We start from the raw sequence: 404,835 nt of genomic DNA on the forward strand, positions 1-404,835 counted from the left end.
CTCGATGTGCGGGATCCCGTCCTCGTCGAAGGGTTCGCTCACGGTGGCAAAGCCAAGCGAGGCGTAAAAACCTTCGAGATGCGCTTGGGCACCGATGCGGATACCGTGGCCCGGGTAGCGCTCCTCGGTGAAGCGGATCGCCTCCGACATCAGCACGTGGCCAAGCCGCTGCCCACGAAAAGCGGCCACGGTCATTACCCGCCCGATTGAGGGCTCGGTGAACTTGTCGCCCGGCGCCACCACGCGCACGTAGGCGGCAAGCTCGCTGCCCTGCATCACGCGCAGGTGCCAGGCGAGCGGGTCGAGGTCGTCGAGCTCCTGATAGGCGCAGGCCTGCTCGACCACGAACACCGCCACGCGGGCGCGGGCGATCTCGAAGAAGGTACGGGTACTCAACTCATCGAAGCGCGACCAGTGAAACGTAAGCGACATGAAGCGAATCCTTGCAGCGTTGGCTAGGCGGTCATTGTAACAACTCCAGCCCTCTTCGCGGCTAGGCCAGTACTTTATTGAAATCGATTATCATTTTTATTAACATCATGAGCTATCTGTTCATACAGCACGGCCGCGTATCGCATCCGGCGGGCAATGCCAAAGGACACCGATATGCTCGAACGTTTCACCCCTCGTGGATTCGCGCTCCTCACCCTGGCGCTGGGATTACTGGCTTTATGGAGTACGGTTCTCATGGCACAACAGCGCGACCCTGACCGCACCCTCGGCCATACCGTTCTGGACGAGTCCATCCAGGCCTACCGGTTCGAGCAATTCGATGTCGCTCATGGCGATGAGGCTCGGCGCTGGCGCATCACACTGGCCATTCCCGAATACCCGGCACCGGCGGCGGGCTTTTCCGCCATGTGGATGCTCGACGGCAACGCCGCGCTGATGGCCTTCGATACCGACCTGCTCGAGATGCTCGCCGAGCGCCCTTCCCCGCCGGTGCTGGTGTTTCTGGGCTACGCAAGCGAGCTGCGTACCGACCCGCGCCGTCGGAGTGATTACACTTTCACCGCCCTCGACGGCGATGACACCCTGCCTCCGGGACAGCAAGGCGGCGGCGCGGATGCTTTTCTGACCGCCCTCGAGCAGCGCATACGCCCCGAGGTCGAGTGCCGCGTGACGCTGGCACCCAACCAGCAGACGCTCTGGGGGCACTCCCTGGGCGGGCTGTTCGTGCTGCATACGCTCTATACCCGACCCGACGCTTTCAACCACTACGCGGCGGCGAGCCCGTCGCTCTGGTGGCACGAAGGCGCGCTGCTCGATGCGCCCGAACGCGCCTTTCTAGCCCAGGGAGTGTCGCAACCCACGCGCGTGCGCATCACCCTGGGCGGTGCCGAGCGCGCCCGCGACCACCGCCATCGCGACCTGAACGACCCGCGCGTGCAGGCCCACCTGGCGCGGATCATTAGCGTGCCTGCAGATGCGCCCCCCCGCCTTGCCGAACGCCTGGCAGAGGTAGCGAACCTGAAGGCAAGCTACCGGGAGTTCCCCGGACTTGGCCACGGCCCGATGCTCAACGCCTCGCTGCAGGACGCGCTGGAGTGGGGCTTTCCACCGAAGAAGTCCGGCCCTGAGCGGCTAGCACGCCCTGCTCGTTGCAGTGTTACTCAGCCGGAATAAAAGCGCGTCCAGCCCCAAAGCAGCAGCAGCGCGACGAACAGCCAGACCAAAGTGGCGGCGGTGAGCGTGCCGGCCAGGCTGAAACGGTAGCTGGCGTAGTAGATGGCGGCGAGGTACGCCGCGTAGGGAATCAGCGAACAGAGCCCGAACAAGGCGGTAGTGCGCAGATCCGCCATGCCGCGCTCACTACCGACGATGTAGTGGGCAATCAGTGCAAAGGTAGGGAACAGCGGTACCAGGCCTGCGATGAAAAAGCTTTTGGTGCGCGAGAGCAGCGCGATAAGCAGCACCGCCAGCGCCCCGAGCAGGCATTTCAACATTAACGCCATCGTCTGTTCCCTTGTTCTCGCTGTTCATTGATCGACCGGCAAGCCCGACTTGCGGTCATGTCACCAGGCGCTTTAAACGATCAATGCGCCGGTGTCCTTCTAGTCTGCAGTCTCGCCAGCAGGTAGAAAATGGCAATCATCCCGGCGATGCTGAAAAGTACGGTGAGGCTGCTGTGGGTGATCCCGGCTATCACGAACGACACCAGGGTGATGGCGCCATTGACCAAGGCATAGGGTAGCTGCGTCTTGACGTGGTCGATGTGATCGCAACCGGCGCCGGTCGAGGCGAGAATGGTCGAATCGGAAATCGGCGAGCAGTGATCACCGAAAATACCACCGGACAACACCGCTGCGATACTGACGATGATCGGCGCCTCCAGGCCTGCCGCCATGGGAATCGCCAGCGGCAGCATGATGGCGAAGGTTCCCCAGGAGCTGCCCGTGGCAAAGGACATGCCCGCTGCCGAGAGGAAAATGATGGCGGGGACGATGAATGGCGGTATCGTCCCTTGAGTCAGCGCCACGATATAGTTGGCCGTTCCCATTTCCTTGAGCAGGGACCCGAGCGCCCAGGCAAGCACCAGAATCAGCACCACGCTGACCATCTTTTGCATGCCGGCCAGGTAGGTATCGAAGATGGCTCCCAAGCGTTTGACCTTGAAGTAGAGCATCATCGCGATGAGCACGACCGAGGCAAAGAGGTAGGCCGTACTCAGTGCGACGCGAAAGTCACTGCCCGGCACCGTCTGAAAGGGGAACCCTGCCGCAATCAAGAGCCCGAACAGCGTCACGAAAAGAACGGCCAGAGGTAGCCAGATCAGGGATGGGTGGCTTTCTACGCCGCCATACTTTTGATCGACGTCGATATTGCGTAGCGGTGTCGAGCCCGGCCAGTAGAGCTTGCCGGTTTCCAGAACCCGCTGATCGGCTCGCCTCATCGCACCGAAATCTACCCGCGCGATGGCCACGGTAGGAACCGCGAGCACCGTCAAGATGGCATAGAACTGGAAAGGTATTGCTTGCACGAAGGCGCTGAATTCGGGGGTATCGATACCCAGATGACCGAACTCTTCACCGATCAACCCCATTATGTAGACGCCCCACCCGATGAAGGGAATCAGGACAGCGACCGGCGAGGACGTGGAGTCCAGTATCCAGGCAAGCTTTTCACGCGAGGCTTTGACCTTGTCGAAAATCTTTTCGAAGACGGGCCCGACGATCAAGGGGGTCCCCATATCCGAGAAGAAGATGATCAGGCCACCGCACCAAGCCGCTATCTGCGTCTTGGCCTTGGTGTTCAGGTAAGCAATGGTGCGACTTGCCATTGCCGCCCCGCCACCCGAATGCTCGACCAGCGCAACGAATCCCCCGATGAAGAACAGCAGCACGATAACCGCCGCATTGTAACTATCGGTCAACTGTGGGGAGAGGTAATCGCGAATGGTACTGGTGGTCGCTTCAAGAGGATTACCCGCAGAAAGAATCAAAAGCCCCGTGAACAGTCCCACGAAAAGCGAAATGATGACGTTTCTGAACGTGACGGCAAGCGCAATCGACAAAAGCGGGGGGATCAAGGAAACGAATCCCATATTCTCCATATCTTTCTACTCCTGAAAGAGTGGTGGTGCTGGCGAGCTGAAAAAGACGAGGCGAGCGCCATCAATCACTCATGAACCCTTTCAGGAAGTCGAACACTTGAAAAGGTGAAGCTGGCAAGTTCGATGACATGAAGACGTTGGCAAACGTTCGAATGAATGCGCCCACCGCTGGCCCGTTCGTCAGGGCGCACAATATCTTACATTGCACAAACATAATCAATTTCTTATGCAAGCAAGCGCTCAATCATCTGGCTGTGCGCTGTCTTCCACATCCGCCAGCAACTGCTTGATCAGCGCGTCGAGCTCCAAGCGCTGCTCGTCGCCAAGACTGCTGACCAGCCTTGCTTGAGTCCTCGTATGAGCGCCCACGGCCTCGTCGATCAGCGCAAACCCCTTCTCCGAGAGCGAAATCAGAAAGCCGCGGCCATCCTCGGGATTCTTGACGCGCTCGATGAGCCCCGCCTTTTCGAGCTGCTGGAGCCTGTGCGTCATGGTGCCGGAAGTGACCAGCGTGGACGCCATGAGGGCACTTGGCGAAAGCGCGAAGGGTGGCCCTTCACGCCTGAGCGTGGCGAGCACGTCGAAACTCGACTCGCTCAGCCCAAACGGTGCCCAGGTTTTCTCCATGGCGCGGGTCAGCACCTGGTTGAGCTGCTTGAGGCGGCCAAGCGTGCCCATCGGCGCGACGTTCAGGTCCGGACGCTCGCGCTGCCATTGAGCGAGTATTCTATCGACATGATCCATAGCTCGAAGCTTACGGCTTTTTATCTTGACGTCAAGACAATCAGTCGAATACCTTGACATCAAGATAACAGACCAGAGCCCCACGATGCCCAGTACCGATTCCCCTTCTTCCGTCTCGCCACGCCGCGCGCGGCTTATCTCGCTTGGCTACCTGCTGGCCGGCGGGGCACTGCTGGGGCTTTCGACCAACCTCGCCAAACTCGCCGGCGAATTCGGCCTAACGCCGCTGGCATTTCTGTTCTGGTCGCTGTGCGGGGCGGCGACGCTGTTGCTGGCACTGGCCGCGTTCAAGGGCAGGCTGCCGCCGGTCAATGCGCGTACTCTCGAGTATTACGGCGTGTCGGCGCTGGTGGGCGTGGCGGGCTCCAACCTGGTGTTCTTCTCCGCCATCGCGCATATCGGCGCGGGGTTCGTGGCACTGGTGATCACGCTGCCGCCGCTTTTGACCTATCTCGGCGCGCTGGTGCTGAAGATGGAGCGTTTCCAGGTAGTTCGCGCCCTGGGGGTGGTCTCGGCACTGACAGGTGCCATGACGCTCGCCGCCCACAAGCTCGCCGCTCCCGAGGTCGATGTTCACTGGGTGCTGATCGCCCTGCTCGGCCCGGTACTGCTCGCCATCGGCAATCTTTACCGCACCTTGCGCTGGCCTCCCGGCGTGGCGAGCGAGGCGCTGGCACCGGGCATGCTGATGGCAGCAGTGATACTGCTGCTGGGCGTCGCCATGTTGCCAGGCTTTTCGCTGCGCATACCTGCCTTCGGATGGAACACGACGCTGCTGATCGCGCTCCAGGCAACGGCCTTCGCCGGCCAGTTCCTGCTGCTCTTTTTGCTGCAGAAAAGCAGTGGCCCGGTCCTTTTGAGCCTGCTGGGCTCGGTGGGGGCGCTGTTCGGCGTGCCGGTGGCGATCTTCGTTCAGGGTGAAAGCGCCCCCGAAGGGTTGCTACTGGGTGCGGTACTGATCGGCGCGGGTATCGCGCTGCTCAATCTCGGCAAGGCGCGCGCCGCCGGCCGCTAGACGCCCTCGAGCTGGCACTCCATTTAGCGGGTGTCGTCGGCGGTATCGACGATGGCCAATGACCAGTCGTCGGTTCGCAGGATGACCGGCATCATGACCAGCGCGAGAATGGGGCGATCCTTTTCAATGTGCCATTACCCCAACTGAAACGGATACACCGAGCCAATGTCGAGCAGCCCGGTCAGCTCGTCGAGGGCCGTGAGCGACTCTCGTGCAAGCTCGGGGTCGGCGAGGTCTTGCGGAATCAAGTGGTCGCGGTAGTGGCGCTCGACCCAGGCGGTGAGATCCTCATGCAGCGCAGGCGTGAGCAGTACGCGACCATCGAGCGCGTCGCGCTCGGCCTGGGAGAGCGCCACGCGCAGGCGCAGGCAGGCCGGGCCGCCACCGTTTTGCATGCTCTGCTTGACGTCCTTGACGACCACCTCGGAAATCGGATTGAACCCGGCAAGAATCAGATCCTGAATCACCCGCCATACCGCTTCGTTCTCCTGGCATTCGCCGGGCACCACCAGCGTCATGCTGCCGTCCGGGTTGGTCAAAAGCTGCGAGTTGAACAGGTACGAGCCGACGGCGTCCTCGAGACTCATCGCCTCGTGGGGGACACGCACCGGGATCAGCGGCGTGGCCATCCGGGCGCGCAGCGCCTCCAGGGTGCCCTCCTCGTCGAGAAAGGCCATCTCATGGTAGAGCAGCACAGGGCCGTTGCCGACGGCGATCACGTCGTTGTGAAAGACCCCGGCGTCGATCGCCTCCGGGTGCTGCTGGGCGAACACGCACTGCGCATCGACGAGGCCGTGCTGGCGGGCAACGGCCTGGCTGGCTTCAAGCGTCTGGCGCGCCGGGTAGCGTGAAGGCTCGCGCCCGTCACCGAAGGCTTTGCGGCCGTAGACGAACAGGTGAACGCCGGGCTCGTCGTGCTCGGCGCAGAGCCTTGTGTGGTTCGCCGCGCCCTCGTCGGCAAACGCCGGGGTGGCCGGCAGTACCGGATGGTGGATGAAGTGGCGCTCGTCGCGAAAGATCGCCTTCAGCACCCGGGCAGTCGTCTCGGGCTCAAGAAAGCGGTGAAAGCTCGACTGCAGGTTGGCCGGGGTGAAGTGCGCTCGATGATCCGGCGCGTCCACGCTCGGGGTCACCGTGGCGGCGTTGGCGGTCCACATGGAGGAGGCCGAGCAGACCGCGCGCAGAAGCTGGGGGGCCTCGCCCGCCGCGCGCGCCAGCACCTCACCGTCGGTGCCGGAAAAGCCCAGCGCGCGCAGCGCGCCGATGTCCGGGCGCTGCTGGGGGGGCAGTACGCCCTGGGCATAACCCGCCTCCATCAGCGCTTTCATCTTGGCAAGACCCTGAAGCGCGCCCTGCTTCGGATTGGCGGTGAGCCCTTCGTGGCGCAGGGAGGCCAGGTTGCCCGCGGCCAGCCCCGCGTAGTTGTGGGTGGGACCGACCAGCCCGTCGAAATTGACTTCGCGAATGTCCTGCATGGGGCTCCTCACAGCGTGATACCGGGCGGCAGGTTCTCGGGCAGTTCCAGCGACTCGGCCTCCATCGAAGCGACCGGGTAGGCGCAGTAGTCCGCCGCGTAGAAAGCACTTGGCCGGTGATTGCCGCTATCGCCCACACCGCCGAAAGGCGCATCTCCCGAGGCGCCAGTGGTCTGGCGGTTCCAGTTGACGATGCCGGCGCGAATACGCAGCAGAAAATCGTCCCAATCGGCGCGAACGCCGCCGATCAGTCCGGCGGAAAGCCCGTAGCGGGTGGCGTTGGCAAGCTCGATCGCCTCATCCCAGTCGCCGTAGCGGTGAATCTTGAGCAGCGGGCCGAAGTACTCCTCATCCGGCACGTCCAGGCCGGTCACGTCGATCAGCGCCGGGCTCAACAGGCTGGTGTTCTCCTCGAGGCGCTGCATGCGATTGATCACCCGGCCCCCCAGCGCTTCGAGCGCCGCCTGGGCTTTCAAGAGCCCGTCGGCGGCGGCGTGGCTTACGAGCCCGCCATAGAACGGCGCCGGTTCTTCCTCGAAGGGCCCGGCCACGTGAAGCTGCGCGATGGCCCGCGAGAGCGCCTCGATCAGCCGGTCGCCCGCCTCGCCTTTCGGCACAAGTAGCCGCCGGGCGCAGGTGCAGCGTTGCCCGCCAGACAGAAACGCCGACTGCAGGATGGTCAGCACCGCGGCGCGCTCGTCCTGCACGTCCTTGACCACCAGCGGGTTGTTGCCGCCAAGCTCCAGCGCCAGGATCTTGTCGAGCTGACCGGCGAACTGGCGGTGCAAGAGCCCGCCGACCTGGGCGCTGCCGGTGAACAGCAGCCCGTCGATGCGGACATCACCGGCCAGGGCCTGCCCGGTCTCGACGCCGCCTTGCACCAAGTTGATCACCCCGGCGGGCAAGCCCGCCTCTTGCCAGCACTGAAGCGTCAGGTCTGCCGTCAAGGGCGTCTGGTCGCTGGGCTTGAACACCACGGTGTTGCCCGCTAACAGCGCCGGCACGATGTGACCGTTGGGCAGGTGACCGGGGAAGTTGTAGGGGCCGAACACCGCCATCACGCCGTGGGGGCGATGACGCAGCACAGCACTTGCGCTGCCCACCGCCTTCTCGCGCTCACCAGTGCGCTCCTGGTACGCCTTGGCGGAAAGCGCCACCTTGCCGACCATGGCGCCGGCTTCGGTGCGCGCTTCCCACAGCGGCTTGCCGGTCTCGAGCGCGATCGCCCGGGCAAGCTCCTCGCTTCTTTGCTTGAGCACCTCGGCGAAGCGCTCGGTCAGCGCCTTGCGCTCGTCGAAGGGGGTACGCGCCCAGTCGTTGAACGCGCCACGCGCCGCCGTGACGGCCTCGCCGACCTGGGCGGGGCTGGCAGCGCCGCCCTGCCAGAGCGTCTGGCCGCCGACCGGATCAACCTTGGTGAAGCCTTCGCCGGCACCATCGATCCAGCGCCCGTCGATCAGCTGCTGTGCCTTGGCGCTCGAGGAAAGTGAAGTCATGACGTCTCCTGGGTGTCGAGTAGTCTGAGCGTATCGCCGGCGCTCACTTCCAGCCGGCGGGCTTCTTCCTCGCTGAGCACGAGGGTGCCGTCTTCACCGGGGCCACGCCCGATCCAGGCGGCCCGGAAGGCGTTCATGGCGGTGCTCGCCGCCATCCAGCGGCTGACGCTCTGGACCGGTGCGTCCTTGGATATCTCGACCGGATGGACGCGGGAGGTGCGCACCGCGCGCACGTCATCGATGTAGGCCTCGACGGTGGGGCCACCGTCGAAGATATCGATGTAGCCCTCCCAGCGAAGCCCCTCTTTCTTGAGCATCTCGAGAGCCGGGCGAGTGTGGCGATGCACCTGACCGATGCAGGCGCGCGCTTCTTCCGACATGAAGGTGGTGTAGATCGGAAACTTCGGCATCAGCTCGCCGATGAAACTCTTCTGCCCCAGCCCCGTGAGCCGGTCCGCCTCGTCGAAGTCCATGGGGAAGAAGTGCTTGCCGAGGCTATCCCAGAACGGGCTGCGGTTGTGCTCATCAAAAACGCCACGCATCTCGGCGAGCACCTTGGCCGGAAAACGGTCGCGGAACTGGGCAATGAACAGCCAGCGCGCTTTCGAGAGCAGCGCGCCACTGCGCAGATGCTTGTTCGCCTCGCCGCGATACTCCGGGCGCAAAAACAGCGAACACACCTCGGCATCGCCGGTGTGATCCGAGCTCAGAAACAGCGTGTCGATGGTGCGATGCAGATCGAGCTGGACCGAGGAGTGAGCGAGCGTGCCGAGCCGGTAGTGGTAGAACGGCACCTCGCGGCCTACCTGGCCGACGATGGCGCTGCAGCCGGCGAGTTCGCCAGTGGTCTCGTCCTCGAGCACGAAGAAGTAGAGCCGGTCGTCCACCGGCGTGCGCTCCTCGAAGGCGCGCGCGGCGGCTTCGATCTTGCCAGCCAGGAACTCGCGGTTGTCGGGCAGCGATGTGAACCCCACGCCGGCCTGCTGGGAAAGCGCCTGTAGACCCTCGATGTCGTCACGGGCAATGGGTCGAATGCGCATTACATCTCTCCCTCCATTACATTTCTCCCTCGTCGAGTACGTCCTGGGCGCTGGGCAAAGACAGCGGCGCGGCCAGCACCGCACGGCCCTCCTCCACCTTGAGTCTTTCGGCGTGCTCCGGACTCAGCATCAGCTGGCCGGTGGGCGACAGCGCGTAGCGGGCCACCAGGCAGCGAAACGCGCCTGACTGGTTGGCGATCAGGGCAGGCTCCGCGTCCGGCAGGGTGTGTTCCGGGCGAATGCGCACCGGGTGCCAGCTGGCCTGACGAAAGGTCTCGAGCCGTTCGCGCTCGGCCTTGACGATAGGCCCGGCATCAAAGATATCGACGTGGCGCGAACGCGCGAAGCCCTCTGCCAGCATCTCCTGAAGCGGGCCTTCGTGAGCCGGGTGCTCGCGGCCGATCGCGGCGCGCGCCTGGGGCGTCAACAGCGGAAGGTAGAGCGGAAACTGCGGCATCACTTCGGCGATGAAGCTTTTCGAGCGCAGCCCGGCGATGTGGTTGATCTCCTGGAAACCGCGCGCGAAGAAGTGGCTGCCCACGCTCTCCCAGAACGGCGACTGCTGGCGACTGTCCAGGTAGCCCGGAAACGCCACCGCCAGGATGTTCGAGAAGCGCTCCGGGTACTGGGCGATGAACATCAGGCGCGCCCGGCGCAGCAGGCTCTCGGCGCTGGTGCCCTTGTAGCGTGGATCGAGGGAGAACGCGCAAAGGAGCGTGGCGTCGGACACCTCGTGGGAGAGCGCCAGGGTCTGCACCTCGCGGCGCACGTTGAGCTGCTGGGAGGCGTGGATCAGCGTCTCCTGGCGATAGGTGTAGTAGGCGTCCGTTGCGCCTGCCTGGGCGCGAATGGTGGCGGTGCCCAGCACTCGCTCGGCGTCGCGCTCGGCGGCGGTGTTCTCGAGCACGAACATGTACTGCTCGTCGCCGGGAAACTCCGCCTGACGCTCGAAGGAGTCGAGAGAGCGCGCAATGCGCTCCTCGAGCCGTTCACGGTCGGCAGGCAGATTGGTCAGCCTAGGCACGGCGTTTTCAGCGAGCAGCGTCAACGCGTCGAGATCTGTCATCGCCACCGGTCGAACAACTAGCATGTCGAGCCTCCCCGCCGTCGGCGCAGCCGTGCTCATGAAGGGCGAACGAGGCGTTCGATGGCCCGCTCGAGGCGCACCATGGCCTCCTCGATGTCCGCCTCGGGAATCACCAGCGACGGCGCCAGGCGCAGCACGTTGGGTCCGGCGATCAGCGCCATCAGGCCTTCATCGATGGCCAGCGGCAGAATGTCCTTGGCGCGGCCTTCGAAGGCGTCGCTCATCTGCGCGCCGATCAGCAGGCCCATGCCGCGAATCTCCTTGAACACCCCGTGTTTTTCATTGATCGCCTCGAGGTGCTGTCGAAACAGCCGGTGACGCGCCTCGACGCCACCAAGCACCTCCGGAGTGTCGATCACGTTCAGCGCGGCCAGCGCGACCGCCGACCCCAGCGGGTTGCCGCCGTAAGTCGAGCCGTGGGTGCCGAAACCGAGCGAGGCACCGATCTTGTCGGTGGTCAGCATCGCGCCGATCGGGAAACCGCCGCCCAGCGACTTGGCGCTGGTCAGGATGTCCGGCGTCACCCCGTAGTGCTGGTAGGCGTAGAGCTTGCCGCTGCGGCCCACGCCGGTCTGCACCTCGTCGAAGATGAGAAGCGCCTTGTGCTCGTCGCACAGTGCACGCAGACCCTCGAGAAATTCCTGGGTAGCGGGCACGATGCCGCCCTCGCCCTGCATCGGCTCGACCATCACCGCGCAGGTATCCTCATTCATCAGCGCGCGCACGCTGTCGAGGTCGTTGTATTCGGCGTGCAGGATGCCGCCGGGAATCGGCCCGAAGCCCTCGGAGTACTTGGGTTGGCCGCCGACGCTCACGGTGAACAGCGTGCGTCCGTGGAAGGACTGGCGAAAGGAGATGATCTTGTCCTTGTGCTCGCCGACGTGGTCGACGGCGTAGCGCCGGGCAAGCTTGAGCGCGGCCTCGTTGGCCTCGCCGCCGGAGGAGCACAGGTACACCTTGTCGGCGAAAGTGGCATCGACCAGCTTCTTGGCGAGCATGAGCGCCGGCTCGTTGGTGTAGATGTTGGAGAGATGCCAGAGCTTCTCGCCCTGCTCCTTGAGCGCGCCGACCAGCGCCGGGTGGCAGTGACCCAGCGAGTTCACCGCGATGCCGCCGGCCAGGTCGATGTACTCGCGCCCTTCCTGGTCCCACAGCCGGCTGCCTTTCCCGCGCACCGGAATCACCTTCTGGGGGGCGTAGTTGGGCGTCATGTAGGTATCGAAATCCTGGCGGCTGGGCGTGGGGCTCATGGACAATCTCCAATCATGGCATGTAAGGAGCTCCAGTATACGCAGCTTGGCACGCGCAACACTTTCACGTTTGGGACGGGAAGTTATGGAAAGCGGCCGCGTGGCGGCAGTGACATTAAAGGCCCGCGCGGGCCTTGCAGTCCTGGCTTACACGACCAGACGCTCTTCGCGCGGGGTAAGGCCGAAATGGTTGCGATAGGCGGTCGAGAAGTGGGCGCCGGAGGAGAATCCCACGGCCAAGGCGATCTCGCCGATCGCCTGATCGCTTTCGCGCAGGCGCTTGCGCGCTTCCTTGAGGCGCAGGTCGAGGTAGTAGCGGCTGGGTACGGCCTGCAGGTACTTCTTGAACAGCCGCTCGAGCTGGCGTCGCGAAACGCCGAGATGCTCGGCGAGCTCCAACGTCGAGAGCGGCTCCTCGATGTTGGCCTCCATCAGCGTCACCGCCTCCACCAGGCTCTGGGGCGCGTGGCCAAGCCGGCTTCGCAGCGGCACGTGCTGGGGTTCGTCGGCCAGACGAATACGCTCGCAGGCGAAATGTTCGGACACCCGTCCGGCAAGCTCCGCCCCTGCATCGCGGGCGATCAGGGTCAGCATCATGTCGAGGGCGGCGGTGCCGCCGGCACAGCTCATGCGGTTGCGATCGATCTCGAACAGCGTCTGGGTGATGACAACCGTGGGATAGCCTTGGGAAACGGCGCTGACACGTGGCCAGGGCAGCGCCGCCCGATACCCGTCGAGCAACCCGCAGCGGGCCAGCACCTCGCCACCGCCGTCGAGCCCTCCCAGCGTTTTTCCATGGCGCTGCCGCAGCCATTCGAGAAGCCTGGCCGGCAGTGGGTACGGCAGCGGCGAAGGGGCGATGACCAACAGGATATCGAGCGGGGCGGGCGCGTCATCGAGCGCATGGTCGGTAATGCAGGCGAGCTGGGCGGCGCTGCGCACCGGCTCGGCGTCAAGACTCAGCGTCAAGACCTGGTAGAGGTTGCACCCGCTCAACTGGTTGGCGATCAACAGGGGTTCGACGCAGCTTGCCTGGGTCAGCAGCGAAAAGCCGGGCAGCAGCAGCACGCCGATACGCTGGGTGGCGGGCGGGCGGGCAAAGCGGGTTACCTCTGACGCCATGTAGAACGACCGGTTGGAGACGATGAGTCATCTTAACCAATAACGCGGCGTGAATCAGCGTCGAGGGCAAATGCAGACGAGTACGCCCCCCGAGCAGGAAAAGACCGGCCCGGGGCGCGATGAGTGGCCTATTGACTGCGGTTGGGGTGGTTGGCGACTTCGCCGACCTGCATCGTGCCGTCGATCGAGCTGTAGTCGTCCTCGTTATACTCCTCGGCGGCAGACTCTATCTCGTCGCTGCCGTAGGGGGTCTGCATGATCAATTGATCATCCTCGAGCGTCATTTCCTGTAGTGGCAACGCCAGGTCCGTGGCGCCAAAGCCCCAGAAGCCACCCACGGAAACGACCGCGTACAGATCACCGGAGTCGTTGTGCTCGACCACGTTGTCGACGTCGCCGATCTCTTCACCTTCCTGGTTGACCACGGTCATGCCTTCCACATCGCTGATCGTCAGGGACATCAGCCCGCCCTGAGTGTCGTTGGCGGCCAGGCTTTCATCGGGCTCGCGATTGTCCGGGTCTTCCAGGGCGTTCGTGCCGCGCCCGTCGTTGCCCTGCCCCATCTGGCCATCGCTGTTGCCGGACTCATCGGTACCGCTGTTCGCGGTATCGTCGTCAGGAAGGGCTTCCTCGCCGGTCGCATCGTCGGAATTCATGCTCTGCTGGGTATCCATCTGGCCCTGGCTTTCACCGGTGCTCGAGGCCTCGTCGCCCATGGCGTCGCCGGCAGAGGTATCGTCATCCATCGTTTCTTCCGCCGGCACGGCGTCGCTGGTGGCCGTATCGTCGGAGTTCATGCCCTGGTCGCCGTCCATCTGTCCTGCGCTGTCGGTGTCGGCGCTGTCGGTCTCGGTGTCGGCGCTGTCGGTCTCGGTGTCGGCGCTATTGGTGCCGGCACTCTCTTCCTGCATACCGTCCTGGGTATCCTGATCTTCGGTGCTTTGCGCGCTTTGCGCGCCTTGAGCCCCCTGGGCGCCAGCGCCCGAGGTATCCTGCTGCTCGGTGGAACTGCCGCCGGTCGTCTCGTCACCCTCCTGCGACGTCTGGGCCAACGCATTGATCGACATGCCGGCACAGATCGCAGCGATCGCAACCGCCAATGTAGTCCGTTTCATGGGGTGTCTCCTCGGGTTGATCTACCCTATTGAAGCTAGTTGATTGGAGCTAGTTGAGCGAACACGAGTTGCACAATAAATTTTGCGCACGGGGAATCGACACGCCGGGAAGCGCGAAAGGCAATGAAAAAACAGGAAGCGCTCGGCCACGGAGTGGGCAGCTCACTTGAACGAGAGAGATTCAGCGGCGGGCGTTCGGGGCCGGCCCGAGCGCCCGCCTGAATGGCGAGCGTGGTGGCTAGAGCGTCACCACGTCGAAATCGACGTCCGGGTCGACATCGGCATCGTAGTCGACGTCGTCGCGCTCGAAGCCGAACAGTTTCAAGAACTCGTGCTTGTAGCCTGCGTAGTCGGTGATCTCGAACAGGTTCTCGCTGGTGACGGCAGGCCACAGATCCTGACACGCCTTTTGAATATCGTCGCGAAGCTCCCAGTCGTCCAGGCGAAAACGCCCCTTGTCGTCGAGCTGGCGGGCGCTTTCGCTCTCGGCGTAGAGGCGCTCGCCGAACAGGCGGTTGAGCTGGTCAATGGTGCCTTCGTGGACGTTCTGCTCCTTCATGATGCGATACACCATGGCGATGTAGAGCGGCATGACCGGAATGGCGGCACTCGCCTGGGTGACCACGGACTTCAGCACCGCCACGTTGGCGCCGCCCCCGCTGGCCTTGAGGGTGTCGTCGATGGCCGTCGCGGCGCGGTCCAGGTCCTCCTTGGCCTTGCCCAGCGCCCCGTGCCAGTAGATCGGCCAGGTGATCTCGGTGCCAATATAGCTGAATGCCACGCTCCTGGCGCCCTTGGCCAGCACCCCGGCGTCACCCAGCGCCTTCATCCACAGCTCCCAGTCCTCGCCGCCCATCACGGTGATGGTGTCATCGATTTCGGCTTGCGTTGCGGGCTCGACTTCGGCCTCGATGATGGTGTCCTTGTTGGTGTCGATCGCCGTGGCGCGGTAGGTCTCGCCGATCGGCTTCAGGCTCGAGCGCTTGAGCTCGCCGGTGTCCGGCAGCTTGCGCACGGGTGAGGCAAGCGAGTAGACCACCAGATCCACCTCGCCCATGTCCTGCTTGATCAGCTCAATGGCTTTCTCACGGGCTTCATGGGAGAAGGCGTCGCCGTTGATCGACTTGCTGTAGAGGCCTTCTTGCTTGGCGAACTTGTCGAACGCCGCGCTGTTGTACCAGCCCGCGGTGCCGGGCTTCTTCTCGCTACCGGGCTTCTCGAAGAACACGCCCAGGGTATCGGCCCCGTAACCGAACGCCGCGGTGATGCGCGCGGCCAGCCCGTAACCGCTGGAGGCGCCGATCACCAGCACCTTCCTGGGGCCCTTGCTCTTGTCCAAGCCGCGGGCCCGGGTCGCTTCGATCTGCTCGCGCACGTTCTGCTCGCAGCCTTTCGGGTGCGTGGTGGTGCAGATGAAACCGCGTACTTTGGGTTTGATGATCACGAAGGCTCTCCTTGTCGAGAAAAAGACGTTCACCGTCGGGCAGGCCCGTGGCGCTGGCGCCTATTCTATCCGTCTCGGGCAGCGCTGTCCGCTCTTGAGCTTGCCGGGCTTTCGCGTCAGGATACGCGGACACTGCCCGGCGCGCGTCGCGGGGCTCACCAACATGAAGACGGCCAGATGAACGCACAGCAGTTAGTGGACGAACGGGGCGACCTGTGGCTTGCGCTCGCGCCGCTATGGCTCGACCGCGAGCCCGGCGAGCGCGATTTCGCGCACATGATCGAGGTGATCGAGGAGCACGGCCTGACACTGAAGGAACTCGAGTGGCTGTTTCGCCTGGAGCTTGCACCGGTGATGGCGCGCCACCAGCTGTCGATCGCCAGCGAATGGCGCGCCTTCAACGACCGCCAGCTGATGCAGCAACTGGTCTCCCACAACCTGCGCCTGACGGGATGGCGGCGCAAGAGCTGGGCGCTGTTCTCCGGCCTGACCACCATGATGGTGCGCCACCGCTGGGTGGCGCTGATGAACCGGCTGATGGTGCACCGAGGCGAGCTCTAGCGTGGCGACTCTTCATCGAGAGCGGCTTCCAGCGCCCGCCTGAGCGCCACGCCGCGCTCCTTGGGGCCAAAACGCGCGATCACCCGGCCGTCACGCCCGACCAGAAACTTGGTGAAGTTCCACTTGATCGCCCGGGTACCCAGAAGCCCCGGCGCCTGCTGTTTCAAGGCAACGAACAGCGGGTGCGCGTCGGGCCCGTTGACCCTGACCTTCTCCATCAGCGGAAAATGCACCCCGAAGCGCTGCTCGCCGAAGCGGCAGAACGCCTCGGCACTCTCCGGCGACTGGCGGCCAAACTGGTTGCAGGGAAAGCCCAGCACGGTGAATCCGCGGTCCCGGTAGCGCGAGTAGAGCTTCTCGAGCTCCTCGAGCTGAGGCGTGAAACCGCACTGACTGGCCACGTTGACCACCAGCAGCACCTGCCCTTTCAGCGCGCGCAGGTTGAACGGCTCGTTCAGGTGGGTACGGCAATCCTGCTCGAATATGGTCATGGTAAAGCCCTTGACGACGCAGATGAAAAAAACGGTGAGGAGTGATGGCGGTGCCTCATCCCTGAATCAAAGGGCCCGCCACCACGCGCAGCGCCAGCAGCAGGAGCAGTACGCCGGTGACGCGATTGATCCAGTGGGAGTAGCGCTGAAGCCAGGGCAGTATTGATGAGTGCGAAAGCCCGAGTGCTACGATCATGTACCAGCCGCCGTCGATCACCACCGCGGTCATCACGATGATCAACTTGGCGGCAAGCCCCATCTCGGGGCTGACGAACTGGCTTAACAACGCCACGAAGAACAGGATGAGCTTGGGGTTGACCAGCGCCAACAGAAGCCCCTCTTTCGCCGCCTGGCCTTGGGTGGTCGCCGCGTGGCCCGGCGACAGCACCCCCGCCTTGCCCGCCCGCAGCGCCTTGATGCCGAGCCACGCAAGGTAGCCGGCCCCCAGCCAGGTCACCCACATGAAGAGCTCAGGATGACGTGCGATCAAGGCGCCCAGGCCCAGCACCGTCAAGAGCGCGTAGAGGCCGACGCCGAGGGCATGGGTCAGCGCGGCGGTCACGCCGTTCTGGCGCCCGCCGCCCAGGGTATGGCGCAGAATGAGCGCAAGGCTCGGGCCGGGCGACATCGCCCCCACGGCGCAGATGGCGGCCAGCGACAGCCAGAGTGACAGCGACATCGATGCTTCCTTTCCGGTGTTGTTTGCAAGGCGGCGCACAGCGAGCGCCGCGTCACCCGCCCCCTTAAATAACGCTGTTAGCATGGTACGCTGTTGGGTAGAATTTTTCCTTTTTTGTGAACACGGCGCCTGGCGTTCAGGCGGCTTCAGGTAACGAAAGGACGTTGACATGGGTAGGGCGTTTCAGAACCGCAAGGAATCGATGGCCAAGACGGCCGCGGCCAAGACCAAGGTGTACAGCAAGTACGGGCGCGAGATCTACGTGACCGCCAAGTCCGGCGGCACCGACCCCAACGGCAACCTGGCGCTGCGCGGTTTGATCGAGCGCGCCAAGAAGGATCAGGTGCCCTCGCACGTGATCGACAAGGCGCTGGACAAGGCCAGCGGTGCCGGCGGCGAGGACTTCTCGACCGCGCGCTACGAAGGTTTCGGTCCGGGCAACGCGATGGTCATCGTCGAGTGTCTGACCGACAACCCCAACCGCACCTTCGGCGACGTGCGCGGCTGCTTCACCAAGACCAAGAGCAAGATCGGCACGCCCGGTAGCGTCAGCCACATGTTCGACCACTGCGCGATCTTCGCTTTCACGGGCCAGGACGAGGAAGCGGTACTCGAGGCGCTGATGGAAGCCGACGTCGACGTCACCGACATCGAGCAGGAAGAGGCGCGCATCACCGTCTTCGCCCCGCACACCGACTACGCCAAGGCCAAGCAGGCGCTGATCGACGCCTTCGGCGAGCTCGACTTCGAGGTCGACGAGATCCAGTTCCTGCCCCAGACCACCACGCCCATCGAAGGCGACGACGTCGTGGTGTTCGAGAAACTGCTCGACATGCTCAACGACCTCGACGACGTGCAGAACGTCTTCCACAGCGCCGAGCTCCCGGAGCAGAGCGCTTAACCGCGCGGCCTGCTCATTTCGCCGCCGGCATCGAGCACGGTGTCCGGCGGCAGCACGGCGGATTTCACCCCGGCCTCGCCCAGCACTCTCTTTCCGCGCACGGTCAGGTCAGTGACGAACAGAAACTGCTGGCGCGGGTCGACCGGATAGGCGCGAATCCGGTAGTGCGTGCCCCAGGGTTTCTCCTCGGCGACGATGACGATCGGCGCATCGACCTTCAGGTAGGCGCTGGTCAGCGCCACGTCCTTGAGCGCCTGGCGCACCCAGCCCGCCTCCACCTCCACCGCCAGATAGAAACTCGCCACGCACTGAAGCGACGGCCCGCCATCATTGGCGTTGAAGACCGGCGTATCCCAGAGCTTCAGGTGCGGCATGTCGACGAGGTCGTCGTCCGGCGTCTGGATCTGCACCGTGCGCATGCCGACGTGCTTCACCTCGCCGTAGGTATCCTCGATCTGCACCCAGTCCCCGGGGCGATAGGGCAGCTCCACCGCCGAGACCACCCCGGCGATCAGACTGCTGACGTAATCCTTAAGCGCGAAGCCGATAGCCAGGCCAATAGCGCCGAACAGCGTTACCATGTTGCGCAGCGACGGGTCGATGATCATGGGCACGATGATCACGATGGCGGCGATCAGGATCATGAGTCTTGTCAGAGGCACCAGGGCAAAAACGCGAAAGCGCAGCTGGCCGTGCAGCCGGTTGGCCAGCCAGTTGAGCCCGCGCTGGCTCACCACGATCAGCAGGATGGTCGCCACCAGAATGAGGGCGACGGTGGCCACCGTCGCAGCATCGATATCGTTGAATAGCCGGACGTACCGGTTGGACTCTTCCATGCGGTGTCAGGGCTCCTTCGCGGCGGTGTTCATAGCGGGTCGACCAGGTAGTTGCGCGATACCAGCAGCGCGCGGACGCTGGCGTAGGCCAGCGGCGCCACCTGCCAGCGCCCACCGTGCTCGACGACGAGTTCTCGCCGCGTCAGGGCCAGCCGCGCGTTGAGCACCTCGTGATGCGAGTAGGGCAGCACCTCGCCCAGCGCCCGGTCGTCAAGCCCCCCATGCAGCAGCAGCGCATGCAGTACCAGGGTTGCCACGTCGCCGGTGTCGTTGGAAAGCTCCGCCTCGGCCAGCGCATCGAGCAGCCAGAGTTCGCCGTCGCGCTCGCTGTCGGCGACGGGTTCGCGCAGCCGCTCGCGCCAGTAGTGCCAGGCGACGCCCAGGTGGCCTCGGCAGTGGGCTGCCAGGATCTGAAGCTCGTGCTGGCTGGCGTCGGCCGAAGGCCCCTCCCCCACCAGCGGGTGGCCGGTGCGCGCGCTGTAGACGGTCAGCCTCGCGCCTTTCTCGCCCGCCTGTGTGAAGTAGGCGGCTAGCGCCTCGCCCTCCAGGGCGGCAAGGGTCAGCGTGGGCACGCCCTCGAGCCCTACCAGGTGCGCCAGGTAGGCGTAGCTCCAGCTGTCGCAGCCGATCACCCCGCGCCCCAGCTTCCCGGCCAGGGCATCGGTCAGAAAGGCGCGCACCCCGTGAATGCCCCGGGTGCTGCGCAACAGACAGCGCTCGAGGGCGGGCAGCGCCCAGCGAGGGCCATCGGCCTCGCCCATGAAGGCGAACTGCTCGCGCCAGCGGGTTTCGCCCGTCAGCAACGCCTCGAGCGTGGGCGGTACGGCGAGCGCCACGCCGTGCTTTTTGGCCCAGTGGGCAACGACCGCTTCGTGCCCGCCGTAGGGTGGAGTGATGAAGAAAACGATCGGCGAGCGCGCAAGGTGGGCGTCGAGGGCCTCGGCCAGGTCGTCAGCCGCCGGCGACCAATCGACGGGCGGCACCAAGTGGGCCAGACGTACCTCGGGCAACTTTCTCAGCTTCTCCTCGTCAATGGCCTGACGCTGGGCATCGCGCTTGCCGGTAAGCCAGGTCTTAAGCGTTGCAAAAAGACGTCGGGACGTCGAGCGCGGCGTATTCTCGGGAACGGTGAACGCTTCGAGCTCCACGACCTTCATCGGGTCAGGCGCGGCATTTTCCAGGGGGGATGGCATGGGGCGCCTCGGTCACTTTCGATGCCAACAAGCGTAGCACGCAACCTGCGCCTTACGCCTTGCCGGCGAACTTAATGGCCCAGGGCGGGTCACTATCAAGGCATAGCCGCTTTAAAAGCTCACCAACGTAGCAATCACCCTTGGACGACCATAGAAGCATCGCCCGCATTGCTCGGGCGCCAAGGCAGTTGCTAAACGGGAGGTCGCAATGAGCGTTGTTCCGGTCAATGAAACAGAGCTGCAGGAAAAGCTTTCCAAGTGCATCGCCGGCGAGCGGGTGCTGATCGAACATCAAGGCAGTCGATTCAGCGCGCGTATCCAGCAGGCAGGCGCTCAGGGCGTACGGGTGATTCCCGAGATCCTGATCAAGAATGCCACCGGCAAGCCCGGCGATATTGAAGGCGTCACCCTGCCCTACCAGGACGTGTGGGAGCTCGAGGTCAAGGGAGTGGTCTATAGCCGCATCGACGAGCCGCGCGAAAAAAGCGCCTGACGATGTCTGGCTGCGCCACGCCTTCAAGCGTGGCGCGACTGACGGGGGCGCTTTGGCGCCCCCTTTTCGTTTTCGGTTCTACCTCAGAACGGCAGTATTTCAAAACGGCAGTATTTCAGAACGAAAGACAGATCTTGCCGAAGTGCTTGCCGGACTCCTGATGGCGAAAGGCGTCGGCAATCTCCTCGAGCCCGAACTCCCGGTCGATGACCGGACGCAGATTCGACGCCTCGATGGCGCGGATCATCTCGATCTGATCGCGTCGGCTGCCGACGATCAATCCCTTGAGCGTGGCCTGCTTGGCCATCAGCTTGGCGGTCGGGATATCGCCTTCGCGCCCGGTCAGAATGCCGATCAGCGCTAGGTGCCCGCCGATCTTCACCGCGTCGATGGATTGCGGCAGCGTCTGCGGCCCGCCCACTTCGACGATGTGATCCACCCCTTCACCGCCGGTCAGTTCCTTGACCTTCTTGCCCCACTCCGGCGTTTCCCGGTAGTTGATGACATGCTCGGCGCCAAGGGCCTTGAGCTTTTCGAGCTTCTCGTTGGAAGAGGACGTGGCGATCACGCGCGCGCCCATCATCCGCGCGAACTGCAGCGCGAAGATCGAGACCCCGCCGGTGCCCAGTACCAGCACGGTGTCGCCGGCCTTGAGTCCGCCATCTACCACCAGCGCCCGCCAGGCAGTCAGCCCTGCGGTGGTCAGCGTAGCCGACTCCGCGTGGCTGTAGCCTTCGGGTTGATGGGTGAACCAGGTGGCCGGGCGGGTGATCTGCTCCCGGGCGTAGCCGTCGACCCCATCGCCGGGGGTGGAGCGAAAATCGCCGACTCGCGCCGGGCCCTCGAGCCAAGCGGGAAAGAAGGTCGAGACGACCCGGTCGCCCACGGCGAACTCGTCGACGCCCTCGCCCACCGCCTCCACCACGCCGGCACCGTCGGACATCGGGATGCGCCCGTCGTCACACGGGATCATGCCCGCGACCACGGCGTAGTCGTGAAAGTTGAGCGAGCTTGCGTGCAGGCGCACGCGAATCTCGCCCGCCCTCGGCGCGGCGGCGTCTTCGCGCTCTTGCACCTGGAGTTGGTCGAGTCCACCCGGGGCTTTCAGGGTAACGGTACGATTAGCCATTCACTCCTCCTGATTCATCCATTAATCAACTGGTCTACTGCGCAGATGTCACGTTAGCAGACGAATCCGAGTCTGACACGTCGAGGCCCAGAAAGCCGCCGGACTGGCGCTGCCAAAGGCTCGCGTAGATGCCGCCCTTCGCCAGGAGCTCCTGGTGGCTGCCGCTCTCGACGATCTCGCCGCCGTCGACCACGATCAGGCGATCGAGCATGGCGATGGTCGAGAGCCGGTGGGCGATGGCGATCACCGTCTTGCCCTCCATCAGCGCATCGAGCTGCTCCTGGATCGCCGCCTCGACTTCGGAGTCGAGGGCCGAGGTGGCCTCATCGAGCACCAGGATCGGCGCATTCTTCAGCAGTACCCGGGCGATGGCGATACGCTGGCGCTGGCCGCCGGAGAGCTTGACGCCGCGCTCGCCGACATGGGCGTCGAGCCCGCGCCGCCCGTGCGGGTCGACCAGATCCGTCAGGAAGGTATCAGCGTGGGCTCGGCGCACCGCCTCCCACACGTCCTCGTCGCTCGCCTGGGGGCTGCCGTAGCGGATGTTGTCTCGAAGCGAGCGGTGCAGCAGCGAGGTATCCTGGGTGACCATGCCGATCTGGTGGCGAAGCGAGGTCTGGGTCACCTGGCTGATATCCTGCCCATCGATCAGGATGCGCCCGCCCTGCAGGTCATAAAAGCGCAGCAGCAGGTTGGCCAGCGTCGACTTGCCCGCCCCGGAGCGGCCGATCAGGCCGATCTTCTCGCCCGGGGCGATGGTCAGCTCCAGCCCGTCGAACACCGTCTTGCGCTCGCCCTTGGCCTGGGCGTAGTGAAAGTGCAGGGCCTCGAAATTGATCTCGCCGCGCGGCACGACGAGCGCCGGCGCCCCCGGGGCGTCCTGGATGGTCGGCGCCTGGGCGATGGTATTCATGCCATCCTGCACGGTGCCGATGTTCTCGAACAGGCCCGCCACTTCCCACAGGATCCAGTCGGACATGAAGCGAATGCGCATCACCAGGGCGATCGCGATGGCCAGTACCCCGAGCGAGATCGCCTCAAAATACCAGGCACTGATCGCCATGCCGGCGATGCCCACCAGCAGCAGCGTGTTGAGAAACGTCAGGCTGACGCTCATCACCGTCACCAGGCGCATCTGGCGATGCACCGTGACCAGAAAGCCCTCCATCGCGCTCTTGGCGTAGGCCTGCTCGCGCTGGGTATCGGCAAACAGCTTGATGGTCTGGATGTTGCTGTAGCTGTCCACCACGCGCCCGGTCATCTCGGCGCGGGCGTCCGCCTGGGCCATGGAGACGTCGCGAAGCCTTGGTACGAAGTAGCGCATGATGCCCAGATAGCCGACGAGCCACAGCCCCAAGGGAAGCAAGAGCCACGGATCGGCCCGGCCGAGCAAAAATGCCGCGCCGGTGAAATAGACCAGCGCGTAGACCATCAGGTCCATCACCTTGGTGACGGTCTCGCGGATGGCCAGTGCCGTCTGCATCACCTTCTGGGACACTCGGCCGGCGAACTCGTCCTGGTAGAAGGCCAGGCTCTGGCTCAGCATGTGGCGGTGCGACAGCCAGCGGCCGATCATCGGGTAGTTGCCGAAGATGCTCTGGTGGGTGATCAGCGACTGCAGGAGCACCAGCAGCGGCAGCCCCAGAATCACCAGCAGGCCAAGCCCGGCGAGCCAGGCGCCGTTGGCCTGCCAGAAGCCCGCCCGCTCGACGTTGCCCAGCCAGTCCACCAGCTCGCCCATGTAGCTGAAGAACAGCACCTCCGCCGCCGAGACGGCAGCGGTGACCAACGACATGACGACCAGAAGCGGCCATATCGGTCGCGAGAAGTGCCAGATGAACGGCAAGAGCCCCCGGGGCGGGGTCTTCACCTCGCCCTCCGGGTAGGGGTCAACGCGCCCCTCGAAGTAGCCAAACAGCGGTTTCAGCAAGCGTGCGAGCATGGAAGGTCCTTTAAGCCCCATCGTGAGAAAGCAAGGTAACCCCGCGGCCCCGTCAGGGACGCCGGGAAGGGGGGCGCTGCATGAGGTAGCGCGCCCAGAACGGTGCGAAGAGCATCAGCGTGATCATGCGCAGCAAATGGTGAAAGGCGACGAACACCGGGTCGATATCGAGCGCCACGGCGAGGATCGCGATCTCGCCGATGCCCCCCGGCGCCAGCGCCAGGATGGCCACGTCGCGCCCCACGCCGAGAAACTGATGAATGAGCTCGGCAAACAGGATCAACACCGCCAGCGCCAGCAGCGTCGCCACGCCGGACTGCCACAGGTAGCGCCCGAACAGCCGCCGCGTCATGCCCTTGAAGCGCGAGCCGATGGCGCTGCCCAGCACCCATAGCATCACGTTCATCGCCCAGTCCGGCAGCGCCAGGCTCGCGATGTCCAGCCCCGAGAGCACCCCGGCGACCAGAAGCGGTGCCAGCAGCGCCGGCGTTGGCATCTTGAGCCGGCGCCCCAGGGGCAGGATCACGGGAATCAGCAGCAGCAGCCAAGCGTGTTCGAAGCCCGATGACCCGGGTGCGCCGTCGGCCTCGCCCGGGCTGAACATCCAGAACAGCGGCGGCAGGAACAGGATCACCAGCACCACACGCAGCGACTGGGCAATGGCGATGCGCTGCGGGTCGCCGCCGCACTTGTCGCCGAGCAGGATCATCGCGGTCATCGCCCCCGGGGCGGCGCCGAACCAGGCGCTCACGCCGTCGAACCCGCAGCGCCGGTACCAGGCCGCCGCCACCGCCGTGGAGGCGGCCACTCCCAGCAGCAGAAGCGCTGCGGAGACCGGCCAGTCGCCTACCCGATGAGCAAGCTGCGGAGTGACCTGGCTGCCCAGCACCAGCCCCATCACGGCCAGAAAGAGGCTTCGCAGCCGCTCGGGAATCACCACGTGGACGCCCTTGGAGGACGCTAGCAGGTTGGCCACCAGCGGGCCCAGCATCCAGGCCAGCGGCAGGCCCATCAGTTGAAAAAGCGCTCCGCCCAAGGCTCCCGCGCCGAGCGAGGTGGCCAACCCTCGCGCCGTACTGCGACTCAACCTCAGTGTGTTCAAGGGCGCTCCTTACGCTTGCGCGGAAAGACGCCGCGCCTGTCGTTAACCGGCTAAAGAGCTACCAGCTTAACACTGGTTCGCCTAAGCGAGGTTAGCAAGCAGGCACTCAGTAGGCGTTGTCGTCCTCGTCGTCACGAAGCCGGGCCTGACGCTCGGCCTCTTCTTCCTTGACATCGTCGATCACCTCCATCAGTTCCGCCACATCGGCGCTTTTGGTGTCGAACTCGAAATGGCCGGTCAGGCGGCTGTCCGGATGAAGCTCGCCGCTTTCATACAGCGCCCACATCTCCTTGCCGTAGTGGGTCTCGAGCAGCGATGGAGCGTAGCGGCCGAAGTAGTCGCGCATGTTGTTCACGTCGCGCTCGAGCATGGCGGCGGCACTGTTGTTGCCCGCCGCGTCCACGGCCTGGGGCAGGTCGATGATCACCGGGCCGTCGCTGGCGGCGAGCACGTTGAACTCGGAAAGATCGCCGTGGATGAGCCCGGCGCAAAGCATGCGTACCACGTCCTGAATCACCTTGGCGTGGTAGCGCAGGGCCACTTCAGGGGTCAGCGCCACGTCATCGAGGCGCGGGGCCACGTCGCCCTCCTCGTCGCAGATCATCTCCATCAGCAGCACGCCATCGACGAAGCCGTAGGGCTTGGGCACGCGTACGCCAGCGCCGTCGCAGCGGTAGAGCGCATCCACCTCGGCGTTCAACCACGCCTGCTCCTGCTCGCGTTGGCCGTACTTGGTCTTCTTCGACATCGCTCGGGCACGGCGGCTGTTGCGCTCCTTGCGCCCCTCCTGGTACTGCGCCGCCTGCTTGAAGCTGCGCTGCTTGGCCTCCTTGAACACCTTGGCACAGCGCAGCTCGTCGCCGCAGCGCACGACGAAGACCTGCGCCTCCTTGCCGCTCATCAGTTGCATCACCACCTCATCGATCAAACCGTCGTCGAGCAGAGGTTGCAGTCGCTTGGGTATCTTCATGGCTTGCGGCCGTCGCTCCTTGAGTAAGTGCGTATGCGAAATAGCGTCGTGCTGACCATATCAATCGTCGATACGGCGAACGCGAAAGGCACGGCCCTTAAGCTTGTCGCGCTCGAGCTTGCCCAGCGCCTTGTTAGCTACGCCGCGCTCCACGGCGACGAAAGCGCTCTTTGCCTGGACCTTGATCTTGCCCACCTGATCGCCGCGCAGGCCGCCTTCGCCGGTGAGCGCCCCGAGGATATCGCCCGGGCGCAGCTTGTCCTTCTTGCCGCCACCGAGCTGCAGCGTCGCCATGGGGGCGGTGAAGGGGGCCCGGTCGCGCGGCCTGGGCAGGGGCTCCAGGGTGAGTACCTCGCCAACGCGCTCGCCCAGCCGCTCCAGCCGGTAATGCTCCTCCGAGGCGACCAGGGTCGCGGCGATGCCACGCTCGCCGGCCCGGCCGGTACGCCCTACGCGGTGAACGTGCACGTCCAGCTCGCGGGCGATCTGGTAGTTGAACACCGCGTCGAGTCGTTCGATGTCAAGCCCCCGGGCGGCCACGTCGGTCGCCACCAGAATCGACACGCTACGGTTGGCGAACAGCACCAGCAGCCGGTCGCGATCCTTCTGTTCGAGATCGCCGTGTAACGCCACGGCGCTGAAGCCCGCAGCTGCGAGCTGATCCGCCACCTGGTCGGTTTCGCGCTTGGTGTTGCAAAACACCACGCTGGTGGCGGGCCGGTAGTGCAAAAGCAGATCCACCAGCGCCCCGCTTCGGCTCTTGTCGGCAGGCACGTCGTAGAAGTGTTGCTCGATGGTGCTCGCGTCATGCTCCTCCTCGACGATCACGCTTGCGTACTCTGTGAGCACGCCCCGGGTCATCGTCGCAAGCTCCCCTTCGCCCTGCTCGTCGGGGAAGGTGGCGCTGAACAAAAGCGTCTGGCGCGTCTTCGGAGTGGCCTGGATGATCGTCTCGATGGCCGGGCGAAAGCCCATGTCGAGCATGCGGTCGGCTTCGTCCAGCACCAGGGTGGTGAGCCCGGAAAGCGACAGCGATCCCTTGCGCAGATGCTCGTCGATACGCCCCGGCGTACCCACTACAATGTGTGCACCGTGTTCGAGCGAGGCGAGCTGAGGGCCGAAGGGCGCGCCGCCGCACAGGGTGAGCACCTTCACGTTGGCAAGCGTCCGGGCGAGCTTGCGCAGCGCCTCGGCGACCTGATCGGCCAGCTCCCGGGTGGGACACAGCACCAGCGCCTGAACGCTCGCGTTTGACAGCGAAAGCCTGGCCAGCAGCGCCAGGCCAAAGGCCGCCGTCTTGCCGGAGCCGGTTCTGGCCTGGGCCAGCACGTCGCGGCCTTCGAGCATCAAGGGCAGGCTCTGGGCCTGCACCGGGGTCATCTGGTGGTAACCCAGGGTATGAAGGTTATCGAGCAGCTCCGCTGGCAGGCGAAGCGAGTCAAAGGCAGTGGCGGTCAACGGCAGCGTCTCGTAGCAGTAAGGGAAAACAATAGTCGCCACCTTACCAGAAAGTCACGGACGAAGAAGGCGCCGCGCGCGTCATACCGCCAGGGGCACAAAGCGCCCCTGGGTGAGTGCTGCAAGATCACCCGGCGCGAGTTCGATCTCGAGTCCCCGTCGGCCAGCGCTGACATAGATCGTCGGCTGCGCTTCGGCGCTTTCATCGATGAACAGCGGCAAGCGCTTTTTCTGCCCCAGCGGGCTCACACCGCCCAGCACGTAGCCGGTCGTGCGCTCGACCACGTCGGCGCTGGCCATCGCCGCCTTCTTGGCCCCGGCCGCCTTGGCCACCTGCTTCAACCCCAACTGATGGGTTACGGGCACGATCGCCACGGTCAGCGCCTTGCCCTCAAGCGCTACCACCAGCGTCTTGAACACCCGCTCGGGCGCGACCGCCAGCTTCTCGGCGGCCTCCAGGCCATAGGAGGGAGCGCCGCTCTCATGAACATACTCATGAATCTTGAACGTAATCCCCGCCTTCTTGGCGGTATTAATAGCGGGCGTCATGGTGATCCTCAACAACTGGTCGGCGCTCGAGCGAGTGCTAGACTTCCTAGGGTAAGCATTGCATCCAGATAGAGGTGACAGGATAACGGAGGATCCACCATGCCAGCAAAATCCAAAGCCCAGCAAAAGGCCGCCGGCGCGGCCCTTTCCGCCAAACGCGGCGACACCCAACCCAGCGAACTGGTCGGCGCATCGAAGGAGATGTACGACTCGATGAACGAGCAGGAGCTCGAGGATTTCGCCAGCACTCAACGCAAGGGCAAGCCTGAGAAGAAAGGTGATTGAGGGTGTATAGAAAGGAAAGCGCCCGGCGGTGTTACTGTTGGGCGCTTTTTGTTTCACAACGATGCCAGGCCCCTCTTCACTGGGCTGAGTCATCTTGGGGCTCAGGCTTTGCCAGGCAGTAGTAGCAAAAACCGATCAGAATCCGCCAATGTCCGTTATCGGCCAGAAGCGGTCGTTCACAAGAGAACATAAATCAATAAATCTGTTCCCTTTTCTTCTTTTATTACACTTTTCTTGCAGCGCACCGCTGTTCCCCTAGCCCCTTACTTGGCCGCCATTAGCTGGCACATTTATATCTGCACGCTTCTGGAAATTTGCGCAATTTGGCTTGTATTAACAAGGCGCATTTACCTTTTATACCCTGCTGCCCTGTGATTATTGGCGCCCTACGGGATACATTTTTATTTCAAAGACAACATTAGGGCTGTCTTTAACTTTGCAGATCGCCTCATCGAGGCCAGATACTGGAAGATGGTGTTTGAAATGTTCAATAAACTGCTCAAGAATGTATAGCGAGTTCTGAGGCGTTGGTTTTGTTCCGGGGACTGATATGTTTAGCATATGTTCACGAGAGAAACTTTCTTCAGGGTTTTTGTACTTGAACTTTATTTCGAACACGATTATTGCTCCTGCGCTCTTGGCGTTTTTGAAATGTCTTTCGCCATAGTTTTCATCAAACATTGGTGTCGCTGCTTCGTGCGATATTAGCTGTGCAATACCGACTGCAAGATTGGCTAGAGACTCAGCTTCAGTTTGGTCATTTGGTTTCCAGTATTTTTGACGTTTTATATTTCCGTGGAAATAAAATCCTCTTTTTTCTACCAAGTGGTCGATGACGATATCAATGCTTGGGTTTTGCGAGAGAAGCGCTTCTGTATCGGAGGTCTTGTTTTTGTGTGGTTTTATCCTATCGGATATTGCTAATCTAACTATTTCTCGAAAGGGATGGTTTTGCTTTAAGGCACTCTTCAAGGCAGCAGTTTTAAATTGACCTCCTCCATATACTGATTCTATTAGCAGGAACGAGTACCTGAACGAATCGATGTATCTCCTCTCCCCGATTGCGGCTCTAGCGAAGCTAGTTAATGTCGCTTCGAATTGCGGGCCGCTTGAACTTTCAGCCGCCATGATGGCTCGGGTCAACATATCGAATGGTAAGGGGAGCGGAAGCTCATGCTGATCAGTTTTCATCGTGGGAATAGGGATTTTCCCTTCTTCATCCGGTGTTTCTGCTTCGTATCTTACTTCGTAGTCATCAAGTTTAAGGTCTACAGAGAAGTAGCAATGTAGAAAGGACATTGCTGCATTAAGCTGATTCTGGATAGGTGCTAATAAGGGATCTGTATGGATAATGGTAGCCATGTTTTCATCGTTTGCCTGGATGAATTGCATAGCGTAAGCAACAGGCTGGTTTTTAATCGTTATCTCAAAGGCATCTACCTTTCCCTTAATTTCGATGGCTCGGAGACTACCGTTTTGGATGGGCACTTCCCAGTGATCATCGATGATCAACGTTCTCTTTGTGGGGAATTTATAGTGAATTTTCATGAGCTCTGTAAGCAGTGTCCTTATGTCTTCGTTGGAATTCAAGCATACCTGACTGAATAACCCCTAATTCCATAGACAGCTTTGAGCGTCCGCTTTTGGCCGAAAACTGCCTGGCACGATCGTCCGCTTTGGGTCGGAAACAGCCTTTCTCCCTTACACCTGCCGTTGCTCTTTCTTGATTTTGAATGATGCCCGAAGGAATGGCTACTAAAACTTAGAAATTCGCTATCACTAGATAGTCTTATTACCTAAGCATACCGTAGCTCGTTTTCTTAAGGGCCAATATGGCTCCCAATCCACAACGCCAGCCCCCTTTAAAAGCGGCATCGAAACGACCCAAGTCATTGTTATTTGTAAAGCATTAAGCCCCGCGCGATTATTAACAAAGCTTTGATACCAATCTTTGCTCATTAACCACACGGAGCTAAAATACACGAGACTTAGTTACACGGCACCACACGCCGCAGCGTGTCCTTGGCCCAGAGCGTTTGGCCGTCGGGGGTGCGGCCATGCTCGTTCCAGCGCTCGGAGGTTTCGAGGCAGAAGGAGCCGGCGTTTTCGACGACGGTCTCCTTGTGGGCCGGGCGTTCGCCGCCGATACGCAGGATATCGGGGTGGTCGGAGGTGTAACGTGGTGCAATGGTGTTACTGGCACAACCGGCGACCACAGCGGTCACCATCAGTACGGACAAACAGCGGCGCAAAGGCATGTTGTCGAACCCTCAAGAAACGATACAAGACCGACACCCGTTGTCGGTAGCGCTAAATATCATTTGCTTCATGACCAGGTCAATCTTTTTCCTCTTCGCCCTCATCTTCTCTCGAATCACCAGGCTTCAAGTCACCAGGGTAATGCTAGTGACCGGGCGCAGATTGAGGCGCTCGCAGCGCGCCTCGACGCTATCGACGATCTCTTCGGCGGTCTCGATCTGCTGCTTGTCGAGCTGGATATCCACCATCAGGAAGCTGCCCACCTGGGCGATGCGCACGTCTTCGGGCTCGATGTCGAAGGCCTCGATCTCGCGTACCACGTCGCGCTGGATGGGCCCCGTGGGCACACCGAACATCAGCTCGCGCAGGGCCTCGCGCACCATGCGTACCGGTATGGGCAGAAAATAACCTGCAATCAGCAGCACCATCACCGGGTCGGCAAAGCGGGCGTAGGCGGCCCAAGGGCTCAGCGTCAGCCCCACCGTGAGCATGAAGCCCACGACCACAGCCGTGCTCAGCCACGTATCCATCTGCCACTGGCGCAGCTCCGCGCGCAAAAGCGAGGAGTTGGCAATGCGGGCATAGCGCTTGAGCATGCCCCAGGTGAGCAAGCACCCGAACACGTTGACGATACCGAAACCCAGCGCCAGCCCGAGCGTGACCTCGCGCCCGCCCTGCACCAGGCTCCACAGCGCCGATACCAGCGAGAACAGACACACCAGCGCAATCACCACGCCCTTGAGCAGCACCGCCAGCGGCTCGACAGTGAGTCGCCCAAAGGGGAAGTGTTCGTCGGCGGGTTTGCGCGCCTGCTGCAGCGCCAGCAAAGAGAGCGACGCCAGCACGAGGCTCAAGAGTGAATAGGCACTATCGAAGAGGATGGTGATCGAGCCGCTGGCAAGGCCCAGCGCGAGCCCGGTCAGGGCGAACAGGCTGGCGGAAACGGCCGAAAATTTCAGCGCACGCCGCTCAGCAATCAGGGGGGACATCGGAACTGCTCCAACACGAAAGGTTATGAGGTATATCAAGCAGCGCGTAGCCTATCCAAAGCGCCTTGACGGGGCGAATCGCTCAGCGCCATTTTTTTCGTCGCTCGATGCTAGCGTTTCCGTTAATCTAACGATACGTTCGACCAAGGAGGCGTCATGCGTATCGAACAGATCCAGGCCTTCATCGATGTTACCGAACAGCGCTCGTTTGCCGGTGCCGCCCGCCTCACCGGTGTCAAGCGCAGCACCTTGAGCGCCATGGTCGGCGCCCTGGAGGATCACCTGGGCGTGGCGCTTTTCGAGCGCACCGGCAACAGTCTGAGCCTGACCACGACCGGTGAGAGCATCCTGCCGGACTGCCAGCGCCTGCTCACCAGCGCCGCGCGCATCAATCGCTACTGTCAACAGCACAACAAGGGCGTGGAAAGTCAGCTCTGCATTGCCCGCGACGATGCGCTGCCGGAAGTCTTCTGGCAGGAAGTGATGCACGAGATCAAGACGCGCTTTCCGCTCACCGCGATCTCGGTCTATCTGGCTCCGCCTCAGGCGCACCACGGGCTGATTTTGCGCCAGACAGTGGATATCGCCTTCGGCCTGTATACCGCCGAGCGCGCGCTCGATCAGGCCATCGCCCTTGCCCCCATCGGCATGCGCCTGATCGCCGCGCCCCATCATCCACTGAGCCGGCTGCCGCTCGTGCGCCAGGCCGATCTCGCCCAGTACACCCAGGTCTGCCTGAGCCATCTGGAGGAGGACCGGCTGGTGAGCGAAGCACTCTTCTCGGCCAACTTCCTGGGGCTCACCATGTTCGAGCTGATTCGCGACGCGGCGATCCAGGGCACCGGCTGGGCGCTGCTGCCCGCACCGCTGGTGAGCGAAGCGTTGGCCGAGCGCTCGCTTTGCCGGCTGCCCCACGAGCTGGCGCTGGAAAGCTACCATTATCGCTACCTGGAAGGCGACAACCTGGGGCTGGTCGCCAGCGTGCTGCTCGACAAGGTGAGCCACTATCTCGCCACCAAGGGCTGACCTCTTTGCCCCGCCGGGGCATTCGGGCCTGCGTTGAAACAACTGACTGGAAAAAAGCGCCGCCACCTTCCACGCTAAGAAAAAAGCCGCAGAAGGAGAGCCAAGGACACGCTAGAGTAAGCGCCGGCAGTGTCATCTCCGTGTCAAGGAGCCCTGCCAGTGTCGATGTTGCCGTCAACCCAGGAGCGACTTCCACGATGGTCAAACTCGATAAGAAAGCCACCCGGCTTTACGTTCTAGACACCAACGTCCTGATCCACGACCCCACCGCCCTCTACCATTTCGAAGAGCACGATGTGGTCATCCCCATGACCGTTCTCGAGGAGCTCGACAAGCACAAGAACGGCATTCGCGAAATCGCCCGGACCGCGCGCCAGGTCAGCCGCACGCTCTCCGATCTCACCAGCCAGGTCACCTTCGAGGAAGTCCAGGACGGTATTCCCATCCCCCGCTTGAGCGGCGAAAGCGGACGGCTGCATTTTCTGTGCTACAACGATCTGAAGCTGCTCGACGAGGTCAGCGACTCGCCGGACAACCGCATCCTTGCCGAGACCTGCCGGCTGCGCGACGAGCGCCCGGACGCCTCGGTGATCCTGATCACCAAGGACATCAACCTGCGCATCAAGGCCGCTGCGCTGCGGGTGCCGGTGGAGGACTACCTCACCGACCGCGCTTTTGAAGACAGCGACGCCATGATCGAAGGCGCCAGTGTCGTCGAGCACTCGGGGCTTGCCGGCGCATCGCTCTGGGAGACGCTCAACGTCGAGGTCAATGTCGAGCGCCAGAATCATCACACCTTCTACCACCTGTCTGGTGACATGCCGGCCGACTGGCACGTCGGCATGCTGGTCTCCGACAGCGAGAACGGCGCGGAATTCGAGGCCATCGTGCGCGAGCTCGGCCCCAAGAGTGCCACGCTCCAGCTTCTGATCAACTATCGCCACCACGCCGGCGTATGGGGGGTTCACGCCCACGACAGCCGCCAGAACTTCACCCTGAACCTGCTGATGGACCCGGAGATCGACCTGGTCACCGTGGCCGGCAACGCCGGCACCGGCAAGACCTACATGACACTGGCCGCCGCCTTCCAGCAGACCCTGGACACCAAGCGCTTCGAGCGCATTGTCTTCACCCGCGCGCCGATCCCGATGGGCGAGGACATCGGCTTTCTGCCCGGCACCGAGGAGGAGAAGATGTCGCCCTGGATGGGGGCGTTCCACGACAACATGGACAACCTGCTGCGCAACGACGACGGCGAGTCGAGCTGGGACAACGGCGCCACCCGCCAGTTGATCGGCTCCCGCGTCCAGATCCGCTCGCCGGGCTTCATGCGCGGGCGCACCCTGAACGACACCTTCCTGATCATCGATGAGGCGCAGAACTTCACCCCCAAGCAGCTCAAATCCCTGGTCACCCGGGCCGGGCGCAATACCAAGATCGTCTGCCTGGGTAACGTCGGCCAGATCGACACGCCCTACCTTACCGCCAACACTTGCGGCATGGCCGCCGTGGTCGAGCGTTTTCGCGACTGGCCCCACGCCGGGCATATCACCCTGAAAAGCGTCGAGCGCTCGCGTCTGGCCCTGGCCGCCGAAGAACTGTTGTAAGAAGAGAAGAGCTGTTGTAGTCCCGCCCTCCCGCGCCGCCGACAGGCGGCGCGGTTTCACTCGTCGTCGCGCTTGTCGCCATCGTAGCGCTTGTCACTATCGCCGCCGAGAGGGTTGGTCACGCCCACCGTGTCCGCGGCGAACGCTTCTCGATGACCAAGCGGGCGCGGTCGTCCGACCGTGGTGTCGCTCAACGTCTGGCGCTCCAGTTCGCAGTTGAGCTCGGCGCCGAACAGTACGATGAACGCCGAAAGCCAGAACCAGATCATCAGCGCTACCACCGCGCCGAGGGAGCCGTAGAGGTCGCTGAAGGCGGTGAAGTAGCGCACGTAGAGCGAAAGAATGGCGGAGCCCAGCAACCAGGTGACTGTGGCGAACAGCGTGCCGTAGTTGATCCACACCCAGCGCGGCTTGCGCCGGTAGGGGGCGAAGCGATAGAGCAGCGAGATCAGAAAGCTCATCATGATCAACAGCGCCGGCCAGCGCAGCCACTTGATGATTTGATCTACCGGCGGCTCGATGGTCAGCGAATCCACCATCACGGGAATCAGGCCGATGAACCCCAGCGACACCAGGGTCATCACGATCAGCCCGAAGGTCAGCGCCGTCAGAAGCACCGTACGGTGCAGAAACGGGCGTTTCTCGCTCTCGCCGTAGACCACGTTGAGCCCGACCACCAGCACTGCCACCCCCTTGGAGGCGACAAACATGGCAATGGCCAGCCCGATCATGGCGGCCATGAAGTTACCCGCCTCGGTGTTCTCGATCACCTGGTCGGCCTGCTGGTCGATCAGGTTCGCCGCATCGCCGGGCATGAAGCGGCCGATCTCGTAGAGCTGCTGGCCCGCCTCCACCGGGTCGAACAGAAGCCCCCACAGCGAGATCACCGCTGCGATGGTCGGAAACAGCGCCAGCAGCGCGTAGAAGGCCACGCCGGCGGCGAGCATGGTCAGCCGATTGCGCCGGGCCGCACGAATCACCCGCCAGCCGACGTCGAGCAGGCCGAGCTTGGGAATCTCCTCCGGGGTGCGGGCACGCCGCCCCCGGGATGTGGTCTTGTGGTGCGACGGGCTCATCCCCTTCCCTCCCAGATCAGTAACAGTGCCAACAAGACAGCGAACACCATCATCAGGCCGCTGCCGTGACGACGCAGCCACGTTTCGCCCTCGAGCGCACGCGTCAGGTGCGTCATGGCCCAGGTCTCGAGCGCCAGCGAGCGCTCGACGCTTGCCCGCTTCGCTCGCCTGGCTCTTTTGGCCACACCCGCGCACAGCGCCACGACGCCCAACGCGGGCCTTCGATAGAGCCACCAGAGATCCCCCGCCGCCAGGGGCTTCGCACCCAGCCGTTTGCCAAGCCAGACTCCCGCCGCCAGCAGCAATACACCCGCCGGCAGCGGCCAGGCGAGCTCGACGAATGAGGCGAGGCTAGGCACGTGCACGCTCTCCTCGGGCAGCGGCAGCCACCAGGGCACGCTCAAGGTGGCCAGGATGGCGAGCCCCCAGCCCGCCAGTTGAAAGCCGTCGCCGCCACCGACATCGCGCTGATGCCACTGGCGCCACAGGCACGCCCCCACCAGCGCCGAGGTACCCACGGCGGCCAGCGTCAATAGCAAAATCAGCGGGGTGTGATGCATCTCTTCCAGAGCATGCTTGACGCTGTACTTGGCCAGGATACCCGCGCCGAAGGCGCCAGTGAGCGAAAGCCCGGGCAGCGCCAGGGCGGCCCAGGTCAGCGCCCTCGGCCAGCGCGGCAGGTGCTCGCTGACGCTGGTGCCCAGAAACAGCGCCCCCTTGGCGAGGGCGTGGTGGCCGGCGAACAGCACGATGCCCGGCCATAGCAGCGGCCACAGCTCGATATCGATCAGCCCCATCGCCACCAGCGCGGTCAACATGCCCATCTGGCTGATGCTCGAGTAGGCCAGCACCGCCTTGGGATGGCGCTGGCAGACCCCGTAGAGCGCCGCCAGGAAGGCCGCCGCCAGCCCCGCCACCAGCATCGCCTCGCCAAACGCCACCAGCGCCGGGGACAAGCCCTCCTCGCCCAGTGGCAGAAATACCAGCCAGCCGAGGAGCCCCGCCTTGATCATCGCCCCGCTGAGTACCGCACTGGCCGGCGCCGGCGCCACCGGGTGGGCCAGCGGCAGCCAGACGTGAAGCCCCAGCACACCCGCCTTGACCCCAAACCCGAGCCACAGCAGAAGCGCCATCCATACGCCCTGGGGGGAGATCAGGATGCCCTCGCGCACGCCGGCGAGCGTCGATGCCTGTTCCTGCCCCGCCGCCCAGAACAGCCCGGCGAGAATCAGCCCCTCGCCGATCACCGCCAGCACCAGGTAGGCGCGCGCGCCGCGCCGCGCCTCGTCGGTGCGATCGTGCAGCACCAGGGCGTAGGCGGCGAAGGTCATCAGCGCAAAGCCCAAGTAGAAGCTCGCGATGTCCTGGGAGACAATCAACAGTGCGTTGCCAGCGAAGGTGAGAGGCCACAGGAGTACGAAGCGCGCCAGCTTGTAGCACTGCTCTTCATCGCCCTGCCGGGCGCGGGTCAGGGCCGCCTTGAAGTAGCCTCGGGCGTGCAGCGCCGCCAGGCTCCATAAAAGCGCCGTGAACGCGAGCCAGGGGCGGCTCAGGTCATCGAGTGCCCACTGCCCGCCGAGCATCCAGGCCGGCCACTCCCAAGCGCCCTCGCCCAGAAATGCAAGCACCAGCGCGGGCCAGGCGGCACTCAGCCAGGCGAGGTCGAACGCCGGGTAGCCACGCACGAGCTGCCACGTACTGCGAAGCGCCACGCAAAGCGGCCACAAAAGCGCCATCACGAACACGAGGGTCATGGCAGGTACTCCCCGACCGCCACCCGCGTCGCCCACTCCAGCGGGCTGAAGGGCAGCCCCGCCAGAAGCCCCGCGCCAAGGCTCGCAAGTGCCGTGAACACGGCGGGCCACAAAAGCCAGCCATGGGTCTCGAGCCGCCCCAGGCGCTGCTCGTCGGGCCATTGGCCGACCCCATGGGCCGGCCCCTGGCAGAACCACAGCCGATAGACGATGGGCAGGAAATAGAGCGCATTCAAGAGGGTGCTTGCCACCAGCACGGCCACCACCCAGAGCATCTCGGCCTCGATGGCGCCGATGCCCAGGTACCACTTGGTGATGAATCCGGCGGTGGGCGGCAGCCCCATCATGCCCAGCGCCCCCACGGTGAAAGCGAGGCTGGTCAGCGGCATGCGGCGGCCGGCACCGTTCATCTCGTCGATGCGATGGATGCCGAGCTCCTCGGCGTAGCTGCCGGCGCAGAAGAACAGCGTCACTTTCATCAGGCCCTGATTGAGCAGGTGCGCCAGCGCCCCGATGGTGCCGAAGGGCCCGACCAGGCACACCCCGAGCACGATGTAGGAGACCTGGCTGATGGTCGAGTACGCCAGGCGCGGCTTGAGTTCGGCCTGGGTGATCGCGCGCAGCGAGCCGTAGAGAATGGTGATCGAGGCGATCACGGCGAGCACCGTGGTCACGCCGAGCAAGGCGCTCAGCTCGATGCCGTAGAGATCATAGATGATGCGCAGGATGCCGAAGGCGCCAGCCTTGACCACGGCGACGGCGTGCAGTAGCGCGCTGACCGGTGCCGGCGCCACCATCGCCCGGGGCAGCCAGCCGTGCAGCGGCACGATCGCCGCCTTGACCGCGAGCCCGCCCACCAGCAGCGCGAACACCAGGGTCAGAAGCCCGCGGTGGTCATCGAGATAGCGGTCGAGCCCCTGCTCCGAGGCGAAGGATTGATCGCCGGTCAGGCTGTACAGGATAACCACGCCCAGCAGCAGTACGACCCCCGCCGAGAGCGTATAGCGCAGGTAGACCTTGCCCGCCGCCAGCGCCTTCTGGGTGCCCGCGTGTACCACCAGCGGGTAGGTCGAGAGCGTGAGCATCTCGTAGAAGATCAGGAAGGTGAAGAGATTGCCCGCCAGGGCGATGCCCAGGGTACTGGTCACGCACAGGCTGAAGAACCCGAAGAAGCGCTTGCGGTTCGCCGCGCCCTCGAGATAACCGATGGCGTAGACCGTGGTACACAGCCACAGTATTGATGAGAGCCCGGCGAACATCACGCCCAGGGCGTCGGCGCGCAGCACGAAGTCGATGCCGCCGATGATCTGGAAGCTGAAGGTATCCTCGAATCCCAATGAGACGCGCCCCACCATCAAGGCGACCAGCGCCACCTTGCACACCGCCGCGCCCAGGTTGATCACCGTGCGCACCGGGCGCGCCGTTTCCGGCAGGGAGAAGATCGCTATGGCCGCGACGAGCGACACCGCAAGCGCCGCCAGCGGCAGCCACGCCATGTTCTCCGTCATGCGTCACCTCCCTGCAGCAGCGCCAGCGGTAGATGAGCCAGAAGCCCCATCACCAGTGCCGCCAGGGCAAGTACCAGCGCGATGGCATCCATGCCCCGTCCCAGCGGCTGGTAGTGGTGGCGCGGCGCGGTTTCATCGAAGGAGTAGCGAAACATCCGGAACATGTAGGCGGCGGTCAAGAGCGTGCCTATCAGGAGCGCCGCCACCGCCACCCAGTGGCCCTCGAGCACCATGGCGTGCAGAAGCAGCCACTTGGCGGTGAATCCGGCGCTGGGCGGCAGGCCCATCAGGGTGATCGAGGCGATACCGAAGATCAGAAGCGACAGCGGCAGCCGCCGGCTGGTACCGGCCAGCCCGGCAAGCGAGCTCTCGCCGGTGGCGAGGATCAGGTTACCCGCCGCCAGGAACATCGCCGACTTGGCCAACGCATGCCCCAGCAGTTGCAGCCAGAACCCCTGCCAGGCCAACGACTTGGCGATGGGCGCGACCCCAGGGCCCAGCAGCAGCGGGAAGGCCACCATCAGGTAGCCAAGCTGCGCCACCGTCGAGGACGCCACCAAGGTCTTGAGGGTCTGCGCCCGCCAGGCGATCAGCCCGCCCCACACGATCCCCAGTGCCCCGAGCCAGGCTACGAAGCGCGGCGCCCAGTGGGTCTCGGGCAGCAGGATGCTCCATAAAAGGATCAGGATGTAGAGCGACGCCTTGATGACCAGACCCGCGTGCAGCGCGCTCACCGGCGTCCAGGCGCTTTGGTGTACCGGCGTCAGCCAGCCGTGCAGCGGAAACAGCGCCGCCTTCAGGGCAAGACCGGCGCCCAGCAGCGACGCCGCGATCCAGGCAACAGCCCCGGGCTCGACCACCTCGGCCAAACGAGCAAGCGAAAGCTCTCCCCAGTGGCCAATGATCAGCGCTACACCCATCAGGTAGGTCAACGACCCCACCAGCGTCAGCAGCAAATAGCGCATGCCCGCCTCCAGCGCTGCGGGTTTGCCGGAGAGCACCAGCATGCCCACTGCCGCCAGACTCAAAAGCTCGAGGCCGGCGTAAAGGGTGAGCAGGTCCGCCGCCATCCACACCAGCGACAGGGCGAAAAGCGTGACACCCATCAGGGGCCACAGCCAGCGCGCCTGCGGCCCCGGCGATTCCAGGCGCAGAAAACCCGGCGCGTAGAGCGCTGCCGCCGCTGCCACGCACTGGCTCACCACCAGCAAGAGCGCACCAAGGCCATTCAAGCGCAGCGCGATCGTCACCCCGGCCACCGACCACTGCCAGCGCAGCAGTCCCGCCTGCCAGGCATCCATCATCAGCCAGGCGCCGCAGGCTACCACCAGTACGCAGACGGCCAGCACCGGCCACGTTCGCCGGGGCGGTACACAGGCGGCGACGACCCCGGCCAAAAGCGGAAGCACAAGCGCGCACGCCAGCGCCCAGTGGCTCGGCGCCAGCGGGGCGAACACGCTGTCCAGCAGGCCGAAGCGCCAGATCATCATCGCCCTCCCCCCACTGCCATGTGCTCGTCGTCCGCATCATCCTCGTGGGCGCGCAAGCGGCGAATCAGCAGCGCCCCGGCAAGCGAGCCCAGCCCGGCGATCAAGAGCCCCACCGCCACCAGCGCCTGGGCACCCTCAATGGTCCCGGCGAGCCCGACCATCAGCAGAAAGACCCCGGCGCCCAGCACGTTGAAGGCCAGCAGCCGGCGCAAACGGTGGCGATGCAGGGCGAAGGCGCCCATTGCGGTTCCCACGAGCAGCACCGCTACCAGCATCAAGGGATGCTCGGAAGGCGCGTAGGTCATGGCGGGCATGACAATACGGATCACCGCCCCCACCATGATGCACCAGGCAAGCGTGAGCAGTGCTCGCGTCAGGCGATGGCTCATCGGGCCGCGAAAGGTATCGATGGGGTACGCGCGCTCAAGGCGCGACAGGTCGCGAAAGGAAAAGCGTGAAAAGCGGCCTTCGAAGGCGCCCAGCGCATGGAAGAGGCTCGCGCCGGTGAGCAGCACGCCGAGAACGAGCTCCGCCGCCGCAAGCCAAGGTGCGCCGAGCCATGCCCAGGCCAGTGTCATCAAGAGCGCGAATACGCAGAAGGCCCAGGCCGCCCGGAGCACGTGACGATCGAAAAGACAGACCAGAGCCGCGAGGCCCAGAAGCAGGGCCAGGGCCCCTTCCCAGAGGTCGATGGACGCTAACATAAGCCTTCGCTGATTCCTTGCTTCGGCTGGAAGTCTCTACTGTGCCTGCCTTTTCGGTACTTGTCGACGCTCGCCTAGGCGAGCCGCGCCTGCAGCCATTTGCCGATGTCGTTGACCTGCTGCGGGCAGAGTGCGTGAGCCATCGGGTACTGGCGGTAGTTGACGGCGTAGCCCTTCGCTTTCAGCGCATCGGCGCCGGCACGGCCCAGGCTCTCCGCGACCACCGGATCGAAACTGCCGTGGTGCACCTCGATGGCGAGCGCCTGGTTGGCGCTGGCAGGCTCGAGGCTCTCACCGGTGGCCAGGTAGGTCGACATCGCCAGAAGCCCCCCGAGCGGCGCGGGAAAGGTGAGCGCCGCGTGGTAGGCCACCGCCCCGCCTTGAGAGAAACCGGCGACGATGATCCGACGGCTGTCCATGCCCTGGTCGATCTGCTCCTGGATCAGCGCCTGGATGCGCTCGGCGGAGCGCTTGAGCTGGAGGGTATCGACCCGGCGGCCCAGGTCCATGGCGAGGATGTCGTACCAGGCAGGCATCACCATGCCGCCGTTGACGGTGACCGGCAGGCGCGGCGCATGGGGCATGATGAAACGCACGTTCAGGCTCTTGGGCAGGCCCATGGCCGGCACCAGCGGCTCGAAATCGCTGCCGTCGGCGCCCAGGCCGTGGAGGATGAACACGCAGGCATCGGCCGGCTGCCCGTTCTTGGGCTCGATGATCAACTCACCCAGGTCTGACATAGCGCTCTCCTTGGAAAAAACGAAAGCGTCACCCTAGCGCAAAGTGGCGCCGGCGGCGAGCGCTAGAACGGCCAGACTAGCGGAATCAGCGCTACCGCGATCAGCCCGGTCAGCACGTTGAGCCCGCCGCCCACGCGCAGAAAATCGCTGATCCGGTAGCCGCCGGGGCCATAGACCATCAGGTTGGTCTGGTAGCCGATCGGCGTCAGAAAGCTTGCCGAGGCGGCGAACATGATCGTCACCACGAAAGGCATGATGCTCACGCCGAGACTCTCCGCCGCCGCCGTCACCACCGGGAAGATGATCACTGCCGCCGCGTTGTTGGTGACCAGCTCGGTGAGCAGCGCCACCACGCAGTAAGTGCCGATCAGCAAGAGCCAGGGGCTTCCGGCCACCAGCGAGAGCACGCCGCCGGCGATGACGTCCGCCGCCCCGGAACTCTGCAGCGCCGCGCCCACGCCGAAGGAGGCGGCAATGGTCAAGAGCACCTGGGTATCCAGCCCGCGCTTGGCGCCGGCCACGGTGCAGCAGCCGGTCAGGAGCACCAGTGCCGCTCCCAGCATTGCCGCGTTGAGCATGCTCAAGACACCCACCGCCGCCAGGAACACCGCGCCGAGCAGGATCGCCCAGGCCAGCGGCGCCTTCTCGTGAATCGGCCGCGCGGCGCCGTTGAGTTCGCTGATCAGCAGGAAATCCTTGGATTCGCGGTGGCGCTCGATGAACGGCGGGCGCGCCTCGAGCAGCAGCACGTCGGAGGGCTGCAGGCGCACCTGGCCAAGGTTGCCGGTGACGCGTTCGCCACCGCGACAGATCGCCAGCACCGCCGCCCCGTAGAGCGTGCGAAAACGCCCGTCGCGAATGCGCTGGCCGATGAACTGGCATTGGCTCGAAACCACCGCCTCCACCAGGCGGCGCTCCTTGAACTCCTTCTCGAGGCTCGAGCCGTGTTCGCTGGAGGGAATCAGCCCACGGATCTGCTGGAGCTCCACCGCCGCATCGCTGGTACCGGCGAACACCAGCCGATCGCCGGCCTTCAGGCGCTCGCCGGGCCCCACTACGCTGACCACGTTGCCGGCCCGCTCGATCTCGACCAGAAAGAGCTCCTGGAGATGCCGGAGCCCGGCCTCCTCGACGGTGCGATCCACCAGCACGCCGTCCGGGTCCACCTCCATCTCGATGGTGAACTCACGCGGGTTGGCAAACACCTTCGCCATGCCCTCGCGATTGGGCAGAAGCCTCGGCGCGACGAAGATCAGATAGCCAAGCCCCGCCACCGCCACCGGCAGCCCCACCCAGGCCAGATCGAAAAGCCCCATGGAGAGCTCGGGGTAGCGCGAGGTCAGAAGCCCGTACACCACCAGGTTGGTGCTGGTGCCGAACAGCGTGATGGTGCCGCCGAGAATCGAGGCGAAGCTCAGCGGCATCAAGAGCCGCTGGGGCGAGCGCTTGATGCGCCGGCTCCAGCTCATCACTGCGGGGATGTAGGTGGCCATGACCGGTGTATTGTTGAGGAATGCGCTCAGCGAGGCGACCGGCAGCACCAGCCGGACGAGCGCGCGCCGTTCGGTCGGCGGCGTGCCGAGCACGTAGCGGATGATCAGGTCGATCCCGCCGGTTTCACGAATGCCCGCCACCAGCACGTACATGAACGCCACGGTGAAAAGCCCGGCGTTGGAAAACCCGCCAAGGGCCTGCTGTGGATCGATCACGCCGAGCGTCATCAGCAGCACCACCGCGCCCAGCAGGATGATGTCCGGCCCCAGGCGCGACAACGCCATCAGCGGGAATACCGTCAGTACCACCGCTATCGCAATCCAAGCATCCAATGACATGACACGCGCCCTGAAACGAAAACCGAGTCATTGTGACGCCTGCGAGTTATTCAAAACAGTTATTTTTAGACACAGATTAATATCTAAAAAGAATATTAACCCGACATCATCGGCGAAACGCGGGCAACAAAAAACCCCGCCTAAGCGGGGTTTTTGAACACATCGGGCAGTGGTGCCCGACGGTCACCTCAAGTCAGGAATTAACCCAGAACCTTGATGTTGGAAGCCTGAAGGCCTTTCTTGCCCTGGGTGACGTCGAAGGAAACCTTCTGACCGTCTTGCAGAGTCTTGAAGCCGTCAGCTTGAATTTCGGAGAAGTGAGCGAACAGATCGTCGCCGTTGTCGTCCGGAGAGATGAAGCCGAAGCCTTTAGTGTCGTTGAACCACTTAACGGTACCAGTTGCCATGATCGAAATCCTCGATTTAGCTCAATGTGAAGCCGGGTAATACCCGAGTTGCAGTGGGTAGAACAAGAAACTTTCACCAGACTCAACGCTTAAGCGTTTCGATACTGCTGACAACGTTCGACTTGCTAACCTACTGCTTGAAGCATGCGCTTAACCAACACGCACGTCAACACTATGTTTGAAAAAAAAGTCAATGTGATGACGCCGCTTCCAGAATCCATCGCGCGGCCTTTTCGGCGATCATCAAGGTGGGCGAATTGGTATTGCCACTGGTGATCGTCGGCATGATCCCTGCATCGGCGATTCGCAGCCCCGACACGCCGATCACCCGCAGTCGCGCATCCACCACCGCCTGGGAATCCCCGGCTCGCCCCATGCGCGTGGTGCCCACCGGGTGGAAGATGGTGGTGCCGATATCACCGGCCAGCCGCGCCAGCTCCTCATCCGTTCGATACTTGACGCCGGGCTTGATCTCCTGGGGCGCATAGCGGGCAAATGCCGGCTGCGCGGCGATGCGCCGGGTGATGCGCAGGGAGTCCGCGGCGACCCGCCGGTCCTCGTCGGTACTCAGATAACATGGGCTGATGATCGGCGCCGCGCAGGGGTCACGGCTGTCGATACGCACCCTGCCCCGGCTGGTGGGGTTCAGGTTGCATACACTGGCGGTGATCGCCGGGTAGGGATGCAGCGGCTGGCCGAAGGCCTCGAGGCTCAAGGGCTGCACGTGGTACTGCAGGTTCGGGTGGGCGTAGTCCGAGGAGCTTCGCGTGAAGGCGCCAAGCTGCGAGGGCGCCATGCTCATCGGCCCCGTACGCCTGGTAAGATACTCCCAGCCGATGCCTGCCTTGCCGCGCAGCGTCGAGGCGATGGCGTTCAGGGTCAAGGCATTGCTGACTCGATACACTGAGCGGATCTGGAGATGATCCTGCAGGTTCTCGCCTACGCCACGAAGATCTTTCACCACCTTTATACCCAGGTTCTCTAGCTGCCTGGCCGGGCCGATGCCGGAAAGCTGCAGCAGCCGCGGCGAGCCGATCGCCCCGGCGCACAGCACTACTTCCCTGCGCGCGCTCACCTGCCGGGGCCGCCCGCGACGTACCACATCGGCACCGAGACAGCGCGGCCCATCTGACGTCTGCGCAAAGCGCAGCGCCTCGACCTGGGTCGAATGCCAGAGCGTCAGGTTGGGGCGCGAAAGCGCCGGGCGCAGAAACGCCTTGGCGGTATTCCACCGCCAGCCGCCCCGCTGGTTGACCTCGAAGTAGGCCACGCCTTCGTTGTCGCCGCGGTTGAAGTCGTCGCTGCGCGGTATGCCCGCCTGCTCGGCGGCACGGGCGAAGTCGTCGAGCACCGGCCACTTTAGCCGCTGCTTTTCCACCCGCCATTCGCCGCCGTGGCCGTGGAAGTCGCCGTGCTCGGCGTCGGCGTCGCCGCCGGGGTCCTGGCGGTAATGGTTTTCGTGGCGCATGAAATCCGCCAGGCAGTTCTGCCAGCGCCAGGCCGGGTCATCCACCACGCTTGCCCAGTGGTCATAGTCGCGCGCCTGGCCGCGCATGTAGATCATGCCGTTGATACTCGAGCAGCCTCCCAGCACCCTGCCCCGCGGGTAGATCAGCGAGCGGCCGTTCAGGCCCGGCTCCGGTGCGGTCCTGTAGCGCCAGTCGGTGCGCGGATTGTCGATGCAGTAGAGGTAGCCCACCGGCACATGGATCCAGTGGTAGTTGTCACGCCCGCCCGCCTCGATCAGCAGCACGCGGTGGTTTGGGTCGGCGCTGAGTCGGTTGGCCATCAAGCAGCCTGCGGTACCGGCGCCGATGACGATGTAGTCGAAGTGATTATTGTCGTTGTTCATGATCGCTCCCGATACGAAGGCCTGCCACGCCCTTTCTCGTCCGCCGTCATCTATCCCGCAGGAGCAAGTATCTGTAAAGAGGGACCAAAGCCTAAATGACAATGCCTGGGCGTCCTTGTTGATCAGAATAGAGCGGCCAGAAAAGGAACCTCGGCGCTGGATGAGTGCCGAAATCGAGACCATGCTGAAGAAGCGATTGATCGCATCACGCTGGATTTGGTCAAGGCAGCTTTTATCTACTAAGGTGTCAAAGGCATTGAATAGACCAGTCGATTAATGAATGAAACCATGCGTTTCGACTTCAAGGCGTTGATCTAAAGATAGGAGGTCTTATGAGCAACAGCATCACGACAGTCAATCCGGCCACCGGCGAAAACCTGGAAACCTACTCGCTGATGGATGAAAGCAAGGCCATCGAGATCGTCGAGCAGAGTCACCAGGCCTTTCTGCAGTGGCGGTTGAAGTCGCTCGACGAGCGCGCCAATGTGATCAAGGCCATTGGCAAGGCGCTGGCCGACAACAAGGAAGCCTTCGCCAAGCTGATCGTCGACGAGATGGGCAAGCCGCCAGAAGAGGCGCGCCAGGAGATCGACCTGTGCGTCGGCATCTGCGACTACACTGCGGAAAATGGCCCGAAGAAGCTCGCCGACGAGGAGCGCAAACCCGGCAATGGCGAGCGCGGCATCGTCACCTATTCGCCGATGGGTGTGATCTACGGCATTCAGCCGTGGAACTTCCCGGCCTACCAGGCGGTGCGTTACTCTATCGCCAACCTCATGGCGGGTAACGCGGTACTGTTGAAGCACGCCGAGAACGTCACCGGCAGCGGCCTGCTGCTGGAAAGAATCTACCGCGACGCGGGCCTGCCGGAGAACGTCTTTCGCACCATCGTCATCTCCCACGATGTCTCGGACAAGATCATCGAGCACAAGCTCGTGCGCGGCGTGACCCTGACCGGTAGCGACACCGCCGGGCGCAAGGTGGCCGCGAAAGCCGCCGAGAACCTCAAGAAGACCGTGCTGGAGCTCGGCTCCAACGATGCATACCTGGTGCTCGACGACGCCGACCTGGACCTGGCGGTGGATACCTGCGTCACCGGGCGCGTGTTCAACGGCGGCCAGACCTGCGTGGCGGCCAAGCGTTTTGTGGTGACCGAGAAGAATTTCGAGGCCTTCAAGGAGCGCTTCGTCGAGAAGATGAAAGCGCTCAAGGTCGGCGACCCGAAAGAGAGCAGCACCCACGTCGGCCCGATGGCCCGAGTGGACCTGCGCGATGGCCTGCACGACCAGGTCGAGAAAAGCGTGGCCAAGGGCGCCAAGATTCTCTGCGGCGGCGAGAAGCCCTCTGGCCCTGGCGCCTTCTACCCGGTCACGGTGCTCGATGACGTCAAGCCCGGCCAGCCGGCCTACGATGACGAGCTGTTCGGCCCGGTCGCGGCGCTGATTCGCGCCAAGGACGACGAGGATGCAATGCGCATCGCCAACGACAGCCGCTACGGCCTCGGCGGTGGCATCATCTCGAAGGACGTCAAGCGTGCCACCGAGCTTGCCAGCAAGTACTTCGACACCGGCATGGTGTTCATCAACGGCTTTGGCGTGGCCACTCCGGAAATGCCGTTTGGCGGCGTGAAAGATTCCGGCTACGGCCGTGAACACGGCGGATTCGGCATGCACGAGTTCGTCAACGCCAAGGCGGTGATCATCGTGCAGGAGTGATGTAGAGAGCCTTACTGGCTTGAGTTTCGATCGACGCCGCAAGCTTCGCTTGCGGCGTTTTTTCATGCCGCTTTATGAAACACGAGGTGGCGCAGGCTCAACAAGGCCGCCATCACGAGCCAGGTCAGAAGTGCGGCGATGACATCGTCCAGCACCACTCCGAGCCCGCCCGGGGCGAACTCGGCCAGGTTGACCGGCGGCGGTTTCAGGGCGTCGAAGAGACGATAGACGACAAACGCCGCCGCCATGGCCCACAGCGTTCTCGCCGCCGCCAGCCCCATGACCGCCAGCGGAAACGCGACGATCTCGTCGAACACGATGCTGCTGTGGTCGATACCGCCGTGATAGCGCGCGGCCAGGTGGCAAACGAGCACGCCCAGGCACAACAGTGCCGCGCTGATCGTGAGCTGATGACCAAGGCGCAAGCCCAGCAGCCACCAGGCCAGCGCCACGCCGAGAAGCGTGCCCGCCGTGCCTGGAGCGAACGGTACGAAGCCGAGCCCCAGACCCGAGGCGAGAACGAGATTGAGCGTCTCCAGCATCAGCCCGCCCGGGCCGCCCGACGCTCGAGTTCGACTACCGTATCGTGATCGAGCCCGAGGGCGCCTGCGAGCCGGTCCAGCCAGCCGTTGTCCGATGCGTGCTGCTCACTGGCCACCACCTGGCTGACCAGGTAGATCTCACGCGCAGCCCGTGACGACGTTGCCTGCTGGGCAAGCGAATGGGCATCCAGCGGGGCGTCGAGCTGGGTTTGCACCCAGGCGTTAAGCTCGTCGTCGGCACCCAGGGCGTTCATCCTTTGGGTGACCGATTGGCGCGCCTGCTCGTCGCTTTCGCCACACGCACGCACGGCCATGATCACTGCCTGAAGCAGCGCTTCGCTGTGCTGTTCCTGATGCTCGCCGCCAAAGGTATCGTCATGCTCATCACCCATGGCGCGGGCATCGCCCTCGTCCCACTCACTGGCGCCCCTTCGTTCGTTACGCAGCTGGGAGCCCTGCCAGGCATTCCAGGCGTACACGCCAAGGCTCGCCACAAGCCCGTACTTGACCGCCTTGCCGGTCAGCTTGCGACCGGGGCTCGAGCCCAGAAGCAGCGCCATGACGCCGCCGCCCAGCGCGCTTCTGGCATCGAAACCGCGCGGCCGGGTCGAACAAAGGCGGCGCGAAGGAGGCTCCTGCGGCCTGTCGAATTTGGAGGCTGGATCATCCAGTACGCCTTTGGCATCCGGCTCGGCACCGTATTGCTGCATCAACTGCTTGAAAACATGACTCGCGTTCATCCGTGGACTCCTTGAGCAATGGAGCGGCAACCCGCCGCTCTACCAGCAGGTTAGACGTTTTCAGCCGGCCTGCACTGCCTGGCGCTCGAGCTCGGCGACCATCTCGCGGTCGAGCGCCAGCGCCGAGGCCAGTTGATCGAGCCAGGCACGCTCCATCGGGTTCTGCTCGTCACTCACCGCCAGGCTGATCAGATACATCTCCCGCGCCGCCTGGGGCGAGTCCGCTTGTGCGGCCAGCGCCTTGGCATCGAGCGGGGCGTTCAACTGCTGCTCGACCCAGGCGTGCAGCTCGTCGTCGGCACCGAGCGAGTCGATCTGCTCGCTGATCAGCGCGCGCTCCTCGGCATCGATATGGCCATCGGCACGAGCGGCCATGATCATCGCCTGCAAGAGCTCGAGGCTGCGCCGCTCCTGGAACTCGCCTTCGAGCACTTCGACCCGTTCGCCCTCGTCGCCACTCACGGCCCCGCTCTTGGCCTGGTGACTCTGCCACGCCTTCCAGGCAAGCATGCCGACCCCGGCAATGGCGCCATACTTCAGCGCCTTGCCGCCGAGCTTGCGCCCGCGCTTCGAGCCCACCAGCATGCCCATGGCGCCGCCGCCCAGAAGGCTCTTCATGTCGATGCCGCCGCTTTTCGAGGCGCTCTCCTGGCCGCCGAACTGGCGCGACAGCCCATCGAGCATGCCCTTGATATCCGTGCCACCGCCTTTGCCACTACCGTCGGCCTGCTGCATCAGTTTCTGTAGAATCGTGTTCGCGTTCATCCGTCGCTCCTTGATGGTCGAGGCTTCACTAGAGGGACGTCGTCCCTTTGATCGCTATCGTGCTGCCGTGACGGCTGGCCGTCACGTCTATACGAACCGGCATCTGCTCCTTGAGTTCGCTGACATGGGAGATAATCCCGATCATTCGACCGCTCGACTGCAGCTCGCAGAGTACCTCGATGGCCTGTTCGAGCGCTTCCTGATCGAGGCTGCCAAAGCCCTCGTCGATGAACAGCGTATCGAGACGAATGCCCCCGGCGTAGGCCTGGACCACGTCCGAGAGCCCCAGCGCCAGCGCCAGCGCCGCCATGAACGACTCGCCGCCGGAGAGCGTGGCCACCGGGCGCTGCTTGCCGGTGTAGGTGTCCGCCACGTCAAGCTCCAGCCCTGATGCCCGATTGCCCTTGGACGGGTCCTCCCGGCGCACCAGCTGATAGCGCCCGCGGCTCATGCGCGTGAGCCGCTGGGAGGCCTGGATCAGCACGTCGTCGAGCAGCACGCCGAGCACGAAGCGCTGCAGGCTGATGCGGTGGCCGGTGCGCCCGTTGGCCACCTCGCTGAGCGTGCCCCAGAGCCGGTACTCCAACTCGAGTGCCTGCCGAGCCTCATGGGCGGCGGCGAGCTTCTGGCGCACGGAGGTCAGGACGTTGCGGCGCTCATCGACCACGCGCCACGCCTCGAGTCCCGCCTGTTCGTGCGCCTGGCACTCTTCGACCGCTGACTCCAGCATAGCCATGTCCGGCGCAGGCTGCTCGCCAAGCCGAGCGTCGGCGGCGGCGATGGCGCCGTTGAGCTCGTCGAGGCGGCGCTGGTAGGCCTCGACGCGCGCTACCAGCGTCAGGCGCTCGGCTTCGTCGAGCCTTGCAGCCTCGAAGGCGCGGGCGTCGTCGAAAGGGCTCGTTGCCAGCGCCTTCTGCCATTCGGCGCGGGCGACTTCCAGGGCCCGCTCGCACTGTTCGAGGCGCGTCGCCGCTCCGCTGGCGCGCTCTTCGGCGCGGGCTTGCAGGGCGACGCTGTCACCGTGTGCCTTTTGGGCGGCAGCCCATTGGGCTTCGATCTCGCGAATGTCGGCGTTCAGCGCGTCGAGATCGGCGCTCAATGCCTTGGGGTCGCGGGCATCGGCGGGCAGCGCTTCGCTGACCTGATCGCGCTGGCTCGCCAGGCGCAGCGCCTGTTCACGGGCCGCTTCCCGCTCGGCCTGGGCCGCTTTCAGCGTCTGATCCTGAACGCTCCAGTCGCCGCGCAATGTCTCGCGCTCGCGGGCAAGCGCCCCCGTTTCGCGCTCGACCTGCTCGCGCCGCGCGCACTGCGTCTCGAAGGTGGACACAGCCCGCTCGAGCTCGGCAAGCGGTACCTCGGCCCATTCGCCCAGCGCCTGAGTCAGACGGCGGCACTGCTCCGCGTGCTGGCGGGCCTCGAACCGCGCCGCCTCGTGCGCGCGCTCGGCCTCGGCCTGCGCCTGGCGGGCACTGGCCGCCTGCGCCCTCGCCTGCTCCACCTGCTCGCTCGTGACGATGTCGCCGGCGGGTGCGGCGGGCGCGGGGTGGGCCGTGCTTCCGCAGACCGGGCAAGGCGTGTCCGCTTCGAGGGTCTGCGCCAACAGCGCCGCCTGGCCTCGGTGCCAGTGCATCTCGCACTCGGTGACGGCGCGCTCGGCGCGTTGGGTGGCCGCCTGACAGCGTTCTAGAGCTTGGCCAGCGCGGCGCTCGGCGGCGCCGGCCTTGCGCTCTTTTTCGTCCAGCGCCTCGAGCTCGCGGCGCGCCGCCTCGAGCTCTCGGTGCCGACCAAGCTCCGCCAGCGCCCCCGCAAGCGACTGATACTCGTCCTGCAGCGCCTCGAGCCGCTGGCTTGCCGCCTCGCCCTGACGGCGAATCTCGTCCAGGCGCTGCGTCTCGCGCTGGAAGCTGTTCTCCAGGCGCTCCCGCGCCGCCTCGGCCTGGCTTGCCCGTGCAGCGAGCTCTTCGAGCGCCCGGCCCTTGTCGAGATACTCGCCCAGCGCCCGGCGACGCTCGGTCAACTCACCCAGCCGCTCGGCGCGCTGCTGCGCCGTAGAAAGCGCCGTTTGCGCCTCGAGCGTGCGCTCGCGCTGGGTGTGCAGGCCCGCCTGGGCCTGGCGCTGCTCTTCGCGCGCCGTCTCGAACGCCTGACGCGCCTGGGCTTCGGCGTCAAAAGGCGCGCGCAGGTGCTGGGCACGCTCATTTTGCGCAAGCCGTTGGCGCTCCGCTTCGATCGCCTCAACGTGCTCCAGGTGCGCGCACTTGTCCGTGATCAGCGTATCGCGGGCCTGGCGCTGACGCTCGATCTCCCGGCCCGCGTCGCGGCGCTGTTCCGCTTCACGGCGTGCGCGCCTGGCGGTTTCGTACCGGGCGCTGGCTTCCTCGACCCGAGGTATCAGTACAGCCAGCTCCTCGTCGAGCGCCGCCTCGCTTTCGAGCTCGCCGCCGGCCAGCAGGCCGCTGATATGCTCGCGGTGGCTCTTGACCCGGGCGACGATGCCTTTCGAGCGCTCGAGCAGTTCATCCTCGATGCGCTTGAAGATCTGCGTCTGGAACAGACGGGCGAAGATCTTCTCGCGCTCGCTGGAGGGTGCGACCAACAGCTCGCGAAACTTGCCCTGGGGCAACACCATCACCTGGCGAAACTGCTTGACGTCGAGGCCGAGCAGAGCCTGAACCTGCGCGGTGGCCTCCCCCACGTTTCTGGCCACCAGGCAGTGGCGCTCCTCGAGCGCTTCGCTCAGCTGCCAGAGCTGGGCCTCGGTGTTCTGCGTGGTGGTGCCCTCCCCCTTGACCTTGGGGCGCTCCTGCTGGGGCACGCGGCGAATGCGGTAGAAGCGGTCGTGCAGGCGAAAATCCAGCGTCACTTCGGTGAGCAGCCGGGGGCTTGCCGCGTCGCAGCGCATGTCGCCCCCGGTACGCTCCTCGCCGGTGGTCTGGCCGTAGAGCGCAAAGCAGATCGCATCCAGAATCGAGCTCTTGCCGGCGCCGGTGGGGCCGTTGATCAGAAACAGCGGGTGGCGGCCAAGGGCGGTGAAATCGAGCCGCTCGGTGCCGGCGAAGGGGCCGAAGGCCTGAAGGGTGAGCGCCAGCGGCGTCATGGCGTGCCCTCCTTGGCGAGTTCGTCGATCAGCCGGCGCATGACCTCCTTCTGCTCCTCGTCCAGCGCTTCGCCGCTGGTCTGCTCGAAGAAGTCGCCGAACATGTCCAGGGCGCTGAAGTGGAGCTTTTCGCGGTCGAGCTGCTGGGCGCCGCGCGCTTCCAGCATGCCGGGTTTCTCCAGGTGCAGCACGTTGGGGTAGAAGGCGCGCAGCTTGCTCATCGGATCCAGCAACGCGTGGCGATCAGAAAGGCGCACCAGCAGGTAGTCGTCGCGATGCTCGGGCGCGGCGCTTTCGGCCTCTCGAAGAAGCGTTTCGAGCTCGCCTTCGAGCACGCGCACCTCGCGCCGGGGTATCAGCGTGCGCCAGTCCGTCGTCACGGCGCCCTGCTTGTCTATATCTACCAGGGTCACGCCCTTGCGCTGGCGCGCCTCCGAAAAGCTGTACTTCAAGAACGAGCCGCTGTAGCGGATGTGCTCGCCACCGCGGTACTGGGGGCCGTGCAGATGGCCCAGCGCCACGTAGTCGAAGTGGCGCATCGGCTCCCAGGCCACGCTCTCCGCCCCGCCCAGGTTCAAGGGTCGCTCGGAGTCCGAGGCCGTGCCGCCGTCGACGAAGCAGTGGCTCATCAGGATCGTCGGGCAGTCTGGCCTGCGCGCGGCGTCGATGCGCTCGACAAGAAAACGATGGGCGGCGTCGAAGTCGCGCACGTCGACCTCGAAGCGGCTGCGCACGTGCTCCGGGTCGGCGTAGGGAATGCCGAACACGTCCACCTCGACGCCCCTGGCGGCCAACGTCACCGGCGTGGCGCAGTGTGCGAGATCGGAAAGGATATGCAGCCCGGCCTTGCGCAGGTGGCGGGCGCCGAAGCGCAGCCGCTCGGCGCTGTCATGGTTGCCGGAGATCATCACCACGGGCAGGCCGCGCTTGTCGCAGAGCTCGAAAAGCACGTCGTCCAGAAGCGTGATCGCCCCCGCCGGGGGAACCGCACGGTCGAAGACGTCGCCGGCAACCAGCACCGCATCGACCGCGTCGCGATCGACGATCTCGATGAGCTGGTCGAGCACGACGCGCTGGTCGTCGAGCAGCGAGACGTTGTGGAAAAGCCGCCCCAGGTGCCAGTCGGCGGTGTGGAGAAGTCGCATGGCAGGCTCGCGTTGGCAAAGTTGCCCGTATCTTATCATTTGGGCCGCGACGCGGCGCCTGCCATGCAAGACGGGAGTGAACCGCTTCAGGGCTCGATGGGCAGGTTGCGCTTGTGCTGGGTGCGCTGATACGTCTGCATGATGGTCTTGCGCGCCTCGTCGCCGATCTCCTCACCCATCAGGAAGGCATCGATGTCGGCGTAGGTCACGCCCAGCGCCTCCTCGTCGGCGAGCTGGGGCTTGAGGGTCTCGAGATCCGCGGTGGGCTGCTTCTTCACCAGCGCCTCCGGGGCGCCCAGTTCGGCGCCAAGCCGACGTACCTGGTCCTTGGTGAGCCCCGCCAGGGGTGCCACGTCGCAGGCGCCGTCGCCGTACTTGGTAAAAAAGCCCATCATCGCCTCGGCGGCCTGGTCGGTTCCCACCACGAGCCCGCCATGGGTGCCGGCGACGGCGTACTGAGCGATCATGCGTTGGCGCGCCTTGATGTTGCCGAGCACAAAGTCGCGCTGGTGCTCGTCCTCGAAGGCGTGCTCGCCCTCCTCCAGCGCCTTCAGTACGGCGTCGCTCGCCGGCTTGACGTTGACCGTGAGCACCCGGTCGGCCTGGATGAATGCGAGCGCCTGCTGGGCGTCGTGCTCGTCGGCCTGGGTGGCGTAGGGCAGGCGCATGGCGTAGAAGCGCGCGTCGATCCCTTCGTCGCGGGCCTTCTCCACCGCAAGCTGGGCAAGGCGTCCGGCCACGGTGGAGTCCACCCCGCCGCTGATGCCGAGCACCAGGGCGTGCTGGCCGGAGTCGCGCATCTGGCGGTAAAGAAAATCCACCCGCCGCTCGATCTCCCGGGCCACATCGATGTGGGGGTCGACGTTCAAGGCCTTGCGGATTCGGGCCTGCTGTTCGCTTGGCTGTTCCATCCTTGTCTCCTCGCGGTTCAATCGATGTAGGTGTACCCGCTTTCAGCGTAGTGGACGCGCCGGCTCAGTCGCCAACCGGGGACGCCTTGCCGTCGACCACCTGGCGATGAAGCGCCGAGATGCGCTCAAGGGCGTGGTGAGCGGCCGCGTGGCGCACCTCATTGCGCTCGCCGGGAAAACGCTGCGTCTCGTTGAACAGGTACTCCTTGCCGGCGTGTTCGAAGGCCCAGGCAAAGCAGACGGTTCCGACGGGAATGTCGTCGTGGGAAGCGGGCCCGGCGATACCGGTATTGGCGAGGGCGACGTTGGCATCGTTGTTGTGCAGCGCCCCCAAGGCGAGCTCGCGGCTGGTCTCCTCGCTAGTCAGGCCGTACTCGTCGATGGTGTCGAAGCTCACAGCAAGATAACGGTTCTTCGCCTGGGGCGAGTAGACCGTAAGGCCACAATCGATGCTCTGGCCGCTGCCGGGCACGCGCGCCAGCTCCGACACGATCAGCCCCGCGGTGCAGGATTCGGCGGTGGCGAGCTTGAGCTCGTGCTCTTGCAGGTAGTGACAGACGTCTTCCAATAACGACATGTGAAGGCTCCTTCGCCCTGGGCGTTCAGCGTATCGTTCCCTGAGATTGCGAGCGCTCTTGTGGCTCCAGCGTTTTCCTCGCCCCCATAAAATAGCCCCCGCCAAGGGCGGGGGCTTTAATCTCGATCAAACCTCAGGGACTAGTTGCGAAACGCGTCCGGATACGTGGTCAGGTCCACGCCCCAGAGCACCGGCAGCAGGAAGTAGGTTGCTGCGACGATCAGCACAAGCGCGATGATGTTGAGCCAGAAGCCGTTGCGCACCATCTCGGCGATGGTGATCTTGCCGGTGGCGAAGATGATCGCGTTGGGGGGCGTGCCTACCGGCAGCATGAAGGCGCAGTTGGCGGCCATGGCAGCGGGTACCATCAGCACGAACGGATGAACGCCCAGCGCCAGTGCCAAGGAGGCCAGTACCGGCAGGATCATGGTGGCGGTCGCGGTGTTGGAGGTGATCTCGGTGAGGTAGAGCACCATGGCGGTGGACAGCAGGATCACCATCAGGAAGTTGACCCCTTCCAGCACGCTCATCTGGTCACCCATCCAGGCCGCCAGTCCCGAGGAGCTGAAGCCGGCGGCGATGGCAAGACCGCCCCCGAACAGCAGCAGAATTCCCCAGGGCACGTCCTTGGCCACGTCCCAACCCAGCAGGCAGCCGCCCTTGGTGGTCGAGGGGATCATGAACAGGGCAATCGCTGCGGCGATGGCGATCATGGTATCGCTGATGCCCGGGATGTTGATGATCTGGCCCTGCCACAGGAACGAGCGGGTGATCCAGAAAAACGCTGCCAGCAGGAATACGCTCAGTACCGCCTTTTCCTCGAAGCTGGTGCGCCCCAGCGCCTCCATCTCCTTGCGGATCAGCGCGCGACCGCCGGGCAGCTTGTTGAGCTTCATCGGGTAGATGAACCGGGTGAGCATCAGCCAGCCCAGCACCAGCAGCAAGACCACTACCGGGAAGGCGAACACCAGCCAAGCGGCAAACGAGATCTCGTAGCCGAACAGCTCGTTGACCACCGCCGCCAGGATGATGTTCGGCGGCGTGCCGATCAGCGTACCCAGCCCCCCGATGGTACCGCCATAGCCGACCCCGAAGATCAGCGCCTTGCTGAACTTGTCGATCTCGACGCTATGGTCGCCTTCGGTCTTGTTGAGCTCCTGGGTTACCTGGTAGACGATCGCGGTGCCGATGGGCAGCATCATCATGACCGCGGCGGTGTTGGACACCCACATGGACAAGAAACCCGTGGCCGCCATGAAGCCGAACACGATGCTGTTGATGCTGGTACCCAGAATCGAAATGATCGTCAGGGCGATACGCTTATGCAGGTCCCACTTTTCCATGGCCAGCGCGATCATGAAGCCACCCAGAAAGAGAAAGACGATGGGATTGCCGTAGGCGGCGGTGACCGCCCCGCCCTCCAAGGCGCCGGTAATAGGGAGAAGCACGATGGGTAGCAGCGAGGTCACCGGAATCGGAATCGCCTCGGTCACCCACCAGATCGCGACCCAAAGCGTGGTGGCCAGCACCATACGGCCTTCGAAGCTCAGGTCCGCCGGGTGAAAGAACAGTACCGTCAAGGCGAACATCAGCGGCCCGAGCACCAGGCCGATCGTTTGTGCCTTGTTATAGGCCGGTGGCTTCGGCGACTCGTTACCCGGCTCTCCCGGCGTACCGGAGCCCTTACCGCCCATGCCCGGGGCATGAGGAGTGGGCAGTGCGCAAAGCAGGAGGTTCTTGGCCTGGTAGTGATAGTGCCAGAGTTGGCCCCAGAGTGATTGTGTGGCAGTTCCGAGCATAATTACAGTACCGCTTGCAGTCGTGTGAACAGAAAGGCGCATCGCCGCAGCGGGCCTTGAGTCGCTAAAAACAGCGTTGCAGATTTTAGTGGGCCCTTTATTCACTGCAAGGCGGTATTAGTCCAGTGAATTGGCTCACTTTGCGACCAAAGTCTAACAACTTTAGTTTTATGTAGTAGCGTTCAGACGGAGTGGAAGGTCTGCAAAACGGCAAAAATTGCCTGCTCATGCTTAAAATATGCTTAGCAAGCTTAATGCAGGTCCTTGTCTCGGCAGCAATATGGCGCCTTGATGACCCGTCGATTAACTTTTTGTACAACTTTCATGAACCACAAAAGCGGGACGCAGTCTATACTTCAGACCACACCTCGCAAATGCCTGTATAAGCATGAGGTGGCGGTGAAGGACACGTTCGAGGGGGTCATTCAATATACCGACGCTCAAGGAGTTAAGATGATACGCCAACATCTTTTCAATGGGGCACAGCCTGGAAGCCAGGAACATCTCGAAAAATACTTGAACGAACAAAAGCTTAGACGTGAGAAAGAGGCCCACCCAGAATTGCTCTGGTTGACGGCTGCTTCGTTCTCCGCAGGCTGCCTGGCCACGCTCGCCTTCGTCGTACCGCTTTGACGCGCAGCGTGCAGATATAAAACCCCGCCTCTTGCAGCGGGGTTTTTTTATGCCCGCATTTTTTTATCCTCGATCAAGAAATTGGGGATTGCTTCCGCTTTGAAGGTGTATTACTGTGAGAAGTACAAGACGCGTACAAGTAAATACTTCGAATCGAGTATCAAGCATTCACAAGGAGTGGTGGCATGCAAACGATCAAACTGGAAAATATCTCTGAAGCAGGCCTGCAGCTGGCGATCAACGAACTGCGCGAAGAGATGTTCGATACCCCCGAATGCGACTTCACCATCGCCAAGATGCTGAGCCACTGCGGTCATTTCGACACCGCCGAGCGCCATCTGGACGAGATGCTGCTCAAGTGGGGCTCCTCTCCCGATGTCATCGAACTGACCGACAAGGGCTATGCCATGGTGGACGCCATGCAGGCAACCGCGAAGGCGCAGCAAGGGGTGGTCTCATCGCAGCCGGTCGCCGGTGTCGCCTCGCTGAACAAAACTCGCGACATGGCCGTCGCCTGACAGACACGATTCGCCCCTGGCGCATCACGTTAACAAAACGGCTTGCTTTCTCATGAAAGCAAGCCGTTTTGCATCCTGGCCCCTTTCTGCCTCGTTCTGGCTGCCCGATCGCTCGTGAGCCAGTCGCCGTCGGGCCGTCAACTTTTTCATCGCCTCCCCCCATGCAGCGCTCTCAACTGCTAGAATGCCTCCCTTTTCTCTCGCGGGCGCGGGGCCCTTCCCGCGTCGTCTCGTACGACTGACCAAGAGCTCTGCAATGATCGCGACTGCCCAAGCAGCGTTTCGCCCCCTTCTACGACTGGGTCTCATCTCTCAAATCATCATCGGTATCGTGGTCGGGGCATTGCTGGCGCTGTTCGCGCCCGGTGCTGCCCTGAAGCTTGCGCTGCTGGGGCAACTGTTCATCGCGGCACTCCAGGCGGTGGCGCCGATCCTGGTCTTCGTGCTGGTGATGGCGGCGATCGCCGCCCACCGCCAGGGTCGCCCCACCCAGATCCGCTCGGTGCTGGGGCTCTACGTTGCCGGCACGCTGATCGCCGCGCTGATTGCGGTGGCCGCGAGCTTTCTGATGCCCACCGAGATCGCACTCGATGCGCCCCAGGCGGACGGCAACCCGCCCGGCGATATCCTGAGCGTGCTGCGCGATTTGCTGCTCAATGCCGTGGCCAACCCGGTCAGCGCCTTGATGGACGCCAACTTCATCGCCATTCTGGCCTGGGCGGTGGGGCTCGGCCTGGCGCTTCGCTCATCGAGCGATACCACGCGCACAGCGCTTTCTGACCTGGCTTCGGCGGTCACCCGGCTGGTGACGCTGGTGATTCGCCTGGCGCCCTTGGGCATCCTCGGCCTGGTGGCGGGCACGCTCGCGCAGTCTGGTTTCTCTGCGCTGGTCAACTATGCGCAGCTTCTGGCCATCATCGTGGGTTGCATGGTGGTGGTAGCGCTGATCACCAACCCGCTGCTGGTCTACTTCGTGACCCGCCAGAACCCCTACCCGCTGGTCTGGACCTGCCTTCGCGGCAGTGCCATTACGGCGTTTTTCACCCGCAGCTCGGCGGCCAATATTCCGGTTAACCTGGAGCTTTGCCGCAAACTCGAGCTCGATGCCGATACCTACTCGATCTCGATTCCGCTGGGCGCGACCATCAACATGTGCGGCGCGGCGATCACCATCACCGTGATCACCCTGGCAACCACTCATACGCTGGGGATTCCGGTCGATTTCCCCACGGCGCTGCTGCTGTGCATCGTCTCGGCGCTGGCCGCTTGCGGGGTTTCCGGCGTGGCCGGCGGCTCGCTGATGCTGATTCCCATGGCGGCGAGCCTGTTCGGCATCCCCACCGAGGTCGCCATGCAGGCGGTCGCCATCGGCTTCGTCATCAGCGTGGTCCAGGACGCCACCGAAACCGCGCTCAACTCCTCCACGGACGTGCTGTTCACCGCCGCCGCTTGCCGGGCGAAGCAGGTCGCTGCCACCTCCTGACCTCAAGGCGCTTACCTGACCTCAGGGCGCTTGCCTGATCTCGAACGATACTTGACGCTTGATCGTTCCTTATATAGAACGTTCTATATAAGGAACGATCAGGACCGTTCAATGGATTCTACCTCGCTGGCCACCCTTGGCCGCCATCTCCAAACGCTACGCCAGGACCGGGCGCTGTCGCTGTCGCAGCTGGCCTGCGCGGCGGGCATCGCCAAGTCCAACCTGTCGCGCCTGGAACAGGGTAGCGGCAACCCGACGCTGGACACCCTGTGGCGCCTGGCCGTGCAGCTGCACGTGCCCTTCGGCACGCTGGTGGCACCGGTCAGCGTCCTGCTGGGCGAGGAGGATGGCGTTCAGGTGCGGCTCATCGACCAGGGCCAGGACTCGCCCCAGGTGGATGTCTACTGGATGCGGTGTGACGCCCATACCGAGCGGCGCGCCGAAGCGCACACCCCCGGCGCGCGCGAGAGGCTCACGCTGGTCAGCGGGACGCTGGAGGCGGGGCCCGAGGGCGAGACACGCTGGCTCTCGCCCGGCCAGAGTCTCACCTTCGCGGCGGATACACCGCACCTCTACCGCACGGCGGAACTCACCGCCACCCTGATTCTGACCATCACCTACGACCCGGAAGAGAGCGTCCCATGAGCCACCGCCACGCCCGCATCAACGCCGCCCTTCGAGGCGCGCGCGACGGCATCCCGCTGCTCGGCGGCTACGTGCCCGTTTCGCTGTCGTTTGGCCTGGTGGCCACCCAGGCGGGATTCTCGCCCTGGGAGGCGGCGGTGATCTCGACGCTGATCTACGCTGGCGCCTCGCAGTTTCTGTTCGTCGGCATGGTCGCCGCCGGCGCGCCGCTGTGGCTCGTGGTGGCACTGACGCTTCTGATCAACGTGCGTCACGTGGTCTACGGCCCCAATCTGGCGACGCTGCTGCCAAGAAGCCGCCACTGGCCCTGGCTGATGCACGGGCTGACCGACCAGGTCTTCGCGCTGGCGTTGACCCGGCTACCCGTGGTGGACGAGCGCGAACGGTTCGGCTGGTTTCTGGGGGCGGCGCTGATGGCCTGGGCGGTGTGGATCATAGGCACCGTGGTCGGCGCAGTGGCGGGCGAAGCGGTCACCGCCTACTGGCCGCTTCTGGGCGATATCATGCCCTTCGCCCTGCCGGCGCTGTTTCTGACCATGACCGCGCCGCGCTTCACCGACCGGCGCTGGTCTGCGGCGCTCACCGTCACGGTGCTGGCGGCGATGGCGCTGAGCCTCTCGGGCGCTACCAACGTCGCCATTCCGTTGGCGGCGGCCTGCGGGGCGCTGTGCTTCTACACGCTGCGCTTTCCCGCCGGGAGGTGTGCATGAGCACGTCGCTGTGGTTGGCCGTGATCGCCTCGGCGCTGGGCACGCTGTTGATGCGCGTGGTGCCGTTTCTGTGGATGCAGCGCCGGCTCAGCGCCCGCGAGGGGCCGAACGCGCTGCCCGGCTGGCTGGCGGTACTGGGGCCCTTGATGATCGCCGCAGTGCTGGGGGTAGCGATCGTGCCGGTCAACCCGAGCGCACTTTCCTGGCTGGCCACTGCGCTGGGGCTCACCGCGACCCTGCTGCTATGGCGGCGAACGCGTTCGCTGGGCTGGCCAGTGGCCGCCGGGGTGAGCGTGTTCGGCGCGATCATGCTGCTGTCGCAGGTGGTGATAACCGGCTGAACAGTGCCACGCATGAAAAACCCGCTCTCTTGCGAGAGCGGGTGATGTCACGTCACGGCAAGCTGACGTCTAGCGCGTGCGACGTCGCCGACGACGCGAGAGCCACACGCCGAGCAGCACAACGACCACGATCCCTGCGACGCCCATGCCCACCCGCGCCAGCATGAGCAGCGACGAGGGCGCCCCGCCGGCACGAAGCTCGGCGACCCGCGCCGTGTCGATGCGCACATCGCTTTGGCCGAACTCGCTCATCAGGTGGTTGGTGACGTCCGCGATCTGCTGGTCTCCGAGCTCGTCGGCGAAGCCGAGCATGCCCTGGCGGTGCTCGGGCCAGACGCCTTCGAGAATCGCCATGGCGACGTTGTCGGCGTTGGGCTTGTCGAGCACCGGGTGACCGGCCAGCGCCGGCAGGCCGTTGAGCCCCTGCCCGCCGGGGGCGTGGCAGGCGGCGCACTGATCGCGATAGACGCGCTCGCCGGGCGTGATGTCGTCAAGCGCGGCCGGGGTGTCGTCGTCGATCAGTTGGCCGATGTTCGTCTGCGCGTCGCGCTCGGCAGAGGCCGGCTCCGCCGGCGCTTCGCTTTCGGCCTCGGGCAGCAGGTAGACCGCGATCGCCTCGATGTCCTCTTCGGGCATGCGCGAGAAGCTCAAGTCGATCGCCTCGAGCATCGGGCCGGCAGCGGTGGCACCGTTGCCTGAGTGGCCGGTGCGCAGGTAGTCGACCAGTTCGCGCCGGCTCCAGCCGCCGATGCCGGTTTCCGGGTCGTCGGTGATGTCCGGGGCGTACCAGGTGCCCAGCGAGCCACCGGCCAGCGCCTGGCTCGATTTCTCCGCCATCAGAGCGTTGCGCGGCGTGTGGCAGGTACCGCAATGGGTCGCGCCCTGGACCAGATAAGCCCCGCGGTTCCACTGCTCGGAGCGCTCCGGGTCGGGCTCGAAGGGGTCGCTGTCGAGAAACAGCAAATTCCAGGCCTTCATCGAGAAGCGCAGGTTGAACGGGAACGGCAGCTCGGTTTCCGGCGGCGCCTCGCTTGCGGGCTCGACGCCGTGCATGAAGTAGGCGTAGAGCGCTTCGATGTCCTCGTCGGTCATCTTGGCGTAGGCGGTGTAGGGCATCGCCGGGTAGAGCTGGCGGCCGTCGGCGCGCACGCCCCGGCGCAGCGCATCCGAGAACTGCTCGAGGGAGTAGTCGCCGATGCCTGCGTCAGTCGAGGGCGTGATGTTGGTGGAGTAGATCGTGCCCAGCGGGCTCTTGATCGGATGGCCGCCGCTGTAGGCGGGGCGGCCCGGCTCCGAGTGGCAGGCCGCGCAGTCGCCGGCGATGGAGACCGCTTCACCGCGCTGGATGAGCTCGCGGCTCGGCGTGTCGGCCTGGGCGAGTGCGGCGCCGGCGATCCACGGGGCCAGCGTCAGTACAAGCGCCTTGTACCACGGATTCTCGTAGAGCGGCTTAACCATGCTGCGTCTCCTCCAGGATGCGATCCGCGGTGCGCAGCGCCAGCGCCGCCGCGGTCAGGGTGACGTTGCAGGTGCCTACCGTGGGCATCACGCCGGTGCCGACCATGAACAAGTTCTCGTGGTCGTGGGCGCGGCCCCACTGGTCGGTGACGCTGGTGTCCGGGTCATTGCCCATGGAGAGCGTGCCGGTGATGTGCTGGCGGTTGGAGAACGCGCCTTCCTTGCTGTGCTTGATATTGGTGGCGCCGAGCATCTCGGCGATGAGGTCGTAGTGCTCGCGGGTCACCTGGGTGCCGCGGCGCTCGTACTCGCCCACGTTCCAGTACATGCGCGGCGTGGGCAGGCCCAGGGCGTCGCGCTGGTCGCTCAGGGTGACGCGGTTGTCCGGGTCCGGCAGCTGCTCCATGGCGTTCTTGAGCGCCAGGCGCCGGGCGGCGCGGTAGCGCACCTGCTCATCGAGCGCGCGGCCGTGGTAGCCCTCTGCCAGAAGCTCCTTGGTGACCGACTCGACCTTGGAGCCATTGGAGATGTCGAGGCGAAACGGTGCGTACTCGGCTCTGAAATCGCCGTCGCGGAAGTCGCCGATCGAGCACGGGCTGACCGGGCCGCGGCCGGGCCAGACCGGCTCGTCGACATCGAAGCTCACGCTGATCGCCGGGTGGTCGCACAGGTTGCGCCCGACGTTGTCGCGGGCGTTGGCGATGCCGCCTGCGAAGGTGTCGCTGGTCGACATCAGCAGAAGCTTGGGCGTCTCGATGGCGTTGGCGGCGAGTACCACGGTCTGGGCGGTCACCTTGTGGCTGGTCTTGTCCCAATCGTAGTAGTGCACCGCGCTGATGCGGCCCTGGCTATCGTGCTCGAGACGGTAGACCACCGCTTCGGTGACGATCTCGACGCCTTCGGCCTCGGCTTCCTGGGCGGCGAGCCCACCGTGGTACTGGGCGTCGATCGGGCAGATCGGCATGCAGTTGTTGTTGCCGCAGCACGCCGGACGGCCGCCGTAGCTTCGGCTGTTGCGCGCGGTGGAGTCGTCGATGACACGATACTCGGGCGCCAGCCGCTCGGTGACCCGTTGCTGCAGGTAGGAAGCCGGCACCCGCTCCATGGGGAAGGGCCTGGAGCGCGGCGAACCGTTGTCCGGCTCGCCGCCGACGCCGGTGATCACCTCTACCTGGTAATAGTACTCCTCCAGGTCGTCGTAGCCGATCGGCCAGTCGACGCCGACGCCGTAAAGGCTGTGGGTGCGAAAATCATTGGGCACGTAGCGCCACATCTGCGCCGCCCAGTGCCAGGAGGTGCCGCCCAGCATGCGGATGTACTGCGCCTGGTAGGCGTGGGGGCCGGCCTGCTCCAGGTAGTCGTTGGGCGCCGGCGAAAAGCGCGGATGCGGCGCCATCTCGGAGTAGGGGTACGGCGCCATGTAGTCGGACTTGAACGCCGACTCGCGGTAGTTCTGGACCAGCTCGCCGCGGCCCTTGCGCGGGCCGGACTCCAGCAGTAGCACGGAGCGCCCGGCGCGCGCCAGGCGGGTAGCGAGCAGGGACCCGCAGATGCCTGCACCGACCACGACGACGTCGACGACTTGTTCGTTACTCATGGGGATATCTCGTTGTTTCAAAGCGACGGTCTTGGCGGCCAGGTGAGCATGGCCGCGTAGTCATGGTCGAAAGCTATTCAAGGCGCATGGCGCCAACTGCCGCAGGGGCCGTAGGAGAAGCTCGGGGGCACCAGTTTGTCGGCGACGAGCCGGTTGGCGAGGGCGTTGAGGTAGGTGACGTAGATCGCCTGCTCGCCGCTGCCCACCACGCCGGTGTACCAGCCGCCGAGCACTTGGCGCGCCGTCGTTTCCTGGTCGGTGAAGTCGTCGCCGAAGGCCAGCGGCGAGCGCTCCAGAAGCGCCGGGCGCTGGTCGAACAGCGCCTTGAGACGCGCGAGCCGCTCACCGAAGCCCTCCAGGGCGAGCGTGGAAGCCAGCACCAGGGCGCCGGCCAGGTGCTCGTCGAGCTCGTCGCGCTGGGTAAGCTTTCTCGAGATCTCCAGGAAGTCGCTCAGCTCGTCGGCGGGTGCGCCAACGGGTTCTGCCCAGGCCTCGGGCAGCGTGAGCCAGCGCCCGGCCACGCCGGTAAGCGCAAAGCCGCCGGCCAACTGAATGACGCGGCGGCGAGAGAGTGTTGCCATGTTTCGTTCCTTGCCTTCCCGGCAGCAAAGGGCCGCGTGGCGGCAGGGCAGCGTATCGTTTTCAGACACGCTATCGATCCGTGCTGATTATACCTTAGTCTAAAGACATAGCCATGACGGTGATGTATCAGAAGTCGCTTAATATTCTGCCACCCTGGCGATACAATTAGCACGCAAACAGTCGCCGGGCCGTCACCGGACCGGGGCCACGGCTATTGATCGATCGCCCGACTCCACATCATTCAAGGTAACTCGCGTGCAACACTCCTCCCCTTCTCCCGGCGTCTCTCGTCGAAAGCTCTTGCTCGGCGGCGTCAGCCTGCTTGGCTACTTCACCTTCGCAGGCCCCACGCTTGCCTGGGCACGTGAGTTTCAGGGCACCCCCTTGCACCAGCGCTTCATGGAGCTTTCCGGCCGGCTGATCAACCACCGGCTCGACGAAGGCACGGGCCTGCGCATCGCGGCCTTCGCCGCCCAGAAGTACGCGGGGCTTGCCGGCCGGGTCGAGCGCATCATCGCCATCGCCGACGAGCGTGACGCGCAGGAAGTCGAGCAGTTCTTCGATGCCATCCCCGAAGAAGATCGCGAGCTGGCCTACTGGATCATTGCCGCCTGGTACTCCGGCGCCTCGAGCGGCGCCTCCGATGCCGAGCAGTTCACTTTCGAGCACGCACTGACCTACCAGACCACGCTGGATATCGTGCCGATCCCGACCTACGCCTTTTCCGCCCCGAACGGCTGGGCCCGGGCACCTGCTCCGCTATTGCCCGTTCCGCGCTTCTGATCCACAAGAACGCATCCCAAAAGAATTCATTTCAAAAGACCCCACTTTAAAAGACCCAGACTCGCCATGACTCAACCTACTTCCGCCGACGTGGTGATCGTCGGTACCGGCGTCGTCGGCGTCGTCGTCGCCGAGCAGCTGCTCGATGCCGGCCACTCCGTACTGATGCTCGAGGCCGGCCCACGCGTGAGCCGCGCCGAAATCGTCGAGAACTACCGCAATCTGCCGCTGGGCCTCAAGGGCAGCGCCTCGTCGAGCTACCCGCCCAAGCCCTGGGCGCCGCACCCAATGCCCGGCGACGACTACCTGCAGCTCGAGGGCCCGGATGCCTACGCCCAGACCTACATCCGCTACGCCGGCGGCTCGACCTGGCACTGGGCCGGCACCAGCTGGCGCCTGACGCCGGAGGACATGCGGCTGAACTCGCTCTACGGCGTGGGTCGCGACTGGGTGTTCGACTACGATACCCTCGACCCCTACTACAACATGGCGGAGCAGAAGCTCGGCATCTGCGGGCCTTCCGATCCGGCATTGCAGTGGCCGCCGCGCCCGCGCAGCGCCCCCTACCCGATGCCGCCCCTGCCCTTCTCGCCGGGCGAGGAGAAGTTCACCCGCGTGATGAAGGAGGCGCTGGGCTACACCAACCTGCCGGTTTCCCAGGCGCGCAACAGCGGCATGCCCTTTGATGACCGCCCGGCCTGCTGCGGCAACAACAACTGCGTGCCGGTCTGCCCCATCGGCGCCAAGTACGACGCGGCCACCGCCTTGAACCGGCTGGAGGCGAAGGGCGCGGTGATCCTTTCCAACGCCGTGGCGCACCGCATCGAGACCGGCGACGGCAACCGCATCGAGGCGGTGCATTACCTCGACCCGGAACGCCAGGAGCATCGGGTGACCGGCAAGCACTTCGTGATCGCCTGCAACGCCATCGAGACGCCGAAGCTTCTGCTGATGTCGGCGGATTCGCGCAACCCAGGCGGCATCGCCAACAGCTCCGACCAGGTGGGTCGCAACATGATGGACCACCCGCAGCTGGGCCTCACCCTGACCCTCGACGAGCCCTACTGGCTGGGCCAGGGGCCGGTGGTCAACAGCGGCATCATGGAGACCTCCCAGGGCGATTTTCGCGCCGACCACGCCGGCGCTTACTTTCGCATGAACAACTTCGCGCGCAACCGCTACGAAACCTTCAACGCACTCGCCACCGGCAAGGTGGGCCGCGCGCTGGACGAGGAGATCCGCCGTCGCGTGGCCTGCACCGTCAGCATCGTCGCCGCCCACGAGATCCTGCCGGACGCCAACAACCGGCTGACCCTCTCCGCCAAGAAGGATTGGCTGGGCCTGCCCAAGCCCCACGTCTACTACGACGTGGGCGACTACACCCGCCGCTCAGCCGAAACCTACTCGATGCCCATCGCCCGGCGCATCGCCGAGGCCATGGGCGCGGTCGAGGTCAAGGAGCCCAGCGCCTTCGCCCAGAGCAAGCACCTGATGGGCAGCACCATCATGGGCGACGACCCGGCGACGTCGGTGGTGGACAGCGACTGCCGCGCCTTCGACCACCCCAACCTTTTCCTGCCCGGCGGCGGCGCGATGCCGAGCACCGCCTGCGGCAACAGCACGATCACCATGGTGGCGCTGGCGTTCAAGGCCGCCGAAGCCCTGACCGATCAGGCCCGGGGAGCATGACGATGACCAGACGCCCGTTCACCCGCCTGCTGGCCACCGCTTGCCTGGCCGCCCCGCTGCCGCTGCTGGCCGCTGCCCCCGCTGCGCTCGACAGCGACAACGAGACTCTGGCGCGCGGCGCCTACCTCGCCACCGCCTCGGATTGCACCGCCTGCCATACCGCCCCTGGCGGGCAGCCAATGGCTGGCGGACTCGAGATCGCATCGCCCCTGGGCGCCATTATTGCCACCAACATCACGCCCTCGAAAAGCCACGGCATCGGCGACTACAGCGAGGCGGACTTCGTCCGGGCACTGCGCGAGGGCATTCGCGCCGACGGCGCCAATCTCTACCCGGCGATGCCCTACACCGCCTACGGCCACCTGAGCGATGCCGACATCCACGCGCTCTACGTCTACTTCATGGAGGGCGTGGCGCCGGTGGATACGCCGACCGCCGAGACCGCGCTGCCATTTCCCATGAACCTGCGCGTGGCGATGAAGGGCTGGAACCTGCTGTTCCACGACGCCGAGCCGCTCGAGGACGACCCGGAGCGCTCCGCCGAATGGAACCGCGGGCGCTATCTGGTCGAAGGCCCCGGCCACTGCAGCAGCTGCCACACACCACGCGGCTTCTTCATGCAGGAGCGCGACGACCAAGCGCTGACCGGCGCCCAGGTCGGGCCTTGGTACGCGCCGGACATTACCCCGGACGTCGCCGCCGGGATCGGCAGCTGGCGCCACGACGAGCTGGTCACCTACCTGCGCACCGGCAAGCTTGACCAGGCCCAGGCCGCCGGCAGCATGGCGGAGGCGATCGAGCACAGCTTCCAGCACCTGACCGAGGACGACCTGGGGGCGATCGCCACCTACCTAGAGGCGCTGCCAACGGCAGAATCCAGCAGCCAGGCGCGCAGCCGCTTCGACCACGGCGAGCCCGGCGACGAGCTGGCGAGCTTTCGCGGCGACGGCTACGCGGCGGGGCTTTCCGGCGACAGCCGCGGCGCGCAGCTTTACTCCGCCAACTGCTCGAGCTGCCACCAGGCGGACGGCAGCGGCACCGACGACGGCTACTACCCGCGCCTTTACCAGAACGGCGTGCTGGGTGACGTCAACGCCACCAACCTGATCGCCACCATCCTCTACGGCGTTGATCGTGAAGTGGGCGACGAGCACGTCTTCATGCCGCCCTTCGGCGAACAGCCCAACGCCTTCAACGCGCTGAACAACGACGATGTCGCGGTGCTTGCCAACTACCTGCTGGCCCGTTTCGGCGAGACCGACGACGACGGCCACCCGATCCTCCAGGTCAGCGCTGACGAGGTGCAGGAGATCCGCGAGGGCGGCCCGCGCTCGCCGCTGATCCTGCTGGCACGCATCGGCCTGGGGGTCGGCGTGGTCGTGCTGGCGCTGCTCGGCCTCTGGCTGATTCGCCGGCGCAAGGCGCGCAGGCGCTAGCCCGAAAACCTTGCGGACCGGGCGTGGCTCGACCGGTAAAGCCTGAGCTATACCCGATGAGCCCTGAACGTAGCTTTTCACCTTCGCAATGCGTAAGGCCGCCGATCTGCTATCATCGCGCCGCCCTCGACTGCCGCGATGCTAAAAAGGAACGCGCATGGACTCATCACTATCACGCCCCTCCTCCGAGCCGGATAGGTTCCTGACCCGGCGCGTGCTGCCCACACTGGGGCTTTTCGCCCTGGTGTACGGCGCTGCGCTGGCACTCGACTACCACATCAACACCGCCGTGCTCACCATCACGCTGATGGTCACACTCTGCCTTCTGAAGATGCCGGTGGCGATCGCCCTGATCGGCGCCGCGCTTCTCGGTGCGCTGCACGGCGGGCTCTCGGTGACCGAAGCGATCGGCACGTTCAACGAGAGCCTCTTGACCGGCGCCCAGGTGGGCATGACCTACGTGATGGTCGGCGCCTTCGCGGTGGCAATCGCGCGTAGCGGGCTTCTCGACCTGCTGGCGCAGCGCATCGCCGCACGGCTGGACTGGCGCGAAGGCGCGACCAACAAGGGCGTGAAGTGGGGGCTGTTTCTGACCTTGATCGTGGCGTCACTGCTTTCCCAGAACGCCGTGCCGGTGCATATCGCCTTCATCCCCATCCTGATTCCGCCGCTTCTCGGGGTGATGAATCGCTTGAAGATCGACCGCCGCGCGGTGGCGTGCCTGCTCGGCTGCTTCATCAGCGCAAGCTATTTGCTGCTGCCCACCGGCTTCGGGGCGATCTACCTCAACGAGATCCTGCTCGCCAACGTCAACGAAGTGGGCGAAAGCCTGAACCTCGCTGTCACCGCCGACATGGTGCCCCGCGCCATGTTTTGGCCGGTGATGGGGCTGATCGCGGGGGCGGCGGTGTGCGTGTTCTACAGCTACCGCAAGCCGCGCGAGTATGAAAGCGTACCGGCCACCGAGATCGCGATGCAGGCCTCGCCCAAGCGGCCGAACCTAGTGCAGCTGGCGGCGACCGTCGCGGCGATTGGTGCGGCACTCGGTTGCCAGCTCGCCTTCGACTCGCTTCTGCTGGGTGCCCTGGTGGGCTTCGTGATTCTGGGGGCGAGCGGCGTGTTTCGCTGGCGCGAGCAGGACGACGTCTTCACCGAGGGCATGCGCATGATGGCCCAGATCGCGGTGATCATCACGCTGGCCTCGGGCTTTTCCGGAGTGCTCGGCGCCACGGACGAGATCGGCTCACTGGTCGCCGCCACTGCCGCGCTGCTCGACGGCAACATGATGCTCGGCGCCGCCCTCATGCTGATCGTCGGGCTGTTCATCACCATCGGCTTCGGCGACTCGTTTGCCAGCGTCCCGATCCTCGCGCCGATCTACATCCCGCTGGCGCTGGCACTCGGTTTCTCGCCCATGGCCACGGTAGCGCTGCTCGGCGCCTCCGCCGCCCTGGGAGACGCGGGCTCGCCGGCCTCCACCATCACCCTGGGCGCCACCGCCGGGCTCAACGCCGACGGCCAGCACGACCACATCCGCGACAGCGTGATCCCGATGTTCTTACATGCGAACCTGGGCATGCTGCTGTTTGCTTGGGGGGCGGCGATGGTGCTGTGAATCAGGAATCGAGGACTCGTTCTAAATAAACACTCACCAAGAAAGCATGAGCATGGACGAGTCGCGGATTTCTCCATGCTCGTAGAAGGGCATAGATCAGCCACGTCATTGTAGATATAGATCGCTGACTTGCTTGTTGGGAGGATAGAGCGAAGTGAAAAGAAATGGTGGGCCCAGTAGGACTTGAACCTACGACCAAGGGATTATGAGTTGGCTTTTAAAACAATAACTTACTGACAAATAAGGAAAAGCGACCGTAATCAAGCGAAAGGTACAGTTCATTGGAATCAGTAGCTTAGCGAAAATTGAGGATAACACACGAAGCTGGTATGTGTACTGATGGTGTACCTCTGGAAGGGGTTTGACTCAAGAGCTGGCTGGGATCCAATGGCTATCGAATCGGCCGTAGAGTACCTCTCTAGTTGCCGCTCTCTGTCCAGACAGCGGAGCGAATGCTCGGAACGGCCACCAGCTTACCAACTCAGGGATAATCACCTCCGGGTATATGGATCGAGATCGGGGAGGCCTACCAGAAAGATTTAGCGAATAAGGCTCGAAAGCGGCTGCCAAGATGCAATTGGAGGGCCGGTTAAGGCTCAGGCCGCGCGTGAGCCGGACATACCCGAAACGTCGCTTCCCCTTAGATTCCGCTAAATTAGCGCCTAAATCGAGAGTTCTGACAGGGTCAGCCTCCGGCCTTAAGCATGATGCGAGGACTCGCTCCGAGCACCGTCACGCTCTTACGGGCTCTCGATAACGCCACATACAGGTTGCAGGGATCACTCATCTTGGATAAATCCGCGATCACCACATGATCATATTCAAGGCCTTTGACAAGAAGAGTTCGGGAAGCGATGCGAGTGCCACCCCGACGTCCTACCTGCCGGAGCCGGTCTCGTACTTTCGCAAGGTTATCGACAGCAGGCTCGCCGTTTTCAATGGTCATCGCTATGGCCTCGCGCGTATCGTTCCATGCTTCCCAACGGTATATGCGAAGTCCCTTGGCAGCTCCAATTTCTTTGGCTGCCATTGTGAGCCCGGTATAGGTTGGATTTTGCCGTAATTCATCGAGTACTCGGAGGATAGACTCTAAGCCTGGTCGTTTGTAGTGAGTAACTCCCTGGCCCTGCTCAAGCTTCCTAAGAACGGCGGTATCAATTCCCGATAAACCTACAACACAAGCCTTCGCAAAGTCAGCAAACCACCGAGCCAATTCCGGATCTCCCTCAGGCGGTAGGCAGTCAAGCTTGGTACGCATGAAATTTCCACTAATGTCCTCCATCACCGAGTAGCTCCCACCGAGACGACTCGCATGAGTAGCGATATCGTTTGGCCATTTATCGAGCAATACGACTGATTCGTCAAAGTCTCGAAAAGAGTGTGCGACCGATGTCAATGCCCTTGGGTCCGAAGCAGAGACGTAGTTTAGGCCGGGCACTGCATGGGAGGTGAAATCAAATGTGCTACCGTCGTTGAGACTAGAGCGAATATCTAGAAGCCATTGGCCTAGGTTAATGTTGTAGCCAGACCAGCGGTGCGGCTCAATATCGAGAGCATGCTCGGGGAAGTTGGGTGCCACGTGCCCATCCCACGTAGCCATCGGTCCGGTAAAGGTGAAGATGGCCTGAAGCCGATCCCCTAGAATCACCGACTTCGGGATCGCGGCCACTAGCGCCATGATGAACTCGTGAAGTACCAGTGTGCAGTCCTGGTACTCGTCAACGAACAGATAGTCAAAGCTTAGCGAGAGGACCTCGGCAATCGCGTCGGAGCGTGCAACAGATGTAGCACCGGAAAGGTAGCCATCTGACTTTGTCCAATCAGGTACGTCACTCACCGAGATGTTGGCAATCATCGAGTAAGAGCGCACCAATGAGAATGCCCAACCTGTGATCGTGTCTACCCGAAACTTAGTGGTGGGCACGCCGAAGCGGCGCAGTCGCTTGCGAATAGCGTCCACACCCGCGTTAGTATGGGTCAGGATTAGGGTTCGCTGATTTTTTTCACCTGCAATGGCCGCCGCAGCGGCCAAGAGGTGCGTCTTTCCCGTACCAGCTGGCATCTCCACTGAGCAAGGTGCTGCATCGAGAAGCTTTTCTCCATCCGTATATAAGGCCTTATCCATCGGCTCTCTCGCCAGAAGTATCTTTGCCAGGCCCCAGCTTCTCCGAATAAACGAATGCCTTTACTTGCTCAAGGAGGGCAACAGTAGAAGCCAACTGTTTCTTGGTGTAGTTCCGCACGATCCATTCCCCAAGTGCACGTCCTCCGTCGACGTTCTTGAACCACTTACGTTTCACTGCTGCCGTCACGATCCGGTCGCGCGCGTCCTCAAGCGCAATGCCTGACAATGTCCAGTCTTCAACATCCAATGACGGTACGGGGTTCGTCGGCTCTATCGAATTTAGATCCTGGAGAACTGTATCTTCGCCACTCCGCCGCTCAACACCAAGCTTGATGAAAGAGGTCAGGCCATTGGCCTTGAGATCCGCACACGCTTGGCTTTCTGTATTGAGGCCGGGATTCCAGCGAATTACTTTTACACCCGAAGCTTCAGCAGATGCGATGCACTCATTCACACTATCGTCGTCGTTATCGAGAAACGTAGCGACGTTGAGTCCAAGACGTGACAGCGCCTCTGCTCGCGGACCAACTTCTGTGCCACCGTTGCCATCCTGGATGGCGACTCCCTCACCAGCAGAGGTAGACATACCTAACTCTGTCCGCTGTGCATCCCAAGCATCAAGGCATTCGAGTAGTAGCCCGTACTCAGTTTTGCCCTCGGCCACCACAACTCGACGAGCAAGTAGGGACGAAGGGCGCGACCGACGTAAGCGTTGCATCAGGTCACCAGCTCCACCGAGCGATGTGACAATGACGGTACCATCTTGATTCTGAACAGTTGCCAAGTTCTCGATTTGCGCCTGCTCGACGATAACAGGCGAGTGAGTCGTGACCATTATCTGAGAGTATCCATCGTCCGACAGCAGATAGTTCAGAAGGCGCACCGCACGATGAGGTTCTAGGCCTGACTCCAGTTCGTCCACCACAGCGACCGACCGGCTGCCTGCTGCAAGCTGCTGGATTGCAAGACTCGCTAGGCGTCGACTACCGAGTCCGTATCTGGTGAGTGGAATGACGTCTTCATGCAAGGCGAGTGCAGCGCCCATCGAAGAACGTGAAGTATCCAAACCTGGACGAAGATTGCCAAAGCTGCCACCACCGACTTGGTTGGCACGGTCCTGTACCTTCTCAGCCAAATCGGCTAGCGATGAACTCTCGTGGTCTGCAAGGGCTTCGCGCGCCGCACGTGATGCAGCGGCCAGCGCATCACGTTCGCTACCATCAGCAGATGAAAGGCGACCAAGTGCAGAGTTTCGACTCCAACGAAGTTGGGCATCAGTGCGATCATCTACTTTGAAGGTGGAGAATGCTCGGCGCTGAGCGGAAGTGAGGTGCTTTTCTGCCCCATCCGGCCGGATCACGGTCCAGCGTGGCTCCAAGCTCGAATCTACTGAGAGCTGTACCAAGAGCGCTGACTCGCTGCCATCCTCGGGGTCCTGAAGAGGTTCGCCACCTTGATCAACGCCGCTGAGCCAGAGCCCGAACGCAGAGTCCTTCTTCAAGGCACTTGGCAGGTCGATCAGCAGTGCCTTGATTATGATCGGGTTCTGGACGTCAACCTTGAAGAAGTCCGTGTCAGCAAACGGAATGCTCCAGCGATCACCGAGCAAGTAGTGGATGGCATCGAGGATAGTCGACTTACCGCCGTCTCCCGGACCGATGAGCGCAATCAATTTCTGATTAGTTGGAATCTTCCAGTCTAAGCACTTGATACCTCTGAAATTCTCAACCCAAAGCCTTCGAACGCGCATTTACTCTCCCCCTTTCCCCAAAAATTTTGGCGGCTCCCAACCTCCCCCCATGTCCCTAAGCATTGCTAGGACTGACTTGGCTGAGCATCTCGGTTCGACCTTCCCGCCAACAGCTTCAGAATCAAGAGCGCAAACTGCCTACCCGTCTCTTCGTCCTCCAGCAGCGGCATGCTAAGTTTCTCGTGGTCGCTGAGCGCGTCGAGTACCGCATCGGTGACTTTCTTCGGGAAGAGGCCGTGCATCACCTGGTCTTCGCTGTGTGCCTGGACCTGGGTCATCACCGCTTCATCGCGTTCGATGCGGTCAGCGATGCCGTTGGCGAAGTGCAGCTTGTCTTCGTCGTTGACCTCGGCGCCGCAGAGGTCGTTGAGCCGATCTATGATCTCGGCCAAGCGCTGCTTCTCGGGGTCATGGGGCTTGCCTGAGCCCACCTCGCTGACGGCCCCTACCTTAAGGTCGTAGCCGGCGGCTATGCCGACTTCCCAGGCATAGGCTGTTATGGCCTCGATGATGTCCCGCTGAAACAGAGCTTCCCTGCTGTTCGCCATGTCTCCCCCTGCGCCTGGCGTAATTATGCGTAACAGCCTAGCGCCTCAGGGATGTAAGGATAAGTCTACTTAGGCCGATACATCGCTGGGGGTATTAGGCGCCATCTCCGAAGGCTACCCAGCGCCTGCTCCAGGAGCGCCAGAGAATGACGGTGCTTATCGGGCTTCATCTTTTGGATATTAGCGAGCTTCCAGCGAACGGCAGGCAGTCGATCGACGCCCGTCAACGGAAACAGTGTCCAGTCAGGCGTTCCCTGCTTGAAGGACAGCAGGAAGCGAACGTCTCCATCCGTCATCAGCTGCCCCAGCCGCGACAGCAGCTCATCACGGACGCTCACCAGCACCTGCAAAGGAAGGTCAATTCTGGCCATCCCGACAAACTCCTGTCGGTAGACGTCGTCCAGCGATTTTATTCGCGGGTTGATCACTTCGTTCAAGGGCCTGGGATGCCCTAGCAGATAGACCAAGAAGCCTTCGAATACGCTTCGATCGAGGCCGCCCTGGTTCAGAAGCAGCTTCACATCGAAAAGGTCCCGGGGGTGCTGGCGATCCAGCGCGGCGCAGATCTTGCCGCCATACAGGTCCGGCAGTGACACCACCCGCACCGCAGCGAAGCCGTAATCTTCTTCCACGGCTTCCACGACATCGCGCTCCTGCGGCGGGTGCAGAGTGCCACGCAGCACCGGCGATACCTCAACCTTCACCTGGCTGCGACCTCGACGCACTAGGATCCTCAGCTCGTCTCGGCGATTATCCTGAAGCTCGGCGCGCACGCCTGGCAGCCGCGCAGTGAAGGTCCCTGTCAGTCGCTGCAGCGCCTCGCGACAGCGTCGCAGGGCCTCGTCACGGGGCTCCAGCGGCAAGTAGGCCAGGTCGATGTCGACCGAAAGGCGGGGTAATGGCTGCACGAAGAGGTTGATGGCCGTACCGCCCTTGAGGGCGAAGCACGGCTCGTCATTGAGGAAAGGCAGCAGCGAGACCAACAGCCTGACCTGTTCGTGGTAGCGAGCTTCAATCGGCATGCAGGAACGCCTCCGGCACCGTCACGTGATATTCCCTATCCAGCTTGCCACCCTGGCAGAGCTGCCGCTTGCCCTTGCCGAGGTCCAGTCGACGTGGTTCCAGACGACCGTACCAAGCATGCCCAGCATGGCGAGCCAGCACCAAGAAGGCTCGCTTGGTTCTCACCGAACGGCATCCCTCCAGCAATGCCTGCAACCGACGCGGACGCAGCGTATTGAGCCCGCCGAAGGTATCCACCAGCTCGCTGCCGAACAGCAGCGCATTCGGCGTCACGGCGATCCACTCCAGGACCGCTCGCTCTGGGGTCGATACCTGCAAGCTGAAGGCCCTGCCATCCGGCGCGTAGTCCGTGAAGCTGTCGGGAAGCTGTACCGGCAGGCCCTTTTCAGAGTGGAGCACCATCCGTCCTGCCCACTCGGCATCACTTAACCACCGGGGCAGCCGAACGGCCTCCTTGCCATATAGGTGCGTTGTGCGCTCCCCCATGGGCAGATAGTGGGCAAAGCCATGCAGTGCCAGGGCCGTCTGGCCACCCGGCCAAAGCAGTGGTAAGCCCGTGTCGTCGCTCGTCTGCAGGGCGAAGACAGCGCTCTCCCAGGTAAGAGGCTCCCCCGCTTGGCAGTAGGCGCCGTGCCCCACGCGCTGCAGCCAGCCACTGCTGGCCAGCTTACGCGCCTGATCCGAGGTAACGCCGTGTGACGCCAGCCAGGCTGTCGTCACCACAGCGCCATACGGGATCTTATGCAGCAGCTGGTTTATTTTCACGTCAAAAAGCGGCCTTAAATTCCGACTTCAGCGTAAAGAATAAACCACAATGGTTTATCTTCAAGCGCAAAATCGCCACTCATGGCCGCTTTTAGAGCATAATTTAAACCTAAAGCTGAGTCCCCGGCCCTGCCTGAGTTCACATTTAGCGGGAAGAAGCTTGAGGTCAGAAGCCAGACGGAGAAGGCCGCTGCAGGGGACAGCGTGGCCACACATCACGTCAATCCTGATAGTGCGTGTACTTTTTTGCGCTTCCCTTCACTTGGTCGGCGGAGTATTTCTCCCCATTCTTCTCCATCTTCGACCGGCAAGCCGCTTCGATATCCACATCCAGCTTGCCTGCCAGCCGGATCAGGTAGAGCTGAACATCGGCAATTTCGTCTCGCACGGCGGCCAGTTGCTGCTCATCCAGCTCCCTGGACTGCGCCTCGGTCAGCCACTGGAAGCACTCCTGCAGCTCGGCGGCTTCCACCGTCAGCGCCATGGCCAGGTTCTTGGGCGAGTGGAACTGATCCCAGTCTCGCTCGGTGGCGAACTGGTCCATGGCGTCGCGAAGCTGCTTGAACGGGTCTGACATCTTGGGTTCACCTGGTTCTGTGGTATCGGATAGCGGTGAGCATGCCTGCTCTGCCGCTCGCTATCTAGCCTACATCGGCATAGGCGGCTATCCGGCCGCCTGCTTGCTCACAGCACGGAGAGGAATTCGCCGATGACCTTCAGATCCTCGAGCTCGTCTTCGAGCACGATGTCCTTGTAACCGAAGGCGTTGGTCTGGGGCTTCAGCACGATGCGCTGGTTTACAAACTCGCCGTACTCCTCGATCTTCTCGCTCTGGTACAGCTTTACCGTGAAGCTGCCACCGTGGTCCGGGTCCTCGATGGCGCGATGCTGCACCACGACGATCTTGCCCTGCCTCGTCCCGCCAGGGTTGGCACGGAACAGGCACCAAGCGCCATTGGGGATACGCCGGTTCATCGACTCCCCCACCACCCGGCTGACGAACAGGTCAGGGCTTGCGCGCATGAAGTCCGGTAGTTCCATCCAGTGCTCGGCGTCGGCGATCTGCATCTCGCTGAACTCACCGGCGGCGATGCTCAAATCGTACACGGGCACATGGCGCTCGAACGGCACTGCCTCGTCACGCGTCACAATGGGAAGATGCAAGCCATCCAGCGTCTCAGCTTCCTCAGACGCGTCCAGTCGTTCGGTCGCTGCCTGCGAACGAGCAAAGGCCGCGAAGTACTCGCGGGTCTCGGGGTCCGTGGCATAGACGTAACAACCCTTCTGGCCCCGTGTCATCAGCGTGCGATAGGTGTTCTTGATGATCTGGTCGGCCAGGGCACGGGCATGCTCAGGCTATTCCTTGAGCATCTTCTTGTAGCCATTCACAGAACGGTCCTGCCCTGCGCGCTCGCGTGCGTCGGTCACCACGCGTCCGTCACGAATCACGAAGTCATCTCCGATGATGACACCGACGTAGTCGAACTCGAGCCCTTGGCAGGTGTGGATACAGCCGACCTGCTCGACGGAGGTATCGGCAATGGCCCACAGCATGCCGTCGTCATCGAGATTCCACTGAGCGGCAAAGCCATGCTCGGGAAAGACGATATCCATGGCGTGCTTGTCTTTCTTGCTCGCCCAGGGCCAGCAGTAGCCCGCGACCATCCGGGCCTTGTTGGCCTTGCGATTCTTGTCGAGGATGGCCGCTTTCAACGCGCTTGGGTCATCGAATACCTGAAAGTCGTAATCGATACCTTCCAGATCCGTATTGGCCGTCGTGCGAACCTGAAGCGCATGGTCGAGCCAGGCAAGATAGCCATCGGAGCCATTACAGCGAAATTGTGAAGACAGTTCCAACTCCTGAATCTCGGCACCGGACTCGTGCGCTCGACGCTTGATCTCCTCGACCGTGCCTACATCCTTGAGAGTCACCCGCTGCGCTTCGTCAATGAAGAACACCGAGAGTCTCGACGCCGCGATGATCTCATTGATCTGGCTTTCGCCCAGATTCTGATACATACCTGACTTCTCGTTAAGGCGGTGTGCCTCGTCGATGATCAGGGCGTGAAAGGTGTCTGTCTGCGTATCGACATAGCTGCCGGAACCTTTGAACAGATTATCGATATGCGTTTTCTTGCGAGTACCGGTCAGGCGTTTCTTGAAAACTTCGCGCGGAGCAGAGTTACGTGACACGTACTGCGTCATCATTTCTCGATTGGTCAGCTCCACTAACAGATTAATCGCCACGACCGACTTCCCGGTGCCTGGCCCACCCTTGACGATCAGGCACTGCTTCTTGCCATTCGCGGCGCGATGCGCCAGATCGATCGCCGTTTCGTAAACCAGCTTCTGGTCATCGATCATCAGGAATTCGCTGTTGCCCGCCATCATCGAGGCCAGCGCGTCGGCCAGGTTCTTGCTCGGCTTTATGACGCCATGCTCGATGCGATACATGATGTCGTCGCTGTCACCATACTTGATGTGCTGACTCAAAAACCGAGCGAGTCGCTTGGCATCTTTCGATATGAAGACGGGCGCACGATGGGTGTGATGCTCGTAGAAAGGATCGTTGATGGCGCCCGATTGCTTCATGTTGTGAAGGTAGGCACAGGGCACCAGCCCGATGGATTCAGAGCGTACCGTTTCGTTGTAGTCCTCTATCAACGCCGCGTAGGACCACGCTTGGTAGGACGGGTGGTTGGTTTCACGAACGCCGCCCCCCAAACGAGTACGCACGATGGCATCTTTATTGGTCACCTCGACGGATTCCCACTGCTTGAGCTCCACGATGACCGCCGCATCGCTGCGCTGGTGATTCTTGCCGGTCAGGATGAAGTCCACTCGCCGATTGGTAAGCGGGATGTTGTACTCGATGGCAACACCCGCCGAGGCCGGTATATCGTCATCCAGCAGCGCCGACATCATGAAGCGCAGCGAGTGCTCCCAGGACTGCACCTCGCTACGCGGCGAATTACGGTTGAGCCTGCGAAAGACTTCCGTTTCGATAATGTCACTGATGGCGTTTTCGCGCACGGCATCGATGAACTGCTGCTTGGTGGATGTGTAGACCAGCATTGACCGGAAAGCCCCCATGAATTCTGGAAGAGAATGCGCGAAGGATTTTATTAGATGGTAGGCGCATCAGTAATTTCAAAAGGATAACGCGATGCAGGCTAATGCAATAGATGGGCAAGTAAGCAATGAACAGGTAAAGCGGAGTGGGGAGGCAAATACCAAGGGACTCATAATCCCCTGCTTTGAAGAAGCATATAACATAGAGCAGAAATGGTGGGCCCAGTAGGACTTGAACCTACGACCAAGGGATTATGAGTCCCCTGCTCTAACCAACTGAGCTATAGGCCCGAAAAGCGTGCGTATGATAGCGAAAGTGCGTCGGCGAGGCTACCCCTGGCGGCGCCATGTTGCGCGCCGGCGGCACTTTTTCCCGTTGCCACGGTCTGCAGGTGAACCCTTTGGCGGAGACGCTTTGTGAAACGATTGCTTGCCCCCCTGGCGCTGCTGTTTGCCCTGCCGGTTCATGCAGATTGGCAGCTCGACCCTGGCCGTTCGAACGTCCAGGCCACCCTCACCCAGCTGGGCGGCGCCAGCCCCCAGACCCATCATCATCAGGTGAACAATCTGCAGGGCAGCATCTCGCCGGAGGGCACGCTGCGCCTGCCCTTGAAGCTCTCCCAGACGGATCTGTTGAGCCGCCTGGGGGAGCTGCCGCCTTGGGCGACGCTCTTGACCAACACCACTCTGGTCACGCTGGTGGCGCAGATGTCGCCGTCGAAGCTCGATGGGCTGGATATCGGCGACTCCTTCGTCGAGCCGCTCACCTTTCGCGTGCAGGCAGAGGGGCTGAATCGGGAAGAGACGGTGCCGCTACGCTTCACCCGCGAAGGGCTCAACGAGGTGCGGGTCACCCACGCCGAGCCCATGGTGATGGATGGCCAGGCATTGATGGCCAACCCTACCGTGCGCACGGTGATGTCGCTGCTGGGCTACCAGCAGATCGGAAACGAGGTGCCGGTCACGCTCGATGCGCGGCTGGTGAACCAGTAGCCGCGCCTCAGGCGGTGGCGGCGCGGCGCACGTTGGCGATCAAGGGGCTGCCCGTGGCCGGGTCGGTGAGCAGCGTGCATTCCACCTGGTAGAGCGTCTTGACCAGCGCTGGCGTGACCACCGTGGCGGGTTTGCCCTCGGCGACGATGCGCCCTCCGTTCATCGCGATGAGGTGATCCGCGTAGCGGCAGGCGCTGGCCAGGTCGTGCAGCACCATCACCACCGTGCGGCCTTCCGCTGCGAGTTTGCGCACCAGTTCAAACACTTCGATCTGATGGCCCAGGTCCAGCGCCGAGGTCGGTTCGTCGAGCAGCAATAGCGGCGTTTGCTGGGCGATGGTCATGGCGATCCAGGCGCGCTGACGTTGGCCGCCAGAGAGCGCATCCAGCGGACGCTCGGCCAGTTCCTCGAGCCCTGCAGCTTCAAGGGCGTACTGCACCACCGCTTGATCCTCCGCTGACCACTGGCGCAGCCACCCCTGGTGGGGCTGGCGGCCGAAGCGAATCAGCTCGGTCACGGTCAGCCCTTCCGGCGCCGTGGCCTCCTGGGGCAGCAGCGCGAGCTGCCTGGCCAGCTCCTTGGCAGGCAGGCCTTGCACATCGGCACCGTCGAGCAGCACCGCGCCGCTGTCGGGCTTGTGCAGCCGGGCCAGGCCCGAGAGCAGCGTGGACTTGCCGCAGCCATTGGGGCCGACGATGGCGGTCACCTGGCCTTGGGGCAGGTCGAGATCCAGCGCGTCGATCACCCGGCGCGGGCCGTAGCTCATGGCGAGGGTGCGGGTCGAAAGCGTGGGCGCGGCGGTCGTGTCGGTCATGGGCGGCTCCGTTGCGGGCGCATCAGTATCCATAAAAGCCAGGGGCCGCCTACCACGGCGGTAACGATGCCCACCGGAATCTCGATCGGTGCGAGCAGCGTGCGCCCGGCCAGGTCTGCCAGCAGCATTACCAAAGCGCCCGCCAGGGTCGCGGCCAGTACCGGCACGTGGCGGGCGCTGGAGAGCGAGCGGGCGATTTCCGGGCCGATCAGCGCCACCATGCCCACCGGCCCTGCCACTGCTACCGCAAGACCTGTGAGCACCACGGAAAGCGCGAGCACCTGCAGCCGGCAGGCGCGCACCTTTACCCCGAGCCCGCAGGCCACCGCATCCTTGAAGCGCAGAAGCGAGAGCGAGCGCGCCAGCACCAGGGCCAGAACGAGCCCCACTGCCAGCCCCATGCCCAGAAGCCATACCGCACTACCGGAGCGGGCGTTGAGCGTGCCCACGGTCCAGGGGTAGGCGGCGTTGGCGGTATCGATGGGAACGCGGGCGAGAATGAACTGGGTGAGCGCGCCGAACACCGCCCCTACCCCGATGCCGGCGACGATGAACCGATACCCTTGGGTGCCGCTGCCGGCGGAAAGCCCGAAGGTGATCGCGGCGGCGGTGGTGGCACCGGCCAGCGCCATGGCCGGGGGCGCGATGGAAAACCCCATGCCCAGAATGGAGGCCACCGCAAAGGCCGTGGCGCCGTTGTCGATGCCGATGATGCCGGGCGTCGCCAGTCGGTTGCGCGCCAGGGTCTGCATCAATACACCCGCCAGGGCAAAGGCCGCGCCGGTGAAGCAGGCCGCCGCCAGGCGCGGCAGGCGAAGTTCCTGGACCATGAAGGTGGTCATCATGTCGCCGCGCCCAGTGAGTGCGGCGATCACCTCGCCGGGCGACACCGGCACGCTGCCCAGGCTCAGGTAGAGCACGCCGACCACGGCAATGGCCAGGGCCAGGGCCGCGTTGACCGCCACGGCGCGGCGCTCGACGAGCACACTGCGGGGGTTGCCGCGCGAGTGCCAGGCCAGGTGCCAGTAGCCCGGCGGGGTAAGCCCAGGCATGGCCTTGCGCTCAGCCATGCGGCGCTGCTGCCGGGGGGAGAAGCTCTCGAGGTAGCCGGGGGCGGAGGTTGTCTTGGTTGCCATAGTCGGTCATTGAGTGAGTTAGAGCATGGGCAGGCGCCGGGCGCGAACCACCGCGATCAATACCGGCGCCCCGCACAGCGCCGTGAGCACGCCAAGCGGCAGTTCCGAAGGCGCGACCACCACCCGCGAGACGATGTCGGCGCCGAGCACGATCAAAGGGCCGATCGGCAGGCAGAACCACAGCGTGCGGCGAATGTCCGGCCCGGTGAGCGCCCGGGCGACGAAGGGCACCACCAGGCCGACGAAGGCGATAGGCCCGGCCATCGCCGTGGCCGCCCCCACCAGCAGCGCCACGCAGCCGATCACGATCCAGCGGATCAGCCCCGGGCGGTGGCCAAGCCCGGAGGCGGCGCGCTCGCCCAGCGCCAGCGCGGCCAGAGGTCGGGCGGTAAGCGCCACCGCCACGAGGGCGACGAGCAGGCTCGGCAGCACGCTGACCAGATCCTCCAGGCGCCGCCCGGCAAGGCTTCCCACTACCCAGAAGCGGATCTCGTCCGCGGCGCGCTGGTCATACAGCAGAATGAGCGCGGTGAGCGAGCCCAGAAGCCCGGAGAACGCCGCGCCGGCCAGCACCAGGCGCACCGGGTCGTGGCCCACGCCGCGAAAGCGTGCCACGCCCAGTACGCAGATGCAGCCGACCAGAGCGCCCAGCTGGGCCACCGAGATGCGCAGGGTCGCGGCGCTTGCACCGAGCACCAGCGCCAGGGCCACGGCAAAGGCGGCGCCGGCGCTTACCCCCAGAAGCCCGGGCTCCGCCAAGGGGTTGCGCGATACCGCTTGCAACAGCGCCCCGGCCACGCCCAGCGCCATGCCGACCACCAGGCCGATCAGGGTGCGCGGCATGCGCAGCTCCCACACCACGAAGTGCGCTTCGCTGTCCACGGCGCCCTGGAAGAGCGCCATCACCCGCCCGGGGCCGACGCTGCCCGCCCCGATCAGCAGGCTGACGACGCTCACCGCCACGAGGGCGGTGAGGAGGTAAAGCATCAAGCGTCGGGGCGACTGGCGTTCCAGCGCCCCGCGCAACGATCCCGCCATGCCGGTCACGGCAGTAGCGCGTTTTCGATGTCGTCGAGAATGGCCTGGGCGGCGAGCGGGCCGCTGGCGCTGCTCCAGAGCTGGCCATTGACTGGCACCACGTGGTCGTTCTGCACCACGTTCAGGCGGGTGAAGGCCGCGCTCTGGCGAGCGGCGTCGAGGGCGGCTTCGCCATCCTCGTTGAGGGTGGCCAGAAACAGCCAGTCGCCGTCGATCATCGACAGGTTCTCGAGGCTCAGCGCGTCGCTATGGGCGCTGCCTTCCTTGATCAGGCCGGCATCGCTGACCTCGAGACCCACGCGCTCGAGCAGCCCGGTGGCGATCAGCTCCTTGGACATCACCATCGGGCCGCCGGGCATCCAGCGCACCACGAAGGCGCTCTGGCCGGGATGGGCCTGCTCGATTTGCTCGGCGAGCGTGGCGATGCGCGTCTCGACGGCGTCGATCGCCTCCTCGATCGCCTCCTCGCAGTCGAGGGCTTCGCCGAACAGGCGCGCCTCGGCCTCCCAGTTGTCCGCCGCCAGGTCCTGACCCGGCGGCACCACGGTGGGGGCAATGCGGGAAAGCAGCTGGTACTGCTCCTCGGGAAGCTGGGGGCCGGTGAGAATCAGGTCCGGCTGCTGGGCGAGCACCGCTTCGATATTGATTTCACGCACCACACCCACCATGGCCGGGCGCTCGTCGTCGAAGTAGGCGGTGATGTAGTCGGCAACGTCGGTACCGCCCCGGGTGCTGACCGCTCCCAGCGGCACGATGCCGGCGGCCATCGAGGCGTCCAGTGCTCCTTCATAGAGCGTCACCACCCTCTCGGGGGTGCCCTCCACTTCCACGTTCCCAAAGGCGGTGTCCAAAGTGCGCGCCTGGGCCTGGCCCATCATCAAGGCCCCCATCAGCGCGCCTGCCGCACTCCACTGCCCCATCTTGGCGAATACCGTACTGCGAGCGTTGCCTGACATTGCCACTCTCCCTTTTTTGATACGCCAATGCTAACGATTCTCAAAAACAGTTGCATCATGTTTAGCCTTCCTGCCCCGTTCTTCACCCCCTTCCCAAGGCACCTGTCATACCGCCAGCGCCCGGTACCAACGGCCTGAATGGCAGCGTTTCGTTTTCTGCAACGGTATGTTCCGCCGTTATCCACTCCCCCATGCGAACCATTGCTTTTAGAATCAAAATCCCATTTGATAATAAATATCATTAACAATCTAACCAACGATCGATTTCATTACCAGCAAGGGATACGCAATGCCTCGTTTCACTCGCAGTACCATTGCCAGCGCCGTCGCGCTCGCGGCTGTCGCCGGCACCGCCCAGGCCCAGCAAAGCACCCAGCTCGACAACATGGTGGTCACCGCTGCGGGCTACGAGCAGACGTTGAACAGCGCCCCGGCGAGCATCTCGGTGGTGACCCGCGAAGAGCTCGAGCAAAAGCAGTTCTCCAACATCGCCGAGGCGATCGCTGACGTCCCCGGCGTCGATATCCGCGCCGGCACCGGCAAGACCGGCGGCTACAACATCTCGATTCGTGGCATGCCCAGTGCCTATACCTTGATCCTGATCGACGGCCGCCGCCAGAACGCCTCTGGTGACGTCACCCCCAATGGCTTCGGCGAGACAGCCACCAGTTTCATGCCACCGCTTTCGGCCATCGAGCGTATCGAGGTGATTCGCGGACCGATGTCGACCCTTTACGGCTCGGACGCTATGGGCGGGGTGATCAACATCATCACCCGCCGGGTGAGCGACGAATGGGCGGGGTCGATCACGGTCGAGAACACTTTCCAGGAGGATCGCGACGCCGGTAACAGCTCGGCGCTGAATCTCTACACCGCCGGTCCGCTGGTGGAAGATACTCTGGGCCTGCAACTGCGCGGGCGGGTGTTCGACCGCGACAGTTCCGAGCGTCTAGTCGAGGAGAGCGTTGGCCGCGACCCGCGCCCGTCCGAGGCACGCATCTACTCGATCGGCGGGCGCTTGAGCCTCACCCCGGACGATACCCACGAGTTCTGGCTCGATGCCGAGCGCTCGCGCCAGGTCTACGACAACAGCGACTGCCGCCTGGGCAGCCTTGACGGCCTGCGCCGCAACGACTGCGCCACCCCCGCGCCGACCCAGTTCTTCGGCTACGAGGACGAGCTGCGTTTCAACCGCGACCAGATCGCCCTCGGCCACTCGGCGCGGCTTTCCGCCGGCACCTGGGACTCGAGCCTCACACGCAACTTCACCGAGTCGCTCGGCCGCACCCTGCCCGCCGGCAACGCGCCGGAATACGGCTACGTCGCCCAGGGGGGCGAGCCGCGCCTGCTGGAAAACCGCGACGTGGTGTTCGACACCAAGTTCGTCGCCCCGCTCGATACGCACATGCTGACCGTGGGCGGCCAGTACATCGACGCCCGGCTCAGGGACGGCACCGCCGGTAACGAAGAGTTCAACCAGTCGAGCTGGGCGCTGTTCGTCGAGGACGAGTGGTTCTTGAATGACGAACTGGCGCTGACCCTGGGCGGGCGTTACGAGAACCACGATGCCTTCGGCGGCCACTTCAGCCCGCGCGGCTATCTGGTCTGGAACACCACCGACGAGTGGACATTGAAAGGCGGCATCAGTCAGGGCTACAAGACGCCGACGTTGAACCAGCTCCACGACGGCATAAACGGCTTCGGCAACCAGGGGCTTTCCGCGAGCCTGGGCTCGCCGAACCTCAAGCCCGAGAAGAGCACCAACTACGAGGTGGGCGCGATCTACGACAACCTCGACGGCTTCTCCGCCGGGGCCACGGTGTTCTTCACCCAGTTCCGCGACCGCATCGCCAATGGCGACGACCTGCCCAACTGCCAGTTCACCGACAGCAGCGGCAACCAGCCCTTCGCGGACGCCGCGAACTGCCTGAGCGTGGGCAGCTTCACCACTCAGGAGAGCTTCAACCAGCAGATCAACGTCGACCGCGCCGAGACCCGCGGCGTCGAGCTGACTTCGAGCTACCAGTTCGCCCCGGACTGGACCATCGGTGGCGGCTATACCTTCACCGACACCGAAGTGACCTCCGGCGACAACGCAGGCCAGCGGCTGACCAACGCGCCCAGGCACAAGCTCACGGCGAATCTCTCCTGGGCGATCAACGAGCGCTGGAGCACCACGCTCGAGGGCGAGTACTACTCCTCTCGCGAACGCTTTACCGGTGATGTCACCGGAAGTGACGCCGCGCTGGTCGAGCAGGTGGGCAACAAGCTCGACGGCTATGAGCTGTTCAACCTGCGCTCCTCCTATCGCTTCTCGGACAACGTGCGCCTGACCGGCTCCGTCTACAACCTGTTCGACAAGGACTTCTCCGCCTACGACACCTATGGCTTCGACGGCGATACCTACGTTGCCTACCGCTACACCCAGACCGGCCGCGCCACCGACGGCGTCGCCCTCGACGGACGCAGCTACTGGCTCTCGGCCACCTACGAGTTCTAGACGCGGTCGTTCTTGACCCGATCCAATGCGCGCCCCTGGCGCTTGCTGATTCAGCCCCGGCTTCGCCCGGGGCTTTTTTGTGCGCGTGTGCGACAGCCAAAAAAAGACCCCAAAAAAACGGCCCCGCGAGGGGCCGTCCTGCCTGCGGGGCGAATCAGAAGTCGACGTTCAGGCCGAGCCAGAGACGACGGCCATCCTCGACGTAGCCGTACTCGTCGTAGGTGACGTCCTCGTCGAACAGGTTGTAGATGCCCGCGCTGACCGTGGTGGTGTCGTTGAGCGCGTAGCCCAGCCCCGTATCGACGAAAGTATAGGACGGGGCGATCAGCGAGCCGCTGGAGCGCCCGCCGGTGGGCTGGCTCTCCTCGCCGCGGTAGGTTACCCGGGTCCACTGGCTGAGCTGACTGTCGATCTGCCAGTCAAGCGTCGCCGACACCTGGTGCTTGGGCAGTTGGGTCAGGGGGTTGCCCTTGTACTCGCCGCTTTTCTGCTCGGAGTCGGTGTAGGTGTAGCTGGCCGACAGCGCCAGCGCATCGCTCAGGGGAGCCGCAAGGCTCGCCTCCACCCCTTGAGTGACGGCTTCGTCGATGTTGACGCGGTAGGTCGGGTCGCTGCCGAAGTCGTTGGGGCCGTCGGGGCAGGTGGCGATCGGGCAGGCGATCCGTGAGATCTTGTCGTCGAAATCGTTGTGGAACACGGTCAGGCTGCCGTTGAGGCCGGTGTCATTGCCGTAAAGAAGACCGATTTCCTTATTGAGCGAGGTTTCCGGCTGAAGGTTCGGGTTGCCGTAGATATTGCCACCGCGGCTGACCTGCCCCCAGCCGGGCGTGATCTCTCGCAGCGCCGGCGCACGAAAGCCGGTCGAGACGCCGCCTTTCAGCGTCCACTCCGGGGTCATGTTCCACACGCTGTAGAGCCTGGGGCTCACGTGGCTGCCGAACTCCTCGTCCTTGTCCAGCCGCACGCCGCCGGTCACGGCGAAGGTCGGCGTCAGCATCCACTCGTCCTCGACGAACAGCGCCCAGCGGTCCTGGTCGATGTGATCGATATCCGAAATCTGGTTGGTGGTAGCGTCGTCCAGCGCCTCTTTCTCGTAGCTCGCCCCGACGGTCAGCATGTGCATGCCCAGCGGCAGCACCGCGCTGGTCTTGGCCGTGGTGTTGGTGATTTCGATCTCGCGGGAGCGGTTCTCGCTGCTCTCGCGCTGGATGAAGGTTTCCGTGGTGCCCCAGCCGAAGCTGCCACTGTGGGTCAGCGCGACGTGCTCGTTGGTGTACTCGCCGAAGCTGTCGGTGCACTCGCCACGGCAGCCCTCGGCCTGGGCCGAGCGCCCGACCCGGGAGCGGCGATCCTGCTCGGTAATACCGGCTTCGAGGCTGAAATCGTGGTTATCACCGGCGTCGAGGCTGAGCCTTGCGGTCAAGCTCTGCAGGTTTTTCTCTTCGTAACCGTTGACGATGTCGTCCTCGTCGCGCTGGGAGGCGCGGCCGTACACCTCGAGGCCGACGATGCCTTCCACCAGCGGGCCGCCGGCGTAGAAGTTGGCCTGGCGGCTATCGCCGGCGTCGCTGTCCTGCTGCAGGGTGGTGTCGAGCTGGACGTTGCCGTGCCAGGCCTCAGAAACGGTGCGGGTGATCACGTTGATCACCCCGCCGATGGCATCGGAGCCGTAAAGCGTCGACATCGGCCCGCGAATGACCTCGATACGCTCGATCGACTGCAGCGGCGGCAGCCAGTCCTGCTCGAAGCCGGCGCTGCCGTTGGGCCGCGTCTGGCGGCTGCGCTGCGGGCGACCGTCGACCAGAATCAGGGTGTACTCCGCAGGCATGCCGCGAATCGAGATGTCGTTGCCATTGTCGCCGGAGCCGCCGCCGGTGATGATCACACCGGGCACGTCACGCAGCGCGTCGGTGACGTCCTGGTAGCGGCCGCGCTCGATCTGTTCGCGACTGAGCACGCTGATGGAGGCCGGCGCATTCGTGACCTGCTGTTCGAACCCCGCGGCGGTGACCACGATGTCACCGAGAGACGTGTTTCCGAGCGCCGAGATCGGCGCGGTGGACAAGGCGGAGATGGCGCTTGCCAGCAGGGTCTTGCGCAATGGGATAGACATGATGATGCGGTTCCTGTGATGATCCGGTTGAAATTGAGTGTGCGACTTATTATCAAATGATAATTATTAGCATTTAAGGATCGCATACTTTCTTTGCTCATCGGTGAAACGACGGGTTCCGCTAAACGCAACACAAATCGCTCTTATTTTCATTTGGCCGGACGGCTGGCACAATGACGCCTCTTATTGCTTGCGGGCCACCTCATGTTTGATTTCGACGAACTGGCCGCCTTTTCGAGCGTGATGGCCACCGGCAGCGTGACGCAAAGCGCCCGGCGCATGGGCCTTGCCAAGTCCACCCTTAGTCGGCGCATCAGCCAGCTGGAGGCGCGCCTGAACCAGCCCCTGCTGCGGCGCCAGTCGAACCGCCTGATCCCTACCGAAGCGGGCCTGTTGTTCCACCAGTACTGCGAGGAACTTCTGAGCCTGGCAAACCAGAGCCGCGAGGCACTGGCGGAGCTTCGCGAGGAGATCAGCGGCCAGCTCACCCTCGAGGTGCACGGCGCCCTGGCCCGGGCCTGGGCGGCCCAGGTGGTGGAGGCGTTCCTTGCCCGCCATCCGCGCGTCGAGCTGACCCTGCGCACCCAGGAAACGCCGCCCAGCCGACTGGATAGCCACAGTGTCCATGTATGGCTTGGCGCGTTCGAGGGAAGCACCCTCAACCAGGAACCGCTTGGCGAGCTCGAGCGAGGACTCTACGCCAACCCCCGCTACCTGGCGCGGGCACCGGCACTGGAGCGCCCGGGCGACCTGCATCGCCACGCCTGGATCGACCTGCTGGACAGCGCCGCAAGCGGCGTAGCCCTCACCCACGCCCAGGCGCCGGAGGTGCTGTTCACCCCGCCTCGCTCGCGGCTGCGGGTCGACCAGACCCTGCTGCATCTCGACGCTATCGCCTCCGGCCAGGGCATCGGACTTCTGCCCCATTGGCTGGTGGCGCGGCGCGAGGCACACCACCCGGGCGATCTCGTTCACTGCCTGCCCGGCTGGGCGCCGGCGCCGCTGCCGGTGTCGCTGCTCTACCCGTTCGGGCGCCAGCCGCGGCGCATAGGGGCGCTGCTGGCCTTCCTGCGCGAGCAAGCGCCACGCGCGTGGCAGGCCCGGTGACGCGACCCGGCTTGCCAGCCGGCCGCTGGATTGCCGACAATAGCCGCGTACGCTCGCCAAGGAAGTTTCATGCTCGTTGAATTGTTCGCCGTGATGGCGCCGGTGCTGGCTGGCGCCGGGCTCGGTTTCGTCTGGGTTCGCCGAGGCCACCCCTACCCGATCGAGTTCGTGACCCGGCTGGTCTTCAATATCGGCACGCCGTCGCTGGTACTGGCCTCGCTCGCTGGCGCCTCCATCGATGCCCACACCTTCGGGCGGACCATGCTGGCCACGGCCCTGGTGATCAGCCTGATGGGCGTGGCCGCCTTTGCCATGGCAAGGCTCTTGCGCCGCGACTGGCGGGTGATCCTCGCGCCAATGATGTACCCCAATACCGGCAACATGGGCCTGCCGGTGGTGCTCTACGCCTTCGGCAGCGCCGGCTTTGCCTACGGCATCACCGTGATGGTCACCGTGTCGCTTTTCCAGTTCACCATCGGCGCCATGCTCTCGAGCCAGGGCAACCCGCTCAAGACGCTGGTCAAGACACCGACGGTCTACGCCATCCTGATCAGCATGACGCTGCTGTTGACCGATACCGCCCTGCCCGCCTGGATCGCCAACACGGTGGACCTGATGTCCGGCTTCACGGTGCCCTTGATGCTGATCACCCTCGGGGTGTCGCTTGCCAGCATCCAGGTGAAGAGCCTGCGCTCGGGGCTCGGCTTCACGCTGCTGCGCATTCCCCTGGCCGCCGGCACGGCCTGGGTCGTGGCCGGGTTGCTGGGGCTGCCGCCGCTGGCCCAGAGCATCCTGGTGGTGCAGATGTGCATGCCGGTGGCAGTGTTCAACTACCTGTTCGCCCAACGTGCCCAGCGCGAGCCTGCCTACGTGGCGAGCCTGGTGTTCTGCTCGACGCTGCTGGCACTTTTCTACCTGCCGGCGCTGCTTGCGTTGATGATGTAGCCGTGGTGGAACCTACCCGGCCGAGGGTAGTCACTGCTAAGTTGACGACAACTATCGACAAAGACCCGTTCGGAGACTCCCGTCATGCCCGCAGCCACGACCCTTTGCTCGACCCTGACACGCCCGTGCTTCGCCCCTCGCCGCCAAGGCCTTGCGCTGGTCGGCGGCCTGCTGCTGGCCGCTGGCGCCAGCGCCGAGACGATTGTCGACCGGGTGGAGAGTGAAGCAGCCACTTTCTCGATCGAGCGCGTGGCAAGCGGGCTGCAGCGCCCCTGGGCGGTCGCCTTGCTGCCGGACGGGCGCTATCTGGTCAGCGAGCGCGCCGGCCGGCTCAAGCTCATCGAGGCGTCCGGTCGTGATGTGAGCGTGCTCGAGGGGCTGCCCGAGGTCAGCGGCCACGGCCAGGGCGGGCTTCTCGATGTGGTGCTCCATCCCGCCTTCGGCGACGGCGAGCATGACTGGATCTACTTCACCTGGAGCAAGCCCGATGGCGGCAATACCCGTACCGCGCTCTCCCGGGTACGCTTCGAAGGTGAGGCGCTTGGCGATGCGGAGCTTCTGTTCGAGCAGGATCGCGCCTCCGGGCCGGGGCGCCACTACGGCTCGCGACTGGCTTGGCTTGGCGATGGCACGCTGCTGATGAGCGTGGGCGATCGGGGATCCAACCCTGGCCGCGCCCAGGATGGCGGCGATCACGCGGGCTCCACTTTGCGCCTGACCGAAACCGGCGAGGCGCCGAACGACAACCCTTTCGCAGGCGAGCCGGGGACACTCGACGAGATCTATTCGCTCGGCAATCGCAACATCCAGGGCATGGTGGTACGCGACAACGGCGAGGCCTGGGTCTCCGAGCACGGCCCGCTCACCGGCGACGAGCTGAACCTGATCGAGGCCGGACACAACTACGGCTGGCCGGAGGTGACGCTGGGCAACGACTACGCCACCAACGAGCCGATCGGCGCGACTTCCCTGCCCGGCATGACCGACCCGGCTCACGATTTCCAGGGGCGCTTCGCCCCTTCGGGGCTGGCCGAAGTGAGCGGCGAGCGTTTCCCGGCCTGGCAGGGTAATCTATTGGCCGGCGGGCTCGCCAGCGAGCAGCTGATGCGCTTCGTCATCGACGAGGGCCGGGTGATGGCCCACGAGCGCCTGCTCCAAGGCGAGCTTGGCCGGATTCGCGACGTGCGCCAGGGCGGGAACGGCGACATTTACCTGCTGACCGATGCCGACGAGGGCGCCCTCTACCGCCTGAGTCCCGTGGAGTGAGTCACCACGCTCTCGTTTCATTGATCATGGATACCCGATGCGCCTACGCAACTTAATGATTCTCACGGTTATCGTGCCGCTGTTCGTCGCCTTGGTGGTGTTCAGCTTCGTGGCCATCAAGGCGCTGGAGGACAACGTTCGCTCCAAGCTCGAGACCGAAGTGGAGATCATCACCCGGGCGCTGAGCACCTCCTTGAGCTATGCGGTGGCTCGTGACAGCGCCGCGCCGCTCGAGGAGGCTTTGCAGTCGGCGTTCTCGTTTCATCGCATCTACGGCGCCTACGTGTTCGACGTGCAGGGCCGCGAGATCTACGGGCTGGGGCTTGGCAAGAACCTGTTCAGCCCTGCGGAAATCCAGAGCGTCATCGAGCGCGATGACCTTTACAGCAACTATCGCCAGCTCGATGGCTGGACCTACTACTCGGCGCTGATCCCGCTGCGTACCCAGGATGGCAACGTCTACGGGGTGCTGCAGGTCAATCGGCTCAATACCGGTATCGAAAACTATACCGGGTTCATCAGTATCGTCGCCGTGCTGGTGTTCATCATCGGTGCCGGTGGCATCGTGCTGAGCATCTGGTGGGGCTTTCGGCGCTACATCGAACGGCCGTTGAACCGTCTGCTGCGTGTTATGCTGCTGGTGGAAGACGGCGACCGCAGCCAGCGGGCAAGCGTCGAGGGGCCGGTGGAGTATCGCCGTCTGGCTTCCGGCTTGAACGGCATGCTCGATGCCATGGCCGAGAAGGATCGCGACATCGACGCTCGCCGTCGGCGCGAGATCGAGCTCGAGAAGCGCCTGCGCAAGTCCAAGAAGCTCGCCGAGCTCGGCGTGCTCGCCGCGGGCGTGGCCCACGAGATCGGCGCGCCCTTGACGGTGATCAATGGCCAGGCCCAGCGCCTGGCAAGGCGCGACGTGATCGGCGACGACGAGCGCGCCCGCCTTGGCCGCATCCGCGGCGAGGTCGAGCGCATCGTCGAGATCGTGCGCCAGCTCATGGAGCTTGGCCGCCAGCACAACGTCGAGAAGGGCCGCCAGTCGCTCGATCATCTGGTCGCAAGCGCAGGCGAGCTGGTCGAGGAGGAGCTCGAACCACGCGGCATCCAGCTCGAGGTCGAGCTGCCCACACCAGCGCTCGAGGTGATGGTCAACGGCCAGCAGATCGTGCAAGTCCTCACCAACCTGCTGCGCAACGCCGCCCAGGCCCCGGACGTGCACGTGATCAAGGTACGCGCCGAGCGTGAGGGTAGCGAAATCACCTTGTGCGTGGAGGACGACGGTCCGGGCATTCCGGCATCGCACCACCACCAGGTGTTCGATCCGTTCTTCACCACCAAGCCCGTGGGCCAAGGCAGCGGCCTGGGGCTTTCGATGGTACACCGCATCATCAATGATCACGGCGGGACGATTGGCGTGTTCGACAGCGCCCTGGGGGGAGCGGGGTTCGAGATCACCCTCCCCTTGAGTGAAACCGCATCCGCTTGAGGAAAACGCTTTGACCGATCAGGAACATCTTTTACCGCTACTGGTCGTCGAGGACGACCCCGCCATTCGCGAACTTCTCGAAGAGGAGCTTCATGATGCCGGCTACGCCACCCTCGGCGTCTCCAGCGCCGAGGAGGCCATCGCGCTTTTGAGCCATACGGCGGTCTCGATGATGATCACCGACGTGCGCCTGCCTGGGATGACCGGTATCCAGCTGCTCCAGCAGCTTCGCCAGGAGGGCTCGGAGCTCGGGATCATCGTGATTACCGCCTTCGGTACCATCGACCAGGCCGTCGAGGCGCTGAAGCTCGGTGCCGACGACTTCCTCACCAAGCCGCTGGATCTCGACGCCATTCGCGAGGCGGTGTTTCGCGTGCTGGAGCGCCAGCGCCTGGCGCTCTCCCACGATGACGAGCTCCATCACTTCCACGGTATCGTCGGCAAGAGCCCGACCATGCAGGCACTTTTCCATGACGCCTCGCGCCTGGCCAAGAGCAGCGCACCGATCCTGATCCTCGGCGAAAGCGGCACAGGCAAGGAGTTGCTCGCCCGGGCCATTCACCTGGAGAGCCCGCGTCACGAGGCGCCTTTCGTGCCAGTCAACTGCGCCAGCATTCCTGCGGACCTGATGGAAAGCGAGTTCTTCGGTCACGTGAAGGGTGCCTTCACCGGCGCCAACGAAGCGCGCAAGGGCCTTTTCCAGAGTGCTCAGGGTGGTAGCCTGTTTCTCGACGAGATCGGCGAAATGCCGATCAATCTGCAGGCCAAGCTGCTGCGCGCCCTGCAGGAGAAAACGGTGCGCCCGGTGGGCGGTGAGCGCGAGGAGCCGGTGGATGTGCGCATCATCGCCGCCACCCACAGGAACCTCGAAAAGGAGATCGAGGAGCAGAACTTTCGAAGCGACCTCTTCTACCGCCTGGAGACCTTTTCGCTGCGGATACCGCCGCTTCGCGAGCGCGGAAGCGACATCGAGCACCTGGTCTTCGCGTTGATCGACAAGCACGCCGACGCTCAAGGCAAGCAGATCGAGCAGATCGAGCCCGAGGCACTCAACACCCTGTTGAGCTACTCCTACCCAGGCAACGTGCGCGAGCTCGAGAACGCCGTGATGCGTGCGGTGACCCTGAGCGAGGAAGGCGTTCTGCAACACGGCGACCTGCCGGAGCGACTGCGCGATCATGTCAGCACCCAGGCCAGCGCCGAGCTCATGCCAGCGCTTAGCGGTGAAGTGCTGGCCGGCACCCAGGCGCCGGCGCCGGCACCCGCGCGCTGGCCAAGCCTTGAAGAGGTCGAAAAGCGCTACATCAAGAAGGTGCTCGAGGCGACTGGAGGCAACAAACGCCGCACCGCAGAGGTTCTGGGTATTGCCCGCCGCACGCTCTATCGCCGCCTGGAAGACGACAACGAACAGCCTTGAAAATCAGGTGAAAAGTGAAAAAGAGGGCCGGGAAGCAGTGCTTCCCGGCCCTCTTTTTCACTGACTGCCCAGCGCGCAAGAGCGCCTTGCCTAGATGTCGTCGCTCGGAGTTTCGCCGGCGTCGTCGTTGGACATCGGGCCGGTTCCCATGGGCTGTTCTTCCTCGGGGGCGGCATCCGGATTGGGCGGGTCGTCGTTTCCGCAGCCGGCGAGCGCAAGCGCGCCGAAAGCCATCATCACGCTGAGCAGCAGCGCTTTGAAACGCTTGTTGCGTTGGTCACCCATGTCGTTCTCCTTGACGTTGTGGTCACGATCCATGCAGCGAATTGCCATGATCAAGCCTATTCAACGTAGTGCGCTGAGCACCGATTTACCAGCGGGATCGACGTCGCCAATGGACTCGGCGTATCTACAAGGCAAAAAAACCCCCGCAAGGGTGCGGGGGAAATGGTGATAGACCGTGTGGAGCAGCCGCAGGGAACAGACAGCTGGCCCGATCTATCACCGTAGGGAGCGGGGTGAATCGATCAGTTCGTGGTGGTTTCTTCGTCATCTGCATCGCCCGGCGCTGAACCCGGCATCGGCTCGGTACCATCCCCGAATCCTGGATTCTCTTCCGGATCTTCGGCTGTGGTCATGCCCGGCTCACCGCCTGGCATCGGTTCCTGCGAGGTCGCCGCGTCATCTTCAAGGCCCGGATCGCTCATGGCGGGATCGGACGGGGCGGGATCGGACGGGGCGGGATCGGACGGGGCGGGTTCGGTCATGGCGGGATCATCGTTCAGGGCAGGCTCGTCCATGGAGCCACTCTGCTCCATGGTTTCCGGCTGCTGAGCGGGCGGCAGCTCGTCTTCGTCGTCGTTGCCGCAACCAGCCAGTGTGAGCGAGGTCACGGTAGCCAACATGCCCAGCGCGATGAGATGTTTACGCTTGAACGTCGGTTTGTCTTGCTTATCCATAAGACCTGCCTCCTTTAGGTTCATTGAACGTCTCGAGATGCGCCTGCCTGGCTTGTTGGGCCACTCCGTGGCCATTTCTCAAGATCATAAAAGTCGAATAAATGCATTCACTTCTCGCGCCAAAAACTTTAAAAAACAAATAATAAAATATAAAAACAACGACTTATAAAATAAGTCGCACTGACGTCGATTTAACCTACGCTATATCGGAAGGGGATAGAAATGACACATGTAACGTTGGCTCACTACGTTGTCCAGGGGCGTTGTGACACATAGGCCAGCTTCATGTATAATAATTGGTAATAAATTCAGCGCTTATTGCTAATTTCTAATTATTTAACTGCAGTGATGTGCCCTTCCACGCCTCTCTTAACGGGCAAGCCTGGTCGTGGACGCTGAAAGGACTGCAACAAGATTATTCAACCATAAGGTTTCATCGATGGAAGAAACACGTCCTGTCAAGATTCAGGTACGCGGCTTGAGCAAGGTGTTCGGCAAGCAACCCAAGAGGGCCCTAGAACTACGTGACCAAGGGCTCAAACGCCCCGAAATTCTCGAAAAGACCGGCCAGACCCTTGGCCTTTCCAATATCTCCTTCGATGTCTACGAAGGAGAGCTTCTGGTCATCATGGGGTTGTCGGGTTCGGGCAAGTCAACGCTGATTCGCTGCCTTAACCGACTGATCGATTCCACCGAAGGCGACATCGTCATCGACGGGGAAAACATTCCCACCCTGGGCGAAAAGGCATTGCTGGAGTGTCGCCGGCGCCATTTCTCGATGGTTTTTCAAAATTTCGCTCTGTTCCCCCATCGTACGGTTCAGCAAAATGCTGAGTTCGGCCTCGAGATTCGCGGCATTGACAAGGCCAAGCGGCGCGAGATCGCCCACGGTGCCCTGCAACAGGTGGGTCTGGGCGGCTGGGAAGATGCCTACCCCAATCAGCTTTCCGGCGGCATGCAGCAGCGCGTGGGCCTTGCACGGGCACTGGCCAACGATGCGAGCGTGTTGCTGATGGACGAAGCGTTCTCGGCACTCGACCCCTTGATTCGCAAGGACATGCAGCAGGAGCTTCTGCAACTTCAGACCCGCATGCAGAAGACTACCGTCTTCATCACCCACGACCTGGACGAAGCGCTCTCCATCGGGGATCGCATCGTGCTGCTCAAGGATGGCGAAGTGGTTCAGATCGGCACGCCCGAGGAGATTCTCACCCAACCGGCCGACGACTACGTGCGCCGCTTCATCGAAGGGGTGGATCGCGCACGTATCCTGACCGCCGAAAGCGCCATGCGCCCGGTACGCACCAGCGCCCGCGACAGCGACGGTCCGCGCACCGCGCTGCACCGCATGCGCGACTACAGCCTGGATTCCATCTACGTGACCGACCGCGACCGCCGCCTGCTCGGCCTGCTGGAGGCGGATGCCGCCAGCCGCGCCATCGAGGAGCGCGCCGACAAGCTCACCGCCTATCTGACCCAGGATTTTCGTCGCGTATCGCCGGAGGAGCCGCTTCAGAACCTGTTCGCCATGTTCAGCGAAAAGAGCTACCCCATTGCCGTGGTGGATGACGAACAGCGCCTGCTGGGCGTCGTCGTCAAGGGCGCGGTATTGCACGAACTGGCACGAGCAGGAGAAGAGCACTGATGGATATCCCACGCATCCCCCTGGGCAGCTGGATCGAGAGCGGCCTGCGCTGGCTGACCAGCGAGTATTCGGTCGTCACCCGGGGCATTTCCCGGTTCACCCAGAGCGGCATCGACGGCTTGAACGATGGCTTGATGTGGCTACCCGACTGGGCGCTGATGGCGTTGATCGCCCTATTGTGCTGGCGCCTGGCGAGCGTTCGCCTGGCGATCGGCGCCGTGGCGGGTCTGGCTCTGATCTGGAACCTGGGCCTCTGGAACCCGATGATCGAGACCCTGACGCTGGTGGTGATCGCCACCCTGGTCGCGGTGGTGATCGCGCTTCCGATCGGCATCGTCGCGGCGCTCTCCGAGCGCCTCTATCGGGTGATCATGCCGGTGCTCGACTTCATGCAGACCATGCCGGCCTTCGTCTACCTGATTCCGGCCATTCCGTTCTTCGGTATCGGGGCGGTATCGGCGATCTTCGCCACCGTGATCTTCTCCATGCCGCCGGCGATCCGTTTCACGACCCTCGGTATTCGCCAGGTGCCGACGGAGCTGATCGAGGCCGCCGACGCCTATGGCGCTACTCGCGGCCAGAAGCTCTTCAAGGTGCAGCTGCCGCTGTCGCTGCCTACCGTGATGGCGGGGATCAACCAGACCATCATGCTGGCGCTCTCGATGGTCGTGATCGCCGCGATGATCGGCGCCGACGGGCTGGGCAGCGAAGTGTGGCGCGCCATCCAGCGCCTGCGCCCCGGCGATGGCTTCGAGGCTGGCATCGCGGTAGTCATTCTGGCCATGCTGCTCGACCGTTTGACCCAGTCGCTGCGCAAGTCGCGCCGTTGACGAACATGCGGGCTCGAGAAGACGCTTGAGCGGTACACGCGTCGCACGAGCCGTCATGTCCGGCAAGCGCCAGGCGGTTTCGGCCGCCGTGCTTGTCGCACCACGAGGCCTCGGCCTTGATTCATAAGAGTGTCAATCACCAACAAGGGAAACATCACATGAAAACACGTATCCAAGCGTCGATTCGCCTCGCTTCTCTCGGCTTGCTCGCCACGACTGGTCTCGCCGGCGGCTTCGCTCAAGCCCAGGACAAGGGCACGGTCAACCTCGCCTACGTCGAATGGTCCTCGGAAGTGGCGTCCACCAACGTGGTGGCCGCCGTGCTCGAGCAGGCCGGCTTCGACGTGAACCTGACTTCGCTCTCGGCGGCGGCCATGTTCCAGGCGCTCTCCACCGGTGATGCCGACGCGATCGTTGCGGCCTGGCTGCCCACTACCCACGCCGAGTACATGGAGCGCATCGGTGACAGCGTCGAGGACCTGGGACCGAACCTGGACGGCACCAAGCTCGGCCTGGTGGTGCCCGCCTACACCGAGGTGGACTCCATTGCCGATCTCAACGACAACGCGGCGCTGTTCGACAGCGAGATCATCGGTATCGACCCGGGGGCGGGCCTGATGGGTCTGGCCGAGGAAGTCGTGGATACCTATGACCTCGATTTGCGTCTGCGCAGCGGCAGCGACGCCACCATGGTGGCCGCGCTTTCCAACGCGATCGACAACGAGGAAGACATCGTCGTGACCAGCTGGACGCCGCACTGGATGTTCGCGCGCTGGGACCTGAAGTATCTCGAGGACCCGGAGAACGTCTTCGGCGGCGCCGAGCAGATCCATACCGTGGTGCGCAGCGGTTTCGACGATGATATGCCTGAAGCCTATGCCATTCTCGATGCCTTCGAGTGGACGCCGGAGCAGATGGGCGAAGTGATGCTGATGAACCAGGAAGAAGGCAGCGACCCGCGCGAGAACGCCAGACAGTGGGTCGAGGAGAATCAGGATGTCGTCGAGCAGTGGATCGACGGTTGATGTCGAGCCCATCCAGCGCAGGATGAAGGCTCCCTGCGCACGGTTGTAATTATTTTGTACAGACCGAACAAAACTTGTACAAACCAGCAGCGACGTTTGCTATTTTTAACGCATGCGTGCCCGAGACTTGCCGACCCTGTCGACCGGCGGCAAGCCTCGGGCTTTCGTTTCAAAATGGAGAAGACCCAGTGGATAACGAGAAGTCCAACCACTCCCCGGATGAGCCGGTCGGCGAGGGAATCCCCTCCCCGGATGGTCCGGCCAACCTCATCGATACCGATTACGTCATCGGCCAGGACAACTTCACCCGCGAAGCCATGGGGTTCAAGCTCGATCTGCACGGCAAGGTATTCACGATCTCGGCGATCGTGGTATCACTGTTCGTCATCCTGACCCTGGCGCTGCAGGATGACATCGCCCACGTCTACGACAGCATCTTTGCGTTTCTGACCGGCAACCTGGCCTGGTTCTTCATGATGGCCGCTAACGTCTTCGTGATTCTCTGCCTGGGATTGATCGTCTCGCCATTAGGCAAGATCCGCATCGGTGGCGCCAACGCCAAGCCCGACTACACCTATACCGGCTGGTTCTCGATGCTGTTTGCCGCCGGCATGGGGATCGGTCTCATGTTCTTCGGCGTCAACGAGCCACTGACCCACTTCGGCACCTCCTTCGAGGGTGCCGCTGGCGCTCCGCTCGGCGGCGCCGAGGGTGACGCGGCGGCGGCGACGGCGCTGGGCATGGCGGCGACCATCTACCACTGGGGCCTGCACCCCTGGGCGATCTACGCCGTGGTGGCGCTGTCGCTGGCGCTGTTCTCCTTCAACAAGGGGCTGCCGCTCTCCATGCGTTCGGTGTTCTACCCGATCCTGGGCGAGCGGGTATGGGGCTGGCCGGGCCACGTGATCGACATTCTGGCGGTCTTCGCCACGCTGTTTGGCCTCGCGACCTCGCTGGGTCTCGGCGCGACCCAGGCAGCGGCGGGCCTGACCTACCTGTTCGGCGCGCCGGAAAGCGACGTGACCATGATCCTGTTGATCATTGGCATCACCATCATCGCGATCGGCTCGATCGTTGCCGGCGTCGACAAGGGCGTCCAGCTGCTTTCCAAGATCAACATCGCGCTGGCCGCAGCGCTGCTGTTCTTCGTGATTGGCGTGGGCCCGACCCTGTTCATCGCCACCGGCTTCTTCGAGAACCTCTACCACTACGCCATCAACTTGCCGGCACTTTCCAACCCCTTCGGCCGCGAAGACACCGGCTTCGTTCAGGGTTGGACCGCCTTCTACTGGGCGTGGTGGATCTCCTGGTCGCCCTATGTCGGCATGTTCATCGCACGAGTTTCGCGTGGCCGTACCGTACGTGAGTTCCTGATTTCGGTGCTCATCGTGCCAACGTTGGTCTCGGTATTGTGGATGACAGCCTTCGGTGGCACGGCGATCGACCAGTTCGTGAGCCAGGGCATCGACGCGGTACGCCAACAGGGGGTCGACCTGCAGCTGTTCGTGATGCTTGAGCAGTTGCCGCTGTCCCAGATCACCTCATTCCTCGGTATCGTGCTGGTGGTCGTGTTCTTCGTGACCTCTTCGGACTCCGGATCGCTGGTGATCGACTCCATCACGGCCGGCGGCAAGGTGGATGCGCCGAAGCCGCAGCGGGTCTTCTGGGCGCTGATCGAAGGGGCGATCGCCATCGCGCTGCTGCTCGGTGGCGGTCTGACGGCGCTGCAGAGCATGGCGGTGTCCACCGGCCTGCCCTTCACCCTCATCCTGCTGGTATCGTGCTACGCCATCGTCAAGGGTCTCATGAGCGAGCCCAAGGCGGTCTGAACCGCGCAGTAACCGAGACGGCAATACGAAAACGGGCAGCCCAGCTGCCCGTTTTTTATGTGTGCAAGAGTGTCAGCACCAGAAGCGCTCGAGTGGGGTCTCGGGACTGTAGTGATGCGCCACTTGAGCCTGGAAGAGCTCGGCGGTGGCCAGTGCGTCGACCAGGGCGTGATGCCCCTGGTAGCTCGGAAGCCCGTAGCGCTGGCGGCTCGCATCGAGGCGAATCGACACCGGCGGGCGCCCCAGCCAGCGGCGAAAGCGCGCCCACAGCGTCTGGCGGTGCAGGCGGGCCTCGAGCGACATCGTGTCGATCATGGGAAACAGTACGCCTTCGCCTCGACGAGCCTTGACGGCGGCGTCGAGAAACGGGCGCTCGATGTTGCGAAAATGCACCACCACCAGGCGTCCGGCCAGCTCCTCGAGTAGCGCTTCAAGAATGAGATCGAGATCCGGCGCGTGATCGACCTCGGAGTGGGTGATGTGATGGTAGGCGACGGAGCTCTCCTCCAGCGGCCGAGGCGGCTTGACCACCCAATAGCGCCGCGTGGCGAGGGGAATGCGCGCGAGCGTGAAATGGACGAGCCCGATGCTGACAATCGCGTGGCGCCGCTCGTCGAGCCCGGTGGTCTCCATGTCGAGCGCCACCATGGGCACGTCGGCGATAGGTGTGTCCGGGGCCGGCAGGCGCGCCTGGAAAAAGCGCGCGAGCATGTCATCCTGAGCGTGGTCGGCGCGACGCGCCAGATAGCCCGCCCAGTCGGTCTGCGTGATACGTTGGCGGGGACGTATTCCCTTCATCATGCTTTTCTCATCGTTGACGGCGCCTCATCGCTGACTGGGAACTGGATAGCGGAACTTGAGAAACTTCTGCGCGTTGCTCAACACCTGGAAAGCGTCCTTGAGCGTGTGGCGCTCGCTGTCCTCGACATTCTCGGGCTCGATGTTGTTGTCCGGCGTGCGCTCCTCCTCGAGGTCGATCATCTGGTGACGAAGCCGTGACATGCACAGGAATTCAAAGGCGTAGCTCAGCTTGTCGCTCACCCCGGAGGCGAGCAGCTGGGTGTGGTTGATGTCCTCGAGGCGCCGAAAGCTGTTTTGCGCCTTTGAGCCGCAGGCGAGCGCGTGAACGCGAATCAGGTCCACCATCGGTGCAGTGCCGCGGCGCTTCAAGTTGATCGAGTTGTTGTGCTTGCCGTCCTTCTCCATCACGAAGGTGCGAAAGAATCCCAGCGGCGGCGTGCGATTGAGCGCATTACGGGCCATGGCAGCCAGAAACAGCGGCGCCTGGGGCGCGCGGGTGGCAATCAGATCCTGCAGCGTCTCCACGAAATGACTCTCCCCGTAGACGCTGTCCAAGTCGAAGAAAATCGAGCTGTGCAGCAGCTTCTCCGGCGTCGGGTTGGCGATCCACTCCTCGAAATACTCCTTCCACACCTTGAGCGGCTGGCGCCAGCGCGGGTTGGTCGCCATGATGTCACCCTTGCAGTAGGTGTAACCGCAGGCATCGAGGCCATCGCTGACGTAGGCGGCCAACGCCTTGAAGTAGTCGTCGTGGGTGTCCGGGTCGAAGTCATCGGAAAGGATCAGGGCGTTGTCCTGATCGGTGACGATGCTCTGCTCGTTGCGCGCCATCGAGCCGTTGACCATGAAGCAGTACGGCACCGGCGGCGGGCCGAGCTCGGCCTCGGCGAGCTCGAGCAATCGCCGGGTGAAGCTGCGCCCGATAGTCGAGAGCGCGCTGCCGAGCATGACCGAATTGGCGCCCTCCTGCACCATGCGCACAAACGCCGCGCGCACATCGGCGGAGAGTCGCGCAAGCCCGTAGGCACTCGACTGGTTGAAGATGTTGCTGACCAGATAAAGGCCGCTGTGGGTCTCGTAGCGAATGATGTCCGACAGATGCACCACGCCCACCGGACGCTGGCGGTAGAGTACCGGCAGATGATGGACGTTGTTGCGCAGCATGGTGAGCATGGCCTCGTAGATCGAGGCGTCGGACTGGATGGTGATCAGCGCGTGGGAAATCACCTCGCCTACCGGCGTCTGCGGCGACAACCCCTTCGCGACCACGCGGTTGCGAAAATCGCTGTCGGTCAGAATACCGCACATCTGCCAGCTTTTGCCCTCGCTGTCCTTGAAGCTGTAGCGGGGGTTGTCGCTGCCTTCGTCGATCACCAGTACCGCCGAGGCCTGGGCGTTACCCACCTGCAGCGCGGCTTCCTGCACGCTCATGGTCGACTCCACCATCACCGGATAGCGTGAGACCAGCTTGCGAATCCGCGTGACCATCATGTCGTTGGACTTCTTCTGCAGCTCTGCGGCACTTTCGAGGCGCGGTCGCTCGAGCTCGACGAAGTCGGCGAAATCGTCGTCCTCCTCGCACAGGCGCTGGAACATCGCGTCGCTGATGAAGTAGATCAGCGTATCCTCGATGGCCGTCGCGGGAAAGCGCACCCGGTGGTTTCGCAGCAGGCTGAAGTGGCCGAAGATGTCGCCCTCGACCAGGCGGTTGTAGAGCTCGCCGCGGCGCCGATACACCTCCACCGCACCGCTGCGGATGTAGCAAAGCTCATCGATTGTGTCGTTGAGGACGAGGATGTCGGTGCCAGTCTTGAAGTAGCGCACCTCCACGCCCTCGGCGAGCGCATCGAGCAGCTCGTCGGAAAGGCCATCGAAAGGTGGAAACTGCCCCATGTGCTGACGTATTTCCCAAAGCTCCACGTCCATGTCGTCTCCTTGGCGAAGCGGTCGTCAAAGCCTTGAAGTTTGGCGGCAATCCGCCCAGCGGTAAAGGCCGGACACGAAAAAGCCCGGTGAAAACACCGGGCTTCATGGAACAGATTACAGACCCTGACACCTCTTGAAGCTATCGACGCGCCTGACTTGCGCAAACAAGAGCAGTACTCATAAGAGAAGTATCAGGGATGGTCACGATCAGGACTGGTTGGCCATTTCCTGAACGCGCTGCATCATTTCCGGATCCTGCTGGATGGATTGACCGATGGCGTTGAAGGTATCGACGTCCAGGCCGCTGTTCTCGACCACTTCGATCATGCGGTCGTTGGCTTCGGCGCGTACTTCCTGTTGAGCCGCCTCGTCTTCTGCTTCCTGCAGACGCTGTGTGTACTCTTGCGAGATCACGGCGATTTCTTGAGAAGCATCGGCGAACTGCTGCAGCTGCTCATCGCTGAAATCCTGGGCCGGGGCTTGCTGGGTGGCCATCGGATCTTGAGCCGGGTCCTGAGCTTGCTGGGCATTGGCGGTTCCCGCCATCAGACCGGTGGCAAGCAGGGCAGCTGAGAACAAAGCAGTCATACGTTGCATGATAAGAAACCTCGTTGGCGCGTTATGAATGTGGTGAATCTGACGCGGGCATTCAGCACAGGTTCAAATTTTTATGTAACGGTAAGTAAAAATGCATGAAACGATGGCCGCTACCCCGCAAGGCTACCTTTCGGTGGGCGGCTTAGAGACGCTGAAGGTAGCCCACTCCGCCGAGGTTGCGCATCTGTTGACGAACCCACTGGCTGCGCCGTTCCACCTGGGCGTCCGGGCGCGCGGCGCTGCGGGTGCGCGGGCTTGGCAGGATCGCCGCCAGAAGGCTTGCCTGGCGTTCGGTCAAGGCGCTTCCCGAGGCGCCGAAATAGTGCTGCGCCGCGGCTTCCAGGCCGAACACGCCGGTGTCCCACTCGGCGACGTTCAAGTACACCTCGAGAATGCGCGACTTGCTCCAGAAGGTCTCGATCAACAGCGTGAACCACGCTTCGAGCCCCTTGCGAAACCAGCTGCGCCCGCTCCACAGGAACACGTTCTTGGCGGTCTGCTGACTCAGGGTGCTCGCCCCGCGCAGGCGCGAGCCGTCCTGGCTTGCCTGCCAGGCGCGCTTGAGCTCGACCAGATCGAAGCCACGATGATAGGGAAAGCGCTGGTCCTCCGCGGCGATCACCGCGAGCTTAGCGTTACTCGACAGCTCATCGAAGCTTCGCCACTGCCGGGTGATGGTGATCGGCTCGCCCTGGAAAAGGCCTTGCACCTTGCGCTCGACCATGACCATCGACCCCGGCGGCGGCACCACGCTGAAAAGCAGCACCAGCGCCACCGAAAAAACCACGAAGGCGAGTGCGCCACGCCAGACAAAGCGCCAGACAAGACGCAGGTAATGGCGCAGCGCACGGTTGAGCATGTCGGTATCCCTAGCGTTTCATGAGGTGTTGGGCATGATAGCGCAGATGCTCCTCGATGAACGAGGCGATGAAGAAGTAGCTGTGATCGTAACCCGGCTGGCGACGCAGCGTCAGCGGATGATCGTGCTCTTCGCACACGGCTTCCAGACGTTCGGGCTTGAGCTGCTCTTCCAGGAACTGATCGGCGTCGCCCTGATCGATGAACAGGCGCTGGCGCGAAGCGCCGTTGGCGACCAGCTCGCAGGCATCGTACTGGCGCCACCGGGACTCATCCTCGCCCAGGTAGCTGGTGAACGCCTTCTGCCCCCAGGGGCAGTTCATCGGGTTGACGATGGGCGAGAACGCCGACACCGAGCAGAAGCGCCCCGGATGGCGCAGGGCAAGAATGAGCGCGCCATGACCGCCCATGGAGTGGCCGCTGATCGACTCGCGCCCGTTGACCGGGAAGTGCTGGCGCACCACCGACGGCAGCTCCTCGACCACGTAGTCGTACATGCGGTAGTGCCCTTTCCAGGGCGCCTGGGTGGCGTTGACGTAGAAGCCTGCGCCGGAGCCCAGGTCGAAGCTTTCGTGCTCGCCGGGCAGATCTGTGCCGCGCGGGCTGGTGTCCGGACAGACGATCGCCACGCCGAGCTCGGCGGCCACGCGGTGGGCGCCGGCCTTCTGCATGAAGTTCTCGTCGCTGCAGGTGAGGCCTGACAGCCACCACAGCAGCGGCACGCGCTCGTTTTCCGCCTGGGGCGGCAGGTAGACGGCGAAGACCATGTTGCAATCCAACGCCCGGGAGTAGTGGCGGTAGCGCTTGTGCCAGCCGCCGAAACTGCGGTTGGCGGACAATAGCTCCAGCGTTTCGCTCATGCTCATGGGTAGGCTCCTGAGATGCAAACGCGGTGGGAAGACCCACCGCGCTCTTGGTTCACGTTCACTATAACGTCAATCGACCCAAATAGCGTCAATCGATCCGACGCGTACTCAGTAGTGCAGCACGGTGCGGATGCTCTTGCCCTCGTGGAGCAGATCGAACGCTTCGTTGATCTTCTCGAAGGGCATGTCGTGGGTGATGAAGTCGTCGATGTTGATCTCGCCGTTCATGTAGCGCTCCACGTAACCCGGCAGCTCGCTGCGCCCCTTGACGCCGCCGAAGGCGGAACCTTTCCAGACCCGGCCGGTGACCAGCTGGAACGGACGCGTGGAGATCTCCTCGCCGGCACCGGCCACGCCGATGACGATCGACTCGCCCCAGCCCTTATGGCAGCACTCCAGCGCCGAGCGCATGACGTTGACGTTGCCGATGCACTCGAAGGAGTAGTCGACGCCGCCGTCGGTCAAATCGACGATGACCTGCTGGATCGGGTCCGAGTACTTCTTGGGGTTGACGAAGTCGGTGGCGCCGAACTGCTTGGCGAGCTCGAACTTGTCTTCGTTGACGTCGATGGCAATGATCCGGCCCGCCTTCGCCATTACCGCGCCCTGGATGACCGCAAGGCCGATGGCACCGAGCCCGAACACGGCGACGGTCGCGCCCGGCTCGACCTTGGCAGTGTTGAGTACCGCGCCGATACCGGTGGTGACGCCGCAGCCCAGCAGGCAGATCTTGTCCATCGGCGCCTCTTTGGAGACGACCGCCAGCGACACCTCCGGCAGCACGGTGTATTCGCTGAAGGTGGAGGTGCCCATGTAGTGATGGAGCATCTTGCCATCGAGCGAGAAGCGCGAGGTACCGTCCGGCATCACTCCCTTGCCCTGGGTCGCGCGCACGCTGCCACACAGGTTGGTCTTGCCGGAAAGGCAGAACTTGCACTTGCCGCATTCGGCGGTGTAAAGCGGAATAACGTGGTCGCCAGGCTTCAGGCTGGTGACGCCCTCGCCCACTTCCTGCACGACGCCTGCGCCTTCATGGCCCAGCACCGAGGGGAAGAGCCCTTCCGGATCGGCGCCGGAGAGCGTGTAGGCGTCTGTATGGCACACGCTCGTGGCGGCCATCTTCACCAGCACTTCACCCTTTTTCGGGCCTTCGACATCGATTTCCACCAGCTCGAGCGGCTTGCCTGCCTCGAGCGCTACTGCAGCACGTGACTTCATGATTCATCTCCCTGTTCAAAACGTAAACGACTTATGCATGGCGCACAGTGTAGTCAGCTAGTGGAGGGGGATAAATAGGGATACACTCACAAGATTATTGCCCAGCAGCAATAATCCTCTATCGTCATAGGCGATGATGTAGAAAAGGAAACTGCATGCAGCGTTGGGACCGAATCGAGGCCTTTGTCGAAGTGGTGAGGCTCGGCAGCTTCTCTGCCGCAGCGCGCCACCTGAAAGTGTCCACCTCGCATACCAGCCGGCTGGTGAGCCAGCTCGAGAACCAGCTCGGCATACAGCTTCTCTATCGCACCACGCGTCAGATTCGCCTGACCGATGCCGGGACGATCTACGTCGAGCACTGCCGCCACCTGTTCGATGGCCTGCGCGACGCCGAACAGGCGATCAACGAGCTGCAGGCCCGGCCCAGCGGACTTTTGAAGCTTACGGCGGCCACCACCTTCGGCGAGCGCTTCGTCGCGCCGCTGGTCAACGATTTCCAGTGCCTGCACCCAGAGCTCGAAGTGCACATGCACTTCACCAATCGCGCGGTCGAACTGATCGACGAGGGATTCGATATCGCGATTCGCATGGGGGTGCTGAAGGATTCGAGCCTGATCGCCAAGCGTCTTTGCGAGCGCCGCGAGTACATCGTGGGCGCCAGCGACTATTTTCGCCAGGCGCCCCGGCCGCACACCCTTGCCGAGCTCAACCAGCACCCGTGCCTTCTAGGCTCGCGGCCGTTCTGGCTGTTCGAGGTCAACGGCCAGCGCCGCGAAGTGCGCCTCGAAGGTCGCTGGAGCGGCAACTCCGGCCCGGCCCTTCTCGATGCCGCGCTCAAGGGGCTGGGCCTTGCCCAGCTTCCGGACTACTACGTGGCTCCTTACCTTGAAAGCGGGGAACTGGTCGCAGTGCTCGAGCCGTTCCAGCATCACGACACCGCCGTGTGGGCGGTCTATCCGCGCCACCGCCATCTTTCTCCCAAGATTCGCCAGTTGGTCGACTACCTGGCCACCCATCTCGAGGCGCAGCTGCCTGGACGCCGGTAGCTGCGGGAAGCGGCATGCCCTCGCCGCGCCTTGGGACATGCAAGGAAAGCGATATCGGCGTGCGGGCGCGCTTCAAGAGCGATATAATGCAACATTCATCAATGAATGTTTATAGCCTACGCTATAGTTAGCAAGGATACTCGATGTCACTCCCCCCACCCCACTGGCCTATCGACTTCAAGACGACACTCATGCGCGCCATTCTTTACGTGCTGTTCATCGCGGCGATCACCCAGGGCGCCTACCTGGAGGCGCTCTACATGCCGGAGCTTCGCTTCAGCGAATACGGCTTCACCGAGCTGACCCAGACCGCCGTGCTCGCCACATGCTGTCTGATGCTGCTTTACGTTCGCCATGTCCTGAAGGTTTGGCCGACGGTGACGCTGTTGCTCTTCGCCTTCATCGCCTCGTCGCTGGTGCGCGAGCAGGATTACTTTCTGGACGAGTACGTTGCTCGCCACACCTGGAAGATTCTGGTCGCGCTGATCGTGATTCCCTCGATCGCCTGGATTGTGATCAAGCGCCACGCGTTTCTCGACGAGTTTCGCCATTACAGCAACACTTTCGCCTTCGGCCTGTTCGCCGGCGGCGTACTGACGACCTATGTGTTCTCGCGCCTTTATGGGCGCAGCATCTTCTGGCAGGCGGTACTCGAGGACAACTACGTACGCGATTTCAAGGATGCCGCCGAAGAGGTCGTCGAGCTTTTGGGCTACAGCCTGATCCTGTTCGCCACCCTGGAACTTCTGCTGCTGGCACGACGCATGCACTTGAGGCGCAAGGCGTCTCAGACACTGCTCTGACGCCACCCCGGTACCACGACCCCAGCGCCGCCCCTCCCGGGCGGCGTTTCATTTTTTATATACCCCTATGCGTAAAGCGATTTGCGCCACCCCGAGCTTGTCCGTAGTGTCCTTCGACTCACCCTTTTTCAACCCTCTCGACTCTCGATGGATACCGACGCCTCATGGATAACCACAACAACGCCGGCAAACCCGCTCGGCGCGGCGCCTTCACGCGCTTTCTCGACACCGTGGAGTGGCTTGGCAACCTTCTGCCCCACCCGGTCACCCTGTTCGCCATCCTGTGCGTGCTGGTGGTGCTGGCCAGCGGCATCGCCGGTGCGCTCGGTGTCTCGGTAGCGGACCCGCGCCCGGCCAACGAGGGCGAGTGGATCGCGGTCAACTCGCTGCTCAACGCCGATGGCCTGCGCCGCCTGATCACCGAGATGGTCACCAACTTCACCAGCTTCGCGCCGCTCGGTACCGTGCTGGTCGCCATGCTCGGCGTGGGCGTGGCCGAGCACTCCGGGCTGATCTCGGCCACCATGCGCTCACTTGTGCTCAACCGCTCGCCGCGCATCGTCACCTACGCCATCGTGTTCGCCGGCATTCTTTCCAACATGGCCGCGGAGCTTGGCTACGTGGTGCTGATTCCACTGGCAGCGATGATCTTCCACTCGCTGGGGCGTCACCCGCTGGCGGGGCTGGCGGCGGCGTTTTGCGGTGTCTCCGGTGGCTACAGCGCCAACCTGCTGATCGGCACCGTCGACCCGCTGCTTTCAGGCATCACCCAGGAGGCCGCACAGCTGCTCGACCCGGCCTACACCGTGGGCGCCGAGGCCAACTGGTTCTTCATGTTCGTGAGCACCTTCGTCGTCACGCTGATCGGCGGGCTGGTCACCGAACGCATCGTCGAGCCCAAGCTCGGCAAGTTCGACGCGACGCAGGCCAGCGACGAGATCGATGACCAGCAGATGGTCACGCTCGAGCCCATCGAAAAGCGCGCGCTGAAGGGCACCGGCCTTGCGATGCTCGCCATCGTCGCCGTGCTGCTGGTACTGGTGGTGCCGGAAAACGCCATCTTGCGCAACCAGGAGACCGGGACCATCGGCGGCTCGCCCTTCCTGAGCGGGATCGTGGTGATCGTGGCGGTGTCGTTCACGCTGCTCGGCTTCGTCTACGGGCGCCTGGCCGGCACCATGCACACCGACCGCGACGTGGTCGACGCCATGGCCAAGAGCATGAGCCGGCTGGGACTTTATATCGTGCTGGTGTTTTTCGCCGCGCAGTTCGTGGCGCTGTTCAACTGGAGCAACTTCGGCACCGTGACAGCGGTAGCCGGTGCCAGCCTGCTGGATTCGCTGGGGCTCAGTGGCCCGGGGCTCTTTGCGCTGTTCATCCTGATGTGCGCTTTCATCAACCTGTCGCTGGGTAGCGCCTCGGCCCAGTGGGCGGTGACCGCGCCGATCTTCGTGCCGATGTTGATGCTGATGGGCTACGCCCCGGAAGTGATCCAGGCCGCCTACCGGATCGGAGACTCCACCACCAACCTGATCACACCGATGATGAGCTATTTCGGCTTGATCCTGGCCGTTGCCTCGCGCTACCAGAAGGATATGGGCATCGGCACCATGGTCGCGCTGATGCTGCCCTACACGCTGTTCATGCTGGTGGGGTGGAGCGTGCTGTTCTTCGTCTGGGTGTTCGTTTTCGGCCTGCCGGTCGGGCCGGGCGCACCGACCTACTACACCTTATAAACGCCTCGCCCGCGCATAAAAAAACCCGCCGTTCCAAACGGCGGGTTTTTTGCGGCTCACGATTCACTACTTATCATTCACTACTCACTCATCCAGGAACGAGCGCAGCGGCTCCGAGCGGCTGGGGTGGCGCAATTTGCGCAGTGCCTTGGCTTCGATCTGGCGGATACGCTCGCGGGTGACATCGAACTGCTTGCCCACTTCCTCGAGGGTGTGGTCGGTGTTCATGTCGATGCCGAAACGCATGCGCAGTACCTTGGCCTCACGAGCGGTCAGACCACCCAGCACGTTGCGGGTCGCCTCGATCAGACCTTCGCCGGTAGCCAGATCGATCGGCAGCAGCATGGTGCCGTCCTCGATAAAGTCGCCCAGGTGCGAGTCGTCGTCGTCGCCGATCGGCGTCTCCATGGAGATCGGCTCCTTGGCGATCTTGAGTACCTTGCGCACCTTGTCTTCCGGCATCTCGAGGCGCTCGCCGAGCTCTTCCGGGGTCGGCTCGCGGCCCATTTCCTGGAGCATCTGGCGCGACACGCGGTTGAGCTTGTTGATCGTCTCGATCATGTGCACCGGAATACGAATGGTGCGCGCCTGGTCGGCGATCGAACGGGTGATCGCCTGGCGAATCCACCAGGTGGCGTAGGTCGAGAACTTGTAGCCGCGACGGTATTCGAACTTGTCCACCGCCTTCATCAGGCCGATGTTGCCCTCCTGGATGAGATCCAGGAACTGCAGACCGCGGTTGGTGTACTTCTTGGCGATCGAGATGACCAGACGCAGGTTGGCCTCGACCATCTCCTTTTTGGCGCGACGCGCCTTGGCTTCGCCGATCGAGAGCTTGCGGTTGACTTCCTTGAGGTCGGTCACGGTGAGCTGCACCATGTCCTCCTCGAAGGCGATCTTGCGCTGAGAGCGAGCGATGTCGGCACGCAGTGGCTCGAGGCGATCGGCGTACTTGGGCTGCTCCTGCTGGAAACGATCGAGCCAGCTCTTGTCGGACTCGTTGCCCGGAAACGACTTGATGAACAGCTTGCGCGGCACCTTGGCCTTCTTCACGCACAGCTGCATCACCGTCTTCTCCTGGTTGCGCACCTGCTCGACGCTGATGCGCACCTGGCCGACCAGACGCTCGAAGTGCTTGGGCACGAGCTTGATCGGCGAGAACAGCTCCGCCAGACGCGCCTGCTCGGACTTGAGTTCGGCGCTGCCGCGACCGTGCTTGTCGAGCATCGCCGCCACGGCAGCGTTCTGCTCGCGAATCTGCTCGAAACGCGCGCGCGCCTCTTCCGGGTCCGGACCACCTTCGCTTGCGGTGTTGTCCTCTTCGTCGTCGTCACCGTCGCTGTCGATGTCGTCGTCATCGGACAACTCGGTATCAACCTCGGGTTCGGCCACTTCGGCTTCGGCAACGCCAGGAATGCCTTCGTCCGGGTCGATGAACCCTGAGAACAGATCCGACAGCCGACCCGGTGCTTCTTCGTCCTGGGTAGCATCGTAGGCATCGAGAATGGAGCTGACCGCACCGGGCAGGTACGCGAGCGACGACATCACCTCGCGGGTACCCTCTTCGATCCGCTTGGCGATCTCGATCTCGCCTTCGCGGGTCAGAAGCTCGACCGTGCCCATTTCGCGCATGTACATGCGCACCGGGTCGGTCGTGCGACCGACGTCACTTTCCACGGCGGCAAGGGCCGCGACGGCCTCTTCCGCAGCGGACTCGTCCGTGGAGTGATCCGACATCATCAAAGTGTCTTCATCCGGCGCTTCCTCAACGACACTGATACCCATGTCGTTGATCATGCCAATGATGTCTTCCACTTGATCCGGGTCGGCGATATCCTCGGGTAGATGGTCGTTGACCTCGGCATAGGTCAGGTAACCCTGCTCCTTGCCGCGCGCGATCAACTCCTTCAGACGTGACTGCTGCTGCGCATTTCCAGCCATAGAAACCCTATCTCGACGAAGAAGAATGAAACACCTGGGGCGCTGAATCGATGAAACTCAACAAGCCGCCCATTATAGCGTAATTTGCTGCACTTTTCCCAGCTAAACGTATTTGCGCCGTGATTCAGGTGTGTTAGGTTATTCGGTTAGGCCATTTCAAGGCCCCTATGCTTTCCTATATGGAGGTGGCCGACGGGAGTTCAACCCCGCCTGCCGCCCCATTCGCCTTCCCCTGGCCTCGGGCACCGTTGCTGGCGCCTGTGTCAACGCATTCGAGTGAGTTCGACCACCAGCGTTGCCAAACGTTGCCGCTGCGCCTTGTCGAGCTTCTGTCCCGAACGCTCGAGTGCCAGCAGCGCGTTGTACTCCTCTTCCGGCGAGCGCTTGCGCTGCTTGCCGACGAGATGCTCGACGAGCCCCGTAAGCTCCGCCTGACGGGTAGCACCGGGGATCAGAAGCTCCCGCCGGGCCAGCTCGGCCAGCACCTCGCCCTCCTCGCTTCCCTGAAAGTGCGCCAGTACCACCTGGGGGCTCTTGTAGCGCCCGGCGCGCAACAGCGCCACGAGTTCGCGGCAAAGCGGCCCGTGGGCGCTATCGTCCGGCAGCCAGTCGAAGCCTTCCGGCAGCGACTCCACCAGTCGCGGCTCGTGAAGCAGCAGCTGGACGATGCGCTCGACGCTCGAAAGCACCCGCCCGAGCGCCTTCGGCCTGGTCGTCCGCGCGGCCTGAACCGGCGCCTGTTCGGGCAAGGGCATAGCGCTTTCGGGCGCGACCACGGGCGCCGGGGCGCGCCGGGCGAGAAGCCCCTGGAGCTCTTCCCGCGAGAGCCCGCTTCGCTTGGCGAGCGCCTCGAGCAACAGCGACTTGAGCATGCCCTCGGGCACCCGCTCGAGCGCCTGGAGCACTTGGCTGGCAAAACGCTCGCGCCCTTCCACGGTGTTCAGGTCGCGTCCTTGAGCTGCCTGCTCGAAGAGGAACTCGGAGAGCGGCATCGCGCAGGTGACGCGATCCTGAAAGGCCTGCTCGCCCTCGCGGCGCACCAGCGAATCCGGGTCTTCGCCTTCGGGCAGGAATAGAAAGCGCGCCTCGCGACCATCGATCATCTGCGGCAGCGCCGTCTCGAGAGCCCGGCTCGCCGCCTGGCGTCCGGCGCGGTCGCCGTCGAAGCAGAACACCACTCGGTTGACCAGACGGAACAGCCGGTGCAGGTGGTCCTCCGTGGTCGCAGTGCCGAGCGTGGCCACGGCGTTGTGGATGCCGTACTGGGCCAGCGCCACCACGTCCATGTAACCCTCCACCATGATCAACTGCTCGAGCTTGCTGACCGCCTGGCGCGCCTCGTAGAGCCCGTAGAGCTCGCGCCCCTTGTGAAAGACCGGCGTTTCCGGGGAGTTCAGGTATTTCGGCTGGCCATCGCCCATGATGCGCCCGCCGAAGGCGATGGTGCGCCCGCGCAGATCGCGAATGGGAAACATCACCCGGTCGCGAAAGCGGTCGTAGGTGCGATTGGTCTCCTCGCGATGGACCAGCAGGCCGTACTCGACCTGCACCTCCTCGCTCACGCCCTTGGCGCTCAGGTGCTGCTTGAGCGCCTCCCAGCCATCCGGCGCGTAGCCGATGCCGTAGGTAGCGATCACCTCTTTCGACAGGTCGCGCCCGTCCAGATAGCGCCTGGCGGCCTCCCCCTCCTGCATCTTCATGCGCTCGCGGTAGAAGCTCGCGGCCAATTCCAGAAGACTTACCGCCTCCTTGCGCTTCTGCTCGCGCTGGCGCGCCCTGGGGTCGTCGCCGCCTTCGCGGGGCACGTCGAGCCCGAGGCGGCCGGCGAGCTGCTCCACCGCTTCGGGAAACGAGAGCTTGTCGTACTCCATCAGAAAGCGCAGGGCATTGCCGTTGGCGCTGCAGCCAAAGCAGTGGTAGAACTGCTTGTCGGCGCTGACCGTGAAGGAGGGGGTCTTTTCCTGATGGAACGGGCACAAACCCGAGTAGTTGCGCCCGGCCTTCTTGAGCTGCACGCGCTCGCCCACCACCTCGACCACGTCGGTGCGGTCCAGAAGATCATCGATGAAGCGCTGTGGGATCTGTCCGGCCATGAATGGTGGGTTCCGCGCAAGGACTTAATGGCCTAACCCAAGAAAAGCTTGGGTTACACCACTCGTCGGCTGTCTATCTTTCTTGGCGATCTATCTTTCTTACAATCTATCAAGACGATCTGTCTAAAAACAAACGGCCACCTGACGGCGGCCGCTTGGCATCCCTCTCGAGACACCCACGAAAGGCGTCTCTAGGTACGGATCAATAGAGCCGTTCGAAACGCTTGCGCTCACGCTGGACTTTCTTGGCGTGACGCTTCACGGCCGCAGCCGCTTTGCGCTTGCGCTCGGCAGTCGGCTTCTCGTAATGCTCACGACGACGTACTTCGGAAAGAACGCCGGCTTTTTCGCAAGAACGCTTGAAGCGACGCAGGGCGACGTCAAACGGCTCGTTATCACGTACTTTTACAGAAGGCATTAAGCACTCACCTACCTTAAGGAGTCTTGGTTCGGATAGTGCGCACACCGCTTAATACCACGCCGAAAGCGACGTCTGCAGATACAGTGTACGACCCATTTTTTACAGCGCCAGGTAGTCTAGTCGCGACCGCGCCATTTTGCAACCGACGCCCCCGCCTGGCAGCGCTCACAGGTAGTCACGCAGGTGCGATAGCGACGCGTCGATGCGCGAGGCGAGCTCGTCCTCGTCGATATCCACGAGCTGCCCATCGCGCTTGGCGATGTGCCCGCCTACCGAGACCAGCGACACGTTGGCTGGCGTCGCGGCGAACACCACGAAGGCGTAGGGCTCGGTGGGCAGCATGCCCAGGTTGGCTCGACGGGTATCGAGCATGATCAGGTCCGCCTGCTTGCCCGGCGTGAGCGTACCGACCTGATCGCTCATACCGATCGACTCGGCACCGATCCGGGTGGCGAGTGACACGATCCGCTCGCAGTTGATACCGGTCTGGTCTTCACTTGCGCCGAGCTCGGTCAGCGCGGCGTGCTTCATCACCTCGAACATGTCGCCGCGCCCGGCCAGGGCGTTGCCGTCGATGCCAAGCCCCAGCCGCTCGAGGCGCTCGAAATGAGAGAGCCGGGTAAGACCGTAGCCCACCCGGTGCTCGGTGATCGGCGTGAGCGCAAGGCTCGACCCGGCCTCGAGCAAGGCGTCCAGATGCTCCTCGCGGGCATTCGTTGCGTGCACCACCTGAAGCTCGGGAACCAGGAACTCGCCGTCGATGAGGCGCTGGAACATGGCGTGATGCTCCTCGCCGCTGACATGCACGGCGATCGGCAGCTCCATCTCGCGGGCGGCGTCGAACTCGCGACGCTTCATGGCCATCGCGTCCTGATCGCTCAGATCGCTCGGTAGCCGCCAGGCCAGACCCAGCGAGAGCCGCCCACGCTCGGCGTAGCGCTCCCAGCCGTCGTACAGCTCGCGCAGGTGTTCCAGATCGATCGAATTGCCCGACGTCTTGCTCTCGTTGCCGAACATCAGCCGCGCGCGCAAGGGGGAGGCCGCCAGCGCCTCGAGCGCGGCCTGGGCATGCTCCGGGCCGCGATTATTGTCAAAGAAATCGACACTGGTAGTGATGCCGGCGCCGACGTTCTCCATCGCCGCGAGGTACTCGCCTACCCAGGTATCCGCCGGCCGAAAATGCTCGCCCAGCCGGTTGGTCAGCGGGAAGAACAGGCTGCCTTCGGTTTGCCCGAACATGCCGCGCATCTGGGTCTGCCACATGTGGTTGTGGGTATCGACCAGCCCCGGCATGACGATGCAGCCCTCCCCGTTGATCATCTCGCTGTCTTCGCTATCGAGCTTCTCGCCGATTGCCTCGATGCGCTCGTCCACCACCCAGACATCGGCTTTCTCGAGCGGCGGCCGGCCGGGTTCCATGGTCAGCACGGTGGCGTTCCTGATGCACCAGCGCCTGGGCGATTCGCTCGCGGCGTCCGCATCGCTCTCGCCCGAAGCCTCCCCGGCGTAGGCGCCGGGAATCAACCCCGACCCTGCCAGGGCGGTCATGGCACCGAGCAGCCGGCGTCGGGTCATGCTGAACTGGTTCCACATTACGCTCTTCTCCTTGAACGGTGGGCGATCTCCACTAAACCTAGTCGAGCGTTATGCACCGTCAACCGCGGCCGGGCGGGCAAATGCGTGTCACGCCAGCGTTCTCGGCGTGATAAAATCGACGCCATTTTCACCATCTTCTACAGAGATTCCCTATGCGAGTGCTCGGCATCGAAACTTCCTGCGACGAAACTGGCGTGGCGCTTTTCGACACCCGCCTTCCGGCGGGTGAAGGACTGCTGGCCGACGCCCTCTATAGTCAGGTGGCGATGCACGCCGAGTACGGCGGCGTGGTACCGGAACTCGCCTCGCGAGACCATACCCGCAAGCTCTTGCCGCTGATCGACCAGGTACTGGGTGAGGCCGGGCTTGAAAAGCGCGACCTCGACGGCATCGCCTACACCGCAGGCCCGGGGCTGGTGGGCGCGCTGATGGTGGGCGCGAGTACCGCCCACGGCATGGCCTGGGCGCTGGGCGTTCCGGTGCTCGGCGTACACCACATGGAGGGGCATCTGCTCGCGCCGATGCTTGAGGAGAATGCCCCGGCCTTTCCCTTCGTCGCGCTCCTGGTCTCCGGCGGACACACCCAGCTGGTGGAAGTCGCGGGGCTCGGGCGCTACCGGCTGCTCGGCGAGTCGGTGGACGACGCTGCGGGTGAGGCCTTCGACAAGGCCGCCAAGATGCTGGGGCTGGCCTACCCCGGGGGGCCACGGGTGGCGAAACTCGCCGAGCAGGGCGACCCGACCCGCTTTCGCTTTCCGCGCCCGATGACCGACCGCCCCGGACTCGACTTCAGCTTTTCCGGGCTCAAGACCCACACCCTGACCACGCTCAAGAAGCTCGAGGCCGATGGCGTCCTCGACGATCAGGCCCGCGCGGACGTCGCCCGCGCCTTCGAGGAGGCGGTGGTGGATACCATGGTGATCAAGTGTCGCCGGGCGCTCGACGAGACCGGCCTGAAGCGGCTGGTGATGGCCGGCGGCGTCAGCGCCAATACGCGCCTGCGCGAGCGCCTGGCCGTCGAGATCGAAAAGCGCGGTGCGAAGACCTTCTACCCCCGCGCGCGCTTTTGTACCGACAACGGCGCCATGATCGCCTACGTGGGCGCCCAGCGCCTGGCCACCGGCGAGCGTGACACTCGAGGGCTGATGCAGGCCACGCCCCGCTGGCCGCTGGACCAGTTGGCGCCGCCCGCCGAGTGACTAGCGATCGGAAAGCCCAGGCTCCTCGCCGCGACGCAGCCGGCGGATGTTGAGTGCGTGGCGCAGACCGACCAGAAGCGTGAAGGCGCTCACCACCAGGACATAGTCAGCAGCGAGCCATAGCGTGATCAGCGGCGCGGCCACGGCGCTGATCAGCGAGGCCGCGGCAGCGGTGCGCAGCCGCCAGGCACACAGCGCCCAGAGCAGGGAGCTTGAAAGCGCCACCCAAGGCACCAGCACCAGCAGCACGCCAAAGGCGCTGGCCACCGCCTTGCCGCCGCGAAACCCGTGCCACAGCGGGTAGCTGTGGCCCAGGAGCACCGCCAGCCCCACCGCCCCCTGTACCCAGATCGGCAGCCCCTGGCTCTTGGCCGCCGCCACCGCAGGCATCGCCTTGGCCACATCGAGGGCCAGCGTCGCCAAGGCCAGGCGCGGCCCGTAGAGACGCAGCACGTTCGACACGCCCGGATTGCAGGAGCCGCTGCCGCGCGGGTCGGCCACGCCCGCCAGCCGGCACACCCAGGGGGCCGCCAGACAGCTGCCGCTCAGGTAGCCCAGCAGCATCCAGCCGAGCGCTTGCATCACGGCCCTGACCGCCGTCGTGTATCGCTTGTCGGGTGGGTCACGTACAATGCTCCCTGATCGAGAGGGGGTAAGACGCATGGACCGTATTTTAATCGAAGGCTTGAACATCGACACCGTGATCGGCGTGTATGACTGGGAGCGCACCATCACCCAGTCGCTGCGCCTCGACGTGACGCTGGCCACCGACATCCGCCCGGCGGCCGCCACCGACGATCTTGCCCTGACCCTGAATTATGCCGCGATCAGCGAGCGAATCCAGCGCTTCGCGCACGAACACCAGTTCTCCCTGATCGAAACCTTCGCCGAGCGCCTGTGCGACTGCCTGCGCCGCGAGTTCCCCATCACCTGGATGCGCCTGGCGGTACGCAAGCCCGCTGCCGTGCCCGCCGCCCAAAGCGTGGGTCTGGTGATCGAGCGCGGCGAGTGGCCCGACGGCCCGGCGGGCGAGACGCCGTGAACCTGGTCTGCCTCGGCCTTGGCAGCAACGCCGACCCGCACATCCACCTCGGTGCTTGCCTCGACGCTCTGGAGGCGACTTTTGGCGCGCTCAAGGTATCACGGGTGTTCGAAAGCGAGCCGGTCGGCATCAGCAGTCCCACCAACTTCCATAACGCCGTGGTGGCCTTTGAAAGCGACTGGGCGCCGGGGGCAATCGCCGCCTGGGCCAAGGATCTGGAGGCGCGCCACGCCGACGCCCCGGCGGGCGGGCATCACCCCAAGGCGCTGGACATCGACCTGCTGAGCGTCGGCGACACCTGCGCTCAGGTTGACGGCATCACCTTGCCGCGCCCGGACATCACCACCTGTGCCTTCGTGCTCACACCGCTGGCGGAGCTTCTGCCCGACCAGCGCCACCCCTGCTGCCAGACGCCCTACAAGACGCTCTTCGAGCGCGCCGACTTCAGCGGCCAGCGCCTCTGGCCGGTGGCGTTTCGCTGGCGCGGCATCGTGCTCTCGCCCTAGCGACCTTCCCCATTAGCCTCCTTCGACGGCCGCTACCACCGCCGTCTCGCGCCGGGTGCGCAGCGCGCGGCCGAGCTCGCCGCCGGAAAGTCCTTCGGCCATCAACACCTGGGGATTCACCTTGCGCACGCTCTCGAAGGCTCGGGCAAGCGGCGGCGCCCGCTCCGGCGAGAGCGTCTTCACCAGCGCCAGCTGAGCTTTAACCTGCTCGGGCTTGCGAAAGGCGTCCAGCCGCTCGAGCCAGTGAAACACCGCCTCGGCGTCGAGCGGCGTCGCCACCAGCGCCCGGGTCAGCGCCACCTGGCGGCACAGCGCGGCCACGGCATTGGGCAGACGCAGCCGCGCGATCAGCGCCTCGCGCCCGGCCTCGTCCAGCGCGCTTGCCATGAGCGCCATGCGCCAGTGCTCGAGTGGCGCGTGGCTCGAAGGCGCTCGGGGCAGAAGCGCCAGCGCCGCATCAAGGCGTGCCGCGAGCCCCGGCCACCAGCTCTCGAGCGCGTCGCACGCCTTCAGGGCATGAAAATAGTGCTCCGGGGTGGGCTCCTTGAGCGCCTTTTCGGTCTCCACCCAGACCCGTTCGGCGGCCAGGTGCGCAAGCTCGCCTCGCGCACTCATGGCTCGCATCAGCGCCAGGGTCTCGTCGGCGATGCGAAAGCCGAGCCCGGCGTAGCGGGCCAGAAAGCGCGCGGTGCGCAGCACCCGCAGCGGGTCCTCGGCAAACGCCAAGGAGACGTGGCGCAGCAGGCGCCGGGCGATGTCTGCCTGACCGTCGAAGGGGTCGACCAGCGTGCCCTCCGGCGCCTGGGCAATGGCGTTGATGGTCAGATCCCGGCGGGAAAGATCCTCCTCGAGGGTCACCTCCGGACTTGCGTGCACCTCGAAGCCGGTGTAGCCATGCCCGGCCTTGCGCTCGGTGCGCGCCAGGGCGTACTCCTCGAGACTTTGCGGGTGCAGGAAAACGGGAAAATCGCGGCCCACGGGCTTGAAGCCGCGCCGAGTCATTTCCTCTGCGGTGGCGCCGACCACTACCCAGTCGTTGTCGAACACCGGCCAGCCGAGCAGTTCGTCGCGCACTGCCCCGCCCACTCGGTAGACCTCGAGGCCGTCGAGCACATCGTCGTCTTTAGCCATGTCAGCCTCCCACCTGGCGGCTCGGCACCGAGGTGCGCTCGCCGGTCTCGAGGTTCATCGCGGTAAGCTCCCCGCCCCACACGCAGCCGGTGTCCAGGGCATGGACATCGATGCGCGCACCGGGCGTCTCGCCCTCGAGCGCCGCCCAGTGGCCGAAAAGCAGGCGCAGCGTATCGCCGCGCGGATACTGAAACCAAGGATGGAAACCATGCGGGGCGCTGTCGAGGCCCTCCTTGGCGGCGAAATCGAGGGTCTCGTCGGCGCGAATGAAGCGCATGCGGGCGAAGACGTTGACCAGCGCGCGCAGCCGATCCATGCCGTCGAGGTCGGCATGAAAGCGCGCCGGCTCGTCGCCGTAGAGCGCCTCGAGAAATCGACCGGCGTGCTCACCGCCAAGCGCCGCCTCCACTTCACGGCTGTAACCCAGCGCCGCCTCCCGGCTCCAGCTCGGAAGCACTCCGGCGTGGGCCATCAGCGTATTGCCCTCAGCCACCGCCAGCGGCTGCGCCTGCAGCCAGTCGAGCAGCGTCTCGCGCTCCGGGGCGGCGAGAATGCCTTCCAGGGTGTCGCGACGCTTGAGACGACCGCCGCCGCGAGCGGCTACCAGAAGGTGGAAGTCGTGGTTGCCCAGCACGCAATGCGCCGCGTTCCCCAGGGCTTTCACCTCCCGCAGGCATTCGAGCGAGCCGGGGCCGCGGTTGATCAGGTCACCGACCAGCCAGAGCGTGTCCCGGGCCGGGCTGAAGTCGAGCGCCTCGAGCAGTTCGACGAACTCCGCGTGACAGCCGTGCAGGTCGCCGATGGCGTATGTGGTCATGTCAACACCTGTCGATCGTTAAAAAATGAGTGGATAAAAGCGCTTTTGCTGGCGCCAGGGCGACCAGTTTGGGTACAAAGGAGAAGCGGGCACGATAGCGCAAGCGACCCAGCACGACGAACTCCTACAACGAACGAAGCGGGCCTCATGTTACCCATCCACGACTCGAAACCCCAACCGATACCCGTACCCACCGCTCAGGATCCGGCGCGTCGAAGCGTGCTGAAGGCACTTGCGCTGGGCACCTGCGCTGCGCTGGTACCGGTGCCCGACGCCCTGGCGAGCAGCGAGCCGGGGCCACGTCTGAGCGGCGGCTGGCTGTTGCGCGAAAGCGATCTTGCCGGCAGGCGGCGCTGATGTACCTGCCCTTCGATGCGCTGGACGAGAACGCGCCGTTCGACTGCTGCGTGATCGGCGCCGGGGCGGCGGGGATCACCGTCGCCATGACGCTCGCCCAGCAGGGCCACCGGGTGCTGCTCTGCGAAGGCGGCGAGGCTTCCTTCAGCGAGCGCTCTCAGGCGCTCTATCGCGGCGAGAACGTCGGCGACACCTACCTGCCGCTGGAGAGCGCCCGGCTTCGCTACCTGGGTGGGTCGACCAATCACTGGGGAGGCGTGTGCCGACCGCTCGATGCCATCGACTTCACCGCCAGGCCCGCCGCTCCCGAGACCCGCTGGCCGATCGGCCGTGAGGCGCTGGATCCTTACTTCACCGCCGCCGCCGCGCTGCTGGACCTGGAGACGATCCCTGCCGACGTACCCGTCGACGGCGCCCAGCTTTCCCGCATCCACTTCTCGCTCGGGCCTCCCACCCGCATGAAGGACAAGTTCGCGGCCACCCTCAACGGGCTCGACACGCTCACCTACTGCCTGACCGCCAACCTGGTGGGACTCGAGGTGGGCGACGAGCGCGTCGAGGCAGCCACCTTCAGCGACTTCGACGGCCGGCGCAAGCGGGTGCGGGCGCGTACCTTCGTGCTCGCCTGCGGCGGCATCGAGAACTCGCGGCTGCTGCTGTGGTGCAACCAGCAAAGCGGCCAGCGCCTGGTACCCGACGACACCACGCTCGGGCGCTACTGGATGGAGCATCCCCACGCCACCATCGGCCAGGCGCTGCTGTTCGAGCCCGCCGTTTTCGGGCTTGAGCGCGACTACAACGTCTACCTCTCGCCGACCGCCGACGCGATGGGCGAGCGCGGCATCCTCAACTGCGGGCTGCGCCTGCATCGCATGGCGCCGGAGGCCACTGCCGAGCTCGTCGAGGCGCTTTGCCGCCAGGCCCCGGCGCTGGCGCCGGAGATCGCCGCGCGCCGAGCCCGGGGGCGCGTGATGCACGGCGTCTACCTGCGCGCCGCCTGGGAGCAGGAGCCACGCTTCGCCAACGCGGTGGAGCTTGCAAGCACCCGCGACGCCCTCGGCGTGCCGCAGAGCCGGCTGGTGTGGCAGCAGTCGGCGCTGGATCGCCACACCATCCGCGAAAGCCTGCTGCTGTTGGGAGAGTACCTGCTCGAGCGCGATATTGGCCGGGTGCTGCTCGCCGACTGGCTGGTGCGCGAGCCCGTCGAGCTTCCCGAGGAGGGCGAGATCGCCGGGCGCCACCACATGGGCGGAACGCGCATGAGCGATGACCCGCGACAAGGCGTAGTGGACCGCAACTGCCGCCTGTTCGCCCAGCAGAACATGTACGTGGCAGGCTCCAGCGTGTTCGCAAGCGCGGGTCACGCCAATCCGACGCTGACCATCGTCCAGCTCGCCCTGCGTCTGAGCGTTCACCTGGACGAGGCGCTCAAGTGTGCCTAGTGGAGCTTGCTGGGAGCGGCAAGTCGAAACGCGACGACCGGCACGTCGAAGGCGCGCTGGGTAGTGATGTCGAGCAGCGTATAGGCGCCCTCCATCACCCCGACCGGGGTCTGCAGGATCGCCCGGCTGGTATAGCGAAAGCGCTGGCCGGGGCCGATCAGCGGCTGCTGGCCGACCACGCCCTTTCCGCGTACCTCCTGGGCATCGCCACTGCCTTGGGTGATCTTCCAGTAGCGCGCCATCAGCTGGACACTGTGCGGGCTCTGGTTATGCACCGTGACGGTGTAGCTGAACACGTAGCGCGCCTCGCTGTCGCTGGACTCCTCGGCGCGATACTCCGGCGTGACGCTGACCTCGATCGCAAGCTGGCTCACCCTTGCTCTCCCCGCTCGGCCTCGAGCGCTTCTGCCTGGGCGACGTGGTTGGCGATCTTGACGTACTCCGCCACCGTCAGCGTCTGAGGACGACGTCCCGGGTCGATCTCGAGCGCCTCGAGGGTTTCGCTGCTCACCCGTCCCTTGAGATTGTTGCGCAGGGTCTTGCGCCGCTGGCCGAAGGCAAGCTTGACCAGCTCGAACAGCAGCGCCGGGTCGCTCGCCGGATGCGGCAGCGTATCGAAAGGGGTCAGGCGCACGATGGCGGAGTCGACCTTGGGCCGCGGCACGAAGGCTTCCGGCGGCACGATGAACAGTTGCTCCACCTGGCAGTAGTACTGCGCCATCACCGTGAAGCGCCCGTAGTCGGTGCCGCCGGGCTCGGCGGCCAGGCGCTCGACCACCTCCTTTTGCAGCATGAAGTGCATGTCCCGAATCGCCGTACCCATGCCGAGCAGATGCACGATCAGGGGCGTGGAGATGTTGTAGGGCAGGTTTCCCACCACGCGCAGCGCCGGGCCGTCGCCCTTGAGCGCCTTGAAGTCGAACTTCAGCGCATCGCCTTCATGGATCACGAAGCCGGGGTAGTTGAAGAACTGCACGCGCAGCCCCGGGATCAGGTCGCGGTCGAGCTCGACCACTTCAAGCTCGCCGGTGGCCTCGAGAAGCGGCGCGGTCAATGCTCCCTGGCCCGGGCCGATCTCGATCAGCCGGTCGCCCTTCGCTGGCCCGATGGCGCGAATGATGCGCGAGATGATGCCGAGGTCGCGAAGAAAGTTCTGACCGAAGCGTTTTCGGGCGCGGTGTTGAAGGGGCGCTTGAGACATCTAACGAAGATCCTTGAATGGGCTTTAACGTAGAGCGAAGGGTGTCGGCATCAGGACAACGGCACTTTGGCGCGCGCGCTCAGGCGTCGAGCGAGGCTGACCGCCACCGCCAGGCTTTCGGCGCTGGCCACGCCCTTGCCGGCCAGATCGAGCGCGGTGCCGTGGTCCACCGAGGTGCGCACCAGGGGAAGGCCCAGGGTGATGTTGGCGGCCTGACCGAACCCTGCATACTTTAGCACCGAAAGCCCCTGGTCGTGATACATCGCCAGCACCGCGTCCACCTCGGCGAGGTGGCGCGGGGTGAACAGCGTATCGGCAGGGTAAGGGCCGCGCACGTCGAGTCCCTCGCCGCGCAGGTGTTCGATGGCAGGAATGATGGTATCGATCTCCTCGCGACCCAGGTGCCCGCCCTCGCCGGCATGCGGGTTGAGCCCGCATACGGCGATGCGCGGGCACGCAATACCGAACTGGCGGGTCAGGTCACGGGCCAGGATGTGCGCCACCCGCGTCAGGCCCTCGAAAGTGATCGCATCCGCCACCTCGCGAAGCGGCAGGTGGGTACTCGCCAGCGCCACGCGAAGATCGCGGCTGGCGCGCCAGTCCGGCGCCTGGGCGTGCAGGGCGCACTCGGTCGCCAGCAGCATCACCACCTCGTCGACGCCGCAGGCATCGCGCAGCCACTCGGTGTGGCCGGTGAAGCCGGGGTAGCCGCCCTCGACGATCGCGGCCTTGCTGATCGGCGCGGTGACGATCCCTCCAGCCCGCCCCGCCAGGCATTCGCGTACGCCGAGAGCCAGCGTCTCGATCACGTAGGCGGCATTGGCGGGATCGCACACGCCGGGGGTCGATGGCGCGCGCAGCACCACCGGCATCACCGCCAGGTGCGCCCCGTGCGCGGCGGGCTCGCCTCTGCCGGCGACGACGATCTCGACCTCGAGGCCGAGCCGCGCGGCGCGCTCGGCCAGCATGGTCGGATCACCCACCGCGACGACGTCCGCTCCCAGCCGGCCTTCGGCGGCAAGCATCAGCACGAGCTCCGGGCCGATGCCGGCCGGCTCGCCGGTGGTGATCAGCAGCGGCGTCACCGCGCTCATTACAGGCGGATGTCCACGAAGGCCTGCTCGCGGATCTCGCGCTGCCAGCTCTGCAGCTCCTCGTTGGCGCGACGCTGGAAGATCGCCTGGCGTACCTGCTCGCGACGGCTCTCGCTGGTGACGTCCTGGCGGCGGCGGTCCTCCACCTCGATGATGTGGTAGCCGAACTGGGAGCGCACCGGCGCCGAGACCTGGCCCGGGCTCAACGCGTTCATCGCCTCCTCGAAGGCGGGTACGGTCTGGCCCGGGCGCACCCAGCCAAGCTCGCCGCCGTTCATGGCGCTGCCGCTGTCGTCGCTGTACTCGCGGGCCACGGCGGCGAACGCCTCGCCCTGCTGCAGTCGGGCGCGGGCCTCGTCGGCGCGCGCACGGGCCTGCTCCTCGCTGCGCGTGGGCGTCAGCTCGACGAGGATATGACGTGCCTGACTCTCCTCGATGAACGATTGGCCTTGCTGGCCGCCCTGCTGCTCGAGGAAACGATCGACCTCGCGCTCGCTGATGTTGACGCGCTGCTGGGCCTGGCGCTGCTGGACCTGGCGCATGAGAATCTCGCGGCGCACGTCCTCGCGCACCTCGGCCAGGCTCATGCCGTCCGCCTCGACGGCGTCGGCGAAGGCATCGAGGGTCATGCCGTTGGACTCGGCGATGCTTCTGAGCTGGCGGTTGAGCTGGGTGTCGTCGACGCTCAGGTTGGCCTGGCGAGCCATCTGCAGCTGGATCTCGTCGAGCACCATGCGCTCGAGCACCTGCTCCTCGAGCTGGCGGCGCGGCGGCAACTGGCCGCCCTGGGCATTGGCCTGCTGCTCGATCTGGCGTACCCGATCCTCGAGCTCGCTTTTCATGATCACGCCGTCGTTGACCACCGCCGCCACACTATCCAGCGCCTGGCGCTGGGAGGACTGGAAGGTCTGGGCGTGAACGGCATCGCTCACGATCGCCGCACTCGCGCCCAGGCACAGCGCCAGGGTAGCACCGACGGATAACCGTCTGGCGCGCTTGGACAGAGCTCGTAGCGGTAGGCTGTGTTGCATCGTCATAGAAAACTCTCTCGTCATCGCCATCCAGTGACAGCGGGGCTCGTGATGAAAATGTTACAGCGCGGTGGGACGGTAGCCCGGGATCGCCTGGTCGAAGTAGGTGTTCGCGCCCTGCCCGACGCCGCCGAGACCGCGGAAGACGAAGCGCAGAAACAGACCGCGATCGCTGAAATCATCGCCGACCTGGGCGGTATCGTTGTCGTCGATCCACTCGCGCCAGACCACCTGGACGCCATAGCAACAGTCGTTCCACTGGATGCCGGCGAGCTGCTCCAGCGCCCGGTCGTTGGTCTGGTCGTACAGGTAGCGACCGATCAGGTCGATCTGCGGGGTGGCTTTGTAGCCCACCGAGAGATCCCACTCCTCGCGACTGTAGTCGCGAAAGCCGTCGTCACCGGGTATCACGCCCGGATCGAAGCCTTCGATCTCCCAACGGTAGCCAAGGTTCACTACATGGCCTTCGGGGTGGCGGTAGCGCAGGTCGACCGAGGAGCGTTCGGTCTGCTCGCGCTGGTCGTCGTAGAGCCATTCGTAGCCGGTGCTGAAACGATCGGTGATCTGCCAATCGAGGCGGGTGACCAGCGGCGAGCGGTCACGCGTGGCTTGATAACGGCTCTGGGGGTTGACGAAGGGGTTCTCCTCCGGGCGATCCGGCAGGGTGTCCGGGTCGCCGTCTGCATCGATGCGCCGCTCGGCGAAGTAGGCGCTCTGGCCGACGCCGAAGGTGAGCCGGTCGCGCCCGTTGGCATCCTCGATCAGCCGCGATTGCACTCCGTAGGAAATCCGGTTGAGATCGCCCACCCGGTCGGCGCCGGAGAAGCGGTGCGGCGACCAGAGCTGGTCCCAGGAGAACGCCCGTTCGCGGCTGTCGAACTCCGGCAGCTGAGTCTGATCGGTGCGCGGCACGAACGCGTAGTTGAGCCGTGGCTCCAGGGTCTGGCGATAGCCGCGGCTGCCCAGGTCGAGCTCGCGCTCGAACACCAGGCCGCCATCGATGGAGGTGATCGCCACGTTGCGGGTGGGGGACGTGGCGCGGTCGGTCTCGAGGGCGCCGTAGTCGAGCTCGTAGGCGGTGCTCCAGAGCTCGGTGCGCGGTTCGATGTAGCCCCAGGGCCGCTCGAATCGCCAGCCCAGTGCCGGGGTCAGGTGAAGCCGCGAGCCGGTAGCGGCCTCGCGCTCGGGCACCAGGGTCTCGTCGATGTCGCGCCAGAAGTAGGTGGCGTTGGAGCGCCACTGGCCGTAGAAGCCTCCACCGAACTGCCAGTCGGTGGTATTGGCGGTCAAACTCGGCAGCCGGTAGAAGGGCTTGTCGCTGTCGCTGAGCGGGTCCTCCAGACGCTGGAAACCCTGGGCACGAGCGTCGAGCTGCCAGAGATCACCGCGGTAATCGATTTGCGCCAGCCGTTCCATCGCGACCCGGTCGCTGCGCCCGAACTCGGCACCGAAGTCGTCGAAGTAGCGTCCGTCGCTGGCCGCGCCATAGCGCAGCGCATAGTTGCTGCGCGGGTTCATTCGCCCTTGGTGCTGGGCGTCGATGTACCAGCGATCTTCGCCCTCGAAGCGGTTGTCGCCGGTGCTGGTGCCCCCATCGTTTGCCAAGTAGCCACCCTCGATCATGCCCTGGCTCTGCTCGAACAGGTAGCGGTACTCGCCGTTGAGCAAGAGCCCCCGGTCGCTCATGAAGCGCGGCGTGATGGTGGCGTCGTGGTTGGGGGCGATGTTCCAGTAGAACGGCTGGGCGTAGTCGAGCCCGTCGGTGGAGAAGCCAAGCGTCGGCCACAGAAGGCCGGTATGGCGCCGGTCGTCGAGCGGAAAGCGCACCCAGGGCCAGTAGAAGACCGGCACGTCCTTGACCTTGAGCCGGGCATTGCGCGCGGTGCCGAACCCCTCGGCCTGATTCAGGCGAATGTCGCTGCTCACCAGCTCCCAGGTATTCTCGCCCGGATCGCAAGTGGTGAAGCTCGCGCTGTGAAGACGGTACTGGTTCTCGCCGGTCTGCTCGAGCTGTGCGGCCTGGCCACGCAGGTGCGACTCGTAGAGCACGTAGTGGCTGTTGTCGACGGTGGCACGGTCCTCGTTCAGGCGCAGCATCGCCTGGTCACCGCGCACCAGCGCCTGGCCGTTGCGCAGCACTAGATTCCCCTCGGCATCGACCTGCTCGCGGCTGCCCGGCAAGAACACCTGCTCGGCCTGCAGCTCGCTGTCGCCCCGGCGCAGCACCACATCGCCGCGCAGGAGCGCCTCGCCGTCCTGGGCATAGTCGGCGCTCGCGGTCTCGACCGACAGCGTCTCGGGGTCGGCTTCGCCGGGCAGCCGGTAGCCGGGCATCACGTAGCGCCCGCGGCACAGCTGGCCGGCGGCCTCTTCTCGGCTGTAGGGCTGCCAGTCGAGCGCCTCGAAGGGCAGCGCCTCGCTCTGCGCGAAGGCGTGAGTCGAGGTCAGCGCCACCACGCCCAGCAGCGTGTGTCCCATCGGCGCGGTTCGCGCAAATCGCTTGCCCATGTTCGTTATCCTTGGCATCCAGAATCGGTATTATACAGCTCGCATCATGCCCGACCAGCCAGGAGCTTGCATGTCCCCTACCCGAATCGACGTTCTTACCCGCTGGGCCGCGAACGCCTGCGGTCTCGACCCCGCTGCCGTCATGCTCGCCCCGGCCGGCGGCGACGCCAGTTTTCGCCGCTACTTTCGCCTGACGCTGCCTGGCGGCGAGACCCGCATCGTCATGGACGCCCCGCCGTATCAGGAGGACTCGGCCCCCTTCGTCACTATCGGCCGGCGGCTGCGCGCGGCGGGCCTGCCGGTACCCGTCATTCATCAGGCCGATCTGGACGCGGGCTTTCTGCTGCTCGAGGACCTGGGCGACAGACCGCTGCAGGAGGAGTACCAGGACGCCGCCCACGCCGTTTCCGCCACCCGGGAGGCGCTCACGCTCGTCGCCCGGCTGCAAAACGCCACTGACCCGAGCGCGCTGCCCGCCTTCGACGAGGCGCTGCTGCGCCGCGAGCTCGCACTGTTTCCCGAGTGGTGCCTCGGCCGCTGGCTCGAACTCGCCCCGCCCACGACGTTCGACGCGCTGTGCGACGATCTGGTGGCGAAGGCACTGGCCCAGCCGGTCGTCAGTGTACATCGCGATTTCGACGCCATGAACCTCATGCGCCACGACAAGCGCCTCTACATGATCGATTTTCAGGACGCGGTGGCGGGCCCGCTCGCCTACGACCCGATCTCGATTCTCTGCGGGCGTTACTGGCGTTTCACCCCCGCCGAGTTTGACGCCCTGGCCGGGGACTTCTACCATCATGCGCGCCGCGACGGGCGCCTGGGCGCGAGCACCAGCGAGGCGGACTTTCTCGTCCACTGCCGCGCCCTGGCCGCGCAGCGCTCGCTGAAGGTGCTGGGCATCTTCTGCCGGCTGACGCTGCGCGACGACAAGTCCGGCTATCTCGCCCGGCTGCCGCACTTTCTGGACCACCTGGAGGACAGCCTGGCCGCCCTTCCGCATCATGCCGCCTTCGCCCGCTGGGTAGCGACAACGCTGCGCCCGACCATCACCGCCCGGCTGGAGCAGTCCTCATGAAGGCGATGATTCTCGCCGCGGGGCTCGGCACGCGCATGCGCCCGCTCACCGACCACTGCCCCAAGCCGCTGTTGAGGGTGGGCGGTCGCGCCTTGATCGAGCACCATCTGGAGCGTCTGCGCCGGGCGGGCATCGAGGAGGTGGTGATCAACGTGAGCTACCGCGGCGAGCAGATCATGGCGGCGCTTGGCGACGGCGCCCGCTACGGGCTTTCGCTGCGCTACAGCGTGGAAGAGACGCCGCTGGAAACCGGCGGCGGTATCTTCAAAGCGCTGCCGCTGCTGGGCGAGACACCCTTTCTGCTGGTCAACGGCGATGTATGGTGCGAGCGGCTGCCCACGCTCTCGCTCGCCCCCGGGCAGCTCGCCCGGCTGCTGCTGGTCAAGAACCCGCCCCACCACCCCGAGGGCGATTTTGCCATCGAGGAGGGCCTGGCGCGCCTCGACAAGCCGGCGCTGACCTACTCCGGCATCGCGGTGCTGGATCCAGCGCTGTTCGCCGGCTGCTCCCCCGGCGCCTTCGCCCTGGCACCGCTTCTCAAGCGTGCGATCATTGATGGCCGGGTGGGCGCCGAACAGCTCGCCGGCCACTGGGTCGACGTGGGCACGCCCGCCAGGCTCGAGCAGCTCGAGCGCCATCTGACGGCAAAGGCGCCATGAGCCTTGCGAGGACTGGGCGTGCTATGCTGCGCGCCACGACCACCGGCGTACTGCCAGGCGAATCCACAACCCCACCCAACGAGAAGGAGAGCCGCGTGAAAGCACGGGTAAAATGGACAGACGGGCGCCAGTTCGTGGCGGAATCGGGCAGCGGCCACAGCGTGGTGATCGACGGACCGCCCGATCACGGCGGACGCAACACCGGCCCACGCCCGATGGAAATGCTGTTGATGGGCATGGGCAGCTGCACGGCGTTCGACGTGCTGAACATCCTCGACAAGGCGCGGGCCGAGGTGAGTGACTGTGTGGCCGAGATCGACGCCGAGCGCGCCGATGAAGTGCCCGCCGTCTTCACCAGGATCCACGTGCACTTCGTGGTCACCGGGCGCAACCTCAAGGAGAAGCAGGTGCAGCGCGCCGTCGAGCTCTCCGCCGAGAAGTACTGCAGCGCTTCGATCATGCTGGTCAAGGGGGGCGTGGACGTGACTCACTCCTTCGAGATCCGCCAGGCGGACGCCGCTTGAAAAGACGCCCCGGCAAAAAAGTGCCCGGGCAGGATGCAACGCACCCTTGAGGCGGGCATAATACGCCCGCCCTCGCGCACTCGATGCCGAGGGATCTTCTTGTACGCACGGTTCCGGCGCTGGCTCGTCGGGGTGTTTTCACTGCCATAGGGAGGTGCGGACGTGTCAGACAATCTCCGACTCCACGGGTTTAACAACCTCACCAGCTCGTTAAGCTTCAACATCTACGATATCTGCTACGCCAAGACCGAAGAGCAGCGCGCCGCTTATATCGACTATATCGACGAGCTCTACAACGCCGAGCGCTTGACGCAGATCCTCAAGGACGTGACCAACATCATCGGGGCTCACGTGCTCAACATCGCCCGCCAGGACTACGAGCCCCATGGGGCGAGCGTGACCATCCTGATCGCCGAGCACGAGCTCGACGAGCCGCTGCCCGGCCAGACCAAGCCAGGCCCTGGCCCCTTGCCGGAAACCGTGGTCGCGCACCTGGACAAGAGCCATGTCACGGTACACAGCTACCCGGAATCCCACCCGGACAACGGCATCAGCACCTTCCGCCTGGACATCGATGTCTCGACCTGCGGTCACATCAGCCCGCTCAAGGCGCTGAACTACCTGATCCACAGCTTCGATTCCGACATCGTCACCATGGACTACCGGGTGCGCGGCTTCACCCGCGACGTGGATGGCAAGAAGCTGTTCATCGACCACGATATCGCCTCGATCCAGGACTACCTGGCCGACGATACCAAGCAGGCGTATCAGATGATGGATGTGAACGTGTATCAGGACAACATGTTCCACACCAAGATGCTGCTCAAGGACTTTGAGCTTGACAACTACCTGTTCGGCACCTCGCGGCGCGACATCACCTTCGAGGAGGCCCGCGACATCGAGAGCCGCCTGCGCAAGGAGATGCTGGAAATATTCTATTCGCGTAACCTGGACTAGGCCGGCGTTTGCAACGAACGCTCGAGACGAAAAAGCCGACGCATGCGTCGGCTTTTTCGTGGGTCAGTAAAGACTCTGCTCCCCTTCCGGGCGCGTCTTGAAGCGCCGATGCAGCCACAGGTACTGTTCCGGATGCTTGCGAATCGCCCGCTCGATGAACTGGTTGACCCGGGTGGCGTCCGCCACCTCGTCGCTGCTCGGGAAGTGCTCGAAGGCCGGCAGGCACTCGATGGTGTAAGTGCGATCGTCCGGGTTGCGGTGGAACATCAAGGGCACCACCGGCGCGCCGGTCATGCGCGCGATCTTCGCGGTCAGCCGAATGGTCGCCGCCTGCTGGTCGAACAGCGGCGCGAAGACGCTGACATCGCGGCCGAAGTCCTGGTCCGGCGAGTACCACACGATGTGCCCTGCCTTGATGCGGCGCACCACGCCACGCAGGTCGTGACGGTCGATCGCCTGACCGAAGATGCGCGAGCGCGCCCGGGTCATGAAACGCTCGAACAGCGGATTGTTGTGCGGGCGGTAGACCACGTCCGCGGGGAAGAACAGCGAGTGCAGCGCCCCGCCGAGATCCAGCGTCGAGAAGTGGATCCCCACCACCAGCACGCCTTTGCCCTGGGCCTTGGCACGCGCCAGGTGCTCCTGGCCGTTGTAGGCCACCCGGTGGCGAAAGCCCTCGGCGCGCCGACACCAGGCGGTGGCGGTCTCGACCAGCCCGATGCCGTTGGCGATAAAGGTCTCCTTGACCAGCCGACGCTGGGCTTCAAAGCTCTTGTCGGGAAAGCACAGCGCGATGTTGGTCTCGGTGATGCGCCGACGGCGACCGGCCAACCGCCAGGCCAGAAGGCCAAGGCCGCGGCCGACGGCGAGCTTCAGCTGCCAGGGCAGCCAGGCAGCGACATACATTGCGCCGATGGCGAGCCAGGTCGGCCAGTAGCGCGGGTGGGCAAACGAGCGGGGAAAGGGTTTCTTCGACATTCCGACAACCGTGTTGGGGGCAACCGTCTCAATCAAGTGCCGCTATAATAGCGCGGCACGCGGGGAAGTACGCCGGTCAGCAGCGTATAGCTGATCGTATCGCAGTGGCGGGCCACCTCGTCCACCGAGAGCCTGGCGCCGCCGGCGCTTTCACCCCACAGCACCACTTCGCTGCCAATGGCAGCACTGGCCACCTCGGTCACGTCTACCGTGAGCATGTCCATCGACACGCGCCCGGCGATGGCGCAGCGCTGACCATCGACCAGCACCGGCGTGCCATCGGCGGCGTGGCGATCGACGCCGTCGCCGTAGCCTGCCGCCACGACCGCGATCTTCGAGGGCCGAGGGGCCCGCCAGCGCCCGCCATAGCCCACCGGCTCGCCGGCGGCTATCTCGCGCAGGCTGATGATCTTCGAGCGCAGGCTCATCACCGGACGCAGCGACGCCGCGATGGGGTTGTCCACCTCCAGGGGGTTGCTGCCGTAGAGCATCACCCCGGGGCGATTCCAGGCGCCGTGGGCGGTGCGGTGAGCGAGCGTCGCCGGGGAGTTTGCCAGGCAAAGTGGCGCTTCGAGGGTGCGCGAGAGCGCCTTCACGGTCTCGAGCTGGGTCTCGAAGTAGCCGCTGTCACCGGCATCGGCGGTAGCGAAGTGGCTCATCAGGTGAAGTTCGCCGACCTGGGAGGCGGCGGCCAGGCGATGCCAGAGCGGCGCCACCCGAGCAGGCTCGAAGCCCAGCCGATGCATGCCGGAATCGACCTTCAGCCAGACCGGAATGGGCTGCCTGGGCGTGAAGGCGAGCAGTGCCTCGACCTGCCAGTCGCTGTGCACGCTGACCCAGAAGCCGTGTTCATCGATGAGCGCAAGCTCATCGGCGTCGAAAAACCCCTCGAGCAGCACGATGGGCTTGGTGATACCGCCGGCGCGAAGCGCGAGCGCCTCCTCGATCGAGGCGACCGCCAGAGCCGGGGCGAGGGGTTCGAGCGCCCGGGCGCAGGCCAACGCCCCGTGGCCGTAGGCGTCGGCCTTGATGACCGCCACGGATCGGCTTTGCGGCGCGCAGTCGGCGGCGATACGGTAGTTGTGACGCAGCGCGTCCAGGTCGATATGGGCCGCTAACGGGCGCATGACGGATTCTCGCTTAGCAGACCGGCCGCGGCGGCCTGTCACTGATGGCTTGGGTATAAAAATGCCCACGTAGTGGGCTCTGTGGTGATGCTTGGTACTGGAAAACGACGCACCGGCGTCGATCCGGTGCATCGTCCTTGCCTAGGCAAGGCACTGAAGCTCAGCTTTCGAAGATGGCGTCGAGGGACAGCCCTTGCTTTTCCAGCGAGCGACGAAGCTTCTTTAAGGCTTCCACCTGAATCTGGCGAACCCGCTCACGGGTCAGTCCGATCTCGGCGCCCACCTCTTCAAGGGTCGCCGCTTCATGGCCGCGCAAACCAAAGCGGCGTACCACCACCTCGCGCTGCTTCTCGCTGAGCTCGTCGAGCCAATGGTCGACGTGCTCGCGCACGTCGCCGTCGACCAGCGACGATTCGGGGCCGGCGACGTCATCGTCCGCCAGGGTGTCGATCAGCGGCTTGTCGCTCTCCCCCCCCATCGGGTAGTCGACCGACGAAACCCGCTCGTTGAGCCCCAGCATCTTCTTGACGGTGTCCACCGGCTTGTCCAAGTGCTCGGCGATCTCCTCGGCGGTGGCCTCGTGATCGAGCTTCTGGGTCAGTTCCCGCGCGGCGCGCAGGTAGATGTTGAGCTCCTTGACCACGTGGATCGGCAGACGAATCGTGCGGGTCTGGTTCATCAGCGCCCGCTCGATGGTCTGGCGAATCCACCAGGTGGCGTAGGTCGAAAAGCGAAACCCGCGCTCGGGGTCGAACTTCTCCACCGCGCGAATGAGGCCCAGGTTGCCCTCCTCGATCAGATCGAGCAGCGTCAGGCCGCGGTTCAGATAGCGTCGGGCGATCTTGACCACCAGGCGCAGGTTCGACTCGATCATGCGCGAGCGCCCGAGCGGGTCACCCTTGCGCGCCAGACGACCGTAGTAGACCTCCTCCTCCGGCGTCAGAAGCGGCGAGAAGCCGATCTCGTTGAGATAGATTTGCGTCGCATCCAGGCTCTGGGTCGACTGACGATCCTCGCGCCCCAGCGCTTTCTCGAAGGCATCTTCCTCTTCGGTGACCGTGTCATCGGCGTCATCCAGTGCCTCTTCCGCGGTCTCCAGGTCAACCTCCTGCAGGTCCTTCTCCAGTATACTCATGGTCTTACCCCCGTTGTCTTGCCAACCGCCATGTAGAAAATCAAAGGTGGTCGCACTGCATGTGCGCGTGCACCGTTATTGTTATATGACGCTCCAATCAAAATATCCGGGTTCTTTTCGAGACGTCGAGCGTCCTCTCCAAGCCGATTTTATGGATATAGAACGCGTTAGCGCGATGGTAAAAAGTCCAAGGGGTTCTGAGGCTGGCCGTCGCGGCGCACCTCAAAATGCAGTTTGACGCTGTCGGTGTCGCTATCGCCCATGGTGGCAATGACTTCTCCCGCTTCGACCACATCGTTTTCGCTGACCCGCAAGCTGTCGTTGTGGGCATAGGCGCTCAGATACTGGTCGTTATGTTTCAGTAGTATGAGGTTGCCGTAACCTCGTACACCGCTGCCGGCGTAGACGACGATGCCGGGACCAGCTGCCTTCACAGGTTGCCCCTTTTGGCCGGTGATATCAATCCCGGCGGTGATGGTTCCTCCCTCACCGAAGGCGCCGCTGACCTGGCCATCCGTAGGCCACTGCCATTGGACATTGTCGACCGGGGTAAAGGTCCGCGAAGAGCGATCCGGAGTACTCGCCTGGGCGGGGGCGGTCTGGGGCGTCGGCTCCGGCTCGGCTACAGGGGTCGGCTCGGGCTCGGGCTCGCGCGGCGCCTCGGGTTCGGAGACATCGACGACCGAGGCGGCTGGAGTGGCGTCGACCTCATCGACCTGGCGCGGCTCGCGTTCGACAGGTGTCTCGCGCTGCTCCGGCGGCGCGCCCTCACTCTGGGCGCGCTCGGTAGTGATGCGCTGGTTGCGCTCGATGGCGCTCTCATCGGGGAGCAGCCAGTCCATCTGCTGGTCGCCTTGCTGGCTCGCCTGAGCGCCCTGACTGCTGGCGACCGCCACTGCCGAAGGATTCAGCCCGGTGGCCACCGCGCCGCTCGGGCGCTGGGAAGGCGGATTCTGTGCATTCTGGCCAGCCCCGCCCGCCGGGGCGCCGCCAGCGCCCTGGCGCAGTGCGATGGTCTGGCCGGGATGGATCTGGTAGGGGGCACCGATATTGTTGAACGCCGCCAGCTCCCGGTAGTCCAGATCGTGCTGCCAGGCGATGCCGTAAAGGGTATCGCCAGGCTTGACGGTGTACTGCGCAGAGCTCTCCACCGCGCGCTTGGCCTCGCTCAAATCCCTTACCTGAGGCGTGTGTGGCTGCTGGTTGGCGCAGCCGCTGATGGCCAGTGCGACCAGAGACAGTGTGAAAACCTTACGCATGCAAACCTTACTCCTTTAAACGCCGCTACGTATCGAACTGCGTGGCCTGACGGGCTGCACGCCGATTGAGCAATACTACCAGCAGAGCGCCGACGACCATAAGTGACACCACCGCCAGCAACTGGGCGGAGTCACCGGTCAGTCGAGCGTAGTCGTCCGGCAGCAGATAGCGGTGGGCCAGCGGAATCACCTGGCCCTCGGGACCCATCTGATAACGTGTGAGTTCGCGCCAGGGCCAGAGCATCGGCAAGGAGCCGACGATGAACCCTAGAAGCAGCGCCATGGTACTGTCGTGGTGGCGCTTCAAGAGCCACCAGAGAAGCCGTGAAAAGAGCATCAGCCCAATCAGACAACCGATCCCGAACAGCATGATAATACCGATGTCGAGGCTTTTGATAGCCCCCATGATGGTGCCGTAGAGCCCCATGGTGAGCAGCAGGAAGCTGCCCGACACTCCGGGCAGCAGCATCGCGCTGATGGCGATGGCGCCGGCGAGGACGACGATCACCGCCTCGTTGCCCACCAGCAGCACCAGCGGCATCAGACCGGGCAACATCTGCGCGAGCAACAGCCCTGCCAGTAGCGGCAGCAGGTGCCAGAACCGGCGACGCCCCCCGGCGTGCCCCACCACCAGGCCCGAGGCGGCCACCAGCCCGAAGAAGAATCCGTCGAGCAGCAGCGGATGCGCCTCCATCAGCCAGAGCGCCAGGTGCGCCACGCTCACGAGGCTCAACGCCACCCCGGCAAGCAGCGGAATCAGAAACCCCAGATTGAGGTGCACGACGAGCCCGCGCAGTCCCCCCTGGCGCCAGGCAGGCCAGGCACTGGGGCCGAACTGCTTGATGGTGAGGAGCAGCTCCTCGTAGATGCCGGTAATGAAGGCGATCGTGCCGCCCGAGACCCCAGGCACCGCGTCGGCGGCGCCCATGCCGGCGCCTTTCAGAAATATGCTCAAGCGTCGATGCTTCAATCCACCACTCCTTGCAGTAAAGGGACGAACCGGACCGGCTCCAGGCGACGCTTCTCGAACGCCCCGCCGATCCGTCTTATCTGGGTCAGCCACTGGCTGCCGTCCGGCGACGCCAGCGGCGCGATCAGCACGCCATCGCGGCCAAGCTGCTCGAGCAGCGCCTCGGGCAGCGTGCGCGCGCAGGCAGTGAGCAGTATCACGTCGAAGCTGCCCGCCTCGGGCCACCCCTCACCGCCGTCGGCGACGGCAAGCTCGACCTCGGCCTCGAGTCGCCACAGCCGGTCGGCGGCGCGCTCGGCCAGCGTCACGATGCGCTCCACCGAATAGAGTTCCGGCACCAGCCGCGACAGTATCAACGCCTGGTAGCCGGAGCCGGTGCCCACCTCGAGCACGCGCTGCGGCCGTGCACGCAGCACGAGTTCGGTCATCCGCGCGACGATCAAGGGCTGCGACAGGGTCTGGCCGAACCCGATGGGCAGCGCCGTATCCTCGTAGGCGCGGTGAGCCAGCGCCTCGTCGACGAACAGGTGACGCGGCTCGCGGGCCATCACCTCGAGCACCCTTTTATCGCCGATCCCCTGCTGGACCAAGCGCTCGATCATGCGATCGCGCGTGCGCTGGGAGGTCATTCCCCGTCCGCGGCGATCATAAGGCGAGAGCTCAGTCAAAAGCATCCAGCCATGCGTGCACGTCGCGCTGCGCGGTGTGCAGCGTGAGGTCGGTATGCAGCGGCGTGATCGAGACGTAGCGCGCCTCGATGGCGGCGAAATCGGTATCCTCCCCGTCGTCGGCGTTGGCTGCCACCGGGGCGATCCAGTAGCGGGTGCGACCGCGCGGATCCTTGATGGGTACCGCCTTCTCCGCCGGGCCGCGATAGCCCAGCCGAGTGACGCGAAACCCTTGAAGCTCGCTCCAGGGCACATCCGGCACGTTGACGTTCAGCAGCGTGCGCGGCGGCAGCGACAGCGTCCCCGAGGCGCCGACCAGCGTGGCCGCCACCCGGGCAGCAGTGTCGAAGTGGCGTTCGCCGCACAGCGACATGGCGATCGCGCTCATGCCGAGGTTGCGCCCCTCCATGGCCGCCGCCACGGTGCCGGAGTAGAGCACGTCGTCACCGAGGTTGCTGCAGTGGTTGATGCCCGAGATCACCAGGTCCGGACGCTCCTCCCAGACGCCGTTGACGCCCAGGTAGACGCAGTCCGCCGGTGTGCCGTCGACGCTGTAGAAGCCGTTGTCGAGCGCGCTCAGCGACAGCGGCCGCGACAGGGTCAGCGAGTTGCTCGCGCCGCTGCGGTCACGGTCCGGTGCCACCACGCGCAGGTGAGCGTGGTCGAGAAGCCCCTCGTACAGAGCGCGCAGTCCCGGCGCGTGGACGCCGTCGTCGTTGGATAGCAGCAGTCGCCGCATTCGCCTCTCCTTGGACGTGATGAAAGCTCGAAGCCTGGGTCAGAAAAAGTCCGGGTGCGCGATCAGCTCACCGACCAGGGAGGTCGCGAAGCTGCCGCGCGGCAGCGAGAACTCGAGCACTACCGAGTCGACGCCTTCACGGGTCGAGCTCGGCTCGATCACCCGCGCCCGAAGCGCGCGTTGCGCCTTGCTCACCCCGGCGCGAACGAGCCCGTCGCACAGCGCCGGGTGGCGCACTTGAAGCATCCGTTCGAGTGCCAGCGCCGCCCCGCTCGCCTGCTCGCCCACGCCCCACAAGGGCCCGGTCGGGTGCAGGTCGAGTGACGCCGTGCGCGCCTCTAGCGTAGCGTCCACCGTCTCGGCGGTGAACACGCTCTGGGTGCCGTCGAGCATCAGCGTGTCGCCGGCCAGCGGCGTGGCCCAGGTGCCTTCGTCGAGGCGCGCGCTCAACCCCTCATTAAACAGAAAGCTGCGCGCGGTGGAAAGCATCATGCCCTGGCGATCGTCGCGCTTGCGCCAGCCCTTTTCCAGCAGCGCCCGGGCGCGCTCGAGGTTGCGCCGGCCCGCGCCGAAGCGCTGGGGGCCGAAATAGTTGGGCACGCCCTCGGCGCACAGCGCCTCCCAGCGCGCCTCGAACGAGGCCGCCGCGACCGCCTCGCCGCGAAGGCGCAGGCGAAAGCGGTTGGTGCGATGTACGCCACGTTTGAGCTTGCGCGGATGGCGGCCCTGCTCGACGAGCCGCAGATCGAGCGCGCGAAGCGATGCTTCTAGCGCCGAGGGCGCCTTGCGCCCGGGCAAGTGAACGCTGAACCACTGGCGCGTCACCGCGAAGCGGTCCTTCATGCCCGAGTAGCCCACGTCGCGCTGGCCGACCTCGCATAGCCGACTCAGCGCCTTCACCACTTCGAGGGTGGTCTGGCGGCGCTTCTCGAGGCGCAGCCACAGGTGCTCGCCGCTGCCCTCCGGGGTAAAATCGAGCTGCTCATCGACGATGAAGTCTTCTGGCTGAAGCCGGTATTCGCCCGGCAGCGGCGGTTTGAGGCGCGCATCGAGCGAGCGCGTCCAGGGCGATACGCTCATCGCGCCACCAGCAGCACCACCGCCTCGGCGGCGATGCCCTCGCCGCGACCGGTGAAACCCAGACGCTCGGTGGTGGTCGCCTTGACGTTCACCTGGCCGAGTGCGGCGTCGATGTCGTCGGCGATCACCGCGCGCATGGCCTCGATATGCGGGGCCATTTTGGGCGCCTGGGCCATGATCGTGGCATCCAGGTTGCCGAGCTCGAACCCCGCCTCGTGGACCAGCGCCATGACGTGGCGCAGAAGCGCACGGCTGTCAGCCCCTTCAAAAGCTGGGTCGGTGTCCGGGAAGTGGTGGCCGATGTCGCCAAGCGCCAAGGCGCCGAGCAGCGCGTCGCTGATCGCGTGCAGCAGCACGTCGCCGTCGGAATGGGCGACGAAGCCCTGATCGAAAGGCAGCCGGACGCCGCCGACCATCAGGTGGTCGCCGGGCCCGAAGCGGTGTACGTCAAATCCATGGCCGATTCGCATGAGGCTACTCTTCTTTGCCGTCGCCTGCCTGCAGCGCCAGGATGGCCGCCGCCAGGGCAAGATCGTCGGGATGCGTGATTTTCAGGTTGTCGCGCCGGGCGCTGACCAGTTTGGGCGCCCCGCCCAGCGCCTCGACAGCGGAGGCGTCGTCGGTGACGGCGATACCGCGCGCCGCCGCCTGGGAAAGCGCGTGCTCGAGCAGCGCGAAGCGAAACCCCTGGGGCGTGAGCGCGTGCCAGAGCCCATCGCGGGGCTCGGTGGTCACGCTCTGACGCTCGCCGCCTTCGCGCTTCATGGTATCCGCCACGGGCATGGCTAACAGCGCCCCGTCCGGATGCGCGCCGGCGGCGAGGTGCAGCGCCTGCAGGTCGGCGACGGTCACGCAGGGGCGCGCCACGTCGTGTACCATCACCAGGTCATCGGCGGCGGCGTCGATGGCGGCCAGGGCGTTGCGCACGCTCTCCATGCGCTCGCGTCCGCCATCGATGCGCTGCCAGTGCGCAAACGGCACCCAGGCGGGATCGAACCAGCGATCGTCGGCGTCCAGGCACAGTGCCAGGCGCGCCGTCGGGAAGGCGCCGTGCAGGCGCGCCAGAGTATGGGCCAGCACCGGTCGCCCGGCCAGCGGCAGATACTGCTTGGGCCGGTCGGCGCCCATGCGCCGACCCTGGCCCGCCGCGGGCACCACCAGCCAGAGACGCTCACTCATCGGCGAGCTCGTCGGCGTTCGGCAAGCCTGGCGTTGGCGGGGTGACCAGCGCGGCGTTGAGGCCGATCAGCTCGTTCTGGATCGCCACTCCCGGCACCCAGAAGAACTGCTCGTCGCTGCGCACCATGCCCATGTCGCTGCGCGCGCGCTCCTCGATGGCGTCGAGCCCGTTCTTGAGGTCGGTGACCTCGGCGGCGAGTCGAGCGTTGCGCTCACGCATGGGGGCGTTGGCCTCGTCCTGCACGACCACGCGCCGCTCGACGCGCTGCAGGTCCTGCCAGCCGCCGTTACCCAGCCATAGCTGGTACTGCAAAAATCCCAGAATGCCCACTAAGGCCATCACTAGCCAACGATGCATCGTCTTGTCCTGTTGCCGGGCGCCTGACCGCAGCGCGTGAACGGCGCGCATTATGCCATCAAGCGCGCCGGGCGGCGAGCTGCGTCACGCGCGCTCCTTGAAAGGCAGTGCGGCGCAGGCGGCATCGCGATAGGCCGCCACCTGGCGCGCCTCCTCGGCGCAGAACCGCGCCACCGCAGTCGCAAGCCCGGGGTGTGCCAGATAATGAAGCGAACGGGTCGGCGTGGGAGAGAAACCGCGCACCAGCTTGTGTTCGCCCTGAGTACCGGGATCGAACAGCGTCAGTCCCTGCTCGAGGCAGTACTCGATGCCTTGGTAGTAGCACGCCTCGAAGTGCAGGCAGTCGGCCACGACTTCGCTTCCCCAGTAGCGCCCGTAGAGCGTGGTGGCGCCGCGAAAGTAGAGCGCCGCCGCCACGGGCCGCCCGTCGACCAGCGCCTGGACGAGCACCAGCGACGCGGGCATGGTCACGCGCAGGGCGTCAAAAAACGCCTGGTTGAGATACGGCGGGCGGCCGCGCTCGTGATAGGTGATCGCGTAGCAGCGGTAGAAGTGCGCCATCGCCGAGGCGTCGATCGCTTCGCCTTCGAGCCGGCGCAGGGTGATGCCCTGCTCCGCCATCCGGCGGCGCTCGCGCTTGATCGTCTTGCGCCGTTTGGCGGTCAGGCTGGCCAGGAATCCCTCGAAGTCGCCGTAGTCGTTATCGTGCCACTGGAACTGAACGCCTTCACGGGCGATCAGTTCCGGGCGTTGTGCCTGCCAGGCGGCCACCTCGGCTGGACGTGCGAACAGCAGGTGCCAGCTCGAGAGCCCCAGCTCGTCGCACAGCGCCTTCCAGCCATCGCCAAGCCGTGCACAGGCCTCGCCCGGGTCGACGTCCGGGGCGATCAGCAGGCGCTGGCCGGGCACCGGGGTAAAGGGTACCGCGCTCAGCGCCTTGGGGTAGTAATCTCCGCCGGCGCGCTCGAAGGCCTCCGCCCACCCCCAGTCAAACACGTACTCGCCATAGGAGTGGCTCTTGAGGTACAAGGGTAGCGCCGCCAGCAGGTGCTCCCCTTGCCACAGGGTCAATTGCCGGGGCTGCCAGCCTGTCGCCGCGCTGACCGAGCCGCTATGTTCGAGCGCGGCCAGAAAGGCGTGGCGCAGAAACGGCTGCTCGTCGTCGACCAGGGCGTTCCAGCGCCTGGGCGAGACATCGTCCATGGAAGAGAGGATCGCGAGTTTCGCAGTGGAAAGGGACATGGCACCTCGCGTTGCTGGGGTGGATCGCGGTCGACCAGTATCGCCCAATCGCGCCGTCACTAGAACCACCCGCCACGGGTCATCCTCGCGGTGTCAAAAAAATCGCTCGCGAACGGCTCGATCGTTAAAGCTTGATTGAAACAGACCGATATTGAGTAGATTGCCCACTTTCCTAGGATCGCCATGCAACCCGCCGCCCTACCCGATCGAGAACCGGAGCGCCTGTCGGCCTTGCGACGCCTGGAAGTGATGGACACGCCCGCGGACGAGTCGCTGGAACGCCTGACCGATCTGGTCTGCGAGATCTTCGCCGCGCCCATCGCGCTGGTGTCTCTGGTCGACGAGCACCGTCAGTGGTTCAAGTCCCGCGCGGGGCTCGAGGTGAATCAGACGCCTCGCGAGGACTCCTTCTGCGCCCACGCGCTCGCCCTCGACTCGGCGCTGGTCGTCGAGGATGCCTTGAAGGACGCGCGCTTTGCCGACAACCCGCTGGTGCTGGGCGAGCCACGCATTCGCTTCTACGCGGGCCATCCGCTGCGCCCGCTCGACGGCATCGCCGTGGGCACGCTGTGCGTCATCGACACCGCCCCGCGCACCTTCGATGCGCGCGAGAAGCGCCTGCTGGAAAAGCTCGCCGCCCAGGTCGACGACATACTGCGCCAGCGCAAGCTTCAGGCCGAGCTGACCCGCACCGCGCGGCGCTTCGAGGCGCTGTTCAGCAAGAGTGCCACCGCCAAGATCCGCATCGACCGCCAGGGGCGGATCATCGCGATCAACCCCTTTGCGCTGAGCCTTCTGGGCTACGAGGCCCACGAGCTGCTCGACCGGAACATCGCTGTGCTCACGCCACCGCATATCGCCGTCGAGCACGATCAGTTCATCGCGCGCTTTCTTTCCGGCGGTGCGCCGACGGTCATTGGCCGCGGCCGCGAGGTCGAGGCGATGCACAAGCAAGGGCACCGGGTGCCGGTCCACCTGGCGGTCAACGCCATCCACGACAACCAGGGCGAGGTGGTCGAGTTTCTCGGCGTGCTGACCGACCTGACCAGCATCTACGCGGCCAACCGGCGAATCATCAAGGAGCAGAGCCTGTTGAAGGTGCTTCACCAGGGGATCACCGACTACCAGGCGCTGATGTCCGGCCAGGGCCTCTGGACCTTCCTGATGGAGGCGCTGCGGGAGCTCACCGACAGCGACTACGCGCTGATCGGTGAGGTGCTGCCGACCGATACCACCAACACGCTCAAGATCCACGCCATCACCGACCTCTCCTGGAGCGACTCGTCCCGGGAGCTGATGGACCGCCTGCGCAGCGGCGACATGACGCTGACCAGGCCCGATACGCTGCTGGGACGCGTCTACGCCCACGGCGAAGTGGTGATGACCGACGATGTTTACGGCCTTGGCGCCCAGCGCAACTTTCCCCACGGCCACCCGCGCCTGGACAACTATCTGGGCGTACCGATCATCAGTGGTGACCGACTGATCGGCATGTACGCCATCGCCAACAGCAAACAGCCGCTCAACCAGGCACTGCTCGACTGGCTGCAGCCGTTCACCGACACCTGCGCGCTGCTGATCAACCTCTACCGCCAGATGGCCGAGCGCGAGCAAGTGACCCGCGACCTGGCCATCGCCCGCGACCTGGCAGAGAAGGCAAGCCAGGCCAAGAGCGAGTTTCTGTCGTCGATGAGCCACGAACTGCGCACGCCCCTGAACGCGATCATCGGCTTCGCCCAACTGCTGTCCAAGGGGCGCCGCGCCCCGCTCGACGACAGGCAGCAGCGCCAGGTCCATCAGATCGAGACCAGTGGGCAGCACCTTTTGAGCCTGATCAACGAGATTCTCGATCTGGCCCGGATCGAGGCGGGGCATCTAACGCTCGCCATCGAGCCGATCTCGATCCTCGCCGTGCTCAACGACGCCTGCGACACGCTCGAGGCCAACATCGAGGCGGCAGGCATCACCCTCACGCGCCCTCATGTCGCCCGCGACTGGCGAGTCGCCGCCGATCCTACGCGCACCAAGCAGGTGTTCTTGAATCTGCTCTCCAACGCGATCAAGTACAACCGCCCGCGCGGCAGCATCGCGCTGAGCATCGCGCCAATGGGCGATGCGCTGCGCATCAGCGTGACGGATACCGGCCTAGGCATCGACGAGCAGCGCCGCCACGAGCTGTTCGAGCCCTTCAACCGTCTGGACGCCGAGCACGGCCCCATCGAGGGTACCGGCATCGGCCTTGCCATCACTCGCGAGCTGGTTACCCGCATGCAGGGCGAGATCGGTGTCGAGAGCACGTCCGGCCAGGGCTCGACCTTCTGGTTCACCCTGCCGCTGACCGACGAGCACGCCCACGACGAGAAGGACACAAAGCAGCGCCCCGAGGCGCCGGCGGCAGGCAAGCGTCGCCAGCTGCTGTACATCGAGGACAATCCTGCCAATCAGTGCCTGATGCAGGATATCATCGACGATTTCACAGACATCGAGCTGCAAAGCGTGACCAGCGCCGAACTGGCGCTGGAAATCCTGCGTCACGCCACGCCGGATCTGATCCTCATGGACATCCACCTGCCGGGCATGAACGGTTTTCAGGCGCTCGAGGCGCTGCGCCGCAATGCCCGGCTCGACGCTACCCCGGTCGTGGCGCTTTCCGCCAACGCCATGCCGGCGGATATCGACAAGGGCCTGGCGGCCGGGTTCAACGACTACCTCACCAAGCCGATCGACATCGACAAGCTCTCGCACATGCTCGAGGCGCTTCTCCCCGCTCTACAGGGATGTGACCCATGAAACTCGCCCGCAAGCATCTGTTGGTGGTCGACGACAACGTCGCCAACGTCGAGCTGCTGATGGATTTGCTCGACGATCACGGCTTCGATGACCTGCACGGCCTGCACGACCCGCGCGACGTGGTGGGATATTGCCAGGCCCGGTGTCCGGACCTGATCCTGCTGGATATTCGCATGCCGCACCTCGACGGCTACGCGGTCATGCAGGCGCTCGCCGCGCAACTCGGCGAGGCCGTACCGCCGATCATCGTGCTCACCGCGCAGATCGACGACGAGACGCGCCGCCGTGCGCAGCGCATGGGCGTGCGCGACTTCATCACCAAGCCGTTCCAGCACGATGACGTGCTCATGCGCATTCGCAACGCCCTGGCGCTCGAACAGCGCTACCAGCAGCGCCACGCCGAGGCGACCACCCTCGAACGCCTGGCCGTTGAACAGGCCCAAAGCCTCGACCGAGAGTCGCGCACGGACACCCTCACCAAGCTGCCCAACCGCCGGGCGCTGACTCAGATGCTGCGCATGGCGTCGAGCGACGGCACGCCTACGGGCCTTTTGTTCATCGCCATCGACCAGCTCGACGAGGTGATACGCTTTCATGGCTACGCCGTGGCCGACGCGCTGATGCTGCACGTCAGCCAGCAGCTCTACGACAAGCTCGGCGAGACCGCCAGGCTCGGCATCTGGGGCGGCAGCGAGCTGCTGGTGATCCTGCCCGTCGTAAGCCCCGAGCAGCTCATCCTCCAGGCAATGTCGCTGCTCGAGTGCTTCAACCAGGATCAGACCCTGGACAACCTGCTGCTGCCCTTGGGAGTCAGGATCGGCATCAGTACCGCCGCCGAGCCCTTCGAGCCTGAACGGCTGGTCCACATGGCAGCCCTGGCGCTGCCGCAGAAGAACGGCCCGGTACGCGTGCAGAGCTACAACGAGGAGCTCGAGGCGCGCCAGCGCCATCGCCTGCACCTGCAGCAGTCGATTCGCCAGGCCGCCGAGCGCGGCGAGATGAGCCTGGTCTTCCAACCGAAGCTGTCGCTTTCGACCCACCGTGTGATCGGTGCCGAGGCGCTTCTGCGCTGGCACCATCCGACGCTCGGTCCGGTATCGCCGGTGGAGTTCATTCCGCTGGCCGAGGCCAGCGGCGACATCCTGTCGATCGGCGAATGGGTGCTCGACGAGGCGATGCGCCATATCGCCGTCTGGCGCGAGAAAAGGCTGCTCGACGATGCCTTCCATATCGCGGTGAACGTCGCCGCTCGCCAGCTCGCCCGCCACGACTTCGCCGACAAGCTGCTCGCTAGACTCAAAGAGCATGGGATCCCCCCTTACTTCCTGTCGCTGGAGATCACCGAATCGGGCATTCTGAGCGACATGCACAACGCCCGCGCCCAGCTTGCGCGCCTGGCCCAGGTGAACATCGCCGTGGCCATCGACGACTTCGGCACCGGTCACTCGTCGCTGGCCTACATCAAGACGCTGCCGTTCTCGACGCTCAAGATCGACCGCGCCTTCGTGATGGATCTCGAACACAAGGAGGTCGATCGTCACCTGGCATTGGCGATCACCCAGCTCGCCCACGCAGTGGGGTGCGACGTGGTGGCGGAAGGCATCGAGACGAAGGCCCAGGCGGATTACCTGCGCTCCATTGGTTGTGAGGCGGCGCAAGGGTATCATTACGCTCGTCCGTTGCCCGCCGACGAGTTCTACGACTGGTGCACTCGCTGGCAAGCGCTCCCGCCCATGAACAACGCCCTGGAGTCTTGATGGCCCACGATCTGCTTGAACGCCTGCGCGAACGGCTTGACGATCTGAACCGCTCCGAGTACAAGGTGGCCAACGTCATCCTGGACGACCCGGCGGCAGCCACGAGCCTGAGCATCGCAAGCCTTGCTCAGGCGGCGGGCGTGAGCGAGCCCACGGTGAACCGCTTCTGTCGCAACTTCGGCGCCAAGGGCTATCCGGACTTCAAGATCAAGCTGGCCCAGAGCCTCGCCGGTGGCACGCCCTACGTCACCCGGGCGGTGGAGCCCGGCGACAGCGCCACCCAGTACACCCAGAAGATCTTCGGCGCGACCATCGCCGCACTCGACGAAGCCCAGCGCCAGGTGGACATGGCCGCCGTCGAGCGCATGGTCGACTACCTCACCCAGGCCAAGCACATCCACTTCTTCGGCCTCGGCGCCTCCGGAGCCGTGGCCCAGGATGCCCAGCACAAGTTCTTTCGCTTCAACCTGCCGGTGATGGCCTACATCGACGTTCTCATGCAGCGCATGGTGGCGGCGGCCTGCCATACCGGCGACGTGGTGGTGATCATCTCCTACACCGGGCGCACCAAGGAGCTGGTCGACATCGCCAGGCTCGCCCGGGCGGCGGGCGCGGTGGTGCTGGGCATCACTGCCCCGGACTCGCCGCTGGCCGACGAGTGCACCGCCACCCTCGAGGTCGCGACACCCGAGGACACCGACCATTACATGCCGATGACCTCACGGGTGATCCAGCTCACCCTGATCGATGCGCTGGCCACCGGCGTGACCCTGCGTCGCGGCGAGGATTTCCTCCCCCATCTCAAGAAGATCAAGGACAGCCTGCGCGACACTCGCTTTCCGCTTGAGTGAGCACGCCGCCCGTCACGCTCAGGCGTCGACGGCAGCGGTCACGGTGATCTCCACCTTGAGCTCGTCGGACGGCAGCGGCGCGCAGACGCAGGTACGTGCCGGCGCGTGGCCCTCGGGCACCCAGGCGTCCCAGACCGCGTTCATGGCGGTGACATCGGCGCCATCCTTCAGGTAGACCGTGGCGCTGAGAAGCTGCTCGCGGCTGGAACCGATCTCCTCGAGCAGCGCGTCCACGCGCGACAGCATGCTGGTGGTCTGGGCGGTGATGTCGCCCTGGCGCGCCTCGGGGCCCGCCACCTGGCCGCACAGGTAGGCCACGCCCTGGTGGATCACCGCACGGCTCATGCGGGCCTTGGTATCGTGACGTTGGATAGTGCTCATGGGTCTCTCCTCTCTAGAAGACGGCGTGATGCCGTGAATGCGCTGTTCAGCTGCGCGTGGGAACGGGGCGGTGCTCGAACACCCGACGCAGCACGAAGCTAGTGTGGGCGCCGGTGACGCCTTCGATGCGGTTGATGACGTGCAAAAGCAGATGCTGGTAGTCGTCCATGTCGCGCACCAGGATCTTGAGCTGGAAATCCGCCGCCTGCCCGGTAATGATCAAGCACTCGATGACGTTGGGAATCTCGCGCACCTGGCGCTCGAAGTTGTCGAAGCGCTCGGCGGTGTGCTGGTCCATCGAGATGTGCAGGAGCACCATCAGATCGAACCCGAGCCGGCGCGCGTCCACTTCGGCGCGATAGCCCGCAATCAAGCCGTGCTCCTCGAGGGCACGCACCCGGCGCAGGCAGGGCGACGGCGAAAGCCCGATCCGCTCGGCCAGCAGCTGGTTGCTGATGCGCCCTTCCTGCTGCAGCACATCGAGAATGTGACGATCGAAGCGGTCGAGCTCGAGCGGAACGGGCAACATCTGGCATCTCCTGCCAACGAATGAACAATCAGCGCTATTTAATGCCGATTATCTTTCATGTATTTGTGTATTAGCAATAATCTTCTGCCAAGCCCGACGTATACTGGTGCTATCGTGACAAGCCCCGCCGCGGCGCGAGTCGATCCGGCAAGCGATCATCGGCGGGCCTATCCCACCCGAATCATCGTCAGGAAACGACCATGGCCTTCGATCATCGCAAGTACCGCCCCGCCCCCCGTGTTCCCGCTTTCGACCGCACCTGGCCGGACAAGGATCTCGACCGCGCCCCGATCTGGGTGAGCGAAGACCTGCGCGACGGCAACCAGGCGCTGCTGGAGCCGATGAGCGTCGAGCAGAAGAAACGCTTCTGGCACCAGATCGTCAAGGTCGGCATCAAGGAAGTGATGGTCGGCTTTCCCTCGGCGAGCCAGCCGGATTACGACTTCGTGCGCTGGCTGATCGAAGAGCAGCAGATTCCCGAGGACGTCACCATCGCCGTGCTGGTTCAGTGCCGCGAGCACCTGATTGAGAAGACCTTCGAGTCGCTGGTAGGCGCCAAGCGCGCGATCGTGCACCTGTACAACTCCACCTCGACCATTCAGCGCGAACGGGTATTCGAGATGGACCGCGACGGCATCACCGATATCGCCGTGCAGGGCGCCACCTGGGTGAAGACCTACGCCGAGCGCTACCCCGAAGTAGAGTGGTGTTTCGAATACACGCCGGAAAGCTTCTCGAGCACCGAGATCGACTTCTCGATCGCGATCTGCGAAGCCGTGATGGACGTCTGGCAACCGACGCCGGACAACAAGTGCATCCTGAATCTGCCGACCACGGTCGAGGTTGCCGGCCCTCATCACCACGCCGACCAGATCGAGTATTTCTGCCAGCACATCAAGAATCGTGACAGCGTGATCGTCTCGGTTCATACCCATAACGACCGCGGCGGCGCGGTAGCCTCGGCGGAGCTTGCGTTGCTGGCCGGCGCCGAGCGAGTCGAGGGTACGCTCCTGGGCAATGGCGAGCGTACCGGCAACATGGATATCGTGACCCTGGCGATGAACCTCTACAGCCAGGGCATCGACCCCGAGCTCGACCTGACCAACCCCGACGAGATCATCCAGGTGGTGCAGGAGTGCACCGGCATCGCCATGCATCCGCGCCACCCCTGGGTCGGCGAGATGGTCTATACCGCGTTCTCGGGCAGCCACCAGGACGCGATCCGCAAGTCGCTCAAGCACCAGAAGCCCGACGAGCCGTGGCAGGTCGCCTACCTGCCCATCGACCCCCACGACATCGGCCGCGACTACCAGGCGGTGATCCGCGTCAACAGCCAGTCCGGCAAGGGCGGCATGGCCTTCTTGCTCGAGCGCGACTACGGCATCAACCTGCCGCGCTGGATGATGCTGGCGCTGGCCCCTTATGTGCAGAAAGAGAGCGAGGCGCGCGCCAGTGAGCTCTCGAGCGAAATGATTCGCCAGGTGATGTTCGAGCACTTCAGTCAGCAAGCACCCTTGGCGCTCGCCGACTATCGCCTCTCGAAGGGACAACACGAAGGTATCGAGGTGACGCTTTGGGAGGGCGCGGAAACCCTGCGCCTGGAGGGCAACGGCAACGGCGCAATGTCTGCCTTCACCGACGCCTGGCGCAAGCACTCGGGGGTCAACGTGGCGATCGTCGACTACAGCGAGCACTCGCTCGGCGGCGACAGCGAAGCCAACGCCATCGCCTTCGTGCAGCTCAACATCGACGGTCAGCGGATCTGCGCCGTGGCCGAGGACAGCGACACGGTCAGCGCCTCGCTCAAGGCTTTGCTATCCGGCATCAACATCGCCCGATGCGAGCCCCAACCCGCCCGGCGCGCCATTGAAGACACCACCGCCTGATCGCCCTCTCCCGGCTGGGCCGGGCGAGGCTGCTATACTGCCGCGATCATTCAACGACACGAGACAGTGATGGATCACGGGCTGATTGGGCCAGCGCTAGTGGCCCTGGGGGCCGCTGTCGGCGGCATGGCGCGGCTGGGTGTCACGCGTCTTGCCGCCCGGTACGCAGGCCAGCGCTTTCCTTGGGGGACCCTTGCGGTCAACACAAGCGGCGCCTTCGCGGCAGGGTTTGCCCTCGGGCACTTGGGGCGCGACGCCTTGTCCTACTCCCCGCTCGGGCTCTTGCTGTTGGGGGGAGTGCTGGGCGGCTACACCACCGTCTCCTCTCTGAGCCTACAAACCCTTACCCTCTGGCAAGCGCAACATCGCCTGGCAGCCTTCAGCAACCTGATGGGAACACTCACGCTGGGCGCCCTGCTGGCCGGGCTGGGCGGCTACCTCGGAGCAAGCACGACGTGACCGGAATCAGAACCTACCTCGCGGTAGGCGCCGGCACCGCCTTGGGCAGCCTTTGTCGCTACGCAGTGTCCGTTGGGGTGCTGGCCACCGCCGGGGGAGCGTTTCCCTGGGCGACGCTGCTGGTCAATGCCTTTGGGTCCGGGTTGATCGGGTGGCTCGCCACCCGCGCTACGCGCGACCCCCAGAGCCATTGGGTACGCCATCAATCCTTCTGGGTGACGGGGTTCTGCGCCGGCTTCACCACCTTTTCCCTGTTCAGCCTGGAAACCCTGCACCTGATGGAGCGCCACACAGTAATGGCGGCGGCCTACATCGTGGCAAGCCTTGTGCTTTGGCTCTTGGGCGTCCGGCTCGGCCAAGGCCTGGCGCGCTCGCGCTAGCGTTCTGCTCAGTGGCCGTTCGACAACGTCTCGAGGGCCTTGGGATCGTCGTGTACCGCATAGCGGTTGATGATCGTGGCGCTCGCCTCGCCAAGCCCCACGAGTACGACCGCTATGCCTTGCCGGCGAAACTTGATCACCACACGATCAAGGGTCTGGACCGCAGTGATATCCCAAAAGTGCGCCGTCGTGAGATCGATGACCACCCGTTCGAGACGCTCCTTGGCATCGAAAGCTGCGGCGAACCCTTCGGCGGAGGCGAAGAACACCTGGCCTTCCACGTGATAAGTACGCTCGCCGGGCCCCGTCATTGCACTCGATACCGCCAGGATCTTGCCCACCTTGTGAGCGAAGAATAGCGCGGCCAGCAGTACTCCGACGAACACACCCAGCGCAAGGTTATGGGTACTCACCGTGACTGCGACCGTTGCCAGCATGACCAGGTTGGAACTCAGCGGATGTTGTTTGAGATCACGAATCGACGCCCAGTTGAAGGTGCCGATCGAGACCACGATCATCACCGCTACCAGCGCCGCCATCGGGATCCGCGACACCCAATCGGACAGAAACACCACCATCAACAGCAGCGCCACCCCTGCGATCAGCGTGGAAAGCCGCGTGCGCCCGCCGGACTTGATGTTGATCACCGATTGGCCGATCATCGCGCAGCCCGCCATGCCGCCCATCAGGCCGGCCCCGATATTGGCGATGCCCTGCCCCCTGCACTCGCGATGCTTGTCGCTTAGCGTATCGGTCAGGTCATCGACAATGGTCGCGGTCATCATCGACTCGAGCAGGCCGACCACGCAGAGCATGATCGCGTAGGGGAAGATGATCATGAGCGTCTCGAGATTCAAGGGCACATCCGGCCACAGAAATACCGGCAGCGTATCGGGCAGCTCGCCCATGTCGCCGACGGTGCGAATCTCCATGCCGCTCACTAGATAAACGAGGGTGAGCACCACGATGCAGACCAAGGGCGATGGCAGCGACTTGCCGATCAGCGGCAAATACGGGAACAGGTAGATGATGCCGAGCCCCGCTGCGGTCATGGCGTAGACGTGCCAGGTGACGCCGGTAAGCTCCGGCAACTGCGCCATGAAGATCAGGATCGCCAGCGCGTTGACGAACCCGGTCACCACCGAGCGCGACACGAAGCGCATCAAATCGGCAAGCTTGAGATAGCCCGCCGCTATCTGCAGCGCCCCGGTCAAAAGGGTCGCGGCGAACAGGTACTCGAGGCCGTGTTCGCGCACCAGCGTGACCATCAGGAGCGCCATGGCGCCGGTGGCCGCCGAGATCATGCCCGGGCGCCCGCCGGTGAAGGCGATGATCACCGCGATGCAGAACGAGGCGTAGAGCCCCACCTTGGGGTCCACCCCGGCGATAATGGAAAACGCGATGGCTTCGGGGATCAGCGCCAGCGCCACCACCATGCCCGAAAGCGAATCACCCTTGATGTTCGAGAACCATTCCTGCCGATCGAAAAAAGCCATACCCGATACCCTGACGTCGAAAAACGTGAAAATGCGCCACGCAAAGAGCGTGCCGGCGCAAAGTAAAAGCCGTGACGGTAAAACCGCATTCGTGGGGGGCAAAACGCTAGGGTGGAAGCATCTTCCAAGCAATCGAGGGCATGAAGGCATCTTCGATGAAAAGCGGAAAAACGGCGCGCAAGAGCGCAAGCCGGCGGCATTGTAAAACAGTTAGCTTGTCGATATCCACCCTAGGAGTCAGCAGGCTCATTACTCCGCGCTATGAGGGGGGTGATCAATATTCAATGGACACCGCTTCCGCGGTAGCCGAGGATGCGCGCTTTCTGGGCTTTTGAAAGCGCCCTTTCCTCCACTATTTCTCTCTGCAAAAAATGATACACTTGGTGTACATGTAAAAATATTTGTACAAAATTAACCTATATTCCTAACAGCATATCGCTCACCGAGAACACGCCGATGCTGACCTTCAAGAATACGTTTTTGACCGTTGCGCTTCAGGAACATACCGCCAGTATCCACTTCTCCCCGGAAGGGATCATCGAAAACGCCAGTCCCCTGTTTCTGGAGAAGATGGGCTATGCGCTCGAGGACATTGTCGGTCACCATCATCGCATCTTCTGCTCGGCGGAGGAGGTCGAATCCCCGGATTATCGCCGCTTCTGGACGTCCCTGGCCCTGGGTGAATCGAAACAGGGAAGTTTTCGGCGCCTCAATGCTCAGGGAGAAGATGTCTGGCTCGAGGCGATCTATCTGCCGGTGCGAAACCGTCGGCGCAAGGTGGTAAATATTGTCAAGATCGCAAGCGACATTTCGAAACAGCATCAGGACGCCGAGAACCACAGTGCGGTGCTCAAGGCGCTCAATAGCTCCATGGCCGTGATCGAGTTCGCCCCCGACGGCACTATCTTGAGCGCCAACAGCAATTTCGAACGCACCATGGGCTACAGAAGCGATGAGATCGTCGGCCAGCACCACCGCCTTTTCTGCCAACCGGATTTCCTCCCAAGGCTGACCGAATTCTGGCTTGAACTGGCAAACGGCCAGTTCAAGCAGGGCAAGTTCGAGCGTCGAGACCACCACGGCCGCAGTGTCTGGCTCGAGGCGACCTACAACCCGATCTTCGATGCCCGCGGCCGCGTCATCAAGGTCGTCAAGTTCGCCACCGACATCACCCAGACGGTGGAGGAAAACGAAGCCGCCAAGCGCGCGGTGTTGACCGCCCAAAGCACTTCCAGCCAGACCGAGCAGATCGCCCAGAACGGTTTGGCTCATCTGCACCGAGTGCTCGAGGAGTCGCGCAAGGCATCGAAGACACTGGAGAACGCCCAAGCCTTGATGGCGGCACTGAACAAGCAGGCGCAGACGATCAACAGCATCACCGCCTCGATTGCCAGAATCGCCAACCAGACCAACCTGCTCTCATTGAATGCGGCAGTGGAAGCCGCTCGGGCCGGCGAACAGGGGCGGGGATTCGCTGTGGTAGCCCACGAGGTGCGACAACTGGCCAAGGGGTCGAGCGACGCGGTGGAGGAAATCACTCGGGTGCTCAAGGAGAACAGTGAACTGGTCGAGCGCACGAGTCTCGCGGTTCAGCAGGTGGTGGAACAGGGGCGCCACAGCCAGGCGAGCGTCGGCGAAATCGAGACCATCGTCAACGAGATTCTCTCCGGCGCCCGCGGAGTGTCCGATTCAGTGGACCAGCTCGCCCTGCAGTCCGCCTGACCGCACCTCGTGAAAAAGGCGGCCCGCAGGCCGCCTTTTGAGTATCGCAAGCGCCGAAGTACCGACGCTTACTTCAACTTGGTCTTGCGCAGGTACGGCAGCACCGCGTCGAATTCACCAAACTTCGCCTTGGCGTCCTCGTTGGATACGCTCGGTGGGATGATCACATCCTGGCCCACGGTCCAGTCCGCCGGCGTGGCGATGCCGTGCTTGACGGTGGCTTGCAGCGCATCCAGCGCCCGCAGGATCTCGGCGAAGTTACGCCCCACGGTCATCGGATAGGTCATGGAGAGTTTCAACTGCTTGTCCGGGCCGATGATGAACACCGAACGCACCGTAGCGCTGTCCGCCGGCGTGCGGCCATCGGGCAGGTAGGCGTCTTCCGGCAGCATGTCGAAGAGCTTGGAAACCTCGAGGCCTTCGTCGGCGATGATCGGGAAGTCGACAGCGCTTTTACTGTAGGTTTCGATGTCACCGGCCCAGCGCTTGTGGTCTTCGACGCCATCCACGGAGACGCCGATCACCTTGGTACCGCGCTTTTTCCACTCATCGCCGAGCTTGGCCACGGCGCCGAACTCGGTGGTGCATACCGGGGTGAAGTCCTTCGGGTGCGAGAACAGGATCGCCCAGCTATCGCCGATCCAGTCGTGGAAGCGAATGCTGCCCTGGCTGGTTTCGGCCTCGAAATCGGGAACGACCGCGTTGATGCGTAGTGACATGGTGCCTCCTTCTCGGGTGATCGAATTTTTAATACCTTAAACCACCTTTATGCAATTCACTATAGAACATTCGGTGCTAAGACACTGCGTGTCTTTTTCTTGTTCCAACGCGCCGCCTAGCTTTCCGGGGCGCCCTTTTCGTCGCGCTTGATGCGTGAAAGCCAGCGCTGCTTGGCGTGATGGCGCAAATTGACCACGCTATCGGTCTCGTCGACGATATCTCGACCCAGCAGGGTCTCGAGAATGTCCTCCAAGGTGATGAGTCCGACGAAAGTGCCGTGATCGTCGAACACCACGCGCATGTGCAAGTGATCCTTGAGCATGTCGACGAATACCCGCTCGACGTTCTCTGCCACATCCACTCGGCCGATCGGATGCATCAGATCGCGCATGGTCCGGGCGTCGTCGGCGTGATAGACGTCCGCCTTGTGCACGTAGCCGAAAGGCTGCTCGCCACCGTCCATCACCGGAAAGCGGGTGAACGATGCCTTGCCGTGACGGGCATCGAACTCGGCCACGGTCATGTTCGGCGCCACCGTCACGCATACTGTGCGCGGCGTCATGGCCCCGGAAACCTTGATTTCGTGCAGGTTGAGCACGTTGACGATGGTGCGCGACTCGTCTTCATCCAGCACGCGCTGCTCGAGGCCGGTACGCGCCAGCACCTTGATCTCGTCGCGCAGGTCCACGTCGTGCTCGGCGCGCCCTAGGCGCCGCGTGATCTGCTCCGACAGCCAGATGAACGGCAAGAGCGCGATGATCATCGGCTTCAGAAGGCGCGGTAGATACGGCGCGATACTCTTCCAGTAAGTGGCGCCGATGGTCTTGGGAATGATCTCCGAGAGCACCAGGATCAGAAGCGTCATGACCGCCGAGACGACGGCGATGGAGGTGTCGCCGAACACCGTCGCCGCCTGGGCGCCGACGGCGGTCGCCCCGACCGTGTGGGCGATGGTATTGAGGGTGAGAATCGCCGCCAGCGGCCGGTCGATATGGGTCTTGAGCCGGTCGAGGGAGGCGTGCAGCCGAGGATGCTCGTCCTTGAGCCTGGCGATGTAGCTCGGGGTGATGGAGAGAAGCGCCGCTTCGAGAATGGAGCACAGAAACGACAGGGCAATGGCAAGCGTCGCGGTAACGATCAGCAGGAACATGAGAGCCTGAGTGTGGGGGACATTGCGTGTTTATAGGAGGGGCGTCACGGCTTGTCAACCGCGATCCCCGAAAGGGGTCGCCATCTCAGCCCATCATGCGTTCGGCGAACGCCTGCAGGTCGGGCACGGTCATGTCCGGCTCGATTCCCCAAGGATCAAAGGGCGCATCCGAGCGCCGGCGCACCCAGGCGCTCTTGAGACCCGCCTGCTTGGCCCCGATCACGTCGAACGGGTTGCTGGAGATAAGCCAGGTATGCTCCGGGCGGCTGTCGAGCCGAGTGCGCAGGTAAGCGTACACTGCCGGGTCAGGCTTGAAGCGCTTTATCTCGTCGACGCTGACGATTTCCGCCAGGTGACGGGCCACCCCGGCCCGGCCTAGAAGCCCCGCGACCGCCTCCTCGGTGCCATTGGAGAACGCCACACAGCGAACGCCCGCCTGTGCGAGGGCTTCAAGGGCCGGCGCCACGTCCTCGAAAGCGGGCAGCTCGCCATAGAGCGCCAGGAGATGATCGCAATCGTTGTCGGAAAGTCCCGTTTGCAGCGCCCGGTCGGTGAAGACCAGCGCCCGGTGGGTGCATTCGGCAAAGCTCACGTAGGCCCCCATCAGCCCGGCGCGAAAGCTGTACTCCAGCTGCTTCTCTCGCCAGCGCTTGGCAAACTCCCCCGCCTTGGCGGGCTCTTTCAGGCGGCGCTCGAGCTCTTGCTCGACGCCTTGGGTATCGATCAGCGTGCCATAGACGTCAAAGGCCAGTACTGGTTGCATGAGTGCACCTCGCAGGCGGTGAAAATCAATTCTCGTGCTTTTAGCGTAGCTGCCCGGGTCGCAAACGAAAACGCCGCCGCCCAAAGGCGGCGGCGCGGCGTCGATCGTCAGACGGTGAACGCGGCTTCTTGCTTGCCGGTCTTGAGATCCCCTGAACGGGTCAGCTCATCCGTCACGCGGTCGACGGCGCGGCGAGTGCGCTCGATCACCTCGTCCACTTCCTGGCGGTTGATGGTCAAGGGCGGCGCGAAGCCCAGAATATCCCCTTGGGGCATGGCCCGGGCGATCAAGTTCTCCTCCAGTGCTGCCGCGGCAACTCGGGGACCGACCTTCAGCGCCGGGTCGAAGTGCAGGCGCTCTTTCGCCTCCGGCGAAAACTCGAGCGCGGCCATCAAGCCCACACCGCGCACGTCGCCCAAGAGTGGATGGCCCTCGAAGGTCTTCTTCAGCTGGGTCTGGAAGTAGCTGCCGGTTTCCGCGGCGTTGCCCACCAGGTTCTCGCGCTCGATGATGTCCAGATTGGCGAGCCCCGCCGCGCAGCCGAGCGCATGGCCGGAGTAGGTCCAGCCGTGGCCGATAGGGCCAAACTCGCCGGTACCGGCTTCAAGCACTTTCCACACCTTGTCGCCGACGATCACCCCGGAGAGCGGCTGGTAGGCGCTGGTCAGGCCCTTGGCGATGGTGACCAGATCCGGCTCGATGCCGTAGTAGTGGCTGCCGAAGGCCGCCCCGGTACGCCCGAAGCCGCACACCACTTCGTCGGCGATCAACAGCACATCATACTTCTTGAGAACCGCCTGGATCGCTTCCCAGTAGCCCTCCGGCGGCGGCACGATACCGCCGGTGCCGAGTACCGGCTCGCCAATGAAAGCGGCTACGGTGTCGGGGCCCTCCTCCAGAATCATCGCCTCGAGCTTCTCGGCGCAGAACGCCGAGAATTCCGGCTCGGTCATGCCGTGCTGCTCCGCGCTGCGCAGATAATAGTGCGGCGCCTCGGTATGGCGGATGGTGTCGATCGGCAGGTCGAAATGGTCGTGAAACGCCTTGAGCCCGGTGAGCGAGCCCGATGCGATGCCGGAGCCGTGGTAGCCGCGCATGCGCGAAATCACCTTCTTCTTCTGCGGCCGGCCCAGCACGTTGTTGTAATAACGCACGATCTTGAGCTGGGTCTCGTTGGCATCACTGCCCGACATGCCGTAGTAGACCTTGGACATGTTCATGCCCGCGGCCTTGACGATACGCTCGGAAAGCTCGATCTGCGGCTCGTTGGAGTGGCCCACGTAGGTGTGGTAATAGGAGAGCTCCAGCGCCTGCTTGTAGATCGCCTCGGCGATCTCGGTGCGCCCGTAGCCAATGTTCACGCAGTAGAGCCCGGCGAAGCCGTCGATGAACTCCCGCCCGTCCTTGTCGACGATATGGATGCCCTGGCCGCCGGTGATCACGCGCCCCGGAGCGTCGCCGTGGGCGAAGTCCTTGAGGTGGGTCGAGGCGTGAAAGGTGACCTTGCGGTCGCGGTCGATTAACGCTTGATGCTGACTCATACGCTGCCTTCTGTTCGTGCGCCCCGCCCGCCGTCGGGCGGGGCATTTCCTGTCATCGTGGATAGGGTGCTGCTTGCCTAGCTGCCGGACACCGAGCCCAACGCCCCCAGGCAGTAGTACTTGGTTTCCAGGTACTCGTCGATACCGGTGGCGCCGCCCTCACGGCCAAGGCCCGACTGCTTGACACCGCCAAAGGGAACCGGCGGACCGGTCATCTTGACCGAGTTGACGCTGACCATACCGTACTCCAGCGCCCGCATCAGCTTCCAGATGCGGCGAATGTCGTGGGTGTAGATATACGCCGCCAGGCCGTACTCGGTGTCGTTGGCCATGGCGATCACCTCGTCGTCGCTTGAGTAGGCGGTAATGCCGGCGACCGGGGCGAAGTTCTCCTCGCGCCACACTTTCATTGTTGGCGTCACGTTGGTGAGCAGTACCGGCATGAAGAAGTTCGGGCCCGGCGCGCGGCTCTGATCGCCGGCCACCAGCGTGGCGCCGCGAGAGATCGCGTCATCGACGATGGCGGCAGCCTTCTCCACCGCCTGACGGTGAATCAGCGGGCCCAGGTCCACCTCGCCGTCGAATCCGTTGCCCACGGTCAGCGCGGCCATGCGCTCGGCAAACGCGGCGACGAAGGCCTCAACGATCGATTCGTGTACCAGGATCCGGTTGGCGGCCAGACAATCCTGCCCGGCTGTCTGGAATTTCGCCGCCACGGCAGCGAGCGCGGCTTCCTTCGGGTCCATATCCGGGCCGACGATGAACGGCGCGTTGCCGCCGAGCTCAAGCGACAGACGCTTGACGGTCCCGGCGCTCTGCTCGATCAGAAGCCGCCCGACGCGGGTGGAGCCGGTGAACGACAGCGCCCGAATGCGCGGCTCGCTGCAGAGAATTTTCGAAACCTCAGCGGGCTCGCCCAGCACCACGTTGAAGATGCCTGCGGGAATGCCCGCACGCTCGGCAAGCTCGGCCAGCGCCAGCGCCGAAAACGGCGTCTCATTGGCGGGCTTGACGATTACCGGGCAGCCCGCGGCGAGTGCCGCCGCCGCCTTGCGGGTGATCATCGCCAGCGGAAAGTTCCAGGGCGTGATCATAGCCGCGATCCCGACCGGCTCCTTGAGCGTGCCGAGACTCGCGTTGGGAATGTGACTCGGGATGGTGTCGCCGTAGGTACGCTTGCCCTCTTCGGCGAACCAGCGCACGAAGCTTGCGCCGTACTCGACCTCGCCCCGGGCGTCCGGCAGCGGCTTGCCCTGCTCGAAGGTCATGATGCGCGCCAGATCCTCACGATTTTGCTGAATCAGGTCATACCAGGCGAGCAGGCGCTCGCAGCGCTCGTCGGCGCGCAGCAGGCGCCACTGGGCGAAGGCCACCTCGGCGGCATCCACGGCTGCGGTGATCTGATGGGCTTCCAGAAGAGGAATATGGCCGATGGTGTCCTGGGTGGCCGGGTCGAGCACAGCCTCTTCGCGACCGCCCTCGCCATGGGTCCACTGGCCGTTCACGTAGGCGTACTGGCGAAAGAGGCGCGGATCGTCGAGACGCCTGGAAAGCGCATTGGATAGCGGGGTCATGGCTCACTCCTGTATAGGCGGCGAACGCCACGGCGTTGCCGGGCGCCTGGTAATCGATGCCGCCAGCTTAGCGAAGAGCCGACCCGAAGTGTTTTCGAAAACCCCGCGCCAACGTGGTGATTTTTTTTCGAAGCCACCGCCTGGATTCGTTTTTTTCGTTGCCAGCCTGCCAGGCACCTCGCCGGTTCGACGACATTCGTTGAAAATCCTTCGAAAACGCCAATCTTTTCTTAGTGAACCGGCCACAGAAATAGTACTATCATGCGCTCATTCGCCCCGGCCGCCGGACGCTGCAACCTGGCCGTGAAAACACCCTGAAGGAACAGGTATCACGTCAAGGCGAAGGACACCCAGCCAGGGTAACCCCCCGTGTACCGACTTTCGTATTTCGACCTGCTCGCGCAGCGCATTGGCGACACCACCGCGAAGGCGCGCTTTGATCGTGACCGCCACGACCAGCGCCTTGCCACCCTTCGTCTGGTGACCTTTCTGCTGGCGCTTTTCTACTTCTCCTATATTCCGGTGGACATGTATTTGCTGCCGGACATCGGGCTGCGCTCGCTTCTGATACGCTTTTTCGTGGTAGGGCCGCTGGCGGTATTTTTGCTGATTTACTATCAGCGCCCGGTGCCGATACGCCACAAGGAGTTCGCCAGCATCGCCGTGGTGGGTATCGCGACCCTGGTGTGGTGCATCGTGCTGCTGGGGACCGACAACCCTCGGGTGTTGCACTACTTCTACGCGGGGCTCGTCTTCCAGCTGGTCTTGACCATCGTGCTGGCGCCCCCCTTCGAGCAGAGCGTCTACGCCTCGATCGTCGTCTGCCTATGCCTCTACACCACCATCTGGCTCCTGCCGGGCGCGGATACGGAGTACGTGATCAATCATCTGGTGGTGGGCGTACCCACCGTGGTGCTGACGCTGATGGCGAACTACCGCTTTTCGACGGAGTCGCTGCGCCTCTATCTTCAGAACCTCAACACCGACACCCTTCGCGCAGAGCTTGCCGAGCGCAACGAGAACCTGGACAAGATCTCCCATATCGATCCCTTGACGGGGCTTGCCAACCGCCGTGGTCTGAGCCGCCACGCGGCGGCGCTCGCCCTGCGCCGTCGCGCGCGCGACCAGCGCGTCGCGCTCGTCCTGATCGATGTGGATCACTTCAAGGCCTTCAACGATACCTACGGCCACGACGCCGGGGATCACTGCCTGAAGCAGGTCGCCCAGGCGATCCAGAGCGCCTGCGGCCCGCAGGACACGGCCTGCCGCTACGGGGGAGAGGAGTTTCTGGTGCTGCATACCGGCAACGGGCTCGACGCCCTGTCGAGCGCCGCACTCGGCGAGCGCATCCGGGCCTCGGTGGCGGCGCTGGATCTCGCCCACCGCGAGTCGGAGCATGCCTGCGTGACGGTCAGTGTGGGCATCTGCGTGGGCATCCTCGAGCATGGCGATGCGCTCACGCCGCTGATCCTGGAAGCGGATCGAGCGCTCTACGCCGCCAAGCGCGCCGGTCGCAACCGGGTTCGCGAAGGCCGCCACGACGCCTCGTCGGTCATCCAGCTTTCGCTGTTCGACGACTAGCGAAGCTCCAGCGCCTCAATATCGACGCTGCTCTGCTTGACCGTCTTGGTGACGATATAGGTGAAGTAGCGCTCGATGCCGACGTCACTGACCAGCCAGCGATCCATGAGGCGCTGGTAGCCGTCGATCGAACGCGCTTCGAACTTGACCAGGTAGTCCACCCCGCCGCCGACCGCCACACACTCGGTGACCTCCGGCGTCTGCATCACCAGCGACTCGAAGCGCGCAAAGCTCTCGGCGTTGTGCGCCTTGAGCTCGATCTGGACCCACACCGGCGTGCGCGGCACCAGCGCCTGGGCGTCGATGCGCGCACTGTAGCCCTGAATGACGCCGGCCTTCTCGAGCCGCTTGACCCGCTCCCAGCAGGGGCTGATCGAAAGGTTGATCGCCTCGGCCAGGCGAGACTTGGTGATGCGCCCGTCGCGGGAGAGGATCTCGAGGATCTTGAGATCGAAGCGGTCGAGTTTCAGCACGCGCCCTCAGGCCTCGAGCCGGTCGACGACATCGGCGATCACCGCGAGCGTATCGCCCATGTTGATCAGCGACGGCGCGCGTCGGGCCATCAGGATACCGTCGCGCTCGGCCCGGTAGGCCACCGGCTCGGCGCCGGTGCGCGACATGTCAAAGACGTAGGCGATGGTCTGGCCCTTCGTCACCGCCTCCCCCAGCGCCACGGTCAGCTCTAGAACGCCCTGGTGGCGGCTTTGCACGTAGCAGCTGGCATCCGGCATATCGAGATAGACCTGGCCGCCCTCCGGCATCGCCACCTCGCCCGCCACCAATCCGTAATGAGTCAGGAAATTGCGCACGCCCTGCTCGGCAATCGCCATGCTTTGCGGGGTCGAGGTGCCGCCGCCGCCGAGCTCGGTGGCGACGAACACCTTGCCCTGGCGCTCGCAGGCGGTATCGAAGAGCCGCTCGGCGTCGAGCTCGAACATCACCATGGCGTAGGGAGCGCCGAAGGCCTTGGCGCCTTCAAGCGCGGCCTTCTGCTGCTGTTTGTCCTCGAGCACGTGGGAGGCGGCAAACGGCAGGATGTCGAGCGTGCGCCCGCCGGAGTGCAGATCGAGCACGACATCGCTCATCGGCACCAGCACGCGGGTGAAGTAGTCGGCGATCTGGGAGGTGACGGAGCCATCCGGGTCGCCGGGAAAGCTTCGGTTGAGGTTACCCTTGTCCAGCGGCGAAGTGCGCGTGCCGGCCATCACCGCCGGCGTGTTCATGCAGGGAACGATGATCACGCGCCCGGTCACTTCCTCGGCCGTCAGGGCGTTGGCGAGCTTCAAGAGCGCGGTAATACCCTCGTATTCATCGCCGTGGTTGCCGCCGGTCAGAAGCGCGGTGGGGCCTTCGCCATTCTTTACCACGGTGACGGGAATCATCACCGCCCCCCAGGCGGAGACGTCGGTGGAGATCGGCAGCTTCAGAAAGCCGTGCTGGACGCCGTCGGCGTCGAAGTCGACGGTGGCGGAGATCGGGCTCGGTCGCAGTGTCATGGAAAATCCTTCGGTCGCTTACTTGACGAACAGCTGGCGCGGAAAATTCGCCAGCGTCTCGCAGCCGTCGTCGGTGATCAGAATGCTCTCGGTGATCTCCAGGCCCCACTCGTCGACCCAGAGCCCGGGCATGAAGTGGAACACCATGCCGGGCTGAAGGATCGTCTCGTCCGAGGGGCGCAGGCTCATGGTGCGCTCGCCCCAGTCCGGCGGGTAGGAGAGCCCGATGGAGTAGCCGCAGCGCGCACCGCCGCGATCGAAACCGTACTTGTCCATCGCCGCGCCCAGCGCCATGGCGATGTCCGCGGTACGGTTGCCGGGCCTGGCCACGGCGAGGCCGTTCTCGATGCCTTCCAGAAGCGCGGACTCGGCGCGGATGAAGTCGACCGGCGGCGTGCCCAGAAACACCGTGCGCGATAGCGGCGCGTGGTAGCGCTTGAACACCCCGGCGATCTCGAAGAACGTGCCCTCGCCTTCGCGAAACGGCGTATCGTCCCAGGTCAAATGCGGCGCGGCGGCGTCCTTGCCCGTCGGCAGCATCGGCACGATGGCCGGGTAGTCGCCGCCGAACACGCGCCCGTTCTCATCGACGAAGCCCTCGATGCCGACTCGGTAGATCTCGGACACCAGCTTGCTCTTGGGCAGGCCCGGTTCGATCACCTCGAGGATGCGCGAATGCATGCCCTCGACGATCTTGCCGGCCACGCGCAGGTACTCGATCTCCCGCGGCGACTTGATCGCCCGGCACCAATTGACCAAGGCGTTGGCGTCCATGAAGCGGGCGTGAGGCAACTCGCGCAGAAGGCTCTGGTAGGCCTTGGCGGAGAAGTAGTAGTTGTCCATCTCCATGCCCACCACCCCGGTGTGCCAGCCGCGCCGGGGCATGATCGACTGGGCCAGATACTCCATCGGGTGCATGTCCGGGTTCTGGACGTAGTAGTCGGGGTAGTAGGTGATGTTCTCCGGATCAATCCAGCAGGTGCGCAGCGCCCCGTTGGCGTCCATGCGCCGCCCGAACCAGACCGGCTCGCCCTCGAGGCCCACCAGCACGCACTGATGCACGTAGAACGACCAGCCGTCGTAGCCGGTCAGCCAGGCCATGTTGGAAGGGTCGCTGACGATCAGCACATCGATGCCGCGACCGGCCATTTCCGCCCGCACTTTCCAGAGGCGGCTTGCATACTCTTCGCGAGTGAAAGGCAGGGAAACCTCATTCATCGAGCGATTCGCCCTTTTGGATCACTAGAAACCAGCTTGCTGGGCCCGTACGGCGGCAGGTTTCCACGAACACCGCCGTTGCCGTCTTGAGCCGATACTAGCACCGACCCTTGGCCGTTGGTCAAAGCCTTTATCAAAAACCGCCGCGGCGGGTAGAAAGCGTCAGCCCTTGCGCTTCAGGCGGCTTCTGAGCAGTTCGAGTACGGCGCGCTCGTCCGGACCGGTCAAATCTTCCTTATCGAGCTCGACCTCGACCAGTTGACGGAAGTTCTCGAGCGTCTGGCCGTCGAGATAGCTCTCCACCACGCGCGGATCGATGTAGCTTGCCTTGGCGATACTCGGCGTGTTGCCGAGCGACTTGGCCACCCGCTCGACGGCCTCGCGCACGTTCTTCTGACTGACCTTCTCGTCCTCGTCGATGCCCAGCTCCTCAAGCGCCAGTGCGGCGATCGAGGTACCCGCCCAGGTGCGAAAGTCCTTGGCGCTGAACTGCTCGCCCATCACCTCGTGGATGTAGTCGTTGAGATCGGCACTGTCGACGCGCACCTTGTGGCCGTTCTCGTCGAAGTACTTGAAGATCTCGTAGCCCGGGGTCTCGTCGAGCTCCGCCACCACGCTTGCAAGCCGTGCGTCCTCGACCACCCGGTGCTGGTCCTGGCCGCTCTTGCCGCGGTAGTCGAAGATCAGCTCGTCGCCGTCGATGGTCAGGTGCTTCGAGCGCATGGTGGTCAGGCCATAGGAGTCGTTCTGCTCGCGGTAGCGCTCGCTGCCCGGACGAAAGTAGGCGCTGTCGATCAAGCGCACCATGCAGGCCAGCACCTTTTCCCGCGGCAAGCCCTCCTGGAGCAGGTGCTGGCCGGTGACCCGGCGCATCGGCGTGAGCCGCTGGGCGAAGTCGATCATGCGGTCGAACTTCAGCGCCTCGCGCTTTTCGCGCCACTTGGGGTTGTAGACGTACTGCTTGCGCCCGGCATCGTCGCGCCCGGTGGCATGGATGTGGTGGCGCTCGTCGAGGGTGATCTCGACGTCGCGCCAGGCCGGCGGAATCGCAAGCGACGTGATCCAGGCGCGCCACTGTTTGTCCTTGAGTGTCTCGCCGTCCTCGGTTTGATAGGTAAAGCCCTTGCCGCTGCGCTTGCGCGTGACCACCTGGGCCTTGCGAGTTGCCATGATCGATCTCCTTTTCCTTGGATGAGCGGGCAGGCGTGCGGCATCCTTGCAGCCTTTAGCCCACTTAACCCATGATAGTCCGTAACCCGCAACATGCGATTCACAGGAGCCTTCCATGAAGCAGGAGCCTTCCATGAAGATAGTGGTACACACCGATCAGGCGGCGCAGTGGCAGGCCGCTCTTTCAGACGCGCTCCCGGGCGCCACGGTACTGACCAGCGACGCCCCGGCAAGCGAGCGTCAGGGCGCCGACTATCTCGCCGTGTGGAAGGCCCCGGAACACCTGCTGGCCGAGCAGCAACGTCTCAAGGGCATCATCAACCTGGGCGCCGGCGTCGATCATCTGCTCGCCTCGCCAAAGCGCCCGCGAGACGTGCCGATCGTCAAGCTGCGCGACGCCGGCATGGGCGAGCTGATGGCCGACTACGTGCTCTACGGCGTGCTGCATTTCTACCGCAGCCTCGATCATTACGCGACCCAGCAGGCAGGCGCCGAGTGGCGCCCCCACGCGGTAGTGGAGAAGTCGCGCTGGCCGGTGGGCGTGCTGGGCCTTGGCGCCATCGGCCAATTCGTGGCCACCGCCCTCGATCAGGCGGGCTTTCCGGTCATTGGCTGGAGCCGCTCGCCAAAGAGCCTCAAGGGCGTTCGCTGCCTGCACGGCGATGAAGGGCTCGACGAGCTGCTCGGCCAGGTGCAGAGCGTGGTGACCATCCTGCCGGACACCGCCGCGACGAAACACCTGCTGAACGCCGAACGCCTTGCTCGGCTGCCAAAGGGTGCTAGTGTCATCAATCCGGGCCGCGGCAGCCTGATCGACGAAGATGCCCTGCTGGCCGCCCTCGGCGATGGCCAGACGACGGGGCACCTGCGAGGCGCGCTGCTCGACGTGTTCGGCGAGGAACCGCTGCCGGCGACACACCCCCTGTGGCGTCACCCGCGTGTTATCATCACCCCGCACATGGCCGCCCCGACGCCGTTGGTGGATGCCATCGATCAGGTGATCTCCTACATTCATGCTTTCGAGGCCGACGAGCCCCTGGCCACGGTCAACCCCGACGACGGCTATTGAACACTCCGGTCACCCGGGCATGAAACCATCGCCGGCCAAGCGGCTCACAAGGAAGAGTGACTCGAAAGGAGCAAGGACACATGCCCATCAATTTGCCTAACCATCGAACGCTTGGCCTGGGAGTCCTGCTTGGCTGCCTGCCCCTGGGTGCACCGGTCACGACGCTGGCCGATGGGTTCGATGCACCGCGCCCCTTCGAAGCGCGCTACCGGCTGGAAATTCGCGGCTGGCCCGGCGCCACGGTGCGCCACACCCTGAGCCAGGAAAGCCTGCACTGGACCAGCGACATGCGCTTCTCGATCGCGGTAGCGGGTGGCGAGGAGCGCAGCCGCTTCGCCGTGGAGGATGATCAGATCCGCTCGCTCCTCTACTCGAGCAGCTACTCGCTCCTGGGTGTCGGTGACCGCTATCAATTGGGAGAGGACGAGCTTTCGCACCTCGACCGCCAGGCGGCGATCGTCGACCTATCGCGGCGCGCGGGCCGCGAAAGCTGCACTCAAGCAGCGCCCTGCGCCATCGAGTTCGTCGACCATCGCGGGCGCGACGAGCACTTCCAGTACTACGATAACGACGAGGTGCAGCGCGTCAGCGTTCCTGCCGGCGAGTTCGACACCCATAGCGTGATTCTGCAGGACGTGGACAAGCCCGACCGCCACCTGCAGATCGACTTCCATCCGGATTGGCCCGGCCTGATTCTCTCCGCCGAGTACTACAAGGACGGCCGCCGGGACACCACCCTCCGGTTGACTCAGTTCGACCCAAGCGAAAGTGCCTCCCCCTAGATGCTCACCGGTCTTCTCATCGTCTTGCTGCCCCTGATCGGGGGCTACCTTGTGCGCGTGCGCTCGCCGCGCATTTTGCACACCATCAACCGCGCCGTCAGCGCCTCGGTCTACGTCATCCTGGTGCTGATGGGCGTGGGCCTCGCCGGGCTCGAGAATCTCTCGAGCCAGCTCTCGCGCCTCGGCGGCTACGCACTGGTGCTGTTCGCCTTGACCACGCTCTTCAACCTGGCCGCGCTTGCCTGGCTCTCGCGACGCCTGGCGCTGAGAGCCGGCGACTCGCCGGTGGTAAAGGATGCGCCCACCAGCAAGCTGGCTGCCATGCGCGGCTCGCTCGGGCTGTTGGCGGCGGTAGTGGCGGGTGTGGTCGTGGGGCTCGCGCTCGGACCACTACTCGGGCACGGCGTCTACTCGCTTGCGGATACGCTCGCGGAGTGGGTGCTCTATGCACTGCTGGCGCTGATCGGCTGCCAGCTGCGCAACTCCGGCATGGCGCTTTCCCAGATACTGCTCAATCGCCTGGGGCTTGCCATTGCCGTGACGCTGGCGGCGAGTTCGCTGCTGGCAGGGATCGCGGCAGCGCCGCTGCTGTCGCTGAGCATCACCGAAGGCCTCGCCATGGCGTCGGGCTTCGGCTGGTATTCACTGTCGGCGATTCTGATCGGCGACCAGCTCGGCCCCTTGATGGGAGGGGTGGCATTCTTCAACGATCTGGCGCGCGAGCTTTTCGCCTTCATGCTGATCCCGCTGGTCATCCATCGTCACGCGGCGCTGGCGATCGGCGTCGGCGGCGCCACCTCCATGGACTTCACCCTGCCGGTCATCCAGCAGCACGGCGGCGTTGCCTGCGTTCCCATCGCCGTGGTCAGTGGTTTCATTCTCTCGCTGCTTTCGCCCCCGCTGATTCTCTTCTTCCTCTCGTTTTCGGGGTGATCTTTCCGGGTCGTCGACAGGACGACCTTTTCTTACCTGCTCTTCTCGGCAAGATGTCATTTTTATTCGCGGCACTTAATTAAAAGTGGACCTCTTTTTAACACGCGTTAACAAACACTCATTAACTCCATGTATCTTAGATACAAATTATATTCAAAACTTTATATCCAAAAAAGAAAACTCCAGAAGCACTAAAAGAGTGCATTTCTTGCCTTTTATTATGATTCGTTCAAACGCTTTCTCTTTGGCTTTTTTCAACTAAAGTGATTCAAGCGCCGCGCCTTGGCTCGGACGGTGAGGGACGTACCGCTCTATTTCATGAGTTATCCATTTCGATGATCGTTACCATGATGGCCGGGGAGGTTGAGCATGGATGATGGGGTGCTAGACGGGGAAACCGACAGCAAGAGCGCATCTAAAGAGCCACTTTCAAAGATTGAAAAAAGCATCGTTAAAAAAACAATAGATAATAAAATCAAGACTTCTTTTACTTCTTCACCAACGGCCAATCGTCGCAACTCGACATCGTGCAGTGTTTCTAAAAGCATCGATTCGGCACTCGGGCGACTCACGCAAGGTGCATCCTTTAACGCCGAACATCCCTCTCACTCGGTACTTTTCGTGACCACCGAGATGAGCGACTTCATCAAGGTGGGCGGGCTTGGCGATGTCTCTTCCGCCCTCCCTCGGGCGCTGGCGGCGCACCACGACGTGCGCGTTCTGATGCCCGCCTACCGCGAGATGCTCACCGGCGATCACGCCATTACCCCGGTGGGCCGCGTAAAGGCCTACGCGGATCTGCCCGCCTGCGACATCGGCAGAATCACCTGCCGCGATGGCCTGATCGTCTACGTGCTTTTGTGCGATGCTCTCTATAACCGCGAAGGCACGCCCTACGGGCGCGGCTCCAGCGGCTACGGCGACGGCCAGGACGCGGGCTGGGCGGACAACGATGTGCGCTTCGCGCGTCTTTCGCGCGCCGCGGCGGATATCGTCCAGGGCAAGGCGGGGCTCGACTGGCAGCCGGCGCTCTTGCACCTCAACGACTGGGCCTGCGGGCTGGCACCCGCCTATCTGCACTTCGAGGCGACCCCCGCGCCGTGCATCTTCACCATCCACAATCTCGCCTACCAGGGCCTCTTCCCCGCTTCACGCCTGGCGCCGCTGGGCATTCCCCATGAGGCCTTCCATATCGACGGCGTCGAGTACTACGGCGAGCTCTCCTTCATGAAGGCGGGCATCAACTACGCCACCCAGGTGACCACGGTCAGTGCCACCTACGCCCAGGAGATCACCACCCCGCGCTTCGGCTGCGGGCTGGACGGGCTGTTACGCCGCAAGGCGGACCAAGGCCGGCTGTGCGGCATTCCCAATGGCATCGACGACTCCTGGGACCCGCGCACCGACAGCCACCTGATCCAGGCGTTCTCCTCCAACGACTGGCGCGGAAAGCAGGCCAACGCCGACTACGTACGCCGCCGCTACGGCCTTGCGCCCAGCGCGGGGCCGCTGTTCGTGGTGATCTCGCGTCTCGTTCACCAGAAAGGACTGGACCTGACCATCGAAGCCACTCGAGCGATCGTCGAGGCCGGCGGCCAGATCGTCTTCATGGGCAGCGGCGAGCATCACGTGGAACAGGCGCTCAAGGCACTCGCCCGGCGCTCGCCGGGGTCGGTGGCCGCCTACATCGGCTTCGACGAGTACCAGGCGCGCTGCCTGTTCGCCGGCAGCGACTTCCTGCTCATGCCGTCGCGCTTCGAGCCCTGCGGGCTCAGCCAGATGTACGCCCAGCGCTTCGGCTCCCTGCCCATCGCCCACCGCACCGGCGGGCTCGCCGACACCATCGAGGATGGCGTCACCGGCTTTCTGTTCGACGACATGCAGCTTGCAAGCTACATGCGCGCCATCCAGCGCGCCTTCGCGGTGCATCGCTCGACAGACCTGTTCAACGCCATGCGTGGCGCCGCCATGACCGGGCGCTATCACTGGCGCCAGTCCATCGTGCCCTACGCCCGGCTCTACCAGCAGGCACTCGACGCCGAAGCGGTCGCGGCGGTGCGCGCATGAATAGCGCAGCGGCGGCGGCACTCGAGATGCCATGGTTCGGCGCCCGGGTGATCGACGCGGCGTCCACGCGCTTCACCCTGTGGGCGCCGGACGCAACGCGAGTCGAGCTTCTGCTCGACGGGCGCGAGCCCATCGCCATGGAGATCGACGCCGACGGCTGCGCTCGCATCAGCGCCGCCTGCGGCCAAGGCACGCGCTACCGCTACCGAGTCGTCACCCAGGACGGCGCGCTCGACGTGCCCGACCCGGCCGCGCGCGCTCAGAGTGACGGCGTGCACGGCTGGAGCCTCGTGATCGACCCGCAGCGCTACGCCTGGCGCCATGCCGACTGGCCGGGCCGGCCCTGGCACGAGACCGTGCTGTACGAACTTCACGCCGGCGCCCTCGGCGGCTTCGAGGGTGTGTCCATCCAGCTTGCTCGCCTCAAGGCGCTGGGCATCACCGCCATCGAGCTGATGCCGATCGCGGCGTTTCCCGGCGCCCGCAACTGGGGCTATGACGGCGTGCTACCCTACGCGGTGCAGGCAAGCTACGGCAGCCCTGACGAGTTGAAAGCGCTCATCGACGAAGCCCACGGCCTGGGCCTGATGGTGTTTCTCGACGTGGTCTACAACCACTTCGGGCCGGACGGCAACTACCTGCACGCCTACGCCAAGTGCTTCTTTCGTGAAGACGTAAAGACCCCTTGGGGGTCGGCGATCGACTTTCGCAAGCCACAGGTGCGGCGCTTTTTCATCGACAACGCCTTGATGTGGCTATTCGAGTACCGCCTTGACGGGCTGCGCTTCGACGCCGTTCACGCCATCGGCGAGCAGGATTTTCTGGAAGAGCTGGCCGAAACGATTCGCCGCGCGACGCCGGCCGGGCGCCACGTCCACCTGGTGCTCGAGAACGAAGCCAATCACGCTTCGCTGCTCGCGCCCGCGCTGTTCGATGCGCAGTGGAACGACGACTGGCACAACGTCATGCACGTGCTGTTGACCGACGAGCACGAAGGCTACTACGCAGACTTTACCGAGCACCCCACGCCACGGCTGGCGCGCTGCTTGAGCGAAGGGTTCGTCTACCAGGGCGAACCCTCGCGCCACGGCACGGCGCGCGGCGAGCAAAGCGGCCATCTGCCGCCCACCGCCTTCGTGGCGTTTTTGCAGAACCACGACCAGATCGGCAACCGCGCGCTCGGCGAGCGCCTGAGCGTGCTCGCCGACCCGGACGCCCTGGCGGCGGCCACGCTCCTGCTTCTGCTCTCCCCCATGGTGCCGCTTCTGTTCATGGGCGAGGAGTGGGGCTCGACGCGTCCATTTCTGTTCTTCACCGACCATGACGACACCTTGGCCGACGCGGTGCGCGAAGGCCGCCGGGCGGAGTTCGCCGACTTCGCCGCCTTCAAGGATGACCAGGCCCGCGCCCGCATTCCCGACCCCAACGCCAGGGAAAGCTTCGATGCCTCGATACCCGATCCGGACATGAGCGGTGTGCCGGCACATCGCGAGATCCTCGAGCGCTATCGCCACCTGCTCGCCCTGCGCCACCGCCATATCGTGCCGCGCCTCGACGGCGCCCGGGCGCTGGGCGCCGAAGTGCTGGGCGACAAGGCGGTACTGGCCCGCTGGCAGCTCGGCGACGACACGCACCTGGTGATCGCCGTCAACCTGAGCGATGCAGAGACCGTGAGCGAGACGCTTGCACGGCTGTCCTGCCAGGCACTCCTGTTCGAATCCCGCGATGCAGTCGCTCGGTCCGCCGAGGCGGGCCGGCTACCGGCGCGCGCGGCGGCGGCGTGGCTGATGTCTGACGCGCGAGGAGTCCTTTCATGAGTACCGCCCTGCACGACCTCTCCCGCGCGGCGGGGCTGCTGCTCGACTGGGAGGACAGCGACGGCGTCGCATGCCGGCTGTCCGACCCGGCCCAGCACCGGCTGCTGAACCATCTGGGCTTTCCCACCGAATCCGCCGCGGCCATCGCCGACAGCCGCCGCCGCCTCGAAACGCTTGCCGCCGCGTCTGTGCCACAGCAGTGGCCGTCGCTGGTGACGGCAGACGTCGGCCACCCGATCGCCCTGCCTTCGCCGCTGCCGGCGGGCACGCCCTTCAGCCTGACGCTCGAGAACGGCGAGCGCCGACAGGGTCAGCTCGACGATCAGGGTCGGGTGCCGGCCATCGCGGCCTTCGGCTACCACGAGCTTGCGATCGAGCAGGTCGTGCTGACGCTGGCGGTGGCGCCTTCGCGCTGTTTCACCCCGGCGGACGCGGCCGGCGCCGAGCCTGCCAGGCTCTGGGGCGCGGCGGTTCAGCTCTATGCCCTGCGCCGCGTGGGTGACGGCGGGCTAGGCGATACCCAGGCACTCGCCGAGTGCGCACGCCTGCTTGGCGAGCTCGGCGCCGACGCTCTGGCGATCAGCCCCACCCACGCCATGTTCAGCGCCGCCGTCGAGCACTACAGCCCTTACTCGCCGTCGAGCCGGCTGCTCTGCAACGTGCTCCACTGCGCGCCCGAGGCGCTCCTGGGCCAGGAGGCCGTGGCCAGCGCCCAGGCGCAAAGCGCCCAGCAGGAAGCGCTCTCGGAATTCGAGGCCGACCCCCTCGTCGACTGGCCGGCGGCGGCGCGCAGCAAGCTCGCCTGGCTGCGCTTTCTGTTCGACGACTTCATCGCCCGCGACGACGACGCCACCCGAGCGCTGCGCGAACGCTTCCAGGCGTTCTGCCACGCCGGGGGGACAACTCTTGCCCTCCACTGCCGCTTCGAGGCGCTGCAGCAGACCCGCGGCGCCAGCGACTGGCACGCCTGGCCCGAGCCGCTGCGTGACGCTCAGAGCGACGCCGTCGAGGCCTTTGCCCAGGCGCATACGCTGGAAGTGAGCTTTCACGCCTTTCTCCAGTGGCTCGTCGCCGACGGGCTCGAGCGCGCCCAGCGCGCGGCGCGCGAGGCGGGCATGGCGGTAGGGCTGATCGCCGATCTCGCGGTCGGCGTCGACCCCGCCGGTAGCCAGACCTGGAGTCGCCCGGCGGAGATGCTCGACGGCCTCTCCATCGGCGCGCCGCCGGATCTGTTCAACGCCGAGGGGCAGAACTGGGGGCTCGCTGCCTTTTCGCCCTGGGGGCTTGCACGCTCGGGGTTTCAAAGCTTCATCGACATGCTGCGCGCCGGCTTCGCCCACGCCGGCGGGCTGCGTATCGACCACGTGCTGGGGCTCTCGAGGCTGTGGCTGGTGCCCCAGGGGGCGTCGGCGAGCGATGGTGGCTACCTGCGCTACCCGTATGAGGCGCTACTGCGCCTGGTGGCACTGGAGTCCTGGCGGCACCGGGCCATCGTCATCGGCGAGGACCTGGGCACCGTCGAGGCGAGCTTTCGCGATGCCCTCGCCGCGCGAGGCGTGCTCGGCATGCAGGTGCTGTGGTTCGAGCAGGACGAAGACGGCGGTTTTCTGTCCGGGCCACGCTGGTCGCCTCGGGCGCTGGCCACCACCACGACCCACGACCTGCCTACGGTGGCCGGCTGGTGGGCGGGGCGCGACATCGAGTGGCGCGCCCGACTGGGGCTCTTGAAACCCGATCAGAGCGAAGCGGGTGAAGCCGCCGCACGCCGCAAGGCGCGCAGGCAGCTCGCCGATACGCTCGGGCTCTTGCACAGCCCGCCGCCGCCGACCGGGCTCGACGCCGCCGACATGACCGCCTCGACAGTGATCGACGCCTGTCTCGATCACCTGGCGACCACCCCGGTGCCGCTGGTATTGATTCCCGTCGAGGATCTTCTCGGGCTCGAGGAGCAGCCCAACCTGCCCAACAGCGACGAGCGCCACCCCAACTGGCGCCGCCGTCTGCCGGCGGATAGCGCGACGTTGTTCGGCTGCCCCGAAACCCGCCAGCGCCTCGAGCGGCTGACGCGCACCCGGCGCGAAGCGCTTGACGGAGATACCCCATGAACGCGATTCGCGCCACGCTCCGGCTGCAGTTCCACCGCGATTTCACCCTCGATGATGCTCGAGCGCTGGTGGACGACTTTGCCGCTCTCGGGGTGAGCCACCTCTACGCCTCGCCGCTGCAGGCTTCGCGGCGGGGCTCCCGGCACGGCTACGACGGCGTCGACCCGACCCGCATCGACGATGAACTGGGTGGCGAGACGGCGCTGGCGGCGCTGGTCAGTGCACTCCGGGCGCGAGGCATGGGGCTGGTGCTGGACATCGTGCCCAATCACCTCGCCGTGGGCGGATCGGAAAACCCGTGGTGGCAAAGCGTGCTTACCTGGGGCGAACAGAGCCCCTACGGCGCGTTCTTCGATATCGACTGGCACGCACCGGACCCAACGCTTGCCGGCAAGCTGCTCGCCCCGTTTCTCGGCGCGCCCTATGCCGAGACTCTTGAAAGCGGCGAGCTCGCGCTCGACTTCGACGCGGTGGGCTTCCATGTCGCCTATCACGAGCACCGTTTTCCCATTGACCCTCGCCACTACGGCGACATCCTGCGCTTTGCCGAGCACAACGCGCTGCACGAACAGGCGGCGTTCTTCGAGGCCCTGGCCCAGGTGCCGGACCCTTGCTCGCTGGCACCTGCCGCGCTTTCCCAGCTCGAGCGGGTGCTCGAGGACCCCAGCGCCCAGGCCTCCCTGGCCAGCGCTCTGCAACTGTTCGAGGCCACCTCCGAACACGGCGCCACACGGCTTCACGCGCTGCTGTCGCGCCAGCACTACCGGCTGGCCTTCTGGCGCACCGCCAGCGACGAGATCAACTGGCGGCGCTTTTTCGACGTCACCGAACTCGGCGGGCTGCGCGTCGAGCAGCCCGAGGTGTTCGACGCGGTCCACGCGCTGCCCCTGCGCCTGGCCCGTGAGGGGCTGGTGGATGGGCTGCGCATCGACCACGTGGACGGGCTCGCCGACCCCGGCGGCTACTGTCGCCACCTGCGCGCGCGCCTGGATGCCCTGGTGCCGGAGCGCCCGGAGGGCGTCCCGAGCCGGGTGGCGCTGTACGTCGAGAAGATCCTCGGCGACGGCGAAACGCTGCCCACGGATTGGCAGGTGGACGGCACCAGCGGCTACGAGTTCATGAACGAGGTCGCGGGGATTCAGCACGACCCGCAGGGCGCGGCGCCGCTCGCGGCACTCTGGCACCAGGTGAGCGGTCGCGCCCCGGACTTTTCCGCCGAGGTACGCCAGGCCCGAGGCGAGGTTCTCGAGACCCTGCTTGCCAGCGAGTACGCCGCCTGCGCCCGGGCGCTGCACGCCGTGGCCCGCGCCCGTCTGGAAAGCCGCGACGTGACGCTCGGCTCCATCGCGCGGGCGCTTAAGGCGCTGGTGGTGCATTTTCCCATCTACCGAAGCTACGCGGGCGATGCCGGCCGCCCCGAGGCGGACGCGGCGTTCTTCCGCCAGGCCATGACGGGCGCCAGGCACGCACTGAGCCCGCCGGATCGCGCCACCCTCGATCGTCTCGAGCGCTGGCTCGGCGGCGAGGCACCCAGCGTCTGCCGGGATGACGAGCGCGTCTTGAGACAGCGCGCCATCACCCGCTTTCAGCAGCTCACCTCGCCGGTGGCCGCCAAGGCGGTGGAGGATACCGCGGGCTATCGCAGCGCCGTGCTGATCTCGCGCAACGACGTGGGCTTTCACGGCGAGCACTTCAGCCACTCCCCAAAGCGCTTTCACGCCGCCAACGCCGTCCGCGCCCGGGACTTCCCGCACGCTCTGGTGACCACCGCCACCCACGATCACAAGCGCGGCGAAGACGTGCGCGCACGCCTCGCCGCGCTGAGCGAGTCCGCCGACGCCTTCGCCGATGCCGTTAGCCGGTGGCAGTGCGACGCGGCGCCCTTGTGCCAGTCGCTGGACGAGGGCACGGCCCCCTCCCCCGGCGACGCCTTGATTCTCTACCAGCTGATTCTCGGCGCCTGGCCGCCGACGCTGGCCCCGCAGGACAGCGCGGGCATGAGCGAATTCACCGAGCGCCTGGCCCAGTGGCAACAGAAGGCGCTGCGCGAAGCCAAACTGCGTACCCACTGGCTGTGGCCCGACGAGCAGTACGAAACCGCCTGCCGGGCGTTTCTCGAAGGAGTGCTCACCACCCCGGCGCTGCGCGATTCGCTGCACCGCGCCGCCCGCGCGCTCGATGCCCCGGGCGCGCTCAACGCGCTGGTGCAGGCGACGTTGCGCATGACCGTGCCTGGCGTAGCCGATCTCTACCAAGGCAACGACGCCTGGGACTTCAGCCTGGTCGACCCGGACAACCGCCGCCCGGTGGACTACGCCGCACGCCGAGCGTCGCTCTTCGCCCCCCCGGCCATGAGCGAGGCGCTGGCGCAGTGGCGCGACGGGCGCGTCAAGCAAGCGTTGACCGTCAGGCTTCTGGCGCTGCGGGCGCGTCACCCGACGCTGTTTCTCGACGGCGACTACCAGCCGCTTCACGCGCAAGGCCAGCACGCCGAGCGCGTGGTGGCCTTCGTTCGACGCCAGGGCGAGCAGTGCCTCGTGGTGGTGGTACCGCGCCTGGCCACGCCTTTGTTAAAAGACGAGCTGGAAGGCGATGGTGTGCTCGCCATCGCCCCGGCGCGCTGGGCCGATACCCGCCTTGCGCTGCCGCCGGGGCGTTATCGAAGCGCGCTGAGTGAACGCAGCCTCGACGCCGACGGCGAGCCCGTCGCGCTTGCCGAGCTTTTTCACACGCTGCCCTTCGAGGTATTCACGAGCGAGGCGCGCGCCGACCGCCGCGCCCTACAGGGAGAATCGACATGACCGACGAAGACCGCATCCGCCAGCTGGCCTACAGCATCTGGGAAGCCGAGGGGCGCCCGGAGGGCCAGCAGCAGCAGCACTGGGAACGCGCGCGCAAGATCGTCGCCGCCGAGCACGCCGACGACGAGTACGACGACGACCTGCCGCCGCCCCGGGACGAACCACCGATGCTCGAGGAGGGCTTGCCCCTGGAAGAGGACGAGCGCGGCATAGACGAGAACCGCCTGCCGCTGGACGACCCGGAGACGGCGGCCCGCGAGGAGGCCGGTGAGGAACCGCCCGCCGAGCGCGAGCCACCGGCGCAGAAGAAAGCCACCGGCAAGCGCGCGCCCAAGACTGCCACGCCGAAGCCTGCCGCGAAAAGACGCACCAGTACCAAAAAGTAGCCGCCGATCCCCCCATTCGAGCTAGATGCTCAAGGAATGAATGCGATGACCACAAGCGATACCCCCCACGACGACAGCGCCGTTGCCGCCGACGAGGCTCCCAGCGTGATGCGCCGTTCGCGCGTTCACGAGGGGCACTCGTTTCCCCTCGGTGCGACCTGGGACGGGCTGGGGGTGAACTTCGCGCTGTTCTCCGCCCACGCCACCAAGGTGGAGCTCTGCCTGTTCGACGCCACCGGCGAGCAGGAGCTCGAGCGCATCGAGCTTCCCGAGTACACCGACGAGGTGTGGCACGGCTACCTGCCGGACGCCCGCCCGGGCCAGCTCTACGGCTACCGGGTGCACGGCCCCTACGCGCCGGAGCAGGGCCACCGCTTCAACCATCACAAGCTTCTGCTCGATCCCTACGCCAAGCAGATCGTCGGCGAGATCCAGTGGGACGACGCGCTGTTCGGCTACACCATCGGCCACGAGGCGGGCGATCTCAGCTTCGACGAGCGCGACAGCGCCCCCTTCATGCCGCGCTGCAAGGTGGTCGACCCGGCCTTTACCTGGGGGCGCTCGCGGGAAGTGCAACTGCCCTGGGACCGCACCATCGTCTACGAGACCCACGTGCGCGGTTACACCATGCGCCACCCTGCGGTCCCCGAGCCGTTGCGCGGCACCTTCGCCGGCCTCATGGTCAGCGACGTGGTGGAGTACGTGAAGTCGCTCGGCGTGTCATCGATCGAACTCTTGCCCATCCACGCCTTCGTTGACGACCAGCGCCTGCAGGAGCAGGGCTTGCACAACTACTGGGGCTACAACACGCTGGGCTTCTTCGCCCCTCACTCGTCCTATCTCGCCGGCGACAACGTCAACGAGTTCAAGGAGATGGTGGCGCGCTTTCATGCCGCCAAGCTCGAGGTGATCCTCGACGTGGTCTACAACCACACCGCCGAGGGCAACGAGCTCGGCCCGACGCTGTCGCTCAAGGGCATCGACAACGCCTCCTACTACCGCCTGATGCCGGAGGAGCCGCGCTACTACATCGATGACACCGGTACCGGTAACACCTTGAATCTGAGCCACCAGCGAGTGCTGCAGATAGTCACGGATTCGCTGCGCTACTGGGCCACCGAAATGCGCGTCGACGGCTTTCGCTTCGACCTGGCGACGATCCTGGGCCGCGAGCCCCACGGTTTCGACGAAGGCGGCGGCTTCTTGGATGCCTGCCGCCAGGACCCGGTGCTCGGCCGCGTCAAGCTGATTGCCGAATCCTGGGACTGCGGCCCCGGCGGCTACCAGGTGGGCGGTTTTCCGCCGGGCTGGGCGGAGTGGAACGACCGCTATCGCGACTGCGTGCGCGGCTTCTGGCGCGGCGATGAGGGCAAGCTTCCCGAGCTCGCCGCCCGCCTGACCGGCTCGGCGGACATTTTCGACCGGCGCGGGCGGCGCCCTTTCGCCTCGGTCAACTTCGTCACCGCCCATGACGGCTTCACGCTGTACGACCTGCTCGCCTACGACGACAAGCACAACGAGGCCAACGGCGAGAACAACCAGGACGGCCACGGCCACAACCTCTCCTGCAACCACGGCGTGGAAGGGCCGACCGACGACCCGGATATCAAGGCGCTGCGCCTGCGTCAGGTCCGCAACCTGATCGCCACGACGCTGTTCTCCCAGGGCACGCCGATGCTGCTGGCCGGCGACGAGCTGCTGCGCACCCAGCAGGGCAACAACAACGCCTACTGCCAGGACAACGAGATCAGCTGGCTCGACTGGAACCTCGACGGCGACGCCCACGCCATGATCGAGTACTTGCGCCGGGTGATCGCGCTGCGCTTGCGCTACCCCATGCTGCGCCGCGGGCGATTCCTGAGCGGCGAGTACGACGAAGCGATGGGCCTCAAGGAAGTGACCTGGCTCGCCCCGGAGGGCGAGGAGATGAGCGTGGAGCGCTGGGAGGATTCAAGCCGGCGCGCCCTTGGGCTGCTGCTCGACGGGCGCGCCCAGCCAAGCGGCATCCGCCGGGCCGGCGCCGACGACACGCTGCTGCTCTTGCTCAATGCCGGTTTGGAGACCTGCGACTTCAGCCTGCCCGAGGCCGACCAGGGCGCCTGGCACTGCCGGCTGGATACCGCCGCCCCCGAGCTCGAGGACGATGAAGCGCCTTTGGAGGGCACATCCTATGCGCTGCCCGCCCACTCGCTGGTCCTGCTCGAACTCGTCAAGCGCCCCGGCGGGCGCGGCCACTGAGCCGGGCAGATGCCCCTTTACACGGAGAGCGAAGCCATGTCCTCGACCCCACCTCGAGCGCGCGATGAGAACACCGCCCTCACCCGGGCCGTTCACGCCCCGCGCATCGCCATCGAGGCGGTGTCGCCGGCTCTCGACGATGGCCGCTTCGCCGCCAAGGCCACCGTCGGTGAACCGGTGCGCGTCAGCGCGACGATCTTCGCCGACGGCCACGACGTGCTGGCCGCCGAGATCGGCTGGATCGACGACCAGGGCATCAAGCGGCGTGCTCCGATGCAGCTTGCACGCCCGCTGGGGCTCGACCGCTGGGAGGGGCATTTCACGCCGGATCGGGTGGGCCGCCATGTCTTCTACATCGAGGCGTGGTGGGACGTCTTCGAGACCTACCGCTACGAGCTTTCCAAGAAGCACGCCGCCAGCGTGCCCATCGCCCTGGAGCTCGAGGAGGGCCGCCTGCTGCTCGAGCGCGCTGCAGCCCGTGCCGAGGCCGGGCTCGCTCAAGGGCTTGCAAAGTGCCTCGACGCTCTGGCCCAGGCGACGGATCAGGGCGCGCAGGTGGCGCTGCTGCTGGAGGGCGAGACCGCGCGGCTGATGCACGAGGCCGACTCGCGCCCCCACCTGAGCCGCACCCAGGCCGACTACCCGCTCGAGGTGGAGCGCCTGGCGGCGCGCTTCGCCAGCTGGTACGAACTCTTTCCCCGCTCGCAGACGCCGGACCCCGCCCGTCACGGCACTTTCGATGACGTGCAGCGTCGCCTGCCGCTGATTCGCGACATGGGCTTCGACGTGCTCTATTTCCCGCCCATTCACCCCATCGGGCGCAAGCACCGCAAGGGGCCCAACAACAGCCTCGAGGCCGGCCCCACCGACCCCGGTAGCCCCTACGCGATCGGAAGCCCGGAAGGTGGCCATGAGGCGATCCACCCGGAGCTCGGCAGCCGCGAGGATTTTCGCGCGCTGGTGCGCGCCGCAGCCGACCATGGCCTCGAGATCGCGCTCGATTTCGCCATCCAGTGTTCGCCGGATCACCCTTGGCTTGCTGAGCATCCGGGCTGGTTCTCCTGGCGCCCGGACGGCACCATCCGCTACGCCGAGAACCCGCCCAAGAAGTACCAGGACATCGTCAACGTCGACTTCTACGCCGATGAAGCGGTGCCCGGGCTGTGGCTCGCGCTACTGGAGGTGGTGCAGGGCTGGGTCGACGAGGGGGTACGCATCTTTCGCGTCGACAACCCGCACACCAAGCCGCTGCCCTTCTGGGAGTGGCTGATCCAGGAGATCCGCGCCCGGGATCCGGGGGTAATGTTTCTGGCCGAGGCTTTCACCCGCCCGCCGATGATGCTGCGCCTGGGCAAGGTGGGCTTCAGCCAGAGCTACACCTACTTCACCTGGCGCCACACCAAGGCGGAGCTCACCGCGTACTTCAGCGAGCTCGACGCCTCGCCGATGCGTGAAGGCTACCGGCCCAACTTCTTCGTCAATACCCCGGACATCAACCCCTACTTCCTGCAGACCAGCGGGCGCAGCGGCTTTCTGCAGCGCGCGGCGCTGGCGGCGCTCGGCTCGGGGCTTTGGGGCATGTACTCGGGGTTCGAGCTGTGTGAAAGCGCCCCGGTGCCCGGCAAGGAGGAGTACCTGGATTCCGAGAAGTACGAGATTCGCCCGCGCGACTACCAGGCGTCGGGCAACATCAGCCTCGAGATCGCCGAGCTCAACCGTATCCGCCGCGAGAACCCGGCGCTGCAGACCCACCTGGGGATTCGCTTTCACACCATCGAGAGCGAGCGGCTGCTGCTGTTCTCCAAGGCCACCGAGAGCCGCGCCAACGTGGTGCTGGTGGCCATCAACCTCGACCCCTTCGCCGCCCACGAGGCTGCGTTTGCGCTGCCCTTCGAGCTTTTCGAGCTCGATGACGGCGCGACGCTGTTTGGCGAGGAGCTGATGAGCGGCACCCGGGTGCGCTGGCAGGGGCGCTGGCAGTCGCTGCGCCTGGAGCCGGCGCGGCCCTTCGCCGTGTGGCGGCTGCGCCCGGAAAACGCGCCGTGATGACAACAGGCTATCAATGACCATGGCCGGTGAGCGCATCGCCGGCCAACACCATTCGCCTACACCGATGATTGCAGGGAGGGCACCTGAGATGATGGATGCCAGCAGCGAACGACACGCCGTCGAGACCATCGACTTTCTCGACGACCCCCTCTGGTACAAGGACGCGGTGATCTACCAGGTCCACGTCAAGTCGTTCTTCGATGCCAACGACGACGGCATCGGCGACTTCAAGGGATTGATCGACAAGCTCGACTACATCGAAAGCCTCGGGGTGAACACGATCTGGCTACTGCCGTTCTACCCCTCGCCCCGGCGCGACGACGGCTACGACATCGCCCAGTACATCGGCGTGAGCCCGGACTACGGCACCCTGGCGGATGCCCAGCGCTTCATCGACGAAGCCCACGCGCGGGGCCTGCGGGTTCTCACGGAACTGGTCATCAACCACACCTCGGACCAGCACGCGTGGTTCCAGCGCGCCCGCAACGCCCCGCCGGGCTCGCCGGAGCGCGACTTCTACGTGTGGTCCGACACCGATCTCAAGTACCCGGGCACGCGGATCATCTTCCTCGATACCGAGTCCTCCAACTGGACATGGGACCCGGTGGCCGGCGCCTACTACTGGCACCGCTTCTACTCCCACCAGCCGGATCTCAACTTCGACAACCCGGTGGTGCTCGAGGAGATCCTCAAGGTGATGGCCTACTGGCTCGACATGGGGGTAGACGGGCTACGCCTGGACGCCATTCCGTACCTGGTCGAGCGCGAAGGCACCAATAACGAGAACCTGCCGGAAACCCACGACGTGCTCAAGAAGATCCGCGCGGTGATCGACGAACGCTACCCGGATCGCATGTTGCTCGCCGAGGCCAACCAGTGGCCGGAGGACACCCGCCCCTACTTCGGCGACGGCGACGAGTGCCACATGGCATTCCATTTCCCCTTGATGCCGCGCATGTACATGGCACTGGCTCAGGAAGACCGCTTCCCGATCACCGATATTCTTCGCCAGACCCCGGACATCCCGCCGACCTGCCAGTGGGCGATCTTTCTGCGCAACCACGACGAGCTGACCCTCGAGATGGTCACCGACAAGGAGCGCGACTACCTCTGGAACCACTACGCCGCCGATCGCCGGGCACGCATCAACTTAGGGATTCGCCGCCGTCTGGCGCCACTGCTAGAGCGCGACCGACGACGCATCGAGCTGCTCAACAGTCTGTTGCTTTCGATGCCGGGCACGCCGGTGCTCTACTACGGCGACGAGATCGGCATGGGCGACAACATCTATCTCGGCGATCGGGATGGCGTGCGAACGCCCATGCAGTGGTCGCTGGATCGCAACGGCGGCTTCTCCCGGGCCGATCCGGCAAGCCTGGTGCTGCCACCGATCATGGACCCGCTCTACGGCTACCAGAGCGTCAACGTCGAGGCCCAGACCCGCGACGTCCACTCGCTTTTGAACACCATGCGCCGGCTCTTGAAGGTACGCGGCCAGCACCGCGCCTTCAGCCGCGGCTCGATGCGCGCGCTCTACCCGGCCAACCGTCACATCCTCGCCTACCTGCGCGAGATGACCCTCGACAACGGCGAGACCGAAACCCTTCTGTGCGTGGCCAACGTGGCGAGCACCGCCCAGGCGGTGGAGCTCGAGCTTTCCGCCTTCGCAGGCCAGGTGCCGGTGGAGATGGTCGGCGGCAGCGCCTTCCCGCCGGTGGGGCAACTGCCGTATCTTCTCACCCTGCCGCCCTACGGTTTCTTCTGGTTTCTGCTGGCACCTGCCAGCGCCATGCCGACCTGGCACAGCCCGGCGCCGGAACCGATGCCGGAGTACGTGACGCTGATCATCAAGCGCCACCTGAACGAAGTGTTCCAAGGCACCCCACGGGCACTGCTGGAAAACGAGGCACTGCCCCGCTACGTCGAGAAGCGGCGCTGGTTCGCCGCCAAGCAGGCGCGCATCGATACGCTTACGCTGCACCCCACGGCCCAGTTCGAGCACGCCGGCCACACGCTGCTGCTGGGCGAGCTCGACATCGACTGCAGCGGCACGAGTGAGCGCTACCAGCTGCCGCTAGCCTTTCTCGGCGAGGACGAACAGGCAGGCCCGCTGGCTCAGCAGCTCGCGCTCGCCCGTGTGCGCCGTTTCCACCAGGTCGGGCTTCTGACCGATGCGCTGACCCTCGACGCCTTCGCCCTTGGAGTGCTGGAGGCGATCCGCCAGTCCCGGGTGCTCGAGAGCGCAGAGGGCGAGATCCGCTTCACCGCCACCCCCGCGCTCGGCGCCGAGCCCTGGCCGGACACTTTCGAGGTGATCCACCAGAGCGCCGAGCAGTCCAACAGCGCCGTGGTGATCAACCACCAGTGGGTCCTGAAGCTCTTTCGCCGCCTCGAGCACGGCGTTCATCCGGAAGCGGAGATGGGCCGCTACCTGAGCGAGCAGGGCTTCGCCCATACCGCCGAGCTGCTTGGCGAAGTGACGCGCTGGCACGGCGACGAGCCGTGCACGCTGATGCTGCTGCAGCGCTTCATCGACAATCAGGGCGACGCCTGGTCCTGGACGCGCACCACGCTCGAGCGAGCGATTCGCGAGGCGATCCTCGAGAAACCGACCTCGGATCCCTCGCGCGAGACCCCACGCTACGGCGCCTTCGAGGAGCTCGAGGCGTTCGCCGCGACCCTGGGTCGGCGCCTGGGCGAGCTGCACGAAGTGCTGGCCACCCCCACCGAGCAGGCGGACTTCGCCCCGCAGATCGCCGACGCCGCCCAAGTGGCGCGCTGGAAGGCGCGGGTGAGCGAGCGCGTCGATGAGGCATTGGCGCTGCTCGAGCGCCAGTCAAGCCATGACGAGGCGCAGCGGGCGCTGATCGAGGGCGTGCTGGCCAAGCGCTCGGCCCTGGCCGGCGCCATCGACACCATGGCCGAGCTGTCGCTTGGCGGCTTGATGACGCGCATCCACGGCGACCTGCACCTGGGCCAGGTACTCGTCGCCCACGACGACGCCTACATCATCGATTTCGAGGGCGAGCCGGCCCGGCCGCTCACCGAACGCCGCGCCAAGGACAGCCCGCTGCGCGACGTGGCGGGCATGCTGCGCTCCTTCGACTACGCCTACGCCATGGCGGAGCAGGCCCACGCCCACGACCTGCAGGCGAACACCGCCACCGCGTCGCAGGTGATGGAGCGCTACCTGCTGCGCGGCCGCCAGGCGTTCTTGAACGCCTACTGGCAGGCGACGCTGGAGATCCCCCACGACTGGGCCAAGCCCAACGGCCCCGCGGCGGCGGTGGACCTGTTCGTGCTCGAGAAGACCGCCTACGAGATCGCCTATGAGGCGGCCAACCGCCCGGCGTGGCTTGGCGTGCCACTGCACGCGCTTGCCGGGTTCGTCGACCAGCTCGACCAGGGAGGCTCCCATGAGTGAGTTCACCCGCCGGCTGGTCGACCGCCGCTTGTGGCTCGACGAGGAGACCGCGCACGCCCTGGTCGAGGGCACCTGCGGCGACCCTTTCGCGCTGCTCGGCCCGCACGCCGACGCCGACGGCCCTTACCTGCGCGCCTTTCTGCCCGGCGCCATCGGCGTGGACGTGCTCGAGGCCGACCGTGACGAGGTGCGCGCCGTGCTGAGCGCGGTGCAGATACCGGGGCTCTTCGCCGCCCGGGTGCCCCACGCCGCGCCCTACCGGCTGCGCATCCGCTGGCCCGAGGGCGAGCAGGTGACCGATGATCCCTACCGCTTCGGCCTGCTGCTCGGCGAGACGGATCTCTACCTGATCAACGAGGGCAACCACCGCCGCCTCGGTCACTGCCTGGGTGCCCAGCCGATAACCGTTGAGGGCGTTCGTGGCGTGCGTTTCGCGCTCTGGGCGCCCAACGCCCGGCGGGTCTCGGTAGTCGGCGATTTCAACGGCTGGAACGGCCGGCGTCACATGATGCGCCTGCGCCATCCCGCCGGGGTCTGGGAGCTGTTTTTGCCCGGGCTCGCCCCCGGCGCCGCCTACCAGTACGAGCTGCTGGAAGCGCACGGCGGGCTTGGACGGCGCGCCGACCCGGTGGCCCGGGCCACCCAGCCCCCGCCCTCCACCGCCTCGGTGGTGGCGGACACCACGCCCTTCACCTGGCACGACGACGCCTGGCTCGAAGGGCGCGCAGCGCATCAGGCGAGCGACCGGCCGATGAGCATCTACGAGGTGCACGCCGGCTCCTGGCGGCGCCACGGCGGTGACGACGGCGCGCTCTACAGCTGGCGGGATCTCGCCGAGCACCTGATTCCCTACGTAAGCGCGCTCGGCTTCACCCATATCGAGCTTCTGCCGATCATGGAGCACCCCTTCGGTGGCTCCTGGGGTTACCAGCCGCTCGGTCAGTTCGCCCCCAGCGCCCGCTTCGGTACCCCGGCGGAGTTCGCCTTCTTTGTCGACGCTTGCCACCAGGCGGGGCTCGGCGTGATCCTTGACTGGGTGCCGGCGCACTTTCCCACCGACCCCCACGGCCTTGCCCGCTTCGACGGCACCGCGCTCTACGAGTACGCCCACCCCTTCGAGGGCTTTCACCGCGATTGGGACACTTACATCTACAACCTGGACCGGCGCGAAGTACACGGTTTCCTGCTCGCCTCGGCGCTTTACTGGCTGACTCATTTCCACGTGGACGCGCTGCGGGTCGACGCCGTGGCCTCGATGCTCTACCGCAACTACTCGCGAAACGACGGCGAATGGATTCCCAACCGCTTCGGCGGCCACGAGAACCTGGAGGCGATCGACTTTCTGCGCCACCTCAATGAGGTAGTCGCCGAGGAGGCGCCCGGGGCCCTGGTGATCGCCGAGGAGTCCACCGCCTGGCCCGGAGTGACGAAACCGGTCGACGAACAGGGCCTGGGCTTCTCCTACAAATGGAACATGGGCTGGATGCACGACACCCTGACCTATATCGCCAAGGACCCGATCTACCGCCGCTACGCCCACTCGGAGATGACCTTCCCGATGGTGTACGCGTTTTCAGAGCGCTACGTGCTGCCGATCTCCCACGACGAAGTGGTGCACGGCAAGGGCTCGCTGATCAACAAGATGCCCGGCGACGCCTGGCAGCAGTTCGCCAACCTGCGCGCCTACCTGGGCATGATGTGGACGTATCCGGGCAAGAAGCTTTTGTTCATGGGGTGTGAATTCGGCCAGTGGCGGGAGTGGAGCCACGACCGCGAGCTCGACTGGGGGCTGCTCGACGAGCCGCGCCACGCAGGTATCAAGCGGCTGGTGGGCGACCTGAATGGTCTTTACGCCGAGCTGCCCGCCCTTCACGCCCACGAGAGTGAGCCGCGCTGCTTCACTTGGGTAGTGAGCGACGACGCCGACCAGAGCGTGCTTGCCTGGCTGCGCACCGGCGGCGACGAGTGCGCGCTGGTCGTCGCCAACCTGACCCCGGTGCCGCGCCACGGCTACCGGCTGGGGGTGCCCCGGGCGGGCACGTGGGTCGAGCGGCTCAACAGCGACGCCGAGTGCTACGGCGGCTCCAACCTCGGCAACCTGGGCGCGATCACCGCCACGGATGCCCCGCTGCACGGCCAGAGCGCAAGTCTGTCGCTCACGTTGCCGCCACTCGGGGTGCTGGTCCTGAGCCCGGCATCAGGGCCCAGCGTCGAAAAGCCCTGATGTCCAAGGAGCTTTCGCCTCTACTGTGAGAACCCCATAGCCGATAAGATGCCCGCTCTCGTCATGGATTCGGCTCGGGGCCTCACGGCATGCTCAACGGTATCTGGTTAGGTTTCTTCGTCGCCGCCTTCGCGGCCTCGCTCTGGCAGTGGCTGGTAGGGGGCGATGTCGAGATCTTCGCGCGCCTGGTGCAATCGCTGTTCGACATGGCCCGGGTGAGCGTGGATATCATCCTGGTGCTCTTGGGTACCATGACGCTGTGGCTGGGGTTTTTGTCGATCGCCGAGAAAGCCGGCATGATCCGCCTGCTGGGCCGGGTACTGGACCCGCTGTTCACCCGGCTGATGCCGGAGGTGCCCCGTGGCCATCCGGCCATGGGGCTGATCAGCATGAATTTCGCCGCCAACGTGCTGGGCCTTGACAACGCCGCCACCCCCATCGGCATCAAGGCGATGCATGCGCTCCAGACCCTGAACCCCAGCAAGGAAGTCGCGAGCAACGCCCAGATCCTGTTTCTGGTGCTCAACACGTCGTCGCTGACGCTACTGCCGGTCACCATTTTCATGTACCGCGCCCAACAGGGTGCGGCCGATCCCACCTTGGTGTTTCTACCCATATTGCTGGCCACCAGCGCCTCGAGCTTCGCCGGGCTTCTGGCGGTGGCGCTGGTCCAGCGCTTGAAACTGTTCGATCCCGTGGTGCTTGGTTACTTCGCTGTGGCGGCGCTGGGGCTGGGGCTCTTGATCACCTCGCTGGCAGGGCTATCCGCCGAGGCGATGGCGGCGGCCTCCACCCTGGTAGGCAACCTGACGCTTTTCGGCATCGTGATGCTGTTTATGATCGTCGGCGCGCTGCGCGGGGTGAGGGTGTACGACGCCTTCATCGAAGGCGCCAAGGAGGGAGTGAGCTTCACCGTGACCCTCTTGCCCTACCTGATCGCGATGCTGGTGGCGGTGGGGGTACTGAGGGCCAGCGGCGTGCTGGATGCGGGGCTTGCCGGGGTGCGCTACCTGGTGGAAGGCCTGGGGGGAGATACGCGTTTTGTGGACGCCTTGCCCACGGCGTTCATCAAGCCGCTGTCCGGCGGCGGCGCTCGGGCGATGATGATCGAGACCATGGACACCTTCGGGGTGGACAGCTTCCCGGGGCTGCTGGCCGCCACCCTTCAGGGCAGCACCGAGACCACCTTCTACGTGCTGGCGGTCTACTTCGGCGCTGTGGGCATCCGCCGCATTCGTCACGGCCTGGGGTGCGCGCTTGTTGCCGATGCCGCGGGCATTCTCGCGGCGACCGGCGTGTGCTACTGGTTCTTCGGCTAAAGCTCAGCGCGTGCCCTGGGCCAGATGGTCGCTCAGCGCGTGGAAGAACTGAGTGACCGGCACGATCTCGAAGGCTTCAGCCTTGGGCTGGGCGCCGGTCATGGCGATAACCATGTCGTTGTCCGGGTCGATGAACACCCACTGGCCGAAAATGCCCACCGCCGAGAAGGCGTTGTCGCCTTCCGGCCACCAGGAGTAGCCGTACTCGACCTCTTCTCCGCCGATCTCGTGGGGCCGCGCCGACTCCGCTACCCAGCCTTCCGGCAGCACGTTCGGCGTGCGGTACTCCTGCAGCACGAACTGGCCGAAGCGGGCGTAGTCGCGCAGAGTGATCAGCAGGCCGCTGCCGCCGATCTCCTGGCCCTCTTCGCTGTCGAGCCACCACTTCGCATCGGTCTCCATGCCGAACCCCGCCCAGATCTTCTCGGAAAGATACTCGGCGGCGCTCTTGCCCACCGCGCCGTTGATGATCGCGGACAGGATCTGGGTCTCGCCGGTGCTGTAGTTCCACACCGTGCCAGGCTCGGCAGCGCGCTCGAGGCTGCCCATGAAGTCGAGCAGTGCCCCGGGCTTTTGGGCAAGCTGCACTTCGAGCATCCGGCGGCGGTCGGAGGCCGGGTCGGCGTAGGTTTCGTCCCAGGCGACCCCGGAGGCCATCAGCAGGATCTGCTCGACGCTGACGTCGTCATAGACGCTGCCCTCGAGGGCTGGCACGTAGCGGGTGACCGCATCGTCGAGGCTTTCGATATGGCCGTCGTTGAGCGCGGCGCCGATCAGAGTCGAGGAGATCGACTTGGCGATCGACATCGACATCCAGGGAGTATCCGCGGTGTTGCCGAGGGCGTACTGCTCGAACACCACGTCGTTGTCATGCACCGCGATCAGACCGCTCACTCGGTTGAGGGCCATGAAGTCATGGATGTCGTAGGTGACGCCATCGCGGGTCAGCGAGAAATTCTCGAGCGACGCCTCGCGCTCCCCGAAACGATGCGGCTCGGCCGCCGCCTCGACCGTACGGGTCGGGAACAGCCGGTCAATGTGGCGGGAAAGCTCGACCTGCTCGTCGGGCATCATCCGCCCGCTATAGAGCTTTCTGACCTCTTCCTGGCTCTGTTCGGAGCTTTGGGCGAAGGCCTGGGGTGAAAGCGCCAGGGCGCCGGCGATCAAGGAGGTATGAAGAAGCGTCGGTGTCATGTCGTTTCCCGTGAGGTGGTTCACTCAAGCCCCGCCTTGGCGGCGCGCGCGGCGTGGAGTTTTTGGTAGCTCTGGATCAGGCGCTGGTGGCGCTCCAGGCCGTCGAGCTGCAAATTGGTGGGCGTAAGGCCATGAAAGCGCACGCTGCCATCGACGGAGCCGACCACCGCTGCCATGGTCTCTTCCCCGAACATGCGGGTGAGGTTGGGCAGATAGTCGTCGAGCTCGAGTTCGTCGTCGAGGGTAATCTCCAGCACCGCCTGTACCGCCTGGTAGAAGAGCCGCCGCTCGACGGTATTGTCGTTGTACTGCAGGAACATCTCGACGCACTCCAGCGCCTCGTCGAGGCGGCCCAGCGCCAGAAAGATCAGAAGTTTCAGCTCGAGAATGGTGAGCTGGCCCCAGACGGTGTTCTCGTCGAACTCGATGCCGATCAAGGTGATGATGTCGGCATGATCGTCCATCTGGCTCTCTTCCAGACGTTCGACCAGAGCCGTCAGCCGGTCGTCGTCGAGGGTGTGCAGCTCGAGGATGTCCTCGCGGTAGTCGAGCGCCTTGTTGGTGTTGTCCCAGATCAAATCCTCGATCGGGTAGACCTCGGAGTAGCCCGGCACCAGGATGCGGCACACCGGCGCACCAAGATCCTCGTGCACCGCCATGTATACCTCGGCGCCGAGCTCCTCGAAGATGCTCATGAGGGTGCCGACCTCCTCCTCGGTGCTGCCGGAGAAGTCCCACTCGGCGAACTCGAAATCCGCGCGGGCGCTGAAGAAGCGCCAGGAGACCACGCCGACGGAGTCGATGAAGTGCTCGACGAAGTTGTTCGGCTCGGCGACGGTCTGGGAGTTGAAGGTCGGCAGCGGCAGGTCGTTCAAGCCCTCGAAGCTGCGCCCTTGGAGAAGCTCGGTGAGGCTACGTTCGAGTGCCACCTCGAAACTCGGGTGCGCCCCGAAGGAGGCGAACACGCCGCCGGTACGCGGGTTCATGAGCGTCACGCACATCACCGGAAACTGCCCGCCCAGGGAGGCGTCCTTGACCAGCACCGGGAAGCCCTGAGCCTCCAGCGCCGCGATGCCTTCCTGGATGCTCGGGTAGCGGGCGATCACCGCCAGCGGCACGTCGGGAAGCGTAAGCTCCTGCTCGAGGATCTCGCGCTTGACCGCACGCTCGAAGATCTCCGATAGGCACTGCACCTGGGCTTCCGCCAGGGTATTGCCGGCGCTCATGCCGTTGCTCAAAAACAGGTTCTCGATCAGATTCGACGGGAAGTAGACCGTCTCGCCATCGGATTGGCGCGTGAACGGCAGCGAGACGATGCCGCGATCCGGCCGCCCGGAGTTGGTATCGAACAGATTCGATCCGGCCAGCTCGCCTTCCGGGTCGTAGATCGCCCGGGTATGTGCATCGAGGATCTCCTCGGGGAGTTCGTCGTTTGGCCCCGGCTGGAACCACTTCTCGCTCGGGTAGTGGACGAAGGCAGCATCGCCGACCTCTTCGCCGAAGAACTGGTCGTTGTAGAAGAAGTTGCACGACAGCCGCTCGATGAACTCCCCCAGCGCCGAGCACAGCGCGCTCTCCTTGGTCGCGCCCTTGCCGTTGGTGAAGCACATCGGCGAGGCGGCGTCGCGAACGTGCAGCGACCAGACGTGGGGCACGATGTTGCGCCAGGAGGCGATCTCGATCTTCATGCCGAGATCGGCAAGGATTCCGCTCATGCGTGCGATGGTCTGCTCCAGCGGCGCATCCTTGCCTTCGATGAAGGTCTCGCCTCCGTCGGTCGTTCCCATCAAGAGCGCCTGGGCGTCCTCGTCGATGTTCTCGACCACCTCGATCTGGAACTCCGGGCCGGTCTGCACCACCTTCTTCACCGTGCAGCGGTCGATGGAGCGCAGGATGCCCTGGCGATCCTTGTCGGAAATGTCCTCGGGAAGCTCCACCTGGATCTTGAAGATCTGCTTGTAGCGATCTTCCGGGTCGACGATGTTGTTCTGGGAAAGGCGGATGTTCTCGGTCGGGATGTCCCGGGCGTTGCAGTACACCTTGACGAAGTAGGCCGCGCACAGCGCGGAGGACGCCAAAAAGTAGTCGAAGGGGCCGGGCGCGGAGCCGTCACCCTTGTAGCGGATCGGCTGGTCGGCGATGACGCTGAAGTCGTCGAACTTCGCCTCTTGGCGAAGATTGTCGAGGTAGTTGACCTTGATTTCCATAGAGCGGGTGTCCGGGATGATGGGTGTGCCGGCACCGGCCGGCGAATGGCGCCCATTATCCAGTTTTTGCACCGCCCCGTCTCGGGTCGCAGGTCAGCCGAGGATTTTCACCAGCACCTTGGACTTGCGCGCGTGGTTGTAGGTCTCGCGCTTGAGGGTAGGCAGTTCCTCGAGGCTTGCGCTCTTGAAGCCGCGCTCCACGAACCAGTGGGCGGTATGAGTGGTCAGCACGAACAGCTCCGACAGCCCGCGCTGGCGGGCGCGGCGCTCGATGGCCTCGACCAGGCGCTCGCCCCGCTCGCCGCCCTGATAGCTTGCATGCACCGCAACGCAGGCAAGCTCGCCCACCGTGGTGTCAACGAAGACATGCAGCGCCGCGCAGCCGATCACCATGCCGTCGCGCTCGATCACCAGGTAGTCATCGATCTCGTGCTCGAGGCGCTCGCGGGAGCGCGCCACCAGCATGCCGCGCCGCTCCAGCGGCTCGAGCAGTTCCAGAAGCCCGCCCACATCGTTGAGGGTGGCTGGCCTGAGCTGCTCGTAGCGGTGCTCGGTGATCATGGTGCCCACGCCATCGCGAGTGAAGAGTTCGCCCAGCAGCGCATCGTGATCGCGCCAGCATAGAAGGTGCGTGCGCGCCACGCCCTGGCGCGCGGCGCTGGCCGCCGCGCTCAGGTGGCGGGCAAGCTCGCTTCCAGGCGCCGCGGCGGCCAGGCGCGGCTCCGCCTCCGCCGGGGTGAGCTGGCGCAGCAGCGTGCCCTGCTCGTCCGCCAGGCCCTCGGAGTCGCCGAGCAGGATCAGCTTGTCCGCCTTGAGCGCCACCGCCGCGTGCTGGGCGATCTCGGCGGCGTCGAGGTCGAACACCTCGCCGGTGCTGGAGAACCCGAGCGGCGGCAACAGCACCAGCGACCCCTGGGCCAGCAGCTCCTTGATGGCGGTGGCGCGCACCCGGCGCACCTCACCGCTGTGATCGAAGTCCACCCCTTCGCGCACGCCCAAAGGCTTGGCGGTCACCAGGTTGCCGGAGACCACGCTCAGCTCCACCCCGTGCAAGGGCGAGCTCGGAAGCCCGAGTGAGAGCCGCGCCTCGAGCCACAGCCGCTGGTGAGACGCCACCTGCTCGACGTGAGTCATGACGGCGGAATCCGCCACCCAGCGCCCGTCGACTCGCGCTGGCTCGACGCCGGCGGCATTCAGCGCCGCCTGCACCTGCGGGCGAATGCCGAAGGCCACCACCAGGCGCACACCCAGGGTATGCAGCAGCGCCAGATCCTGGATCAGCTGCTCGCCGTGGCCAGAGGCCATGGCCTCGCCCTCGATCAGAATGACGAAGGTTCGCCCCCGGTGGGCGTTGATGTAGGGAGAGGCGTTGCGAAACCAGTCGACGAAGGGGAAGCGTGTATCCAAGAACCGCTCTCCGGCAGGAGTGAGTGGACGATGCGTGGGTGACGAGCAAGCGCCTACTTTAGCAGAGCAAAAAAAAGAGCGGCACCGTTTTGCGCGTCTCGCCCGAAGGCGCAGCGCAGCGGTGCCGCTCGCGGGGGCGTGGCGTCTAGCCGAACATGCCCTTGAACATGAAGAAGAAAATGATGGAAAGCCCGGCACCGGCCGGAAGCGTGATCAGCCAGGACATGACGATGGTCCCGATGACCCGAAGGTTCAGCGCCGCCATGCCCCGAGCCAGACCCACGCCCAGCACCGCCCCCACCAGGGTGTGGGTGGTCGAGATCGGAAGCCCGGTGCCGGAGGCCAGCACCACGGTGGTAGCCGCTGCCAAGGTGGCCGCAAACCCGCGGCTGGGGGTGAGTTCGGTGATACCGGTCCCCACCGTGGCAATGACCTTGTGGCCGTAGGTAACCAGACCGAACACGATACCGCCCCCGCCCAGGATCAAGACCCACCAGGGAACGAGGGAGGCGCTGTCGATCATGCCCTGGCTTTGCACCACGCTGATGACGGCGGCCAGCGGTCCCACGGCGTTGGCGACGTCGTTGGAGCCATGGGCGAAGGCCATGGCACAGGCAGTGAATACCATCAGCACGCCGAAGACGCGCTCGACGTTGGCGTAGCCGAAATGATCGCTTGCGTTTTTCTCGAACTTGATGCGCCGCTGCATGGTGACACCCAGCGCGGTGATCACGAGACCCAGTACTATCGAGAGCGCGAAGCTCTGACCAAACGTCAGGTTCAGCCCCACATGGCTGAGCCCTTTGGTCAGCGTGACCATGGACACGATGAAACCGACCAGGAAGATGTATCCCGGCACGTAGCGCTTGGCGGCGGCAAAGGGATCCTCGTTTTCGAAGATCAAATGATGGACCGACTTGAACAGCACGAAGGAGATGATACCCGCCAGCAGCGGAGACACGAGCCAGCTCGAGGCGATGGTGCCCACGCCTGCCCAGTTCACCGCATCCATGCCCAGGCCCACGGCGCCGAAACCGACGATGGCCCCCACGACGGAATGGGTGGTGGAGACCGGCCAGCCCCGCGCGGAGGCGATCAACAGCCAGAACCCCGCCGCCAGCAGCGCCGAGAGCATGCCGTACACCAGAAGCTCGGGGTGTGATGCCAGCAGCCCCGGGTCTAGAATGCCGCCGCGAATGGTCGCGGTGACTTCTCCGCCGGCAAGCCAGGCGCCCAGGAACTCGAAGATGACCGCGATGATAATGGCCTGCTTGATGGTGATCGCCTTCGATCCCACCGAGGTACCCATGGCGTTGGCGACATCGTTGGCACCCACCCCCCAGGCCATGAAGAAGCCGAAGACACAGGCCAGAATGATAAAGATGTCGCCATATTGGGCAATAATCTGCATGCGTTCCCCTTAGCGTGCGGTCAAGATCTGCAGTCGACTACCCACGCGTTCCGCGCGGTCGGATACCTCACCCACCCACTCGATGATCTTGTAGAGAAAGATCACGTCAACCGGGGGCAGCACGCTTTCGAGCTCGAACAACTGGCGACGGATCGCCACCTGCTGGTCGTCCGCCTGATGCTCCAAGGTATGCAACTCGCGAATCATGTTCTGCATCACGTCCGAGACGTTGCGTCCGAAACCGGACTCCAGAAGCTCCTTGAGCTCCTCCAGGGCCTGACGCGCCTGAGCGACGCAGGCGACGCTGGTAATCATGTAGTCGCGCATCGGCTCGGCGAGCTCGTCGGGCATGCGCATCTTGCGCCCGAGCATGATGCCGGTGATGTCGCGCACCTTGTTGGCGATCTTGTCCTGCACGCTGATCAGATCCAGAAGGTCCGAGCGCGACACCGGCAGAAACATGGTGTTGGGAAGATTGAGGCGCAGCTCGGTCTTGAGGGTGTCGGCATCGTGCTCGAGCTGAGTGACGCGTTCGCGAATCTCGACGGCCTTGTCCCACTCGCCGGCCAGCGACGCCTCGAAGAACGGCAGCAGCTGGTCCGCGCACTCGTTGGCCTTGACGATATGGGCCAGAAGCGGTTGGAACGGCGAGCGTCCGAACATGGCGGAAAAAGGATTGGAGGTAGCCATGGTGCCTTTCATCCTGAGGGTGGTATGCCTGAAAATGGCGGCGCCAGTATAAAGAGTGCGCCTGCCGCCGTCATGAAAAGTTCACAATGTCATCGAAAATTAACCAAACAGTCATAATTTAAAGGTGGTCAATGTCATGAAAAATGCAAACCCGCTCGAGATCGAGCTCAAGTTGGCCCTGCCCACCACCTCCCTGGAGGCAGTGGAGCGCCATCCACTGCTGGCGGAGAGCGCCGAAACGCTGACGCTCGCCAACACCTATTTCGATACGCCGAATGGCGCGCTCTCCCGGGCAGGGATCGCCCTGCGCTTGCGCCGTCAGGGCGATCGCACCCTGCAGACAGTGAAGACCAGAGGCCAGGGCGGCGGCGGGCTCTCCACGCGCCAGGAGTGGGAGTGGTCGGTGAACGGAGCGCTCGATCTCGATGCCCTCGCGGCCCTGCCGCCTTTCGAAGGCACCCTCGATGAGGCACTAGGCAAGCTTGCCCCGGTACTCGCCACCGATTTTGTCCGCCGGCGCTGGCTCGTCGAGCACCAGGGTAGCACCATCGAGCTCGTGCTCGACCAGGGCGAGATTCGCGCGGGTGAGGCGCGCGCGACGATCCAGGAGCTCGAGCTCGAACTCAAGGCCGGTAACGCCGAATCACTCTGGGCCCTGGCCCTGGCGCTGGCCGAGGCGATCCCGCTGCGCCCGAGCGAATCCAGCAAGGCGGCCCGCGGCAACCAGCTGAGCCGCGGCGCGTGGCCGCTGCCGGACGCCACCACACCGAGCCAGTGGCTGCATCGCGGCCTCATCGCCCTCGATGCCCATCTGGACAGCGCCGACGACACCTTTCAGGCCGACGCCAAAAGTGCCTTCACCGCCTTGACCACACATTCCGAACTCGATGAAACGCTGCGCCCCACCGCCCAAACGCTGCTCGACACCTTCGACACCCGGGGCTCCGACCCGCACTTCGGCCACGCCGCACTGGCGCTTGCTCATCGCCTGGCCATCGAAAGCGCGCTAAGCTGACCGGGCCTATCACTGTCAGGGAACCACCATGAGTCTTCACCTCGCCCCCGGGCCCGAGGGCATTCGCTCGCAGCTCTTTCACATCATCTTCGAGTCCGACACGCCCGGGGCCAAGGCCTTCGACCTGGTATTGATCGTCGCCATCCTGACCAGCGTGGCGGTGATTCTGCTGGGCAGCGTCGAGACCTACGCCCAGCGCTATGGCGATATCTTTCTCTACATGGAGTGGACGCTGACCACCGCCTTCAGCATCGAGCTGCTGGTGCGGCTCTACTGCCTGGAGCGCCCCACCGTCTATCTCAAGAGTTTCTACGGGGTGGTGGACCTGATCGCCATTCTGCCCACTTGGCTCGTACTGCTGGTACCCGGCGCTCACGCCCTGGTCATCGTGCGCCTTCTGCGGGTGCTGCGTATCTTTCGTATCCTGCGCATGATGGAGTTCGTCGGCGAAGGCCAGATGCTGCTCGAGGCGCTCAAGCGCAGTTCGCGCCAGATACTGCTGTTTTTCAGCAGTATCCTGATGGTGGTGACGCTGTTCGCCGCCTTGATGTACACCATCGAGTCCGACGAGGCGGGCTTCACCAGCATCCCGATCTCGATCTACTGGGCGATCGTCAGCATGACCACGGTGGGCTATGGCGATATCGTCCCGGTCACGCCGCTGGGCAAGTCGATCACGGTGATCCTGATGCTGCTGGGCTACTCGATCATCGCCGTGCCCACCGGGGTGTTCTCCGCCCAGGTCATCCGCTCGATCCGTGAAGAGCGATACTCCGAAGAGGCCTGCCCCGGCTGCGGCCTCGATCGCCACGAAAAGGGCGCCCGCTACTGCCTGCGCTGCGGCACCTGGCTCGACGAGTTCAGCGACGATCCGCGCGAAAAGACAAAAGAGGCGCGCCAGGACGTCGATACCGGGGAGTGACCCCCGGCATCGATAGGCGTCTTACCCAGGTCTAGCGCTCGAAAGGGGTGGTATCGCCGCGCCCTTCACGCACGATGGTAGGCGGCGCGGTGCGCAGGTCGATGACACTGGTGGGATCGAGATGACAGGCGCCGCCGTCGATGACCAGATCCAGATGCGCGCCGAAGCGCTCGCGGATCTCTTCGGGCTCGTTCATCGGCAGCGTCTCGTCGACGGGGATCAGGGTCACGCTCATCAAGGGCTCGCCAAGTGCCTCGAGCAGCGCGTGGGTAATGCGGTGATCCGGCACGCGCACGCCGATCGAGCGCCGCTTGGGATGCAGCAACAGGCGCGGCACCTCGGTGGTCGCTTCGAGAATGTAGGTATAGGGGCCGGGGGTGTGGGCCTTGAGCAGACGGAACACCGCGTTGCCCACCTTGGCGTAGGTACCGATCTCGGAGAGATCCGAGCACACCAGGGTGAAGTTGTGCTTGTCGTCGAGCGAGCGCAGCCACTTGATCTTGTCGATCGCCTTCTTCTCGCCGAGGTGACAGCCCAGGGCGTAGCCCGAGTCCGTGGGGTAGGCGATCACCCCGCCCTGGCGAATGATCGACACGGCCTGATCGATCAGGCGCTTCTGCGGATTTTCCGGGTGGATCTGGAAATATTGGCTCATCGCTGACTCCTTGGCTTGATGCATCGCCACGCGGCGTTGCGCCGGTGACGCCGTTAAGCATAGCCCAGGAACGCGCCGGCGCGGCTAGCCCGCAGCGCCGAGCAGTCCGGCAGGCGCCTCCTGCATATGGAGAAGCCGCGGGTGCCGCCAGATCGGCCGGGCGGCGGTGCGCGGGATGTCGCTCATGCTGCCGGGGGCGGCGTGGCTGCCGGGAAAGTGGAAATCGCTGCCCAATGAGGCGAACAGTCCGCGCTCGTCGAGCTGGCGGGCCAGGTCCCGGGTGGCGTCCATGTTCTGATGACCGCTGACCAGCTCGACGGCCTGGCCGCCGGCGGCGCGAAAATCGTCCATCAGCAGGCCGCGCTTGCGTCGGGTCAGCCCGTAGAGGAGCGGGTGAGCGATCACCGCCACCCCGCCGGCGTCGACCACCCAGCCGACCGCCTCCTTGATATCGGGCCACTGGGCCTTCACGTCGCCCTTCTTGCCGCTGCCCAGATAGCGCTTGAAGGCGCTGGCCCAGTCCGGCACCAGGCCGTCGGCCACCAATGCACGGGCGAAGTCCGGGCGGCCCAGCGGGCGATCGCTGCCCGCCTGAAGACGCGCTTTGGCAAGCGCATCCTCGAGCCCGAGCTTTTCCAGGCGCTCGGCGATGATCTCGGCGCGCTGGATGCGCGCCTTGCGCTGGTGCAAGAGCCCCTCCACCAGCGGCCCCTGCACGCCGCCGGGCATCAAGGCCACCACGTGGATACCGATGCCCTGCCAGCGTGTGGACAACTCGCACCCCGCCAGCAGACAAAGCCCCGCACGCTCGGCGGCAGTGGCGGCCTCGTCGACCCCGTCCATGGTGTCATGGTCGGTCAGCGCCATGAACGAAAGCCCCCGGCTTGCGCACAGCGCCACGAGATCGCCAGGCGACAGCGCTCCGTCGGAGGCGGTGGAGTGCATGTGCAGATCCACCGGGTAGCGATGATCGGCATCGAAGGTCTCGGGCAACACGGTGACGGGAAGTCGAAACATGGGCATGACGTCGTGTGGGGAGTTTGTCAGAATAGGGCGGCTCCCCATTCACGCTAGGCGCGCCATGGTGCGCGTTTCGCCCGACCCGGTCAACCGGGCCCCACGATGAGCAAGCCCTGCCGCTTGCTCCTGAGGACGTTACCCATGCTCTACGCCATCATCAGTGAAGACGTTTCCGACAGCCTCGAGGCGCGCATGAGCGCGCGCCCGGACCATCTGGCGCGCCTCGAGGCGCTGCGCGACGAGGGCCGTCTGGTGCTCGCCGGTCCGCACCCGGCGATCGACAGCGAGACACCCGGCGACACCGGCTTCAGCGGAAGCCTGGTGGTCGCCGAGTTCGCAAGCCTCGAAGAGGCTCAGGCCTGGGCGGACATCGACCCCTACGTCGCCGCCGGTGTCTACGCCAAGGTGACGGTCAAGCCTTTCAAGAAAGTCCTGCCTTGACGCAGGGCCTTGATACTGAAAGGCCGCTGTGCAGCACCGCCGGGTTTTGCACAGAGGCTGTGGAAAACTCTGTGAAAACACGGCGGACGCTTTTCTCAAAGCGAGAGATAACGCCCCCATCGACGAATTGATCATTTTTTGACCACTTTCAGCACCCCCAGCCAGGAATGCCGAGTGACCAAGCGCCGCCCCGCCCTGCCGCCTCTAGAAGCCCTCACCGCCCCGGAACTCACCTGGGAGGAGGCCGCGCCGCACTCCACGCAGTTCGGCGATGTCTACTTCTCCCGCGAGGATGGCCGCGCCGAGACCGAGCACGTCTTCTTGAACGCCAACCGGCTGCCGGAGCGCTTCGCTGCCTGGACGCATGCCCGGCCCTTCGTGATCGGGGAGACCGGCTTCGGCACCGGGCTCAACGTGCTGAGCGCCTGGGCCTGCTTCGAGGCCCACGCTCCGCACACCGCGCGCCTTCACCTGTTGTCCACCGAGAAGTACCCACTGGGCCGCGCCGAGCTCGCCAGGGCCCTGGCAGCCTGGCCGTCGCTTGACGCCTACGCGCGGGCGCTTTGCGAGCGCTGGCCGGAGCCGGTCGCCGGCATCCAACGGCTGCACCTTGGCGAGCGGGTGACGCTGGATCTGCATTTCGGCGACACCGTTGAGCGCCTTTGCTTGCTCGATGGGCGGGTGGACGCCTGGTTCCTCGATGGGTTCGCGCCGTCGAAGAACGCGGCCATGTGGTCGCCGGAACTGTTCGAGGCGATGGCGGCACGCTCTCGCCCCGGCGCCACCTTCGCCACCTTCACCTGCGCGGGCATCGTCAAGCGCGGCCTGAAGGCCGCCGGGTTCACCATCGCCAAGGTGCCGGGGTTCGGGCGCAAGCGCGAAATGCTCGTCGGCGAGATCGCCTCGCCCCCTTCTGACGCTCGCCGTGCCCGGACGCCCTGGTTCACGCCACCCACTCCGGCCAAGGCCGAGCACGTGGCAGTCATCGGCGCGGGGCTTGCCGGTGCCAGCGTCGCGGCGGCGCTGGCTCGGCGCGGGGTGGCGGTCACGGTGCTCGATCGCCAGGCACCCGGCGCCGGGGCCTCGGGCAATCGCCAGGGCGCGCTCTATGCCAAGCTCGCCGCAGAGACCAACGACCAGAGCCGCGTCTATCTGGCAGGGCTTTTGTACAGCGCGCGCTGGTTGGACGGGCTCGAGCAGGGCGAAACGCTCTGGTCGCGCTGCGGCGTGCTGCAGCTGGCGACGAGCGAGCGTGAAGCCGCCCGGCAGCAACGCTTTCTGGCCCGCCACCCGCTGGGCGACGGCGTGGTGCGGGCAATGCAAGGAGCGCTTGCGCCCCTGACCGGCGTGCCAGGCAAAGCACTCCACGCGCTTTACTACCCTCAGGCGGGCTGGGTATGCCCCAAGGCGCTGTGCGAGGCGCTGCTGGCGCATCCGCGTATTCGTTTCATGAAGGCGACGGCAACGCGCCTTGAAGCGAGCAGTGATGGCTGGCGCGTGCATCTCGACGACGGCGAGACGCTCACCGCCGATCAGGTGGTGATCGCCAACGCCCACGCGGCGGCGCAGTTCGCCCAGAGCGAGGCGCTGCCCTTTCAGAAGGTACGCGGTCAGGTCAGCGAGCTTGCCCTGCCGGAAGGGGTCGACGCGCCAACAACGGTGGTGTGCGCCGGCGGCTACGTCGCGCCGCCGCTCGATGGGGTCGTGAGCTTCGGGGCGAGCTTCGTGCCCAACGACGATACAGACGCGCTGCGCGACGAGGAGCATCAGCGCAACATCGACGAGCTTCGCGCCGCGCTTCCCGAGTGGGTCGCGGCGCTGGAGGCGGCTGACGGCCCGCTCAGCGCCGAGCGACTGGAAGGACGGGCGGCAGTACGCGCGGCGAGCCCGGACAAGACGCCCTACGCCGGCCCCGTGCCGGTCGCCGCGCAGTGGACAAGCGACTACGCCGCACTCGCCAAGGACGCTTCATACCGGTTCTCCACCCCCGGCGCCCATCATCCCGGGCTCTGGATTTCTGCCGCCCACGGCAGCCGGGGGCTTGCCAGCGCTCCGCTGTGCGCCGAGGTGATCGCCTCAAAACTGCTGGACGAGCCGCTGCCGCTGGAGTGGACGCTGGCGGATCACCTGCACCCCGGGCGGCGGCTGATCAGCGCGCTGGTTCGCGCCGGCGACTAGTAGTCGCCCTCCTCCTCGTCGTCGGCCAGGTCACGGCCGAAGGCGCGCCACTGGGCCAGGGTCATCACTTCGGTCTGCTCGAGCTCGATGTCATGGGCGATCAGAAGCTCGCCGCGCTCGAGCTGGCGCTTGAGCTCGCTGACCCAGCCGTGCATGCCCTCCCCGCTGGTGTCGGTGGTGTCGTAGCCCTGGCGGGTCACGAAAGCTTCGAGCAGCGCGTTCAGGGTTTCCGGTGGCAGCATCCGCGCCGGCACTTCGATGAAACGGCTCATTCGCCCTGCTCCCATTGCTTGAGCTTGTCGATGAAGGCGGCCTCGTCGAGCACCTCGACGCCGAGTTCCTCGGCCTTGGCGAGCTTGCTGCCCGCCGCCTCGCCCGCGACCACGCAGGCGGTCTTTTTCGACACGCTGCCGGCGACCTTGGCGCCCAGCGCCTGAAGGCGCGCCTTGCCCTCGTCGCGGGTCATGGTATCAAGGCTTCCGGTAAGCACCCAAGTCTGGCCTTCCAGGGGGGTGGGGCCGCGCTCGACACGGGCCTCCTCCCAGGTGAGTTCGGCGTCGCGCAGCGCCTGGATGGTCGCCTGGTTGCGCGGCTGATCAAAAAAGGTGGCGACATGCGCCGCAACGATCGGGCCGACATCGTTGACGGCTTCGAGCGCCGCCTGATCCGCTTCCATCAACGCATCAAGGGTGCCGAAGTGGGCGGCGAGGTTGGCGGCGGTCGCCTCGCCCACCTCGCGAATACCGAGGGCATAGACGAAGCGCGCGAGGGTGGTTTGCCTGGCGCGCGACAACGATTCGACCAGGTTCCGGGACGACTTCTGCCCCATGCGCGGAAGCTCGGCCAGCCGCTCGGCGGTGAGCGCGAACAGATCCGCCGGGCTCTTCACCCAGTCGCGCTCGACGAGCTGATCGATCAGCTTCTCGCCCAGGCCGTCGACGTCCAGCGCCTTGCGGCTGGCGAAGTGCTTGAGCGCCTCCTTGCGCTGGGCGGCGCAGACCAGCCCGCCGGAGCAGCGCGCCACTGCCTCGCCCTCTAGGCGCTCGATCTCGGAGCCGCAGACCGGACAGGCGGTGGGGAATTCGATCGCCTTCGCATTTGACGGGCGCTTGGTGGTGTCCACACGCACCACCTGGGGGATGACGTCACCGGCCCGGCGAATCGCCACGGTGTCGCCGATCATCACGCCCAGCCGTTCGATCTCGTCGGCGTTGTGCAGCGTGGCGTTGGAGACCGTGACCCCGGCCACGGAGACCGGCGCGAGCCGGGCGACCGGAGTGATGGCGCCGGTGCGCCCGACCTGGAACTCGACATCGTCGAGGGTGGTGACCTCCTCTTGGGCGGGAAACTTGAACGCCACCGCCCAGCGCGGGGCGCGGGCCACGAAGCCGAGCTCGCGCTGAGCGCGCAGGTCGTCGACCTTGATCACCACGCCATCGATATCGAAGCCCAACGCCAGGCGCTTCTCGCCGAGCGCGTCGCAGTAATCCGCCACCGCCTCGGGCCCCTTGAGCACCTCGAGCTCCGTGCTCGAGCGAAAGCCGAGGGTCTTCAGGCGCTTCATCAGCTCGCTGTGGGTGCCGTCCCCGGCGTCAGGTTCGATCCGCGCCACCTGATAGGCGTGAAACTCCAGCGGTCGTCGGGCGGTGATGCGCGGGTCGAGCTGGCGAAGGCTTCCGGCGGCGGCGTTGCGCGGGTTGGCGAACACTCGCCCCTCCTCTTCCCGGGCGCGCTCGTTGAGCGCCTCGAAGCCTTCGTGGCGCATGATCACCTCGCCGCGCACCTCAAGAAGCGCCGGCACGTCCTGGTCCTGGCCGCGCAGCTTGAGCGGAATCGAGCGCAGGGTGCGCAGATTCGAGGTGATGCCCTCGCCGGTGCGCCCGTCACCGCGGGTGGCGCCGCTGGTCAACACACCCTGCTCGAACACCAGCGACACCGCGGCACCGTCGAGCTTGGGCTCGCAGCTGAACGCGATGTCGTCGGCCTCGATTTCCAGGCGTTCGGCCACGCGCGCGGCGAAGGCGAGGATGTCGTCGCGGCTGAAGGCGTTGTCCAGCGACAGCATGGGAATCGCGTGGGCCACCGCCGGAAATCCCTCCGCCGGGGCGGCGCCTACCCGCTGGGTCGGCGATTCCGGCGTGACGAGCTCGGGATACTCGGCCTCGATCTTCTTGAGCGCCTGGAGCTTGCGGTCGTAATCGGCGTCGGTTAGCGCGGGTTCGTCGAGGACGTAGTAGCGATGGTTGGCGTCGTCGAGCTCGGCGCGCAGGGTAGCGAGCTCTTCGAGCACGCGGGAAGAGGGCTTGCTCATGCAATCGGGTTCCGTGAAACAGTACGTAGTGAAGCGTGCCTATAGCCTAGCGCTTTCATAACGAAAACACCCGCCTGAAAAGGCGGGTGCAGGAAGCGAGAGCGGGATCAGCGCGCAGTATGGCGCTGCAGACGATGGCGGCGTTCGAACTCGTGGACCCGCTGGCGGGCGAACTCGATGGTCTGGGCGGTCATCACGCTGTGGTTCTCGTCCTTGAGCTCGCCGCCCATGTGGCGCACCACCACCATGGCCGTCTCGACCATCGCCTCGAAAGCGGCGGCGGTGTCGATCGCGCCGGGCAGCGGCATCAGTAAGGTAATGCCCGGAGTGGCGAACTCGCCCATCTCCTCGATGGGGAAGGTGCCGGGCTTGACCACGTTGAGCATCGAGAACTGCAGCTCGCTGTCGTGGCTTTCGGTCTCGAAGCGATGAAACACGCCCATGGTGCGGCTGTAGCGAAGGCCGCAGGCCATCATCAGCTCGAGCAGCTTGCTGCCGTCGAAGCCCTCTTCCTCGCGGGAGAGCACGCTGATGACCACCATTTCCGAGGCGTGGGTCAACGTCTCCTTGGCATGGGTACCGGAAACGTCGTGGCGCAGGGCCTTCTCGAGCGTGGGGTGGACTCGGACCACGCTGTCCTGGGAGCTGTCCTGGAAATAGGCGCTTTCCTGCTCATCGAAGCGTTCATCATGATCATCGACGGCGTCGAAGACGTCACGCTCATCACGCTCGCTGCGCCGACGCAGGGCGCTCAGCGACGGTTCGGCGCTGTAGAGTTCGTCATCCTCGAAGCGGGTAGCCGAGGCGGCCTGCACTTCGCGAGCGCGGGTGTGTTCTTGGGCCAGACGCGCCTTCTCGGCCTCGGCGGCCTGCTTCGCCTCGCGGCGCTGCTCCGCTTCCAGCGCCTTGCGCTCGGCCTTCTGCTTGGCCAGCGCCTTGGCGCGCTCGGCCTTTTCGGCCTTCTTGCGGGCGCGCTCCTGGCGACGCTCGATCAGGCGGCGCTTGAAGGAGCGGCCCATGCCTTCGAAATCCACCAGCTTGTACTCGTCGATTTCGTCGTCGCCGAGCTCGCCAGCGGTGTTGGAGCGCAATTGACGACGCTTGGGTGCATTGCCGGTCTTGGTGAAAGCGGCATCGCCGGGCTCGGCGCGCAGTACCGGCTCCGCGCTCTCGACCGGGGAAGCGGGCGCCTCGGGCGCGGCTTCGCTCGCTGCGGGCGAGATGTTGTCGGCCGGCTGAATCTCGTCGCTTGCGCTCGCGACAGGCTTGGGCTCGTCCGGGGCGGCGTTCACTACGGGGTCGGGGGTCTCGGCTGCGCTGGCCTGCAGGGCGGGTGTATCCACCGCCGAGAGAGAGGGCTCGGCGACAGGCGCAGTGGAAACGGGTTCATCGGCGAACAGGCTCGGTTCGCGGCGCTCTTCGATAACGGGCTTTTCGACAGCCGCTTTTTCGACGGGGGCCTTTTCAACAGGGGCCTTTTCAACAGGGGCTTTTTCGACAGCAGGCTTTTCGCGGGTTTTATCGAGACGCTCGGTATCGCGTACTCGGGGAGAAGAGTTGGCCTTGAAGGCCGGCGGCGCATCACCTTCGAAGGCGCCCTGATAGGCCATGCGCTGGCCGCCGATGGCGCTTTTGGACCTGGCGGCCGCCTTGGAAAACGAACGACGGAAATCGGAGAGGACTCTGGATGGGCCGGGATGCTCCTGGCGTTCGAGCTTGGGCTTTTTGCCAAGGCCGCTATAGTCGGCGGGCTTGACCACCCGAGCGCCACCATTGGGCAATTCCCAATTGACCTCGGCCTCGCGAGCCTCGTCGTCGAGCTCCTGGCGAGACGCCTTGGGCAGGTTATCGACCGCCTGGTCGAGGCGCGGCACCCGACGCTGACGCTGAAGCCTGCGAACCCCGTCGACCACGATAAGCGATACCAACGCCAATCCTAGAATGATTAACCACTCTCTTAATTCCATGTCGAGCATTCCATGGGTCATTTAACCGGTTAGGGCGCTACGCTTGCGATATCCGCGTCCGTACAGGGGCTATATTTACCACCAAGCATAGTGCAGCTGCTACAAAAAAAGGGCGACCTATTGCTTATTGTGCGCATGCGCACCGAGTGTTAATTATAGCTCGGCACGAAAAGTCCAGTGCTTGGACAGACGATTTTGCCAAAAGTGCCATCCTGGCCTCTTATTGGTTCGATCCCCTTCCTGCAATGATGCCCCTGGCCTTCTTTTCCAGCGCTCGTACGCATCTACTGTTGGCCGCTGCGTCGAACGATGAGGGGTGAATCGAGCCTGAATCGTTAACCCGCTACTAATTATAGTTCGTCTTGCACTTCGCTAATGCGGTAATTGTAGAAGGGTTAACTCAATATGACAAAATCTTACAGCCTTGTCGAAGCATAAAACAAGCACAATCAAAGTGTGATCGCAACTCTTATTATCGGGAACTTGAAAGTTTCGACCAGAACGAGTCGGCGAACCCGTTTGCCAGTGAACGCGGCTTCACTATATGTATCTCCAGTGGTATGTCGTTACCGCCTCCAAAGGCTCTTAACAGGCGTCCTTCTTCAATCTCCTGTTCTGCAAGACTTTCCGGCAGCCACGCCACCCCCTTGTCCTCCAGGGCCATCGACATTAGTACCGCTGCAAGATGGCTGGTGAAGTGTGCGGGCAAGATGCCGGTGCGCACTTCTTGTTCATGGACGTGCTGCTCGACGATCCTTCCCAATCCTGACGACCTGGAATAAGCAAGATAAGGAAAAGGTCGATCACCTTGCTGCCTTAATGCTCTTCCGACCAAGGGAACGAGTTTATCTTCACCGATGATACAACTCTCATAATACTTGTCAGGGAAAAGTGAGGCCGCCAAAGGATCGCGATGGCTGAGAAGAAAGTGCACCTTGCCTTCCATCAACAATCGCTCGCAGCCGGCCATGGTATCCGAGTGAAGCTGGATGGCCGCGACAGGGGCGGCGTCGATGCGTCGTATCCAGCGCGGGAAGAAGGTGAACGACAGCGAATGAGTGGCAGCGAACTGCAGCGTCTTCAGGCTATGCCCTGCCGCCTCCTGGGCCCGGGCGCGCAGCGCATAGAGCGCCTGGCTCGCCTGAGCGGCGCTCTCCTGCACCTGGCGGCCCGCTTCGGTGAGCGTGGTGCCCTGGGGTGTGCGCGCAAACAGCGCCACCCCCATCCACTGCTCCAGCGCGCGAATGCGCCGGCTGAAGGCGGGTTGGGTGACATGGCGCGCTTTCGCGGCGCGCACGAAGCTCTTGTGCTCGGCAAGAGCGGCGAAATCCTCGAGCCAGGAAAGCTCCACGGCAATGCCTCTTTAGCATGGGATGGGCCAGTATAAGCATTGGCCGCCGAGGTTCGCCATGCCTATCGTGGTGCGTGTTTCCCCCAACGACATGAAGGAGCGCGCCATGCGCATTGTGGACATTCGCGAGAAGACGGTTTCCATCGCCTCGCCCATTGCCAACGCCTATATCGATTTTTCCAAGATGACCTGCTCGGTGGTCGCCGTGATCACCGACGTGATTCGCGACGGCAAGCCCGTCATCGGCTACGGCTTCAATTCCAATGGCCGCTACGGCCAGGGCGCACTGATGCGCGATCGTTTCATCGACCGCGTGCTCGAGGCGGACCCGGCAAGCCTCGTCGATGAAGCCAACGACAACCTCGACCCGTTCGCCATCTGGAAAGCCTTGATGAGCAACGAGAAGCCCGGCGGACACGGCGAACGCTCCGTGGCGGTAGGCACCATCGACATGGCGGTGTGGGACGCGGTCGCCAAGATCGCCGGCAAGCCGCTCTACCGGCTGCTCGCCGAGCGCTATCGCGATGGTCAGGCCGACGACAAGGTGTGGGTCTACGCCGCCGGGGGCTACTACTACCCGGGCAAGGGCAACGAAAAACTCCAGGACGAAATGCGCAGCTACCTGGATCGCGGCTATGACGTGGTCAAGATGAAGATCGGCGCCACCTCCTTGGACGAGGACCTGCGCCGCATCGAGGCGGTGCTCGAGGTAGTGGGCGACGGCCGTCGCCTGGCGGTGGACGCCAACGGCCGCTTCGATCTCAAGACCGCGATCGCCTATGCCCGGGCACTCAAGCCTTACGATCTCTTCTGGTACGAGGAGGCCGGCGACCCGCTAGACTACGCACTGCAGGCCGAACTCGCCGAGCACTACGACGGCCCCATGGCCACCGGAGAGAACCTGTTCTCCCACCAGGATGCCCGCAACCTGCTGCGCCACGGCGGCATGCGGCCAGACCGGGACTACCTGCAGTTCGACTGCGCCCTCTCCTACGGGCTGGTGGAGTACATGAAGACGCTGGAGGTGATGGAAGAACTTGGCTGGTCGAGCCGGCGCGTGGTGCCCCACGGCGGCCACCAGATGTCGCTGAACATCGCCGCCGGCCTCAAGCTCGGCGGTAACGAATCCTACCCGGACGTGTTCCAGCCCTTCGGTGGCTTTGCCGACGGAATCGCGGTGGAAAACGGTTTCGTGGCGCTGCCAGACATTCCCGGCGTCGGTTTCGAGGCCAAGTCCAAGCTCTACGCCCTGATGCGCGAGCTCGGCGAAGGCTAGTCGACCAGCGCCGCCGCCTCGTCGACCCCCACCGAGACCAGACGTGACACGCCGGGCTCCTGCATGGTCACCCCCATCAGGCGCTCGGCGGCCTCCATGGCGATCTTGTTGTGGGTGATATAGATGAACTGCACGGTCTCCGACATCTCCTTGACGAGCTTGGCGTAGCGGCCGACGTTGGCGTCGTCCAGCGGCGCGTCCACCTCGTCGAGCATGCAGAACGGCGCCGGGTTGAGCTGGAAGATGGCGAACACCAGCGATAGCGCCGTCAGCGCCTTCTCGCCGCCGGAGAGCAGGTGGATGGTGCTGTTCTTCTTGCCCGGCGGGCGGGCCATGATAGCAACGCCGGTCTCGAGCAGATCCTCCCCGGTCAGCGTCAGCCACGCAGCCCCCCCGCCGAACACGCGCGGAAACAGCGCCTGCAGCCCGGCGTTGACCTGATCGAAGGTCTCGCGAAAACGCACCCGGGTCTCCTGGTCGATGCGCTTGATCGCTCGCTCCAGGGTTTCCAGCGCCTCGGTGAGCTCGGCATGCTGGGCCTCGAGATAATCGCGCCGCTCCGCCTGCTGGTCGTACTCCTCGATCGCCGCGAGGTTGATCGCCCCGAGCTTTCTGATCTTCTCGGAGGTACTTTCCAGAAGCGCCTGCCAGCGCGGCTCCTCGGCGTCACTGGCGAGCCCGGCGGCCAGCGCCTCGACGTCATGGCCGAGCTCGGCCAGCGCCTCGTCCTGGGTGGAGGCCTTCAGGCTCAGCGCCTGCACTTCCATGCGCCGGGTCTGGAGCTGCTCGCGGCTCTGCTCCAGGGTGCGCTCGAAGTTCTGCCGGGCGAGCTCGTCGCTGCGCAGCTGTTCGGAGAGCGCCTGGGCCTGCTCGCGGGTGTCGCTGAGCCGGGCCTGGCGCTGCTCGCGCTCGTGCAACAGCTCCTCGAGTTCTTCGGCGGCGAGCTCGTCGGGCTCCATCAGCGCCTCGCGCGCCTCCTCGAGTTCCTCGATGCGCAGCGTAAGGCGCTCCTCGCTCTCGACGGCCCTTGCCTGCTGGGCGCGCAGGCCGTCGCGCTCGGCGGCCAGGCGCTCGCGCTCCAGCGCCAGCGCCTGCTGGCTGGCCTTGAGCGGTGCCTGCTCACGAGTCAGGCGCTCCTGCTCCTCGCGGGCGCGGTCGCGCTGCTCGACGCACTCCTCACGCGCGGTGGCCGCCTCCTCGAGCAAAGCCATCGCCTCGCCCCAGCGCTCGCGCTGCTCCTCGAGGCCGAGCATAAGCGCTGCCTCGTCTTCCTTGAGGGTGGCGAGCTCGTCGTCGATCTCGGCGGCGCGCCCCTGAAGGTGTTCGAGGCGCTGGGCCAGGCGCTGCTCCTGGATGGCGAGCTGCTGGCGCAGGCCTGCGTGCTCGCGCTCTGCCGCGCTGCGCTCGTCGCGCTCGGTCTCGAGGGTCTCGATAGCGAGCGCCAACTGCTCGCAGCGCTCGTCGAGTGCGTCGAGCGCCTCTTCCAGAGCTGCGCACTCGATACTCAGCTCGTCGAAGCGGCGCCGGGTCACCAGCAGCGTATCGACGCCTTCGCCGTTGGCCTTCTGGTGCAGCCAGCCGCGTCCGCACCAGAGCCCCTGGCGGCTGACCACGCTTTCGCCGGGGGCGAGGCTCGCCATGCGCGCCAGGGCGTCGTCGTCGCTCTCCACGGCGTGAATGCGTGACAGCCACTCGCCCAGCGCCCCGGCGCCCTCGACCTGCGCATCGAGTCGGCCACCCTCGACCGGGGCCGCGCCGTCACGGGCGATCAGGCACCAGTCCGTGGCCAGCGCCTCGGGCAGCGCCGTCAGGGTGGCCGCATCGACCAGCCGCGCGTTGAGCCAGGGGGCGAGCAGCCAGGAGATGACCGGCTCCCAGCCCGGCTTGGCCGCCAGGGTCTCGCCCAGACGCGGCGCGTTCTCGAGCCCGCGCGCGGCGAGGGCTTCGTGAATGCCCGGGTCGTGATCCGCCAGCGCCGCGTCGATCAGCGCCTTCAGCGAGGCAAGCTCGCCCTGACGGCGGCTCAGCTCGGCGCGCTTGGTATCGCGCTCGGCCAGCGCCGCCTGATGCGCGGCGCGGGCGGTAGCGAAGCGCTCCTGGCCGGCGGCGCGCTCGATCTCGAAGGCCTCGGCGCGAGCCTCGGCGCTTTCAAGCTCCTCGCGGCAGGCGGCATGCTCGTTGCGCAGCGCGCGGCTGTCGTCGAGTTCGCCGCGCTGCTGCTCGCGGCGAGCGCGCTCGCCCTGCAGACGCTTGATGCGCTGCTCGAGATCATTGATCTGGTCCTGGCGGCGCTCGGCGTCGCGACCGGCATCGCGCCAGCGGGCATCGGTGTCGGCAAAGTGCTGCTCGGCGCTCTCGAGCGCCGGCGCGAGCTGGGCAAGCCGCTCTTCCAGCATCACGAGCTGCTCGTCGAGCGCCTCCATGTCCGGCGCGAGCGTCTCGAAGCGCTCGTCGATCGCGGCCTGGCGCTCGCGGTCGCCTTCGCTGACCCGGCGCTGCTCATCGAGATCGCGCCGGGCGGTAGCGATGTCGGCGGCGAGCTGGCTTTCGCGGCTCTTGCGGTGGGCCTGATCCTGCTCCAGTCGGGCGATGCGGGTGGTGGTCTCGAAGAACTGCTGCTGGTAGCGCTCGAGCACTTCGGCGAGTTCGTCGTGGCGCTCGCGGGCCTGTTCGAGGCGGGTCTCGCAGGCACGCACGCCGAACACGTCCTTCTCGACGCCGATCTCGAGCTCGCGTACCCGGGCCTCCTCGCGGGTCTGCTCGGCCCGCAGCGCACGGCCGCGAATCAGCGCCAATTCGCCTTTGAGCTGGTACTCCTGGGCCTTGAGCGTCTGGTAGCGCTTGGCGGCCTCGGCCTGGCGCTTCAAGCGTTCGAGCTGCTTGTCGAGCTCCTCGCGAATGTCGTCCAGACGCTCCAGATTCTCCTGGGTACGGCGCATGCGGTTCTCGGTCTCGCGGCGGCGCTCCTTGTACTTGGAGATGCCGGCGGCCTCCTCGAGGGTGGCGCGCAGATCGTCCGGGCGCGCCTCGATCAGCCGCGAGATCATCCCCTGGCCGATCAGCGCGTAGGAGCGCGGGCCGAGCCCCGTGCCCATGAACAGGTCGGCGATGTCGCGACGCCGGCACTTCTGGCCGTTGAAGAAGTAGTTGGACTGGCCGTCACGGGTGACCAGACGCTTGACGACGATCTCCGCATACTGGGCGTAGGCCCCGCCCATGGCGCCGTCGCGGTTGTCGAACTTGAGCTCGATGGAGGCCTGGCCGACCGGCTTGCGCCCGGTGGAGCCGTTGAAGATGACGTCCGCCATCGACTCCCCGCGCAGGGTCTTGGCCGAGGATTCGCCCATCACCCAGCGCACCGCGTCGATGATGTTGGACTTGCCGCAGCCGTTGGGCCCGACGATGGCGGTCATGTTGCCATCGAAAGGCACCGTGATGGGGTCGACGAAGGACTTGAACCCGACGAGGCGGATGGAGGTTAAGCGCATGGCGGCTCTTCAGCTCCGGTTTCTGGACAGGGGTCGATACGCGACGAGCCCTGGAAGGACGGTCGTCGCTCGGACATCACTCATCGCGGCCCTCCAGGCGTGCCTGGGCGGTGCGAATTCCCTCGCGCAGCGCCTCGATGGTGGCCTCGTCCTCGAGGCTCGCCAGGGCCCGGCGCCAGCGGTCGATCGCGAGTTCGAAATCGCCCTCATCGAAGGCGTGGATACCGAGCAGGCTCAACACCTTGGGCTGGCGCGGGTCTTTCGCCTGGGCCTCGTCGACCAGTGCCTGGACGGCCGGAGTGAGCCGGCGGCCGGCCTGGAAGAAGCGCAGCTCCGCGAGCTCTGCCAGCAGCGCAGGCGAGCGCCCCTCGATCTCGATCAGCCGCGTCAGGGCAGCGTCGGCTAGGTCGAGCTCGCCGGCCTGGCGATAGAGCGAGAACAGCGCTCCCCAGACGTTGGGATTGCCGGGTTGGCGCTCGGCCTCCTGCTCGATGCGCGCCCGGTACGCTTCGATATCCGGCGCGGGCGTGCCGAGCATGTCCTGGTTGATGGCGTAGAGCGCAAGATCGCCCTCGGCACCGTTTCGCTGGTAGCCGAGCAAGCAGGCCGCAAGGGCCAGCACCATCACCACGGGCACCAGCAGGCGACCGGCGCTCGGCGCCTTGAGCGCGCGCCGGGGAGCGGCGGCGGTGTCCTCGAGCAGGCTGCGCTCGAGTTCCAGGCGATCCTCGGCGAAGCGCGCCGCGTCGATCTCGCCGCGCGCCCGGGCGCGCTCGAGAGACTCAAGCCGGCGCTCGAAGATGGCCACGTTCTGCGCGTCGCTGCTGTCCTGCTGCTCGAAGCGACGCTGGGTATCAAAAAGCGGCCGGGCGCGCCACAGCGGGGCGAGCAGAAACCCGAGCGCGGGCAGCGCGGTCAGGGCGATCGCGATCCAGAGCGGCGTCATGAAGACCTCTTGCGGTTGAGCAGCGCCGCGAGCCGTTCGCGCTCCTGGTCGCTGAGCGCCTGGCTCGAGGCGTGGCGCCGAGCACGCACCAGCAGGATCACCAGGAGGGTAGCCAGCACCACCAGAGCAATGGGCACGCCCCATAGCAGGTAGGTGCGGTTTTCCAGGCGCGGGTTGTAGAGGATGTATTCGCCAAAGCGCGTCACCATGTGATCGACGATCTCGCTGTCGGACTGGCCCTCCTGGAGGAGCTCGAACACGCGCTGGCGCATGTCGGCGGCGATCGGCGCGTTGGAGTCGTCGATCGCCTGGTTCTCGCACAGCGGGCAGCGCATCGAGGCGGTCAGGTCCGCGTAGCGGCGCTCGAGCACCGGGTCGTCGAAGGAGCGCACCTCGATGGCCGCCAAACTCGCCACGTTCACCAGAAGCCCCACCAGCAGGGCCAGAAGTCGCATCAACGCCATTTTTCCACCTCCGGCAGAATGCGCGCCTGCACGTCACTCGGTGCGATGTAGCCCTTGTGGTGATAGCGGATCACGCCGTCGGCATCGACCAGAAACGTTTCCGGGGCGCCGTAGACGCCGAGATCGAAGCCGAGGCTCCCCTCGGGGTCGAAGATGTTCAGCTCGAACGGGTCGCCGTACTCGTCGAGAAACGCCCTTCCCTTTTCGCGGCGGTCGCGGTAGTTCACGCCCACCATTCGGATGCCGTGGTCGGCGAGCTCCAGAAGCTGGGGCATCTCCTGCTTGCAGGCCGGGCACCACTCGCCCCATACGTTGACCAGGGTCACCTCGCCGCGCAGCAGCGTTTCGTCGACACGGCGGTTCGCATCCTCGAGCGTGACGGCCTCGAAGGCGGGAAACGCGCGCGCCATCAGCGCCGAATCGCGGGCGGTGGGGTCGCGCCCCAGGCCCTGGTAGAAGAACAGCGCAATGCCGACGAACCCCAGCGGCAGCAGCAGCAAGAGCCAGCGCTTCATGGCGTCACCCTCCGAGTAGCGGCGCCCCGGCGCGTGGCGACTCGCCGGTAGCGCTTGTCGATCACCGCCAGCACCGCCCCCGCCGCCATCAACAGCGCCCCGAGCCACAGCCAGCGCACGAAGGGCTTGTACTGGATGCGCATGGCGTAGCTGCCGCCGCCCAGGTCCTCCCCCATCGCCACGTAGAGATCGCGGAAAAGCCCCGGGCGCAGCGCCACTTGGGTCATGGGCATGCCTGTGGCGAGGTAGAGGCGTTTTTCCGGGTGCATCATGAAGGTGCGCCCGTCGCCTCCCCGGCGCACCTCGATCAGCGAGGTATCGGCAAGGAAGTTCGGCCCGCGCCGACTCGTCAGTTCACGCATGGTGAACTGGTAGCCGGCCACCTCGACGGTGACATCCGGCGCCATACGCACGTTGCGCTCGACGTTGTAGTTCGACACCACCGTGACGCCGACGAGGGTGACCGCCAGGCCCAGATGCCCCAGCACCATGCCCCAGTAGGCCGGCGAGAGCCTTGCAAGCCCTCGCCCCAGAGAGCCCGCGTGGCGGCACTTGTCGATCACGTCGCGCACCAGCGGCAGCACGATCCACAGCGCCGCGACCAGCCCCAGGCTCACCCACAGATTCCACTGACCGGCGTAGAGCAGCGGCGCCAGCACGCCGATCACCAGGGCCCCGGCTCCGGCGAGCCAGAGCTTCGTCGTAAGCTCCCGGGCGCCCATGCGCTTCCAGCGCGCCGAGGGGCCGAGCCCCATGAAGGCGCACAGCAAGACCGTGAGCGGCACGAACAGCGCGTTGAAGTAGGGCGGGCCCACGCTGATCTTGCCCAGGTTCAGCGAGTCGAGGATCAGCGGGTAGAGCGTACCCAGGAGCACCGTGACGGTCATGATCACCAACAGCAGGTTGTTGACCAGAAGCAAGGAGTCCCGCGAGAGCCAGCCAAAACCCACCCGATGGCTCACCCGGGGCGCGCGCAGGGCGAACAGCAGAAGCGATAGCGTCACCGTCACGCCGAGCAGCACCAGGATGAAGAACCCGCGGGAGGGATCGTTGGCGAAGGCGTGCACCGAGGTGAGCACGCCGGAGCGCACCAGAAAGGTCCCCATCAGCGACAGCGAAAAGGTGGAAATGGCCAGCAGCACCGTCCAGCTCTTGAAGGAGCCTCGCTTTTCGGTCACCGCCAGCGAATGCAAGAGCGCCGTGCCGGTGAGCCAGGGCAGAAGCGAGGCGTTCTCCACCGGGTCCCAGAACCACCAGCCGCCCCAGCCGAGCTCGTAGTACGCCCACCAGCTGCCGAGTGCGATGCCGACGGTCAGAAACGCCCAGGCGACGTTGGCCCAGGGCCGCGCCCAGCGGGTCCAGGCCGCATCCAGCCGCCCGCCCATGAGCGCGGCGATGGCGAAGGCGAACACCACCGAGAAGCCGACGTAGCCCATGTAGAGCATCGGCGGGTGGACCACCAGGCCGAAATCCTGCAGCAGCGGGTTCAGGTCGGCGCCGTCGGCGGGCACGTTGGGCAACAGCCGCTCGAAAGGGTTGGAGGTCAGCAGGATGAACAGCAGAAAGCCCGCGCTGACCATCGCCATGACGCTCTGCACCCGCGCCACCATGTCACGCGGAAGCGAAGTCGAGAACGCCGAGGCGGCGAAGCCCCAGCCGGCGAGCATCAAGCTCCACAACAGCACCGACCCCTCGTGGTTGCCCCACACGGCGCTGGCCTTGTAGTACCAGGGCAGCAGCGAGTTGGAGTTGTTGGCCACGTTGGCGACGCTGAAGTCGTCCAGCAGGTAGCTTGCGCTCAGGCACAGGTAGGCCAGGGCCAGAAACACGAACTGCCCAGCCGCCATGGGCGCGCCATAGGCCATCCACAGCGAGCGCCTCGTCGCGACGCCCGCCAGCGGCACCACGGCCTGGATGATCGCCATCACCAGCGCCATCATCAGCGCGAAATGGCCCACTTCCGGAATGATCTCGATCGCCATACGCGCTAGTTCTCGTCTGGCTGGAAACCCGCCCGGGCCTCCAGCTCCTTGACCACCTGCTCGGCCTTCTGCTGGTAATCCGCCGGCGAGTAGCCCGCCTCTTCCAGCGCCTGGGCCACCTCCGGCGGCATGTAGTTCTCGTCGTGGCGGGCCAGCACCTTGTCGGCACGGATCCGACCATCGCTCTGGAGTTCGCCGACCACCACCACGCCCTGCCCCTCGCGAAACAGGTCCGGCAGTATGCCGCTGTAGGCAACCTCGACCTCCTCCACGTAGTCGGTGACCGTGAAGGCGACGTCCAGGCTCTGCGGGTCGCGGGCGACGGAGCCCGCCTTGACCAGCCCGCCGGCGCGGATCTGGCGCTCCAGCGGCGCCTGCCCTTGGGCAATCTGCACCGGGCTGAAGAACAGGTTGATGTTGGCGCGCAGCGCGAAGAGGGTCAGTCCCACGGCGATGGCCGCGAGTACCACGATCCCGAGAAGCGCGAAGAGCCGCTGCTTGCGTTTAGGCGTCATCGTCCACCATGGGCCTTGAAGAGTGAGCGGGGTCGGTCGTCTGGCGACGCCGGGCATCGCGACGCACACGGCGCGACAGTGTCTTGAGCAGGGCGCGCCGCTCCAGGCGCGCCTGGAGAAGGCTTGCCGCGAACAGCGCCGCGGTCACCCCCCAGGCAGCCCAGACGTAGACGCCGTGGCCGCCCATGGCGAAGAACTCTTGCAAAGACGTGAAGGCCATCAGAGCTCCTTGTCGACCAGCGCGCGCACCCAGCGCTTGTCGCCTTCGCGCTTCACTATCTCGCTGCGCGTGCGCGCAAGTGTCAGCGCCGTGAAGAAGCTGTAGAAGCCGACCAGCATGATCAGAAGCGGCAGCCACATCGAGGCTGGCATGGCCGGGCGCGAGGTCAGGGTGAAGGTGGCGGACTGGTGCAGGGTATACCACCACTCCACGGAGTACTTGATGATCGGAATGTTGATCACCCCGACCAGGGCGAGCAGCGACGCGGCTCGCGCCCCGCTGTCGCGCCGGGCGAAGGCGCCGCGCAGCGCGATCACGCCCAGATAGAGAAACAGCAGGATCAGCATCGAGGTCAGCCGCGCGTCCCACTCCCACCAAGTGCCCCAGGTAGGAATGCCCCACACCGCCCCGGAGAACAGCGCTGCAAAGGTCATCATGGCGCCGAAAGGTGCCATCACCGTCGCCGCCATGTCCGCCACCTTGATCTTCCAGACCATGAAGACGAGCCCGGAAAGCGCCATGGCGACGAAGATCGACTGGGCGAGCAGCGCCGCCGGCACGTGCACGTAGATGATGCGAAAGCTCTCGCCCTGCTGGTAGTCCGCCGGCGCCACCGCCAGCCCCCACAGTGTGCCGACGCCCAGCGCCAGCGCCGCCAGCGCCCAGCACCAGGGCTCGAGCCGGGCGCTGATGGCGTAGAACCACTTGGGGGATCCGAACTTGTGAATGAAGGCCCACATGAAGGCGTCCTCAACCGTTGATACTGATACGAAGCGAGACGGCGATGGCCAGCGGCGCCAGCATCAGCGCCAACGCCAGAAGCGCCCCGAGGATCGCCAGGTACGCCCCGGCGCCGCCCATGGCCGCCGCCTGGACGGCGCCGGTACCGAAGATGAGCACCGGAATGTAGAGCGGCAGGATCAAGAGCGACAACAGCGCCCCGCCCCGGGCAAGCCCCACCGTGAGCGCCGCACCGATGGCGCCGATCAGGCTCAGGCTCGCGCTGCCCAGCGCAAGCGACAGCGCAAGCACCATATAACTTCCCGGCGGCAGCGCCAGCATCGCCCCGAGCAGCGGCGCCATCAGCGAAAGGGGAAGCCCCGTGAGCAGCCAGTGAACGCTCACCTTCGCCATCACCAGCGCCGTCAGCGGCTGGGGCGCGAGCAGCAGTTGCTCGAGGGTACCATCCTCGAAGTCGCCGCGAAAAAGCGTATCCAGCGAAAGCAGCGCCGCCAGCAGCGCCGCCACCCATAGAAGACCCGGCGCGATCAGCGCCAGCCGCTCCGGGTCCGGCGAGATGCCGATGGGAAACAGCGTGATGACCAGTGCATAGAACACCAGCGGATTGAGCACGTCGCCCCGCCGGCGCAGCGCCAGCGTCACATCGCGCTTCAAAGTGGCCGTGAACGCTCCCCAGAGCCCTGCCGGCGGCGGCGCAGGCGCATCGCTCGTGCTCACGCCGCCTCCCCGTGATGGCCCTGCTCGCCCAGCGCCAGCCGGCGTATGCCGGCCATGTCACCCAGCGCGTGGTGGGTGGTGATTACCACGCTTCCGCCACGCTCAGCGTGGGCGAGCAGCCGGCGCTCTAGCCCCGCGACCCCGTGCTTGTCGATGGCGGTGAACGGCTCGTCGAGAATCCACAGCTCGCGATAGCCCAGCGCCAGTCGCGCAAGCGCCACCCGGCGCGCCTGACCGGCGGAGAGCTTCCCGACCGGCACGTCCTCGAACCCGGCCAAACCGATCTCCTCGAGGGCGCGCTCGCAGGCCGCCTCGTCGAAAGCGTCGCCGGCGAGCGCCTGGTACCAGGCAAGGTTCTCGAGCGCGGTCAATCCCGCCTTGACCCCCGCCGAGTGCCCCAGGTAGAGCAGGTTGGCCAGAAAGCGTTCGCGGCAACGGCGCAGCGGCTCGCCCCGGTAATGAAGCTCGCCGGTATAGTCGCCGAGCTGGCCGGACAGGATCTTCAAAAGCGTTGTCTTGCCGCTGCCGTTGGGGCCTTCGACGCAAAGAATCTCGCCGGCGTCGAGGGTGACGTCGAGTCCTTTAAACAGCACGCGGTCATCGCGCTCGCAGGCAAGCTCGCGGGCTTGAAGGCGCAGGCTCAAAGACGTCTCCCGGGGAGTGAGTATCGCGCGCACTGTACACAAAAAGGGGCTTTTTCGCCAGCGCGGGGCGCCGGCGTGTCGGCACGACTCACAAGCGAAAAAGGGGCTTCTTAAAAAAGTTCACATACAGGCACTAGCACTGTATGCAAAGACAGGCTTATACTCCAACCACTGTACGAATAGACATGAACTGACTAGTTAACCTCATTCAACGCCTAGGGAGTGGGCGCCATGCTGGAGAGAACCGATGACGATCGCCCCCCGACTGCCGGATAACGCCAATACGCTGCGCGCCGCGCCGCCCCCTGCCGGCCTGCGTTCACCGGACGGCGAGCGCGAGATCACGCGGCGCAACACCTACGCGGTACGCGTGCGGGGTCATCGCATGCGCCAGTACAATCTCTTCGACGGCGACGTCATCGTGCTTCGCCGCCATCAGCGCGGCCCGCATCGCGAGATCGCCTCGGCAACCATCAACCAGCGCGAGGTCGCGCTCAGAGAGCTCTCCATCAGCCGCCTGGGCGTGCGCCTGTGCCCGGAGGACCAGACGCTGCCGACGGTTTTCCTGCATAATGGCGACATCCAGGTGCTGGGCATGGTGATGGGCGTCGAAGCCCCGAGGCCCGCCCGGCGCCACTGACCGCCACCCAGGGAGCCCCGCGTGCGTTACCGAGCCCCGCACCTGCCGCCGGACGAACACCACCGCGTCGATACCGTCGTCGAGAAGAGCCAGTTCATCGCCTGGCTCTGCCATGCCCCCACCGTCGCCGCCTTCGAGGCTCTTCTGAGACAGGCACGCAGCGATCACCCCGCCGCCAGCCACCACTGCAGCGCCTTCATCGCCGGCCCGCCGAGTGAGCAGACCCACATCGGCTTTTCCGACGACGGCGAGCCCGGTGGCACCGCCGGGCGGCCGATGTACCAGGCGCTGGCGGGCAGCGGGCTCGGCGAGGTGGGGTGCGTGGTGATCCGCTACTTCGGCGGTACCAAGCTTGGCACCGGGGGGCTGGCCCGCGCCTACGCCCTGGCGGTGAACAAGGCCTTGGAGACGCTGCCGACCTGCGAGATCGTCGAGCGCGAGGCGTACCGACTGAAGATCGACTTCGCCCAGGAGGCTTTGGCCCGCGACTACTTCGCGCAGCTTGACGTGCCGATCACTGACGCCGACTACGATGGCCAGGGCGTGGCCCTGACCCTTGCCTGGCCCACGGACGAGGCGGCCGACTTCACCGCACTCGAGAGCCGCCTAAAAGGCGTCCTGGACATTCGTCGGATCGAAAACTGAAACGCCCCGTACGAGGCGAGGCGTTCGAGGCGACGAGACCGCCGCTACCCCAGGTACTTGATCATCACCCCGGCGGCGACCGCCGAGCCGATCACGCCGGCCACGTTCGGCCCCATGGCGTGCATCAGCAGGAAATTGTGCGGGTTCGCCTCGAGGCCCACCTTGTTGGCCACCCGGGCCGCCATCGGCACCGCGGAGACGCCGGCCGCGCCGATCAAGGGGTTGATCGGCATCTTGCTGACCAGGTTCAAGAGCTTGGCCATCAGCACGCCGGCGGCGGTACCGATCCCGAAGGCGACGATGCCCAGCCCCAGAATGCCCAGCGTCTCGACGGCCAGAAAGCTCTCGGCCATGAGCTTCGAGCCCACCGAAAGCCCGAGTACGATGGTGACGATGTTGATCAGCGCGTTCTGGGCGGTGTCCGCCAGCCGCTCGACCACGCCACACTCGCGCATCAGGTTACCGAAACAGAACATGCCCAGAAGCGGCGCCGCGTCGGGCAGAAACAGCGCCACCAGCACCAGCAGCACCAGCGGAAACACGATCTTCTCGAGCTTCGAGACCGGGCGCAGTTGGGTCATGGTGATCTTGCGTTCCTTCTCGGTGGTCAGAAGACGCATGATCGGCGGCTGGATCAGCGGTACCAGCGCCATGTAGGCGTAGGCCGCCACGGCGATCGCCCCCAGAAGCTCCGGCGCCAGCATGCTCGAGACGTAGATCGAGGTCGGCCCGTCCGCCCCGCCTATGATGCCGATCGCCGCCGCCTGGTTGAGTGAGAAGTCCATCACGCCCATCGAGGTGAGCAGCACCGCGCCGAACAGCGTGGCAAAGATGCCGAACTGCGCCGCCGCGCCCAGAAACAGCGTGCGCGGGTTGGCCAAGAGCGGGCCGAAGTCGGTCATTGCGCCCACGCCCATGAAGATGACCAAAGGCGCGATGCCCGAGGCGATGGCCACGCTGTAGAAGCTGTAGAGCACGCCGTTGCTGTAGCCCGCGCCCACCGCCACGTCGCGGGCGGCGCGAAGCGCCTCCGGCGGCGCGCTGTGGGCGAGCGCCTTGAGCGCCTCGCGAGACGCCTCGAGCCCCGCTGCCGGGTCGAGCGTCACGCCGAGCGCTGCGCCGATGCCGTCGAGCACCGCCGGGCGCGCCACGTCGATGGCCTGGTCCAGCGCCGACACGGCAAGCCCCGCCTCGGGAATGTTGGCGAGCAGCCCGCCGAAGCCGATCGGCACCAGCAGAAGCGGCTCGAACCTCTTGTAGATGGCGAGATACAAGAGCAGCAGCGCCACCGCCATCATGACCGCCTGGCCGAGGGTGAGGTTGTAGAGCCCCGACCCTTCCCAGAGGGTGATCAGCTTTTCCATAGTCCCGCCCTCACAGCTCGACCAGCGAATCGCCCACGGCGACGCTGTCACCCTCGCTCACGTTGACCCGGGAGACCGTGCCGGCACTCTGGGCGCGCACCTCGGTCTCCATCTTCATCGCCTCGAGAATCACCACGACGTCGCCCTCGGCCACCGGGTCTCCCACCTTCACGTTCACCTTGAAGATGTTGCCGGCAAGCGGGGCTGCCACGCTTTCACCGCTCGAGGCGGGCTCGGCGGCGGGTGTCGGCGCAGGGGCGGCGCCCGGGGTCTCGCTCACCTGAGAGATGTCACCGCCCTCGGCCACCTCGACCACGTAGGCCTTGCCGTTGAGCCTGACGGTGTAGGTTTCCGGCCCCCGGGACGCAGCGGCCCTGGCAGGTGCTACGGGCTTTTCGCTGACGGCGGCGTCACGCGTGGCGGCCTGGGGTGCGGGCTCGAAGGCGTCCGGGTTGTCACGATTTTTCAGGAACTTGAGGCCGATCTGCGGGAAGAGTGCGTAGGTCAGCACGTCGTCGAGGCGCTGCTCGCCATCCATCAGACGAATGGTCTCGGCACTCGCCTTTTCGCCGAGCTCGTGCTGCAGGCGCTCCATTTCCGGCGCGAGGGTATCCGCCGGGCGCGCGGTGATCGGCTCGGCCCCGTCGAGCACGCGCGCCTGCAGATCACGATCGAACGGCGCCGGCGCGGCGCCGTACTCGCCCTTGAGCAGCGCCTGCACCTCCTTGGAGATCGACTTGTAGCGCTCGCCCATCATCACGTTCATCACCGCCTGGGTTCCGACCATCTGGGAGGTCGGCGTGACCAGCGGAATGAAGCCGAGATCCTCGCGCACCCGCGGGATTTCGGCCAGCACCTCGTCGAGGCGGTCACCGGCGCCCTGCTCCTTGAGCTGGCCCTCCATGTTGGTGAGCATGCCGCCGGGCACCTGGGCGACCAGGATGCGCGAGTCGATGCCCCTGAGCGAGCCCTCGAAGGCGGCGTACTTCTTGCGCACCTCGCGGAAATAGCCAGCGATATCCTCGAGCGCCTCGAGATCGAGTCCGGTATCGCGATCGGTGCCCTTGAGCATCGCCACCACCGACTCGGTCGGGCTGTGGCCGTAGGTCATCGACATCGACGAGATCGCGGTGTCGACGTTGTCCACACCCGCCTCGACCGCTTTCAGGATGGTCGAGGTCGAAAGCCCGGTGGTCGCGTGGCAGTGCAGATGCACCGGAATGCCAAGCGCCTTCTTGAGGCGGCTGACGAGCTCGAAGGCGGTATAGGGGGTCAGAAGCCCCGCCATGTCCTTGATCGCCAGCGAATCGGCGCCCATGGCGGCGATGGTCTCGGCGAGCTCGACCCAGGTGTCCAGCGTATGCACCGGGCTCACGGTATAGGAAATGGTGCCCTGGGCATGACCGCCCACTCGCCGCACCGCCGTGATCGCACGCTCGAGGTTGCGCGGGTCGTTCATGGCGTCGAACACGCGGAACACATCCACGCCGTTGACCTTGGCGCGCTCGACGAAGGCGTCGACCACGTCGTCGGCGTAGTGGCGATAGCCCAACAGGTTCTGGCCGCGCAGCAGCATGGCCTGGCGTGTGTTAGGCATCGCCTCCTTGAGCGCGCGAATGCGCTCCCACGGGTCTTCACCCAGGTAGCGAATGCAGGCATCGAAGGTGGCGCCGCCCCAAGTCTCCAGCGACCAGAAGCCGATGCGATCGAGCTTCTCGGCGATGGGCAGCATGTCGTCCAGGCGCAGCCGCGTCGCGAACAGGGATTGATGGGCGTCACGCAGCACGACATCGGTGATTCCCAGCGGGCGTGGTGTCTCGTTCATGTTTCATGCCTCAATCAGCAATATTGTTTTGTAGTAAACTTTACAAAATAAAGCCTGATCTTTTGTAAAGTTTGCTATACCTTGCGAGTTTCAGGACCGACATGCGCCGCGGTAGCGGTGCACCGCCGCCGAAATGACGGCCAGCGTCTCATCGTCCGGGCTCGTGAGCGTCGAGGTCGCCGGGCGCGACGCGGCGTTTGACGAGGTACCTGCAGGCGGTTGAAAACGATTGACCAGGGTCGACATCAGCATCATGCTGAGCACGAGAATAGTAAGAAAAACAAACACGAACCCCATCCCTAACCCCATCAGGACGAGACCTTCCCGAAGCAGATCATGTTGCTGCATGACATTTCCCCTGCTAGGTCGATTCGATCGGCACGCCAAACGCCTCGAAAGGCGCTTGGCGCAGTGAGGACAATCCTCTAACCTGCCACATCAAGCATATATTGCAATGCCGCAAAAGTGGAAGTCATGGTTGTTAATTTACTACAAAAGGGGGAGATCGGCCTGGCGCCGATGGAAGGAGTGATCGACGCCCTCACCCGCGATCTACTCACCCGTCAGCGCGGCTTCGACTGGGCGGTGACGGAGTTCGTGCGGGTGGTGGATGCTCGCTTGCCGCCCAGGGTGTTCTACAAACACTGTCCGGAGCTTGCCCTTGAGCGCGTCGCCACGCCCAGCGGCGTGCCCGTTCACCTGCAGCTTCTCGGCTCGGCCCCCGAGGCGCTGGGCGAGAATGCACGTCAGGCGGCGGCGCTGGGCGCGATCAGCGTGGACCTGAACTTCGGCTGCCCCGCCAAACTGGTCAATCGCCACGATGGCGGCGCGTCGCTACTGCGTCGCCCGGAGCGGGTCTACCAGGCCGTTCGCGCGGTTTTCGAGGCCTTAGAGGGCCGCATTCCCGTCACCGCCAAGATCCGCCTGGGCTTCTCGGATCGACGCCTGGCCGTCGCCTGCGCCCAGGCCGCCGAAGCCGGCGGCGCGGCGCGGCTGGTGGTACATGGACGCACTCGCGATGAAGGCTATCGCCCGCCGGCGCACTGGGAGTGGATCGGCCGGATTCGCGCCAACGTCTCGCTGCCGGTGGTCGCCAACGGCGATATCTGGACGCTGGAGGATTACTGGAAAGCGCGCACGCTCTCGGGCTGTCAGGACGTGATGCTTGGACGCAGCGCCCTGGCCGACCCGTGGCTCGCTCCGCGCATTCGCCACTGGCTCGATACCGGCGAGCGCCTGCCCGAAACCACCTGGCAGATGCGCGCCGAGGTCATCGTGGATTACGCGACGCGTCAGCGCGAGGCGCTGCCCGAGCGCATCGTGGCATCGCTGGTCAAGCAGTGGCTGGCCCAGATGCGCCCCTCTAGCGACGAGGCCGAGGAGCACTTCCAGCGCGTCAAACGCATCACCGACCTGGACGCGCTACTCGACGCTCTGGTGGCGACGCCCTAGCCTCGCCAGGCTCAAGAAAAGCGCCCGGCCACTTGCGTGGCGGGCGCTTCAAACGACCGCAGAGGGCGCGAGCCACCCTCTTGCTAGATCAACTCGATGACACACGCGATCGTGTTCGATGTATAAACGCAGAAAACCCGCCTCGAGCGAGGCGGGTTCTCAGGAATTTGGCGCGCCCGGGAGGATTCGAACCTCCGACCCTCTGATTCGTAGTCAGATACTCTATCCAGCTGAGCTACGGGCGCTTGGGTACAAACTGTCTGTCTTACTGCTGCATGTCGCTGCATGCGACTTGCTGCGTGTCCGGCTCTGGATGGCGCGCCCGGGAGGATTCGAACCTCCGACCCTCTGATTCGTAGTCAGATACTCTATCCAGCTGAGCTACGGGCGCATATCCAAAACGTTTCACTTGCTTCATCCAAAGCCACTCGTGCTTTCGATGAGTACGGCAGTTGGCGGAGAGGGAGGGATTCGAACCCTCGATAGGGCTATAAACCCTATACTCCCTTAGCAGGGGAGCGCCTTCAGCCACTCGGCCACCTCTCCTCAACGGCACGGCGCGAATATTACCGATTATGCTGTTCGTTGTCCAGGCCTAAGCAGAAATTTTTTCGCGCCGGCTTCGAGTTAGCGCTTAAACGCCCTGTAGTGAGCGTGGTATAAGCCGCCATTTATTCGGGTTCGCTTTCGGTAGTACGCTCGCGCTGGATCCGCTGATAGATCTCTTCGCGGTGCACAGCGACATCCTTGGGTGCGTTCACACCGATCCTGACTTGATTACCTTTCACACCTAACACTGTGACGGTGATCTCATCACCGATCATCAGCGTTTCGCCTACGCGGCGCGTTAGGATGAGCATGGCTGATCTCCTTCTCAGACGTTTGTACAACGGTTCGTGTCCGCCAGAGGCGTCACCGCCGCCTATTATGCGGCAAAGCGACACGCGTCACCAACGACTGTTGCCTCTGGCGCCTTGACACTCGAACCTTCCGTTGCAAGTTAGCTCACCACCTTGGGCAGCAAGTTACCTCTTAGCGTAGAAGGTTTAGAGCACAAATGTTATTCGGATTCTATATTTGCCTTATCCAGACCGAATGCCTTGTGCAGCGCGTTGACGGCCAATTCCATGTGCTTCTCGTCGATGACCACGGAAATCTTGATTTCCGAGGTGGAGACCATGCGGATGTTGACGTTCTCGTCGGCCAGCACGCGGAACATCTTGGACGCCACGCCCGCATGCGAGCGCATGCCCACGCCGACCAGCGAGACCTTGGCGATGTTGTCGTCGCCACGAAGCTCCCCGCCGCCGAGATCCGGGATCACGCTCTCTTCCAGAAGGCGCTTGGTGGCCTTGTAGTCGCCCTTGGCGACGGTGAAGGTGAAGTCGGTGTAGTCGCCGGCGGGAGCGACGTTCTGCACGATCATGTCGACTTCGATGTTGGCATCGGCGATGGGGCCGAGAATGCGCGAGGCGACACCGGGTACGTCCGGGGTATGCAAAAGCGTCAGCTTGGCTTCGTTCTTGGTGAAGGCGATACCGGAGATCAGCGGTTCTTCCATGGAATCCTCGTCTTGGTCAGAGTCTGCAACAATCAGGGTGCCGGGGCCGTCTTGGAAGCTCGACAGCACCCGGAGAGGAACGTTGTACTTGCCGGCGAACTCCACCGCGCGGATCTGCAGCACCTTGGAGCCGAGGCTCGCAAGCTCGAGCATCTCCTCGACGGTGATGCTTTCCAGGCGCTGGGCCTTCGAGCACACCCGCGGGTCGGTGGTGTAGACACCGTCGACATCGGTGTAGATCTGGCACTCGTCGGCATTGAGCGCGGCGGCCAAAGCAACGCCGGTGGTATCCGAGCCGCCGCGGCCGAGCGTGGTGATGTTGCCGTTCTCGTCCACGCCTTGAAAGCCCGCCACCACCACGACCTTGCCCGCGTCCAGGTCGGACTTCAGGTCATCGGTCTCGATGCGCTGGATACGCGCCTTGGTGTAGGCGCTGTCGGTGTGGATACCCACCTGGGCGCCGGTGTGGGACGTGGCGCTGACACCGAGCCGTTGAAGCGCCATGGCCAGCAGCGAAATGGTCACCTGCTCGCCGGTGGAGAGCAGCATGTCCATCTCGCGCGGCGCAGGGTCCTCGTTCAGGGCGTGAGCCATATCGGTCAAGCGGTTGGTCTCGCCGCTCATGGCGGAGACGACCACCACTACCTGGTGACCCTGGTCGCGAAAGCCTTTCACCTTTTCCGCCACGGCCTTGATGCGGTCGACGGAACCTACCGAGGTGCCGCCGAACTTTTGTACGTATAGTGCCATATGCCGGTTTCCCTATGCGTTCGGAGTCAAAGGATCGATCGAGCGCGGCGAGCCCTGCAGGCCACCATGGCCCCGCCGCTTCCCGATCGGATAATAAAAGGCCGATGGCACAGGATGCCATCGGCCGTCGCCTCAGCGAAGCGTGTTTTCGAGCCAGGCCGGAACGCCCTTCAGCGCTTCCGGCAGGGCCTCGGGACGGCTGCCGCCGGCCTGGGCCATATCGGCCCGACCGCCCCCTTTTCCGCCCACCTGGGCGGCCACGAAGTTGACCAGCTCACCCGCCTTGACCCGATCGGTCAAATCGTCGGTGACGCCGGCGATCAGGCTCACCTTGCCCGCTGCCTGATCGGCCACCGCCAGCAGGATCACGCCGGAGCCGAGCTTCTGCTTGAGCTGGTCGAGCATGCCGCGAAGGTCCTTACCGGAAACACCCTCGAGCTGAGTGGCTAGAAGCTTCACCCCGGCGATCTCCTGGGCATGACCGAGCATGTCGCTGCCGGCGGCGCTGGCGAGCTTCGCCTTGAGCTGCTCGAGCTCTTTCTCGAGGCTGCGGTTGCGCTCGAACAGCGACTCGACGCGCGCCTCCACCTGCTCGGGCTTCGCCTTCAGCCGCGCGCCCAGACGAATGAGCGTGGCCTCCTGCTGCTGGAAGTACGCCAGCGCGTTCTCGCCGGTGATCGCCTCGATCCGCCGAACGCCGGCGGCAGTGCCCGCCTCACTGACGATATGAAAGCAGCCGATGTCGCCGCTTCGCGCCACGTGGGTACCGCCGCACAGCTCGATGGAGAAGTCGTCGGCACCGATGGTCAGCACGCGTACGCTATCGGCGTACTTGGCCTCGAACAGCGCCGCCGCTCCCTTGGCCTTGGCCTGGTCGAGGCTCATCTGCTCGATCCGGGTCGGGGCGTTGGCCAGCACCTGCTCGTTGACCAGCCGCTCGACCTCCTCGAGCTGCTCGGCACTCATCGCCTCGAAGTGGCTGAAATCGAAGCGCAGCCGATCGGCGTTGACCAGCGATCCCTTCTGCTGGACGTGGTCGCCCAGCACCAGGCGCAGCGCCTCGTGCAGCAGGTGGGTCGCGGAGTGGTTGCGCACCGTGGCGGCGCGAAGGCCCGTGTCGACCTCGCCGCGCACGCCGGCGCCCACGCTCAGCGTGCCTTCCACCATCACGCCCTGGTGCAGGTGGTGCCCGCTCTGCTTCTGGGTATCGGTGACCTGAAAGCGCCCGCCCTCGACGTGCAAGTAGCCAGTATCGCCCACCTGGCCGCCGGACTCGCCGTAGAACGGCGTGCGATCCAGCACCACGGTGCCCTTCTGTCCCGCCTCGAGGGCCGCGAGCGCATTGCCTTCGCCGTCGACCAGCGCGATCACCGTGGCGTCATCGGACAACTGCTCGTAACCGGTGAAGTCGGTCGCGCCCTCGAGCTCGATGTTGGCGCTGTAGTCGGCGCCGAACTGGCTGGCGGCGCGGGCACGCTCGCGTTGGGCCTCGAGGGCCTGCTGGAAACCTGCCTCGTCGAGTTTGACGCCACGCTCGCGGCAGACGTCGGCGGTCAGATCGAACGGGAAGCCGTAGGTGTCGTAGAGCTTGAACACGGTCTCGCCGGCGAGAGTATCGCCCTCGAGCGACGTCAGTGCCTCGTCAAGAAGGCCCATGCCGTGATCCAGCGTGCGGGCGAACTGCTCCTCTTCCTTGAGCAGCACGCGGGCGATCTGCTCTCGGGCCTGGCGAAGCTCCGGATAAGCGTCGCCCATCTCCTGATCCAGCGCCTCGACCAGCGCGTGGAAGAAGGTGCCGGTGGCGCCGAGCTTGTGGCCGTGACGCACCGCGCGGCGAATGATCCGGCGCAGCACGTAGCCACGGCCTTCGTTGGAGGGCAGCACGCCGTCGGCGATCAGGAAGGCGCAGGAGCGGATATGATCGGCGATCACGCGTAGTGACGGCGCCTCGAGATCGTCATGCCCGGTGGCCTTCGCCGCCGCAGCGAGCAGGTTCTGGAACAGATCGATCTCGTAGTTGGAGTGCACGCCCTGCATCACCGCTGCCACGCGCTCGAGACCCATACCGGTATCGATCGAGGGCTTGGGTAGCGGATTGAGGTTGCCCTCGGCGTCGCGGTCGAACTGCATGAAAACCAGGTTCCAGATTTCGATGTAGCGGTCGCCGTCCTCTTCCGGGCTTCCGGGCGGCCCGCCCCATACGTCGGCACCGTGGTCGAAGAAGATCTCCGAGCTCGGCCCACAGGGCCCGGTATCGCCCATCTGCCAGAAGTTGTCCTCGTCGAGCCTTGAGAAGCGCTCGGGGTCGATGCCCACTTCGTCCTTCCAGATGCGCTCGGCCTCATCGTCGCTTATATGCACCGTGACCCAGAGCTTCTCCTTGGGCAGCCCCAGGGTCTCGGTCAGAAAGGTCCAGGCGAAGCGGATGGCGTCACGCTTGAAGTAGTCGCCGAAGCTGAAGTTGCCCAGCATCTCGAAGAAGGTATGGTGGCGCGCGGTGTAACCGACGTTGTCCAGGTCGTTGTGCTTGCCGCCGGCGCGCACGCAGCGCTGAGCCGAGGTGGCGCGCACGTAGGGGCGCGGGTCGCGACCCAGAAAGACGTCCTTGAACGGCACCATGCCCGCGTTGGTGAACAAGAGCGTCGGGTCGTTGCCGGGCACCAGCGAGCTCGAGGGAACCACGGTATGCCCGTGTTCTTCGAAATAGGAAAGAAAGGCCTGCCTGATCTCTGCGCTTTTCATAGGGGTTCCGTGGCGATAAAGCGTGATGCCCCCGGCGCTGTTGCGGCTACCTCGGGGCACGCAAAACATCCATTATAACGAAGTTGTCACGCGACTAAAGCCACGATGCATCGCGTCACGGTAAAGGAGGGCAGGCTTTGAGTGGTATCAGGCGTCCCGAGGTGAGAGCGCGTGGCGGATCTGATCGAAGTCGAAGCCGCGATTGGCGAGAAAGCGCTCGCGGCGGGCGCGCTCCTTGGGGGGCAGGTTGGCCACGGACTCGCCGAAACGGCGCTGGCAGGCCTCGGCGGCGAGTTCGAACCAGTCGATGCACTCCTGGCGCTCGACCTCGGCAATAGCCGCCGCCAGCATCTCGCCGTTCACGCCGCGAAGCCTGAGCTCCTGCTTGATGCGAATGACGCCCTGGCCGCGCAGGATGCGCGTACGCACGAAACTCTCGGCAAAGCGGGTATCCGATTGAAGGCCCTGCTCCTCGAGGGCATCGAGGCAGGCCTGGATGTCGTCGGCTTCGAAGGATTTCTTGACGAGCCGATCGACAAGCTCGGCGCGGGAGTACTCGCGCCGCGCCAGAAGCTGGATCGCCACCCCGCGTGGGGTGGCGCTTTCAGTGCCGAACATGGGTCACTCCGGCAAGGCGTGGCTCAAAGCAGATCGTCGTCACCGTCGGCGTCAACGTCCGCCACCGACGCCTCTTCCTTCTTGGGCTCGGCCTGTACCAAGAGCTGGGCGCGGATCTGGCTTTCGATCTCTTCCATGATCGCCGGGTTATCCTCGAGGAACTGCGAGGCGTTGGCCTTGCCCTGGCCGATCTTGTTGCCCTTGTAGCTGTACCAGGCGCCGGCCTTGTCGACCAGGTTGCACTGCACGCCCAGATCGATCACTTCGCCGGCGTGGTAGATACCCTTGCCGTAGAGGATCTGGAACTCGGCCTGGCGGAACGGCGGGGCCACCTTGTTCTTGACCACTTTCACGCGGGTCTCGTTACCGGTGACCTCATCGCCGCTCTTCACCGAGCCGGTACGCCGAATGTCCAGACGAACGCTCGAGTAGAACTTGAGGGCGTTACCGCCGGTGGTGGTCTCGGGGCTGCCGAACATCACGCCGATCTTCATGCGGATCTGGTTGATGAACACCACCAGGCAGTTGGCGTTCTTGATGTTGCCGGTGATCTTGCGCAGCGCCTGGGACATCAGGCGCGCCTGCAGGCCGACGTGGGAGTCGCCCATCTCGCCTTCGATCTCGGCGCGCGGGGTGAGGGCCGCCACCGAGTCGATGATGATCACGTCGACCCCGCCGGAGCGTACCAGCATGTCGGTGATCTCGAGGGCCTGTTCACCGGTGTCCGGCTGAGAGACCAGCAGGTCGTCCAGGTTGACGCCCAGCTTCTCGGCGTAGCTCGGGTCGAGCGCGTGCTCGGCGTCCACGAAGGCGCACACCTTGCCCTGCTTCTGCGCCTGGGCGATCACCGAAAGCGTCAGCGTTGTCTTGCCCGAGGATTCCGGACCAAAGATCTCGACCACCCGGCCAAACGGCAGACCGCCGATGCCAAGCGCGATATCCAGGCCCAGCGAGCCGGTGGAGACCGACGGCATCACCACGCGCGGGGCATCGCCCAGGCGCATGACGGTGCCCTTGCCGAACTGACGGTCGATCTGGCTGAGCGCGGCGTTGAGCGCCTTGGTGCGATTATCGTCTTGAGCCATGTGAAGCTTCCTCGCGATGGACTGTATAATTACCCAGTATTATGCCAAATGTTGGCCGGTAAACAAAGCACCAACTCGCTATTTATTCGTCGGGGGCGTCGTGGTCGGAGCGTGAAAGATGAAGTATCAGCGCCACCAGCGCCTCACGCACCGCCTGTTCGCGCACCGCCTGGCGATCGCCGGGGAACACGAAGCGCATCGCCTCCTGATGGGTCTCGTTACCGATGGCAAGCCACACCAGACCCACAGGCTTGTCGTCACTGCCGCCGTCCGGGCCTGCCACGCCGCTGACCGCCACGCCGAGTGTGGCGCCACTTTCGCGACACGCCCCCTTCACCATGGCGTTGACCACCGCCTCGCTCACCGCGCCGTGGGTCTCGAGCAGCGCCTCGGGCACGCCGAGCAGCCGGGTCTTGGCGGCATTGGAGTAGGTCACCACGCCCGAGCCGAAGTAGCCGGAGCTTCCGGGTGCGGCGGTGATCGCCGAGGCAATGCCGCCGCCAGTGCAGGATTCGGCGGTGGTCAGCGCCACGCCGCGCGCAAGGCACAGTTTGCCCAGCCGCCGGGACAAAAGCGCCAGATCGAGATTTTTCAGGCCAGAGGCGCCGTTCGGCATGCAGACTCCTTCATGTAGGTACTCAGTTCAGCGTAGAATACTGCGTTTCACTTGCCCATAGAACTCGAACACCGGCCAAGGTGCAAACGCTGCCCCGGGCCACACTCGATCAGGACGCCCATGTCACAAAGCCCCGCGCACACGCCCATGATGGCGCAATATCTGAAGATCAAACGCGACCACCCCGAGGTACTGCTGTTCTACCGGATGGGGGATTTCTACGAGCTTTTCTTCGACGATGCCAAGCGCGCCGCGAGGCTTCTGGACATCACGCTGACCGCCCGGGGCCAGAGCGGCGGCAAGCCGATCCCCATGGCCGGCGTGCCCTACCACAGTGCCGAGGGCTATCTCGCCCGGCTGGTGGCTGCCGGCGAGTCGGTGGCGATCTGCGAGCAGATCGGCGATCCGGCCACCAGCAAGGGCCCGGTGGAGCGCCAGGTAGTGCGCATCGTCACCCCGGGCACGCTGCACGACGAAGCACTGCTCGACGCCCGACGCGACAACGTGCTGGTCGCCCTCGCCCCGGGCCGCGAGCGCTTCGGCCTGGCGTGGCTCGAGCTCGCCAGCGGGCGCTTCAACGTGCTCGAGGTCGAAAGCGAAGCGGAAATGCTCGCTGAGCTTACCCGCCTGGCACCGGCGGAGCTGCTGGTACCGGAAAACCTCACCCTGCCCGAGCCCTGGGCGCAAAAGCGCACGCTGCGCCGTCAGGGCGAGTGGCTGTTCGATCTCGAGAGCGCCACGCGCAGCCTGTGCGATCAGTTCGAGGTGCAGGATCTGCGCGGCTTCGGCTGCGCTCACCTCACCAGCGCACTCATCGCCGCCGGCGTGCTGATCGACTACGCCCGGGACACCCAGCGCTCGCGCCTGCCCCACGTCACCGCGATTACGGTGGAGAACCGCGACGACGCGGTGGTGATCGATGCTGCCAGCCGGCGCAACCTCGAGATCGACATCAACCTCGGCGGCACCGCCGACAATACCCTGGCGAGCGTGCTCGACACCTGCGCGACCCCCATGGGCTCACGACTTCTGAAGCGCTGGCTCAACCGCCCGCTGCGCCAGACCGAGATCGTCCAGGCGCGTCAGGCGGGCGTGGCACTCTTGACCCTCGACAGCGCCTATCTGGGCTTTCGCGAGGCGCTCGGCGAGCTTGGCGACATCGAGCGCATCCTGGCGCGAGTGGCTCTCTACAGCGCCCGCCCGCGCGACCTGGCCAAGCTGCGTGACGCGCTGAACGCCCTGCCCGCGCTCCAGGCGCTGCTCGAGAACGTCGAGAGCGGCAGCGCCATCGATGCCCTCAAGCCGCACATTCGCCCCTACCCGGAAATGGCGGACACCCTGAGCCGGGCGATCGTCGACAACCCGCCGGTGGTGATCCGCGACGGCGGCGTGATTGCCGAAGGTTACGACGCCGAGCTCGACGAGCACCGGGGCCTGGCTGAAAACGCCGGTCACTATCTGGTCGAGCTCGAGCGGCGCGAGCGCGAGCGCACCGGGCTTGCCAACCTGAAGGTTGGCTACAACCGCGTGCATGGCTACTTCATCGAGCTGCCCCGGGCCCAGGCCCAGCAGGCGCCGGCGGAGTACATCCGCCGGCAGACGCTGAAAAACGCCGAGCGCTTCATCATTCCCGAGCTCAAGGAATTCGAGGACAAGGCGCTGTCGGCGAAATCCCGAGCGTTGTCGCGCGAGAAGTGGCTCTACGAGCGGCTTCTGGGCAGCCTCAACGGGATTCTGGGCGAGCTTCAGGGCACGTCTCAGGCGCTTTCCGAGCTCGACGTGCTGTGCGCCTTCGCCGAGCGCGCCGAGGCGCTGGACTGGGTGCGCCCGACGCTCACCACCGACACCGGCATCCACGTGATGGCCGGGCGTCATCCGGTGGTCGAGCACGTCAGCCACACGCCCTTCGTGCCCAACGACATCGAACTCTCGCCCAGGCGCCACATGCTGGTGATCACCGGCCCCAACATGGGCGGTAAATCGACCTACATGCGCCAGACCGCGCTGATCGCCCTGCTCGCCCACAGCGGTAGCTTCGTACCGGCACAACAGGCCGAGATCGGCCCGCTCGATCGCATCTTCACCCGCATCGGCTCCTCGGACGATCTGGCCGGCGGGCGCTCCACCTTCATGGTGGAGATGACCGAGACCGCCAACATCCTGCATAACGCGACCGAGCAGAGCCTGGTGCTGATGGACGAGATCGGCCGCGGCACCAGCACCTTCGACGGGCTATCATTGGCCTGGGCCAGCGCCGAGCACCTGGCCGGCACCCGTGCGCTGACGCTGTTCGCCACCCACTACTTCGAGATGACGGCCCTGGCCGAGCACGGCGACGGCGTGGCGAACATCCACCTGACGGCCACCGAGCACGGCGACGGTATCGTTTTCATGCACCGCATCGAGGACGGCCCGGCGAGCCAGAGCTACGGGCTTCAGGTTGCCCAGCTCGCCGGCGTCCCCGGCGGCGTCATCGCTCGTGCTCGCGAGAAGCTGGTGACGCTGGAGCAGCGCGATGTCGACGAGCAGCAGCGCCTGCCGACTGCGCCGGCGGCACCGCTGCAGAACGACCTGTTCGCCAGCGGCCCGCATCCGGTGGTGGAGGCTCTTTCCACCTTGGAGGTGGACGAGCTGTCACCTCGCGAGGCGCTCACGCTGCTCTACCGGTGGCGCGACGAGCTCTTGTGAGGGGCGAGTTCGCGCTTGCCGCCGCAAGGCGCCGCCTCTAGAATACTCGCCATGCGCTTTATCTTATAAAAACTGGTTAGCTTATAACCATACGCGATTAGCAATCATTTACGACTACCGTGGCCGCCGGCGGCCAGGCAAGAGGATCCAACCGATGACGTTCGTCGTTACCGAAAACTGCATCCAGTGCAAATACACCGACTGCGTGGAAGTCTGCCCGGTCGACTGCTTCTACGAAGGCCCGAACTTCCTGGTCATCCACCCGGACGAGTGCATCGACTGCGCGCTGTGCGAGCCGGAGTGCCCCGCCGAGGCGATATTCTCCGAAGACGAGTTGCCGGACGGCCAGCAGCAGTTCATCGAGATCAACGCCGAGCTTGCCGAAGTGTGGCCCAACATCAACGAGAAGAAGGACGCCCTGCCGGACGCCGAGGAGTGGGACGGCAAGAGCGGCAAGCTCGAGAAGCTCGAACGCTGAACCACGACGCACACACGAAAAAGCCACCCGCGGGTGGCTTTTTTCATGGCATGAAAACGTGCCGGCTAGACGCTTCGCGGCTCACCCAGCTCGTCGGACTCGGCGGCGAAGACCGTCGCGTCATGCTGGCCCAGCAGCCGGCTGGTCACCGTGCCGGCGGTCATCGAGCCGTTGACGTTGATCGCCGTGCGGCCCATGTCGATCAGCGGCTCGATGGAGATCAGAAGCCCGGCCAGCGCAATGGGAAGATCGAGCGTGGAGAGCACGATGATCGCCGCGAAGGTCGCCCCGCCACCCACGCCTGCAATGCCGAAAGAGGCCAACGTCACCACTAGCACCAGGGTCGCCAGGAACTCGAAGGAGAGCGGATCGATGCCCACGGTGGGCGCGATCATCATGGCGAGCATTGCCGGATACAGCCCCGCGCAGCCGTTCTGGCCGATGGTGGCGCCGAAGGAAGCGGCGAAGTTGGCGATCGCCGGCGGCACGCCGATGCGATCTACCTGGGCTTCGATGTTGAGCGGGATGGTCGCCGCACTCGAGCGCGAGGTGAACGCGAACGTCAGCACCGGCCACACCTTCTTGAAGTAGCGCAGCGGATTGACGCCGGCCCCGGAGAGAAACAGCGCGTGCATCACCAGGATCAGCGCCAGGCCGATATATGAGGCGACCACGAAACCGAGAAGACCGAGGATGTCATCGAGGTTCGAGGTGGCCACCACCTTCGCCATCAGCGCCAGAACGCCGTAAGGGGTCAGGCGAATCACCATGCGCACCAGACGCATGATCCACTTCTGTACCACGTCGATACCATCGATCAGTTTGTCGCCGAGGACGGGGTTCTCGCGCTTGATGCCCAGCGCCGCCATGCCCAGAAAAGCCGCGAAAATCACCACGCTGATGATCGAGGTGGGGCGAGCGCCGGCCAGGTCCTGGAAGGGGTTGCTGGGAATGAACGACAGCAGCAGCTGGGGCACGGTCAGATCCGCCACCTGGGCGCTGCGCTCGATGATGTCCTGGCCGCGCTCGAGCTCGCGCGCACCCTGGACGAGTCCCTCGGCGGAAAGGCCGAACAGCTGGGTCATGCCGATGCCGATGATCGCCGAGATCGCCGTGGTGATCATCAGAAGCCCCAGCACGCCGACGCTGATCTTGCCCAGGGCGCTGGCATCATGCAGCCGGGTGACCGCCGAGAGGATCGTCACCAGTACCAGCGGCATGATGATCATCTTCAAGAGCTGCACATAGCCGCCGCCGACCAGATTGACCCAGTCGATGGTGCCGGTGAGCGTCGCCGTGTCGTCGGCGTAGAGGGCCTGCAGCAGGGCACCGAGCACTACCCCGACCACAAGGCCCGCCAGCACCACCCGGGACAAGCTGGCGCCGCTTCGCTGCCAGCGCGCGAGCGCCACGATGGCGAGCGCGAAAATCAATACATTAATGGCTACTAACCAGGGCATGGAAACCGTCTCCTAGTGGCAAACAGCGGCACTGAAGCCAGTGCCACGGACAGGCTATGTAGATAGCCCGCTAATCCAGGCGCGTCATGGTAAGTAATAGTGGAAAGGAATAACAATGCATTTTACTTATAACCAACTGAAAGTTTTCGTATCGACGAGCATAAAAAAAGGCGACCCGTAGGTCGCCCGCTCCAAGCACTTCCTCTGACCACTCCCTGTGTCATACCTCCTGGGTGACCTTCCCTGCCGGGGCCAAAATCACTTCATCGCCCGGCGCACCCTGACATCACTCTCTTCTGCCTAAAGCATCCTTGCCTCCCCTAGTCCTTGGGGCAGTGTGACAGAGATTGCCGTTTTGGCAAAAAGCTCCAGGAGTGCGAAGGGCGAGCCTTTCGGCTCACCCTTCGATACAGCATGGCTTTAAAATCAAAAACTTGAGTTTTAATTAGAGGTAAAATCCGTCTTGAATTACCGTTTCCAGAGCGATTTTCCTCGCCTCAAGTAAGAGATGTCTTACATTTTTTTAAGCGATTGCTTACACGGGTCACTGCCCCTTGATGGCCTTGCGTCCGGGGTAGGCGACGTTGCCAAGCTCCGCTTCGATCATCAGCAGGCGGTTGTACTTGGCGACGCGATCGGAGCGACAGAGCGAGCCGGTCTTGATCTGGCCGGCAGCAGTGCCCACGGCCAGATCGGCGATGGTGGTGTCCTCGGTCTCGCCGGAGCGGTGCGAGATCACCGCAGTGAAGCCGGCTTCCTGGGCCATCTGAATGGCGTCCAGGGTTTCCGAGAGCGAACCGATCTGGTTGAACTTGATCAGGATGGAGTTGCCGATCTTCTCGTCGATGCCGCGTTTGAGGATTTTGGTGTTGGTGACGAACAGGTCGTCGCCGACCAGCTGTACCTTGTCACCCAGCTTGTCGGTCAGCGCCTTCCAGCCCGCCCAGTCGGACTCGTCCATGCCGTCCTCGATGGAGACGATCGGATACTCCTCGCAAAGTCCCGCCAGGTAGTCTACGAAGCCCTGGGCGTCGAAGCGCTGGCCTTCGCCGGAAAGGTCGTACTGGCCATCCTTGTAGAACTCGGAAGAGGCGCAGTCGAGCGCCAGGGTCACATCGTCACCGAGCGTGTAGCCTGCATCGCCCACCGCCTGCTTGATGACGGCAAGCGCCTCGGCGTTGGAGGAAAGGTTCGGCGCGAAGCCGCCCTCGTCGCCCACGGAGGTGGAAAGACCTCGGGCGGAGAGCACCTTCTTAAGCGCGTGGAAGATCTCGGCGCCCATGCGCAGCGCCTCGCGGAAGTTGGCCGCGCCCACCGGCTGGACCATGAACTCCTGAATATCGACGTTGTTGTCCGCGTGCTCGCCGCCGTTCAAGATGTTCATCATCGGCACCGGCATGCTGTACTGACCGGGCTTGCCGAAAAGCTCGGCAATGTGGGCGTAGAGCGCCACGCCCTTGGCATTCGCTGCCGCCTTGGCCGCCGCCAGCGACACCGCAAGGATCGCATTGGCGCCAAGGTTCGCCTTGTTATCGGTACCGTCGAGTTCGAGCATGGCGTCATCCAGACCACGCTGGTCGCGCGCGTCCATGCCGACCAGTGTCTCGCGGATGCTGCCGTTGATCGCGTCCACCGCCTTCAGCACGCCCTTGCCGAGATAGCGCGCCTTGTCGCCATCGCGAAGCTCCAAGGCCTCGCGGGAGCCGGTCGAGGCGCCGCTCGGCGCGCAGGCTTGGCCCACCGCGCCGCTTTCCAGGCGCACCGTGGCACTCACGGTGGGATTGCCGCGGGAATCGAGCACTTCGAGGGCGGTGATATCCACAATCTTGGTCATGACAGCGTCCTTTTGATTATCGGTCTACTACGTGCGATCCAATGAATGACGGCGTTTCCCGTGGGCACCGCTCATGGTCGGTGCCGCCTTGCCGGTGTCTAGCGAATGACGAGCGGCTCGAAGCCCTTGACCAGCGCGTCGAGCTCGACGAGCTGGCTCAGAAACGGCTTGAGCTGATCGAGCGGCAGCGCACAGGGCCCGTCGCACTTGGCGTTGTCCGGGTCCGGGTGCGCCTCCAGAAAGAGCCCGGCCAGGCCTACGGCGACACCGGCGCGGGCAAGCTCCGCCACTTGGGCGCGACGCCCGTCGGCGCTGTCTGCGCGACCGCCGGGGCGCTGAAGCGCATGGGTGACATCGAAAAAGAGCGGATAGCCGGTCTCCTTCATGTCGCCAAAGCCGAGCATGTCCACCACCAGGTTGTTGTAGCCAAAGCTCGACCCGCGCTCGCAGAGCATCAGGCGGTCGTTGCCGGCCTCGATGAACTTGGTGATGATGTGGCGCATCTCGTGAGGAGCGAGAAACTGTGGCTTCTTGATGTTGATCGCCGCCCCGGTCTTGGCCATGGCGACGACCAGATCGGTCTGGCGGGCGAGAAACGCCGGCAGCTGGATGATGTCCGCCACCTCCGCCGCCGCGGCGGCCTGGTGCGGCTCGTGAACGTCGGTGATGATCGGCACGCCGTGGCGCGCCTTGATGTCGGCCAGTATCTGCAGGCCCTTGTCGAGGCCCGGCCCGCGAAACGAGTGGATCGAGCTGCGGTTGGCCTTGTCGAAGCTTGCCTTGAAGACGTAGGGCATGCCGAGTGCCGTGGTCGCTTCAACGTAGGCGGCGGCCACCTCGAAGGCAAGCTCGGCGGACTCCAGCACGTTCATGCCGCCGAGCAGCATCAGCGGCAGGGAGTTGCCGGCCTTCAGGCCGGCAATATCGATATGGCGTTCGTTGACAGCCATCGTCGCTCCTTACTCGTGGGGTGCGGCGTGGGCGCGGGTGCGAACCGCCTTGTGCTCGAGGGCGGCGTTGACGAAGCCCGAGAACAGCGGGTGGCCGTCGCGCGGTGTGGAGGTGAACTCCGGGTGGAACTGGCACGCCACGTACCACGGGTGGTCGGCAAGCTCGACCATCTCGACCAGCGACTGGTCCACGCTCTTGCCGGAAATCACCAGGCCCGCCTTCTCCAGCTCGTCGATGAACTGATTGTTCACCTCGAAGCGGTGGCGGTGGCGCTCGACGATCTCGTCCGAACCGTAGGCCTCGCGCGCCCGGCTTCCCGATTTCAGGTGGCACACCTGACCGCCCAGGCGCATGGTGCCGCCCAGATCGGACGCCGCGTCGCGCAGCTCGATCTTGCCCTCGGCATTGATCCACTCGGTGATCAGGCCGACCACCGGGTGTTTCGTGTCGTGGGTGAACTCGGTGGAGTTGGCGTCCGTCCAGCCCGCCACGTTGCGAGCGAACTCGATCACCGCGACCTGCATCCCCAAGCAAATGCCGAGATAAGGCACGTTGTTCTCGCGGGCGAACTGAGCGGTCAGAATCTTGCCTTCCACACCGCGCTCGCCGAAGCCGCCGGGTACCAGAATCGCGTCCTTGCCCGCCAGACGCTCGGTGCCGTGGCGTTCGATGTCCTCGGAGTCGATGTAGTCGACGTTGACCTTGATGCGCCCCTGGATACCGGCGTGGATCAGCGCCTCGTTGAGGGACTTGTAGGCGTCGAGCAGCTCCATGTACTTGCCGACCATGGCGATGCTCACCGACTTCAGCGGGTTGAGCTTGGCGTCGAGCACCTTGACCCACTCGTCGAGATCCGCCGGGGCCGCGTCCAAGCGCAGCTTGTCGCAGACGATATCGTCGAGGCCGTGCTCGTGGAGCATCAACGGGATGCGGTAGATGGTGTCCGCGTCCTGCAGCGGCACCACCGCGCGCTCCTCGACGTTGGTGAACAGCGCGATCTTGCGCCGCTCGCTCTCCTCGAGCTCGACTTCGCTGCGACAGATCAGGATGTCCGGCTGAATACCGATCGAGCGCAGCTCCTTGACGCTGTGCTGGGTCGGCTTGGTCTTGGTCTCGCCGGCGGTCTTGATGTACGGGACCAGGGTCAGATGCATGAACAGCGCCCGATTGGCGCCGAGTTCGCTTCTGATCTGGCGGATCGACTCCAGAAACGGCAGCGACTCGATGTCGCCGACGGTGCCGCCGATCTCGACCAGCGCCACGTCGAAGCCTTCGCCGCCTTCGTAGACGCGCTGCTTGATCTCGTCGGTGATGTGCGGAATCACCTGCACCGTTCCGCCCAGGTAGTCACCGCGGCGCTCCTTGCGCAGCACGTGCTCGTAGACTCGGCCGGTAGTGAAGTTGTTGCCCTGGGTCATCTTGGTGCGAATGAAGCGCTCGTAGTGGCCCAGGTCCAGGTCCGTTTCAGCGCCATCCTCGGTGACGAACACCTCGCCGTGCTGGAAGGGGCTCATGGTGCCCGGGTCCACGTTGATGTACGGGTCGAGCTTGAGCATGGTGACCTTGAGGCCGCGAGCCTCGAGAATCGCCGCCAGCGAGGCCGACGCAATGCCCTTGCCAAGAGAGGACACAACGCCGCCGGTCACGAAGATATATCGTGTCATGGAAAACCTGTAGAAACGTGATCAAGGGGTGTTGCAGAAAGCCACACCAGGATGGGACGACAGAATAGCAGAGTACGCCTTTGGGCTCAATTGAACTGCCCGGCGGGCGGCAGCGGGAAGAGCGCCTGGCGCGCCCTCCCCGCCTGCGCGCTACACCCCCAGGTAGTCCAGCATGCCCTCGGCGGCCTGGCGGCCTTCGTAGATGGCGGTGACCACCAGATCCGAGCCGCGCACCATGTCGCCACCGGCGAAGATCTTTTCGTTGGTGGTCTGGAAGGCAAAGCGGCCGTGCTCCGGTGCCTTGACCAGGTTGCGCTCGCACACCTCGATGCTCGAGCCCTCGAACCAGGGAATCGGGCTTGCCTGGAAACCGAAAGCGACCACCACGGCGTCCACCGGAATCACCTCTTCGGAGCCGGGCACGATCTCCGGGCGGCGGCGGCCGTTCTCGTCGGCCTCGCCAAGACGGGTGCGCACCACTTTCACGCCCTCGACCTTGCCTTCGCCGACCACCGCCACGGGCTGGCGGTTGAACAGGAACTCGACGCCCTCTTCGCGGGCGTTGGCCACCTCGCGCCGCGAACCCGGCATGTTCTCCTCGTCGCGGCGGTAGGCGCAGGTCACGCTCGCCGCGCGCTGGCGAATCGAGGTGCGGTTGCAGTCCATGGCGGTGTCACCGCCGCCAAGCACTACCACGCGCTTGCCTTCCATCGAGATGTAGTCCGCCGGGTCCTTCTCGAAACCCAGGCGGCGGTTGACGTTGGCGATCAGGAAATCGAGCGCCTTGTGGACGCCGGGCAGATCTTCACCCGGGAAGCCGCCTTCCATGTACTGGTAAGTGCCCATGCCGAGGAACACCGCATCATACTCCTGCACCAGGGTATCGAACTCGATGTCCACGCCGATCTCGACGTTCAGGCGAAACTCGACGCCCATCTCCTCGAACACCGCGCGGCGGCGCTCCATGACGTTCTTCTCGAGCTTGAACTCGGGGATACCGAAGGTCAGAAGCCCGCCGATCTCCGGGTGGCGGTCGAACACCACGGGCTTGACGCCGTTGCGGGCGAGGATATCAGCAGCCCCAAGGCCCGCAGGCCCGGCGCCGATGATCGCGACCTTCTTGTCGGTCCACACCACCTTGGACATGTCCGGACGCCAGCCCATGGCGAACGCCGTGTCGGTGATGTACTTCTCGATCGAGCCGATGGTGACCGCACCGAAGCCGTCGTTGAGGGTGCAATCCCCCTCGCACAGGCGGTCCTGGGGACAGACGCGTCCGCATACCTCCGGCAGCGAGTTGGTCTTGTGGGAAAGCTCGGCGGCTTCGATGATGTTGCCTTCCACGACGAGCTGCAGCCAGTTGGGAATGTAGTTGTGCACCGGGCACTTCCACTCGCAGTACGGGTTGCCGCAGTGCAGGCAGCGGTGTGCCTGGCTCGCCGCATCCGTCGGCTTGAACGGCTCGTAGATTTCGGCGAATTCACGGGCGCGGGTGTGCGCCTCCTTCTTCTGCGGGTCTTTGCGACCCACGTCGATGAACTGAAAATCGTTGCTCAAACGGTTGGCCATGATCTCTCTCCTCTCGGCGTAGGCACGGGTTTACTGCGGCTGACGCCGAGATTGATCCAGCAGGCTACCCAGGCTCGCCGCCTTCGGCTTGACCAGCCAGAAGTGACGCACGTAGTCGCTGAAGTCTTCCAGAATGGCGGCGCCGCGGCGTGAGCCCGTCTCGGCCACGTAGGCCTCGATCATCTCGCGCAGGTGGCGGCGGTAGGCCTCCATCGCTTCGGTGTTCACCCGGTGGATCTCCACCAGCTCATGGTTGTACTTGTCCACGAAGTCGCGCTGTTCGTCGAGCACGTAGGCAAAGCCCCCGGTCATGCCCGCGCCGAAGTTGACGCCGGTTTCACCCAGCACGCAGACCAGCCCGCCGGTCATGTATTCGCAGCAGTGATCACCCGCGCCTTCGATGACCGCAGTGGCACCGGAGTTGCGCACCCCGAAACGCTCGCCGGCCACGCCCGCGGCGAACAGCGTGCCACCGGTGGCGCCGTACAGGCAGGTATTGCCGACGATCGCCGTCTTGTGGCTTTCGAACTCGCTGACCTTCGGTGGCACGATGACGATGCGTCCGCCGTTCATGCCCTTGCCGACGTAATCGTTGGCGTCGCCCTCGAGGTACAAGTTCAAGCCACGCGCGTTCCACACCCCGAAGCTCTGCCCGGCTACCCCGGTGAAGCGCGCGGTGATCGGGGCGTCTTCCAGCCCCTCTTCGCCGTAGCGCTTGGCGATGGCGCCTGAGGAGAGCGCACCCACGCTGCGATCACAGTTGGTGATCGAGAAGCTGAAGTCGCCGCCGGAGCGGTTTTCGATGGCGCTGTTGATCGCCTCGAGCACTTCCTGGTTCTTGGCGCCCGGGTCGTGGGGCACGTTGCGGCTGACGGTGCAGAACTGCGGCGCATCCGCCGGAACGAAATCGTTTTTCAGCAGCGGCGTGAGATCGAGCCCCCGCTGGGCGGCGGTGTGGCCCTCGATCGCCTCCAGCAGGTCGGTGCGACCGATCAGGTCGGTGAGCTTTCGCACGCCGAGCTGGGCCATGATCTCGCGCACTTCTTCGGCGATGAAGCGGAAGTAGTTCTTGACCATGTCGACGGTGCCACGGAAGTGCTCGCCGCGCAGGTAGTCATCTTGCGTCGCCACACCGGTGGCGCAGTTGTTCAGGTGGCAGATGCGCAGGTACTTGCAGCCGAGCGCGACCATCGGGGCGGTGCCGAAGCCGAAGCTCTCGGCGCCCAGAATCGCCGCCTTGATGACGTCGAGACCGGTCTTCAGGCCGCCGTCGGTCTGCAGGCGAATCTTGTCGCGCAGCCCGTTGATGCGCAGCGCCTGGTGCACCTCGGGAAGACCGAGTTCCCAGGGGGAGCCGGCGTGCTTGATCGAGGTCAGCGGGCTCGCGGCGGTGCCACCGTCGTAGCCGGACACCGTGATCAAATCCGCGTAGGCCTTGGCAACGCCAGTGGCGATGGTGCCGATGCCGGGCTCGGAGACCAGTTTGACCGATACCTGGGCCTCGGGGTTGACCTGCTTCAAATCGAAGATCAGCTGGGCCAGGTCCTCGATCGAGTAGATGTCGTGGTGCGGTGGGGGCGAGATCAGCGTCACGCCGGGCACTGCGTAGCGAAGACGTGCGATCAGCGCGTTGACCTTGCCGCCGGGGAGCTGGCCGCCTTCGCCGGGCTTGGCGCCCTGGGCGACCTTGATCTGCAGCACCTCGGCGTTGACCAGGTACGACGGCGTGACGCCGAAGCGGCCGGAGGCGATCTGCTTGATCTTGGAGCTTCGGATGGTGCCGTAGCGGGCATGGTCTTCGCCGCCTTCGCCAGAGTTGGAGCGACCGCCGGCCTCGTTCATCGCCTGGGCCAGCGCCTCGTGGGCCTCCGGCGACAGCGCCCCGAGGGACATGCCGGCGCTGTCGAAGCGCGGCAGCAGGCTCTCGACGGACTCGACCTCGTCGAGCGGGATGGCGTCATCCTTTGGCTTCACCTGCAGAAGATCGCGAATGGTCGCCACCGGGCGCTCGTTGACCAGCTGGGCGAACTTCTTCCACTTGGCGTAGCTGCCTTCCTGCACGGCGGCCTGCAGGGTCTTCACCACGTCCGGGTTGTAGGCGTGGTACTCGTGACCGTGCACGTACTTGAGCTGACCACCCTGGGAGAGCCCCTTGCGCGGCGACCAGGCGTCCCGAGCCAGCAGTGTCTGCTGCATCTGCAGCTCGCTGAAACCGGCGCCCTGGATGCGCGAGGCCATGCCCACGAAGCAGGTATCCATGATCTCGTCATTCAGTCCCACCGCCTCGAACAGCATCGAACCGCGGTAAGAGGCGAGCGTCGAGATCCCCATCTTCGAGAGAATCTTGAAGAGCCCCTTCTGCAGGCCCTTGCGGTAGTTCTCGCGGGTATCCGCCGGGTTGCCGGTCAGCTCGCCGACGCGGTGCATGTCCGCCATCACCTGATAGGCGAGCCACGGGTAGACGGCGGTCGCCCCCACCCCGAACAGCACCGCCATCTGGTGGGCGTCGCGGGCGTAGCCGGTTTCGACGATAATGTTCGCCATCGGGCGCATGGCCAGCCGCCCCAGGTGGCTGTGCACAGCGCCGACGGCGAGCGCGGCCTGGATCGGCACTTCGCCCTTGGGCAGCTCGGCGTCAGAAAGCACCAGCAGCACGCACCCCTCTTTCACACGCTGCTCGGCGCGTTGGGCAAGTGCGGCGACCGCCTGCTTGAGGCTGGTCGTCTCCGGGTCGTAGCCCAGGCTCAGCGTACAGCTCGAAAATGCCGGGTCCTCCTGGCTGACCAGCGCGGTGAACTTGCGCGGCGACAGGATCGGCGTGGTCAGGATCAGGCGATGGGCGTGCTCCGGAGTCGCCTTGAAGACGTTGAGCTCCGCGCCGCAGCAGGTTTCCAGCGACATCACGATCGCCTCGCGCAGCGGGTCGATCGGCGGGTTGGTCACCTGGGCGAACTTCTGGCGGAAGTAGTCGGTGAGCAGGCGCGGACGGCTCGACAGCACCGCCATCGGCGTGTCGTCACCCATCGAGCCGACCGCTTCCTGGCCGCTCTCCGCCAGCGGGCGCAGCACCTGATCACGCTCCTCGAAGGTCACCTGGAACATCTTCTGCTGCACGCCCAGCGCCTCGCCGTCCATGTTCTGGAATCGAGCAAGCTCGGTCAGTGCGGACTCGAGGTAGTTGGCCTGCTCCTTGAGCCAGCGCTTGTAGGGGTAGGCGGACTTCAGCCGGCTATCGATGTCGTCGGTGTGCAGCACTTCGCCGGTCTGGGTGTCGACGGCGAGCATCTGGCCCGGGCCTACGCGGCCCTTGGCGACCACGTCCTCCGGCTTGTAGCCGTAGGTGCCGGTTTCGGAGGCCAGCGTAATGTAGCCGTTCTTGGTCATCACCCAGCGCGCCGGGCGCAGGCCGTTACGATCAAGCATGCACACCGCCTGGCGGCCATCGGTCATGACCACGCCGGCGGGACCGTCCCAGGGCTCCATGTGCATGGAGTTGTACTCGTAGAATGCGCGCAGCTCCGCGTCCATGGTCTCGACGTTCTGCCACGCCGGCGGCACCATCATGCGCACCGCGCGGTGAAGCTCCATGCCGCCGGTGAGCAGCACTTCGAGCATGTTGTCCATGCTCGAGGAGTCGGAGCCGGTGGTGTTGACGATCTCGTCGAGCTCGGCGATGTCCGGCAGCCGGTCGCTGACGAAATTGGCCTTGCGGGAGTTGGCCCAGCCGCGGTTGGCCTCGATGGTGTTGATCTCGCCGTTGTGAGCGAGCAGGCGAAACGGCTGGGCCAACGGCCACCGCGGCGCGGTGTTGGTCGAGAAGCGCTGGTGGAACACGCAGATGGCGGTTTCCAGGCGCTCGTCGTTCAAGTCCTTGTAGAACGCCGGCAGGTCTTCCGGCATCACCAGGCCCTTGTAGGAGACGACCTCGGAGGAGAGCGAGGCGACGTAGAAATCCTCCTCCTGCTTGAGCGCCTGCTCGGCGCGCCGGCGCGCCATGAACAGATCCACGGTGAAGGTGTCGCGGTTGCCGGGCTCGACGAAGACCTGCTCGATACGGGGCAGACAGTCCAGCGCCATCGGCCCGCAGACGCTCGGATCCGTCGGCACGTCGCGCCAGCCAACGCACGCAAGGCCGCGCGCGGCCAGCTCGCGCTCCAGGGTCTCGCGGGCCTGACGGGCGCGCGCGTCATCGGCGGGCAGGAAGATCACGCCCACGGCGAAGTGCTCACCGAGGGTGGCGTCCAGCGCCTCGCGGGCGCTTTCACGCATGAAGCGCGTCGGCATCTTGAGCAGCAGGCCGCAGCCGTCGCCGGTCTTGCCGTCGGCGGCGATACCGCCACGGTGGGTCATGCAGGTCAGCGATTCGATCGCTGTCTTCAAGAGATCGTGACTGGCCTGCCCTTGCATATGGGCGATGAGCCCGAAACCGCAGTTGTCACGAAACTCGCCAGGCTGATGAAGACCTCTGTTCATGGGCGTGCCTCTAGTCAAGGTATTTTACTGGCAGCATCATTATGCTTTAATGGCGGGTTTTCTTTTTATTTATCGGCTCATTTCCCGCTCGAGGCTCTCGCCCTCATGGCGTCGCTGCCCGTTCAAAATGGCCGCTCAGCATAGCCATTTGCCCCCTGCCAGCGCAATCGTCGCGCCGCACGAAACCTTCTAAAATCCTTGTCAAATCCTGCATTTGCGCTTTGGTTACGTAAAAAAACATAGATGCGTCAACCACTTAAAAAGTGAACACTGTTCGATCACATCGTCACTACAGAGACATAGACTTTAGTCTAACATCATCTTAAAAATCCATGCCGATAGCGTATATGCCATACCGATTACTGCATGCAGGCGCCTTTCATGCCCCTGAAACGACGCTACCCGCCATCAGGCGGGTAACGTTGCGGGAATGCAGAAGCTGTTTCAGCGGCGCGGGTAGTCGTCGAGCAGCGCGTCGAGTATGGCCGGCGGCGTCTGGTCGTCGATCACCGCCTCACCGATGGCCGCGAGCAGAATCAGGCGCAGCCTTGCATTGACGTTCTTCTTGTCCAGGCGCATGCGAACGAGAAAATCCTCGCGGCTCATGTTGGCAGGCGCGGCCAGCGGCAGCCCGGCGCTTTCGATCACCGCTCTTGTGCGCGCAAGGGCCGACACATCGATCATGCCGAGCTTACAAGAGAGCGCGGCGGCCATCGCCATGCCGGCACCCACCGCCTCGCCATGCAGCCAGTTGCCGTAACCCTGATGCGCCTCGATGGCATGGCCGAAGGTGTGCCCCAGGTTCAAGAGCGCGCGTACGCCCTGCTCGGTCTCATCCTCGGCGACGATATCGGCCTTGATTCGGCAGCTCACGGCGATCGCCTCGCTGACCGCCTCGGCATCGATGCAGCGCAGCGCGGTCATGTTGTTCTCGAGCCAGCCAAGAAACGCCTCGTCGCGAATCAGGCCGTACTTGATCACCTCGGCCAGACCTGCCGAGAGCTCGCGGGCGGGCAGCGTCTTCAGGGTGTCGGTATCGATCAGCACGGCCTTGGGCTGATGGAAGGCGCCGATCATGTTCTTGCCCAACGGATGGTTGACGCCGGTCTTTCCGCCCACCGAGGAGTCGACCTGGGAGAGCAGCGTGGTGGGTACCTGGATAAACGCCACACCGCGCTGGTAGGCAGCGGCGGCAAAGCCGACCATGTCGCCGATCACGCCGCCCCCGAGCGCGACCAGCGTGCAGCGGCGGTTGAAGCCGGCACCGAGCAGCGCGTCCCAGATGCGCTCGACCTGCTCGAGGTTCTTGTACATCTCGCCGTCGGGCAGCACCAGCGTGCGCACATCCAGACTTTCGGGCAGCCCCGCGCGCAGCGCGTCGAGATACAGCGGTGCCACGCTCTCGTTGGTGACGATCATCACCTGGCTGCCCGCCAGGTAAGGTGTCAGGGCATCCGGACGGCGCATCACGCCGGCGCCGATGTGAATGGGATAGCTGCGCTCTCCGAGCGCGACGTTCAGGGTGCGCGTGGCGCTTGCGGTCATGGGGACACCTTGGAGTCGGATGCCTGGGAGCCAAAGGGCCGGGCATCGGGCGGATCGAGACGGTCGAGCGAGTCGTTCAGGCACCGGGCGCGATGCAGGATGTCGCTGACCACCGCGCGCGGGCTGCGCCGGTCGGTACGCACGATGACGTCGGCGGTGGCACGATAGAGCGGGTCGCGGAGGGTGAACATCTCGTTGAGCACCTGTTCGCGGTCGACACGCTGCAGAAGTGGGCGATTCTTGTCGCGGGCGGTACGCTTCAGCTGCTGTTCGACGGTGGTGAACAGATAGACCACGGTGCCGCGCTCGCGCAGCGCCCGGCGATTCTCCTCACGTAGCACCGCCCCGCCGCCGGTGGCCAGCACCACGCCGGAAAGGCGGGTGAGTTCGTCGATCGTCTGCACCTCGCGCAAGCGAAAGCCGGGCTCGCCCTCGACGTCGAAGATCCAGGGAATGTCGGCGCCACAGCGCTCCTGTATGACGTGGTCGCTGTCATGGAAACGGCGCGAGAGCTCCGCAGCCAGCAGCCGACCGATGGTGCTCTTGCCGGCCCCCATGGGGCCGATCAGAAAAAGGTTGGGTAAATCCTGCATCAACGAACCGCCAAGCCATCATCAAGTAGTCGTGGAGTAATGAACACTAACAGCTCTACCTTGTCATTGCTCTCCTGGGTGTAGCGAAACAGATGCCCCAGGATCGGCAGATCGCCCAGAAGCGGGGTCTTGGCGATCTGACTGAGCTGCTCGGTAGTCAAGATACCGCCAAGCACCACGGTTTGACCATTGTCGACGAGCACCTGGGTCTCGATCTGGTTGGTGTCGATGGGCGGCTCGCCACCGAATTCGCTTTCACGAAAGCTGTCGTTCTTGATCACCAGGTCCATGATGATGCGGTTGTCCGGGGTGATCTGCGGGGTGACCTCAAGCGAAAGCTCCGCCTCCTTGAACTGGGTGTCCGGGTTGCCCTGCACGTCCACACTCTGGAACGCCCGCTCCTCGCCCTGGCGAATGGTCGCGGTGCGCTGGTTGGCGGTAATGATGCGCGGCTGCGAGATCGTCTGGCTCTTGCCCTCGCTCTCCAGCGCCCGGAGCTCGAGATCGAGCAGCACATCGCCGGCCAGATAGCCGAAGCTGAACCCGGTACCGGCCACCGCGCCCGGACCGAGATCGACCGCGAGTCCACCTTGAGCGCGGTTAATGCCGCCCGGATTGATGTCGCGACGCTGGTATTGCCCACTACCGTCACCGACGAGTTCGAACCCGCGCGTGCTGGAAAGCCCCCAGTTGATGCCGAGCTCCCGCGAGGCGGTGTCCCGGGCGATGACGATGCGCGCCTCGATCTGCACCTGGCGCACGGCGACGTCGAGCCGATCGAGCGTGGCGGTGATCTCGCGGATCTGCTCGGCGGTATCCTGCACCAGCAGCGTGTTGGTGCGCTGGTCGACGCTCACCCGGCCCCGCTCGGTCAGAAGCCCGAAGCCCTCGGCGCCGCGCAGCAGCTGGGCGAAATCCTCGGCGCGGGCGTAGCGCACTTCGATGAACTCGGTCACCAGCGGCGTCAGGGTCTGGCGCTGGTTGCGCGACTCGATCTCCTGACGCTCGACCTCGGCAAGCTCCCCGGCCGGGGCGATCACGATCACGTTGCCCTGCTCGCGGCTCGACAGCCCCTGGCTTTGCAGGATCAGCGCCAGCGCCTGGTCCCAGGGCACGTCGTTCAAGTTCAGCGTCACCCGGCCGGTGACGCTGTCGCTGGCCACCAGGTTCAAGCCGGTGAACTGGGCCAGCGTCGCCAGCACCGCCCGCACCTCGATGTCTTGGAAGTTGAGGCTCAGCCGATCGCCGGTGAAGCGCTCCTCGGGGCGCTGGGTGAGCGACTCGCTGGGCTCGGCGGCGGGCTCCACGTCCACCGTCAGCACCCGTCCGCTTTGCGAGGAGAGCATGGCGTAGGCGCCCTGGGTCTGCATCTCGAGCTGCACGCCGCGCGGCGTGGTGCGCGGCGTGATGCGCTGGATGGGCGTGGCGAAGTCGGTGGTGTCGAGAATCTGATCCAGGCTCGCGGGCAGCGTCACGTCATCGAGGGTGGCGATCACCACGCCGTTGTCGGCCTCCTGGACGCTGGCCGTCACGCCGCTCTGGCTGAAGGTGACCAGCAGCCGCCCACCGCCGTTGGGACCGCGGCGAAAATCGATGCTGTCGATGAGAGGGCCGGTGACCGGCGCCGGCGATGCCACGTTCGAGGCCGCGCGAGGCGCAGCGGCTGCCGTGCTGAAGGCCGGTGCGGGTGCGCCGGCCTGAGCGGTGCCGCCCGCCTCCGGCGACAAGAACACGCTCAGCCGATTGTCCGCGGCAATCGAGCGAAAGCCGTGGGCGCCTTGCAGGTCGACGATCAAGCGGGTGCGCCCACCGCCTTCGATGGCGGTGATACGCTCGATGCCGCTGCGGTTCACCGGCAGATCGCGCCGGGCCAGACCATTCTGGGTCTCGGCCAGGTCCAGCGCCAGACGCGGCGGCACCTGGAGCGCGTAGCCGGTCAGCTCGCCCGGGGCGCCGTCGAAGGAGAGCAGAAGCTCCACCTCGCCCTGAGGGGCGTCGCGCACCTCGAGGTCGGTCAGCACCGAGGCGCCGGCCCAGGCGGGCCAGCAGGCGATCAGAAACAGCGCGAAGGTGGTGCGAGCGGTGATGACCATAGACAAGGCTTCCGGGTAGACATCGATCGATCGTGATGGTGGTTGTCAGGGCGCAAGCGAGAGTGCCGCCGGGCTCTCCCGCCAGCCCTCCCGCTCGTCGAAGACGCGCTCGAGAAGGCGCACCTCGTCGCGCGTGATACGGGTGATCTCCCCGTAGTTGGCGCCCAGATGGTTGCCTTCGCGCACGCTGGTCACGTTGCCGTCGGGCGTGGCGATCATCGCCAGACGCTGCCCCCCCATCTCGAGGGTGCCGACCAGGCGCAGCGACTGGAGCGCGAAGGCCTCGAGCGGCTCCAGGGGCCGCTGGGTATCCGGTGCCAGGGCGCTTGCGACCGTGGCGATTGTCGCACTGGGCGTCGGGCGGCCAGGCGCCAAGAACGGGCTGCGCGCGTCGCTATATTGGTAGTTCAGCACCACCGGCGGCGGAATCGCCGCAATCGCAAGCGCCGCCTGCTGGGTCGGGGCGCGGCGAATGTCCGCCAGGGTGGCGTCGAGCTGGTCGAGATCGGCGTCGCTGCAACCCGCGAGCAGCGCGACGACGCCCAGGACGGTCAGGCGAGCAGGCATCATGGCGTCACCTGCGCGCCTGCGGGGTCGTCGAGGTAGCTGTAGGTACGCGCGACCAGCGAGAGTCGCAGGCTGTCGCCTTGGCCATCGACCGGCGCGATGGTCAGGTCGTGCTGGGTAACGATGCGCGCCAGCTGGCTGATATCGGCGGCGAAGCTTGCCAGCTGGTGGTAGCCGCCGCGCACCTGGATATCCAGCGGATGCTCGATGTAGTGCTCGTTGCTGACCGTGGCGCGCAGGCGAATCACCTCGATGGTCAGCCGGTTGTCCACCGCAGCGTCGCTGATGCTGTCCAGAAGCGAGGGAATCTCGGCGCTGGTGGGCAGCATGGCGCGCATGCGTCCCATCTGCTCCTCCAGGTCCATCAGCTGGTTCTGCACGTTGGGCAGCAGCGCCACTTCCGACGCCTTCACCCGGTACTCGCTGAGAAGGCGTGCCTCCTGGCGCTTCTCCTCGGCGAGCTTGGCGCGCTTGTCGCTGACCTCCCACCAGACGAGACCGCCGAAGGCGAGCAGGAACACCAGCGCCACGCACAGCGCGCGCAGAAGCGGCGGCCACTCGCCTGCCTCCTTGAGATCGAGGCTTTGCAGCTCCACTTCCTTGAGCCGCTGCCACTCGCGGCCCAGTTGATCGCGGGTCATCATGGGGCACTCTCCTCGCCGTTTTCCGGGCCGAGTGCCTGGGTCACCTCGAAGCGAAACAGCCGCCCCTGCTGGTCCGGGGCGCTGGTCACCTCGGAGAGCACCGGCACCCCGAGTCCCGGCATGCGGGCGATGCGGCGCAGCTGCTCGGACACCTGGCGCTCGTCGTCGGCGATGGCGGTCACGCTGACCTGATGGCCGGTGCGGGCGAGTTGTTCAAAGACCACGCCGTCGGTCAGGCTCGCCGCCAGGGCGTTGAACAGCTCCACCGTATCGGTGCGGTCCTCCTGCAGGGTCGTGAACAGCGCAAGCTGGGCCGCCAACTGCTCGGCATCGGTCTGGTAGCGCTGCACGTCGTCGATCTCGCGCTCCAGGGTCTCGATATGGCGGGCGATGTAGGCGGTGCGCAGCTTCTGCTCGTCGAGCTCCAGCTGGTAGATCATCGCTACCGCCAGCGCCACCAGCACGCCGAGCAATAGCGCCAGCAGCGCCAGGCCGTAGAAGCGTCGTGTGCGCCTTTCGCGGCGGACATCGCGCCAGGGCAGCAGGTTGATGTTGATGCTCATTGGCTCACCTTCATCGCCAGCCCCCCGGCGGTCAGCATCGCCGGCGCGTCGCTTGCCAGCCCCTGCACGTTGAGGCGCCGGTTCACCTTCATGCGGTGGAAGGGATTGGCCAGCGTTACCGTCACGCCGTTCTCGGCGGCGATGCGCTCGGCGAGTCCCGGAATCACGCTGGAGCCGCCGGCCAGCACGATGTGCTCGACGCGCTGCTTGCGGCCGGCGGTGTAGTAGAGCTGAAGCGAGCGGCGCACCTGCTGGACCACGGTATCCAGAAAGGGGTCGAGCACGCTTGCCTGGTAATCCTCGGGCAGGCCGCCGCGCTTCTTGGCAAGCCCCGCTTCCTCGACGCTGAGGGCGTAGCGTTCGCGAATGGCGTCGGTCAACTGGCGGCCGCCGTAGACGCTGTCGCGGCTGTAGATGATGCGCCCGCCGCGCAGCACGTGAAAGGCGTTCATGGTAGCGCCCAGGTCGACCAGCCCCACGCAGGCCGACGGCGCATCCTCCCCGCTGAGCTGGCGCCTGAGCTCGGCGAAGGCGCGCTCGACGGCGAAGGACTCGACATCCACCGCGGCGGGCTCGAGCCCCGCCTGGACAAGGGTATCGGTGAGCTGGCTGACATCGCGCTGGCGACACGCCACCAGGACCACCTGCTGCTGGCTCTCGTCGAAGGAAGAAGGCCCCAGGGGCTGGAAGTCGAAGGCCACCTCGTTGAACGGAAAGGGAATGTGGCGGTCGGACTCTTCGACGATGCGCGCTTCGATCTCGTCTTCACCGAGGCTTGCGGGAAAGGTCAGCGTCTTGGTGATGGCGGCGCTGGCCGGCACGGCCACGGCGGCCTTCTTGGTGGAGGGACGGGCGTGCTCGACGGCATTGCGCAAGACCCTTGCCACATCGACGATATCGCGAATGCGCCGTTCGACCACGGCGCCCTCTCTGAGCGGGCGTACGGCATAGCTCTCGACCTGGTAGCTGCTGTCCAGCTGCTTGAGCTCGAGGAGCTTGACGGTGGCCGACGTGATGTCCACCCCGATCAGTCCCTTGCCGGGCTTGAGTAAGCGCATGGCGTCTCGCTTGGTATTATCGTCTTATGCGTATAGCGAGATTACATTATTTTTAGGCGCCTCACACCGTCAAGCCAATCTAGTCATATCAATACTGGTGGCCGTCGACATGCCTTCTTATAATGGTGACCAATTGCGCAATGTGGCCGCTAAAGCGCCGCACTGATCCTCTCTTCACGGATACCCTCTGTTCATGACGTTTCTTCGCACCCTCCTCGTTTCACTCTTCTCGCTGGTGGTGGCCGTTGCCGGCGCCATCGTGCTGGCGGTAGTGGCAGCGGCCATCTACTTCTCGCCGGGACTTCCCGATGTTCGCCAATTGCAGGACTTCGAGCTTCATACGCCACTGCGCATCTTCACCAGCGACGGCCGCCTGATCGGCGAGTTCGGCGAAGAGCGGCGCATGGTGGTGGACTACGATGAGATCCCCCAGGACATGATCAACGCCCTGATCGCCGCCGAGGACGCCAGCTTCTTCGAGCACGCAGGCGTCGATCCGCGAGGCCTGGCCCGCGCCGCGGTGGAGCTCGCCAGCAGCGGCGGCGCGATCCAGTCCGGTGGCTCCACCATCACCATGCAGGTCGCACGTAACTACATGCTGACGCTGGACCAGACCTTCACCCGCAAGATTCGCGAGATCCTGCTGGCGCTGCAGATGGAGCAGGTCCTTTCCAAGCAGCAGATCTTTTCGCTCTACGTCAACAAGATCTTTCTCGGCAACCGCGCCTACGGAATCGCCACCGCCGCCGAGACCTACTACGACAAGCCGCTCTCCGAGCTGACTCTGGCAGAAACCGCGATGATCGCGGGCCTGCCCAAGGCCCCCTCGGCGTTCAACCCGCTGGCCAATTCCGAGCGCTCCCTGATCCGCCGCAACTGGATCCTGTTTCGCATGCGCGAGCTCGGCTACATCGACAACGACACCTACGCCGCCGCGGTGCAGGAGCCGGTCACGGCGCGCCGCCACTACACCCAGACCGAGGTGGACGCCTCCTACGTCTCGGAAATGGCCCGCCAGTACGCCGTCGAGCGCTTTGGTGACACCGCCTACACCGGCGGCTACCGGATCTACACCACCATCGACAGCGAGCTCCAGCCCGCTGCCCGTCAGGCGCTGGCGAGCGGTCTGATCGCCTACGACCAGCGCCACGGCTGGCGCGGTGCCGAGCAGAGCGACATCGCCGCAAGTCTCGTCGAAGCCCAGGAGCAGACCACGACCCAGGGCCTCGAGGAGGAGCTTTCCGAGTCGCCGGAAATCCGCCAGACCGCACGCCAGGCCGCCGAGCGCAGCCAGACCGAGATCGCCGGTATCGACGGCGACGTCTCCAACTGGCTGCAGGTGCTCGAACGCACGCCTAACTACGGCCTGCTGCGCCCGGCCATCGTGGTCCAGAGCGGCGGCCGCGAGATGCAGGTGCTGACCCGCGACCGCGAGCTCAAGACCATTCCCTGGGAAGGGCTCAGCTGGGCGCGCGCCTACCAGAACCCGAGAAGCCGTGGCGGCGAGCCGTCGAGCGCCGACCAGATCGCCGTGCGCGGCGACCTGGTGCGCATCGTCGAGAACGACGACGGCTCGGTGCGCCTTTCCCAGCGCCCGGACGTCGAAGGATCGCTGGTGGTCCAGGACCCGCGCACCGGCGCGATCCTGGCGCTGCAGGGCGGCTTCGACTTCAATGCCAGCAAGTTCAACCGCGCCATCCAGGCCCAGCGCCAGTCCGGCTCGATCTTCAAGCCGTTCATCTACCTGGCCGCCCTCGACGACGGCGGCATGACCGCGGCGAGCGTGGTCAACGATGCGCCGCTGGTGGTCGACGACGGCAGCAACTCGCTGTGGCGCCCGGTCAACTCCAGCCGCGACTTCCAGGGCCCGATGCGCCTGCGCCCGGCGCTCGCCCGCTCGCGCAACCTGGTCACCATTCGCGTGCTGCAGTCCATGGGCGTCAACCCGACCATCGACTACCTGGCCGGCTTCGGCTTCTCCGTCGACCGCCTGCCCCGGGGCCTGTCGCTGGCACTGGGCAGCGCCAGCCTCACGCCCATGGAGATGACCAACGCCTACGCGGTGATCGCCAACGGCGGCTTCCAGGTCTCGCCCTGGTTCATCGAACGCGTCACCCGCAACGACGACAACGAGGTGCTCGACGAAGCCACACCGCGCATCGCCTGCCCGAGCTGTGCCGATGGCCAGCAGAGCGTGGAGATCGACGGCAAGGAGTACCCGGTCGCCGAGCGGGTGGCCGACCCGGCGGCGGTCTACATCCTGCGCGACATGCTGCGCGACGTCATTACCTCCGGCACCGGGCGTGCCGCGCTGAGCCTGAACCGTGACGATATCGTCGGCAAGACCGGCACCACCAACAACCAGCGCGATGCCTGGTTCGCCGGCTTCAACAGCGATCTGGTGACCACCGTCTGGGTGGGCAAGGACAGCAACGAGACCACCGCCGAGTACGGCGCCAGCGCTGCGCTTCCGATCTGGATCGACTTCATGGGTCAGGCGCTGGAAGGCACCCCGCCGGCCATACCGGAGCGCCCCGCCACGGTGGTCACTGCCCGAGTCGACCCGGACAGCGGCCGCCGTCTCTACGACGAACAGTCCGGCGGGATCTCGGAGCTGTTCCGCGAGGATCGCCTGCCCTCCTACCAGACCCGCACCATCAGTCGCGAGCTCGAAGAGGCGAGCGGCTCCCAAGGCTCCGGCGCGGCGGAATCGATCTTCTGATCACCGCCCGCCCAGGCCTTGAACGCAAAAGCCCGGAACATTGTTCCGGGCTTTTTTGTGCCTGCGTACGTCGTGGCTACGCACTCGGGTAGTTGCATACGCACTTGAGTAGTGCGTCAAGCGCGCGTCGGGACCGCCCCCTCCTGGCGGCTGGCCAGGTAGTTGGCACCGATCACCACGGCCATTACCACCACGCCGGCGATCTCGGTCCACAGGTTCGGGTAGAAGACCCCGAAGATCGCCGCTCCGATGGCCAGGCGCGGAATCAGTGACATGCGCGTGAACAGGTAGCCTTCGAGCGAAGCCGCGAAGGCACATAGCGCGAACAGCGCGATCACCGCGTTCCAGATCACCACCGGCACCGGGCCGCCGATGATGATCTCCGGGTTGAACACCATGAACAGCGGAATCAGGTAGAGCCCCTTGGCGAATTTCCACGCCTGGAAGCTCGTCTCCATCGGCTTGCTGCCGGCGATTGCCGCCCCGGCGAAACCGGCAAGGGCTATCGGTGGCGTGACGTTGGAGTCCTGGGAGTACCAGAACACCACCAGGTGCGCGATCAGAAGCGGCACGCCGAACTCGCTGGTCAAGGCCGGCCCGACCAGCACGATCAGCACGATGTAGCTCGCGGTGACCGGCAGCCCCATGCCGAGCACCAGGCTCGCCAACAGCACCATCACCAGCGCCAGCACCAGGTTGCCGCCGGAGAAGGCGAGCATCATCGAGGAGAACTTGAGCCCGAGGCCGGTCAGCCCCACCACGCCGACGATGATACCGGCCACGGCGCAGGCCATGGAGACCGCCACGGCGTTGCGCGCGCCGAGTTCGAGACCTTCCACGAGCTTTCCAAGCCCCGCTTTAACGACGCCCACGGTGCGCTCGGCGGTAACCGGTTGCCCCTGACGGGGAGCGACGAAGAAGTACCACAAGGCGTAACGGATCACCGCCACCGCGACCATGGTGATGACCGCGTAGTAGCCCACCCGCATCGGCGACAGGTTCATGACCAGAAGCCACACCAGTACCGCCAGCGGCAAGAGGAAGTGCCAGCCATCCTTCATCACCTGGCGCATCTTCGGCAGCTCCGAGCGCGGCATGCCCTGCATGCCCTGCTTGAGCGCGATGATGTGCACGAACAGGTAGACCGTGGCGAAGTACATGATCGCCGGCAGGATGCTGATCTTGACGATCTCGAGATACGGTGTGTTGGTGTATTCGGCGATCAAGAAGGCGCCGGCGCCCATCAGAGGTGGGGTGATCTGCCCGCCGGTCGAGGCAGCGGCCTCGATGCCGCCGGCCTGCTTGGCCTTGTAGCCGAGCTTTTTCATCAGTGGAATGGTGAAGGCGCCGGTGGTCACCACGTTGGCGATGGCGCTGCCCGAGATCGAGCCCATGCCCGCCGAGGCGAGCACGGCCGCCTTGGCCGGGCCGCCGCGCTGGCGACCGGTGGCGGCGTAGGCCATGTCGATGAAGAACCGTCCTGCTCCAGTGCATTCCAGAAAGGCGCCGAACAGCACGAAGATGAAGATGTAGGTGGCGGCGACCCCGAGCGGCAGCCCGAAGATGCCCTCCTGGCCGAGATAGAGCTGTCCCGCCACCCGATCCAGGGTATAGCCGCGATGGGAGAGAATGCCCGGCAGCCACTCACCGAGCCAGGGCAGTTCGCCCCGCGGACCGGCCAGAGCGTAGATGATCGCGATCAAGCCGATGATGGTCATCCCGAGCCCCACCGCCCGGCGGCTGGCCTCGAGCACCGTCACCGTGGCGATGATCGCCACGGTGATATCGGTCTGGTTCCAGAAACCGGCACGGTTGACGATCTCGTCGAGATACAGCACCAGATACCCGCCAGTGATCAAGGCGCCAGCGAAGAAGAGCGCATCGATTGCCCAGCCCAGTACACCGCGTTTGCGGGTAGGGCCGAAGACGGGAAACATCAAGAAGGCCAACAGCATGATCAGCGCCAGGTGGATGCTGCGCTGATAGAAAAGCCCCAGCGGCTGAATGCCCGCGGAGTAGAGCTGGAAAAGCGAGAGGGCGACCGCGACCAGCGTGATCACCTTGAGTACCAGCCGCGGCTGTCGCGCGTTGGCCCCGGGGATGACCACCGGCGGTTGAGTGGATTCGCTCATGGGAACCTCGAAGAGAGCAATGGAAGCTAAAGTGATGAAACGTCGATATTGGAATGTCTTTTTTTCAGTTCGCGCCGGCGTGATAGCTGGCACGGGTCAGGGCGAGGTGAGCTCGACATATACCCGCTCGCCGGCGGCACGCACGGAAAGGCTCACCGTGGGGTACTCGCCACCGGGCCAGGCCAGCCGGTGATCCACCGCAGGAGCGCCCACGCGCAGTGCGTAGCGATTGCCCGGTACCGGCTCCATGATCTCTTCGATCCAGTAGCCGCCTTCGCCGTCGGACACCTGCACGCCGCGACCTTCGATATGGCCAAGACCGGCGGCGAAGTCCGGCTGGTGGCTGCGCTCGAGCACCATGGTGCCTTCACGGTTCACATAGCAGTCGCGCACGGTGAAGTGCGCCACCGAGTGATTCCAGGTCATGCACCAGCGGCTGCCCGTCGGCGCCGGCTCGTCGAGCAGTACCTCGCCGCTTTCGCGGGTGACCTGCAAATGCGCCGGCGCCTGTTCCCAGGCGCCGGCGGGCGGTATCACCAGTGAAAGCGTCATCAGCGGCAGAAACGACCACTGCATGAGAACGCCTCCTCAAAAATCAAGGACGCAGGCGGTCCGGAATCTCGGCGCCGACTTCCTCGAAGTAGCGAATCGCGCCGGGGTGCAGCGGTACCGGCGTGGACTCCATGGTGAACTCCACGGTGGTGTCGTTGGCCGCCGGGTGCACCGCGATCAGCTCGTCGATGTGCTCGAACAGAAGCTGCGTGAGCTGGTAGGCGAGCTCTTCGTCCATGTCGGCGTTGACCACCAGCACGTTGGGAATACCGATGGTCTGTACCGCCTCGTCCATGCCGTCGTAGAGGCCAGCCGCCAGCTCGTAAGGCGCGAACACCGCCTCCTCTTCCTGGGCGTTGGCAATCTCCTCGTCGGAGAGGCCGATAAGGCGGATATCCCGGGTGGCTGCCAGGTTCATGATCGAGCTGGTCGGCGGGCCGACGCTCCAGAAGCCGGCATCGATGTCGCCGTCGCGAATGGCGTCGGCGGTCTCGTTGAAGTTGAGCCGCTGGGCGGTGAAGTCGTCGTAGCTTACGCCGTTGGACTCGAGCACGGCGCGGGCGTTGAGCTCGGTGCCGCTGCCCGGCGCGCCGACCGAGACGCGCTTGCCGGCCAGATCCTCGATGCCTTGAATGTCGGATTCCGCCAGCACCACCAGCTGCACGGCGTTGGGGTAGATCGACGCCAGCGCCCGGGTGTTCTCGACCTGGCGGCCTTCGAAGTCACCGGTGCCGGTGTAGGCCTGGTAGACGGTATCGGCCAGGGCCGTGGCGAGATCCGCGTCACCGCGCATGATCAGGCCCATGTTCTCGACCGAGGCGCCAGTGACTTCCGCCGTGGCCTGGGCACCTTCGATATGGTTGTTGATCATTTCGGCCAAGCCCCCGCCGATGGGGTAATACACCCCGCCGGTGCCGCCGGTGGCGATCGAGAGCTGCTGGGCGCTGGCGGGTAGCGCCAGGGCCAGCATGGTGGTGGCTACTGCATAGTTCAGCGTTCGCATGAGCATTGCCCCTGTCTTGAAAGATCGTTGTTGACGTTCTTGAAAGATCGTTGTTGACGTTGCAGATCCAGGCGGTGCAAAACGACCATCCGGGTATCGGAGAGCGTTTAACCGACGTTAGCACGGTTTCAAATCAAACGTTAATGGGACGATGGTTCCATAGCCAAGAGGACGAAAACGCCCTTCGGCGGGTGCCAGGTGGCGTTGTTCGAGGACCACTTGCCCAGGCCAAGTCGCGCGAATTTCTGTAGAATCTCCCCCATCTGACCACAATGTCCGCTATTTTAGCGTTTTAATGCACGATCGAGACGCTCAAGGAGAGTCGATGGCCTCGCCCCTGCCCCGCCCCAACCTGGCCATCAGCGCCTACCGAGAACTCAAGCGCGACATCATTCGTGGCCGCTACCAGGCCGGCGAAAAACTGCTGATGAGCCTTCTGAAAGAGCGCTACGGGCTGAGCACCGGCCCGCTGCGCGAGGCGCTCTCCCAACTGGTGGCGGATCGCCTGGTGGTCGCCATCAGTCAGCGCGGCTACCGCGTGGCCGCGATGTCGCTGGCCGAGCTCAACGACATCTACGATGCGCGCGCCCAGCTCGAGGGGTTGATTCTGAGGCTTGCCATCGAGCGCGGCGACGACGACTGGGAAGCTGGCGTGCTGGCCACCGCCCATCGCCTTGGCAAGATCACCCGCCTCAACACGCCCACGGACCTGCTCGACGTGTGGGATACGCGCCACCAGGCGTTTCATACCGCCATCGCCAGCGGCTGCAACTCTCCTCATCTTCTGCAGATGCGCGAGTCGCTGTTCAACCAGGTAGAGCGCTACCGTCATCTATGGCTTCAGGAGACGGTGATGTCCGCCCCGGCGCTCGAACGCAAGCATCGCGAACACACCGCGCTGGTCGAGGTGATCCTAGCCCGCGACGCCGAACGCGCCGCCGTCCTGATGCGCGAGCATCTGATGACCCCGGTGCCCATCATTACCGACGTGTTGCGCGCACGCGGTATCGACTAACGTCGGCGTTTCAAAAAAATGTAGATATTTTAAAATAACGGCGATAGATTGAACCAGGCGGTCTTGTACCGCCCCGACTTCCATTATTCGCCGTGCTCACCGGTTGCAAGCGCGGCGCCACGCTACGAGCCAACACGCTCAGGAGCCTTCGCCATGTCACGCTTCAACTGGGACGACCCGCTACTTCTGGAACAGCAGCTCAGCGACGAGGAGCGCCAGATTCGCGACGCCGCCCGGGACTACTGCCAGGAAAACCTTCAGCCCCGCGTGCTCGGCGCCTTCCGCGAGGAGCGCTTCGATCGCGAGATCATGTCCGAGATGGGCGAGCTTGGCCTGCTCGGCGCGACGGTTTCTGAGGCGTACGGCGGCGCCGGCGTCAACCACGTGGCCTACGGGCTGATCGCCCGCGAGGTCGAGCGCGTCGATTCCGGCTACCGCTCGGCGATGAGCGTGCAGTCCTCCTTGGTGATGTACCCGATCGAGACCTACGGTAGTGAAGAGCAGAAGCAGAAGTACCTGCCCAAACTTGCCACCGGCGAGCTGGTCGGCTGCTTCGGGCTCACCGAGCCGGACCACGGCTCCGACCCGGGCTCGATGATCACCCGCGCCGAGAAGGTCGATGGCGGCTACCGCCTGACCGGGGCCAAGATGTGGATCACCAATAGCCCCATCGCCGATCTCGCCGTGGTATGGGCGAAATCCGCCGCTCATGACGACCAGATCAAGGGCTTCATCGTCGAGCGCGGCACGGAAGGCTTCTCCACGCCGAAGATCGAGGGCAAGGTATCGCTTCGCGCCTCGATCACCGGCGAGATCGTGCTCGATGGCGCCTTCGTGCCGGAAGAGAACCTGTTGCCGGGCGTCAGCGGCCTGAAAGGCCCGTTTGGTTGCCTCAACAAGGCGCGCTACGGCATCGCCTGGGGCGTGATGGGCACCGCCGAGTTCTGCTGGCACGCCGCGCGCCAGTACACTCTGGATCGCAAGCAGTTCAACCGCCCGCTCGCCGCCAACCAGTTGATCCAGAAGAAGCTCGCCGACATGCAGACCGAGATCGCCCTCGGTCTTCAGGCGGCGCTGCAGGTCGGCCGGCTGATGGATGCGGGCAACTGGACCCCGGAAATGGTGTCGCTGATCAAGCGCAACAACTGCGGCAAGGCGCTGGACATCGCCCGGCTTTCCCGCGACATGCACGGCGGCAACGGCGTATCCGACGAGTACGGCGTGATTCGCCACATGGTGAACCTGGAGTCGGTCAACACCTACGAGGGTACCCATGACGTGCACGCGCTGATCCTGGGTCGCGCCCAGACCGGTCTGCAGGCGTTCTTCTAACCCGCCCGACGAGGTGCCCCATGAGCGATACGCCCACGCCGCTTGCCGGCATCAAGGTGCTCGATCTCTCCCGCGTGCTCGCCGGCCCCTGGTGCGGGCAGCTCCTGGCGGATATGGGCGCCGAGGTGATCAAGATCGAGCGCCCGGGCCTGGGCGACGATACCCGCCAGTGGGGCCCGCCCTGGCTGGGAGAGCGATCGGGAGAAGGGCTGGGAGACGGGCTTGCCGACAGCTTCGAGTCCGCCTACTACCTGTGCGCCAACCGTGGCAAGCGCTCGGTCACCGTCGACATGGCCAAACCCGAAGGCCAGGCGCTGATCAAGACGCTCGCCCGCGGCGCCGACGTGCTGCTCGAGAACTTCAAGGTCGGCGGGCTTGCGAAGTACGGTCTGGATTTTGAAAGCCTGAAGGCGATCAACCCGGGGCTCGTCTACTGTTCGATCACCGGTTTCGGCCAACATAGCCCCTACGCCCATCGCGCCGGCTACGACTTCATGATCCAGGCCATGGGGGGCCTGATGAGCCTGACCGGCCAACCGGACAGCGCCCCTGGCGGCGGGCCGGTCAAGGTGGGCGTGGCAATCACCGACCTGTTCACCGGCCTTTATGCCAGCAACGCCATCCTTGCTGCGCTCTATGCCCGGCGTGATTCAGGCCAGGGTTGCCATGTCGATCTTTCGCTGATGGACGTGCAGGTGGGGGTGCTCGCCAACCAGGCGAGCAACTATCTCACCTCCGGCCAGATACCCACGCGCCTGGGCAACGCTCACCCCAACATCGTGCCCTACCAGGCCTTCGCCACGCGCGATGGCCATCTCATCGTCGCGGTGGGCAACGACACGCAGTTCCAGCGCTTTTGCCAAGTGATCGGAGAACCGGTGCTTTGCGAGGATGCGCGCTTTGCCACCAACGGCGCGCGGGTGGCGAACCGAGCGCAGCTGGTACCCAGGCTGGAAGCGGCTCTTGCGCAGCGCTCGCTTGACGAGTGGCTGGCCGCGTTCGAGGCGGTCGGCGTGCCCTGCGGGCCGATCAACACCCTCGACCGCGTCTTCGACGACGCCCACGTCAAGGCGCGCACGCTCAAGCAGACCCTGCCCCATCCCCGGGCGGGCAGCGTGGATCTTGTCGCCTGCCCGATCCGTATCGACGGCCACCAGGTCACTGCCGGCACCGCCCCGCCGCTGCTCGGTGAGCACACCGATGGCGTACTCGAGGAGATCGGCATCACGCCGGAGCAGCGCCAGGCGCTTCGCGAGGCAGGCATCATCTAGCCATTTGCCGTTGCATACCTTGCCATACCTTCCCCTTGCGCCCGTTACAGGGCGCTTTTTTTGATTGCAAGCACGGAAACATTTGTTAAAAGCCCGGAGCCTGGATAACGCGTGCCATGTACGCGCTGGCGGCGGGCAACTAGACTGAGTCGACTAGTCATAAAGGACTAGCCCACAGGCGCACGCCAGATGCGCCATTAAAACCAGCAACATCGGCTTGAAAACCAGGAGTTTCCATGAGCAATTGCGCTCGGGTAGAGGGGCACTGCAATCGCTGCGAAGGCGAGTTGCCGTTCGAGTTCACCATGGCATTCCAGCCCATCGTGGACGTGGCGCACGCCAGGATCACCACTTACGAGGCGCTGGTGCGTGGGGTCAACGGCGAGTCGGCCTTCAGTATCCTTTCTCAGGTAACCGAGGGGCTTCTGTACCGTTTCGACCAGGCCTGCCGGGTAAAGGCGATCGAGATGGCCAGCGCCCTGAACATGCAGACCGATCTTTCGATCAACTTCCTGCCCAACGCGGTCTACGAGCCTCACGCCTGCATCCAGGCAACACTCGAGGTGTCCCGGCGTGTGGGCTGGCCCATCAACCGCCTGGTGTTCGAGATTACCGAGACCGAGCGGGTCAACGACCGCCAGCACCTGACCGACATCATCGACGCCTACAAGAGCATGGGATTCAAGACCGCGCTGGACGACTTCGGCAACGGCTACGCCAACCTGGACCTGCTCACCGACCTCGCCCCGGACAAGCTCAAGATCGACCGCGAGATCGTCATGAACTGCGACCGCGACCCGCGTCGCCAGGCGCTCTTGAAGGCGGTGGTCACCCTGGGTCGCGAGCTCGGCATCAGCCTGATCGCTGAAGGCATCGAGACCGAAGCAGAGGCGCTGTGGCTCGCTCGCGTCGGCATCACCCGTCAGCAGGGCTACTTCTACGCCCGGCCGGTCATCGACTCGCTCGGCGAGGACCTCACCCCGCGACTTCTCGCCCTGCGCGAAAAGCTTCACTCCCGGGCCGACCTGGCCAACGCCTGACCGCCCTGCGGTGGCGGGATGTCAACCGCGCTCCTGCGTACTATGCTGACGGTACTATGCTGACGGTACCATGCTAACGGTACCAACACCCATGAGGGACGGCGCGAGGCCGCACGTCCCACGACAGGAGCAAGCCATGACCAATGCCGAGCTCGACAAGCTAAAGCAGAAATACGTGGCCGCGGGTGCGGCAAGCCCCGCCACCGCCTATGCCGCCCGGGCCGAGAACGCCGAGATCTGGGACGCCGACGGCAACCGTTTTATCGACTTCGCCGGCGGCATCGGCGTGCTCAACATCGGCCACCGCCACCCCAAGGTGGTCGCCGCGGTCAAGGAGCAGCTCGACAAGGTCATGCACACCTGCCAGACCGTGATGCCCTATGAAGGCTACGTGAAGGTCGCCGAGAAATTGAGCCAGGTGGTGCCGGTACGCGGCCACGCCAAGGTGATGCTCGCCAACTCCGGCGCCGAGGCGCTGGAGAACGCGGTCAAGATCGCCCGGGCGGCCACCAAGCGGCCCAACGTGATCTGCTTCGACGGCGGCTACCATGGTCGCACCTTCTTCACCATGGCGATGAACGGAAAGGTCGCGCCGTACCAGACCGACTTCGGCCCAATGCCCGGCACCGTGTTTCGCGCGCCTTATCCTGTGCCCTACCATGGCATCAGCGAAGACGAGGCGATTCGGGGGCTGATGATGGCGTTGAAGACCGACGCCGGCCCGACCAATACCGCCGCCATCGTGCTCGAACCGGTACTCGGCGAAGGCGGCTTCTACCCCGCGCCCGCCTCGTTTCTGAAGCGAGTGCGCGACATCTGCGACGAACTCGGCATCCTGATGATCGTCGACGAGGTGCAGTCCGGCTTCGGGCGCACCGGCAAGCTCTTCGCCATCGAGCACAGCGGCGTGGAGCCGGACATCATGACCATGGCGAAAAGCATGGCGGACGGCATGCCGATCTCGGCGATCGTCGGCACCGACAAGCTCATGGACGCCTCCGGCCCCAATTCCCTCGGCGGTACCTACACTGGCAGCCCCACCGCCTGCGCGGCGGCGCTGGCCGTGCTTGAGGTGTTCGAGCAGGAGAACATCCTGGAGAGAAGTCAGGCCCTGGGCGAGAAGCTCGGCCAACGCTTTGGCGAGTGGCAGCAGAAGTTCGACTGCGTCGACAACGCCCGCCACATGGGCGCGATGGCCGCCTTCGAGCTGGTCACCGACAAGGGCAAGAGTGAACGCGCGCCGAACCCGGAGCTGGCCGGCGCACTTTGCAAGAAGGCGCGCGAAGAGGGGCTGATCCTGCTCTCCTGCGGCATGTACGCCAATACCATCCGCTTTCTGATGCCGGTGACCATCGAGGACAGCGTGCTCGACGAAGGCCTCGACATCATCGAGGCGTGCCTGGAGTCGTTGATCTGACAAAGAACCCGCCCAACAAGAACGCCGCCCCTCGGGGCGGCGTTTTCATGTCGGCAGGTTTGGCGCACTCACTTCCGCGGGCGGCGGTCCCCTTCGAGGAAATTCGCCGTGAACACCGCCTTGCCGTGGGTCTCGAAGGACCACTTCATGACATCGTTGAGCGCGCTCATCACCGCGTCGAATTCGCCGAACACCTGGGTGCTCATGCGGTTGGGATGCACCTCGAGGCCGGTGGCTTCCAGGCGTTTGACGACCTCTTTCACCACCGGCTTGTAATCGTCGGCCAGCGGGTAGTAGCTCAGCTGCACGGAAAGATACATGGCGTGCCTCCTTATCGATGTGCCTGGCGAGACTGGAACCGGTGCCAGGCGGCCAGAATGGCGGCGCGGGTTTCGCCGGGGTGTTCCATGGGGAACATGTGCCCGCCGGGAACACGGGTAAGCGCCAGGCCTCGGCGCTCAAGACGGCGAATGCGCGCAGCGGTGAGCAGATCCGAGCGCTCGCCGGCGACGATCTCCACCGGCACCCGCAGCCGCTTGAGGCGCGACGTGAGGTGATCCGGCAGGTTGCGAAAGATCGCCACCTCGACCTCCGGCTCGAAGACCAGCTCCGCCTGGCCATCGTCGAGCAGCCGGGTGCCCGTTTCAACATAGTCGTTGAGCGCCTCCGGCGTAAAGCCGCGAAAAAGCCCCCGGCGGCCGAGCGAGGTGGCCATCGCCTCGCGGCTCGGCCACACGCTGCGCCGCCCCCGGGTCTTGCCCGCCGGCGTGATGCGATCGACGAAGCCGAAACGCTTGGCGGCCTTCATGGCCCAGGCGTCCATGCCCAGCATCAAAGGCGGGTCGAGTATCACCAGGCCCAGAAAGCGCTCCGGCTCGCGCAGCGCGGCCATCATCATCAGTGTGCCGCCGAGCGAGTGCCCCACGCCCAGTACCGGCCCAGCCTTGGGCAGATGGTGATGAAGCAGCTCATCCACCAGATTGGCCCAGTTGCGATTGACCGGGTACTGCGGGTGATGGCCCACCCGTTCGATGGGCTGCACATCGAAATGCTCGGCCAGCGGCGCAAGCAGGCTGCGGTAGCTCGAACCGGGAAAGCCGTTGGCGTGAGCGAAGACGAGCGGAGGGCGCGAAGAGGTCATGGGCGGGCTCGGTATGTCATGGGTCGTTGTTATAAGGCCGCTATCGATCATACAACTGTTTTAATCGCTGCCGGAAGCCGCGTCAATGACCACGTCGGCGGAACATCAAAATAACGCGAGCTGGGTTTGCGGCGCACCGTCGGCCAGGCGATAGCCCACGCCCAGAAGCCGCACAGGACGGGCGCCCCTTGCCCAACCCACGTTCAAGAGTGATTCGAACTGGGCCATGTTGGGCGCGGGGTCGGCGTGCTCCACCGTGGTCTGGGTAAAGTCGTTGAACTTGACCTTGACCATCAGCCCCTTCACCGCCGGCGGCGGGTCGAGCCGGGCGTAGCGCCGCTCCAGATCCTCGAGCAGCGCGGGCAGCTCCTGGCGGCACGCCTCCAGCGTCGGTAGATCCCGCGAGTAGGTCTGTTCGGTGCTGATCGACTTGCGCTCGCGGTGGGTCTTCACCGGGCGCTCGTCGTGCCCCCGGCTCAGCTCGAAAAGACGCTTGCCGAAGCGGCCAAAGTGCTCGACCAGCTCGGTCAGGGGCCGCGCGCGCAGATCCGCGCAGGTGTGGATATCGAGGCTCGCCATCTTCTCGGCGGTGCGCGGGCCCACGCCGTGAATCTTCTTCACTGGAAGCGCAGCGACGAAGCTTTCGACCTCACTCGGTGCGATCACGCAGAGCCCGTCGGGCTTGTTCCAGTCGCTGGCGATCTTGGCCAGGAACTTGTTCGGCGCCACTCCGGCGGAGACAGTGATACCCACTTCGCGGTGCACCTTGTCGCGAATCGCCTGGGCCATCAGCGTGGCGCTGCCCTTGAACTGCGTGACCCCGGAGACGTCCAGAAAGGCTTCGTCCAGGGAAAGCGGCTCGATCAGCTCGGTCAACTCGCGATAGATGGCGAAGACCTGGCGGGCGACCTCCTTGTACTTGGCCATGTCGCCGCGCACGACCGTGAGGTGCGGGCAGCGCTTGAGCGCCTGGCCCATGGGCATGGCGGAATGAATACCGTACGCCCGGGCCGGGTAGTTGCAGGTGGCGACCACCCCGCGCTGCTCGACGCTCCCGCCGATGGCGATGGGAATGTCCTTGAGCGCCGGGTTGTCGCGCATCTCGACCGCCGCGTAGAAGCAGTCGCAATCGCAGTGAATGATCTTGCGCACGGGCGCCTGGTCCTGGGGTCAGAAAACAGAAGCGATAGACTGTAAAAAATCACAGTTTATCACACCCGGGTTCCCATCAGGTGCCGCAGAAAGTGCGCAGCACCTGCTCGCTCTGGGTGGCGGGGGCGGCCAGCCAGCGCGCCTCCTCGGTATCGTCGAAGGGTGCGCTGATCACCGCCAGAAGCGCATGGAACGGCGCGAAGTCACCCTCGTAGGCGGCGTCGATCACCTCTTTCACCCGGTGGTTGCGCGGAATTGCCACCGGGTTGGCCCGGCGCATGGTGGCCACGCGGTCGGCGTCCTGCAAAAGCGCGGCCTCGCGCCACTGCTCGAGCCACTCGCCGAGGGCAGCCGGCGTCTCGGTCAGCGCCAGCAGCGCCTCGCGGTGGCGCTCGTCGAAGGTGCCTGCGTACAGCGTCAGCGCATCGAAGGTGGCGGTCATATCCATGCGCCCCTGGTGCATCAGCGCCTCGAGCGCCTCCATCAGCGTATCCGCCTGCTCGCCGGCGGCCTCCTCGAGCCCGAGCTTTTCCCGGCGCAGCGCCTGGCGGGTCTGCTCGAAGTGGCTTTCGAAACCGCGAATCACCTCGACGGCGAGCTCCACGCCCTCTTCACCCTGCACGTTCATCAGCGGCAACAGTGTCTCGGCGAAGCGAGCCAGGTTCCACTGGGCAACCGCCGGCTGATTGCCGAAGGCGTAGCGCCCGCCCTCGTCGATGGAGCTGAACACCTTGCGCGGGTCGAACTGCTCCATGAAGGCGCAGGGGCCGTAGTCGATGGTCTCGCCGCTGATGCTGGTGTTGTCGGTGTTCATCACGCCGTGGATGAAGCCCAGGCTCATCCAGCGCGCCACCAGCTCGGCCTGGCGGCGGGTGACGCCTGTCAGAAGCGCGAGATACGGATCATCCTGCTTGCGCGCCTCGGGGTAGTGGCGGGCGATGACGTAGTCCGCCAATGCCCGGGTAGTCTGCTCGCCGTGGCGGGCAGCGAACTGGAAGGTGCCCACGCGCACATGGCTCGACGCCACGCGGGTGAACACCGCGCCGGGCTCCGGTAGCTGGCGCGCCACGCGCTCGCCGCTGGCCACCGCCGCCAGCGCCCGGGTGGTGGGCACGCCCATGGCGGCCATGAACTCGCTGACCAGATACTCACGCAGCACCGGCCCGAGCGGCGAGCGGCCATCGCCACCGCGAGAGAACGGCGTGCGCCCGCTGCCCTTGAGCTGGATATCGAAGCGCTGGCCCTGGGCGTCCACCACCTCGCCCAGCAAAAGTGCCCGACCATCGCCGAGCTGCGGCACGAAGTTGCCGAACTGGTGCCCGGCGTAGCCCAGCGCCACGGGCCTTGCCCCCGGCGGCGGCGTGTTGCCGCTGAACCACGCGGCGAGCGTGGCGTCGTCCGGCATCGCGTCGGCACCGAGGCGCCGGGCGAGCGGCGCGTTGAAGGCGAGCAGCGCAGGCGTGGCGACGCCGGCAGGGTCGCAGGCGACCCAGAGCGGCTCGGGAAGCGTGGTGTAATCATGTTCGAATGTCAGCACGGTGGCCTCCGCTTTCAATCCTCGGCATGGGCTAATACCCTAGCATCTGACTCAAGTATAAGGCGATATCATGCCCCTTTCCGACCACGCCCCGCTGCCGCGCGCGTTCTTCGACCGCGATACCCTGCTCGTCGCCCGGGCGCTTCTGGGCTGTCGCCTAGTGCGCCGGGTGAACGGCGAGCTCGTCGCCGCCACCATCGTCGAGACCGAGGCGTACCGCGGCGCGATGGACACCGCCTGCCACGCCCACCGCCGCGAGACACCGCGCACCCGGGCGATGTTCGGCCCGCCGGGCCACGCCTACGTCTATCTGGTGTATGGCATGCACTGGCTTCTGAACATCGTTACCGAGCCCGAGGGCAGCCCCTGCGCAGTGCTGGTACGCGCGGTCGAACCACACGTCAACGAGGACGCCATGCGCCGCCTCCGCCCGGTGAAAAACCGCGAGCTCTCCAACGGCCCAGGCAAGCTGACCCGGGCGCTGGCGATAGACAAGACGCTTTACGGCGAGGACATGACCCGCCCAAGCCAGCTCTGGGTGGTGAAAGGTGACGCCCCCAACACGATTTCCAGCGGCCCCCGGGTGGGCATCGACTACGCCGCCCCGGCGGACCGCGACGCCCCCTGGCGGCTGTGGATCACCGACAACCCGTGGGTCTCGAAGGCGCGCTAGGGTGCAGCCACCGCGTTGCGCTCATCCAGGCGGGCCAGGGCGTGGGCCAGTACCGGGGTGAGCGGCGCGCGCCACTGGTGGGACAGCAGGTGATCCGCCCGGGTCACGCCGAGCGACAGCGACGCCACGGGTAGCCCCAGGGCATGGGCCTCGCGGCAGAAGCGGTAGCCGGAGAACACCATGAGCGAGGTGCCCACGGCGAGCACCCCGCTTGCCCGGGCGAGTGCGGCCTGCGCCTTGAGGCGGCGCTCCTGAGGGACGACATCGCCGTAGTAGACCACGTCGGGCTTCAACACGCCGCCGCAGCGGGGGCAGTCGTAGACGCGAAAACTCGAGAAGTCGGTTTCCAGATCCGCATCGCCATCCGGAGCGTGGGCGGCGTCCATGGCGGCGAAACGCGGGTTCATGCGCGCCATCTCCGCGTGTATGGCGTAGCGCATCATCGAGTAGCCGCAGCGCATGCAGCTGACCGTATCGGCGCGCCCGTGCAGGTCGATCACTCGTTTCGACCCCGCGCGCTGGTGCAGCCGGTCGACGTTCTGAGTCACCAGCATCTCGATGAAGCCGCGCGCCTCCAGCGCCGCCAGCACGCGATGCGCCCCGCCCACCTGGGCACTGCCCAAGGCCTTGAAGCCGATCAGCGCCCGGGCCCAGTAGCGCTTTCGCACATCAAAGCTTGCCATGAAATCGCCGTGCTGCACCGGCGGTGAGCGCTTCCACTGGCCGTTGGCATCGCGGTAGTCAGGGATGCCGCTGTCGGTGCTCACCCCGGCCCCGGTAATGACGAACAGGCGCGGGTGGCGAAGCACGAACGCCGCCAGCGCCTCCCCCGCCGCTTCTACTTCACTGTGGTTTTTAATCTGCGTCAAACGCTCACCCTGGGCAACCGGTTAAACTCTCAACGATACTGTAGGACAATGGCGCGGCATACAACGTGCCCAGCCCGGCGCAAAAAGGAGCCCGACATGCAGCGCGATCACGACATCATCATTGTAGGCGGCGGTATGGTGGGCGCGGCGCTGGCCGCGCGGCTGGGCCAGGCGGGCCGGCGCGTGGGGCTCATCGAGCGCGGCAGCGCCCCGCAAGCCCCCGAGGGCGACTTCGACCTGCGCATCTCGTCGCTGAACAAGCGCTCGCTGGATTTCATCGCGGCGAGCCACACGGACCTCCCCCTGGAGCGCACCTGCGCGTTTCGCCATATCGAGGTATGGAACCAGGAGGGCTCCGGGCACAGCCTGTTTTCCGCCCGCGACAGCGACCTCGAACAGTTCGGCCTGTTCATCGAGAACGTGGCGCTGCAGCACGCTCTGTGGCAGCGCCTGGAAGCGATGCCCTGCGTGACGCTTTACACCGACACCACGATAGTCTCGACCCTGGCCGGGGTAGACGCGCGCATGGTGGAGCTCGACAGCGGCCAGACCCTGAGTGCCGAGCTCGTGGTGGGCGCCGACGGTGCCCGCTCGCAGCTCAGAGAGCTTGCCGGCATCGGCGTGCTGACCCACGACTACCACCAGCGGGCGATGATCGTGAACGTCGAGACCGCCCTGCCCCAGCAGGACGTGAGCTGGCAGTGCTTCACCCCGACCGGGCCGCTGGCCATGCTGCCGCTGCCCGGCCACCGGGCCTCGCTTGTGTGGTACGACAAGGAGGCCGCCACCCAGGCCCGCGAGGCGCTGGACGACGACGCCCTGAAAGCCGCCATCGAAGCCGCCTTTCCCAAGCGGCTGGGCGGCATCACCCGGGTCAACGCCCGGGCGAGCTTTCCCATCAAGCGCCAGCACGCCAAGCGCTACACCGCCAAGCGCCTGGCGCTGATCGGCGACGCCGCCCACGTGGTGCATCCACTGGCGGGCCAGGGGCTGAACATCGGCCTGCACGACGCCGACACCCTCGCCGAGCTGATCCTGAGCCATACGGACGCCGGCGATGCCTCCGCCCTTCAGCGCTTCGAATGGCAGCGCCGGCTCGCCAATCAGGCGATGATCGCCGCCACCGACAGCTTCCATCACCTGTTCACCGGCGTGAAACCGCTGCGCCAGCTGGGCGACTTGAGCCTGCACCTGGCCGAACGCCTGCCGTTCGCCAAGCGCATGATGATGCAGCAGGCCAACGGGCTGAATCCGTTCAAGTGGCGCTAGGCGCCCCGGCGGCGGAAAGTTCGGTGAGCCGCCCCGCCTTGTCCAGGCTGAACTCGGCGAAATCCCGCGCGAGATAGAGCGTACCGGTATAGGCCTCTTGCGCCTCCTGGCGAATCGCCTCGATGGACGACGCCGCCTCGCCGCGAGACTGATAGCGCGGGCTGAAGTGGGTCAGTACCAGATGAGGCAACGCGACGGACTCGGCAAAGGCCGCGACCTGGCCCGCGTAGCTGTGGCGCACCTCGGCGGCCTTGTCGGCCATGGCGGCGGTGTAGGTGGCCTCGTGCACCAGCACCTGGGCGCCCTCGCAGGCGCTCGCCAAAAGCGCCGGGCAGTCGTTGTCTCCGGCTACGACAATCTTGCCCGGCGGCTGTGTCATGCGAAGATATGCCCTGCTTTCGAGTATCTCGCCGTTCCATTCGACGTTCTCACCGTTGTAAAGCTGCCCCCAGAGCGGGCCGCGAGGAACACCTTGGGCGATCAACTTCTCGGTATCGAGGGCTGGCGTCGGCTTTTCGGTAAAGCTGTAGGCGTAGGAATCCACCCCATGGGAAAGGCGCGTCGTGCTCACCTCCAGCGTTTCGAAATCGATGCAGGGCAGCGCCTCGACGAACTGGAACGCCAGACTGAATGACAGCGTCACCTGGGTAGCCTCGAAGGTGGCCAAGAGCCACGCCTTCAGCGCTTCGGGCGCGACGATCAAAAGCGGCTCAACCCGCCCGTTCATCGAGGCGCTGGCCAGAAGCCCCGGCAGCCCGTAGCAGTGGTCGCCGTGCATGTGGGTGATCAGGATCGCGCGAAGCCCATGTAGCGACAGCGGCGTATGCAGAAGCTGGTGCTGGGTGGCCTCGCCGCAGTCGATCAGGTACCACCCCTTGCCCCTGCGCTCGCGCAGCGCCAGCCCGGAGAAATTGCGCTGCTTGGTGGGCGTGCCGGCGGAGGTGCCGAGAAAGAGCAGGTTCATGACGGGTTCTCGTGTGGGTCAGCGCTCACCTCGCAGCGAGGCAGCGTATGAAAGTCGTTCAAAACTCCCGGGGGCTGGCTATGCTGAAAAAGCCGCCGCGACGACCCATGACAACCACAACGCCCCTGCCGGGAGGCCTCATGCAACGCACCTCGCGCTACGCCCTCATGATAGCAAGCCTTGGCCTGCTGGCCGCCCCGCCGGTTTCGGCCTTCGACGGCATTGTCGAGAAACAGCGCTTTCGCCTCGAGAACTTCACCACCCAGGGCGGCGAGACGATCCCGCAGGTGGACGTCGGCTGGGAATCCTACGGCGAGCTCAACGACGCGCGAGACAACGTCATCCTGATCACGCATTTTTTCTCCGGCACCAGCCACGCGGCGGGGCGTTACAGCGACGAGGACGCGCTGCCCGGCTACTGGGATGCCATCATCGGCCCCGGCAAGGCGCTGGATACCGACCGTTTCTACATCATCGCCTCCGACACGCTGGTCAACCTCAACGCCCATGACCCGAACGTGGTCACCACCGGCCCGGCCACGCTCAACCCGGAGACGGGCGAACCCTGGGGCATGGATTTTCCGGTGGTGGGCATTCGCGATTTCGTCGAGGTGCAGCGGGCGCTGCTGGAAAGTCAGGGGATCGAGTCGCTGTACGCGGTGATGGGCGCCTCGATGGGGGCACTGCAGGCCATCGAGTGGGCAAGCGTCTACCCGGAGCGGGTCGAGCGGCTGATTCCCGTGATCGGCAGCGGCGCCACCGACCCGTGGCTTCTGGCCACCCTGGGCACCTGGGCCGCGCCGATTCGCCTGGACGAGCGCTGGAACGAGGGTGACTACTACGACGCCGAGCCGCCGCTCGCGGGCCTGAAGGAGGCGCTGAAACTGGTCACGCTGAACGCCAACCACTGGCGCTGGGCCAACCGCACCTTCGATCGCGCCTGGGCGGACGAAACCCGCGACCCGGCGCAGGAGTTGGATGCCCGCTATGCCATCGAGCAGGCCCTCGACGAGCTTGCCGCCGCCCGGGCCGAGGTGGCGGATGCCAACCACCTGCTCTACCTGGTGCGCGCCAACCAGAGTTTCATCGCTGGCGGCGGCGATACCTACCAGGAAGGCCTGGCCCGGATCGAGGCGCCCACGCTGATGCTCTACAGCGAGCGCGACCTGGTCTTTTCATCGGAGGGCGTGCGCCGCACTGCCCAATTGATCCGTGAAGCGGGCAACGAGGTAACGCTCGAACCCCTGCGAGGCGATCGCGGCCACCTCGACGGCGTGCTGGCCATCGAGCAGGCGAGCGATACGCTGCGGGCGTTTCTCGAGTAGCGGGTGGCGGCGCGTGCTCCGGTCGCGACCCCCTGGCCCGGCGCGCTTCCCTGCCCCGGGTCAAGGCGAAGCCCGCGCGAGTGACTACACTGGTGGAGCGATCCACGTTCCAATCAGGAGAACCACTCATGACCACCAACGAGAAAGTCTTCATCAGCCCCGGCCGCTACGTGCAAGGCGAAGGCGTGATCGCCCGCGCCGGCCACTACGTCTCGAACCTCGGGCAATCGGCGCTGCTGATCGCCGACGACGTGGTGTGGAAGATCGCCGGCGAGGCGCTCAGCAAGAGTCTGGAAGGCGACAATGTACGCTTCGAGCGCGCGGTATTCGAAGGCGAAGCCTCCAGTCGCGAGATCGACCGGCTGGTGAAACTGGGCCAGAAGCAAAAGGCCGAGGTGGTGATCGGCTTCGGCGGCGGCAAGGCGATCGACACCGCCAAGGGCGTGGCGGAGAAGCTCGAAGCCGCCTGCGCGGTCCTGCCCACCACCGCCTCCACCGATGCGCCGACCAGCGCGCTTTCGGTGATCTACAGCGACGACGGCGAGTTCGAATCCTACCGCTTCTACACCAAGAACCCGGACCTGGTGCTGGTGGATACCGGCATCATCTGCAAGGCGCCGCCGCGCTTTCTCGCCTCCGGCATCGCTGACGCCCTGGCCACCTGGGTCGAGGCGCGCGCCGCCATCCGCGCCAACGCCAACAATATGGCCGGCGGCAAGGCTACGCTTTTGGGCGCGACCATCGGCGAGAAGTGCGAAGAGGTCCTCTTCGAGCACGCCCTGCTCGCCTACCAGGCCAACCAGGCGCAGATCGTCACGCCGTCGTTCGAGGCGGTGGTGGAAGCCAACACGCTGCTCAGCGGCCTGGGCTTCGAAAGCGGCGGCCTGGCCGGGGCGCACGCTATCCACAACGGCTTCACGGCGCTTCACGGCGATATTCACGACATGACCCACGGCGAGAAGGTGGCCTTCGGCACCGTCGCCCAGCTGATCCTGGATCAAACGCCCCAGGCGGAGCTGGAAGAGTACCTGGATCTCTACCTGGCGCTGGGCCTGCCGGTGACGCTGAAAGCCCTCAAGCTCGAAGACGTCAGCGACGAGGACTTGTATCGAGTGGCGGAAGCGGCACTGAAGGAAGGCGAATCGAGCCACAACCTGGCCTACGAGCTGAAGCCGCAGCAGGTCGTGAGCGCCATCAAGGCGGTAGATGTGCATGCGCGGGCGTTCATGGAGAAGGTGGGGTTGAGCGAGTAAGACTTGAAAGATCGAGGGCGCTACGTACGTAGCGCCCTTTTTCTTGCCCGCTTGGCTCTTGCTGGAACTTACAGGGCATCACCGACTGGCATTTTCCTCGGCCACCTGGCGTAGCGCATCGACCAGCACCTCGGCGGGCTGGGCGCCGGGAATCAGATAGCGCCCGTCGAGAATGAAGCCCGGCACCGCGTTCACGCCGGCGTCCATGAAGCGCTGCTGCGCCGCACGCACTTCTTCGGTGTACTGATCGGAGCGCGCGATGGCCTCGGCAGTGTCGCCATCAAGCCCCACCTCAACGGCCTTCTCGCGTAGCACTTCAGAGTCTGCCGGGTTCTTCGCCTCGCCGAAGTAGGCCTCGAACAGCGCCAGCTGCAGCGGCGTTTCCTGGTTTTGCGTAGCGGCCCAGGCCAGCACCCGGTGGGCGGCGAAGGTGTTGTTCGCCCGGCGCTCCAGCGCACCGCGAAAGTTCAAGCCAAGCTCCTCGGCCACCTTCATGATCTCGCGCTGAGACTCTTCCATCGCCGCCGCATCCTTGCCGTACTTGCGGCACAGATGCTCGAGAATCGGCTCACCTTCTGGCGGCATGTCCCGGTTGAGCTCGAAAGGCTGCCAGTGAAGTTCGACCTCGATCTCGCCCTTCAGGGTTTCCAGCGCCTGCTCCAGGCGGCAGTAGCCGATGGCGCACCACGGGCAGGCGACATCGGAGACCAGGTCGATTCTGACGGTTTGCATTTTGAATACTCCTGTAGGCGATCAAGCGTTGGGCTTCATGCTACTGCATGAAGCGCGTGACAGCAGCCATAACGAGGAGGCGACGATGGAAAAGGCAACGGTATTCAAGGATAAGCTCGGTCAAACGGTACGCTTTTCTGAAGCCATGGCGTTACCCGAGAACGTTACTCATGTCGAGGTAACCGCGTTGGGTCGCGCGCGTTTGATTATCCCAGCGGAAGAAGATGGGACAGCTGGTTCCATGGGCCAATTGTTACTGCAGACTTTATGAGCGAACGTGAGCAGTCTCTAGATTAGAAAGCGCACGGTTTTGAGCTTAACGCTCGGCTCACCAGCGCCCAAACCGGAGAGGCTTTTGTGGTAAAGTGAAGCGCAGTGGAGCCCACAAAAGCAGCGTAGATTTGGGCGTCTGTGTGAAGCCGCTTGCTATATGCTTACTCGCCAAACTTAAGAAACTCCATTAAACGAACAACCTCCCTTGGCGGTCTATTTAAAGGGGATACAGTTTTAATTGTGACTTTAACTTGACATTTTTTCCCGAGAACACTTTCGGTAGCTTTTACAAACTGCTCTACAGCTTCTTTTGTGGCGGAACCATAAAATAACTTCCCAGCATTATCAGCCAATTCAAATTTCCGGTGCTCAGGTAAAAAACCTACTAGAACACCCTCAATTTCTGTCACGGCTTCATCAATACTTGTAGCTTCTGCTCTAATTTTAGCTCGTTGTATTGATGGACCATCAAGGGTGAAGTCCAGTTCTTTTTCTACAATACGGATTGTGGCTTTGCTTGAATCTAAATTTGAAAAAAAATCACGTAGTGCGATTAATACTCTTGGCTCTAACTCTTCCAATAAAGACTCAAATACGGCATCATCTTGGGCTGCTGAATCTCTAAGTAAAAGAGCAGCCTTATCGATAACATGTGATAACTCAGACGATTCTAGCTGCACTTGCTCGCTCATTTCATCAAGCACAAACCCGAACGAACCTCTCGCAAGACCTGTAACCATCAATTCTGAATTAGCCTTAAAGGGAATCCTTCCTCTCTCACCTAGATCGCCAACTTCACTATTAGCAAAAATTTTAGCGATTAAGTTTTGAAACTGTTCTAACGCAACGCCAGCAAATTCTGCAGCAATCCCTTTTGACCCAAGAACAGGCTGACCACCGAAAAATAGAGCAACACTCGCACTATTATCTGTTAATATTTTCTCTTTGAGCGTTTCTAACTTATTCGACAACTCAGTAATTCGGTATTCAAGTTGCATTTCGCCAACGATATCTCCCGATTGGCGCGCACTAGAAAGCAATTCATTAAGTGTTGCAATTTCAGAAGACAGGCTATTGATACTTAGCTTCTTAGGCATCACCTTCCTCCCTTTCCAAAATTTCAAATGCGTTGTCATCCTCACATGCAATAGGTATTTCGACCATGCCCTTCCATAGGTAGGAATCGCGTTGATGTGAAAATAACCCGAACCAATACCTAGTATTGCTGACAACGTGTATAGGGTGAGTATTCAAATCCACAAAATATGCATCACATTGATATTGTGCCTTCGACTTGCTCGGAAGAAAAAGGTCAGTATTTCCAGTCACTATTCCTTGCCATTGATCTAAGTCATTAGTTGGTCGGAAAGCAAAAGTAACTAGATCAACATCAGCAGGTGGCCGACCGCGACTTATCTCTACGTTCTCTACAAAGCTACCATCAAGCCACTGGAAACCTTCTAAAATACCGACTTTCCTAAGCTTTTTTCGATATTCTAGTAATCCCCGAAGTATAGCTCTCCTTTCAGGAGAATGAGCATAACGAAGAACAAATTCAGAAATTGTCGCTTTATACGGAGCCATACCAGCGCGATCGGTTGGCCCTTGATCTGGAATAAATGGAGGCAAAACTCCTGATTGATTTAATTCTGGTATCACTCTTCAATCTTCCTATTATCTCTCAGGTAGTCTGAACACATTACAGTGATTATACAGTCGACTACATAACCCATAATGAATGTGCTAGCACATTCATTATGGGTTATGTAGCCACCTTAATCGAATCTACCTCATTGAATTGGTTAAAAGCAAAGAAAATTTCGGCTATATATACAAGATTCGCGTGCCCGGTCTCTGTTCTTGCTCATTCACTTGCTTACAGCATTGCCCCACGGCCATCCCCCTACGTAGCGGGCTCGTTGAGCCAACCACTCCAGCTCAGACACTAGTCGTACCTCACCCAAGCCTCACCTCCACCATCCCCCCCTCGAACCACTGCTGCCGAAGCCCGCGCTGCTTCTCCAGCAATACTAAATAAGGCGCCAGCGGGTGCTGCGGTTCCAGCGTCATATGCAGTTGCCGCAACCGCCGCTGGAACGGGAGCTGTTCGGCGGGCTGGTGTAGCGGGGTGGCGTGCTCGGTGAGCCATTCGATCTCGGGGAGCAGCAGGTGGGTGGCGCCACTGTCGAGTGCCAGCGTGACGCCCTTGGCGTCGAAGTCGCCCAGGTACAGGTGCGGGCGGCGGGTCTTGCGCCAGGTGTCGGCGAGGTGGGCGAAGCCGCCGCCGTAGTGGCTGTCGCCCCGGTAGGCGATGAGCGGCTGGGCGAAGCCCTTGAGCGCGGGGATGTCGGGGTCGAAGGTGTAGAAGCTGTCCAGGTTTTCGACTTGAACGAGGGCGCCGAAGGCGGCCAGGGTCAGGTGTCTCAGGTCCACATCCAGAATGCTGCGCGGCTCCCGGCCCACCCCCTGCGTGGGCCGGGGCGGGGTGTTGAGCAGTACGCGCCAGGCGCGGGGGCCTTCGCGGGTGGCCTTGGCCTCCTCCACGCCCTCCTTCGCCTGGGCGGCGCTGGGCAGGCCGCTCAGCGCGCGGCCGAGCGGTGCCAAGTGGGCGCTTTCCAGCACCGAGTCGATCTGGGCCAACAGCGCGGCATCGAAGCGAAGCGCCTGGCTTCCCAGGCGCGGGCCCAGGTCGATGTCGTGTTCGCGGCACCAGGCCACCACGTCGCCCACCCACTGGCGCCGGGGGCGCTCCACGCTCGGCTGCTGGCGAAGCAGGCGCTGTACCTCGTTGAGCCCGGTGCGGGCGCGGCCGGTGAGGTTCATGGCGCGGCCGCCAGTGTGAGCGCCACGTCGCGAATCAGGCGTACGTCATTGTAGTCGCCGGCCTTCTCTTCTTCGGCCTGCAGGATGAAGGCGCGCTGTTCGCTGCGCGGCAGGCCCTGGTACTCGGCGATCACCTGGAAGAGCCAGATCTCGTCGCTCCACTCATGCGGGCTCTCTTCCAGGTAGCGCAGCGCGCTGACCGGCGCCGAGCCGGCGGCGTCGACCACGTCGAGGTAGAAGGTTTCCACGTCCTCCTTCAGCGCCTGCTGGCGGGCGGCCACGGCGGCGTCTTCCCGGGCGTGGGCGGGGCTGGCGGCGGTGGCGGCCTGGGCCGGGCGGCGCGGGGCGGGAATGGCTTTGAACAGCGCGCCGAGCGCGTCCACGTCCTGGGCGCGGTCCAGCGCGGCGGCGCCGGCGATGGGCATGGCGGCGGCGCGGTTGAACAGCGCCGGCACCTCTCCGCGCCCGGTGTAGTGGCCCGGGGTGAAGTCCGGGCGTTCGCGCAGAAATGCGGCCATGCCGGCCACCAGGCGGCTGGGCGCCTGCATCTGGCGAAAGCGCGCCATCAGTTCGATCAGGCGGTGCTGCACCTCGCGCAGGCTGGTGTAGTGCTGGCTGGTCTGCTGCTGAAGCTGGCTGATGAGGATCTTGCGCAGGGTACCGTCGCTGCCGACCAGGTCGATCAGCTCCTTGAAGTCGACTAGCTCCAGGCCGTCGAGCAGGCGTACCACCTGTTTCTGGGCGCGGTCGTTCTCGCGCACCTTGTCGCTTAGCTGGCTGACGAAGCCGAAGTCGCTGTTGAGCCGCTGCCAGAGGCTGTCGATGGCATCGAAAAAGCGCCCGTTCATGTCGTCCACCGCCTGGCGCAGGCGGGTGAGCTGGCGCTCCTGGTGCCAATAGTCCGCCCGGCTGCTGGCCTCGCGGTAGCCGCCGACCAGGCTTCGAATCAGCTCCAGCGCCTCGGCCACGTCGGCGTTGACGTGGCGGCGGGCTTCATCCGCGGTCATCTCGGCGATCAGCTCGCGCACCTTGGGAGTCAGCTTGACGCCGCCCTGCTCGTCCGGGCGCCACAGGATGCGCGCGGCCAGAAGCTTGCGCAGTGCCTGGGTGCTGAGCTCACCAAGCGGCACCTCGTCTTCCACGTAGCCCTGCATCAGCGCCTCGGCGTGCTTGCCGAGCAGCGCCAGCCGCTCGACGCCCTGGGTCATCAGCCGGCTCTCCAGCGCCGGGGGCGTGGCGGGTTCGCTCACAGCAGCGTCTCCTGGGCGTCGGCGTCGTCCAGTACCGGCAGGCGCTCCTCGTCGCGGATAAAACGCACGATGTCGAGCAGGTACTCCACCTTGCCGGTCACCAGATACACCTGGCGCTCGGCATGGGGCTGCAGCAGGTAGCCGTGCTCCTTCAGGCGCTTGAACACCTGCTTGAGCTGAGCGTCGAGCTGGTCGCTCTGGGAGCCGAAGAAGGTATCGCCGGCCACTCGTTCGATGCGCTCGCGAAGACTGGGGTTGTCTTCGCTCCTGGCCTGGAGCTCGCCGGGCTTGAGCACATCGCCCGGTGCCGGCACGCTGTCGCGACCCAGCGCTTCCTGTACCAGCTGCAGCCACTCCAGCAGCGGCAGCAGGCTGTGCACGGTGTCGCTGAGCTGGCGGGTGAGCTGTTCGCGGGCGGCGTCGTCCAGCTGGCGCCAGGCCAGAAAGTAGACGCTCTGGTCGTCGTTGGTGGCCAGGCGGCGGTTGAGCGGGCGAAGGTAGGCATCGAAAGCCTCGCGCAGGGCGTCATCTTGCAGCCGCTTGAAGGCGGCCTCGTCGCTCACCGCGCAGACGAACTCGCCGGCCAGCAGCCGCTCCAACAGCGGGCCGTGGCTCAAGAGCGGGGTGTGGACGGGGCTTGTTTGAACGTCATCGCTCATGCGCTGACCTCCTCATCTCTCGCTTTGAGCCGCTCGGCCAGGCGGCTAAGGCGCGGTTCGATACGCTTGAGCCGACGCACGCCGGGGTCAATGGCATCGCGGTCGATAAGGTAGCGGTTGTGGAAAAGCAGCAGCACGTCGGACTCCGGGTTGGGGAAGGCGCCGACGATGTGGATGCGGTTGCTGTCGCAGGCCTCGAACAGTTTTTCGACGTTGTGGTAGGCGAGCGTTCCGATCTCGTCGATCGGCCAGTGGATGGCGATCTCGGCGCGCCCGCGCAGAAGCCTTGTGAAGGCGAGCAGGAACTTGCACAGAATCAGGTAGGCCATGCCGTGGCTGGAGGATTCGAGCAGCTGCCGGTCGCTTCTGATGACGAGATCCGTGCCGCCTTCGTTCAAGTGCAGCTCCAGGCGCAGCAGGCTCTCGAAGCTGTAGGGCTGGTCGTGGCGCAGCAGGTCGGCGACGTCTCCCAGGGCGTCGAGGTAGTCGTCGCTGGGCAGCGGCTGCTGCGAGCTTTTCCACTCCTTGTAGCACTGGGCGAAGCGCTTGAGCGGCTCCCAGAAGCCCAGCTCGTCGATGGTGGACTGGATGCGCACCTCGGCCTTCTTGATGCCGTCGAGGGCCAGGTCATCCGCCACCTCGTCGGAAAGGCGCTTGCTCTGGGCGCTGATGCGCCGGTTCAGGTCGCTGAACACGGTGAAGAACTTGTCCAGGTCATCGCTCAGGTTGCGCCCCTGCTGCACCAGCTGCTGTTGCTGGTCTTCCAGCAGCGTGAGCATGCCAGCCAGAAGCGGCAGCAGCGCCCGGGGTTCGTCCGGGTCATCGAGCCTTTCGCGCTCGCGCTCGAGGGCATCGACGAAGCCTGCACTGGCACCCTTGACAAGCTGGCCTTCGATCTCCTGGCAGCCCTTGCGCAGCGCGTCACGCTCTGCTTCACGCTGTTTGAGCGCCTGGCGGGTGCGGGTGATGCGCTCCCGGGCATCCCCCGGCGGCTCGCTCAGTGCCTTGGCATCCGCAGGCAGCGCCAGCTCGTCGAGCTGGCGGGTCAGCGGCTTGAGTTCGTCGAGCAGCGCGGTCTGCTCATCACAAGTGGTTTTCAGAACGCTCATGTGGCGCTCGTGCTCCGCCTTGGCGGCCTTGAAGGTCTGGCGCTGCTCCTGGCGCTGGCGCTCGATCTCGCTCACCTCGCGGGTCAGGCGGCTCTCCTGCTCGGTCAGTTCCGGCTTGCGCTGGCCCCAGCTCACGCGCATGAAATAGCGGTAATGCTCGAGCTCCTCCTGGCGGGCTTGGGTAGTGCGAATGTGGGCCTCGAGCTCGCTGAGGCGCGCCTTGGTCTGCTTGACGGTGACCGGGTCGACTCCCTGCTCTTCCAGCGCCTGCTCGAAGGCCGCTTCCACCTCGCGGCACTGGCGCTGGTGGTCGGCCTTGAGCACGCCCAGGGACTTGCGATACTGTTCGAGTCGGCGCTCGAAGCTGGCCTGCTGGTGCTGGGCATCGGCCTCGAGTTCGAGCTGTTCGGCGCGAAGCGCGCCATGCAGCGCCTCCAGCGCCTCGTCGCGCTCCTCCTTTAGCGCCTGGTGCAGCGCCTGCTGCTCGTCCAGCGCCGCCTGGCGGGCGCGCTGGCGCTCGCGCTGGGCCTCCACATGGCGGGCCTGGCACTGCCGGAGAGCCTCGGCGGCGTACTCGAGCTCCTCGTCATGACGCTTCACCGCCTGGTGGACCCGGGCGAGCGCCTGCTCGGCGGCCGCTACCCTCTCGTTCTGGCGCTTTAGCGTCTTCTCGGCGCTGGCGAGTGCGACCTCGGCGCGCAGCACGGCTTCCCCCGCCTCGTCGATGGCGGCGAGCAGCTCGGCTTCCGCCTGGGCGTAGGGCGGCGCGTCGATCGCCAGGGTATCGAGGGCGATGCCGAACAGGTCGTCGCTGCCGGGCTCGACGCGGGTGGGTGACAGGTCGCGTCGCTCGAGCAGTGCCGGGGCGATCACCTTGCCCAAGTGCTGCTCCCAGCCTGGGGCGTGGTAGCGCAGAAAGTGACGCAGCGTGCCCTGGGCCGGGTCGCGCTGGCGCTCGAGCTCGCGGCAGTGCTCCTGGGCGTGCTGCTCTGCCTGGCGCGCTTCGCGGTGGGCCTGATCGACGGCGTCGCGCTCGCGCTTGAGATCGCTCAGCTCCTGGCGCAGGCTCTCCTGCTGGCTGGCGGCGGCGTTGCGCTCGGCCTGGGCACGGTCGACGCGGCTCTGGGCCAGGGCGGCTTCCTCGCTTTCTTCGGTGGTGGGGCCGCCGTGGTCGAGTGCTGACTTGAGCACCGCCAGCTGTTCGGCAAAGTGGGTCAGCCGCCCCTGATACGTGGTCTCCAGCGCCTGGCGGTCGCGCTGGTAGCGCTCGTCGCGCTGCTGCTTGGCTTCCCAATGGCGTTCGCGCCGGGTGGCCTTTTCATCATTCAGCGCATCGATCAGCGCCTGGGTCTCTTCGCTCTGCCGGGCCAGGGTGTCGCCCAGCTCGCGCAGGCGCTCCTCCTTCTGCGCCTGGCTCGCCTGCACCATCTCCTGAAGGTCACGCAGGTGTTGCTTGTACTGCTCGTAGCGTTCGCGGGCCTGGGGAAGTGCGGTGAGCGCCTCTTCAAGGGCCGGCATGTCGGCGGCCTCGAAGGCCTCGAACTGCTGCTGCAGGTCGTCGAGCTCCCGCTGGGCCTGCTTGAGGGCGCTGTCGGCTTCGCTGAAGCGGTCGTTGAGGGCATCCCGGGCCGCCTCGAAGCGGTGGCGCTCGATGTCGAAGTCGCGCTGGCGTTCGCTGCGCGTCTGTTCGGCCTCCGCCAGGGTGCGCTCGGCGCGGTGCTGGTCCGCCGCCAGCTGGGGCTTGAGCTGCCACAGGGCGGTGTCGAGGTGGGCAAGATCGCGCTCGATGCCTTCAAGGCGTGCAAGCGCACGCTGCAGCGGCGCCAGGCGCATCGACTGGCGCATCTGGTCGATCCACTCCCGCGCCTTGGCGCCGCGGATGCGGGTCACCGGCAGCTCCACGCCATCCTCTTCGAAGATCGCGGCCAGCATGGTCTTGAGGGTATCCATCTTGCCCTCTTTGGCGTGCACCGCCGAGACCAGCTTCTCGATATGGCGAATGCGGTTCTCCGGCGCCACCAGGCTGTACTGGGCGGCGAGCTGGCGAAGCTTCAGCGCCTCCTTGCGGTTGCCGTGCAGCGCCATGCCTGGCGTGGGCGTGAAGTCGTTCTGGATCACCGCGCGGTACTCGGAAGTGGCGGACAGCTTGGCGGAAACGCTAGTGCCGCTGCGCCGCAGGCCGCTCGCCCAGTCGGCGTACTCCCGCGCCTCGATGCCGTTTTCGCCTTCGACGAGGTAATCTTCGGGGCGGTAGGGTGCGGCCACGAAGCGGTACTCGACGCCGCCTTCCAGCCTGCGCGTCAAGACCGCCTGGCAGAGGCTGCCGGCTTCGCGGCGATACTCGTACACCAGGTAGCTGTTGCGGTGCGGCAGGTAGAAGGCATCGAACTTGCGCCGCGTGCGCGGCACCACCTTGTTGGGCAGCTCGCCGTAGAACACCGGCACCAGGCGTTGCAGCGTGGTCTTGCCCGAGGCGTTGGTGCCGCAGATGTTGGTGTGGCCATCCACACTCAGCTCAACCACGCCGTCCAGGTGGCCATGAATCATCACGATGCGTAGCAGGTGGGCCATGCGGGTCCTTGATCGATGAAACTCTGAAAGCGCTATCTTGCCAGACCCGCGCGCCCTCGACACCTGCCCCGACGTCATCCATCGCCGCTGCTTTATGTAAGTGAACGACTACTGGATACTAAGGGGACATTTTATCGCCGCTGCGCTTTTCGCGTTGGCCGACGTGCACCTTCAACCGCAGGAAATCACCATGCCCCGCTACCCCGACCACCTGACCGATGACGGCCCGGCCAACCCCTTTCCAGGTCTCAAGGCGCTGGAGCGCCGTCTTGACCGCACGCTGCCCCACCAGCTGGGCTCCAACGAGGGGTTGGACATGCCCCACCGGGCGCTGCGTACGCATTTCGGCGATGCGTTCACCGAGCAGGTCTACCGCTACGGCGATGCCGAGGCGATGGGGGTTCGCACCCGGTTGAGCGCGCGGCTCAAAGCGCCGCTCGACCACCTGCTGGTGGATGCCGGGGCAGACAGCCTGATCGCGCTTGCGCTGCGCACCACCTGCGAGACGGGGGATGCGGTCATCGCCACCGCGGGCACCTATCCCACTTTCGGCTACTTCGCCCGCGGCCAGGGGTGCCGACTGGTGGAGCCCGCCTACCGCGAGGCGCCGGGGGTGCTGGCCCCGGATCTCGAAGCGCTGGCGGCGGCGGCGCACCGCGAGAACGCTCGCCTCGTGTATCTGGCCAACCCGGACAACCCGAGCGGCCACCTGCACGACGACGATGCGATCCTGACGCTTCGCGAGGCGCTGCCGGACGATTGCTGGCTGCTGCTCGACGAAGCCTACGGCGATTTTCGTGACGATGCGGGCAGCGGGTTCGCCGCCCGGGCGCTGCCCGGCGTGATTCGACTGCGCACCCTCTCCAAGGCGCACGGCATGGCCGGGCTGCGGGTAGGCTACGCGATCGCCGAGCCTGCGGTGCTGGCCATGATGATGAAAGTGCGTATTCACTACGCGGTATCGGCGGTGTCGCTGGCCGCCGCCGAGGTGGTGCTCGACGATATGGCCGAGGTCCGTCAGCACGTGGCCGACGTCAAGGCACGCCGCGAGCGCCTCGCCGAGCACTTTCGCGACCTGGGCGCCGACGTGCTGCCGAGTGCGACCAACTTCGTCGGCCTACGCCTGCCAAGCGCGGAGCTTGCCGCCGACGTGCACCAAGCGCTGCTGAATGATGGCGTACTGGTCGCGCGACTCGCCCACCCGAAGCTCGCCAACGTGATTCGCATCACCGCCGTGGCGGATGCGCTGGAGCCAGGCCGCCTGGCGCCGCTGGAGGAGGCAGTCAAAGCGCACGCTTAACGGGCTTGCCCCGAAATACAAGAACCCAGGCCAAGGCCTGGGTTCTTGTGACGCAGAGATTGGTCGCGTACGCGCGACGAGACCGCGCTGCCAGGCTCAGGGCTTGGCGGCGACGACCATGATCTCGACCTTCCACTCGGGCTTGGCGAGCTTGGCCTCGAGGGCGGCGCGCACCGGCGGATTGTGGCCGTCGAGCCAGGCTTCCCAGGCGACGTTCATCTGATCGAACTCGGCCATGTCGGTCACCCACACCTGGGCGGAGATCAGGTGCGCCTTCGAAGAGCCGGCCTTTTCCAGCAGCTCGTCGATGCGCGTGAGCACCTGCTCGGTCTGGCCTTTCATGTCGGCGGTGGCGTCTGCCGGCACCTGACCCGCGAGGTAGACGGTACCGTTGTGGATCGCGATCTGGCTCATGCGGGTGTTGCTTTCGTGGTAGGTCACGCTCATGGATTGCTCCGGACAAGATTGCAGGGATGTGTTTGGCGATAGTACATGAAAAGCCGCCAACGACCATCCTGCGACCACATTGCGACCAACTCGAAAATCGAGCGCCCCGAACCCGAACGCCAGGCACAAAAAAAGGCGCCTGAGCGCCTTTTTTCTTCAAAGATGGTACCGGTGGCCAGACTCGAACTGGCACGCCTTTTACAGCGGCGGATTTTGAATCCGCTGCGTCTACCAATTCCGCCACACCGGCAATGGGTCGGCATTATACGAACATCCCTCGCCAAGTCAATGCATCGCCTGACTTTATGGCGCGAAAGCGCTATCCTAGGCCGCCTGTTTGACCACTGAAAAGAGCTTCCCCCATGCAGCGCGCGGACTTCCACTTCGAGCTACCCGATGAGCTGATCGCTCGCTACCCGTCCGAGCAGCGCAGCGACTGCCGCCTGCTGTGCGTGGATAGCGAGCGCGAGGCGCTCGATCATCGCCGGTTCACCGATCTTCTCGAGCTTCTCGCCCCGGGGGATCTGCTGGTGTTCAACGACACCCGCGTGATTCCCGCCCGCCTGCACGGCCACAAGGCGAGCGGCGGCAAGGTAGAAATGCTGCTGGAGCGCCCGCTGGACGAGTATCGGGGGCTGGCGCACATCCGTTCGAGCAAGTCGCCCAAGCCGGGCACCGAGCTGATCTTCGAAGGCGACGTGCGCGCGGTAGTCGAAGGCCGGCGCGATGCGCTGTTCGAGCTGCGCTTTCTCGGCGAGACGCCGATGATCCAGCTTCTGGAAGCCCACGGCCACATGCCGCTGCCGCCCTACATCACCCGCGACGACGAGCACTCCGACCGCGAGCGCTACCAGACCGTCTACGCTCGCCGCGACGGCGCGGTGGCCGCCCCCACGGCGGGGCTTCACTTCGACCAGCCGCTGCTCGACGCGCTCACCGAGAAAGGTGTCGAGAGCGCCTTCGTCACCCTGCACGTCGGCGCGGGCACCTTCCAGCCGGTGCGGGTGGACAACATCCTCGAGCACCACATGCACAGCGAGTGGTTCGAGGTATCCGACGAGACCTGCCAGAAGGTGCGTCGCGCCCAGGCCGCAGGCCGGCGGGTGATCGCCGTGGGCACCACCAGCGTGCGCTGCCTGGAAAGCGCCTGCCAGAAAAGCGCGGACGGCCGGATCGCCCCCTACCAGGGCGATACCGATATCTTCATTTACCCGGGCTTCGAGTGGCGCTGCGTGGATGCGCTGATCACCAACTTCCACCTGCCGGAATCGACGCTCCTGATGCTGGTCGCCTCCTTCGTGGGTCACGCGCAGATCATGCACGCCTACCAGGAAGCGGTCAGTGAGCGCTACGCCTTCTTCAGCTACGGCGACGCGATGTTCCTGACCCGCTGACGCCGCCGACGAAATAGAGATACGAGTACTGGATATGCGAAACGAATGCTTCATGCGCTTCGAGCGCCTGGCCGAGGATGGCCGTGCGCGCCGGGGCCGCCTGCACTTTCCCCGCGGCACCGTGGAAACCCCGGCCTTCATGCCGGTGGGCACCTACGGCACCGTCAAGGGCATGACGCCGGACTCCGTCAAGGAGATCGGCGCCGAGATCATTCTGGGCAACACGTTTCATTTGTGGCTGCGCCCGGGAGTGGAGGTGATCGAGGCCCACGGCGACCTGCACGACTTCGCCCAGTGGGATAAACCCATTCTCACCGACTCCGGCGGCTTCCAGGTCTTTTCATTGGGCAAGATGCGCAAGATCACCGAACAGGGCGTGCACTTTCGTTCGCCGGTGGACGGCAGCAAGGTGTTCATGGGCCCGGAGGAGTCGATGGCGGTGCAGCGCTCGCTCGGTTCTGATGTGGTGATGATTTTCGATGAGTGCACCCCCTATCCGGCCACCTACCAAGAAGCCGAGAAGTCCATGGAGCTCTCGCTTCGCTGGGCCAGACGCTCTCGCGATGCCCACGGCGACTCCCCCTCGGCGCTTTTCGGCATCATCCAGGGTGGCATGCACCCGGAACTTCGCGAGCGCTCGCTCAAGGGCCTGCTCGAGATCGGCTTCGATGGGCTGGCCATCGGGGGGCTTTCCGTCGGCGAGCCGAAGGAGGAGATGATCAAGGTGCTCGACTACCTGCCCACCTGGATGCCGGACGACAAGCCGCGTTACCTGATGGGCGTGGGCAAGCCGGAGGACCTGGTCGAAGGCGTGCGCCGGGGCGTGGACATGTTCGACTGCGTGATGCCGACCCGCAATGCCCGCAACGGCCACCTGTTCACCCCGGAGGGCACGGTCAAGATCAGAAACGCCAAGCACCGCTTTGATACCGCTCCACTGGATGAAAGCTGCGACTGCCACACCTGCCAGAACTTCTCCAGAAGCTATCTGCACCACCTGGATCGCTGTAACGAGATGCTCGGCTCGATGCTCAATACGATCCACAACCTGCGGTATTATCAGCGTGTAATGGCGGATTTGCGCGCGGCAATCGAAGCGGGTACATTGACCGCCTTTGTGGAGGGCTTTTACGCCCGGCGCGGCCTGCCCGTACCACCCCTTGCGAATTGATCGTCACGCGCCTTGGCGCGTGGCTCGACCCCTTACCCATTAACTGCGTCAACCAGGAGTTCGCTCGATGCTGGATTTCTTCATCTCACCGGCCCACGCCCAGGAAGCGGCCGCCGGCGGGGGCATTGCCCAAATCGTCATGCTGGTCGGTTTCGTACTGATCTTCTACTTCCTGCTGTGGCGCCCGCAGGCCAAGCGCGCCAAGCAGCACAAGCAGCTGGTGACGAGCCTCGACAAGGGCGATGAAGTCGTCATCGGCGGCGGTCTGGTCGGTCGCGTCACAAAAGTCTCCGACGAGTTCCTGACCCTGGAAGTCTCCGAAGGCACCGAAGTGAACGTGCAGAAGAACGCCGTGGCCGCGGTACTGCCCAAGGGTACCATCAAGTCCATCTGATCTTTGCGCTCCCCTGCCGCAGTGCCCGCCACCCGGCATGGGCGCGATGGTAAACGATGGTCAACGTTGCCGTACGCGATCACTCGCGTACGGCAATTCCGTATGTCATTGAAGGCAGGGCTTACATGCTCAACCGTTACCCCCTGTGGAAGTACCTTTTGATACTGGTCGTGTTGCTGTTCGGCCTTATCTACTCGCTTCCCAACCTATTTCCCGCCGACCCCGCCATCCAGGTAAGCAGCGCCCAGGGCGATGCCCTCGACGAGCGCGAGGTCTCCCGCGTCCAGCAGGCGCTGGCCGATAACGGCATCGAGGTGAAAGGGGCCGATCTCGAGAACGGCCTGTGGCTGATTCGCCTGGAAAACAACGACGACCAGCTCAATGCGCGCGACATCGCCGCCGAGACGCTGGGCCCGGATGCCACCGTAGCCTTGAACTTGGCCGACGCCACCCCGGGCTGGCTGCAGGCGTTCTCCGCCTCACCGATGACGCTGGGCCTCGACCTTCGCGGCGGCGTGCACTTTCTGCTCGAAGTGGACATGGACGCCGCCATCACCCAGCGCCTGGAAGTCAACGCCAGCGCCATGCGCGAGCTTCTGCGCGGCGAGCGCATCCGCTATCGCAACACCGAGATCGACGGCCAGACCCTCTCCATCGACTTCGCCAACAGCGAAGATCGAGACGCGGCGCGCCGCCTGATCAGCCGCGACTTTCCGGACTTCGATTACCAGAGCAGCGGCGGCGGACGCAGTGCGTCCCTGGACATGACGCTGAGCGACCAGATCGTCAGCGAGATTCAGGACTACGCGGTCAACCAGAACTTGACCACGCTGCGCAACCGGGTCAACGAGCTGGGCGTGGCCGAGCCCATGGTACAGCGCCAGGGCCCGAGCCAGATCGTGGTCGAGCTGCCCGGCATCCAGGACACCGTGGCCGCCAAGCGTATCGTCGGCGCCACCGCGAACCTGGAGTTCCGCCTGGAAGCCCGCGGCGACACGCCGGATCAGGAAACCGAAAGCTTCGCGTTTCGTAACGGCAGCGGCCGCAGTGCCGACCTGATGCGCGACGTGATCATCACCGGCGACAGCGTCTCGAGCGCGAGCAACAGTTTCGACGAGAACGGTCGCCCTCAGGTCAATATCAACCTCGACGGCACCGGCGGCACGCTGATGAACCGTGCCACGCGCACCAACATCGGGCGCAACATGGCGGTGCTGTTCATCGAGCACAAGAGCGAAGACACGGTGGTCACCGACCCGGAGACCGGCGAAGAGACCATCGTGCGCGAGCCCTATACCGAGCGCGGCCTGATCAGCCTGGCCACCATCCAGAGCGCGCTGGGCAACAGCTTCCGCATCACCGGGCTGGACTCGCCCACCGAGGCCGCCGAGCTCGCCCTGCTGCTGCGCTCGGGCTCGCTCGCCGCGCCCATCTACTTCGTGCAGGAGCGTACCATCGGCCCGAGCCTGGGCGCTGAAAACATTCAAAGAGGCCTGCTGTCGGTCCAGATCGGCCTGCTGCTCGTCGTACTGTTCATGCTTGCTCGCTACAAGGTGTTCGGCATCTTCGCCAACATCGCGCTGGGGCTCAACCTGACGCTGCTGGTCGCGGTGATGTCGATGCTGGGGGCGACCCTCACGCTTCCGGGTATCGCGGGTATCGTCTTGACCCTGGGTATGGCGGTGGACGCCAACGTGTTGATCTTCGAGCGCATACGCGAGGAATTACGCAACGGGCTGTCGATCCAGCAGGCGCTCCACGCCGGCTACGAGCGCGCCTTCACCTCGATCGTCGATGCCAACATTACCACGCTTCTGGTGGCGGTGATTCTGTTCTCGATCGGTAGTGGTCCGGTGAAGGGGTTCGCCGTGACGCTGTCGATCGGCATCCTGACATCGATGTTCACCGCGCTGATGGTCACGCGCGCCATGGTCAATCTGACCTACGGCAGACGCCCCGCCAAGAAGCTATGGATCTAATCGATATGTCCAGGAACCTTGCGTTTCGCCCCGACTTTAAGAGGTGGTCATGAAACCCCTAACACACCTACAGATTGATTTTATGGGACGACGCAATATTGCGTTCATGGTCTCAGCCCTGCTGGTCGTTGTATCGATTGGTGCGCTTTTGTTCCAGCAGCTCAACCTCGGCCTGGACTTTACCGGCGGCACACTGATCGAAGTGCGCTATGGAGCAGCGCCATCCCTCGACAGCATCCGCCAGTTGCTTGAAAGCAATGGCTTTCAGGACGTCTCGGTACAGACCTTCGGCGCCTCCACCGAGGTATTGATTCGCCTCCAACAGGCTTTCGATCCCGAAGTCGGTAATGAAGTGGTCAACCTGCTGAGTTCCAATGGCGATAGCGTAAGTTTGGTTCGCGCTGAGTTTGTTGGCTCTCAGGTCGGTGACCAACTCCGCGATCAAAGCGGTCTGGGCATGCTGGTCGCACTCGGCGTGATCATGGTTTACGTTGCCTTGCGCTTTCAGTACAAGTTTGCGGTCGGTGCCGTTATTGCACAGCTTCACGATGTCGTCATTGTGCTAGGCGTCTTCGCCCTGTTTCGACTTGAGTTCGATCTCACGGTACTAGCAGCCATCTTGGCGGTCATCGGCTATTCGTTGAACGATACCATCATCGTTTATGACCGTATCCGTGAAATGATTCGCGGTTCACGCATCGATGACATGCCTATGATCTTCAACGAGGCAATCAACGCCACTCTTTCCCGGACCCTGGCCACTTCCGGCACCACGATGCTGGTGCTGGTGGCGCTCTTGATCCTCGGCGGCGACATGATCCAGAATTTCGCCATCGCGCTCTTGATCGGTATCGGTGTGGGTACCTTCTCGTCGATCTACATCTCCGGGGCGCTGCTGATTCCGCTCAAGCTCACCCGAGAAGACCTGATCCCGACCAAGAAAGCGGCCGACGAAGAAGAGGAAGAGCTGCCCTAGGCGCTTTTCACGGCCAACATCTTGGCTTGAAACGACACCCCGGAAGAAGACGTCAAGTCCGCTTCCGGGGTGTTTTCATTGGTGGGAAGACAGGAGTGCAACTGAGCAACAGACAGGGGGCGATAGACAGGGGCCCCAGTGTTAACAGCATCCTGCTCGATCACGGTAATGCGCCGCTACCTGTTGCTCGAGATCGGGCCATGCGTCGATCAGGTCCCCACGTTGATGGAGGGCCTGTCGGTACATGGCGCGCAGTTCATCGTGCACCTCCTCCAGGTTCAGTGTGACCAATGTTCCTTGCTCGATCACGCTTCGCCCACGGACCACCAGACGATCCAAGTGTCGGCGGGTCGCCCTAGAAAAGAAAAGATCCAGGCAGTCCAGCGGCATGATCTGGTCAGGGTCGAGCTTCTCGAGATTCAGTGTCATCCAGTCCGCCGGGTGGCCGGGGGCGAGCAGCGCCTGGCCGGAATGCCCCAGCGAAGCGCGGCTCAGCGTCGTCGCGGCGGCCAGCATGCGCTGTCGGGTCGTGTCTTCGAAGACACCGGTTGGGCCATGCAGCAGGGTATTGAGTCGCAGCTCTCTTATAGCGTCATCGTCTTCGTCCAGTGCACAGCCGTCCACCCCCATGGCCACGTTGCAGCCGGCTTTCCACATGGCGGCCACCGGCGCAAGTCCGGAGCGCAAATGAAGATTGGAGCTGGTATTGATGGCGATCGTAGCGCCGGACTCGGCGATCAGTTCGAGTTCATCCGGGCGCGCCCATGTACAGTGGGCAAGGGTCAAGCGAGGGGACAGCAAGCCAATGTCGCTCAAGTAACGTACGATCCCTTGCGGGAACTTCTCGTCGGCCCATGCCCGCTGGTGGCGGGTTTCAAGCAGATGCATGTGAACGCGTCGTCCTGTCGAGGCCGACATCGTTGCAATCCCTTCAAGCAATTCTTGTGAGCACCATTGAACGCCGGTCGGTCCGAACTGGATATCGACCTCCAGGTCATCCACGGCCCGAGCGACCTCTTCGACTTGTTGCAGCTGCTCTTGATGGGTGAGTGTCGGTAACTGGAAATAACGCTCGACGCAGGCCTGGGCGGCGGCGCCCATGCGCGCCTTCACGGGTGCGTCATGACCGTATATCAACGGATTTCGATCTCGCATGCCGACGGCAAAGGTCAAACGTATTCCGACCGCCCGGGCCGCCTTGGCGACCGCTCTTACCTCGAGGGGCAAGGCGTCGAGCCCTTGAGGTCGCGTGCAATGCATCATGACCGCGGCACACCCGCCCTCGGCGGCACGCCCGAAAGCAGCGCAAGCAGCTAAATAGGGATCCACCGACGGCATGACGGCCAGACGCAGTAGCCAGGTCTCCAATGGCTTGCCTGCGGCGCCAAAGGAACTCGACGAAAGCGGTCGTCCATGATCGTGCGCATTCGACAGCGCCGGCAAGGCCATGCGCCGGGGGGTAGCGCTCAGGGAGGTATCCAGCTGATCGACCGCCTTGATCACACCGTCCTCGACGCCGATTCGGCAAGGCCCGCCCAGCGTGAAATCGCTGCCGCGCACAGCGGCCGCGAACGCATAATGCTCCATTCCAGTGCTCCTGCAGATTGATCGTTGAGGCGCCCACGCTTGCATCACCCCCACGTCAGGGCATCCGCATCGTCAAGGGAGGCAGAAACTCGCTGGAATATACATCGTCCACCGTGGGGGTCTGGGCCAGCTCATAGAGATCGACAATGGTCGAGATCGAGCGGGCCAGGCGCTCTTCGTCGACGGCACCGATCCCAAGCGCTCGAGACTCTGCGGAAATGATCAGGTTATCCAGTGCAAACGCCAGGCGCTGTGTTTCGGCCTGCTGGTTCAAAAGCCCCTCCCGCGCCATCAGCGCATCGATGCCGGCGTGAGGATCGTCGATGATCTCTTGCACCGCACGATTGATGGCGCGTACCAGCCCCGCCACGGCTTCCGGGCGTTGCTCGATCATGGCGCGCGAGACCATCACTCCGTTGGAGTAGACCTCTACCCCATAGTCGCCGTAAGGAAACCAGCGGTAGTCCGCCTCGGGATCGTGGCCCTGAGCCACCAGGTTCATGTAGCTGGTGACCGTGAACACCAGCGACCCATCGACATCATCGCGGTTCAACAATTGCTCTTGGAGATTGGGCGCAATATTGATGATCTCCACGTCATCAACATCGATACCCGCGGCGCTCGCCATGGCGGGAAAAAGACGGGTTGACGCGCTGCCGGCGGGGGCACCGAGTACGGCTCCCTTGATATCATCGAGTTGCTGAATGGGGCCATCTGCCTTGGTCAACAATGCAAAAGGCGGCTGGTTGTAAAGTTGATAGACCATGACCGGCGCACTTTCCGGTCGTTCAGCGGCGTTCTGGATCACTGCGTTCATGTCTCCAAAGCCGGCATCGTAGGCGCCGGACATGATCCGGCTGACGGTGGCGGCCGATCCTTCTCCTTGATCGATACGCACATCAAGCCCCTCTTCCTCGAAATACCCACGCTCCTGCGCCAGGAAGTACCAGGCATGTACGCCTTGAACACTCCAGTCCAGCGTAAAATTCACGCGCTGAAGCTCGGCGTGAGCCATCACAGGCCACGCCGCCAGGGCCACCACGAGGGTCTTTCTCATGTAAGTAGAGATCATGCAGGCATTCCTTGTAAGTTATAGGGTCGGCAATTCGGATTTGCGCATGGCCCAGCCCGCCACCCGGCGTTCGATCAACGAAAACACCAAATAAAGCGCCACGCCCAGCAAGGCGAGCAGAAACAATCCGGAAAACACCAGGGGCACATCGAAACTGGAGGTGGCAATCATCATGACGTTGCCGATACCTCGGTTGGAGGCGATGGTTTCCGCCAGTACCGTGCCCACGAAGGCCAGTGTGATAGCGACCTTGAGCGATGCGAAGAAGTAGGGCATGGCACGCGGGATGCCTACATTCCAGAGTATTTCCCGCTTTTTCGCGCCTAGCGACTTCAGCACGTCCTCCAGCTCGGGCTCTGTCGTGGCCAGGCCGGTCGCCACGTTCACCACGACCGGAAAGATGCAGATGATGAATGAGGTCAATACCGCCGGTACCGTACCGCTGCCGAACCAGAGCACGAAAATGGGAACGACGGCGACCTTTGGAATGGATGAGAAACCGACCAGCAACGGATAAGCGGTATCGTAGGCAACCCGGGATGACCCCACGATCGCCCCCAGCAGCATGCCCACGGTTACCCCCATCACGAACCCCGTCAGGGTGGTGCCCAATGTCTGCAGGACATGAGGCATCAACTGAGGCAGGCGAGCCGACAGGGTTTCCAGGATGACCGTGGGCCGGGGCAGCACTATTTCAGGAATGCCCATGAGCAGACAGGCGATTTCCCAGACAACGAAGACGCCCAGGATCAACATGGCCGCCGCCAACTTCTGGCGTATCTTTTCGACAAACTCCATGGGATTTCTCCTAGGCAACATCCGGCCGGGAATGAGTGATGAGTTCGCGCAATTGTTGTGTCAGGCGCACGAAATCCTGGTCGTAGGTCATCGAAATCGTACGAGGACGTGCCATGGGCACAGGCTGGTCATCGATGATCTTGCCCGGGCGCGGGCTCATGACGCATATCCGCGTTCCTAAAAACGCGGCCTCGCGCAAATCGTGAGTCACGAGCAAGACCGTGGGCTTACTCTCGAGCCACAGGTTTTGCAGGATCCCCCAGAGCTCTTCGCGAGTGAATTGATCCAGCGCGCCGAACGGCTCATCGAGCAACAAGAGCTCTGGCTCGTGAATCAAGGCGCGGCATAGGGAGGCTCGCTGCAGCATGCCCCCGGACAGCTGCCAGGGCTGTTTATCGCCGAACCCTTTCAAACCCACCTTCTCCAGCAACGCATCGGCTCGGTCTCTGAACTCGCCCTTGCGCGCCTTGCGAAAACGCGAGCGAAAGGGAGGAACGATCTTGAGAGGAAGCATGACGTTGTCGCGCACGCTCAACCACGGAAGCATGGTGGGGTTCTGGAACGCCATCCCCACCCCGACCCGTTTGGCTCCGACCTCTCGCCCTCCCACATGAACATGGCCAGACGACGGTGCCAACAAGTTGCTGACAAGTTTCAAGATGGTGGATTTACCGCAACCGGAAGGCCCGACCAACGCGACAAACTCGCCCTTCTCCACCCTGAGCTGCGTCGGCGCCAGTGCCTGGGTCGTCCTTTTACCTCGCCCGTAGACGACCTCGGCCTTTTCGAGCTTGATCGCTTCTCGTCCGCCTTCGCCCGGCACCACATCAAACGAGGGCGTGGCGCGAGTGCTCTGCTGCTCAGTCAACATGTGCAGTCTCTCCTTGCTCGACAGACGCCTTCGCGATTTCGGCAGCCAGGGTCTTGTGAGTATTGTGGAGCTGGGCGACCGGCATGCTTTGAACCCGTTTCACCGACAGGCCGGTCCCTTTGCTCTGGACCTGCAGTTGGCGGTCGCGCATGGCGAAACGCCCGCGCACCAGGGTGTGGACAGGCATGCCTTTGACCGGCCAGTCGTGAAAGGGCGTCGCCCGAGCACGATGAGAGTGCAGGGTCTCTTGATCGATACGCTCTTCGCGAGACAAGTCGACAATGGCAATATCGGCATCCGCCCCGACGATCAAAGCGCCCTTGCGAGGATAGAGCCCCCAAGCCTTGGCCGGCGCAACGGCACTGACACGTACGTACTCCTGAAGGGTGATACGCTCGTCATTCACCGCCGTCAGCATTAGAGGCATTTGTGTCTCGACCCCGGGAAAACCGCAATCAGCCTCCCAGATCACATCGTTATATTGCTCTTGGGGCGTATGCGGGGCGTGGTCGGTGGCGATCATGTCTATCGTGCCATCACGTAGTGCCGCCCACAGCGCCTCGCTGTCCTCGGCTTCTCGTATGGGAGGGTTCACCCGCATCAAGCTGCCAAGCGTTGCGTAGTCTCGGGTATCCATCATGAGGTAATGCGGACAGGTTTCGCTGGTGATATCCACGCCTCGCTGCTTGGCTTCACGTATGGGACGAAGCTCTGCCGCGGAAGACACATGAAGCACATGAATTCTCGCGCCGGCCCATTCCGCCAGAATCGCCGCCCGGGCCACGGCCTCTACCGCCACTACATCGGGTCGAGCGGCCACGTGAGCCAACGCATCGTTGCGCCCGGCTGCCCGCAAGCGCTCGTAACGCCAAGCCATGATAGAGGCGGTTTCAGCGTGCAAGGAGGTACGCAACCCGTAAGGCGCCACCCGCTCGAAGGCTTCCAGCATGGCCCCGGACGAGGGTGAGGGCAGGTTGCCGAAGGTATTGCCCATGAAACACTTGAATCCGATGACGCCGCTTTCGGCCAGGGCTTCGAGTTGATCGACATTATCCTCTGCCATCAGCCCGTATATGCCGAAATCGACGTAGGCCTGTTGCTCCGCCAAGGCCAACTTGTCGGCAAAGTCTTTCGGCGTAGCCGTGGGCGGATGCGTATTGGGCATATCGAAAACCGTGGTAACACCGCCCATGGCCGCCGCGGCGGTCCCGCTTTCCCAGGTTTCCTTATGGGTATACCCGGGTTCGCGAAAATGAACGTGCACGTCGATGGCCCCGGGAAGCAGATGCATCCCCTTCGCATCCAGCACGTCCTTGGCATCCGGCATGCTCGACGCGTCCCCTACGGCGATGATCTTCCCATCCTTGATCGCAATCGCTGCAAAAAACGTGGATTCGTGACTGACTACCTGACCGTTGATAATGACGAGATCGGCTTGCATTGTTTGTTCTCCTTATAAAGCGGCCCAACCGCCGTCCACGGGCAGGTCGGTGCCGGTAATCTGACGGGCACGGTCGCTTGCCATGAAAAGACAGGCATCGGCAATGTCCTGACCGGTCGAGATTCTCTGCAGGGCATAATCGGCCGCGTGCTGTTGGGCCGCTTCCTCTTCGCTGATGCCCAGCCGGCGCGCCATGTCGGGACACACCTTGGTACGAAACCGCTCGCCATCGACCATGCCCGGCGCGACGATATTGATATTGACGTTATAGGGTCCGGCCTCGAGCGCCATGCTTTTGGTCACTCCGCGCAGCCCCCATTTGGAGGCCGAATACGCCATGCGTCCGGCCTTTCCGCGCATGCCGAACGTGCCTCCGACATTGACGATCTTGCCGCTGCGTCTGGACATCATGCCCGGCAACACCGCTTTCATGGTGTTGAAGCAGCCCGCGAGGTTGAGCCTGATGATGGCGTCGAACTCCTCGGCGGTGGTGTCGGCCCCGGATTTCCCGACCGGCCCTGACCCGCCGGCCACGTTGATCAATACATCCGGCACATCACCGAAGGCCTCTTGAACATGGGCCACGGCCTGCTCGCACTGCTCGGGCTGGGTGATGTCGCACGCCACCAGTACAACCTCGGTGCCTTGCTGGCGAAGCTGCTCCTCCAACGCGGCTACCGCCTCGGTGTCTCGAGCCAACAGCGCCAGGCGTGCGCCTTCTTGCGCAAACGCCCGGGTAATGGCCTCTCCCATGCCTTTGACCGGCCCCGTGATCGCCACGATTTTGTTGGTGAGCTGAAGATCCATGAGCATTCCTTATAGAGATCGCAAGATTAATCCAGGGAATAGATGCGTTCGTTTTCCGAAGGGAGATAACGCGCATCGAAAATGGCCTCGACGGAGGGCGTACTTTCCAGGCCATACGCGTCGACCACGATCTCGATCGCTTTTTGCATGCGCTGAGGATCGATATTTCCAAGCCCGACATCAGCAAGCTCTGGGTGGCGCATCTCATCATCGATCGTGGCGTCGAGGCGGGCGGTTTCCACGTCTCGGTTGATCAGTGGCTCTTGCGCCATCACTGCATCCATACCCGCTTCGCGGTCAGCCAATACATCGGCGATGCCACGGTTGATTGCGCGCACCAGACCGCGTACGGCATCGGGGTTGTCCTCGACAAGTTGGCGCGACACGATGAGCGCATTGGAATAGAGATCCATGCCGTAATCGCTGTAACGTATGAAGCGCAAGCGCTCGTCCGGGTCGATACCGGCAAGCATCGCGTTGAAACGTATCGTATTGACGAACCCGAACACCGCGTCCACCTGTCCTCGGCTTAGCATTTGTTCACGAAGGCGAGGCTCGATGTTCATGACATCGACGCTATCGACATCGATGTTCGTCAGTGAGGCAAACGCCGGAAAAAGGCGTAGCGCTCCATCATTGGCGGGACCGGCAATGGTGCGGCCTTCCAGATCCGCTGGCGTATGAATATCGCTGTCGGCAGCGACGGCGATAGTGAACGGCGGCTGCGTATACAGCATGTATACGCCGACCGGCGCCGTGTCAGGATGTTGGGCGGCATAATTGATCAATGCGTTGATATCGCCAAACCCGACATCGTAGGTTCCTGAGGCGACGCTACCGACGGCAGCGCCCGAGCCGGATCCTTGATCGATACGGACATCGAGCCCCTCTTCGGCGAAGTAGCCTCGCTCTTGCGCCAAGAAGAACCAGGCTTGAGGCCCTTGATAGGTCCAGTTCAGCACCATACGCAAGGGGGTATCCGAATGGGCAGGTAGCGCGAACAGAGCGGGAAGCAGTGGCACCAAGAGCCACCGAGCAGCGGTTTTTAGACAACCGGTCATAGCGGGCATGAATACATCTCCAGCGTGGGTGGAAGTGGATGAACCAAGGCTTCAGGGCATTAACGTCTGCCCTGAAGCCGTAAAACCGTAGAGCATTCGAATCAGGGTGAATGCTGCCTCTGAAGCAGCGGGCGAGGGGGTGGCGACCGCATCCTCCATCACCACCGTGTGGTAACCCAGGAAAGAGGCATCCTGAAGCGTTGCCAGAACGCAGCGCTCCGTATTGATACCGGCGAACAACAGCGTCGTGATATCCAGTCGCCTCAGAATGGCGTCCAGCTCCGTATGCCAGAAACCGCTGAAACGGCTCTTGTAGACAACGATGTCGCCGGGCAAAGGAGCGAGTGCATCGATGGCTTGAGCGCCCCACCCTCCTCGTACCAGTACCGGATGCCCTGCTGGCGTCGCCTCACCGTAGCCAGGTCGCTGACCAAACTGACGGCCGAACATGACTTGAGCGCTACTGAGCTCGTGGGTATCCGCTCGCACCCCCCAGTGCAGGTGAATGACCGGCACCTCGCATGCGCGGGCGCTTTCGATGACGCCGGCAACGCTTGAGGTAATTGCCTGTGAATAAGCAATATCGATGCCGTTGCTGGCGAACCAGCCGTCCGGATGGCAAAAATCATTTTGCATGTCCACCACCAGCAGTGCGCTTCTGGCCAGGTCGAGGGTGATCGGGCGAGGGAGCGCCGGTAAGGTGCTCAGTAACGGTGGGGGTATCTCTTTGGCCAGGGACACCGGGTCCATGAGAAACGTTTGTGAACTGGGTCGAGCTGTCATGATCAGTCTCCGGGCAGGTGATTCGAGACTAGCGCCGACCGAGTGATGATTTCTATTGCTAAAAAATTCGGATAGTGTTCTAAAAAACTCAACGCTTGGAGAGCGCGATGAAGCACCTACGGCTATTCGAATATGTCGATGCGGTCGTCAAGGCGGGCTCGATTCGGCGAGCGGCAGAGTCGCTCTATATCACGCCTTCCGCTCTCGACAGACGCATTCAGCAAATAGAAGAGGAACTGGGTACGCAAATTTTCGAGCGACACGCCAAGGGGATGCGGCTCACTGCCGCGGGGGAGATCTTTTTGGACTACGTACGCCGACACATTGCCGACCTGGATCGGGTACGTTCGGAAATAGAGGGGCTCAAAGGACTGCGTCAGGGGCATGTATCACTGGTGGCAAGCCAGGCACTGGCCATGGACTTTCTACCGCACCAAATCCGAGCCTTCAGACAACGCCATCCTGGCGTATCGTTCACGGTACGTATCGCCGACCGGGGGGAGGCCTTGAAAACGCTGATGGCGTTTGAAGCGGAACTGGCCATCGTGGTCTTTCCCAAGATGAGCTCGGAGATGCTGCAATTGATCATGATCGCCCAGCCGGTCATCGCGCTGATGTCCAACCGCCATCCTCTGGCCTCCCGGGACAGCGTCCGCTTGAGCGAATGCTTGAACTACCCTCTCGTGCTGCCCGACGCCTCGTTGGGCGTGCGTGAATTGTTGGAACCGATGCTGGTCAGACGCACCAACAAGGCGCAAATCACCGCCGAAACGAACTCTTTCGAACTCATGCGTGGCCTGTTACAGGACCACCAGAGCATCGGTTTTCAAATCGGTATCAGCAGTACCCGAGCCTTCGAGGAAAACACGATCGTGTCGCTGCCGATCGATCGACGAGACGTACCCACCGTGCCGTTGATCTGCGCTCAGCTTCGAGGTCGAACGCTATCAGTGGCCGCCGCTCGCTTTGCCGATCAACTGACCCATTGCCTGGATGAAATGGATCTTGCCCGGTGACTAGCGACCCGGAAGCCACTTTGGAACAGTGGTCGGCTCGAATGTTTTCAAGCCCTCGAGCAGGGCCTCTGGATCGCTTTCAAGCACGATCGAATGGCGATGTTCGGCGGGCAAGAAGCGTTCGGCAATCATGTGATCGATGAACGCCATGAAGGGGTCGAAAAATCCGTTCACATTGTAAAGACCGAGCGGCTTTTGAATCTCTCCCAGCTGGTTCAAGGTCCATACTTCCATGAATTCCTCAAGCGTTCCGATCCCGCCGGGTAACGCGATAAACGCATCAGAAAGCTCAGCCATGCGGCCTTTTCGCTCGCGCATGGTGGCCACCACCTCATGTCGCTGCAACCCGGAATGAAGATGTCCCTTGTCGTACAGGCGCTCGGTGATGACCCCGACACCCTGTCCGCCCTCCTTGAGCAAGGAATCCGCCAGAATACCCATCAACCCCTTGTGAGTGCCGCCGAACACCAGCTCGACATCGTGGGCGGCGAAACATGCGCCCAGGCTCGCCGCTCCATGAGCATAAGCCGGGCTCCCCCCTGTATTCGATCCACAGAAAACGGCGATTGCCGATAACAAATTCATAAAGTCCCTCCCGGGATTTGCAATGTCAGACGAGTGAGCATGAGCGGTTTTGAGGGTTTTTAACGCAAAGCGCCCTACCGATGATGGCAGGGCGCAGGATTAAAACAGGCAAGCGTGCATTACAGAGGGGCGAGCTGCTTGAGCAGGGCCTTGTAAAGACGCGGGCCGGCGGCCATCAACTGGCCTTCGGGCTTGACCACGGGCTGACCACTCGGAGTGCCCATCAGCGCGCCGGCTTCCTTGAGCAACAGCGTCCCAACCTGCAGGTCCTGCTCGTCAAGACCCAGCACGAACACGCTGTCCACGCGGCCGGTGGCGAACTCGCAGATGTCCATCAAGCCGCTGCCGGTGGCCACTTGGGTATCGCTTTGGGCGGCAATGTGCTGGGTAACGCTGAGGTAGGTGGGCAAATGATCACTGCGCAGCCAGGCGGCGGGCATGCTCATCGCCAGGCGAGTGCCGGCGAGTGCAGTGGCCTTGCTGACCCGCATGCGCTTGCCGTTGTGCTGGGCACCGCTGCCGCGGCTGGCGATGTACTCGTCGTCGCCGAAGGGGGCGACGATAACCGCGTGCTCCGGGCGGCCCTTGATCAGGCACACCACCGAGATCGCGAAGCCACGTCCCGCCACGGTCAGGTTGGAGTAGCCGTGAAAAGGTTCGATCTTCCAGACGATCTCGGCGCCTTCGCCTTCACCCGCCTTGTGCGCGGTGTAGCGACCGCTCACCCCGTGGTGCGGGTAGCCGCGCTCGAGCTGGTGCACGATGGTGGCTTCGGCCTTGCGCCCGGCGTCCTCGAGCAGGCGCTCGAGGTTGGACTCTTCGTGGGCGTTCTCGATGCGCTCGCGAACGCGCAGAAACTGTTCAGCGGCGCTGCGCGCGGCGCGCAGCGTAAACTGGACCATCGGATTCATGATCAAACCTTATCACGGTGATGTTAAAGAACGGCGCGACGCACGGCGGCGACGCTTAGGCGCGCAATTCTAGCAGAGCCCCCTCGGGCTTGCTATCGACTCATGCTAGACTGCGCCTTTTCGTCACTACCCGAGCCTTGTCATGCTTGAGCGCATCCGTATCGTGCTGATCGGCACCAGTCATCCCGGCAACATCGGCGCCGTCGCCCGCGCCATGCACAACATGGGGCTTGCCGACCTGTGCCTGGTCGCCCCGCGCTGCGACGTCGTCACCCAGGAGAGCATTTCGCGCGCCTCCGGCGCCGACCACCTGCTGCACCAGGCGCGCGTTGTCGAAACGCTGGAAGAGGCGCTATCGGACGCCACCCTGGCGGTGGGCGCCAGCGCTCGTTCGCGCACCCTGCCCTGGCCGATGGTCTCGCCGCGCGAGCTCGGCACCCGGCTTGCCGGCGAGTGCCGGGCGGACAACGCCCGGGTGGCGCTGGTATTCGGCCGAGAGGACAGCGGGCTGACCAACGCGGAGCTCCAGCGCTGCCACGCCCACGTGCACATTCCCACCAACGAGGCGTTCAGCTCGCTGAACCTGGCCGCAGCGGTGCAGGTCGTCGCCTACGAGTGCCGCCTGGCCTGGCTCGACAACCAGGCCGCGCCGACTGAGGTCGAGGTCGATGACGAGCTCGCCACCGCCGAGGAGCTCGAGCGCTACTTCGAGCACCTGGAGCGCACGCTGATCGCGATCGACTTCCACGACCCCGCCAAGCCGCGCCAGCTGATGGCCAGGCTCCGGCGCCTGTACCTGCGCGCCCGGGTGGAGAAGATGGAGATGAACATTCTGCGCGGCATCCTCACCGCCACCGAGAAGGCGTCGAACGACCAGGCGCGCTAAGATGAAGGCGTCAGGATGACGAGCGCTTGAACTCTCGAGGCGCTGCCCCCACTACGCCACCACCGCCGCCCTCCGACATCGGTCGTCAACCAGGCGCCATGTTGTCAATGAAACGATGCTGTCACTGAAACGATGTCATCGCTGAAACGAAGGACCCTGCATGTTTGAACGCCTGCGTGAAGATATCAATAGCGTGTTCGACCGCGACCCCGCGGCGCGCAACTTCCTCGAGGTATTGACCAACTACCCGGGGCTGCACGCGCTGCTGCTGCATCGCGGCGCCCACTGGCTATGGAACAAGGACCTCAAGTGGCTGGCGCGCAGCATCTCGACCTTCGGGCGCTGGCTGACCGGCATCGAGATCCACCCAGGCGCGACCATCGGCCGGCGCTTTTTCATCGACCACGGCATGGGCGTGGTGATCGGCGAGACCGCCATTGTCGGCGACAACGTCACTCTCTACCAGGGCGTGACCCTGGGCGGCACCAGCTGGAACAAGGGCAAACGCCACCCGACGCTCGGCGACGGCGTGATCGTCGGCGCCGGCGCCAAGATTCTCGGCCCGTTCACCGTGGGTGCTGGCGCCAAGGTGGGCTCCAATGCCGTGGTCACCAAGGAGGTGCCGGCCGGCGCCACCGTGGTGGGCATTCCCGGCAAGGTGGTCAAGCGCCCGGAGCCGGACGTGGAGGTACCGCTCGACATCGACCCGGCGCGGCGCGAGGCGATCTGCCAGAAGTTCGGTTTCGACGCCTACGGCGTGAGCCAGGACATGCCGGATCCGGTGGCGCGCTCCATGCAGGCGATGCTCGATCACATGCACGCCGTCGACGGGCGTCTGGAGCGCATGTGCGAGACGCTCAGAAAGCTCGACGCCAGCTACCGCGAAGGCCAGCTCCCCGAGCTCAACAGCGAAGACTTCGCCGGCCTGCTCGACGAGCGCGATATCGGGTGCCAGAAGATGCCCCCCACCGACGCCACCGTCCGGGGCGAGCCTCGGGACGTATCGCCGCCCAGGGAGTGAGCGGGCAAGCATTGAGCCGGCAATAGTTGACCAAAGTACTCGGGATTTCCCATAATGAGCACACATTTTCGTCAGTGCGCTCAAGGTTGGCACCGGGATACCCTATGCGTTTGACCACCAAAGGCCGTTACGCGGTGACGGCGATGCTCGATCTGGCCCTTCACGCCGAACACGGCCCGACCTGCCTGAACGATATCTCCAGACGCCAGGAGATATCGCTCTCCTACCTGGAGCAACTCTTCTCGCGGCTGCGCCGGGCGGGATTGGTGAAGAGCGTGCGCGGTCCCGGCGGCGGCTACCTGCTGGCCCGCCCGCCCGCCGAGATCAGCGTCTCCCAGGTGATCGACGCGGTCGACGAGCGCGTCGACGCCACCCGCTGCCAGGGCTTGTCGGATTGCCAACAGGGCGATATCTGCCTGACGCACTATCTCTGGTGCGAGCTTTCCGGGCAGATTCGCCGGTTCCTGGACGGCGTCACGCTTTGCCAGTTGGCCAAGCGCCCGGACGTGCTGCAGACCGCGACCCGACAGCGCCACCGCGTGGATGCGAGCATCCTCGCCTCCTCTTCTCGATAGCCAACATCGCCGGACACCATGACCACGACCGCTCCTTCGCTTCCCGTCTACCTGGATTACGCCGCCACCACGCCGGTCGATGCGCGCGTGGCCGAGGTCATGCAGCGTTACCTGACGGTGGACCAGCTGTTCGCCAACCCGGCATCGCGCAGTCACATGCTGGGCTGGCAGGCGGAACAGGCCGTCGAGCAGGCGCGCCGCCAGGTCGCGGATGCGATCAATGCCGACCCGCGCGAGATCGTCTGGACCAGCGGCGCGACCGAGGCCGACAACCTCGCCCTGACCGGCTTCATGCGCGCCAATCGCGCGCGCGGCCTGCACCTGGTGACCTCGACCATCGAGCACAAGGCGGTGGTGGATACCGCCAAGGCGCTCGAGAGCGAAGGCTTCGAGGTTACCTGGCTCACTCCGGGGCCGGACGGGCGAATCACCCCCGAGCATCTGCGCGACGCGCTGCGCGACGATACCGCGCTGGTCTCGCTGATGGCGGTGAACAACGAGCTCGGCAGTGTCAACGACATCGAGGCGCTGGCCCGGGTGGCGCACGAGTTCGGCGCGGCGTTTCATACCGACGCCGCCCAGGCCGTCGGACGCATTGCGCTCGACGTCGTGGCCCAGCAGGTCGACCTGATGTCGCTTTCGGCCCACAAGGCCTACGGGCCGAAGGGCGTGGGCGCGCTTTTCGTGAAGCGCCACCCGGACATTCGCGTTGAAGCGCTGATCCACGGTGGCGGTCACGAGCGTGGCATGCGCTCGGGGACGCTTCCGACCCACCAGATCGCCGGCATGGGCGAGGCCTTCGCGCTGATGCAGCGCGAAGGGCAGACCGACCAGGTGGCCATCGCAAGCCTTCACCAGCGCTTCGTCGACGGCCTCGCCACGCTCGACGGCGTGGCGCTGAACTCCCCCGCCGATCACGCGGTTCCCAACATCGTCAACGTCGCCTTTGAAGGCGTGGACGGTGAGGCACTGTTGATGGCGCTGCGCGATCTGGCCATCTCCACCGGCTCGGCCTGCAACTCGGCAAGCGTCGAACCCTCTTACGTACTGCTCGGCATCGGCGTCGAGCGCGAGCGCGCCCACTCGTCGCTACGCTTCAGCTTCGGGCGCTTCACGCGCGATACCGAGATCGATCATGCACTGGCGCTGATACGCCACGCAGTGCAAGGCCTGCGCGTATCGACGCGCTGACGGCGACACTTTCAAGGAGCATGCCAATGGCAACATTAACCATCACTCAAGACGCCGCGAAGCAGATTCGCCATGTGCTCGACGAGCGTGGCCAGGGGCTTGGCCTGCGCGTTTCCGTCAAGCCCAGCGGCTGCTCGGGCTACAGCTACGTGCTGGACTTCGCCGACGAGGCGAAGCCGGACGAGATTCGCTTCGAGGAGCACGGCGCCTGCGTCTATGTCGACGCCGAGGCGCTGGCGATGCTCGACGGCAGCGAGGTCGATTACGTCAGCGAAGGGCTTAACCGCTACTTCCGCTTCAACAACCCCAACGTCAAGGACGAGTGCGGCTGCGGCGAGAGCTTCACGGTATAGCCCCGCTGTATTCATCCCCGCTGGGAGGCGCTATAATCGCGCCCACTTGGCCTTGGCGCTCGCTCGCCGGCCATTTGAACGACCACTTTCTTTGCGCCGCTTCGTCGTTGAAGCGGCCCTTTCCGTTTTAGACCTTCAAGGAGTCCTCTACCCATGGCGACCGAACGCACTCTCTCCATCATCAAGCCTGATGCCGTAGCCAAGAACGCGATCGGCGAGATCATCGCCCGCTTCGAGAAGGCAGGCCTTCAGGTCGTGGCCGCCAAGATGGTTCACCTCTCCGACGAGAAAGCCGGCGGTTTCTACGCCGAGCACAAAGAGCGCCCCTTCTTCAAGGATCTGGTCGGCTTCATGACCTCCGGCCCGGTTGTCGTCCAGGTACTGGAAGGCGAAGGCGCCATCGCCAAGAACCGTGACCTGATGGGCGCGACCAACCCCAAGGAAGCCGCGCCGGGCACCATCCGCGCCGACTTCGCCGAGACCATCGACGCCAACGCCGTTCACGGCTCCGACTCCGCCGAGAGCGCCGAGCGTGAAATCGGCTACTTCTTCGGCAACGACGAGATCTGCCCGCGCTGAGAGCGGCGTCTGATACGCGTTGCTGGCCACTTTCGCGGGGGGTCGCCCCCCGCCCTTTCCAAGCGCTGAGCCATGACCACCACCGTAGCCCAACATACCCCCGACGCGACGACCGCGAACGTCACCCCGGATACCCCGAAGGAACTCACGAACCTGCTCGGGCTTTCGCGGACGCAGATGGAGGCGTTCTTTCTCTCCATCGGCGAGAAGAAGTTTCGCGCCGCCCAGGTGATGAAGTGGATTCACCAGGAAGGCGTCGACGACTTCGAGACGATGACCAACCTCTCCAAGGCGCTGCGTGAAAAGCTCGCCAGGGTCGCCGAGATTCGCGGACCCGGCGTGGTGTATGAAGGCACCTCCAGTGACGGCACGCGCAAGTGGGTGCTCGAGGTGGAAGACGGCAGCTACGTGGAAACGGTCTTGATCCCCGCGGAAAACGGCAAGCGGCGCACGCTGTGCGTGTCGTCGCAAGTGGGCTGCTCGCTGGACTGCAGCTTCTGCTCCACCGGCAAGCAGGGCTTTCAGCGCAACCTCACCGCCGCCGAGATCATCGGCCAGGTGTGGGTGGCGCAGAGAAGCGTCGGCCCGCGCCGCGATACCGCCAATCGCCCGGTCACCAACGTGGTGATGATGGGCATGGGCGAGCCGCTTCTCAATTTCGACAACGTCGTGCCGGCCATGAAGCTGATGCTCGACGACAACGGCTACGGCCTCTCCAAGCGCCGGGTGACGCTATCTACGTCCGGCGTGGTACCGATGCTCGACAAGCTCGGCGACGAGATCGACGTGAGCCTGGCCATTTCGCTGCACGCCGCCACCGACGAGCTTCGAAACGAGCTGGTGCCGATCAACCGCAAGTACAACATTCGTGCGCTCCTGGATGCCTGTCACCGGTATCTGGCCAAGGCGCCGGAGAACCGCCAGGTCACCATCGAATACACCCTGATCAAGGATGTCAACGATCAGCAGGAGCACGCCGAGCAGCTCGCCGAACTGCTCAGGGAGCTGGCCTGCAAGATCAACCTGATCCCGTTCAACCCGTTCCCGAATTCCGGCTACGAGAAACCCTCGCGCAACCAGGTCATGCGTTTTCAGCAGTGGCTTTATGATCTGGGCTACAACGCCACCGTGCGCATGACCCGGGGCGATGACATCGATGCCGCCTGCGGGCAGCTGGTGGGCAGGGTCAAGGATCGCACCAAGCGCAGTGCACGCTACATTCAGTCGGTGCAGCTCGACGCCGACTGACGTGCCTTGACTTCCATCCGACACAGCGCTTTGATGGACGCTGCCTCGGCTTGGCATAATGATTCGGCCCCGCAGGCGGGCGCCGACGAACGGCAGAGAAGATCGCAGGTAACATTCACGCAGAGGGCGTACATGATTGGTTATGGTAGGCGCACGACCCCCTTTAGAGTACCCGTGCTGACCGTGCTGTTGGGCAGCCTGATGCTCGCAGGCTGCGCTACCTCAGCCCCTACCTCGCGCGAGACCGGCCAGGATGCCGCCGACGCCTACAGTCAACTGGGTGTGGCCTACCTCGAGCGCGGCAACCTGCCCCGCGCGCTCAACGCCCTCGACCGGGCACTGGAGATCGACCCCCGCCATGCCGAGGCGCTACAAGGCCTGGCGCTGGTCTACCAGCAGCAGGGCGAGAACCAGCTCGCCGCGCGCTACTTTCAGCAGGCCGTGAACTCAGCCCCTTCCTTTACTCGCGCGCGCAACAACTACGCCGCCTTCTTGTATGATCAGGCCCGCTACCGCGAGGCCTGCGAGCAGCTGGAGGTCGCCTCTCAGGATGCCCAGTACGCCAATCGTGCCCAGCTGTTCACCAATCTTGGCCAGTGCTACCTGGCCCTGAACGACGTCGAGCGCGCCCGCGAGCGTTTCGCGCGCGCCCAGAGTATCGACCCGCGAAGCCCTCGCGGGTATTTGATGTTAGCCGAATTGGAAGTTTCTCAGGGCAATTTCGAGCGTGCCTGGGCACCGCTTCAAAGTTACCTGGAGCTTGCCGGCCCCGACCCGCAGGCACTCGCGCTCGCGGCCACCGTCGCCAGTGCCCGTGGCGACGAACGCGCCGCCGCCGAGTACCGGCGTGAAACCCTGGATACGCAAGCGCCCTGATCACCTAATTTATTGAAGGATGCTCAGCCATGAGCGACATACATCTAGACGAGACGATGACCACTGCGACCAACGCTTCCCCGGGCGAGCTACTGCACCAGCAGCGCGAGCGCCTGAACGTGCCGCTCACCGACGCCGCCCGGGCGCTGAACCTGCGCCCGGCGGTGGTGGAGGGGCTGGAGCGCGATCACTACGACGAGATTCCCGTAGCCGCCTACCGCCGCGGCTACCTGCGCGCTTACGCCAAGTACTTGGGGTTGGACGAGCGCCTCGTGCTCGATGCCTACACGTCGCGCTTCGCTGCCGCCGACACCGAGCGCAAGATCGCCCCGGTCTCGGTCGCCCGCCCCCCGTCGCGCGTCGGCGCGTGGCTGTTCAAGCTGATGACGCTACTGGTGATCGTCGGACTGATCGGCGTGACGGTGATGTGGTGGCAAAGTCGCGGCGGCAGCGAGCCGCCGAGCATGGGCGCGGCCCCGACGGAAGAAGAGCGCAGCCAGCTGGCCGGCGCCGAGGATGAGACCGCTTCGGCGCTGCCGGATACGCCGGTGAGCGCCCCCGCGCCCAGCGACGCCGCCCAGCAAAGTGCCGCTGACATCGCCGCGAGCGACCCCACGCCCGTCGCGCCGTCACAAGCGGCCATCGAAGCCGCCACGACCATCGCCGCGCTGAGCGCCGAGGCCTCCGAGGCAAGTGCCGCTGGTGCCAACACGCTCGAGATCACCTTCAACGAGCAGTCCTGGACCGAAATCTTCGACGCCACCAACCAGCGCGTGTTCGTGGGTCTGCAGACCCCGGGCACCACGGCCACCGTCGAGGGCGAACCGCCCTTTCGACTCACCATCGGCAACGCCACCGGCGTGGCGCTGATCTACCAGGGCGAAACCGTCGACCTCGCCCAGCGCGCCGGCGCCAACAACGTCGCCCGCTTTACTCTAGGAGAGTGACCCGTCTTATGCACGCCCCTTCTCCAATCAAACGCCGCGCCTCCCGTCAGATCCATGTCGGCAAGGTCGCGGTCGGCGGCGATGCACCCATCGCCGTGCAGAGCATGACCAACACCAACACGCTGGACGTGGACGCCACCGTCGGCCAGATCCAGCAGCTGGAAAAGGCCGGAGCCGACATCGTGCGCGTCTCGGTGCCGGACATGGACGCCGCCGAGGCCTTCGGGCGCATCAAGTCGCGGGTCGACGTGCCGCTGGTGGCGGACATCCACTTCGACTACAAGATCGCCCTGCGCGTGGCCGAGCTCGGCGTCGACTGCCTGCGCATCAACCCGGGCAACATCGGCCGCGAGGACCGCGTCAAGGCAGTGGTCAGCGCCGCCCGTGACCACGGCATTCCGATTCGCATCGGCGTCAACGCGGGCTCGCTCGAGAAGGACCTGCAGAAGAAGTACGGCGAGCCGACCCCGGCGGCGCTGGTCGAGTCCGCCATGCGTCATATCGACTACCTCGATCGGCTCGACTTCCAGGAATTCAAGGTCAGTGTCAAGGCCTCTGACGTGTTCATGGCGGTCGCCGCCTACCGCGATCTCGCCACCCGCATCGAGCAGCCGCTGCACTTAGGCATCACCGAGGCCGGCGGACTGCGCTCGGGCACCGTGAAGTCCTCGATCGGCCTCGGAATGCTGTTGATGGACGGCATCGGAGACACCATTCGAGTATCGCTCGCCGCCGACCCGGTCGAGGAGATCAAGGTCGGTTTCGACATGCTCAAGAGCCTGAAGCTGCGCGCCAAGGGCATCAACTTCATCGCCTGCCCCAGCTGCTCGCGCCAGAACTTCGACGTCATCAGCACCATGAACCAGCTCGAGGAGCGCCTCGAGGACGTCATGACGCCCCTGGACGTCTCGGTGATCGGCTGCGTGGTCAACGGCCCGGGCGAAGCCAAGGAGACCGACATCGGCCTGACCGGCGGGTCGCCTGCGAACCTGGTCTACATCGACGGCAAGCCCGCGAGCAAGCTGCGCAACGAACACCTGGTCGACGACCTCGAGGCATTGATTCGCGAGAAGATTCGCCTCAAGCAACAGCAACAGGACGCCCTCATCACCAAGAGCGTGTGAGGACGTGGACGATGGGCGGCGAGCGAGACCGCCCGGACCGATAAGGAGTTCGCATTGAGCAAGTCCGGTGCCAAGAAGATCCAAGCGATCCGTGGAATGAACGACCTGTTGCCCAGCGATAGTCCTCGCTGGCAATTTTTTGAAGCCAAGGTCCGCACGCTCATGCAGCGCTACGGCTTCGACGAGATTCGCATGCCTATCGTCGAGCAGACGGCACTGTTCGCTCGCTCGATCGGTGAAGTGACCGATATCGTCGAGAAGGAGATGTACACCTTCGAGGACCGTAACGGCGACAGCCTCACCCTGCGCCCGGAAGGCACGGCAAGCTGCCTGCGCGCCGCCATGGAGCACGGCCTGCTCTACAACCAGACCCAACGGCTCTGGTACCAGGGCCCGATGTTTCGCCACGAGCGCCCGCAGAAGGGTCGCTATCGCCAGTTCCATCAGGTGGGCGTGGAGGCCTACGGCTTCGACGGCCCGGACATCGATGCCGAGGTGATCCTGCTCTCGGCGCGGCTGTGGCAGGAGCTGGGGCTTTCCGAGCACGTCACCCTGGAGCTCAACTCACTAGGCTCGCTCGAGGCACGCGCTGCCTACCGCGAGACGCTGGTGGCGTACTTCAACGAGCACCGGGCGCTGCTCGACGAGGATTCGCTGCGCAGGCTCGAGAGCAACCCGCTGCGCATCCTGGACTCCAAGAACCCGGACATGGCCGCGATGCTCGATGCTGCCCCGCAGCTTCTGGAGCACCTGGACGATGAATCCCGCGAGCACTTCGAAGCGCTCAAGCGCATGCTCGAGGCCGCCGGCGTCCAGTACGTGATCAATCCGCGTCTGGTGCGCGGGCTCGACTACTACTCGCGCACGGTGTTCGAGTGGACCACCACGGCGCTGGGCAGCCAGGGCACGGTGTGCGCCGGCGGTCGCTACGACGGCCTGGTCGAGCAGCTCGGCGGCAAGCCCACGCCGGCGGTAGGCTTCGCCATGGGCATCGAGCGGCTGATCCTTCTGCTCGACACCCTGGCGCTCGTGCCGAGTGAAGCACTCGGTGGAAGCGACGTCTACCTGCTGGCGCTGGACGATAGTGCCACCACCGAGGCGCTGACCCTGGCCGAACGGCTGCGCAGCGAGCTGCCCGAGCTTGCGCTCACACTTCACTGCGGTGGCGGCAGTTTCAAGAGCCGCATGAAGAAGGCGGACAAGAGCTCGGCGCGTATCGCCCTGCTGCTCGGCGAGGACGAAGTCGCCAGCGGATCGGTCACGGTGAAGTTTCTGCGCGACGACCGCGAACAGCGCCAGATCAATCAGCGCGAGCTTGCCACGATCTTGCCCGAGCTGCTGACCCGATAACCCCCCAGGCGACGCCTGCGGCATTGACCAAGACGCACCGGCCTTGCGCCGGTGCCCGTACAAGGAGGCCCGCCCGTGGCGGATCTGAGAAGCGAAGAAGAGCAGCTTGACGTGATCAAGCGCTGGTGGAAGGAAAACGGCACCTCGCTGATCGCAGGCGTGGTGATCGCCGCGGCGGGCGTGTTCGGCTGGCACGCCTGGCAGGACTACCGGGAAGGCCAGTCAGCGGCGGCGTCGGTGCGCTACCAGCAGTTGATCAACCTGAGCGCGGCGCCGACGCTCGACGCCGAGCAGTACGATACCGCCAAGCGCCTGGTCGACGAGATCGGCGACGATCACGGCGGTACGCTCTACGCCGACCTGGCGCTTCTGATGCAGGCGCGTCTGGCCGTGGGCCAGGAGGACCTGGACGGCGCCCGCGAGGCCCTCGAGCGCGCCACCGACTCCAAGCGCGACTACATCAAGAGCCTGGCCTGGCTGCGTCTGGCCCGGGTGGAGATCGCCGACGGCAACCCCGAACGCGCTCTCGAGCTTCTCGACGAGCCCTTCGTCGATGCGCTCACCGCCCAGCGCCTGGACGTGCGCGGCGATGCCTACGCCGCACTCGGCGACACCGACAACGCCCGGCAGGCGTGGCAAGAGGCGCTGGCCGCCGACGAGCAGAGCCAGTCGCTTTATGGCCTGCAGCTGAAGTTAGACGACCTTGGCGCCGAGGAGGCGACCTCCTGATGACACACCGTTTATCCTACTCCACGTCCTTGAAACCGGCTTCAAAACCGACCTTCGCCAAGGCCTGGTTGCGCGTCACGCTGGGTGCCGCCGCGCTGGCGCTGCTCGCCGGCTGCGCCAGCAAGGGCGAGCCCGCCTACACCCCCAAGGAGCTCAAAAGCTTCGAGGCGACCACCTCCATCGACAGCGTCTGGCGGGAAAGCGTTGGCGACGGCCTGGGCCGCGCCCGCTATCCCATCGAGCCCGCCCGGGAAGGCAACACCGTGTTCGCCGCCGATGCCCAGGGCGTGGTGATGGCGTTCAACGCGCAAAACGGCAACCGCCAGTGGCGCATCGACCTCGACACGCCGCTCTCCAGCGCGCTCAACGCTATTGCCGGCCAGCTCTATCTAGGCACGCGCAACGGCGAAGTCATCTCGATCGATCAAAGCGACGGCAGCGTCAACTGGCGCTCGCGGGTTTCCAGCGAAGTACTGGCCGCCCCTCAGGCCAATCAGCAGCTTCTGATCGTGCAGAGCATCGACGGCCAGGTGACGGCGCTTGATCGCGCCAGCGGCGCCGAGCGCTGGGTCTACACCAGTTCCCAGCCGGCCTTGACTCTGCGTGGCAGTGGCACGCCCATGGTGATCGACCCGGTCACCTTCGTGGGCCTGGCCAACGGGCGCCTCGCCACCCTCGACAACCGCAGTGGCCAGCCGCTGTGGGAGCAGCAGATCGCCACCCCACGCGGTCGCAGCGAAGTCGAGCGCCTCGTCGACCTCGCCGGCCAGCCGGTACTGAGCCCAGACGGCCGCCTGTTCGTGACCAGCTACAACGGCCGCGTGGTCGCGCTGGAAGCGACCCAGGGCGGCGTGCTGTGGGAGACCAACCTCTCCAGCCGTCACACCCCGGTGCTGGTCGGCAACACGCTGTTCGTGATCACCGACGACAGCCAGGTCGTGGCCCTGGACGCTTCCAGCGGCCAGGAACTCTGGCGCAACAACGACCTCGAGGATCGCTGGCTGACTGCTCCGGCCTTTGCCGACGGACGCCTGGCGGTCGGTGACTTCGAGGGCTACCTGCACCTGATCGACGCCCGCGAGGGCCAGATCGTCGGCCGTACCCGGATCCACAAGTCCGGCATCAGCCTGCGCCCGGTCAGCGAAGGCAGAACCCTTCACGTACAGGCCAACAACGGCCGGCTGCAAACGTTGGAAATTTCTCCATGACACCCGTCATTGCTCTAGTGGGTCGACCCAATGTAGGTAAATCGACCCTGTTCAACCGTCTGACGCGCTCGCGAGACGCGCTGGTCGCCGACTTCCCCGGCCTGACCCGCGACCGCAAGTACGGCAACGGACTGCTCGGTAACAAGGCCTACACGGTCATCGATACCGGCGGTATCAGCGGCGACGAGGAGGGCATCGATGCGGCCATGGCGGAGCAGTCGCTGGCCGCCATCGACGAGGCCGATATCGTGCTGTTTCTGGTCGACGCTCGCGCCGGGCTCAACGTCGCCGACGAGGCGATCGCCAATCACCTGCGCGTCAACCAGAAGAAGACCTGGCTGGTGGTCAACAAGACCGACGGCCTGGAAGAGCACTCGGCCATGGGCGACTTCTGGGGACTCGGCCTGGGCGATCCCTGGCCGATCGCCGCGGCTCACGGGCGCAACGTCTCGCAGTTGATTGACCTCGTGCTCGAGCCCTTCCCCGAGCGTGACGCCGACATTCCGGCGGATACCGGCTCCAAGGGCATTCGCATCGGCGTGATCGGGCGCCCCAACGTCGGCAAGTCGACCCTGGTCAACCGCCTGCTCGGCGAGGACCGCGTGGTGGTGTTCGACGAGGCGGGCACCACCCGCGATGCCATCGAGATCCCCTTCGAGCGGCGCGGCAAGCCCTTCGTGCTGATCGACACCGCCGGCGTGCGCCGGCGCAAGAACGTGCGCGAGGTGGCGGAGAAGTTCTCGATCATCAAGACGCTGGACGCGATCAAGGAGTGCCATGTCGCGATCATGGTGCTGGACGCGCGAAGCGGGCTCGTCGAGCAGGACCTGCACCTGCTGGACTACGTGCTGACCACCGGCCGCGCGCTGGTGCTGGCGGTCAACAAGTGGGATGGGCTCGAGACCGAGGCCAAGGAGAAGATGCGCGCCGAGATCAAGCGCCGCCTGGGCTTCGCCGACTACGCCGAGCTGCACTTCATCTCGGCGCTACACGGCACCGCCGTGGGCGATCTCTACCCCTCCATCGAGCGCGCGTTCGAGGCCGCCAACGCCCACTGGTCGACCAACCGCCTAACCACGCTGTTGCAGGACGCGGTAAGCCAGCATCCGCCGCCCATGGTCAACGGTCGACGCATCAAGCTGCGCATGGCCCACCAGGGGGGCAGCAACCCGCCGATCATCGTGGTCCACGGCAACCAGACAAGCTCCCTGCCGGAAGCCTACCGGCGCTACCTGACCAACACCTTCCGCAAGGTACTCAAGGTGCGCGGTACCCCCATGCGCTTCGAGTTCCGCTCCGGCGACAACCCGTTCGATAACATGGCGGGCGCCAGCGACAAGGAGAAGGCGAAAAAGCGCGAGCTCAACCGCACCAAGGAAGCGCGCCAGAAGCGCCGCTAGGAGACGCTCAAGCGAGCGGCTTTATCGATGAAACGCCCGGTGCAACGTCGCCGGGCATTTTTTTGTCTCTCGATACGAGTGATAACGATTTGCACTCAATGGAGCGTCGTGCCATCATCGCGCTCTTTTCGAATTCGGCTGGAGGCTGCCGGCTATGCTCCTGGGCGTCGAGCTCCCGGGCGTCGACCGCTGCATGATGTCCGGGCGCCGAACGCGCTTGACCGGCGAGCGAGCGTCATGGTTCGCCGCCCTTCTGCTGTCACTGCTCGTTGGTCCTGCACTTGCCAATAATCCGTCCCCGCGCATCGTCACGCTCTACCAGGGTGCGACGGACAGCGCCGTCGCCCTTGGCGTCACCCCGGTCGGCGTGGTGGACGCCTGGCTCGAGCCGCCGATGTACCCTTACCTGCGCGAGGCACTGGCCGGGGTCGAGCACGTGGGACTGGAAACCCAGCCCAACCTGGAAAAGATCGCCTGGCTGGCGCCGGATGCCATCATCGCGTCGCGCTTTCGCCACGAGCGTATCGAGCCGCTGCTCGACGTCATCGCGCCGAGCAGCGTCGTCGAGACCGTCTATGACTTCAAGACCACCTTGCGCCGCGTGGCGAGCGCCACTCACCGAGAGGCCCGGGCCGAACGCCTGCTCGACCAGTGGCAGGCCCGGGTCGACGACTTTCGCCGCCAGGTGGCGCTCGGCCTCGGCGACGCCTGGCCCCACCGCGTGGCGGTGGTGCGGTTCAAGAGCGATCACGCGCGGATCTACACCGGGGGCTTTGCAGGCTCGATCCTCGACGAGCTGGGCTTCGAGCAGCCCGAGGCCCTGCGCACCCATGGCTGGGGCATGAAGCTCACCAGCAAGGAGAGCATTCCCGTGCTGAACGCCGACGTGCTTTTCGTGCTGCTCGAGCCCGATGACGCCATCATGAACAACTACCGCGCCTGGACCTCTCACCCGCTGTGGCAGCGCCTCGACGCTGCCCAAGGCGGGCGCGTCTTCGAGGTCGACCCGATCGCCTGGATGATGGGTGGCGGCATCCTCGCGGCCAACGCGATGCTGGACGACGTGTATCGCCACTACGCGCTGACGGATCATGGCCCCGCCCTGTCGGACACCGCGCCCTCGAGCGCCTGCTCGTCCGGGGCCGAGAGCGATGCGCCCATCGGCGAGGGGCGAAAGGCATGCTGACCGGCACGTTCACCCGGGCGATGGGGATCGTGCTGGGCACGGCACTGCTGGTGGCGGCCTTCGTGATGAGCCTGTGGCTCGGGACGACACGGATGCCTCTCGCCACCCTGTACACCGCGCTTTTCGACCACGACCCGACGAGAATCGCGCATCTGGTAGTGATAACCGAGCGCCTGCCCCGGGCGAGCATCGCTGCGCTGGTCGGCGCAAGCCTGGCCGTCGCCGGCGCCCTGATGCAGACCCTGACGCACAATCCCCTGGCCTCGCCGGGCATTCTCGGCATCAACGCCGGTGCCATGTTCTTCGTGGTCGTGGCCGTCGCGCTGTTGCCCGCCACCACCCCGGCCCATCTCGTGGGCGCGGCACTGACGGGCGCCTGCGTGGCGGCGGCGCTGGTGGTGCTTCTGTGCGGCGGCACTCAGGGCCAGGCCGCTTCGCTGCGGGTGGTGCTCGCCGGGGTGGCGGTCACGGCGCTGTTCGTCTCCTTGAGCCAGGGACTTCTGGTCATCGACCAGCAAAGCTTCGAGAGCGTGCTCTATTGGCTGGCGGGATCGGTCTCCGGGCGAGAAATGTCACTGGTCATACCGCTGCTGCCGCTGTACCTCGGCGCCACCATCGGCTGCATGGCGCTGGTGCGTCACGCCAATGCCCTGCTGCTGGGGGACGAGGCAGTGGCAGGGCTCGGGCTCAGCGTCGCCTGGGTCAAGCTGGCGCTGGGGCTGGTGGTGGTCGTGCTGGCGGCAAGTGCCGTGGCGCTGGCGGGCATGATCGGCTTCGTGGGGTTGATCGTGCCGCACATGGCGCGCGCGGTGTTCGGCGTCGATCATCGCTGGCTGCTGCCCGGCTGCGCGCTGCTCGGGGCCGTACTGCTGCTGGTGGCAGACGTGGCGGCGCGCTTCGTCATGCCGCCCCAGGAAATCCCCGTCGGCGTGATGACCGCGCTGGTCGGTACGCCATTCTTCATTTACCTCGCCCGACGCAAGGTGAACGGATGATCGCCGGGCGGTTCACGCTGCTGGTGCTCGCCCTGGTGGCAAGCGTGGCGCTCTCGCTATGCCTGGGGAGCTTTGCGACCTCGCCCGGGGCGGTCTGGCACGCCCTGCTCGCCCCGGCCGACAGCGATATCGCGTTCATCGTCTGGGAGCTGCGCCTGCCGCGCATCGCCCTCGCCGTGACGGTGGGTGCGGCGCTGGCCGTGGCGGGCGCGCTGCTGCAAGCGCTGGTGCGCAACCCCCTTGCCTCACCGGACGTGATCGGCGTCACCAGTGGCGCTGCCTTCGCCGCGGTCGCCTTTCTGGCGCTGGCGGGCTCGACCCTGAGTGTGGCCTGGCTGCCCCTCGCCGCCCTGTCGGGGGCGCTGGCATCGGCGCTGGTCGTGTTCGCCCTGGCCTGGCGCAACGGGCTCTCCCCCATTCGCCTGGTGCTGGTGGGCATCGGCTTCGCGGCGGCGGCAAGCGCCGGTACCACACTGTTGATCGTGCTCAGCGACGATACCGCCGCCATGACGGCCTACGTATGGCTGACCGGGAGTCTCTATGCCGCGCAGTGGCCGGCAGTGGGACAGATGACGCTCTGGCTTGCCGCGGTGCTGCCCGTGAGTCTGGGGCTTGCCCGACACATGGACGCGCTGGCACTGGGCGATGGCGTGGCCACCGGGCTCGGCGTGGCGGTGTTGAGAAGCCGGCTGGTGCTGCTGGGATGCAGCGTGGCGCTGGCCGGCGCGGCGGTCGCCTTTGCCGGCGGGCTTTCGTTCGTTGGATTGATCGCGCCCCACCTGGCGGCAAGGCTGGTGGGGCGCAGTGCGGCGCGACTCGTTCCGGCGTCGGCACTGGTCGGGGCGATGATCGTGCTTCACGCCGACCTTCTTGGCCGAGTCGCCTTCCTGCCCAAGGATCTGCCCGCCGGCATTTTCGTGGCGGGCATCGGGGCACCGTTTTTCGTCTATCTGCTGTTTCGAACGCGCCCGACCCGCTAGAAGTCCAGGCGGTAGCCCAGCGTCAGGGTGCGTCCGCGCCCGGCGAAGTAGCGTTCGTCGTTCACCAGCGCGCTCTGCGAGTAGTAGGTGACGTACTGTTCGTCGAGCACGTTGGAGATACCCACGTTCATCTGACCCACGGGCAGGCGATAGCCGACGGCGGCGTCCATCAGCAGGTAGCCGTCGAACTCACGCTCGGGCTCGTCGAAGCTCATGTCCATGGCGTAGTTCGCTTGCACGAAGGTCGAGAGGTTATCGGTCCAGTCGGAGGAGACGCTCGCCACCATGCGATCCGGGGCGACGTCGATGCCGGAAAGCGAGGCGTCCAGGTGGCCGTCGTCGTTGCTGTCGTAGCGTCCGCGCATGCGTGAGTACGAGAGCCGTCCGGCGTGCTGGTCGGTGAAGCGGTAGCCGACCGCTGCCTCCAGGCCCTTGATCTCGGTTTCCTGGCGGGCCATGAAGAAGGCGTCGTCGCGCTCGACGAGTCGGCTGCCGAAGTCCGACGAGGAGATATAGTAGTTCAGCTCCGCCGCAAGGCGCCCATCGTCGTAGCGAAGGCCGGTCTCGACATTGTCGGTGACGATGGGGCGCAGGTTCTCGATACTGTCCACGGACTGCCCTGGCCGCTGTATGCTGCGAAGCGCCCGGCCCACGTCCGGAATGGTGAAGCCTTCCGAGTAGTTGGCGAACAGGCTCCAGTGCTCGACGGGCTTCCACACCGCTCCCAGGTTGTAGAGCGTCTCGTTGAAGCTCGGCGAGCCCCCTTCCACGTCCACCGCGTTACGGGTATAGAGCGTCTGGTAATCGTCGATATCGAGCTTGGCGTACTCGTAGCGCACTCCCGCCGACAAGAGCAGCGAATCCACCGGCGCGAACTCCGCCTGCAGGAAGGGTGAAAGATCGATGTAACTGGCCGGCGGCACGTAGGTGCGGTCGGTCTGGTACAGGTACTGCTCGGTATCATCGAACAAGGTGTCGAAGCCGCCGGTCAGCTTCAGTCGCTCGTCGAGCAGGTCATCACGGCTCAGGGACACCTTGGTACCGTACTTCGAGGTTGTCGCCAGGGTCTGATCGAAGAGCGTGCCAGCCGGCGCGAAGGCGGGGTCCTGGAAGGTGGCCGAGTTGTCCGCGCCGAACAGCGCCTTGTAGTCCTGATAGTACACCTGAGCGCTCAGGTGCATGCCGGCCAGGTCATAGTGGTCGTAGCTCAGGCCGGTCGTCCATACCCGATTGTAGGGGGCGTCGCCTTCTGGCGTGCCGCGTCGGGAGGTGGTCACCACGCCATTGTCCCGATCGCCGGTGACGCTCAGGTAACCATTATGGCCTTCGATGTCGTAGTGATTGAGGGTGAATTGCAGGCGCTGGTCGTCATCGAACCAGTAGGCGAGCTTGCCGAGGATATCGAAGGAGCGGGCATCCATCAGATCGCCTTGGGTATTGTCCACGCCGACCGCGTCGCCGTTGCCGTCCAGGAACAGGCCCTGGTCCTCGAAGCTCGCCGAGAACAGGTAGTCCACATCGCCGCTGTTGCCGCTGACGCCGTAGGTGGTGCGATAGCTGAGCGTGTCGCCGTCCAGCTCGCGGGTCGGCGTGGTGACCTGGGCTTCGACATGCTGGTTGAAGGAGCCAGGTTCGGGGCGTCGGGTCACCAGGTTGATGACACCCCCTTCGGCGCCGATGCCATTGGTGGCGTTGGCACCCTGGATCACCTCGATCTGCTCGACCATGGAGAAATCGATGGTGTGCGCCTCGCGACCGGTCGGACGCAGCGGATTGGACTGCGGGATGCCGTCGATCAGGATCAGCGGCCTGCGTCCGCGCAGGGTCTCGCCACTGCCACTCATCTTCTGGCGGCTGGGGGAGTAGGACGGCAGCAGATTGCTGAGTATCTGCGAGGAGTCGCTGGTGAGCTGGAGCTGCTGCTCGATCTCCTCGGAGGTGATGACGCGTACCGTCTGGGGGGAGTCCTCCTTGGTGGCACTGGTTCTCGAGGCAGTGACGACCACGGGCTGTTCGACCTGGTCGCGGTTCACGTCGCCGGTCGGTCTCGATTGCTCCTGAGCCTGAGCCTGGGAAGCGGCCATCAGGCCAACCAGAGTGGCGGTTTGCCAGCGCGCGCGATGATGTTGACAGCGCATCTTCTTCTTATCCTCTTGAAAATTCACGAGCTACCCCTGATAAATATCGATTATCATAAACAAATGATAATGATTATATTATGCATATGTGTCAGTCGGAGGTCCATGCTTGAGCAACGCCGCGTTCGAGATATCGGATCGGCCATCAGCGCTCCGACGACGAGAGGACGTTGTAAATGAGAACGTTTTATCCTACGGTGCGTGTTTGATTCCTGGCAGGCTCGTCGATGTCCGACACGAACTCTCGATCCCCTCGCCTCGTGGGTGAGGCACTGAGCGCGGGCTATGAAACCCGCACGGTGCTCGATGGCGTCGACATCGCCGTGGCCGAAGGCAAGCTCACGGTGCTGCTCGGCCCCAACGGCAGCGGCAAGTCGACGCTGCTCAAGACCCTGGCGCGCACCCTCGCGCCCCAGGCGGGCCACGTCCATCTGGATGGCAAGGATATCCACCGGTGCGCCACCCGGGACGTGGCTCGGCGGCTGGGCCTTCTTCCTCAGGGGCCTGCGGCCCCGGAGGGGCTGACCGTCGAACAACTGGTGGGCATGGGCCGCTTTCCCCATCAAAGGTGGTGGCATAAGGACGCTCGACGCGATGCCCAGGCCATCCGCGAGGCGATGGACTACACCCGGGTGAGCGAGTTCGCCGACCGCCCGGTGGATGCCCTGTCCGGCGGGCAGCGTCAGCGCTGCTGGATCGCCATGGTGCTGGCCCAGCAGACCGACGTGATCCTGCTCGACGAGCCCACCACCTTTCTCGATTTGAAGGTGCAGGTAGAGCTCATGGAGCTGCTCTCGCGTCTGGCCCACGAACGCGGCCATACACTTCTGCTGGTGCTGCATGACCTCAACCTGGCGGCGGCCTACGCCGATCATCTGGTGATGCTGCGCGAGGGGCGCATCGTGGCCGACGGCGCCCCCGCAGAGGTCTTTACCGCCGATACCCTGCAGCGGGTCTTCGAACTCGACGCGCAAGTGATGCTGGACCCCGAAAGCGGACGGCCGGTCTGCCTGCCGCGTCGTTTCGAACACCCCCGCACCACCGTTTCCTCCGCGCTTTCGAGCGTCACGTGAGATGCACATGCCACCTGTCTTTTGCGCCCAGCTGAGCCGCGAGCAGAACGATCCGTTGCCGGGCAGTGCTGCCCACGTCGAACGGCACCTGCTTGTCAGCTGGCCTCGGGCGAAGTGGCAGCGAAATCTTCGCCACGCAAGCGACATGCCCTCGGAAATCGGCGTCACGCTGGATGCTATCGCCGCGGCGGGGCGGCGGGTGAACCTGATCCAGCAGCCTGGCATGGAGGCCACTCGGCATCGAATATTCTTGATGCCGGAACGGCGTCGTTTCACGGTGGCAAGAGACGCGCTTGGCGAGTTTCTCGACGCTTGGCAGACGGGAAACTCACTGGCCCGCTGGGAAGAGCCGAGACTCGCTCACGACCTGATCCTGTGCTGCACGCATGCCAAGAAAGACAAGTGCTGCGCCAAGTACGGCTACCAGACCTTCAAGGCACTGGCTCAGGCCGTTGCCGAGCATGAGCTCCCCTTCGAAGTATGGGAGAGCAGCCATCTGGGCGGCTGCCGCCTGGCGGCGAGCCTCATCGTGCTCTCGCCGGTACGCAAGTACGGACGCATCGCGCCGGATCAAGCGCTCGCGTTCTTGCAAAGCGAGGCATCAGGCCAGCGCTACCTGCCCGGCTACCGCGGCAACTCCTCGCTCTCCCCCGCTCAGCAGTGCGCCGAAGTGGCGCTGCTCGAACACCTGGAACAGGCCCACGCCCTGACGGCGCCGACCTTGATCGACGACCATGGCGACGAGCGCGAACGCATCATGCGCTGGCAGCTCGATACCCCGCCCTACCACGCCACCGTGCACTGTCGGGCCCGTTCGATCCTGCGCGTCGATACCTGCGCCGACCTGGCGCAGGGCCCGACCGAAAGCCTGGTCTGGCAGGCGCGCGTCGACATCTGAGCCGCGCGACACTCAAACCAGTTGACAACGCGTCCGCTCCTCTCTCAAATAGCCGCGTTTTGACCTTTGGCCTCATCTTTCGCCCCGATTGGAGGGACGTTCATGCTGACTCTTGCGCGCCGCTGGCGCTGGTTGACGCTGCTTGCCATGGCGAGCCTTCTGTCGGGCTGCCTGGCCCTGCCACAGACCGGGCTGTTCGCCTTTCGCCTGGCGGTGACTTCGCTGGGGGTCGAGAACGTGCGCATCGGCCCCTACAACCTGAATGCGGGGCTCGACACCACCGACCTGACCAGCCTGATCGCCTCGAGTCTGGGCGCGGGAAGCCTGCCGGTGCAGGCCACCATGGCACTGGGGCTGGGGCTTCCGGCGGGCATGCCGGCGGTGAACATGGCCGGCTTCAACTGGACGCTGGACATGCCCGGCGTCGACCCGGTCTCCGGGCGCTACAACGAAGACGTCTCGCTCACGCCGGGTGACGGCGCCAACCTGCGCCTGCCGGTCTCCTTCGACGTGCTGGCCACCGACCCGCAGCGCCTGAGCCCGATGATCGACCTGGCCCGGCAGCTGGCGTCGAACGGCTCGCTGCCCGCCGGCAGCGAATTGGCGATCACCCCGGGGAATCTGCGCGGGCTCGGCATGACGCTGCCCGCCGGCTTGCTCACGCCCACCCTGCGCCTCAACGTCGGCGAGGACGGTCAGCTCACGCCGGTACGTTAAAGGCCACGCCGCCCGACCCACTGGGCGGCGAACTGCCAGGCGGTACGCCCGCTGCGCCCGCCGCGAAGCGTGGCAAAGCGAACCGCCTCCTCCCGGGCGGCCTCCTCCCAGGCGCCCTCACCGCCCAGGCTTGTGACCCAATGGGCACACACTTCGAGATAGGTGGCCTGGTCGAAGGGGTGAAAGCCGAGCCACAGCCCGAAGCGGTCCGACAGCGAAATCTTCTCCTCCACGGCGTCGCCGTGATGCAGCTCCTCGCCGACCAGCCTGGAGCCTTCGTTGTCTGCCATCGACTCCGGCAGCAGGTGGCGACGGTTCGAGGTGGCGTAGATCAAAACGTTCTCCGGCGGGCCGGTGAGCGTTCCATCGAGCACGCTCTTGAGCGCCTTGTAGGCATCGTCATTGCCCTCGAAGGAGAGATCGTCGCAGTAAACCACAAAGCGCTGGGGTGCGTGGCGAAGCGTCTCGACCAGCCGGGGAAGACTCGCCAGGTCGTGGCGGTCCACCTGGATCAGCCGCAGGCCCTCATGGCCCAGAGTATTGATCAAGGCACGCACCACCGACGACTTGCCGCTGCCGCGCGAGCCCCACAGCAGCGCGTGGTTGGCGGGCAGTCCCTTCAAAAACGCCCGGGTATTGTCGACGAGCGCCTTTTTCTGGCGCTCGATACCGAGCAGGTCATCGAGCGTGGTGGTATCACGCACCGGTACCGGCACCAAGTGGCCGCCGAGCGGATGGCGCTGCCACAGCGCGGCGGTATGGGTTTCCCAGTCCACCGGCGTGGGCGCCGGGGGAAGCCAGTGCTCGACGTGGTCGAGCAGCCGGGTGAGTCGTTGGGTTAATTCGGCGTCCATCCTTGCCCTCTCGTTGAGTTATGCTAAAAATACCGACATTGGACCGTCATCTCGAACACGGCTTCTGCCGATAAGGAACCGATCATGCGCTGGCTTCGCCCCTTCGCCGTTACCGCCCTGTGCGCCTCACTTGCGGCGTGTGCCACCTCGCCCACCGGACGCTCGCAGCTTCTGCTGCTCTCGGACGCCGAGCTCAACCAGATGGGCCAGCAGGCCTTTGCCCAGTACCAGCAGGACGTGCCGATGGGCGACCAGGCGAGCCTGCGCTACGTGCAGTGCATCACCGATGCCATCGTCGACGTGCTGCCGGAACGTCAGCGCAACCAGGATTGGCAGGTGCGGGTGTTCAAGTCCGATCAGCCCAACGCCTTCGCCCTGCCCGGCGGTTACATGGGGGTGAATACCGGCATGCTGGACATCGCCACCAACCAGGACCAGCTCGCCTCGGTGATCGGCCACGAGATCGGCCATGTGCTGGCCAACCATGCCAACGAGCGCGCCTCCACCCAGAACGCGACCTCCCTGGGGCTTTCGGTGATCTCCAGCGCCTCGGGCATGCAGTCGCCCGGCGGCCAGCAGCTGATGGGCGTGCTCGGCATGGGCGCGCAGTACGGCATCGCGCTGCCCTTCTCGCGCCGCCACGAAAGCGAGGCGGACACCATTGGCCAGAACCTGATGGCCCAGGCCGGCTTCGACCCGCGCGAAAGCGTCACGCTGTGGCAGAACATGCAGGCCGCCTCCACCGGCGGTGCGCCGCCGGCATGGATGTCGACCCACCCGAGCCAGGATCAGCGCATCGACGGCCTGCAGGCCGGCATGGACCAGGCGATGGCCACCTATGAACAGGCCAGAGGCCAGGGCCGCACGCCGAACTGCCCGCGCCCCTGACCCCTCCTAGCCGGTGAGCGCGCGTCTCAACAGCGCGCGCACCGGCCCGGTGTCCGGGCGCACGCGGCGCCACAAGAAGAACGCCTCCGCCGCCTGCTCCACCAGCATCCCCAGGCCATCCACCGGGGTGGCACCGTGATCTTGCGCCCAGCGCAGAAACACCGTGGGTTCGGCTGCGTACATCATGTCGTAGGCGAAGCCGCCGGGGGTGAACAGCGCCTCCGGCAACGGCGGAAGCTCGCCGGCAAGGCTTGCGCTGGTGCCGTTGATGACCAGATCGAACGGCCCCTCCAGGGCGTCATATCCCCCGCCGACGACCGCGCCCAGATCGGCGAAGTCACGCGCCAGTGCGGCGGCCTTGGCGCCGGTACGGTTGATGATCACCACCTCGCGCGGCCCCCTTTCCAAGAGCGGCGCGAGCACCCCGCGCACCGCGCCGCCGGCGCCCAGCACCAGGATGCGCACTCCCTTCAACGGGATGTGGTGAGCGTCCAGGTCGCGCAACAGCCCCACGCCATCGGTGTTGTCGCCGTAGACGCGGCCGTTCTGACCATTGATCAGCGTGTTGACCGCACCGGCGCGGCGCGCCCGCTCGCTCAGCGTGTCGCACAGCGCGAAGGCCTGCTCCTTGAAGGGCACGGTGACGTTGGCGCCCCGCCCGCCGCCTTCGCAGAAGGCCCGCCAGGTGGCGACGAAGCCGTCGAGCGGGGCAAGCTCGGCGGTGTAGACGATCTCCTGGCCGGTCTGCTCGCCGAAGCGCTGGTGGATCAGGGGGGACTTCGAGTGCTCGACGGGGTTGCCCAGCACGCAGTAATGATCGCTCATGGCGCCACTCCCAGCCGCTTCGCCTCGCCCAGCCAGTCCCGCGCGACCAGATACTCGTCGAGGTGCGCTTCAGGGCTTCCGGCGCCGGGGGTATAGGCGTACTCCCAGCGGGCCAGCGGCGGCATCGACATCAAGATCGATTCGGTGCGCCCACCGCTTTGCAGCCCGAACAGGGTGCCCCGGTCCCACACCAGGTTGAACTCGACGTAGCGTCCGCGCCGGTAGAGCTGGAAATCGCGCTCGCGATCACCCCAGGGCGTGTCGCGGCGACGCTCGACGATCGGCAGGTAGGCGTCGAGGAAGCTGTCACCCACGGCGCGCTGGAAGGCGAAGGAAGATTCGAAGCCCGCCTCGTTCAGGTCATCGAAGAACAGCCCGCCCACGCCCCGGGTTTCGTCGCGGTGCTTGAGGTAGAAGTAGTCATCGCACCACGCCTTGTAGCGCGGGTAGACGTCGTCGCCGAAGGGCGTACAGGCGTCGCGGGCCACCCGGTGCCAGTGCACCGCATCCTCGAACACCGGGTAGAACGGGGTCAGATCGAAGCCGCCGCCGAACCACCACACCGGCGCCTCGCCCTCCTTCTCGGCGATGAAAAAGCGCACGTTGCCGTGGCTGGTCGGCACGTGCGGGTTCTCCGGGTGCAGCACCCAGGAAACCCCGACCGCGTGAAAGCTGCGTCCGGCGAGTTCCGGGCGCGAAGCGGTGGCGGACGGCGGCAGCGTCTGGCCGAAGACGTGGGAGAAGTTGACCCCGCCCTTCTCGAACAGTGCGCCCTCCTCGATCACCCGGGAGCGTCCGCCGCCGCCCTCCTCGCGCTGCCAGCTGTCCTCGCGGAAGGTGGCGCGGCCATCGGCTCTAGCCAGCGCCTCGCACAGGCGATCCTGCAGATCCAGCAGGTAGGTCTTGACGTCGTTCAGGTGCTCGTGGGCCACTGTCTCTCCAAAACGTTGCCTTGAGGGTAGGCGTTGATGGTAAGGGGTAAAGCGAAAGGCGTGAAGGCCCGGCTCAGGACGGCGCCTGATAACGGGCCAGCGCGCGGCGATAGGCGCCGCTTCGTACCGCGCGGCTGATCATCGGCATCGCGCTCTTGATACCGGCGCGCACCAGCCGACGCGTCGGCATCGACATGGCAAGGTCCAGCTGCGCCGCCGCCCACCTGGGCAACAGATCGATGCCGGCGCGCATGAACAAAGCGCCGGCCGGGCGCAGCAGGAGATGGCGCGGCGGCGCCGCCAGCAGCAGCGCGACCACCTCGCGGGTGCGCGCATCACACACCAGCCGGGGTCGCTGCGCCTCGAGATAGGCGTCGATGGCCGCCGCGCTATCCGGCACGTCGCGGGCGCCGAGGGCCTCGGCGATGCAGGCGGTCTCGAAGAAGTAGCGGTCCTGCTCGGCCCGCGAAAGCCGCGGGTTGCGATAGCGCAGGTGCGCGGCCATGAAGCGGCTCATCTCGGCCACGTGCACCCAGGTGAGAAGCGCCGGATCGTCGGCGGCGTAGGGCTCGCCGTTGGCAGCTTCGCCACGCACCCGGGCATGCACCCGGCGCACCCGCTCGATCGCCGCCTCGGCCTCGTCGAAGGTGCCGAAGCTGGTGGTGGCGATGAAGTCGCTGGTGCGCCGCAGGCGTCCTACCATGTCGTGGCGAAAGTGGGAGTGGTCCCAGACGCCGGCGAGCGCCAGCGGATGGAGCATCTGCAGCAGCAGCGCGCTGATGCCGCCGCACATCATCGGCGTGAAGTCGCCGTGCAGGTTGCGCACCAGCTCGTCCTGAGGAAAGGGGCCGGGGTAGCGCTCGACGCGCGCCCGGCCCAGGCGCGCCGTCATGGCGTCGCGCAGAAAGGCGGTCATGTCAGGCGCGCAGCACCTTGCCGGTAAGCAGGTCACGAATGGTGCTGGGCCGGGCCTGGCCGCCAAGCTCACCGGGGGCGATGGCGCCCAGGTCATCGCCGAAGAGGCGCTCGACCTCCTCGGCGCTCATGGCCGGCGGTTCGCTCGAACGGTTGGCGGAGGTGGAGACCAGGGGCCCGCCGAAGGCCTCGCAGAGGGCGGCCATGAGCGGGTGGTCGGTGACCCGCAACGCCACGCTGCGATGGGCGCCGCGCACCAGGGCGTGGCTGCGGCCGTTGTCCGGCACCAGCCACGTGTTGGGCCCTGGCCAGCTGGTGGCGAGCCGGGCGTGCAGCTCGAGCGCCAGCCCCGAAAGCCACGGACCGAACTGCTGCATGCTGGCGGCCACCAGGATCACCCCCTTGGCCGGGTCGCGCTCCTTCAAGCGCATTAGCTGGGTCAGCGCCTGTTCGTTGTCCGGGTCGCAGCTCAACCCCCACACCGCTTCGGTGGGACAACCCACCACGCAGCCTTTGTGAAGGGCGCGTACCACGTGTTGAAGTTCTGTCGTCGCCGTCATCGAGACCTCCTTGGCGTCGGCGCGAAACGCGCGCCATGTGGATCATTTTATCACGGCTCAGTGCCGCCGCACCCAGCCGCCCGCCTGCTGGGCAACGGCGCCGTCGAGCTCGAGCATCAGAAGCTCGCGCTGGCACTCGGCCACGCTCAGGCCGGTGCGCTGGACCAGCAGATCGATCGGCGTGGGAGTCGAGGTGAGCGCACCGAGAAGCCCAGGCGGCGCGTCGTCGGGCTCGCCGTCAGGCGCCGTTGGCGACGATGTCGACGGCGCCGTGGGCAGAAACGCCGGTGCCCAGTGGCCAAGCTCCGCGATGATGTCGTCGACGTGACGGGCCAGGGTGGCGCCGCTCTTGAGCAGCGACAGGCAGCCTGTGGCCTGAACGTTGTGGATCGAGCCCGGCACGGCAAACAGCTCGCGCCCCTGCTCGAGCGCCAGCCGCGCGCTGACCAGGGTGCCGCTCTTCTCCGTCGCCTCGATCACCAGGGTGCCGAGCGAAAGGCCGGTGACGATGCGGTTGCGGCGCGGAAAGAAGGCCGGGTGTGCCTGGGTGCCCGGCGGGTGTTCGGCGAGAATCAGCGCACGCGGGGCGTGGGCGAGGCGCTCGTAGAGGGTGCGATGGCGGGCCGGATAGATCACGTCCACCCCGGAGCCTAGCACCGCCACCGTGGCGCCACCTTCGTCGAGCGCCGCCGTCTGGGCGAGCGCGTCCACGCCGAGCGCCATGCCGCTGACCACGCACCAGCCGCGTCGGGAAAGCTCGCCGGCAAACCCCCGGGCGTTGCCGGCGCCTTCGGCGGTCGGCCGGCGGGTGCCGACCACCGCCAGGCTCGGGCCTTGAAGCGCGGCTAGATCTCCCAGCGCCCAGAGTACCGGCGGCGGGTCTGGCAGCTCGTCGAGAAGCGCGGGCCAGGCGGGGTGGCCTGGGTGCAGGACATGGCGATCAGCGCCCCCTTCGCGCCAGCGCCGGGTGGCGTCGATACGCGCTTGAAGCGGACTCTTGGCCGGGTGATCGAGCCACAGCCGCAAGACGCTGGCCGCAGGGCCAGGGAGTGCCGCGAGCCATCCCAGCGGCCAGTCGAGGCGGCGCCTGGCGAGTGCGGCGATACGGTGAGCGCCCATGCCGGGAAGCGCCTCAACGGCGAGCCATGCGTTCTCGTCCATTTTCCACTCCCTGCCTAGCGTCGATGATACTTCGTCGATGATGCATCGTCGGTGGCGCTAGCGAGACGGCGAGCGCACCTCGTCGCCAACCGCCAGCACGTTGGACACCCGCATCACCAGGGCGTAGCTCATGGCGCTGTAGGGCTTGAACACCATGACCATGCCGCCTTGTGTGCCGGGCAGCTGCAGACGCTCGCCTGTGCGCGGGTCGCTGACCACCTCGCCCTGCTGGTTCACCTCGAGCACGTGACCGGGCTGCAGGCCATCCTCGGTGCCGAGATCGAGTGCGACCACCTGCAGCCGGCCGATGAAGCGCACCCCACCGGGGGCGGCGATGATGTGACCGGCCACCGCTGTCTGAGGCGCGCGAGGCTGGAAATCCTCGTCGAAGGCAACCTCCAACGGCAGCAAAATGTCGTCGTTGCGCACCTCCTGCTGGGCGCGCAGCACCTCGACCCGGGCGATATCGCCCTGCTGGTCTAGACGCCGCCCCTCACCGACGTAGACCAGCTCGCGACCGAGCGGCGTGCCATCGGCGCCCAGATACACCTCCCCCGGGCGGTAGAAGCCCAGCGGCGTCTCTACGGGAATCACGCCGCGCACATAGAGCGTGTCGCCGGCGCCGCTGATCAGACGCCGATTCTCGCCGCCGATCACGTAGCCGAGCTCATCAAGCGCTTCGCCTTGGGCCTGAAAGCGGTGCTCGCGCAGAAACGCCGCGACCACCTCGCGAGGCAGTGGCGCGATCGCCTCGCGGGTCGGGATACGTCGCACCTGGGGCGAGAGCTTCACCACCGGGCGCCCGCGCTCGAGCGCAAGGCACGGGGCGCCGGCGCAGTTGCCCAGTACCAGCGTATCGCCGGGATAGATGAGGTGCGGGTTGTCGATCTGCGGGTTGTCCCGCCATAGCGCGGGCCACTGCCAGGGGGCGTCGAGAAAGCGCGCGGCGATGTCCCACAGGGTGTCACCACGCACCACCACGTAGCGCTCCGGGGCGTCGTCGCGCACGCGCTCCCAGGCCTGGGCGAGGCTGCCCGAAAGCATAACCCCCAGCAGCGCCGCGAGCGCGCCATGACGCAGGGACTTCTTGACGGCCATAGGATCTCCCCGAAAACCTTGAAAGCGGCGCCAGGCCCGCTGCGCGCATGCCCAGAAGTGCCGTCGGCGTGGTATGATGACCTATAGTAAAGCACATCGCCGCGCCAACCCAACTTAGGCCGGCACGCGATCCCGGCGCGTACGCCGGCCGCCACCCAGACTTTCAGAATCCACGCTTTGATAACGGTGATTGCAACGCCATGGCCAAACGTCCCATTCTCGAATTTCCCGATGAACGCCTGCGGACCAAGGCGCAACCGGTAGAGACCGTCGACGACGACATCCGCCAGCTCGTCGACGACATGCTGGAGACCATGTACGACGCCCGCGGCATCGGCCTTGCCGCCACTCAGATCGACGTTCACCGCCGCGTGGTGGTGATGGACGTCTCGGAAAACGGCAACGAGCCTCTGGTGATGATCAACCCGCGCTACACGCCCATCGGCGAGGAGAAGGCCCCGCTCTCGGAAGGCTGCCTGTCGATTCCCGAGCAGTACGCCGAGGTGCCGCGCTTTCTGAAGGTCAAGCTCGAGGCGCTGGATCGCCACGGCGAGGCCTTCGAGCTCGAGGCCGAAGGTCTTCTCGCTCACTGCATCCAGCACGAGTACGATCACCTCGAGGGGGTGCTGTTCGTCGACTACCTCTCGCCCCTGAAGCGCGAGCGCATCCAGAAGAAGATGCAAAAGCGCCACAAGCTGATGCAGGACGCCTGAGCGATCGACAAGCCGCCTTCGGGCGGCTTTTGCGTTGCTTATCCCCTACTCAAACGTCCTTCGAACAGGTAGTCACATGTCGTCACTGCGCGTCGTCTTTGCAGGTACCCCGGAGTTCGCCCGGTCCCACCTTGCCGCCCTGCTGGAAAGCCGCCACCAGGTGGTGGGCGTCTACACCCAGCCCGACCGCCCCGCCGGGCGCGGGCGCAAGCTCACCCCGAGCCCGGTCAAGCAGCTGGCGCTCGAACACGGCCTCACGGTCCACCAACCGCCAAGCCTGAAGGAGCCCGCCGCCCAGGCGGTGCTTGCCGGGCTCGAAGCGGACATCATGGTGGTGGTTGCCTACGGGCTTCTGCTGCCCCAAGCGGTACTCGACACCCCGCGCCTTGGCTGCATCAACGTGCACGCCTCGCTCTTGCCGCGCTGGCGCGGCGCCGCCCCCATCCAGCGCGCCATCGAGGCCGGCGACGCCGCCTCCGGGGTGACCATCATGCAGATGGATGCGGGGCTTGACACCGGCGACATGCTGCTCGAGCGATCAACGCCGATCACCGTGCACACCACCGGCGGCGCGCTCCACGACCAGCTGGCCGAAGAAGGCCCCCGGGCGCTGATCGAAGTGCTCGACGCCTTCGCCGCCGGCACGGTGACGGCCACTCCTCAGCCTGCACAGGGTGTGACCTACGCGGCCAAGCTCAGCAAGGCCGAGGCAGAGCTCGACTTTCGCCAGGGCGCCGAGACGCTTGCGCGACGCATCCGCGCCTTCAACCCCTGGCCTGTGGCCTGGTGCGCCCTGGGTGACGACCGCCTGCGCCTGCACATGGCAAGCGCCGAGGCGACCGGGCAGGCCAGCGCCGCGCCGGGCACGCTGCTCGATCACGGCGACGGGGCGCTGCGTATCGCCTGCGGCGAGCGTGGCGACGAGGTGCTGCGCGTGAGTCAGGCTCAACTGCCCGGCGGCAAGGTTTTACCGGTCAGCGCTCTGCTCAACTCGCGCCATGCGGGGCTTGTACCCGGCAGTCGGCTGGGTCGTACGAGCGAAGGAGAAGCGTCATGAGTGCGCGTCGTCCCCAGGAAGGCAGCGGCCAGGAAGTGCGCGCCGCCGCGGCCCGCGCGCTGGTGCCGGTGCTGAACGAGCAAGGCTCGCTTGCAGGTCTTGACGAGCACAGCGTGATCGCCCGCGATCGCGGCCTGCTCAAGGAGCTCTGTTTCGGTACCTGCCGGCGCCTGCCGCGCCTCGAGGCGCTCGCCGCGCGCCTGCTCAAGCAGCCGCTCAAGAAGCGCGACCGTGACGTTCACGCGCTGCTGCTGGTCGGCATCTACCAGTTGCTCTACATGCGCATTCCGCCCCACGCGGCAGTGGGCGAGACCGCAGGTGCGGCGCGCCTGCTCAAGAAGGAGTGGGCCACGCGAGTGCTCAACGGTTGCCTGCGGCGGCTGCAACGCGAGCACGCTGAGCTCGAAGCCGAAGTGGACCGCGATGAAAGCGCCCGGCTTTCACACCCGCAGTGGCTTCTGGACGCGCTGCGCAAGGCCTGGCCCGAGCAGTGGCCCGACGTGGTGGAGGCCAACAATCAGCCCGGGCCGATGACGCTGCGGGTCAACCAGCGCCTGGGCGATCGCGAGGCGTACCTGGCCAAACTGATGGATCTCGGCATCGAGGCGCGCCTGTGTGCCCACGCCCCGGACGGCATCACCCTGGAGACACCCTACGACGTCAGCGCCCTGCCGGGCTTCGGCGACGGTCTGGTCAGCGTGCAGGACGAGGCGGCCCAGCTCTGCGCGACGCTGCTCGGCCCGGTGCTGGCCCCGCGCCCGGGCGCCCACGTGCTGGACGCCTGCGCCGCCCCCGGCGGCAAGACGGCGCACCTGCTCGAGCAGTTCGACATCGCCCTGACGGCGCTGGATAGCGACAACCAGCGCCTCGCCCGGGTCGACGACACTCTGACCCGCCTCAACCTCGAGGCTCGCCTGGTCCACGCCGACGCCGCCGAGCGCGACTGGTGGAACGGCACGCTGTTCGACGCCATCCTGCTCGACGCGCCCTGCTCCGGCACCGGGGTGATCCGCCGCCATCCGGACATCAAGGCACTGCGCCGGCCAAGCGACATCAAGAAGCTCGCCAAGCTCCAGAGCGCGCTGCTCGACAATCTCTGGGGGCTTTTGCGCCCGGGCGGAACGCTCTTGTACGCCACCTGCTCGGTGCTGCCCGAGGAGAACGCGCGCCAGATCGACGCCTTCGTCGAGCGCACTCAGGATGCGCGCGTCACCACGCCCACAGACGTGGCCTGGGGCGTGGCCAGCGGCCACGGGCGGCAGCTGTTTTCGCAACAAAACAGCCACGACGGCTTTTTTTATGCCAGACTGGAAAAGCGCCCGACGCAGTGAGGGCGTCGAACAGCCACTTCACGACAAGGATGAAGATCCCATGAGCGATCATGTCTACAAGCACGTAGAAATCACCGGCTCTTCCGAGACCAGCATCGAAGATGCCGTCCAGAATGCGCTGGCCAAGGCATCGAAGAGCATCGACCACATGCGCTGGCTCGAGATCACCGACACCCGCGGCCACATCGAGAACGGCCGAGTCGCCCATTGGCAGGTGACGGTGAAGGTCGGCTTCACGCTCGAATAATTCACCACTGCTTTTCGACGGCGGCTGGTTTACACTGGCCGCCGTCTTTATTGCAGCGCCCTTCCTGTTTTCGATTCGAACGCGCCGGCGCTTCCAACGGATTCGATTCAGCCATGAAAATCATCATTCTCGGCGCCGGCCAGGTCGGCGGGACCCTGGCCGAACACCTCGCGCGCGAAGAGAACGACATCACCGTGGTCGACACCGACGCGGCCAAGCTGCGTGAGTTGCATACCAAGCTCGATATTCGCACCGTCACCGGCGCTGGCTCCTACCCCATCGTGCTGCGCCAGGCCGGCTGCGAGGACGCCGACATGCTGATCGCCGTCACCAACTCCGACGAAGTCAACATGATCGCCTGCCAGGTCGCCCACACGCTGTTTCGCACCCCCACCAAGATCGCCCGCGTGCGCGCCACGCCCTATCTCACCCGCAAGGGCCTGTTTGCCCACGAGGCGATTCCCATCGACGTGCTGATCAGCCCCGAGCAGGTGGTCACCGACCACGTGCGCCGGCTGATCGAACACCCAGGGGCGCTTCAGGTGCTCGAGTTCGCCGGCGGGCTCGTTCAACTCGTCGCGGTCAAGGCGTTCTACGGCGGCCCGCTGGTGGGCCAGGATCTTGCCTTTCTGGGCCGTCATATGCCCAATGTCGACACCCGCGTGGCGGCGATCTACCGCCGCAATCGGCCGATCATCCCGCGCGGCGATACCGTCATCGAGGCCGACGACGAGGTGTTCTTTCTCGCCGCGCGGCGCGATATCCGCGCGGTGATGAGCGAGCTAAGGCGAGTCGAGCGCGGCTTTCGCCGGGTGGTGATCGCCGGCGGCGGCAACATCGGCGAGCGCCTGGCCGAGCATCTCGAGCACAGCCACCAGGTCAAGATCATCGAGCACAGCCTCGAGCGCTGCACCACGCTCTCCGAGCGTCTCGACCGTACCGTGGTGCTGCACGGAAGCGCCACCAGCAAGCGGCTGCTGGAAGAGGAGAACATCGAGGATTGCGACATCTTCTGCGCGCTGACCAACGACGACGAGGTCAACATCATGTCGTCGCTGCTGGCCAAGCGACTGGGGGCCAAGAAGGTGCTGACGCTGATCAACAACGCCGCCTACGTGGATCTGGTCCAGGGCGGCGAGATCGATATCGCGATCTCGCCCCAGCAGGCGACCATTGGCAGTCTTTTGACCCACGTGCGCCGGGGCGACATCGTCAACGTGCACTCGCTCAGGCGCGGCGCCGCCGAGGCGATCGAGGCGATCGCCCACGGCGACAGGAACTCCTCCAAAGTGGTGGGCCGGGCGGTGCGCGACATCGAGCTGCCCGAAGGCACCACCATCGGGGCGATGGTACGCGGCAAGGAGGTGATCATCGCCCATGGTGACGCGGTGGTGGAGAGTGGCGATCACGTGATCCTGTTCGTGATCGACAAGCGCCGGATTCGCGACGTCGAGCGACTCTTCCAGGTCGGGCTGACGTTCTTTTGAGCGCATTTGATCTCGTTCCCCACTCTTTCAGGAGCCGTTCAATTCCATGAGCCTGCGCGTCATCCTTCGCATTCTGGGGCTTTTGCTCATGCTGTTCAGTCTCACGATGCTGCCGCCCATGCTGATGTCGCTGTGGTTTCGCGATGGCGTCTGGTACGCCTTCGCCAGCGGCATCGCGATCACGGTGATGACCGGGCTTTTGCTCTACCTGCCTAACCGCCGCGAGCGCAGAGAGCTGCGCATTCGCGACGGCTTCATCATCGCGGCGATGTTCTGGACGGTGCTGGCGTTATTCGGCTCCATTCCGTTGATGCTGTTCGGCGAGGATGCGCTGCACTTCACCGACGCGGTGTTCGAGTCGTTTTCCGGGCTGACCACCACCGGGGCCACGGTGATTACCGGCATCGACTTTCTGCCGGAATCGATTCGCTACTACCGCCAGCAGCTGCAGTGGCTTGGCGGCATGGGCATCGTGGTGCTGGCGGTGGCGATCCTGCCGACCCTGGGCGTCGGCGGCATGGCGCTGTATCGCACCGAGATTCCGGGCCCGCTCAAGGACTCCAAGCTTACCCCGCGCATCACCGAGACCGCCAAGGCCCTCTGGTACATCTACGCTACCCTGACCGTGGCCTGTCTGATCGCCTATATGCTGGCGGGCATGAGCTGGTTCGACGCTTTGGGCCACAGCTTCTCGACGGTCGCCAACGGCGGCTTCTCGACCCACGACGCCAGCATCGGCTACTTCAACAGCCCCGCCATCGAGCTGATCTGCGTGGCGTTCATGCTGATCTCGGCGTTCAGTTTCAGCCTGCACTTCATCGCCTGGCGGGAGAAACGCCTGATGCACTATTTTCAGGACCCGGAAGCGCGCTTTCTGATGCTGTTTCTGGCGGGCCTGATCACCATCGCCACCGCCACGCTCTGGTTCACCGGCACCTACGACACCCTGCACGGGCTGCGCCACGCACTGTTTGAAGTGGTATCGGTGGCGACCACCGCAGGCTTCGCAGTAGCGGATTTCTCCGCCTGGCCCGGTGCGCTTCCGTTTCTTTTGTTCATCGCCGCCTTCGTCGGCGGCTGCTCTGGCTCCACCGCCGGTGGCATGAAGGTCATCCGTATCATCCTGATTCTCAAGCAGGGCATGCGCGAGGTGATGCGCCTGATCCACCCCAACGCGGTGATCGCGGTCAAGGTCGGCAAGGTGAGCGTACCCGATAGCATCGCCCAGGCGGTGTGGGGCTTCTTCTCCGCCTACGTGATGCTGTTTTTTTTGATGCTGGTGGGCGTGATGGCCACTGGCGTCGACCAGATCACCGCCTGGTCCACGGTGGGCTCGGCGCTCAACAACCTGGGCCCGGCCCTGGGCGAGGCCAGCGAACACTACGGCGACATGCCGAATCTCGCCAAGTGGATCCTGGTGCTGGCGATGCTGCTGGGTCGCCTCGAGATATTCACCGTACTGGTTCTCTTCACCCCCGCGTTCTGGCGCCGCTGAGGCGGCGCCGGACGTGATCATCTGCGAGTAAACACCATGATGCAGGACGACGCCTCTTCACCGGATGCCGCCTCCCTCGAGACGCTTCCCGCCACCAGCGGCCCGCTGAAGGTCATTCAGATCGGCGATACCCGCTACACCCTGCTGGGCACCGCCCACGTTTCCGCCGAAAGCGCCGAGGACGTCACGCGCCTGCTGGCAAGCGGCGCCTTCGACGCGGCGGCCATCGAGCTATGCGACGCCCGCCACGACAGCATGACCAACCCCGACGCCATGGGCGAGCAGGACCTTTTCCAGGTCTTCAAGCAGGGCAAGGCGGGCATGGTCGCGGCGAGCCTGGCACTCGGCGCCTTTCAACAGCGCATCGCCGAGCAGTCCGGCATCCAGCCCGGCGCAGAGATGCGCGCGGCGGTCGAGTCCTGTCTCGCCCAAGAGCTGCCCCTGCTGCTGATCGACCGCGACGTGGGCGTGACCTTGAAGCGCATCTATCGCAACGTGCCCTGGTGGCAGCGCTTTTCGCTGTTCAGCGGGTTGATCGGCAGCGTCCTGTCGCGCCAGGACGTCTCCAAGGAGGAGATCGAGAAACTCAAGGAAGGGGATATGCTGGAGGCGACCTTCAGCGAGTTCGCCGCCGAGTCCGAGACTCTCTACACGCCTCTGATTCGCGAGCGTGACCGCTACATGGCGCTTCGCCTTTGCGAGCAGGCCCCCCCCGGGCGCTTCAAGAACGTGCTGGTGGTGTTGGGCGCGGGGCACCTCAAGGGGACCGCCGAACACCTCGAGGCGCCGCTGCCCGAGGACCCGGTCGTCGAGCGCGAGGCGCTCGAGCACACCCCGCCGGCGTCGAAACTCTGGAAGGCGCTGCCCTGGGTGATCACCGCGCTGGTCATCACCGGCTTCGCCATCGGGTTCTCGCGCAATACCGAGCTTGGCTGGCAGCTGGTGCTGGAGTGGTTTCTGATCAACGGCATCCTGGCCGGCGGAGCGACGCTGCTGGCGCTGGCCCATCCGGTCACGGTGATCGCCACCTTCTTCGCCGCCCCGCTTACCTCGCTCAACCCGACCATCGGCGCAGGCTTCGTCGCCGCCGGGGTGGAGCTCTACATGCGCAAGCCCAAGGTGCGTGACTTTTCTTCGCTCAGGCACGACGTCACCGCGCTCAAGGGGTGGTGGAAGAACCGCGTGTCGCGCACGCTCCTGGTGTTCATCCTGGCCACCCTCGGCTCGGCGATCGGTACCTGGGTGGCGGGCTTTCGCATCGCCGGGGCGCTGTTCGGCAGCGGCGCATGAACCGGATCGCCCGCGCCCCCTGGCAGGCGGATGCCCTGCTGCTGCTGGTCACGCTGATGGCCGCCGGCGGCTGGATATTCTCCAAGGAAGCCCTGGTGGGCATGCCGCCGCTGCTGTTCATCGGCACCCGCTTTTTGCTCGCCGGCGCCATCCTGCTGGGCTTTGCCTGGCCGGCGCTGCGCCGCCTGCCCGCGCGCCGCGTACGCCGGGGCCTTCTGGTGGGGCTTTTGTTCAGCGTGGCCACCGGGTTCTGGATCATGGGGCTGCACTACTCCCAGCACTTGGGCGAGAGCGCCTTCATCACGAGCCTCGGCATTCTGATGGTGCCGGTGATCGGCATGCTGTTCGGCGAAACGCCGCCGCGCACCACCTGGGTCGCGCTACCCGTGGCGCTGACGGGCTTCGGGCTCTTGTCGCTCAACGCGGGCTTTCGCGTCGAGATCAGCCAGCTTCTGATGGTGTGCGCTGCCCTCGGCTTCGCGCTTCTGATCAACGTCAATACCCGCGTGGTGCGCAACGTCCCGGCACTGCCGTTGACCACGCTTCAGCTGCTGGCGGTGGGCACGGTGCTGACGCTTTTGTCGCTGTTGTTCGAGCGCGCCCCCGTGGCAGTCGAGTCCGCCATTCTCGGCTGGCTGCTGGCAAGCGTGGTGCTGTCGAGCTCGCTGCGCTACTTCCTGCAGATCAAGGCACAGGGCATGACCACGCCGAGCCACGCCTCGGTGATCCTGATGCTCGAGGCGGTGTGGACCGCGCTGATCGCCGCCTGGTGGTTCGGTGAAAGCATGACCGCCCTTCAGCTTACCGGCTGCAGCCTGATCTTCCTGGCGCTGCTCATCAACCGCTGGTACTGGGTGCGTAAGGTGCTGCGCCGCTGGCTGCCCACGGACGCCAAGGCCTAATCGCCACTCCGCCGCGCCAGCAGCCGCTGCATGGCGGGCGTGGGCGCGTCGATCCGTGTGTAGAAACGACTCGCCGCGTAGCTTTCGTTGAACACGTCGAAGTAGTCGTCTAGCACGCTCGCCGCCATCTCGTCTCCGCCCTGGCGCAGCAGTTCGATGGCCACTTCGGCGGTGCACAGGTGCGCTTTCGAGGCGGGCTTTCTCAGTCGGTAGCGGGTCTCTCGCTCGGTGCGCAGCGCCAGTATCGGCAGGTCATCCAGATAGGGGCTCTTGCGAAACATGCGTCGCGCCTGACGCCAGGTACCGTCGAGAATGACGAACACCGGGATCCGCTCGCTCGCCTTGGCCGCGTGCACCGCGTCGATGTCGACCACGCGCTCGGCGTAGTCCGGCTGGTCGTCGGGGAAGATCAGAAACGGTGCGTACCGCGCATCCTGCAGCAGAGCCGCAAGCTCGGGGTCGAGCTCGGTGCGCGACCAGGTGAATACACGGGTATCCGACAGCACGTCGCGAATCAGCCGCCCGGTATTGGTGGGCTTCATGTGCTCAAGCGAATGAGTGATCAGCCATACTTGGGCCACGCTCTCGGCACTCGCCCGGTAGGGGCATAGGCAGTTGAGCTTGGGCAGGTTGCAGCCCGGGCAGCGAATCACGAAGCTGCCGCGCGCCTTGAACTCGCGCCGAGTCGGGCCTGATGGCGCATCATGCTCGACGGACGTATCGGAAGAAGACATCGGCCTACCTCAACGGACAAAGGGCGCCGAGTATAATGCAGCGTCCAATTCATGACGAACACCTTAAGCTGTCAACCTTTCATCTACAAATAGTTGACATAAAAAACCCGTTCCCGATAGAGTTTGGTAAACCTCAACATCATAAAAGGTTTACCTGTGACTTCTTCAACACCCCGCCACGACTGGAGCGTCGAGGAGATCGACGCTTTTTTCGCCCTGCCCTTCAACGACCTGCTATTCCAAGCCCAAAGTGTTCATCGCGCCCATTTCGACGCCAACGCCGTGCAGATCTCGACGCTCTTGTCGATCAAGACCGGCGCCTGTCCCGAGGACTGCAAGTACTGTCCGCAGTCCGGCCATTACAACACCGGCCTGGGCAAGGAGAAACTCATGGCAGTGGCCAAGGTGGTCGAACAGGCACGGGCAGCGAAAGCAGCCGGCGCCAGCCGGTTCTGCATGGGGGCGGCATGGCGCAGTCCGCAGGAAAAGGACCTGGCGGTCGCCGAGGAGATGGTGCGTCAGGTGAAGGCGCTGGGGCTGGAAACCTGCATGACCCTGGGCATGGTCGACGATCGCCAGGCAAACCGCCTGGCCGAGGCGGGGCTCGACTACTACAACCATAACCTGGATACCTCGCCGGCGTATTACGGCGAGATCATCACTACGCGAAGCTACGGCGACCGGCTCGACACGCTGGCAAGCGTGCGACAGGCGGGCATGAAGGTATGCTCCGGTGGTATCGTCGGCATGGGTGAAGGACTTTCCGATCGAAGCGCGCTACTGCGCGAGCTGGCAAGGCTCGATCCGCACCCGGAATCGGTGCCGATCAACCAGCTGGTGAAAGTACCCGGCACGCCGCTTGAAAACGTCGACGACCTGGATCCGCTCGCTTTCATTCGCGTGATTGCCGTGGCGCGCATCGTGATGCCGCAAAGCCATGTGCGTCTCTCCGCTGGTCGCGAGCAGATGAGCGAATCCACCCAGGCGCTCGCTTTCATGGCCGGTGCCAATTCGATCTTCTACGGTGACAAGCTGCTCACCACCGACAATCCCCAGGCCGAGCGGGATCGGGCGCTGTTCGACAAGCTGGGCCTGCATGCGGAAACCCGGGAAATGCCGGACGATAGCGCCGCCGCGCTGGTTCGTGTAACGCAGGCCCGGCGCCAGAGCGCCCTTTCGCTGGCGATCGAGGCGAGCTGATCAGTCGAGCGCGAAGCTTCGCTGTCGGCGCCATTGGTGGACCAGCGCCGGTACGCCTTCGCCGGCGGTGGTGTTGATCGCCAGCACCCCCGGCGGGGTCAGGCTGTCCGCATCCGGGTCGACCAGCGCGCAGGGCGTGTCTACCCCGACGTAGGACAGAAGGGAGGCAGCGGGCATCACCGCAAGCGACGTACCCACCACTAAAAAGAAGTCCGCCTGGCTTGCAAGCGTGCAGGCCTGATCGAACAGCGGCACCGATTCGCCGAACCAGACCACGTCCGGGCGCAGCTGGCTGCCCTTGTCGCATACGTCGCCCAGCCGAATGTCACCCTTGATGGGGTAGCGAAGGCGCGCATCCACGCTGGAGCGCGCCTTCAGGATCTCGCCGTGCAGGTGCAGCACGTTTTTCGAGCCCGCCCGTTCGTGCAGGTCGTCGATATTCTGGGTGATGATCGACACCGTGAAGCCGTCCTGCTCGAGGGCGGCCAGCGCCTTGTGGGCGGCGTTGGGCCGGGCGCGGCGAATCTGCTCGCGGCGCTGATTGTAGAAGTCGAGCACCCGCTCGGGGTCGTCGCGAAAGCCATCAAACGTGGCCACCTTCTCGACCGGATGCTCCTCCCACAGGCCGTCGCTGGCGCGAAAGGTCTTGATACCGCTCTCGACGCTGATGCCGGAACCGGTGAACACCACCAGGTGCGGTAGCGTCACCGCCTGCAGGTGGCTGTTATCTGCGGGCTCGCCTGCCAACATGACTCGTCTCCTTGAAAAAGCGCCCTCGGGCGGGCGCCTTTCAGACTAGGCGATGGCGCAGGCGGATGGCAACGCCTGGGCCATCCGCTCGCCAGGCGAGGTCTACTCTCACCTTGGCGACGGACGTCGCATGTTGGCATCGCATTTCGGCAAGACCTGCCGGTCAAGGCTATCGGGTAGACGCCGGAGCTTCCAACCAGCGCCGGGCGAACTGATCGGCAGTGAGGGGACGGTCGAAGAGATATCCCTGACCTTGGGTACACCCCATCGCGATCAGGGGGGCGATCTGCTCGGTGCGCTCGATGCCCTCGGCGATGGTGGCAAGCCCCAGGGTGTGGGCCATGGCGATGATGGTGGCGACGATCACGCGGTCGTTCTCGCTGGTGAGCATGTCGCGGATGAAGGAGATGTCGATCTTGATCTTGTCCACGGCAAAGCGCTTGAGGTAGGCAAGCGACGAGTAGCCGGTACCGAAGTCGTCGATGGCAAGCCCCACGCCCTGCTCCTTGCAGTGCCGGGTCATGGCAACGGCCTGCTCCGGGTTGACCATGACGCCGCTTTCGGTCAGCTCCAGGCTGAGCGCCGAGGGCGGGATGGCATAGGCGGTGCAGTTCTCGAACAGCGCCTCGATCAAGTCGTTGTCATCGAACTGATCCGCCGCCACGTTGATCGCCAACTGCCCGGTGAGCTCGAGGCCCTGGGCCTGCCAGGCGGCCAGTTGCCGGCAAGCCTTCTCGATCACGCAGCGGCCGAGCGCCACCATCATGCCGCGCTCCTCGGCGAGCGGAATGAACTCGCCGGGCGAGACACGGCCGAGCTCGTCGTCGTGCCAGCGGGCGAGCGCCTCGGCGCCGATCAGCGCGCCGGTTCGCAGGTCGACCTGGGGCTGGTAGTGCAGTTCGAGACGCTTCTCGGCAATGGCGCTGCCCAGCCGCTTGGCCATGTGGAGCTTCTCGCGCAGCCGCTGCTCCATCCAGGGCTCGAACAGGCTCACGCTCAGCGGCTGGCGCTTGGTCTGATACATGGCGATATCGGCGTACCGGAGCAGCCGGGGTGCCGTGCTCGCCTGGCCCGGATAGAGCGATACTCCGACGCCTGCGCTCATCTCCGCCGAGTGCTGCTCGATCACGATGGGCGGGGCGAGTGACGCCTGCAGGCGCGCCGCCAGCGCAAGCGCCGCCTCCTCGCCCATGCCGCACGCCAGGACCACGAACTCGTCGCCACCCAGGCGTGCCAGGTAGTGCTCTTCGCCCAGCACCTCGCCAAAGCGCCGGGCCACTTCCTGCAGTACCCGATCGCCCACATAGTGGCCGGCGGTGTCGTTCACTTCCTTGAAGTGGTTGAGCCCCAGTAGTAAAAGCGCCAGGGGTGTGCTGGGCGTCGCGTCGACATGCTGGGTCAGGTGGCGCATAAGCGCCGCCCGATTGGGCAGCCGCGTGCCTTCGTCGCGATAGGCAAGCTCGCGGATACGCGCCTCGTTCTGCTGGCGCCAAAGCTCGGCCCCGACGCGCGCAGCGAAGATCTGCAACACCGCGCGGGCGATGCGGGTCTGGGTCAAGGGCTGTTCGAACATCACGCCGACGACGCCGATCGGGTTGCCTTGGGCATCGTCCAGGCGGCGGCCGATATAGCCGTTTACCCAGTCCAGCGTCCCCTCGGCCTCCGCCGGCATCTGGATATGGGCGTCTTTGAGCACCACGCACTCCCGCTCCCTGACAACTTTTTCGCAGGGGACGCTGGCAAGGCGATAACGTACGCCGGGCTGGCGTTTCCCGCGCACGTGCAGCGAGACCATCGACGCGATCCCCGGATCGTGTTCGTCAAGCATGGCGATGAACCCGATCTCGGCGGCGAGTGCGTCAGCCATGTGTGCGGTCAACCGGGAAAGAAAGGCTTCGCCGTGATCGGCCGAAACCGCCGTGGCGACCTGGGTGACCGCATGCTGGATACGCTGCTCGGTCTGTCGGCGCACCATGCTGTCGAGGCCGAAAGCGATATCGCTGGCCAGTTCGCCCAGCACCTCGCGCTCGCGCTCGGAAATGTCCTCCTCCTGGGCGTGGTAGCAGCTGAGCACGCCCAGCGGCTGCTCACGGAACATCAGCGGCAGCGCGATGAAAGTCTTCACCCCCAGCATCAAGAGCGTCTGCTTGAGAGACGCGCTGACGCCACGGGCATCCTGCTTCTGGCCAAGGATGACGGGTTGGCCTTGCTCGAACGCCGCGCGAGCCAGCATGCGGCTGTAGCGCTTGATCATCAGCTGGCGCGGGCTGCACCAGGCAATCTCCTCGCCATCGCGGTCGGACATCGCCTTCACCTTGAGCGAATCGGCCTGGCCGGGCTCACCGGGCCGGCTGATCCAGGCGGCGGCGTAACCGCCGGTCTCGACGGCGACGTCGCAGCAGCTTTGCATCATCGCGATTTCATCCTGGGCGTTGACGACCGCCTCGCCGCTTTCGCTCAACAGTCGCAACGCCCGACGCTGGCGAGCGATATGGGTGTTCGCGCTGGCGCCGATCAACTGGCGTGAAAGCTCGGCCCCCGCCAGCCAGGCGACGATACGCAGAAGATCGAGAGCGAAGGAAGGCAGGGTCAACGTCGCCGAATGCATCAGCGCGATGAAGCCGAGTCGGCGAGTATCAGCATCGCGCATGGGAACCCCCAGATAGCCCTCGACAGACAGCGCCGCCAGTTGGCTATCGTGCGGGAAGCGCTCTCGCGCCCCGCCATCGACGAACAGCTCCGCATGCGTGTCGAGCTGAGCGGCCGGGGTCTCCTTGATCGGATAAGGTGCTTGCTCTCGCCACTGGCCGTTCGAGTAAAAGGCCAGGGGCGTGACGAAACTTTGATGTGAGTCAATACGTGCGATCACGACATGGTCGACCTTAAGCAGCGTGGCCAACGAACATGTCAGGTGCTGAAAGAACTCTTCCCGATGACGGCTGGCAAAGCTTTTCGAAAGCTTCTGCAATATATCTTGTGCAGGGTCGGGAAACATGGTATCAAGCGCCTCGAATGGGGTCAGTTAACTAAGTTTAATCCAGTGTTCCAAGGCGGTATCGATCTCGAGCGTGACTCGATCGATGCGGCATTGGAGCCGCTAATCACACATATCCGAGTGGTTACAACGTCATTCGTCGTAGCGTTTCCCTTTAAAGTGCAGCGTGCCGCGCAGGGTCTTCTCTCTATTGCGCGCTTATCTACCGTGTGACCGGTAACGTGACGTTTTGCAGGTCACACTACCCACCACCAGCAACGGGGCCATTCATGACAGCGCCGTTATTGTCCGACGGAAATTTTCCGACACTCCAGATTTTCGCTCTTATTCGTTCCGGTCAACGAGAATTACATTAATTAAATGAGCAAACTAAATAAAACCGCTGTTGGCGGTTTCTTCTATATCGTTATAAGCCTCTCACTATACCTAATTTTATATTATCAACTTTTAAAGTCGATCTTCAACCTGAACAGTCCTTCATGTCCATAGGCCGCTCCCCAACCATTTCCCTTTACAGGGAGGCCCAGGTGAAAAAAAACGAACAGCAGCGTATCGCTGGGAACATTGGTGGTGCTATCGCCAAGCAGCGTACCCGTTGCCAGATGACGCAGGAAGAAGTGGCGGAACGGCTGGGCATTGGAAACGAAGCGGTTTCACGCATCGAAAGAGGGCGTGTCATTCCCAACATCATTCGGCTCATGGAGCTTGCCCAGATCTTCGATTGCGAAACCGCCGAGCTCCTGGGGGAAGCCAGCACGCAAATAGACGATCAGACGCGGCGTATAAGGTCGCTGCTTTTGCCTCTCGATCAAAGAGACCGCCAATTGATTCTTCAACTGACGGAAAACCTGGCGAACCGCTTGAACGACGGCTCATGAATGCCGTCTGCCATCGTCGCTAAAGGCCAACGCAACCTTAAAGAAAATAGCCAACGCTCACTGCCATTCAGAAGCCGGCTACTGCCGGCTTGGCAAGAAGATCTTTTTCACAATCTCTTATTGTTATATTATTACATAACACACAAAAGAGATGGATCGCATGTCTGAGTTCAAGCCTCTGCCGGTCACCGTACTGTCCGGCTTTCTGGGCGCCGGTAAAACCACCGTGCTCAACCACATACTGGCCAACCGCGAAGGGCGCCGCGTAGCGGTGATCGTCAACGACATGAGCGAAGTCAATATCGACGCGGCACTGGTACGCGGCGGGCCGGGCGAATCGATGTTCGAAAACGAGGTGGCGCTCAATCGCTTTGATGAGCGTCTCGTCGAGATGAGCAACGGCTGCATCTGCTGCACGCTGCGCGAAGACCTGCTGGTCGAGGTGGGCAAGCTCGCCCGCGAAGGCCGCTTCGATTACCTGGTGATCGAATCCACCGGAATCTCCGAGCCGCTGCCGGTCGCCGAGACCTTCACCTTCGAGGATGAAGAGGGCGAAAGCCTCTCACAGGTGGCGCGGCTGGATACGCTGGTGACCGTGGTCGACGGCGCCAACTTCCTGACCCAGTATCGCGACGCCCAGAGCCTGGCCGAGGCCGGCGAGAGCCTGGGGGATGAGGACGAACGCAACGTGGCAGACCTGCTGGTCGACCAGATCGAGTTCTGCGACGTGCTGCTGGTCAGCAAGACCGATCTGATGAGCGAATCCGAGCTCGCGTCGCTCAAGGCGGTGCTCACTTCGCTCAACCCCGACGCCGAGATCGTGCCGATCCGCCAAGGCAACGTCGCGCTGGACAGGGTGCTCGATACCGGCCGCTTCGACTTCGAGCGCGCCCAGCGCTCGCCAGGCTGGCTCAAGGAGATGCGCGGCGAGCACGTGCCGGAAACCGAAGAGTACGGAATTTCGAGCTTCGCCTACCATGCGCGCCGCCCCTTCCACCCGGCCAAGTTCCATGAGCTTTTGCACTCGGAGTGGTTCGGCAAGGGGCTTCTGCGCTCCAAGGGCTTCTTCTGGCTGGCCAGCCGCCCGCAGTGGGCCGGCCAATGGAGTCAGGCCGGCGGCATTGCCCATCACGGTGTGGCAGGCATGTTCTGGAAAGCGATCCCCGAATCGCGCTGGCCCACCGACCCGGAGTATCGCGCGTTCATCGAAGAGAAATGGGTCGACCCCTTCGGCGACATGCGCCAGGAGCTGGTGTTCATCGGCCAGAACATGGATCAGGCCCGCATGCGCGCCGCGCTCGACGAGTGCCTTCTAAGCGAAGAGGACGTTCTCGAAGGCATCGAAGCCTGGAAGAAACTGCCGGATCCGTTTCCGGCCTGGGAGTAAGTACGCGGCTTCAACGCCGCGTTCATTACGATCATTATCGTATATTGGGGATTGACCCAAAAAACGAAGAAGGGGCCAGATGGCCCCTTCTTCGTGCACCGATAAAGCTCAGGGAATGAGGCGCTCGGCGCGCAGGCGAGTGAACAGATCGAAAAACGCGGCGCGGGTTTCGCGAAAATGGTCGAAGCCGAACTCGCGCATCTTGGTCACGTCGTTGACACACTCCTGCTCGCGGCCCAGATCGGCATCCGAGTGCCACCAGGAGACGAGCTTGGTGACCTCCGGCTCGGCCAAATCGTGCTTCTCGGCGATCTGGCGCCAGACACCGGCACTATCCTTCATCTGCTCTTCCAGCGGCGTTGGCGTGTCGGGGCATTCGGCCACGTCCAGCTCGAAGAACTCACCGATTTCCTGCCACATCCGGCGCCAACGGAAGATGTCGCCGTTGACGGTGTTGAACGCTTCGTTGTGCGCGCCCGGCGTGGTGGCCGCCCACTCCATCTGGCGCGCCAGTACCAGCGCGTCGGTCAAATCGGTCAGCGCGTTCCACTGGGTCTGCGAGCCCGGGAAGGTGAACGGCTGGCCGGTTTCCTTGCAGATCGAGGCATAGACGGCCAGCGTCGTGCCCATGTTCATGGCGTTGCCGACGGCATAGCCGATCACCGTGTGCGGGCGGTGTACGTTCCAGCTGAATCCGTCGCGCTCGGCGGCAGCGAACAAGGTGTCTTCCAAGGCGTAGTAGAAGTTGTCGCCGGGCACGCGCGGTGCGGACTCGCGAAACGGCGTCTCTACCTTACCGCTGCCATAGCTCTCGAAAGAGCCCAGGTACTGCTTGGTGCCGGTAACCAGTGAAACGTGCTGGATCTTTCTGCTCTGCAGGGCGTCGAGCAGGTTCTGCATCATGGCGCCGTTGGCCTTGACGTTCTCCTTTTCGCTGTCCCGCTTGATCCAGGTGCAGTAGAACACGTGGGTAATGGGCAGATCGGCCAGGGCCTTTTCGGTTGCGTCACGATCGAGCAGGTCCGCCGTGACGGGAATGACGCCGCTTTGCTCGGTCGCACGACGCGATAGCCCGTAAACGGTCCAGCCGCTGGCGTTGAGATAGCTTGCCAGATTACCGCCGGTAATGCCCGTGGCGCCTACCACGAGCGCGTTGCCTGTACGCATGATGCCTCCTTCGATGAACGTGTACTGCCCGCCTTTCTCAAGATCTTGCGACCTTGTTCACCGCGAGCGATAGCATTCATTCTGGTAAGAGGCATCAGTTGCTACAATTGGAAAAATCGCAAATATTTATTGCATCAGGTGCAACTCGATGGATCTCAATGCCCTGCGCGTGTTCGAGCGCGTCGCCGCCACCGGAAGCTTCACGGCGACCGCGCACCACTTTCACCGCGCGGTTTCGTCCATTTCACGTCAGATCACGGCGCTGGAAGAGTCGCTGGGTCAGCAGCTGCTTTATCGCCACACGCGCGCGGTGACCCTGACCGAGGCCGGCGAGCGCTATTACCGCAATATCCGTGAAATTCTCGACCAGCTCGACCTGGCGACGGAAGCTCTGCAAGCGCCGGACAGCGAGCCTTCCGGGCTTTTGCGCATCAACGCGCCGGTGGCCTTCGGTCAGCGCCAGATCGTGCCGATCCTGCACCGTTTTCAGCGCCGCCACCCCGCCATCAAGGCAGAGCTGATGCTGACCGACCGACTGACCGACCCGGTAAAAGAGAGTATCGATATCACCTTCCGGGTCGGCGAGCTTTCGGACACCACGCTGGTGGCAAGGCGTCTGGCGCCCATGAACTACGTGGTGGCGGCCGCTCCCGCCTACCTCGAGCGCTACGGAACCCCGCAGACGCCCGAGTCGCTTTGCCAGCACGACTGCCTGCTCTACCAGGGTGAAATGGGTCGTCAGCGCTGGTACTTCGACCAGCCGGGGCTGGACATTCCCTTGATCTGCAAGGTGGACGGTCCGCTTTACAGCAACAGCGCCGAGAGCCTGCTGCAGGCCGCGCTGATGGGCCAGGGCCTGGTGATGTTTCCTACCTGGCTGATCGCCGACGAGCTCGCCCGTCAAGCGCTGTTGCCCGTGCTCGAGGCGTGGCGTGGCGAAGTGGCCCCCATCCGGCGCGACATCCATGTCCTGTACGGCCAGCGACGACTGACCGCCCCCAAGGTCAGTGCTTTCCTGGCGCACCTGTTCGAAGAGATGGGCGACGTGCCGCCCTGGGATCGCTGGCAAACGCGAAGAGCGAAACAAGCACCGTGACACCTTCTCCGGTAAAGACATCACTACAAAAAAGAGAGGCTGACGCCTCTCTCGGTTTCACTTCTAAAGCATTCGAGGCAGCCAGGTGGCAAGACTCGGGAAGACGACCAGCAGCGCCACCAGCAGCATTGAACAGAAGATGTAAGGAATGGCGGCCGAATAGATCTCGCGCATGGTGGTTCCGGGGGGCGCCACCCCCTTCATCACGAAGAGCAGAAGCCCCAGAGGCGGTGTGGAAAAGCTGATCTCCAGCGCCAGCAGCACGATCACGCCGAACCAGATCAGATCGAACCCGAGCGCCTGGGCAAGCGGGAAGAAGATCGGCACGGTCAGCATCATGATCGATATCTGCTCCATGAAGGTGCCCAGCACCAGGAGCACCGCGAACATCGCTATCAGCATCAGAAGCGGTGAGAGATCGAACCCGGTGGCCCAGCGGATCAGCCCGCCGGAGGCGCCGGAAAACCCGAGCAGCTGGCTGAAGGTGGCAGAGCCGAACACGATCAGGTACGCCATCAGGGTGACCTTGAGCGCGCCTACCACGGACTGGGTGAAAGCCGCCCAGGTCATGCAGCGAAACGCGAAGCCCAAGATGATGACTCCCAGCGCCCCGAAGGCGGCGGCTTCAGAGGGTGTGGCGAAGCCGACCAGCATGAGCGCGACGATGATCACCATCACGCTCAGCATGGGCACGATGTCGGTGACGATCAGCTTGAGCTTGGCGGCAAGCGGCACGGGCTCGAGCTCGTAGGCCGGAGCGGCCTCCGGGTCACGCCTGGTCTGAATGAAGATGGTGATCATGTAGAAGCCGGCAAGCGTCAATCCCGGGAGGATACCGGCGATCAACAGCGCCCCGATGTCGATCTTGGCGAGCGTGGCCAGCAGCACTGCCAGCGCCGAGGGCGGAATGATGATCGCAAGCCCACCGGTGCCCAGGATGGGCCCGATCGCCATCTTCTTCTTGTAGCCCCGGCGCTGCATCTCCGGCACCAGCAGCGATCCCATCAGTGCCGTCGATCCCATGGAGGAGCCGCTCAGGGTGGAAAACGCGGTGCCGCCGACCACGGTGACGTAGGAGAGCCGTCCGGGTACCTTGCCCATCAGCCGATCCACGGCGTTGAACATCTTCATGCCGAGCCCGGTGCGAAAGAAGAGCTCGCCCATCAGCAGAAACAGCGGAATCGGCACGAGGTTGAAGCTCGACAGCGCCCCGAAGCCGTTGTTGAGCATCTGCATGATGCCCGCCTGGCCGCCCATGAAGTGCCAGGCGCCGATCACGTTGGCGGCGAGAAAGGCGAGCGCAATGGGCGTGCCCACCGCCATGAAGAAAAGAATCAGCGAGAGTAGAAACGCCAGAGCCAGATACCATTCCATTATTCTTTGATCCCCGCTTCGCCACTGTGAAGAATCTCCCGACCGACGACGAAGCGGCCGAACTCCACCGCCATCAGGGTGAAACTGACCGGAAAGACGATGGTGAGTATCCACTTGGGCACGAAATACGCGCGCACGTCATAGTCGCTGCGCTCGATGTTCATCATGAAAAGATCCAGCCCCTTCCAGGCCAGCACCAGGCTGACCAGTACGCACAAAAGCGCCACCGCCCGACTGAGAACGTTCAATACCGACGGCGATAGAACGGAGGTGAGCAGTTCGATATGCACGTGCCCCCGCTGGCGCACCAGCCACGGCGCACCCAGCAAGGTGAGATAGAACATGGCGTACTCGGTGGAGAGAAAGAACCAGGCCGAGGGCTGAAGCCCGAGGTTACGGATCACCACCGACAGCACCACCGCCACCATCAGCCATACCAGCATGATGGCGGCGAGCAGGGCCATACCGTTCAAGAGCCAAAGATAGCCGCGTCGTACGTAGCGCATAGAAAACCCTGGGCAGCGAGTGCGTCACAAGAAAAGCGCAAGGCAACGCCTTGCGCTTCGCGCGTTACAGATCGTTGAACTTCTCGATCAGCTCGTCGTAGTGGGTGAGCCCTGAGGGGTGGCGCTCCATCTGGGTACGCATGCGCGCCCAGGTGGCTTCCCGGGCGGCCTCGGCGTAGCGCATGGCGGCCTCGCCTTCCAGGGTCACCACGTTCATGCCGTTCTCCTCGAGGGCGGCCTGCTGCTCCACGGCGAGATCATCGAGGTGCTCGGCGCTGTCGCGCTCGTGCTCGATCGCCACGTCCTGAAGGATCTGCTGGGCTTCGGGGCTCAACTGGTTCCACTTGTCCAGGTTGACGATCACGCCCATGTCGGTGGAGAAGAAGGCAGGGTCGATACGGTAGTTGAGGAAACTGTCCCAGTTGAGATCTTGAAGGCCGATCTGGGTCCAGCCGGTGGCGTTGACCACGCTGCGCTCCAGCGCCGAGTAGACGTCGGTGGTGGGCAGGCTGATCGGTTGGGCGCCGAGGTAGTCCTGGAAGAAGGCGTCGTAGACCGGGTTGCTGCGCAGGCGCAGCCCCGAGATGCTCAGGTTGCCCTCGCCGTCGAGCTTGGGCTCTTCGATGGTGTAGAGGTTGTAGCTCACGCCGCTGTCGAACCAGCCCAGGTAGTAGGTGCCCATCTTCTGCTGGTGAATGTCGTTGAGCAGATCGAGGCCGCCGTTTTCCCGCGCGTAGATGGCATTGGTGTTCGAGGCGACCATGGCGTCGCGCTCGGGCACGGTACCGGCGTAGAAACTCGCTGCGGTGTAGGCCATGTCCACCACGCCGTTACGTACCGCGTCGGGCTGCTCGGAAAGACCGATGACCTCGGGGCCGCCACGCACGTTGATCTGCACCACCCCTTCACCGCGCTCGTTCACCTTGTCCACGAACTCGAGAAAGCTCTGGGTGTAGATCAGCGACGGGGGGAAGGCGTGAACCGCGGTGATCTGGTCGAGGGCGAAGGCCTGGGTAGCACCCAGTGCGGTCAGCACGCCGAGGGTCAGGGTTGTTTTTTTCATGGAGGGTCTCCTGCACGATGTTGTCTTTGAAAGCGCTTGTTGTCGTGATATCGCGAAAAGGCGTGCGTCGCTTCTTGTTTGCGTGATTCTTTATTGATGAAAACGGGCTGGTCAATGAAACCGGGGGCCGTTTGCCGTGCCGTTCACCCCTTGCCGATCAGCTCGGCACCGGGCGCCCGCGCCCAAGGGAACCGCTCGGCGTAGCGCGTGGCGAACGCATCGATCTCGCCTTGATGCTGGCGGGTCATGTCGATGTCGTCCCAGCCGTTGAGGAGCTTGGTGCGCCATACCGGATTGATGCTGAAACCGACCTCAACTTCCGCTGCGCGAAGGCGCTGCTCGACCAGGTCGACCTCGATGCCCTGAACGTCTACCAGCGCCGCGAGCAGCCGCTCGGCGTCGTCCTCTTCCACCACCGCCGGCAGCAGGCCGTTGTTGACCGCATTGGAGGCGAAGATATCGCCGAAACTCGGCGCAATGACGCAGCGAAAACCGCCGTCGACCAAGGCATAGACTGCCGCCTCCCGGGAGGAGCCCGCGCCGAAGTTACGCCGGCTCACCAGCACCTCAGCGCGCTCGGCGCCGGGCTTGTTGAGGGCGAAGTCCACATCGAGCCCGCCCTCGGCATCCCTGCGCACATCGAACAGCAGAAACTGCCCGTAGCCCACGCTTCGCGGCTCCTTCATGAAGCGCGCGGGAATCAACTGATCCGTGTCCACATTGGCCACGGCCAGGCCGATGCCCGGGGCGGTCAGAATATCGAGGGGTTTCATGGGGTGTCTCCCGAGGATAGGCTCGTCGCGACCAGCGCGCGCACGTCGCTCAACCGGCCTTCCACGGCGGCGGCGGCCACCATGGCCGGGGACATCAGATGGGTGCGTGCGCCCGGCCCCTGGCGACCCTTGAAGTTGCGATTGGTGGTGGAGGCACAGCGCTCGCCCTTGGGCACCGTGTCGCCGTTCATCCCCACGCACATGGAGCAGCCCGAGTGGCGCCACTCGAGTCCCGCCTCGACGAAGATACGGTCGAGCCCTTCGGCCTCGGCCTGGCGCTTCACCTGGGTGGAGCCTGGGGATACGATCCCCGGCACCCGGCTCTTGCGACCGCTCAGCACCGCCGCCGCCGCGCGCAGATCCTCGATTCGTGCATTGGTGCAGGACCCGATGAAGACCCGGTCGATGGCGATGTCGGTCAGCTTCTGTCCGGGCGTGAGCCCCATGTAATCGAGGCTATCGCGAATCTGGCGCGCCCTGGCACGGTCTTCGCTGTCCTCCGGCACCGGCACGCAGCGGTCGATCGGCAGCGCCTCCTCCGGGGAGACGCCCCAGGTCACGGTCGGAGTGATCTCGGCGGCATCGATGGCGATCTCGAGATCGAAGGTGGCGCCGGGATCGCTTGCAAGCGTGGACCAGTAGGCACAGGCCTTGGTGAACGCTTCTCCCTTGGGGCTATAAGAGCGATCCTTCAGGTAGTCGAAGGTGGTCTGGTCCGGGGCGATCATGCCGCAGCGCCCACCGCCTTCGATGGAGAGGTTGCAAAGGGTGAGTCGCGCTTCCATGGAGAGCGCGCGAATCGCCTCCCCGGCGTACTCGATGGCATAGCCGCGAGCGCCGTCGGCGCCCAGCCGGGCGATCCAGGTCAAGGCGATGTCCTTGGCGGTCACGCCCGGGGCAAGGCGCCCCTCGAGGGTGATGCGCATGACCTTGGGTTTGGTCTGCCAGAGGGTCTGGGTGGCCAGCACGTGGGCGACTTCCGAGGCACCGATGCCGAAGGCGATGCTGCCAAAGGCGCCATGGGTCGCGGTATGGCTGTCGCCACAGACCATGATCAGCCCCGGTAGGGTCAGCCCCTGCTCGGGCCCCATGACGTGGACGATACCCTGGCGCGGGTCGTCAAGACCGAAAAGGGTCACGCCGTGGCGCGTTGTATTGTCGGTGAGCTGCTCGATCATCGAGCGCACCTTGGCATCGTCGACCTGCTCGAGGCTTCGCGACCGGGTCGGCACGTAATGGTCGGCGATGCCGAAGGTCAGCGCGGGGCGGGCCACGGGCAGTTCACGCTCGGCCAGCTTGTTGAAAGCGTGGAAGGAGCCTTCGTGCACGAAGTGGCGGTCGATCCATAGAAGGCTCTGGCCGCTTTCACTGCGGTGCACCTCGTGGGCGCGCCACACCTTGTCGAATAGCGTTGTCGGGGTACTCATCGTTCGCTGTCCCGGCCTGTGCCGCTGCGGGCACACTTTTATTGATATGGGCGTATCGTTTATTGATCTTGGCGTATCGTTGGGCCTGTCTGGGAGCGAGGCTGCCTCCCCTGTCACCCCCATACAACTAGCGCAGTTGCTACCGACGGGTCAAATGTATTTTTTGTTTTTTTAAATCTGTATTAAATTTAATACATATGGAGCGAGTCACGACACGCCATCGGCGGGCGCCCCCCCGACTCTCGGCTCCCAATAGCGCGAGCTGTCATCGCCGTTGCGCTCCAGGTCGATCTGGAACCGGTAGCGGTCGGGGCGATAGAACGCCTCGAGATGCTCGACGCCCAGCCCCTGTTCATCGAAGACCACACGGGTCAGCGCGATCAGGGGAGAGCCGACCGATACCTCAAGCGCCTGGGCGATCTCGTGTCCTGCCAGGGTGGCGGAAATGGACTGGGAGGCATGATCCACCTTGACGCCGCTGCGCTCGAGCAGCTCGAACAAAGGCGTATTGGCCAGATCCATCTCGTCGTAATGCAGGGCGATGGACTCGGGCACGTGAGTCACCAGATAAGAGAACGGTTTCTCGTCGATCATGCGCACCCGCACCGAGCGTTGTGCCCGGCTACCCGGGGCCATGCCCAGACGCTCGCCCACCGGCGCTGGCGGCGGCCCGTAGCCGAACTCCAGAAGCCGTACCTGAGAGGCTTGGCTCATCTTGCGCATGTTGGGCATCAGATTCGAGACGCTGGCCGTCATCACCGTGGCGTCAAGCGGCTGTTCGAGTACCACCGTTCCCACGCCGGCCTGGCGCCGTACAAGACCCGCCGCATCCAGCGCTTGAATGGCGCGGCGTACCGTCACCCTCGAGACACCGTGCTGCTCGGCCAGCTTGTTCTCGCCGGGCAGCTTGCTACCCGCCGACAGCCGCCCACTCAGGATCGCATCCTTGAGCAGCAGATAGATGCGATGCGACTTCGTTCCCCCCACTGCACTGCCATGGCGCTGGCTCACTCCCTGGCTCATCTGTTCTCTCCTACGTCTTATAAAAATTCACGCTTCCCTTGACGCCGCCCATAAGGTAGACATAAAAATGTATCAAATATAATACATATCAGAGTTCTTTTTTTAAGACTCTGAGCGCCGAACCATTATCACCGACGGCACCGACATTCGCCTAACCCGCCATTACAAGAGAGGTTCGCCATGAACCATGAGGCCGACCAACACCGCGCGAGCGACAAGGCACGGGTCCGCGATTTTCTCGCCGCCATGGAAAGGCGCGATCTTGCCAAGGCCGAGGGTTATCTGGCTCAGGCAGTGGAGATGCGGTTTCCCGGTGCGCCGCCCTTTCATGACCTGAACGACGTGATGAGCTGGGCGCGTACCCGTTACCAGAGCGTACGCAAGACGTTCCATGCGGTCGATCACTGCGTCACTGCCGAGGCGTCCATCGTGGTCTGTCACGGTGAGCTCGCCGTGACCTGGCTCGACGGCACCACCACCGACGGGGTGCGCTTCATCGATCGCTTCGAGCTTGCGAATGGGCGGATCACCCGTCAGGACGTCTGGAACGATCTGGCGCTCGTCACGAGCGCCGCCACGCCCTCACCGGGCGCTTAACCATCACAAAGAGAGCCTTATGAAACGCCGACACACCGCCTCCCATACGCCTTCGAACCTGAAAGGCTACCTGCAGGACCCCTCCATCGTGGTCGCCCCGGGGGTGTATGACGCCCTGGGCGCGTCGCTGGCCGAACAGGCCGGCTTCGACACCGTGTACCTGTCGGGCGCGAGCTTGGCCTATACCCAGCTGGGCCGCCCGGATATCGGCCTTTTGAGCATCACCGAGATCACCAGTGCGATGTCCCACATTCGCGAACGCACGAACCTGTCGGTGGTGGTGGATTGCGATACCGGCTTCGGCAACGCCATGAACGTGATGCGAAGCGTGAACTTTCTGGAGCGCGCCGGCGCCAACGCCATTCAGCTCGAGGATCAGACCTATCCAAAGCGCTGCGGCCACCTGCGTGGCAAGACCCTGGTCTCCCAGGGCGAGATGGTGGGCAAGCTCAAGGCCGCCCTGGATGCCAGAGAGAGCGAGAACACGCTGATCATCGGGCGCACCGATGCCGTGGCCGTGGAAGGGACGGATCGCGCTCTCGACCGCGCCCAGGCCTATCATGAGGCGGGTGTGGACATGCTCTTCATCGAGGGCATTCGCACCGACGAAGATATCGAGAAGATCATGGCCCGCTTCAAGGGCAAGGTGCCGATCATGGCCAACATGGTCGAAGGCGGCGACACCCCGCTTCAGAACGCCCAGGCGCTCGAGGCGCTGGGCTTCTCCCTGGTGATCTTCCCCGGTGCGTTGGTACGGGCCTTCACCCACATGGCGAGCCGCTTTTTCGCCACGCTGAAACAAGAAGGCTCCACCGACGCCTTCCGCGAGCAGATGCTCGATTTCAAACAGCTCAACGACTACCTGGGCACCCAGGCGCTGCTCGAACTCGGCCAGCAATACGACGAGCGCTAGGCCACGACCCGGCACCGATCAAACAACGAGACTACAGGAGACCCCATGCAGACCACCGACAAAACGGCCAAGGAGCTCTTTTTCGAGGTGATGGCCAACCCCCAGCGGGTGCCCTTCGGCTTCGGCAACAAGGCGGTGCTGGTCAACGTGGACCCCCAGAAGGCCTATACCCGTACCGACCTTTACAAGACCGCCTACGAGACCGACCCGAAGCAGCTCGAGTACACCAACCAGCTGGCGCGTGGCTTTCGCGCCAAGGGCTGGCCGGTGGTCTGGACCCACGTGGCGTTTCTCGACTCCGCCGAGGACGCCGGCGTGTGGGGCACGCGCACCGATACCCCGGACTCGCTGCAGAACATCAAGTACGGCTCCGAACGCGCCGAGTTCGACGAACGCGCCGAGATCGATCGCGCTCGTGACGTGATCTACACCAAGCGCATGCCTTCGGCGTTCTTCGAGACGCCCCTGCAATCGCTGCTGGTCTGGCATCAGGTGGATACCGTGATAATCACCGGCGGCTCGACCTCGGGCTGCATTCGCGCCACGGCGGTGGAGAGCCTGTCCCGGGGCTATCGCACCATCGTGCCGATGGAGTGCGTGGCGGACAAGCACGAAAGCTACCACTACGCCAACCTGACCGACCTGCACCTGAAGTACGCCGACGTGCTGCCCGTGAAGGATGTCCTGGCGTGGCTCGACCACAAGGCGTAAGGAGCCCGCGATGAAAGAGTCCCTCGGCGTATACGACTACTGGGCCTATGACCAGCGCCCCAAGATCACCTGGCCGGGAGGCGCGAAAGTCGCCTTCTGGGTCGCGCCCAACATCGAGTACTACGAGCTCGACCCGCCCCAGAACCCGAGCCGCAAGCCCTGGCCGCACCCGCACCCGTCGGTGCCCGGCTTCAGCATTCGCGACTACGGCAATCGGGTCGGTCACCAGCGCCAGCTGCGGCTTTTGGACAAGTACGGCGTGCGCGGGTCGGTGTCGCTGTCGACGGCGCTTTGCGAGCATCACCCGGAGATCATTCAGATGTGCCGGGAGCGCGACTGGGAGTTCTTCAGCCACGGCATCTACAACACGCGCTACACCTATGGCCTGAGTGAGGCCCAGGAGCGCGCGATGATCCGTGACAGCATGGAGACCATTCATCGCCACACGGGGCAAGCCTGCGCGGGCTATCTCGCCCCGGCGCTCTCGCACTCCGAGCACACCCTGGACCTGTTCGCCGAAGTGGGCGAGGAGCTCTTCGGTGAGCGCGGCGGACTCTACACCTGCGATCTTTTCCACGACGACCAGCCCACGCCGGTTCGCGTGCGCTCTGGCAAGCGCTTCATTTCCCTGCCCTACTCGCTCGAGATGAACGACACCATCGTCTACGCGGTAAACAAGGTCGAGCCGCGCCAGTACGCCACCATGCTCAAGCGCCACTTCGACCGCCTGTACCAGGAGGGCGCGGAGTCCGGCACGGTGATGTGCATCCCTACCCACAACTATCAGGTGAGCTGCCCGCACCGCATCAAGGCGTTCGAGGAGGCCCTCGAGTACATCACCGGCCATTCGGACGTGTGGGTTGCTACCGGCCGGGAGATCGCCGAGTACTACCGGGCGCACCATTTCGATGCCGCGCTTGAAAGCATGCAGGCGCAGGCCGCCACCGCACCAGGGGAGAGTTGATACCATGGCGCTCGACAACGATTACCTGAACTACCCCCTGCGCCGTTACGGCTACGACCACGACCGCTATGACTGGTCGATGCTCGACGAGCGAGCCCCTGTTACCTGGCCCGGTGGCAAGAGGCTGGCGGTGTGGATCAACGTGTCGCTGCAGTTCTACCCGCTCGACCAGCGCGGCGTGCCCTTCAAGGTGCCCAACGGCATGACCATGCCCTACCCGGATCTGCGCCACTTCTCGCTGCGCGACTACGGCAACCGGGTCGGCATCTATCGGGTGCTGAAGGCCCTCGAAAAGTATGGCATCACGCCGACCTACGCGATCAACGCCCAGCTCGCCGAGCAGACACCTTATCTGGTCAAGCGTCTCCAAGAACACGGCGGCGAATTCATTGCCCACGGCTGGAACATGGATCATCTGCACTACGGTGGCCAGCCGATCGAGGAAGAGGCCGAGCTGGTCGCGCGGTCGGTAGACACCCTTCGCCGCGTGACCGGCCAAACCATTCGCGGCTGGCTCAGCCCGGCGAAGCACCAGAGCTTCAACACGCCGGATTTGCTGGTAAAGAACGGCATCGAGTACTGCGCCGACTGGGTGAACGACGAGTTGCCCTACGCCTTCAAGACCGCCTCGGGGGCGCTCACCATGATGGGGCTTTCCACCGAGATCGAGGATCAGTTCGTGATGAGCCAGAACCTGCATTCGGAGGATGCCTGGGTCGCGCAGGTCAAGGACGCCTTCGACTTTCTGCTCGAGGAGTCCCGCACGGCGGGTGGGCGGCTCTTCGCGCTGAACCTGCACCCCTGGCTCGTCGGCCAGCCGCACCGCATCGCATGCCTCGAAGAAGTGCTCGCGCACATCGCCAGGCATGAGGAGGTCTGGCAAGCACCTGCGGGCGAGATACTCGACGCGTTCAAGGCGGCTCGTGCCAGCGACGACAAAGGAACCCGCTGATGGCCATTCACCCCTATAGCGAGACAGAGACGTTCGAGGTCCATCTTCCGCTTCTGATCATCGGCGCTGGCGCCTGTGGACTGGTGGCCGCACTCAAGGCACGCGATGCAGGCATCGAGCCTGCCGTGCTCGAACGCGATGCGCTGCCCCGAGGCAGCACGGCGATGTCATCGGGTTTCATTCCCGCCGCCGGCACCCGCTTTCAGCAGGCGCTGGGAATCGAGGACAGTCCCGAGATCATGGCCGAGGACATCCAGCGCAAGAACGGCTTCCAGGCGGACCCGGCCATCGTCGCGCTGCTGGCCCGCGAATCGGGATCGACCATCGAATGGCTGGCGGACGAGCATGGCGTGGCGTTCGAGCTGGTCGAAGGCTTTCTCTACCCCGGACATCGGCGACTGCGCATGCATGCCACGCCCCGCCGCACCGGCGAAGAGCTGATGGGGGCACTGTTGAACGCCGCCGAGCGCATGGGTGTGGATATCCTGACTCAGACGCGGGTGGTGGATCTCTACGTGGACGATACTCGGCAAGTGCGCGGCGTGGCGCTCGAACGCCCGGACGGCAGCCGCGAGCGCATCGGTTGCGACGCCGTGCTCCTGGCCTGCAACGGCTTTGGCGGCAACCCCGAACTCGTGCGGCGTCACATCCCATCGCTGGGTGAGGCGCTCTACTATGGTCACGAAGGCAACCAGGGGGACGCCCTCCTGTGGGGCGAGGCGATGGGCGCAAGCACAAGAGACCTGGGCGCCTGCCAGGGCCACGGGTCGCTGGCGACTCCTCACCAGGTATTGATCAGCTGGGCGCTGATGATGCAGGGCGGGATTCAGGTCAACCTGCACGGCGAGCGCTTCTCCAACGAGCACGGCGGCTACTCGGAACAGGCGGCCAGGGTGCTCGCCCAGCCGGAGCAGATCGCCTGGAACCTGTATGACGAGCGTATCCACCAGAACGCGCTCGAGTTCGAGGATTACCGCAACGCCTTCGGGGCTGGCGCGGTGCGCCGCTTCGAGACCCTGGAGGCACTGGCCGACGGCGCGAACCTGCCTCTCGAGACGCTGGAGGCGACGTTCGACGCCATGCAGCAGCATACGAGCGCGCAGACGCCGGACACCTTCGGCCGTACCTTCGAGCGCGCCCACCAGCTCCAACCGCCCTACTACGCCGTTCGCGTCACCGGGGCGCTATTTCATACCCAGGGCGGGCTCGAAGTGAACACCCAGGCACGGGTGCTGGATCTCGAGGGTAAGGCGCTGCCCAACCTGTTCGCCGCCGGGGGCGCCGCTCGCGGGGTCTCGGGCGCGGGGGACAGCGGCTATCTTTCGGGCAACGGTCTATTGAGCGCCGTGGTGCTGGGCGCGGTAGCGGGCCAGAGCGCCGCGACGCTCTTGAATCTCAAGCTGCACTCGGCCGCGCTGCCGTGATGCAAGTTTCATCGCTCCGCTCGTCGGGGCTTTTGCTAAGCAGTTGATTTCGTGGTTTGCTTGGCGCTTCGCCCCGCTGCCACGAGCTCTTCGATGTTTCATCTGCTTCTCGCACTGCCCTGCCTGATCGTGATCGCCCGTTACCTCTGGCCGCTTGTCTGGCCCCGCTGGCTCAAGGCGCTGCTCGGCGCAGCGCTGCTGCTGGTTTCCCAGCACCACCTGCTGACCCGGCTCGCCTTCGGCAGCATGTTCTCGCCGGAAGTGCCGCGGGAGGTGGTGCTGGCCGTCAACGCCGTGTTCGGGGCGATGATCTTCCTGGCGCTGATGCTGGTCGTGGTCGATATCGCGACCGCGTTGCTCGCCTTGTGCAAGCGCCGCCGACTGGCGATTGTCGCACCGCTTCGCCATGGGCTGGCCATCGTCGCGCTGGCGATGGGCGTTTTCGCCGTGAGCCAGGCGGCGCGCGTTCCGCCCTTGAAGGAGGTCGAGATTTCCATCGCGGGGTTGCCGGCCGCCTTCGACGGCTACCAGATCGTCCACCTGACCGATCTTCACTTGAGCAGGCTCTTCCAGGCCCCGTGGGCGGAAACGGTCGTCACCAAGACCAACCAGCTGGCGCCGGATGCCATCTTGATCACCGGCGACCTGATCGACGGCACCCTCGATGCCCGCCGCGACGACGTGGCGCCGCTCGCTGCGCTGAGCGCGCCGGATGGCGTTTTCGCAAGCCCCGGCAACCACGAGTACTACTTCGGTTACGATACCTGGATGAACCACTACCAGGCGCTCGGCATGCAGATACTGGCCAACCAGCACATCGTGGTGGAGCGCGACGGCAGTGCCCTGGTGCTGGCCGGGGTAACGGATGCCTCCGCCGCTCGCCACGACTACCCGGCCCCGAACCTGGCCGCCGCGCTCGAAGGCGCGCCGGACGACGCGCCGGTCGTGCTGCTCAATCACCAGCCTCGCAACGCCCGCGCGGCGGCGGCCCAGGGGGTCGACCTGCAGCTTTCCGGCCATACCCACGGCGGCATGCTGGTGGGTTTCGATCGTATCGTGGCGCGCGCCAACGAAGGGTTCGTGTCGGGTATTTACGCACTCGACGGCATGACGCTCTACCTGAACAGCGGCACCGGCCTGTGGCCCGGCTTCGCCCTGCGCCTGGGCAAACCCTCGGAGCTGACCCGAATCACCCTGCGCGCTCAGTGACGACCGGCAAGTGCGACCGTCACGATATCTTGCCTGCGCCCGTGGCCAACGATCACCGGGCAAGCGCCCAGCGCAGCACATCGATCGCCACGATGACGACGAGACTTGCCCCCATCACCGGCAGGGCGAGCCCTAACAGCACCAGAAGCATGATCAGGCTCAGTTGTGCCACGCGCGGCAACATGATGAACAGCGCGGTCACGGTCTGAGCCTGGTTGACCGTCGTGCTTCTGACGCGCTGCCACCACATGCGATACCCCCACACCACCAGAAACACAAGCGCGGCGGCAAACAGTGCCAGCACCAGCTGGTTGACGAGCCCGAACAGCACGCCCATGTGCAGGTCGATCCCCCAGCGCGTGAGTTTTGCCGCCAGCGGAAAGGTGGTGAAGTCGGTCTGGTCGAGAACGCGCATGTCGGCAGGGTCGAGCGCGACCTGATCGACCTGGGTCGGCCAGCGGCGGTCGATTTCCGCCACCCGCCAGGCGCGATCGCGGCTCATCGGCGGCTCGATCTGGATACGTTCGGCCATGAGACCCGCACCGCGTGCTACCGCCAGCGCCTGGTCGAACCCTTCGCGGCTGGCAACCCCTGCGACTGGGGCGTGGCTCATTCCGTGATCGGCGTGGGGGTCGGCGTTGGCGGGCTCAGCCGGCACCTCGAGCTGGGTCGAAACGCTCGGCGTGCCCCAGCCCCAGGCGTTACGCAGCTCGGCGATATTGCCTCCGGCCCACTGGGACCAGGTCAGCCCGGTCGCGGAGAAGAACAACAGCCCGACGAGCGCCAGAACGCCTACCGTGGCGTGGTGACGCCGCCGCGCCATGCGCGGGCTGGCGCCCTTGAGCGCCCGGCGCCGGGCGACCCAGAGCACCAGCCCCAGTAGCGCGATGACCCAAAGCCAGGAGGCCGCCAGCTCGCTGTACAATCGGCCGACATCGCCCAGCATCAGCCCGCGGTGAAAGTGATCGATTGCGGTACGAAACGGCAGGATGCCACTGGTGCCATACACCGTCATGTCGCCGCGCACCTCGAGCGTCGCCGGGTCGATGAAAAGGGCACGGTGCTCCGAGGGGCCAAGCGACGGGTCGGCGAACATGACGCGGGTGGTGCCGCCCGCCTCCGGCGCCGGACGCACCGCCGCCGGAAGCCCGGCCTGGCCAGAGGCCACCTGCGCCGCCTGGATCTGACGCGCCAGCGGCTCCCCGGCCTCCTGGCTGCTGGCCGTGAGGGCGTCGCGGTAGAGCCACTCTTCCACCGCGGGCGTCATCACGTACACGATGCCGCTGAGCGCGGCGACGAGAATGAACGGCCCAATCAACAGCCCGATATAAAAGTGCATGCGCATGAACAGTGCAAACAGAAGTTTGCCCGTTCGTCTGGGCGACGAGTTACCTTGCATCGATCCCATGATTCCCTCGTTATTGACGGTTGAACGCATTAGCGCGATGAATGTTCACCGGACGCAGCAAATAAAACGGTATTAAACGATCGGCTTTCACGACATGACGTTATCGCTGACATCGATACGCTCGCCGCGGCGATATGCCGCCGACGCCTTTCACGCCCGATGGCAACCGGATGCTAGACTGGCGCTTTCCTGTCACTGCCGGAGCTCACCACGTGCCGATGCCGCTCCTCTGTCCACCACGCTCGCAGCGCTATTGCTTGGCGCTGGCGTGTCTGGCCATGACGCTGCTGTTCGTCGGCCCGCTGATCTCGCAGTTTCAGGCCGGCCATCACGGTTCTGCACATCAGGACACGGGCCACCATCACGCTCAGCACGACCACGCAGCGTCGCACCATGGCACTGCAAAGCATCATCAAACCGCCGGCGCTGAGGATCTATCGAACTGGCACGTGCTGTGCGGCTACTGCGAACTCTGGCAACACACGCCGACGCTGTTTCTCCGCCTGCCGGACATCGCGCGACAGGCGTTCGTCCCCCGTCAGGGCGGTTTCATCGCGCCCTCTATCGGGACACTTCGTCAGTCCAACTATCCACACGCCTTGACCCGCGGACCGCCCGTTTTCGCGCATTGCGAGTTTCAAACGAACTGCAATGACGACCGAGATTCTAAAGCGTTGAACCAGAAAACCAATAGCGCCTTTTGACTTTTTAAACGTCAATCAAGGTGGCGTTTTATTACGTTCAAAAGTTACTTTTAACACTCAACTTCAATACTTCAGAGCGCTATAAAAAACGGTCTACAAGGTCACTCGGTCGTTTCTTTATCCAGGGTTTACGTTTTCTAAAGCAACAAAAAAACCGCATCCGAAGATGCGGTCATGGCATGCTATAGATACCCTACTCCCAGACAGCGCCTGCCAGGGCATCAAGAGGAATTTTCAAGTAGCGCTGGCCGTTGGCTTCCGGCGGAGGCAGCCGCCCACCTTGGACGTTCACTTGCAGCGCATGGAGGATCAGTTTCGGCATGGGCAGCGTCTTGTCCCGCGCCAGTCTGAGCTCGACGAACGCCGCCTCGCGGTTGTCGCTCAGGTGCGGGTTGTTCGCGCGCTGCTCGGCCACGCGGCTCTCCCACTGCGGCGCCCGGCCGCCGGGCATGTAGTCGTGCCCGGTAAACAGACGCGTTTCGCCGGGCAGGGCCAGGATCGCCTGGATGGAGTGCCAGAGCGCTCGCGCATCGCCCCCGGGAAAATCCGCCCGGGCGCTGCCGGTGTCCGGCTGGAACAGCGTATCGTGAATGAACGCCGCATCGCCCACCACGTAGGTGATCGAGGCCAGCGTATGGCCCGGCGAATGCATTACCCGGGCCTTTAGCCCACCGATCTCGAAGGTGTCGCCCTCGGCGAAGAGCCGGTCCCACTGGCGCCCATCTGCCGGCATTTCCGGCCAATGGTAGATCTCCTTCCACAGCGCCTGCACTTCGGTCACGTGCTCGCCGATGGCCGTCGGCGCGCCAGTCTTCGCCTTCAGGTACTGCGCCGCGGAGAAGTGATCCGCGTGAGGGTGGGTATCCAGAATCCACTCGACGCGCAGTTGATGCCTGGCCACGTAAGCCAGGAGCTCGTCGGCGTGGTGGGTAGCGGTGGCGCCGGACTTCTCGTCGAAATCCAGCACCGGATCGATGATCGCGCAGGCACGGGTGGCCGGATCGCTGACGATGTACTGGATGCTGCCGGTACGCGGATCATAGAACCCCGCCACCTCGGGCGAGCCGGCGCCGGTGCTGGTGGAGCGAGCGAATGTGTTCATTAAGCGGCCTCGTGCGGATCGGGACGGTGGGCTTAGACTAGCATGAGGGGGAGTGTCGCTATAACCATAGTACCGGGCGCTATAAAAACCTCTTACGCCCGATCTTCATGTGAAAGGAAAACCATCTAGCAGATCATGAAAGATAAAGAGACATGACATCTGATCAAAACTTTTTTTCCAGCGCAAAGCGCAGCTGATGCTGGCCGTCGACCGACACGCTTTCCATGAACATGGCCAGCGGGCGTACCCATAGGCCGTAGTCGCCGTAGAGCGCGCGATAGACGACGAGCGGTTCTTCGCTTTCGCTGTGAAGGGCGGTGCCGGTGACTTCGTACAGCGCACCTTTATAGTGGCGGTAGATGCCGGGGGCGGGGGTCATGGTGCATTCTCCTCTGAGGAGGCGTCGGGTTGTGCCGCTTTTCTGGCCAGGCGCTCGAGCACTTTAGAGGCGGCGACGAAGCCGAAGGTGCCGGTGACGAAGGTGGCCGCACCGAAGCCCGAGGCGCAGTCGAGCCGGGTGGCCTCACCACTACCGGGTTTTTGCAGGCACACTTCACCGTCGCTGCCCGGATAGACCAGCTGCTCGTCGGAGAAGACGCAGGCCACCGAGAAGCGGCGCTTGGGATTACGCGAGAAGCCGTAGTCGCGGCGAAGGCGCGAGCGCACCTTGGCCAGTAGCGGGTCGTGCTCGGTGCGGGTCAGATCCGCAACTTGAATGCGAGTCGGGTCGGTTTGCCCGCCGGCTGCGCCGGTCACGATGATCGGAAGCTTCTGGCGCTTGCACCAGCTGATCAGCGCGGCCTTGGCGATCACGCTGTCGATGGCGTCGACCACGTAGTCGGCGCTCTCTGGAATGCGAACATTCAGATTTGTCGGCGTGACGAAAGCAGCGTCGGCGACGATCTCGATCCCAGGGTTGATCAACCGGCAGCGCTCAGCGAGCACCTCGACCTTGGGCTTACCGATGGTGCCATCGAGGGCGTGCAGTTGGCGATTGACGTTGGAGGTGCAGACGTCGTCGAGATCGATCAGCGTGAGCTTGCCTATTCCTGAGCGCGCCAGTGCCTCCGCCGCCCAGCTGCCCACCCCACCCACGCCCACCACCACCACGTGCGCCTGACGAAAGGCACTCGCCGCGCGCTGGCCGTAAAGGCGACGAATGCCGCCGAAGCGAAAGTCGTAATCGGATGACTCGGTCAAGGGTGTCTTTCTCCTGTAGCGGGGTCGCGTGAACGAGCCGCGTCCCGGGGCGTCAGTGTCACCTGGTCCTGCGGCAGGTGGCCGACCCAGCCCAGGCGCTCGAACAGCGCCGTCAGAACCGGGTCGAGCGCGCCGCTCACCTCCAGGCGCTGATCGCGACACGGATGGTCGAAGACCAGGTGGATGGCCGCCAGCAGCAGTCTCGGGGCGGCGAGATGCTCGGCGAAGAAGCGGTTGTGCACGCTCTTGCCGTGCTTGGCGTCGCCGATGATCGGGTAGCCGCGCCGGGAAAGGTGGCGACGAATCTGGTGGCGGCGCCCGGTCTGCGGGTGTGCCCGCACCAGCGAATAGCGTGCCACCGGGTAGCGGTCGACCTGAACCGGCAGCTCCACGCTGTCCAGGCGCTGAATGTCGGTACGCGCGGGCATCGCCGGCATTTCCGCCTTGGGGCGGCTGCCGTCCTCCTCACGCAGCGGGTAGTCGAGGGTTTCCGCTTCCGGCGCCTTGCCACGCACCACCGCAAGATAATGCTTGTCCACCTCACGCTCGCTGAAGGCCTGGCTCAGCCGTGCCGCCGCCGAGGACGACAGCGCCATCACCATCACGCCCGCGGTAGGGCGGTCCAGCCGATGCACCGGGTAGACACGCTGGCCGAGCTGATCGCGCAGTTGCTGAACGAGGAAGGTGGTCTCGCCGCGGGCGAGCTTCGAGCGATGCACCAGCAGCCCGGCGGGCTTGTAGAGCACGACCAGGTGTTCGTCCTGAAAGAGAATGCGTAGGGGCGTCATTGCCAGCCTCGTTGAAAACTGGCGCCATTGTCGCGGCTTCAAGCGCGCTTGTCACCCGACGAGAAGCGTTCGGCGACGGTGGCATAGCCTGGCTCGAGCAGCTACCTTTCAAGGGCACCCTTTCGGGGCTTCCATGGAACAGGATTAAGGAGAACAGACGATGCGTTTAGCCACTCCCTTGACTGCCATCACCGCGGCGCTGTTGCTGGCCACCACCGCCCATGCCCAGAGCAGCGATTCGCTCGAGGTCAACATGCACGACGTCACCGCCGACGGCGTGGGCGAAGCGATGGGCACCGTGACCATCGAGAGCTCGGAGTTCGGCGGCGTGATGCTTACCCCGTCCGTCACTGGTCTCGAGCCCGGCATCTACGGCTTTCACCTGCACCAGAACCCGAGCTGCGAGCCGGCCGAGGACGACGACGGTGAAATGGCCGCCGCTCAGGCCGCCGGTGGCCACTACGACCCGGAGGGCACCGAGACCCACCAGGGCCCCTATGGTGAAGGCCACCTGGGCGACTTGCCGGTACTCACCGTCAATGAGGACGGCGAAGCCAACCTGCCGGTACTCGCGCCGCGCTTGAGCATGGAGGACATGACCGACCGCGCCCTGATCATCCACGAAGGCGGTGACACCTACGCGGACGAACCGCACCTGGGCGGCGGCGGCGCGCGCATGCTGTGCGGCGTGACCCCCGCCTCCTGAGTCGTTGTCGGCATCGCACCCTCGAGACGGGCAGCCACGCGCTGCCCGTCTTGCGTTTGTGGCCACAGGATCGTCCTGAGGAAACTAAAGTCGTAGAGCGAATCTTGGCGTGAATCGGTACATTCGGCGAGTGTCGCCAGGCGTCTGTCCTAGCGCTGGCAAGTGGTTATCTTCTCTGACTAACCTACATCGAGTATCTCAATGATTACCTTCATCGCCTCCATACTGCTTTTGATCGTGGGTTACTTCACCTACGGCAAGTTCGTGGATCGGGTGTTCGTGGCCGATCGCAAGCGCCCGACCCCCGCCTTCAGCATGCGTGACGACATCGACTACGTGCCGATGAACACCACGCGAAACTCGCTGATCCAGCTACTCAACATCGCCGGTGTCGGCCCGATTTTCGGCCCCATACTCGGTGCGCTTTACGGCCCCGTGGCCTTCGTGTGGATCGTGGTGGGCTGCATCTTCGCGGGTGCCGTACACGACTACCTCACCGGCATGATCTCGATTCGCAACCACGGGGCGCACCTGCCGCAGCTCGCGGGCAAGTTCCTGGGCAAGGCGATGAAGCACGTGGTCAACGGTTTCGCGCTGCTGCTTTTGCTGCTGGTGGGCACGGTGTTCGTTACTTCGCCGGCCACGCTTCTGGCCAACATGACGTCCCTGTCACTGCTCGCCATCACCCTGGTCATCTTCGCCTACTACCTGATCGCCACGCTGTTGCCGATCGACAAGGTGATCGGGCGCATCTACCCCTACTTCGGGGCGCTCTTGCTGTTCAGCGCCGCCGGTATCGGTATCGGCCTGGTCGTCACCGGCGCGCCTATCCCTGAGCTTTCGTTCCAGAACATGCACCCGGATGGCGCGCCGATCTTCCCGCTGCTGTTTCTGACCATCTCCTGCGGCGCGCTTTCCGGCTTTCACGCCACGCAAACCCCGATCATTTCGCGCACCACGGAGAACGAAACCAGCGGCCGGCGTATCTTCTACGGCATGATGATCACCGAAGGCGTGATCGCGATGATCTGGGCCGCCGCCGCCATGAGCCTGTTCTACGGCGACCAGTCGCTGTCCGACGTGCTGGCCGCGGGTGGCCCCGCCGCAGTGGTGAGCGAAGTCTCCGTGACCATGCTGGGCGCGGTAGGCGGTACGCTCGCCATCCTCGGCGTCATCGTTCTGCCGATCACCTCCGGCGATACGGCGTTTCGTAGCGCCCGGATGATCATCGCGGATTACCTGAAGATCGCCCAGAAGCCGATCGCCAAGCGCCTGATGATCGCCCTGCCGCTGTTCGTGATCTCCTACGCGCTGACCCACATGGACTTCACGCTCTTGTGGCGCTACTTCTCCTGGGCGAACCAGACCACCGCAGTCATCGCACTGTGGGTCGCCACCATGTACCTGGTGCTGTCGCGCAAGCCCTACCTGATCACGGCCATTCCGGCGGTATTCATGACCATGGCGACCTTCACGTACCTGGCCTTCGCGCCGATCGGCTTCGGCTTGCCGCTGCAGATGAGCTACGTGGTCGCCGCACTCGGCACCCTGATCTGCATCGCGCTGTTCATGAAGCGGGTGCGTCGCTTGAGTCGCGCCACCTTCACCGTGGACGAGCCGGTACCCCAGACGGGGCAAGGGCTGGCCGGTTTCGCTGCCAGCGAACGCTGATCTCCATAGTACTGCTCTGTTCTGCCCGGCCCCGCGCCGGGCAGTCTCTTTTCACCGCATGATGGGCCATTTTCTTCATTCAGCGCTACGCGGTATCCAGGTCTTCAAGCGGTATTCTCTGCCCATCCCCGTCTTTTTATTCACGTTGACGCGTTTGCCAAGCTACGCACGTCAAACTAGGCACTTCTCGATACCTCATTTTTATTAAGTATCCGGCATGTGTGTCTTTACTTACATCATGAGTAGTCGGCCAAGGCGATTAAGCAAACGCATAATTTCTTCCCACCGATTTCCGCTTGATGCAGGTTATTAATTCTTTCTAGTCCACCTGCCAGTATCGAGAGTGAAGCGAGTGCTCGCTTCTGACGAAACGCTAACGTCAATGGCTTCTCCGGCTGGAGAAGTGACACCCGAGGCGCGCCTCGGCCCGTTACTATGGAGAGTAAAATGTTTCATCACTCATCAAAGCTTCAATATCCGGTCAAGGTCGACAAGCCCAACCCCCAGTTCGCCATGCTGCTGCAACAGGCGATCGGCGGCATCGAGGGCGAAATCCGCGTGGCCATGCAGTACTTCTTCCAGGCGATGGGCGCGCGCGGCGATGACCGTATCCGCGACATGCTGATGTCCACCGCCACCGAAGAGCTGTCGCACATCGAGATGCTCGGCCACGCGGTGGCGCTGAACCTGGAAGGCGCGCCGGTTTCCTACCAGGAAGAAACCGCCAAGGATCCGGTCATGAACGCCATCCTGGGTGGCGCCAATCCGCGCCACCTGCTCTCTTCGGGGCTTTCCGCGATGCCGGTCAACGCCAACGGCGTGCCCTTCGACATGAGCCACGTCTACGCCACCGGCAACATCGGTGCCGACATGATGGCCAACGTGGCGGCGGAGTCCGGCGGTCGCGTGCTGGCGACGCGCCTCTACAACTGGACCGACGACCACGGCATGAAGGACTTCCTATCGTTTCTGATTGCCCGGGACACCTATCACCAGCAGCAGTGGCTGGCAATCATCGAGGAGCTCGGCGGTATGCAGGCGCAGTTGCCAATTCCCAACTCGACGCCCGAAGAGCACGAGGCAACGGAGCACTCCTACTACTACCTCAATACCCTGCTAGACAAGGACGCGCCCAAGGGGCGCTGGGGCGAAGGCCCGTCGCTGGATGGCCGCAGCCAGTACTCGATCAAGAACACCCCGGAACCGCTGGGCCAAGAGCCCTCGTTGGGCGGCGCCAAGCCGAACTCCGGCGCGCAGACCGATCAGGTCGACCCGGCCAAGTAAGCCTTGGCCGCGCACGAAAAAAAACCCCGAACCAGGTTCGGGGTTTTCGTCGTTCAGGTACTTAACGACTCATTCGTAAGACTGGTCGCCGGCCACGTGCATCTGGCGCTGCATGTAGTTCTGAATACCGACCTTGTCGATCAGGCTGAGCTCGGTCTCGATGTGATCGATATGCTCTTCTTCGTCCGCCAGCAGGTCGCGCAGCATATCCCGGGTCACGTAATCCTTGACGCTTTCACAGTAGGTGATCGCTTCGATGTAGTCGTTGCGGCCGTCGTGCTCGATCTTGAGATCGCACTCGAGCATTTCCTTGACGTTCTCGCCGATGTGCAGCTTGCCCAGGTCCTGCAGGTTGGGAATGCCTTCGAGAAACAGGATACGCTCGATGATCTTGTCGGCGTGCTGCATCTCTTCGATGGACTCATCGTACTCCCACTTGGCCAGCGCCTTGAGGCCCCAGTCCTTGTACATCTTGGCGTGCAGGAAGTACTGATTGATCGCGACCAGTTCGTTACCGAGTGCGATATTGAGATGCTCAATGACCTTGGGATCGCCTTTCATACGTCACCTTCGTTGTAGTACTGCCGTTGTAGTACTGCCATTGTTGTCGCAGCAGGTTATTCGGACAATCAAGCAGTTACGTCGATAAAGCAGCGGGGCTTCGCAGAACCCGCCGCGGGGTGACTGAAAGTATAGAGCAGGCATCAAAAAACACAAGAAAATCAGTTGCTTGTTAAAAGCAACTCAAACAATAGTGATTCGCGTCATACGGCGTAAGCGAGTCCCATGTCTGCCTGGGCACGAACCTCCTGCACGGCTTCGCGGGTAATCGACTTGCCAAGACAGGCACACTTGCCGCACTGGGTAGCGCAGCCCGTCGCCTCGCGAACTTCGCGCCAGCTGCGCGCGCCTTCGCTCACTTCGCGGCGAATTCGATGGTCGGTCACACCTTTGCACACACATACGTACATGACATTACCTCATGAAATCCATGCGGTGAATGTAAATGATTCGCATACATCTTATCAAGTAGAAACGAATCCCCTTTGCAATCGATTTTCGGTGACACCATGATTTATCGTCGCAGGACAAACGCTTGGCATTTTTACCGCGTGCGGGAATAGCAACAAAAAGGCCGCTACATGAGCGACCCAATGACGAGATAACGAGTGATCAGCCGTTGCGGCGCAGGAAGTGAATGCCGACCAGCGCGCACACCAGGGTGGGAACCAGCACCGCCCAGACCGGCGAGAAGCCGAAGATGGTCGAGGCCGGCGCCAGGAGATCCTGGATGTACTTGAATACCAGCCCCGTCACCACGCCGTAGAACACCCGGGTGCCGGCGGCCACGCTGCGCAGCGGTCCGAACACGAAAGAGGCAGCGATGAGGACCAAAGACGCCATGGTGAACGGCATCAGCACCTTCTGCCAGAAATAGAGAAGCGGCTGCGCGGCGCTTTGTCCCTGTGCCTGCAGGTAGTGAGCGTAGGCCCACAGCTCGCTGGGCGCCTGGCTTTCGATATCGCGCAGGAGCCGTTCGAGCTGGGTCGGGGTGAGATCGGTTTCCCACACCATCCGAGCCTGGTGCTCCGACTCGGTATGATCCTCGTAGATGCGCGTGGTGTTGACGTTCTCGAGCTGCCAGCGCCCCTCCTCCCAGTGGGCCCGGGCGGCTCGGGTCGCTTCCACCAGGCGGCGCTCGTCGAAACGGTAGCGAGTCAGGTCGAGCACCACGTTGTCGGCGCGAATGGCGCCGAACCGGTAGACGCTGTCGCCCTCGAACTGCCAGCCACTGCGGCTTTGGAGCATGGCGCTCTCGCCCTGGCGCTGCTCGAGCCGCCAGGCCTCGGCGAACTGTTCGGTCCTGGGGCTCACGAACTCGGCCACCAGCAGCACCACCGCCACCACCAGCAGCACCGGCTTCATGACGCCCCACACGATGCGCGCCAGCGAGCGCCCGGCGGCGCGCATCACCGTAAGCTCGTTGCTGGACGCCATGGTACCCATGCCGATCAGCGCGCCGATCAGCACCGCCACCGGCGCATACTGGTAGAACCGCCAGGGCAGGCGCATCAATAGATACAGCAGCACGTCGAGCGCCGAGTAGTTGCCTTGGGTATCACCCAGATCACCGATGTAGGCGATGGTGATATCGAGTCCCAGCAGCACGAACTGCACGACGATGATCGCCCCGAGGACATTACGCGCGATGTAGCGGTCCAGGCGATCCGCCACGGTCAGTACATTAAGCATTAACGCATTCCCTTACGTTGCGAGCGCCAGATCAGAAGGCCTCCCAGCACCAAGAAGAGTCCGTGCACCGGCCACACGCCGACCGCGCTTGGCAGCGAACCGCCGCCGATGGCGTCCACGGCGGCCAGCAGCAGGCTCAAGTACGCCACGTAGAGAAACACCGCCGGCAGCAGCTTGGCGAAACGCCCCTGGCGCGGGTTGACCCGTGACAGCGGCTGGGCGAGCAGCGCCAGGATGAAGACCATCAGCGGTAGCCCCGCGCGCCACTGGAACTGCGCCTGGGCGCGTGGGTCGGGGTCGTTCCAGAGCTCGGCGGTGGTGGCGAACTCGAGCGAATCGAGCTCCTGACGATTACGGCTCAAGCCCAGGCGCAGGGTGTAGCGCTCGAAGGTAAGACGCTCGGCCTCGCGGCGCCCCGGCGTTACGCCGTAGCGCTCGCCCTCCTCGAGAATCAGAAAGCGGCTGCCGGTCTCGACGCGGGTTTCCTGGTGCCCGGTGCGCGCCCGCGTCACGTAGCTATGGGTGTTGTCACTGTCCGGGTCGGCCTGCTCGTGTACCAGCACTTCCTGCATCTCGGTGCCGTCGCTGCTGAAGTCGCTGATATAGGCGGTGCGGCCGCTGCCGAAGGATTGAAAACGCCCGGGCGCCAGCACCGAGACGTCGAGCCGGCTCTGCTGTTCCTCGATGGTCGCCTCGTTGAGAAGCGCCCCGGCCGGGGTCAGCCACAGGCTGCAAAGCCCTACCATGACGGCGACAATGGAGGCCGGCAAGAGTGTGACGCGCAGAAGCCGCGTGGGGCTCATGCCGCAGGCGACCATCACGGTGATTTCGCTGTTCATGTAGAGCTGCCCGTAGGCGAGCAGGATGCCCAGGAAAAACGCCAGCGGCAGGATCAGCTCCATGAACCCCGGCAGGTGGTAGAACATCAGGCTGCCCAAGATGGTGACAGGAAAATCGCCCTCCGCCGCGGAAGCGAAGTAGCGGATGAAGCGGCTTCCCATGATCACCAGCATCAGGATACCGGCGACCGCCGACATCGTGAGCAACACTTCTCGAGTCAAGTACCGAAATAAAATCAACGCGCTCTCCGGCTAATCCTGCAGGTCGCCATGCAATGCGCTCATGGCTTGGGTACACTGATCCACCTAATGATCGCGATATTATCCCGAATCACTCGATGCTTGTCTTGTTGGAGACGTCATGGAATTTTCCGTTCAGACCGCCAATCCTGCCAAAGCCGAAACGGCATGCCTCGTCCTGCCCGTCTATAAAGATAGCGAGTTATTGCCCGCCGTGGCGAAATTGGACGACGCGAGCGAGCGGCTGATCGGACAACTGCTCGAACGCGGCGACTTCGACGCCGCGCTGGGCAACACCCAACTGATTCCCTTCGCCCCGGGCCTGGGTGCCGAGCGCCTTTTGCTGGTGGGCCTGGGCACCCGCGAGAAGTGCCAGGAAGCGGCGCTGATCAAGGCGCTGGACGCGGCCATGGCGGCGCTCGTAAAGCTTCCCGTCGACGAGGCCAGTGTCGCCTTCACCGACGTGCCGCTCGAGCGCGACACCGCCTGGAAGGCGCGCAAGACCCTGGAAGCCGCCGAGCGCGCGGTCTACCGCTTCGACCGCTTCAAGTCCGCCCCGGCGCCCAAGCCGGCGCTCGAGAAGATCACCCTGATCGTCAGCGACGCCGCCCAGGCCAGCGCCGCCCAGCAGGGCGCGCGGGTCGGCGTTGCCATCGGCCAGGGCATCAACCTGGCGCGCACCCTGGGCAACCTGCCGGGCAATGTCTGCACGCCGCGCTACCTGGCCGAGCAGGCCGAGGCGCTGGGTAACGCCTCTAAAGGAGCGCTTGCGGTGGAGGTTCTCGACGAACAAGCGCTCGAGGCGCTCGGCGCGGGCTCACTGCTCAGCGTGGGCCGGGGCAGCGCCGAGCCGTCGCGACTGATCGTCATGCAGTACCAGGGCGCCGAGAACCCGAGTGAGGCCCCCCACGTGCTGGTGGGCAAGGGCATCACCTTCGATACCGGCGGCATTTCGCTCAAGCCCGGCGAAGGCATGGACGAGATGAAGTTCGACATGGGGGGCGCCGCCGGCGTGTTCGGTACCGTCCAGGCGGTGCTAGCGATCAAGCCGAAGATCAACGCGGTGTTCATCGTCGCCGCCGCCGAGAACATGCCCGATGGCGCCGCCACCAAGCCCGGCGACATCATAAAGACCCTGAAAGGCTTGACGGTGGAAGTGCTCAACACCGATGCCGAGGGGCGGCTGGTGCTGTGTGACGCGCTGACCTATGCCGAGCGCTTTGCGCCTGCCAGCGTCATCGACATCGCCACGCTCACAGGTGCTGCCATCGTGGCACTCGGCCACCACGCCACCGGCCTGCTTTCCAACGACGACGATCTGGCCCTCGATGTGCTCGATGCCGGCGAATCCGCCTGGGACCGCGCCTGGCACCTGCCGCTGTGGGACGAGTACCAGGAGCAGCTCGACTCCAACTTCGCGGACCTCGCCAACATCGGCGGGCGCCCGGCGGGGACCATCACCGCGGCGTGCTTTCTGTCGCGCTTCGCCGAGCACTTCCCCTGGGCGCACCTGGATATCGCCGGTACCGCCTGGCATTCCGGCAAGCAGAAAGGCGCCACTGGCCGCCCGGTGGGGCTTCTAACCCAGTACCTGCTGGATCGCGAAGCCGACGCCGAGGTGGAAACCGAGACAAAATAGCCGCCTTGGCCGGTTAACGGTTGCCTTTCGCCAGCACAACCGTTAAATCTGAACGTCATGAGACGCCCGCACGCGCGGGCGTCTTTCCCCTTTTGATGTCACCCCCTGCGGGGGTATTTTTTGCGGAGACCATACGCCGTGCCCAGCGCCAGCTCAGCCAACCGTTTCGATATCCTGCCCTCCAACCTGCCCACGGCGGAGAACATTCGCGAGAGCATCCTGCAAAACCCAGGCTTTGGCCGTCACTTCACCGACCACATGGTCAATATCCGCTGGACCGTGGACGCCGACTGGCACGGCCATCAGGTGCGCCCCTACGGGCCGCTGACACTTGACCCGGCCGCCGCGGTGCTCCACTACGGCCAGGAGATCTTCGAGGGTATCAAGGCCTACCGCCACGAGGATGGCTCCATCTGGACCTTCCGCCCACAGAAGAACGCCGAGCGCCTGCGCCGTAGCGCCCGTCGGCTCGCCCTGCCGGAACTCAGTGACGAGGATTTCATCGGCTCGATCCAGGCGCTGCTCGCCCAGGATCACGCCTGGGTGCCCACGCCGCACAGCGACGCCGACGAGTGCAGCCTCTACCTGCGCCCGTTCATGATCGCCTCGGAAGCCTTTCTCGGCGTACGCCCAGCCCACGAGGTGGACTACTACGTCATCGCCTCGCCGGCGGCCTCCTACTTCAAGGGCGGTATCTCGCCGGTGTCGATCTGGCTCTCGTCGACCTACAAGCGCGCCGCCGCCGGCGGCACTGGCTTTGCCAAGTGCGGTGGCAACTACGCCGCCTCCCTGGCCGCGCAGAAAGAGGCCGAAAGCCACGGCTGCGGCCAGGTGGCGTTCCTGGACGCCGCCGAGAACAAGTGGATCGAAGAGCTCGGCGGCATGAACCTGTTCTTCGTCTACAAGGACGGGCGCCTGGTCACCCCGCGCCTGACCGACACCATCCTCGAAGGCGTGACCCGCAACTCGGTACTGACGCTGGCGAAAGACATCGGCCTGACCCCGGAAGAGCGTCCCATCAGCATCGACGAGTGGCGCGAGGGTGCGGCCAACGGCGAGATCACCGAAGTGTTCGCCTGCGGCACGGCGGCGGTCATCACCCCGGTGGGCGAGCTGGTCACCGAGAACGAGCGCATCCGCGTTCAGGGCGACGGGGGTAGTGATGTGGCCATGCGCATTCGCAAGACGCTGCTCGACATCCAGTACGGTCGCAGCGAGGACAAGCACGGCTGGCTGACCCGGCTGGTGTGATCGCCTCCGCCGCCGCCTTCCGGCGGCGGCTTTTTTCATAGCGTTGCTTTTCATAACGCTGCTTCTCATAGCGTAAGGCAGACTCATGGCGCGAATCGACTTCTACATTCTTCAGGACACCACCCTGGAGGCGCGGCTCGCCTTTGCCTGCAAGCTGGCCGAGACCATCCACCGCAAGGGCTACCGGCTGCACCTGCACTGCGAAGATCAGGCCCTGGCCGAGCAGGCCGACGAGGCGCTATGGAGCTTTCGCGAGGATGCCTACCTGCCCCACGCCATCGAAGGCAGTGACCTGGCCGACAGCGTCCCAATCACGCTGGGCTTTGGCGAACTGCCCACGCCCAACGAGGAGACCGCGCTCTTGAACCTGCATCCGGACATCCCCGACGGCATCGAGCGCTTCACCCGCGTTGCCGAAATCATCAATCAGCACCAGCAGGTGCTGGTGACCAAGCGCGCCTGCTGGCAGCGCTACAAGGAGCTTGGCCATGAGGTAGTGCCGCACAAGATCGGGTAGCTTCGCGCCTGACGCCCTCCCCCATATCGCGCTATACTGGCCGCCATTTTTCGAACCTCTTTTGAATTTCGTGCTTTCCTCGGAAAGCATCGTCGTCGGTGAGCCGCTCCATGGAAAAGACCTACCAACCCGAACAGATCGAAACCCGCTGGTACGAGCGCTGGGAGGCGGATAACCGCTTCGCGCCGTCCGGCCAGGGCGCGCCCTTCTCCATCATGATTCCGCCGCCCAACGTGACCGGAAGTCTGCACATGGGCCACGCGTTCCAGGACACCATCATGGATACCCTGACGCGTTGGAAGCGGATGCAGGGCAACAACACCCTGTGGCAGGTAGGCACCGACCACGCCGGCATCGCGACGCAGATGCTGGTCGAGCGTAAGGTCGCTGCGGAAGAGGGCAAGACGCGTCACGACCTCGGCCGCGAGGCGTTCACCGACAAGATCTGGGAGTGGAAGGAAGAGTCCGGCGGCCACATCACCCGTCAGCTGCGCCGCATGGGCGCCAGCGTCGACTGGTCCCGCGAGCGCTTCACCATGGACGACGGCTTCTACAAGGCGGTGCAGGAAGTCTTCGTGCGCCTGCACGAAGAGAAGCTCGTCTACCGCGGCAAGCGCCTGGTCAACTGGGACCCGACGCTGCACACCGCGATCTCCGATCTCGAGGTCGAAAACAAGGAGCAGCAGGGCAGCTTCTGGCATTTTCGCTACCCGCTCGCCGACGGCGTGAAAACCGCCGACGGCAAGGATCATATCGTCGTCGCCACCACCCGGCCGGAAACGCTTTTAGGCGATACCGGCGTGGCGGTGAACCCGGAGGACGCGCGCTACGCCTCGCTGGTCGGCCAGTTCATCGAGCTTCCGCTGGTGGGCCGACGCATTCCGATCGTCGCCGATGAGCACGCGGACATGGAAAAAGGCTCGGGCTGCGTCAAGATCACCCCGGCCCACGACTTCAACGACTACGAGGTCGGCAAGCGCCAGGGGCATCTATTGATCAACGTCTTCTCCAAGGACGCCGCGATCCTCGAGCGCGCCGAGATCTTCGACCTCAAGGGCCAGCCCCAGCCCGAGGAGGATGCGAGCCTGCCCGCCAAGTACGCAGGACTCGACCGCTTCGAGGCGCGACAGCAGATCGTTGCCGACATGGACGCGCTTGGCCTTCTGGTCGAGGTGGAGAGCGTCAACAATACCCTGCCCTATGGCGACCGCTCCGGGGATGTCATCGAGCCGCTTCTGACCGACCAGTGGTTCGTGGCGGTCGAAAGCCTGGCCAAGCCCGCGATCGAAGCGGTCGAGAAAGGCGACATCCAGTTCGTGCCGAAGAACTACGAGAACATGTACTTCTCGTGGATGCGCGACCTGCAGGACTGGTGCATCTCGCGCCAGCTCTGGTGGGGCCACCGCATTCCCGCCTGGTACGACGAGCAGGGCAACGTTTATGTGGCGCGCTCCGAAGCGGAAGCTCGCGAGAAGCACGGTTTGGGCGACGAAGTAACGCTCTCCCAGGACGAGGACGTGCTGGACACCTGGTTCAGCTCGGGACTTTGGACCTTCGGTACCCTTGGCTGGCCGGAGAAAACGCCGGAACTCGACACCTTCCACCCCACCAGCGTGCTGGTGACCGGTTTCGACATCATCTTCTTCTGGGTCGCCCGGATGATCATGATGACGCTCAAGTTCACCGGTGAAGTGCCCTTCAAGACCGTCTACGTCCATGGCCTGGTACGCGACGGCCAGGGCCAGAAGATGTCCAAGTCCAAAGGCAACGTGCTCGACCCGATCGATTTGATCGACGGCATCAGCCTGGAGGCGCTGCTGGAGAAGCGCACCGGCAACATGATGCAGCCGCAGAAGGCCAAGGCGATCGCCAAGGCCACCAAGGACGAGTTCAAGGACGGCATTGAGCCCCACGGTACCGATGCGCTGCGCTTCACGTTTTTGTCCCAGGCCACCACCGGGCGCGACATCAAGTTCGACATGAATCGCCTGGACGGCTACCGCAACTTCTGCAACAAGCTGTGGAACGCCTCGCGCTACGTGTTGATGAACGCCGAAGGCGAGGAGTGCGGGACGCTGGGCGAGCCGGTCGAACTGTCCCTGGCGGATCGCTGGATCATCTCTCAGCTGCAGAAGACCGAGGCCCAGGTGACCCGCGCCATGGAGGAGTACCGCTTTGACCACGCCTCCCAGGCGCTCTACGAGTTCGTCTGGAACGAGTACTGCGACTGGTACCTGGAGCTCTCCAAGCCGGTGCTGTGGGACGAAAGCGCCAGCCTCGAGGCCAAGCGTGGCACCCGCCGCACCCTGGTGCGCGTGCTCGAAGCCACCCTGCGCCTGGCCCACCCGATGATGCCCTACATCACGGAGGAGATCTGGCAGCGCGTCTCGCCCTTGGCCGGCACCTTCATGGGTGAAGGCGCCTCGATCATGACCCAGGCGTGGCCGGAGGCCGACGAGAGTCGCCTCGACGAGCAGGCGAGCCGCGACATCGAGTGGCTCAAGGGCGTGATCATTGCCGTGCGCAACATCCGTGCCGAGATGAACATCGCCCCGGGCAAGCCGCTAGACGTGCTGCTCACCAAAGGCCGCCCGGAAGACGCCGAGCGCCTGGAGAACAACCGCCTGTTCCTGTCGAAGCTCGCCAAGCTCGAAAGCGTGACCTGGCTTGCCGACCCGGATGAGGCGCCGCTTAGCGCCACCCAACTGGTCGGCGACATGGAAGTGCTGGTGCCGATGGCGGATCTGATCGACAAGGACGCGGAGCTTGCGCGCCTGACGAAAGAGATCGACAAGCAAGACAAGCTGATCGGCGGCATCGAGAAAAAGCTTTCCAACGAAGGCTTCACCGCCAAGGCCCCGGCCGCCGTCATCGAGAAAGAGCGCGGCAAGCTCGCCGAGTTCCAGTCCGCCAAAAAGCTTCTTCAGGAGCAGAAGGCCAAGATCGAAGCGCTATAAACCCGCCTTTCAATCAAGCGCCAGCGCCACCTTCGGGTGGCGTTGGCGCTTCTGGCCAACCGTCAAGCGGTCACGGCTATCAGAACAGGCGGGGCGATAGGTAATGCGTCGATAGCGAACACTGTTCATTAATCCGCTAACGAACTAGACTGGTCCATCCACTTGACGCTGTAACCCAGGTATTGCCATGCAACTTCGCCGAATTCTCTTATGTAATTTTTTAGGCTTTGCCCTGATCGCCAGCTGGTGGCTGCCGTCGGTGCTGTTCTGGACGAAGCTCGACGACGACGTATTCTTTTTCTTCAATCAGTTCATCAGCCCCATGTACCCGCGCTGGGTTGAAACCATGGCGCTGCTCAACACCCGCGCCTTCGACAAGGTGATGTTCGGTGTACTGGTGATCATGTTGTTCTTCGCCATGGTGCGCGACAAGAACGGCAGTTGGCCGAAGTGGCTGGCGATTGGTTTGATCATGTCGGCGGTCGGAGCGCTATTGGGCGAGATGCTGCATATGGATCTGCTCGCCGCCCGACCCAGCCCCACGGTATGGCACGATGACGTCAACATCCTCAACAACTACACCTTCTTGAACGCCAAGGCGACCGCCTCGAACAGCTTCCCGAGCGATCATGGGGTGCTGGCCATGGTGTTCGCCAGCTTCATGCTGCGCTTCGCCGACCGTCTGATCGCTTCGCTTTCCGTGGCGCTGGCGGTTTTCGTCACCCTGCCGCGTATTCTGGTAGGCGGCCATTGGGTCAGTGACGTCTATTTCGGCGCACTCGCCATCGCCCTGGTCGCGCTTCCCTGGATTCTGTGCAACGCCTACATCGCCGGACTGGTCGAGCGGATGGCGCGCTTTTTCGATGCCACCGCGCATCGGCTGTTGCCGCGCTTTCACTAGCCCTTCCTCGTGGCCGCCTTCGGGCGGCCGTTTCGATTCGCCCCTGGAGGCACCGCATGAACATGAGCCATCTGGAACATGCGCTGATCGGCCTTGGCATCCAGCTGCTGCTCGCCCTGCTGCCTCGCATCACGCTATGGGTCTCCGGCGCGCTCGCCGTGGCGGTGTTTCTAGGCCGCGAGATCGCCCAGCACGAATACAAGCTCGCCGTGCAGCGCGGTTGGGAGTGGGGCCAGACCCAGCCGGTCGGCATATTTGAAGGCGTGTACACCGGCTGGCATCTGGACTCGGTACTGGACGTGCTGGCACCGGCGGTGGCGTGTTTTCTGCTCGCGCTGGCGGTGCCGATCATTCGCAAGCGCCGCCAGTAGCGCCGCCGGCAAGATCCCCCGCGCCGCTTCAAACGGTAGCGCCGCCTCGCATCATTTATCTTCCTGCCAGCAGCCAGCATCAGCACTCCCTCCAGCGGCGTAACGCCGAAGTTAAAGCCCGCGCCCGCATTCCGCTACGGTCTGGCAGAAAGCGCTACTGAGCTGACTGCACAGGAAAGCGGCAATGGTTTTGATCGTTCATACTCAAGGAACCGGGCGGCGTTTGATCTGCTCCAACGCATCGCCCTCAACGTAATGCCCCGTGGAGTAACCACTGTGACGCCCGAACGACACCAGCAGCTTCTTCAACGCGCCGTCGACCTTGCCGAACAGGCGCTGGAAGCCGGCGACGAGCCCTTCGGCTCCGTGCTCGCCGACGCTCAAGGCCACGTGCTTTGTGAAGCCCGAAACCGCATCAACAGCGTCGATGCCACCCAGCACCCGGAGTTCGAGCTCGCCCGCTGGGCTGCCCAACACCTGGACGCCGAGGCACGGCGGGAAGCCACGGTTTTCACCTCCGGCGAGCACTGTCCCATGTGCGCCGCCGCTCACGCCTGGGCCGGCCTGGGGCCAATCGTCTACGCCAGCTCCTCAAAGCAACTCGCCGGTTGGCATAAGGCGTGGGGGCTCGAGAATCCCCCGGTCGCTCCGCTCACCATCGAGCAGGTAGCGCCGCAGGTACATGTTAGCGGGCCGGATGAGAAGCTGGCTCGTGCGGTTCATGAATTGCACGGTCGGTATCGTGAGCGGGTGTCAGCAGCGGGTAACGGCGAGCCGTGAGGTATTCGTGAGTGCCAACGGGTGGCCAAACCGGCCACCATCACCGTACCGGCACGCCTGAATGGAATCCGCTTGAGCCTCACGATAGGGGCTGACCCGACCTGCCAGTATATCCAGAGACCATGGCCAGCACGCGCTGACCACGACAGGGTTTCTTTTAGCCGCCGTAGCGGTGCGTCCAGAGCCGGAACGGCGCCGTGGGATCCTCGACGTCAACCTGAGTGAAAGAAAGGTTCTGCTGGGCAATGGGTTTAGCGAACTCTTCATAAAACGTTGCCAGCGTCATGTAGCGGCCGCCATCTTCATAGTGCTCGCCTTCCTGCTCGCGCGTGGCGGCAAAGTACACCTGCTCTGGGGACGCGTAGTACAGCGCCCCGAGGCACATGGGGCAGGGGTAGGCGGTAATGTAGACGTCGCATCCGTTAAGGTTGGTTCTACCCTGGGCGGCCAACTCACGGATGGCGGTTATCTCGGCATGCGCGGTGAGATCACCGCTTTGTGCCACCTGATTGGTCGCCTCATGCACGATTTCGCCGGACTGTCGATCCACGACGATGCATGCAAAGGGTTTTCCGCCCTCTTTGACGTTGTTCAACGCGAGCTCGACACTACGCTGGATAAGCGTTTCGGGGGTATGTTGCTGGGCCATGAGGTTTTCACTTCCTTTTAGACTTGCTGAGGTAAACGTCCTGTTTGCCGAAAGCCTCTCGACTATTCTGATCGCGTACGCACGCGCGCTTTTTGTGGCGACCGCTGCGATCAGATCAAGCTCGACTCCAGACTTTTCGTCAGTATAGAGCGGCCGAGCGTTTACGCCCGCCCCTAGAAGCAGCTCACCGGCTGACATGAAAAGAGAAGCTCGAGAATTCGCCGATGGTCACGCTCACCATCGAGCAGGTAGCGCAACGGGTAGCGGTCAGCGAGCCGGATGAGAAGCTGGCGGAAGCGGTTTATGAGTTGCACTGTCGGTATCGAGGTACTTGGAACGTATGATCAGACTGGTGCGGCATCGAATCGATATTCGGGCCGCATATTGTCTAGCAGTTGCGATGGACCTTGATCTTTCGGGAACGATAATCCAGCCACATTCTTTTCAATTCGATGCCCGCGTCAGCGCATACTGCCTCGAGGATTCTATCCCTTCTCTGTCGATACGGCCGTTCATGGCTCGGATCATCGAGTTCCATGACATACAAGACGCTGAAATCGTCCTTGCTGCAAATCACATAGTCGAAATGCCATTGGGAAATCTGCCTGAACAAGGATAAGTACTGACTACTTTTGGGCCGATACTTTTCGGTATTGGGTTCGATGACATCGGCCACTCGCACCTGAGCGAAAACATAACACTCTGCGCCATACGTATTGACCAGCACCCTGTAGACGTCCTGCTCACTGGGCGACATCAAAGCGCTTTTCTTGTTATAAGCCCCGCCCTTTTTCAAGAGCGCTTGAGATCTTGACGTTTTTCTTCGGGAACTGGACCGGGTTCTCTTTGACGACAGATCCTTGAGCCCCCATTTCAACAAGACCACAAAGGCAAGAATAGCGGCCGCCCACCCTACCTTCGGCCATAGCAAAGCAGTCACATCCACGGAATCCATTTAAGCCTCTATATTCTCATTGAATTTCGAGAGTCCTGGAGAAGAGCTTTAATACATGAAGGGAAATGCACATACGAAAAAGCCGCCCTGAAAGGGCGGCTTGATCATGTTCTTGAACGCTTCTGCTTTTGACCATTTTATGGTGCCGACACCAGGAGTCGAACCCGGGACCTACTGATTACAAGTCAGTTGCTCTACCAACTGAGCTATGTCGGCGCATCGCGTTTTCTTGAACGTTTGACTGCTTTCGACAAGCGAGTCAGTCAACAAGAAATCTTGTTGGCAATGGCTGGGGTACCAGGATTCGAACCTGGGAATGCCGATACCAAAAACCGGTGCCTTACCACTTGGCGATACCCCAGCAGTGTGGTGGCCAGAGACGGAATCGAACCGCCGACACGGGGATTTTCAATCCCCTGCTCTACCAACTGAGCTATCTGGCCGCTGCCAACGGTGCGTATTAAACTAAAAAGACCGCTTTTCGTCAACACCTTTGTGAAACTTTCTTTCTAGTCACGTGGTTAGGGGCAACGAAGGCTACCCTACCCCAAGTGCACCGGGGGCCGAAACGCCCGGCTGGCGTGGCTCAGGCCTGGCTTGGGGGTACGTAGCCTTCGGCCTGGTCGGTGGTTTCGTTGTCCAGAAAGCGCTCCATCTGCGCCATCAGGTACTGGCGCGACTCGGGTTCGAGCATGTTGAGGTGCTTCTCGTTGATCAGGCGGGTCTGCAGCGCCTGCCACTCCTGCCAGGCCTTCTGGGAGACCGTGGCCTGGATCTGCTGGCCCTTCTCGCCGGGCAAGGGGGGAAAAGCCAGCGCCGGTAGTTCCTGCTGATACTTGCGACAGAAAACGGTGTTGCTCATGGGAATACTCCTTTGCGGGGGGAAATCGTCACCGAGTATGGGCTAGGGCCCGGGGGTGGGATCAAGCGAAAATGGCGCCAGCTGCGCCAACAACGATTTCACCGGCGCAGCCAGGCCCAGCGTTGGCGGGTCGGCAGGGTCGAACCAGATGCCTTTCTCGCGCACCCCGGAAAGCCCTTCGCAGCGTACCGGCTGCGGGGTGATCGCCAGTCGAAAGTGGCTGAAGGTGTGGGTAAAGCCGGGCAGCGCCGGCTCGATGACGGCGCTGTCGACGCCGTCTTGCAGCCAATCGCCGAGTGCTGCGCGGTCATCGAACTGGGGCAGGCTCCAGAGCCCGCCCCAGAGTCCCGAAGGCGGGCGCTGCTCGAGCCAGACGCGGCCCGCTCCATCGCGCAGCACCAGCATCAGCGTCTCGCGGGTGGGCAGCGCCTTTTTCGGCTTGGACTCGGGGTAGCGCTGCGGCGCGCCTTCTTCATAGGCGGCGCATACGTCATTGAACGGGCAGATCACGCAGTCCGGCCGGGCGCGGGTGCAGAGCGTGGCGCCGAAGTCCATGATCGCCTGGGTGTAATCGGCAAGACGCTCATCGGGGGTGAAGTATTCGGCGAGCGCCCACAGCTTGTTTTCGATGACGGGCTTGCCGGGCCAGCCTGAGATGGCGTGCAGGCGGGTCATGGAGCGCTTGACGTTGCCATCGAGGATGGCGGCGCGCGCGCCGGTACTCTGGGCGATGATGGCCCCGGCGGTGGAGCGACCGATGCCCGGAAGCGCGGTGAGCGCCTCGACGCTTTGCGTGGGCAGCTCGCCGCCGTGCTCGTCTAGCGCCGTTTGCGCGGCCTTGTGCAGGTTGCGTGCCCGAGCGTAGTAGCCGAGACCGGTCCACAGGTGCAGCACCTCGTCCTGGTCGGCGTGCGCCAGCGCCTCGAGCGTGGGAAAGCGTGCCATGAAGCGCTCGAAGTAGGGAATCACGGTGGCGACCTGGGTCTGCTGCAGCATGATTTCCGACACCCAGACCCGGTAGGCGCTGCGCGGCGACTGCCAGGGCAGGTCATGGCGGCCGTACTGGTCGAACCAGTCAAGCAGCCGGCGTTGGAATTCGAAGGCCGTCAGGCACGGCGTCGGCATATCGGGCATGGTGTGTTCTGGCCTATCAAGGGATAAAAAGAGGCGCCAACGAAAGCGCCGGCCCGAAGGCCGGCGCGCAACAATGGCTCACCGTCAATCGAACAGGCTGCGAAGACCGTCGCGCAGGTTGCGCCCGGCGTCATCGCCCAGGCGCTCGTCGAGCCGGTTCAAGGCATCGCCCAGACGTTCCTCGACCTCGGCGCCAGCCTCGGTACGAAGCAGCGACACGATGGAAGCCTGGAAGGCATCGCGATCCAGGCGGCACCACTGCGACTTGTCCTCGTCGAGATTGCCCTCGCACAACACCGGCAGCGGCAGGGCCTGAAGGCGCGGGTTGACCTCGCAGGCGGGATCGGCGGTGTCGACCAGGCGGGCATTGGCGCGGGTGACAAACGTCTTGCTGCCGAGATCGATTTGCCCTTCGCCGGCCATGTCGATGCCGGGCAGCGTGATCGTCATGTCGTCGCTTGTGACCACGCCGCCTTGGATGACGAAGGTGGCCCCGAACTGATCGAAGCGGGTGTCCGGCTGCCAGTCGCGCAGCGTGCCCTGCCCGTCGAGCTGGGCGGCGAGCTCGCACATCTGCTGCGAGACGTTGGTATCGAGAATCGCGCCGTCGTTGAGTCGCGCGGTGAGCTCGCCATGGAGGTGACGGGTCAGCACCGAGCGCGTGTTGCCTTGGGTGGCGAGCTCGCCCTGCAGATTGAAGCGACCGCGAATCGGCGAAGCTTCCTCGCTGAAGGTCTCGACCAGCGGGGCGACCTGAACACTCTCGACCCGCGGCGCGAGTTGCCACTCGAGCACCGGCTCGCGGGCGTCGAGGGCCCCGGTGGCCGCGAGCGTACCGCTGTAGAAGCGCGACTCGAAGTCGGTCAGACGATGCAGGCCCTGCTCGCCGCGCAGCGCCATGCGCGCATTGGAGAAGGTCAGCCCGCCCAGCACCAGCTCGTCGAGCTCGAGATCGCCGCTCAAATCGAGGCCGGCAAGCCACGCCTGGGGCAGCAGCTCGTGCTCGTCTTCTTCCTGGGCCATGGCACGGCGGATCAGGCCGAGCCCGGCCTGCTGAGAAGTCACCGGCCCCGGAAGGTAGCGATCCAGATCGAGCGTATCGCCGGCCAGGTCGAAGGCCAGCGCGCTGGCGTCGAAGGCGCCGGAGAGAGAGCCTGTAAAGGTGCTGTCATCCAAGACCAGCGAGAGCTGCGGCAAGGCGAGCTGTTCGAGATCCCCTTCCACGGGACTGGTCATGGCGACGTCACTCAGCGCCGCTTCGCTGGCGGTGTTGAGCTCGAGGCCGAACCGCGTGAGCCAAGGACGCAGATTGAACGGCGCGGCGTTGAGCTGGCCCCGATAGCGTGGTGCGTCCTGGAACTGCTCGACGTTGAGATGCCCACTCAGACGCAATCCGTCCGGGCCCGTGAGCTGGGCGTCGCGCAGCTGGGCGGTCTGCGCTGCCCAGTCGGCTTCCAGGCCGAAGGCCAGCGAAAGCGCCAGGCTCCCCTGCCAGTTCTCCGGATGGCGCAAGCCGGTTTCCAGGGTGGCATCGGTCACGCTCAAGCGCCGCTCGCCGAGCCGGGCCACCATTTCTGCCGCCTTGAGGTTCACCTGCTGGGGTTCGCTGCCCTCGACGGTACTCGAGCGAGTGCCTAGTTGCAGCCCCTCCAGAATGACGCGCTCGTCACCCAGCCCCAGGCGCACTCGGGTTTCCAGGTTCACCTCGCTGGTGAACGCCGGCGCGCGTTCGAGCGCCTCCGCGTCCAGGCGATGGTGCTTGGTCAGGGTGAACATCGCCTTGAGCGGGAACGAGCGGGTCGGATTGACGTTGCTGCCGGTGATATTGAGCGATTGAAGCCGCCAGAGCGCCTGCTCGAGTTCGTCGCGAAAGCGGATGTCGGCGTTGCGTACTTCGACGCTTGCGATGTTGAGCACGACCGACAGGTTGCCTGCATCGACGTTGGGACCGGCGCTGGCTGGCGCCAGCACGGTTTCGGCACTTTCATTGTTGTGCTCGGCCAGCCGGTCCATCAGTGCCTGCCAGTTGCCTTCACCTTGCGCGTCGCGCTCCAGGTTCAGGCGCACGCCATCGAGGGTCAGGCCATCGATGGCGATTTCGCCGCGCAGCAGCGGCGCGAAAGCTACACTCACCTCGGCGCGCTCGACGGCGGCGAAGGCGGTATCGTCGCGGCTTTGCTCGGGAAGCCAGGCACGCGCCTGCTCGACGCCGACTCCGATGCGCGGATAGAACGACCAGGTGATCGGCCCCTCCAGCGCCAGATCGAGCCCGGTCTGCTCCTCGACCACCTCGACCAGGCGCGGCTTGAAGTCCTCGGGGTCCAGAAACGTGGTGACATACACCACGGCGGCCACCGCCACCATGGCCAGAATGCCGACCACGGCCAGCAGGATACGCAATAACTGTTTCATCACCCTTTCCCTTGTGGGTAGTGCCCAGCGTGAGTCTCGCTCAGCGTGGATCTAGCTCGACATAGCCGCCGGCGCCGTCGGCGCCTGGCGTATCTCCGGAAAAGGGCCGGTACCCTAGTTTGGAAAGCAGCAGTTGATCGGCCAGCGGTAGCGTATCGACGGCGATACGCAGCGCCCTGCCCTCCTGCTTCGCGCGTTCCGCCAACAGTGCCATAAGGCGCGACCCCACGCCACGCCGGCGGGTATTGGCGCGTACGCAAAGCTCGGACAGCCACCAAGCGCGGTCCTCGGCCTCGTTGATCACCACCGCCGCGAGCAGATGCTCGTTGAAGTGGGCGCAGGCGAAGAACTGGCGCCGGGCCAGGTGGTGCTCGATGAAGTCTGCCACGCCATTGGCCGGCAGCCGCGCGACCGGGGCGTCCTCGAAAATGCGCTGCAGATCGAAACGCAGGTGCTCGTCGGCGCTCCAGCGGGCGTGGTCGATATACACAAGCGTCACTGGCATGGCGAGATCCTCCGGGCTTGGCGCGGGTCGTGATCAGTACGTTCGTGAAGCAGCGACATGTCGCGCATTGTAGCGGATGGGGTCATCGATTCTCTATAATGGCGGCTTTGCTTGTCGAACAAGTCCAGGCCGAGGCCGCGAGCCTTGCCACCTCAACGTGCGCGCCAGCGCAGGAGAAGCCCCATGTCAGCGCGAATTGCCACGGTCAGCCGTGACACCAACGAAACGCAGATCACCGTCAGCATCGACCTCGATGGCAAAGGCCACCTGAAGGGCGAGTCCGGCGTGGCGTTTCTGGATCACATGCTCGACCAGGTCGCGCGCCACGGGTTGATCGACATCACCATGGACGTCAAGGGTGACCTGCACATCGACGATCACCATACCGTCGAGGACTTGGGCATCACCCTCGGCCAGGCGTTCAACGAGGCGGTGGGCGACAAGCGCGGCATCGTGCGCTACGGTCACGCCTACGTGCCGTTGGATGAAGCGCTTTCGCGCGTGGTGGTGGATTTCTCCGGCCGCGCCGGGCTGTTCATGAACGCCACCTTCACCCGCGACACCATCGGTACCATGGATACGCAGCTGTTCAGCGAGTTCTTCCACGGCTTCGTCAACCACGCCCGGGTAACGCTGCACATCGACAACCTCAAGGGTGATAACGCCCACCACCAGGCGGAAACCATCTTCAAGGCCTTTGGCCGGGCGCTGCGCATGGCGCTTGCCGAGGATCCGCGCATGGCCGGGCAGATGCCGTCCACCAAGGGAACGCTGTGAGGCCAGCACAAAGGCCGAGCCGTTCGCCACTCACCATAAGGAGCGCGACATGACCATCGCCGTCATCGATTACGGAATGGGCAACCTGCATTCCGTGGCCAAGGCGCTTGAACACGTCACCCATGAAAACGTCGTCATCACCCGCGACCCCCGGCGCATTCTGGGCGCCACCCGCGTAGTGCTGCCCGGCCAGGGCGCGATTCGCGACTGCGTAGGCGAACTCGAGCGTACCGAACTCCGGGGCCTGGTCGACGACATTCTCACCCGTCAGGCAAAGCCGCTTCTCGGCATCTGCGTGGGTCAGCAGATGCTGATGGAAAAAAGCGAGGAGAACGGCGGCGTCGACTGTCTGGGCTTTTTCCGCGGTAGCGTCGATCGTTTCCCGCTGGACATGAGTGACGAGCACGACCAGCGCCTGAAGGTGCCTCACATGGGCTGGAACCGGCTCCATCAGCACCACGACCATCCGCTGTGGGCAGGCATCGACGACGCCGAGCGTTTCTACTTCGTCCACGGTTATTACGTCAATGCAAGCGACGACGCAGAGGTCTACGGCACCACCGAGTACGGTCGGGTCAACGCCCACGTGGCGATCGGACGCGATGCTACCTTCGCCGTGCAGTTTCACCCGGAAAAGAGCGCCCGTGCCGGCCTTCGCCTGCTCGAAAACTTCGTTACCTGGACGCCCTGAGAGGATTTTTCATGCTAGTCATTCCCGCCATTGATCTCAAAGACGGCCAGTGCGTTCGCCTGAAGCAGGGCCGCATGGAGGAGTCGACCTCCTACGGCGACGACCCGGTCGCCATGGCCGGGCGCTGGGTCGAGGCCGGCGCGCGCCGCCTGCACCTGGTCGACTTGAACGGCGCCTTCGAGGGCAAGCCGGTCAACGGCGAGGCGGTCACTGCCATCGCCCGCGCCTATCCGAACCTGCCGATCCAGATCGGCGGCGGCATTCGAAGCGCTGACACCATCGAGCACTACCTGAGCGCCGGCGTCTCTTGGGTCATCATCGGCACCAAGGCGGTGAAGGAGCCTGAGTTCGTCGGTGAGATGTGCCGCGCGTTCCCGGGCAACATCATCGTCGGTCTCGATGCGAAAGACGGTTATGTGGCCACCGACGGTTGGGCGGAAGTCTCCAGCGTCAAGGCGATCGAGCTCGCCAAGCGCTTCGCGAATGACGGTGTTTCGAGCATCGTCTACACCGACATCGCAAGAGATGGCATGATGCAGGGCGTCAACGTCGAAGCAACCGCCGCACTTGCCCGCGAAGGCGGGCTTCCGGTGATCGCCTCCGGCGGGGTGACCAACCTCGACGACATCGAAGCGCTTTGCAAGGTGGCGGATAGCGGCATCCTCGGCGCCATTACCGGCCGCGCGATCTACGAGGGCAGCCTCGACGTGCGCGAGGCCCAGCGCCTGAGCGACGAGCTGCGCGGAGGCCGCGCATGACGCTCGCCAAGCGCATCATCCCGTGCCTCGACGTGGATGCCGGTCGCGTGGTCAAGGGCGTCAATTTTGTTGGCATCCGTGATGCCGGCGACCCGGTGGAGGTGGCCAAACGCTACAACCAGCAGGGCGCCGACGAGATCACCTTTCTCGACATCACCGCAAGCTCTGACGAGCGCGCCACCACCGTCGAGATGGTCGAGCGCATCGCCGGCGAAGTGTTCATCCCGCTCACCGTGGGCGGCGGTATCCGCACCTGCGAGGACATTCGCACCATGCTCAACGCCGGCGCCGACAAGGTGTCGATCAACACCGCCGCGGTGACCAATCCGGACTTCGTCTTCGAGGCCGCCGAGCGCTTCGGCAGCCAGTGCATCGTGGTGGCGATCGACGCCAAGAAGGTCTCTACCGATGGCGAGCCGCCGCGCTGGGAGATCTTCACCCACGGCGGGCGCCGTCCGACGGGGCTCGACGCCGTCGATTGGGCGAAGAAGATGGTGGCGCTGGGCGCCGGCGAGCTGCTGCTCACCAGCATGGACCGCGACGGCACCAAGAGCGGCTTCGACCTGGGCGTGACCCGGGCGATTTCCGAGGCGGTGAGCGTACCGGTGATCGCCTCCGGCGGGGTGGGCAGCCTCGAGCACCTGGTCGACGGCGTGCTCGAAGGCGGCGCCGATGCGGTGCTGGCAGCGAGCATCTTCCACTTCGGCGAATACACCATTCCCGAAGCGAAGCGCTTCATGGCGGAACGCGGCATCGAGATGCGCCTCTAAGAGGGCCATGCCCTCGGCCATCGGCGCGACCGCGACGATGGCTTCTCCCCTTTTTGCGTTTCTGGAGCTTTTCATGCAATTCAAACGCTCGCGCCTGACGGGAACGTTGGGCGTGGCCCTGAGCCTTGCGTTAGCCGCCAAGGCCCAGGCCGATTGGCCGCCTACCTTGGCCTTCGACCACGGCCTGGTGCAGACCAGCCTCTTGACCCGCCACTTCAGCCCCGACCCGGAGCACACCGAGCGGCAGAACCTGATCAGTGTGGAGCTTCACAACCCCGAGCGCTGGCTGACGGGCGCGGCTTGGTTCAAGAACTCCTTCGATCAACCCACCTGGTATGTCTACGCCGGACGCGAGTTTCCGCTGACCACACTCGAAAGCGGCGTGCGTCTTCGCGCCAAGCTGACCGCCGGAGCGCTCAAGGGCTACAAGGGCGAGTACCGCGACAAGATCCCTTTCAACCATCTCGAGATCGCTCCGGCGGCGCTGCCGAGCATCGGCCTTGAGTGGCGCGGCGTCGAAACCGATCTGATCATGTTCGGCACCGCCGGCATGATGATCACTGCAGGCGTGCGCTTCTAGCCTGCCGGTGACGACGCGCCTGCTTTTCGAGGCTTACTCGTCGTCCAGACTGAGCCCCAGATTGCTCACGCCACCGTTGCGCCCCAGCCGACGCAGCTCCTTGAACGCGGCCTTGTCGAGCGGCTCGCTGACCGCGTCGAGCACCGCATCCTGGAAGTCGTTCTCGTCCTCCATCAGCGGATGATCGCGAATGATCAGCGCGAGCTTCTGGGCGTCCACCTCGCCTTCAGTGAGCTCGATGAAGGCGCGCACGCCGGCGCGCGAGGTGCGACTAACGTCGAGCACGGCCTCACCGCCGTCGCCCTGCAGCGTATCGAGCAGCGCGGTGATCGAGACCACCGCATCGAGGGCACGCCGGGCGCCGAAACTCTCGTCGTCGGCGGGCGGCTCGCATTCGGCGAGCTTCTCCGCCTGGCGGGCGAAGTCGATGCTCGCGCCGGACACGGTAAGTCGCTCCCACACGAGATCGAGTACCACCCTCAGTGTATGACTGTCACCCTGGCCGGTGGTCTGCTCGAAAAGCGCATAGTTGGGCATCAAGCGCTCGCAAAGCGCTGCCATGAAGGCTTGTTGGGCGGTCGACGGCAGCGCTTGAAGTCGTTGGTAGAATCCGGGGGCTTTGGCCACCATATTGATTTCCTGAGCCTTTATGTTGATGAAATAAACGCGTTACTATCGTCTTGCAAATGCGAAAAGCTTTCGCGAAACCGGCCGGCGAGGAGAGTACCATGCATATCCATCTGCTACAGCACGGCCCTGACCACGGCCCCGCACGCCTGACCGACTGGCTCGTCAGCATGGGCCACAGCTACACCATCTTTCATCTCTTCGACGGCGAGCTGACGCCGCGCCCGGGCGAGTGCGACGCGCTGATCCTGCTCGACGGCCCGGAGGCATTCGTCCAGGAACCGCCCACCTGGGCCAGGGCGGAGAAGAAGCTCATCAACCGTTACTTGGACGGACAGCGCCCAGTGCTGGGCGTAGGCCTCGGAGCGTTGTGGATCGCCGAGGCGCTGGAGGCGGTCATCGCCCCGGGCACCTATCCCGAAACCGGCTGGCACGCGGTGACCCTGGCGCCAGAGAGCCCGTTCGATCTGCCCGAGCGCTTCGAGGCCTTGATGTGGCACCGCTACGTGTTCAGCCTGCCCGATGACGCCCTGCCCCTGGGCGGCAGCGACGCAGCCCCTCTTCAGGGCTTTGCCTGGGACGCCGGGCGCGTGGTCGGGCTTCTTTGCCATCTCGAGGCCACCGCCGATAGCACCGCCGCGCTCTTCGCCCATCCTCCCGCCTTGCCCGCTTCGCCGGCCGCCCGGCGCTACGTGCAAGAGACGTCGGCCATTCTGACGCCGCCCGGGCGATTTCACGCGCTGGCGCCGCTGCTCGACCGGGTGATGACCCAGTGGCTCGCTCAGACGTAAGGCACTAGGCCAGCTCAGCCCGGGCCGCGGCGCTCCACGCTTGGGCGGCCTCCAGACAGCTCTCCCAGTCGCCCACGTGAAGCTCCTTGGGGGCGTCGTCGCGCCACTCGAGATGATAACGGTAGAGCGGGTCGTAATACTCGGTCAAAAGCGGGGCGAGCCACGCTTCGTGGGCCTGAACATCGCCCTGGGCGTGGGCAGCGAAGGCCAGCGCCTGCATGCGCTGCAGGCGCTGCAGCCGGGCGTTGCCGAGCCGCTTGGCCAGGCGCTTCAAGCTGTTCGAGAGCTGATCCTGCATGCGCCGGAACCCTTCCTCGGCGCCAAAACGCGCCACGAACGCCGCCAGCAGGGCTTCGATGTAATCGAAGCGCAGCTGCTCCAGGCGCCAATCCAGCGGCATCTCGACGCGAATGCGCGGCGCTTCGCTGAGCGCGTGCCAGAAGGTCAGCGGAATGTTGGCGTTGCCGATCTGACGCGACTCGTCCTCCATCACCAGCGCGCCGTTCTGGCCGAGCAAACGCTTGCCAAGGGCGTGCTCGAAGTCGATCTGAGAGGTAGGCGCCTCCACCTGGCGCCCGAAGGCCGATCCCTTGTGGTTGGCGCAGGCCTCGAGATCGATACCGTTGTCCAGGCGATTGATCAGCACCGTCTTGGCGGTGCCGGTGAGACCGGCCACCACCAGCATCGGCTGGGCAGCGGCCTGCTCGATGCGCGTGCACAGCGCACGCCGCATCGCCTTCCAGCCGCCCTCGATACGCGGCACCTCGACCCCCGCCTGTGCCAGCCACCGCTGAGTGATCTGCGAGCGCAGCCCGCCCCGAAAGCAGTAGATCACGGCGTTCGGATAGCGTTCGAGATAGCCTCGCCAAGCCTCGATACGTGCCTGCTTGACGGTACCGCTGACCAGGTGCTCGCCAAGCGCGATGGCCGCTGCCTGGCCCTGCTCCTTGTAGGCGATACCGACCTGATGGCGCTCTTCGTCGATCATCAGCGGCAGGTTGACGGCGCCGGGCAGGCTGCCCTGATCGAACTCGACCGGCGCGCGCACGTCGATCAAGGGCGTGCCGCGGCGAATCAGTTCAAGAGAGGCGGGTACGTCAGCAAGCATCTAGCCGATCACCTCGATCAACGCATCGCCCTGGCGCGGCTTCATGGTGCCGAAAGGCGCAAGCGCCAGGCCGTGTTCGCGACCGATACGCTGAATATCGTCCTCCCAGGCCGGATCGACGCTGAGCAGTAGCCCGCCGGAGGTCTGCGGATCGCACAGCCACTGCCAGTGAGCATCGTCCATGGCCGGCAGCTGTGCGCCCAGGGCGTCGCGGTTGCGCACGGTGCCGCCGGGCACCGCGCCCTGGCGGCGATACGCTTCGGCCTCAGAAAGCCGCGGCAGGCGGCGAAAATTGACCTCGGCCTTGAGGTGGCTGGCACTGCAGATCTCGCTGAGATGACCGGCCAGGCCGAAACCGGTCACGTCGGTCATGGCATTCAAGCCTTTCACCTTGGCAAGCTCTACGCCGATGCGGTTGGACATGAGCATGGTTTCCCGCGCCAGGCCGTGGTGGCCGGCCTCCAGCAGGCCGCGCTTCTCGGCGGTGGTCAGAAGCCCCACGCCCAGGGGTTTGGTCAGAAACAGCAGATCGCCGGGCTTGGCGCCGCTGTTGAGCTTGAGCTGGTCAAGCTGGATCAGGCCGTTGACGGCAAGGCCAAAGATCGGCTCCGGGGCGTCAATGGAGTGGCCGCCGGCCAGCGCCACGCCGAGCTCGCGGCACACGCCCTGGGCGCCGGCGATCACATCGCCGGCGACGTCCGGCGAGAGTTTGTCCACCGGCCAGCCGAGGATGCTCAGCGCCATGACCGGCGTGCCGCCCATGGCGTAGATGTCGCTGATCGCGTTGGTGGCGGCGATGCGTCCGAAGTCGAAAGGGTCGTCTACGATCGGCATAAAGAAGTCGGTGGTCGAGATCATGCCGCGACCGTCGCCAAGATCGAACACGGCGGCATCCTCGCGCCCCTGGTTGCCCACCACCAGCTGCTTGTGCCCGGCGCTGGGGCCGGCCTTGGCCAGGATGCCGTCCAGCACGTCCGGTGCGATCTTGCAGCCGCAGCCGGCGCCGTGGCTGTACTGGGTCAGTCGAATCGAACTCATCGCGTCTCTCCTTGGGGGTCTGGATCGCCTGAAGTGCCGCTGCGGGCGATCGTCGCCGGGTGTCGCGCCCCGGCTTTCAGTATCGTTAACGCTTTCAGTATCATTAGCTTAGTACAGCCTAGAGTGCTTCCAGGGCATCGCTCAGCTTGTCCACGGCGATGACCTCCATGCCCGCAGGTGCCTTCTTGGGGGCGTTGGCACGCGGTACGATGGCGCGCAGAAAGCCGTGCTTGGCGGCCTCGCTGATGCGCTCCTGACCGCTGGGCACCGGACGAATCTCGCCGGAAAGCCCTACCTCGCCGAACACCACCAGCTCCTTGGGTAGCGCCCGGTTCTGCAGGCTCGAGACCACGGCGAGCAGCACGGCAAGGTCGGCGCTGGTTTCCAGCACCTTGACCCCGCCGACCACGTTCAGGAACACGTCCTGATCGCCGGTGAACAGCCCGCCGTGGCGGTTTAGCACGGCGAGCAGCATCGCCAGGCGGTTCTGGTCGAGCCCGACCGCCACGCGGCGCGGATTGCCGAGCGCCGATTCGTCCACCAGCGCCTGGACTTCCACCAGAATCGGCCGGGTACCTTCCCATACCACCATGACCAGGCTTCCCGGCGCCTGCTCTTCCTGGCGGGAAAGGAAGATGGCGCTGGGGTTCTTCACCTCCTTGAGGCCTTGTTCGAGCATGGCGAAGACGCCGAGCTCGTTGACCGCGCCGAACCGGTTTTTCTGGCCGCGCAGAGTGCGAAAGCGCGAGTCGGCGCCGCCTTCGAGCAGAAGCGAAGCGTCGATCATGTGCTCGAGCACCTTGGGGCCGGCCAGGGTGCCATCCTTGGTGACGTGGCCTACCAGCAATAATACCGTATTGCTCTGCTTGGCGAAGCGGGTGAGCGCGGCGGCGGATTCGCGCACCTGGGCCACGCCTCCGGGAGCAGAGCTTATATCCTCGAGATGCATGGTCTGGATGGAGTCGATCACCAGAATCTCGGGCTTTTCTCGCTCCGCCACCGCGAGAATCGTCTCCACGCTGGTTTCCGCCAGCATCTTCAGTCCATGGGTGGGTAGCTGCAGCCGATGAGCGCGCATGGCCACCTGGGAGAGTGACTCCTCCCCGGTCACGTAGAGGATGCGCCGCTGCTGGGCGAGCTTGCAGGCGGTCTGCAGCAAAAGCGTCGACTTGCCGGCCCCGGGGTTGCCGCCGAGCAGCACCGCTGAGCCTGGCACCAGGCCACCGCCGAGCACGCGGTCGAATTCGGCGAAGGTCGAGCTCAGGCGCGGCACCTCGCTCAAATCGACGTTGCTCAAGTCGACCACGTCCCGGGAGAGATCGCCTGCATAGCCCCCCCGTCCGGTGGACGAGGCGCTGCCGCCGGGTCGAGCGCTCGCCAGGCGGATCTCGGTCAGGGTGTTCCACTCGTTGCAGCTCGAGCACTGGCCCTGCCACTTACGGTACTCGGCACCACACTCGGTGCATACGAAGGCGCTCTTCGCTTTTGCCACGCGCTCTGCTCCTGTTTCACTGACCGGCGATGTCGCCGGGATCTTGCCTCGCTCTCAGGCAAAAACGCAAAAGGCGGCCCGCGGCCGCCTTTTCGAACCCTTCCCGCGCTTATTGACGCTGCAGTTGCAGCATCTCGCCGTTCTCGAAACGACGACGCTCGGGGTCGATCAGCTCGAGCGTACGGTCGCTGATTTTCTGGAAGTAGTAGATCTGGCCATCGCCATTGGGCGTCAGCTCGTAGACGGTGGCGTCCGGGTCTGAAGGCGTACCGGTCAGCACTTCCCAGTTACCGGCGTAGTTCTCGTTCGGCGGGGTCTGGGGGTGGTTGCGGTAGGACGCCTGCAGTTCGAAGGTCCGCTCCTGCGGGGCGCTGGTTTCGCTGCCTTCGAGGGTCACGTCCAGATCGATGCCGTCACAGTTGCGACACGGCAGCGTGCCCTGGTAATTCGCCTGCGACGCGCTCACACCGGGAGCCGTCTCTTGCTGATCGGTTTGGCCAGCTGCGCAGCCCGCCAGCAGTGCCAACATAGCCGAACCGGCTAGCAAACTCCTTAATTGCATTGGGTGTCTCCTTATCGTGTTGGACATACAATTCTTTTGCGCGCTTATGACAGCATAACTGCTTGAAGGTGCGACGCCCACCCCCATGACTGCAATCGCGCCGAGACGCTTGCGCTCAACAGGGCATGGGGCCACCATAACGCCCTGATCAAGGACAAGCAGGTTACCGCACATGAGCCAACTTTGGAGCCCCGCCGTTCGGTCACTGACACCCTACGTGCCCGGCGAGCAGCCCACCGAGCGCCTCATTAAGCTCAACACCAACGAGAACCCCTACCCGCCGGCACCCGGCGTGGCACAGGCGTTGCGCGATTATGCCACCGATCACCTGCGCCTCTACCCGGACCCCGCCTCACGGGCGCTTCGCCAGACGCTCGCCGAGACGATGGGCGTGGGCATTGAACAGACCTTCGTGGGCAACGGCTCCGACGAGGTGCTCGCCTTCGCATTTCAGGCGTTCTTCTGCCACGCGGCGCCGCTGGACGTGCCCGACATCACCTACAGCTTCTACCCGGTCTACGCCAGGCTGTATGGCATCGAGCTGCGCAAGCATGCGCTCGACGACGATTGGCAGGTCGATCTCGATGCGCTAAGCGCAAGTGGGGAGCGCAGCGGCGTGATCCTCGCCAATCCCAATGCGCCCACCGGCCACGCCCACTCACTGCAGGCTCTCGAGGCGCTGCTCGAGCGAGTGACAGATCGCGTGGTGCTGATCGACGAGGCCTACGTCGATTTCGGAGCTGAAAGCGCCGTGGCACTGGTCGAGCGCTACCCCAATCTGCTGGTCACCGGCACCTTCTCCAAGTCGCGCAGCCTGGCGGGACTGCGCCTGGGCTACGCCATCGGCGCCGTGGAGCTGATTGATGCGCTCGAGCGGGTCAAAGACTCGTTCAACTCTTACCCCGTCGACCGCCTGGCGAGCGCAGTGGGTATCGCGGCGCTCGAGGACAAGGCGCATTTCGATGCGTGCCGCAATAACGTCATGGCGACCCGCGAGCGTACCGTATCGCGTCTGGAGGCGCTGGGCTTCAGCGTACTGCCCTCGAAGGCAAACTTCGTACTGGCCCAGCATCCCCGCTTCGAAGGCGCCCAACTCTTCGCCGGACTGCGTGAGCGCGGCATCCTGGTGCGGCACTTCAATACCCCTGCGCTCGCCAATTTCCTGCGCATCACCATCGGGACCGATGACGAGATGGATGGCCTGGTAGAGGCACTGAAAGCGCTCTGCGGCTAACGCGATGGCCGAAAGCCCCTGCCCTGCCCCGATGGCAGGGCTTTTCTTGGCGCCATTTTGCAGGCACGAAAAAAATCCCCGCCTCGAAGAGACGGGGGATTTTTCGGAGAGGTGCCTGACGATGACCTACTCTCGCATGGGGAGACCCCACACTACCATCGGCGCGTTGCGGTTTCACTTCCGAGTTCGGCAAGGGATCGGGTGGTTCACGCAGGCTATGGTCGTCAGGCGTAACTATCAATGTACATCATGCTGGGCGTGTTCTGTGGCGTCTCTGCCGAGCGTTCTCGGCGCGTATCCGGTTCTTTCATTCGTTGTCA

The 404,835-nt window shown here is 64.6% G+C and carries 359 protein-coding genes, 8 tRNA genes, 1 rRNA gene and 3 pseudogenes (1 of these 371 running past the window's edge); 151 read left to right on the top strand and 220 right to left on the bottom strand.

The genetic code is table 11. From position 1 onward, the window contains the following. On the bottom strand, positions 1-432 hold the 5' portion of the coding sequence (locus GEV37_RS06410; RefSeq protein WP_227389407.1) for a GNAT family N-acetyltransferase. 21 nt of this gene lie to the left of the window's left edge; 432 of the gene's 453 nt are visible here — the first part of the coding sequence; it begins with the start codon at positions 430-432; the stop codon falls past the left edge of the window. 255 nt (positions 433-687) lie between these two features. On the opposite strand from GEV37_RS06410, the gene GEV37_RS06415 reads away from it, so the two are divergent. After that, the gene (locus GEV37_RS06415) at positions 688-1,626 is read left to right on the top strand and encodes an alpha/beta hydrolase (RefSeq protein ID WP_227389408.1); all 939 of its coding nucleotides are present in this window, start codon (positions 688-690) and stop codon (positions 1,624-1,626) included. On the opposite strand, the gene GEV37_RS06420 is transcribed toward GEV37_RS06415, so the two are convergent. The 3 genes from GEV37_RS06420 to GEV37_RS06430 form a co-directional block, all read right to left on the bottom strand. Next, positions 1,614-1,955, bottom strand: coding sequence for a GlpM family protein (locus tag GEV37_RS06420; protein WP_227389409.1), 342 nt, complete (start codon positions 1,953-1,955; stop codon positions 1,614-1,616). The genes GEV37_RS06415 and GEV37_RS06420 overlap by 13 nt on opposite strands. Positions 1,956-2,035: 80 nt before the next feature. Further along, positions 2,036-3,553 carry a Na+/H+ antiporter NhaC family protein gene (locus GEV37_RS06425; RefSeq protein ID WP_227389410.1) on the bottom strand — a complete coding sequence of 506 codons (1,518 nt, stop codon included), beginning with the start codon at positions 3,551-3,553 and terminating at the stop codon, positions 2,036-2,038. A gap of 240 nt (positions 3,554-3,793) precedes the next feature. Next, positions 3,794-4,297, bottom strand: a complete 504-nt coding sequence (locus tag GEV37_RS06430) for a MarR family winged helix-turn-helix transcriptional regulator (protein ID WP_227389411.1) — start codon at positions 4,295-4,297, stop codon at positions 3,794-3,796. An 85-nt stretch (positions 4,298-4,382) separates the two neighbouring features. Between GEV37_RS06430 and GEV37_RS06435 the strand changes: the two genes are divergently transcribed. Further along, the gene (locus GEV37_RS06435) at positions 4,383-5,312 is read left to right on the top strand and encodes a DMT family transporter (protein WP_227389412.1); all 930 of its coding nucleotides are present in this window, start codon (positions 4,383-4,385) and stop codon (positions 5,310-5,312) included. 134 nt (positions 5,313-5,446) lie between these two features. Here the strand turns inward: GEV37_RS06435 and astB are convergent, their stop codons facing one another. From astB to fabV, 8 genes are all read right to left on the bottom strand, one after another. After that, positions 5,447-6,787 carry an N-succinylarginine dihydrolase gene (gene astB, locus GEV37_RS06440; RefSeq protein ID WP_227389413.1) on the bottom strand — a complete coding sequence of 447 codons (1,341 nt, stop codon included), beginning with the start codon at positions 6,785-6,787 and terminating at the stop codon, positions 5,447-5,449. An 8-nt stretch (positions 6,788-6,795) separates the two neighbouring features. Next, on the bottom strand, positions 6,796-8,283 hold the full coding sequence (gene astD, locus GEV37_RS06445) for a succinylglutamate-semialdehyde dehydrogenase (protein ID WP_227389414.1): 1,488 nt from the start codon (positions 8,281-8,283) through the stop codon (positions 6,796-6,798). Next, the gene (astA, locus tag GEV37_RS06450; RefSeq protein ID WP_227389415.1) at positions 8,280-9,323 is read right to left on the bottom strand and encodes an arginine N-succinyltransferase; all 1,044 of its coding nucleotides are present in this window, start codon (positions 9,321-9,323) and stop codon (positions 8,280-8,282) included. The genes astD and astA overlap by 4 nt, the downstream gene beginning before the upstream one ends. 16 nt (positions 9,324-9,339) lie before the next feature. After that, entirely contained in the window at positions 9,340-10,413 is a 1,074-nt protein-coding gene (locus GEV37_RS06455; RefSeq protein ID WP_227389416.1) for an arginine N-succinyltransferase, read from the bottom strand. A gap of 32 nt (positions 10,414-10,445) precedes the next feature. After that, positions 10,446-11,660 carry an aspartate aminotransferase family protein gene (locus tag GEV37_RS06460; RefSeq protein ID WP_227389417.1) on the bottom strand — a complete coding sequence of 405 codons (1,215 nt, stop codon included), beginning with the start codon at positions 11,658-11,660 and terminating at the stop codon, positions 10,446-10,448. 147 nt (positions 11,661-11,807) lie between these two features. Continuing rightward, a complete protein-coding gene (locus GEV37_RS06465) occupies positions 11,808-12,782 on the bottom strand; it encodes a GlxA family transcriptional regulator (RefSeq protein ID WP_227389418.1) in 975 nt (324 codons plus the stop codon). A gap of 128 nt (positions 12,783-12,910) precedes the next feature. Then, positions 12,911-13,897 carry a PRC-barrel domain-containing protein gene (locus GEV37_RS06470; protein ID WP_227389419.1) on the bottom strand — a complete coding sequence of 329 codons (987 nt, stop codon included), beginning with the start codon at positions 13,895-13,897 and terminating at the stop codon, positions 12,911-12,913. 238 nt (positions 13,898-14,135) lie between these two features. Further along, complete coding sequence (gene fabV, locus GEV37_RS06475) at positions 14,136-15,341, bottom strand: enoyl-ACP reductase FabV (RefSeq protein ID WP_227389420.1); 1,206 nt, start codon at positions 15,339-15,341, stop codon at positions 14,136-14,138. 177 nt (positions 15,342-15,518) lie between these two features. Here fabV and GEV37_RS06480 point away from each other — a divergent pair, with 177 nt between their 5' ends. After that, on the top strand, positions 15,519-15,902 hold the full coding sequence (locus GEV37_RS06480; protein ID WP_227389421.1) for a DUF7079 family protein: 384 nt from the start codon (positions 15,519-15,521) through the stop codon (positions 15,900-15,902). Here the strand turns inward: GEV37_RS06480 and GEV37_RS06485 are convergent. Both GEV37_RS06485 and GEV37_RS06490 read right to left on the bottom strand, forming a co-directional pair. Next, positions 15,899-16,393, bottom strand: a complete 495-nt coding sequence (locus GEV37_RS06485) for a glutathione peroxidase (protein ID WP_227389422.1) — start codon at positions 16,391-16,393, stop codon at positions 15,899-15,901. The genes GEV37_RS06480 and GEV37_RS06485 overlap by 4 nt on opposite strands. 55 nt (positions 16,394-16,448) lie before the next feature. Continuing rightward, positions 16,449-17,072, bottom strand: a complete 624-nt coding sequence (locus GEV37_RS06490) for a LysE family translocator (protein ID WP_227389423.1) — start codon at positions 17,070-17,072, stop codon at positions 16,449-16,451. 169 nt (positions 17,073-17,241) lie between these two features. Between GEV37_RS06490 and GEV37_RS06495 the strand changes: the two genes are divergently transcribed. Further along, positions 17,242-17,973, top strand: coding sequence for a YebC/PmpR family DNA-binding transcriptional regulator (locus tag GEV37_RS06495; protein ID WP_227389424.1), 732 nt, complete (start codon positions 17,242-17,244; stop codon positions 17,971-17,973). Here the strand turns inward: GEV37_RS06495 and GEV37_RS06500 are convergent. Beyond that, positions 17,970-18,809 (bottom strand): mechanosensitive ion channel family protein, encoded by an 840-nt coding sequence (locus tag GEV37_RS06500; protein ID WP_227389425.1) that lies wholly within the window; start codon positions 18,807-18,809, stop codon positions 17,970-17,972. The two genes, GEV37_RS06495 and GEV37_RS06500, sit on opposite strands and share 4 nt — an antisense overlap. A gap of 29 nt (positions 18,810-18,838) precedes the next feature. After that, positions 18,839-20,002: a hypothetical protein gene (locus GEV37_RS06505; RefSeq protein WP_227389426.1), complete on the bottom strand. Its 1,164-nt coding sequence runs from the start codon at positions 20,000-20,002 to the stop codon at positions 18,839-18,841. Positions 20,003-20,210: 208 nt separating this feature from the next. Here GEV37_RS06505 and GEV37_RS06510 point away from each other — a divergent pair, with 208 nt between their 5' ends. Then, complete coding sequence (locus GEV37_RS06510) at positions 20,211-20,495, top strand: hypothetical protein (protein ID WP_227389427.1); 285 nt, start codon at positions 20,211-20,213, stop codon at positions 20,493-20,495. Positions 20,496-20,610: 115 nt separating this feature from the next. Here GEV37_RS06510 and GEV37_RS06515 read toward each other — a convergent pair whose 3' ends face one another. From GEV37_RS06515 to ybaK, 6 genes are all read right to left on the bottom strand, one after another. Further along, positions 20,611-21,624 (bottom strand): zinc-dependent alcohol dehydrogenase family protein, encoded by a 1,014-nt coding sequence (locus GEV37_RS06515; protein ID WP_227389428.1) that lies wholly within the window; start codon positions 21,622-21,624, stop codon positions 20,611-20,613. A 34-nt stretch (positions 21,625-21,658) separates the two neighbouring features. Continuing rightward, positions 21,659-23,566, bottom strand: coding sequence for an ABC transporter ATP-binding protein (locus GEV37_RS06520; protein WP_275951399.1), 1,908 nt, complete (start codon positions 23,564-23,566; stop codon positions 21,659-21,661). Positions 23,567-23,618: 52 nt separating this feature from the next. Next, positions 23,619-24,668: an AbrB family transcriptional regulator gene (locus tag GEV37_RS06525; RefSeq protein ID WP_227389429.1), complete on the bottom strand. Its 1,050-nt coding sequence runs from the start codon at positions 24,666-24,668 to the stop codon at positions 23,619-23,621. Positions 24,669-24,774: 106 nt separating this feature from the next. Further along, entirely contained in the window at positions 24,775-25,638 is an 864-nt protein-coding gene (locus GEV37_RS06530; RefSeq protein WP_227389430.1) for a PA4780 family RIO1-like protein kinase, read from the bottom strand. A gap of 60 nt (positions 25,639-25,698) precedes the next feature. Continuing rightward, positions 25,699-27,138 carry an ATP-dependent RNA helicase DbpA gene (gene dbpA / locus GEV37_RS06535; RefSeq protein ID WP_386111877.1) on the bottom strand — a complete coding sequence of 480 codons (1,440 nt, stop codon included), beginning with the start codon at positions 27,136-27,138 and terminating at the stop codon, positions 25,699-25,701. Between the two features lie 39 nt (positions 27,139-27,177). After that, positions 27,178-27,645 carry a Cys-tRNA(Pro) deacylase gene (gene ybaK, locus GEV37_RS06540; RefSeq protein ID WP_227389431.1) on the bottom strand — a complete coding sequence of 156 codons (468 nt, stop codon included), beginning with the start codon at positions 27,643-27,645 and terminating at the stop codon, positions 27,178-27,180. A gap of 99 nt (positions 27,646-27,744) precedes the next feature. On the opposite strand from ybaK, the gene GEV37_RS06545 reads away from it, so the two are divergent. Continuing rightward, positions 27,745-27,930, top strand: coding sequence for a DUF3008 family protein (locus tag GEV37_RS06545; RefSeq protein WP_227389432.1), 186 nt, complete (start codon positions 27,745-27,747; stop codon positions 27,928-27,930). A gap of 375 nt (positions 27,931-28,305) precedes the next feature. Here GEV37_RS06545 and GEV37_RS06550 read toward each other — a convergent pair whose 3' ends face one another. The 3 genes from GEV37_RS06550 to GEV37_RS06560 all read right to left on the bottom strand — a co-directional run bounded on the left by GEV37_RS06550 (position 28,306) and on the right by GEV37_RS06560 (position 31,178). Beyond that, positions 28,306-29,478 (bottom strand): hypothetical protein, encoded by a 1,173-nt coding sequence (locus GEV37_RS06550; protein WP_227389433.1) that lies wholly within the window; start codon positions 29,476-29,478, stop codon positions 28,306-28,308. Positions 29,479-29,918: 440 nt separating this feature from the next. After that, positions 29,919-30,170, bottom strand: a complete 252-nt coding sequence (locus tag GEV37_RS06555; protein ID WP_227389434.1) for a hypothetical protein — start codon at positions 30,168-30,170, stop codon at positions 29,919-29,921. 144 nt (positions 30,171-30,314) lie between these two features. Further along, positions 30,315-31,178: a cation diffusion facilitator family transporter gene (locus GEV37_RS06560; protein ID WP_227389435.1), complete on the bottom strand. Its 864-nt coding sequence runs from the start codon at positions 31,176-31,178 to the stop codon at positions 30,315-30,317. Positions 31,179-31,334: 156 nt separating this feature from the next. Between GEV37_RS06560 and GEV37_RS06565 the strand changes: the two genes are divergently transcribed. Continuing rightward, complete coding sequence (locus GEV37_RS06565; RefSeq protein ID WP_227389436.1) at positions 31,335-32,204, top strand: LysR family transcriptional regulator; 870 nt, start codon at positions 31,335-31,337, stop codon at positions 32,202-32,204. Between the two features lie 197 nt (positions 32,205-32,401). Continuing rightward, on the top strand, positions 32,402-33,811 hold the full coding sequence (locus GEV37_RS06570) for a PhoH family protein (RefSeq protein ID WP_227389437.1): 1,410 nt from the start codon (positions 32,402-32,404) through the stop codon (positions 33,809-33,811). A 56-nt stretch (positions 33,812-33,867) separates the two neighbouring features. Here GEV37_RS06570 and GEV37_RS06575 read toward each other — a convergent pair whose 3' ends face one another. From GEV37_RS06575 to GEV37_RS06615, 9 genes are all read right to left on the bottom strand, one after another. Continuing rightward, positions 33,868-34,887, bottom strand: a complete 1,020-nt coding sequence (locus GEV37_RS06575) for a YihY/virulence factor BrkB family protein (protein ID WP_227389438.1) — start codon at positions 34,885-34,887, stop codon at positions 33,868-33,870. Beyond that, on the bottom strand, positions 34,884-36,641 hold the full coding sequence (locus GEV37_RS06580; protein WP_227389439.1) for a proton-conducting transporter transmembrane domain-containing protein: 1,758 nt from the start codon (positions 36,639-36,641) through the stop codon (positions 34,884-34,886). Before GEV37_RS06580 ends, GEV37_RS06575 begins: the two co-directional genes overlap by 4 nt. Continuing rightward, on the bottom strand, positions 36,638-38,149 hold the full coding sequence (locus tag GEV37_RS06585; protein ID WP_227389440.1) for a proton-conducting transporter transmembrane domain-containing protein: 1,512 nt from the start codon (positions 38,147-38,149) through the stop codon (positions 36,638-36,640). The genes GEV37_RS06580 and GEV37_RS06585 overlap by 4 nt, the downstream gene beginning before the upstream one ends. Beyond that, positions 38,146-39,636 (bottom strand): complex I subunit 5 family protein, encoded by a 1,491-nt coding sequence (locus GEV37_RS06590; protein ID WP_227389762.1) that lies wholly within the window; start codon positions 39,634-39,636, stop codon positions 38,146-38,148. Before GEV37_RS06590 ends, GEV37_RS06585 begins: the two co-directional genes overlap by 4 nt. Continuing rightward, a complete protein-coding gene (locus tag GEV37_RS06595; protein WP_227389441.1) occupies positions 39,636-40,343 on the bottom strand; it encodes a hydrogenase subunit MbhD domain-containing protein in 708 nt (235 codons plus the stop codon). Before GEV37_RS06595 ends, GEV37_RS06590 begins: the two co-directional genes overlap by 1 nt. A 74-nt stretch (positions 40,344-40,417) precedes the next feature. Further along, positions 40,418-41,083, bottom strand: a complete 666-nt coding sequence (locus GEV37_RS06600) for an alpha/beta hydrolase (RefSeq protein ID WP_227389442.1) — start codon at positions 41,081-41,083, stop codon at positions 40,418-40,420. Positions 41,084-41,145: 62 nt separating this feature from the next. Continuing rightward, positions 41,146-42,915, bottom strand: a complete 1,770-nt coding sequence (locus GEV37_RS06605) for an SLC13 family permease (protein WP_227389443.1) — start codon at positions 42,913-42,915, stop codon at positions 41,146-41,148. Between the two features lie 200 nt (positions 42,916-43,115). Beyond that, positions 43,116-43,322: a cold-shock protein gene (locus GEV37_RS06610; RefSeq protein WP_054641278.1), complete on the bottom strand. Its 207-nt coding sequence runs from the start codon at positions 43,320-43,322 to the stop codon at positions 43,116-43,118. Between the two features lie 190 nt (positions 43,323-43,512). Then, complete coding sequence (locus tag GEV37_RS06615; RefSeq protein ID WP_227389444.1) at positions 43,513-45,174, bottom strand: GMC family oxidoreductase; 1,662 nt, start codon at positions 45,172-45,174, stop codon at positions 43,513-43,515. A 332-nt stretch (positions 45,175-45,506) separates the two neighbouring features. Here GEV37_RS06615 and GEV37_RS06620 point away from each other — a divergent pair, with 332 nt between their 5' ends. After that, positions 45,507-46,889, top strand: a complete 1,383-nt coding sequence (locus GEV37_RS06620; RefSeq protein WP_227389445.1) for an NAD-dependent succinate-semialdehyde dehydrogenase — start codon at positions 45,507-45,509, stop codon at positions 46,887-46,889. A 62-nt stretch (positions 46,890-46,951) separates the two neighbouring features. On the opposite strand, the gene GEV37_RS06625 is transcribed toward GEV37_RS06620, so the two are convergent. From GEV37_RS06625 to GEV37_RS06660, 8 genes are all read right to left on the bottom strand, one after another. Beyond that, positions 46,952-47,431: a phosphatidylglycerophosphatase A family protein gene (locus tag GEV37_RS06625; RefSeq protein WP_227389446.1), complete on the bottom strand. Its 480-nt coding sequence runs from the start codon at positions 47,429-47,431 to the stop codon at positions 46,952-46,954. Further along, the gene (locus GEV37_RS06630; protein WP_227389447.1) at positions 47,431-48,171 is read right to left on the bottom strand and encodes a tellurite resistance TerB family protein; all 741 of its coding nucleotides are present in this window, start codon (positions 48,169-48,171) and stop codon (positions 47,431-47,433) included. The genes GEV37_RS06625 and GEV37_RS06630 overlap by 1 nt, the downstream gene beginning before the upstream one ends. A 60-nt stretch (positions 48,172-48,231) precedes the next feature. After that, positions 48,232-48,936 carry a tellurite resistance TerB family protein gene (locus GEV37_RS06635; RefSeq protein WP_227389448.1) on the bottom strand — a complete coding sequence of 235 codons (705 nt, stop codon included), beginning with the start codon at positions 48,934-48,936 and terminating at the stop codon, positions 48,232-48,234. Positions 48,937-48,964: 28 nt separating this feature from the next. Next, complete coding sequence (locus GEV37_RS06640; RefSeq protein ID WP_227389449.1) at positions 48,965-52,033, bottom strand: AAA family ATPase; 3,069 nt, start codon at positions 52,031-52,033, stop codon at positions 48,965-48,967. Further along, positions 52,030-53,178, bottom strand: coding sequence for an exonuclease SbcCD subunit D (locus GEV37_RS06645; RefSeq protein ID WP_227389450.1), 1,149 nt, complete (start codon positions 53,176-53,178; stop codon positions 52,030-52,032). Before GEV37_RS06645 ends, GEV37_RS06640 begins: the two co-directional genes overlap by 4 nt. A gap of 86 nt (positions 53,179-53,264) precedes the next feature. Continuing rightward, positions 53,265-54,089 carry an ammonia-dependent NAD(+) synthetase gene (nadE, locus tag GEV37_RS06650; RefSeq protein ID WP_227389451.1) on the bottom strand — a complete coding sequence of 275 codons (825 nt, stop codon included), beginning with the start codon at positions 54,087-54,089 and terminating at the stop codon, positions 53,265-53,267. Positions 54,090-54,153: 64 nt separating this feature from the next. Then, entirely contained in the window at positions 54,154-54,666 is a 513-nt protein-coding gene (locus GEV37_RS06655; protein ID WP_227389452.1) for a CinA family protein, read from the bottom strand. 140 nt (positions 54,667-54,806) lie between these two features. Further along, positions 54,807-56,465: a DASS family sodium-coupled anion symporter gene (locus GEV37_RS06660; RefSeq protein ID WP_227389453.1), complete on the bottom strand. Its 1,659-nt coding sequence runs from the start codon at positions 56,463-56,465 to the stop codon at positions 54,807-54,809. A 399-nt stretch (positions 56,466-56,864) separates the two neighbouring features. On the opposite strand from GEV37_RS06660, the gene GEV37_RS06665 reads away from it, so the two are divergent. The 6 genes from GEV37_RS06665 to GEV37_RS06690 all read left to right on the top strand — a co-directional run bounded on the left by GEV37_RS06665 (position 56,865) and on the right by GEV37_RS06690 (position 60,795). Next, positions 56,865-57,098, top strand: coding sequence for a hypothetical protein (locus GEV37_RS06665; RefSeq protein ID WP_227389454.1), 234 nt, complete (start codon positions 56,865-56,867; stop codon positions 57,096-57,098). Positions 57,099-57,283: 185 nt separating this feature from the next. Then, positions 57,284-57,616 (top strand): hypothetical protein, encoded by a 333-nt coding sequence (locus tag GEV37_RS06670; RefSeq protein WP_227389455.1) that lies wholly within the window; start codon positions 57,284-57,286, stop codon positions 57,614-57,616. Positions 57,617-57,872: 256 nt separating this feature from the next. Further along, on the top strand, positions 57,873-59,099 hold the full coding sequence (gene sstT, locus GEV37_RS06675; protein ID WP_227389456.1) for a serine/threonine transporter SstT: 1,227 nt from the start codon (positions 57,873-57,875) through the stop codon (positions 59,097-59,099). Positions 59,100-59,210: 111 nt separating this feature from the next. Further along, positions 59,211-59,744 carry a helix-turn-helix domain-containing protein gene (locus GEV37_RS06680; protein ID WP_227389457.1) on the top strand — a complete coding sequence of 178 codons (534 nt, stop codon included), beginning with the start codon at positions 59,211-59,213 and terminating at the stop codon, positions 59,742-59,744. Next, complete coding sequence (locus GEV37_RS06685; protein WP_227389458.1) at positions 59,741-60,454, top strand: AzlC family ABC transporter permease; 714 nt, start codon at positions 59,741-59,743, stop codon at positions 60,452-60,454. Before GEV37_RS06680 ends, GEV37_RS06685 begins: the two co-directional genes overlap by 4 nt. Then, entirely contained in the window at positions 60,451-60,795 is a 345-nt protein-coding gene (locus GEV37_RS06690) for an AzlD domain-containing protein (protein ID WP_227389459.1), read from the top strand. Before GEV37_RS06685 ends, GEV37_RS06690 begins: the two co-directional genes overlap by 4 nt. 69 nt (positions 60,796-60,864) lie before the next feature. Here the strand turns inward: GEV37_RS06690 and GEV37_RS06695 are convergent, their stop codons facing one another. The 3 genes from GEV37_RS06695 to GEV37_RS06705 all read right to left on the bottom strand — a co-directional run bounded on the left by GEV37_RS06695 (position 60,865) and on the right by GEV37_RS06705 (position 64,431). Then, on the bottom strand, positions 60,865-62,253 hold the full coding sequence (locus tag GEV37_RS06695) for a cytochrome c (protein ID WP_227389460.1): 1,389 nt from the start codon (positions 62,251-62,253) through the stop codon (positions 60,865-60,867). After that, the gene (locus GEV37_RS06700) at positions 62,246-63,850 is read right to left on the bottom strand and encodes a GMC family oxidoreductase (protein ID WP_227389461.1); all 1,605 of its coding nucleotides are present in this window, start codon (positions 63,848-63,850) and stop codon (positions 62,246-62,248) included. The genes GEV37_RS06695 and GEV37_RS06700 overlap by 8 nt, the downstream gene beginning before the upstream one ends. Positions 63,851-63,927: 77 nt before the next feature. Further along, positions 63,928-64,431 carry a sorbitol dehydrogenase family protein gene (locus GEV37_RS06705; protein WP_227389462.1) on the bottom strand — a complete coding sequence of 168 codons (504 nt, stop codon included), beginning with the start codon at positions 64,429-64,431 and terminating at the stop codon, positions 63,928-63,930. Between the two features lie 256 nt (positions 64,432-64,687). Between GEV37_RS06705 and GEV37_RS06710 the strand changes: the two genes are divergently transcribed. From GEV37_RS06710 to GEV37_RS06725, 4 genes are all read left to right on the top strand, one after another. Continuing rightward, positions 64,688-65,215, top strand: coding sequence for a sorbitol dehydrogenase family protein (locus GEV37_RS06710; RefSeq protein ID WP_227389463.1), 528 nt, complete (start codon positions 64,688-64,690; stop codon positions 65,213-65,215). 66 nt (positions 65,216-65,281) lie between these two features. Beyond that, on the top strand, positions 65,282-66,904 hold the full coding sequence (locus GEV37_RS06715; RefSeq protein WP_227389464.1) for a GMC family oxidoreductase: 1,623 nt from the start codon (positions 65,282-65,284) through the stop codon (positions 66,902-66,904). 2 nt (positions 66,905-66,906) lie between these two features. After that, entirely contained in the window at positions 66,907-68,340 is a 1,434-nt protein-coding gene (locus GEV37_RS06720; protein WP_227389465.1) for a c-type cytochrome, read from the top strand. Between the two features lie 157 nt (positions 68,341-68,497). Continuing rightward, complete coding sequence (locus GEV37_RS06725) at positions 68,498-69,955, top strand: Na+/H+ antiporter family protein (RefSeq protein ID WP_264477705.1); 1,458 nt, start codon at positions 68,498-68,500, stop codon at positions 69,953-69,955. 685 nt (positions 69,956-70,640) lie between these two features. On the opposite strand, the gene GEV37_RS06730 is transcribed toward GEV37_RS06725, so the two are convergent. From GEV37_RS06730 to GEV37_RS06770, 9 genes and pseudogenes are all read right to left on the bottom strand, one after another. Then, entirely contained in the window at positions 70,641-72,080 is a 1,440-nt protein-coding gene (locus GEV37_RS06730) for a UvrD-helicase domain-containing protein (protein WP_227389466.1), read from the bottom strand. Beyond that, on the bottom strand, positions 72,073-73,830 hold the full coding sequence (locus GEV37_RS06735; protein WP_227389467.1) for an ATP-dependent nuclease: 1,758 nt from the start codon (positions 73,828-73,830) through the stop codon (positions 72,073-72,075). Before GEV37_RS06735 ends, GEV37_RS06730 begins: the two co-directional genes overlap by 8 nt. A gap of 65 nt (positions 73,831-73,895) precedes the next feature. Next, positions 73,896-74,378 (bottom strand): hypothetical protein, encoded by a 483-nt coding sequence (locus GEV37_RS06740; protein ID WP_227389468.1) that lies wholly within the window; start codon positions 74,376-74,378, stop codon positions 73,896-73,898. 65 nt (positions 74,379-74,443) lie between these two features. After that, a complete protein-coding gene (locus GEV37_RS06745; protein WP_227389469.1) occupies positions 74,444-75,400 on the bottom strand; it encodes a nucleotidyl transferase AbiEii/AbiGii toxin family protein in 957 nt (318 codons plus the stop codon). Then, positions 75,390-76,166, bottom strand: a complete 777-nt coding sequence (locus GEV37_RS06750; RefSeq protein WP_227389470.1) for a type IV toxin-antitoxin system AbiEi family antitoxin domain-containing protein — start codon at positions 76,164-76,166, stop codon at positions 75,390-75,392. Before GEV37_RS06750 ends, GEV37_RS06745 begins: the two co-directional genes overlap by 11 nt. A 220-nt stretch (positions 76,167-76,386) precedes the next feature. After that, positions 76,387-76,743 (bottom strand): nucleotide pyrophosphohydrolase, encoded by a 357-nt coding sequence (locus GEV37_RS06755; RefSeq protein WP_227389471.1) that lies wholly within the window; start codon positions 76,741-76,743, stop codon positions 76,387-76,389. A gap of 107 nt (positions 76,744-76,850) precedes the next feature. Further along, positions 76,851-77,315 carry a S24 family peptidase gene (locus GEV37_RS06760; RefSeq protein WP_227389764.1) on the bottom strand — a complete coding sequence of 155 codons (465 nt, stop codon included), beginning with the start codon at positions 77,313-77,315 and terminating at the stop codon, positions 76,851-76,853. Between the two features lie 120 nt (positions 77,316-77,435). Beyond that, positions 77,436-79,259: pseudogene (locus tag GEV37_RS17035) on the bottom strand (DNA/RNA helicase domain-containing protein); the annotation flags it as partial. A 193-nt stretch (positions 79,260-79,452) separates the two neighbouring features. Continuing rightward, a tRNA-Ile gene (locus GEV37_RS06770) sits at positions 79,453-79,529 on the bottom strand. Positions 79,530-79,655: 126 nt separating this feature from the next. Here GEV37_RS06770 and GEV37_RS06775 point away from each other — a divergent pair. Then, positions 79,656-80,231: a hypothetical protein gene (locus tag GEV37_RS06775; RefSeq protein WP_227389472.1), complete on the top strand. Its 576-nt coding sequence runs from the start codon at positions 79,656-79,658 to the stop codon at positions 80,229-80,231. Positions 80,232-80,238: 7 nt separating this feature from the next. On the opposite strand, the gene GEV37_RS06780 is transcribed toward GEV37_RS06775, so the two are convergent. The 4 genes from GEV37_RS06780 to GEV37_RS06795 form a co-directional block, all read right to left on the bottom strand. Next, positions 80,239-81,045: an ABC transporter ATP-binding protein gene (locus GEV37_RS06780; protein ID WP_227389473.1), complete on the bottom strand. Its 807-nt coding sequence runs from the start codon at positions 81,043-81,045 to the stop codon at positions 80,239-80,241. Continuing rightward, positions 81,042-82,115, bottom strand: a complete 1,074-nt coding sequence (locus GEV37_RS06785) for a FecCD family ABC transporter permease (protein WP_386111984.1) — start codon at positions 82,113-82,115, stop codon at positions 81,042-81,044. Before GEV37_RS06785 ends, GEV37_RS06780 begins: the two co-directional genes overlap by 4 nt. Before the next feature lie 84 nt (positions 82,116-82,199). Then, on the bottom strand, positions 82,200-83,168 hold the full coding sequence (locus GEV37_RS06790) for a FecCD family ABC transporter permease (RefSeq protein WP_227389766.1): 969 nt from the start codon (positions 83,166-83,168) through the stop codon (positions 82,200-82,202). A 56-nt stretch (positions 83,169-83,224) separates the two neighbouring features. After that, positions 83,225-84,139 (bottom strand): ABC transporter substrate-binding protein, encoded by a 915-nt coding sequence (locus tag GEV37_RS06795; RefSeq protein WP_227389767.1) that lies wholly within the window; start codon positions 84,137-84,139, stop codon positions 83,225-83,227. Between the two features lie 325 nt (positions 84,140-84,464). Between GEV37_RS06795 and GEV37_RS06800 the strand changes: the two genes are divergently transcribed. Next, entirely contained in the window at positions 84,465-86,675 is a 2,211-nt protein-coding gene (locus GEV37_RS06800) for a TonB-dependent receptor domain-containing protein (protein WP_227389474.1), read from the top strand. A 154-nt stretch (positions 86,676-86,829) separates the two neighbouring features. On the opposite strand, the gene GEV37_RS06805 is transcribed toward GEV37_RS06800, so the two are convergent. Continuing rightward, on the bottom strand, positions 86,830-88,788 hold the full coding sequence (locus GEV37_RS06805; protein WP_227389475.1) for a ligand-gated channel protein: 1,959 nt from the start codon (positions 88,786-88,788) through the stop codon (positions 86,830-86,832). A 204-nt stretch (positions 88,789-88,992) separates the two neighbouring features. Between GEV37_RS06805 and GEV37_RS06810 the strand changes: the two genes are divergently transcribed. The 5 genes from GEV37_RS06810 (at position 88,993) to GEV37_RS06830 (ending at position 95,006) form a co-directional block, all read left to right on the top strand. Continuing rightward, entirely contained in the window at positions 88,993-89,895 is a 903-nt protein-coding gene (locus GEV37_RS06810; protein WP_227389476.1) for a LysR family transcriptional regulator, read from the top strand. Positions 89,896-89,964: 69 nt separating this feature from the next. Then, positions 89,965-90,840, top strand: a complete 876-nt coding sequence (locus GEV37_RS06815) for an AEC family transporter (RefSeq protein ID WP_227389477.1) — start codon at positions 89,965-89,967, stop codon at positions 90,838-90,840. A gap of 84 nt (positions 90,841-90,924) precedes the next feature. Continuing rightward, entirely contained in the window at positions 90,925-92,106 is a 1,182-nt protein-coding gene (locus GEV37_RS06820; protein WP_227389478.1) for a PQQ-dependent sugar dehydrogenase, read from the top strand. Between the two features lie 37 nt (positions 92,107-92,143). Next, the gene (locus tag GEV37_RS06825; RefSeq protein ID WP_227389479.1) at positions 92,144-93,589 is read left to right on the top strand and encodes a sensor histidine kinase; all 1,446 of its coding nucleotides are present in this window, start codon (positions 92,144-92,146) and stop codon (positions 93,587-93,589) included. Between the two features lie 10 nt (positions 93,590-93,599). Then, positions 93,600-95,006, top strand: coding sequence for a sigma-54-dependent transcriptional regulator (locus GEV37_RS06830; RefSeq protein ID WP_227389480.1), 1,407 nt, complete (start codon positions 93,600-93,602; stop codon positions 95,004-95,006). A gap of 90 nt (positions 95,007-95,096) precedes the next feature. Here GEV37_RS06830 and GEV37_RS06835 read toward each other — a convergent pair whose 3' ends face one another. Together GEV37_RS06835 and GEV37_RS06840 are read right to left on the bottom strand one after the other, a co-directional pair. Continuing rightward, on the bottom strand, positions 95,097-95,291 hold the full coding sequence (locus GEV37_RS06835) for a hypothetical protein (protein ID WP_227389481.1): 195 nt from the start codon (positions 95,289-95,291) through the stop codon (positions 95,097-95,099). 242 nt (positions 95,292-95,533) lie between these two features. Beyond that, positions 95,534-95,965, bottom strand: coding sequence for a hypothetical protein (locus GEV37_RS06840; protein WP_227389482.1), 432 nt, complete (start codon positions 95,963-95,965; stop codon positions 95,534-95,536). Between the two features lie 439 nt (positions 95,966-96,404). On the opposite strand from GEV37_RS06840, the gene GEV37_RS06845 reads away from it, so the two are divergent. The 4 genes from GEV37_RS06845 to GEV37_RS06860 all read left to right on the top strand — a co-directional run bounded on the left by GEV37_RS06845 (position 96,405) and on the right by GEV37_RS06860 (position 101,294). After that, complete coding sequence (locus GEV37_RS06845; RefSeq protein ID WP_227389483.1) at positions 96,405-97,610, top strand: quaternary amine ABC transporter ATP-binding protein; 1,206 nt, start codon at positions 96,405-96,407, stop codon at positions 97,608-97,610. After that, entirely contained in the window at positions 97,610-98,440 is an 831-nt protein-coding gene (locus GEV37_RS06850) for an ABC transporter permease (RefSeq protein ID WP_227389484.1), read from the top strand. Before GEV37_RS06845 ends, GEV37_RS06850 begins: the two co-directional genes overlap by 1 nt. Before the next feature lie 158 nt (positions 98,441-98,598). After that, the gene (locus GEV37_RS06855; RefSeq protein WP_227389485.1) at positions 98,599-99,465 is read left to right on the top strand and encodes a glycine betaine ABC transporter substrate-binding protein; all 867 of its coding nucleotides are present in this window, start codon (positions 98,599-98,601) and stop codon (positions 99,463-99,465) included. 188 nt (positions 99,466-99,653) lie between these two features. Beyond that, positions 99,654-101,294 carry a BCCT family transporter gene (locus GEV37_RS06860; protein ID WP_227389486.1) on the top strand — a complete coding sequence of 547 codons (1,641 nt, stop codon included), beginning with the start codon at positions 99,654-99,656 and terminating at the stop codon, positions 101,292-101,294. Positions 101,295-101,366: 72 nt separating this feature from the next. On the opposite strand, the gene GEV37_RS06865 is transcribed toward GEV37_RS06860, so the two are convergent. The 6 genes from GEV37_RS06865 to GEV37_RS06890 form a co-directional block, all read right to left on the bottom strand. After that, positions 101,367-102,092 carry a 3'-5' exonuclease gene (locus tag GEV37_RS06865; protein WP_227389768.1) on the bottom strand — a complete coding sequence of 242 codons (726 nt, stop codon included), beginning with the start codon at positions 102,090-102,092 and terminating at the stop codon, positions 101,367-101,369. A 27-nt stretch (positions 102,093-102,119) separates the two neighbouring features. Further along, positions 102,120-104,021, bottom strand: coding sequence for a DUF294 nucleotidyltransferase-like domain-containing protein (locus GEV37_RS06870; RefSeq protein ID WP_227389487.1), 1,902 nt, complete (start codon positions 104,019-104,021; stop codon positions 102,120-102,122). Positions 104,022-104,228: 207 nt separating this feature from the next. After that, the gene (locus GEV37_RS06875) at positions 104,229-104,618 is read right to left on the bottom strand and encodes a DUF4168 domain-containing protein (RefSeq protein WP_227389488.1); all 390 of its coding nucleotides are present in this window, start codon (positions 104,616-104,618) and stop codon (positions 104,229-104,231) included. 142 nt (positions 104,619-104,760) lie between these two features. Then, positions 104,761-105,477, bottom strand: a complete 717-nt coding sequence (mtgA, locus tag GEV37_RS06880; RefSeq protein WP_227389489.1) for a monofunctional biosynthetic peptidoglycan transglycosylase — start codon at positions 105,475-105,477, stop codon at positions 104,761-104,763. Between the two features lie 10 nt (positions 105,478-105,487). Beyond that, entirely contained in the window at positions 105,488-106,342 is an 855-nt protein-coding gene (fghA, locus tag GEV37_RS06885) for an S-formylglutathione hydrolase (RefSeq protein WP_227389490.1), read from the bottom strand. A gap of 108 nt (positions 106,343-106,450) precedes the next feature. After that, the gene (locus GEV37_RS06890; protein ID WP_227389491.1) at positions 106,451-107,560 is read right to left on the bottom strand and encodes an S-(hydroxymethyl)glutathione dehydrogenase/class III alcohol dehydrogenase; all 1,110 of its coding nucleotides are present in this window, start codon (positions 107,558-107,560) and stop codon (positions 106,451-106,453) included. A 155-nt stretch (positions 107,561-107,715) separates the two neighbouring features. Between GEV37_RS06890 and GEV37_RS06895 the strand changes: the two genes are divergently transcribed. The 3 genes from GEV37_RS06895 (at position 107,716) to GEV37_RS06905 (ending at position 111,145) form a co-directional block, all read left to right on the top strand. After that, entirely contained in the window at positions 107,716-108,606 is an 891-nt protein-coding gene (locus GEV37_RS06895; RefSeq protein ID WP_227389492.1) for a LysR family transcriptional regulator, read from the top strand. Between the two features lie 143 nt (positions 108,607-108,749). After that, entirely contained in the window at positions 108,750-109,409 is a 660-nt protein-coding gene (locus GEV37_RS06900; protein WP_227389493.1) for a hypothetical protein, read from the top strand. Between the two features lie 164 nt (positions 109,410-109,573). Then, positions 109,574-111,145 (top strand): AbgT family transporter, encoded by a 1,572-nt coding sequence (locus GEV37_RS06905; RefSeq protein WP_227389494.1) that lies wholly within the window; start codon positions 109,574-109,576, stop codon positions 111,143-111,145. Positions 111,146-111,229: 84 nt separating this feature from the next. Here the strand turns inward: GEV37_RS06905 and rpoD are convergent, their stop codons facing one another. The 4 genes from rpoD to GEV37_RS06925 all read right to left on the bottom strand — a co-directional run bounded on the left by rpoD (position 111,230) and on the right by GEV37_RS06925 (position 117,193). Continuing rightward, positions 111,230-113,086, bottom strand: a complete 1,857-nt coding sequence (gene rpoD, locus GEV37_RS06910; protein ID WP_227389495.1) for an RNA polymerase sigma factor RpoD — start codon at positions 113,084-113,086, stop codon at positions 111,230-111,232. Between the two features lie 263 nt (positions 113,087-113,349). Then, positions 113,350-115,179: a DNA primase gene (dnaG, locus tag GEV37_RS06915; RefSeq protein WP_227389496.1), complete on the bottom strand. Its 1,830-nt coding sequence runs from the start codon at positions 115,177-115,179 to the stop codon at positions 113,350-113,352. Positions 115,180-115,381: 202 nt separating this feature from the next. Then, on the bottom strand, positions 115,382-115,597 hold the full coding sequence (rpsU, locus tag GEV37_RS06920) for a 30S ribosomal protein S21 (protein WP_227389497.1): 216 nt from the start codon (positions 115,595-115,597) through the stop codon (positions 115,382-115,384). Between the two features lie 168 nt (positions 115,598-115,765). Next, a complete protein-coding gene (locus GEV37_RS06925; protein WP_227389498.1) occupies positions 115,766-117,193 on the bottom strand; it encodes an amidohydrolase family protein in 1,428 nt (475 codons plus the stop codon). A 155-nt stretch (positions 117,194-117,348) separates the two neighbouring features. On the opposite strand from GEV37_RS06925, the gene tsaD reads away from it, so the two are divergent. After that, the gene (tsaD, locus tag GEV37_RS06930; protein ID WP_227389499.1) at positions 117,349-118,395 is read left to right on the top strand and encodes a tRNA (adenosine(37)-N6)-threonylcarbamoyltransferase complex transferase subunit TsaD; all 1,047 of its coding nucleotides are present in this window, start codon (positions 117,349-117,351) and stop codon (positions 118,393-118,395) included. On the opposite strand, the gene plsY is transcribed toward tsaD, so the two are convergent. After that, positions 118,396-118,977: a glycerol-3-phosphate 1-O-acyltransferase PlsY gene (plsY, locus tag GEV37_RS06935; protein ID WP_227389769.1), complete on the bottom strand. Its 582-nt coding sequence runs from the start codon at positions 118,975-118,977 to the stop codon at positions 118,396-118,398. Positions 118,978-119,056: 79 nt separating this feature from the next. Here plsY and folB point away from each other — a divergent pair, with 79 nt between their 5' ends. Both folB and folK read left to right on the top strand, forming a co-directional pair. Beyond that, positions 119,057-119,437: a dihydroneopterin aldolase gene (gene folB / locus GEV37_RS06940; RefSeq protein ID WP_227389500.1), complete on the top strand. Its 381-nt coding sequence runs from the start codon at positions 119,057-119,059 to the stop codon at positions 119,435-119,437. Then, positions 119,434-119,943 (top strand): 2-amino-4-hydroxy-6-hydroxymethyldihydropteridine diphosphokinase, encoded by a 510-nt coding sequence (folK, locus tag GEV37_RS06945; RefSeq protein ID WP_227389501.1) that lies wholly within the window; start codon positions 119,434-119,436, stop codon positions 119,941-119,943. Before folB ends, folK begins: the two co-directional genes overlap by 4 nt. A gap of 12 nt (positions 119,944-119,955) precedes the next feature. Here folK and GEV37_RS06950 read toward each other — a convergent pair whose 3' ends face one another. After that, positions 119,956-121,074, bottom strand: a complete 1,119-nt coding sequence (locus tag GEV37_RS06950; protein ID WP_227389502.1) for a tRNA nucleotidyltransferase/poly(A) polymerase-related protein — start codon at positions 121,072-121,074, stop codon at positions 119,956-119,958. A gap of 1 nt (position 121,075) precedes the next feature. Continuing rightward, a complete protein-coding gene (locus GEV37_RS06955; protein ID WP_227389503.1) occupies positions 121,076-121,891 on the bottom strand; it encodes a symmetrical bis(5'-nucleosyl)-tetraphosphatase in 816 nt (271 codons plus the stop codon). A gap of 147 nt (positions 121,892-122,038) precedes the next feature. On the opposite strand from GEV37_RS06955, the gene GEV37_RS06960 reads away from it, so the two are divergent. Together GEV37_RS06960 and GEV37_RS06965 are read left to right on the top strand one after the other, a co-directional pair. Beyond that, positions 122,039-122,248, top strand: a complete 210-nt coding sequence (locus tag GEV37_RS06960) for a hypothetical protein (protein ID WP_227389504.1) — start codon at positions 122,039-122,041, stop codon at positions 122,246-122,248. Further along, positions 122,248-123,690: an FAD-dependent oxidoreductase gene (locus GEV37_RS06965; RefSeq protein ID WP_227389505.1), complete on the top strand. Its 1,443-nt coding sequence runs from the start codon at positions 122,248-122,250 to the stop codon at positions 123,688-123,690. Before GEV37_RS06960 ends, GEV37_RS06965 begins: the two co-directional genes overlap by 1 nt. Here GEV37_RS06965 and apaG read toward each other — a convergent pair. The 5 genes from apaG to GEV37_RS06990 are packed head-to-tail and all read right to left on the bottom strand — an operon-like array spanning position 123,687 to position 129,524. Then, positions 123,687-124,064: a Co2+/Mg2+ efflux protein ApaG gene (gene apaG / locus GEV37_RS06970; protein ID WP_227389506.1), complete on the bottom strand. Its 378-nt coding sequence runs from the start codon at positions 124,062-124,064 to the stop codon at positions 123,687-123,689. The two genes, GEV37_RS06965 and apaG, sit on opposite strands and share 4 nt — an antisense overlap. Continuing rightward, positions 124,061-124,891 (bottom strand): 16S rRNA (adenine(1518)-N(6)/adenine(1519)-N(6))-dimethyltransferase RsmA, encoded by an 831-nt coding sequence (gene rsmA, locus GEV37_RS06975; protein WP_227389507.1) that lies wholly within the window; start codon positions 124,889-124,891, stop codon positions 124,061-124,063. Before rsmA ends, apaG begins: the two co-directional genes overlap by 4 nt. A 50-nt stretch (positions 124,892-124,941) precedes the next feature. Beyond that, positions 124,942-125,985 carry a 4-hydroxythreonine-4-phosphate dehydrogenase PdxA gene (gene pdxA / locus GEV37_RS06980; RefSeq protein WP_227389508.1) on the bottom strand — a complete coding sequence of 348 codons (1,044 nt, stop codon included), beginning with the start codon at positions 125,983-125,985 and terminating at the stop codon, positions 124,942-124,944. After that, complete coding sequence (locus GEV37_RS06985) at positions 125,985-127,022, bottom strand: peptidylprolyl isomerase (RefSeq protein WP_227389509.1); 1,038 nt, start codon at positions 127,020-127,022, stop codon at positions 125,985-125,987. Before GEV37_RS06985 ends, pdxA begins: the two co-directional genes overlap by 1 nt. 54 nt (positions 127,023-127,076) lie before the next feature. Beyond that, complete coding sequence (locus tag GEV37_RS06990) at positions 127,077-129,524, bottom strand: LPS-assembly protein LptD (protein WP_227389510.1); 2,448 nt, start codon at positions 129,522-129,524, stop codon at positions 127,077-127,079. A 70-nt stretch (positions 129,525-129,594) separates the two neighbouring features. Here GEV37_RS06990 and GEV37_RS06995 point away from each other — a divergent pair, with 70 nt between their 5' ends. The 4 genes from GEV37_RS06995 (at position 129,595) to speD (ending at position 132,742) form a co-directional block, all read left to right on the top strand. After that, on the top strand, positions 129,595-130,602 hold the full coding sequence (locus GEV37_RS06995) for an aminoglycoside phosphotransferase family protein (RefSeq protein ID WP_227389511.1): 1,008 nt from the start codon (positions 129,595-129,597) through the stop codon (positions 130,600-130,602). After that, complete coding sequence (gene murU / locus GEV37_RS07000; RefSeq protein ID WP_227389512.1) at positions 130,599-131,261, top strand: N-acetylmuramate alpha-1-phosphate uridylyltransferase MurU; 663 nt, start codon at positions 130,599-130,601, stop codon at positions 131,259-131,261. The genes GEV37_RS06995 and murU overlap by 4 nt, the downstream gene beginning before the upstream one ends. A 95-nt stretch (positions 131,262-131,356) precedes the next feature. Beyond that, complete coding sequence (locus GEV37_RS07005) at positions 131,357-131,785, top strand: OsmC family protein (protein ID WP_227389513.1); 429 nt, start codon at positions 131,357-131,359, stop codon at positions 131,783-131,785. A gap of 162 nt (positions 131,786-131,947) precedes the next feature. Next, entirely contained in the window at positions 131,948-132,742 is a 795-nt protein-coding gene (speD, locus tag GEV37_RS07010; RefSeq protein WP_227389514.1) for an adenosylmethionine decarboxylase, read from the top strand. A gap of 63 nt (positions 132,743-132,805) precedes the next feature. Here the strand turns inward: speD and lpxL are convergent, their stop codons facing one another. The 12 genes from lpxL to GEV37_RS07070 all read right to left on the bottom strand — a co-directional run bounded on the left by lpxL (position 132,806) and on the right by GEV37_RS07070 (position 143,477). Then, complete coding sequence (gene lpxL, locus GEV37_RS07015; RefSeq protein WP_227389515.1) at positions 132,806-133,720, bottom strand: LpxL/LpxP family Kdo(2)-lipid IV(A) lauroyl/palmitoleoyl acyltransferase; 915 nt, start codon at positions 133,718-133,720, stop codon at positions 132,806-132,808. A 32-nt stretch (positions 133,721-133,752) separates the two neighbouring features. After that, entirely contained in the window at positions 133,753-134,847 is a 1,095-nt protein-coding gene (gene alr, locus GEV37_RS07020) for an alanine racemase (protein ID WP_227389516.1), read from the bottom strand. Positions 134,848-135,007: 160 nt separating this feature from the next. Then, the gene (gene rpoS, locus GEV37_RS07025; RefSeq protein WP_227389517.1) at positions 135,008-135,982 is read right to left on the bottom strand and encodes an RNA polymerase sigma factor RpoS; all 975 of its coding nucleotides are present in this window, start codon (positions 135,980-135,982) and stop codon (positions 135,008-135,010) included. 167 nt (positions 135,983-136,149) lie between these two features. Further along, entirely contained in the window at positions 136,150-137,241 is a 1,092-nt protein-coding gene (locus tag GEV37_RS07030) for a peptidoglycan DD-metalloendopeptidase family protein (RefSeq protein WP_227389518.1), read from the bottom strand. A 25-nt stretch (positions 137,242-137,266) separates the two neighbouring features. After that, positions 137,267-138,169: a DUF368 domain-containing protein gene (locus tag GEV37_RS07035; protein WP_386111980.1), complete on the bottom strand. Its 903-nt coding sequence runs from the start codon at positions 138,167-138,169 to the stop codon at positions 137,267-137,269. A 38-nt stretch (positions 138,170-138,207) separates the two neighbouring features. After that, positions 138,208-138,885: a protein-L-isoaspartate(D-aspartate) O-methyltransferase gene (locus GEV37_RS07040; protein ID WP_227389520.1), complete on the bottom strand. Its 678-nt coding sequence runs from the start codon at positions 138,883-138,885 to the stop codon at positions 138,208-138,210. Continuing rightward, positions 138,872-139,618: a 5'/3'-nucleotidase SurE gene (gene surE, locus GEV37_RS07045; RefSeq protein WP_227389521.1), complete on the bottom strand. Its 747-nt coding sequence runs from the start codon at positions 139,616-139,618 to the stop codon at positions 138,872-138,874. The genes GEV37_RS07040 and surE overlap by 14 nt, the downstream gene beginning before the upstream one ends. Before the next feature lie 39 nt (positions 139,619-139,657). Next, positions 139,658-140,698 (bottom strand): tRNA pseudouridine(13) synthase TruD, encoded by a 1,041-nt coding sequence (gene truD, locus GEV37_RS07050; protein WP_227389522.1) that lies wholly within the window; start codon positions 140,696-140,698, stop codon positions 139,658-139,660. Next, the gene (gene ispF / locus GEV37_RS07055) at positions 140,695-141,168 is read right to left on the bottom strand and encodes a 2-C-methyl-D-erythritol 2,4-cyclodiphosphate synthase (RefSeq protein WP_227389523.1); all 474 of its coding nucleotides are present in this window, start codon (positions 141,166-141,168) and stop codon (positions 140,695-140,697) included. The genes truD and ispF overlap by 4 nt, the downstream gene beginning before the upstream one ends. 4 nt (positions 141,169-141,172) lie before the next feature. Further along, on the bottom strand, positions 141,173-141,877 hold the full coding sequence (gene ispD, locus GEV37_RS07060) for a 2-C-methyl-D-erythritol 4-phosphate cytidylyltransferase (protein WP_227389524.1): 705 nt from the start codon (positions 141,875-141,877) through the stop codon (positions 141,173-141,175). After that, positions 141,870-142,235: a cell division protein FtsB gene (gene ftsB / locus GEV37_RS07065; protein WP_227389525.1), complete on the bottom strand. Its 366-nt coding sequence runs from the start codon at positions 142,233-142,235 to the stop codon at positions 141,870-141,872. Before ftsB ends, ispD begins: the two co-directional genes overlap by 8 nt. Before the next feature lie 84 nt (positions 142,236-142,319). Beyond that, a complete protein-coding gene (locus GEV37_RS07070; protein ID WP_227389526.1) occupies positions 142,320-143,477 on the bottom strand; it encodes a GNAT family N-acetyltransferase in 1,158 nt (385 codons plus the stop codon). A 183-nt stretch (positions 143,478-143,660) separates the two neighbouring features. On the opposite strand from GEV37_RS07070, the gene GEV37_RS07075 reads away from it, so the two are divergent. From GEV37_RS07075 to GEV37_RS07085, 3 genes are read left to right on the top strand one after another with little or no spacing between them, the layout of a single operon-like run. Beyond that, on the top strand, positions 143,661-146,267 hold the full coding sequence (locus GEV37_RS07075) for an ATP-binding protein (protein ID WP_227389527.1): 2,607 nt from the start codon (positions 143,661-143,663) through the stop codon (positions 146,265-146,267). Further along, positions 146,264-148,024: a putative bifunctional diguanylate cyclase/phosphodiesterase gene (locus GEV37_RS07080; protein WP_227389528.1), complete on the top strand. Its 1,761-nt coding sequence runs from the start codon at positions 146,264-146,266 to the stop codon at positions 148,022-148,024. Before GEV37_RS07075 ends, GEV37_RS07080 begins: the two co-directional genes overlap by 4 nt. Next, positions 148,024-148,875, top strand: coding sequence for a MurR/RpiR family transcriptional regulator (locus GEV37_RS07085; RefSeq protein WP_227389529.1), 852 nt, complete (start codon positions 148,024-148,026; stop codon positions 148,873-148,875). The genes GEV37_RS07080 and GEV37_RS07085 overlap by 1 nt, the downstream gene beginning before the upstream one ends. An 18-nt stretch (positions 148,876-148,893) precedes the next feature. Here the strand turns inward: GEV37_RS07085 and GEV37_RS07090 are convergent, their stop codons facing one another. Together GEV37_RS07090 and GEV37_RS07095 are read right to left on the bottom strand one after the other, a co-directional pair. Beyond that, positions 148,894-149,256 carry a RidA family protein gene (locus GEV37_RS07090; RefSeq protein ID WP_227389530.1) on the bottom strand — a complete coding sequence of 121 codons (363 nt, stop codon included), beginning with the start codon at positions 149,254-149,256 and terminating at the stop codon, positions 148,894-148,896. A gap of 46 nt (positions 149,257-149,302) precedes the next feature. Then, positions 149,303-149,785: an Lrp/AsnC family transcriptional regulator gene (locus GEV37_RS07095; protein ID WP_227389531.1), complete on the bottom strand. Its 483-nt coding sequence runs from the start codon at positions 149,783-149,785 to the stop codon at positions 149,303-149,305. Positions 149,786-149,985: 200 nt separating this feature from the next. Between GEV37_RS07095 and GEV37_RS07100 the strand changes: the two genes are divergently transcribed. The 3 genes from GEV37_RS07100 (at position 149,986) to GEV37_RS07110 (ending at position 152,510) form a co-directional block, all read left to right on the top strand. After that, a complete protein-coding gene (locus tag GEV37_RS07100) occupies positions 149,986-151,671 on the top strand; it encodes a 2-isopropylmalate synthase (RefSeq protein ID WP_227389532.1) in 1,686 nt (561 codons plus the stop codon). A gap of 69 nt (positions 151,672-151,740) precedes the next feature. Beyond that, positions 151,741-152,130, top strand: coding sequence for a fluoride efflux transporter FluC (locus GEV37_RS07105; protein WP_227389533.1), 390 nt, complete (start codon positions 151,741-151,743; stop codon positions 152,128-152,130). Then, positions 152,127-152,510, top strand: coding sequence for a fluoride efflux transporter FluC (locus GEV37_RS07110; protein ID WP_227389534.1), 384 nt, complete (start codon positions 152,127-152,129; stop codon positions 152,508-152,510). The genes GEV37_RS07105 and GEV37_RS07110 overlap by 4 nt, the downstream gene beginning before the upstream one ends. An 8-nt stretch (positions 152,511-152,518) precedes the next feature. Here the strand turns inward: GEV37_RS07110 and GEV37_RS07115 are convergent, their stop codons facing one another. Further along, a complete protein-coding gene (locus GEV37_RS07115) occupies positions 152,519-154,006 on the bottom strand; it encodes a SulP family inorganic anion transporter (protein WP_227389535.1) in 1,488 nt (495 codons plus the stop codon). A gap of 456 nt (positions 154,007-154,462) precedes the next feature. Here GEV37_RS07115 and GEV37_RS17070 point away from each other — a divergent pair. Both GEV37_RS17070 and GEV37_RS17075 read left to right on the top strand, forming a co-directional pair. Then, positions 154,463-155,191: pseudogene (locus GEV37_RS17070) on the top strand (PAS domain-containing protein); the annotation flags it as partial. A gap of 162 nt (positions 155,192-155,353) precedes the next feature. Next, positions 155,354-155,728 (top strand): annotated as a pseudogene (locus GEV37_RS17075) (methyl-accepting chemotaxis protein); the annotation flags it as partial. Between the two features lie 68 nt (positions 155,729-155,796). Here the strand turns inward: GEV37_RS17075 and GEV37_RS07125 are convergent. The 5 genes from GEV37_RS07125 to GEV37_RS07145 form a co-directional block, all read right to left on the bottom strand. Next, the gene (locus GEV37_RS07125) at positions 155,797-156,447 is read right to left on the bottom strand and encodes a peroxiredoxin (RefSeq protein ID WP_227389537.1); all 651 of its coding nucleotides are present in this window, start codon (positions 156,445-156,447) and stop codon (positions 155,797-155,799) included. Positions 156,448-156,563: 116 nt separating this feature from the next. Then, on the bottom strand, positions 156,564-157,598 hold the full coding sequence (locus GEV37_RS07130) for a CNNM domain-containing protein (RefSeq protein WP_227389538.1): 1,035 nt from the start codon (positions 157,596-157,598) through the stop codon (positions 156,564-156,566). Between the two features lie 85 nt (positions 157,599-157,683). Continuing rightward, a complete protein-coding gene (locus tag GEV37_RS07135; RefSeq protein ID WP_227389539.1) occupies positions 157,684-158,361 on the bottom strand; it encodes a haloacid dehalogenase type II in 678 nt (225 codons plus the stop codon). Positions 158,362-158,468: 107 nt separating this feature from the next. Then, positions 158,469-159,902: an aspartate aminotransferase family protein gene (locus tag GEV37_RS07140; protein WP_227389540.1), complete on the bottom strand. Its 1,434-nt coding sequence runs from the start codon at positions 159,900-159,902 to the stop codon at positions 158,469-158,471. 77 nt (positions 159,903-159,979) lie between these two features. Further along, positions 159,980-161,476 (bottom strand): NAD-dependent succinate-semialdehyde dehydrogenase, encoded by a 1,497-nt coding sequence (locus tag GEV37_RS07145; RefSeq protein WP_227389541.1) that lies wholly within the window; start codon positions 161,474-161,476, stop codon positions 159,980-159,982. A gap of 369 nt (positions 161,477-161,845) precedes the next feature. Here GEV37_RS07145 and GEV37_RS17040 point away from each other — a divergent pair, with 369 nt between their 5' ends. Beyond that, complete coding sequence (locus GEV37_RS17040; RefSeq protein WP_227389542.1) at positions 161,846-163,057, top strand: GGDEF domain-containing protein; 1,212 nt, start codon at positions 161,846-161,848, stop codon at positions 163,055-163,057. Here GEV37_RS17040 and GEV37_RS07155 read toward each other — a convergent pair. The 4 genes from GEV37_RS07155 to GEV37_RS07170 form a co-directional block, all read right to left on the bottom strand. Further along, the gene (locus GEV37_RS07155) at positions 163,054-163,530 is read right to left on the bottom strand and encodes an Lrp/AsnC family transcriptional regulator (protein WP_227389543.1); all 477 of its coding nucleotides are present in this window, start codon (positions 163,528-163,530) and stop codon (positions 163,054-163,056) included. The two genes, GEV37_RS17040 and GEV37_RS07155, sit on opposite strands and share 4 nt — an antisense overlap. A 6-nt stretch (positions 163,531-163,536) precedes the next feature. Beyond that, positions 163,537-164,553: a N(2)-acetyl-L-2,4-diaminobutanoate deacetylase DoeB gene (gene doeB, locus GEV37_RS07160; RefSeq protein WP_227389544.1), complete on the bottom strand. Its 1,017-nt coding sequence runs from the start codon at positions 164,551-164,553 to the stop codon at positions 163,537-163,539. Between the two features lie 18 nt (positions 164,554-164,571). Further along, complete coding sequence (gene doeA, locus GEV37_RS07165; RefSeq protein ID WP_227389545.1) at positions 164,572-165,771, bottom strand: ectoine hydrolase DoeA; 1,200 nt, start codon at positions 165,769-165,771, stop codon at positions 164,572-164,574. Positions 165,772-165,933: 162 nt separating this feature from the next. Next, entirely contained in the window at positions 165,934-166,941 is a 1,008-nt protein-coding gene (locus tag GEV37_RS07170; protein ID WP_227389546.1) for a DNA topoisomerase IB, read from the bottom strand. A 133-nt stretch (positions 166,942-167,074) separates the two neighbouring features. Here GEV37_RS07170 and GEV37_RS07175 point away from each other — a divergent pair, with 133 nt between their 5' ends. The 3 genes from GEV37_RS07175 (at position 167,075) to GEV37_RS07185 (ending at position 169,725) form a co-directional block, all read left to right on the top strand. Further along, entirely contained in the window at positions 167,075-168,010 is a 936-nt protein-coding gene (locus GEV37_RS07175) for a 2-hydroxyacid dehydrogenase (protein ID WP_227389547.1), read from the top strand. 80 nt (positions 168,011-168,090) lie between these two features. Continuing rightward, on the top strand, positions 168,091-168,792 hold the full coding sequence (locus GEV37_RS07180) for a hypothetical protein (RefSeq protein WP_227389548.1): 702 nt from the start codon (positions 168,091-168,093) through the stop codon (positions 168,790-168,792). Then, positions 168,793-169,725, top strand: a complete 933-nt coding sequence (locus GEV37_RS07185; RefSeq protein WP_227389549.1) for a LysO family transporter — start codon at positions 168,793-168,795, stop codon at positions 169,723-169,725. Positions 169,726-170,048: 323 nt separating this feature from the next. On the opposite strand, the gene GEV37_RS17080 is transcribed toward GEV37_RS07185, so the two are convergent. Beyond that, complete coding sequence (locus tag GEV37_RS17080) at positions 170,049-170,297, bottom strand: hypothetical protein (RefSeq protein WP_227389774.1); 249 nt, start codon at positions 170,295-170,297, stop codon at positions 170,049-170,051. Between GEV37_RS17080 and glgA the strand changes: the two genes are divergently transcribed. The 10 genes from glgA to GEV37_RS07240 all read left to right on the top strand — a co-directional run bounded on the left by glgA (position 170,272) and on the right by GEV37_RS07240 (position 190,155). Continuing rightward, complete coding sequence (glgA, locus tag GEV37_RS07195) at positions 170,272-171,792, top strand: glycogen synthase GlgA (protein WP_227389770.1); 1,521 nt, start codon at positions 170,272-170,274, stop codon at positions 171,790-171,792. The two genes, GEV37_RS17080 and glgA, sit on opposite strands and share 26 nt — an antisense overlap. Next, complete coding sequence (treZ, locus tag GEV37_RS07200; RefSeq protein WP_227389550.1) at positions 171,789-173,609, top strand: malto-oligosyltrehalose trehalohydrolase; 1,821 nt, start codon at positions 171,789-171,791, stop codon at positions 173,607-173,609. Before glgA ends, treZ begins: the two co-directional genes overlap by 4 nt. Then, positions 173,606-175,714: a 4-alpha-glucanotransferase gene (malQ, locus tag GEV37_RS07205; protein WP_227389551.1), complete on the top strand. Its 2,109-nt coding sequence runs from the start codon at positions 173,606-173,608 to the stop codon at positions 175,712-175,714. Before treZ ends, malQ begins: the two co-directional genes overlap by 4 nt. Next, positions 175,711-178,515 (top strand): malto-oligosyltrehalose synthase, encoded by a 2,805-nt coding sequence (treY, locus tag GEV37_RS07210; protein ID WP_227389552.1) that lies wholly within the window; start codon positions 175,711-175,713, stop codon positions 178,513-178,515. The genes malQ and treY overlap by 4 nt, the downstream gene beginning before the upstream one ends. Beyond that, the gene (locus GEV37_RS07215) at positions 178,512-178,901 is read left to right on the top strand and encodes a DUF2934 domain-containing protein (RefSeq protein ID WP_227389553.1); all 390 of its coding nucleotides are present in this window, start codon (positions 178,512-178,514) and stop codon (positions 178,899-178,901) included. Before treY ends, GEV37_RS07215 begins: the two co-directional genes overlap by 4 nt. Before the next feature lie 45 nt (positions 178,902-178,946). Next, the gene (gene glgX / locus GEV37_RS07220) at positions 178,947-181,139 is read left to right on the top strand and encodes a glycogen debranching protein GlgX (RefSeq protein WP_227389554.1); all 2,193 of its coding nucleotides are present in this window, start codon (positions 178,947-178,949) and stop codon (positions 181,137-181,139) included. Positions 181,140-181,175: 36 nt separating this feature from the next. Next, entirely contained in the window at positions 181,176-183,185 is a 2,010-nt protein-coding gene (locus tag GEV37_RS07225; protein ID WP_227389555.1) for an alpha-1,4-glucan--maltose-1-phosphate maltosyltransferase, read from the top strand. 91 nt (positions 183,186-183,276) lie between these two features. Continuing rightward, complete coding sequence (treS, locus tag GEV37_RS07230) at positions 183,277-186,612, top strand: maltose alpha-D-glucosyltransferase (RefSeq protein WP_227389556.1); 3,336 nt, start codon at positions 183,277-183,279, stop codon at positions 186,610-186,612. Further along, on the top strand, positions 186,605-188,836 hold the full coding sequence (gene glgB, locus GEV37_RS07235; RefSeq protein WP_227389557.1) for a 1,4-alpha-glucan branching protein GlgB: 2,232 nt from the start codon (positions 186,605-186,607) through the stop codon (positions 188,834-188,836). Before treS ends, glgB begins: the two co-directional genes overlap by 8 nt. A gap of 89 nt (positions 188,837-188,925) precedes the next feature. After that, positions 188,926-190,155, top strand: coding sequence for a nucleoside recognition domain-containing protein (locus tag GEV37_RS07240; RefSeq protein WP_227389558.1), 1,230 nt, complete (start codon positions 188,926-188,928; stop codon positions 190,153-190,155). A gap of 3 nt (positions 190,156-190,158) precedes the next feature. Here the strand turns inward: GEV37_RS07240 and GEV37_RS07245 are convergent, their stop codons facing one another. The 5 genes from GEV37_RS07245 to GEV37_RS07265 form a co-directional block, all read right to left on the bottom strand. Continuing rightward, complete coding sequence (locus tag GEV37_RS07245; RefSeq protein WP_227389559.1) at positions 190,159-191,349, bottom strand: serine hydrolase domain-containing protein; 1,191 nt, start codon at positions 191,347-191,349, stop codon at positions 190,159-190,161. A 20-nt stretch (positions 191,350-191,369) separates the two neighbouring features. After that, positions 191,370-193,556, bottom strand: a complete 2,187-nt coding sequence (locus tag GEV37_RS07250; protein ID WP_227389771.1) for an OsmC domain/YcaO domain-containing protein — start codon at positions 193,554-193,556, stop codon at positions 191,370-191,372. A 93-nt stretch (positions 193,557-193,649) separates the two neighbouring features. Then, a complete protein-coding gene (gene argA / locus GEV37_RS07255) occupies positions 193,650-194,963 on the bottom strand; it encodes an amino-acid N-acetyltransferase (RefSeq protein ID WP_227389560.1) in 1,314 nt (437 codons plus the stop codon). 145 nt (positions 194,964-195,108) lie between these two features. Continuing rightward, entirely contained in the window at positions 195,109-196,374 is a 1,266-nt protein-coding gene (locus GEV37_RS07260; protein WP_227389561.1) for an inorganic phosphate transporter, read from the bottom strand. A 9-nt stretch (positions 196,375-196,383) separates the two neighbouring features. Beyond that, complete coding sequence (locus GEV37_RS07265) at positions 196,384-197,064, bottom strand: TIGR00153 family protein (RefSeq protein WP_227389562.1); 681 nt, start codon at positions 197,062-197,064, stop codon at positions 196,384-196,386. 136 nt (positions 197,065-197,200) lie between these two features. Here GEV37_RS07265 and GEV37_RS07270 point away from each other — a divergent pair, with 136 nt between their 5' ends. Both GEV37_RS07270 and GEV37_RS07275 read left to right on the top strand, forming a co-directional pair. Then, positions 197,201-198,079: a CYTH domain-containing protein gene (locus GEV37_RS07270; protein ID WP_227389563.1), complete on the top strand. Its 879-nt coding sequence runs from the start codon at positions 197,201-197,203 to the stop codon at positions 198,077-198,079. Between the two features lie 28 nt (positions 198,080-198,107). Next, complete coding sequence (locus GEV37_RS07275) at positions 198,108-199,001, top strand: ion transporter (RefSeq protein ID WP_227389564.1); 894 nt, start codon at positions 198,108-198,110, stop codon at positions 198,999-199,001. A gap of 31 nt (positions 199,002-199,032) precedes the next feature. Here GEV37_RS07275 and GEV37_RS07280 read toward each other — a convergent pair whose 3' ends face one another. Together GEV37_RS07280 and GEV37_RS07285 are read right to left on the bottom strand one after the other, a co-directional pair. Next, a complete protein-coding gene (locus GEV37_RS07280; protein WP_227389565.1) occupies positions 199,033-199,656 on the bottom strand; it encodes an L-threonylcarbamoyladenylate synthase in 624 nt (207 codons plus the stop codon). Between the two features lie 84 nt (positions 199,657-199,740). Then, positions 199,741-200,673: a PHP domain-containing protein gene (locus GEV37_RS07285; protein WP_386111815.1), complete on the bottom strand. Its 933-nt coding sequence runs from the start codon at positions 200,671-200,673 to the stop codon at positions 199,741-199,743. 144 nt (positions 200,674-200,817) lie between these two features. Between GEV37_RS07285 and GEV37_RS07290 the strand changes: the two genes are divergently transcribed. Both GEV37_RS07290 and mnmC read left to right on the top strand, forming a co-directional pair. Further along, positions 200,818-201,117, top strand: coding sequence for a YciI family protein (locus GEV37_RS07290; protein ID WP_227389567.1), 300 nt, complete (start codon positions 200,818-200,820; stop codon positions 201,115-201,117). A 174-nt stretch (positions 201,118-201,291) separates the two neighbouring features. Continuing rightward, a complete protein-coding gene (gene mnmC, locus GEV37_RS07295) occupies positions 201,292-203,295 on the top strand; it encodes a bifunctional tRNA (5-methylaminomethyl-2-thiouridine)(34)-methyltransferase MnmC2/FAD-dependent 5-carboxymethylaminomethyl-2-thiouridine(34) oxidoreductase MnmC1 (protein WP_227389568.1) in 2,004 nt (667 codons plus the stop codon). On the opposite strand, the gene GEV37_RS07300 is transcribed toward mnmC, so the two are convergent. From GEV37_RS07300 to GEV37_RS07315, 4 genes are all read right to left on the bottom strand, one after another. Next, positions 203,292-203,567, bottom strand: coding sequence for a YheU family protein (locus GEV37_RS07300; protein WP_227389569.1), 276 nt, complete (start codon positions 203,565-203,567; stop codon positions 203,292-203,294). The two genes, mnmC and GEV37_RS07300, sit on opposite strands and share 4 nt — an antisense overlap. Next, the gene (ligA, locus tag GEV37_RS07305) at positions 203,564-205,606 is read right to left on the bottom strand and encodes an NAD-dependent DNA ligase LigA (RefSeq protein WP_227389570.1); all 2,043 of its coding nucleotides are present in this window, start codon (positions 205,604-205,606) and stop codon (positions 203,564-203,566) included. Before ligA ends, GEV37_RS07300 begins: the two co-directional genes overlap by 4 nt. A 107-nt stretch (positions 205,607-205,713) precedes the next feature. Next, complete coding sequence (locus tag GEV37_RS07310; RefSeq protein WP_227389571.1) at positions 205,714-207,573, bottom strand: cell division protein ZipA; 1,860 nt, start codon at positions 207,571-207,573, stop codon at positions 205,714-205,716. 472 nt (positions 207,574-208,045) lie between these two features. Beyond that, positions 208,046-208,924, bottom strand: coding sequence for a LysR family transcriptional regulator (locus GEV37_RS07315; protein WP_227389572.1), 879 nt, complete (start codon positions 208,922-208,924; stop codon positions 208,046-208,048). A gap of 106 nt (positions 208,925-209,030) precedes the next feature. Between GEV37_RS07315 and GEV37_RS07320 the strand changes: the two genes are divergently transcribed. Continuing rightward, a complete protein-coding gene (locus GEV37_RS07320) occupies positions 209,031-210,200 on the top strand; it encodes a mandelate racemase/muconate lactonizing enzyme family protein (protein ID WP_227389573.1) in 1,170 nt (389 codons plus the stop codon). Here GEV37_RS07320 and smc read toward each other — a convergent pair. The 10 genes from smc to ccmA form a co-directional block, all read right to left on the bottom strand. Then, complete coding sequence (gene smc, locus GEV37_RS07325; protein ID WP_227389574.1) at positions 210,197-213,688, bottom strand: chromosome segregation protein SMC; 3,492 nt, start codon at positions 213,686-213,688, stop codon at positions 210,197-210,199. The genes GEV37_RS07320 and smc overlap by 4 nt on opposite strands. Positions 213,689-213,764: 76 nt before the next feature. Next, entirely contained in the window at positions 213,765-214,634 is an 870-nt protein-coding gene (gene ccmI, locus GEV37_RS07330; protein ID WP_227389575.1) for a c-type cytochrome biogenesis protein CcmI, read from the bottom strand. Beyond that, positions 214,631-215,098 (bottom strand): cytochrome c-type biogenesis protein, encoded by a 468-nt coding sequence (locus tag GEV37_RS07335; protein WP_227389576.1) that lies wholly within the window; start codon positions 215,096-215,098, stop codon positions 214,631-214,633. The genes ccmI and GEV37_RS07335 overlap by 4 nt, the downstream gene beginning before the upstream one ends. Further along, positions 215,089-215,613, bottom strand: coding sequence for a DsbE family thiol:disulfide interchange protein (locus GEV37_RS07340; protein WP_227389577.1), 525 nt, complete (start codon positions 215,611-215,613; stop codon positions 215,089-215,091). The genes GEV37_RS07335 and GEV37_RS07340 overlap by 10 nt, the downstream gene beginning before the upstream one ends. Then, positions 215,610-217,595 (bottom strand): heme lyase CcmF/NrfE family subunit, encoded by a 1,986-nt coding sequence (locus GEV37_RS07345; protein ID WP_227389578.1) that lies wholly within the window; start codon positions 217,593-217,595, stop codon positions 215,610-215,612. Before GEV37_RS07345 ends, GEV37_RS07340 begins: the two co-directional genes overlap by 4 nt. 5 nt (positions 217,596-217,600) lie before the next feature. Further along, a complete protein-coding gene (gene ccmE, locus GEV37_RS07350; RefSeq protein WP_227389579.1) occupies positions 217,601-218,110 on the bottom strand; it encodes a cytochrome c maturation protein CcmE in 510 nt (169 codons plus the stop codon). After that, positions 218,100-218,330 carry a heme exporter protein CcmD gene (ccmD, locus tag GEV37_RS07355; protein ID WP_227389580.1) on the bottom strand — a complete coding sequence of 77 codons (231 nt, stop codon included), beginning with the start codon at positions 218,328-218,330 and terminating at the stop codon, positions 218,100-218,102. Before ccmD ends, ccmE begins: the two co-directional genes overlap by 11 nt. Continuing rightward, entirely contained in the window at positions 218,330-219,070 is a 741-nt protein-coding gene (locus GEV37_RS07360; RefSeq protein WP_227389581.1) for a heme ABC transporter permease, read from the bottom strand. The genes ccmD and GEV37_RS07360 overlap by 1 nt, the downstream gene beginning before the upstream one ends. Positions 219,071-219,080: 10 nt before the next feature. After that, positions 219,081-219,788, bottom strand: coding sequence for a heme exporter protein CcmB (gene ccmB, locus GEV37_RS07365; protein ID WP_227389582.1), 708 nt, complete (start codon positions 219,786-219,788; stop codon positions 219,081-219,083). Beyond that, complete coding sequence (gene ccmA / locus GEV37_RS07370; protein WP_227389583.1) at positions 219,785-220,432, bottom strand: cytochrome c biogenesis heme-transporting ATPase CcmA; 648 nt, start codon at positions 220,430-220,432, stop codon at positions 219,785-219,787. Before ccmA ends, ccmB begins: the two co-directional genes overlap by 4 nt. A 247-nt stretch (positions 220,433-220,679) precedes the next feature. Between ccmA and GEV37_RS07375 the strand changes: the two genes are divergently transcribed. After that, the gene (locus tag GEV37_RS07375; RefSeq protein WP_227389584.1) at positions 220,680-221,072 is read left to right on the top strand and encodes a LexA family protein; all 393 of its coding nucleotides are present in this window, start codon (positions 220,680-220,682) and stop codon (positions 221,070-221,072) included. A gap of 21 nt (positions 221,073-221,093) precedes the next feature. Further along, on the top strand, positions 221,094-221,717 hold the full coding sequence (locus GEV37_RS07380) for an IMPACT family protein (protein ID WP_227389585.1): 624 nt from the start codon (positions 221,094-221,096) through the stop codon (positions 221,715-221,717). A 44-nt stretch (positions 221,718-221,761) separates the two neighbouring features. On the opposite strand, the gene GEV37_RS07385 is transcribed toward GEV37_RS07380, so the two are convergent. From GEV37_RS07385 to GEV37_RS07395, 3 genes are all read right to left on the bottom strand, one after another. Then, a complete protein-coding gene (locus tag GEV37_RS07385; RefSeq protein ID WP_227389586.1) occupies positions 221,762-223,081 on the bottom strand; it encodes a sodium ion-translocating decarboxylase subunit beta in 1,320 nt (439 codons plus the stop codon). Between the two features lie 10 nt (positions 223,082-223,091). Further along, positions 223,092-224,906: a sodium-extruding oxaloacetate decarboxylase subunit alpha gene (gene oadA / locus GEV37_RS07390; protein ID WP_227389587.1), complete on the bottom strand. Its 1,815-nt coding sequence runs from the start codon at positions 224,904-224,906 to the stop codon at positions 223,092-223,094. A gap of 90 nt (positions 224,907-224,996) precedes the next feature. Beyond that, complete coding sequence (locus tag GEV37_RS07395; protein ID WP_227389588.1) at positions 224,997-225,254, bottom strand: OadG family protein; 258 nt, start codon at positions 225,252-225,254, stop codon at positions 224,997-224,999. A 126-nt stretch (positions 225,255-225,380) separates the two neighbouring features. On the opposite strand from GEV37_RS07395, the gene GEV37_RS07400 reads away from it, so the two are divergent. Continuing rightward, complete coding sequence (locus GEV37_RS07400; RefSeq protein ID WP_227389589.1) at positions 225,381-226,358, top strand: tRNA dihydrouridine synthase; 978 nt, start codon at positions 225,381-225,383, stop codon at positions 226,356-226,358. Positions 226,359-226,526: 168 nt separating this feature from the next. On the opposite strand, the gene GEV37_RS07405 is transcribed toward GEV37_RS07400, so the two are convergent. The 9 genes from GEV37_RS07405 to GEV37_RS07445 all read right to left on the bottom strand — a co-directional run bounded on the left by GEV37_RS07405 (position 226,527) and on the right by GEV37_RS07445 (position 233,730). Next, positions 226,527-226,603 (bottom strand) — tRNA-Arg (locus tag GEV37_RS07405). A 69-nt stretch (positions 226,604-226,672) separates the two neighbouring features. Continuing rightward, a tRNA-Arg gene (locus GEV37_RS07410) sits at positions 226,673-226,749 on the bottom strand. A gap of 62 nt (positions 226,750-226,811) precedes the next feature. Next, positions 226,812-226,904: transfer RNA gene (locus tag GEV37_RS07415), tRNA-Ser, on the bottom strand. A 125-nt stretch (positions 226,905-227,029) separates the two neighbouring features. Continuing rightward, positions 227,030-227,218 carry a carbon storage regulator CsrA gene (csrA, locus tag GEV37_RS07420; protein ID WP_227389590.1) on the bottom strand — a complete coding sequence of 63 codons (189 nt, stop codon included), beginning with the start codon at positions 227,216-227,218 and terminating at the stop codon, positions 227,030-227,032. 200 nt (positions 227,219-227,418) lie between these two features. After that, a complete protein-coding gene (locus GEV37_RS07425) occupies positions 227,419-228,669 on the bottom strand; it encodes an aspartate kinase (RefSeq protein ID WP_227389591.1) in 1,251 nt (416 codons plus the stop codon). A 132-nt stretch (positions 228,670-228,801) separates the two neighbouring features. Further along, on the bottom strand, positions 228,802-231,411 hold the full coding sequence (gene alaS / locus GEV37_RS07430; protein ID WP_227389592.1) for an alanine--tRNA ligase: 2,610 nt from the start codon (positions 231,409-231,411) through the stop codon (positions 228,802-228,804). 147 nt (positions 231,412-231,558) lie between these two features. After that, complete coding sequence (locus GEV37_RS07435) at positions 231,559-232,029, bottom strand: regulatory protein RecX (protein ID WP_227389593.1); 471 nt, start codon at positions 232,027-232,029, stop codon at positions 231,559-231,561. Between the two features lie 23 nt (positions 232,030-232,052). Next, on the bottom strand, positions 232,053-233,114 hold the full coding sequence (recA, locus tag GEV37_RS07440; protein ID WP_227389594.1) for a recombinase RecA: 1,062 nt from the start codon (positions 233,112-233,114) through the stop codon (positions 232,053-232,055). An 82-nt stretch (positions 233,115-233,196) separates the two neighbouring features. Then, the gene (locus GEV37_RS07445) at positions 233,197-233,730 is read right to left on the bottom strand and encodes a CinA family protein (RefSeq protein WP_227389595.1); all 534 of its coding nucleotides are present in this window, start codon (positions 233,728-233,730) and stop codon (positions 233,197-233,199) included. 120 nt (positions 233,731-233,850) lie between these two features. Here GEV37_RS07445 and mutS point away from each other — a divergent pair, with 120 nt between their 5' ends. Together mutS and fdxA are read left to right on the top strand one after the other, a co-directional pair. Then, a complete protein-coding gene (mutS, locus tag GEV37_RS07450) occupies positions 233,851-236,418 on the top strand; it encodes a DNA mismatch repair protein MutS (protein ID WP_227389596.1) in 2,568 nt (855 codons plus the stop codon). 154 nt (positions 236,419-236,572) lie between these two features. Continuing rightward, positions 236,573-236,896 carry a ferredoxin FdxA gene (fdxA, locus tag GEV37_RS07455; protein WP_227389597.1) on the top strand — a complete coding sequence of 108 codons (324 nt, stop codon included), beginning with the start codon at positions 236,573-236,575 and terminating at the stop codon, positions 236,894-236,896. 65 nt (positions 236,897-236,961) lie between these two features. On the opposite strand, the gene GEV37_RS07460 is transcribed toward fdxA, so the two are convergent. The 13 genes from GEV37_RS07460 to pilM form a co-directional block, all read right to left on the bottom strand. After that, positions 236,962-238,356, bottom strand: coding sequence for an L-cystine transporter (locus GEV37_RS07460; RefSeq protein WP_227389598.1), 1,395 nt, complete (start codon positions 238,354-238,356; stop codon positions 236,962-236,964). A gap of 544 nt (positions 238,357-238,900) precedes the next feature. Further along, positions 238,901-240,190, bottom strand: a complete 1,290-nt coding sequence (gene eno, locus GEV37_RS07465) for a phosphopyruvate hydratase (RefSeq protein ID WP_227389599.1) — start codon at positions 240,188-240,190, stop codon at positions 238,901-238,903. Between the two features lie 98 nt (positions 240,191-240,288). Beyond that, on the bottom strand, positions 240,289-241,140 hold the full coding sequence (gene kdsA / locus GEV37_RS07470) for a 3-deoxy-8-phosphooctulonate synthase (RefSeq protein ID WP_227389600.1): 852 nt from the start codon (positions 241,138-241,140) through the stop codon (positions 240,289-240,291). A gap of 9 nt (positions 241,141-241,149) precedes the next feature. After that, on the bottom strand, positions 241,150-242,805 hold the full coding sequence (locus GEV37_RS07475; RefSeq protein ID WP_227389601.1) for a CTP synthase: 1,656 nt from the start codon (positions 242,803-242,805) through the stop codon (positions 241,150-241,152). A gap of 150 nt (positions 242,806-242,955) precedes the next feature. Next, complete coding sequence (locus GEV37_RS07480) at positions 242,956-244,374, bottom strand: FAD-dependent oxidoreductase (protein ID WP_227389602.1); 1,419 nt, start codon at positions 244,372-244,374, stop codon at positions 242,956-242,958. 30 nt (positions 244,375-244,404) lie between these two features. Beyond that, positions 244,405-248,847, bottom strand: coding sequence for a glutamate synthase large subunit (gene gltB / locus GEV37_RS07485; RefSeq protein ID WP_227389603.1), 4,443 nt, complete (start codon positions 248,845-248,847; stop codon positions 244,405-244,407). A 444-nt stretch (positions 248,848-249,291) separates the two neighbouring features. Next, on the bottom strand, positions 249,292-250,392 hold the full coding sequence (aroB, locus tag GEV37_RS07490) for a 3-dehydroquinate synthase (protein ID WP_227389604.1): 1,101 nt from the start codon (positions 250,390-250,392) through the stop codon (positions 249,292-249,294). Continuing rightward, entirely contained in the window at positions 250,389-250,985 is a 597-nt protein-coding gene (gene aroK, locus GEV37_RS07495; RefSeq protein ID WP_227389605.1) for a shikimate kinase AroK, read from the bottom strand. Before aroK ends, aroB begins: the two co-directional genes overlap by 4 nt. Beyond that, positions 250,985-253,078, bottom strand: a complete 2,094-nt coding sequence (locus GEV37_RS07500; RefSeq protein ID WP_227389606.1) for a type IV pilus secretin PilQ — start codon at positions 253,076-253,078, stop codon at positions 250,985-250,987. The genes aroK and GEV37_RS07500 overlap by 1 nt, the downstream gene beginning before the upstream one ends. A gap of 45 nt (positions 253,079-253,123) precedes the next feature. Next, on the bottom strand, positions 253,124-253,648 hold the full coding sequence (locus GEV37_RS07505; RefSeq protein ID WP_227389607.1) for a pilus assembly protein PilP: 525 nt from the start codon (positions 253,646-253,648) through the stop codon (positions 253,124-253,126). Continuing rightward, positions 253,645-254,289, bottom strand: a complete 645-nt coding sequence (locus GEV37_RS07510) for a type IV pilus inner membrane component PilO (protein WP_227389608.1) — start codon at positions 254,287-254,289, stop codon at positions 253,645-253,647. Before GEV37_RS07510 ends, GEV37_RS07505 begins: the two co-directional genes overlap by 4 nt. Continuing rightward, positions 254,286-254,852 carry a PilN domain-containing protein gene (locus GEV37_RS07515; protein ID WP_227389609.1) on the bottom strand — a complete coding sequence of 189 codons (567 nt, stop codon included), beginning with the start codon at positions 254,850-254,852 and terminating at the stop codon, positions 254,286-254,288. Before GEV37_RS07515 ends, GEV37_RS07510 begins: the two co-directional genes overlap by 4 nt. Further along, complete coding sequence (gene pilM / locus GEV37_RS07520; RefSeq protein ID WP_227389610.1) at positions 254,849-255,910, bottom strand: type IV pilus assembly protein PilM; 1,062 nt, start codon at positions 255,908-255,910, stop codon at positions 254,849-254,851. Before pilM ends, GEV37_RS07515 begins: the two co-directional genes overlap by 4 nt. Before the next feature lie 193 nt (positions 255,911-256,103). Here pilM and GEV37_RS07525 point away from each other — a divergent pair, with 193 nt between their 5' ends. Continuing rightward, positions 256,104-258,632, top strand: coding sequence for a penicillin-binding protein 1A (locus GEV37_RS07525; protein WP_227389611.1), 2,529 nt, complete (start codon positions 256,104-256,106; stop codon positions 258,630-258,632). Between the two features lie 116 nt (positions 258,633-258,748). Here GEV37_RS07525 and GEV37_RS07530 read toward each other — a convergent pair whose 3' ends face one another. The 3 genes from GEV37_RS07530 to GEV37_RS07540 form a co-directional block, all read right to left on the bottom strand. Continuing rightward, complete coding sequence (locus GEV37_RS07530) at positions 258,749-260,764, bottom strand: TRAP transporter permease (protein ID WP_227389612.1); 2,016 nt, start codon at positions 260,762-260,764, stop codon at positions 258,749-258,751. 96 nt (positions 260,765-260,860) lie between these two features. After that, a complete protein-coding gene (locus GEV37_RS07535) occupies positions 260,861-261,340 on the bottom strand; it encodes a DUF1850 domain-containing protein (RefSeq protein ID WP_227389613.1) in 480 nt (159 codons plus the stop codon). Positions 261,341-261,359: 19 nt separating this feature from the next. Continuing rightward, the gene (locus tag GEV37_RS07540; RefSeq protein ID WP_227389614.1) at positions 261,360-262,319 is read right to left on the bottom strand and encodes a TAXI family TRAP transporter solute-binding subunit; all 960 of its coding nucleotides are present in this window, start codon (positions 262,317-262,319) and stop codon (positions 261,360-261,362) included. Between the two features lie 325 nt (positions 262,320-262,644). On the opposite strand from GEV37_RS07540, the gene csiR reads away from it, so the two are divergent. The 5 genes from csiR (at position 262,645) to gabT (ending at position 268,394) form a co-directional block, all read left to right on the top strand. Then, complete coding sequence (csiR, locus tag GEV37_RS07545) at positions 262,645-263,334, top strand: DNA-binding transcriptional regulator CsiR (RefSeq protein ID WP_227389615.1); 690 nt, start codon at positions 262,645-262,647, stop codon at positions 263,332-263,334. Positions 263,335-263,487: 153 nt separating this feature from the next. Continuing rightward, entirely contained in the window at positions 263,488-264,666 is a 1,179-nt protein-coding gene (locus GEV37_RS07550) for an acyl-CoA dehydrogenase (protein WP_227389616.1), read from the top strand. Positions 264,667-264,686: 20 nt separating this feature from the next. Then, a complete protein-coding gene (locus GEV37_RS07555) occupies positions 264,687-265,937 on the top strand; it encodes a CaiB/BaiF CoA transferase family protein (RefSeq protein WP_227389617.1) in 1,251 nt (416 codons plus the stop codon). 236 nt (positions 265,938-266,173) lie between these two features. Beyond that, positions 266,174-266,977 carry an EAL domain-containing protein gene (locus GEV37_RS07560; protein ID WP_227389618.1) on the top strand — a complete coding sequence of 268 codons (804 nt, stop codon included), beginning with the start codon at positions 266,174-266,176 and terminating at the stop codon, positions 266,975-266,977. Positions 266,978-267,113: 136 nt separating this feature from the next. Then, entirely contained in the window at positions 267,114-268,394 is a 1,281-nt protein-coding gene (gene gabT / locus GEV37_RS07565) for a 4-aminobutyrate--2-oxoglutarate transaminase (RefSeq protein WP_227389619.1), read from the top strand. A gap of 68 nt (positions 268,395-268,462) precedes the next feature. Here the strand turns inward: gabT and GEV37_RS07570 are convergent, their stop codons facing one another. The 4 genes from GEV37_RS07570 to GEV37_RS07585 all read right to left on the bottom strand — a co-directional run bounded on the left by GEV37_RS07570 (position 268,463) and on the right by GEV37_RS07585 (position 272,224). Continuing rightward, complete coding sequence (locus tag GEV37_RS07570; protein ID WP_227389620.1) at positions 268,463-268,714, bottom strand: YkoF family thiamine/hydroxymethylpyrimidine-binding protein; 252 nt, start codon at positions 268,712-268,714, stop codon at positions 268,463-268,465. 11 nt (positions 268,715-268,725) lie between these two features. Further along, a complete protein-coding gene (locus GEV37_RS07575) occupies positions 268,726-269,535 on the bottom strand; it encodes an alpha/beta fold hydrolase (protein ID WP_227389621.1) in 810 nt (269 codons plus the stop codon). 105 nt (positions 269,536-269,640) lie between these two features. Continuing rightward, positions 269,641-270,687, bottom strand: a complete 1,047-nt coding sequence (dinB, locus tag GEV37_RS07580) for a DNA polymerase IV (RefSeq protein WP_227389622.1) — start codon at positions 270,685-270,687, stop codon at positions 269,641-269,643. Positions 270,688-270,763: 76 nt separating this feature from the next. Beyond that, complete coding sequence (locus GEV37_RS07585) at positions 270,764-272,224, bottom strand: protein adenylyltransferase SelO (protein WP_227389623.1); 1,461 nt, start codon at positions 272,222-272,224, stop codon at positions 270,764-270,766. A 70-nt stretch (positions 272,225-272,294) separates the two neighbouring features. Between GEV37_RS07585 and GEV37_RS07590 the strand changes: the two genes are divergently transcribed. Beyond that, complete coding sequence (locus GEV37_RS07590; RefSeq protein WP_227389624.1) at positions 272,295-272,897, top strand: DNA-3-methyladenine glycosylase; 603 nt, start codon at positions 272,295-272,297, stop codon at positions 272,895-272,897. On the opposite strand, the gene GEV37_RS07595 is transcribed toward GEV37_RS07590, so the two are convergent. After that, a complete protein-coding gene (locus tag GEV37_RS07595) occupies positions 272,894-273,766 on the bottom strand; it encodes an NAD-dependent protein deacetylase (protein WP_227389625.1) in 873 nt (290 codons plus the stop codon). The genes GEV37_RS07590 and GEV37_RS07595 overlap by 4 nt on opposite strands. A gap of 96 nt (positions 273,767-273,862) precedes the next feature. Between GEV37_RS07595 and GEV37_RS07600 the strand changes: the two genes are divergently transcribed. After that, positions 273,863-275,035, top strand: coding sequence for a UbiH/UbiF/VisC/COQ6 family ubiquinone biosynthesis hydroxylase (locus GEV37_RS07600; protein ID WP_227389626.1), 1,173 nt, complete (start codon positions 273,863-273,865; stop codon positions 275,033-275,035). On the opposite strand, the gene GEV37_RS07605 is transcribed toward GEV37_RS07600, so the two are convergent. Next, entirely contained in the window at positions 275,022-275,999 is a 978-nt protein-coding gene (locus GEV37_RS07605; protein WP_227389627.1) for an MBL fold metallo-hydrolase, read from the bottom strand. The genes GEV37_RS07600 and GEV37_RS07605 overlap by 14 nt on opposite strands. A gap of 140 nt (positions 276,000-276,139) precedes the next feature. On the opposite strand from GEV37_RS07605, the gene GEV37_RS07610 reads away from it, so the two are divergent. Together GEV37_RS07610 and GEV37_RS07615 are read left to right on the top strand one after the other, a co-directional pair. Further along, on the top strand, positions 276,140-277,324 hold the full coding sequence (locus tag GEV37_RS07610) for an E22 family MetX-like putative esterase (protein ID WP_227389628.1): 1,185 nt from the start codon (positions 276,140-276,142) through the stop codon (positions 277,322-277,324). A gap of 128 nt (positions 277,325-277,452) precedes the next feature. After that, positions 277,453-278,577, top strand: coding sequence for a glycerol dehydrogenase (locus GEV37_RS07615; protein WP_227389629.1), 1,125 nt, complete (start codon positions 277,453-277,455; stop codon positions 278,575-278,577). Between the two features lie 78 nt (positions 278,578-278,655). On the opposite strand, the gene GEV37_RS07620 is transcribed toward GEV37_RS07615, so the two are convergent. Continuing rightward, positions 278,656-279,309: a DsbA family oxidoreductase gene (locus tag GEV37_RS07620; protein WP_227389630.1), complete on the bottom strand. Its 654-nt coding sequence runs from the start codon at positions 279,307-279,309 to the stop codon at positions 278,656-278,658. An 85-nt stretch (positions 279,310-279,394) separates the two neighbouring features. Here GEV37_RS07620 and GEV37_RS07625 point away from each other — a divergent pair, with 85 nt between their 5' ends. Next, positions 279,395-279,580, top strand: coding sequence for a hypothetical protein (locus GEV37_RS07625; protein ID WP_338035115.1), 186 nt, complete (start codon positions 279,395-279,397; stop codon positions 279,578-279,580). A gap of 163 nt (positions 279,581-279,743) precedes the next feature. Here GEV37_RS07625 and GEV37_RS07630 read toward each other — a convergent pair whose 3' ends face one another. The 6 genes from GEV37_RS07630 to GEV37_RS07655 form a co-directional block, all read right to left on the bottom strand. Beyond that, complete coding sequence (locus tag GEV37_RS07630) at positions 279,744-280,679, bottom strand: hypothetical protein (protein WP_227389631.1); 936 nt, start codon at positions 280,677-280,679, stop codon at positions 279,744-279,746. Continuing rightward, on the bottom strand, positions 280,672-281,241 hold the full coding sequence (locus GEV37_RS07635; protein WP_227389632.1) for a DUF6932 family protein: 570 nt from the start codon (positions 281,239-281,241) through the stop codon (positions 280,672-280,674). The genes GEV37_RS07630 and GEV37_RS07635 overlap by 8 nt, the downstream gene beginning before the upstream one ends. A gap of 297 nt (positions 281,242-281,538) precedes the next feature. Continuing rightward, complete coding sequence (locus tag GEV37_RS07640; protein ID WP_227389633.1) at positions 281,539-282,405, bottom strand: DUF7281 domain-containing protein; 867 nt, start codon at positions 282,403-282,405, stop codon at positions 281,539-281,541. After that, positions 282,402-283,613 carry a hypothetical protein gene (locus GEV37_RS07645; RefSeq protein WP_227389772.1) on the bottom strand — a complete coding sequence of 404 codons (1,212 nt, stop codon included), beginning with the start codon at positions 283,611-283,613 and terminating at the stop codon, positions 282,402-282,404. The genes GEV37_RS07640 and GEV37_RS07645 overlap by 4 nt, the downstream gene beginning before the upstream one ends. A 38-nt stretch (positions 283,614-283,651) precedes the next feature. Further along, entirely contained in the window at positions 283,652-284,314 is a 663-nt protein-coding gene (locus tag GEV37_RS07650; RefSeq protein WP_227389634.1) for a hypothetical protein, read from the bottom strand. Next, the gene (locus GEV37_RS07655) at positions 284,311-287,994 is read right to left on the bottom strand and encodes an ATP-binding protein (RefSeq protein ID WP_227389635.1); all 3,684 of its coding nucleotides are present in this window, start codon (positions 287,992-287,994) and stop codon (positions 284,311-284,313) included. The genes GEV37_RS07650 and GEV37_RS07655 overlap by 4 nt, the downstream gene beginning before the upstream one ends. A 190-nt stretch (positions 287,995-288,184) precedes the next feature. On the opposite strand from GEV37_RS07655, the gene GEV37_RS07660 reads away from it, so the two are divergent. Continuing rightward, on the top strand, positions 288,185-289,294 hold the full coding sequence (locus GEV37_RS07660) for a pyridoxal phosphate-dependent aminotransferase (protein WP_227389636.1): 1,110 nt from the start codon (positions 288,185-288,187) through the stop codon (positions 289,292-289,294). Positions 289,295-289,390: 96 nt separating this feature from the next. Here the strand turns inward: GEV37_RS07660 and GEV37_RS07665 are convergent, their stop codons facing one another. Next, a complete protein-coding gene (locus GEV37_RS07665) occupies positions 289,391-289,741 on the bottom strand; it encodes a RidA family protein (protein ID WP_227389637.1) in 351 nt (116 codons plus the stop codon). A 163-nt stretch (positions 289,742-289,904) separates the two neighbouring features. Further along, positions 289,905-289,991: transfer RNA gene (locus GEV37_RS07670), tRNA-Leu, on the bottom strand. 112 nt (positions 289,992-290,103) lie between these two features. On the opposite strand from GEV37_RS07670, the gene queA reads away from it, so the two are divergent. The 5 genes from queA to secF all read left to right on the top strand — a co-directional run bounded on the left by queA (position 290,104) and on the right by secF (position 295,655). Next, positions 290,104-291,135: a tRNA preQ1(34) S-adenosylmethionine ribosyltransferase-isomerase QueA gene (queA, locus tag GEV37_RS07675; protein WP_227389638.1), complete on the top strand. Its 1,032-nt coding sequence runs from the start codon at positions 290,104-290,106 to the stop codon at positions 291,133-291,135. 52 nt (positions 291,136-291,187) lie between these two features. Continuing rightward, positions 291,188-292,306 (top strand): tRNA guanosine(34) transglycosylase Tgt, encoded by a 1,119-nt coding sequence (tgt, locus tag GEV37_RS07680; protein WP_449361580.1) that lies wholly within the window; start codon positions 291,188-291,190, stop codon positions 292,304-292,306. 67 nt (positions 292,307-292,373) lie between these two features. Further along, on the top strand, positions 292,374-292,700 hold the full coding sequence (gene yajC / locus GEV37_RS07685) for a preprotein translocase subunit YajC (RefSeq protein ID WP_018918121.1): 327 nt from the start codon (positions 292,374-292,376) through the stop codon (positions 292,698-292,700). A gap of 125 nt (positions 292,701-292,825) precedes the next feature. Continuing rightward, positions 292,826-294,679, top strand: coding sequence for a protein translocase subunit SecD (secD, locus tag GEV37_RS07690; protein ID WP_227389640.1), 1,854 nt, complete (start codon positions 292,826-292,828; stop codon positions 294,677-294,679). A gap of 49 nt (positions 294,680-294,728) precedes the next feature. Then, positions 294,729-295,655, top strand: coding sequence for a protein translocase subunit SecF (gene secF / locus GEV37_RS07695; RefSeq protein WP_227389641.1), 927 nt, complete (start codon positions 294,729-294,731; stop codon positions 295,653-295,655). Positions 295,656-295,796: 141 nt separating this feature from the next. Here secF and GEV37_RS07700 read toward each other — a convergent pair whose 3' ends face one another. Genes GEV37_RS07700 through GEV37_RS07735 form a run of 8 tightly spaced genes read right to left on the bottom strand, consistent with a single transcriptional unit; the run spans position 295,797 to position 304,075 of the window. Beyond that, entirely contained in the window at positions 295,797-297,242 is a 1,446-nt protein-coding gene (locus tag GEV37_RS07700) for an amidohydrolase family protein (RefSeq protein ID WP_227389642.1), read from the bottom strand. 55 nt (positions 297,243-297,297) lie between these two features. Next, positions 297,298-298,314 (bottom strand): ABC transporter substrate-binding protein, encoded by a 1,017-nt coding sequence (locus GEV37_RS07705; protein ID WP_227389643.1) that lies wholly within the window; start codon positions 298,312-298,314, stop codon positions 297,298-297,300. A gap of 18 nt (positions 298,315-298,332) precedes the next feature. Beyond that, positions 298,333-299,112, bottom strand: a complete 780-nt coding sequence (locus GEV37_RS07710) for an ABC transporter permease (RefSeq protein WP_227389644.1) — start codon at positions 299,110-299,112, stop codon at positions 298,333-298,335. 10 nt (positions 299,113-299,122) lie between these two features. Beyond that, positions 299,123-299,983: an ABC transporter ATP-binding protein gene (locus GEV37_RS07715; protein ID WP_227389645.1), complete on the bottom strand. Its 861-nt coding sequence runs from the start codon at positions 299,981-299,983 to the stop codon at positions 299,123-299,125. Further along, the gene (allB, locus tag GEV37_RS07720) at positions 299,973-301,424 is read right to left on the bottom strand and encodes an allantoinase AllB (protein WP_227389646.1); all 1,452 of its coding nucleotides are present in this window, start codon (positions 301,422-301,424) and stop codon (positions 299,973-299,975) included. The genes GEV37_RS07715 and allB overlap by 11 nt, the downstream gene beginning before the upstream one ends. Before the next feature lie 12 nt (positions 301,425-301,436). After that, positions 301,437-302,231: an SDR family NAD(P)-dependent oxidoreductase gene (locus GEV37_RS07725; RefSeq protein WP_227389647.1), complete on the bottom strand. Its 795-nt coding sequence runs from the start codon at positions 302,229-302,231 to the stop codon at positions 301,437-301,439. Between the two features lie 26 nt (positions 302,232-302,257). Continuing rightward, complete coding sequence (locus tag GEV37_RS07730; protein ID WP_227389648.1) at positions 302,258-303,301, bottom strand: ABC transporter substrate-binding protein; 1,044 nt, start codon at positions 303,299-303,301, stop codon at positions 302,258-302,260. A gap of 42 nt (positions 303,302-303,343) precedes the next feature. After that, positions 303,344-304,075, bottom strand: a complete 732-nt coding sequence (locus tag GEV37_RS07735) for a cysteine hydrolase family protein (RefSeq protein ID WP_227389649.1) — start codon at positions 304,073-304,075, stop codon at positions 303,344-303,346. Positions 304,076-304,182: 107 nt separating this feature from the next. Between GEV37_RS07735 and GEV37_RS07740 the strand changes: the two genes are divergently transcribed. Further along, positions 304,183-305,091 (top strand): LysR family transcriptional regulator, encoded by a 909-nt coding sequence (locus GEV37_RS07740; protein WP_227389650.1) that lies wholly within the window; start codon positions 304,183-304,185, stop codon positions 305,089-305,091. Here the strand turns inward: GEV37_RS07740 and GEV37_RS07745 are convergent, their stop codons facing one another. After that, complete coding sequence (locus GEV37_RS07745; RefSeq protein WP_227389651.1) at positions 305,092-305,676, bottom strand: LOG family protein; 585 nt, start codon at positions 305,674-305,676, stop codon at positions 305,092-305,094. Between the two features lie 119 nt (positions 305,677-305,795). Continuing rightward, on the bottom strand, positions 305,796-306,587 hold the full coding sequence (locus GEV37_RS07750; protein ID WP_227389652.1) for an inositol monophosphatase family protein: 792 nt from the start codon (positions 306,585-306,587) through the stop codon (positions 305,796-305,798). Positions 306,588-306,729: 142 nt separating this feature from the next. Between GEV37_RS07750 and trmJ the strand changes: the two genes are divergently transcribed. From trmJ to GEV37_RS07835, 17 genes are all read left to right on the top strand, one after another. Beyond that, on the top strand, positions 306,730-307,473 hold the full coding sequence (gene trmJ / locus GEV37_RS07755; protein WP_227389653.1) for a tRNA (cytosine(32)/uridine(32)-2'-O)-methyltransferase TrmJ: 744 nt from the start codon (positions 306,730-306,732) through the stop codon (positions 307,471-307,473). A gap of 160 nt (positions 307,474-307,633) precedes the next feature. Then, positions 307,634-308,494 (top strand): serine O-acetyltransferase, encoded by an 861-nt coding sequence (gene cysE / locus GEV37_RS07760; protein ID WP_227389654.1) that lies wholly within the window; start codon positions 307,634-307,636, stop codon positions 308,492-308,494. A gap of 104 nt (positions 308,495-308,598) precedes the next feature. Continuing rightward, complete coding sequence (locus GEV37_RS07765; protein ID WP_227389655.1) at positions 308,599-309,069, top strand: Fe-S cluster assembly transcription factor; 471 nt, start codon at positions 308,599-308,601, stop codon at positions 309,067-309,069. An 18-nt stretch (positions 309,070-309,087) separates the two neighbouring features. After that, a complete protein-coding gene (locus tag GEV37_RS07770; protein ID WP_227389656.1) occupies positions 309,088-310,260 on the top strand; it encodes an aminotransferase class V-fold PLP-dependent enzyme in 1,173 nt (390 codons plus the stop codon). 26 nt (positions 310,261-310,286) lie between these two features. Further along, on the top strand, positions 310,287-310,613 hold the full coding sequence (locus GEV37_RS07775) for a HesB/IscA family protein (protein ID WP_227389657.1): 327 nt from the start codon (positions 310,287-310,289) through the stop codon (positions 310,611-310,613). A gap of 153 nt (positions 310,614-310,766) precedes the next feature. Beyond that, positions 310,767-311,192, top strand: a complete 426-nt coding sequence (ndk, locus tag GEV37_RS07780) for a nucleoside-diphosphate kinase (RefSeq protein WP_227389658.1) — start codon at positions 310,767-310,769, stop codon at positions 311,190-311,192. Positions 311,193-311,264: 72 nt separating this feature from the next. Continuing rightward, complete coding sequence (gene rlmN / locus GEV37_RS07785; RefSeq protein ID WP_227389659.1) at positions 311,265-312,440, top strand: dual-specificity RNA methyltransferase RlmN; 1,176 nt, start codon at positions 311,265-311,267, stop codon at positions 312,438-312,440. A 132-nt stretch (positions 312,441-312,572) separates the two neighbouring features. Then, positions 312,573-313,316 carry a type IV pilus biogenesis/stability protein PilW gene (gene pilW / locus GEV37_RS07790; protein WP_227389660.1) on the top strand — a complete coding sequence of 248 codons (744 nt, stop codon included), beginning with the start codon at positions 312,573-312,575 and terminating at the stop codon, positions 313,314-313,316. Between the two features lie 29 nt (positions 313,317-313,345). Continuing rightward, the gene (locus GEV37_RS07795) at positions 313,346-314,263 is read left to right on the top strand and encodes a RodZ domain-containing protein (protein WP_227389661.1); all 918 of its coding nucleotides are present in this window, start codon (positions 313,346-313,348) and stop codon (positions 314,261-314,263) included. A gap of 8 nt (positions 314,264-314,271) precedes the next feature. Next, a complete protein-coding gene (gene ispG / locus GEV37_RS07800) occupies positions 314,272-315,387 on the top strand; it encodes a flavodoxin-dependent (E)-4-hydroxy-3-methylbut-2-enyl-diphosphate synthase (RefSeq protein ID WP_227389662.1) in 1,116 nt (371 codons plus the stop codon). A gap of 54 nt (positions 315,388-315,441) precedes the next feature. After that, on the top strand, positions 315,442-316,737 hold the full coding sequence (gene hisS, locus GEV37_RS07805; RefSeq protein WP_227389663.1) for a histidine--tRNA ligase: 1,296 nt from the start codon (positions 315,442-315,444) through the stop codon (positions 316,735-316,737). A gap of 75 nt (positions 316,738-316,812) precedes the next feature. Next, positions 316,813-317,466 carry a YfgM family protein gene (locus GEV37_RS07810; protein ID WP_227389664.1) on the top strand — a complete coding sequence of 218 codons (654 nt, stop codon included), beginning with the start codon at positions 316,813-316,815 and terminating at the stop codon, positions 317,464-317,466. Continuing rightward, the gene (gene bamB / locus GEV37_RS07815) at positions 317,466-318,674 is read left to right on the top strand and encodes an outer membrane protein assembly factor BamB (RefSeq protein WP_227389665.1); all 1,209 of its coding nucleotides are present in this window, start codon (positions 317,466-317,468) and stop codon (positions 318,672-318,674) included. The genes GEV37_RS07810 and bamB overlap by 1 nt, the downstream gene beginning before the upstream one ends. Beyond that, the gene (der, locus tag GEV37_RS07820) at positions 318,671-320,074 is read left to right on the top strand and encodes a ribosome biogenesis GTPase Der (protein ID WP_227389666.1); all 1,404 of its coding nucleotides are present in this window, start codon (positions 318,671-318,673) and stop codon (positions 320,072-320,074) included. Before bamB ends, der begins: the two co-directional genes overlap by 4 nt. A gap of 154 nt (positions 320,075-320,228) precedes the next feature. Next, positions 320,229-321,260 carry an ABC transporter substrate-binding protein gene (locus tag GEV37_RS07825; RefSeq protein ID WP_227389667.1) on the top strand — a complete coding sequence of 344 codons (1,032 nt, stop codon included), beginning with the start codon at positions 320,229-320,231 and terminating at the stop codon, positions 321,258-321,260. Next, a complete protein-coding gene (locus GEV37_RS07830) occupies positions 321,254-322,255 on the top strand; it encodes a FecCD family ABC transporter permease (protein ID WP_227389668.1) in 1,002 nt (333 codons plus the stop codon). Before GEV37_RS07825 ends, GEV37_RS07830 begins: the two co-directional genes overlap by 7 nt. Further along, positions 322,252-323,235 carry a FecCD family ABC transporter permease gene (locus GEV37_RS07835; protein WP_227389669.1) on the top strand — a complete coding sequence of 328 codons (984 nt, stop codon included), beginning with the start codon at positions 322,252-322,254 and terminating at the stop codon, positions 323,233-323,235. Before GEV37_RS07830 ends, GEV37_RS07835 begins: the two co-directional genes overlap by 4 nt. Here GEV37_RS07835 and GEV37_RS07840 read toward each other — a convergent pair. Next, on the bottom strand, positions 323,232-325,400 hold the full coding sequence (locus GEV37_RS07840) for a TonB-dependent receptor (RefSeq protein ID WP_227389670.1): 2,169 nt from the start codon (positions 325,398-325,400) through the stop codon (positions 323,232-323,234). The two genes, GEV37_RS07835 and GEV37_RS07840, sit on opposite strands and share 4 nt — an antisense overlap. 200 nt (positions 325,401-325,600) lie before the next feature. Here GEV37_RS07840 and GEV37_RS07845 point away from each other — a divergent pair, with 200 nt between their 5' ends. The 3 genes from GEV37_RS07845 (at position 325,601) to GEV37_RS07855 (ending at position 328,061) form a co-directional block, all read left to right on the top strand. Further along, positions 325,601-326,446, top strand: a complete 846-nt coding sequence (locus GEV37_RS07845) for an ABC transporter ATP-binding protein (protein ID WP_227389671.1) — start codon at positions 325,601-325,603, stop codon at positions 326,444-326,446. A gap of 7 nt (positions 326,447-326,453) precedes the next feature. Next, on the top strand, positions 326,454-327,344 hold the full coding sequence (locus GEV37_RS07850) for a sucrase ferredoxin (RefSeq protein ID WP_227389672.1): 891 nt from the start codon (positions 326,454-326,456) through the stop codon (positions 327,342-327,344). A gap of 102 nt (positions 327,345-327,446) precedes the next feature. Continuing rightward, positions 327,447-328,061: a hypothetical protein gene (locus GEV37_RS07855; protein ID WP_227389673.1), complete on the top strand. Its 615-nt coding sequence runs from the start codon at positions 327,447-327,449 to the stop codon at positions 328,059-328,061. Here the strand turns inward: GEV37_RS07855 and GEV37_RS07860 are convergent. Then, complete coding sequence (locus GEV37_RS07860; RefSeq protein ID WP_227389674.1) at positions 328,058-328,915, bottom strand: ATP-binding protein; 858 nt, start codon at positions 328,913-328,915, stop codon at positions 328,058-328,060. The two genes, GEV37_RS07855 and GEV37_RS07860, sit on opposite strands and share 4 nt — an antisense overlap. A gap of 84 nt (positions 328,916-328,999) precedes the next feature. On the opposite strand from GEV37_RS07860, the gene GEV37_RS07865 reads away from it, so the two are divergent. Beyond that, complete coding sequence (locus GEV37_RS07865; protein WP_227389675.1) at positions 329,000-329,803, top strand: M48 family metallopeptidase; 804 nt, start codon at positions 329,000-329,002, stop codon at positions 329,801-329,803. A gap of 6 nt (positions 329,804-329,809) precedes the next feature. Here the strand turns inward: GEV37_RS07865 and aroE are convergent, their stop codons facing one another. From aroE to GEV37_RS07895, 6 genes are all read right to left on the bottom strand, one after another. Beyond that, on the bottom strand, positions 329,810-330,628 hold the full coding sequence (gene aroE, locus GEV37_RS07870; RefSeq protein WP_227389676.1) for a shikimate dehydrogenase: 819 nt from the start codon (positions 330,626-330,628) through the stop codon (positions 329,810-329,812). Continuing rightward, positions 330,625-331,560 (bottom strand): oxygen-dependent coproporphyrinogen oxidase, encoded by a 936-nt coding sequence (hemF, locus tag GEV37_RS07875; RefSeq protein ID WP_227389677.1) that lies wholly within the window; start codon positions 331,558-331,560, stop codon positions 330,625-330,627. The genes aroE and hemF overlap by 4 nt, the downstream gene beginning before the upstream one ends. 73 nt (positions 331,561-331,633) lie before the next feature. Continuing rightward, positions 331,634-332,476 carry an oxygenase MpaB family protein gene (locus tag GEV37_RS07880; RefSeq protein WP_227389678.1) on the bottom strand — a complete coding sequence of 281 codons (843 nt, stop codon included), beginning with the start codon at positions 332,474-332,476 and terminating at the stop codon, positions 331,634-331,636. Between the two features lies 1 nt (position 332,477). Continuing rightward, the gene (tsaC, locus tag GEV37_RS07885; protein ID WP_227389679.1) at positions 332,478-333,035 is read right to left on the bottom strand and encodes an L-threonylcarbamoyladenylate synthase type 1 TsaC; all 558 of its coding nucleotides are present in this window, start codon (positions 333,033-333,035) and stop codon (positions 332,478-332,480) included. A 57-nt stretch (positions 333,036-333,092) separates the two neighbouring features. After that, a complete protein-coding gene (gene dprA, locus GEV37_RS07890) occupies positions 333,093-334,196 on the bottom strand; it encodes a DNA-processing protein DprA (protein ID WP_227389680.1) in 1,104 nt (367 codons plus the stop codon). Positions 334,197-334,253: 57 nt separating this feature from the next. Further along, the gene (locus GEV37_RS07895) at positions 334,254-335,294 is read right to left on the bottom strand and encodes a LysM peptidoglycan-binding domain-containing protein (RefSeq protein ID WP_227389681.1); all 1,041 of its coding nucleotides are present in this window, start codon (positions 335,292-335,294) and stop codon (positions 334,254-334,256) included. Positions 335,295-335,494: 200 nt separating this feature from the next. Here GEV37_RS07895 and def point away from each other — a divergent pair, with 200 nt between their 5' ends. The 8 genes from def (at position 335,495) to GEV37_RS07935 (ending at position 343,816) form a co-directional block, all read left to right on the top strand. Continuing rightward, positions 335,495-336,007, top strand: a complete 513-nt coding sequence (gene def / locus GEV37_RS07900; RefSeq protein ID WP_227389682.1) for a peptide deformylase — start codon at positions 335,495-335,497, stop codon at positions 336,005-336,007. 76 nt (positions 336,008-336,083) lie between these two features. Continuing rightward, on the top strand, positions 336,084-337,064 hold the full coding sequence (gene fmt, locus GEV37_RS07905) for a methionyl-tRNA formyltransferase (RefSeq protein WP_227389683.1): 981 nt from the start codon (positions 336,084-336,086) through the stop codon (positions 337,062-337,064). Next, positions 337,061-338,395, top strand: a complete 1,335-nt coding sequence (rsmB, locus tag GEV37_RS07910; RefSeq protein ID WP_227389684.1) for a 16S rRNA (cytosine(967)-C(5))-methyltransferase RsmB — start codon at positions 337,061-337,063, stop codon at positions 338,393-338,395. The genes fmt and rsmB overlap by 4 nt, the downstream gene beginning before the upstream one ends. A gap of 40 nt (positions 338,396-338,435) precedes the next feature. Then, positions 338,436-338,642, top strand: a complete 207-nt coding sequence (locus GEV37_RS07915) for a dodecin (protein WP_227389685.1) — start codon at positions 338,436-338,438, stop codon at positions 338,640-338,642. A 113-nt stretch (positions 338,643-338,755) separates the two neighbouring features. Continuing rightward, complete coding sequence (trkA, locus tag GEV37_RS07920; protein WP_227389686.1) at positions 338,756-340,129, top strand: Trk system potassium transporter TrkA; 1,374 nt, start codon at positions 338,756-338,758, stop codon at positions 340,127-340,129. 46 nt (positions 340,130-340,175) lie between these two features. Beyond that, positions 340,176-341,624 (top strand): TrkH family potassium uptake protein, encoded by a 1,449-nt coding sequence (locus GEV37_RS07925; protein WP_227389687.1) that lies wholly within the window; start codon positions 340,176-340,178, stop codon positions 341,622-341,624. 36 nt (positions 341,625-341,660) lie between these two features. After that, on the top strand, positions 341,661-342,914 hold the full coding sequence (locus tag GEV37_RS07930) for a TraB/GumN family protein (protein ID WP_227389688.1): 1,254 nt from the start codon (positions 341,661-341,663) through the stop codon (positions 342,912-342,914). Beyond that, the gene (locus tag GEV37_RS07935; RefSeq protein ID WP_227389689.1) at positions 342,911-343,816 is read left to right on the top strand and encodes a DMT family transporter; all 906 of its coding nucleotides are present in this window, start codon (positions 342,911-342,913) and stop codon (positions 343,814-343,816) included. The genes GEV37_RS07930 and GEV37_RS07935 overlap by 4 nt, the downstream gene beginning before the upstream one ends. Here GEV37_RS07935 and GEV37_RS07940 read toward each other — a convergent pair. After that, positions 343,813-344,550, bottom strand: coding sequence for a tRNA-uridine aminocarboxypropyltransferase (locus tag GEV37_RS07940; RefSeq protein WP_227389690.1), 738 nt, complete (start codon positions 344,548-344,550; stop codon positions 343,813-343,815). The two genes, GEV37_RS07935 and GEV37_RS07940, sit on opposite strands and share 4 nt — an antisense overlap. Positions 344,551-344,706: 156 nt before the next feature. Between GEV37_RS07940 and bioB the strand changes: the two genes are divergently transcribed. Next, positions 344,707-345,750, top strand: coding sequence for a biotin synthase BioB (gene bioB, locus GEV37_RS07945; RefSeq protein WP_227389691.1), 1,044 nt, complete (start codon positions 344,707-344,709; stop codon positions 345,748-345,750). Here bioB and GEV37_RS07950 read toward each other — a convergent pair whose 3' ends face one another. Together GEV37_RS07950 and GEV37_RS07955 are read right to left on the bottom strand one after the other, a co-directional pair. Further along, positions 345,751-346,500: an SIR2 family NAD-dependent protein deacylase gene (locus GEV37_RS07950; RefSeq protein WP_227389692.1), complete on the bottom strand. Its 750-nt coding sequence runs from the start codon at positions 346,498-346,500 to the stop codon at positions 345,751-345,753. Between the two features lie 169 nt (positions 346,501-346,669). Beyond that, positions 346,670-349,495 carry a bifunctional diguanylate cyclase/phosphodiesterase gene (locus tag GEV37_RS07955; RefSeq protein WP_338035116.1) on the bottom strand — a complete coding sequence of 942 codons (2,826 nt, stop codon included), beginning with the start codon at positions 349,493-349,495 and terminating at the stop codon, positions 346,670-346,672. Between GEV37_RS07955 and GEV37_RS07960 the strand changes: the two genes are divergently transcribed. The 3 genes from GEV37_RS07960 (at position 349,412) to zigA (ending at position 351,760) form a co-directional block, all read left to right on the top strand. Next, a complete protein-coding gene (locus tag GEV37_RS07960; RefSeq protein WP_227389694.1) occupies positions 349,412-349,708 on the top strand; it encodes a hypothetical protein in 297 nt (98 codons plus the stop codon). The genes GEV37_RS07955 and GEV37_RS07960 overlap by 84 nt on opposite strands. 314 nt (positions 349,709-350,022) lie before the next feature. Next, a complete protein-coding gene (locus GEV37_RS07965; RefSeq protein WP_227389695.1) occupies positions 350,023-350,373 on the top strand; it encodes a helix-turn-helix domain-containing protein in 351 nt (116 codons plus the stop codon). Between the two features lie 160 nt (positions 350,374-350,533). After that, positions 350,534-351,760, top strand: a complete 1,227-nt coding sequence (zigA, locus tag GEV37_RS07970) for a zinc metallochaperone GTPase ZigA (protein ID WP_227389696.1) — start codon at positions 350,534-350,536, stop codon at positions 351,758-351,760. A 108-nt stretch (positions 351,761-351,868) separates the two neighbouring features. On the opposite strand, the gene GEV37_RS07975 is transcribed toward zigA, so the two are convergent. Then, positions 351,869-352,906, bottom strand: coding sequence for an SDR family oxidoreductase (locus tag GEV37_RS07975; RefSeq protein ID WP_386111975.1), 1,038 nt, complete (start codon positions 352,904-352,906; stop codon positions 351,869-351,871). Positions 352,907-353,075: 169 nt separating this feature from the next. Here GEV37_RS07975 and GEV37_RS07980 point away from each other — a divergent pair, with 169 nt between their 5' ends. Next, on the top strand, positions 353,076-354,023 hold the full coding sequence (locus GEV37_RS07980) for a LysR family transcriptional regulator (RefSeq protein ID WP_227389698.1): 948 nt from the start codon (positions 353,076-353,078) through the stop codon (positions 354,021-354,023). A gap of 63 nt (positions 354,024-354,086) precedes the next feature. Here the strand turns inward: GEV37_RS07980 and GEV37_RS07985 are convergent, their stop codons facing one another. The 6 genes from GEV37_RS07985 to GEV37_RS08010 form a co-directional block, all read right to left on the bottom strand. Then, positions 354,087-355,397, bottom strand: coding sequence for a TRAP transporter large permease (locus GEV37_RS07985; protein ID WP_227389699.1), 1,311 nt, complete (start codon positions 355,395-355,397; stop codon positions 354,087-354,089). Beyond that, entirely contained in the window at positions 355,397-355,903 is a 507-nt protein-coding gene (locus GEV37_RS07990) for a TRAP transporter small permease (RefSeq protein WP_227389700.1), read from the bottom strand. Before GEV37_RS07990 ends, GEV37_RS07985 begins: the two co-directional genes overlap by 1 nt. Before the next feature lie 64 nt (positions 355,904-355,967). Further along, a complete protein-coding gene (gene dctP, locus GEV37_RS07995) occupies positions 355,968-356,966 on the bottom strand; it encodes a TRAP transporter substrate-binding protein DctP (RefSeq protein ID WP_227389701.1) in 999 nt (332 codons plus the stop codon). 143 nt (positions 356,967-357,109) lie between these two features. Beyond that, positions 357,110-357,739: a 3-isopropylmalate dehydratase small subunit gene (gene leuD, locus GEV37_RS08000; protein WP_227389702.1), complete on the bottom strand. Its 630-nt coding sequence runs from the start codon at positions 357,737-357,739 to the stop codon at positions 357,110-357,112. Beyond that, the gene (leuC, locus tag GEV37_RS08005; RefSeq protein ID WP_227389703.1) at positions 357,736-359,166 is read right to left on the bottom strand and encodes a 3-isopropylmalate dehydratase large subunit; all 1,431 of its coding nucleotides are present in this window, start codon (positions 359,164-359,166) and stop codon (positions 357,736-357,738) included. Before leuC ends, leuD begins: the two co-directional genes overlap by 4 nt. A gap of 207 nt (positions 359,167-359,373) precedes the next feature. Further along, positions 359,374-360,189 carry a GntR family transcriptional regulator gene (locus tag GEV37_RS08010; protein ID WP_227389704.1) on the bottom strand — a complete coding sequence of 272 codons (816 nt, stop codon included), beginning with the start codon at positions 360,187-360,189 and terminating at the stop codon, positions 359,374-359,376. Positions 360,190-360,369: 180 nt separating this feature from the next. Here GEV37_RS08010 and GEV37_RS08015 point away from each other — a divergent pair, with 180 nt between their 5' ends. From GEV37_RS08015 to GEV37_RS08045, 7 genes are all read left to right on the top strand, one after another. After that, positions 360,370-360,786, top strand: a complete 417-nt coding sequence (locus tag GEV37_RS08015) for a nuclear transport factor 2 family protein (RefSeq protein WP_227389705.1) — start codon at positions 360,370-360,372, stop codon at positions 360,784-360,786. Between the two features lie 19 nt (positions 360,787-360,805). Beyond that, complete coding sequence (locus GEV37_RS08020; RefSeq protein WP_227389706.1) at positions 360,806-361,699, top strand: isocitrate lyase/PEP mutase family protein; 894 nt, start codon at positions 360,806-360,808, stop codon at positions 361,697-361,699. Positions 361,700-361,744: 45 nt separating this feature from the next. After that, a complete protein-coding gene (locus GEV37_RS08025) occupies positions 361,745-362,410 on the top strand; it encodes an isochorismatase family protein (RefSeq protein WP_227389707.1) in 666 nt (221 codons plus the stop codon). Positions 362,411-362,420: 10 nt separating this feature from the next. Next, the gene (locus tag GEV37_RS08030; RefSeq protein ID WP_227389708.1) at positions 362,421-363,374 is read left to right on the top strand and encodes a polysaccharide deacetylase family protein; all 954 of its coding nucleotides are present in this window, start codon (positions 362,421-362,423) and stop codon (positions 363,372-363,374) included. A gap of 4 nt (positions 363,375-363,378) precedes the next feature. Continuing rightward, positions 363,379-364,326 carry a polysaccharide deacetylase family protein gene (locus GEV37_RS08035; RefSeq protein ID WP_227389709.1) on the top strand — a complete coding sequence of 316 codons (948 nt, stop codon included), beginning with the start codon at positions 363,379-363,381 and terminating at the stop codon, positions 364,324-364,326. Then, positions 364,326-365,750, top strand: coding sequence for an FAD-dependent oxidoreductase (locus tag GEV37_RS08040; RefSeq protein ID WP_227389710.1), 1,425 nt, complete (start codon positions 364,326-364,328; stop codon positions 365,748-365,750). Before GEV37_RS08035 ends, GEV37_RS08040 begins: the two co-directional genes overlap by 1 nt. 93 nt (positions 365,751-365,843) lie before the next feature. Then, positions 365,844-366,959, top strand: a complete 1,116-nt coding sequence (locus tag GEV37_RS08045) for a metallophosphoesterase (RefSeq protein ID WP_227389711.1) — start codon at positions 365,844-365,846, stop codon at positions 366,957-366,959. Positions 366,960-367,011: 52 nt separating this feature from the next. Here GEV37_RS08045 and GEV37_RS08050 read toward each other — a convergent pair whose 3' ends face one another. Then, entirely contained in the window at positions 367,012-368,367 is a 1,356-nt protein-coding gene (locus GEV37_RS08050) for a PepSY-associated TM helix domain-containing protein (protein WP_338035117.1), read from the bottom strand. Positions 368,368-368,585: 218 nt separating this feature from the next. Here GEV37_RS08050 and GEV37_RS08055 point away from each other — a divergent pair, with 218 nt between their 5' ends. After that, positions 368,586-369,071: a DUF2946 domain-containing protein gene (locus GEV37_RS08055; RefSeq protein WP_264477736.1), complete on the top strand. Its 486-nt coding sequence runs from the start codon at positions 368,586-368,588 to the stop codon at positions 369,069-369,071. 193 nt (positions 369,072-369,264) lie between these two features. Here the strand turns inward: GEV37_RS08055 and GEV37_RS08060 are convergent, their stop codons facing one another. From GEV37_RS08060 to GEV37_RS08075, 4 genes are all read right to left on the bottom strand, one after another. Beyond that, positions 369,265-370,173: an MBL fold metallo-hydrolase gene (locus tag GEV37_RS08060; protein ID WP_227389713.1), complete on the bottom strand. Its 909-nt coding sequence runs from the start codon at positions 370,171-370,173 to the stop codon at positions 369,265-369,267. A gap of 163 nt (positions 370,174-370,336) precedes the next feature. Further along, positions 370,337-370,552, bottom strand: a complete 216-nt coding sequence (locus GEV37_RS08065; RefSeq protein ID WP_227389714.1) for a DUF1653 domain-containing protein — start codon at positions 370,550-370,552, stop codon at positions 370,337-370,339. Beyond that, positions 370,549-371,373: a tRNA cyclic N6-threonylcarbamoyladenosine(37) synthase TcdA gene (gene tcdA / locus GEV37_RS08070; RefSeq protein ID WP_227389715.1), complete on the bottom strand. Its 825-nt coding sequence runs from the start codon at positions 371,371-371,373 to the stop codon at positions 370,549-370,551. The genes GEV37_RS08065 and tcdA overlap by 4 nt, the downstream gene beginning before the upstream one ends. After that, positions 371,370-372,161: a pseudouridine synthase gene (locus tag GEV37_RS08075; RefSeq protein ID WP_227389716.1), complete on the bottom strand. Its 792-nt coding sequence runs from the start codon at positions 372,159-372,161 to the stop codon at positions 371,370-371,372. The genes tcdA and GEV37_RS08075 overlap by 4 nt, the downstream gene beginning before the upstream one ends. A 160-nt stretch (positions 372,162-372,321) precedes the next feature. Between GEV37_RS08075 and sodC the strand changes: the two genes are divergently transcribed. From sodC to GEV37_RS08090, 3 genes are all read left to right on the top strand, one after another. Further along, complete coding sequence (gene sodC / locus GEV37_RS08080; RefSeq protein ID WP_227389717.1) at positions 372,322-372,867, top strand: superoxide dismutase family protein; 546 nt, start codon at positions 372,322-372,324, stop codon at positions 372,865-372,867. Positions 372,868-373,068: 201 nt separating this feature from the next. Next, on the top strand, positions 373,069-374,538 hold the full coding sequence (locus GEV37_RS08085; RefSeq protein WP_227389718.1) for a carbon starvation CstA family protein: 1,470 nt from the start codon (positions 373,069-373,071) through the stop codon (positions 374,536-374,538). A gap of 447 nt (positions 374,539-374,985) precedes the next feature. Continuing rightward, positions 374,986-375,822 (top strand): manganese catalase family protein, encoded by an 837-nt coding sequence (locus tag GEV37_RS08090; RefSeq protein ID WP_227389719.1) that lies wholly within the window; start codon positions 374,986-374,988, stop codon positions 375,820-375,822. Positions 375,823-375,891: 69 nt separating this feature from the next. On the opposite strand, the gene bfr is transcribed toward GEV37_RS08090, so the two are convergent. The 4 genes from bfr to lptF all read right to left on the bottom strand — a co-directional run bounded on the left by bfr (position 375,892) and on the right by lptF (position 379,154). Next, positions 375,892-376,383, bottom strand: coding sequence for a bacterioferritin (bfr, locus tag GEV37_RS08095; RefSeq protein ID WP_227389720.1), 492 nt, complete (start codon positions 376,381-376,383; stop codon positions 375,892-375,894). A gap of 203 nt (positions 376,384-376,586) precedes the next feature. Further along, on the bottom strand, positions 376,587-376,793 hold the full coding sequence (locus tag GEV37_RS08100) for a (2Fe-2S)-binding protein (RefSeq protein ID WP_227389721.1): 207 nt from the start codon (positions 376,791-376,793) through the stop codon (positions 376,587-376,589). A gap of 202 nt (positions 376,794-376,995) precedes the next feature. Next, positions 376,996-378,075: an LPS export ABC transporter permease LptG gene (gene lptG, locus GEV37_RS08105; protein WP_227389722.1), complete on the bottom strand. Its 1,080-nt coding sequence runs from the start codon at positions 378,073-378,075 to the stop codon at positions 376,996-376,998. Then, the gene (gene lptF / locus GEV37_RS08110) at positions 378,075-379,154 is read right to left on the bottom strand and encodes an LPS export ABC transporter permease LptF (RefSeq protein WP_227389723.1); all 1,080 of its coding nucleotides are present in this window, start codon (positions 379,152-379,154) and stop codon (positions 378,075-378,077) included. The genes lptG and lptF overlap by 1 nt, the downstream gene beginning before the upstream one ends. A gap of 121 nt (positions 379,155-379,275) precedes the next feature. Here lptF and GEV37_RS08115 point away from each other — a divergent pair, with 121 nt between their 5' ends. The 7 genes from GEV37_RS08115 (at position 379,276) to GEV37_RS08145 (ending at position 387,570) form a co-directional block, all read left to right on the top strand. Then, a complete protein-coding gene (locus tag GEV37_RS08115; RefSeq protein WP_227389724.1) occupies positions 379,276-380,793 on the top strand; it encodes a leucyl aminopeptidase in 1,518 nt (505 codons plus the stop codon). Between the two features lie 138 nt (positions 380,794-380,931). Next, the gene (locus GEV37_RS08120) at positions 380,932-382,044 is read left to right on the top strand and encodes a branched-chain amino acid aminotransferase (RefSeq protein WP_227389725.1); all 1,113 of its coding nucleotides are present in this window, start codon (positions 380,932-380,934) and stop codon (positions 382,042-382,044) included. 85 nt (positions 382,045-382,129) lie between these two features. Next, positions 382,130-382,561 carry a DNA polymerase III subunit chi gene (locus GEV37_RS08125; RefSeq protein ID WP_227389726.1) on the top strand — a complete coding sequence of 144 codons (432 nt, stop codon included), beginning with the start codon at positions 382,130-382,132 and terminating at the stop codon, positions 382,559-382,561. A 110-nt stretch (positions 382,562-382,671) separates the two neighbouring features. Then, positions 382,672-385,518, top strand: a complete 2,847-nt coding sequence (locus GEV37_RS08130; protein ID WP_227389727.1) for a valine--tRNA ligase — start codon at positions 382,672-382,674, stop codon at positions 385,516-385,518. A 187-nt stretch (positions 385,519-385,705) separates the two neighbouring features. After that, positions 385,706-386,419 (top strand): phosphatase PAP2 family protein, encoded by a 714-nt coding sequence (locus tag GEV37_RS08135; protein WP_227389728.1) that lies wholly within the window; start codon positions 385,706-385,708, stop codon positions 386,417-386,419. Between the two features lie 56 nt (positions 386,420-386,475). Then, positions 386,476-386,790 (top strand): hypothetical protein, encoded by a 315-nt coding sequence (locus GEV37_RS08140; RefSeq protein ID WP_227389729.1) that lies wholly within the window; start codon positions 386,476-386,478, stop codon positions 386,788-386,790. Positions 386,791-387,066: 276 nt separating this feature from the next. Beyond that, positions 387,067-387,570, top strand: coding sequence for a nucleoside deaminase (locus GEV37_RS08145; protein ID WP_227389730.1), 504 nt, complete (start codon positions 387,067-387,069; stop codon positions 387,568-387,570). A 157-nt stretch (positions 387,571-387,727) separates the two neighbouring features. Here GEV37_RS08145 and GEV37_RS08150 read toward each other — a convergent pair whose 3' ends face one another. The 9 genes from GEV37_RS08150 to GEV37_RS08190 all read right to left on the bottom strand — a co-directional run bounded on the left by GEV37_RS08150 (position 387,728) and on the right by GEV37_RS08190 (position 394,087). Further along, the gene (locus tag GEV37_RS08150; protein WP_227389731.1) at positions 387,728-388,219 is read right to left on the bottom strand and encodes a nucleoside deaminase; all 492 of its coding nucleotides are present in this window, start codon (positions 388,217-388,219) and stop codon (positions 387,728-387,730) included. A 388-nt stretch (positions 388,220-388,607) separates the two neighbouring features. Continuing rightward, on the bottom strand, positions 388,608-389,174 hold the full coding sequence (locus GEV37_RS08155; RefSeq protein ID WP_227389732.1) for a DUF2726 domain-containing protein: 567 nt from the start codon (positions 389,172-389,174) through the stop codon (positions 388,608-388,610). Between the two features lie 140 nt (positions 389,175-389,314). Beyond that, positions 389,315-389,390 (bottom strand) — tRNA-Thr (locus tag GEV37_RS08160). Positions 389,391-389,460: 70 nt separating this feature from the next. Beyond that, positions 389,461-389,535: transfer RNA gene (locus tag GEV37_RS08165), tRNA-Gln, on the bottom strand. 6 nt (positions 389,536-389,541) lie between these two features. Beyond that, a tRNA-Phe gene (locus tag GEV37_RS08170) sits at positions 389,542-389,617 on the bottom strand. Positions 389,618-389,760: 143 nt separating this feature from the next. Beyond that, positions 389,761-390,036 (bottom strand): oxidative damage protection protein, encoded by a 276-nt coding sequence (locus tag GEV37_RS08175; protein WP_227389733.1) that lies wholly within the window; start codon positions 390,034-390,036, stop codon positions 389,761-389,763. Between the two features lie 42 nt (positions 390,037-390,078). Continuing rightward, complete coding sequence (gene mutY / locus GEV37_RS08180) at positions 390,079-391,170, bottom strand: A/G-specific adenine glycosylase (RefSeq protein WP_227389734.1); 1,092 nt, start codon at positions 391,168-391,170, stop codon at positions 390,079-390,081. Positions 391,171-391,254: 84 nt separating this feature from the next. Then, positions 391,255-393,582 carry an AsmA family protein gene (locus GEV37_RS08185; RefSeq protein WP_227389735.1) on the bottom strand — a complete coding sequence of 776 codons (2,328 nt, stop codon included), beginning with the start codon at positions 393,580-393,582 and terminating at the stop codon, positions 391,255-391,257. A 40-nt stretch (positions 393,583-393,622) separates the two neighbouring features. Beyond that, the gene (locus tag GEV37_RS08190; protein ID WP_227389736.1) at positions 393,623-394,087 is read right to left on the bottom strand and encodes an acetyl-CoA sensor PanZ family protein; all 465 of its coding nucleotides are present in this window, start codon (positions 394,085-394,087) and stop codon (positions 393,623-393,625) included. Between the two features lie 183 nt (positions 394,088-394,270). Between GEV37_RS08190 and hisB the strand changes: the two genes are divergently transcribed. The 5 genes from hisB to GEV37_RS08215 all read left to right on the top strand — a co-directional run bounded on the left by hisB (position 394,271) and on the right by GEV37_RS08215 (position 397,663). After that, positions 394,271-394,864 (top strand): imidazoleglycerol-phosphate dehydratase HisB, encoded by a 594-nt coding sequence (gene hisB, locus GEV37_RS08195; protein WP_227389737.1) that lies wholly within the window; start codon positions 394,271-394,273, stop codon positions 394,862-394,864. A 49-nt stretch (positions 394,865-394,913) separates the two neighbouring features. Next, entirely contained in the window at positions 394,914-395,555 is a 642-nt protein-coding gene (gene hisH, locus GEV37_RS08200; RefSeq protein WP_227389738.1) for an imidazole glycerol phosphate synthase subunit HisH, read from the top strand. An 11-nt stretch (positions 395,556-395,566) separates the two neighbouring features. Continuing rightward, a complete protein-coding gene (hisA, locus tag GEV37_RS08205; protein WP_227389739.1) occupies positions 395,567-396,313 on the top strand; it encodes a 1-(5-phosphoribosyl)-5-[(5-phosphoribosylamino)methylideneamino]imidazole-4-carboxamide isomerase in 747 nt (248 codons plus the stop codon). Beyond that, a complete protein-coding gene (hisF, locus tag GEV37_RS08210; RefSeq protein WP_227389740.1) occupies positions 396,310-397,083 on the top strand; it encodes an imidazole glycerol phosphate synthase subunit HisF in 774 nt (257 codons plus the stop codon). Before hisA ends, hisF begins: the two co-directional genes overlap by 4 nt. A gap of 73 nt (positions 397,084-397,156) precedes the next feature. After that, positions 397,157-397,663: a hypothetical protein gene (locus GEV37_RS08215; RefSeq protein ID WP_227389741.1), complete on the top strand. Its 507-nt coding sequence runs from the start codon at positions 397,157-397,159 to the stop codon at positions 397,661-397,663. Between the two features lie 33 nt (positions 397,664-397,696). Here the strand turns inward: GEV37_RS08215 and GEV37_RS08220 are convergent, their stop codons facing one another. Next, positions 397,697-398,293, bottom strand: coding sequence for a YjaG family protein (locus tag GEV37_RS08220; protein ID WP_227389742.1), 597 nt, complete (start codon positions 398,291-398,293; stop codon positions 397,697-397,699). Positions 398,294-398,391: 98 nt separating this feature from the next. Between GEV37_RS08220 and GEV37_RS08225 the strand changes: the two genes are divergently transcribed. After that, the gene (locus GEV37_RS08225) at positions 398,392-399,081 is read left to right on the top strand and encodes a type 1 glutamine amidotransferase (RefSeq protein ID WP_227389743.1); all 690 of its coding nucleotides are present in this window, start codon (positions 398,392-398,394) and stop codon (positions 399,079-399,081) included. Between the two features lie 4 nt (positions 399,082-399,085). Here GEV37_RS08225 and mnmH read toward each other — a convergent pair whose 3' ends face one another. From mnmH to GEV37_RS08245, 4 genes are all read right to left on the bottom strand, one after another. Beyond that, on the bottom strand, positions 399,086-400,189 hold the full coding sequence (gene mnmH, locus GEV37_RS08230) for a tRNA 2-selenouridine(34) synthase MnmH (RefSeq protein WP_227389744.1): 1,104 nt from the start codon (positions 400,187-400,189) through the stop codon (positions 399,086-399,088). After that, a complete protein-coding gene (gene selD, locus GEV37_RS08235) occupies positions 400,190-401,227 on the bottom strand; it encodes a selenide, water dikinase SelD (RefSeq protein WP_227389745.1) in 1,038 nt (345 codons plus the stop codon). Positions 401,228-401,345: 118 nt separating this feature from the next. Then, entirely contained in the window at positions 401,346-402,719 is a 1,374-nt protein-coding gene (gene radA, locus GEV37_RS08240; protein WP_227389746.1) for a DNA repair protein RadA, read from the bottom strand. Between the two features lie 109 nt (positions 402,720-402,828). After that, positions 402,829-403,281 (bottom strand): copper resistance protein NlpE N-terminal domain-containing protein, encoded by a 453-nt coding sequence (locus GEV37_RS08245; RefSeq protein WP_227389747.1) that lies wholly within the window; start codon positions 403,279-403,281, stop codon positions 402,829-402,831. A gap of 172 nt (positions 403,282-403,453) precedes the next feature. On the opposite strand from GEV37_RS08245, the gene hisC reads away from it, so the two are divergent. Then, positions 403,454-404,515 carry a histidinol-phosphate transaminase gene (gene hisC / locus GEV37_RS08250; RefSeq protein ID WP_227389748.1) on the top strand — a complete coding sequence of 354 codons (1,062 nt, stop codon included), beginning with the start codon at positions 403,454-403,456 and terminating at the stop codon, positions 404,513-404,515. Positions 404,516-404,628: 113 nt separating this feature from the next. Here the strand turns inward: hisC and rrf are convergent. Next, a 5S ribosomal RNA gene (gene rrf / locus GEV37_RS08255) occupies positions 404,629-404,744 on the bottom strand. Positions 404,745-404,835 lie beyond the last annotated feature (91 nt).

The organism is Vreelandella malpeensis (assembly GCF_020622355.1).
In the GTDB taxonomy this organism is placed as follows: Bacteria; Pseudomonadota; Gammaproteobacteria; order Pseudomonadales; family Halomonadaceae; genus Vreelandella; species Vreelandella malpeensis.

Bases quoted from the DNA above. Each gene is read 5' to 3' on its own strand.
- lptG (WP_227389722.1), bottom strand. From the start codon at position 378,075: ATGCTTAATGTACTGACCGTGGCGGATCGCCTGGACCGCTACATCGCG.
- GEV37_RS07955 (WP_338035116.1), bottom strand. From the start codon at position 349,495: ATGTTTCCCGACCCTGCACAAGATATATTGCAGAAGCTTTCGAAAAGC.
- GEV37_RS06870 (WP_227389487.1), bottom strand. From the start codon at position 104,021: ATGGACGTGGAGCTTTGGGAAATACGTCAGCACATGGGGCAGTTTCCA.
- GEV37_RS07385 (WP_227389586.1), bottom strand. From the start codon at position 223,081: ATGGAAAAGCTGATCACCCTCTGGGAAGGGTCGGGGCTCTACAACCTC.
- gabT (WP_227389619.1), top strand. From the start codon at position 267,114: ATGACCAATGCCGAGCTCGACAAGCTAAAGCAGAAATACGTGGCCGCG.
- treS (WP_227389556.1), top strand. From the start codon at position 183,277: ATGATGGATGCCAGCAGCGAACGACACGCCGTCGAGACCATCGACTTT.
- GEV37_RS07280 (WP_227389565.1), bottom strand. From the start codon at position 199,656: ATGAGCCAATATTTCCAGATCCACCCGGAAAATCCGCAGAAGCGCCTG.
- GEV37_RS06745 (WP_227389469.1), bottom strand. From the start codon at position 75,400: ATGCCGATTGAAGCTCGCTACCACGAACAGGTCAGGCTGTTGGTCTCG.
- GEV37_RS07095 (WP_227389531.1), bottom strand. From the start codon at position 149,785: ATGTTGCCCGTTCCGCTCGAGCTCGACCGCTTCGATCGTCACATTCTC.
- ybaK (WP_227389431.1), bottom strand. From the start codon at position 27,645: ATGACGCCCGCTATTAATACCGCCAAGAAGGCGGGGATTACGTTCAAG.
- GEV37_RS06505 (WP_227389426.1), bottom strand. From the start codon at position 20,002: ATGCCATCCCCCCTGGAAAATGCCGCGCCTGACCCGATGAAGGTCGTG.
- GEV37_RS06730 (WP_227389466.1), bottom strand. From the start codon at position 72,080: ATGGATAAGGCCTTATATACGGATGGAGAAAAGCTTCTCGATGCAGCA.
- ndk (WP_227389658.1), top strand. From the start codon at position 310,767: ATGGCGACCGAACGCACTCTCTCCATCATCAAGCCTGATGCCGTAGCC.
- GEV37_RS08035 (WP_227389709.1), top strand. From the start codon at position 363,379: ATGGCGCTCGACAACGATTACCTGAACTACCCCCTGCGCCGTTACGGC.
- GEV37_RS06890 (WP_227389491.1), bottom strand. From the start codon at position 107,560: ATGAAGTCACGTGCTGCAGTAGCGCTCGAGGCAGGCAAGCCGCTCGAG.
- GEV37_RS06615 (WP_227389444.1), bottom strand. From the start codon at position 45,174: ATGAACAACGACAATAATCACTTCGACTACATCGTCATCGGCGCCGGT.
- GEV37_RS07855 (WP_227389673.1), top strand. From the start codon at position 327,447: ATGCTGACTCTTGCGCGCCGCTGGCGCTGGTTGACGCTGCTTGCCATG.
- GEV37_RS06435 (WP_227389412.1), top strand. From the start codon at position 4,383: ATGCCCAGTACCGATTCCCCTTCTTCCGTCTCGCCACGCCGCGCGCGG.
- rpoS (WP_227389517.1), bottom strand. From the start codon at position 135,982: ATGAGTATACTGGAGAAGGACCTGCAGGAGGTTGACCTGGAGACCGCG.
- GEV37_RS08020 (WP_227389706.1), top strand. From the start codon at position 360,806: ATGAAACGCCGACACACCGCCTCCCATACGCCTTCGAACCTGAAAGGC.
- ispF (WP_227389523.1), bottom strand. From the start codon at position 141,168: ATGCGAATCGGCCATGGATTTGACGTACACCGCTTCGGGCCCGGCGAC.
- GEV37_RS07140 (WP_227389540.1), bottom strand. From the start codon at position 159,902: ATGAGTCAGCATCAAGCGTTAATCGACCGCGACCGCAAGGTCACCTTT.
- GEV37_RS07660 (WP_227389636.1), top strand. From the start codon at position 288,185: ATGCCCCGCTACCCCGACCACCTGACCGATGACGGCCCGGCCAACCCC.
- recA (WP_227389594.1), bottom strand. From the start codon at position 233,114: ATGGCTCAAGACGATAATCGCACCAAGGCGCTCAACGCCGCGCTCAGC.
- GEV37_RS06485 (WP_227389422.1), bottom strand. From the start codon at position 16,393: ATGACCATATTCGAGCAGGATTGCCGTACCCACCTGAACGAGCCGTTC.
- GEV37_RS06850 (WP_227389484.1), top strand. From the start codon at position 97,610: ATGGATATCCCACGCATCCCCCTGGGCAGCTGGATCGAGAGCGGCCTG.
- GEV37_RS06635 (WP_227389448.1), bottom strand. From the start codon at position 48,936: ATGAACGCGAACACGATTCTACAGAAACTGATGCAGCAGGCCGACGGT.
- GEV37_RS07310 (WP_227389571.1), bottom strand. From the start codon at position 207,573: ATGGAATTAAGAGAGTGGTTAATCATTCTAGGATTGGCGTTGGTATCG.
- GEV37_RS07225 (WP_227389555.1), top strand. From the start codon at position 181,176: ATGTCCTCGACCCCACCTCGAGCGCGCGATGAGAACACCGCCCTCACC.
- GEV37_RS06600 (WP_227389442.1), bottom strand. From the start codon at position 41,083: ATGTCAGACCTGGGTGAGTTGATCATCGAGCCCAAGAACGGGCAGCCG.
- trkA (WP_227389686.1), top strand. From the start codon at position 338,756: ATGAAAATCATCATTCTCGGCGCCGGCCAGGTCGGCGGGACCCTGGCC.
- GEV37_RS06725 (WP_264477705.1), top strand. From the start codon at position 68,498: ATGGACTCATCACTATCACGCCCCTCCTCCGAGCCGGATAGGTTCCTG.
- GEV37_RS06545 (WP_227389432.1), top strand. From the start codon at position 27,745: ATGCCAGCAAAATCCAAAGCCCAGCAAAAGGCCGCCGGCGCGGCCCTT.
- GEV37_RS06840 (WP_227389482.1), bottom strand. From the start codon at position 95,965: ATGGATAAGCAAGACAAACCGACGTTCAAGCGTAAACATCTCATCGCG.
- GEV37_RS08025 (WP_227389707.1), top strand. From the start codon at position 361,745: ATGCAGACCACCGACAAAACGGCCAAGGAGCTCTTTTTCGAGGTGATG.
- GEV37_RS06625 (WP_227389446.1), bottom strand. From the start codon at position 47,431: ATGCTGGAGACGCTCAATCTCGTTCTCGCCTCGGGTCTGGGGCTCGGC.
- GEV37_RS07105 (WP_227389533.1), top strand. From the start codon at position 151,741: ATGGATCACGGGCTGATTGGGCCAGCGCTAGTGGCCCTGGGGGCCGCT.
- GEV37_RS07915 (WP_227389685.1), top strand. From the start codon at position 338,436: ATGAGCGATCATGTCTACAAGCACGTAGAAATCACCGGCTCTTCCGAG.
- GEV37_RS06965 (WP_227389505.1), top strand. From the start codon at position 122,248: ATGTACCTGCCCTTCGATGCGCTGGACGAGAACGCGCCGTTCGACTGC.
- alaS (WP_227389592.1), bottom strand. From the start codon at position 231,411: ATGAAAAGCGCAGAGATCAGGCAGGCCTTTCTTTCCTATTTCGAAGAA.
- rpsU (WP_227389497.1), bottom strand. From the start codon at position 115,597: ATGCCTTCTGTAAAAGTACGTGATAACGAGCCGTTTGACGTCGCCCTG.
- ccmD (WP_227389580.1), bottom strand. From the start codon at position 218,330: ATGGCCTTCACGTCTTTGCAAGAGTTCTTCGCCATGGGCGGCCACGGC.
- GEV37_RS08010 (WP_227389704.1), bottom strand. From the start codon at position 360,189: ATGAGCCAGGGAGTGAGCCAGCGCCATGGCAGTGCAGTGGGGGGAACG.
- GEV37_RS07880 (WP_227389678.1), bottom strand. From the start codon at position 332,476: ATGACCGCCTTTCTGCGCGACGCCATGACGGCGCGCCTGGGCCGGGCG.
- GEV37_RS06575 (WP_227389438.1), bottom strand. From the start codon at position 34,887: ATGAGCCCGTCGCACCACAAGACCACATCCCGGGGGCGGCGTGCCCGC.
- GEV37_RS07605 (WP_227389627.1), bottom strand. From the start codon at position 275,999: ATGAACCTGCTCTTTCTCGGCACCTCCGCCGGCACGCCCACCAAGCAG.
- bamB (WP_227389665.1), top strand. From the start codon at position 317,466: ATGACACACCGTTTATCCTACTCCACGTCCTTGAAACCGGCTTCAAAA.
- GEV37_RS07145 (WP_227389541.1), bottom strand. From the start codon at position 161,476: ATGACCCCGCTATCCAATGCGCTTTCCAGGCGTCTCGACGATCCGCGC.
- GEV37_RS06455 (WP_227389416.1), bottom strand. From the start codon at position 10,413: ATGCTAGTTGTTCGACCGGTGGCGATGACAGATCTCGACGCGTTGACG.
- GEV37_RS08135 (WP_227389728.1), top strand. From the start codon at position 385,706: ATGCAACTTCGCCGAATTCTCTTATGTAATTTTTTAGGCTTTGCCCTG.
- GEV37_RS06610 (WP_054641278.1), bottom strand. From the start codon at position 43,322: ATGGCAACTGGTACCGTTAAGTGGTTCAACGACACTAAAGGCTTCGGC.
- GEV37_RS06685 (WP_227389458.1), top strand. From the start codon at position 59,741: ATGAGCCACCGCCACGCCCGCATCAACGCCGCCCTTCGAGGCGCGCGC.
- doeA (WP_227389545.1), bottom strand. From the start codon at position 165,771: ATGAATGAGGTTTCCCTGCCTTTCACTCGCGAAGAGTATGCAAGCCGC.
- GEV37_RS07335 (WP_227389576.1), bottom strand. From the start codon at position 215,098: ATGGCGTTGATGCGACTTCTGGCCCTGCTGGTGGGGCTTCTGGTGAAC.
- GEV37_RS07535 (WP_227389613.1), bottom strand. From the start codon at position 261,340: ATGCAGTGGTCGTTTCTGCCGCTGATGACGCTTTCACTGGTGATACCG.
- GEV37_RS06780 (WP_227389473.1), bottom strand. From the start codon at position 81,045: ATGACCGACACGACCGCCGCGCCCACGCTTTCGACCCGCACCCTCGCC.
- GEV37_RS07765 (WP_227389655.1), top strand. From the start codon at position 308,599: ATGCGTTTGACCACCAAAGGCCGTTACGCGGTGACGGCGATGCTCGAT.
- trmJ (WP_227389653.1), top strand. From the start codon at position 306,730: ATGCTTGAGCGCATCCGTATCGTGCTGATCGGCACCAGTCATCCCGGC.
- GEV37_RS06630 (WP_227389447.1), bottom strand. From the start codon at position 48,171: ATGAACGCGAGTCATGTTTTCAAGCAGTTGATGCAGCAATACGGTGCC.
- GEV37_RS07620 (WP_227389630.1), bottom strand. From the start codon at position 279,309: ATGCAAACCGTCAGAATCGACCTGGTCTCCGATGTCGCCTGCCCGTGG.
- GEV37_RS07290 (WP_227389567.1), top strand. From the start codon at position 200,818: ATGCTCTACGCCATCATCAGTGAAGACGTTTCCGACAGCCTCGAGGCG.
- GEV37_RS07400 (WP_227389589.1), top strand. From the start codon at position 225,381: ATGGTTGTTAATTTACTACAAAAGGGGGAGATCGGCCTGGCGCCGATG.
- aroK (WP_227389605.1), bottom strand. From the start codon at position 250,985: ATGCAGGATTTACCCAACCTTTTTCTGATCGGCCCCATGGGGGCCGGC.
- GEV37_RS06690 (WP_227389459.1), top strand. From the start codon at position 60,451: ATGAGCACGTCGCTGTGGTTGGCCGTGATCGCCTCGGCGCTGGGCACG.
- GEV37_RS07100 (WP_227389532.1), top strand. From the start codon at position 149,986: ATGGCCTTCGATCATCGCAAGTACCGCCCCGCCCCCCGTGTTCCCGCT.
- GEV37_RS06715 (WP_227389464.1), top strand. From the start codon at position 65,282: ATGACTCAACCTACTTCCGCCGACGTGGTGATCGTCGGTACCGGCGTC.
- GEV37_RS06480 (WP_227389421.1), top strand. From the start codon at position 15,519: ATGAACGCACAGCAGTTAGTGGACGAACGGGGCGACCTGTGGCTTGCG.
- tgt (WP_449361580.1), top strand. From the start codon at position 291,188: ATGCGCTTCGAGCGCCTGGCCGAGGATGGCCGTGCGCGCCGGGGCCGC.
- GEV37_RS06590 (WP_227389762.1), bottom strand. From the start codon at position 39,636: ATGATCTGGCGCTTCGGCCTGCTGGACAGCGTGTTCGCCCCGCTGGCG.
- GEV37_RS08015 (WP_227389705.1), top strand. From the start codon at position 360,370: ATGAACCATGAGGCCGACCAACACCGCGCGAGCGACAAGGCACGGGTC.
- GEV37_RS07250 (WP_227389771.1), bottom strand. From the start codon at position 193,556: ATGGAAATCAAGGTCAACTACCTCGACAATCTTCGCCAAGAGGCGAAG.
- GEV37_RS08075 (WP_227389716.1), bottom strand. From the start codon at position 372,161: ATGACGCCCCTACGCATTCTCTTTCAGGACGAACACCTGGTCGTGCTC.
- hisB (WP_227389737.1), top strand. From the start codon at position 394,271: ATGTCAGCGCGAATTGCCACGGTCAGCCGTGACACCAACGAAACGCAG.
- GEV37_RS06580 (WP_227389439.1), bottom strand. From the start codon at position 36,641: ATGACCCTCGTGTTCGTGATGGCGCTTTTGTGGCCGCTTTGCGTGGCG.
- hisH (WP_227389738.1), top strand. From the start codon at position 394,914: ATGACCATCGCCGTCATCGATTACGGAATGGGCAACCTGCATTCCGTG.
- GEV37_RS08185 (WP_227389735.1), bottom strand. From the start codon at position 393,582: ATGAAACAGTTATTGCGTATCCTGCTGGCCGTGGTCGGCATTCTGGCC.
- surE (WP_227389521.1), bottom strand. From the start codon at position 139,618: ATGCGGCGACTGCTGCTATCCAACGACGACGGCGTCCACGCGCCGGGA.
- GEV37_RS06680 (WP_227389457.1), top strand. From the start codon at position 59,211: ATGGATTCTACCTCGCTGGCCACCCTTGGCCGCCATCTCCAAACGCTA.
- GEV37_RS06660 (WP_227389453.1), bottom strand. From the start codon at position 56,465: ATGCTCGGAACTGCCACACAATCACTCTGGGGCCAACTCTGGCACTAT.
- GEV37_RS08065 (WP_227389714.1), bottom strand. From the start codon at position 370,552: ATGACCCCCGCCCCCGGCATCTACCGCCACTATAAAGGTGCGCTGTAC.
- allB (WP_227389646.1), bottom strand. From the start codon at position 301,424: ATGCAAGCCGATCTCGTCATTATCAACGGTCAGGTAGTCAGTCACGAA.
- GEV37_RS07795 (WP_227389661.1), top strand. From the start codon at position 313,346: ATGAGCGACATACATCTAGACGAGACGATGACCACTGCGACCAACGCT.
- GEV37_RS07615 (WP_227389629.1), top strand. From the start codon at position 277,453: ATGACCACCAACGAGAAAGTCTTCATCAGCCCCGGCCGCTACGTGCAA.
- GEV37_RS07860 (WP_227389674.1), bottom strand. From the start codon at position 328,915: ATGGACGCCGAATTAACCCAACGACTCACCCGGCTGCTCGACCACGTC.
- GEV37_RS06740 (WP_227389468.1), bottom strand. From the start codon at position 74,378: ATGGCGAACAGCAGGGAAGCTCTGTTTCAGCGGGACATCATCGAGGCC.
- queA (WP_227389638.1), top strand. From the start codon at position 290,104: ATGCAGCGCGCGGACTTCCACTTCGAGCTACCCGATGAGCTGATCGCT.
- ccmE (WP_227389579.1), bottom strand. From the start codon at position 218,110: ATGACGCCTAAACGCAAGCAGCGGCTCTTCGCGCTTCTCGGGATCGTG.
- GEV37_RS06520 (WP_275951399.1), bottom strand. From the start codon at position 23,566: ATGCTCGCACGCTTGCTGAAACCGCTGTTTGGCTACTTCGAGGGGCGC.
- GEV37_RS07555 (WP_227389617.1), top strand. From the start codon at position 264,687: ATGAGCGATACGCCCACGCCGCTTGCCGGCATCAAGGTGCTCGATCTC.
- GEV37_RS06795 (WP_227389767.1), bottom strand. From the start codon at position 84,139: ATGGGGCAGTGGAGTGCGGCAGGCGCGCTGATGGGGGCCTTGATGATG.
- GEV37_RS07320 (WP_227389573.1), top strand. From the start codon at position 209,031: ATGCGCATTGTGGACATTCGCGAGAAGACGGTTTCCATCGCCTCGCCC.
- GEV37_RS07215 (WP_227389553.1), top strand. From the start codon at position 178,512: ATGACCGACGAAGACCGCATCCGCCAGCTGGCCTACAGCATCTGGGAA.
- fmt (WP_227389683.1), top strand. From the start codon at position 336,084: ATGTCGTCACTGCGCGTCGTCTTTGCAGGTACCCCGGAGTTCGCCCGG.
- GEV37_RS07895 (WP_227389681.1), bottom strand. From the start codon at position 335,294: ATGGCCGTCAAGAAGTCCCTGCGTCATGGCGCGCTCGCGGCGCTGCTG.
- GEV37_RS07115 (WP_227389535.1), bottom strand. From the start codon at position 154,006: ATGGCTTTTTTCGATCGGCAGGAATGGTTCTCGAACATCAAGGGTGAT.
- GEV37_RS08225 (WP_227389743.1), top strand. From the start codon at position 398,392: ATGCATATCCATCTGCTACAGCACGGCCCTGACCACGGCCCCGCACGC.
- GEV37_RS07930 (WP_227389688.1), top strand. From the start codon at position 341,661: ATGATGCAGGACGACGCCTCTTCACCGGATGCCGCCTCCCTCGAGACG.
- GEV37_RS06735 (WP_227389467.1), bottom strand. From the start codon at position 73,830: ATGCGCGTTCGAAGGCTTTGGGTTGAGAATTTCAGAGGTATCAAGTGC.
- GEV37_RS07655 (WP_227389635.1), bottom strand. From the start codon at position 287,994: ATGGCCCACCTGCTACGCATCGTGATGATTCATGGCCACCTGGACGGC.
- GEV37_RS06655 (WP_227389452.1), bottom strand. From the start codon at position 54,666: ATGTCGTTATTGGAAGACGTCTGTCACTACCTGCAAGAGCACGAGCTC.
- GEV37_RS07700 (WP_227389642.1), bottom strand. From the start codon at position 297,242: ATGGAGCATTATGCGTTCGCGGCCGCTGTGCGCGGCAGCGATTTCACG.
- GEV37_RS06570 (WP_227389437.1), top strand. From the start codon at position 32,402: ATGGTCAAACTCGATAAGAAAGCCACCCGGCTTTACGTTCTAGACACC.
- GEV37_RS07090 (WP_227389530.1), bottom strand. From the start codon at position 149,256: ATGAGCACTATCCAACGTCACGATACCAAGGCCCGCATGAGCCGTGCG.
- GEV37_RS07275 (WP_227389564.1), top strand. From the start codon at position 198,108: ATGAGTCTTCACCTCGCCCCCGGGCCCGAGGGCATTCGCTCGCAGCTC.
- GEV37_RS07030 (WP_227389518.1), bottom strand. From the start codon at position 137,241: ATGCGTAAGGTTTTCACACTGTCTCTGGTCGCACTGGCCATCAGCGGC.
- GEV37_RS08130 (WP_227389727.1), top strand. From the start codon at position 382,672: ATGGAAAAGACCTACCAACCCGAACAGATCGAAACCCGCTGGTACGAG.
- GEV37_RS07300 (WP_227389569.1), bottom strand. From the start codon at position 203,567: ATGAGCCGTTTCATCGAAGTGCCGGCGCGGATGCTGCCACCGGAAACC.
- GEV37_RS06645 (WP_227389450.1), bottom strand. From the start codon at position 53,178: ATGCGACTTCTCCACACCGCCGACTGGCACCTGGGGCGGCTTTTCCAC.
- GEV37_RS07475 (WP_227389601.1), bottom strand. From the start codon at position 242,805: ATGACACGATATATCTTCGTGACCGGCGGCGTTGTGTCCTCTCTTGGC.
- GEV37_RS07865 (WP_227389675.1), top strand. From the start codon at position 329,000: ATGCGCTGGCTTCGCCCCTTCGCCGTTACCGCCCTGTGCGCCTCACTT.
- alr (WP_227389516.1), bottom strand. From the start codon at position 134,847: ATGCGCCCGTTAGCGGCCCATATCGACCTGGACGCGCTGCGTCACAAC.
- GEV37_RS06415 (WP_227389408.1), top strand. From the start codon at position 688: ATGGCACAACAGCGCGACCCTGACCGCACCCTCGGCCATACCGTTCTG.
- GEV37_RS06465 (WP_227389418.1), bottom strand. From the start codon at position 12,782: ATGGCGTCAGAGGTAACCCGCTTTGCCCGCCCGCCCGCCACCCAGCGT.
- GEV37_RS07845 (WP_227389671.1), top strand. From the start codon at position 325,601: ATGTCCGACACGAACTCTCGATCCCCTCGCCTCGTGGGTGAGGCACTG.
- GEV37_RS08030 (WP_227389708.1), top strand. From the start codon at position 362,421: ATGAAAGAGTCCCTCGGCGTATACGACTACTGGGCCTATGACCAGCGC.
- GEV37_RS06810 (WP_227389476.1), top strand. From the start codon at position 88,993: ATGTTTGATTTCGACGAACTGGCCGCCTTTTCGAGCGTGATGGCCACC.
- GEV37_RS07175 (WP_227389547.1), top strand. From the start codon at position 167,075: ATGAAGATAGTGGTACACACCGATCAGGCGGCGCAGTGGCAGGCCGCT.
- GEV37_RS06550 (WP_227389433.1), bottom strand. From the start codon at position 29,478: ATGAAAATTCACTATAAATTCCCCACAAAGAGAACGTTGATCATCGAT.
- folB (WP_227389500.1), top strand. From the start codon at position 119,057: ATGGACCGTATTTTAATCGAAGGCTTGAACATCGACACCGTGATCGGC.
- GEV37_RS07270 (WP_227389563.1), top strand. From the start codon at position 197,201: ATGAAAAATGCAAACCCGCTCGAGATCGAGCTCAAGTTGGCCCTGCCC.
- rsmA (WP_227389507.1), bottom strand. From the start codon at position 124,891: ATGTCTCAAGCGCCCCTTCAACACCGCGCCCGAAAACGCTTCGGTCAG.
- sodC (WP_227389717.1), top strand. From the start codon at position 372,322: ATGCGTTTAGCCACTCCCTTGACTGCCATCACCGCGGCGCTGTTGCTG.
- GEV37_RS07990 (WP_227389700.1), bottom strand. From the start codon at position 355,903: ATGCGCTACGTACGACGCGGCTATCTTTGGCTCTTGAACGGTATGGCC.
- rlmN (WP_227389659.1), top strand. From the start codon at position 311,265: ATGACCACCACCGTAGCCCAACATACCCCCGACGCGACGACCGCGAAC.
- bfr (WP_227389720.1), bottom strand. From the start codon at position 376,383: ATGAAAGGCGATCCCAAGGTCATTGAGCATCTCAATATCGCACTCGGT.
- GEV37_RS07850 (WP_227389672.1), top strand. From the start codon at position 326,454: ATGCCACCTGTCTTTTGCGCCCAGCTGAGCCGCGAGCAGAACGATCCG.
- GEV37_RS08245 (WP_227389747.1), bottom strand. From the start codon at position 403,281: ATGCAATTAAGGAGTTTGCTAGCCGGTTCGGCTATGTTGGCACTGCTG.
- GEV37_RS07240 (WP_227389558.1), top strand. From the start codon at position 188,926: ATGCTCAACGGTATCTGGTTAGGTTTCTTCGTCGCCGCCTTCGCGGCC.
- GEV37_RS06425 (WP_227389410.1), bottom strand. From the start codon at position 3,553: ATGGAGAATATGGGATTCGTTTCCTTGATCCCCCCGCTTTTGTCGATT.
- GEV37_RS07770 (WP_227389656.1), top strand. From the start codon at position 309,088: ATGACCACGACCGCTCCTTCGCTTCCCGTCTACCTGGATTACGCCGCC.
- astD (WP_227389414.1), bottom strand. From the start codon at position 8,283: ATGACTTCACTTTCCTCGAGCGCCAAGGCACAGCAGCTGATCGACGGG.
- GEV37_RS07575 (WP_227389621.1), bottom strand. From the start codon at position 269,535: ATGACCTCTTCGCGCCCTCCGCTCGTCTTCGCTCACGCCAACGGCTTT.
- GEV37_RS07645 (WP_227389772.1), bottom strand. From the start codon at position 283,613: ATGACCCAGGGCGTCGAGCGGCTGGCGCTGCTCGGCAAGCACGCCGAG.
- der (WP_227389666.1), top strand. From the start codon at position 318,671: ATGACACCCGTCATTGCTCTAGTGGGTCGACCCAATGTAGGTAAATCG.
- lpxL (WP_227389515.1), bottom strand. From the start codon at position 133,720: ATGTCGAAGAAACCCTTTCCCCGCTCGTTTGCCCACCCGCGCTACTGG.
- GEV37_RS08125 (WP_227389726.1), top strand. From the start codon at position 382,130: ATGGCGCGAATCGACTTCTACATTCTTCAGGACACCACCCTGGAGGCG.
- GEV37_RS06720 (WP_227389465.1), top strand. From the start codon at position 66,907: ATGACCAGACGCCCGTTCACCCGCCTGCTGGCCACCGCTTGCCTGGCC.
- GEV37_RS06820 (WP_227389478.1), top strand. From the start codon at position 90,925: ATGCCCGCAGCCACGACCCTTTGCTCGACCCTGACACGCCCGTGCTTC.
- GEV37_RS07130 (WP_227389538.1), bottom strand. From the start codon at position 157,598: ATGTTCCTGCTGATCGTTACCGCGACGCTTGCCATTGCCCTGTCGTTT.
- kdsA (WP_227389600.1), bottom strand. From the start codon at position 241,140: ATGGCTGTCAACGAACGCCATATCGATATTGCCGGCCTGAAGGCCGGC.
- GEV37_RS07530 (WP_227389612.1), bottom strand. From the start codon at position 260,764: ATGAGCGAATCCACTCAACCGCCGGTGGTCATCCCCGGGGCCAACGCG.
- leuD (WP_227389702.1), bottom strand. From the start codon at position 357,739: ATGAAACCCCTCGATATTCTGACCGCCCCGGGCATCGGCCTGGCCGTG.
- astB (WP_227389413.1), bottom strand. From the start codon at position 6,787: ATGCAGGACATTCGCGAAGTCAATTTCGACGGGCTGGTCGGTCCCACC.
- GEV37_RS07245 (WP_227389559.1), bottom strand. From the start codon at position 191,349: ATGACACCGACGCTTCTTCATACCTCCTTGATCGCCGGCGCCCTGGCG.
- GEV37_RS07125 (WP_227389537.1), bottom strand. From the start codon at position 156,447: ATGTCACTACGCATCAACGCGGTCGTTCCCGATTTCGAGGCCGAAACC.
- GEV37_RS06950 (WP_227389502.1), bottom strand. From the start codon at position 121,074: ATGGCTAAAGACGACGATGTGCTCGACGGCCTCGAGGTCTACCGAGTG.
- GEV37_RS06925 (WP_227389498.1), bottom strand. From the start codon at position 117,193: ATGTGGAACCAGTTCAGCATGACCCGACGCCGGCTGCTCGGTGCCATG.
- oadA (WP_227389587.1), bottom strand. From the start codon at position 224,906: ATGAACGAGACACCACGCCCGCTGGGAATCACCGATGTCGTGCTGCGT.
- malQ (WP_227389551.1), top strand. From the start codon at position 173,606: ATGAGTACCGCCCTGCACGACCTCTCCCGCGCGGCGGGGCTGCTGCTC.
- GEV37_RS07715 (WP_227389645.1), bottom strand. From the start codon at position 299,983: ATGTTGACTGAGCAGCAGAGCACTCGCGCCACGCCCTCGTTTGATGTG.
- truD (WP_227389522.1), bottom strand. From the start codon at position 140,698: ATGAGCGTATCGCCCTGGACGCGCTCGCTCGATGCGCGCCTCAAACCG.
- GEV37_RS07340 (WP_227389577.1), bottom strand. From the start codon at position 215,613: ATGAAGCGCTGGCTCTTGCTGCTGCTGCCGCTGGGGTTCGTCGGCATT.
- murU (WP_227389512.1), top strand. From the start codon at position 130,599: ATGAAGGCGATGATTCTCGCCGCGGGGCTCGGCACGCGCATGCGCCCG.
- GEV37_RS07180 (WP_227389548.1), top strand. From the start codon at position 168,091: ATGCCCATCAATTTGCCTAACCATCGAACGCTTGGCCTGGGAGTCCTG.
- GEV37_RS06845 (WP_227389483.1), top strand. From the start codon at position 96,405: ATGGAAGAAACACGTCCTGTCAAGATTCAGGTACGCGGCTTGAGCAAG.
- GEV37_RS07725 (WP_227389647.1), bottom strand. From the start codon at position 302,231: ATGGATCTTCAGCTCACCAACAAAATCGTGGCGATCACGGGGCCGGTC.
- GEV37_RS06495 (WP_227389424.1), top strand. From the start codon at position 17,242: ATGGGTAGGGCGTTTCAGAACCGCAAGGAATCGATGGCCAAGACGGCC.
- GEV37_RS08090 (WP_227389719.1), top strand. From the start codon at position 374,986: ATGTTTCATCACTCATCAAAGCTTCAATATCCGGTCAAGGTCGACAAG.
- GEV37_RS06755 (WP_227389471.1), bottom strand. From the start codon at position 76,743: ATGTCAGACCCGTTCAAGCAGCTTCGCGACGCCATGGACCAGTTCGCC.
- GEV37_RS07985 (WP_227389699.1), bottom strand. From the start codon at position 355,397: ATGGAATGGTATCTGGCTCTGGCGTTTCTACTCTCGCTGATTCTTTTC.
- GEV37_RS07750 (WP_227389652.1), bottom strand. From the start codon at position 306,587: ATGAATCCGATGGTCCAGTTTACGCTGCGCGCCGCGCGCAGCGCCGCT.
- nadE (WP_227389451.1), bottom strand. From the start codon at position 54,089: ATGGAACAGCCAAGCGAACAGCAGGCCCGAATCCGCAAGGCCTTGAAC.
- GEV37_RS06420 (WP_227389409.1), bottom strand. From the start codon at position 1,955: ATGGCGTTAATGTTGAAATGCCTGCTCGGGGCGCTGGCGGTGCTGCTT.
- GEV37_RS06695 (WP_227389460.1), bottom strand. From the start codon at position 62,253: ATGGTTAAGCCGCTCTACGAGAATCCGTGGTACAAGGCGCTTGTACTG.
- GEV37_RS07360 (WP_227389581.1), bottom strand. From the start codon at position 219,070: ATGTGGGCCTTCATTCACAAGTTCGGATCCCCCAAGTGGTTCTACGCC.
- GEV37_RS07980 (WP_227389698.1), top strand. From the start codon at position 353,076: ATGGATCTCAATGCCCTGCGCGTGTTCGAGCGCGTCGCCGCCACCGGA.
- GEV37_RS06955 (WP_227389503.1), bottom strand. From the start codon at position 121,891: ATGACCACATACGCCATCGGCGACCTGCACGGCTGTCACGCGGAGTTC.
- GEV37_RS06515 (WP_227389428.1), bottom strand. From the start codon at position 21,624: ATGGCTAATCGTACCGTTACCCTGAAAGCCCCGGGTGGACTCGACCAA.
- dctP (WP_227389701.1), bottom strand. From the start codon at position 356,966: ATGAAAAAAACAACCCTGACCCTCGGCGTGCTGACCGCACTGGGTGCT.
- GEV37_RS06900 (WP_227389493.1), top strand. From the start codon at position 108,750: ATGTCACTCCCCCCACCCCACTGGCCTATCGACTTCAAGACGACACTC.
- GEV37_RS08150 (WP_227389731.1), bottom strand. From the start codon at position 388,219: ATGGCCCAGCAACATACCCCCGAAACGCTTATCCAGCGTAGTGTCGAG.
- GEV37_RS07940 (WP_227389690.1), bottom strand. From the start codon at position 344,550: ATGTCTTCTTCCGATACGTCCGTCGAGCATGATGCGCCATCAGGCCCG.
- GEV37_RS06895 (WP_227389492.1), top strand. From the start codon at position 107,716: ATGCAGCGTTGGGACCGAATCGAGGCCTTTGTCGAAGTGGTGAGGCTC.
- GEV37_RS06705 (WP_227389462.1), bottom strand. From the start codon at position 64,431: ATGGCAACACTCTCTCGCCGCCGCGTCATTCAGTTGGCCGGCGGCTTT.
- treY (WP_227389552.1), top strand. From the start codon at position 175,711: ATGAACGCGATTCGCGCCACGCTCCGGCTGCAGTTCCACCGCGATTTC.
- GEV37_RS07500 (WP_227389606.1), bottom strand. From the start codon at position 253,078: ATGGTCATCACCGCTCGCACCACCTTCGCGCTGTTTCTGATCGCCTGC.
- GEV37_RS06430 (WP_227389411.1), bottom strand. From the start codon at position 4,297: ATGGATCATGTCGATAGAATACTCGCTCAATGGCAGCGCGAGCGTCCG.
- GEV37_RS07260 (WP_227389561.1), bottom strand. From the start codon at position 196,374: ATGCAGATTATTGCCCAATATGGCGACATCTTTATCATTCTGGCCTGT.
- plsY (WP_227389769.1), bottom strand. From the start codon at position 118,977: ATGCAAGCGCTCGGCTGGATGCTGCTGGGCTACCTGAGCGGCAGCTGT.
- doeB (WP_227389544.1), bottom strand. From the start codon at position 164,553: ATGACACTGCGACCGAGCCCGATCTCCGCCACCGTCGACTTCGACGCC.
- GEV37_RS06500 (WP_227389425.1), bottom strand. From the start codon at position 18,809: ATGGAAGAGTCCAACCGGTACGTCCGGCTATTCAACGATATCGATGCT.
- GEV37_RS07740 (WP_227389650.1), top strand. From the start codon at position 304,183: ATGAAGCACCTACGGCTATTCGAATATGTCGATGCGGTCGTCAAGGCG.
- GEV37_RS06565 (WP_227389436.1), top strand. From the start codon at position 31,335: ATGCGTATCGAACAGATCCAGGCCTTCATCGATGTTACCGAACAGCGC.
- GEV37_RS07625 (WP_338035115.1), top strand. From the start codon at position 279,395: ATGGAAAAGGCAACGGTATTCAAGGATAAGCTCGGTCAAACGGTACGC.
- GEV37_RS07600 (WP_227389626.1), top strand. From the start codon at position 273,863: ATGCAGCGCGATCACGACATCATCATTGTAGGCGGCGGTATGGTGGGC.
- GEV37_RS06640 (WP_227389449.1), bottom strand. From the start codon at position 52,033: ATGACGCCGCTGGCGCTCACCCTTCAGGCCTTCGGCCCCTTCGCCGGC.
- GEV37_RS06825 (WP_227389479.1), top strand. From the start codon at position 92,144: ATGCGCCTACGCAACTTAATGATTCTCACGGTTATCGTGCCGCTGTTC.
- GEV37_RS06835 (WP_227389481.1), bottom strand. From the start codon at position 95,291: ATGGGTGACCAACGCAACAAGCGTTTCAAAGCGCTGCTGCTCAGCGTG.
- GEV37_RS07570 (WP_227389620.1), bottom strand. From the start codon at position 268,714: ATGTATCTTTCCGTGCAGCTGAGCTACTACCCGCTGGCCGACGATTAC.
- GEV37_RS08140 (WP_227389729.1), top strand. From the start codon at position 386,476: ATGAACATGAGCCATCTGGAACATGCGCTGATCGGCCTTGGCATCCAG.
- GEV37_RS07775 (WP_227389657.1), top strand. From the start codon at position 310,287: ATGGCAACATTAACCATCACTCAAGACGCCGCGAAGCAGATTCGCCAT.
- GEV37_RS07135 (WP_227389539.1), bottom strand. From the start codon at position 158,361: ATGCAACCAGTACTGGCCTTTGACGTCTATGGCACGCTGATCGATACC.
- GEV37_RS07515 (WP_227389609.1), bottom strand. From the start codon at position 254,852: ATGAGCATCAACATCAACCTGCTGCCCTGGCGCGATGTCCGCCGCGAA.
- GEV37_RS08040 (WP_227389710.1), top strand. From the start codon at position 364,326: ATGGCCATTCACCCCTATAGCGAGACAGAGACGTTCGAGGTCCATCTT.
- GEV37_RS06815 (WP_227389477.1), top strand. From the start codon at position 89,965: ATGCTCGTTGAATTGTTCGCCGTGATGGCGCCGGTGCTGGCTGGCGCC.
- GEV37_RS06670 (WP_227389455.1), top strand. From the start codon at position 57,284: ATGCAAACGATCAAACTGGAAAATATCTCTGAAGCAGGCCTGCAGCTG.
- gltB (WP_227389603.1), bottom strand. From the start codon at position 248,847: ATGAACAGAGGTCTTCATCAGCCTGGCGAGTTTCGTGACAACTGCGGT.
- GEV37_RS06985 (WP_227389509.1), bottom strand. From the start codon at position 127,022: ATGACGATGCAACACAGCCTACCGCTACGAGCTCTGTCCAAGCGCGCC.
- GEV37_RS07830 (WP_227389668.1), top strand. From the start codon at position 321,254: ATGCTGACCGGCACGTTCACCCGGGCGATGGGGATCGTGCTGGGCACG.
- tsaD (WP_227389499.1), top strand. From the start codon at position 117,349: ATGCGAGTGCTCGGCATCGAAACTTCCTGCGACGAAACTGGCGTGGCG.
- GEV37_RS07745 (WP_227389651.1), bottom strand. From the start codon at position 305,676: ATGAATTTGTTATCGGCAATCGCCGTTTTCTGTGGATCGAATACAGGG.
- GEV37_RS07835 (WP_227389669.1), top strand. From the start codon at position 322,252: ATGATCGCCGGGCGGTTCACGCTGCTGGTGCTCGCCCTGGTGGCAAGC.
- mutY (WP_227389734.1), bottom strand. From the start codon at position 391,170: ATGCCCGATATGCCGACGCCGTGCCTGACGGCCTTCGAATTCCAACGC.
- GEV37_RS06530 (WP_227389430.1), bottom strand. From the start codon at position 25,638: ATGAAGATACCCAAGCGACTGCAACCTCTGCTCGACGACGGTTTGATC.
- csiR (WP_227389615.1), top strand. From the start codon at position 262,645: ATGGCCTCGCCCCTGCCCCGCCCCAACCTGGCCATCAGCGCCTACCGA.
- GEV37_RS06855 (WP_227389485.1), top strand. From the start codon at position 98,599: ATGAAAACACGTATCCAAGCGTCGATTCGCCTCGCTTCTCTCGGCTTG.
- GEV37_RS07710 (WP_227389644.1), bottom strand. From the start codon at position 299,112: ATGGAGTTTGTCGAAAAGATACGCCAGAAGTTGGCGGCGGCCATGTTG.
- smc (WP_227389574.1), bottom strand. From the start codon at position 213,688: ATGCGCTTAACCTCCATCCGCCTCGTCGGGTTCAAGTCCTTCGTCGAC.
- GEV37_RS08085 (WP_227389718.1), top strand. From the start codon at position 373,069: ATGATTACCTTCATCGCCTCCATACTGCTTTTGATCGTGGGTTACTTC.
- GEV37_RS08100 (WP_227389721.1), bottom strand. From the start codon at position 376,793: ATGTACGTATGTGTGTGCAAAGGTGTGACCGACCATCGAATTCGCCGC.
- GEV37_RS06790 (WP_227389766.1), bottom strand. From the start codon at position 83,168: ATGCTTTACCTCCTCACCGCCCTCGTGGCGGTGAGCGTCGTCAGCCTG.
- GEV37_RS07265 (WP_227389562.1), bottom strand. From the start codon at position 197,064: ATGGCTACCTCCAATCCTTTTTCCGCCATGTTCGGACGCTCGCCGTTC.
- mtgA (WP_227389489.1), bottom strand. From the start codon at position 105,477: ATGCTCAACCGTGCGCTGCGCCATTACCTGCGTCTTGTCTGGCGCTTT.
- GEV37_RS08175 (WP_227389733.1), bottom strand. From the start codon at position 390,036: ATGAGCAACACCGTTTTCTGTCGCAAGTATCAGCAGGAACTACCGGCG.
- treZ (WP_227389550.1), top strand. From the start codon at position 171,789: ATGAATAGCGCAGCGGCGGCGGCACTCGAGATGCCATGGTTCGGCGCC.
- dprA (WP_227389680.1), bottom strand. From the start codon at position 334,196: ATGGACGAGAACGCATGGCTCGCCGTTGAGGCGCTTCCCGGCATGGGC.
- GEV37_RS07085 (WP_227389529.1), top strand. From the start codon at position 148,024: ATGGCCCACGATCTGCTTGAACGCCTGCGCGAACGGCTTGACGATCTG.
- csrA (WP_227389590.1), bottom strand. From the start codon at position 227,218: ATGCTCATCCTAACGCGCCGCGTAGGCGAAACGCTGATGATCGGTGAT.
- ccmI (WP_227389575.1), bottom strand. From the start codon at position 214,634: ATGACGCCGCTCTGGATCGCGATCGCCCTGACCGCGCTGCCCGCGCTC.
- rpoD (WP_227389495.1), bottom strand. From the start codon at position 113,086: ATGGCTGGAAATGCGCAGCAGCAGTCACGTCTGAAGGAGTTGATCGCG.
- glgX (WP_227389554.1), top strand. From the start codon at position 178,947: ATGACCACAAGCGATACCCCCCACGACGACAGCGCCGTTGCCGCCGAC.
- GEV37_RS06700 (WP_227389461.1), bottom strand. From the start codon at position 63,850: ATGAGTAACGAACAAGTCGTCGACGTCGTCGTGGTCGGTGCAGGCATC.
- GEV37_RS06960 (WP_227389504.1), top strand. From the start codon at position 122,039: ATGTTACCCATCCACGACTCGAAACCCCAACCGATACCCGTACCCACC.
- GEV37_RS06800 (WP_227389474.1), top strand. From the start codon at position 84,465: ATGCCTCGTTTCACTCGCAGTACCATTGCCAGCGCCGTCGCGCTCGCG.
- hisF (WP_227389740.1), top strand. From the start codon at position 396,310: ATGACGCTCGCCAAGCGCATCATCCCGTGCCTCGACGTGGATGCCGGT.
- secD (WP_227389640.1), top strand. From the start codon at position 292,826: ATGCTCAACCGTTACCCCCTGTGGAAGTACCTTTTGATACTGGTCGTG.
- GEV37_RS07035 (WP_386111980.1), bottom strand. From the start codon at position 138,169: ATGGGCGCCGCCGACGCGGTGCCTGGGGTCTCGGGCGGCACGATCGCC.
- mutS (WP_227389596.1), top strand. From the start codon at position 233,851: ATGTCACAAAGCCCCGCGCACACGCCCATGATGGCGCAATATCTGAAG.
- GEV37_RS07170 (WP_227389546.1), bottom strand. From the start codon at position 166,941: ATGGCAACTCGCAAGGCCCAGGTGGTCACGCGCAAGCGCAGCGGCAAG.
- GEV37_RS07075 (WP_227389527.1), top strand. From the start codon at position 143,661: ATGCAACCCGCCGCCCTACCCGATCGAGAACCGGAGCGCCTGTCGGCC.
- GEV37_RS06785 (WP_386111984.1), bottom strand. From the start codon at position 82,115: ATGGCTGAGCGCAAGGCCATGCCTGGGCTTACCCCGCCGGGCTACTGG.
- GEV37_RS06805 (WP_227389475.1), bottom strand. From the start codon at position 88,788: ATGTCTATCCCATTGCGCAAGACCCTGCTGGCAAGCGCCATCTCCGCC.
- GEV37_RS07480 (WP_227389602.1), bottom strand. From the start codon at position 244,374: ATGGCCAACCGTTTGAGCAACGATTTTCAGTTCATCGACGTGGGTCGC.
- GEV37_RS07435 (WP_227389593.1), bottom strand. From the start codon at position 232,029: ATGTTCGGCACTGAAAGCGCCACCCCACGCGGGGTGGCGATCCAGCTT.
- GEV37_RS06595 (WP_227389441.1), bottom strand. From the start codon at position 40,343: ATGTTAGCGTCCATCGACCTCTGGGAAGGGGCCCTGGCCCTGCTTCTG.
- GEV37_RS07285 (WP_386111815.1), bottom strand. From the start codon at position 200,673: ATGTTTCGACTTCCCGTCACCGTGTTGCCCGAGACCTTCGATGCCGAT.
- rsmB (WP_227389684.1), top strand. From the start codon at position 337,061: ATGAGTGCGCGTCGTCCCCAGGAAGGCAGCGGCCAGGAAGTGCGCGCC.
- GEV37_RS06585 (WP_227389440.1), bottom strand. From the start codon at position 38,149: ATGACGGAGAACATGGCGTGGCTGCCGCTGGCGGCGCTTGCGGTGTCG.
- pilM (WP_227389610.1), bottom strand. From the start codon at position 255,910: ATGCGCTTACTCAAGCCCGGCAAGGGACTGATCGGGGTGGACATCACG.
- GEV37_RS07630 (WP_227389631.1), bottom strand. From the start codon at position 280,679: ATGCCTAAGAAGCTAAGTATCAATAGCCTGTCTTCTGAAATTGCAACA.
- GEV37_RS07185 (WP_227389549.1), top strand. From the start codon at position 168,793: ATGCTCACCGGTCTTCTCATCGTCTTGCTGCCCCTGATCGGGGGCTAC.
- GEV37_RS07345 (WP_227389578.1), bottom strand. From the start codon at position 217,595: ATGGCGATCGAGATCATTCCGGAAGTGGGCCATTTCGCGCTGATGATG.
- GEV37_RS08215 (WP_227389741.1), top strand. From the start codon at position 397,157: ATGCAATTCAAACGCTCGCGCCTGACGGGAACGTTGGGCGTGGCCCTG.
- GEV37_RS07735 (WP_227389649.1), bottom strand. From the start codon at position 304,075: ATGACAGCTCGACCCAGTTCACAAACGTTTCTCATGGACCCGGTGTCC.
- GEV37_RS07705 (WP_227389643.1), bottom strand. From the start codon at position 298,314: ATGATCTCTACTTACATGAGAAAGACCCTCGTGGTGGCCCTGGCGGCG.
- GEV37_RS08115 (WP_227389724.1), top strand. From the start codon at position 379,276: ATGGAATTTTCCGTTCAGACCGCCAATCCTGCCAAAGCCGAAACGGCA.
- zigA (WP_227389696.1), top strand. From the start codon at position 350,534: ATGTCTGAGTTCAAGCCTCTGCCGGTCACCGTACTGTCCGGCTTTCTG.
- GEV37_RS08060 (WP_227389713.1), bottom strand. From the start codon at position 370,173: ATGAACACATTCGCTCGCTCCACCAGCACCGGCGCCGGCTCGCCCGAG.
- glgB (WP_227389557.1), top strand. From the start codon at position 186,605: ATGAGTGAGTTCACCCGCCGGCTGGTCGACCGCCGCTTGTGGCTCGAC.
- GEV37_RS07505 (WP_227389607.1), bottom strand. From the start codon at position 253,648: ATGATGCCTGCTCGCCTGACCGTCCTGGGCGTCGTCGCGCTGCTCGCG.
- GEV37_RS06620 (WP_227389445.1), top strand. From the start codon at position 45,507: ATGAGCAACAGCATCACGACAGTCAATCCGGCCACCGGCGAAAACCTG.
- GEV37_RS07070 (WP_227389526.1), bottom strand. From the start codon at position 143,477: ATGTCCCTTTCCACTGCGAAACTCGCGATCCTCTCTTCCATGGACGAT.
- ispD (WP_227389524.1), bottom strand. From the start codon at position 141,877: ATGAGTGAGCGTCTCTGGCTGGTGGTGCCCGCGGCGGGCCAGGGTCGG.
- GEV37_RS07560 (WP_227389618.1), top strand. From the start codon at position 266,174: ATGAGCAATTGCGCTCGGGTAGAGGGGCACTGCAATCGCTGCGAAGGC.
- GEV37_RS08220 (WP_227389742.1), bottom strand. From the start codon at position 398,293: ATGGTGGCCAAAGCCCCCGGATTCTACCAACGACTTCAAGCGCTGCCG.
- eno (WP_227389599.1), bottom strand. From the start codon at position 240,190: ATGACCAAGATTGTGGATATCACCGCCCTCGAAGTGCTCGATTCCCGC.
- GEV37_RS07640 (WP_227389633.1), bottom strand. From the start codon at position 282,405: ATGAACCTCACCGGCCGCGCCCGCACCGGGCTCAACGAGGTACAGCGC.
- ftsB (WP_227389525.1), bottom strand. From the start codon at position 142,235: ATGCATCGTTGGCTAGTGATGGCCTTAGTGGGCATTCTGGGATTTTTG.
- pdxA (WP_227389508.1), bottom strand. From the start codon at position 125,985: ATGAGCGCGGTGACGCCGCTGCTGATCACCACCGGCGAGCCGGCCGGC.
- selD (WP_227389745.1), bottom strand. From the start codon at position 401,227: ATGAGTTCGATTCGACTGACCCAGTACAGCCACGGCGCCGGCTGCGGC.
- tsaC (WP_227389679.1), bottom strand. From the start codon at position 333,035: ATGACGGCGACGACAGAACTTCAACACGTGGTACGCGCCCTTCACAAA.
- aroE (WP_227389676.1), bottom strand. From the start codon at position 330,628: ATGAGCGATCATTACTGCGTGCTGGGCAACCCCGTCGAGCACTCGAAG.
- GEV37_RS07950 (WP_227389692.1), bottom strand. From the start codon at position 346,500: ATGTTGGCAGGCGAGCCCGCAGATAACAGCCACCTGCAGGCGGTGACG.
- ispG (WP_227389662.1), top strand. From the start codon at position 314,272: ATGCACGCCCCTTCTCCAATCAAACGCCGCGCCTCCCGTCAGATCCAT.
- GEV37_RS07525 (WP_227389611.1), top strand. From the start codon at position 256,104: ATGACGTTTCTTCGCACCCTCCTCGTTTCACTCTTCTCGCTGGTGGTG.
- GEV37_RS06865 (WP_227389768.1), bottom strand. From the start codon at position 102,092: ATGAAGGGAATACGTCCCCGCCAACGTATCACGCAGACCGACTGGGCG.
- GEV37_RS07425 (WP_227389591.1), bottom strand. From the start codon at position 228,669: ATGGCACTATACGTACAAAAGTTCGGCGGCACCTCGGTAGGTTCCGTC.
- GEV37_RS07935 (WP_227389689.1), top strand. From the start codon at position 342,911: ATGAACCGGATCGCCCGCGCCCCCTGGCAGGCGGATGCCCTGCTGCTG.
- GEV37_RS08190 (WP_227389736.1), bottom strand. From the start codon at position 394,087: ATGCCAGTGACGCTTGTGTATATCGACCACGCCCGCTGGAGCGCCGAC.
- GEV37_RS06460 (WP_227389417.1), bottom strand. From the start codon at position 11,660: ATGAGCCCCACGCCCAGCCGCCAGGATTTCGATACCTACATGACGCCC.
- GEV37_RS06875 (WP_227389488.1), bottom strand. From the start codon at position 104,618: ATGCAACGTATGACTGCTTTGTTCTCAGCTGCCCTGCTTGCCACCGGT.
- secF (WP_227389641.1), top strand. From the start codon at position 294,729: ATGAAACCCCTAACACACCTACAGATTGATTTTATGGGACGACGCAAT.
- leuC (WP_227389703.1), bottom strand. From the start codon at position 359,166: ATGAGTACCCCGACAACGCTATTCGACAAGGTGTGGCGCGCCCACGAG.
- mnmH (WP_227389744.1), bottom strand. From the start codon at position 400,189: ATGCTTGCTGACGTACCCGCCTCTCTTGAACTGATTCGCCGCGGCACG.
- cysE (WP_227389654.1), top strand. From the start codon at position 307,634: ATGTTTGAACGCCTGCGTGAAGATATCAATAGCGTGTTCGACCGCGAC.
- GEV37_RS07925 (WP_227389687.1), top strand. From the start codon at position 340,176: ATGAGCCTGCGCGTCATCCTTCGCATTCTGGGGCTTTTGCTCATGCTG.
- sstT (WP_227389456.1), top strand. From the start codon at position 57,873: ATGATCGCGACTGCCCAAGCAGCGTTTCGCCCCCTTCTACGACTGGGT.
- GEV37_RS06490 (WP_227389423.1), bottom strand. From the start codon at position 17,072: ATGTCGCTGTCACTCTGGCTGTCGCTGGCCGCCATCTGCGCCGTGGGG.
- ligA (WP_227389570.1), bottom strand. From the start codon at position 205,606: ATGAGCAAGCCCTCTTCCCGCGTGCTCGAAGAGCTCGCTACCCTGCGC.
- GEV37_RS07460 (WP_227389598.1), bottom strand. From the start codon at position 238,356: ATGCCCTGGTTAGTAGCCATTAATGTATTGATTTTCGCGCTCGCCATC.
- GEV37_RS08155 (WP_227389732.1), bottom strand. From the start codon at position 389,174: ATGGATTCCGTGGATGTGACTGCTTTGCTATGGCCGAAGGTAGGGTGG.
- GEV37_RS06905 (WP_227389494.1), top strand. From the start codon at position 109,574: ATGGATAACCACAACAACGCCGGCAAACCCGCTCGGCGCGGCGCCTTC.
- GEV37_RS07395 (WP_227389588.1), bottom strand. From the start codon at position 225,254: ATGCAGCAACATGATCTGCTTCGGGAAGGTCTCGTCCTGATGGGGTTA.
- GEV37_RS06995 (WP_227389511.1), top strand. From the start codon at position 129,595: ATGTCCCCTACCCGAATCGACGTTCTTACCCGCTGGGCCGCGAACGCC.
- GEV37_RS07080 (WP_227389528.1), top strand. From the start codon at position 146,264: ATGAAACTCGCCCGCAAGCATCTGTTGGTGGTCGACGACAACGTCGCC.
- GEV37_RS07610 (WP_227389628.1), top strand. From the start codon at position 276,140: ATGCAACGCACCTCGCGCTACGCCCTCATGATAGCAAGCCTTGGCCTG.
- GEV37_RS08055 (WP_264477736.1), top strand. From the start codon at position 368,586: ATGCCGCTCCTCTGTCCACCACGCTCGCAGCGCTATTGCTTGGCGCTG.
- GEV37_RS07445 (WP_227389595.1), bottom strand. From the start codon at position 233,730: ATGCCGAACGGCGCCTCTGGCCTGAAAAATCTCGATCTGGCGCTTTTG.
- yajC (WP_018918121.1), top strand. From the start codon at position 292,374: ATGCTGGATTTCTTCATCTCACCGGCCCACGCCCAGGAAGCGGCCGCC.
- hisA (WP_227389739.1), top strand. From the start codon at position 395,567: ATGCTAGTCATTCCCGCCATTGATCTCAAAGACGGCCAGTGCGTTCGC.
- GEV37_RS07375 (WP_227389584.1), top strand. From the start codon at position 220,680: ATGACGATCGCCCCCCGACTGCCGGATAACGCCAATACGCTGCGCGCC.
- GEV37_RS07650 (WP_227389634.1), bottom strand. From the start codon at position 284,314: ATGAGCGATGACGTTCAAACAAGCCCCGTCCACACCCCGCTCTTGAGC.
- def (WP_227389682.1), top strand. From the start codon at position 335,495: ATGGCCAAACGTCCCATTCTCGAATTTCCCGATGAACGCCTGCGGACC.
- hisC (WP_227389748.1), top strand. From the start codon at position 403,454: ATGAGCCAACTTTGGAGCCCCGCCGTTCGGTCACTGACACCCTACGTG.
- GEV37_RS07550 (WP_227389616.1), top strand. From the start codon at position 263,488: ATGTCACGCTTCAACTGGGACGACCCGCTACTTCTGGAACAGCAGCTC.
- pilW (WP_227389660.1), top strand. From the start codon at position 312,573: ATGATTGGTTATGGTAGGCGCACGACCCCCTTTAGAGTACCCGTGCTG.
- GEV37_RS07040 (WP_227389520.1), bottom strand. From the start codon at position 138,885: ATGCTTTTGACTGAGCTCTCGCCTTATGATCGCCGCGGACGGGGAATG.
- GEV37_RS07730 (WP_227389648.1), bottom strand. From the start codon at position 303,301: ATGCCCGCTATGACCGGTTGTCTAAAAACCGCTGCTCGGTGGCTCTTG.
- GEV37_RS08050 (WP_338035117.1), bottom strand. From the start codon at position 368,367: ATGGGATCGATGCAAGGTAACTCGTCGCCCAGACGAACGGGCAAACTT.
- GEV37_RS07540 (WP_227389614.1), bottom strand. From the start codon at position 262,319: ATGCGAACGCTGAACTATGCAGTAGCCACCACCATGCTGGCCCTGGCG.
- astA (WP_227389415.1), bottom strand. From the start codon at position 9,323: ATGCGCATTCGACCCATTGCCCGTGACGACATCGAGGGTCTACAGGCG.
- GEV37_RS06470 (WP_227389419.1), bottom strand. From the start codon at position 13,897: ATGAAACGGACTACATTGGCGGTTGCGATCGCTGCGATCTGTGCCGGC.
- GEV37_RS07590 (WP_227389624.1), top strand. From the start codon at position 272,295: ATGCCCCTTTCCGACCACGCCCCGCTGCCGCGCGCGTTCTTCGACCGC.
- GEV37_RS07510 (WP_227389608.1), bottom strand. From the start codon at position 254,289: ATGATGACCCGCGATCAACTGGGCCGCGAGTGGCAGCGGCTCAAGGAA.
- dnaG (WP_227389496.1), bottom strand. From the start codon at position 115,179: ATGGCCGGACAGATCCCACAGCGCTTCATCGATGATCTTCTGGACCGC.
- GEV37_RS07665 (WP_227389637.1), bottom strand. From the start codon at position 289,741: ATGAGCGTGACCTACCACGAAAGCAACACCCGCATGAGCCAGATCGCG.
- GEV37_RS07825 (WP_227389667.1), top strand. From the start codon at position 320,229: ATGCTCCTGGGCGTCGAGCTCCCGGGCGTCGACCGCTGCATGATGTCC.
- GEV37_RS06990 (WP_227389510.1), bottom strand. From the start codon at position 129,524: ATGGGCAAGCGATTTGCGCGAACCGCGCCGATGGGACACACGCTGCTG.
- aroB (WP_227389604.1), bottom strand. From the start codon at position 250,392: ATGACCGCAAGCGCCACGCGCACCCTGAACGTCGCGCTCGGAGAGCGC.
- fghA (WP_227389490.1), bottom strand. From the start codon at position 106,342: ATGAGCATGAGCGAAACGCTGGAGCTATTGTCCGCCAACCGCAGTTTC.
- GEV37_RS06510 (WP_227389427.1), top strand. From the start codon at position 20,211: ATGAGCGTTGTTCCGGTCAATGAAACAGAGCTGCAGGAAAAGCTTTCC.
- fdxA (WP_227389597.1), top strand. From the start codon at position 236,573: ATGACGTTCGTCGTTACCGAAAACTGCATCCAGTGCAAATACACCGAC.
- GEV37_RS06605 (WP_227389443.1), bottom strand. From the start codon at position 42,915: ATGTCATTGGATGCTTGGATTGCGATAGCGGTGGTACTGACGGTATTC.
- GEV37_RS08045 (WP_227389711.1), top strand. From the start codon at position 365,844: ATGTTTCATCTGCTTCTCGCACTGCCCTGCCTGATCGTGATCGCCCGT.
- GEV37_RS06560 (WP_227389435.1), bottom strand. From the start codon at position 31,178: ATGTCCCCCCTGATTGCTGAGCGGCGTGCGCTGAAATTTTCGGCCGTT.